The sequence below is a fragment of the Bradyrhizobium sp. URHC0002 genome (assembly GCF_054059515.1).
The window spans coordinates 3,294,968-3,748,912 of the sequence record NZ_JBSSCF010000001.1 but is presented as its reverse complement, the minus strand read 5'-3'; the positions used below and the strand labels follow the sequence as shown (position 1 = coordinate 3,748,912).

Annotated in this window: 437 protein-coding genes, 1 tRNA gene, 2 other RNA genes, 15 pseudogenes and 1 riboswitch (2 of these 456 only partly in view); of the genes and pseudogenes, 173 read left to right on the top strand and 282 right to left on the bottom strand. The window is 61.8% G+C overall.

Translation table 11 applies throughout. The features are described 5' to 3' along the window. From ACVWVY_RS18230 to ACVWVY_RS18200, 7 genes and pseudogenes are all read right to left on the bottom strand, one after another. Positions 1-143 carry the 5' end (the start) of a LuxR C-terminal-related transcriptional regulator gene (locus ACVWVY_RS18230; protein ID WP_456627667.1) on the bottom strand. Its footprint begins 2,107 nt before the window's first position, so the window shows 143 of its 2,250 coding nt (coding positions 1-143); the start codon lies at positions 141-143; its stop codon lies beyond the left edge, outside the window. A 403-nt stretch (positions 144-546) separates the two neighbouring features. After that, positions 547-1,170, bottom strand: coding sequence for a response regulator transcription factor (locus ACVWVY_RS18225; RefSeq protein WP_456627666.1), 624 nt, complete (start codon positions 1,168-1,170; stop codon positions 547-549). Between the two features lie 129 nt (positions 1,171-1,299). Then, on the bottom strand, positions 1,300-2,367 hold the full coding sequence (locus ACVWVY_RS18220; RefSeq protein WP_456627665.1) for a glycosyltransferase family 4 protein: 1,068 nt from the start codon (positions 2,365-2,367) through the stop codon (positions 1,300-1,302). Between the two features lie 139 nt (positions 2,368-2,506). Beyond that, positions 2,507-2,716, bottom strand: a complete 210-nt coding sequence (locus ACVWVY_RS18215; protein WP_456627664.1) for a hypothetical protein — start codon at positions 2,714-2,716, stop codon at positions 2,507-2,509. A 479-nt stretch (positions 2,717-3,195) separates the two neighbouring features. Then, positions 3,196-3,744 (bottom strand): annotated as a pseudogene (locus ACVWVY_RS18210) (nitrilase-related carbon-nitrogen hydrolase); the annotation flags it as partial. Between the two features lie 63 nt (positions 3,745-3,807). Continuing rightward, a pseudogene (locus ACVWVY_RS18205) lies at positions 3,808-4,412 on the bottom strand (cysteine hydrolase family protein). A gap of 27 nt (positions 4,413-4,439) precedes the next feature. Next, a complete protein-coding gene (locus tag ACVWVY_RS18200) occupies positions 4,440-4,652 on the bottom strand; it encodes a hypothetical protein (RefSeq protein ID WP_456627663.1) in 213 nt (70 codons plus the stop codon). 86 nt (positions 4,653-4,738) lie between these two features. On the opposite strand from ACVWVY_RS18200, the gene ACVWVY_RS18195 reads away from it, so the two are divergent. Beyond that, a complete protein-coding gene (locus tag ACVWVY_RS18195) occupies positions 4,739-5,254 on the top strand; it encodes a YciE/YciF ferroxidase family protein (RefSeq protein WP_456627662.1) in 516 nt (171 codons plus the stop codon). A gap of 220 nt (positions 5,255-5,474) precedes the next feature. Here ACVWVY_RS18195 and ACVWVY_RS18190 read toward each other — a convergent pair whose 3' ends face one another. From ACVWVY_RS18190 to ACVWVY_RS18165, 6 genes and pseudogenes are all read right to left on the bottom strand, one after another. After that, complete coding sequence (locus tag ACVWVY_RS18190) at positions 5,475-5,951, bottom strand: hypothetical protein (protein WP_456627661.1); 477 nt, start codon at positions 5,949-5,951, stop codon at positions 5,475-5,477. After that, positions 5,948-6,295, bottom strand: coding sequence for a DUF3147 family protein (locus ACVWVY_RS18185; RefSeq protein WP_456627660.1), 348 nt, complete (start codon positions 6,293-6,295; stop codon positions 5,948-5,950). Before ACVWVY_RS18185 ends, ACVWVY_RS18190 begins: the two co-directional genes overlap by 4 nt. After that, entirely contained in the window at positions 6,292-6,897 is a 606-nt protein-coding gene (locus ACVWVY_RS18180; protein ID WP_456627659.1) for a cupin domain-containing protein, read from the bottom strand. Before ACVWVY_RS18180 ends, ACVWVY_RS18185 begins: the two co-directional genes overlap by 4 nt. Then, the gene (locus tag ACVWVY_RS18175; protein ID WP_456627658.1) at positions 6,884-7,468 is read right to left on the bottom strand and encodes a phosphatase PAP2 family protein; all 585 of its coding nucleotides are present in this window, start codon (positions 7,466-7,468) and stop codon (positions 6,884-6,886) included. Before ACVWVY_RS18175 ends, ACVWVY_RS18180 begins: the two co-directional genes overlap by 14 nt. Positions 7,469-7,897: 429 nt before the next feature. Further along, positions 7,898-9,064 carry a DUF305 domain-containing protein gene (locus tag ACVWVY_RS18170; protein WP_456627657.1) on the bottom strand — a complete coding sequence of 389 codons (1,167 nt, stop codon included), beginning with the start codon at positions 9,062-9,064 and terminating at the stop codon, positions 7,898-7,900. A gap of 28 nt (positions 9,065-9,092) precedes the next feature. Continuing rightward, positions 9,093-9,311: pseudogene (locus tag ACVWVY_RS18165) on the bottom strand (SDR family NAD(P)-dependent oxidoreductase); the annotation flags it as partial. 474 nt (positions 9,312-9,785) lie between these two features. On the opposite strand from ACVWVY_RS18165, the gene ACVWVY_RS18160 reads away from it, so the two are divergent. Both ACVWVY_RS18160 and ACVWVY_RS18155 read left to right on the top strand, forming a co-directional pair. Next, complete coding sequence (locus tag ACVWVY_RS18160) at positions 9,786-10,766, top strand: Bug family tripartite tricarboxylate transporter substrate binding protein (RefSeq protein WP_456627656.1); 981 nt, start codon at positions 9,786-9,788, stop codon at positions 10,764-10,766. Positions 10,767-11,198: 432 nt separating this feature from the next. Beyond that, complete coding sequence (locus ACVWVY_RS18155; protein WP_456627655.1) at positions 11,199-11,987, top strand: class I SAM-dependent methyltransferase; 789 nt, start codon at positions 11,199-11,201, stop codon at positions 11,985-11,987. A 108-nt stretch (positions 11,988-12,095) separates the two neighbouring features. Here the strand turns inward: ACVWVY_RS18155 and ACVWVY_RS18150 are convergent, their stop codons facing one another. Continuing rightward, the gene (locus tag ACVWVY_RS18150) at positions 12,096-13,529 is read right to left on the bottom strand and encodes an alpha/beta fold hydrolase (RefSeq protein WP_456627654.1); all 1,434 of its coding nucleotides are present in this window, start codon (positions 13,527-13,529) and stop codon (positions 12,096-12,098) included. A gap of 506 nt (positions 13,530-14,035) precedes the next feature. Here ACVWVY_RS18150 and ACVWVY_RS18145 point away from each other — a divergent pair. Beyond that, entirely contained in the window at positions 14,036-14,494 is a 459-nt protein-coding gene (locus ACVWVY_RS18145) for an extracellular solute-binding protein (protein ID WP_456627653.1), read from the top strand. Then, entirely contained in the window at positions 14,491-14,742 is a 252-nt protein-coding gene (locus ACVWVY_RS18140) for a hypothetical protein (RefSeq protein WP_456627652.1), read from the top strand. The genes ACVWVY_RS18145 and ACVWVY_RS18140 overlap by 4 nt, the downstream gene beginning before the upstream one ends. A gap of 101 nt (positions 14,743-14,843) precedes the next feature. On the opposite strand, the gene ACVWVY_RS18135 is transcribed toward ACVWVY_RS18140, so the two are convergent. Then, positions 14,844-16,139, bottom strand: a complete 1,296-nt coding sequence (locus ACVWVY_RS18135) for a serine hydrolase domain-containing protein (protein ID WP_456627651.1) — start codon at positions 16,137-16,139, stop codon at positions 14,844-14,846. A 242-nt stretch (positions 16,140-16,381) separates the two neighbouring features. Here ACVWVY_RS18135 and ACVWVY_RS18130 point away from each other — a divergent pair. Beyond that, positions 16,382-17,830, top strand: a pseudogene (locus ACVWVY_RS18130) (FAD-dependent oxidoreductase); the annotation flags it as partial. 225 nt (positions 17,831-18,055) lie between these two features. Further along, positions 18,056-18,913 carry an SDR family oxidoreductase gene (locus ACVWVY_RS18125; RefSeq protein WP_456632240.1) on the top strand — a complete coding sequence of 286 codons (858 nt, stop codon included), beginning with the start codon at positions 18,056-18,058 and terminating at the stop codon, positions 18,911-18,913. A 127-nt stretch (positions 18,914-19,040) separates the two neighbouring features. Here the strand turns inward: ACVWVY_RS18125 and ACVWVY_RS18120 are convergent. Continuing rightward, positions 19,041-19,252, bottom strand: a pseudogene (locus tag ACVWVY_RS18120) (hypothetical protein); the annotation flags it as partial. Positions 19,253-19,652: 400 nt separating this feature from the next. Here ACVWVY_RS18120 and ACVWVY_RS18115 point away from each other — a divergent pair. From ACVWVY_RS18115 to ACVWVY_RS18105, 3 genes are read left to right on the top strand one after another with little or no spacing between them, the layout of a single operon-like run. Further along, positions 19,653-19,907 (top strand): AbiTii domain-containing protein, encoded by a 255-nt coding sequence (locus tag ACVWVY_RS18115; RefSeq protein WP_456627650.1) that lies wholly within the window; start codon positions 19,653-19,655, stop codon positions 19,905-19,907. Beyond that, the gene (locus tag ACVWVY_RS18110; protein ID WP_456632239.1) at positions 19,793-20,197 is read left to right on the top strand and encodes an AbiTii domain-containing protein; all 405 of its coding nucleotides are present in this window, start codon (positions 19,793-19,795) and stop codon (positions 20,195-20,197) included. The genes ACVWVY_RS18115 and ACVWVY_RS18110 overlap by 115 nt, the downstream gene beginning before the upstream one ends. Next, positions 20,185-20,565: a hypothetical protein gene (locus ACVWVY_RS18105; protein WP_456627649.1), complete on the top strand. Its 381-nt coding sequence runs from the start codon at positions 20,185-20,187 to the stop codon at positions 20,563-20,565. Before ACVWVY_RS18110 ends, ACVWVY_RS18105 begins: the two co-directional genes overlap by 13 nt. A gap of 953 nt (positions 20,566-21,518) precedes the next feature. Here ACVWVY_RS18105 and ACVWVY_RS18100 read toward each other — a convergent pair. Then, positions 21,519-21,839 (bottom strand): hypothetical protein, encoded by a 321-nt coding sequence (locus ACVWVY_RS18100; RefSeq protein ID WP_456627648.1) that lies wholly within the window; start codon positions 21,837-21,839, stop codon positions 21,519-21,521. Between the two features lie 531 nt (positions 21,840-22,370). Here ACVWVY_RS18100 and ACVWVY_RS18095 point away from each other — a divergent pair. After that, the gene (locus tag ACVWVY_RS18095) at positions 22,371-22,619 is read left to right on the top strand and encodes a DUF6894 family protein (RefSeq protein WP_456627647.1); all 249 of its coding nucleotides are present in this window, start codon (positions 22,371-22,373) and stop codon (positions 22,617-22,619) included. Between the two features lie 33 nt (positions 22,620-22,652). Here the strand turns inward: ACVWVY_RS18095 and ACVWVY_RS18090 are convergent, their stop codons facing one another. Continuing rightward, the gene (locus tag ACVWVY_RS18090) at positions 22,653-22,895 is read right to left on the bottom strand and encodes a hypothetical protein (RefSeq protein ID WP_456627646.1); all 243 of its coding nucleotides are present in this window, start codon (positions 22,893-22,895) and stop codon (positions 22,653-22,655) included. Between the two features lie 188 nt (positions 22,896-23,083). Between ACVWVY_RS18090 and ACVWVY_RS18085 the strand changes: the two genes are divergently transcribed. Genes ACVWVY_RS18085 through ACVWVY_RS18075 form a run of 3 tightly spaced genes read left to right on the top strand, consistent with a single transcriptional unit; the run spans position 23,084 to position 23,638 of the window. After that, positions 23,084-23,314, top strand: a complete 231-nt coding sequence (locus ACVWVY_RS18085) for a hypothetical protein (protein ID WP_456627645.1) — start codon at positions 23,084-23,086, stop codon at positions 23,312-23,314. A gap of 13 nt (positions 23,315-23,327) precedes the next feature. Then, positions 23,328-23,504: a hypothetical protein gene (locus ACVWVY_RS18080; protein WP_456627644.1), complete on the top strand. Its 177-nt coding sequence runs from the start codon at positions 23,328-23,330 to the stop codon at positions 23,502-23,504. After that, the gene (locus ACVWVY_RS18075) at positions 23,501-23,638 is read left to right on the top strand and encodes a hypothetical protein (RefSeq protein ID WP_456627643.1); all 138 of its coding nucleotides are present in this window, start codon (positions 23,501-23,503) and stop codon (positions 23,636-23,638) included. Before ACVWVY_RS18080 ends, ACVWVY_RS18075 begins: the two co-directional genes overlap by 4 nt. 1,070 nt (positions 23,639-24,708) lie before the next feature. Here the strand turns inward: ACVWVY_RS18075 and ACVWVY_RS18070 are convergent. From ACVWVY_RS18070 to ACVWVY_RS18055, 4 genes are all read right to left on the bottom strand, one after another. Beyond that, entirely contained in the window at positions 24,709-24,909 is a 201-nt protein-coding gene (locus ACVWVY_RS18070; RefSeq protein ID WP_247521269.1) for a cold-shock protein, read from the bottom strand. A gap of 261 nt (positions 24,910-25,170) precedes the next feature. Further along, positions 25,171-25,410, bottom strand: a complete 240-nt coding sequence (locus ACVWVY_RS18065; protein WP_456627642.1) for a PilZ domain-containing protein — start codon at positions 25,408-25,410, stop codon at positions 25,171-25,173. 32 nt (positions 25,411-25,442) lie between these two features. Next, positions 25,443-25,838 carry a response regulator gene (locus ACVWVY_RS18060; RefSeq protein WP_456627641.1) on the bottom strand — a complete coding sequence of 132 codons (396 nt, stop codon included), beginning with the start codon at positions 25,836-25,838 and terminating at the stop codon, positions 25,443-25,445. A gap of 302 nt (positions 25,839-26,140) precedes the next feature. Next, positions 26,141-26,314, bottom strand: a complete 174-nt coding sequence (locus tag ACVWVY_RS18055; RefSeq protein WP_456627640.1) for a hypothetical protein — start codon at positions 26,312-26,314, stop codon at positions 26,141-26,143. Between the two features lie 215 nt (positions 26,315-26,529). Between ACVWVY_RS18055 and ACVWVY_RS18050 the strand changes: the two genes are divergently transcribed. Further along, on the top strand, positions 26,530-27,957 hold the full coding sequence (locus tag ACVWVY_RS18050; protein ID WP_456627639.1) for a TAXI family TRAP transporter solute-binding subunit: 1,428 nt from the start codon (positions 26,530-26,532) through the stop codon (positions 27,955-27,957). A 158-nt stretch (positions 27,958-28,115) separates the two neighbouring features. Then, on the top strand, positions 28,116-28,379 hold the full coding sequence (locus tag ACVWVY_RS18045) for a hypothetical protein (RefSeq protein ID WP_456627638.1): 264 nt from the start codon (positions 28,116-28,118) through the stop codon (positions 28,377-28,379). A gap of 1,100 nt (positions 28,380-29,479) precedes the next feature. Here the strand turns inward: ACVWVY_RS18045 and ACVWVY_RS18040 are convergent. After that, entirely contained in the window at positions 29,480-29,821 is a 342-nt protein-coding gene (locus ACVWVY_RS18040; RefSeq protein WP_456627637.1) for a hypothetical protein, read from the bottom strand. Positions 29,822-30,444: 623 nt separating this feature from the next. On the opposite strand from ACVWVY_RS18040, the gene ACVWVY_RS18035 reads away from it, so the two are divergent. Both ACVWVY_RS18035 and ACVWVY_RS18030 read left to right on the top strand, forming a co-directional pair. Continuing rightward, the gene (locus ACVWVY_RS18035; RefSeq protein ID WP_456627636.1) at positions 30,445-30,690 is read left to right on the top strand and encodes a DUF6894 family protein; all 246 of its coding nucleotides are present in this window, start codon (positions 30,445-30,447) and stop codon (positions 30,688-30,690) included. A 548-nt stretch (positions 30,691-31,238) separates the two neighbouring features. Next, positions 31,239-31,436 carry a hypothetical protein gene (locus tag ACVWVY_RS18030; RefSeq protein WP_456627635.1) on the top strand — a complete coding sequence of 66 codons (198 nt, stop codon included), beginning with the start codon at positions 31,239-31,241 and terminating at the stop codon, positions 31,434-31,436. Here the strand turns inward: ACVWVY_RS18030 and ACVWVY_RS18025 are convergent, their stop codons facing one another. Beyond that, entirely contained in the window at positions 31,437-31,715 is a 279-nt protein-coding gene (locus tag ACVWVY_RS18025) for a DUF2934 domain-containing protein (protein ID WP_456627634.1), read from the bottom strand. Between the two features lie 356 nt (positions 31,716-32,071). Between ACVWVY_RS18025 and ACVWVY_RS18020 the strand changes: the two genes are divergently transcribed. The 3 genes and pseudogenes from ACVWVY_RS18020 to ACVWVY_RS18010 all read left to right on the top strand — a co-directional run. Continuing rightward, complete coding sequence (locus tag ACVWVY_RS18020; RefSeq protein ID WP_456627633.1) at positions 32,072-32,530, top strand: Hsp20 family protein; 459 nt, start codon at positions 32,072-32,074, stop codon at positions 32,528-32,530. 1,837 nt (positions 32,531-34,367) lie between these two features. Next, on the top strand, positions 34,368-35,549 hold the full coding sequence (locus tag ACVWVY_RS18015) for an MFS transporter (RefSeq protein ID WP_456627632.1): 1,182 nt from the start codon (positions 34,368-34,370) through the stop codon (positions 35,547-35,549). A gap of 412 nt (positions 35,550-35,961) precedes the next feature. Beyond that, positions 35,962-36,393 (top strand): annotated as a pseudogene (locus tag ACVWVY_RS18010) (carbohydrate porin); the annotation flags it as partial. Here the strand turns inward: ACVWVY_RS18010 and ACVWVY_RS18005 are convergent. The 10 genes from ACVWVY_RS18005 to ACVWVY_RS17960 form a co-directional block, all read right to left on the bottom strand. After that, positions 36,344-37,705, bottom strand: coding sequence for an MFS transporter (locus ACVWVY_RS18005; RefSeq protein WP_456627631.1), 1,362 nt, complete (start codon positions 37,703-37,705; stop codon positions 36,344-36,346). The pseudogene ACVWVY_RS18010 and the gene ACVWVY_RS18005 overlap by 50 nt on opposite strands. 130 nt (positions 37,706-37,835) lie before the next feature. Continuing rightward, on the bottom strand, positions 37,836-38,414 hold the full coding sequence (locus tag ACVWVY_RS18000; protein ID WP_456627630.1) for a ribbon-helix-helix domain-containing protein: 579 nt from the start codon (positions 38,412-38,414) through the stop codon (positions 37,836-37,838). Positions 38,415-38,630: 216 nt separating this feature from the next. Beyond that, positions 38,631-40,385, bottom strand: a complete 1,755-nt coding sequence (locus ACVWVY_RS17995; RefSeq protein ID WP_456627629.1) for a relaxase/mobilization nuclease domain-containing protein — start codon at positions 40,383-40,385, stop codon at positions 38,631-38,633. Positions 40,386-40,800: 415 nt separating this feature from the next. Beyond that, positions 40,801-41,316 carry a S26 family signal peptidase gene (locus ACVWVY_RS17990; protein WP_456627628.1) on the bottom strand — a complete coding sequence of 172 codons (516 nt, stop codon included), beginning with the start codon at positions 41,314-41,316 and terminating at the stop codon, positions 40,801-40,803. After that, a complete protein-coding gene (locus ACVWVY_RS17985) occupies positions 41,313-41,777 on the bottom strand; it encodes a DUF2840 domain-containing protein (RefSeq protein WP_456627627.1) in 465 nt (154 codons plus the stop codon). The genes ACVWVY_RS17990 and ACVWVY_RS17985 overlap by 4 nt, the downstream gene beginning before the upstream one ends. Before the next feature lie 514 nt (positions 41,778-42,291). Beyond that, the gene (locus ACVWVY_RS17980) at positions 42,292-43,173 is read right to left on the bottom strand and encodes a replication initiator protein A (RefSeq protein WP_456627626.1); all 882 of its coding nucleotides are present in this window, start codon (positions 43,171-43,173) and stop codon (positions 42,292-42,294) included. Between the two features lie 22 nt (positions 43,174-43,195). Further along, positions 43,196-43,474, bottom strand: coding sequence for a helix-turn-helix transcriptional regulator (locus ACVWVY_RS17975; RefSeq protein WP_456627625.1), 279 nt, complete (start codon positions 43,472-43,474; stop codon positions 43,196-43,198). Positions 43,475-43,598: 124 nt separating this feature from the next. Next, positions 43,599-44,129: a DUF2285 domain-containing protein gene (locus ACVWVY_RS17970; RefSeq protein WP_456627624.1), complete on the bottom strand. Its 531-nt coding sequence runs from the start codon at positions 44,127-44,129 to the stop codon at positions 43,599-43,601. 49 nt (positions 44,130-44,178) lie between these two features. After that, positions 44,179-44,310 carry a transcriptional regulator domain-containing protein gene (locus ACVWVY_RS17965; RefSeq protein ID WP_456632238.1) on the bottom strand — a complete coding sequence of 44 codons (132 nt, stop codon included), beginning with the start codon at positions 44,308-44,310 and terminating at the stop codon, positions 44,179-44,181. 221 nt (positions 44,311-44,531) lie between these two features. Next, on the bottom strand, positions 44,532-44,810 hold the full coding sequence (locus tag ACVWVY_RS17960) for a DNA -binding domain-containing protein (RefSeq protein WP_456627623.1): 279 nt from the start codon (positions 44,808-44,810) through the stop codon (positions 44,532-44,534). A 105-nt stretch (positions 44,811-44,915) separates the two neighbouring features. On the opposite strand from ACVWVY_RS17960, the gene ACVWVY_RS17955 reads away from it, so the two are divergent. Next, positions 44,916-45,197 (top strand): helix-turn-helix domain-containing protein, encoded by a 282-nt coding sequence (locus ACVWVY_RS17955; protein ID WP_456627622.1) that lies wholly within the window; start codon positions 44,916-44,918, stop codon positions 45,195-45,197. 203 nt (positions 45,198-45,400) lie between these two features. On the opposite strand, the gene ACVWVY_RS17950 is transcribed toward ACVWVY_RS17955, so the two are convergent. Further along, the gene (locus ACVWVY_RS17950) at positions 45,401-45,721 is read right to left on the bottom strand and encodes a DUF736 domain-containing protein (protein ID WP_456627621.1); all 321 of its coding nucleotides are present in this window, start codon (positions 45,719-45,721) and stop codon (positions 45,401-45,403) included. 692 nt (positions 45,722-46,413) lie between these two features. On the opposite strand from ACVWVY_RS17950, the pseudogene ACVWVY_RS17945 reads away from it, so the two are divergent. Next, positions 46,414-46,688: pseudogene (locus ACVWVY_RS17945) on the top strand (transposase); the annotation flags it as partial. A gap of 58 nt (positions 46,689-46,746) precedes the next feature. On the opposite strand, the gene ACVWVY_RS17940 reads toward ACVWVY_RS17945, so the two are convergent. After that, positions 46,747-47,361: a hypothetical protein gene (locus ACVWVY_RS17940; RefSeq protein WP_456627620.1), complete on the bottom strand. Its 615-nt coding sequence runs from the start codon at positions 47,359-47,361 to the stop codon at positions 46,747-46,749. A gap of 731 nt (positions 47,362-48,092) precedes the next feature. Between ACVWVY_RS17940 and ACVWVY_RS17935 the strand changes: the two genes are divergently transcribed. Both ACVWVY_RS17935 and ACVWVY_RS17930 read left to right on the top strand, forming a co-directional pair. Beyond that, on the top strand, positions 48,093-48,452 hold the full coding sequence (locus ACVWVY_RS17935; protein WP_456627619.1) for a PRC-barrel domain-containing protein: 360 nt from the start codon (positions 48,093-48,095) through the stop codon (positions 48,450-48,452). Positions 48,453-48,756: 304 nt separating this feature from the next. Then, on the top strand, positions 48,757-49,179 hold the full coding sequence (locus tag ACVWVY_RS17930; RefSeq protein ID WP_456627618.1) for a GYD domain-containing protein: 423 nt from the start codon (positions 48,757-48,759) through the stop codon (positions 49,177-49,179). A 653-nt stretch (positions 49,180-49,832) separates the two neighbouring features. Here ACVWVY_RS17930 and ACVWVY_RS17925 read toward each other — a convergent pair. Beyond that, positions 49,833-50,177, bottom strand: a complete 345-nt coding sequence (locus tag ACVWVY_RS17925) for a DUF6614 family protein (RefSeq protein ID WP_456627617.1) — start codon at positions 50,175-50,177, stop codon at positions 49,833-49,835. Between the two features lie 211 nt (positions 50,178-50,388). Between ACVWVY_RS17925 and ACVWVY_RS17920 the strand changes: the two are divergent. Beyond that, positions 50,389-51,024, top strand: a pseudogene (locus ACVWVY_RS17920) (tyrosine-type recombinase/integrase). 93 nt (positions 51,025-51,117) lie between these two features. Here the strand turns inward: ACVWVY_RS17920 and ACVWVY_RS17915 are convergent. From ACVWVY_RS17915 to ACVWVY_RS17905, 3 genes and pseudogenes are all read right to left on the bottom strand, one after another. Then, the gene (locus ACVWVY_RS17915; RefSeq protein WP_456627616.1) at positions 51,118-51,933 is read right to left on the bottom strand and encodes an ABC transporter substrate-binding protein; all 816 of its coding nucleotides are present in this window, start codon (positions 51,931-51,933) and stop codon (positions 51,118-51,120) included. Between the two features lie 315 nt (positions 51,934-52,248). Beyond that, a pseudogene (locus ACVWVY_RS17910) lies at positions 52,249-52,395 on the bottom strand (CBS domain-containing protein); the annotation flags it as partial. Positions 52,396-52,885: 490 nt separating this feature from the next. Next, a complete protein-coding gene (locus ACVWVY_RS17905; protein ID WP_456627615.1) occupies positions 52,886-53,176 on the bottom strand; it encodes a DUF6894 family protein in 291 nt (96 codons plus the stop codon). A 585-nt stretch (positions 53,177-53,761) separates the two neighbouring features. Here ACVWVY_RS17905 and ACVWVY_RS17900 point away from each other — a divergent pair. After that, entirely contained in the window at positions 53,762-54,106 is a 345-nt protein-coding gene (locus ACVWVY_RS17900; protein WP_456627614.1) for a response regulator, read from the top strand. A 50-nt stretch (positions 54,107-54,156) separates the two neighbouring features. Here the strand turns inward: ACVWVY_RS17900 and ACVWVY_RS17895 are convergent, their stop codons facing one another. The 3 genes from ACVWVY_RS17895 to ligD all read right to left on the bottom strand — a co-directional run bounded on the left by ACVWVY_RS17895 (position 54,157) and on the right by ligD (position 55,669). Continuing rightward, entirely contained in the window at positions 54,157-54,333 is a 177-nt protein-coding gene (locus ACVWVY_RS17895; protein ID WP_456627613.1) for a DUF3606 domain-containing protein, read from the bottom strand. Further along, positions 54,330-54,536 carry a hypothetical protein gene (locus ACVWVY_RS17890; RefSeq protein WP_456627612.1) on the bottom strand — a complete coding sequence of 69 codons (207 nt, stop codon included), beginning with the start codon at positions 54,534-54,536 and terminating at the stop codon, positions 54,330-54,332. The genes ACVWVY_RS17895 and ACVWVY_RS17890 overlap by 4 nt, the downstream gene beginning before the upstream one ends. Before the next feature lie 239 nt (positions 54,537-54,775). Further along, the gene (gene ligD, locus ACVWVY_RS17885; protein ID WP_456627611.1) at positions 54,776-55,669 is read right to left on the bottom strand and encodes a non-homologous end-joining DNA ligase; all 894 of its coding nucleotides are present in this window, start codon (positions 55,667-55,669) and stop codon (positions 54,776-54,778) included. A 1,533-nt stretch (positions 55,670-57,202) separates the two neighbouring features. Between ligD and ACVWVY_RS17880 the strand changes: the two are divergent. After that, positions 57,203-57,582 (top strand): annotated as a pseudogene (locus tag ACVWVY_RS17880) (adenylate/guanylate cyclase domain-containing protein); the annotation flags it as partial. A gap of 647 nt (positions 57,583-58,229) precedes the next feature. Here ACVWVY_RS17880 and ACVWVY_RS17875 read toward each other — a convergent pair. The 9 genes from ACVWVY_RS17875 to ACVWVY_RS17835 all read right to left on the bottom strand — a co-directional run bounded on the left by ACVWVY_RS17875 (position 58,230) and on the right by ACVWVY_RS17835 (position 69,476). Continuing rightward, positions 58,230-58,697 carry a metallophosphoesterase family protein gene (locus tag ACVWVY_RS17875; RefSeq protein WP_456627610.1) on the bottom strand — a complete coding sequence of 156 codons (468 nt, stop codon included), beginning with the start codon at positions 58,695-58,697 and terminating at the stop codon, positions 58,230-58,232. Between the two features lie 726 nt (positions 58,698-59,423). Beyond that, positions 59,424-60,212: a 3-hydroxybutyrate dehydrogenase gene (locus tag ACVWVY_RS17870; RefSeq protein WP_456627609.1), complete on the bottom strand. Its 789-nt coding sequence runs from the start codon at positions 60,210-60,212 to the stop codon at positions 59,424-59,426. A gap of 85 nt (positions 60,213-60,297) precedes the next feature. Continuing rightward, positions 60,298-61,089: an acetoacetate decarboxylase gene (locus ACVWVY_RS17865; protein ID WP_456627608.1), complete on the bottom strand. Its 792-nt coding sequence runs from the start codon at positions 61,087-61,089 to the stop codon at positions 60,298-60,300. 35 nt (positions 61,090-61,124) lie between these two features. Then, on the bottom strand, positions 61,125-62,276 hold the full coding sequence (locus tag ACVWVY_RS17860) for a DUF3734 domain-containing protein (protein ID WP_456627607.1): 1,152 nt from the start codon (positions 62,274-62,276) through the stop codon (positions 61,125-61,127). Positions 62,277-62,671: 395 nt separating this feature from the next. Continuing rightward, positions 62,672-63,187, bottom strand: coding sequence for a hypothetical protein (locus ACVWVY_RS17855; protein ID WP_456627606.1), 516 nt, complete (start codon positions 63,185-63,187; stop codon positions 62,672-62,674). 13 nt (positions 63,188-63,200) lie between these two features. After that, positions 63,201-66,353: an efflux RND transporter permease subunit gene (locus ACVWVY_RS17850; protein ID WP_456627605.1), complete on the bottom strand. Its 3,153-nt coding sequence runs from the start codon at positions 66,351-66,353 to the stop codon at positions 63,201-63,203. Further along, positions 66,350-67,426 carry an efflux RND transporter periplasmic adaptor subunit gene (locus tag ACVWVY_RS17845; RefSeq protein ID WP_456627604.1) on the bottom strand — a complete coding sequence of 359 codons (1,077 nt, stop codon included), beginning with the start codon at positions 67,424-67,426 and terminating at the stop codon, positions 66,350-66,352. The genes ACVWVY_RS17850 and ACVWVY_RS17845 overlap by 4 nt, the downstream gene beginning before the upstream one ends. Beyond that, positions 67,423-68,553: an efflux RND transporter periplasmic adaptor subunit gene (locus ACVWVY_RS17840; protein WP_456627603.1), complete on the bottom strand. Its 1,131-nt coding sequence runs from the start codon at positions 68,551-68,553 to the stop codon at positions 67,423-67,425. The genes ACVWVY_RS17845 and ACVWVY_RS17840 overlap by 4 nt, the downstream gene beginning before the upstream one ends. Beyond that, on the bottom strand, positions 68,550-69,476 hold the full coding sequence (locus ACVWVY_RS17835; RefSeq protein ID WP_456627602.1) for a sensor histidine kinase: 927 nt from the start codon (positions 69,474-69,476) through the stop codon (positions 68,550-68,552). The genes ACVWVY_RS17840 and ACVWVY_RS17835 overlap by 4 nt, the downstream gene beginning before the upstream one ends. 136 nt (positions 69,477-69,612) lie before the next feature. On the opposite strand from ACVWVY_RS17835, the gene ACVWVY_RS17830 reads away from it, so the two are divergent. Then, a complete protein-coding gene (locus ACVWVY_RS17830; protein ID WP_456627601.1) occupies positions 69,613-70,275 on the top strand; it encodes a TetR/AcrR family transcriptional regulator in 663 nt (220 codons plus the stop codon). 19 nt (positions 70,276-70,294) lie between these two features. Here ACVWVY_RS17830 and ACVWVY_RS17825 read toward each other — a convergent pair whose 3' ends face one another. From ACVWVY_RS17825 to ACVWVY_RS17815, 3 genes are read right to left on the bottom strand one after another with little or no spacing between them, the layout of a single operon-like run. After that, positions 70,295-70,939 carry a TetR/AcrR family transcriptional regulator gene (locus tag ACVWVY_RS17825; protein WP_456627600.1) on the bottom strand — a complete coding sequence of 215 codons (645 nt, stop codon included), beginning with the start codon at positions 70,937-70,939 and terminating at the stop codon, positions 70,295-70,297. Positions 70,940-70,950: 11 nt separating this feature from the next. Then, the gene (locus ACVWVY_RS17820; protein ID WP_456627599.1) at positions 70,951-71,388 is read right to left on the bottom strand and encodes a hypothetical protein; all 438 of its coding nucleotides are present in this window, start codon (positions 71,386-71,388) and stop codon (positions 70,951-70,953) included. 4 nt (positions 71,389-71,392) lie between these two features. Beyond that, positions 71,393-71,737: a hypothetical protein gene (locus ACVWVY_RS17815; protein ID WP_456627598.1), complete on the bottom strand. Its 345-nt coding sequence runs from the start codon at positions 71,735-71,737 to the stop codon at positions 71,393-71,395. A gap of 120 nt (positions 71,738-71,857) precedes the next feature. Between ACVWVY_RS17815 and ACVWVY_RS17810 the strand changes: the two genes are divergently transcribed. From ACVWVY_RS17810 to ACVWVY_RS17795, 4 genes are all read left to right on the top strand, one after another. Next, positions 71,858-72,067 (top strand): hypothetical protein, encoded by a 210-nt coding sequence (locus ACVWVY_RS17810; RefSeq protein WP_456627597.1) that lies wholly within the window; start codon positions 71,858-71,860, stop codon positions 72,065-72,067. A 326-nt stretch (positions 72,068-72,393) separates the two neighbouring features. After that, positions 72,394-72,948, top strand: a complete 555-nt coding sequence (locus ACVWVY_RS17805; RefSeq protein ID WP_456627596.1) for a hypothetical protein — start codon at positions 72,394-72,396, stop codon at positions 72,946-72,948. 42 nt (positions 72,949-72,990) lie between these two features. Beyond that, on the top strand, positions 72,991-73,593 hold the full coding sequence (locus ACVWVY_RS17800; RefSeq protein ID WP_456627595.1) for a PepSY domain-containing protein: 603 nt from the start codon (positions 72,991-72,993) through the stop codon (positions 73,591-73,593). Between the two features lie 349 nt (positions 73,594-73,942). Then, entirely contained in the window at positions 73,943-74,563 is a 621-nt protein-coding gene (locus ACVWVY_RS17795; RefSeq protein WP_456632237.1) for a response regulator transcription factor, read from the top strand. A gap of 53 nt (positions 74,564-74,616) precedes the next feature. Here ACVWVY_RS17795 and ACVWVY_RS17790 read toward each other — a convergent pair whose 3' ends face one another. Continuing rightward, complete coding sequence (locus ACVWVY_RS17790; protein WP_456627594.1) at positions 74,617-74,889, bottom strand: hypothetical protein; 273 nt, start codon at positions 74,887-74,889, stop codon at positions 74,617-74,619. 808 nt (positions 74,890-75,697) lie between these two features. Here ACVWVY_RS17790 and ACVWVY_RS17785 point away from each other — a divergent pair. Then, entirely contained in the window at positions 75,698-76,198 is a 501-nt protein-coding gene (locus tag ACVWVY_RS17785) for a hypothetical protein (protein ID WP_456627593.1), read from the top strand. Positions 76,199-76,369: 171 nt separating this feature from the next. Here ACVWVY_RS17785 and ACVWVY_RS17780 read toward each other — a convergent pair whose 3' ends face one another. Then, complete coding sequence (locus ACVWVY_RS17780; RefSeq protein ID WP_456627592.1) at positions 76,370-76,639, bottom strand: hypothetical protein; 270 nt, start codon at positions 76,637-76,639, stop codon at positions 76,370-76,372. A 171-nt stretch (positions 76,640-76,810) separates the two neighbouring features. Here ACVWVY_RS17780 and ACVWVY_RS17775 point away from each other — a divergent pair, with 171 nt between their 5' ends. Continuing rightward, positions 76,811-77,014 carry a PRC-barrel domain-containing protein gene (locus ACVWVY_RS17775; protein WP_456627591.1) on the top strand — a complete coding sequence of 68 codons (204 nt, stop codon included), beginning with the start codon at positions 76,811-76,813 and terminating at the stop codon, positions 77,012-77,014. A 153-nt stretch (positions 77,015-77,167) separates the two neighbouring features. On the opposite strand, the gene ACVWVY_RS17770 is transcribed toward ACVWVY_RS17775, so the two are convergent. Continuing rightward, complete coding sequence (locus ACVWVY_RS17770; protein WP_456627590.1) at positions 77,168-77,506, bottom strand: hypothetical protein; 339 nt, start codon at positions 77,504-77,506, stop codon at positions 77,168-77,170. A 15-nt stretch (positions 77,507-77,521) separates the two neighbouring features. Between ACVWVY_RS17770 and ACVWVY_RS17765 the strand changes: the two genes are divergently transcribed. The 3 genes from ACVWVY_RS17765 (at position 77,522) to ACVWVY_RS17755 (ending at position 78,460) form a co-directional block, all read left to right on the top strand. After that, complete coding sequence (locus ACVWVY_RS17765; protein WP_456627589.1) at positions 77,522-77,809, top strand: hypothetical protein; 288 nt, start codon at positions 77,522-77,524, stop codon at positions 77,807-77,809. A gap of 20 nt (positions 77,810-77,829) precedes the next feature. Further along, positions 77,830-78,096 carry a hypothetical protein gene (locus tag ACVWVY_RS17760; RefSeq protein WP_456627588.1) on the top strand — a complete coding sequence of 89 codons (267 nt, stop codon included), beginning with the start codon at positions 77,830-77,832 and terminating at the stop codon, positions 78,094-78,096. 175 nt (positions 78,097-78,271) lie between these two features. Then, positions 78,272-78,460 carry a hypothetical protein gene (locus ACVWVY_RS17755; RefSeq protein WP_456627587.1) on the top strand — a complete coding sequence of 63 codons (189 nt, stop codon included), beginning with the start codon at positions 78,272-78,274 and terminating at the stop codon, positions 78,458-78,460. Between the two features lie 439 nt (positions 78,461-78,899). Here the strand turns inward: ACVWVY_RS17755 and ACVWVY_RS17750 are convergent, their stop codons facing one another. Continuing rightward, positions 78,900-79,394 (bottom strand): MarR family winged helix-turn-helix transcriptional regulator, encoded by a 495-nt coding sequence (locus tag ACVWVY_RS17750; RefSeq protein WP_456627586.1) that lies wholly within the window; start codon positions 79,392-79,394, stop codon positions 78,900-78,902. A gap of 128 nt (positions 79,395-79,522) precedes the next feature. Here ACVWVY_RS17750 and ACVWVY_RS17745 point away from each other — a divergent pair, with 128 nt between their 5' ends. The 4 genes from ACVWVY_RS17745 to ACVWVY_RS17730 all read left to right on the top strand — a co-directional run bounded on the left by ACVWVY_RS17745 (position 79,523) and on the right by ACVWVY_RS17730 (position 81,675). Continuing rightward, the gene (locus ACVWVY_RS17745; RefSeq protein ID WP_456627585.1) at positions 79,523-79,984 is read left to right on the top strand and encodes an ester cyclase; all 462 of its coding nucleotides are present in this window, start codon (positions 79,523-79,525) and stop codon (positions 79,982-79,984) included. Between the two features lie 28 nt (positions 79,985-80,012). Beyond that, a complete protein-coding gene (locus ACVWVY_RS17740; RefSeq protein ID WP_456627584.1) occupies positions 80,013-80,504 on the top strand; it encodes a DUF3237 domain-containing protein in 492 nt (163 codons plus the stop codon). Between the two features lie 9 nt (positions 80,505-80,513). Continuing rightward, the gene (locus tag ACVWVY_RS17735) at positions 80,514-81,008 is read left to right on the top strand and encodes a DUF1097 domain-containing protein (protein WP_456627583.1); all 495 of its coding nucleotides are present in this window, start codon (positions 80,514-80,516) and stop codon (positions 81,006-81,008) included. 457 nt (positions 81,009-81,465) lie between these two features. Continuing rightward, the gene (locus ACVWVY_RS17730; RefSeq protein ID WP_456627582.1) at positions 81,466-81,675 is read left to right on the top strand and encodes a hypothetical protein; all 210 of its coding nucleotides are present in this window, start codon (positions 81,466-81,468) and stop codon (positions 81,673-81,675) included. A gap of 36 nt (positions 81,676-81,711) precedes the next feature. Here ACVWVY_RS17730 and gabD read toward each other — a convergent pair whose 3' ends face one another. The 15 genes from gabD to ACVWVY_RS17655 form a co-directional block, all read right to left on the bottom strand. Continuing rightward, entirely contained in the window at positions 81,712-83,190 is a 1,479-nt protein-coding gene (gene gabD / locus ACVWVY_RS17725) for an NADP-dependent succinate-semialdehyde dehydrogenase (protein WP_456627581.1), read from the bottom strand. Positions 83,191-83,258: 68 nt separating this feature from the next. Then, positions 83,259-84,137, bottom strand: a complete 879-nt coding sequence (locus ACVWVY_RS17720; protein WP_456627580.1) for an alpha/beta fold hydrolase — start codon at positions 84,135-84,137, stop codon at positions 83,259-83,261. A gap of 73 nt (positions 84,138-84,210) precedes the next feature. Further along, positions 84,211-86,133: an acyl CoA:acetate/3-ketoacid CoA transferase gene (locus tag ACVWVY_RS17715; protein WP_456627579.1), complete on the bottom strand. Its 1,923-nt coding sequence runs from the start codon at positions 86,131-86,133 to the stop codon at positions 84,211-84,213. Next, a complete protein-coding gene (gene phaC, locus ACVWVY_RS17710) occupies positions 86,133-87,254 on the bottom strand; it encodes a class III poly(R)-hydroxyalkanoic acid synthase subunit PhaC (RefSeq protein ID WP_456627578.1) in 1,122 nt (373 codons plus the stop codon). Before phaC ends, ACVWVY_RS17715 begins: the two co-directional genes overlap by 1 nt. Next, a complete protein-coding gene (locus ACVWVY_RS17705) occupies positions 87,251-87,925 on the bottom strand; it encodes a poly(R)-hydroxyalkanoic acid synthase subunit PhaE (RefSeq protein ID WP_456627577.1) in 675 nt (224 codons plus the stop codon). The genes phaC and ACVWVY_RS17705 overlap by 4 nt, the downstream gene beginning before the upstream one ends. Positions 87,926-87,946: 21 nt before the next feature. Next, positions 87,947-89,119, bottom strand: a complete 1,173-nt coding sequence (locus ACVWVY_RS17700; RefSeq protein ID WP_456627576.1) for an iron-containing alcohol dehydrogenase — start codon at positions 89,117-89,119, stop codon at positions 87,947-87,949. After that, the gene (locus ACVWVY_RS17695; protein WP_456627575.1) at positions 89,116-89,730 is read right to left on the bottom strand and encodes an adenylate kinase; all 615 of its coding nucleotides are present in this window, start codon (positions 89,728-89,730) and stop codon (positions 89,116-89,118) included. Before ACVWVY_RS17695 ends, ACVWVY_RS17700 begins: the two co-directional genes overlap by 4 nt. A gap of 22 nt (positions 89,731-89,752) precedes the next feature. Next, complete coding sequence (gene ppa / locus ACVWVY_RS17690; RefSeq protein ID WP_456627574.1) at positions 89,753-90,280, bottom strand: inorganic diphosphatase; 528 nt, start codon at positions 90,278-90,280, stop codon at positions 89,753-89,755. After that, complete coding sequence (gene acs / locus ACVWVY_RS17685) at positions 90,277-92,247, bottom strand: acetate--CoA ligase (RefSeq protein ID WP_456627573.1); 1,971 nt, start codon at positions 92,245-92,247, stop codon at positions 90,277-90,279. Before acs ends, ppa begins: the two co-directional genes overlap by 4 nt. Positions 92,248-92,534: 287 nt before the next feature. Next, complete coding sequence (locus tag ACVWVY_RS17680) at positions 92,535-92,717, bottom strand: hypothetical protein (protein ID WP_456627572.1); 183 nt, start codon at positions 92,715-92,717, stop codon at positions 92,535-92,537. A gap of 63 nt (positions 92,718-92,780) precedes the next feature. After that, the gene (locus tag ACVWVY_RS17675; RefSeq protein ID WP_456627571.1) at positions 92,781-94,439 is read right to left on the bottom strand and encodes an acetolactate synthase large subunit; all 1,659 of its coding nucleotides are present in this window, start codon (positions 94,437-94,439) and stop codon (positions 92,781-92,783) included. Positions 94,440-94,523: 84 nt separating this feature from the next. Beyond that, on the bottom strand, positions 94,524-95,552 hold the full coding sequence (locus ACVWVY_RS17670) for an isocitrate/isopropylmalate dehydrogenase family protein (protein ID WP_456627570.1): 1,029 nt from the start codon (positions 95,550-95,552) through the stop codon (positions 94,524-94,526). Between the two features lie 29 nt (positions 95,553-95,581). Further along, on the bottom strand, positions 95,582-98,287 hold the full coding sequence (acnA, locus tag ACVWVY_RS17665; RefSeq protein ID WP_456627569.1) for an aconitate hydratase AcnA: 2,706 nt from the start codon (positions 98,285-98,287) through the stop codon (positions 95,582-95,584). A gap of 87 nt (positions 98,288-98,374) precedes the next feature. After that, positions 98,375-99,706 carry a C4-dicarboxylate transporter DctA gene (gene dctA / locus ACVWVY_RS17660; RefSeq protein ID WP_456627568.1) on the bottom strand — a complete coding sequence of 444 codons (1,332 nt, stop codon included), beginning with the start codon at positions 99,704-99,706 and terminating at the stop codon, positions 98,375-98,377. A gap of 63 nt (positions 99,707-99,769) precedes the next feature. Further along, positions 99,770-100,867 carry a 4-oxalomesaconate tautomerase gene (locus ACVWVY_RS17655; protein ID WP_456627567.1) on the bottom strand — a complete coding sequence of 366 codons (1,098 nt, stop codon included), beginning with the start codon at positions 100,865-100,867 and terminating at the stop codon, positions 99,770-99,772. On the opposite strand from ACVWVY_RS17655, the gene ACVWVY_RS17650 reads away from it, so the two are divergent. Further along, positions 100,843-101,901, top strand: coding sequence for a LysR family transcriptional regulator (locus ACVWVY_RS17650; protein WP_456627566.1), 1,059 nt, complete (start codon positions 100,843-100,845; stop codon positions 101,899-101,901). The two genes, ACVWVY_RS17655 and ACVWVY_RS17650, sit on opposite strands and share 25 nt — an antisense overlap. 224 nt (positions 101,902-102,125) lie before the next feature. On the opposite strand, the gene ACVWVY_RS17645 is transcribed toward ACVWVY_RS17650, so the two are convergent. The 3 genes from ACVWVY_RS17645 to ACVWVY_RS17635 form a co-directional block, all read right to left on the bottom strand. After that, a complete protein-coding gene (locus tag ACVWVY_RS17645) occupies positions 102,126-102,830 on the bottom strand; it encodes a Crp/Fnr family transcriptional regulator (protein WP_456627565.1) in 705 nt (234 codons plus the stop codon). Between the two features lie 408 nt (positions 102,831-103,238). After that, entirely contained in the window at positions 103,239-104,000 is a 762-nt protein-coding gene (locus ACVWVY_RS17640; protein ID WP_456627564.1) for a sulfatase-like hydrolase/transferase, read from the bottom strand. 369 nt (positions 104,001-104,369) lie between these two features. Then, positions 104,370-105,974, bottom strand: a complete 1,605-nt coding sequence (locus tag ACVWVY_RS17635) for a winged helix-turn-helix domain-containing tetratricopeptide repeat protein (protein WP_456627563.1) — start codon at positions 105,972-105,974, stop codon at positions 104,370-104,372. A gap of 161 nt (positions 105,975-106,135) precedes the next feature. On the opposite strand from ACVWVY_RS17635, the gene ACVWVY_RS17630 reads away from it, so the two are divergent. Continuing rightward, positions 106,136-106,390 carry a DUF1127 domain-containing protein gene (locus tag ACVWVY_RS17630; RefSeq protein WP_456627562.1) on the top strand — a complete coding sequence of 85 codons (255 nt, stop codon included), beginning with the start codon at positions 106,136-106,138 and terminating at the stop codon, positions 106,388-106,390. A gap of 899 nt (positions 106,391-107,289) precedes the next feature. On the opposite strand, the gene ACVWVY_RS17625 is transcribed toward ACVWVY_RS17630, so the two are convergent. After that, a complete protein-coding gene (locus ACVWVY_RS17625; RefSeq protein ID WP_456627561.1) occupies positions 107,290-108,063 on the bottom strand; it encodes a molybdate ABC transporter substrate-binding protein in 774 nt (257 codons plus the stop codon). A 482-nt stretch (positions 108,064-108,545) separates the two neighbouring features. Here ACVWVY_RS17625 and ACVWVY_RS17620 point away from each other — a divergent pair, with 482 nt between their 5' ends. Then, on the top strand, positions 108,546-110,387 hold the full coding sequence (locus ACVWVY_RS17620; RefSeq protein WP_456627560.1) for a peptide ABC transporter substrate-binding protein: 1,842 nt from the start codon (positions 108,546-108,548) through the stop codon (positions 110,385-110,387). A 485-nt stretch (positions 110,388-110,872) separates the two neighbouring features. Here ACVWVY_RS17620 and ACVWVY_RS17615 read toward each other — a convergent pair whose 3' ends face one another. Further along, on the bottom strand, positions 110,873-111,130 hold the full coding sequence (locus ACVWVY_RS17615; RefSeq protein WP_456627559.1) for a DUF6894 family protein: 258 nt from the start codon (positions 111,128-111,130) through the stop codon (positions 110,873-110,875). 103 nt (positions 111,131-111,233) lie between these two features. Further along, positions 111,234-111,422 carry a DUF6894 family protein gene (locus tag ACVWVY_RS17610; RefSeq protein WP_456627558.1) on the bottom strand — a complete coding sequence of 63 codons (189 nt, stop codon included), beginning with the start codon at positions 111,420-111,422 and terminating at the stop codon, positions 111,234-111,236. Positions 111,423-111,797: 375 nt separating this feature from the next. Between ACVWVY_RS17610 and ACVWVY_RS17605 the strand changes: the two genes are divergently transcribed. Next, positions 111,798-111,944, top strand: coding sequence for a hypothetical protein (locus ACVWVY_RS17605; protein ID WP_456627557.1), 147 nt, complete (start codon positions 111,798-111,800; stop codon positions 111,942-111,944). Between the two features lie 611 nt (positions 111,945-112,555). On the opposite strand, the gene ACVWVY_RS17600 is transcribed toward ACVWVY_RS17605, so the two are convergent. The 11 genes and pseudogenes from ACVWVY_RS17600 to ACVWVY_RS17550 form a co-directional block, all read right to left on the bottom strand. After that, positions 112,556-112,819: a hypothetical protein gene (locus ACVWVY_RS17600; RefSeq protein ID WP_456627556.1), complete on the bottom strand. Its 264-nt coding sequence runs from the start codon at positions 112,817-112,819 to the stop codon at positions 112,556-112,558. Between the two features lie 968 nt (positions 112,820-113,787). Further along, the gene (locus ACVWVY_RS17595) at positions 113,788-114,879 is read right to left on the bottom strand and encodes an N-acetyltransferase family protein (protein WP_456627555.1); all 1,092 of its coding nucleotides are present in this window, start codon (positions 114,877-114,879) and stop codon (positions 113,788-113,790) included. 581 nt (positions 114,880-115,460) lie between these two features. Beyond that, positions 115,461-116,765 carry an FAD-dependent oxidoreductase gene (locus ACVWVY_RS17590; RefSeq protein ID WP_456632236.1) on the bottom strand — a complete coding sequence of 435 codons (1,305 nt, stop codon included), beginning with the start codon at positions 116,763-116,765 and terminating at the stop codon, positions 115,461-115,463. A gap of 839 nt (positions 116,766-117,604) precedes the next feature. Beyond that, positions 117,605-118,078, bottom strand: coding sequence for a hypothetical protein (locus tag ACVWVY_RS17585; protein WP_456627554.1), 474 nt, complete (start codon positions 118,076-118,078; stop codon positions 117,605-117,607). A gap of 24 nt (positions 118,079-118,102) precedes the next feature. Beyond that, positions 118,103-118,267, bottom strand: coding sequence for a hypothetical protein (locus ACVWVY_RS17580; RefSeq protein ID WP_456627553.1), 165 nt, complete (start codon positions 118,265-118,267; stop codon positions 118,103-118,105). 427 nt (positions 118,268-118,694) lie between these two features. Next, positions 118,695-119,780, bottom strand: coding sequence for a response regulator (locus ACVWVY_RS17575; RefSeq protein ID WP_456627552.1), 1,086 nt, complete (start codon positions 119,778-119,780; stop codon positions 118,695-118,697). Positions 119,781-119,837: 57 nt separating this feature from the next. Continuing rightward, a pseudogene (locus tag ACVWVY_RS17570) lies at positions 119,838-120,204 on the bottom strand (response regulator). After that, complete coding sequence (locus tag ACVWVY_RS17565; RefSeq protein ID WP_456627551.1) at positions 120,201-121,655, bottom strand: ATP-binding protein; 1,455 nt, start codon at positions 121,653-121,655, stop codon at positions 120,201-120,203. Before ACVWVY_RS17565 ends, ACVWVY_RS17570 begins: the two are co-directional and overlap by 4 nt. A gap of 124 nt (positions 121,656-121,779) precedes the next feature. After that, positions 121,780-122,793 (bottom strand): ABC transporter substrate-binding protein, encoded by a 1,014-nt coding sequence (locus ACVWVY_RS17560; protein WP_456627550.1) that lies wholly within the window; start codon positions 122,791-122,793, stop codon positions 121,780-121,782. A gap of 30 nt (positions 122,794-122,823) precedes the next feature. Next, the gene (locus ACVWVY_RS17555; RefSeq protein ID WP_456627549.1) at positions 122,824-123,849 is read right to left on the bottom strand and encodes an ABC transporter substrate-binding protein; all 1,026 of its coding nucleotides are present in this window, start codon (positions 123,847-123,849) and stop codon (positions 122,824-122,826) included. A gap of 740 nt (positions 123,850-124,589) precedes the next feature. After that, positions 124,590-127,616 carry an ATP-binding protein gene (locus ACVWVY_RS17550; protein WP_456627548.1) on the bottom strand — a complete coding sequence of 1,009 codons (3,027 nt, stop codon included), beginning with the start codon at positions 127,614-127,616 and terminating at the stop codon, positions 124,590-124,592. A gap of 488 nt (positions 127,617-128,104) precedes the next feature. On the opposite strand from ACVWVY_RS17550, the gene ACVWVY_RS17545 reads away from it, so the two are divergent. Continuing rightward, complete coding sequence (locus ACVWVY_RS17545; RefSeq protein ID WP_456627547.1) at positions 128,105-128,473, top strand: hypothetical protein; 369 nt, start codon at positions 128,105-128,107, stop codon at positions 128,471-128,473. A gap of 442 nt (positions 128,474-128,915) precedes the next feature. Here the strand turns inward: ACVWVY_RS17545 and ACVWVY_RS17540 are convergent, their stop codons facing one another. Continuing rightward, complete coding sequence (locus ACVWVY_RS17540) at positions 128,916-129,146, bottom strand: hypothetical protein (protein ID WP_456627546.1); 231 nt, start codon at positions 129,144-129,146, stop codon at positions 128,916-128,918. A gap of 91 nt (positions 129,147-129,237) precedes the next feature. After that, positions 129,238-129,861: an ankyrin repeat domain-containing protein gene (locus ACVWVY_RS17535; protein WP_456627545.1), complete on the bottom strand. Its 624-nt coding sequence runs from the start codon at positions 129,859-129,861 to the stop codon at positions 129,238-129,240. 391 nt (positions 129,862-130,252) lie between these two features. Between ACVWVY_RS17535 and ACVWVY_RS17530 the strand changes: the two genes are divergently transcribed. Next, a complete protein-coding gene (locus ACVWVY_RS17530) occupies positions 130,253-130,618 on the top strand; it encodes a hypothetical protein (protein ID WP_456627544.1) in 366 nt (121 codons plus the stop codon). After that, positions 130,615-131,886 carry a hypothetical protein gene (locus tag ACVWVY_RS17525; RefSeq protein WP_456627543.1) on the top strand — a complete coding sequence of 424 codons (1,272 nt, stop codon included), beginning with the start codon at positions 130,615-130,617 and terminating at the stop codon, positions 131,884-131,886. Before ACVWVY_RS17530 ends, ACVWVY_RS17525 begins: the two co-directional genes overlap by 4 nt. Positions 131,887-131,943: 57 nt before the next feature. Here ACVWVY_RS17525 and ACVWVY_RS17520 read toward each other — a convergent pair. From ACVWVY_RS17520 to ACVWVY_RS17500, 5 genes are all read right to left on the bottom strand, one after another. Then, positions 131,944-132,019 (bottom strand) — tRNA-Lys (locus ACVWVY_RS17520). Positions 132,020-132,195: 176 nt separating this feature from the next. Further along, complete coding sequence (locus ACVWVY_RS17515; RefSeq protein WP_456627542.1) at positions 132,196-132,777, bottom strand: Spy/CpxP family protein refolding chaperone; 582 nt, start codon at positions 132,775-132,777, stop codon at positions 132,196-132,198. A 132-nt stretch (positions 132,778-132,909) separates the two neighbouring features. Further along, positions 132,910-134,235 carry a TRAP transporter large permease gene (locus ACVWVY_RS17510; RefSeq protein ID WP_456627541.1) on the bottom strand — a complete coding sequence of 442 codons (1,326 nt, stop codon included), beginning with the start codon at positions 134,233-134,235 and terminating at the stop codon, positions 132,910-132,912. Further along, a complete protein-coding gene (locus ACVWVY_RS17505) occupies positions 134,232-134,807 on the bottom strand; it encodes a TRAP transporter small permease (protein WP_456632235.1) in 576 nt (191 codons plus the stop codon). Before ACVWVY_RS17505 ends, ACVWVY_RS17510 begins: the two co-directional genes overlap by 4 nt. A gap of 214 nt (positions 134,808-135,021) precedes the next feature. Then, on the bottom strand, positions 135,022-136,023 hold the full coding sequence (locus tag ACVWVY_RS17500; protein ID WP_456627540.1) for a TRAP transporter substrate-binding protein: 1,002 nt from the start codon (positions 136,021-136,023) through the stop codon (positions 135,022-135,024). A 1,042-nt stretch (positions 136,024-137,065) separates the two neighbouring features. Between ACVWVY_RS17500 and ACVWVY_RS17495 the strand changes: the two genes are divergently transcribed. Both ACVWVY_RS17495 and ACVWVY_RS17490 read left to right on the top strand, forming a co-directional pair. Next, positions 137,066-138,127: an adenylate/guanylate cyclase domain-containing protein gene (locus tag ACVWVY_RS17495; RefSeq protein WP_456627539.1), complete on the top strand. Its 1,062-nt coding sequence runs from the start codon at positions 137,066-137,068 to the stop codon at positions 138,125-138,127. A 158-nt stretch (positions 138,128-138,285) separates the two neighbouring features. Further along, positions 138,286-139,359, top strand: coding sequence for a DMT family transporter (locus tag ACVWVY_RS17490; protein WP_456627538.1), 1,074 nt, complete (start codon positions 138,286-138,288; stop codon positions 139,357-139,359). A 133-nt stretch (positions 139,360-139,492) separates the two neighbouring features. Here the strand turns inward: ACVWVY_RS17490 and ACVWVY_RS17485 are convergent, their stop codons facing one another. The 7 genes from ACVWVY_RS17485 to ACVWVY_RS17455 all read right to left on the bottom strand — a co-directional run bounded on the left by ACVWVY_RS17485 (position 139,493) and on the right by ACVWVY_RS17455 (position 144,917). Then, positions 139,493-139,642: a DUF1127 domain-containing protein gene (locus tag ACVWVY_RS17485; protein ID WP_456632234.1), complete on the bottom strand. Its 150-nt coding sequence runs from the start codon at positions 139,640-139,642 to the stop codon at positions 139,493-139,495. 231 nt (positions 139,643-139,873) lie between these two features. Further along, a complete protein-coding gene (locus ACVWVY_RS17480; protein WP_456627537.1) occupies positions 139,874-140,338 on the bottom strand; it encodes a chromate resistance protein ChrB domain-containing protein in 465 nt (154 codons plus the stop codon). A gap of 29 nt (positions 140,339-140,367) precedes the next feature. Further along, positions 140,368-141,138 carry a hypothetical protein gene (locus ACVWVY_RS17475; protein ID WP_456627536.1) on the bottom strand — a complete coding sequence of 257 codons (771 nt, stop codon included), beginning with the start codon at positions 141,136-141,138 and terminating at the stop codon, positions 140,368-140,370. Between the two features lie 133 nt (positions 141,139-141,271). Then, positions 141,272-142,018: a sulfite exporter TauE/SafE family protein gene (locus ACVWVY_RS17470; RefSeq protein ID WP_456627535.1), complete on the bottom strand. Its 747-nt coding sequence runs from the start codon at positions 142,016-142,018 to the stop codon at positions 141,272-141,274. A gap of 110 nt (positions 142,019-142,128) precedes the next feature. Beyond that, complete coding sequence (locus ACVWVY_RS17465) at positions 142,129-143,016, bottom strand: DUF1259 domain-containing protein (protein WP_456627534.1); 888 nt, start codon at positions 143,014-143,016, stop codon at positions 142,129-142,131. Further along, positions 143,017-143,265 (bottom strand): hypothetical protein, encoded by a 249-nt coding sequence (locus ACVWVY_RS17460; RefSeq protein ID WP_456627533.1) that lies wholly within the window; start codon positions 143,263-143,265, stop codon positions 143,017-143,019. Positions 143,266-144,029: 764 nt separating this feature from the next. Then, positions 144,030-144,917 (bottom strand): transglutaminase family protein, encoded by an 888-nt coding sequence (locus tag ACVWVY_RS17455; protein ID WP_456627532.1) that lies wholly within the window; start codon positions 144,915-144,917, stop codon positions 144,030-144,032. A gap of 140 nt (positions 144,918-145,057) precedes the next feature. Between ACVWVY_RS17455 and ACVWVY_RS17450 the strand changes: the two genes are divergently transcribed. Together ACVWVY_RS17450 and ACVWVY_RS17445 are read left to right on the top strand one after the other, a co-directional pair. After that, positions 145,058-146,887 carry an SLC13 family permease gene (locus ACVWVY_RS17450; protein ID WP_456627531.1) on the top strand — a complete coding sequence of 610 codons (1,830 nt, stop codon included), beginning with the start codon at positions 145,058-145,060 and terminating at the stop codon, positions 146,885-146,887. Positions 146,888-147,127: 240 nt separating this feature from the next. Next, entirely contained in the window at positions 147,128-147,271 is a 144-nt protein-coding gene (locus ACVWVY_RS17445) for a hypothetical protein (RefSeq protein WP_456627530.1), read from the top strand. Positions 147,272-147,381: 110 nt separating this feature from the next. Here ACVWVY_RS17445 and ACVWVY_RS17440 read toward each other — a convergent pair whose 3' ends face one another. Next, positions 147,382-148,941 (bottom strand): 2-isopropylmalate synthase, encoded by a 1,560-nt coding sequence (locus ACVWVY_RS17440; protein WP_456627529.1) that lies wholly within the window; start codon positions 148,939-148,941, stop codon positions 147,382-147,384. A 386-nt stretch (positions 148,942-149,327) separates the two neighbouring features. Beyond that, entirely contained in the window at positions 149,328-149,900 is a 573-nt protein-coding gene (locus ACVWVY_RS17435) for a bifunctional transcriptional activator/DNA repair enzyme AdaA (RefSeq protein WP_456627528.1), read from the bottom strand. Positions 149,901-150,033: 133 nt separating this feature from the next. Between ACVWVY_RS17435 and ACVWVY_RS17430 the strand changes: the two genes are divergently transcribed. After that, complete coding sequence (locus ACVWVY_RS17430; protein WP_456627527.1) at positions 150,034-150,459, top strand: nuclear transport factor 2 family protein; 426 nt, start codon at positions 150,034-150,036, stop codon at positions 150,457-150,459. A 680-nt stretch (positions 150,460-151,139) separates the two neighbouring features. On the opposite strand, the gene ACVWVY_RS17425 is transcribed toward ACVWVY_RS17430, so the two are convergent. The 8 genes and pseudogenes from ACVWVY_RS17425 to ACVWVY_RS17390 all read right to left on the bottom strand — a co-directional run bounded on the left by ACVWVY_RS17425 (position 151,140) and on the right by ACVWVY_RS17390 (position 158,646). Further along, complete coding sequence (locus ACVWVY_RS17425; RefSeq protein WP_456627526.1) at positions 151,140-152,069, bottom strand: polyphosphate kinase 2 family protein; 930 nt, start codon at positions 152,067-152,069, stop codon at positions 151,140-151,142. Then, positions 152,035-153,046 (bottom strand): annotated as a pseudogene (locus ACVWVY_RS17420) (branched-chain amino acid ABC transporter permease). Before ACVWVY_RS17420 ends, ACVWVY_RS17425 begins: the two are co-directional and overlap by 35 nt. Then, the gene (locus ACVWVY_RS17415; RefSeq protein WP_456627525.1) at positions 153,043-153,924 is read right to left on the bottom strand and encodes a branched-chain amino acid ABC transporter permease; all 882 of its coding nucleotides are present in this window, start codon (positions 153,922-153,924) and stop codon (positions 153,043-153,045) included. Before ACVWVY_RS17415 ends, ACVWVY_RS17420 begins: the two are co-directional and overlap by 4 nt. Positions 153,925-153,926: 2 nt before the next feature. Continuing rightward, on the bottom strand, positions 153,927-154,631 hold the full coding sequence (locus ACVWVY_RS17410; protein WP_456627524.1) for an ABC transporter ATP-binding protein: 705 nt from the start codon (positions 154,629-154,631) through the stop codon (positions 153,927-153,929). 3 nt (positions 154,632-154,634) lie between these two features. Further along, on the bottom strand, positions 154,635-155,402 hold the full coding sequence (locus ACVWVY_RS17405; protein ID WP_456627523.1) for an ABC transporter ATP-binding protein: 768 nt from the start codon (positions 155,400-155,402) through the stop codon (positions 154,635-154,637). 30 nt (positions 155,403-155,432) lie between these two features. Then, positions 155,433-156,743, bottom strand: a complete 1,311-nt coding sequence (locus ACVWVY_RS17400; protein WP_456627522.1) for an ABC transporter substrate-binding protein — start codon at positions 156,741-156,743, stop codon at positions 155,433-155,435. Between the two features lie 101 nt (positions 156,744-156,844). Further along, complete coding sequence (locus ACVWVY_RS17395; protein WP_456627521.1) at positions 156,845-157,561, bottom strand: NUDIX hydrolase; 717 nt, start codon at positions 157,559-157,561, stop codon at positions 156,845-156,847. 56 nt (positions 157,562-157,617) lie between these two features. Continuing rightward, the gene (locus ACVWVY_RS17390; RefSeq protein WP_456627520.1) at positions 157,618-158,646 is read right to left on the bottom strand and encodes an ABC transporter substrate-binding protein; all 1,029 of its coding nucleotides are present in this window, start codon (positions 158,644-158,646) and stop codon (positions 157,618-157,620) included. 233 nt (positions 158,647-158,879) lie between these two features. Between ACVWVY_RS17390 and ACVWVY_RS17385 the strand changes: the two genes are divergently transcribed. Continuing rightward, on the top strand, positions 158,880-159,329 hold the full coding sequence (locus ACVWVY_RS17385; RefSeq protein ID WP_456627519.1) for a cupin domain-containing protein: 450 nt from the start codon (positions 158,880-158,882) through the stop codon (positions 159,327-159,329). 138 nt (positions 159,330-159,467) lie between these two features. Beyond that, positions 159,468-159,941: an OsmC family protein gene (locus ACVWVY_RS17380; protein WP_456627518.1), complete on the top strand. Its 474-nt coding sequence runs from the start codon at positions 159,468-159,470 to the stop codon at positions 159,939-159,941. Between the two features lie 106 nt (positions 159,942-160,047). On the opposite strand, the gene ACVWVY_RS17375 is transcribed toward ACVWVY_RS17380, so the two are convergent. Both ACVWVY_RS17375 and ACVWVY_RS17370 read right to left on the bottom strand, forming a co-directional pair. Next, positions 160,048-160,836, bottom strand: a complete 789-nt coding sequence (locus tag ACVWVY_RS17375) for an ABC transporter permease (protein ID WP_456627517.1) — start codon at positions 160,834-160,836, stop codon at positions 160,048-160,050. Next, entirely contained in the window at positions 160,836-161,663 is an 828-nt protein-coding gene (locus ACVWVY_RS17370) for an ABC transporter ATP-binding protein (protein WP_456627516.1), read from the bottom strand. Before ACVWVY_RS17370 ends, ACVWVY_RS17375 begins: the two co-directional genes overlap by 1 nt. Positions 161,664-161,943: 280 nt before the next feature. On the opposite strand from ACVWVY_RS17370, the gene ACVWVY_RS17365 reads away from it, so the two are divergent. Beyond that, on the top strand, positions 161,944-162,420 hold the full coding sequence (locus tag ACVWVY_RS17365) for a hypothetical protein (protein ID WP_456627515.1): 477 nt from the start codon (positions 161,944-161,946) through the stop codon (positions 162,418-162,420). A gap of 26 nt (positions 162,421-162,446) precedes the next feature. Here ACVWVY_RS17365 and ACVWVY_RS17360 read toward each other — a convergent pair whose 3' ends face one another. Beyond that, positions 162,447-163,388, bottom strand: a complete 942-nt coding sequence (locus tag ACVWVY_RS17360; protein WP_456627514.1) for a TorF family putative porin — start codon at positions 163,386-163,388, stop codon at positions 162,447-162,449. Positions 163,389-163,394: 6 nt separating this feature from the next. After that, positions 163,395-164,054 carry a VIT1/CCC1 transporter family protein gene (locus ACVWVY_RS17355; protein ID WP_456627513.1) on the bottom strand — a complete coding sequence of 220 codons (660 nt, stop codon included), beginning with the start codon at positions 164,052-164,054 and terminating at the stop codon, positions 163,395-163,397. A 351-nt stretch (positions 164,055-164,405) separates the two neighbouring features. Here ACVWVY_RS17355 and ACVWVY_RS17350 point away from each other — a divergent pair, with 351 nt between their 5' ends. The 3 genes from ACVWVY_RS17350 to ACVWVY_RS17340 all read left to right on the top strand — a co-directional run bounded on the left by ACVWVY_RS17350 (position 164,406) and on the right by ACVWVY_RS17340 (position 167,351). Beyond that, on the top strand, positions 164,406-165,194 hold the full coding sequence (locus ACVWVY_RS17350; RefSeq protein ID WP_456627512.1) for an ATP-binding cassette domain-containing protein: 789 nt from the start codon (positions 164,406-164,408) through the stop codon (positions 165,192-165,194). Then, positions 165,191-166,750: a glycine betaine ABC transporter substrate-binding protein gene (locus ACVWVY_RS17345; protein ID WP_456627511.1), complete on the top strand. Its 1,560-nt coding sequence runs from the start codon at positions 165,191-165,193 to the stop codon at positions 166,748-166,750. Before ACVWVY_RS17350 ends, ACVWVY_RS17345 begins: the two co-directional genes overlap by 4 nt. 88 nt (positions 166,751-166,838) lie before the next feature. Next, positions 166,839-167,351, top strand: a complete 513-nt coding sequence (locus ACVWVY_RS17340) for an REP-associated tyrosine transposase (RefSeq protein WP_456627510.1) — start codon at positions 166,839-166,841, stop codon at positions 167,349-167,351. A 56-nt stretch (positions 167,352-167,407) separates the two neighbouring features. Here the strand turns inward: ACVWVY_RS17340 and ACVWVY_RS17335 are convergent, their stop codons facing one another. The 3 genes from ACVWVY_RS17335 to ACVWVY_RS17325 form a co-directional block, all read right to left on the bottom strand. Beyond that, the gene (locus ACVWVY_RS17335) at positions 167,408-169,162 is read right to left on the bottom strand and encodes a sulfatase-like hydrolase/transferase (protein ID WP_456627509.1); all 1,755 of its coding nucleotides are present in this window, start codon (positions 169,160-169,162) and stop codon (positions 167,408-167,410) included. Positions 169,163-169,172: 10 nt separating this feature from the next. Continuing rightward, complete coding sequence (locus tag ACVWVY_RS17330; protein ID WP_456627508.1) at positions 169,173-170,882, bottom strand: sulfatase-like hydrolase/transferase; 1,710 nt, start codon at positions 170,880-170,882, stop codon at positions 169,173-169,175. A gap of 175 nt (positions 170,883-171,057) precedes the next feature. Next, entirely contained in the window at positions 171,058-171,732 is a 675-nt protein-coding gene (locus ACVWVY_RS17325; protein ID WP_456627507.1) for a TetR/AcrR family transcriptional regulator, read from the bottom strand. Between the two features lie 203 nt (positions 171,733-171,935). On the opposite strand from ACVWVY_RS17325, the gene ACVWVY_RS17320 reads away from it, so the two are divergent. After that, positions 171,936-172,559, top strand: coding sequence for a hypothetical protein (locus tag ACVWVY_RS17320; protein WP_456627506.1), 624 nt, complete (start codon positions 171,936-171,938; stop codon positions 172,557-172,559). 235 nt (positions 172,560-172,794) lie between these two features. Here the strand turns inward: ACVWVY_RS17320 and ACVWVY_RS17315 are convergent, their stop codons facing one another. Both ACVWVY_RS17315 and ACVWVY_RS17310 read right to left on the bottom strand, forming a co-directional pair. Beyond that, the gene (locus ACVWVY_RS17315; protein ID WP_456627505.1) at positions 172,795-173,163 is read right to left on the bottom strand and encodes a lysozyme inhibitor LprI family protein; all 369 of its coding nucleotides are present in this window, start codon (positions 173,161-173,163) and stop codon (positions 172,795-172,797) included. 5 nt (positions 173,164-173,168) lie between these two features. Then, entirely contained in the window at positions 173,169-174,020 is an 852-nt protein-coding gene (locus ACVWVY_RS17310; RefSeq protein ID WP_456627504.1) for an SDR family oxidoreductase, read from the bottom strand. A 418-nt stretch (positions 174,021-174,438) separates the two neighbouring features. On the opposite strand from ACVWVY_RS17310, the gene ACVWVY_RS17305 reads away from it, so the two are divergent. Continuing rightward, positions 174,439-175,524, top strand: a complete 1,086-nt coding sequence (locus ACVWVY_RS17305; RefSeq protein ID WP_456627503.1) for a DUF2336 domain-containing protein — start codon at positions 174,439-174,441, stop codon at positions 175,522-175,524. A 486-nt stretch (positions 175,525-176,010) separates the two neighbouring features. On the opposite strand, the gene ilvC is transcribed toward ACVWVY_RS17305, so the two are convergent. From ilvC to miaA, 10 genes are all read right to left on the bottom strand, one after another. After that, positions 176,011-177,030: a ketol-acid reductoisomerase gene (gene ilvC / locus ACVWVY_RS17300; RefSeq protein ID WP_057838619.1), complete on the bottom strand. Its 1,020-nt coding sequence runs from the start codon at positions 177,028-177,030 to the stop codon at positions 176,011-176,013. A 146-nt stretch (positions 177,031-177,176) separates the two neighbouring features. Further along, positions 177,177-177,779: a LysE family translocator gene (locus ACVWVY_RS17295; protein ID WP_456627502.1), complete on the bottom strand. Its 603-nt coding sequence runs from the start codon at positions 177,777-177,779 to the stop codon at positions 177,177-177,179. A gap of 7 nt (positions 177,780-177,786) precedes the next feature. After that, entirely contained in the window at positions 177,787-178,710 is a 924-nt protein-coding gene (locus ACVWVY_RS17290) for an EamA family transporter (protein WP_456627501.1), read from the bottom strand. A gap of 5 nt (positions 178,711-178,715) precedes the next feature. Beyond that, positions 178,716-179,411: a class I SAM-dependent methyltransferase gene (locus ACVWVY_RS17285; RefSeq protein ID WP_426528107.1), complete on the bottom strand. Its 696-nt coding sequence runs from the start codon at positions 179,409-179,411 to the stop codon at positions 178,716-178,718. A 3-nt stretch (positions 179,412-179,414) separates the two neighbouring features. Then, a complete protein-coding gene (gene ilvN, locus ACVWVY_RS17280) occupies positions 179,415-179,957 on the bottom strand; it encodes an acetolactate synthase small subunit (RefSeq protein WP_456627500.1) in 543 nt (180 codons plus the stop codon). 25 nt (positions 179,958-179,982) lie between these two features. Next, positions 179,983-180,969, bottom strand: coding sequence for a threonine dehydratase (locus ACVWVY_RS17275; RefSeq protein ID WP_456627499.1), 987 nt, complete (start codon positions 180,967-180,969; stop codon positions 179,983-179,985). A gap of 144 nt (positions 180,970-181,113) precedes the next feature. Beyond that, the gene (locus ACVWVY_RS17270; RefSeq protein ID WP_456627498.1) at positions 181,114-182,889 is read right to left on the bottom strand and encodes an acetolactate synthase 3 large subunit; all 1,776 of its coding nucleotides are present in this window, start codon (positions 182,887-182,889) and stop codon (positions 181,114-181,116) included. Between the two features lie 354 nt (positions 182,890-183,243). Further along, positions 183,244-183,627, bottom strand: coding sequence for a helix-turn-helix domain-containing protein (locus ACVWVY_RS17265; protein ID WP_456627497.1), 384 nt, complete (start codon positions 183,625-183,627; stop codon positions 183,244-183,246). Further along, on the bottom strand, positions 183,627-183,923 hold the full coding sequence (locus ACVWVY_RS17260) for a type II toxin-antitoxin system HigB family toxin (protein WP_456632233.1): 297 nt from the start codon (positions 183,921-183,923) through the stop codon (positions 183,627-183,629). Before ACVWVY_RS17260 ends, ACVWVY_RS17265 begins: the two co-directional genes overlap by 1 nt. A gap of 79 nt (positions 183,924-184,002) precedes the next feature. After that, positions 184,003-184,932, bottom strand: coding sequence for a tRNA (adenosine(37)-N6)-dimethylallyltransferase MiaA (miaA, locus tag ACVWVY_RS17255; RefSeq protein WP_456627496.1), 930 nt, complete (start codon positions 184,930-184,932; stop codon positions 184,003-184,005). On the opposite strand from miaA, the gene serB reads away from it, so the two are divergent. The 4 genes and pseudogenes from serB to ACVWVY_RS17235 all read left to right on the top strand — a co-directional run bounded on the left by serB (position 184,931) and on the right by ACVWVY_RS17235 (position 187,427). Next, a complete protein-coding gene (gene serB, locus ACVWVY_RS17250) occupies positions 184,931-185,836 on the top strand; it encodes a phosphoserine phosphatase SerB (RefSeq protein WP_456627495.1) in 906 nt (301 codons plus the stop codon). The genes miaA and serB overlap by 2 nt on opposite strands. A gap of 86 nt (positions 185,837-185,922) precedes the next feature. Next, entirely contained in the window at positions 185,923-186,333 is a 411-nt protein-coding gene (locus ACVWVY_RS17245) for a hypothetical protein (protein WP_456627494.1), read from the top strand. A 6-nt stretch (positions 186,334-186,339) separates the two neighbouring features. Next, a pseudogene (locus tag ACVWVY_RS17240) lies at positions 186,340-186,429 on the top strand (phosphoserine phosphatase SerB); the annotation flags it as partial. Between the two features lie 98 nt (positions 186,430-186,527). Then, positions 186,528-187,427 (top strand): restriction endonuclease, encoded by a 900-nt coding sequence (locus ACVWVY_RS17235; RefSeq protein WP_456627493.1) that lies wholly within the window; start codon positions 186,528-186,530, stop codon positions 187,425-187,427. Between the two features lie 61 nt (positions 187,428-187,488). Here the strand turns inward: ACVWVY_RS17235 and ACVWVY_RS17230 are convergent, their stop codons facing one another. The 11 genes from ACVWVY_RS17230 to ACVWVY_RS17180 all read right to left on the bottom strand — a co-directional run bounded on the left by ACVWVY_RS17230 (position 187,489) and on the right by ACVWVY_RS17180 (position 197,331). Then, complete coding sequence (locus ACVWVY_RS17230; protein WP_456627492.1) at positions 187,489-189,003, bottom strand: Do family serine endopeptidase; 1,515 nt, start codon at positions 189,001-189,003, stop codon at positions 187,489-187,491. 320 nt (positions 189,004-189,323) lie between these two features. Continuing rightward, entirely contained in the window at positions 189,324-189,524 is a 201-nt protein-coding gene (locus ACVWVY_RS17225; protein WP_456627491.1) for a DUF2065 domain-containing protein, read from the bottom strand. A gap of 114 nt (positions 189,525-189,638) precedes the next feature. Next, positions 189,639-190,538, bottom strand: a complete 900-nt coding sequence (gene hflC / locus ACVWVY_RS17220; protein WP_456627490.1) for a protease modulator HflC — start codon at positions 190,536-190,538, stop codon at positions 189,639-189,641. After that, entirely contained in the window at positions 190,535-191,674 is a 1,140-nt protein-coding gene (hflK, locus tag ACVWVY_RS17215; RefSeq protein ID WP_456627489.1) for an FtsH protease activity modulator HflK, read from the bottom strand. The genes hflC and hflK overlap by 4 nt, the downstream gene beginning before the upstream one ends. A gap of 171 nt (positions 191,675-191,845) precedes the next feature. After that, complete coding sequence (locus ACVWVY_RS17210; RefSeq protein ID WP_456627488.1) at positions 191,846-192,358, bottom strand: dihydrofolate reductase; 513 nt, start codon at positions 192,356-192,358, stop codon at positions 191,846-191,848. Next, on the bottom strand, positions 192,358-192,843 hold the full coding sequence (locus tag ACVWVY_RS17205) for an N-acetyltransferase family protein (protein WP_456627487.1): 486 nt from the start codon (positions 192,841-192,843) through the stop codon (positions 192,358-192,360). The genes ACVWVY_RS17210 and ACVWVY_RS17205 overlap by 1 nt, the downstream gene beginning before the upstream one ends. A 19-nt stretch (positions 192,844-192,862) precedes the next feature. Continuing rightward, the gene (locus ACVWVY_RS17200) at positions 192,863-193,657 is read right to left on the bottom strand and encodes a thymidylate synthase (protein WP_456627486.1); all 795 of its coding nucleotides are present in this window, start codon (positions 193,655-193,657) and stop codon (positions 192,863-192,865) included. 170 nt (positions 193,658-193,827) lie between these two features. Next, positions 193,828-194,811: a tripartite tricarboxylate transporter substrate binding protein BugD gene (locus tag ACVWVY_RS17195; RefSeq protein ID WP_456627485.1), complete on the bottom strand. Its 984-nt coding sequence runs from the start codon at positions 194,809-194,811 to the stop codon at positions 193,828-193,830. A gap of 114 nt (positions 194,812-194,925) precedes the next feature. Next, positions 194,926-196,491, bottom strand: a complete 1,566-nt coding sequence (locus ACVWVY_RS17190; RefSeq protein ID WP_456627484.1) for a tripartite tricarboxylate transporter permease — start codon at positions 196,489-196,491, stop codon at positions 194,926-194,928. 7 nt (positions 196,492-196,498) lie between these two features. Further along, complete coding sequence (locus ACVWVY_RS17185; protein WP_456627483.1) at positions 196,499-196,999, bottom strand: tripartite tricarboxylate transporter TctB family protein; 501 nt, start codon at positions 196,997-196,999, stop codon at positions 196,499-196,501. Positions 197,000-197,070: 71 nt separating this feature from the next. Beyond that, on the bottom strand, positions 197,071-197,331 hold the full coding sequence (locus tag ACVWVY_RS17180) for a hypothetical protein (protein WP_456627482.1): 261 nt from the start codon (positions 197,329-197,331) through the stop codon (positions 197,071-197,073). Between the two features lie 58 nt (positions 197,332-197,389). Between ACVWVY_RS17180 and ssrA the strand changes: the two genes are divergently transcribed. The 5 genes from ssrA to ACVWVY_RS17155 all read left to right on the top strand — a co-directional run bounded on the left by ssrA (position 197,390) and on the right by ACVWVY_RS17155 (position 200,624). Continuing rightward, positions 197,390-197,747: a transfer-messenger RNA gene (ssrA, locus tag ACVWVY_RS17175) on the top strand. A 141-nt stretch (positions 197,748-197,888) separates the two neighbouring features. Further along, entirely contained in the window at positions 197,889-198,404 is a 516-nt protein-coding gene (locus ACVWVY_RS17170) for an SspB family protein (protein ID WP_456627481.1), read from the top strand. A 72-nt stretch (positions 198,405-198,476) separates the two neighbouring features. Next, positions 198,477-199,892, top strand: coding sequence for a class II fumarate hydratase (gene fumC, locus ACVWVY_RS17165; protein WP_456627480.1), 1,416 nt, complete (start codon positions 198,477-198,479; stop codon positions 199,890-199,892). A gap of 274 nt (positions 199,893-200,166) precedes the next feature. Continuing rightward, entirely contained in the window at positions 200,167-200,370 is a 204-nt protein-coding gene (locus ACVWVY_RS17160) for a DUF4169 family protein (RefSeq protein WP_456627479.1), read from the top strand. Next, entirely contained in the window at positions 200,367-200,624 is a 258-nt protein-coding gene (locus ACVWVY_RS17155) for a ribbon-helix-helix domain-containing protein (RefSeq protein WP_456627478.1), read from the top strand. Before ACVWVY_RS17160 ends, ACVWVY_RS17155 begins: the two co-directional genes overlap by 4 nt. Before the next feature lie 56 nt (positions 200,625-200,680). On the opposite strand, the gene ACVWVY_RS17150 is transcribed toward ACVWVY_RS17155, so the two are convergent. Further along, positions 200,681-201,256 carry a tetratricopeptide repeat protein gene (locus ACVWVY_RS17150; RefSeq protein WP_456627477.1) on the bottom strand — a complete coding sequence of 192 codons (576 nt, stop codon included), beginning with the start codon at positions 201,254-201,256 and terminating at the stop codon, positions 200,681-200,683. 275 nt (positions 201,257-201,531) lie between these two features. Here ACVWVY_RS17150 and ACVWVY_RS17145 point away from each other — a divergent pair, with 275 nt between their 5' ends. After that, entirely contained in the window at positions 201,532-203,121 is a 1,590-nt protein-coding gene (locus ACVWVY_RS17145) for an ABC-F family ATP-binding cassette domain-containing protein (protein ID WP_456627476.1), read from the top strand. A gap of 99 nt (positions 203,122-203,220) precedes the next feature. Here ACVWVY_RS17145 and ACVWVY_RS17140 read toward each other — a convergent pair whose 3' ends face one another. Together ACVWVY_RS17140 and ACVWVY_RS17135 are read right to left on the bottom strand one after the other, a co-directional pair. After that, entirely contained in the window at positions 203,221-206,868 is a 3,648-nt protein-coding gene (locus ACVWVY_RS17140; RefSeq protein WP_456627475.1) for an AsmA family protein, read from the bottom strand. Positions 206,869-207,050: 182 nt separating this feature from the next. Then, the gene (locus ACVWVY_RS17135) at positions 207,051-208,283 is read right to left on the bottom strand and encodes a cytochrome P450 (protein WP_456627474.1); all 1,233 of its coding nucleotides are present in this window, start codon (positions 208,281-208,283) and stop codon (positions 207,051-207,053) included. A 116-nt stretch (positions 208,284-208,399) separates the two neighbouring features. On the opposite strand from ACVWVY_RS17135, the gene ACVWVY_RS17130 reads away from it, so the two are divergent. Beyond that, on the top strand, positions 208,400-209,011 hold the full coding sequence (locus ACVWVY_RS17130; protein WP_456627473.1) for a TetR/AcrR family transcriptional regulator: 612 nt from the start codon (positions 208,400-208,402) through the stop codon (positions 209,009-209,011). Positions 209,012-209,102: 91 nt separating this feature from the next. Here the strand turns inward: ACVWVY_RS17130 and ACVWVY_RS17125 are convergent, their stop codons facing one another. Continuing rightward, positions 209,103-209,273, bottom strand: coding sequence for a hypothetical protein (locus tag ACVWVY_RS17125; RefSeq protein WP_456632493.1), 171 nt, complete (start codon positions 209,271-209,273; stop codon positions 209,103-209,105). Between ACVWVY_RS17125 and ACVWVY_RS17120 the strand changes: the two genes are divergently transcribed. Then, a complete protein-coding gene (locus ACVWVY_RS17120; RefSeq protein ID WP_456632232.1) occupies positions 209,208-210,131 on the top strand; it encodes a M23 family metallopeptidase in 924 nt (307 codons plus the stop codon). The genes ACVWVY_RS17125 and ACVWVY_RS17120 overlap by 66 nt on opposite strands. Positions 210,132-210,318: 187 nt before the next feature. Here ACVWVY_RS17120 and ACVWVY_RS17115 read toward each other — a convergent pair whose 3' ends face one another. Next, the gene (locus ACVWVY_RS17115; protein WP_456627472.1) at positions 210,319-211,875 is read right to left on the bottom strand and encodes a winged helix-turn-helix domain-containing tetratricopeptide repeat protein; all 1,557 of its coding nucleotides are present in this window, start codon (positions 211,873-211,875) and stop codon (positions 210,319-210,321) included. 434 nt (positions 211,876-212,309) lie between these two features. Here ACVWVY_RS17115 and ACVWVY_RS17110 point away from each other — a divergent pair, with 434 nt between their 5' ends. Then, positions 212,310-213,299, top strand: coding sequence for a Bug family tripartite tricarboxylate transporter substrate binding protein (locus ACVWVY_RS17110; RefSeq protein ID WP_456627471.1), 990 nt, complete (start codon positions 212,310-212,312; stop codon positions 213,297-213,299). 127 nt (positions 213,300-213,426) lie between these two features. On the opposite strand, the gene ACVWVY_RS17105 is transcribed toward ACVWVY_RS17110, so the two are convergent. The 9 genes from ACVWVY_RS17105 to ACVWVY_RS17065 form a co-directional block, all read right to left on the bottom strand. Beyond that, positions 213,427-214,728, bottom strand: a complete 1,302-nt coding sequence (locus ACVWVY_RS17105; RefSeq protein WP_456627470.1) for an MFS transporter — start codon at positions 214,726-214,728, stop codon at positions 213,427-213,429. A 139-nt stretch (positions 214,729-214,867) separates the two neighbouring features. Next, positions 214,868-215,617 (bottom strand): ABC transporter ATP-binding protein, encoded by a 750-nt coding sequence (locus tag ACVWVY_RS17100; protein ID WP_456627469.1) that lies wholly within the window; start codon positions 215,615-215,617, stop codon positions 214,868-214,870. Beyond that, positions 215,598-217,397 (bottom strand): branched-chain amino acid ABC transporter ATP-binding protein/permease, encoded by a 1,800-nt coding sequence (locus ACVWVY_RS17095; protein ID WP_456627468.1) that lies wholly within the window; start codon positions 217,395-217,397, stop codon positions 215,598-215,600. Before ACVWVY_RS17095 ends, ACVWVY_RS17100 begins: the two co-directional genes overlap by 20 nt. Beyond that, positions 217,397-218,254, bottom strand: a complete 858-nt coding sequence (locus tag ACVWVY_RS17090; RefSeq protein WP_456627467.1) for a branched-chain amino acid ABC transporter permease — start codon at positions 218,252-218,254, stop codon at positions 217,397-217,399. Before ACVWVY_RS17090 ends, ACVWVY_RS17095 begins: the two co-directional genes overlap by 1 nt. Before the next feature lie 23 nt (positions 218,255-218,277). Continuing rightward, complete coding sequence (locus ACVWVY_RS17085) at positions 218,278-219,474, bottom strand: ABC transporter substrate-binding protein (protein ID WP_456627466.1); 1,197 nt, start codon at positions 219,472-219,474, stop codon at positions 218,278-218,280. A gap of 150 nt (positions 219,475-219,624) precedes the next feature. Continuing rightward, positions 219,625-220,602: a hydroxyacid dehydrogenase gene (locus ACVWVY_RS17080; protein WP_456627465.1), complete on the bottom strand. Its 978-nt coding sequence runs from the start codon at positions 220,600-220,602 to the stop codon at positions 219,625-219,627. A 1-nt stretch (position 220,603) separates the two neighbouring features. Continuing rightward, entirely contained in the window at positions 220,604-222,460 is a 1,857-nt protein-coding gene (locus ACVWVY_RS17075) for a TRAP transporter large permease (protein ID WP_456627464.1), read from the bottom strand. Between the two features lie 11 nt (positions 222,461-222,471). After that, the gene (locus ACVWVY_RS17070) at positions 222,472-223,503 is read right to left on the bottom strand and encodes a TRAP transporter substrate-binding protein (protein ID WP_456627463.1); all 1,032 of its coding nucleotides are present in this window, start codon (positions 223,501-223,503) and stop codon (positions 222,472-222,474) included. A 166-nt stretch (positions 223,504-223,669) separates the two neighbouring features. Further along, positions 223,670-225,709 carry an adenylate/guanylate cyclase domain-containing protein gene (locus ACVWVY_RS17065; RefSeq protein ID WP_456627462.1) on the bottom strand — a complete coding sequence of 680 codons (2,040 nt, stop codon included), beginning with the start codon at positions 225,707-225,709 and terminating at the stop codon, positions 223,670-223,672. A 199-nt stretch (positions 225,710-225,908) separates the two neighbouring features. Here ACVWVY_RS17065 and ACVWVY_RS17060 point away from each other — a divergent pair, with 199 nt between their 5' ends. The 9 genes from ACVWVY_RS17060 (at position 225,909) to ACVWVY_RS17020 (ending at position 233,800) form a co-directional block, all read left to right on the top strand. Next, positions 225,909-226,640 (top strand): cytochrome c biogenesis CcdA family protein, encoded by a 732-nt coding sequence (locus tag ACVWVY_RS17060; RefSeq protein WP_456627461.1) that lies wholly within the window; start codon positions 225,909-225,911, stop codon positions 226,638-226,640. A gap of 148 nt (positions 226,641-226,788) precedes the next feature. Further along, positions 226,789-227,253 (top strand): DoxX family protein, encoded by a 465-nt coding sequence (locus ACVWVY_RS17055; RefSeq protein ID WP_456627460.1) that lies wholly within the window; start codon positions 226,789-226,791, stop codon positions 227,251-227,253. Between the two features lie 91 nt (positions 227,254-227,344). Then, positions 227,345-229,129, top strand: coding sequence for a thioredoxin domain-containing protein (locus tag ACVWVY_RS17050; protein ID WP_456627459.1), 1,785 nt, complete (start codon positions 227,345-227,347; stop codon positions 229,127-229,129). 375 nt (positions 229,130-229,504) lie between these two features. Continuing rightward, positions 229,505-229,768 (top strand): BufA2 family periplasmic bufferin-type metallophore, encoded by a 264-nt coding sequence (bufA2, locus tag ACVWVY_RS17045; RefSeq protein WP_456627458.1) that lies wholly within the window; start codon positions 229,505-229,507, stop codon positions 229,766-229,768. Between the two features lie 191 nt (positions 229,769-229,959). Next, the gene (bufA2, locus tag ACVWVY_RS17040; RefSeq protein ID WP_456627457.1) at positions 229,960-230,217 is read left to right on the top strand and encodes a BufA2 family periplasmic bufferin-type metallophore; all 258 of its coding nucleotides are present in this window, start codon (positions 229,960-229,962) and stop codon (positions 230,215-230,217) included. Between the two features lie 109 nt (positions 230,218-230,326). Next, the gene (gene bufB / locus ACVWVY_RS17035; RefSeq protein WP_456627456.1) at positions 230,327-231,232 is read left to right on the top strand and encodes an MNIO family bufferin maturase; all 906 of its coding nucleotides are present in this window, start codon (positions 230,327-230,329) and stop codon (positions 231,230-231,232) included. Next, on the top strand, positions 231,229-232,011 hold the full coding sequence (locus tag ACVWVY_RS17030; RefSeq protein ID WP_456627455.1) for an HvfC/BufC family peptide modification chaperone: 783 nt from the start codon (positions 231,229-231,231) through the stop codon (positions 232,009-232,011). Before bufB ends, ACVWVY_RS17030 begins: the two co-directional genes overlap by 4 nt. A 20-nt stretch (positions 232,012-232,031) precedes the next feature. Then, on the top strand, positions 232,032-232,817 hold the full coding sequence (locus ACVWVY_RS17025) for a creatininase family protein (protein ID WP_456627454.1): 786 nt from the start codon (positions 232,032-232,034) through the stop codon (positions 232,815-232,817). Then, entirely contained in the window at positions 232,814-233,800 is a 987-nt protein-coding gene (locus tag ACVWVY_RS17020; protein ID WP_456627453.1) for a hypothetical protein, read from the top strand. Before ACVWVY_RS17025 ends, ACVWVY_RS17020 begins: the two co-directional genes overlap by 4 nt. A 71-nt stretch (positions 233,801-233,871) precedes the next feature. Here ACVWVY_RS17020 and ACVWVY_RS17015 read toward each other — a convergent pair whose 3' ends face one another. The 4 genes from ACVWVY_RS17015 to ACVWVY_RS17000 all read right to left on the bottom strand — a co-directional run bounded on the left by ACVWVY_RS17015 (position 233,872) and on the right by ACVWVY_RS17000 (position 239,835). Continuing rightward, positions 233,872-234,567, bottom strand: coding sequence for an outer membrane protein (locus ACVWVY_RS17015; RefSeq protein WP_456627452.1), 696 nt, complete (start codon positions 234,565-234,567; stop codon positions 233,872-233,874). Positions 234,568-234,903: 336 nt separating this feature from the next. Continuing rightward, positions 234,904-237,459: a patatin-like phospholipase family protein gene (locus ACVWVY_RS17010; RefSeq protein ID WP_456627451.1), complete on the bottom strand. Its 2,556-nt coding sequence runs from the start codon at positions 237,457-237,459 to the stop codon at positions 234,904-234,906. A 39-nt stretch (positions 237,460-237,498) separates the two neighbouring features. Further along, entirely contained in the window at positions 237,499-238,332 is an 834-nt protein-coding gene (locus ACVWVY_RS17005) for a hypothetical protein (RefSeq protein WP_456627450.1), read from the bottom strand. 84 nt (positions 238,333-238,416) lie between these two features. After that, positions 238,417-239,835, bottom strand: a complete 1,419-nt coding sequence (locus ACVWVY_RS17000; RefSeq protein ID WP_456627449.1) for an FAD-binding oxidoreductase — start codon at positions 239,833-239,835, stop codon at positions 238,417-238,419. Positions 239,836-239,967: 132 nt separating this feature from the next. On the opposite strand from ACVWVY_RS17000, the gene ACVWVY_RS16995 reads away from it, so the two are divergent. Continuing rightward, a complete protein-coding gene (locus ACVWVY_RS16995; RefSeq protein ID WP_456632231.1) occupies positions 239,968-240,453 on the top strand; it encodes a thioesterase family protein in 486 nt (161 codons plus the stop codon). A gap of 12 nt (positions 240,454-240,465) precedes the next feature. Here ACVWVY_RS16995 and ACVWVY_RS16990 read toward each other — a convergent pair whose 3' ends face one another. Continuing rightward, the gene (locus ACVWVY_RS16990) at positions 240,466-240,639 is read right to left on the bottom strand and encodes a DUF1328 domain-containing protein (RefSeq protein ID WP_426528174.1); all 174 of its coding nucleotides are present in this window, start codon (positions 240,637-240,639) and stop codon (positions 240,466-240,468) included. 288 nt (positions 240,640-240,927) lie between these two features. Between ACVWVY_RS16990 and ACVWVY_RS16985 the strand changes: the two genes are divergently transcribed. From ACVWVY_RS16985 to ACVWVY_RS16970, 4 genes are all read left to right on the top strand, one after another. After that, positions 240,928-243,585: an ATP-dependent helicase gene (locus tag ACVWVY_RS16985; RefSeq protein WP_456627448.1), complete on the top strand. Its 2,658-nt coding sequence runs from the start codon at positions 240,928-240,930 to the stop codon at positions 243,583-243,585. 140 nt (positions 243,586-243,725) lie between these two features. Further along, on the top strand, positions 243,726-244,649 hold the full coding sequence (locus tag ACVWVY_RS16980; protein ID WP_456632230.1) for an ABC transporter ATP-binding protein: 924 nt from the start codon (positions 243,726-243,728) through the stop codon (positions 244,647-244,649). Beyond that, positions 244,646-245,407, top strand: a complete 762-nt coding sequence (locus ACVWVY_RS16975; RefSeq protein WP_456627447.1) for an ABC transporter permease — start codon at positions 244,646-244,648, stop codon at positions 245,405-245,407. The genes ACVWVY_RS16980 and ACVWVY_RS16975 overlap by 4 nt, the downstream gene beginning before the upstream one ends. A 321-nt stretch (positions 245,408-245,728) precedes the next feature. Then, the gene (locus ACVWVY_RS16970; protein ID WP_456627446.1) at positions 245,729-246,514 is read left to right on the top strand and encodes a L,D-transpeptidase; all 786 of its coding nucleotides are present in this window, start codon (positions 245,729-245,731) and stop codon (positions 246,512-246,514) included. A 45-nt stretch (positions 246,515-246,559) separates the two neighbouring features. On the opposite strand, the gene ACVWVY_RS16965 is transcribed toward ACVWVY_RS16970, so the two are convergent. The 4 genes from ACVWVY_RS16965 to ACVWVY_RS16950 all read right to left on the bottom strand — a co-directional run bounded on the left by ACVWVY_RS16965 (position 246,560) and on the right by ACVWVY_RS16950 (position 251,127). After that, positions 246,560-247,018: a DUF6691 family protein gene (locus ACVWVY_RS16965; RefSeq protein ID WP_456627445.1), complete on the bottom strand. Its 459-nt coding sequence runs from the start codon at positions 247,016-247,018 to the stop codon at positions 246,560-246,562. Between the two features lie 3 nt (positions 247,019-247,021). Beyond that, positions 247,022-247,447, bottom strand: a complete 426-nt coding sequence (locus ACVWVY_RS16960; RefSeq protein ID WP_456627444.1) for a YeeE/YedE family protein — start codon at positions 247,445-247,447, stop codon at positions 247,022-247,024. Between the two features lie 75 nt (positions 247,448-247,522). Next, a complete protein-coding gene (locus tag ACVWVY_RS16955; RefSeq protein WP_456627443.1) occupies positions 247,523-248,812 on the bottom strand; it encodes a hypothetical protein in 1,290 nt (429 codons plus the stop codon). Between the two features lie 29 nt (positions 248,813-248,841). After that, entirely contained in the window at positions 248,842-251,127 is a 2,286-nt protein-coding gene (locus tag ACVWVY_RS16950) for a fused MFS/spermidine synthase (protein ID WP_456627442.1), read from the bottom strand. A 168-nt stretch (positions 251,128-251,295) separates the two neighbouring features. On the opposite strand from ACVWVY_RS16950, the gene ACVWVY_RS16945 reads away from it, so the two are divergent. Continuing rightward, positions 251,296-252,897, top strand: a complete 1,602-nt coding sequence (locus tag ACVWVY_RS16945) for a phytoene desaturase family protein (RefSeq protein ID WP_456627441.1) — start codon at positions 251,296-251,298, stop codon at positions 252,895-252,897. Positions 252,898-252,967: 70 nt separating this feature from the next. Here ACVWVY_RS16945 and ACVWVY_RS16940 read toward each other — a convergent pair whose 3' ends face one another. Both ACVWVY_RS16940 and ACVWVY_RS16935 read right to left on the bottom strand, forming a co-directional pair. Next, complete coding sequence (locus ACVWVY_RS16940; RefSeq protein WP_456627440.1) at positions 252,968-253,123, bottom strand: hypothetical protein; 156 nt, start codon at positions 253,121-253,123, stop codon at positions 252,968-252,970. A gap of 429 nt (positions 253,124-253,552) precedes the next feature. Continuing rightward, positions 253,553-253,717, bottom strand: a complete 165-nt coding sequence (locus tag ACVWVY_RS16935) for a Flp family type IVb pilin (protein ID WP_456627439.1) — start codon at positions 253,715-253,717, stop codon at positions 253,553-253,555. 203 nt (positions 253,718-253,920) lie between these two features. Here ACVWVY_RS16935 and ACVWVY_RS16930 point away from each other — a divergent pair, with 203 nt between their 5' ends. Next, a complete protein-coding gene (locus ACVWVY_RS16930) occupies positions 253,921-254,811 on the top strand; it encodes a 50S ribosomal protein L11 methyltransferase (protein WP_456627438.1) in 891 nt (296 codons plus the stop codon). Between the two features lie 5 nt (positions 254,812-254,816). On the opposite strand, the gene ACVWVY_RS16925 is transcribed toward ACVWVY_RS16930, so the two are convergent. Next, complete coding sequence (locus ACVWVY_RS16925) at positions 254,817-255,005, bottom strand: hypothetical protein (RefSeq protein WP_456627437.1); 189 nt, start codon at positions 255,003-255,005, stop codon at positions 254,817-254,819. Positions 255,006-255,194: 189 nt separating this feature from the next. On the opposite strand from ACVWVY_RS16925, the gene ACVWVY_RS16920 reads away from it, so the two are divergent. The 4 genes from ACVWVY_RS16920 to ACVWVY_RS16905 all read left to right on the top strand — a co-directional run bounded on the left by ACVWVY_RS16920 (position 255,195) and on the right by ACVWVY_RS16905 (position 259,581). Further along, positions 255,195-257,030, top strand: a complete 1,836-nt coding sequence (locus ACVWVY_RS16920; protein WP_456627436.1) for an aminopeptidase P family protein — start codon at positions 255,195-255,197, stop codon at positions 257,028-257,030. 302 nt (positions 257,031-257,332) lie between these two features. Continuing rightward, entirely contained in the window at positions 257,333-258,610 is a 1,278-nt protein-coding gene (locus ACVWVY_RS16915; RefSeq protein ID WP_456627435.1) for a multidrug effflux MFS transporter, read from the top strand. Positions 258,611-258,971: 361 nt separating this feature from the next. After that, entirely contained in the window at positions 258,972-259,184 is a 213-nt protein-coding gene (locus ACVWVY_RS16910) for a hypothetical protein (RefSeq protein WP_456627434.1), read from the top strand. A gap of 82 nt (positions 259,185-259,266) precedes the next feature. Continuing rightward, on the top strand, positions 259,267-259,581 hold the full coding sequence (locus ACVWVY_RS16905) for a WG repeat-containing protein (protein WP_456627433.1): 315 nt from the start codon (positions 259,267-259,269) through the stop codon (positions 259,579-259,581). Between the two features lie 106 nt (positions 259,582-259,687). On the opposite strand, the gene ligA is transcribed toward ACVWVY_RS16905, so the two are convergent. The 12 genes from ligA to ftsW form a co-directional block, all read right to left on the bottom strand. Beyond that, positions 259,688-261,841, bottom strand: coding sequence for an NAD-dependent DNA ligase LigA (gene ligA / locus ACVWVY_RS16900; protein WP_456627432.1), 2,154 nt, complete (start codon positions 261,839-261,841; stop codon positions 259,688-259,690). A 15-nt stretch (positions 261,842-261,856) separates the two neighbouring features. After that, complete coding sequence (gene recN / locus ACVWVY_RS16895; RefSeq protein WP_456627431.1) at positions 261,857-263,530, bottom strand: DNA repair protein RecN; 1,674 nt, start codon at positions 263,528-263,530, stop codon at positions 261,857-261,859. 13 nt (positions 263,531-263,543) lie between these two features. Then, positions 263,544-264,449: an outer membrane protein assembly factor BamD gene (locus ACVWVY_RS16890; RefSeq protein WP_456627430.1), complete on the bottom strand. Its 906-nt coding sequence runs from the start codon at positions 264,447-264,449 to the stop codon at positions 263,544-263,546. Between the two features lie 360 nt (positions 264,450-264,809). After that, complete coding sequence (gene lpxC / locus ACVWVY_RS16885) at positions 264,810-265,769, bottom strand: UDP-3-O-acyl-N-acetylglucosamine deacetylase (protein WP_456627429.1); 960 nt, start codon at positions 265,767-265,769, stop codon at positions 264,810-264,812. Positions 265,770-266,120: 351 nt separating this feature from the next. Next, positions 266,121-267,932, bottom strand: a complete 1,812-nt coding sequence (gene ftsZ, locus ACVWVY_RS16880; RefSeq protein WP_456627428.1) for a cell division protein FtsZ — start codon at positions 267,930-267,932, stop codon at positions 266,121-266,123. A gap of 90 nt (positions 267,933-268,022) precedes the next feature. Beyond that, positions 268,023-269,342 carry a cell division protein FtsA gene (ftsA, locus tag ACVWVY_RS16875; RefSeq protein WP_456627427.1) on the bottom strand — a complete coding sequence of 440 codons (1,320 nt, stop codon included), beginning with the start codon at positions 269,340-269,342 and terminating at the stop codon, positions 268,023-268,025. Next, positions 269,339-270,325: a cell division protein FtsQ/DivIB gene (locus tag ACVWVY_RS16870; protein ID WP_456627426.1), complete on the bottom strand. Its 987-nt coding sequence runs from the start codon at positions 270,323-270,325 to the stop codon at positions 269,339-269,341. Before ACVWVY_RS16870 ends, ftsA begins: the two co-directional genes overlap by 4 nt. 310 nt (positions 270,326-270,635) lie before the next feature. After that, positions 270,636-271,628 (bottom strand): D-alanine--D-alanine ligase family protein, encoded by a 993-nt coding sequence (locus ACVWVY_RS16865; RefSeq protein ID WP_456627425.1) that lies wholly within the window; start codon positions 271,626-271,628, stop codon positions 270,636-270,638. Further along, a complete protein-coding gene (gene murB, locus ACVWVY_RS16860; protein WP_456627424.1) occupies positions 271,628-272,551 on the bottom strand; it encodes a UDP-N-acetylmuramate dehydrogenase in 924 nt (307 codons plus the stop codon). The genes ACVWVY_RS16865 and murB overlap by 1 nt, the downstream gene beginning before the upstream one ends. A gap of 2 nt (positions 272,552-272,553) precedes the next feature. Continuing rightward, positions 272,554-273,957, bottom strand: a complete 1,404-nt coding sequence (murC, locus tag ACVWVY_RS16855; protein ID WP_456627423.1) for a UDP-N-acetylmuramate--L-alanine ligase — start codon at positions 273,955-273,957, stop codon at positions 272,554-272,556. Positions 273,958-274,114: 157 nt separating this feature from the next. Beyond that, the gene (gene murG, locus ACVWVY_RS16850) at positions 274,115-275,218 is read right to left on the bottom strand and encodes an undecaprenyldiphospho-muramoylpentapeptide beta-N-acetylglucosaminyltransferase (RefSeq protein WP_456632229.1); all 1,104 of its coding nucleotides are present in this window, start codon (positions 275,216-275,218) and stop codon (positions 274,115-274,117) included. Positions 275,219-275,368: 150 nt separating this feature from the next. Next, complete coding sequence (gene ftsW / locus ACVWVY_RS16845; RefSeq protein ID WP_456627422.1) at positions 275,369-276,520, bottom strand: putative lipid II flippase FtsW; 1,152 nt, start codon at positions 276,518-276,520, stop codon at positions 275,369-275,371. Positions 276,521-276,686: 166 nt separating this feature from the next. On the opposite strand from ftsW, the gene ACVWVY_RS16840 reads away from it, so the two are divergent. Then, the gene (locus ACVWVY_RS16840) at positions 276,687-278,036 is read left to right on the top strand and encodes a GDSL-type esterase/lipase family protein (protein ID WP_456627421.1); all 1,350 of its coding nucleotides are present in this window, start codon (positions 276,687-276,689) and stop codon (positions 278,034-278,036) included. A 257-nt stretch (positions 278,037-278,293) separates the two neighbouring features. Here the strand turns inward: ACVWVY_RS16840 and ACVWVY_RS16835 are convergent, their stop codons facing one another. The 8 genes from ACVWVY_RS16835 to rsmH form a co-directional block, all read right to left on the bottom strand. Next, entirely contained in the window at positions 278,294-279,739 is a 1,446-nt protein-coding gene (locus ACVWVY_RS16835; protein WP_456627420.1) for a DUF5107 domain-containing protein, read from the bottom strand. Positions 279,740-279,849: 110 nt separating this feature from the next. Continuing rightward, positions 279,850-281,250: a UDP-N-acetylmuramoyl-L-alanine--D-glutamate ligase gene (gene murD, locus ACVWVY_RS16830; RefSeq protein WP_456627419.1), complete on the bottom strand. Its 1,401-nt coding sequence runs from the start codon at positions 281,248-281,250 to the stop codon at positions 279,850-279,852. A gap of 10 nt (positions 281,251-281,260) precedes the next feature. Further along, positions 281,261-282,367 (bottom strand): phospho-N-acetylmuramoyl-pentapeptide-transferase, encoded by a 1,107-nt coding sequence (gene mraY / locus ACVWVY_RS16825; protein ID WP_456627418.1) that lies wholly within the window; start codon positions 282,365-282,367, stop codon positions 281,261-281,263. 182 nt (positions 282,368-282,549) lie between these two features. Next, entirely contained in the window at positions 282,550-283,932 is a 1,383-nt protein-coding gene (locus ACVWVY_RS16820) for a UDP-N-acetylmuramoyl-tripeptide--D-alanyl-D-alanine ligase (RefSeq protein ID WP_456627417.1), read from the bottom strand. Further along, positions 283,929-285,386: a UDP-N-acetylmuramoyl-L-alanyl-D-glutamate--2,6-diaminopimelate ligase gene (locus ACVWVY_RS16815; protein WP_456632228.1), complete on the bottom strand. Its 1,458-nt coding sequence runs from the start codon at positions 285,384-285,386 to the stop codon at positions 283,929-283,931. The genes ACVWVY_RS16820 and ACVWVY_RS16815 overlap by 4 nt, the downstream gene beginning before the upstream one ends. A gap of 137 nt (positions 285,387-285,523) precedes the next feature. Beyond that, positions 285,524-287,275 carry a peptidoglycan D,D-transpeptidase FtsI family protein gene (locus ACVWVY_RS16810; RefSeq protein WP_456627416.1) on the bottom strand — a complete coding sequence of 584 codons (1,752 nt, stop codon included), beginning with the start codon at positions 287,273-287,275 and terminating at the stop codon, positions 285,524-285,526. Continuing rightward, on the bottom strand, positions 287,272-287,664 hold the full coding sequence (gene ftsL / locus ACVWVY_RS16805) for a cell division protein FtsL (RefSeq protein ID WP_456627415.1): 393 nt from the start codon (positions 287,662-287,664) through the stop codon (positions 287,272-287,274). Before ftsL ends, ACVWVY_RS16810 begins: the two co-directional genes overlap by 4 nt. A 2-nt stretch (positions 287,665-287,666) precedes the next feature. Then, positions 287,667-288,662 carry a 16S rRNA (cytosine(1402)-N(4))-methyltransferase RsmH gene (rsmH, locus tag ACVWVY_RS16800; RefSeq protein WP_456627414.1) on the bottom strand — a complete coding sequence of 332 codons (996 nt, stop codon included), beginning with the start codon at positions 288,660-288,662 and terminating at the stop codon, positions 287,667-287,669. Between the two features lie 464 nt (positions 288,663-289,126). On the opposite strand from rsmH, the gene ACVWVY_RS16795 reads away from it, so the two are divergent. Next, positions 289,127-289,996, top strand: a complete 870-nt coding sequence (locus ACVWVY_RS16795; RefSeq protein WP_456627413.1) for an N-acetylmuramoyl-L-alanine amidase — start codon at positions 289,127-289,129, stop codon at positions 289,994-289,996. Between the two features lie 78 nt (positions 289,997-290,074). Here ACVWVY_RS16795 and ACVWVY_RS16790 read toward each other — a convergent pair whose 3' ends face one another. From ACVWVY_RS16790 to ACVWVY_RS16780, 3 genes and pseudogenes are all read right to left on the bottom strand, one after another. Continuing rightward, positions 290,075-292,435 carry a hypothetical protein gene (locus ACVWVY_RS16790; RefSeq protein ID WP_456627412.1) on the bottom strand — a complete coding sequence of 787 codons (2,361 nt, stop codon included), beginning with the start codon at positions 292,433-292,435 and terminating at the stop codon, positions 290,075-290,077. 135 nt (positions 292,436-292,570) lie between these two features. Then, positions 292,571-293,828 (bottom strand): annotated as a pseudogene (locus tag ACVWVY_RS16785) (RNA polymerase sigma factor). A 15-nt stretch (positions 293,829-293,843) separates the two neighbouring features. Further along, on the bottom strand, positions 293,844-294,194 hold the full coding sequence (locus ACVWVY_RS16780) for a YciI family protein (RefSeq protein WP_456627411.1): 351 nt from the start codon (positions 294,192-294,194) through the stop codon (positions 293,844-293,846). A 285-nt stretch (positions 294,195-294,479) separates the two neighbouring features. Between ACVWVY_RS16780 and ACVWVY_RS16775 the strand changes: the two genes are divergently transcribed. The 3 genes from ACVWVY_RS16775 to ACVWVY_RS16765 are packed head-to-tail and all read left to right on the top strand — an operon-like array spanning position 294,480 to position 296,207. Then, on the top strand, positions 294,480-295,907 hold the full coding sequence (locus ACVWVY_RS16775; protein ID WP_456627410.1) for an L-lactate MFS transporter: 1,428 nt from the start codon (positions 294,480-294,482) through the stop codon (positions 295,905-295,907). A 10-nt stretch (positions 295,908-295,917) separates the two neighbouring features. Next, the gene (locus tag ACVWVY_RS16770; RefSeq protein WP_456627409.1) at positions 295,918-296,073 is read left to right on the top strand and encodes a hypothetical protein; all 156 of its coding nucleotides are present in this window, start codon (positions 295,918-295,920) and stop codon (positions 296,071-296,073) included. An 8-nt stretch (positions 296,074-296,081) separates the two neighbouring features. Then, on the top strand, positions 296,082-296,207 hold the full coding sequence (locus ACVWVY_RS16765) for an MFS transporter small subunit (protein ID WP_456627408.1): 126 nt from the start codon (positions 296,082-296,084) through the stop codon (positions 296,205-296,207). A 23-nt stretch (positions 296,208-296,230) separates the two neighbouring features. Here the strand turns inward: ACVWVY_RS16765 and ACVWVY_RS16760 are convergent, their stop codons facing one another. Next, positions 296,231-296,662, bottom strand: coding sequence for a PAS domain-containing protein (locus ACVWVY_RS16760; RefSeq protein WP_456632227.1), 432 nt, complete (start codon positions 296,660-296,662; stop codon positions 296,231-296,233). Positions 296,663-296,772: 110 nt separating this feature from the next. Then, positions 296,773-297,672 (bottom strand): LysR family transcriptional regulator, encoded by a 900-nt coding sequence (locus ACVWVY_RS16755; protein WP_456627407.1) that lies wholly within the window; start codon positions 297,670-297,672, stop codon positions 296,773-296,775. Positions 297,673-297,806: 134 nt separating this feature from the next. Here ACVWVY_RS16755 and rnpB point away from each other — a divergent pair. After that, an RNA gene (gene rnpB, locus ACVWVY_RS16750) (RNase P RNA component class A) lies at positions 297,807-298,221 on the top strand. Positions 298,222-298,332: 111 nt separating this feature from the next. Here the strand turns inward: rnpB and ACVWVY_RS16745 are convergent. Then, positions 298,333-299,061, bottom strand: a complete 729-nt coding sequence (locus ACVWVY_RS16745) for an alpha/beta hydrolase (RefSeq protein WP_456627406.1) — start codon at positions 299,059-299,061, stop codon at positions 298,333-298,335. Positions 299,062-299,179: 118 nt separating this feature from the next. Continuing rightward, positions 299,180-300,145, bottom strand: a complete 966-nt coding sequence (locus tag ACVWVY_RS16740) for an AraC family transcriptional regulator (RefSeq protein WP_456627405.1) — start codon at positions 300,143-300,145, stop codon at positions 299,180-299,182. A 260-nt stretch (positions 300,146-300,405) separates the two neighbouring features. Between ACVWVY_RS16740 and ACVWVY_RS16735 the strand changes: the two genes are divergently transcribed. Then, the gene (locus ACVWVY_RS16735; protein ID WP_456627404.1) at positions 300,406-300,672 is read left to right on the top strand and encodes a hypothetical protein; all 267 of its coding nucleotides are present in this window, start codon (positions 300,406-300,408) and stop codon (positions 300,670-300,672) included. Between the two features lie 9 nt (positions 300,673-300,681). Here the strand turns inward: ACVWVY_RS16735 and ACVWVY_RS16730 are convergent, their stop codons facing one another. Together ACVWVY_RS16730 and ACVWVY_RS16725 are read right to left on the bottom strand one after the other, a co-directional pair. Further along, the gene (locus tag ACVWVY_RS16730) at positions 300,682-300,882 is read right to left on the bottom strand and encodes a hypothetical protein (protein ID WP_456627403.1); all 201 of its coding nucleotides are present in this window, start codon (positions 300,880-300,882) and stop codon (positions 300,682-300,684) included. Positions 300,883-301,129: 247 nt separating this feature from the next. Continuing rightward, a complete protein-coding gene (locus ACVWVY_RS16725; protein ID WP_456627402.1) occupies positions 301,130-301,483 on the bottom strand; it encodes a nuclear transport factor 2 family protein in 354 nt (117 codons plus the stop codon). A gap of 112 nt (positions 301,484-301,595) precedes the next feature. On the opposite strand from ACVWVY_RS16725, the gene ACVWVY_RS16720 reads away from it, so the two are divergent. Next, complete coding sequence (locus ACVWVY_RS16720; RefSeq protein ID WP_456632226.1) at positions 301,596-301,718, top strand: ATP dependent DNA ligase; 123 nt, start codon at positions 301,596-301,598, stop codon at positions 301,716-301,718. A gap of 437 nt (positions 301,719-302,155) precedes the next feature. Here ACVWVY_RS16720 and ACVWVY_RS16715 read toward each other — a convergent pair whose 3' ends face one another. Both ACVWVY_RS16715 and ACVWVY_RS16710 read right to left on the bottom strand, forming a co-directional pair. After that, a complete protein-coding gene (locus tag ACVWVY_RS16715; RefSeq protein ID WP_456627401.1) occupies positions 302,156-302,356 on the bottom strand; it encodes a hypothetical protein in 201 nt (66 codons plus the stop codon). Between the two features lie 290 nt (positions 302,357-302,646). After that, positions 302,647-303,360, bottom strand: coding sequence for an alpha/beta fold hydrolase (locus tag ACVWVY_RS16710; RefSeq protein ID WP_456627400.1), 714 nt, complete (start codon positions 303,358-303,360; stop codon positions 302,647-302,649). Between the two features lie 103 nt (positions 303,361-303,463). On the opposite strand from ACVWVY_RS16710, the gene ACVWVY_RS16705 reads away from it, so the two are divergent. Together ACVWVY_RS16705 and ACVWVY_RS16700 are read left to right on the top strand one after the other, a co-directional pair. Beyond that, positions 303,464-304,207 (top strand): sulfite exporter TauE/SafE family protein, encoded by a 744-nt coding sequence (locus tag ACVWVY_RS16705; protein ID WP_456627399.1) that lies wholly within the window; start codon positions 303,464-303,466, stop codon positions 304,205-304,207. Between the two features lie 72 nt (positions 304,208-304,279). Then, positions 304,280-305,353 carry a DMT family transporter gene (locus ACVWVY_RS16700; RefSeq protein WP_456627398.1) on the top strand — a complete coding sequence of 358 codons (1,074 nt, stop codon included), beginning with the start codon at positions 304,280-304,282 and terminating at the stop codon, positions 305,351-305,353. Between the two features lie 455 nt (positions 305,354-305,808). Here ACVWVY_RS16700 and ACVWVY_RS16695 read toward each other — a convergent pair whose 3' ends face one another. After that, positions 305,809-306,012: a hypothetical protein gene (locus ACVWVY_RS16695; protein ID WP_456627397.1), complete on the bottom strand. Its 204-nt coding sequence runs from the start codon at positions 306,010-306,012 to the stop codon at positions 305,809-305,811. 797 nt (positions 306,013-306,809) lie between these two features. On the opposite strand from ACVWVY_RS16695, the gene ACVWVY_RS16690 reads away from it, so the two are divergent. Both ACVWVY_RS16690 and ACVWVY_RS16685 read left to right on the top strand, forming a co-directional pair. Continuing rightward, a complete protein-coding gene (locus tag ACVWVY_RS16690; protein WP_456627396.1) occupies positions 306,810-307,010 on the top strand; it encodes a hypothetical protein in 201 nt (66 codons plus the stop codon). A gap of 71 nt (positions 307,011-307,081) precedes the next feature. Next, positions 307,082-307,306 carry a hypothetical protein gene (locus ACVWVY_RS16685; RefSeq protein ID WP_456627395.1) on the top strand — a complete coding sequence of 75 codons (225 nt, stop codon included), beginning with the start codon at positions 307,082-307,084 and terminating at the stop codon, positions 307,304-307,306. A gap of 161 nt (positions 307,307-307,467) precedes the next feature. On the opposite strand, the gene ACVWVY_RS16680 is transcribed toward ACVWVY_RS16685, so the two are convergent. The 4 genes from ACVWVY_RS16680 to ACVWVY_RS16665 all read right to left on the bottom strand — a co-directional run bounded on the left by ACVWVY_RS16680 (position 307,468) and on the right by ACVWVY_RS16665 (position 312,917). After that, the gene (locus ACVWVY_RS16680; RefSeq protein WP_456627394.1) at positions 307,468-307,647 is read right to left on the bottom strand and encodes a hypothetical protein; all 180 of its coding nucleotides are present in this window, start codon (positions 307,645-307,647) and stop codon (positions 307,468-307,470) included. A gap of 201 nt (positions 307,648-307,848) precedes the next feature. Next, positions 307,849-309,651: an ABC transporter ATP-binding protein gene (locus ACVWVY_RS16675; protein ID WP_456627393.1), complete on the bottom strand. Its 1,803-nt coding sequence runs from the start codon at positions 309,649-309,651 to the stop codon at positions 307,849-307,851. A 326-nt stretch (positions 309,652-309,977) separates the two neighbouring features. Next, positions 309,978-311,558: a DHA2 family efflux MFS transporter permease subunit gene (locus ACVWVY_RS16670; RefSeq protein ID WP_456627392.1), complete on the bottom strand. Its 1,581-nt coding sequence runs from the start codon at positions 311,556-311,558 to the stop codon at positions 309,978-309,980. Between the two features lie 51 nt (positions 311,559-311,609). Further along, on the bottom strand, positions 311,610-312,917 hold the full coding sequence (locus ACVWVY_RS16665) for an HlyD family secretion protein (protein WP_456627391.1): 1,308 nt from the start codon (positions 312,915-312,917) through the stop codon (positions 311,610-311,612). A gap of 189 nt (positions 312,918-313,106) precedes the next feature. Here ACVWVY_RS16665 and ACVWVY_RS16660 point away from each other — a divergent pair, with 189 nt between their 5' ends. Then, the gene (locus ACVWVY_RS16660; RefSeq protein ID WP_456627390.1) at positions 313,107-313,748 is read left to right on the top strand and encodes a TetR/AcrR family transcriptional regulator; all 642 of its coding nucleotides are present in this window, start codon (positions 313,107-313,109) and stop codon (positions 313,746-313,748) included. 29 nt (positions 313,749-313,777) lie between these two features. Here ACVWVY_RS16660 and ACVWVY_RS16655 read toward each other — a convergent pair whose 3' ends face one another. Then, a complete protein-coding gene (locus ACVWVY_RS16655) occupies positions 313,778-316,039 on the bottom strand; it encodes a TonB-dependent siderophore receptor (protein ID WP_456627389.1) in 2,262 nt (753 codons plus the stop codon). Between the two features lie 470 nt (positions 316,040-316,509). On the opposite strand from ACVWVY_RS16655, the gene ACVWVY_RS16650 reads away from it, so the two are divergent. The 5 genes from ACVWVY_RS16650 (at position 316,510) to ACVWVY_RS16630 (ending at position 321,555) form a co-directional block, all read left to right on the top strand. After that, positions 316,510-316,764, top strand: a complete 255-nt coding sequence (locus tag ACVWVY_RS16650) for a PilZ domain-containing protein (protein WP_456627388.1) — start codon at positions 316,510-316,512, stop codon at positions 316,762-316,764. A gap of 74 nt (positions 316,765-316,838) precedes the next feature. Next, positions 316,839-317,183 carry a KTSC domain-containing protein gene (locus ACVWVY_RS16645; RefSeq protein ID WP_456627387.1) on the top strand — a complete coding sequence of 115 codons (345 nt, stop codon included), beginning with the start codon at positions 316,839-316,841 and terminating at the stop codon, positions 317,181-317,183. Positions 317,184-317,276: 93 nt separating this feature from the next. Continuing rightward, on the top strand, positions 317,277-317,951 hold the full coding sequence (locus ACVWVY_RS16640; RefSeq protein ID WP_456627386.1) for a TetR/AcrR family transcriptional regulator: 675 nt from the start codon (positions 317,277-317,279) through the stop codon (positions 317,949-317,951). Further along, on the top strand, positions 317,948-320,638 hold the full coding sequence (locus tag ACVWVY_RS16635; RefSeq protein WP_456627385.1) for a molybdopterin-dependent oxidoreductase: 2,691 nt from the start codon (positions 317,948-317,950) through the stop codon (positions 320,636-320,638). Before ACVWVY_RS16640 ends, ACVWVY_RS16635 begins: the two co-directional genes overlap by 4 nt. Beyond that, entirely contained in the window at positions 320,635-321,555 is a 921-nt protein-coding gene (locus tag ACVWVY_RS16630; protein ID WP_456627384.1) for an FAD binding domain-containing protein, read from the top strand. The genes ACVWVY_RS16635 and ACVWVY_RS16630 overlap by 4 nt, the downstream gene beginning before the upstream one ends. 113 nt (positions 321,556-321,668) lie before the next feature. On the opposite strand, the gene ACVWVY_RS16625 is transcribed toward ACVWVY_RS16630, so the two are convergent. Further along, the gene (locus ACVWVY_RS16625) at positions 321,669-322,331 is read right to left on the bottom strand and encodes a TetR/AcrR family transcriptional regulator (protein ID WP_456627383.1); all 663 of its coding nucleotides are present in this window, start codon (positions 322,329-322,331) and stop codon (positions 321,669-321,671) included. Between the two features lie 183 nt (positions 322,332-322,514). Here ACVWVY_RS16625 and aroQ point away from each other — a divergent pair, with 183 nt between their 5' ends. From aroQ to ACVWVY_RS16595, 6 genes are all read left to right on the top strand, one after another. Then, complete coding sequence (gene aroQ, locus ACVWVY_RS16620; RefSeq protein ID WP_456627382.1) at positions 322,515-322,964, top strand: type II 3-dehydroquinate dehydratase; 450 nt, start codon at positions 322,515-322,517, stop codon at positions 322,962-322,964. Continuing rightward, entirely contained in the window at positions 322,961-323,881 is a 921-nt protein-coding gene (locus ACVWVY_RS16615) for a shikimate dehydrogenase (protein ID WP_456627381.1), read from the top strand. Before aroQ ends, ACVWVY_RS16615 begins: the two co-directional genes overlap by 4 nt. Positions 323,882-324,042: 161 nt before the next feature. Further along, the gene (locus ACVWVY_RS16610; RefSeq protein WP_456627380.1) at positions 324,043-325,434 is read left to right on the top strand and encodes an MFS transporter; all 1,392 of its coding nucleotides are present in this window, start codon (positions 324,043-324,045) and stop codon (positions 325,432-325,434) included. A 103-nt stretch (positions 325,435-325,537) separates the two neighbouring features. Beyond that, positions 325,538-326,263, top strand: a complete 726-nt coding sequence (gene pcaH, locus ACVWVY_RS16605; RefSeq protein ID WP_456627379.1) for a protocatechuate 3,4-dioxygenase subunit beta — start codon at positions 325,538-325,540, stop codon at positions 326,261-326,263. A gap of 4 nt (positions 326,264-326,267) precedes the next feature. After that, a complete protein-coding gene (gene pcaG / locus ACVWVY_RS16600; protein ID WP_456627378.1) occupies positions 326,268-326,891 on the top strand; it encodes a protocatechuate 3,4-dioxygenase subunit alpha in 624 nt (207 codons plus the stop codon). Between the two features lie 15 nt (positions 326,892-326,906). Continuing rightward, the gene (locus ACVWVY_RS16595) at positions 326,907-327,728 is read left to right on the top strand and encodes a 3-keto-5-aminohexanoate cleavage protein (RefSeq protein ID WP_456627377.1); all 822 of its coding nucleotides are present in this window, start codon (positions 326,907-326,909) and stop codon (positions 327,726-327,728) included. Between the two features lie 81 nt (positions 327,729-327,809). On the opposite strand, the gene ACVWVY_RS16590 is transcribed toward ACVWVY_RS16595, so the two are convergent. Next, entirely contained in the window at positions 327,810-329,078 is a 1,269-nt protein-coding gene (locus ACVWVY_RS16590; protein WP_456627376.1) for an extensin family protein, read from the bottom strand. A gap of 469 nt (positions 329,079-329,547) precedes the next feature. After that, positions 329,548-330,399 carry a DUF2147 domain-containing protein gene (locus tag ACVWVY_RS16585; protein ID WP_456627375.1) on the bottom strand — a complete coding sequence of 284 codons (852 nt, stop codon included), beginning with the start codon at positions 330,397-330,399 and terminating at the stop codon, positions 329,548-329,550. A 187-nt stretch (positions 330,400-330,586) separates the two neighbouring features. On the opposite strand from ACVWVY_RS16585, the gene ACVWVY_RS16580 reads away from it, so the two are divergent. Both ACVWVY_RS16580 and ACVWVY_RS16575 read left to right on the top strand, forming a co-directional pair. Beyond that, complete coding sequence (locus ACVWVY_RS16580; protein WP_456627374.1) at positions 330,587-331,312, top strand: DUF2147 domain-containing protein; 726 nt, start codon at positions 330,587-330,589, stop codon at positions 331,310-331,312. A gap of 444 nt (positions 331,313-331,756) precedes the next feature. Next, entirely contained in the window at positions 331,757-332,551 is a 795-nt protein-coding gene (locus tag ACVWVY_RS16575; RefSeq protein ID WP_456627373.1) for an outer membrane protein, read from the top strand. Between the two features lie 272 nt (positions 332,552-332,823). Here the strand turns inward: ACVWVY_RS16575 and ACVWVY_RS16570 are convergent, their stop codons facing one another. Beyond that, complete coding sequence (locus ACVWVY_RS16570) at positions 332,824-333,537, bottom strand: DNA helicase (protein WP_456627372.1); 714 nt, start codon at positions 333,535-333,537, stop codon at positions 332,824-332,826. Between the two features lie 357 nt (positions 333,538-333,894). Here ACVWVY_RS16570 and ACVWVY_RS16565 point away from each other — a divergent pair, with 357 nt between their 5' ends. From ACVWVY_RS16565 to ACVWVY_RS16550, 4 genes are all read left to right on the top strand, one after another. Further along, positions 333,895-334,989 carry a helix-turn-helix domain-containing protein gene (locus tag ACVWVY_RS16565; protein WP_456627371.1) on the top strand — a complete coding sequence of 365 codons (1,095 nt, stop codon included), beginning with the start codon at positions 333,895-333,897 and terminating at the stop codon, positions 334,987-334,989. A 131-nt stretch (positions 334,990-335,120) separates the two neighbouring features. Beyond that, positions 335,121-335,726 carry an inner membrane-spanning protein YciB gene (locus ACVWVY_RS16560; RefSeq protein ID WP_456627370.1) on the top strand — a complete coding sequence of 202 codons (606 nt, stop codon included), beginning with the start codon at positions 335,121-335,123 and terminating at the stop codon, positions 335,724-335,726. A gap of 193 nt (positions 335,727-335,919) precedes the next feature. Next, positions 335,920-336,219: a hypothetical protein gene (locus ACVWVY_RS16555; protein ID WP_456627369.1), complete on the top strand. Its 300-nt coding sequence runs from the start codon at positions 335,920-335,922 to the stop codon at positions 336,217-336,219. Between the two features lie 180 nt (positions 336,220-336,399). Beyond that, positions 336,400-337,884 (top strand): FecR domain-containing protein, encoded by a 1,485-nt coding sequence (locus ACVWVY_RS16550; RefSeq protein ID WP_456627368.1) that lies wholly within the window; start codon positions 336,400-336,402, stop codon positions 337,882-337,884. 13 nt (positions 337,885-337,897) lie between these two features. Here the strand turns inward: ACVWVY_RS16550 and ACVWVY_RS16545 are convergent, their stop codons facing one another. Then, positions 337,898-338,581 carry an NUDIX hydrolase gene (locus tag ACVWVY_RS16545; protein WP_456627367.1) on the bottom strand — a complete coding sequence of 228 codons (684 nt, stop codon included), beginning with the start codon at positions 338,579-338,581 and terminating at the stop codon, positions 337,898-337,900. 154 nt (positions 338,582-338,735) lie between these two features. After that, entirely contained in the window at positions 338,736-339,605 is an 870-nt protein-coding gene (asd, locus tag ACVWVY_RS16540; RefSeq protein WP_456632225.1) for an archaetidylserine decarboxylase, read from the bottom strand. Positions 339,606-339,639: 34 nt separating this feature from the next. Between asd and ACVWVY_RS16535 the strand changes: the two genes are divergently transcribed. Further along, a complete protein-coding gene (locus ACVWVY_RS16535) occupies positions 339,640-341,304 on the top strand; it encodes an aminotransferase class III-fold pyridoxal phosphate-dependent enzyme (RefSeq protein WP_456627366.1) in 1,665 nt (554 codons plus the stop codon). Positions 341,305-341,574: 270 nt separating this feature from the next. On the opposite strand, the gene ACVWVY_RS16530 is transcribed toward ACVWVY_RS16535, so the two are convergent. The 3 genes from ACVWVY_RS16530 to ACVWVY_RS16520 all read right to left on the bottom strand — a co-directional run bounded on the left by ACVWVY_RS16530 (position 341,575) and on the right by ACVWVY_RS16520 (position 344,109). Beyond that, positions 341,575-342,192, bottom strand: coding sequence for a hypothetical protein (locus tag ACVWVY_RS16530; protein WP_456627365.1), 618 nt, complete (start codon positions 342,190-342,192; stop codon positions 341,575-341,577). A gap of 124 nt (positions 342,193-342,316) precedes the next feature. Then, entirely contained in the window at positions 342,317-343,006 is a 690-nt protein-coding gene (locus ACVWVY_RS16525; RefSeq protein WP_456627364.1) for a class I SAM-dependent methyltransferase, read from the bottom strand. Positions 343,007-343,053: 47 nt separating this feature from the next. Continuing rightward, positions 343,054-344,109, bottom strand: a complete 1,056-nt coding sequence (locus ACVWVY_RS16520) for a glycosyltransferase family 4 protein (protein WP_456627363.1) — start codon at positions 344,107-344,109, stop codon at positions 343,054-343,056. A gap of 137 nt (positions 344,110-344,246) precedes the next feature. Here ACVWVY_RS16520 and ACVWVY_RS16515 point away from each other — a divergent pair, with 137 nt between their 5' ends. The 3 genes from ACVWVY_RS16515 to ACVWVY_RS16505 all read left to right on the top strand — a co-directional run bounded on the left by ACVWVY_RS16515 (position 344,247) and on the right by ACVWVY_RS16505 (position 347,543). Further along, entirely contained in the window at positions 344,247-345,641 is a 1,395-nt protein-coding gene (locus tag ACVWVY_RS16515) for a TAXI family TRAP transporter solute-binding subunit (protein WP_456627362.1), read from the top strand. 566 nt (positions 345,642-346,207) lie between these two features. Next, positions 346,208-346,384: a hypothetical protein gene (locus ACVWVY_RS16510; protein ID WP_456627361.1), complete on the top strand. Its 177-nt coding sequence runs from the start codon at positions 346,208-346,210 to the stop codon at positions 346,382-346,384. Positions 346,385-346,859: 475 nt separating this feature from the next. Then, the gene (locus tag ACVWVY_RS16505; RefSeq protein WP_456627360.1) at positions 346,860-347,543 is read left to right on the top strand and encodes a L,D-transpeptidase; all 684 of its coding nucleotides are present in this window, start codon (positions 346,860-346,862) and stop codon (positions 347,541-347,543) included. A 313-nt stretch (positions 347,544-347,856) separates the two neighbouring features. Here ACVWVY_RS16505 and nirK read toward each other — a convergent pair whose 3' ends face one another. Next, complete coding sequence (nirK, locus tag ACVWVY_RS16500; protein WP_456627359.1) at positions 347,857-350,088, bottom strand: copper-containing nitrite reductase; 2,232 nt, start codon at positions 350,086-350,088, stop codon at positions 347,857-347,859. A 583-nt stretch (positions 350,089-350,671) separates the two neighbouring features. Between nirK and ACVWVY_RS16495 the strand changes: the two genes are divergently transcribed. From ACVWVY_RS16495 to ACVWVY_RS16485, 3 genes are all read left to right on the top strand, one after another. Next, positions 350,672-351,076 carry a PAS domain S-box protein gene (locus ACVWVY_RS16495; protein ID WP_456627358.1) on the top strand — a complete coding sequence of 135 codons (405 nt, stop codon included), beginning with the start codon at positions 350,672-350,674 and terminating at the stop codon, positions 351,074-351,076. 243 nt (positions 351,077-351,319) lie between these two features. Next, positions 351,320-351,595 (top strand): GNAT family N-acetyltransferase, encoded by a 276-nt coding sequence (locus ACVWVY_RS16490; RefSeq protein ID WP_456627357.1) that lies wholly within the window; start codon positions 351,320-351,322, stop codon positions 351,593-351,595. A gap of 162 nt (positions 351,596-351,757) precedes the next feature. Then, positions 351,758-353,326: a DUF4403 family protein gene (locus tag ACVWVY_RS16485; protein WP_456627356.1), complete on the top strand. Its 1,569-nt coding sequence runs from the start codon at positions 351,758-351,760 to the stop codon at positions 353,324-353,326. Positions 353,327-353,437: 111 nt separating this feature from the next. Here the strand turns inward: ACVWVY_RS16485 and ACVWVY_RS16480 are convergent, their stop codons facing one another. The 4 genes from ACVWVY_RS16480 to ACVWVY_RS16465 all read right to left on the bottom strand — a co-directional run bounded on the left by ACVWVY_RS16480 (position 353,438) and on the right by ACVWVY_RS16465 (position 355,590). After that, positions 353,438-353,653, bottom strand: coding sequence for a dodecin family protein (locus ACVWVY_RS16480; protein ID WP_456627355.1), 216 nt, complete (start codon positions 353,651-353,653; stop codon positions 353,438-353,440). 195 nt (positions 353,654-353,848) lie between these two features. Beyond that, positions 353,849-354,388, bottom strand: a complete 540-nt coding sequence (locus ACVWVY_RS16475; RefSeq protein ID WP_456627354.1) for a PRC-barrel domain-containing protein — start codon at positions 354,386-354,388, stop codon at positions 353,849-353,851. 117 nt (positions 354,389-354,505) lie between these two features. After that, positions 354,506-354,883, bottom strand: a complete 378-nt coding sequence (locus tag ACVWVY_RS16470; protein ID WP_456627353.1) for a PRC-barrel domain-containing protein — start codon at positions 354,881-354,883, stop codon at positions 354,506-354,508. A gap of 146 nt (positions 354,884-355,029) precedes the next feature. Beyond that, positions 355,030-355,590 (bottom strand): hypothetical protein, encoded by a 561-nt coding sequence (locus tag ACVWVY_RS16465; RefSeq protein WP_456627352.1) that lies wholly within the window; start codon positions 355,588-355,590, stop codon positions 355,030-355,032. A gap of 168 nt (positions 355,591-355,758) precedes the next feature. Here ACVWVY_RS16465 and ACVWVY_RS16460 point away from each other — a divergent pair, with 168 nt between their 5' ends. Continuing rightward, the gene (locus ACVWVY_RS16460) at positions 355,759-356,511 is read left to right on the top strand and encodes a response regulator (RefSeq protein WP_456627351.1); all 753 of its coding nucleotides are present in this window, start codon (positions 355,759-355,761) and stop codon (positions 356,509-356,511) included. A 2-nt stretch (positions 356,512-356,513) separates the two neighbouring features. After that, positions 356,514-357,839, top strand: a complete 1,326-nt coding sequence (locus ACVWVY_RS16455; protein ID WP_456627350.1) for an ATP-binding protein — start codon at positions 356,514-356,516, stop codon at positions 357,837-357,839. Positions 357,840-357,848: 9 nt separating this feature from the next. On the opposite strand, the gene ACVWVY_RS16450 is transcribed toward ACVWVY_RS16455, so the two are convergent. After that, positions 357,849-358,043 (bottom strand): hypothetical protein, encoded by a 195-nt coding sequence (locus ACVWVY_RS16450; RefSeq protein WP_456627349.1) that lies wholly within the window; start codon positions 358,041-358,043, stop codon positions 357,849-357,851. Between the two features lie 341 nt (positions 358,044-358,384). Between ACVWVY_RS16450 and ACVWVY_RS16445 the strand changes: the two genes are divergently transcribed. The 11 genes from ACVWVY_RS16445 to ACVWVY_RS16395 all read left to right on the top strand — a co-directional run bounded on the left by ACVWVY_RS16445 (position 358,385) and on the right by ACVWVY_RS16395 (position 367,510). Then, positions 358,385-358,918, top strand: coding sequence for a transglycosylase SLT domain-containing protein (locus tag ACVWVY_RS16445; protein WP_456627348.1), 534 nt, complete (start codon positions 358,385-358,387; stop codon positions 358,916-358,918). Positions 358,919-359,024: 106 nt separating this feature from the next. Next, positions 359,025-359,171: riboswitch (TPP riboswitch) on the top strand. Continuing rightward, on the top strand, positions 359,159-360,172 hold the full coding sequence (locus ACVWVY_RS16440; protein WP_456627347.1) for an FAD-dependent oxidoreductase: 1,014 nt from the start codon (positions 359,159-359,161) through the stop codon (positions 360,170-360,172). (Overlaps the previous riboswitch by 13 nt.) Then, positions 360,163-360,360, top strand: coding sequence for a sulfur carrier protein ThiS (gene thiS / locus ACVWVY_RS16435; RefSeq protein WP_456627346.1), 198 nt, complete (start codon positions 360,163-360,165; stop codon positions 360,358-360,360). Before ACVWVY_RS16440 ends, thiS begins: the two co-directional genes overlap by 10 nt. Before the next feature lie 190 nt (positions 360,361-360,550). Continuing rightward, positions 360,551-361,333 carry a thiazole synthase gene (locus ACVWVY_RS16430; RefSeq protein ID WP_456627345.1) on the top strand — a complete coding sequence of 261 codons (783 nt, stop codon included), beginning with the start codon at positions 360,551-360,553 and terminating at the stop codon, positions 361,331-361,333. Then, positions 361,320-361,928, top strand: a complete 609-nt coding sequence (locus ACVWVY_RS16425; protein ID WP_456627344.1) for a thiamine phosphate synthase — start codon at positions 361,320-361,322, stop codon at positions 361,926-361,928. Before ACVWVY_RS16430 ends, ACVWVY_RS16425 begins: the two co-directional genes overlap by 14 nt. Before the next feature lie 182 nt (positions 361,929-362,110). Continuing rightward, complete coding sequence (gene thiC, locus ACVWVY_RS16420; protein WP_456627343.1) at positions 362,111-364,009, top strand: phosphomethylpyrimidine synthase ThiC; 1,899 nt, start codon at positions 362,111-362,113, stop codon at positions 364,007-364,009. Positions 364,010-364,340: 331 nt separating this feature from the next. Continuing rightward, positions 364,341-365,042: a hypothetical protein gene (locus ACVWVY_RS16415; protein WP_456627342.1), complete on the top strand. Its 702-nt coding sequence runs from the start codon at positions 364,341-364,343 to the stop codon at positions 365,040-365,042. A gap of 151 nt (positions 365,043-365,193) precedes the next feature. Further along, positions 365,194-365,460: a hypothetical protein gene (locus ACVWVY_RS16410; RefSeq protein WP_456627341.1), complete on the top strand. Its 267-nt coding sequence runs from the start codon at positions 365,194-365,196 to the stop codon at positions 365,458-365,460. A gap of 20 nt (positions 365,461-365,480) precedes the next feature. Next, positions 365,481-365,855 (top strand): hypothetical protein, encoded by a 375-nt coding sequence (locus ACVWVY_RS16405; protein ID WP_456627340.1) that lies wholly within the window; start codon positions 365,481-365,483, stop codon positions 365,853-365,855. A gap of 822 nt (positions 365,856-366,677) precedes the next feature. Continuing rightward, on the top strand, positions 366,678-367,037 hold the full coding sequence (locus ACVWVY_RS16400) for a hypothetical protein (protein WP_456627339.1): 360 nt from the start codon (positions 366,678-366,680) through the stop codon (positions 367,035-367,037). Positions 367,038-367,147: 110 nt separating this feature from the next. After that, complete coding sequence (locus tag ACVWVY_RS16395; protein ID WP_456627338.1) at positions 367,148-367,510, top strand: 3'-5' exonuclease; 363 nt, start codon at positions 367,148-367,150, stop codon at positions 367,508-367,510. 123 nt (positions 367,511-367,633) lie between these two features. Here the strand turns inward: ACVWVY_RS16395 and ACVWVY_RS16390 are convergent, their stop codons facing one another. Then, a complete protein-coding gene (locus ACVWVY_RS16390) occupies positions 367,634-368,833 on the bottom strand; it encodes a hypothetical protein (protein WP_456627337.1) in 1,200 nt (399 codons plus the stop codon). Between the two features lie 396 nt (positions 368,834-369,229). Here ACVWVY_RS16390 and ACVWVY_RS16385 point away from each other — a divergent pair, with 396 nt between their 5' ends. Together ACVWVY_RS16385 and ACVWVY_RS16380 are read left to right on the top strand one after the other, a co-directional pair. Next, complete coding sequence (locus tag ACVWVY_RS16385; RefSeq protein ID WP_456627336.1) at positions 369,230-369,523, top strand: helix-turn-helix domain-containing protein; 294 nt, start codon at positions 369,230-369,232, stop codon at positions 369,521-369,523. Between the two features lie 535 nt (positions 369,524-370,058). Next, positions 370,059-371,324, top strand: a complete 1,266-nt coding sequence (locus ACVWVY_RS16380; protein WP_456627335.1) for an IS256 family transposase — start codon at positions 370,059-370,061, stop codon at positions 371,322-371,324. Between the two features lie 682 nt (positions 371,325-372,006). Here ACVWVY_RS16380 and ACVWVY_RS16375 read toward each other — a convergent pair. Then, positions 372,007-372,243 (bottom strand): hypothetical protein, encoded by a 237-nt coding sequence (locus ACVWVY_RS16375; protein WP_456627334.1) that lies wholly within the window; start codon positions 372,241-372,243, stop codon positions 372,007-372,009. Here ACVWVY_RS16375 and ACVWVY_RS16370 point away from each other — a divergent pair. After that, complete coding sequence (locus ACVWVY_RS16370; RefSeq protein WP_456627333.1) at positions 372,242-372,787, top strand: SPFH domain-containing protein; 546 nt, start codon at positions 372,242-372,244, stop codon at positions 372,785-372,787. The genes ACVWVY_RS16375 and ACVWVY_RS16370 overlap by 2 nt on opposite strands. 270 nt (positions 372,788-373,057) lie before the next feature. After that, on the top strand, positions 373,058-374,158 hold the full coding sequence (locus ACVWVY_RS16365) for an alkene reductase (protein WP_456627332.1): 1,101 nt from the start codon (positions 373,058-373,060) through the stop codon (positions 374,156-374,158). Between the two features lie 103 nt (positions 374,159-374,261). Here the strand turns inward: ACVWVY_RS16365 and ACVWVY_RS16360 are convergent, their stop codons facing one another. From ACVWVY_RS16360 to ACVWVY_RS16325, 8 genes are all read right to left on the bottom strand, one after another. Continuing rightward, positions 374,262-376,058: an ABC transporter substrate-binding protein gene (locus ACVWVY_RS16360; protein WP_456627331.1), complete on the bottom strand. Its 1,797-nt coding sequence runs from the start codon at positions 376,056-376,058 to the stop codon at positions 374,262-374,264. 73 nt (positions 376,059-376,131) lie between these two features. After that, the gene (locus tag ACVWVY_RS16355) at positions 376,132-376,458 is read right to left on the bottom strand and encodes a DUF2160 domain-containing protein (protein WP_456627330.1); all 327 of its coding nucleotides are present in this window, start codon (positions 376,456-376,458) and stop codon (positions 376,132-376,134) included. 9 nt (positions 376,459-376,467) lie between these two features. Continuing rightward, positions 376,468-377,274 (bottom strand): carbohydrate ABC transporter permease, encoded by an 807-nt coding sequence (locus ACVWVY_RS16350; protein WP_456627329.1) that lies wholly within the window; start codon positions 377,272-377,274, stop codon positions 376,468-376,470. Then, the gene (locus ACVWVY_RS16345; protein ID WP_456627328.1) at positions 377,274-378,176 is read right to left on the bottom strand and encodes a carbohydrate ABC transporter permease; all 903 of its coding nucleotides are present in this window, start codon (positions 378,174-378,176) and stop codon (positions 377,274-377,276) included. The genes ACVWVY_RS16350 and ACVWVY_RS16345 overlap by 1 nt, the downstream gene beginning before the upstream one ends. Beyond that, on the bottom strand, positions 378,176-379,261 hold the full coding sequence (locus tag ACVWVY_RS16340; RefSeq protein WP_456627327.1) for an ABC transporter ATP-binding protein: 1,086 nt from the start codon (positions 379,259-379,261) through the stop codon (positions 378,176-378,178). The genes ACVWVY_RS16345 and ACVWVY_RS16340 overlap by 1 nt, the downstream gene beginning before the upstream one ends. A gap of 12 nt (positions 379,262-379,273) precedes the next feature. Further along, the gene (locus ACVWVY_RS16335) at positions 379,274-380,353 is read right to left on the bottom strand and encodes an ABC transporter ATP-binding protein (RefSeq protein ID WP_456627326.1); all 1,080 of its coding nucleotides are present in this window, start codon (positions 380,351-380,353) and stop codon (positions 379,274-379,276) included. After that, positions 380,350-381,894: a glycerol-3-phosphate dehydrogenase gene (gene glpD / locus ACVWVY_RS16330; RefSeq protein ID WP_456627325.1), complete on the bottom strand. Its 1,545-nt coding sequence runs from the start codon at positions 381,892-381,894 to the stop codon at positions 380,350-380,352. The genes ACVWVY_RS16335 and glpD overlap by 4 nt, the downstream gene beginning before the upstream one ends. A gap of 187 nt (positions 381,895-382,081) precedes the next feature. Further along, positions 382,082-382,915, bottom strand: a complete 834-nt coding sequence (locus ACVWVY_RS16325) for a DeoR/GlpR family DNA-binding transcription regulator (RefSeq protein ID WP_456627324.1) — start codon at positions 382,913-382,915, stop codon at positions 382,082-382,084. 252 nt (positions 382,916-383,167) lie between these two features. Between ACVWVY_RS16325 and ACVWVY_RS16320 the strand changes: the two genes are divergently transcribed. Next, positions 383,168-383,623, top strand: a complete 456-nt coding sequence (locus tag ACVWVY_RS16320; RefSeq protein WP_456627323.1) for a nuclear transport factor 2 family protein — start codon at positions 383,168-383,170, stop codon at positions 383,621-383,623. Between the two features lie 25 nt (positions 383,624-383,648). Here ACVWVY_RS16320 and ACVWVY_RS16315 read toward each other — a convergent pair whose 3' ends face one another. Beyond that, a complete protein-coding gene (locus ACVWVY_RS16315; protein WP_456627322.1) occupies positions 383,649-383,837 on the bottom strand; it encodes a hypothetical protein in 189 nt (62 codons plus the stop codon). 142 nt (positions 383,838-383,979) lie between these two features. Between ACVWVY_RS16315 and ACVWVY_RS16310 the strand changes: the two genes are divergently transcribed. After that, a complete protein-coding gene (locus ACVWVY_RS16310) occupies positions 383,980-384,411 on the top strand; it encodes a glycine zipper domain-containing protein (protein ID WP_456627321.1) in 432 nt (143 codons plus the stop codon). A gap of 3 nt (positions 384,412-384,414) precedes the next feature. Here ACVWVY_RS16310 and ACVWVY_RS16305 read toward each other — a convergent pair whose 3' ends face one another. The 15 genes and pseudogenes from ACVWVY_RS16305 to ACVWVY_RS16235 form a co-directional block, all read right to left on the bottom strand. Continuing rightward, on the bottom strand, positions 384,415-384,843 hold the full coding sequence (locus ACVWVY_RS16305; RefSeq protein ID WP_456627320.1) for an acyl-CoA thioesterase: 429 nt from the start codon (positions 384,841-384,843) through the stop codon (positions 384,415-384,417). Next, positions 384,840-386,933: a 3-hydroxyacyl-CoA dehydrogenase NAD-binding domain-containing protein gene (locus ACVWVY_RS16300; protein ID WP_456627319.1), complete on the bottom strand. Its 2,094-nt coding sequence runs from the start codon at positions 386,931-386,933 to the stop codon at positions 384,840-384,842. The genes ACVWVY_RS16305 and ACVWVY_RS16300 overlap by 4 nt, the downstream gene beginning before the upstream one ends. A gap of 2 nt (positions 386,934-386,935) precedes the next feature. Further along, positions 386,936-388,219, bottom strand: a complete 1,284-nt coding sequence (locus tag ACVWVY_RS16295; protein WP_456627318.1) for an acetyl-CoA C-acetyltransferase — start codon at positions 388,217-388,219, stop codon at positions 386,936-386,938. Continuing rightward, the gene (locus tag ACVWVY_RS16290) at positions 388,219-390,486 is read right to left on the bottom strand and encodes an acyl-CoA dehydrogenase (protein WP_456627317.1); all 2,268 of its coding nucleotides are present in this window, start codon (positions 390,484-390,486) and stop codon (positions 388,219-388,221) included. The genes ACVWVY_RS16295 and ACVWVY_RS16290 overlap by 1 nt, the downstream gene beginning before the upstream one ends. A gap of 256 nt (positions 390,487-390,742) precedes the next feature. After that, positions 390,743-391,009 (bottom strand): hypothetical protein, encoded by a 267-nt coding sequence (locus ACVWVY_RS16285; RefSeq protein ID WP_456627316.1) that lies wholly within the window; start codon positions 391,007-391,009, stop codon positions 390,743-390,745. A gap of 216 nt (positions 391,010-391,225) precedes the next feature. Further along, positions 391,226-392,474, bottom strand: a pseudogene (locus tag ACVWVY_RS16280) (SMP-30/gluconolactonase/LRE family protein). 210 nt (positions 392,475-392,684) lie between these two features. Further along, positions 392,685-393,461: a potassium channel family protein gene (locus tag ACVWVY_RS16275; protein WP_456627315.1), complete on the bottom strand. Its 777-nt coding sequence runs from the start codon at positions 393,459-393,461 to the stop codon at positions 392,685-392,687. A 94-nt stretch (positions 393,462-393,555) separates the two neighbouring features. Beyond that, the gene (locus ACVWVY_RS16270; RefSeq protein WP_456627314.1) at positions 393,556-394,551 is read right to left on the bottom strand and encodes a L,D-transpeptidase family protein; all 996 of its coding nucleotides are present in this window, start codon (positions 394,549-394,551) and stop codon (positions 393,556-393,558) included. Between the two features lie 158 nt (positions 394,552-394,709). Continuing rightward, the gene (locus ACVWVY_RS16265; protein ID WP_456627313.1) at positions 394,710-395,333 is read right to left on the bottom strand and encodes a flavin reductase family protein; all 624 of its coding nucleotides are present in this window, start codon (positions 395,331-395,333) and stop codon (positions 394,710-394,712) included. A 151-nt stretch (positions 395,334-395,484) separates the two neighbouring features. Further along, entirely contained in the window at positions 395,485-396,090 is a 606-nt protein-coding gene (locus tag ACVWVY_RS16260) for a TetR/AcrR family transcriptional regulator (RefSeq protein WP_456627312.1), read from the bottom strand. Positions 396,091-396,109: 19 nt separating this feature from the next. Next, positions 396,110-399,250, bottom strand: a complete 3,141-nt coding sequence (locus ACVWVY_RS16255) for an efflux RND transporter permease subunit (RefSeq protein ID WP_456627311.1) — start codon at positions 399,248-399,250, stop codon at positions 396,110-396,112. Positions 399,251-399,376: 126 nt separating this feature from the next. Beyond that, positions 399,377-400,483, bottom strand: coding sequence for an efflux RND transporter periplasmic adaptor subunit (locus ACVWVY_RS16250; RefSeq protein WP_456627310.1), 1,107 nt, complete (start codon positions 400,481-400,483; stop codon positions 399,377-399,379). 206 nt (positions 400,484-400,689) lie between these two features. After that, a complete protein-coding gene (locus tag ACVWVY_RS16245; protein WP_456627309.1) occupies positions 400,690-402,000 on the bottom strand; it encodes an MFS transporter in 1,311 nt (436 codons plus the stop codon). Positions 402,001-402,167: 167 nt separating this feature from the next. Next, entirely contained in the window at positions 402,168-403,961 is a 1,794-nt protein-coding gene (locus ACVWVY_RS16240) for an adenylate/guanylate cyclase domain-containing protein (protein WP_456627308.1), read from the bottom strand. A gap of 132 nt (positions 403,962-404,093) precedes the next feature. Beyond that, positions 404,094-405,191, bottom strand: a complete 1,098-nt coding sequence (locus ACVWVY_RS16235) for a cyclase family protein (RefSeq protein WP_456627307.1) — start codon at positions 405,189-405,191, stop codon at positions 404,094-404,096. A 117-nt stretch (positions 405,192-405,308) separates the two neighbouring features. Here ACVWVY_RS16235 and ACVWVY_RS16230 point away from each other — a divergent pair, with 117 nt between their 5' ends. Further along, the gene (locus tag ACVWVY_RS16230; RefSeq protein WP_456627306.1) at positions 405,309-406,373 is read left to right on the top strand and encodes a CobW family GTP-binding protein; all 1,065 of its coding nucleotides are present in this window, start codon (positions 405,309-405,311) and stop codon (positions 406,371-406,373) included. A 70-nt stretch (positions 406,374-406,443) separates the two neighbouring features. Here ACVWVY_RS16230 and ACVWVY_RS16225 read toward each other — a convergent pair whose 3' ends face one another. Further along, positions 406,444-407,628, bottom strand: a complete 1,185-nt coding sequence (locus ACVWVY_RS16225) for a winged helix-turn-helix domain-containing protein (RefSeq protein ID WP_456627305.1) — start codon at positions 407,626-407,628, stop codon at positions 406,444-406,446. 61 nt (positions 407,629-407,689) lie between these two features. Continuing rightward, positions 407,690-407,938, bottom strand: coding sequence for a hypothetical protein (locus ACVWVY_RS16220; RefSeq protein WP_456627304.1), 249 nt, complete (start codon positions 407,936-407,938; stop codon positions 407,690-407,692). A gap of 771 nt (positions 407,939-408,709) precedes the next feature. Between ACVWVY_RS16220 and ACVWVY_RS16215 the strand changes: the two genes are divergently transcribed. Beyond that, positions 408,710-409,342: an OmpA family protein gene (locus tag ACVWVY_RS16215; RefSeq protein ID WP_456627303.1), complete on the top strand. Its 633-nt coding sequence runs from the start codon at positions 408,710-408,712 to the stop codon at positions 409,340-409,342. 114 nt (positions 409,343-409,456) lie between these two features. Here ACVWVY_RS16215 and ACVWVY_RS16210 read toward each other — a convergent pair whose 3' ends face one another. From ACVWVY_RS16210 to ACVWVY_RS16200, 3 genes are all read right to left on the bottom strand, one after another. Then, positions 409,457-410,314 (bottom strand): ATP-binding protein, encoded by an 858-nt coding sequence (locus tag ACVWVY_RS16210; RefSeq protein WP_456627302.1) that lies wholly within the window; start codon positions 410,312-410,314, stop codon positions 409,457-409,459. Continuing rightward, positions 410,239-411,087 carry a histidine kinase dimerization/phospho-acceptor domain-containing protein gene (locus ACVWVY_RS16205; protein ID WP_456627301.1) on the bottom strand — a complete coding sequence of 283 codons (849 nt, stop codon included), beginning with the start codon at positions 411,085-411,087 and terminating at the stop codon, positions 410,239-410,241. The genes ACVWVY_RS16210 and ACVWVY_RS16205 overlap by 76 nt, the downstream gene beginning before the upstream one ends. A 123-nt stretch (positions 411,088-411,210) precedes the next feature. Beyond that, entirely contained in the window at positions 411,211-412,470 is a 1,260-nt protein-coding gene (locus tag ACVWVY_RS16200; protein ID WP_456627300.1) for a phospholipid carrier-dependent glycosyltransferase, read from the bottom strand. A gap of 298 nt (positions 412,471-412,768) precedes the next feature. On the opposite strand from ACVWVY_RS16200, the gene ACVWVY_RS16195 reads away from it, so the two are divergent. Both ACVWVY_RS16195 and ACVWVY_RS16190 read left to right on the top strand, forming a co-directional pair. Continuing rightward, positions 412,769-413,440, top strand: a complete 672-nt coding sequence (locus ACVWVY_RS16195) for a FecR family protein (protein ID WP_456627299.1) — start codon at positions 412,769-412,771, stop codon at positions 413,438-413,440. A gap of 2 nt (positions 413,441-413,442) precedes the next feature. Next, a complete protein-coding gene (locus ACVWVY_RS16190; RefSeq protein ID WP_456627298.1) occupies positions 413,443-414,591 on the top strand; it encodes a hypothetical protein in 1,149 nt (382 codons plus the stop codon). A gap of 144 nt (positions 414,592-414,735) precedes the next feature. Here ACVWVY_RS16190 and ACVWVY_RS16185 read toward each other — a convergent pair whose 3' ends face one another. The 3 genes from ACVWVY_RS16185 to ACVWVY_RS16175 form a co-directional block, all read right to left on the bottom strand. After that, positions 414,736-415,224 carry a VOC family protein gene (locus tag ACVWVY_RS16185; protein WP_456627297.1) on the bottom strand — a complete coding sequence of 163 codons (489 nt, stop codon included), beginning with the start codon at positions 415,222-415,224 and terminating at the stop codon, positions 414,736-414,738. Between the two features lie 35 nt (positions 415,225-415,259). Continuing rightward, positions 415,260-415,685 carry a VOC family protein gene (locus tag ACVWVY_RS16180; RefSeq protein ID WP_456627296.1) on the bottom strand — a complete coding sequence of 142 codons (426 nt, stop codon included), beginning with the start codon at positions 415,683-415,685 and terminating at the stop codon, positions 415,260-415,262. Between the two features lie 124 nt (positions 415,686-415,809). Then, positions 415,810-416,829, bottom strand: a complete 1,020-nt coding sequence (locus tag ACVWVY_RS16175; RefSeq protein WP_456627295.1) for an alpha/beta hydrolase — start codon at positions 416,827-416,829, stop codon at positions 415,810-415,812. Positions 416,830-417,037: 208 nt separating this feature from the next. Between ACVWVY_RS16175 and ACVWVY_RS16170 the strand changes: the two genes are divergently transcribed. Then, complete coding sequence (locus ACVWVY_RS16170) at positions 417,038-418,564, top strand: amidohydrolase family protein (protein WP_456627294.1); 1,527 nt, start codon at positions 417,038-417,040, stop codon at positions 418,562-418,564. Positions 418,565-418,628: 64 nt separating this feature from the next. Here ACVWVY_RS16170 and ACVWVY_RS16165 read toward each other — a convergent pair whose 3' ends face one another. The 4 genes from ACVWVY_RS16165 to ACVWVY_RS16150 all read right to left on the bottom strand — a co-directional run bounded on the left by ACVWVY_RS16165 (position 418,629) and on the right by ACVWVY_RS16150 (position 421,507). Further along, positions 418,629-419,366, bottom strand: a complete 738-nt coding sequence (locus tag ACVWVY_RS16165) for an enoyl-CoA hydratase/isomerase family protein (RefSeq protein WP_456627293.1) — start codon at positions 419,364-419,366, stop codon at positions 418,629-418,631. Positions 419,367-419,404: 38 nt separating this feature from the next. Continuing rightward, positions 419,405-419,929, bottom strand: a complete 525-nt coding sequence (locus ACVWVY_RS16160) for a cupin domain-containing protein (RefSeq protein WP_456627292.1) — start codon at positions 419,927-419,929, stop codon at positions 419,405-419,407. A gap of 154 nt (positions 419,930-420,083) precedes the next feature. Next, the gene (locus ACVWVY_RS16155) at positions 420,084-421,064 is read right to left on the bottom strand and encodes a D-2-hydroxyacid dehydrogenase family protein (protein ID WP_456627291.1); all 981 of its coding nucleotides are present in this window, start codon (positions 421,062-421,064) and stop codon (positions 420,084-420,086) included. A 23-nt stretch (positions 421,065-421,087) separates the two neighbouring features. Then, positions 421,088-421,507 (bottom strand): FKBP-type peptidyl-prolyl cis-trans isomerase, encoded by a 420-nt coding sequence (locus ACVWVY_RS16150; protein WP_456632224.1) that lies wholly within the window; start codon positions 421,505-421,507, stop codon positions 421,088-421,090. On the opposite strand from ACVWVY_RS16150, the gene ACVWVY_RS16145 reads away from it, so the two are divergent. Further along, positions 421,434-421,598 (top strand): hypothetical protein, encoded by a 165-nt coding sequence (locus ACVWVY_RS16145; RefSeq protein WP_456632492.1) that lies wholly within the window; start codon positions 421,434-421,436, stop codon positions 421,596-421,598. The two genes, ACVWVY_RS16150 and ACVWVY_RS16145, sit on opposite strands and share 74 nt — an antisense overlap. A gap of 38 nt (positions 421,599-421,636) precedes the next feature. On the opposite strand, the gene ACVWVY_RS16140 is transcribed toward ACVWVY_RS16145, so the two are convergent. Then, entirely contained in the window at positions 421,637-422,917 is a 1,281-nt protein-coding gene (locus ACVWVY_RS16140; protein ID WP_456627290.1) for an FAD-dependent oxidoreductase, read from the bottom strand. A 73-nt stretch (positions 422,918-422,990) separates the two neighbouring features. Next, on the bottom strand, positions 422,991-424,577 hold the full coding sequence (gene ggt / locus ACVWVY_RS16135; RefSeq protein ID WP_456627289.1) for a gamma-glutamyltransferase: 1,587 nt from the start codon (positions 424,575-424,577) through the stop codon (positions 422,991-422,993). Positions 424,578-424,779: 202 nt separating this feature from the next. Between ggt and trhO the strand changes: the two genes are divergently transcribed. Next, positions 424,780-425,529 (top strand): oxygen-dependent tRNA uridine(34) hydroxylase TrhO, encoded by a 750-nt coding sequence (trhO, locus tag ACVWVY_RS16130; protein WP_456627288.1) that lies wholly within the window; start codon positions 424,780-424,782, stop codon positions 425,527-425,529. Next, on the top strand, positions 425,522-425,737 hold the full coding sequence (locus ACVWVY_RS16125; protein ID WP_456627287.1) for a SlyX family protein: 216 nt from the start codon (positions 425,522-425,524) through the stop codon (positions 425,735-425,737). Before trhO ends, ACVWVY_RS16125 begins: the two co-directional genes overlap by 8 nt. Before the next feature lie 216 nt (positions 425,738-425,953). On the opposite strand, the gene ACVWVY_RS16120 is transcribed toward ACVWVY_RS16125, so the two are convergent. Next, entirely contained in the window at positions 425,954-426,175 is a 222-nt protein-coding gene (locus tag ACVWVY_RS16120; RefSeq protein WP_456627286.1) for a hypothetical protein, read from the bottom strand. A 136-nt stretch (positions 426,176-426,311) separates the two neighbouring features. On the opposite strand from ACVWVY_RS16120, the gene hemE reads away from it, so the two are divergent. Beyond that, positions 426,312-427,358 (top strand): uroporphyrinogen decarboxylase, encoded by a 1,047-nt coding sequence (hemE, locus tag ACVWVY_RS16115; RefSeq protein ID WP_456627285.1) that lies wholly within the window; start codon positions 426,312-426,314, stop codon positions 427,356-427,358. An 18-nt stretch (positions 427,359-427,376) separates the two neighbouring features. On the opposite strand, the gene ACVWVY_RS16110 is transcribed toward hemE, so the two are convergent. From ACVWVY_RS16110 to ACVWVY_RS16095, 4 genes are all read right to left on the bottom strand, one after another. After that, positions 427,377-428,525 carry an acyl-CoA dehydrogenase family protein gene (locus tag ACVWVY_RS16110; RefSeq protein WP_456627284.1) on the bottom strand — a complete coding sequence of 383 codons (1,149 nt, stop codon included), beginning with the start codon at positions 428,523-428,525 and terminating at the stop codon, positions 427,377-427,379. 10 nt (positions 428,526-428,535) lie between these two features. Beyond that, positions 428,536-430,149 (bottom strand): GMC family oxidoreductase, encoded by a 1,614-nt coding sequence (locus ACVWVY_RS16105; protein WP_456627283.1) that lies wholly within the window; start codon positions 430,147-430,149, stop codon positions 428,536-428,538. 153 nt (positions 430,150-430,302) lie between these two features. Then, positions 430,303-431,076, bottom strand: coding sequence for an enoyl-CoA hydratase (locus tag ACVWVY_RS16100; protein ID WP_456627282.1), 774 nt, complete (start codon positions 431,074-431,076; stop codon positions 430,303-430,305). After that, entirely contained in the window at positions 431,073-431,513 is a 441-nt protein-coding gene (locus tag ACVWVY_RS16095; RefSeq protein ID WP_456627281.1) for a MarR family winged helix-turn-helix transcriptional regulator, read from the bottom strand. Before ACVWVY_RS16095 ends, ACVWVY_RS16100 begins: the two co-directional genes overlap by 4 nt. 205 nt (positions 431,514-431,718) lie before the next feature. Between ACVWVY_RS16095 and ACVWVY_RS16090 the strand changes: the two genes are divergently transcribed. Beyond that, positions 431,719-432,447 carry a GntR family transcriptional regulator gene (locus tag ACVWVY_RS16090; RefSeq protein WP_456627280.1) on the top strand — a complete coding sequence of 243 codons (729 nt, stop codon included), beginning with the start codon at positions 431,719-431,721 and terminating at the stop codon, positions 432,445-432,447. A 112-nt stretch (positions 432,448-432,559) separates the two neighbouring features. On the opposite strand, the gene ACVWVY_RS16085 is transcribed toward ACVWVY_RS16090, so the two are convergent. Continuing rightward, positions 432,560-432,907 (bottom strand): hypothetical protein, encoded by a 348-nt coding sequence (locus ACVWVY_RS16085; protein ID WP_456627279.1) that lies wholly within the window; start codon positions 432,905-432,907, stop codon positions 432,560-432,562. Positions 432,908-432,980: 73 nt separating this feature from the next. Between ACVWVY_RS16085 and ACVWVY_RS16080 the strand changes: the two genes are divergently transcribed. Genes ACVWVY_RS16080 through ACVWVY_RS16050 form a run of 7 tightly spaced genes read left to right on the top strand, consistent with a single transcriptional unit; the run spans position 432,981 to position 438,441 of the window. Next, positions 432,981-433,472 (top strand): ABC transporter substrate-binding protein, encoded by a 492-nt coding sequence (locus tag ACVWVY_RS16080; protein WP_456627278.1) that lies wholly within the window; start codon positions 432,981-432,983, stop codon positions 433,470-433,472. A 9-nt stretch (positions 433,473-433,481) separates the two neighbouring features. Continuing rightward, the gene (locus tag ACVWVY_RS16075) at positions 433,482-434,234 is read left to right on the top strand and encodes an ABC transporter permease (RefSeq protein ID WP_456627277.1); all 753 of its coding nucleotides are present in this window, start codon (positions 433,482-433,484) and stop codon (positions 434,232-434,234) included. Next, positions 434,213-435,010, top strand: a complete 798-nt coding sequence (locus ACVWVY_RS16070) for an ABC transporter ATP-binding protein (protein ID WP_456627276.1) — start codon at positions 434,213-434,215, stop codon at positions 435,008-435,010. Before ACVWVY_RS16075 ends, ACVWVY_RS16070 begins: the two co-directional genes overlap by 22 nt. A gap of 7 nt (positions 435,011-435,017) precedes the next feature. Beyond that, positions 435,018-435,818, top strand: a complete 801-nt coding sequence (locus tag ACVWVY_RS16065; protein WP_456627275.1) for an ABC transporter permease — start codon at positions 435,018-435,020, stop codon at positions 435,816-435,818. A 12-nt stretch (positions 435,819-435,830) separates the two neighbouring features. Further along, complete coding sequence (locus tag ACVWVY_RS16060; protein WP_456627274.1) at positions 435,831-436,493, top strand: polysaccharide deacetylase family protein; 663 nt, start codon at positions 435,831-435,833, stop codon at positions 436,491-436,493. Then, positions 436,493-437,362, top strand: coding sequence for a fumarylacetoacetate hydrolase family protein (locus ACVWVY_RS16055; protein WP_456627273.1), 870 nt, complete (start codon positions 436,493-436,495; stop codon positions 437,360-437,362). The genes ACVWVY_RS16060 and ACVWVY_RS16055 overlap by 1 nt, the downstream gene beginning before the upstream one ends. Before the next feature lie 38 nt (positions 437,363-437,400). Continuing rightward, positions 437,401-438,441, top strand: a complete 1,041-nt coding sequence (locus ACVWVY_RS16050; protein WP_456627272.1) for a uroporphyrinogen decarboxylase family protein — start codon at positions 437,401-437,403, stop codon at positions 438,439-438,441. On the opposite strand, the gene ACVWVY_RS16045 is transcribed toward ACVWVY_RS16050, so the two are convergent. The 8 genes from ACVWVY_RS16045 to ACVWVY_RS16010 form a co-directional block, all read right to left on the bottom strand. After that, the gene (locus ACVWVY_RS16045; protein WP_456627271.1) at positions 438,438-438,641 is read right to left on the bottom strand and encodes a hypothetical protein; all 204 of its coding nucleotides are present in this window, start codon (positions 438,639-438,641) and stop codon (positions 438,438-438,440) included. The two genes, ACVWVY_RS16050 and ACVWVY_RS16045, sit on opposite strands and share 4 nt — an antisense overlap. Before the next feature lie 26 nt (positions 438,642-438,667). Further along, complete coding sequence (locus ACVWVY_RS16040) at positions 438,668-439,258, bottom strand: nuclear transport factor 2 family protein (protein WP_456627270.1); 591 nt, start codon at positions 439,256-439,258, stop codon at positions 438,668-438,670. 5 nt (positions 439,259-439,263) lie between these two features. After that, positions 439,264-439,533: a hypothetical protein gene (locus ACVWVY_RS16035; RefSeq protein ID WP_456627269.1), complete on the bottom strand. Its 270-nt coding sequence runs from the start codon at positions 439,531-439,533 to the stop codon at positions 439,264-439,266. Further along, a complete protein-coding gene (locus ACVWVY_RS16030) occupies positions 439,530-440,456 on the bottom strand; it encodes a DUF2778 domain-containing protein (RefSeq protein ID WP_456627268.1) in 927 nt (308 codons plus the stop codon). Before ACVWVY_RS16030 ends, ACVWVY_RS16035 begins: the two co-directional genes overlap by 4 nt. Positions 440,457-440,701: 245 nt before the next feature. Continuing rightward, positions 440,702-441,127 carry a DOPA 4,5-dioxygenase family protein gene (locus tag ACVWVY_RS16025; RefSeq protein WP_456627267.1) on the bottom strand — a complete coding sequence of 142 codons (426 nt, stop codon included), beginning with the start codon at positions 441,125-441,127 and terminating at the stop codon, positions 440,702-440,704. A 78-nt stretch (positions 441,128-441,205) separates the two neighbouring features. Further along, the gene (locus ACVWVY_RS16020; protein WP_456627266.1) at positions 441,206-441,766 is read right to left on the bottom strand and encodes a carboxymuconolactone decarboxylase family protein; all 561 of its coding nucleotides are present in this window, start codon (positions 441,764-441,766) and stop codon (positions 441,206-441,208) included. A gap of 92 nt (positions 441,767-441,858) precedes the next feature. After that, the gene (locus tag ACVWVY_RS16015) at positions 441,859-442,392 is read right to left on the bottom strand and encodes a VOC family protein (protein WP_456627265.1); all 534 of its coding nucleotides are present in this window, start codon (positions 442,390-442,392) and stop codon (positions 441,859-441,861) included. Positions 442,393-442,456: 64 nt separating this feature from the next. After that, a complete protein-coding gene (locus ACVWVY_RS16010; RefSeq protein ID WP_456627264.1) occupies positions 442,457-443,254 on the bottom strand; it encodes an SDR family NAD(P)-dependent oxidoreductase in 798 nt (265 codons plus the stop codon). Positions 443,255-443,480: 226 nt separating this feature from the next. On the opposite strand from ACVWVY_RS16010, the gene ACVWVY_RS16005 reads away from it, so the two are divergent. After that, positions 443,481-444,518 carry a LacI family DNA-binding transcriptional regulator gene (locus tag ACVWVY_RS16005; RefSeq protein WP_456627263.1) on the top strand — a complete coding sequence of 346 codons (1,038 nt, stop codon included), beginning with the start codon at positions 443,481-443,483 and terminating at the stop codon, positions 444,516-444,518. 92 nt (positions 444,519-444,610) lie between these two features. Next, entirely contained in the window at positions 444,611-445,579 is a 969-nt protein-coding gene (locus tag ACVWVY_RS16000) for a Bug family tripartite tricarboxylate transporter substrate binding protein (protein ID WP_456627262.1), read from the top strand. 59 nt (positions 445,580-445,638) lie between these two features. On the opposite strand, the gene ACVWVY_RS15995 is transcribed toward ACVWVY_RS16000, so the two are convergent. Both ACVWVY_RS15995 and ACVWVY_RS15990 read right to left on the bottom strand, forming a co-directional pair. Beyond that, positions 445,639-446,859: a cytochrome P450 gene (locus tag ACVWVY_RS15995; protein ID WP_456627261.1), complete on the bottom strand. Its 1,221-nt coding sequence runs from the start codon at positions 446,857-446,859 to the stop codon at positions 445,639-445,641. 60 nt (positions 446,860-446,919) lie between these two features. Then, a complete protein-coding gene (locus tag ACVWVY_RS15990; protein WP_057853801.1) occupies positions 446,920-447,129 on the bottom strand; it encodes a ferredoxin in 210 nt (69 codons plus the stop codon). A gap of 164 nt (positions 447,130-447,293) precedes the next feature. Here ACVWVY_RS15990 and ACVWVY_RS15985 point away from each other — a divergent pair, with 164 nt between their 5' ends. The 3 genes from ACVWVY_RS15985 to ACVWVY_RS15975 all read left to right on the top strand — a co-directional run bounded on the left by ACVWVY_RS15985 (position 447,294) and on the right by ACVWVY_RS15975 (position 450,161). Then, on the top strand, positions 447,294-447,929 hold the full coding sequence (locus ACVWVY_RS15985) for a TetR/AcrR family transcriptional regulator (protein ID WP_456627260.1): 636 nt from the start codon (positions 447,294-447,296) through the stop codon (positions 447,927-447,929). After that, positions 447,929-449,113, top strand: coding sequence for a Na+/H+ antiporter NhaA (nhaA, locus tag ACVWVY_RS15980; RefSeq protein WP_456627259.1), 1,185 nt, complete (start codon positions 447,929-447,931; stop codon positions 449,111-449,113). The genes ACVWVY_RS15985 and nhaA overlap by 1 nt, the downstream gene beginning before the upstream one ends. Before the next feature lie 109 nt (positions 449,114-449,222). Beyond that, positions 449,223-450,161 (top strand): hypothetical protein, encoded by a 939-nt coding sequence (locus tag ACVWVY_RS15975; RefSeq protein ID WP_456627258.1) that lies wholly within the window; start codon positions 449,223-449,225, stop codon positions 450,159-450,161. A gap of 19 nt (positions 450,162-450,180) precedes the next feature. Here ACVWVY_RS15975 and ACVWVY_RS15970 read toward each other — a convergent pair whose 3' ends face one another. The 3 genes in view from ACVWVY_RS15970 to nirB are tightly spaced (at most 12 nt apart) and all read right to left on the bottom strand, a layout consistent with a single transcriptional unit that may run on beyond the window. Then, entirely contained in the window at positions 450,181-452,841 is a 2,661-nt protein-coding gene (locus tag ACVWVY_RS15970) for a nitrate reductase (protein WP_456627257.1), read from the bottom strand. Between the two features lie 12 nt (positions 452,842-452,853). Beyond that, on the bottom strand, positions 452,854-453,189 hold the full coding sequence (gene nirD, locus ACVWVY_RS15965) for a nitrite reductase small subunit NirD (RefSeq protein WP_456627256.1): 336 nt from the start codon (positions 453,187-453,189) through the stop codon (positions 452,854-452,856). Continuing rightward, on the bottom strand, positions 453,186-453,945 hold the end of the coding sequence (gene nirB / locus ACVWVY_RS15960; RefSeq protein WP_456627255.1) for a nitrite reductase large subunit NirB. 1,700 nt of this gene lie beyond the right edge of the window; the window shows 760 of its 2,460 coding nt (coding positions 1,701-2,460); the start codon falls outside the window, past its right edge — the gene reads right to left on this strand; it ends in the stop codon at positions 453,186-453,188. The genes nirD and nirB overlap by 4 nt, the downstream gene beginning before the upstream one ends.

Sequence of the window (453,945 nt, the reverse complement as noted above, 5' to 3'; positions counted from 1 at the left end):
AAGCTGCGAATGGCCGCAAGGCAACTAGCTCCATCAAGACTGCACGCTACCACTTCGAAATCGGGCTGCGCTTCGAGTAGCGCTGCAAAACCCTGCAGAACAATGGGACGTCGATCTGCTATTACGAGTCGAATGCGACGCATGGGCTTCCTTCGCTCGGCCTCGCAACTGAACATGAGAGCGGCGATTTAACTCCGCTCGCCGGATTACGTTCCTAATTGTCATAATGGGGTTCGTGCGGACGCTTCTAACGATTAGTTCGTCGGGATAGCTCCATATGGCTCGCGCTCTTGCCGTCCGTCAGGGGTCGTACCGCTCCAAGTGAGCAGGGGTGCTGCAACTTGAAGGTGATTGACGGTTAATGCCGCTTTTACAATCGAGGAGGTGAAGCACTGCTCTTTAAGAGCCATTATCCCGTAGAATGCCCTTCTGGCCGGCCTTAAAACTATCAAAGAATTCGATTTTCAAGCACAACGAATGATGGCATTTGGTGAGCATAGTTGGCTCCGATGTCGGCCGAAAAACAGGATTCCAGTCGACGACTCTTCACCGGTGCAAATCGATCTCGACTGCAATCCGGACGAGGTCGGAGTGATTTTTAGCGCCGAGCTTCGACTTCAGCATGGAGGTCGCATTGGCAACGGTTTTATAGGAGATGCCGAGTTCGGACGCGACTTCTGAGATGCGGTCGCCACGACCCAAAAGCCTCAGGATCTCGAGTTCGCGTGGGCTCATCTGCGTCAAAGGACTGGCCTTGATCGCCGCGCCCGCGAACGTCGTCGCTTCCGCCAGACGCGGTGAGACGAAGCGCTCCCCGGCTGCAACCTTCCGGATGGCCTTGGCCAGAAGCCGGGGATCATCGCTCTTGGAGACATATCCCTGAATGCCCATCTCCACAGCGCGCACCACGAACGCCGGATCCTCACTCACGCTGAGGATGACTATTTTGGCGGTCGGATCATCCCCGCGGATTTGGCGGGTCAACTCGAAGCCGGTAAGGTCGGGAAGCCACACGTCAACCACGGTGACGTCGGGATGCTTCTGCAAGTACGCACGGTGGCCCTCCTTTGCATCGGAAGCCTCCAGGATCTCGACGGAAGGGTCCGATGTGAACAAGGCCCGGCAGCCGGTCACGACAACGGGATGGTCGTCGACGATTAGTACCCGCATTTCGATCTGGTCCTCATTTGCACGTGCTCGCTTCCTCCAGTTGTGGAGAAAGTCGCGAGCACTTTAATGGTTCAAATATCTGAGCGGGACGTGGAGCGAACCGGCAAAAGGAGCACATGTGCTGTCCTTTCACTTGACCAGCGCTCTCTCGATAACGCGTGCTTCGGCTTCCGTCTCCGCGACCAAATCTCGGTAGCGTGCCTGGTAATCACTCGCCATCCGGACGGCCGTGAAGCGTCCCTCGAACCGGGCGCGGACTGCCCTTCTGTCGAGTTGCGGCAGTTCACGGACGGCTCGGATGGCGTCTTCCTCGCCATCGACGATGAAGCCGGTGACGCCGTCCTCGATCACTTCCGGCACGGAGCCGGAGCGGTAAGCGATCACAGGCGTCCCGCACGCCATGGCCTCGATCATCACCAGACCGAACGGCTCGGGCCAGTCGATGGGAAACAGCAAGGCCGCGGCGCCGGCGAGGAAAGGCTGCTTCTTCGCATCGTCGACCTCGCCGACCAAAACTACCTTTTCGTCATCGATGTGGGGCTGCAGCTGCTTCTTGAAGTAGGCGGTCTCGGCCCTTGGAATCTTGGCGGCGATGCGCAGCGGCATTCCGACGGCTTCGGCGATACGGATGGCATCCTCCGGCCCCTTCTCCGCGGTGAGGCGGCCCAGGAACGCCAAGTAGGATCCTCTGTCGTAGGAAGGGCGAAACATGCTCGACGGCAGGCCATGATGGATTGTCGCGATCCATTTCGCCTCCGGAAGCTGCCGGCGCTGGTTGTCGGAAATCGAGACGAATCCCGAATCGGAAAACTCGCGAACGACGTCGGGCAACCCCGGAAGATCCAGCCGCCCATGCACGGTCGTGAGAAACGGCACGTTCGACCGCCTGAGCAACGGCAGCGGCAGCCAATCCACGTGGGAGTGGATGACGTCGAACTCGGTAGCGCGTTTCGCGATGGCTTCGAGAAGAAGGGAGCAGGCCGCGTTGGGGTCGGCGCCTTTGCGACCGAGGCGCAGCGCCCGCGGCCATACCGAATGGAGCTTTCCCTTGGTCCGGGAGTCGCCGCTGGCGAACAGCGTGACCTCGTGGCCGAGATCGACTAGCTCATCCACCAGCCAGGCGACCACGCGTTCGGTGCCGCCGTAAAGCTTCGGGGGCACGCTTTCGGCGAGAGGAGCCAGCTGGGCGATGCGCATACCCTCTACCCGGCCTCTCCGAAGACGGCGCGCATGGCCCAGACAACAACACCCGATACGAGATACGATACGGCGAGCAGGGTCCATGCGGGACGCGCGCTACGGGCGACGATCCGCTTCGCCCATCTCGCCAGCGGCCTCAGCATTCCTGTTCGGGAAGCCGCGCGAGGTAGGCAAGGCCGAAGCTTGCGAGCTCTTCGACCTCCTCTTCGCGTGCTTCGCATCTCCCTTGGAGATGGCGCTCGAGCAGACACCGACGGCTGTCCGCGTCATCGACACCGCCGTGGGTCGCGCCAAAAATGGACCATGCAGTTTCTACCGCCGTCCGCAAGGCCACGGTGTCGACCATTCTCAGGCTCCGAAAGCGGAAATGTCAGTCCTTGGCAACTCGCCGAACCACGAAATGTTTCCACTTTTTCCCGATCGAATCGCTTAGCTCGGTTCGCACGGCCTGAGTGCGTTCATGCGATGCGAGCAAAAGTCCCATCGGAACTCCGATCCAGGCGAACGCAGGCGCGTCACCCGACAGGACGCGCCGCGCAAACCGATCGTAGAAAAGGTGAACGCCGTCAACGTCTGCAGCCGCTGCGCGACGTTGCGCAGGAACTATCCGCCTTGAGGAACGCGATCTCGCCGGCGACGGCCTTTTCAGGCGCTTAGCAAGGCGAATGGCGGAGAGAGTGGGACTCCCTCGCCCAATGCTGCGATTGCGCTAAAATCGTCGAAAAACAAGGGTCCGTGAAATGCCCGGTCGAAGTTTGCGACCACCGCCGTGTACCACCGATTCGGTCCATTCGGCCGTCAATCTCGGCCGATTTCGAGGCTTCTCGGGATGGGCTTGTCCTCGCAAATTTCGATTCCGATGACCAAGCCGGATACATCATTCGCTTCGAACAACAGGTCGGTACCGAAGGGCGCATGAATCGCACCGATCGAGATTTGGAGACCGGCAACGGCCTTTCCCGATCCGAAGTGACGGGCCTCATAGAACTCCCGATAGGTCGGCAAGTAGGTTTTCGGCACGACGCCAAGTACCCGCCCGCGGTGGATTGCGACAGCACAGTTGTAAGTTCGAAAGCCCTGCCGAAGCGGCGCGCCCACAATCAAGACCGACATGATCCCAGTCGAAGCCTCTACCACCTTGGCCAGGCCACGCTCAACCGCATCAAGAAGGGCATCCTGCAGCAACAGATCTTCCATTGCGTATCCCGAAAGGCATAGCTCGGGGAATGCCGCTACAGCGACCGATTTCTCGTGACACGCCCTCGCCGCATCTACTATCGCTGCTGCATTTGCACTCGGATCTGCCACACTGGACACGATCGTGCAGGCCGCAACGCGCACGAAGCCGTGGCTGTAGATCGAATAAAAGTTCATTACTGGCCCATCACGGAAAGCATTTGCCACCTGATTGGTAATTCTATGCCGGACCGATCCATCTCACTGTTCACGCCAAAGCTCAGATACCTGCGCCTGCGTCATCAGTTCAACCTGTTCAGAAAAGCGATTGCGGTAGAGCGTCATAAGGGCATCGTGGCCTTCATCGAAGGAGCTACAGAGAGCATCTTCGACCACAATTGTGCGAAAGCCCAGGTCCACCGCGTCAAGCACCGTGGCCAGCACGCACACGTCGGTCTCCCGGTGACAATGAGTGTATCGACGCTTTTATCCCGGAGAAACGCCGTCAGACCGGATTCCGCGAACGCGGAATAGGCCGGCTTATCTATGACTATTGCCGGGGGTATCAGGCGGGACAGCGCGGGAACGACATCAAGCTGCGCGCCGGGCAAACGACATCGTGTCGCACACTCCCATCTCGTAAAATATCGCTGCCATCGTCCCGGCCTGTCCTGTGCGTGCAGAGGCGTCACAAATCTGGTGAACACGGTGCGATGAGGATTAAGCTCCGCTACTGCGACAATCGCCGGAAGCACCCGCTCCATCCACGGAGTGGCCCAGATGCCGCCGGGTGCGAATAAGTTGTGCATGTCGATGGATAGATGGACGGCATTCGAAATCGGTTCGAGTGATTGCGGCAATGCCATATCGTTACGCCCTCGATGACGTGACCTTCAGGCCGACCTTTCTCCTTCAAGATTTCGCCTCGGTGGATGCAAGGTCCGAGGATGACGGTCGTGAAGGAGGCGCGCCAGTTCCTCCCGTTCGGCGTCCTGGCCCTTCATGGCCGTCTCGAAAAGGGCTTCCTGGATCTCGCGGGGCATGTCGCCCCAAACATCCATGGCCGCTCGTCCCAGCAAGTTTGCGAACCGTTCTTGTCTGTCCATCACAGCCCTCCAAAATACAACTGTTCATAAAGGAACTGGGAACGGGCCTCGACGTTCCATTGCTATCATTTCAGAAGGAGGCCCGAATGGGATTTTTTACCAAGGACATCAAAACTATGGATGATTTGCTGCTCCATGGCCTACAGGACATCTATTACGCCGAGCAACAGATCATCAAATCGCTGCCCAAGATGATCGAGAAAGCTACCAACCGGGACTTGGTCGCCGGGCTGAAAGGCCATCTCGAAGAAACCAATAAGCAGGTCGAGCGGCTGCAGAAGGCCTTCGAAAAGCTCGGCAAGGAGCCTAGCGGAACCAAGTGTCCGGCTATCGACGGCATCATCAAGGAGGCCGACGAGACAGCCGGCGAGATCGAAGACAAGACCGTGCTGGACGCGGGCATCGTGGCGAACGCGCAGGCGGTTGAGCACTACGAAATCTGTCGTTACGGGACGCTGATCGCTTGGGCTGAAGAACTCGGCCACGACGAAATCGTGCGCTTTCTGACGACGAACCTAAACGAGGAGAAGGCGGCGAATACCAAGCTAAATACGGTTGCGCTGCGTAAAGGCGTCAATGCGAAAGCTTCGACCGCGGCCTGATGCCAAATGATTCACCGGCGCCTTCGGTGACTTGGATATCATGGTGCCGGTGGTTTCGGCGCCGACGAGGTTGTTACAGCGCGCCCGAAGGTGTTCGGTGACATCTCCAGAATCGTCGGAGATCGTGGCCTACTGAAATGCGAGGCATCCGGCATTCAACGGGTTGGAAGTCAGCTGACTGAGCCGTAATCCCACCAGTGCATTCTGCAGGATTCCATCTTTAGAACGAGCGTCTTCGCGGCATCGCGGAGCCACTCGTTTCCCGGGCCTCGCGCCGGGCAAATCTCAGCTTCCGCCGAACGAACCAAGCCGCCACCGAAAAGATCAGCCAGGACAGCGAGGCTGCAGCGAAGGCGCCGGCGACGCTGCGCTCCACCAGCCACCAGAACATTCCAGCGAAGGCGAGCATTCCAAGGGCCCCTAGGGCGGCGTCGAGCGCCGCGGCTTCCTGCCCGCGCCGTTCCCCGCTGAGACCCGCTTCGCGCTTGCGCCGAATTTCGTGCTTTTCGATGAGCGTCGCGCTCGCGCAGAAGATCGCTGGCAAAGCCAGGAGGAGCCCTCCGACCGAGGCGCCGTAGCGACTACTGATAATGCCCGTGAAGACCGTCGCGGCTCCTCCGAGTGCAAAGCGGATCACATATTCGTACCAGCGTCCTTCCCGCAGCGATGATGGAGAAATGCGGATCCGGGTCGTCATGCCCGTCCTCCCGCAAAGGACCAAAAGCCGAAAGCAACGACAAGCCACACCACGATCGACGCCATCGTCGCCGGCAGCGCGCGCATGCGTGCCCTGATCAACAGGTGGCATACGACGACGCTGTAGATGGCCAGTGCAATCGCGCCAGCCATCATCGAGAGACTCTGAGAGGCCGCATAGGACGCGCCGTGCTGGTAGATCGCGATGCCGAGGGTCGCCAGCGCCACCGAGGGCGCGGCACCGAACAGGCCGGCGAAGCTCTTAGGTTTCAAAATGTCGCCGAGCATCGCGAAGGCCGACACCACGATTCCGCCGGCCAGAAAGCGGACGAGGTACTCAGTCATTTCTGCTTCTTCCAGAGCTTCGCCAGCGGACCACTCTTGCCGTATACGGGATCCTTCCGAGGCACCGGCACCTTCGGGATTGTCTTCAAAGCGCGCTGGCGATCCTGAACTGTCGTACAATCGTCGTAGGTTCCGGCCGACGGATAGGCACCGACGACGAGGAAGTCCTCATCTGCAGACAGACACTGATGACCGGTCCCGGCCGGCAGGATCGCGACGTCCCCCGCCTTGAACGTGAGGATTCGGCCCTTGTTGCCGCCGAAGCGCACGCGACCTTTGCCGCGCGCGATGCCGAGCACCTCATGAATCTTGGAATGGTAGTGGACGTAGTCGTAGATCCCATCGCGCCAAGTGTCACCCCAGCCGTTGGCCTCGAACAAGTCCTCCATTACGGCGGCCGGATCGTGACCATCACCGAGATCGACAGCGCTCCGGTAGGTAATCACCGGCCAGCGTGGATGATTTGGGACAAGGCCGTCATCCTTGAAGCGGGCGGTGTGGGGCTTCCTAGGCCGCGTAAGATCCGAAGCTTCCTTCTTGCCCGGTCGGCGCAGACCGGTTGCCCGCTGCATGTACTCCTTCATGTCCTCAAGAATGGGCATGTTCGTCCTCCATCGATGATCGCAGCGGATAGCCCGTCCAGAAGCGCAACAGCCGTTCCATGACGGCGCCGAGCGCGAAGCCCGCGACCACGTCGCTGGCCCAATGCGCCAGCACGACGATCCGCGTCAACGAAAGACCGACCGCCAAAGTCCGAATCGCCCGCCTCGGCAGAGGCGGTAGGGTGCCCGCCGCGGAAGCCAGCGCGCCCATGTGGAGGGCGTGACCGGACGGGAATGCATCGTCCCGCTTGCCGGAGAAGGAGACGCCGTGCATATGGCCCAGCACGGTCTTACGGTCGGGGCGGGTCTGGTCGAAGATCGACTTCATGGCATGGGGGATCAGCGAGGCCGTCACTGCGACGAGGAGCGCGTGATTGCCAGCTCGCTGCAGTTGCTTCGACCTGCCGCGGGTTGCGACCCACCCGAGGGCAGCCAGAAGCAGGAGTATCTTCTCGTCCGCGCCCCAGGTGAGCCCCCGCGAGATCACCTCGGCGCGGTGGTTGGTGTTACGTGCCACGGTCCGCGCTATCAGCGCGTCGGGCTTCGTAGGTCTGACTTTGACTAGAGCCATCGCTTCGTCCGGGCGGCGTATGGAGTAAGCCGCAGAACCTCGTTCAAACGGTTTGCCACCGTTAACTCCCGAGCGGGTTCCAAGTTCACCTTCCCAGCATGGAACCAATTGGACACTCCCACCGATGCGAACAACTGAAAAGGCGTTGGGCGGCTGCAGGCTTGGTGACCGAGGGCGCGGACCGGGGGCGCGACGCGACCTCGCCGGCGGAGGGATGGAAAGACATTCTGTGGCGGGTCTACCAACATCGGCGAGGCCTATGCACGGGCGGTTGACAGCCTCGCGGCCCTGGCTGAGTTGTTAGAAATGAGGAGCGCCCCACCGAACCTCTCGGTGTTGGCAAAGGCGATCGCGGAGATCATCACCAAGCTTGACAGGACCGGTACACATGCCAAATCGAGTCGCAAGCGCTAGGCTCTTCGAGCCGAGTTATTCTTTCGTGGTCCCCATACCCGCGGTATTTGCCGAATTCATGGTGTCAGCAAACATATTTCGGAAAGCGGCGGATACCGCGCCTCCGCCGCTCGCGCCGTGCATCAGCGCGATTTCTCCTTGCTGCTCATGACGGATGGCATGCGCCATGATCCGAAGCCGCGGGTCGCTCCCATCGCGGAGCTGAGCATCTGCCATCGCGACCGCTCCCTTGTGATGCCTGGTCATGAGCTCGAGGTACACGACGTCGAAAGAGGCTGCTTCTGTTGATCCAAGTTTCGCGACCTCCATCGCGTCGAGCACACCGGGCATCGACGCGCGTTCCTGCGCCGAGCAGACCTGCATCGACTCAACGAACCAACTGGCCCACCAGTGCGAGAGAATCTTAGCCTCCCCCCTTTGGCTCGCCACCATAAGCTTCGAGAGGGCGCGGATATGGGGGTCACCGGCCTTCTCCGCGGCAATCTCGGCCAGCAGAATCCCCTGCTCGTGATGGGTCACCATATGCCGAATGAAGGTCTGGTCGATGGTCGGATCCCCACCGATCCACGGCAATTCGCGATCATGGGCGGCGAACAGCGCAGCAGTCCCAAGCAGTAGGATTCCAGCAATTGAGCCTAAGGTCCACAACCGAAGGAATGTCCCTCCTTGGAATAGCTGACCTTCAGAAGGCGAGCGACGAAGCCAGGCGAACAGCGGATACATGGATGCCGACGAGAGATGGACCAGGAAACCGATCCAGTACGGCTGCTGCAACGTGAAGATCGGCTGCCAAAACGAAAACAAGGGGACCAGCAGGAACCACTCGAGTGATGAGGTCAGGATGGCCCAAGGCACAGCAGCTACGGCGAGCCAGGCAGGACTCCGATTGGCGGTCCATTTTCCGAGAACTCCGAAGATGACCAGCGCCCAAGAGAAGTCGGCCCAATGGTGAAAGGCGATGCCGACCGCGATACCGCCTAGCGATGGCTCGGCAGTCAAGGCCAAGTCACGTGCCGGGATGGCGGCGACCGACATCCAGTCGACAAGCGCATCGCGTCCAATTCTTGCGGCGGACAATTGACTGACAACCGTGGAGAATGTGCTGCTGATGAGCCCGAGATAAGCCGCAGCAATCCATCGCCGGGCGGCTCCGAGGCCCGATACATTGCTTCCTAATATCAACGGCTATCCAAGTCCTGACCGATCGATGTCACTTCTTTGCGGTGCCGGGTTCAGCCATTTTCCGGTGCTGACTGGCCAGAACGCTGGCAGGCGTTACATTCGCGGCCGCGGATTGAACCTTGTTCTTTAAACCGCTCACCACGTCGCCCTCGCCCTTCATCATGGCGTCGAAACCGTTGTTCGCGACCTCCGCTGGATCATCCTTTTCGGCTGGCCCGACCGCAGTATCCATCATCTCCGCACGGCGGGCCACCCGTTAAGCGCACCAGCGCGTGTCCTGACACCCTTGCGTAGTGAAACAGTGAGCCAGGACAGATCACAAATGAGCACGATCCATGGGACTACTGAGCTGCGACGGGTAACCGCACAGCTACAACGGAAAAGTCGAGGTGCACCGTTTCTTTGTTGAACGCGGTCTTGTATGAAAAGCCTCAGCTAGAAAGAGACGAAAAGCCAACCTAATGATCGTCACTTTATAAATCGCCTGAACAGCGGCTTACTCGAATAAATGTCCGCTGTGGGTCAATCGCGCCGGTTTGTCCGCGTACCGATGAGTTCCGGTCTACCCCTATAAACAGACATCGTTACCGTGCATCGGGATGTCTCAAATGTGCCAACAACGGACTCATGCACTGCCAGCAAACGCACATGGTTATTCGACGGGCGGCGTAAAACATGCTAGTTTCTAAAGCTCGGAGCTTTCCAAGATCGGGAGCGACGTATGCTAGGGCGCCGTTTTGCGTTGCTTGCGGTTGCTGGGGCCGCGATCTGGTCGGTTGCGGCGGAAGCGCAATCCTATCCAGCGCGGCCCATCACCATCGTGGTGCCCTACTCGGCCGGTGGCGTGTTCGACACGATAACCCGTATCATCGGAGAGCGCATGGGCGAGGTGCTCGGCCAATCAATGATCGTGGAGAACGTGACTGGCGCAGGGGGCATCATCGGCGTCCAACGCGCGATCAACGCCAAGCCGGACGGCTATACAGTTCTGCTCGGGACCGTCGGCACCCACGCTTACAATCAATCGATATACCGAAAGCGCCGCTATGATGCAGTGAGCGACTTCACCCCCGTCACGCTTTTCTCTGACCAGCCGATGGTGCTGGAAGGCCGCAAGGATCTACCCGCTGAAAACCTTGCGGAATTTACCGCGCTGCTGAAACAGAACGGCACGAAGGTGCAATACGGCTCGGCAGGTGTTGGATCGACCACGCATCTTGCTTGCGCGCTGCTCAACGCGAGGATCGGCGTCGACGTGCCCCACGTTCCCTATCGGGGTGGCGGGCCTGCCGCGAACGACCTGATCGGCGGCCACATCGATTATATGTGCGGCAACATAGGTACCGTTGTGGCGCGCGCCGCCGCAAAGCAGTCGAAGCCCCTCGCGCTGTTGTCGCGCGAGCGAACGCCGCTGATGCCTGAGCTTGCGACCGCGCACGAGCAGGGTATCACGGACTACGATGTCGTGACTTGGACGGCTTTCTTCCTGCCGAAAGGCGCGCCGAAGGACATTGTGGCCAAGCTGAACGAGGCAACCCATGTCGCAATGGATACGCCTGCAATTAAGACACGGTTTAACGCCATCGGCGTGGTCGGCGTTGCACCTGAGCGGCGCGGGCCCGAATACCTTGCCAAATATGTGGTTGAGGAGATCGCGCGCTGGGAAGGTCCCATCAAGGCTGCTGGTTTGCAGGCAGACTGATGCTGGCTTCTGTGTGTCTGCGCACACACGGAATGGCAGCTCTGGGTCATTTTCGGAAGTCGACCGACGAAGTCGGGGGGGCCGTCTGCCCCCGTGAACGGACATGATCGCTCCCGCTGCGCACGTCCGAAAAGTGCCGTGAGCCGACATGCTCAGCGCGGTAGGACCCAGACGATTGCGGCAGCAACAACTGCTGGAGTGACATACAAAAACGCACATGTTCGGCAGCTTTGGGTCATTTTCAGACGTGGACGCGCGAAGTTGCGAGGTCGGCTTTACCCTCAAGAACAGACGTCGCCAGCCGGGCAGGTCCAAAAAGTGCCATGAACAGACATCGAGCAAGCGCTATTCTTTGGCTCTTCCGTATGGTGGAATGGCAACTTGAACCAAGGTTAAGGCTGGTTCAAACGGGTGATTGGGAGTGCCTTGCCAATGACAGAGCAACAAATTCGCTTCGATGACGGGGCCAGCTATGAACGGATGATGGGAGTTTGGAGCAGGCTCGCGGGCGATGTTTTTCTTGACTGGCTGAAGCCCCACTCAGGATTGAGATGGATCGATGTCGGTTGTGGAAACGGGGCGTTCACAGAACTGATAGTCCACGGTTTCGCTCCGACCGAGGTCCACGGAATTGATCCGTCAGAAGCACAGCTAGACTTTGCTCGCGCGCGCCCCGGTACACGAATAGCCAAATTTCAATTGGGCGACGCAATGTCGCTTCCCTTCCCCGATAGCAATTTTGATGTGGCAGTCATGGCGCTGGTGATTTTCTTCGTTCCTGATCCAGCTAAAGGCGTCGCCGAGATGGCCCGGGTGGTTCAACCAGGCGGTGAAATAGCAGCCTACGTGTGGGATGTTATGGGCGGCAGAGCTACTGCCACACCGATCCTGTCGGAGATGGTCGCAATGGGCTACGCGCCTCCGCGCCAGCCAAGCATCGAAGCTTCGCGGATCGAAGCACTTCGAGAATTGTGGACAAACGCAGGGCTCGTTGCGATCGAAACAAGAGAGATAGAAGTGCAACGTACCTTCGATGACTTCGACGATTTCTGGACGACTACCTTGCTAATCCCGACGCTCCGCCCGACGTTTGCGGCAATGCCGCCCAAGGACGCGGAACTCCTTAAGACTCGCGTGCGTGGGCGTCTTCCGGCGGATGCGGCTGGCCGTATCACCTACGGAGCCTGTGCGAATGCTGTAAAGGGGCGTATGCCAGCGTGACTGTCCATCATGGATATCAAAGGTGGTCCTGGGAGCCCCCAACCACCTCCGCTCTGCCCGGCCCATCTAGTCCGTTTCGTGCGAACAGCGGAAGCTGCCATCATTGAGTTAGCGCCCGCCGTCGGCACCCAGAAATGATCGCAGTTCTTCCAGAAAGCGCGTAAGTGCGGGTTCGCCTTCCAACATGATGTGGTTTCGGCTTTCAAGCGGAAAGAAACGAGCGCCCGGGATGCCTGCGGCCAGGCGCCTACCGGATTCGAAGGGTACTCTGGCGTCATGACGGGCATGCATGACAAGGGTCGGCACCTTGACCTGTGATAGGAGCGAACTCACGTCCACTTCGCTATTTGCCAGAAAAGTACGCGCAGCGTCGGCGGGCGACGTCGAGATTCGTTGAAGCTCGTTGAACCAGTCGGCCTGTTCCTTATTAGCGCCCGGAATAAACTGCGAGGTGAACATTTGCCTAAATGCCGGATTTTCCTGACCCCATCCCAGGCGCATGAGGGTGAGCATCGCTTCTCCGGCTGCCTTCTCGGCCTCGGTCCTAGCGCGCTTCTTCCAGCCCACGGCAAAACCTCCGAGTAGAATTAGATGCGACACCCGTTCCGGATGTCGGACGGCGTAAGCGATCGAAATCGCGCAACCCTGCGATATACCGAGAAGCGCGAATCGATCGAGGCTCGCGGCATCTACAACCGCTTCGAGGTCTTCCACCAATCGTTCAAATGTGACGTCCAGGACCTCACGATCCGAGAGCCCGTTCCCACGGGCGTCGTATCGGAAGAAGGCGTGCTCACGAGACAATTCCTGGTAGAGATGCCGCCAGATCGGACTTTCAAGATCGAATTCGATGTGGGTCATCCAGTGGCCGGTTTTTACCAGCGGGTGACCCTGGCCCGTCCGGGCGTAGGCAAGTTGCACGCCGTCTCCGGTTTGGCAGTAATGAATCTCCTGTTCGAACCGAACGGTTGTCCTCGCCGTATCTTCCGCAGATGAGGGAATGGCTGCTTCCGGAATCGCCTCGATATCCTTGGCGGTAAGTCCGAATACGCCGACAGCACGCGCGATGTTCTTTACAGCCTGCTCGCCGAGATCGGCGAAAGCCATCGACAGTTTGTCCCTGATCTGGTCGTTTGCTGCCCGTGAAATACATAGACCGCCGGGTTCGCAAAGTGTTTCCAGACGAGCCGCGATATTGACGCCGTCGCCAAAAATATCGTCGCCATCAATGATGATGTCGCCGACGTTGATTCCGATTCGAAAGATGATTTGCTTTTCCGCGGGAATAGCGGCGTTACGTCGGACCATGCTGCGCTGAATCTTGACCGCGCAACCAACTGCATCGACCACGCTGGCGAATTCGACCAACATCCCATCGCCGGTAGTTTTCACGATGCGGCCGTGATGTTCTGAAATTCCGGAATCGACTAGTTCGCGACGGTGTGACTTGAGCGATGTGATTGTTCCTATCTCGTCAGCGCCCATCAAGCGGCTGTAGCCAACCACATCCGCAGCCAAAATCGCCGCAAGTCGGCGCTGCATGCTTTCCTCCGCCGTCGTGTCGAAGCGATACGTTTCACGCAATGCAACGGGAGCGCCCAAAAACTAACATTTTGCATCGTAGCCGCAAGTGAGGAATGGCAAACGATCGGGGGCAGACGCAGTCTCCCAACGTCCGCTTTGGGTGAACGCAACGGCCAATCCACGACGTGAGGCCATAGCACTTGATTTCCCGTGGCGACCGGCGACAATGGCATCGCGCCAGCATCCCGGTACCAAGCTCTCCATAAGACGGGGAAAACCCGCTCAGCGACGGCAGCACCACTGCGGCGCGGGAGGGTGCGATATGGCAGTATCGTTCAGTGCCTGCTCCGCGAAGAATTCGCGCTGTTTTTTGCCGAAATCAGTTGAAACACCAACAAATGATCGTCGAAACAATGGGTTGCGCGCGCGAGAGCGTGCGCACGCGTTCAACCACGGCGGCGGGATAGCCTGAAAGGAATCCAAGCCGGCATCAGACCGGCCAGGACGTCACCAGGGAGGAACGCATGACGACAGTAACCCGACGTAATGTCCTCAAGGCCGGTACCCCACTCTTGGGCGGGATGGCCGGCATCCTGGCCACTGACCGCGCGCCCGCCTTTGCACAGGGCACGACCCTCCAATGGCTGCGCTGGAATGACTTCGTGCCGGCTTCCGACGAGCTGTTGCGCAAGGAAGTGTTGCCTGCCGCCGAGAGGGCGCTGGGGATCAAGATCAATCTCGAGACCGTGAACGGCAACGACCTGCAGCCCCGCATCACCTCAGCGATCCAGTCGGGCGCAGGTCCCGACATCATCATGCTCCTTAACAACCACCCGCAGATTTATTCGGAGAGTGTCGTCGACCTTTCGGACATCGCAACCGGTGTAGGTCAGGCCGAAGGCGGCTACTACGTCTGTGCAAATCGAACTCGGCCGACGGCCAGAAATGGATCGCCGTGCCATGGACGATCGTCGGCGCCATGATCGCCTACCGAAAATCGTGGTTCGACGAAGTCGGTTCCCCGAGCTTCCCCGACACATGGGAGAAGTACCGCGAGGTTGGCAAGAAGCTCAAAGTCATGGGCCGACCCATTGGCCAGACTCTTGGCCACACTTTCGGCGACGCGCCAACGTTCAGCTACCCCTACATGTGGTCGTGGGGCGGCTCCGAGATCGAGAAGGGACGGCAAGACTGTCAATATCAACAAGAAAGAGGTTATTATCTTTTGTAGGTTTTGATCCCACTCCTCATCAGTTTGCATTGCAGTCGGCCGCTTACCGAGCGAGGCGAAGTCCGCCAACAAATCTGTAAGCGGACCCGCCTCACCTTTCGCTAGTTTTCTAACGCTTGCGCAACCAATGCCTTGATCATGCGCCGGTAGTAGGGGCGAATTGCGCCCGGCGTTTGTGCCATGTACACGACTGCCAGCTGCTCCTTGGGATCAATCCAGAAGAACGTTCCACCAGCGCCAGCCCACATGTACTCGCCTTCAGTGCCTGGCACCGCTGCGAGGCCCGGCCCTTGTCGAACCATGAAGCCGAGGCCGAAAGTGTAACCGTCAACTCCCATCAACTGCACGCCGGGTGTTACCGGTGATGAGGGCCGATTACCCAAGTGATCGGAAGCCATCAGCTTGACGCTCGTTGGGCTCAGATACCTCCGACCATCGAGCGTGCCGCCGTTCAACATCATCTGGCAGAAGCGCAGATAGTCGGCAGCAGTCGATACTGCTCCACCCCCACCAGAGTCGTTTAAGGGATCGATTTTTACGTCGAGCATGACGTCGTTGGGTCCGCCCGTGAGCGGATTCTTCGGCAATGGCTCAGCTATACGGCTCGATTGTGGCTCAGGGACCTTAAAGCCCGTGTCGACCATATTGAGAGGCCGGAACAGGCGTTCATCGAGAAACACCGACAGGCGCTGGCCCGATATGGCCTCCACGACGCGTCCCAGCACATCGACGGCCATACTGTACTCCCATGTCGTGCCTGGCTCGTGCACCAATGGTGCCTTCGCAATGCCGGCAACGAACTGCTCCGGCGTGATCATGCGGGATTCCGCCGTGACCGTGGGCTGGAAGAGTTTCGCTTCCGCATACGCCGCTTTCAGCTCCGGGACATTTGAAAACTCTCCATAAGCAAATCCTGCGGTATGTCTGAAGAGATCTTGGATCGTAATCTGATGCTTGGCAGTCTCCCGCGTGGTCTTGCCGTCCTTGTCGGTAACGAGCACCTCCATCTTGGCAAGCTGCGGCAGGAACTTGGCCACCGGATCAGTGAGTTGCATCTTGCCTTCTTCGACCAGCATCATTGCAGCAACTGACGCCAGCGGTTTGGTCATCGAATAGATGCGGAAGATCACTTCCTTGTTCATTGGCTTACCGGCTGCCTTGTCCTGAAAGCCGATTGCTTCGGAATAAATCAACTGGCCTCGTCGGGCGATCATAACAACGGCCCCTGGCATGCGATCGGCGTCGATCTCCTGTTGCAGTACTGTCCGAATGCGGGAGAGCCGGTCCGGCGAGACATCGACGGTCTCGGGCTTTGCGGTCGACAGTACCTCCGCAAAGGTGGGGCCAGCGAGGATCAAGGTCGTCGTGACAAGCAGAAGTCTCAGCGCAGCTTTCATGCTTTCCTCCCTTGTTTGTCTTTTCTTGTCCACTAGGCGCGGGTAGGCGGCGATGATGTTCTATCGATTGTTGGCTGACAAGGCAGGCGACGGGCGATTTTTATCCGATCTTCGCCAGTACAGCCGTTCCAGATCCTTGCGTGAGCTGATGGGTCAGGCCTGATGCCGCAGTGCTCGTTGGAACGAGTCACCCGATCGGCCGTTTGACTCTCAACCTCGTTCTCGACCGGTTGGATTTTCAGATGGATCATTTCGTCGATCGGCGCAGCAAGTCACTTTGGATGGACGTCGCGGTAGCCCCGCGCGCCACATCGCTTCAGGGCGACAAGGAATGCGATGTCGTCATCATCGGCGCAGGTATTGCCGGTATTTCTACGGCCTATGAACTTGCCATCGAAGGCTCGCATGTCGTCGTGCTGGATCGGGGCAAGATCGCGGGCGGCATCACGGCTCGCACCAGCGCGCATCTGGCGCCGCTATGCGACGATCTGACGTCGGCGATGATCAGCCTCCGCGGCGAGGAAATGTCCCGCCGGTTCTACGAGAGTCAGGCGGCAGCGGTAGATCGCATCGAGGAAATCCAGAAGCGGGAAGCCATCGAGTGCGATTTTCGGCGCCTCGACGGTTATCTGTTTCAGGCGCTCAACACCGACTCGAAGATCATCGAGGACGAACTGGATGCGGTCCGCCAGGTCGGCGCACTCGTTCACCGGCTGGTCGGCGTGCCCCTCGCCCATTGCGACCAGCAGCACGTGTTGCGCTATCCGCGCCAGGGCACGTTTCATCCGCTCAAATATCTCAAAGGTCTTGTCGCAACCGTCGAGGCAAAGGCCGGCAGCTTCCATAGCGACACGGTCGTCGAGCGGATCGAGGAGCGCGACGACGGCAAGGTCGTCGTCACGGCTGGCGGCGGAAAGATAACCGCCCGGGCTGCGGTCGTGGCCACCAATGCTCCGATCGTCGATCGATTTGCCCTGCACACCAAAATGGCCCCCTATCGCACCTACGCGATGGCCTTTTCGATCCCTAAAGGAGCCATTCCGGACGCCCTGTACTGGGACACGCTCGACCCGTACCACTATGTGCGGCTGCAGCCCGGCGATGGTCGAACCGACTTTCTCATCGTCGGCGGCGGCGACCACAAGAGCGGCGAAGCCGACGACGCCGAAGTCCGCTTTCAGGCGCTCGAAGCCTGGACGCGCAATCTCGTTCCAGCCGCAAAAGACGTCACCCACCGGTGGTCGGGACAGGTGCTCGACACCATCGACTACGCCGGCTTCATCGGCAGGAATCCGGGAAGCACCAATATCTACGTGCACACCGGAGATTCCGGCCAGGGCATGACCCACGGCGTGGCGGGCGCCATGATCAATTCGGCGCTGATCCTCGGACGAGAGGCCAGATGGGCCGACGTTTATGAGCCGTCGCGCAAGACGCCCGCCGGGATAAGCAATTTTCTGAAAGAGAACATGACCGCCGTGAAGAACTTTGCCGAGTATCTCGCGCCGGGCGAGCTCGCTGACGTCAGCGAGCTGAAAGCCGGGCACGGCGCCATCATCCGGCAAGGCATCAGCAAGATTGCTGCCTATCGTGATCCTTCCGGCAAGCTGTATGCGCGCTCTGCCGCCTGCACGCATGTGGGCTGCCACCTGCACTGGAACTCGTTCGAGACGTGCTGGGATTGCCCCTGCCACGGATCTCACTTTGCCATCGATGGAACAGCGCTCAATGCACCTGCCATCGGCTCTCTGGCCGGGGCGGAACATCAAAACGCGCTTCGAAGAATATGCCGGCAAGGATCAAGACGGCGAACGGGAGACTTCACTCCATTCGGAAACCTGAAATCGCCTCAACCCGATCACCGCACACACCACCCGCGACGTTCGACGCACTCCGCGCGCTCCTGGAGAATCGCCATGCTGCATTATCCCCGTCCCCCCTTCCCGAGCCAGCCCCAGCCGATGCCCGGCAAGACTGCCGCTATGAACCCCGCGCCCGATCACGGCGAAACCTCGTACAAGGGCAGCGGTCGCCTCAACGGCAAGAAGGCCGTCATCACCGGTGGCGATAGCGGAATCGGCCGCGCGGTTGCCATCGCCTATGCCAGGGAGGGTGCAGACGTTCTGATCTCCTATCTTGACGAACACGAGGACGCCCGGGAGACCGAGCGGCTGGTGAAAGAAAGCGGCAGAAAAGCCGTTCTGCTGCCCGGCGACATCCAGGACCCGGGCCAATGCCGCGCAGTCATTGCGAAGGCCGTATCGGAGCTGGGCGGGATCGATATCCTCGTCAACAACGCAGCCCATCAGGCCAGCTTTAAATCAATCGACGAGATCAGCGACGAGGAATGGGAACTGACGTTCAAGGTGAACATCCACGCGATGTTCTACCTCACCAAGGCGGCGGTCAGTCACATGAAGCCGGGTAGCTGCATTATCAACACCGCCTCGATCAATTCGGATGCACCCAACCCGACGCTGCTGGCCTATGCAACGACCAAGGGCGCCATTCATAATTTTACGGCAGGTCTGGCACAGATGCTGGCCGAAAAAGGCATCCGCGCCAACGCGGTCGCCCCGGGCCCGATCTGGACGCCGCTCATTCCGTCGACCCTGCCCGAGGATTCCGTAAAAAATTTCGGCAAACAGGTCCCGATGAAACGCCCCGGTCAGCCAGTCGAGCTGGCCACGGCGTACGTCATGCTTGCGGATCCGCTGTCGAGCTACGTCTCAGGCGCAACCATCGCCGTCACCGGCGGCAAGCCGTTCCTCTGACTGGACGCATGATGGGGACGCGTGCGCCCTCGTTCATTAAGCCGAGGTACTTATCGATCGTACAGTGACGATCAATGGAGACAACTTGGATGTCGACCGGCACAGCAAGCCTAAGCCCGCGGTTGTCTCAAAGCGCTCGTTGGAGATACCTGGCTGTCCGGCTTTGAGTGGTGGACGCAACCCGCTCAGACGGCCCTGAGGCCACTATCCTTCCGCCTTCATCGCCTGCTCCCGGCCCAACATCGATGATCCAGTCGCTGTTGCCGCGATTCCCATGTCGTGCTCAACAACGATGACGGTGTTTCCGGATTCGACAAGACCGTGGAGTTGTTTCAACAGCTCGCCACACCGATCCGTATCAGGTATCCAAAATCATCGCGGACTACGTCGATTCGGCTGTCGCCCACACCGCAATTCAAACTGGTTTACCGGAGGACGACGCCATTGCCGCTGCCAGCGCCCGGGTGCTCCAACATCTGAGGATCGTGATTGAAAATGCACTTCGAGGGGATCCGCCCGAGGATATCGCATCTGTTTTGGCTCAAGCAATTAAAAATCCGCCGGCGTGAACCGGCGGGCTGTAGCTCGGCCGGCCCCCGGCGCTATTTTGAAACGCCGGCCTCTCGCCGGAGCCGAACGTATCCGCGTAAAGCGCAATTTCCGCGCGCTATATTGGCCTATAGTCTTGAGAAGGTTGCTGAGGGGTAGAGCATAGTGTAGCCCCGGCTAGGGGGCTTCTATGAGCATCCTTCGCGAAATCCAGGCGGCGATTCTTCAGGAAAATCCGGACCTGGGCACGATATTATTGAAGTTGCGATTCTTGGCGTCGCGACTCGGAAGTGAACCGCTTGAGGATTGGGTTAAGTACGAAGCGGAGGGATATCCACGGGACGCGGACGTTCCGGAATATCGAGTGGCAGGGCTGTCATACCGGGTAGCTGGTCCGGTCCTTTCGGTTCTGGCATCAATAACGCACCAATTCCGTCATACCTAATCGAAAAACACGCGAGCAAGCACTGGACCCAATATAAGGTCAGGGAAAGCATCGCCAGCGTTCAGGAGATGGCCGCCAGCGGAAAGACGCTGGGGATCAACGCGTCAGACCTGATCCTCTTGCTGCAGGGCAAAGTTTACGAGGATTTGGCTTGCAATTCGATCACTGCCGAAATGTCGCCAGTCGCCCCGCGAGAGATCGTGCAGGCCGTCCGCGCTCGGATACTCGAACTGACCATTGAGCTTGAAAAGCGTGTGCCTGACGCTGTTAAGTTACGTTGCAGAAAGTGATCAACAGCAAGACGTCCGAGAGCGCGGCGACCGTCACGCAGATTTTCAATCAAACCGTCTACGGGAACGTCACCCATGTGACGGCAACTGATGGCGCTCAAGTGACGCTTGCGATCACGGCCGGCGACACTGTTTCGATGGTGGGTGAGCTTGCAAAGGCGGGATTGCCGGACGACGCAGCCAAGGAAATCACCGACATTGTCGCGTCGGAGAAACCGCAGAACGCGGATAAGCCACTTGGGCCTAAAGCGCTGGAGTGGATCAAAAAGAACGCGCCGAAGGCTGCGTCTGGGGCTTGGAAGATTGGCTCCGCAGTAGCGACCGATTTGCTCAAAGAGGCGGCGTTGAAATACTACGGACTAAAGTAAGGACCGCGCTCGACCTCGCTTGTTCCCAGGCGTGGCCGCAAGCGCGCCAATGCCTGCGGCTGTTTATTGCCTGAGCGTTACTGTCCTCGTTTTCGGAAATTAAAACGGCCCTGGCGCACTTGTCACGCCAGAGCCGCCAACCCCAGGTAGGGAGGTTTTCTTCCGGCTGGAGCGTTTGGAGGCGACACAGACCGGAAGCCTGAAATCGACTCCAGCAAGGCTACATTGTTCCGGAAGTAGGCCAAGCTCACCCAGTCCAAGGCAACTGCACATAAATTCGCCTTGTGGGAACCTGATCGCCGCGCTTCGCTTTCGCGCCGATCATTATATCCTGCATCGATGGCAACGGCGCCAGACTACTACATTGAGACCCTTCGAGACGGGAGCGCGTCACTACCCATGGAGTTGGGAATTGCGGAGACGAAGCCAACCAATGGGAATTCGATTTGGCTCAGGCGGCTTTCAGTCACAAGCAGCGGCAGAATTTGCGGGGAAGCAAGCTCTTGAGCGGTTCCTAGAGGAACTTGCAAAAGAGGAGAGGCGGACGCGATAGTTTGGTTTCTGTGTGTCGCAGTGGACAGCGGGGACAAGAGCAGAAGTGCGATTGCAAATTTTCAAACTGGGCGCTCACGATTACCGATGCATCTTGGAGATCCTTATATGGTTCGTCCCAGCAATTTAGCGGTGCGAATTTCTGCCGCGCGGCACCGAGAAACATTTCGGTTGCCCATTGATGCGGCTCGCCGCAAAGCTCGCGAGGTTATCGATCAGAACCCGCAGCATGGCTTAACGCCGACCGTTGAGAGTTGGAGACAACTTCCTGACGGTCAGATTGAATTTTCAATACGGTACTTTTTCACTGCGGATTGACGGCGCCAGCGGCTTCGCTGCCCACGACTCGAGACGGCTGAGGAGCCCGCCGTGCAGCGGGCGTGCGCGGTAGATCTGCAAACTCAGAGGAATGGTAGTCTCGGCCTTCGGGCGTGGTGATGTGGATGTCGTAACACCCAGTTTGCGACATCTCGCGAGCCTTCTTCAGCGCAGCCTCGGGGGTCTTCCTGCGATGCAGGATTTCGCCGTCCTTGCACTTCGCCTTTATCGAAAATTTCATTACTTCTTTTCTTGTTCTTTTCTTTCTTCTTCAGGATTTCGGCCTGAACTCTGAAGGCTTGGGCCAGAGACTTCATCTGATCGGCCACAATCGCGTCAGCCGAGCTCGCCGCTACCCGTTCTGCGGTGACCGCCTGCTGCCGGATTGCTTTGGCCATCTTCATGAAAAGTCCAATTGCTAGCCCAGCGCGTAGTTCCAAGCAGAAGCGGCTTTCGGTCCCCGGAACGACGGTCGAATGAGGCCGAGCCGGCTCACGGGAGTTGCATCGAATGCCAGCCTAACTCTCAAAGGTACAAATGGAGAGCGCAGGTTGAACGCTCAGATCATTGCCTATCGCATGGCGGCAACACCTCCGCGGTTTCCATCGCGGAACGAAAAGCGGGACTTCTCATGCATTCAGGTTTGATTCAGTCTCTAGCCGCCGGAGCCGGCGGCTCGTCATTTCACCATGGATTGGAATATTTGCCCGGCTAAAGCCGCAGCGCGCCAATGCCTGCGGCTATTTATTGGCTTGGGCGTTGTTGCCCGTCCCCCCTCCAAATCAAAACGGCCCGGGCACCTACCTCACCGGAGCCGCCAACCCGATCAAAAAAAGACCCGCCAGCGTGGAACCGGTGGGTCGGAACAGGTCTGGGGCAGGAACAAACACCCTCCCCGCGATATTTCTTTAGCTCTACCTGAAATTTGGAATGCAATGCCCCGCTACTATTTCGACATCCGAGAAGAGAACCATCTTGCGGTTGATGAAGAGGGGATGTGGCTACCGGACATGCAAGCCGTACAGGAAGAGGCCGCGCGATGCCTGGCGGGCGTGGCACGAGATGAGGTACGCAGGCCCACTGGCGATCCCAACAGAAACCACCGGATGGCGATTGAGGTGCGGGACGATAACGGCCCTGTGCTTCAGGTGAAGTTCACGTTCGAGATCGACAAGAAGAAGTAGGTGCCGCCTCCGGTCGGAGCGGACATCACGAGCTCACTCGTTGCGGTCTTTCTCAGTTTGGTTGGCGTTCCAGAGCTTGCTCCTAATATATTCGGTTAGATCGCCCGCTTCGGCAGTCATGGCCTTTTCGGAAACGCCCTGGGCTCGGGCAGCCTCAATGAGGCGGCGGACTAGCTCAGGTATGCCCTGCTCAGATCCGGCCATGCCAAAGTGTTCGCGGGCGTGAACGCTGTTCTCGATCCAGAAATCAATGAACTCACGCGCCTTGCTTGTCATCGCCCTTCCCCTAGCGGGAATTGGTATCCACGAGGTGGCAAGTAGGCAACTGGAATCGGGGTCCCCGGAACCTAAAGGGTCTTCCAACGTTTGATGACTACCACCGCAAGGGTCTGGGTATTTATCGGTGATGTGAACGCTCGATTGCGCTCCCGCCTTCCTCTAGCAGGCAGGGAAAGGAGCGCTCCATGAAGCGTCGCCATTTCATACAGACAACGAGCCTAGCAGAACGCCTGCTCTACGATGTCGAGCAGTTGCGCCAGCAAGCGGAGAAGCTTGCCCCCGGCCCCGCGCAAGATACGGTCCTGCGAAAGATCCGGCAAAACGAAACGGCCGCGCACATAAGCGATTGGCTAAATTCGCCAGGACTGCGACCTCCTAAGGCGCTGGAAGATATGCTTGCCATTCAAAAGAAGTAAGGCGGGCCATCCCATGCAGGATTATCTGGCGTCACTGGAACTTCTGCGGAAGAACGCGGCCGACGCCGCGCTGATCCGCGACCTCGCCACGGACAAAGCCAAACAAGACTTCTTCGACCGACTGCACCGCCACTTGGACCAACTTGTTGAGGACATTGAGCAAGCCATGAACACGCCAATTGCCTCATGAAAGAGAAGCAGCCGCCACCCGAGGACGAACGGAAAGACAAACCGTCGGGGACCGACCAGGCCCGGCAAGTCGCTGAGGAATACGTCAGCGACCAGCGCGAGATTATCAAGAAGCTTCGCAAGCATCTCAATTGAAATAGCCGCCTCACTTGGCGGCCCGCGCACGACGTTGCCGGGGCAACACACGCCGGGCCATTGCCACTCGTCACGCATCCCGTCTTTAGGAACGGGCACTGACTGCCCACGTTGATGGAAGCGCCACGCCCCTCCGCGTGGGCATTGGAATGGCGGCCCCAGCGTTTCTGTCCCCCCACAAGCTGGGGCCGTTTCTTATCCGATACCGGCGGCGTGAAATCGATCGGGAAAAGTAGCAAGCGACCAGGAACATCCGCCTGCTGGCGGAGTCAGATTTAAGCTTCCGGTTTTTACCTCCCAAAGATCGTTGCCGGAAGAAAAACTCGGGTTGGCGGCCCCAACTGTCGGTTGAGATAGCTGGGGCCTTTTCCTTCCGAGCCGGCGAGCCTCTTGCCAGCTATCGCAAGCCACGTACTAACCCGGAAGCAGGCAGTCCTCATTGTTCTTATCGCCGCACGTCAATCTAGACCGCAACGGTCATGATCAGTTGAGGGAACTATTTTTCCTCTGAAAGCATTACTGTCGCATGATCAATCGTCAACATTCTGAGCCAAAGACGCTCACGCCGGCGGAGCGCGAAGCACGTAGGGTCTTCGCGGCGCGTGAGGCGGAAAAAGCGTTGAGTGATTATGAAGTGGCTCAACAGGTCTTCCATGCAAACCGAGAGCGTCTGAAAGCAGAGCGGTTAGCACGGGAAGCCGCAGCTTCTAAGTCGCCCCGCGCGGCCCGCGTTAGGCTGGGTTAGAGGCCTGCCGGCGTGAACCGGCGGGCTCCACGAGCCTTTACGTCCGGCTCAGGCGGGAACGGCCCCGGGCCGGGGCTGGCCAACGCCGGGACCGCTCCCTCTTTTTGCGTCTCGGACGCGCCGAAGAATCGGAGCGAGAGAAAGTGGTCAGTATTGACCTAGATCAATACCCTGCCCTTAGGCGGCACAACAGGATTGATACTGGCGCCATAGAGCTTTCCGGCTGGCGCATTTGGAATGACGGCCCCAGCGCGTACCTGTAAGCTGGGGCCGCTTCTCATCAGAGGCCTCAGAGGCCGCCAGCCGAAGCGGGACGAGTTAGTGTCTAAAGCCTCAAATTCCCAGCGGACTCTTTGCCCCGATCGGAGACGATCTCATAGCTGACTTTAGCGCCTTCAGCGAGTGAACTAAATCCAGCCTTCTCGACCGCGGAGATATGGACAAACACGTCCTTGCCGCCGCCGTCCGGTTGAATGAATCCATAGCCCTTGGTCGAGTTAAACCACTTCACTGTACCTGTCGCCACGTTCGTCCTCCCAATCGATTCTAAAACACGCAATGATGGTGACAGAAATCCGGCGAAAGATGGGCCCGCGAGCGTGAACGCCGGGCCCTCCCTCAGCCCGTCAGGAACGGGAAGCAACTAGGCTCGTGATGCTGGCGCCAGTCACACTTGTCCTGGCGCATTGGAATGACGGCCCCAGTTTTTGAGAGAGGGCTGGGGCCGTTTCATCAGATGCCGGCAAGCCGAACCCCAGATGTCACACCACCTAAACGGCCGCCTAACTCAGGTCGTCTTATCGAAAGCGATTCCGATCCGTCTTTCTGCGCGCCAAACAACACGGCAGGAGAATCGCGAACCATCTGTCACGAGCGCGAACTGGTCAGGGATGCCAATAAGATTAGGAACGTCAAGCTTGGCTCCAACATCCGATCTATCCCTAACGACGCAAGAGAATGCGCTGCGGCCGAACTCAATAGTTCCGGCCTTGAAGACACGATGGCGCGGGGCTTTACGCTTCTCCATGGTTGGAGGAGCTAATCCCGTAAATGCTGGGCTTATCCCGCTGGCGCAGTCGGCGGGTTGCCCAAATTAAGCAGATTGGAAATGGCGGTCACAAGCTGGGCGGGGGCGAATGGTTTAGCAAGAAGAAGGCTGTTCGGGACGCCTTGGATCCCCCATTGATCGGCTGCGGCTCCGGTCATGTAAATGACGGGGAAGGCCGGATCGATCTCTCGGGCGGCGCGGGCGACTTCCCAGCCGTTTAGTTGGCCTTTCAGATTGATGTCGGTTACGAGCACGCGATACTGGTACAGGCGGCTTTGCAAAAGGGTGACGGCCTCTTCGCCGGACGCCGCGACGGCCGGTTCGTAGCCGCCGTCACAAAGTGCCTCGTCAATGATCGCCTGAACTATTGGGTCATCTTCAACGACCAGGATCAGCAACTCTTCCAACTGACTTCCCCAAAATGCCACACGACGTACATCACGCAGCAGGCGGACATTTGTTCGAGGTGAAGTGTCCAAAAGTGTACTTAAAAATCAGAATAGGCCACTAGGGTTCCATTGAATATGTACAAAACGGGAAATGAGCACGCCAGGGTGAGCCGGGCATGAAAACGCCGCCGCTTGGATTTTTCAGCGGCGGCTCTTACGCAGTACTCTCATCCGCGATTATTCAGGTCCTATCGGCGCGAGGTTAAAGAAGGATTGGGCAGGCCGCTCGAGCGATCCCATAGTGGCTCGTTTGTAGGCGACTAGTCCCCGATGTCCGGCGGCAGATCGATGGGATCGTCCGGCCGCCACAGCAACACGCGCGGCTTTTCCGGCTTGATGGCATCGAAGGCCTCGCTGCGGCGGCCGAGCTCCTCGAACGCTTTGCGTTCCAGAACGCGCAGCTCCGAAACCTTCTTCCCGAGCGCGACCAGCACTGCGTCAGGGGTTTGCGCGGTGAGAGTGGATCGAACAACCCGAAAACCAGCCCGCTAGTCCCAAAGTCCGCGGCTGACCGCCTGCCGTCAAACATGACGCCGCCAGATTGTGTTGCGCCCTTGAAACCAAGACCCGCCGCTCCGACCTTATCCGTGGAAAACGTGGTATTCCTGCAAAACAGGAAGCGCTTTTTGATCTCCGACTGGCAGCGGCAATGTCCTCGTCCGATGGTGCAAATGAGACCAGTGACGTAGCCCGCCGACAGCGGAGAAGGAGCAATACTTTACTGTTAGTCTTGGCGATTGGATTTCTGATTTTTTGCGGCGCAGCGGGCGCTCTGTATTATGTGTTGCAGCCGGTCACTCTCCGGATTGCCGTCGGACCGCCGGGAAGCGACGATCACAAAGTGATTCAGGCGATGTCCGACGCCTTCGCCAGCGAAAGCAGGACCGTCAGGCTGTCTCCGATCAGGACCAGCGGCGCAGCTGAGGCCCTCGCCCTGCTCGGTGCTGGCAAGGCCGACCTTGCAGTCGGTCGCGGCGATTTGGAGATGCCGGCCGACGCGCAGACCGTCGCCATCGTGCGCAACAACTTCGTTGTTCTGTGGTCGCCTTCCGGACTTGCGGGCAAGCGCTCCAAAAGAAAGCCCGCGCCGAAAATCAAGGAGATCGCCGATCTCGCGGGGCACAGGGTCGGCGTGATCGGCCGGACGCCCGCGAACGCCGCGTTGCTGCGGGTCATCCTGAGCGCCTCCGGCGTGGAGGCGGACAAGGTTGCGGTTACGCAATTTGGCACGGACCAAATCGAGGAACTCGCGCGCGACACGACCCTCGATGCATTCATGGCGGTCGGTCCGCTCGACAGCAAAATCACCTCCGACGCCATCGCCGCGACGGCGCGGGCGCGAGGCGAGCCGAAGTTTCTCGCGATCGAGGCATCGGAAGCCATCGCCCTAAAGCACCCGCGCTATGAATCCGAGGAAATTCCACCCAGCGTCTTCAATGCGAATCCGGCCTGGCCGGATGACAAGATCGAGACCGTCAGCGTCAGCCACCTGATCATGGCGCGAAAGGCTTTGTCTGAAACGACGGTGGCGGCATTTTTCCGGCAGCTATTCGCCGTCCGTCAGGCGATTGCCAGGCAAGCGCCCGGCGCTGCGCACATCACCAAACCGGACACCGAGAAAAGCGCTGAGCTGCCGATACATCGCGGGGCGGAAGCCGTCATCGACGGCACCGAACGCACCTTCCTTGACAAGTACGGCGATTACTTCTGGTTTGCGCTCCTGCTTCTCTCCGGAATCGGTTCGGCCGGCGCCTGGTTGCGTCACTATTTGAATCGGGACGAAAGGGAGGAAAACACCGGCCATCGCAACAGAATCCTAGCCATGGTTTCCAGGGTACGCACCGCGGAATCCAACCAGGAACTGCTGGCGCTGCAGCGCGAAGTCGACGCCATCATCTGTGAAACGCTCGAATGCTACGATGATGGCGCCATCGAGGAAGAGGAGCTGGCGGCCTTTGGCTTGGTGCTCGAACTGTTCAATCACGCCGCCGTCGAGAGGCGCGCGGCGCTGCAAGCGAGCCACCTCGAACCGGCTCGCGGCGCGGCGGGAGGCCACAGCCTCACGTCGCGACGATGACGCAGCAGCTATGTGAAACGCGTCACTACGATTGGCGCCAGGCGGGTTCGTTTGACCAGCCCGGCAGCTTGGTTCTGTGAACATCGTACCAAACTGGCATGACAGAGCCGGTCATGCCGTGCCATTCACCAAGCAATGGAAAACGTGAGACTCACCTTTTGAAACTGACTGCCGACCGGCCCTTCGCCGATCCTGACAAAGCCGCCCGGCGCCTCCTAGAGAACGCGCACGCGTTTGAAACCATCCAGGATGGCAGGATCTACATCGAGAAGCTCAACGGGCCTTTCTTGTTCGGCGACAAAGGCACGCCCGCGGAATACCGCGCCGGCCTTGAGCTCGCCATCGCACGGGGTTGGTTGGAATTGCACGACTCCGGAACCTACGTGAAGTTCACCGCCGCGGGGGCCGATTTGTTCGCGTAAAGGCACTCCGCCGGATCTCTCACCCCCAAATAAGTACGAGCATCAGCAGGACGGGCAGCACAACTCCAACACCCCACAGCAGAGCGTTCTTCACGGTCTCGCTGCTCAAATGCCGGTTTGGCTCCATGAGGGCCAGCCTGAGTTTCGCAACGCTCACAGTGCTTGAAACACCTGACTATGCAGAAAGCGCCCGTGCGTTGCTTAGTCGCAAGGGCCACCCGTAGAACTACGGTTCCAGTTCAGGGATGCCGGGCATGCAGGTCAGCCGGTGGTGTCACATACCGACTCGACCGATGATGCAGTGCGGTAGGGGCCGACTGGAACTGAAATTGTGTCGTACTCGGAATGGGCAAAGCTGATCGCTGCTGCGGTTCTGATTTCAATTTGCACCACTGCGATATACGTCTCGATCTGGTGGTGGCTCAGCAAAAGAAGGCCTTAGCTTGATTGAACCAGAGGGTATGGCATCGCCGAGGTGCTCACCGCAGCGAAGAACAAGAATAAAGATCCGCATCCGTACTGCAGCGCTCTCACCGATGATGTTGCCTGAGCTTAACCCGAAGCCCAACATTGCAATTCGGGCTATTCCCGTGTGTGAGGTTCTCGGACATCGCCCGGCCGAATTGCCATTTTTTCCCGATTACGTGAACCATATCACAACGTCCCGCTCGGGTCCGTCGTAGAATGCAGGTTGCGAGGATTCAGGCCATGACTGCGAAGCGCGTCCCTCGTTGGCTCACTATCGACATGATGGTCCTTGTGGTCGGGGCGGTCACCCTGATCGCAGCCGCCATGTGGTTGTAGTACCTCAGGGCGGCTCCACTTAGGGCGCGGGACCCGGCCAGTAGGAACGAACCTTCCCGATCTCCGGCTCGCCAACTCCCAGTGGCGCCGCTGGAGGCTGGGTATAGCGGCCCCGCTGTGGAGGGCGCCGGGGCCGCTCTTTTCGAACAGTCGCGCGTCCAGTCGATGGCATCCTCATTTCCGATTTCGAGCAGGGCGAGATCGGCCCGGACTCAGCGCAACCGTGAAAAGGTCAACGAAGCGGTTGCTCGTGGCAAGATCACCCGTAGGCAGACATCGCCGCCATGTTTTCGAAATCAGTTCTCCTGCCGCAATAGGGCTTCAAAATCGTTTAAAAAGTTGGCTGGCCTTGGAACTTCAACAATCATCTCGGATTCATCGAAAATCGAGCGCATCGCCAACCGCCAAAAAGAGCACGCTGGCCTGAGTTGCAGGGTTGTTTGGAAAAATTCAAGCATCCCATATTTAATCTTTCTCTCACGAAAATCTTTCTGCCACTCTTTCACGACGTCGTCATTTATGGAAGCCGCCGGCAATTCTGTTCCGTGCATTATGGAATCAACATCCGTGCTGTAGTGAGGTGGGAAATATTTTGCAAAATTATCTAATGATTCCTCTGAAATGCTGATACGCCACACGATCCGCGATTGTTGGTGTATAAGGGCTGAGATACCTTGGCCATCGAACTCTTTGAAGCTGGCCTAAGCGTTTGTTCGCACCGCCTTCTTAAAGTCGATGCTATTAGAAGACTCTTGGAGCGCAAACGTCAATCGCCTGCGGCGTTCGCCAAGCTCGCTAGAGATGCGCACGTAGCTTTCTATGTCTGATCGAACCGACGCCAAGCACTCCTGTCTCGCGGATAAGGTCGCCCCCCCGACCGTCACAAATATTGCTGACAACAACCATATGCCGAGAGGACTGTTCAAAAACCTCACCGCAGACGGCGGAGTTTTGCGGCTTCGGGATCTTTGGATTTTGGCATACTTAGGCATTCTCGGCACGGCGAACCTCGCGCACTTGAAGAATGCAATCCACAATGCACACTATGATGCCGACGCAACCTTTTTACAAGCGGCTGCATCACCGAGCCCCTCGACCGCCCAGATGGGCCTACCGTGACTTCGAACGGCTCGCACATGCTTTTTGATGGCTGCCTGCAGCGGCGAGACTCAGCCTCAGCGCTAAGCGTCAGCGTGGCCCTGGATGGCTGTAGGAGACATGACCGAGCTGCTGTCCTGGAGCTGCTCAGGAACCTTGTGTCTTGTGCAGCATTTTCCTGACATGGCGCGGTATTATTTTCAATGTGTACAACGGGACACCAGACGTCGACGATGATGGCGCAGAGCTGCAGGACGACGAAGCTGCTTGGCAACAGGCCGCCACAGCAGCCGAGCTGTTCAAGGACATGGACGGAAAGTTTCGACCCGACCAAGAATGGAGCCTTGAGGTAACCGACGAGCGACGAAAGCCGATCTATTTAATTAGCATCAGCGCTCAGAAGAAGTGACCTAACTTGGCTGTGTAGAGCCTCCGGCACGCGACGCCCTGCCTTTGTTAGCGGCGTCGCTTGACTTGGTGTCCACATCGCAGACATAGCAACAACCGCAAGTCACCGTCCCGCCGCTTTCCCACGCGATAAGTTACAAAGTGTACAGAGTTTCCCAAAGCGCGGGTATAATCTCAGCAGAGCATAGAGCGAATTTGATGTCGCCACAGCTAGTTGTCGGCCACTACCGCTATTGCCGATGAACATCGCGCTCTGTGGTCAAAATTGACCAGCGGACCAATTCCTTATGGCTGCAAAATTCCCAGGTGGGCGGATTGTCGCGCAATGCTCAGGAAGGAGCGCGCCATGGAAAGACGCCGCGTCAAGCAAACCATGCCATTAGATCGGCGTCTCGCGCAGCATGCTCGGAAGCTGCGTAAGGAAGCGCAGGGCCTCCCACTGGGCGGTGAGCGCGAGAAGCTGATCCGTAAGGCCAGGCAGTTAGAGGCAGCCTCGGGTATCAGCCATTGGCTGGATAAAGGGCACCCTCCGCTTTAGGAGGCCACACTATGCAGGATTACCGCGCATACATCATGGGGCCAGACGGCCACGTTCAAAATCGCGTTGATGTGCAGTGTAACGATGAGGCCGAAGCTATCTGGCTCGCCAAGCAGCTCGTTGATGGTCTCGACGTGGAGCTATGGCAACTGGATCGACACATCGAGACATTCAGGCACACGTCTGAGCCGCCAATACGGAAGCACTGATCATTGCGAACGGCGCTCGCTGATCTCGGACTCGGCTTCCAGCCAGAACTCCAAGTCGCGGCCTGCTGGCCGTCCGTTCTGTTCCCAAAGCTCGTGGGCGTGCGCTCTAATCTCTTCCCGCATTCGGCGGGCGGCCAGACGTTGCCCGAGCCTCTGTCTCAGTTCCTCGACCCACGCGCTAAGCCGCTCATAAGTCGTCTGGTCGGTAATGCGCGAAGAGATGCGGCTCGCTTGTGCAATCTTGCGTTCTAGTTCGAGGGGATCCTCAGCTTCATCCATAGGCCTCCTCCGCCAAATATGACGGTAAGGACGCAGAATGGTTCAGCGGATGATGCCGGATGACGAGTAGATCGTTTCTAAACGCCGCCCCCCCTGAGGCCCGGTGGCCGAGGAAATTGATTCCCTTCCGGGGGCCGGGTAGGTCCCTGCTCACCCGTTGGTGCACACCGTCTCCGACACACCCCATGCCCCGAAAAAATTTTTGCGGCTTGCTTGAAACCAAAACCGATTTTCCTAATTTCTTGGTCGCCACCACACGGTGGCGACCCGGGTGCCTGATGGACCCGGGCTAGGAGACGGGCACCGGTCGTGTCCGGTGCCGCTCGTAACCAACTTGCTCACTGGAGGATTTGGCTATGCGCACTTACGACTTTTCACCCCTCTGGCGCTCGACCATCGGCTTCGACCGCCTCTTCGATCTCGCGGAAGCGGCCGCCCAACACGCCGGCGAGGAGCACTATCCACCCTATAACATCGAACGGCTTGGCGAAGATCACTATCAGATCTCGCTGGCTCTCGCCGGTTTTTCGCCCGACGAGATCTCGGTGACCGCAGAACAGAACGTGGTTACCGTCGAGGGCGACAAGGCCGAGAAGACTGATCGGGAGTTCATGTATCAGGGCATCTCGACCCGGCGCTTCAAGCGGCAGTTCAACCTTGCCGATTATGTGCAGGTAAAGAACGCCGCCTTTGACAATGGCCTGCTCAAGATCGAACTGGTCCGGCAGATCCCCGAGGCCATGAAACCTCGCCGCATCGCCGTCAACGGGGTAGCCGGCGGCAACGTCAAGCAGATCGATTCCAAGGTGGCCTAATACGTCGCTCCCTAATCTAACCGCGCGCCGGCGACCCGGCGCGCGGAAATCGCAACCTGAATAGGAGGGTACCATGCGGCCGACGACCGCTGACACAGGCAATAAAAAGGGGGCCGTGGACGGAAGCTGGGCGCTCAACCAATAACCGGCTCACACCATCCCGGCCGACCTTCATCACACAGTCACATCGCTGCCGCAGGAGGCATGGCGAGACCGCGCCAAGGTCAACGAGGCCGCGCGCTGTTGAGGGAGACCGGTGGCGGGGATACCGCACTTAGGCCGTGAGATCACCTTTCGATAGGGCACGAAACCACCCGCCGGGCTGACCTGACGATGTCCGTTCACCGGGGTAGAGCGGACTTCCCGGTACGAACCTAATGACACGCACCTCGGACTCCGCATTGATTTCCTGCGCCGCCATGTGATTGAACGCAAGCGCGCGGTCTAAATATCAATTAACGACTTTGTCGGCGTTCGGCGTACTCTTGAATGCCTCCCTCGCCCATGCGTTGCCAGTCTTCAGCGCAATTAGCGATTTTGTCGTATTCCTCCGCGACCCGTAGCATTCGCCGAATTTCCCGCGGATCGTAGCAGCGCTTCGCCTTCGCCCGCGTCGCGTGGGCGCGGGCTCGCCAGTACTTCGGTTCTTTGATGGGGTCACGCATACACGGTTAATGCAATTTCCAGTGCTGCGTTCCTAAACATTTGTAGCGGACGAACGCTTGTAACTCGCGAATTGTTAGTGGGTTGAACAAACTTGAAATTGTCGAAGAGTGCGTGCCTCGGTCGAGGCCGTGGCGAACTAGGAGACGGCCTCGGATACCTAGTGTCGATCGAGCGGAACGAACCGGCCCCGGCGTCGGGGCAGCGAGGGACTCTCCCCGCTCCCTCTCCAGCCTAGAGAGAGAAACGCATTTTTGCCACTTTTTCCCAACGTCCGCTTGCTCTGCAATTCCCCAATGACCCGGAACACCGTAGTCTTTCGGAGCCCTCAACTTGATCGACGGCTGTGCTCTTCCAGCTTGCCATTTCAGGGGGTGAACCTGTCGTGGGGTGGCCCGCCCGCGCGCGATCAAAGTCTCGCAGAGGCCTGCGGATAGGGTTCCTCAACGTCAGGAGAAATTGGCAAAAGGCAGATTTGGGGCTCCACGCCCTGCCAAGAGCCCTCTGCTCTTTCGACTCTCCAACGCTTTTTCGATGGCCAGTTCGGCATCTAATACGGCGTCAGCACGTGTGAGCGAGACGCCAGTCCGCATTCTGGTAGCATCGAGAAAAACAATCCATTTCCAGCAGCATCGACACCCAGCTCCTCGCAGAGCAGGCAAGGCCTATCCGACGCTCCTATTTGCTTCAGTTCTCGGGCCGAACGACCCTCAATTACGTCGGTGCGAGGGCGCGATCGATCGCGCGTTCGGCTTTTGCGATGGCCTCGAACTATGTCGCCGTCTGACCTCGAAGCTCACCCAAACGACCCCTTACAGTTTGATCTAAGCAATGAAGTTTTTGACTGCGGCCGGGATGAAGGTCATTCCCGCAGCATGGCGTCCTTCTGACTCCAATGAAGCGCTTCTCGGCAAAGGCGGGCCTGGAGATCCTTCGATACCGCGGGCAACCATATGGCGAAGACAGGTTCGTGAGGCCCTATACGATGGTAGACTTCATTAGGCGCAAGACCGCCCTCTCCGGCGGGGACCACTAACCTCGCGCGCAATTGGCAACCAAGGACTTTGAAGCTGTCGAAGCGCTTGCTTTGCGGGATGGGCGACGACCAACCTTTTGGCCTTCCTCCAGACTGATTCTCAACTGAACTCCCTTGCGAACCTCTTTCGAGATTAGAATGCGCATTGGTGCACCGGCCGCCTACATCCTTCTTTATGCGGCCTTGTACGCCGCCTTTGGCGTTGCGTCGCCGTTCTGGCCCAGATTTTTTGAAACGAGAGCCCTAAGCCCAAAGCAGATCGGCATTGTGCTCGCTGCCGCGATGCTGACGCGTCTTCTCGCCGGACCAATGGTTGGGATGGTTGCAGATAGAGCAGCTTCGTTGCGCTCTGCTCTGGCAATTTGTACTGCATTGGCCGCCGCATCGTCAGTCGCTTTATTGTGGGCGTACTCCTTTGCGTTGCTGCTCTTCATAACCGTGATCCAGGCCGCTTCTCTTGCTCCCACAACTTCCCTGGCTGATGCCTTATCGGTCAACGCAGCAAGACCGCAGTCAGCCGGGAAGGAATTTGAGTACGGCTGGATCCGGGGCTCGGCGTCGTTGGCCTTTATATTTGGCACACTCACGGTCGGGCAGCTCATCAGCCGAAATGATGTTACGCCTATCATCTGGATGAACTTGGCGTTCCTCGTCGTCGCAACTGCCTCAACTGCATTGTTACCGCCTGTCGTGCCCCGTTCTTCGCCACTCACCGGTGGGTCTTCAGTGATCGGCGAGCTCGGTGATCTCCTTCGGATCCCCCGCTTTCGGATGATGATCCTGGTTACATCCTTCATCTATGGCAGCCATGCGATGCACGACGCGTTCGCCGTCATTTGGTGGAGTGCTGCCGGGATGGATCCTTCAGCCATAAGCATCCTCTGGTCGGAAGCCGTAGCCGCGGAAGTTGTCGTGTTCTTTTTGATCGGCCCAGCTCTACTCAACAGGCTCGGTGCCCGGGGCGCGGCCGTCCTGGCCGCTGCGGCCGGCTTTGTGCGCTGGTCTGTCGCCGGCGGTACGACCTCCATTTTGGCGCTTTCAATCATCCAGCCGCTGCACGGCTTAACCTTTGCCCTGCTTCATCTTGCCTCGATGCGCATGATGCAGACGCTTGTACCAGCCGGTCTGGCAGGCACCGGCCAATCCATTTACGCGTTTGGCTCAGGTTGCTTGACGGCCGTGCTGACGCTGTTATCGGGAATACTCTACGCCAAGTTTGGAGGAAGAGCATTCCTTCCGATGGCGGCTCTATGTGCCGTGGCACTGCCGCTTGCGTGGCTCGGTTTCGCTGACGAGCGGGATCGTTCGGTCGACTTTTAATCTTCCTACGCGCAGCTGTTCTTGCTCGCGCTTGCCAAAATGGCGCCGCGCGCAGTTTGGGAATCACGGATCGTGGCGTTGGCCAGGTTCGCGTGGAGGTGCTTTAGCTTGCGTTTGCTAAAAACCGCAGCATCGACTGATAATGCGATAGATGCTCCGCATCATCGAGACCAGGCTGTTGCGAAGCAGCCGGCCTCGATAAGCGCTTCTCTTGTGAACCCGCCCGGTGAGTACGCAAGGCAAGCAGTCTCGGCTCCAGCCGTGTTGACTGTTCAAAACTGACTCATGTCGATCCGTCATATTCTTTACAAGCATAAAGGAGAAGGCCATTATCACGGCGCCCTAATTCGTTTAGAGTCGCGGCCCCTAAGGGCCACAATAGTCACAGACGGTGTCCGCAGGAACTTCTTGCATGCGCTCTGGGCTCTTCGCATTTTTTCTGGTCATGACTTTCTCCCAGGCTGCCATAGCGCAGGAAGACAAGAAGACGGACGACGATAAGCCCGCCGATCCGGACACGGGCGAAAGCACGATCGAAGAAAAAACGCTCGGTCTGCTGCCAAATCCATTTCAAAAATATGGAGTCAAGTTCGCGGCGACGTATATAGGCGAGACGTTAGGCAATGTTTCGGGCGGTTTGAAAAAGGGGGCGGTCTACGAAGGCCGGCTTAACCTCGCGATCGACCTCGATCTGCAAAAGTTGATCGGTGTGGACCAGTTTAGGTTTCACGCCAACATCTTCCAGATTCACGGTGGTGGGTTATCGCGTGGCAGCCTTCAGAACCTGTTCGTCGTCAGTGGTATAGAGGCGCTACCCTCGACCCGCCTGTACGAAGCCTATTTCGAGAAGCAGTGGGGCAACAAACGGGTCTCATTGAAAGTCGGCCAGCTTGCGGCTGACAGACGGACATTCTCATGATAGACGGGGCTTCCGTGCAGCGGCTTGAGGGAGAATGCATCAAGTCATTCCGCTCGCCTCGTCGCGTCAAAATCCAAGTCAGCGCAAACCAAACCCCAGCCACGATCTGAAGCCCTACGTTGAAAGCAAATGCAGTTTGGTAAGCTATCTCAGGATAGTGCCCATCTATGGGAGGCCAGAGCTGAACCACTAACCCCGTCATATATTGCACGACAAACGCGCTACCGATGTGGAAGACGTTCAGCGCTGCATTGGCTCTACCCGCGAGCTCCTTAGGGAAATACTCGGCCAGGATCGCGTAACTGAGGACAGTTCCGGCACCGACGGCCGCCACGACGATCCACGGGACATACGACGGGAGCGGCCATCGCAGAATCAATGCCAACTGAGCCGCGATGAACATCGTGGCGACAAGGCCCAACAGTGTCCGCGGTCCGGTCCCACGTCGGCGCGCCCGACCGACCGCAATGCCCCACAGAAGCCCGCCCAAACTCAATGCGATTGCCATGACGAGCAAATGCCAGAGTAGTCCCGAGCGGTCGAGACGCTCGACATCGCTGAGCCATGGCGCCGCCCACAGTCCCTGCAACGCCCATGCCGTCCCGATACAGGCGGCTGAAAGCGGAGCCAGGCGCCAGAAGCGTGGGTCGGCATAAACCATCCTTAGACTCTTTGGTCGGCCTGCCACCGATATAGGTGCTGGCACCTCTGGGACAGCAAGATAGATGACAAGAGCGCATCCGGCCGAGACAATCGAGAGCAGCACAAACAATGCTCGCCAGCCCATCGAGACCAGCAGAAATTCCGCAGGCAAAGTTGCGGTCAGCGCGCCCAAGGCCCCCAACATGATCATCAGGCCGTTGAGCAGTGGGATGCGCTCGCTGGGAAACCAGAGCACGAGGGCTTTCAAGCCGGCCGTCAATGACGCGGCGACACCAAGACCGATCAGCGCTCGACCGCCGAGGAGCAGCCAAAAATTATCCGAGACGGCAAATAGCGCCGCGCCCAGAGCTGCGGCAATCATCACGGCACTTTGGATCCGGCCCGGACCATATCGGTCCAGCAAGATGCCGATCGGAATCTGGGCAGCCGCAAAAGTCAGGTAGTAAACAGACGTCAGTAGACCAAGATCGCCAGCGCTGAGGCCAAATTCCGATGTCAAAGAGCCGGCGACCGTCGCATTGATAGTCCGGAATAGAAATGAGAGATAATAAGCGGCAGCGAACGGCAGGAACACCCGCAGAATCAGGTGCCAGTTGTCTGTCCAGCCGCCGACACGTCGGCGTCGAGTCGCATGGCTGGACAGTCGGGACCGTAGTGGCTGTTCGACCGATTCTTCGTGAGCAATTGTCTGCTTCGAAACAGGTCTAGTGCAGAGGCAGTCCCGCCTTCCCTGGAAAGTTGAACAGGCTGCCGCCCTCCCGGACGGCAGTGGAGTGCTCTACTTCGATGCCAACCGGGTTTGACGTGCGGAGATCTGGCTCGTGAACTGGCGAAGAGGTCTTTGCCACTCCCTTCCCAAAACCGTCAGCGAGAGTACCTCTCTTGTGGCCAAGCCGATCCACCGTCTCATGCACGAGCGAAGTCCCCGACTGAACGCGCCGCCAAACCTGTGCGGCAAATTCATCGAACCGCTCCGACCCTAGCGCACACGCGGCCCGCAGAGCGGCTGCCGGCAGCGGCGGCGTCACCGCAAGCTGGTATCGAGCCTGCAGCGCGACACTCTCGTTGACAACCCTAAGATCCCGATCGAGCTGTTCGAGCTGGCGGCTCATAAGCGAAAGGCGGCGATCTACCGGGAGATTATCGCTATCGTCGTCCGAACCGAAGAACTGAGCAAGGGCGGCCTCAACGAGCGCCGACTTGCTGGCGCCAGGACGCTTGGCGGCTGTCGCTAGCCGCGCGGCCATCTGCTCCGAGAGGTAGACGCCAATTCTGGGCTTCATCGTTGGACCTTTTGAAAGCGTGATTTCCTGCAGTGCGCGTCTGAAGCAGCGGCGCGCTGAACAAAAGGGGCTACTCACGGCTCCCGAGCAACCGCTCAATCGCAACCCTCGCGCGTTCGGATAGATCGGCGTAGAAAAAGGCCGATCGAGATTGCATCACACTTGGCGGCCGGCGCGAGGTGCGACATGGCGCGGAAGTGCCGGGCATCCCACCAATCAGATTCCCAGGCCGATTTTCCTTCCAAGGCTCCAGTTCACTCCCCCTCCACTCGCCGCGACGCCGGATACCTGTCGATCGAGATGCTGCTCAAGGGCCGGCCGCCAGGGCACGAGTTGGAATCCAAGTCCGTCGTCAATCATGGCAAACCGGCCTGACGCCAGCGTTACGCGCTGACGATAGACGCCCATGATGCGTTCGCCCTCCGACGAAGGATTGTGCGGCAACCCCGTTTCGGCCGAGAGTCTTGCGACCGTAGCATCGAGCTCCCGCTGCCTTAGCGTATTGAGGAGATCGCGGACATAGATGACCCTTGTCCCCCGCCGGCGCGCAAGGCCCTGGCCTGCGAGATAGTCAACCCGGCGGTCCATGGCTTCGCGCACCTCGGATCCGAAACCACTGCTCGCCACAATCGAATCTCGCGCAAGTAACTGCCGGTCAATCCAGGTCGCTCCCGGCGCGGTGACCTGAGCCTCAATACTGAGATCCGATCGGTTGGCGAGCGACAGCCGCTTGCGGCCCTGCGCATCATCGTAAGACCTCGCCTCCACGATCGCGCCGGGCGCGGCGTCGCCGGTCATTTCGATATCGGTGAACCTGATGTGATGCGTTCGTCCATCGATCCCCTCGACGACCGCATAAGCCGAGCCTTTCAGTTCGTCATGCAGTCCGCGCTCGACCAGGCGGCCGAGCACGGGATCTATCGGTACCTCGCCGTGCAAGGCAAAGCCGGAGACATCCGGTTCGCGGCCAAGAACGCTCATCGCTCGATGCATGGTCTTGATGACATCGCCACGAATCGAGAGGTCACGCAGCTTGTCCTCGATATCAGGCTTCAGCGTCCAGCAGCCGGGTGCAACTTGATCGGCAAGACCGAGACGTTCCAACCTGGCTGCCCGGCCGACCATCAGGCGGCGGAGGCCCAAGTCTTCGCCTGACGCATTTGGCCGAAGGTCCGCCACGCCGGCACCCTCGTCGGCGGCGACGCGCAGCGCCCGATCGAGGCTCGTCCAGCGCTCGGCCTCAACCTCCTTTTCCAGGGCAGACCGGATTTCCTGCTCGCTACGCGGGCCAAGCTCGAGGGTAACGCGCTCGGCGGCACGATCCCGAAACCCGCGGCTGATGTAATCCCGGCTGATGACCAGATCCTGGCCGTCCTCGGCACGTCCGCGGATCAGGACATGAATATGCGGATTGTCGGTGTTCCAGTGGTCGACCGCGATCCACTCCAGTTTGGTTCCGAGATCCCGCGCGACGTCGGTCATCAGCTCGCGGGTGAAGGTGCGGAGATCGCCGAGTTCGGCGGCATCCTCCGGAGAAATAATAAATCGAAAATGATGCCGGTCGTCCTCGCAGCGTTCGGCAAAGGCGCGCTCATCCGCCGCATCCGACCTCGCGTCGAACATCCGGGCGTCCGCACCGTCGCGCGTCACGCCCTCCCGCTTCAGATAGGCGATGTGTTTTGGCATCGTTGCCGAGCGAAAGCGCGTGCCGTGGTGACGGACCACGCGCGCCTTCATTACCACGCGTCGCGAGGTCGAGCGCAGTGACAACGTGAGCGTGGCACGCCGGCCTCGTCCAAAGTGCGACCGGTACGCTCCACCTTTACCGCGGCCGAAACCGTCGCCGACATGCCCGGCTCTCTTGGCCGCCCGCATGACCTGGCCGACAAAGCTCTTCGGACGCGAGGAGCTGCGTCCGCTGTCGCGAATGCGGCCCGGGCGAACACGAAGGTCATTGTCGCGCTGGCTCATGATGGCTTCACCGCAAACTTGCCTTGGCTGACGGCTCTCGCTGCGCTGATTTCCTTGACGATTTGAAATGGAGCGGCGGCTTGATCATTCTCGGTGCCTCTTAAAACTTCAACGCCACCAACCACATGCGCCCGGCCGAAGGCGGCGCTTTTCCCTTGCCGTCCGTGGCTCGTTTGATCGTGCTCCCTTCTCCTCACAGTCCACCGTGCGAAAAGTCCCGACAGCATGCGATTGAATACGACTCCACCAATTTGCCGACAGCCGACTCTTGGCGACTTGCTTGCGGCTTGGTCAAGTAGTCCACTTCGACGGCCGCGCGATGACGCGGCCCTGCTAGCTCTGGCCGGGAAGGAGGAATGCCGCTGTATCCGATTGGTTAGAGGCGCGGCTCTTTGAGAGTGTGAGCAACACACGGTTAATTCTCTCCATCCGTCCAGATCGGCAGCGCGCGGGCGATGATTGCAGAGGCCGGGATGGGTCCGAAGTAGCGGCCGTCCAGCGAATCCGACGACTGCCAATTCATGAGGAAGACGTCATCTCGCGCGACGACGCGGCAGCCCTGCCATATCGGTAGCGGACGGCCACGCCTGTCGCGATCGAGCGCCTCGCCAAGTCCAATTCCATCAACGGTAATGGTGAGGCCATTCCTGCAAACCGTTTGCCCGGGGAGTGCGAGGACGCGCTTCAGCATTGGCACGCCGCGCGGCAGATAGCTGCCCTCAGCAAGGAACGCAGCAAGCGGCTCCGGCGGCAGGACTGCAACCAGTTCTGTGACAAACAGCCTGTCGACGGGCTCCAGGCGATAGAGCCCAAGCGGGGCGCTCTCTGAGGCATTCCAGACGTACGGGGCAACAGGCTTCGCGCAGATCACCGAGGCCAGCAAGGCGACCGAACCGAACATCGTCAGGAGCGTCGTCATCCGGTGCTTCATGGCGCGATCTTCCGGCGTTGAAGCCAGATCTGATGCCGCGACCGCGTGTAGGACCTCGGCGCCTCACCGACGGACAGGCGGTTATGTGCGTGATGCCAATAGTCAGGCGCTGCGTCGGCAGCATTGATGCCGAGCGCCTCGACGGCGTCAATCAATTGCAGCACCCGCTCGACTTTCGGCCAACCGGAGAGCCGCAGCAAAATATCGCCGCCTGGACGTACATAGGGCACGGTCGCGCAGCGCTGGCCCGGCGTAACGGCACGCAAAATATCGATCTTTGAAACGACGGTTCCGTAGTCGCTGGACGTCCAGCGCACGAAGGCAAAGATGCTGCCCGGTGCAAATGAGACGACACGGCGTCGTCGGTCCAGTATCTGTTCGGCTGCCACCCGGCCGAACCGAATCCAGTTCTCGATCCGCCTCTCAAGCCACAGCAGTTCAACATGCGTGAGGTCGCTCATGCAGCCCCCTCCGTCATCGTGGAGGATTTCGATCGTGAACAACTCGCCATGCCCGATGGCAATGCATATTCCGCGTCCAAAGGATGCGATCTTGGATAGTCGCGCAGGCCGGACGCAAATGATGACGAATTTGCTCTGCCGAATCGAAACACAGACAGGGTGCGCCTTGCGCGCAGCTCCGCCGACTGCAGCAATTCCCTTGGAGCGCTAAACCACTGCGAAGCACGATCGGCGCCTAACTCAGCAGAGGTCCAATTCCGGAGTCGCGAACCGTCTTTGCTGCAGCGATGGCCGGTCCGCGCCCTTTGGTGTGAGTTCACGAACGCTCGCTTACCAACAGGCCGGAAAACGCGCGACCCCGTTAGAAAGAATCCGAAGGATTCCAGGTTAGTAAAGTTACGGCCGCCGCAAGTCGTTGAACGCCAAGACGTTTCATCCGATTTTGGTCCCCGATAACACGAGAATCGGGTCCCCGTTGGCACGTCACTTGTCGTCCCCAATAGCACGAACTGATTCACAGGTTTTCCCCCGGGCGAGCATTCAGACCGCGCTTGCGCAGACGCGCCGCAATGGGATCGGCGGCAATCGGCGCAAAGGCCAGACGCTCGTCGCCGCGCAAGCCGCGCTCAATGACGAGTTGGTAGCCCGGCAACGTCTGACGGCGGACAATCTCGCGCAGGCCGTAAGCAAAATGTTTGAGCGGCGAGAGGCTGCCGGATTTGGCATGGAGATGAACAAAGTCGAAGCTCCAGCCACCCTTCTGGCTGCCGCCGTGCTTGCGAACAATGCGATAAAGCCAGCGTTCGAGGCCGCCCGTCAGGTCGAAATACGCCCGGTCGATGGTGAGCACGAGCGCGTCATCCAGCACACCGGCATAGAACCAGTCCGGCAGGATCAGCTCCAATCCGCGGGGCCGGCCGTGCGCGTCGGCTGTCTCTTTCCATTCATTGATCCAGGAGAATCGGTGCCGCCGCCGATCGGTCGATTGACGGATCGACGTCATGACAGTGGTCGATTGCAGCCGGTCGAGTGCGGCCTTGAGACGGTCGTAGTCCCGAACGCTGGTGCCGCGGCCAACGAAGGTCAGAATCTCATATGGCGTTGCCGCCATCAGGCGGGAGGTCTTCAATCCGCCGTCGCGGGCCTGAACAATCTGCGACGCCGCCCAGATCAAGACGTCAGCGTCCCAGATGGTAGCCATGCCATGCTCGGGCACGGCTTCGACGCGAATGGCAACCTTGCCGGCGCGGAAGTTGATAGGAACGACTCGCCTGGATTTAGCGAGGGAGAAGAAGGGATAGGTCATCAAATCCTGCGCATCGCGTGGCGCGAGATCGCCGGGCAGTGCGCGGAAGAGACTTAGCTGTTCCCGTTCAGAGATGTGTCTGCGTCGCATCGAGATAATCCCCTAGCGACGTTCAGCGACGCGGCCGGCCGGCATACGGTAAGGGCGCATGCCGCTTAGCCGGCAGCACGGTGCCTGCGCCGGGATCAGAGGTCGAAGTCTTGGCGCCGCGATCGGCCCAGGCTTTCAGGTCCTCCAGCGCATAGACGACGCGTCCGCCGAGCTTCCGATAGGCGGGACCCGTGCCGTAGGTTCGGTGCTTTTCCAGGGTCCGGCCGGACAGACCGAGAAATCGAGCAGCTTCCGGCGTCCGCAGATATCGCTGCAGCAAGCCGGCGTTCGGATCGGGCATTTGTGTAGCTCCGTGATCGTCTGGAGCGCGATCCGTTGTGGCCGCGCGTCGACGGTCACGATGGCGCAGTAGAAATGCCTAGGGGGATGCCGAAGATGCCGGTGCGATTTTCGGCACCCCTGCCCTAATCTTTGCGAGATGGTGGACGTAGCAAGGCGCGATAGCCGCCACGCATCAAGGCTATGCCAGCCTGCACCAGGCGGATGGTGCGGCTGCGCAATTCGTGGGTCTTCCAGGCGCTTTCCGGGATGCGTTTTCGGCCAAACAGCACCTCGGCGATCACGCGATAGGAGGCGCCATCTATGTGACCGTCGAGCGCTCGCAGCGCCAAGGCCAACCGTTCGCGCCGCTGTGCCGAAAGCTGGTGGAAGGCAGGTCCTGGCGGACGACCGTTGATGGCGCGCCACAGCCGATTTGAAGCATGCGCGCGGATCTCAAAATCCGCATCGAGCGGCAGTTTGGCTGCATAAGAGACGTCCAGCTGCGGCGCCTCTTTCAGCCAGAGGTGATGTTGCGCTCCCTGAATGCGCAACACGGCGTGCCAGCCGTCCGGTGCCCGTCGAATGCTGCCCGATGCAAGGTCCGCGCGCGGTAGGGTCGCGCCGGTGGCTCGCGAGGCGGACGCGCTGCGCACGACCCGGACCACCGTGGGCAAGGCCTCGGGCGCCCAGAAGATCGTCTGTTCATGAAAGGACCCCTGCGGGTCATGAGCGAAAGCAGACGCCCCATCTCCTTCGGAATTCGGAAGTCACCTGCCCGCCTTTCGGTCGAGCGTTCCGGTAAGCCATTCGATAACTCGTGCTACGCCGGAGTGACTCCCAAGCAAAATCTGCCATCTCCCCTGATTTAATGGCGTTTTGATATGTCTCCGGTGAGCGCCAGTCGATGTCAGACACTGCTCTGATCCCCTGCCGTACAACGATCACGGGCGATCTCTATGAATGCTGGAGTTGTTGGGGAAGTCGGCAATTGTGCATTGCGTGATGCCTACAGGCGATCACGCCGTCGGCGGCAGAATTCTGTTCGAATTAACAATCGCGAATGATAGTTTTCTTCGCTATTTCGTCGTACCGCCGCGAAGTAAGTGGCGGTAGCCGTGGTCTGCCATCCATCTTGCTCGTGCCAAGTGACTGTCAAATGCGTTGCGGGCGCGCGCCGGCTCGCGATCGGGAGCGATGTGCAGCACGATTCGAGTCACTTCTTTCCAATCGGCACCAGCGGCTTCGGCATCAAGAAGCCGCCAATAGGTCACCAAATGCTGTTCGTCATAGGTCGTCAGGACCGCCTCATTCGGCGCCACGTCCGCAACATCTGGATCTAACGCTGGCTGTTTCATGTAAGCCTACGCGCGAACTTCGTCGACTGCATTCCACACGAACTTACCGCAATAGTACGGCTATAGCCAGTGGTTTGATGGCCTACTAAATGGCTGCTTTGGCGCATGAAAGCTCGTGCGCTTGTGGCCTGGAATGTGCGCCGGATCCGCGTGGATCTCGGCATTCCGCAAGAGCAATTGGCGTACGATGCCGGGATTGATCGCTCATATATGAGTGGTCTTGAGCGGCAATCGGAGAACCCGACAATTGATCTTCTCGATCGAATCGCCGGTACGCTGGATGTTCATTTATCTGAGTTGTTCGTTCAGCCGCCCAAAGGAGCAACGACGCCCAAGCCTTTGCCCAAGGGTCGCAAGCCGGCGCGCCCACGTCGCAAGAAGAAATAGCACTGCTCACACGAGGGGTCGGTCAGGTCGGTAACATTTTTGCCTGATGAAAGAATTCTGTAGAAATCGCGCAAGGCCCGGGCAAAACGGAATGATGAGCTCAGGTCAGTGCGGATCTAATTGGCGCCGTTGGCGAGCCATCTTGCTCGGTCGAAGAAAAGCCCCGCCCGAGCAGCTCGGGCGGGGCTCGGCGAAGGCGAGTCTCACTCGCCGTTCTTCCGCGGCCGCGACCAGAGCAGAGTGTAGCCGTCCCCGCTCTCGTCATCGAACAAGTTCGCGTAGATCGGTGCGTTGAACGAGGGATCGTCGAGCTTGAGCGATAGGTAGTCGCGGCCTTCTTCGGAGCGCTTGGACCAGGCGGCCCCCATCTCCGCGCGGCCGACGTAGATGCGGTGGCTCGGAGCGTTGTCGCTCGACCGATTGGTCTCGGCGACGATACGAACGCCCTTGGCCTGCAAGCTCAGAGTGACGATCTCGCCCTGGAAATCGTTGCCGACCTTCTTGAAGGAACCGATGTTAGCCATGTCTCTTCTCCTGTTGTGTTTCGAGCCCGCGACCACCGCGGCCTCGATGGCGATCTAGAGGCCGAGGACGATCGGTGACGCACCCGCTCTCGGGCCGGAGCGCAGCGGAGGACGCTGTTGCGGCGACTTTCTTGCCTCGCGAGGAATGGGCGCAAGCCCAGGGGAAGAAAGTCGCAGCAACGGCGTTGCGCTCAGACGATCGAGGCGAAGCCGGTCTTCGGCCAGATCAAGCCATCAATGAGGCCACGTGCGTCCGTGTGCTGAACCGCAATCTCGGGGGAAGACGTGCGTATCTCGGTTGTATTGAACAAGGGGTCGGAACGATCTGGTGCAGAAAGAGAAACAATCTGCTGCAAAGGACGGTATCGTCTCCGAAGGAATGATCAAGACAGGTTGCTCCGCCGACAGCTGGGTAGGCGGTCGAAATGGTCGCGGCTCGGTTGAGGCACTCCGAGGAACGCTGCACCCTCCCCGCTCAGGTTCAAGCAATCCTTCGTTCAACGTGCCGATCTAAGCGAACCTGTTCGACGAAGGCGGTGAAAGGTCATGCCCCGCGCGTGGCGGCCGTAAGATTTGGCTGATCTCCACCGCCGCAGCTGGCTCGAACCGGCGGGCCTCCGCAAAAACGGTCAGGCGCGTACAGGCCGTGCCGCCGATGCAAACCGCCGCCAAGCAAGCGAAAACCTCGCGCAATCGGTCGACCTTCGATTGATCCTGAACTGATGATCCGGATGCTGTTGGTCGGGTATTGCTCCGGCATTCGTTCGGAGCGGCGCTTGTGCGAAGAGGTCCATCTCAACCTGGCATACCACTGGTTCTGCCGCTTGGGCTCGATGGTGCCGTGCCCGATCATTCGACTTTCTCCAAGAACCGGCATGGGCGCTTCCGCGACAGCGATCTACTGCGACGGCTGTTCAAAGCCATCTTGCGCCGCTGCATCGACGAGGGGCTGGTCGGCGGAGAAGGTGGCACGCGCTGGACGTTGTCAGCAGGCCAATCTCGGGCTTGTCCCACAGCGCTCGTCATTAGTTGCCCGCTGCCGGGGCGGCCAAGACCGCAGCCGGTAACGGCACAAGACCCCCGCTCGTGAGCAGTGCGTCGGGCTCGCCGGGCCGCGGCTTCCGGCCGATAACCAGCGCAAAGTGCGGAGCGGTAACGGGGATCAGCTTTGCATTCAGCCGGCCTTGGGTGACGACGGCGATAGCGTTTTTGAGGTCCACGCTCAAGGTACTCAGGCCGACCGTCGTGTCGATCATGGGCTTTTCGAGCTTGACTGGCCAATGCGCAGTTTCCAGCGCGTTCTCGAAGTCGGCCTGCAGGTCGCCGCACTTTGCATCGTCCGCGCAGAAAATCGTGACGTTCGCGCTCGGCAACGCCTTCAGCAGCACGCTGAGTGCGTCAATCTCGGCTTGGGTAAGATCCGCCCAGGTGGAAGCGAGTGCACGCTGAGCAGCCTTCGAGCCAGCATCGAGCGTGGTGATGTGCGTGACTGGGGCGACCGGGGCAGCCGAGCGGTGCATGGCATAGCCGACGCCGCCCGCAGTCGCCGCGGCGAGCGCAACGGTAAGGGCAATCTGGGACCGAGTAAGCGACATGGGATTTCCGATCAGTGCTGCTTTTGCTGCGGGATGCCCACGCATTCCAGCTCGGAGCTTTTCAGCCGCTTCGGGAACGCGTTGAGCATGTCGGCCTTCAGGGTTTCGCAAGGGCCGAGACAGGCCACGGGCCGAGCAACTGCATCTGCGGCGAGCCGGACAGAATAACGAACAGCGACCACATGACGGGGGCGGACATGGCGGCTCCAAATGATTTGGGAAAGCAGTAGGAACGATCGCGGCCGAGCGGCGTAGAACGGAATGGCGTCGCGCTCCGACGTCAACAGGGCCCCAGCTCTTTGTGCCGTCGTCTCGACTCCCGGAGCTGGGGCCTTCGAGGGCCTTTTATGGGCGGGAGATGGACTTGCCTCGGCGCGGCAGCCTGAGTCCGATCAAGGGCTTAGCAGCCGACCCCTGAAGCAGTGCCCGCTGATGATCGAACCGGGTTCGGTCGTACTGAGCCTTGTGGCGCGGATATGCGCGTAGATCGGCGAATGTCTCGCTCGAAATGCCCGGAGATTCGTCCAGCCAACAACGGTCGATCAGGGTGCGGCCTCAGCATCACGGCCTGAATTCGGCAGCACGTCTCAGGTCCGATCTCGAAAGCGGACATTCAGTCGGACAGCCAGCATGGGCTAAGGCGAATAACGGACATACTAGGGGCGGATGCTCAGGCCCCTGCGCCGCATTTGGCGGCGCTGCGAAATTCTTAGCGACAGGAACGACCCGGTATCGGCCGAGTTAAGGCGACAAAACCCGCTTCTGAGGAGGACACCGTGGCCCGCGCAACAGCTCATCCGGATCATCACTGCATCTCAAGCGAAGACATCCAAGGAACCGAGGTGTATGGAGCAGATGGAAATAATATCGGTGAGATCGATCATCTCATCATCGACAAGGTGACAGGTCGTGTAGCTTATGCCGTCATGAGTTTTGGCGGATTTGTTGGATTAGGCCACAGCCATTATCCCATCCCATGGAGCGCTCTGACATATGATACGTCGCTTAATGGTTTTCGAACCAATATCACCGAACAACAGCTGAAGGATGCGCCTGACTTCAGTGATGACGCGTGGCAGAATCGAGACTGGGAAACGCGCACCCATCTGCACTACGGGTCGTCTAACTACTGGTGACCGGGTGGGCCTAATACGCTAGGCAGCGTCAATCACCAGTGCCAAGCGTCCGCCACGCACCCTGCTGCGCCGGCCAGAATCGGTAGGCTATGATAGCAGACCTCCAATTCAATTTGGGGTCTCTAGGACGTGCCTCATAGTCGCCGGGCATCCGAACACCTCATGTGCGCTTCGTCGGTTTTCACCAACTTAGAACAGGGCTAGTCTACCATCCTTAGCCGGGGTCATGCCTCCAATGAAAGCCCGACTAAGAACACTCCATCAAGATGGCGAAGGGAATGACGTTCACCCGAGGGAGGGAAACATGAAAATGCATTCACTCATCGTCGCGTCAGCGCTTGCAGTGGCGTTGGCCGTACCGGCGCTGGCACAGTCAAATACCATGCGCCGATACGCTCAGTTCTTCAAATACTCGGATACCGCCGTGAAAGCGATGACGGAAAATCCGCAAGATCGTTCGGCCGCCGTAGCGAAGCTGTTCGAGGGGTTCGGCGGCAAGGTCGAGGCTAGCTACTGGTTTCCGGGAAATTTAGAGTGGGACGGAATGCTTATCGTCCAACTCCCAGACGAGGTAACTGGCCAGGCCATCGCCCTAACCACCAGAGCTACCGGCAACTTTACTAGGAACGCGTCCGTGCCACTGATGAATGCGGAGGAGTACAAGGCGGCAATGGACAAGGCAAAGAGCGTCAAATCTGGCTATACCGCGCCCACGGCAACTAAATAATGACGAGACTCGCCGTTCGGCGGCGTCAGCTGCGTTAACAGGGGCGTCAACCTGGCTGACACCTTGAATCTTTAACTAACCGATCCCGGCATGGCGAAGTTGCTCAGCGTCTCTCTTCGGGACGCGATACCTTCACCAGTCGCGAAGCTGATCAAACTGATCCGGTTGGTGCACTTAACGCCGGAAGATGTCCCGGCGGATTGAGGTCGGCGGCGCGGAAGGCCCAAGCCCGGCCTATGGCTCTCGGGCTCGCCTCACGGCGTAATGAAAAGGCGATCCGTGCTCGGCTGCGCCAGAGCGTCGCCGCCGATGTGGTGTGGCGCAGCGGTGGAAGTCCAGCGGGGCAGGATTTGCCGTCCTGCCCGTGATGGCCGCCGCGCCGAATTGGAAAAGGAACTCCTACGAGCGCAATTTGTTTTGGGTTTCGGTGATATTCATGTCGCCCTCAACACGCAGTTATCAATCGCCCGCCTGATAGTCCAACAGCCGAGGCGGCCCGCCGGGATGGGCCGGAATACCTATATATTGCATCAGGTCCATGTTGCTTGCGATAGGCACCCAGCCGCCCTTTGGAATTTCCGGCACCCCCCAGAAGCGGACATTTGACGAGCGGTCGCCATGTCTCAAAAGTGCCAGAGGTCGAAATTCGTACTCTACGCGATGCGCGTCTCTAAAAAGAAGTCTGCGTCGGGTTTGACCAATGAGTTCATAGCTACATGCAGCGAGTTTACTTTCTCGCCATGCTGTTTGACGTATTCGTACGCGGCATGCTCCCGCTCCAGGTCGGGATAGACGAGTTCACCTCGATACGTGAAGGCCGGTAGCGTTTTGCCAAAGCCGTCCAGCGCCTCGCGGCGCATAACGCGATAGCCCGTGGCAAACCCCATATCTATGAAATGCTGGAAAAAGGCGTGCAATCTCGGCAAAAATTCTTTTTCACTCACGCCGTCCCGCAAAGCAAATACGCCACTGAAGCAAACTAGCGAAATTTCCTGCATCTGGTGTCCCGCGTGTTTTCCTTGCCAACGGGAATTCTACAAAAGAATGCAATTATGTCGATCTGGGCGTTATCACGATGTCCGAGTAGGGTCATTCGCTACCGGTCCCTCGTCGCCGGGCCAGACGCGAAGTCCGTAGTGGCCCGAAAGCTAACCTGGTTCCAACGCCCTGGCTCATGCTTCTCGCCCTCTTTAACCGAGGAGTATGGCCATGCAAGATCAAGAGAACGCGACCGTCGCGTCCCATAAGCGAGTGCCTTGGAATAAGGGCAAGGTGACCGGAGCAAAGCCCCCGTTGCGCCCCAAGCACGTTTGGTCGATCCGGACAAAACTCCAGATCGAAGGTCGTGCTCGGGACCTCGCCGTGTTCAACTTGGCGATCGACAGCAAGCTGCGTGGCTGTGACGTCGTAGCGATTAAGGTCGAAGATATCGCCGCCAGCGGATACGCAGCGGATCGGGCAACGGTCTGACAGAAGAAAACGGGCCGGCCAGTCAGATTCGAGCTGAGCGAACAGACCCGCCAAGCAGTCGATGACTATTTGAAGGTTGCCAGCAAAAGACCCGGGGAGTTCTTGTTCACTGGTCGTCGCGGTGCCGAACGCAGTATGACGACGCGGCAATATGCTCGTCTCGTCTCGGAATGGATAGGCAGCGTTGGACTAGACCCTAGGCTTTTCGGGACGCATTCGCTCCGGCGCACGAAGGCTACCCTGATCTACCGTCGCACCGGCAATCTCAGGGCCGTCCAGCTTCTGCTTGGCCACACCAAGATCGAAAGCACCGTCAGATATCTCGGGATCGAAGTAGACGATGCTTTGGCAATAGCGGAACAAGTTGATGTCTGAAATACCCGGGCAGAGAGCGGACATGCTCTGCCCGGCCTCCAACAGCCGGTTTGTGCCACGAGCCGACGTGAGCAGATGCAGCAAGACCCACGCTTACTCGATCACTTCGTCGGCAGCCGCTTGCAGAGTCTGTGGCACTGTGAGTCCGAGCGCCTTGGCGGTCTTGGCGTTGACCACAATTTCGAACTTGACCGGAGACTGCACCGGAAGTTCGCTCGGCTTTTCGCCCTTGAGGATGCGATCGGTATACGAGGCCGCCCGACGAAATTGATCGAGCCGGTTACTTCCGTAAGACAGCAGGCCACCGAGTTCGGTGAAGAAACGGAACGGATAGACAGTAGGGAGACGGTAGCGAGCAGCCAGCGAGGTGATCTCCTTGCCATGGCCGCTCATGAAGCTGTCCGACATCACGATCAGGCCAGTATTCGGCTCGCGCGCCTGTGCGGCAACGACGGCTTCGAGCTCGGACGTGTCGTGGACAGGTGCGGCGATCGCCTCCACAGCTAAGGACGCAGCGGCGGCTTTGAAAGGAGTTAAGTAATAGTCGGCATAGGTCGCCGTTGCCGGGTTGAACAGGATGGCGGCTCGGTTGACGCGCGGCGCGATCTCCTTGAGTAGCTCCAGCCACTTGGCGGCCATTGTCGGCTCCATATTGACGAAGCCGGTGACATTGCCGCCTGGCCGCGGAAAGCTCGCGACGAAGCCGCTGCCGACCGGATCGGTGATGTTCGTGAAAACGATCGGAATGGTACGTGTCTGTCGCAGCAAAGCCGCAGTGGTTGGTGTGTGTGGCGAAAGAATGAGGTCCCAGGTTGCAGCGCGACGAGTTCCGTCGCAAATCGTTGCATCGCCTTTACGTCGGACGCTGCCCAGCGAATGTCGATCCGGATGTTGCGGCCCTCCGTCCACCCGAGCTTCTGGAGTCCCTCGCGGAACGCCGCGACGTTGGCCTGTCCTTCCAGATTGCTCTCGGCAAACGCCATCAGCACGCCGATGCGCCGCATCCGCTCGGACTAGGCGGCGAGCGATCGCTGCGACCGCCTGACGCATTGCTGACGTAAAAAAACGGCCGCAGGGGCCGGGCTGAACTAATCTGTTGCGCAAGAGGAGAAAACTACCCTTCACGTGGCGGCGGTAGACCATCTCGGCGCGGTTTTCAATAGTAGAAGAACTAGGGCCGCCGCAGGATCGTTGACGGGGGGCGACGGCACCGCGGTTCGTCTGTCAGCCCCCGGTGCCGTCCTTCATGATGTAGCCCATCAGGTCGTCCACGTTGTGCTCCAAATCCCGGATGATGTCCTTGACGACGTCTCCGATCGAGATCACGCCCACGACCTTGCCCGCGTCCAGCACTGGCAGATGGCGAAAACCGCGCGCACCGTTCATTTCTCCTGTCCGCATTGCTTGAAAGTCTATCGAGCGACGCAGGAACGGACGGCCGTAGAGTGTCCGGGAGAGTATTATTATTGCGGGAAGTGCGGTACGCCGGTTCATGATTGGATCGGGTTCTATGTTTTTTCGAACTGGAATCCGGTGATCAAGAACGTGCCCAACGGCAGACGGTTTTGGTAGGTTGTCTGCTTGCCGCCAACTCGGGTGTTGAGAACGCCGGTTGCGCTCCCGCCCAATCGAAAGGAGAGCGGTGCGATGGAGCAACCCTCTTCCAATCCTGATCAGACCGCGTTCGCACAGGCAGAAAGGCTGCGCAAGGAAGCCCGTGACACGCCTCCAGGTGTTTGCGTTGACCAGTGCTCCGTAGAGCGCAGCAACTTGAAGCCGCCGCCCGTGTGCAGGCTTTGCTGAATGCGCCCGGACGAAAACCTCCTACCCCTTCTTAGCATTACGACGGTCCACATCCCGCTTATGCCGCCAAACAGGGCTCCGGTGGCTTCTCTTTGAGAGAGGTCGTCTCGACGAGCGCCGAGACCTTGAGGATTGATCCTTCACTATCGCGCACTTCGACGGCAATGCGCCCCTCTGAGTGGCGGGACGTCAATTCCTTAACTGCTTCACCGATGGATTCGAGCGCTTCCTTCCGCGCGATGGCAGCGCTCGGCAGTTCCTCGCCAGCGTCGTCGATAAGGATGCCATCGGCATCGTGGAAATCAAAGTAGAACCTTGCCATTATGGGCATATAGGTTCTGCCGATCATCCTTTAAACTTAAAATAATTGTTGGATGTTGCCAGCTTGTTGGTTTGGCAGGCCAACGAGGCACGCCGCTGGTTCCGGGCTGGCCTCTCTTCGAGTATCTGGCTCACGTCAGGCTCTTCGATGCCGTCAGCGCGAACACACTCACATGGCATACCTGCTCCGCACTGACATCCCAAGTCTTCCACCCAAGCACAGTGGGGATGGTTCTCGCATACCCAGCCAATGCCAAGGCAGATCTTGCAGTCAGGATCGATCATGAGACGAGTTTAACCGGCTGATGTCGGTACGCGTCGATTGCGCAGTTTGAAAGGATGAGCCTGCGCCGTTCTCCGCACCTGATCATGCCGATGATTTCATCGAGCAGAAAATTCGCAGACCAATTTGGGTCCCTGAGTTCACCGGATTTCTCAAGGACACTCCAGGCAATCGCGAAGGACTGCTCTACTAGGTCAGTGTCGGTCATAGCCGAGAAAACGGCCGTTCAACCGATATGTTCCTACAGGCCGGTCGCTACCGCGTTTCCCGTGAGCAGATCACCTGAACCAACTCCGACTTCCCGAATTGCCTGATAATCTGGAGGTGCTGATGTCGAACTTCGTGATCCTGTTAGTCGAGGACGATGCGCCCCAGCGTGAGGCATTCGCCAACCTTCTGAAGGATGAAGGATTTGAAGTGATCGAATGTACTACCGCCGAAGCTGCGGAATTGATCATCGCGTCAAGTGGTACAGAATTGCAGGCACTCATCACCGACCATAACCTAGCCGGTGCAATGTCCGGGGCGCAGCTTGCTCAATATGCCCGCAACCGGCATCCGCGTATGAACGTCATCATTATGTCCGGCAAGATCGTGAACCCTATCCCGGTCAACACCACGTTCTTGCAAAAGCCCTTCACTGCCGCGCAGTTGCTGGCAGCAGTCCGCGATTGAGAAGGGTGGAACCTCGCTCCAGAGACCGCGAGCATACCCCACGCCTTTAGTCACACCGCCAATTCCTTGCGGATGGCGGCGGCTGAATTTCCGACCTTGGCGACAACTCTCTGCAACTCGTCTTTGGAGATGTTGAGGTGCTTGGTCCAGTAGTGAACTTCATGGGCTTGGTTCATATTGATTTTGCTTCGGTCCGGCTGGTCACGTTTGGTGAGGCTGTCCGTCATACCGCTTTCCCCGTCGTTCGCCGTCGCGCAACACGGTCTGGCCCTCGCAGATAGCGCATGCCCTCAACTGCGAGCGTCGTTTCGTTTTCACCCATTCCGGCCAGATGCGCAGCCAGCCGTTCGCGGGTGGCTTCGGCTTCCTTTGCCGTGAGGTTCGCGATCATCGTGTAGGCGTACATTACTCGGTCGATGGCTTTCTGCATTTTTCGATTCCTTTTGCGACTTCAACTCGGGAACAATTTTTCTGTTCCTATGTTGGGAACGAACTAAGGGAGTACGCCCATGGACCGCGTGACACGCTGTTTGCACTGCGGGAAGCGAATGGTGCCGATGCCTCATTTGAGCGGACGCACAGAGTTGAAGTGCCTGTTCTGCGATAAGCTAGACCCGTTGGAGGTGACCACGGCGAACAAATGGGCTGATGATAGTCCGCTCGCCACTCCTATTTCCGAGACAGCCCCTTAAACGAACTGGCCCGCAGCAAGCCTTCTGAGGTTATGTCCCGGTATTCAACGTCGGCATAGAAAGTGGGTTCTAACCAAGTCGCCTTCGGCTTCCTGATGGGTCTGGTTAGCTTTGACTTCGGGCTGACTACTGTGTCGAGTTGTTTCCTGATCTGGCTGGACACGGTGCGCGACCACCCAGTCCCGACCTTCCCCATGTAAACAAGGTCTTTGCCTTCCTGTTTGCCGAGATATAACGCCGCGACACCGCTAGGGTCTTTGACAAATCCGACGACAGGAAACTTGCCGGTGTGGACGGCCTTGATCTTTAGCCAGTTCTCGTTGCGCTCCGAACGGTAGGGAGCGTCTGCCCGCTTTGAGATGATGCCTTCCCAGTTCAACTTGGCAGCGTGTTCAAACATCTGTTGGCCATCACCGATCAGGTGTTCGGAGAACAGCACCGGGGGCGGTGTGTCGCTTTCACAAAGCAAGTCTAGCAGCGCCTGCTTTCGCTCGATCTGCGGTAGCTTGCGGAGGTCACCGTCCCGCCACAACAGATCGAAGGCGTAGTAGACCAGTCGGTCCTGCCTGCCCGCCGCAAGTTCGGCCTGCAACTCAGAGAAGTTGGTTCGCCCATCGTGGACAACAACGACCTCGCCATCGATGATGGCTTCACCGGGTATGTCTAGTGCGGCGGCAATGGTCGAGAACCGTTTCGTCCAGTCCAGCCCGTTGCGGGTGTAGACCTTCTTCCGACCACGGTTGGCATGAACCTGGACACGGTAGCCGTCATACTTGATCTCATGAAGCCACTGCTCACCTTTCGGAGCCTTGGCTTTCAACGTGGCTAGCTGGGGCTTAATGAACCCCGGCATGGCAATACGCTTCGACACGACGCAAACTCACAAAACAAAATGCCCGCCGTGTTTGGGGGCTACAGCGGGCATTCTTGCCTACTTCATTGGGATCCCGAACAATCAGGGGACGTGATCTTTCCTGCCACCACCAATGAGGCGCTACGTCATGTAAAAAAGGATGTACACCGTGGCGACCGCAAGGATGACGGTCCACACACCCCAAATGATCATCAGCCAGTCGGGGTTTCGCATTCTGCACCCCAATCCTCACGGTGAAGCGCGAGCATCAGGTTCCGAGTTGATCTGGATCAAAGTGCGGGGACGCTAAGGCACGTCTCGCTTCCCACCGCAACCAATGCTGTAGGGCTTGTGTTGAGGAAGTATTCGCGGTTGCCGATCGTACCGATCGAATCAATGGCCGAAAGCCGCCAAGGGCGGGATCGATGACACCGTGGTCCTACGGAGTTTTCGACCCCATTAGAAGATTGTAGCTTGGGTCTAGCCAGCGCGGCTAATGGCCATACTGGGGGCTGAACCCGTTGTGGCAAGGCCCGACGTGTGTCGTCTCACAACGTCATGCGTCGGGCCACCATCAGATTCAGTAAGATAGCGTCCAGTGTGATGGACATCCCATCATGTTCGCGGACTGGGTTGAGGTGTTGGCTGCGACGTTTGTGGCGTGACGGGCTGTTGGGGCGTCACGATCTGCGGCTGATTACTATCGGCGTGGGGTATGCAAGTGCCCACGTTACCTAGCAGTCGCTTTGCTTGCATATCCCGTGCCCTCCTGTACTCCCGCCGCCGTTCAGTATTGGCCGCAGCAGAGCGATCCCACGCATCGAATGCGTCAGCATAGTGCTGGCGCATCTGCTCTTCGGCGGCCATACACTCACTAAACTTGTCGAATACCAAGTCGGTGTTGACCGGCGTCACGCCGCCAACAAGAACTACGAGCATCCACTTCATGGCTTGGCCCTATAGGATGAGGATTGGGTTAGCACCAGCCCTTCTTCCAGTGACCCGGCGGACAATGGTGACCTCTCCACCCGACCTTCCGACCACGGCTCCAGCCATAGTGGCGATGGCCATGACCTCGTCCCCAACCGTGTCCATGCCCATGCCCGTGCCCACCTTTCACTTCGATCAGATCCGATCCGCTGATCGCACCCGAACCAAGCGGTGCGATTGGCATAGCGGTGCTGGGCACAGCAAAGATTGCCGAGAGCGATACCGTTGCAACAAAGATGATCTTCCGCATGTCGAACCTCGCTGAACCGGGATAGTTCAACTGGGAAAAAGCGGCAATGTTCCGCAGTCTTTCGGACCACAGCGACACCGGCTGATCAGGCCGTCGCTCGTTACGTCGAGCAACGCCTGAACGATCCCGCTGCTGGTCCGGTAGGAGACGACCACCGCGCCGTCGTTTATCTGCAACTCTTCTAGCTCAAGCGTAGGGCTTTCAACGAACCACCACGGCCAGCCAGTCCAATAGGGTCATCAGCCCTCAAAAGACGTTTGGCACTGCCGTCTGGCCCGTCGTAGAGTGCGCTGTGGGTTGGATTGCGGACTATGGTGCAAGAGCGGCCAGTCCCGGTCGGACGCAGGTTGGCGGCGATAGTAGCCGCTGACGTGGCTGGCTATTCGCGCCTGATGCATAATGACGAAGAGGCAACCCACGCCAATCTTTCGGCGCTCCTCGCGGACAGCATCACGCCCGCGATTGTGGAACACGGCGGCCGCATCGTTAAGAACACGGGCGACGGGTTCTTGGCGGAGTTTCCAAGCGCGGTGGAGGCGGTTCTGTACAGTTTCAGACCCGCATCAAGGAGCTTACAGCCGCCGATGCGGAAGACAGGCGTATTGCTTTTCGCGTGGGCGTCAATATCGGTGACGTAATCGCTGAATCCAACGACATCTTTGGCGACGGAGTTAACATCGCAGCGCGGGTGCGGTGGTTGTGATTGCGGCCATGGCGGCGGCGGATGCGGCGGCGGCCGTGGTTGCGGCGGTGGTGGCGGCGGGTTCGGCGGCTTCCGTGGTTGCGGTGGTGGCGGGTTTGTTGGCGTCCGTGTTTGTGGTGATGGTGGGTTTGTTGGCGTCCGTGCTTGTGGCGGTGGTGGGTTTGTTGGCGTCCGTGGTTGTGGTGGCTTCCGTGGTTGCCGTGGCTTCCGTGGTTGCGGCGGCTGCGGGTTCGGCATCGGGTTCTATGACGACATCGGGTTCGATGACGAGGGTGATGGTGGCTGGGGATTCGGTGGTTGCGGGTCGTGCGGGTTGCGCGGGTTGCTGCGGATCGTGGGGAGCGTGCCGCGTGTGCTAAGTCCCACGACCTAGACCATCAAAACACCAAATGGCCACGAGCAAAACTAGGGAGCGGCGCTCAATTTGCGCTGCGAAAATTCTGAAGGGCGCACGTCTCACAAAACGGAAGTCATCCCGCGCCGACGGCATGTCCGCTCTACCCCCGAGTATGTTGCTAAGACACGAGGCGACACACAGACCGACATCCGGATGGAGCCTGTAGACGCTGCCGCCACTCACCAAGAGCGCGTCCACCGCTACAAACAGAGCAGTGCTCCGCCGAGCCTCGTCCATATCACTCGGCGCGATTAAGGTCGTGAATGACCGGCCGAAGGCCGCTTGCGGTTAGCTCCAAAGTAGCCAGTGTGATAGGCAGCTTGAAACGCCGTGGCCCGGCGCTTCCAGGATTTAGATAAAGCACACCGTCAATCGTTTCGATCCGCGGTCGATGAGAGTGGCCGGAAACGACCACGTCAATTCGGCAAACTGCTGGATCGATCTGCAGTTGCTGAAGGTCATGCAAGACATAGAAGGAGCGCTCGCCGAGTCGTACCAGCTGAGTGTCGGGATAACGTTTCGCCAAGTCGCCGGTATCGACGTTTCCTCTGATCGCAGTGACAGGCGCGATCCGACGGAGTCTGACGAGAACGTCCGCGCGACCTATATCGCCAGCGTGGATGATATGCGCCACCCCGGCAAGCCCTTGCTCAGCTTCGGGCCGCAGGAGCCCGTGGGTATCCGAGATGATTCCAATCTTCAGCACTACGCAGTATCCCTCGATGCGCGGCGAACGGCGTGTTCGACTATCTCGATCACGCATAACACGGCTAGGGTCAGGAACCATAAACTAAGCTACACGCGGGTTTGCGATGGACGCCGGCCGGCCAGTTATCTTTCTTCTTACAGAAAGACAAATGAGTGACCATAAGGGCGCGACTCTGATCTATCCAATCCCACTAGACGCCGCGACGCTTATTGCCGACACAGGCGTCCTAGTTGCTTCGTTGCGCGGTCCAATATCCCGAGCAGCGCCCACCTTCTGCGTGGCCGATCCAGGTCCCGCCGCCTGAGTCTCGCGTCAACTTTCCCGAACCTGATGCGTATTTGTCGTGGACCGTCACCGACGCGCGAACCGCGCCTGATCTTCCGACATGCCCGCTAAACTTCACTATATTGGGATGCGTTACAACGCCGTCGCTTATGTTCACTGAGAAATTGTAGGTCGGATCGCAGCTTCCGTGTTGCGTGACGAAGACGAGATTCCAGGGACCGTCGTAAGAGGTTCGGGCTTCGGCTGCCGTCGCCAGCATAAGGCAGGCACAGCCAATGACATTCGCGATCAGTCGCTTGTTCATGATGTTCTCTCCAGAGGATTGGTTGATGTTCAGTTAGGCAGCAGTTGTAGGTGTCGGGCATTGTTGTATCTATCGTAGCTGTTCGTCGACCATCTCCTTTCACCGCGCATTTCAACATGCGCATTTCGGCGGCTCTACTCGGCCGTCCAGCCGCCGTCGATTGAGAGGTTGGCGCCGGTAATTTGCGCGGCGTCTTGGCTGCACAGGAACAGCGCCAGCGAAGCCACCTGCTCGGCCGTGACGAATTCCTTCGTTGGCTGGGCCGCGAGCAGGACGTCGTTGATCACCTGATCCCTCCTCATGTTGCGCGCCTTCATCGTGTTCGGGATCTGCTTTTCCACCAGCGGCGTCCAGACGTAGCCGGGGCTGATGCAGTTGCAGGTGCTCTTCGACCGGGCGAGCTCCAGCGCCACCGTCTTGGTGAGTCCCACGATGCCATGCTTGGCCGCGACGTAGGCCGACTTGAAGGGGGACGCGACCTGCGAATGCGTCGAGGCCGTGGTGAGGATACGGCCCCAGCCTCGTTGCTTCATGCCAGGAGTAACGGCACGGATCGCATGGAATGCGGAGGAGAGGTTGATTGCGATGACCGCGTCCCACTTTTCGACCGGAAACTCCTCGATTGGCGAGACATGCTGGATGCCTGCATTGTTGACCAGCACGTCCACGCTGCCAAACGTTCTCTCGGCAAACGAGATCATGTTGGCGATTTCCATTGGCTCGGCCATATTCGCGGGCGAATAGATAGCCTTCACCCCGAAATCGTTCTCGATTGCATTCCGCGTTTTTTCGACATCGGCCGGCGCCCCAATCCCGTTCAGCACGATGTTGGCGCCAGCACCCGCGAATGCCCGCGCATACGCGAGACCGATGCCGCTGGTCGAGCCGGTCACGACTGCGACTTTACCTTTCAGAATATCCATTTCGCCTTTCCTTGTTGATCTGTGACGGTCTTGCGGCTGGACGCTGGGCTGCTTCTGGGCTCGCGCAGCCGATCGCGGTCGCCCATCATGTGACCAGGCTTCTCTCGTAGCTCCGGAGCGGGCGTCGAACCGGCTGTTGCAGATAGTCATGAACGACCTTGCCCAGCCCCAGGGTAAGGTCTGCGCGGATGTGAATCGCGGACACGATCTCGAGAACCGGCAAATCGGCCACGGGAGCCAGGGCGTGGGGCGCCAGCGCGAGTGCCGCGGGTCCGGTCCACGCTCCTTTCAAGACAAGTTGCTCAAGGTGATATTCGACAAGCTCGCAGATCCGCGGACTGCCGTCGACGTGCGGAATTATCTTGAGAAGGAAGTTCGGCTCCTCGAGAGCGGCCTTGACTTGCGCCAGATCGGCTTCGCGGTGCTTGTATCCCATCGTGCCAGTTGCTACCCGCAACGGACCGTAATCCAGAGTGCCGACGAGCGTATCGATCTCGGTCCGCAACGTCGGCTGGCCGAGCTTTTTCGGAAAGCCCCAGAGCTCCCGGCCGCCCGCGATCGGTCCCTCATCGTTCAGGAACATGCAGTGGGTATAGCCGCCCCTGCGACCGCGGAACGACACCGGGATGACCTGGCCGCTCTCGGTATAGTCGCCAAAGCCGTTGGAATCCGGCATGCGGATAAATTCGTATTTGACCAGCGCGCCGCGTTCATCAAGTTCGAGCGGAGCCGGAACGACCGATCGCAGCTTCGCCGGGTCGGTACGATACGTGATGATCAGGTATTCGCGGTTGACGAAGCGATACGGTCCCGGCGGATAGGCCGGATTGGTGAGCGGCATCGCGAACGCCCGCCTCACGACTTCATTTTCACGCATTTCAATTCTCCTGTGACTGGGAATAACCAGCTGGCCTATTCGCGACCATCCTGCTCAAGATCGAACGTGGAGACACCGTCCGCACTGGTTGGGCGGGCCAACACCTCGGGATGACGAAGGGTGCGTAATGCATCGTGATAACCGGCGCGCCAATGATCCTGCATCGAGAGGCGGGAAAACTCGTAGTCCTTGGAGTGGCCTTCGTAGTCGCGCGCGCGATAGATCAGGTGGACGAGGCTGTGCACGTTGTGAGAGGCAGCCGTCCTGAGTAGCCTGACGTCCTCTTGCTCGCGCAGATCTTCTGGCAGCCTGCTCAAGAGAGCCGCAAGCTCCCGCTGCAGCCGGTGCAAGCTCTTGAACTGGTCTGTGCTCGCTCGCGTGCGGCTCGAGTATTGAATCTCCTTTTGACGCGTAACGACATCGGCCATATTGCGCGGAATTTGGCCGCGCGCGCTCCAGAGATCGACCTGAAACACAAGCGTGTCTTGACGGGCGCCACACTCGATCACCCACTGCAACGGAGTGTTGGATACGAGGCCGCCATCCCAATAGTGTTCGCCATCGATCTCGACCGCCGGAAAGCCCGGCGGCAGCGCCCCACTCGCCAGGATGTGCTCGGGCCGAATCGTATGGGTGGCAGTGTCGAAATAGACCAGATTGCCGGTCCTCACATTGACGGCACCTGCGCTGAACCGCGTCATGCCGGCGTTGATGCGATCGAAATCGACGAGGCGCTCCAGCGTCGTCTTTAACGCGCTCGTGTCGTAGATGCTGGTGGCGGCAAGCGTTCCGCCAGTTTGCAGCCATGGCGCCAGTGGCCGCGCAGAAAAGAATCCGTTCGCGCCAAACACCGCCGCAAAGCTCGCATTCACTTGATTGAGAAGATTGCGGGTGTGATCGCTAATCATCAAATCGGTGAACGGCGCGTCCAGCGTCACTTGCGTCCAAAACTCGCGGAGCCGGTCAACGCGGGAATTGGGAGGATTGCCCGCGATAATTGCAGCGTTAATCGCGCCAATCGAAATGCCGGCAATCCAATCGGGATGGATGTTTGCTTCGGCCAAGGCCTCGTAGACGCCTCCCTGGTAAGCCCCCAGAGCGCCTCCGCCCTGTAAGAGCAACGCTATGCAATCGAACGGCGGACGCCGGTCGGCGGCCGTGAGGTGTGGTCGGGGCTGAAAGTTCATGGTTCTGTGCTCTTGGCTTACGATTGCCCAAGTCCGCGTTCTGTCCGAAGCGGGTCGCAGCGGGCTTCACGATCCGATTTAATAAACTATATCGTATAGTTTTATATTTGCTTCGTCAAGCGAGCACGTTCACGAACGCTGCGAGTGATTGAGCGTCCACCTTGTCGTTGGATTTTGGCGGCCGGCCTCCTACTCGGAATTGAATGCGGAGGCGCAAGGCTGTTGCGTGCGGTTCGCAACCGGCTCGACACGCTGACGCAACGCCAAAGTCTGCTTCGACGTCGCGCAGCTGCGGTGAACGAACCGGTCTCAGTCACGAGCACCAGCGAAACCAACTTACGATATCCAATGCAGCGTTCGTCGGGTGAGGTCCGCCCTGCCCGAATTCGTCTTAGCTAGTTGCAAACCAGAACGCGTCGGTGGCGACTGTAGGCGTAGTAGCAGTCGCTATCGGAATAGTTGCCGTCGTTCGAGCTGCCATAGGCATAGCCGGCATAGGCTCCAGGGGCGTAGGCCGCACCATAACCGTATCGCCGCCCGCCATAGCCATGGCTGAAGCTTCCGGAACGGCCGTAGCTGACCGATGCAGAGCGAGCCTGGACCGAGCGTGCAATCGCGGGTCCGTCACGACGGCCGGCACGGACGCCGCCCAGCGCCCCTAGTTCGCCGCGAGGACCGGCGCCGGCGCCGAACCGGGGAGCCGGACCGCCGAGGCCGCCATGGGCGGCTCCGCCAAGCCCCATGGAAGGTGGACCGGCGAATGCGGGAGGGCCTCCAGCCGCGATCGGAGGAGGACCGCCCGGCCCCAGGGGAGGCGGACCGGGGAATTGCGCAAACACCGCAGTCGGAGCCAATGAAATCGTTGCGAGCATCACGCTGACGGTCAGCGTCAAGAGTGTCTTTCTGGACATTGTAGTCTCCGTTTCAGATTTGCGTTTCAAGGACCGGCACCGGCGCGGCCGGCGCGAGAGGCGGGTTCGACGAATGGGTGTCGTGCGCCGGGTCAACGGCCTCTTGCATTGGCCGGCCATCGTCGTGAACAGGGTGGATCTGGAACCACGCCACATAGAGCGCCGGCAGGAACAAGAGCGTCAGCAGCGTGCCGACGATGATGCCGCCCATCATCGCGTAGGCCATCGGGCCCCAGAAAATCTCGCGCGCGATCGGAATCAGCGCGAGACTTGCGGCGGCGGCCGTCAGCAGGATCGGCCGCATGCGATGCTCGGTCGCTTCCACGACGGCATCCCAGGCCGGGCGCCCCTCCTTCCTCAGATCCTCGATCTGCACGATCAGGATCACCGAGTTTCGGACTAGGATGCCGATCAGTGCCAGGACGCCGAGGATGGCGACGAACCCAAGCGGCGCGCCGCTCGGCAGCATGGCCATGACGACGCCGATCACGGCAAGCGGCGCGACCGCAAACACCAGGAACAGGCGATGGAAGCTCTGCAGCTGAATCATCAGGACCGTGGCCATGACGAACAGCATCAGCGGAACAACGGCCATGATCGGCGACTGGCTCTTGGCGCTTTCCTCCACGGCGCCGCCGATCGCCACCGAATAACCCGCCGGCAGTGTTTTGCTAAACTCCGCCACCTTCGGCGCCAACTCGTCCATGATCGTCTTCGGCTGGACGCTCGTGGCGATGCCGGCCTTTAGCGTGATCGTGGGAATCCGGGCGCGCCGCCAGATCGTCGGCTGCTCGATCTCATAGCGCAGATTGGCCACGGCCCCGAGCGGCACCGACTGCCCGCCCTGCCCGCTCAACTGCAGATCCCGGAGCGTATCGATCGAGCCGCGATCGACCGCGGTCGCGCGTCCTGTGACGTTGACGAGATAGATGCTGTCGCGAACCTGTGTGATCGGGGTGCCCTCGAGCACCGAGTTCACGGCCGTGGCAATGTCTTCCGACGTCACGCCGAGCTGGCGGGCCTTGTCCTGGAGAACGTCGACCTTGACGACGCGCGCAGGCTCCATCCAGTCGAACACGACGTTGCCGAGATCGGAGTGGCTCCGGACGATGCCGGCGAGTTGCTGCGAGAGATCCCTGACCTTCGCGATGTCTGGCCCGCTCACGCGGTATTGCACGGGGCGTCCCACCGGCGGGCCGACCTCGAGCAACTTGACGTAGGTGTCGGTGCCCGGAAACGTCTTCCTCAGATATTCCTCGAATTTCGCCTTGACGAGGTCGCGCGCCTTTATGCCGCCCTTGGTCACGACCACTTGCTGGCCGAACCATGCATTGGCCGTCTGCACGTCGAACGACAGTACGAACCGCGGCGCGCCGGTCCCGACATAAGTCGACCAATGCTCCACGGAGCCATTGCCCTGCAGCTGTTCGCGCTCGAAGCGCGCCATTTGTGCATTGGTATCTGCTATCGAGGCATTTTGCGGCAAGTTCCAGTCGATCACCAGCTCGTCACGGTCCGACGAGGGAAAGAACTGCTGCTGCACGAAAGTCATGCCGAACAACGCGACGAAGAAGGCTGCAACCGTCACCCCGACGGTGATCCAGCGATGATGCATGCAGACGAGCAGCAGGCGCGCGAACATCTGCGCCAGCCGGCCCTTCTCCCCGTGATGCCCCTTCATCTTTGCGGGCAGAATGGTGACGCCGAGCAGCGGGGTGAACAGAACCGCGACGATCCACGATACGATCAGGGAGACCGCAATCACCACGAACAGGGTGAAGGTAAATTCGCCGGCATTGCTGCTGTTCAGCCCAATCGGGATGAAGCCCGCGACGGTGACCAGCGTGCCCGTCAGCATGGGGAAAGCGGTCGACGTATAGACGTGGGTCGCCGCTTTTTCCAGGGGATCTCCGACCTCCAGCCGGGCCACCATCATTTCGACGGCAATCATGGCGTCATCGACCAGAAGGCCCAGCGCAATGATCAATGCACCAAGCGAAATTCTCTGCAATGAAATGCCGGCATAGGCCATCACCACGAAGGTGATGGCGAGGACCAGCGGGATCGCAATCGCGACGACAAGCCCGGCGCGCATGCCCAAGCTGAGAAAGCTGATGGCAAGAACGATGATCACGGCCTCGAACAGCGCCTCGGTGAAGCCCGACACGGCATGCTCGACGACGACCGGCTGATCGGCGACCAGATGAACGCCGACGCCGATCGGCAGGTCGGCAATGACCTTTGACATTTCCTCCTTCAGCGCCTCGCCGAAGTGAAGCAGGTTTGCGCCGGACTTCATGCCGATGGCGAGCCCGATTGCAGGCTGGCCGTTGTACCTGAACAAGGTCTTGGCCGGATCGGCATAACCGCGCGTGATGGTCGCGACGTCAGTTAGCGGAAAGAAGCGGTCGTTGATACGGAGATTGACCGCGTTCAGGCTTGCCTCCGACGTGAACCGGCCGCTCACCCGCACGCTGATCCGCTCGGGCCCGTCCTGGAACACTCCGGACGGCGCGACCGCGTTTTGCCCCTGCAGGGAGGCCATGATCGAGTGGACGTCGAGGCCAAGGGCCGCGACCTTCCGGGTGGAGAATTCGAGGTAAATCACCTCGTCCTGCGTTCCCAGAATGTCGACCTTACCCACATCCGGCACGGTCAAGACCTTGGCGCGGACGTCCTCGACCTTGTCGCGCAGCTGACGCTGGGTCAAACCGTCGCTGGTGAAGGCATAGATGTTACCGAACACGTCGCCGAAGCGATCGTTGAAGCCCGGCCCGATCACCCCTTGCGGGAATTCGCCCTTGATATCTGCGATCATGTTGCGGACGCGGACCCAGGTCGGCTTGACGTCAGCCGCCTTTGTCGTATCGCGCAGATAGACGAATACGGTAGTCTGACCCGCGACCGTCACGCTCTTGGTGTAGTCGAGGGATTCCAGTTCCTCGAGCTTCTTTTCGATCCTGTCGGTGACCTGGCGCGTCATCTCTTCCGGCGATGCGCCCGGCCACTGCGCCTGGATCACCATCGTCTTGATGGTAAAGTCGGGATCTTCCTGACGACCAAGCTGAAGGTAGGCAAAGAGGCCTGCCGCCATGAAGGCGATCATGAAATACCAGACGAGAGAACGGTGGCGGAGCGCCCAGTCGGAAAGGTTGAACGACTTCATGGCTTCTGATCCTGTTCGATACGGACTTGTTGCCCTTGCTTGAGGCTGTGGATTCCGGCGGTCACGATGCGCGCACCGGGATAGAGCCCTTCGGCGACGCGAGCACCTGCACGGTCACCGGCGAGATCGACCTTGTGCAGCGACACGGTGCTTGCAGGCTGATCGACGACCCAGACGAAATTCGCGCCATCCCTGGCGAGCACCGCTGAGGCGGGGACGCGCAATGTCGGACTTTGCGCTTTGCCGAGCTTCGCCGTAACGGTCGTGCCCAAGCGGAAGCTTTCAGGAGGTTCGTTCAGGGCGATGCGGACTCGCCGCAGGCGCGTCGCGGGATCCGCCTGCGGGGCGATCTCGCGAACCCTGCCTTCGACCTGCACGGCGGGGAGCAGCTGCAAGCCGACTGTGAATGGCAAGTCAATTTCAAGCGGCACCGGGAAATCCTCCCCGATATCGACCACCGCCTCCCTGATGTCGGGCCTCGCAACTGTCACGACATTTTGGCCTGGAGAGACCACCTGTCCGACTTCTGCGCCCACCGCGGTGACGACGCCGGCGAAATCGGCCTTGATCTGTGCATAGCTCCGTTGCTCCATCGCCTTGATCAAGTTGGCCTGTGCGTGCGCCACCGACGCAGCGGCGCCGGCTCGCGCCTGCTCGGCATTGTCTAGTGTCTGCTTTGTGGTGGCATCGGTTGTGATGAGGGTTCGCTGCCGCTGCTCCGTCGCCGTTGCAGTCGCCAGCTGCGCCTCGGCCTTCGTAAGTTCAGCCTTGGCCGCGCGTACAGCGAGCTCAAGGGCCGTGAGGTCGATCGTGCCGACCGTCTGTCCCTCGCTGACGAGGTCGCCGACGGAGACTGGACGCGCGGTCAGACGTCCCAAGACGCGGAACGCGAGATTGGTCTTGTACTGCGGCTCAACAAGGCCAACGGCGACGATGCCGTCTGTGCGGCTCGGCTCAAGGACCATCGACAGCACGGGTCGCCCGGGCTCCGGTGCTTTCGTCTCCTGCTGGCATCCAGCGAGTAGCAGCGTCGACGCAAACGTGCCGGCTGCAATCATGGCGCGCCTCTTCATGACGGGTCTCCCTCATATGTCACGGCCTGGCCAACGCTCAGCAGCTTGCCGCCATCGATAACGACGCGCTCACCTGGCTCGAGGCCTGCCTTGATCAGCACTTCACGGGCTTCATAACCGGCAATCGTCACCGGCTTGAGCGCGGCCGTTTTTGTCTCCGGATCGACGGTCCAAACCGCAGGCTTCGATCCCGCCGCCGCCAATGCACTCCAGGGCAATGCGATCTGCTGCTGGGCGCTCGCTTTGACGGTTCCTGCAACGGCGCTTCCAAGCGTCATCGCGGCCGATGGATCATGGATGGCAACCTTGACGCGGATGGTCGCGCTCTTCGCGTCAATCGCAGGCGAGACTTCCCTGACATGACCGATCGCCGTCACGCCTGTGTCGGATACGAGCGCCAGCGATACGCGGCTGTCATCGAGATCGCCAAACAAGAGGGATTCGTAGATGTCAAACACGGCATCGCGTTCCCCGTCCTGCGCCAGCGAGAAAACGGGCTGCGCGGCCTGTACGACCTGGCCGACTTCCAAATTGCGCGCGGTGACCACGCCTGCCGCTTCTGCGCGTAGCGCGGTATAGCCAAGGGCGTCTTTCGACGTTCCGAGCTCCGCTGTTGCTGCTTCAAGCGCACCTTCTGCGGTTCGCAATCCTTCCTGGGCCTGATCGTAGACCGTCCGCGTGGTGAAACCGCTTGCGATCAGCGCCTTCTGCCGTTCGAAGGTTACCTTGGCCACGCGCAGCTGAGATTCTACGGCCAGCACTGCTGCGGACGCGGCATCGACGTCGGCCTGCTGCTCGGCCGTATCGAGCAGAGCCAGGACGTCGCCAGCCTGGACACGGGCACCAACGTCGACATAGCGTGCAAGCACACGTCCGCTGACGCGGAACGAGAGGTCGGCGCGAAAACGGGCCTGGATTTCGCCGGTCAGGGTGACGAAGGCTTGTCGGTCCCGCGGCTGCACGATCTCCGTGCGCACGATCGCGGCGTGCGTGACGGGAGCAGCGGCGCGATCTTTGCAGCCACTCAGCGCGATTGCGACGAGCGCGGCCGACAGGACGCCGGCCCCCGTCAGCTTGCCTTTGCGGGCAGTTCCAACGATTTCAGTTTGGTCCGTATTCTGTTTCATGACACTTCCATGCGGTGACCAGGTGACAACAACTCGCCCAGCACATCCGCCGCTGATCGGGCAACGGCCGGTTGGGCTCCCCGAGGCGGATTCGGATCTGGTCGAATTGCAACGGGGCGGCTGTCCCGGTCCGGAGAGCTTGCTCCAAGCGTCGAGGCATCGGATGGGATGACTCTCGAGCGGCGGGGCGACCGCATGATGCGACGCTTCGCGATCGCACCGTTCGCCTGCCGCTCGCGCGCTGACAGCGGAAACGAGAGAACGACGGATGTGAAATCTGCGCCGAAGCCGTGCTCAACCCGGCCGGCGAGACCCTTGGCAAGGTCATTGCTGATCCGAAGTCCGCGCCCCGCAGCGCCCCGTGCCGACCGCGACCCATTATCCAGGACGACGCAATTCACCACCGCGCCAATTCGTGACAGTTTGATCCTGATTTCTCCGGTCCGCGCGTCGAAGCACGCATGTTTCGCGGCGTCGGCTACGAGCCCGTGGACGATCAATCCGAGCCGCCGGCATCGCTCGGGCTGGAGCGGAAGAGATTCGGTGGCGATTGCCAGCTGGATATTCATTCGATCCAGCAACGAACGGCGCATGGCGCTGCCCATCAAGCGGATATATGTCGCGGCATCGATCAGCGCCTTGCCCCTGGGCATTGCGAACGCCTGTTGCACATCGGAATGACCACGCAACAGTTCGACCACGTCGCTTAAGGCGCGCTTGGCCTCCGCCCCCTCAACCCGGACGGCCGCCGCCGAGACCAGGTTGATCGCCGAGGCGAGTCCACTATCGATCCGGTAATTCAATTCGCGCAGCAGAATGCCCTGCTCCACGATTGGCGTGTCCGGCCTGCACACACTCACGGTGATCTCCTCTGGTTGTCCGGATGAGCGGCGGCCGAACGCATGTGGCGGCCAGCCGGTCATCTGGATGAGCTGTCGCAGTCCCAGCAATCAAAGCCGTCTGCGGTCTATTTACACTAAACCGTATATTTTCTTTTTCTTGCATTTTCTTTCCATGCATGTCAAGCGGGATCTACAAACTCGTGATTAGGAGATCGTGATGGCGAAGAACAAAAGCCCGAAACGCGGCAGACCGCCCAAGGACCTTGCCGGCGACGTCCAGGCGCGGATTCTCGATGCAGCCCAGCAGCTCTTTCTCGAGAAAGGGTTTCGGAGTGCCAGCATTGACGACATCTCCGAGTTGGCCCCTGCGAGCAAACCGACCATCTATGCTCATTTCCCCGGCAAGGAGGCACTGTTCGTGGCCGTGGTGGCCCGGACCATCAACGGATTGACAGATTTCGAGGGGTTTACGCCGGCAGGCCGCACCATCCAGGAAAAGCTCACCAATCTCGGCATCGAGATCGTGGAGAGATTCGTCGAGGACACGTTGGACCTCACGCGCGCGACGATCGCCGAGGCGCGGCGATTTCCCGAGTTGAGCCGAAATGTTCACGACGCGGCGCGCGACCGTGCGGCTGGGGCAGTATCGCAGCTCTTGAACGAGGCAACGCAGAGGGTCGCGCGCTCACCTAAAGGACCTTTTAGCGCAAAGCGGAGCGTAGCGACCGCGCAGATGTTCATGGATCTCATCCTGCTTCCAATGCTTATGAGATCTCTGATGGGTGAGGACCTGAAGGATCTCAAAAAAGAGCTGCCGACGTTCCTGCACGAACGGGTCAATTTCTTTCTTGCGGCTTGCGAGGCAGACTGGAGGCAGTGAATCAGTCACACCCCGCCCGTTATCCTTGCACCACGGCTTTGGGACGTAAGTCGGCGGCCAGGTCGATCGACTGCCCCCACGGTAAGTGATGCAGGGCCCCTGTGCAGAAATCCATCATCTCGCCAAACGCGGGCCGAACGGTAGCCGCGTTGATCCGCGACGGATTGAGATATCCGTCCATTGCTTCAAGCAGGCAACAAGTCATCGCCATCGGACTTCCCGGTCGCAGTTCGCCGCTCGCCTGTCCGCCAGCAATGATCGTGCGCACAAGCCCCCGGATCCGGTCTGCGTAAGACAGCGCGACTGGCCAGTTCTCGCTTACCGCCGCAGCGACCAATTCGTGTAATTTGCTGTCGTTCTCCAGCCGGTGTTCGTGCAGATGCGAGATTGCGCTCAAAGCGGCCGTTAGACGCTCCAGAACCGAGCCGCTCAAGAGAGCCGCAAGCGTTGCGGCCGCGGAGACCTGTTCGAGCAAATCCGCCACGACCGCCTCTTCGATCGCCTGCTTTGAAGCGAAGAAGCGGTAGACGTTGGCGGGCGACATCGACGTTCCGCGAGCGATATCGGCGACGGTGGTCTTCCTGAACCCAATTTTGCGGTGCAATCGGATCGCGGCTTGTACGATCCGCTGACGAATGCACGACGATCCGGTGCGCTCCTGCATCGCTTTCGACCTCAGCTAGATGGAATCGAATGCAATTCGCGTCGGCAGGCTTCTCCGAAGCCACGCAAGGGATCCATTTCCTCCAGAAATTCAGGCAGATCGCCAAATTCGCGGTTTGGTGACAGGTAGGTTTCGATTATCAGGCGACCTGCCTGTTCCGCGGCTTGAACCACTTGATCGCTGGACAGAATCCTCATCCGCCCCATGAGCGCATACAGATTGACCAATTGCGGAATCTCGGATTTGTCGCTGACGAGCGCGTCGGCGTAGACTCGGGAGGCCTCCTCGATGAAGCTTCGATAGAGCCGCTCGCGCTTGGAAATCGACCGGGCATAGTGACGCTCGCGAAGCCTGCGGCGCCGAGTGAGCCAGCCCGTTACGATCGTGGAGATCGCGCCGAAGGCCGAGCCCCCGAAAGCTGCGAAAGCGGGAGCATATATCGTGTTCATGCGATCATTCCTCATCTCTCGCGCCGCGATAGCGGGACGATCCTACTGTCCTGACCGAAGCAGCTTCCGCCGCGTGATCGAAGACGGCTCTGCAAGCATCACTCAGATCTGATTTTCTTTGCCTGAGACAGGCCTCCACATTGGTGGCATCGGGGATGTAGCCAAGGCACAGCCGGAAAGCGTCTGGCGCACATGCGGCCCTCTGCTCGGCAGTGCCGCGGTTCTCCTGCGCAATGGCAGTCCCATTGCCTAACAAAGCCGCCAGCATGACGACTAATGTGTATTTGAACATACAGAATCCTTTCCCCTGCTGAGGCTTCGCGCGTTCGAACGGGAAACGTAGCGTCACGCTCCGATTCCCTGCCCTTCAAACCGTCTGAACACGAGCTTGTGAGTCTTCGCTCTTGACACATCCCGTGGCTCGGGATGTATATGAACTATACGGTTTAGTGTATTTCGGAGGTTGAGAATGTCAACACTTTTGTGGTCACTCGCAAAGGAAAATCCGTGGCCGGGGCTTGCGGTCGCATCCCTGAATCTGGTCGTGGCTCTGGCTCTCGTAGGCCTGAGCTTGCTGCTGGGCGTTGTGATATCCTTGCTTGCCGGGCTGCACGCGTTCGTCGATCGAGAGGCGCTGCCGATCGAGCGGCAAGCCCAGCGACGGAGGGCCGCTTCGTGACGCCAGCCCTCCTCCTCCTTCGCGATTGCATTATCTACTCGGTCAACGTCTGGCTCGTCCCCGTTGAGTGCGCGTTCAACTTGATTGAGTCGGAGCTCGTGCGCAGAGGCGTACAGCTTTACCCGACCGAATAGCGCGCCGCCTGATGGCGCATTCGCGATTGACCCGAAATCCATGAACCACAGTCCGTGCGATTGGCGGGATAAGCGCCGCCATCTCGACGCCTGAAATCGAAACGGAAGCAACATGCCACACATATCAGGCCAAACAGCCAACGAGCGGTCCCCGATCGCCCCGAAGGAACTTCAGCGCGGGAGCCGGGCGCTGTGAGCAAAAGATCCGTTCTGTTTACGCGTGCGCGCGGCTCAGTCGATTCTCAACTTCCGCTGCGGGATTATTTTCTGTGGGTCGGCGGGGTGTTGCTCGCGCTGCTGTTTGCAGCCGATTCCCTGCTACCCGCGCCTCCGCCAAGCAAGCTCATCGAATCGCATTTTACGCGGCCACTGATCCGGATCAGCTCCGATCTGAAGGAACCGGAAGCAGTTGTCATCGATACCAGCCAGCCCGACTTCCTGCCTGCGCTCCCGGGCAAGGAGTTTTCCGTGGCCCCGTCGCCACCGCCCAGTTCTGACGTGGCCGATGCTGTCCGACAACCTCCCACGTTATTGTCCGAGCAAGCCGATGCGAGTGACGTGACCCTCGCAATCTCGCCCCGTGTCCGTGAAACGTTGGCGGAATTAATTCCGAGAGCTTCCGATCAAGCCGGCCCACGCAGGAAGCAGTTCGGCCTCCCGTCGGAATCACCGTCGAGTTTCGTTCAGACCCGGTCCGAGAAGCGGCAGCGATCCGCTCGGCATCGGAATTTCGACACACCCCAGTAAACCCACCGGTCAATCTTGACCAAGCGTCACAGGATCTACCTCATGTCCAAGAAGCGATTATTAGCGATTATCATCTGGTTCGCCACGCTTGCTAATACGGGCGCGATAGCCGATGTCACCCATACAATTTTGAACGCCGTAAATTCGGGCGTAGCCGCTCAGCGCGAGGCCGAGGAGGCAATGAACCGTCGCTTGCTCGAGCAACTTCGCACTATAAAAATACCACTCAGTGAGGCGGTAGCGATCACCGAGCATTTACATGACGGTTCAAGGGCCGCCGACATTAGCTTGGAGATATCCGGTCCGCCGGTTTATCGAGTGCGGACGGTAAAAAATGAGCGGATCTGGGAGAATGTCATAGACGCGAACACCGGAGGCGTTACGGAAAAGGAAATTTCGTCATCGCTGAGGGAGCTCAACCGAGAGGATCTGGGCAACATCATTGCTCTGGAGTCAGTTGAGCTAGAGCTGTTGGACGCCGTACGTATAGCCGAGAAAGCTGCCGAGGGAGTTGCTCTTGCGGGAGGTCTGTTGAAGCAGGATGGCAAACTCAACTTCGTGGTCGTCATCGCCAGTGGTGATCGCTTGAAGGAGGTCATGCTCGAACCGCCCAGGGTCGGTAAGCAAGGGGCAACTCGCCACTAACCGTGCAGTCAAACGACAAAATCGCACCAGAAATTTGATTAGAAGAACGACCGCCCTACGCCAGGAGCGGCCGGTCGCAAATTGAATAACAGCGATGTCTTCCTTTCACTCAGAAGCGGACATCGCCCGCCAGATTAGCCATGTCCGGAAAGTGCCAAAAGCGCTCACGCCAAAATGACATGCCAAAAACATGGCTCACGCGTACAGAATTGCAATTTCAATGTGCGGTTTCGAACCGACCGCTGGCAAGAACCTCCGTAGACTGATGAATGATTGTATGCGTGTACGGAGGTTACGGACCCCCGTAAGGTCACAGCATCGCGTGTCACAGGGGGTACTGTTGCCCGAAGTGGTTCACATCGTCGACGACGACGTTTCGTTCCACACCGCTGCTCGACAGCGACTGGAGCTGGCCGGATATGAGGTGCAGATATATTCGTCTGCCGAACAATTCTTTGATCATCAACGCGGCGATAGCCGACTTGGCTGCCTTCTCGTCGATGTCAGCATACCCGGTGTCAGCATACCTGGACCAAACGGCCCGGAGCTACAAGCCCGGCTTCACGAAGCCGGTTCGACGCTCCCAGTCGTGTTTGTTTCCGCCTACGAAGATATCAAAAGCGTCGTACATACGATCAAGGCCGGTGCGGAAGATTTTCTGATCAAACCGATAACATCTGAAGTACTGCTCGCGGCAATTGAACGCGCGCTAGCTCGGCATGATGTTTCAAGAAAGCTCCAGAGCGAGCTGAACCTCATCGGCGCTCGTGTTGCTGCGTTGACCCCGCGTGAACGACAGGTTTTCGACTTAGTGATCCGAGGCAAGATCAACAAGCAGATTGCGTTTGAACTGGGCTCGACCGTACGGACGATCAAGGCGCATCGACACAGGGTCATGGAGAAAATGGGCGCACGGTCGTTGGCCGAACTGGTCCTGATCGCCGAGCGGCTGGGCCATTCGGCGGTGTGAGCCACACCAGCGACCCAATGGCGTGCGCGGAAATCCCTTTCTAACTTCGATGATCAGTGAAACCGACCGATATTGCCGTCACGCTCGATGACGAGGTGCGCGGTCCTAGTGTTTTTGCTGGCGATCGTGACTTTTATGGGCAGAGTGAACGTCTCGTTCTCGCAGTGCTGGGTCAATACGACAAGCTCCGCACCTTCGTTGATGCCTGCCACCAGCACGCTGCCGTTGTCACCCGTGGTGCGGACGACGAGCGGCGGCTGCATGTGATGCTCGGCGAGGCACTGTTCGATAATTGTCGCCAAGAACTGCTCAAAGTCTTCGTTCATATGCCTCTCTCCCATCGCCTGATGAGCGCGACGATTTAGACTGCCGAACGTCCGCTGGCTCGAGCGGCTGCCGCGCCAACGCGCGACACCGAGCACCCGTCGGACAGATTTTCGCTCCACCGCCGTTCTTGCTTGATCTGGATCAAGCTCCGGCCGCGTGGTGTTGCGCCCGCGCGCGACGCACAAGGGTCGGTGATGTGGTGACGGTGCGAGCCGTTTCCCGTGCTGGCTCTGGGTTCGATGCGTGCCGTGCCGCCCATCTCATGTCGGGACGGCAAGAAGCCTTCACCGGATGCGGGGGGCGCAGAACGGTGACGGCTCTCGTTGCAGTGCAGTGTCCCGTGGTTGGCGAGGACGGGACCGATGGTCCCCGCAATCGGTTAAGCGGATGTTAACGGCACCGCTGTTCGCGTGTGATGCTGCCCGAAGTGATGGCGGCCGTGGTCGAGGGTCGATGCGTGACGCGATGACGCGATGTCGTCCCGCTTATCGGTTCGCCTGTGCTCGAAGCCGTGTCCGTCGCGGTCGAGGCGACCGTAGTCTTACGGTGGCCTCAGTGTGACAAAGCGAACCAACGCCAAGCCCGCACCTGATCTACAATCCTCGCACTTCATCACGTAACCATACTTTCGATCGCCCGGCATGCTCGCCGGGTTTTTCGTTGAGGCCAACACGGTCACGTCGGGGTCGCCCTTTGATCTAGGTCAATACTCTCGGCCCGGGTTTACCTTGGAGGTACCAAGTAACTGTCGGAGCGACTGCACTCTTCGCCTGTATCTTGTGCGCAACGCTGATGAGGGAGCTGTAGATGGGTATCCTTGACGAGTTAATTGGCGGTGGGCAACGCCAGAAAGAGTACCGGGATTTCGTCGATCGATACGAACAAGGAGATCCGTCGGAGGGTTATTCCGATCAAGAGGTTCTCAATCGGTATGGTGATGTTTCACACGCCGTGCCGCCTGACCAGTACGCGCAGGCAGCGATAGAAGCGTTAGGCAAGCTCTCGCCGGAAGAGCGGGCGGCGTTCATGAAGGTGCTGCAGCAGCGAGCCGCGGCGCGCGGCGTGGCGCTACCGGGACAAGTGGCGCCCGAACCGAAGGAACTGGGCGAGGTGCTCACCGATCTGCATGGGAAGCCCGGTCAGCTCCGGGATATCCTCGTCAGTGGCGAAGCCCAGCCTCAAGAGCAAGCGCAACCGTCGAACCCGATCATCGACATACTTGCGTCCCCGCAGGCAAAGGCCGTGCTCGCGGGCATCGCGGCCATGGTAGTCAAGCGTGTCATGCAGGGTTCATCCCGAACCGCGTAGCGCATGCGTGAGGCCCGCAAGAGCCCCGCGGCATCCGCGTTCGGCAGAGATTAGGCCAGGATCCGGTTGGGGTCATCGCGACGGGGTTGGCCAGCGGCAAAGTCCGGGCACGGTCAGCTATGCCTCCGAAAGCGGAAGTGAGCTATCCTACGGCGCACCGTGATCAAGTCTTTACCGCCGCACTCCAACGCGATTGACGCCCCCGTTCCAATTGCCTGGGCCCGCCGTTGCGCCTCGGACCGCAGCACGCGCTACCGGACGAGGCCTAAGCACGACACCGGCCCTTGCGACGCAACCTGTCGGATAGCCAACATACGTGCAGTAAATTACCGCCTCGGCGGGTGCCGGAGTGAGAGCGGCTCCCGCTAGCCCCAATACGATGCTGGCTGCAATCCCGGTAACTGTCACTGACTTGATTGAGAGACCCTTTCGCTGGCGCATGGTGATCCTCCTCATCGCACTTGCGAACATGACTGGAGCCGCCACAAAGTGCGACTGAACCTAACCTGAGCGCCAGCAGTTGCTTGACCTTGACGTAGATCAACGGCGGCGGAACTTGACGTCGAAGTCCACTTTGGTTCAACCCGCGCTGGACCCTCGCGCGGGCCAGCCGTGAAGGAACGCGCATGCACGATCCTTGGCGAGTTCGAGCAAGCCCAGACAGAGCTTGTCGGCAAGGCCGTGATCCTCTCCGACGGAAAGGCCGGGACGGTCGAGAGCGTTTGGCTAGACGAAATGAACGGACTGCGAATTTCTATCAGAGGCCACGATGGGAAGTGGCCTATCTGCACCATCAAACTCATGCAGCCGGACTGAAATCGGATTTTAGGCTGCGGCGAGCGGCTTAGGTACGACCGAGACGATCCAGCGCGTCGGTCCCACCGCCGCTCACGTCGCTATCCGGACTAGCGTCGACAGCATCCTTTGCATCGCAAATCGCTTCTGGGACCTCATGCCTCTCAGGCGAGATCAGAAGTTGTTTCCGCATTTCGGCGAGGCGGGCACGGCAGTATTCGCGGTAGAGGAGGTCGAATATGGCGGGCATGATCCAACCTCGTTGTTCGAGTTGATCTGCACCATCATCTCCAAGCTATCATTTATCTTGGGGTCCAAGATGTGAACTAGATCACAGCCTGTCCCTCTTGAGTTTCCTCCTGCGCGGATCGTCGAGCACATCCCGCCGCGCTCGACCACGCCTTTCCTTGTCATCGGCAAGGTCTTTCGGAGGTTTTTGGCGCGAAAACCCAAAGAATTGGCGCGCAATAACAAGACTTGGATGCGGGTGTTCAGGTAACGCATCAGCATCATCTGTCAGAACCGACCATGAACCAAGACGACGAGAACGAACGGTTGCTCGCCGAGATCGAGCGGCTGCGTGAGTTGCTGCGCTTTGCCATCATCGACGCCAAGATCGCCGCGCAGTTGCGGCTGTCCATTCAACGCAATGGCAAGATGGCTGCCGCGCTTCAAGCGACCCTGACCTACCTCGACGAAAACGGCAGCGACACCACGATGCTCTACCAGCAGGTCAAGGACGCACTGGACGGGTGCGACGATGCGGAGCTGCGCCAGTACATGCCGACCGTGCCAAAGCGGGGGCAAGCGCAATGACAATGTGGCCATCCGCGGCGATGATCGCCGACTATCTCGAAGAACGGATACCCGACAAGGACGGCGAAATTCATGTGGCCTTCACCAGCAAGCAGCGCGACCAGATCGTGGCCGCGCTGCGCCTGCGCGAGGCGGCGGAGCCGTTCATCGCCTTTGCCAAGGGAGGCACCTTCAAGCTATTTGGCGATGACTTCGTGCTGACCAATGGGTCTCGGCTGGCCCACCGCCAACTGACAGCGGGCGACTTCCGCGCACTGGCCGCCGCTGCCGGGGAGGAGGAAGCATGAAAAACCTACGTCGCCGGACATTGGTTCTGTTGCCTGCCTCAATCGGCCTTCCCGCTTCCGCGCCGAAATGAACGAGGCTGCCAACTGAGGCGGCCAGGTACAACACCGCCGGAGCGGATGCTCGGCGGTGTTGGTATTCCTAGGCCGGGCCCTGAAATCCCCAGCGGGCTAAGGTTTGCACCGCGCCGAGATGTTCCGACTGACGGCGAAAGCGCGCGCATTAGAGGCGGAGCACGATCATCGCTACCACAATGCCGCCGTCAGCCTGCAGAAGATCGCCGCGACGATGGGTGAGCTCGATGATGCGATGTTGCTGAAGTGGAGCAAGAGCAAAAGAAGAACGCCTATGATTTCAATAGATTAGCCGTGGCTGCGCTGTCCAATGTTTTTCCGATAACCGCATACAGACGTTTGTCCGCCAAGAATCCCTATGACGAAGTCCGAGATAAAACCGCCTCCCGCTGTCGGGCCTTCTGGATCAAGGAAAGTTCGTAGCTGCAGCGGTGACCGAGCGATATGGCCGACAGGCCACCAGCACCGCGATCGCTTTGCGCCGATTGTGTTGAAAAACTCGACTGTTAAAACCGAAGGAGATCGCTGATTCATTTACCCTTAGTGGGTGGAGACTTGACCGAGGATGGGTCCTCAGCGCATCGATCAGCGGCGTGGAGAATTGCGCAAATGGCGGAGAGAGTGTCAGTCAATCCCTCTAAATATACAAAGCATTTTCGACCTTCTTAGACTGAAACCTACTGTTCGAACAACGGAGGAGCTCGTTTCCTAAAGGCTTCTTCGTTCGCAATCTACCCTTTGAGCCCAGATGGCTGACTTCCGGTCGGCTTCGATGTGGGAAGCGGACAGTCGTCGCACACTCGATCATCGCACATGCGACATATCGTAAACCTCTGCATCTCGTTGGTGTCCATCCGCGCAAGCACCTTGTGCAGTAGATCCGTGAGCGCTTGTTGCTCGGATTGATCAAGGGAGCCAAGCACCCGTTCAATGGTGCTCAGGCGAGTTGCCAATAGCTGGGAGCGGTATTGCTTCCCACGCCTTGTCAGGTGCAATGCAACTTGACGAGCGTCGCGACCCGAGCCCCGCTCGACCAGACCTTCAGCAACGAGTTTATCGACCAGCCGCACCGCTCCCGGATGTGACAAGCCGAGAATGCGCCTTAAAGTGTCATTGGAAAGCCCAGCCCCGTAGCCAATGACAACCAAGGCAGCCGGCGTTTCTCCGCCATGGTCAAGGACCTCGCGTGCGGCCACCTCGACCCGATCGATAATCGCCAGCGCCAAGGCTCCTAGCAGATTTGCGGCTCTCTTTGTCATGCAGCCAAACATATGTGCGTCACGCACAAATTTCAAACTTGACTTATATGTGCGTGCCGCACATATCTATCCAACCGTATTTGATGGAGTTGGTCATGAGCGCGAGTGAGATGTTCCGGTTGGCAGCCGGCCTAGGTGAAGCCAAGGGTCGACAAAATGTCGCGGATGCAATGCAATTCATGCACGACGACATGGTGCTTACGTCCCCGGCCTGGGGGACGCGAGCGAAAGGCAGGGAGCAGAATTCGGAGGTATTGAAGCGCTTCTTCAATGACTTCCCGGACTACTCGATCGCGCTCGATGGCTACGTCGCCGACGAGGCCAATCTGGTCTGCTGGGGCACGGTGCGGATGACCATGGCCCAGGGCGCGTATGGTCTGCAGCCGAACGGTAAGCGTGTCGAAATACCAGCCTTTCTCCGCTTTACCTTTAAGGATCGGATGATCGCCAGTGAGTACTTCATGGTCGATCTGGCGGCCATCTGCGCCCAGTCGGGCGTGTCGACGGATGCGGTGCAAGCATTCCTCAAGGCAACTCGCGCACAACGCGCGGCTTGATCACCTCCGACACGAGAAAGTAGCATCGATGATCGACGCACCAGCCTTTGTCAAACCAGAGACGGATTTCCTGTTCGAGGCGCGCGTAAAGCTGTCGCCGCCGCTGAATGTTGGCGCCGGTCCGGAGGGGCATCGCGTCATTTTCTTCGTCAAGGAAGGGACGGTGATGGGCCCGCGGCTCAAGGGTATCGTCATTCCAAACTCGGGCGCCGATTGGGTCCGTCGTCGTGCCGACGGCTCGTCGCATCTTGATGTGCGGTTCTGCTGGAAGACGGATGATAGCGCGGTCATCTACGTGCATTGGCACGGGCGCTTTACACGCGACGAGGCCGACGCCGCCTACGCCCACGACATGGCCAAACCGGACGATCCTGCTGGTGCACACCGCTATTATTTTCGAGCAGCGCCGGAGTTCGAAACAGGTGATGCTCGCTATGCGTGGCTGAACAATATCGTTTCATTCACGCAATCGCGAACAGGCGATGGCGGCGTGATCCATCGTTTCTACGCTGTCAAGTGAACGAGCAAGATGAGCACGGCATTTGTCCGCCGTGGGGCGAACCTGCTGGTGACGGGTGGCCTCGCAGGCGTCGTGGCTTGGATCGGCGCACGCTACAGCTTGTTGTCCTGGGTCACATTCATTGCTTGGGTCGCGTGCGTTTTCAGTGGGGCAAGCAGCAGTGCCGCCGCGATGGCCTTGTTTGCCATGTTGGCAGGAGGTTTGTTTGGGTGTGTTGCAGGATGGCTCGCCCAACCCTTCATGCATATCCTGGGTCAGTTCTCCCTCCCGTTCGTTCTGTGTGTAGCAGTCGGCCTGATAGCGTTGCTCGAAGAACTTCCGTCGATGGGGAACGTGCCGATCTATTTTCTTGGTATGATCGCCTATTTCGCTTCCGGAATGCCGCCGAGCGCAGCGGCTATGGTTAGCATCGCGATACCTGCCGTTCTCGGGATCGCTTGTGGACTGTTATGTCCAGTGGCCAGAAACTGGCTCGAGAAAAGAGCCGACCTCTTGCTGAGGTAATGTTCCCCACGCCGCGCTTGAAATGACGCTTTCTTCGTCAGCGATTCCGAGTCTCACAGGAGACGCTCGACGCTCGCGCTTCGAAGTCATCAAGCCAAGCCTCAAGGCTGCGGCCGGAATCCGGATCGCATAGGAACCGCCGGACGAAGGATCATCGGCATGGCCCTCGGCCCGCCGGAAATACGGCAGGACGTCCGGACGTCTGACGACGATCCGACGTCCTGGGAGAAGCGGGCAATTCTGTCATCCTGGGCCACAGATGCTTGCGCTGTTCGCAAACCGAGGTGGCCCGCCGAGGATACAGTCGCAGCTTCGACGACATCCTTGACGCGTTGCACCTAGTGGAGTCGGAACCGGAGCGCGCCGCCGATCACGATAAGGGATCTGGCGGTCACCGGGGGTGCGATGGTCCGGACGCGCTTTCCATGGATTTCTAGAAAACTCTTGCAAGGGGTAAATGTATCAAACCGTCTATCAACCACTGCCATCCATCGGTCGCGGGCTGACGCACTATCTTGCTATCAACGGCATTCCGGTCGCCATCAAGATGGCGGAACTCGCAGTAAAGCTCCAGCACCTGACAGGCCTGAGGGTAAGCCGTGTCTCCGATTACCAACCGCCAGCCGACATTATCGCTGAATTCATCGCGCATCCGAAAGGTTTGTAACCAAGTCGGATGTCACCTCTGATAAGACGCTACGGCTCAAGGAGCAGCAGCCCGAATCCCACCCATGCAGAGGTATTTGATTTCCAGATAGTCCTCGATGCCGTATTTCGAGCTCTCGCGGCCGTTGCCGCTCTCCTTCATCCCGCCGAACGGCGCAACCTCGGACGAGATCAGACCTTCATTGATGCCGACGATGCCGTATTCGAGCGCCTCGGCCACGCGCCAGATCCGGCCGATATCGCGGCCATAGAAATAAGCGGCGAGTCCGAACTCGGTCTCGTTGGAAAGCCGGATCGCCTCTTCTTCGGTCTTGAAGCGGAACACCGGCGCGACCGGACCGAACGTTTCCTCGCGAAAGATCATCATATCAGGCGTGGTATCGGCCAGAATCGTCGGCTCATAGAACGAACGGCCAAGCACATGACGCTTGCCGCCGACGACGACGCGCGCTCCCTTCGCAACGGCATCCGAGACGTGCTCTTCGATCTTTTCGACGGCGGCCATGTTGATCAGCGGGCCGATCGTCACATCGGCCTCGAAACCGTCGCCGATCCTGAGCGCACGCACCGCCTCGGACAGCCGCGCGACGAAAGCGTCGTAGATTTTGTCCTGGGCAAAGATGCGATTGGCACACACGCAGGTCTGGCCGGCGTTGCGGTATTTCGACGCCATAGCGCCCTTGACCGCGGCATCGATATCGGCGTCGTCGAACACGATGAAGGGCGCGTTGCCGCCGAGCTCCATCGAGGTCCGCTTAACCGTCGAGGCGCTCTGCGCCATCAGCTTCTTGCCGATTTCCGTGGATCCCGTGAAGCTGACCTTGCGCACGATCGGGTTGGACGTCATTTCGGCGCCGATCGCGGACGCCGATCCCGTCACGACCGACAAAACGCCCTTGGGTACGCCGGCCCGCTCGGCCAGCACCGCCAGCGCCAGCGCCGACAGCGGCGTCTGGCTTGCCGGCTTGACCACCATGGTGCAACCCGCCGCCAGTGCCGGACCAGCCTTGCGCGTGATCATCGCCGATGGAAAATTCCACGGCGTGATGGCCGCGCAGACACCGATCGGCTGCTTCAGCACGACGATACGACGGTCTGACGTAAAACCCGGAATCGTATCGCCATAGATGCGCTTGCCTTCCTCGCCGAACCATTCGATGAAGCTTGCCGCATAGGCAATCTCGCCCTTGGCTTCCGCGAGCGGCTTGCCTTGCTCCGCCGTCATGATGGCCCCGAGATCGTCCTGGTTCGCCATGATCAGGTCGAACCAGCGGCGCAGGATCGCCGCGCGCTCTTTGGCGGCGCGGGCGCGCCATGCCGGCAGCGCGGCATCGGCAAACTCGATCGCGCGCCGGGTCTCGGCCGTGCCCATATTGGGCACGTGGCCGATCACGGCGCCGGTCGAGGGATTATCGACCGCAATGGTGCCGCCATTGTCCGCGGCCACCCACTCTCCTGCTATCGGACAGGCATCGCGCAACAAGGAGGGATCTTTGAGGGTGAGTTTGGAAGTCATCGTAAATGCCGCCAGGTTGGAGTTGATGAGAGCTTGGTTTTAGTCGTGCGCGACCGCCGCAAAACGGTTTAGCCTGCGTTGGGGTCGCTACCGCCAAGGAAGCTGGTAATGACCGCGATCTGATTGTCAGCGATCAGAGCCGGCGCGTGGCCGCAGTCGGGAATGGTGTGCACGCGCACATTGCGGTTACGCCGCATCATGTCCTTGAGAACAGCTTCGGGAAGCAGATCCGATTGCTGCCCGCGGATCACCAGGATCGGGATGTTGATGGCGTCCCAGTATTTCCAGAGATCGACGCTGTAGTGCCAGGGGTTTCGAAAGGCATGGGCGATGTTCGGATCGCACAAGGGTTTGAAGCTACGCGCTTCCGCGCTCCAGGCGACACTATGCGTCGTCAGATGCCGCCAATGTGCATCCTCTAATTGCCCGAAGGGTGCCAGAGCCCGCCGGTAATAGGCTTCGGCCTGTTCGATCGTCGCAAAGGATTTTGGCGCCTCGTTGAGATTGGCGCCGAGGCGAAGCAAGCCGGCCCAGGGCAGATACGGCCCGATATCGTTGATGACGATGCGACGGATCGGACTGCCCGGAAGTGCGGCCAGCACCATTCCGATCAATCCGCCCAGCGACGTGCCAATCCAGTCGATATCCGTTGCAGCGAGCGAGACCATCACCACGCTCATGTCGCTGCAATATTGCGGCAATACATAGTCGCTGCTGTCGTGCAGCCGTTCGCTTTGTCCCCTGCCCGGCAAATCAGGACAAATGACGCGGCGTTCCGCCTCCACGAGTGCTGCCGCAAGATGATCGAAGTCGCGGCCATTTCGCGTCAGGCCGTGGACGCAAACCACCGGTCGCATTGCCGACGCCGGCCCCCAATCCGTGAACGCGATGCGATGGAAGCTGCGCCGGGTCAGGCCGCGCACCGATCCTGTCCGGTCGGGAGCCATCTGCCGTCCGTTGGGCCAATTAGCGGACACCTTTGAGGCGCCGCGCAACTCAGGAGACTTCAACTGCATCGATCTATTCGACATGCCGGTGGGCGTCGGCCGACGTTTCGAAAATATGCGGCGCGACATCGCGGCGAGACAGGGCGTCGCCGAGCTTCAGGCGCATGAAGGCGCTGGTGGTGTAACGTGAGGCGTGCTCGTAACAGGTTTGTTCGACCTCGGCCGCCATGGAGAACCACTTATCCGTCATGTCGGGGGCGATGTAGGACGAATCGTAGTTGATGACCGCGGAGAAGCGGTGTCCGACGCGATGGAAGATTTCCAGGATCGCGGCCCGGATCGCCTCGACGTCAGCCTCGGTTTGGACCCGATAGCCGTCGAGACCCAGGAACAGCGTGTTGCGATCGGCATCGTACGACAGCCGCTCCGACAGCGGCCGGTTGAGGAGCAGGTCGTCCAGTCGCATCAGTTCCTCACGGAACAGCGCCGCATCCATGGCTTTCGGCGAACGAATGATGGGCCGAAAACCCATGAGCGCCAGAATGTCCCGCTCCAGGTCGATACCCGGCGCAATCTCGATCAGTTCGAGGCCTTCCGGGACAAGCCTGAACACACATCGTTCGGTCACATAATGAACCGGCTGCTTGTTGGTTGCGGCAAGCTTGCCCGAGAATGTGATCTGGTCGACCTTGTCGATGAATTTTGGCGATTTGCCCTCGTTGAGGATCTTGAGCTCGCCATCCACCACCGATGTCTTCAGCCCCCCGGTGGTAAACGTGCCTGCAAAGATCAGCCGGCGCGCGTTCTGGGAGATGTTAATAAAACCGCCGGCGCCGGCGAGGCGGCCGTTGAACAGGCTGACATTAACGTCGCCGCGGCCATTGACCTGGGCCATCCCGAGGCAGGCGAGATCAAGCCCGCCGCCGTCGTAGAAATCGAACATCTGGTTCTGGTCGATAATGGATTCGGCATTGATCGCCGCGCCGAAATCGAGGCCGCCTTGCGGAATACCGCCGATGATGCCGGGCTCGGCCGTCAGCGTCACGAAGTCGAACAGCTTCTCTTCCGCCGCAACCGAGGCGATGCCTTCGGGCATGCCGATGCCGAGATTGACCACACCGCCCATCGGCAATTCCAGCGCGCAGCGACGCGCGATGATCTTGCGGTTGTCCAACGCCATCGGAACGTTGCGATCGGCCGGCGCGCGCAATTCGCCCGAGAACGCACCGTTATAGCCGGTGGCATAGGTCTGGACATGGTTTTCCGGCTGGGCAACGACGACGCAATCGATCAGGACGCTCGGAATCTTGACATGCCGCGGATTGAGCGAACCGGAGGCGGCGATGCGCTCGACCTGCGCGATGACAAAACCCTTGCAGTTCTTGGCGGCCGTCGCCAGCGCCAGATTGTCGAGCGTCAGCGCCTCCTTTTCCATCGTGATGTTGCCGTTGTGATCGGCGGTGGTGCCTCTGATGATCGCGACATTGATCGGAAAGGGCTTGTAGAACAGCCACGGCTCGCCATCGATTTCGATCAGCCGCACCAGCTCTTCGGTGGTGCGCGCATTGAGCTTGCCGCCGCCATTGGCCGGGTCGACGAAAGTATCGAGGCCGACCTTTGAAAGGAGACCGGCCTTGCGTCCCGCGATCTCGCGAAACAGATGCGATACGCATCCGAGCGGCAGGTTGTAAGCCTCGACATGGTTGTCGACCGCCATCCGGGCGAGTTTTGGCACCAGGCCGAAATGCCCGCCCACCAGCCGCTTGATCAGCCCCGGATGGGCCAGACGGTTGAGGCCGCGATCGCCGCCGTCCCCCGGCGCTGCTGCGAACACAAGGGAAAGATCCCGGGGTTCTCCGGTCTGGATGAAGCGACGTTCCAGCGCCTTGATGATTTCGTCGGGCGTTCCGACGCCGACGAAGCCGGACGATGCCACGGTGTCGCCGGAGCGGATGATGGCAACCGCCTCCGCGGCATCGACGATCTTGTTGCGCATCAGGTTTCACTCACAGGATTGGCGTCACGGGCGACCAGCCAGTCGGCGATGCTCTGGCTGAGCTTGCCCTGCGATTTGCTGGAGACGAACAGGCCGACATGGCCGCCGGGCAGCGGGATTTCGGTATAATCCTGGCTGCCGACTTTCGCGCCAAGCGCACGCGAGCAGTCCGGCGGAATGATATGGTCGTCCAGCGCAAAGACATTGAGCACGGGGGCCGTGATCGACTTCAGATCGACCCGGCGGCCGGATAGCTCAAAGCTGCCATCGACCAAGCGATTCTCCTGGTAGAGATCCTTCAGCCATTGTTTTGCGGCCTCGCCGGGATGGTGCGGCCGGTCCGCCAGCCATTTTTCCATCCGCAGGAAGTTCACGAATTTTGCTTCGTCATCGACGACGTCGATCAGATCGACATTGTATTTCGTCAGCGAGCGCATCGGCGTCATCATCGAAAACACCGAGCTCATAAACTCGCCCGGTAGCACGCCGTAGGTATCGACGAGCTTGTCGATATCCTCGGGATCGAGGCTGCGGGTCCAGATGTTCAAAAACCCGTGGTGGGCGGCCTTGTCCTTGACGTCAGCGTGGAAGTCGATCGGGGTGATCGTGATGACGAGGTTTTTCACCTTCTCGGGATGCAGCGCGGCGTAACAGGTCGTAAAGACGCCGCCCTCGCAGATGCCGAGCAGATTGATCTTGTCGTGGCCGGTATCCTGCGCGATCCGGTCGACGGCGGCATCGATATAGTCGTCGACGTAATCATCGATGGTCAGCCATCGCTCGGTTCGGCCGGGCTGGCCCCAGTCGATCAGCCAGAGATCGAGCCCCTTCGACAACAGGCTGCGGACCAGCGAACGGTCGGGCTGAAGATCGGCCATGGTGTATCGGCCAATCAGGCCGTAGGCCAGAAGAACGGGCGTTTTTGCCGTCGCTTGCGTCATCGGCTCGTAACGGAACAACTCCACCTTGTCGCGGCGCATGACGAGATGCTTCGGCGTCGTACCGATATTGACATCCTCGTCTCTCGTATTCGCGATCAGCTGCGTCGCCTTGAACATTTTCTCGGCGTTGGCAGCCATGTCGCGGGCGAAGCGCGAGGCCTGGTTTTCCTGATCACTCATAGCGCGCCTTCGGTCTTCTGGTCTCGCGCCTGGCGGGCGAGCGCGCGGACCTCGCGCCGAAGCTCCGTCAACTGACGCGTCACGTCATCGAAATCCTTGCGCGTCGGCAGACCGAACATCGCTGAGGCGGCCTCCGCGACGTCGTCCTGCCGGCTTCGCAACTGCAACCCGGCCTGCAGCAGCTCCTTCTGGGCCTGCAGAAAGCCCTCGGTGCGCTGGTTGCGAATGAGTTCCTCGTTGGAGATCTCGCTCCACTTGGCAAACGCCTCGCGCCAATCCGGAGCGGGAGCCTCACGCGTACCGGTCGCGGCCATCGTCTCAAAATACCGTTTCGAGGCCTCCGTCCACGGCGCGGCGGCGACCGCATTGTAGCTCGCAAGCCGCTGGCGCATCTCGATCCAGGCGCCAAAGACCAGCGCCATTTTCCGGTCGATGTCCCAGACATCGGCAAGCCGCGGCCCCTGTGCCATGCGCTCGATGGCCGCAGACAGTTCATTGCCGTCGCCGAAGCCGGCCGGCTTCTCCGACAAACGCGCCAGCATGAACGGGCCCATCGAACCCGACCAGGCCTCAACCATGCGGTTCGAGGATTCGGCCATCGTCTGCCACAGCTTCGCCCACTCAAGACCGGGATCGGAATCCGCGGCAGCCGATTTGTCTTTCTCGGTCATCGTGCTCACTCTTGTGCCCGCTCAGGCCGCTGCGCGGTTGCCGAACGCCTCGGTGTAGATCGCCAGCGCATCGTCGAACTTCAATTCTCGCGGATTGTTGACGAGGAGCCGCGTCTGCTTCATCGCATCCTCGGCGAGCTTCTTCAGGTCGCTCCTCGCGATACCGACATCGGCGAGCGATGCCGGCACGTTACAGTCCCGGCAGATCGCCGCGATCGCATCGACGAAGAGCCGCGCCCGCTGACTGACGTTCATTCCCTGCGATTTAGGATCGACGATCGGCGCCAGCTCGGCATAGAGCGATTCCGCCTCCGGCAAATTGAAGCGCAGCACCTGGGTCAGGACCAGGGCGTTCGACAGTCCGTGCGGCACATGGAATATCGCGCCGATCGGGTAAGCCAATGCATGGACCGCAGCGACCGGCGAATTGGCGAATGCCATCCCGGCCAGCATCGACCCCAACAGCATCTGCGATCGCGCCTCGAGATTCGAGCCGTCCGCGCACACCGTACGCACATTCGCCGACAGCAGGCAAAGGGCCTGCCGTGCGAGCTGATCCGACATCGGGTTCTTCCTGTGCTTGCTGGTGTAGGCTTCGATCGCGTGCACCATGGCATCGATGCCGGTCGCCGCCGTGACCTGCGCGGGCAGACCAAGCGTCAGCTCCGGGTCGAGGATCGCCCAGTCCGGCAGCAGGCGAGGCGCAACGACGCCCTTCTTCTCGGTTGTGGGCGTCGTGACGATCGCAATCGGCGTCACCTCCGAACCGGTTCCGGCCGTCGTCGGCACCAGCAGCAACGGAAGGCGTTCGCCCTTGGCAAGGCCGACGCCATAGATATCGTCGAGGCGGTCGGGGGTCTTGGCGAGATAGGCCACCAGCTTCGCCGTATCGAGCGCGCTGCCGCCACCGATCGATGCGACCAGTTCGATCCCCTTGTCGCGGCAGAGCGCGACCGCCCGCTCGATGACGTGCGACGGCGGATCCGCCTCCACGTCGTCGAATACCGTGAGTTCGCAGCCGTCAGCGACGAGGCCTGCCTCGGCATTTTTCGTCAGCCCCGCATTGCGTACACCCTTGTCGGTGACCAGCAGGACACGTTTTGCGCCGTATCCCGCAACCAGCTCGGCCAGCTTTTTCGACGCGCCTGCCTCGAACAGAATGTTGGGCGGCGCCTGGAAGGTGAAAGCTTTCATCTGACATCGCTCCTGATCTGGTGAGACGGCAACGCGGCGAGTGCCGCAGCGAGTTGTTCGGTCACGGCGTCGATCGGCTGCAAGCCATCGACGATGTTGAGCAGCCCCCGCGACCGGTAGTACTCGGTGACCGGCGCGGTCTGCTCGCGATAGACGTCCAGCCGGGTCTTGAAGACCTCGGGATTATCGTCGCGGCGCACGGGTTCGCCCCTGTTTGCCGCTTCCTTGGCGCGGCCCCTGATGCGGTCGAGCAGCGCATCTTCATCGACCTCCAGCTCCAGCACCGCGTCGAGTTTGATCCCCCTGGCGGCGAGTTCCTGGTCGAGCGCTTCGGCCTGCGCGACCGTGCGCGGAAAACCATCAAGGATGAAGCCATTCTCGGCGTCCGAATGATCGATGCGGCCGGCGATAACCGAAACCACGACGTCATCAGGCACGAGCTCGCCACGATCCATGATGTGTTTGACACGCAATCCCGAAGCCGTGCCTTCCGCCACGGCTTCGCGCAGCATGTCTCCGGTCGACAGTTGCGGAATGCAAAAGCGGTCGACAATTCGCGTTGCCTGCGTGCCCTTCCCGGCGCCCGGCGGCCCCAACAGAACCAGTCTCATCACTCATCCCCTATGCGATATTTCAGTTCTTAGCTCGCGCGATCGCGTCACTGATGAGCCGGCGCGCTTCGGCACTGTCGCCCCAGCCGATCACCTTCACCCACTTCCCCGGCTCCAGGTCCTTGTAGTGCTCAAAGAAGTGCTGGATCTGTCCGATGGATATTTGCGGCATGTCGGTGATCCCGGTGACGTGCGCGTAGCGCCGCGTCAGTTTCGGCATCGGCACGGCGATGATCTTCTCATCGCCGCCGCCCTCGTCATCCATCTTGAGAACCCCGATCGGCCGGACATTGATCACCGCGCCCGGCATAATGGGCCGTGAATTTGCCACCAGGACATCGATCGGATCGCCATCATCCGAAAGGGTATGCGGAACGAAGCCGTAATTCCCAGGATAGCGCATCGGCGTATACAGGAAGCGGTCGACGAACAGCGCGCCGGCCGCCTTGTTCATCTCGTATTTGATCGGTTCACCGCCGATCGGGACCTCAATGATGACATTGATATCCTCGGGCGGATTGTCGCCGATCGAGATCGCCTCGATATTCATTTCGACGCCGCCTGTCGGCTGTGTCGGTTCTTGATCAGATCATCGACCACGGCCGGATCGGCCAACGTGGAGGTGTCGCCGAGCGCGCCGACCTCGTCCTCGGCGATCTTGCGCAGGATACGGCGCATGATCTTGCCGGAGCGGGTCTTAGGCAGACCCGGCGCAAACTGGATGACATCGGGCGCTGCGATCGGACCGATCTCCTTGCGTACCCAGGCCACCAGTTCCTTGCGCAACTCCCCGGATGGCTCCGCATCCGCCATCAAAGTGACGTAGGCGTAGATGCCCTGCCCCTTTATGTCGTGCGGAAAGCCGACGACGGCGGCTTCAGAGACTTTCTGGTGGGCGACAAGCGCACTCTCGACTTCGGCGGTCCCCATGCGATGGCCCGATACGTTGATGACGTCGTCGACGCGGCCGGTGATCCAGTAGTACCCGTCAGAATCCCGACGGCAGCCGTCGCCGGCGAAATACTTGCCCGGATAATTCGCAAAATAGGTCTGCATGAAGCGCTCATGATCGCCGTAGACCGTCCGCATCTGGCCCGGCCAGGAATCGGCAATGACGAGGTTTCCCTCGCACGCACCGGCCAGCACAGTGCCGGCTGCGTCCACCACTTCCGGCATCACCCCGAAAAACGGCAGGGTCGCCGAGCCGGGCTTCAAGGCTGTAGCGCCGGGAAGCGGCGAGATCAGGATGCCGCCGGTCTCGGTCTGCCACCAGGTATCGACGATCGGGCAGCGTTGATCTCCGACGACGCGGTGATACCACTCCCAGGCTTCCGGATTGATCGGCTCGCCCACCGAGCCGAGCAATCGCAGCGATGCCCGGCTGGTCTGTTTGACCGGCCCCTCGCCCGCACCCATCAGCGAGCGGATCGCGGTCGGCGCGGTATAGAAGATGTTGACCTTGTGCTTGTCGACGACCTCCCAAAACCGCGACATCGACGGGTAATTCGGAACCCCCTCGAACATCAGCGTGGTCGCGCCGTTGGCCAGCGGGCCGTAGACGATGTAGCTGTGGCCGGTGACCCAGCCGACATCAGCGGTGCACCAGTAGATATCGCCGTCGTGATAATCGAATACATACTGATGCGTCATCGACGCAAACACCAGATAGCCGCCGGTAGTGTGAACGACGCCCTTGGGAGCGCCGGTTGAGCCTGACGTATAGAGGATGAACAGCGGGTCCTCCGCGTTCATTTCGGCGAACCGACACTTGCTGGATGCCTTTGCCGTTTCATCGTCGTACCAGACGTCGCGACCATCGACCCAGTCGATCGGACCGCCGGTGCGCTTGACCACGATTATCGTCTTTACGATGTCGCCGGCTTTCTTCACCGCCTCGTCGGCATTACCCTTCAGCGGTACCTTGCGGCCGCCGCGCAATCCCTCATCGGCAGTAATGACGACCCTGGATTTGCAGCCTTCGATGCGCCCGGCCAAGGCGTCCGGCGAGAACCCACCGAATACGATGGAATGGACCGCCCCGATCCGAGCGCAGGCCAGCATGGCGTAGGCAGCTTCCGGGACCATGGGCAGATAGATTGTGACCGTATCGCCCTTCTTCACGCCGTAATTTTTCAGCACATTCGCAAGGCGGCAGACCTGATCGTGCAACTGCCGGTAAGTGATCTTCCTCGATTCGCCGGGATCGTCGCCCTCCCAGATGATCGCCGTTTGATCGCCGCGCGTGGCCAGATGCCGATCGACGCAGTTCGCCGATACATTGGTGATGCCGTCCTCGAACCACTTGATCGAAACCTTGCCGGGATCGAAACTGGTATTCTTCACCTTGGTGAAGGGTTTGATCCAGTCTATTCGCTTGCCGTGATGACCCCAGAACTCTTCGGGCGCAGACGCAGAAAACTCATACATTTCCTTGTACTTCGACGCATCGACGTGAGCGTGTTCAGCCCACTCCGGCGACACGGGATAGATCACTGGGTCTGACTTTTCCGTGCTCACCTTGGAGCCTCCTCGACGAACAGATGATGCCGTTACCGTCCACGCTCCAACCGAACGCAGGCAGCGTTCCTTATTCGAACGATGGGAGCGTCGCTTTGGCCGGCCCGTTCTATTTATTCAGGTCAACCGCCGGCGGTTGGCCCATTGCACTTCCAAGCTCACGAAACTGCGCATTCATCTTTTACATCTGCTCCTTGAGATGGCTTTAATAGACCGCGCCCATCTCCTGCTGGTCCTTTGCGTGCAACAGCCGCTGCGCAAGTTCGAACCCGGCAGCCACATTGGCTTCAGCAAATGTCACCGCCTTGTAGTTCATTTCCTTCGCAGTAGAATAGGTCGCGCGAACGCCGGAATTCCCTCAACTTCTGGGACTCCGTCATGTATTTCGAGACGGCTTCCTTTGCCTTACCGAGCGTGGTCTGCGCCACTTCGCGCATTTTCTCGGCTTGCTCGTTGATCTGCTCACTCATGGCGCCCTCCCTTTTCAGCGTTTGCGATCCAGTTCCCGTTGAAGCAAGGCTTTGGCCGGCGGCTTACGCAGCCGGTTCGACGACCTGCTTCAACTTCTCGCGAAGCTCGTCCACCAGCACGCGCGTATTTTCGGTATAATCGATCGGCACCACGACGAGGTGCACACCGCCGCCCTTGAACGCGTTTTCGAGCGCCGGGATCAGAGAGTCCGTGCTTTCGACGCGGGAACCTTTCGCGCCGTAACTCTCGGCATATTTGACGAAATCGGGATTGCCGAACGTCAGGCCGAAATCCGGGAAACTATCCACCGCCTGCTTCCAGCGGATCATGCCGTAGGCCGAATCTTCCAAGATCAACACGACGAGGTTGAGCTTGAGGCGAACCGCGGTTTCCATTTCCTGCGAGTTCATCATGAAGCCACCGTCGCCGCAGACCGCGAGCACGCGGCGCTCGGGATACATCATTGCCGCCATCATGGCGGACGGCAGTCCGGCGCCCATTGTCGCGAGCGCGTTATCCAGCAGCAGCGTGTTCGCGACATAGGTCCGATAGTTGCGCGCGAACCAAATCTTGTACATCCCGTTGTCCAGGGCGACGATGCCGTCTTCCGGAATGACCTTTCGCACATCGTGTACGATGCGCTGCGGGGTCGGCGGCCAACGGTCCTCGGTGTTGCGGTCGGTGAGGCGTTTCAAGATGCCTTCGCGAAGGCTGAGCAACGCTCCGGCGTTGTGCAGACGCCCCTCGACGCGGTCCGCCAACAGTTCCAGGCTCGGCCCGACATCGCCGACCACCTCGCATTGCGGAAAGTAAACCCGTTCCACGTTGGCCGGTGTGTAGCTGACGTGGATCACCTGGGGACCTTTCGGGCCCATGATGAACGGGGGCTTCTCGATCGTATCGTGACCGATGGCGATAATCAGATCGGCGCGGTCAACGGCTTCATGCACGTAGTCACGCTCGCTGAGCGCGGCCGTCCCCATATAAAGATTGCTGCCGCCGGGCACCGTGCCCTTCCCCATCTGCGTCGTGAAGAACGGAATTTGGGTGCGGCGAACGAACCCTCCGATGCCTGCCGTGCTGCGGGGCCGGGACGCGGCAGCGCCGAGCATGATCAATGGCCGCTTGGCCTTGAGGATCATTTCAGCGGCGCGGTCCAGCGAAGCACGATGCGCGACCGGAATTTCAATCGGATGCTGCGCCACCATCGCGGCGTTTTCGGCTTCTTCGCCGGCAATGTCCTCGGGCAATTCCAGCAGGACCGGGCCCGGCCGCTCTTCCATGGCGATCCGAAAGGCATCGCGAACGATGGTCGGAATGCTGCTCGTGCTGACGATCTGGAGCGACAGCTTGGTCAGCGGCTTGAAAGCGCTGACGACGTCGACAATCTGGAATTTGGCCTGCCGGCTGCTCATGATGCCCTTCTGACCGGTGAGCATGATCATCGGCATGGCACCGAGCAGAGCATAGGCTGCTCCCGTCGTCAGGTTCAGCGCGCCCGGACCTAGCGTGGTGATGCATACCCCGGGCTTGCCGGTCAGCCGCCCGTAGGTCGCGGCCATGAAGGCCGCGCCCTGCTCGTGGCGGGTCAGGACCAGCTTGATCGACGAGTTGCGCAGGCTTTCCACGACATCCAGGTTCTCTTCACCGGGAACCCCGAAAACGCGATCGACGCCCTCGTTCTCGAGTGCGGCAACCAACAAATCCGATCCCTTAGCCATCGCTACTGCTCCAGATGCTTTTCTTTCAAACGCCCGCCTGCCCGATGCGATCACTTGCATCTTGTCAGCATGCAGCGACCGCGATTATCCCAATCGACGAATGATGCCCTTGGCAAAGTCGCTGGTCGAAGCCTTGCCGCCGAGATCCGGCGTACGGACTCCATCGGTGTTGAGGCACGTCAGCATCGCCTTGCGGATCCGCACAGCGGAGTCGGCGTGGTCGACGTGTTCCAACATCAGGCACGCTGCGAGCAGCAGGGCAAGCGGGTTGGCGAGGCCTTTGCCTGCAATATCGGGAGCGGAGCCATGAACGGCCTCGAAGATCGCGGCGTCGGGACCGATATTGGCGCCCGGCGCCATGCCAAGCCCCCCAACCAGGCCTGCAAGTTGATCGGAAAGAATGTCACCGAACAGATTCGTGGTCACAATGACATCGAACTGCCATGGATTCATCACGAGTTGCATCGCGCAGGCATCGACGATCCTGTCGTTCATCTCGATCCGGCCTTCGAACTCCTTGGCGACCAACTGCCCACATTCCAAGAACAGGCCTGTCAGCGCTTTCAGGACATTTGCCTTGTGAACGATGGTGACCTTCTTGCGCCCATGCTTTTGGGCATATTCAAATGCATATCGGGCGATCCGCATGCATTCAGCGCGGGTGTTGATTCCTTGTGAGATCGCAACGGCGCGCGGGTCGTCCCCGACCGCGATGAAATGTTCGAAAGCAACATAAAGACCTTCGATATTTTCGCGAATCAGAACGATATCGATATCTTCGTAACGTCCCCCGGGAATCATGGTGCGCACCGGACGGACGTTGGCATAGAGCCCGAACTCCTCGCGCATGCGCACATTTACGCTTCGAAATCCACCGCCCACGGGCGTGGTCAGCGGTCCTTTGAGAGCCAATCGCGTGCGACGAATGCTGTCGAGCGTCGCTATCGGCAAGGGATCGCCGGAGGCCTCGATGCCCGCAAGTCCGCCAACTTGTCTGTCCCACTCGAATGGTGCCTTGACCGCGTCGAGCACTGCCAGCACGGCGTCCATGATTTCCGGGCCGATTCCGTCACCGGGAATCAGCGTCGCTGGAATTTGCTTGCTACTCGCCATCGGTATTTCCCCCAAGAGCTTGAATTTGTTCAGGCAGCCAACTGCCTCAGAACGAAGTTGAGTATCCCGCCGTGACGGAAGTATTCGAGCTCGTCGAGCGTATCGATCCGGCAGAGCACCGGGACCTCACGCCTGTTGCCCTCGGGCGAGACGATCTCGACCATCAACGTCTGCCGCGGTTGCTGCAAATTGGCTAACCCCGGGATCGAAACAGTCTCCGCTCCGGTCAGGGCCAGCGACTGCCACGAGGTACCGGGTTCGAACATGAGCGGCGCCACCCCCATCCCGACTAGATTGGAGCGGTGGATACGTTCATAGCTCTCCGCCACGATGGCGCGGATCCCTAACAGCCGCGTACCCTTTGCAGCCCAATCGCGGGACGATCCGGTGCCGTACTCCTTACCGGCGAAAATCACCAGCGGCACGCCTTCGGCCGCATAGCCCATCGCCGCATCGTAGATAAATCCTCGTTCCTTTTCGGGATATTTGACGGTCAATCCGCCTTCGACAACTGTGCCGGAGTCGTCACGAACCATCTGGTTCTTGATCCGAATGTTTGCGAAGGTGCCTCGCATCATCACTTCATGGTTCCCGCGGCGGGTCCCGTACTGATTGAAATCGGCTGGCCGCACTTGATGCGATTGCAGATACGTACCGGCCGGCGACGCTGTCTTGATGGAGCCAGCCGGAGAAATATGATCCGTGGTAATGGAGTCGAGGAACAGGCAAAGAATGCGTGCGTCGACAATGTCGCGAACCGGCTCCGGCTTCATCGCGATGCCCTCGAAATACGGCGGATTCTGCACGTAGGTCGACGCCATATTCCACTTGTAAGTCCGGTCAGCCGCAACATTGACAGCCTGCCAGTTGGCGTCGCCGGCAAACACGTTTGCATATCGGGTCTTGTAGAGATCGCCGGTGACATAGGTCTGAACCAGCCGCTCGATTTCCTCGTTGCTCGGCCAGATGTCTCTTAGAAATACCGGCTGGCCGTCATGATCATGGCCCAACGGTTCCTTCGTCATATCGACCAGAATCGATCCGGCCAGCGCATAGGCGACAACCAGCGGCGGCGACGACAGATAGTTTGCCCGCACATCCGGATTGACGCGACCTTCGAAGTTGCGGTTTCCCGACAGCACGGCGACCGACACGAGTTTGCCTTCGTTGATCGCGCTGGAAATATCAGGTGGCAACGGCCCCGAATTGCCAATACATGTCCCGCAACCGAATCCGACGAGATTGAAGCCGAGCGCATCGAGCGATCCCTGCAAGCCGGCATTGGCGAGATATCCGGCAACCGCCTGCGATCCTGGAGACAGTGACGTCTTAACCCAAGGCTTGGTTTTCAGCCCCTTCGCAACAGCGTTGCGAGCAAGAAGGCCCGCGGCCAACATAACGCTCGGGTTCGACGTATTGGTGCACGAGGTGATGGCGGCGATGACGACATCGCCGGTACCAACCGCAAAATCAGCGTTGGCGACCGCCACCCTTTTGGAATTCGTCGCTGCATATCCCACAGCGATTGACTGCTCGAATCCTATCTTGACATCGTCCAGCAGAACGCGGTCCTGCGGTCGTTTCGGCCCGGCGATGGAGGCCTGAACGGATGCGAGATCCAGTTCCAGTACGCTGGTAAACTCCGGATCGGCCGTCGTGCTGTCCCGAAACATGCCTTGCGCTCGACAATAGGCCTCAACAAGCGCAATGTGATCGTCCGACCGTCCGGTTGTTCTCAAGTAATCGATCGTCTTGGCGTCGACAGGAAAGAAACCGCACGTCGCACCGTATTCGGGCGCCATGTTGCTGATGGTCGCCCGGTTGGCGACTGACATGTCGTCCAGTCCGGCGCCAAAGAATTCGACAAACTTGCCAACGACGCCATGCTTTCGCAGCATCTGCGTTATTGTCAGGACCAAATCGGTTGCCGTGATGCCCTCACGCAGTTGACCGCTCAGCCTGAAGCCTACGACCTCGGGTATCAGCATCGACATCGGCTGCCCAAGCATCGCCGCCTCGGCCTCGATACCGCCTACGCCCCATCCCAACACGGCGAGGCCATTGACCATCGTCGTATGGCTATCGGTTCCTATCACCGTATCGGGATAGGCCCATTCGGCTCCCGTTTTGCTATCGTTTGCAGACCACACGGTCTGAGACAGCAATTCGAGATTGACCTGATGGCAGATTCCTGCGCCGGGCGGCACTACGGTCAAATTGCGGAACGAGTTTTGCCCCCATTTCAGCAACTGATAGCGCTCGGTGTTGCGCTGATATTCGAGCGCGACATTCCGTGACAACGCTTGATCCGTACCGAAATGGTCAACCACCAATGAATGATCGCACACCAGATCAACTGGTATCAGCGGGTTTATCTTTGCAGGATCTCCACCCAGCGAGAGCATGGCATCACGCATCGCTGCTAAATCCACCAGCGCCGGAACTCCGGTGAAATCCTGCATCAGGACGCGCGCCGGACGGAATGCGATCTCGCAGTTCGCTTTGCCCCTGTCATCGAGCCATCGAACAACGGCTTCGATATCCGCGCGGCTAACCGTGCGGCCATCCTCGTTTCGGAGCAGGTTTTCGAGCACAATCTTGAGTGAGACCGGCAGTCGGCTTGCTCCGCTCAGCCCCTGACGCTCGGCCTGGGGAATGGACGCAATGCGGTAGCTTCGATTGCCAACGCCAAGAACCTGTTGCGCGCCGAAGCTGTCTGACTGTCGAGTCGTCATGGCGAAGTTTTCTCTCCGGAGCGAGTGAAAGGAATTTTTCTGGCATCGAGCACGGGAAGCCGGCTGAGCGCAGGTTTCCCGTCTGTTTCAGGCGGCTTGAGCCGCCTGGGGAATCTCGTCCGGCAGAGCGAGATAGCCCCCGTCTAGTTCCCGCTTGAGAACGGCTTTGTCCAAGGCGCCTTCCCAACTCGCCACAACGACGCAGGCGACAGCGTTACTGCAGATGCTTGTTAACGCTCGTGCTTCGGACATGAAGCGATCAATTCCGGCGATGATGACCACGCCCGCCACCGGAACGGTATCCGGCATCGCAGCCAACGTCGCGACCAGCGCCGCGAAGCCGCTCCCCGTCACGCCCGCGGCGCCTTTTGACGTCAGCAGCATCACGAAAATCATCGAGAGTATCTGCCACTGCGTGAGCTGGATATCCATCGCCTGGGCCAGGAACACCGAAGCCAGCGTCAGATAGATCGCCGTACCATCAAGATTGAACGAGTATCCGAGCGGAAGTGTAAGACCAACGGTACCCTTGCTGCAGCCGAGCTTCTCCAGCTTGTAGAGCATCGCCGGCAGGACTGGTTCCGTAGACGACGTGCCGAGAACAACCAGCAATTCTTCCCTGATATAGCGAAGCAGCTTCCACAGACTGAACCCGTGGAATCGCGCCAGAATTGCCAAGACCACGAACACAAAGAAGATGCTGGCGACGTAGAACGTCACTATTAGAAGCCCGAGATTGCCAACCGATTTGATGCCGTTCTTGGCAATGATGAATGCGATTGCACCGAAAGCACCGAACGGAGCAAGCTTCATCAGGAAACCGAACGCTGCAAAAAGTGCGGTCGAGAATGATTCCAGTCCGCCCAGAAATGGCTGACCCGCCTTGCCCGCCCGTCGAAGCCCGAAGCCGGTGATGATCGAGATGAAGAGCACGGGCAGAACTTCGCCCTCGGCGAACGGCGTGAAGAAGCTTTGCGGAATGATGTGAAGCAGCACATCGATGAAATCGAGCGGCTTCGCATTCTTGGCATAGCGAGCAGCCTCGCTCGGATCAATTGACGAAGCGGCAATGTGCATGCCTACGCCTGGCTTGATGGTTTCAACCGCGACAAGCCCGGTAACCAAAGCAATGATTGTGAGCACATAGAACAGAGCCATCGCCTTCAACAAGGTTCTGCCTATGCTCTGGTCGCCACCTACGGTGGCAATGCCGATTACAATGGTACAGAAAACCACAGGGACGATCATCATCTTGACGATCTTGATGAAAGCGTCCCCCATCGGCTTGAACAGCGCGGCGAACTCCGGAACGAAATGCCCGAGAGTGACGCCGAGGATGACGCCAAACAAAACTTGGAAGTACAACTGCATGTAGAAAGGCTTGGGAGGCCCTCCGTGCGCGGTCGGTGTGACTATCATTTGGCGTCTCCCTCGAGATCGGATTGATTGTTACTTTTTTATTTTTTTTTGTCGGTGTCGGTCTTACGCGGCCGCGGTCGACGCAAGATAGATTTCTGATGCCTTGACCAAAACGTGCCCTTCGAACAACCGTCGTGCGGTTCGCACGACATAGGCTGCCGGCTCCACGTAGTCGGGGTGATGATCGAGCGTCACCTCAAGCCGCCCGGATGGATGCTCGATTCCAAACATCACAGGCAGGGCGTGATCCCCTACAATAGCATGAGCCAGCGTACCCGCAGTTACCGCGGCCGTCGCTACCGCGACCGAACCGGTAATCGCAAGCGCGGCGTGACAGGAATGCGGCATGAAATAGCGGGCGCTGATTGTGCCACCCTTAGCCGGAGGCGCAATCAAGACTGGCTTTGGAATGACTCGATCCGCAGCATCCGGAATGCCCATCAGTTTACCCGCCTCGATGCGCAGCGCTTCGAGCCGGCGCATGAACTCGCGATCGGCACTGAATTCGGCCGGCGTCTCGTAACCCGTCTTTCCAAGATCCGATGCCCGGATAAGGACAACCGGCATAGCCGCGTCGACGCAAGATATCTCGATGCCGTCCACCAGATCGAGCGGACGGCCGGTAGGCAACAATTTACCCGTCTTCGAGCCGGCAGCGCCAAGGAATGCGAGATGGATAGGCGCCGCCGTCCCCGGGACGCCATCGATAGAGGCATTGCCGTCGTAGACGACCTGACGACCCGGAGTCGCCACTTTGGCCTCAATCAACTTGCCAGTGTTGACATTGAAGATGCGCACGCGCGTCTCGCCATCTTGCGCAGAGACCATACCGGCTTCGATGGCGAAGGGGCCAACCCCGGCGATCATATTGCCGCAATTCGGCGAGGTATCGACCAGGCGTTGCTCAACCCTGACCTGGGCGAACAAGTAGTCGACATCGGCGCCAGGAACCCGCGATGGACTGACGATCGCCACCTTGCTGGTGAGCGGATGTCCGCCGCCAATCCCGTCTATCTCCAGAAGATTTCCGGCACCCATTGCGGAAACCAATACCCTGTCACGCGCTTCGATCTGCGTCGGAAGATCAGACGCGATAAAATAGGGACCTTTTGAGGTTCCTCCTCGCATCAATACACATGGAATACGAACCAAGTCGTCCACTCTACTTCCTCCGAGAAGTATATCTTTTTTTTATATTCATTTTTACTTCAAAAATTATGCTATTATGCAAGTATCGGATTGTCCAATGTCGATTTTCGCTGTATCGATGCGTCATGCGCATCAACTTCGAGCTGCTAGACATTCGGGCCTTTCTCGCGATCTACGACATCCGCAACTTCCGTCTCGCTGCGGAAGCAGTGGGTCTGTCGCAACCCGCGCTGTCGCGCAGAATCCAGGCTCTCGAAGCGTCGCTCGGCGCGCCATTGCTGGAACGATCACGGCGAGGCGTTTCGCCGACAACGATCGGACGCGAACTCGAACCGCTGTTGCGCCGAGTTATCAGCGATCTCGAATCCTCGATCCTCGCCTCCGGCGACATGGGGCCAAAGCAGCACGGGCGCATCACCATCGCGTCGATACCAACGGCGGCGATCGATTTTCTGCCGAGGGTGATCGAGGAATTCAATCAGAGCTATCCCAACATCCGATTTCGGATTCTCGATCTGTCTTCGAACGAAGGGCTCGAGGCCGTCGTTTCCGGGGAAGCCGAATTCGGAATCAATATTCTGGGATCGACACACCCCGACATCTTGCTTACACCGCTGATGATCGATCCCTTCGTGCTGGTGTGCCGTCGCGACCATCAACTGGCACAGTTTGCCACCGTGTCATGGGCCGATGTCACCGAGCATCGTCTGATCGGCGTGAGCCGCGAGAGCGGAAATCGCTTTGTCCTGGACAACGCGCTTGCACAAAACAGCATTCAAATTCGCTGGGCCTACGAGGTCAATCACGTCTCGACTGCGATGGGCTTGACGGATAGAGGCCTCGGTGCGTCGATCCTCCCCTTGTTGGCCGCGCCGGTGAAATCAAATCAAAATATAACAGCCGTGCCTATCATCGAACCCAAGATCACGCGAACCATCGGCTTGCTCCAGCGACGCGGAGCCCACCTGTCGACGGCCGCGCGGGCTTTTCGAGACAAGTTGATCTCGAAATGGCCTCAAGAAACACAATTACCGAGCGGGCCGTGATCGAGCACTCGCGAGTCGGATGCGGAGTGACGAGGTCCGTGCTCGTTTGCTACTGACAGCAGTGAACCCCGAAGCCCAAAGGTCGGAGCCTTTCCGGAAATGCTAGTGGGCTTGTCCGTCTGGGCAGGACCCGAATAGGCAATATTGCGCGAAATGGGAATTCTTAGCGCCCCTCCGATGGGGCTTCATCTCCTTTTGCGCCTTAGGTCGATGCAAGCAGCGCGTCAACCACCGAGGTCATCGCTCGATCTGAGACGTTCGATGGCCTTCAGGTCATGTATAGTGATGGATGTGTAACTGGCGGTCGCGATGCCCTCCTTTTCGAGGCTTTTCAGCAGGCGATTGATGGTTTGGCGGCCTACACCAATCATCACCGCCAGATCTTCCTGCGACCGCCACAAATCGATCACCAGGCCGTCTTTTGTTCGGCGCCCATGGCTTTCGGCAAGCCGCCATAGTTCCTGTGCCAGCCGATGAAGCGGACGGCGGTTGCGGGGAATGATGAGATTCTGGATCGCGACACGCAGATGATCACAAACCATGCGGACGAATGCCGCGTGAAATTCAGCACTCTCTGCCGAGAGCGAATTGAATCGCTCTTGGCTGAGGTGGAAGAGGACGGTCTTGCCCACGGCAAACGCATCGTAGCCATAAGGTCGACCGTCGAGCGCGGATGTGGCGCCAATCCAGGAACCGGGTGAGCTAAGCAAAAGAAACGATGGAAGTCCGGACAGGGAAAAGCTGGTAAGCCGCACTTGCCCTGAAATGAGGGCGATCAACCCGTCGTTGCTGTCGGTGGCCGAATATATCAGCGAATTATTCAAGCTTCGAGCGCGGCCGAGGCGCAGGATTTTATCCGCCAGAGAGGGAGGAAGGCCGGCAAACCATTTGTTCTTTCTCAGGACAGCCTTCAGCGCGGCTTTGTTCATCATCGGCCCCAGCAAAAAATCACACAGGATTGTCGCCTTAGCGACACTTGCGACCCCGATCTCACCCTAGCAAAGAGCTTTGGATGGCAGCCCCCCGCCGAAGAATAGGCGTAAGCCGCGACCTCGCCTGGATGGGGACGTACAAGCCTGAATTTATCCTCAGGAGGGCAATATGAACAACCGTATGGCCGGTCCCAGTGGAGCAGTAGCTAAAGGAAAGAAGCCACCGCTTTTCCTCCTCGTCTCCGAACTCCGTGCGGCAGCCGAATTCACCGCAATGATCGCGACCCTGCCAGCGCTGTTGACGGCCCCCCGAGGCGACGGACACCCGGTGCTGGTCATACCGGGATTTCTCGCCGGCGATCTCTCCACCATGCCCCTTCGCCGGTATCTTTCGACACTTGGCTATCATGTGCATCCCTGGAGCAGGCAGTCCGCCCAGTCGCCTTGTCCTGATTTTCCCTTGAACTCTGACCTCGGAATCGTTGGCATGTGCATCAGCGAGTGATTGAAGTAGAGGAAGAACGGCTTTCCTGCGTCTACGCTGCGCTTCATGAAGGCCTTGCTGCGTGTCAGGAACTCACGGTCGATGTCGCGTCTTACGTCGAGGTCGAGTTGCTTGACGGCTCGCGGATCGCGGTCGCCCCTACGGGCCTCAAGCATGTTACTGGTGCCGTCACGCTTGGGATCGTACCAGGGATCCGTAGGCCATAGCGACTCGTCCCATGTGCGCGGCGGGCCGTACCATTCGTCAAAGCCATGATCGGTCGGCCAGCGCCCTGTCGATTCCCCGATATGCCATTTGCCGACGCACGCGGTCGCGTATTCACGCGCCGACAGTACGTCTCCCATCGTTCGCTCCCAGGCCACCAGTCCGCCTTCCTCGCCGGGAAGGGCCACCGTGTGATTACCGGACCGGATCGCATAGCGGCCAGTCATTAGCGCTGAGCGGGACGGCGTGCACTGCGCCTCGGGTGCGAAGTTCAGCAGCTTCATGCCTTCGCCGGCGAAGGTATCGATGCGGCGGGTATCCGCTCCGCGTAATATTCCGCCGCCGTAGCAACCCAATTCGCCGTACCCGAGGTTATCGACGAGGAAGTAGACGATGTTGGGCGGACCGGCTGGTGTCGGCCGGGGCTGCGCGTTCGCTACGTCCGATGATGCGGCCACCGTGATCGCTGACGCAGCCGCTAGGCAGCACTTGCCAACAAAACATCACGTCTGTTTGGATCTTGACGCTCACTGTCTGAAGGCTCGTCACTCATCAGAACACCCTACTGCGCCACCGATCCCTCTCCCGCTGTCACGGGGAAGCCTATAGCGGAAACACCACGCGTCAATGTCCGTTTCGGGTCATTTTCGGAACTCACTGCGCCCACGCGCGAGGTCAGCTTCACCTACATCAACGGACATCGTCAGCGCGGCGGCGCTGGTCCGAAAAGTGCCAACAGCGGAAGTCGCGGTTGCTGCTTACTCTATCAAATCGCGCCTGCCGCGAGACGGGATTAGCCGAAGCGAGAACGGTTGAGAGACGGCGCGTCACTCTGGAAGGCCGGCTTTGCGGAGGCTGTCGATAAGCAATCCAGCCGGCAATTGACGGGTGCGGGCGACCCATTCGGAAATGCCTTTACGGGTTACCCATTCGGAAATGCGAAAATCGGGTTCGATCGCGAGTAAACGGGCCGCTGCCTCCCTCGCTTCTGCTTCGCGTCGTAGATGAACGAGGGCCGACGCAAGGCAACGATAGGCTATCGCAATAAACGGGCTCTCGCGGAGAATAGTCGGGTTCTCGCGGAGAGCATTCTTGGCCGCGGCAACCGTCTCATCGAAACGCCCAAGACCGATGAATGCAGCGCTCATTCCTGCAAACGTTGAAAAACGCCACGGATCAAATGGGCTTAGTCGAATGGCGCGATCAAAGCTCCGGATCGCCTCTTCAAGCTCCCCCGCTGATAGGTAAGTCCAACCTCGCGCTTGCCATACGTAATTTGAATTGGGGTTTAAGGCGACCGCACGGTCCACCATTTCCTTTGCAGTTTCGAAATCGAGAGACAAGTCAGCCGTTTCGCGGCCGAGTATACCCAATGCCAGGTAGTCGTTCCCGTCGATAATGAGTGCCAGCCGGAGAAGCCTAAATCCTTCTGCAATTTCCGACTTCGGATCGGCCGCCCATCCCTGATGTACATTTCGGAGGTGGCATTCCCCTGCAAGGGTCGCAGCCCGACCGCACCGAGGGTCAATCTCCAACGCGCGAGAGGCAAGCCGAAGGGCTTCGTCCGATCCGCCCCGGGTCCATAACTGGAGCTGGTAGGCTCGAAGCCATAGGTCGTAGGCGCTGAGATTGTTCGGCCGACGTACGGCCAGATCGATTTCAGTTTGAAACATCCTTGGTAAAATGGCAGAAACGACACTCTCGGTCATCCGATCCTGCAGAGCAAAGACATCGCCCAGGTCACCTTCCAATTGATCGGCCCAAAGGTGCCTCCCGGTCGCGGCATCGATCAGTTGGCCGATGATGCGGACTTTTCGGGCTGCCTTACGGACGCTGCCTTCAAGCACGTAACGGACGCCCAGTTCGCGCCCGATCTGCTTGATATCGACGACTTTGCCTCTGTAAGTAAAACTCGAATTGCGCGCGATCACGAATAGAGATTTGAACCGTGACAATGCTGTCGTGATTTCGTCCACCATGCCGTCGGCGAAATAATCCTGCTCGGGGTCACCGCTCATGTTTTGGAACGGCAGTACTGCAATTGAGGGCATTTCGGGGAGCGCGAGAACTGGTTTCGGCGGTTCTATTGGGTTGTCGGCTGTTGCTGCGTCTGCGGACCTCTGCGCTTCCACAACTAGTCCAACAAAACGAAAGCCCTTGCGCGGCAATGTTTTGATGAGGCGCTGTTCCTCGCCCGTATCGCCGATCGCGCTCCGGGTGACATTCATGCGGGTCGTGAGCGCCGCATCGGTCACGACACGGCCGTTCCAAATGGCGTTGATGAGGTCGTCTTTAGTGACAACGCGCTCCCTGTTTCGGATCAGGTAATCCAGCAGGTCGAATACCTGCGGAGCGACGGAGACGACGTCTGCCCCGCGATGCAGCTCGCGCCGGTCAGTGTCGAATGCGTACTCCTCAAAGAGATAGCGCAAGCTGCTAATCCCTTAGGCGGCCTCGGATCATCGGGGCCCATTACCGGTTACAACGCAAAGAATAAGCCGCTGATGAGGAAAATGTAAGCCATATATCAAGCGCTTTCGCTCATGCCTTGCAAACCTTTTGCTAGCGGAAACAACATTTAGGAGATGTCGCCATGAGTACGACCTACGGTGCAACGGGGCTAGGACAAACGGCCGCATCGACGCGGCGCGTCTCTAGCTTTTTCAAGCGATATTGGAGTGCGTTTCAGGAAGAGCGCAAACGCCAGAGGTTACGAGCCACCTTGTGCGATCTAAGTGACCGGGAGTTAATGGATATCGGCACTACGCGCGGCGAGATCGACTACGTGGCCTCGAACCGAGGTATAGATCCGCAAGGCACCGATCCGCCGGATGGAACGGATATCTAGCACGGGCTGGATAGCCACACGATCAGACGCACCGTTTCCTGGGACCGGCTTCCGCATGGGGTCAATCGCGTCGGTTTGATGATGTCCGAGTCACTTCCGCTTCACCCCTCATAGCCGACGTTCGCCGGGAGGATCAGCAGGTCCGAAAGGTGCCACAAGCTGACGCATCGCAACCGTCCGAAAAGAGCACACAGATCGTCTGAACGTGGCGGCCCTACCTCCGCTGAATATTGATGATTACGCAGTTTGGACCTTGCCACATCCCGCTATTCAAGCATTTGTTTTTCCATCCGATGCAGGAGTTGGCATCCAGATCGACCATCTTGCTTCGCAGAGTATCATTCGGCGTGACGGGACTGTTGAAATAGGCAACGCACGCGGCAGCAAGTTCTGAGCATGTTGAAAGGGGCGGTTCGCGCGACGCGCATGGCGAAAGAACTTCTTGAGCGCTTCCGTCGCGGCCGGTGAGACACAGTGTCAGTATGGACGTAACAATAACGCGTTGAAAAGATCGCCTCATCGACATTCCTGCTGGCTACGCACCTGAGTGCGTTGGTTTTATATATTTTATCTATCAACCCTTCGGGTCCCAGAATGCTAAACATTTAGTGAAACCGCGCGATGTCCGCTCTGGGTCAAAACAGGCCGGTACCTGGCCCCGCATGGGAACAGACTGGCAATTCCAGAACCTTTCCCGAAAGCAGCGGCGCATGCCCACCGAATGTCCGTTCAGGGTCATTCGCGTCGTTCTGACCGTGCTCCGTTCACTTCCGGTCTTCCCCGACTAGCGGACATTCTCAGGGTCGGTCGGCATGTCTCAAACGTGCCAAAAGCGGCAATCGGCAATTTAGAGCGAATCGAATGCTTAGCTTGCGAGGACTCCTCGAAGCACAAATAAACTAGCCTCCTGGCTCAAACCCCTTCGCCTTGAACTGCGATCCGGCCTCCTGCCCCGCAAGGAAATCGATCAAGGCTTTCGACGCGTTCGCGGATGCTGACTCCGCACCAATACCGCCGCTGAACTGCGTCATGCTGCCGAGCTCGCCCGGTAGTGGGCCAACCAGTTGCACCCCTGCATTCGGCACGATCTCCGATGCCTGCGCGATGCCGAGCTCCACCTCTCCCTTCGCCACTAAGTCCGGCGACTGTGCACCGGGCACGAGCGTCGTCTTAGACTTCATCTGCTCGGCGATACCTAAACGTTCGATGGCGCGGCTGGCGACCACGCCACTCAGGCCTCCCTTGGCCGGATCCGCATAGGAGATCGACTTGGCCGACAGCAATGTTTGCTTGAACGCGTCCGCTGTCGAGATATCCGGCTTCGGCGCGCCGGCACGAGCCGCCAAGGCAACCGGAGTACTCGCAACATTGACGATGTTGCCTGGAGCCAGCTTGTTCTGCTTGGCAAGGTCGTCCATCATAACCCGCGTCAAGATGATCACGTCGGCCCGCTCGCCGTCGAGGATGCGCTTCTTTTGAATCGCGGCGAGGTCATAACTAATTGTCAGCTTGTTGCCCGTCTTCTGCTCGAAGATCGGCGTAAGCTCGTCGAGCGCATTCGTCAGCGCGACCGAGGTAAACACTTTCACCTCGGCCGCATCCGCCACCATCGCTGATAGCATCAGCCCTGTCAGAGCTGCCGCGGTCTGCATCGTCAGTGATCGCCCGTTCATGAATATCTCCCGGCCGGTACAGTGACGCGATTAAAGGTCATAACATCTCACTCGACAAGGCGGTGATTTCATCTTTTGGCGGTGCAGTAAGTTGCGAAATCACGCAGTCGTAAGACCCAACCTCCGATCCGTTGTGCCCGCTTTGGGTCAATCGCGTCGTTCCGACGGGGCGTGGTGCCATGAGCGGAAGCACTTGATTGGAGAGCAGTAAGACTTTCGCTTCTCAGTTCTGAAACATCCGATGACGATTAGCGGCGTTGGGACAGGGTGGCTGTCGATTTTCACTGCTTGCTCCAATAGAGCTTTGAGCATTGAATTCCACGATAGTACGCTCTGGCGCGAGTCCAATCTAACGCAGTGCTTGAGGCAATCAATTCTTCTCTGATCTCACGAAGCAAATCTCGATAGGCTTGCGCGTTCGCTTTTCCGCGATAAAGCGCACGAAAAACAAGATAGCCAATTGGTCAGCATGGAGGGATTAAATGTCACGAAAACTTTCGCGACGACAATTTGTAAACGCGACCGCCCTGTCGTCCCAACTGGAAAGCATGATCGAAGAAGTAAAGGACGGTCATTTGGATCGCCGCGCCTTCATTCGCCGCATGGTCGGCCTTGGTCTGACCGCACCCATGGCCGCGCAGGTTCTCGCTCTTGGCGGCGTGGCCGTGGCCCAGAGCCCCTCGGTTTATAAGCCCACCAAGCGCGGCGGAGGTGGCCCGCTGAAGCTTCTGTGGTGGCAAGCTCCCACCTTGCTCAATCCGCATTTTGGCGTCGGCACCAAGGACCAGGACGGCTCGCGGTTGTTCTATGAGCCACTCGCGAGCTGGGATCCAGACGGCAATCTCGCTCTTATTCTCGCCGCTGAGATCCCATCAATTCAGAACGGTGGTCTATCCCCCGACGGCAAATCGGTGACGTGGAAGCTCAAGCCGGGCGTCAAATGGCACGATGGACGGCCCTTCACGGCTGATGACGTGGTGTTCAACTGGGAATACGCCACAGACCCTGCGACTGCCGCAGTGACTATTGCCGCCTTCCGCGACGTCACGACCGTCGAGAAGGTTGATGATCTCACCGTACGCATCCAGTTCGACAAACCAACCCCGTTCTGGGCCAATGCCTTTGTCGGCCCGTTCGGTGCCATCATTCCTAAACATCTGTTTGCCAACTACGCGGGAGGCCGGTCCCGCGACGCCCCCAATAACCTGAAGCCGATTGGTACCGGGCCTTACAAGTTCGTCGAGTTTAAACCCGGCGACATTGTCAGCGGCGAGTTCAACCGTGACTACCACATGCCCAACCGGCCTTATTTCGACAGCATCGAGATGAAAGGTGGCGGCGATGCCATCTCGGCCGCGCGTGCCGTCATCCAGACTGGAGAGTACGACTTCGCCTGGAATGTCCAGGTCGAAGACGAGGTGCTGCTGCGCTTGGAAAAAGGCGGCAAGGGCAAGACCATTTATGCGGTGGGTGCCGATATTGAAACCATCTTCATTAACTTGACCGATCCCAATACCGAGGTTGACGGCGAGCGATCCTCCATCAAGACCAAGCATCCCTTGTTTTCCGATCCCGCGGTGCGCAAAGCCCTGTCGATGTTGGTTGACCGCGACGCCATTAAAAATGTCATCTACGGCCGCGCAGGACGCACCACCGCGAACTTCTTCAACGGGCTCGCGCAATTTGCTTCCAAGAACACGTCCTGGGAGTTCAACATCGAAAAAGCCGCTAAGCTGCTGGACGAGGCCGGTTGGAAACCTAGCGCCGACGGCATCCGCGAAAAGGACGGAAAGAAGCTGAAACTACTCTTCCAGACCACGATCAACGGCCCCCGCCAGAAGACGCAAAATATCGTCAAGCAGGCGTGTCAGAAGGCTGGAATTGACGTGGAGCTGAAATCAATTCTTGCTTCGGTGTTCGCGTCCTCAGATGTTGCGAACCCCGACACCATGAACAAGTTTTATGCCGACATCGAAATGTTGGCCTTCCTGGGCAGTCCACCCGACCCCGAGCGGTGGCTGGCCGCGTTTCATTCGCGCCGCATTCCCAGAAAGGACAACAAGTGGCAGGGCTTCAATTTGCCGCGTTATGCCAACCAGGATTACGACGCGACAATCGATGCCGCCACAGTTGAGACCAATCTTGTTAAACGTGCCTCTCTGTTCATCAAGGCTAATGACCTCCTGTGGCAGGACACGGTGCTTATCCCCGTGATGCACCGCCTCAAAGTCGCGGCAAGCTCCAACACGTTGCGCCCCGTGATTACCGGCTGGGGCAATGACACCGACCATCTGCAGGACTGGTATCGAGAGGAGGCAGCGTGAGTCTTAGTAGGGAATTGCCCTACACTCGCAGCTAACCACTTGCGGGGCTGGTCAGTGTCCGGTTGGGGTCATTTTCGGACTTAGACACGCGCAGTTGCGAGGTCCGCTTTACCCTCAGAGAACAGACGTCGCCAGCCGGGCCTGTCAGGTCCGAAAGGTGCCAGCAACAGACACTTGAACATTAAGTAGGCCGAGGCAACCTCAACGCCAGAAAAGAGCTGCCGTCACCAGCATGACAGAAAGCAGGCACAGAGCAATGAATACGGCAATGGTGGCGCGGTCATTCACCTTTTCCGAACAATGGAAAGGCTGGATTTGTAAATCACCCGAATGGGTAATTCCGATCTTACCACCGAAGTTTTACCGGCTACATCGCGAATAATAGGATGCCAATCGCGCCCGCTGATGAGGGCGGTCATTAAGGTCAGAAAACAGGCCAGCGCCCACCGCCCCGGCCTGGAAAAAGGCCGCCGACTGAGGCCGCGTTACTTCTCTGGGGAGGGCTTGAAGTAGGTTGCCGAGCTTCTCATCGCAGAAACGTTTATGACGAAAAGGATCAGCCCCTTTTCGTCGGTCACGTCCATCTGCCAGTCTTCATCCACCCACAACGCGCCGGCGTGAGCATGAAGAAGCAATCCAATGCGCTTGGCCGCTTCCACACGAGCCTCGTCCGAGTTCGACAGGTCCGCGAACTCCGTCTCCATGACAGTAGTTCCAGTCCGAACCTGAAAATGAAAGCGCACCGTTGCTCACCCCGCAGGTGAAGACCTAGGAGCAACAGTTCCAGCGTGTCCTTAGTTCCGTTAAATCAAGGGCAGAACAGGCCAGCACCCAACTGAGGCGGGCTTAGTGCTTCCTCCGCTCTAGCTCAAAGGTGAACCTGGCCTCTAGCAAAGGGCCATGGTCGTCGCGGACCTCGATTGACATCCGGTGACCAAGGATTGTTTCGGCTTTTGTCCAAACCGCGTGCCTTGCCATATCGACCAGCGAGCGGGCGGCTTCTATCTGGACGGCTTGAAGGGTGGGCAGTTCCACTCCTTCCTCATCGACGGCGAGTTGCCGCCCTCGCGCAAGTCGAAATAGAGCGTGGCATGGGAGCCAAACTATGTACCAAGGCTTTTCGTTCCCCAAACCGGATTAGGAAACTCCGCAGTTCAACTTAGGACTGCGGTCTACCTACGGACAGTACCTTGGCATGGGTACAGACCGAATAAGCCACCCGCAGATGCAAGCCACTCAATAGGCCAGCATTGCCGGGGCCGCCACCTGAGGCGGCGGCCTCACTGATGGCTTCAAGCCGAGACCGAGATCAGCGAGCGCCATCCGCAGTAATCAGTGCTTCGGTATTGGCGGCTCAGACGTGTGCCTGAATGTCTCGATGTGTCGATCCAGTTGCCATAGCTCAACATCGTGACCATCAACGACCTGCTTGGCGAGCCTGATAGCTTCGACATCGTCATCGCATCGCAGTTCGACACGATTTTGAACATGGCCGTCTGGTCCCATGATGTAGGCCCGGTAATCTGCCATGGCCGTTTGCCCTATGTTGGAGGCTGAAGACCCTTTGAGCTGAGCCACTCCCTCGTGTGGGAGGCGGTTTCTGCAAGCCGCGCCCTGCGAATAAGCCTGTCGCGCTCCACTCCAGGTGGGGTGCCTCGGGCTACTTTCCGCAGACGCTCGGCTTCCTCCGAAAGGCGGGTGTCGAGGGGATCGATAGGTTTGAAACGCTGCCGTTCCAGCATGGCGGGCTCCTTCCCTGCCTGCTAGAGGATGGCGGGAGCGCAACCGGCGTTCTCATCACCGATAAATGCCGTGGGACCGCGCGGTGTTAGATCAAGTATGAGCTGTCCGAACGGGAAAGGCTGGTCAAAATTGAACACCGACGGTCCATCAGGCCACTTGTGTGTGAAATGGGGACGCTTGATGACCATGCGCTGCTCCGTTCCGTTAGAGGAAGGCGGGAGCGCAACTGGCGTTCACATCACCGATAAAAGCCACGTATAAAACCACTATGCTCGCCGGTTCAGAGGCGCGCCAGCACTATATTTTGCTGCACTTGCGAAACTTTGCGGGTTTGGCCCAAGTGACTAAACTTGAGCTAGGCGCCCCGGTGAGCAGAAAAGCCGCCGTCCCGCGGCCTCCAACTGCATCGCCAGGGCGCCTCGACATCACGCGAATAGTTCAGCACCGGCCGGCGTGAATGTGACGAAAGTCCCGGAATCGTGCATCGCGAGCCAACCGCGCTCGATGGCGAGTTTGAGGCCCGCGCCGTATTCGGCCGGGCTGCCGCGGTCTCGGAACAGAAACGGTTCGTTGATCTTCTCGATATGGATGCGCCCTTGTATCGGCTCGACGGCGTTGGCGATCGTCAGGAGTCGGCGTGCCGCCTTTTCAGGATTGCGCTTGCCTTTGCGCGAGCTGGGAGTCGGCACGCGAACCGCGTCTGCGCTGCTCGGCGTGCCGGATCATTTCGCCCTATTGTCGTTCGCTGCCTATGCCGCGCCGCCCGGTGACGAACAGCTCCGCTCGCAAAAAAGGGCCGCCAGGATTCGGCGGCCCAAGTCTTGGGAGGAACGCGCTGAGAAGCAAAGCGCCTCTTGAGCCCGTCACACATAGAGATTGGCAGGAGATTGTTTCCGGCCGTCTTCACTCAAAAAGGAAAATGGCTGCGGGAGCGTTTCTTCGGAACCGAGGCCGTGAAGTCAGTTCACGGATTCGAGAGACCTCGCGCTCTAAAGTGGAGCTTTCAGCTTTGGTACGACTGGCTTCTTGTGCTCGATCAAGTAGTGCCACACTAGGCGGCCCGTTGAGTGAGCGCTGTGAGCCAAGCGCTGAACGACGCCGTCCCGGTTGGGTTCTAACCACAGGGCGGTTGCGATCATGATAACTGCTCCAGCAGCAAGGACCGTAATGTCGAGCCTGAGCCACTTCGGTACGAGATTCGCAGATTCGGTCATGACGTGGGTCCTCCACGCCCAGCATTCTCCGACGAGCCCGGCAAAGGCGCTGTGATCCCGTTTCGTTTCGGGAAAAAGTAGCAATCGGCCCGCCGATTCACACCCCGGCGCCGTGGTGGCGTGAGGAAGCAGCCAGCGCCGCGCGCTCGGCCGCCGACCTGCAACGTCTAGGGACAGGAACGGAGGCTCGGCAGCGAGACCCGCGTGCTCCCCACCAATACGAGCGGGCAACGCCTCTCCGTTGACGTCGATTCAAGGTGGCTGACTAGCCGGAACAGTAACAGCGGCTTGACCGGACAACTCAACCGGCCAAGCCGCTGCCATGGGATGATCTGCGGCGCGCCCTGTGTAGCAATGGTTCGGTGGCCAACAACCCCGTCAGCAGTCGGTGCATCATCGCGAATTGCGGGGGTGTGGATTCATGTACATATCCATTCTAATCGCTAGGCGTGGTGACACCACTCACCATCGAGCCGCGAGAGCAGCGATTGCCCCCGCGTGAACGCTTCGAGGATGGCGGGGTGCTGGGTTCGCACCAGCATCCAGCGCACCCACGGTTCAAACACGGCGCGCCGCGTAGCAAGCGGGGCAAGCAACGACAGATGCAGCACGCCGCACAGACTTGTGGCTCCCCGGAGCCATGCGTCATGAGCGAGGCTGTCGAAAACAGGAGCAGCCCACTCGGGATCAGCAACTAACTGCAGGACCTCGCTCCGTCCTCCACCCTTGTTCGCGTAGTACATGTACCAACCGACGACGGCGCCCTTGGCATGCAGACTGTTCAGAACGAGTTGCCCGTGCCCGTGCTCCTGCATCGACCTGGCGCGCTCGACCAGCCACTCGATTGAACCATCGGTCGCATCCGGACGTAGCAGATCCTCACCCTGGAAACCTGCAATCAGTGATGCAAGTCCGGCACCGGACACGGGTGTGACCTGCAGATCCGGCACACCGAACCTGTATGGACTTCGCGGGACGCGGCGAAGCATGGCATCCATGGCGTCGGCAGGCAGCAGACACACCGGGCGCAGAACCTTGGGCATCCGGTCTGTGACAAGTGAAGCAAGGCGACGCACCGGTCGCAGCGGCAATATCCAGCGAACGCTCTGTGCCATGCTGACCGTCATCCCCAGGCGTTCATGCAACGGCCGGTTGCGCTCGCCGACTTCGTCCACGAACGCGAAGTCCCGCGGCAACTCCAGATAAGCCCGAAACAGTGCGCCGCCCACTCCGCGCCCGCGGTGCGCGGGATGAACGACGAAGTTGGAATGCAGCGTTCCGGTGTAGGTTTGCCCGAGAAGCGTGAATCGACGTCCCGCAACGCCGATGAAGCCGACGACACTTCCTTCGTGCTCGTATACCAGTGGATCGTAACCTGGCAGGCGCGCCTGATTGTTCAGGAAGACCGTCTCGAGCCATCGGCGATACCGCTGCCGCAGCTGCGGCGTCATCGGTCGCGACGGCAAGAACACCCTGTTGTGCAGCTCGGCCACCTGGTCGATGTCCGAACCGGCGAGTGATCTCACGCCGCTCATTGAATTCCTCGATGGACCGATGTCGCTGTTTCCGGACTTCCAATGGTCTTTGAATCCCCTGAAACTCGGGGTCGAATTCCGAAGCTGATTCTATAGAACCTGGACGATGCCGAAAAGAACCATTTCCTTCAGCTTTTCCGGCGCTCGCGGCCTGGACGGCCTCGGTCCATCCGTCGCGAGCAGACGCCGGCACCGTGCGCGTTGTCTTCGGCGCTGCAGGCGTTGTCGTGGGCGTTGGTAATGGTCAGGGCACGCTAACATTCCACGGGAAGACGTATCCGTTCGGGGTTTCGGGTGTGAGTTTTGGCCACGCTGGCGCTAACCGTCAGTGAGGGAAAGGCGGGCCTTTGAACTTACGTACTCCCGGTGATCTAGCCGGCAACTATATTGCAGTCGCAGCTGGTGGCGCCTTCGTGGGAGGAATGGGTGTTGCGCGGTTGCGAAACGCCAATGGGGTTATCTTCTTGGTGGTTCGCGGCCCTAAGTTAGGTGCGGGCTCTCGCTCAACTTGGCTCGCGTTACCAGTACAATTCGAAGTTGACAATTCACTCCCCCCGGGAATTTTTCGGGCCGGGCCGTCATCAGGCTGATGACGATGAGGACGATGACGGGGATTGAGCGCGGGATGGAAGCTTGGCGAGTTGCTTTTTCTGGCCATCGCCGGTCCGCTCAAAGAAGCCGTCGATCACGCGGTAGAACGGCATGTGGGTCTCGGCCAGCGGGTCCGGCACCGTGGCTTGGCCTAGGTTGCCGGGAAGGCGCCGCAACGCGCATTCGCCCAGCCAAAACAGGAAGCGCGCCCAGCGTCGAGCCCGCCAGTACAGGCCTGCGTCGATCGCGACCGAGCGTAAGCTGAGCGCGATCCCCATCGACCATGCATCGCAGGCCTGCTTGACGGGATCGTCGTAAAAGGTCGCGATCTTCGTCTCGCCCATACCCTCGCTGGCGAGCCAGGCGGGTAAATGGACGTTGCAGAGCTGCGCAACGTCGGTGAACACCTTGTCGGTGCCCGAGCCGGTGACCGGGCAGGTGTTCGCAAAAGCGTCGCCGACCAGCACGAGGCCCGGCTGGCGGTAGTTGGTGCTGACATAGACGTCAGCCGGGCGGACACGGATATCGTCAGACACTGTGAACGTGCCGGTAATCCGCGCCAACCGCGGCAGCGCCGCGTTCAGCGTCTCGACCGGGGCGTGCCGCATCTGGCGTAACCAGGGATCGTCGGCCTCGCGGTAAGTAAAAAGATTGGCCCGCATCCGGGAGCCGACCGGAAACAGGGTTATGTAGGGGATGCGGTCGCGCGGTCGCTCCGAGAAATAGGTCATTGCCGGAAAATCGAACTTCGGTCTCCCGACCGGCGCCATGTCGAAGCCGATCGAGATCGAATGGCAGGCGCTGATGATCTCGCGCCCGATGCCGAGCATGCGGCGCAGACCGATATTGAGCCCGTTAGCGAGCACGACCAGCCGTGCCGAGATCATGGTGCCGTCGGACAACGTCAGCTTTTGCCGCTCGCCGCTGGTTGTGACCTCGACGACCTTGGCGCGGAGCCGTTCCGCGGGCGCCGTGATTTCAGCCCGGATCGCCATGATCAGCGCGTCGTACATGATGCCGTATTGGCGGCTCGGCGACTTGTGGAGCAGATAGCCGAATTGTGCGATCCAATTCTCGCCGTCATGGGTCGCCGCGCGCAGCACCGGATCCGCCAGCCCGGTCCGCTCAAACCGCGCTAGCTGGCTGTCCCCGCTGAGCTTTTCAGCGCGGAAGTCGAACGGGTAGGTCTCGTGCGGATCGATCATGAGGGTCGGAATCCCGGCCCGCCCGAGCATTGCAGCCGCAGTCGAGCCCGCAAGGCCACCGCCGATGATTGCGACGTCTGTGTAGCGTATGGGCAATTCCGGCCTTGAAACCCCCATCTTAGCTTCCATATCCACACGCCCCGACAGATTTTGTAGGCCGGCTGGTTTCGGAGCGCCCCGAACCGTAGGCCGAACGAGAAAGATGGGCCGAGCTCATGGGATATGCTTGCGCCCCCGGTCGCGATCAAACGCCTCTTACACTTGTTTGTTCCTCCAACGGAACCCGTCGGCGCATTGCCGGACGAGCTAAACCGGCGGCGCTGAAGCTTCGCCTGACTGTGACCCACCGGAACAGGCGCGTTCCAAAAAGTGGGTTAATCAGCGGCAAACAAATCAATGAACAATCGCCGGTTTGAGAATGGCGCTCCGTAAGGGATTGTACCCTATTCGAGGACGAGTGGGGCCGCCGCTGGGGGCATGCTAGCGACGACCCCCGCCGACCGCTTGGAGTTCGCTGGTGCGGCCGACCGATTCCAACGAGGGGCCGTCGGCTTGGTTGCTATGAAACGGGCGCCGTTGCTGGTTCAGTTTGGGTGTGGAATCGAACCGTAAATAGAACGGTTCTATTCGTCCGGCGTTGAGATCTCGCCGGAATCGTTGATGAAGAATAGCGGAGCCTTTAAGCAGAAGCACCGAATTCAGCCGTCAGTTGACTGTTAAAATGCCGTGGCCCAACCCGCGTACGCGCAAGCAAGCATCGTGAAGACTCGAAAGTAAATGGACATCGCCTTCCACGGTTTTTGTTAGACAAAGGCTACAGGCCAGTTCTTACAAGCGGCTGAGGCAGGATGGTCTTCAGCGCGTTGAGCGGTTGGTAACGATACACAGCGCTTGGATTCTGTGAGCGCGATGCCTTGACTGAATGCGAGTTACTTTTGGGCAGTCTCGTCTGCTTGAGCAGCCATATATGACGTTGCTATTGTCAGCAGGTGCACGGCGGCAGTTCCTAGCCGCTGCATCTCCTCATCTCTCGTATAGGCGGCGGAGGCACGGCGGTATGCAATGGCCACCGTGGCGTAGGCATCCGTGATCAAAGCCGCCACTTGATCGTTGTCGGCGATTTTCTGGTGCTCACGCAGTTTGACGACCCTAAGCGCAGCTTCCGCCGCGGCTTGAGAAAGTTGCGCATTTTCCAAGTTTGGATCAGAAAAACCAGGGTGACATGCTGCCGCCGCACCAGCGACCACCTCGTAGTATCGCTGTTTTCGGGGAGAATCCGCAGACAAGTAACCTTTCAACAGGCGGCGGGCCCTCGCTTCAAGGTGTTTGCGATCGTCTCGGATTACTCGCCGCTTATTGGGCTTGAGCCAACTAAACACCGTTTGCACCGTTTCGAGGCTCATTGGCTGTCCTGAGCCGGAGCCGGATCATAGCCAGCTGGCGATGACATCAGTTGCTATTTTAAGATCGAGTGAGCGCTTGGCGACCTGCTTCGCAGACTGGGTTTCAATGAAAAGGTGCGAAGCGACCAGCAAAACAGCGGCAAATACCACTACCAAATCAGTGGTCGCTAATTCTGCGCCTTCGTTCATTTCGCCTACTACGCAGTCTTTAGCTGGGCAAACGTCCTATTGATAGCAGAGTTCCACAAGATCGGGAAGAAGTGGCAACTGACCTACCAGTAGTTCCGCCAAACGTCGGGCAACCCTGTGAAGGTTAAGCGAAAAGCGCCTTCAAGCACCATACTTTAATTTATTCATACACGCGGGCGGAGAGCCGTAGGGGAGCCGGTGCGATCAGCGCGGAGCCGCACTCCTTTCCGAGAAGTCGCAGCATGCCTGCCGCAATCGGCGCTACTAACAACAACAGACATTAAGGCCAGATCCGCGGTCGCTTTGGGCCACAAGCCGGACAATGTTGATCCATTCGATCGCTTCGTCTGCAGTTCAGGTTGACAGCTGGGTCAACACTGGCGGCCGGATAACAGCCGGACGTCTAGCTTGGTCGCTTCAGGCGCACTTAAGTCATCTCAATCACGTTGTATGCCGCTATCGGACGACGCAACCCCTTGAGCGTCAGTTCACCCACGGGCTCCGCGGTCGCCCTCTCGTCAAGCGCCTCGCGCACCTTGCTATCGACGAGAATATGACCGTCGCGCGCCTCCGCGCAAAGACGGGCGGCGAGATTTACCACGGTCCCGATCGCGCTGTACTCAGAGCGGCCCTCGAAACCAATAGCGCCGAGCGTCGCATATCCATATGCAATACCGACTCCAAAACCAAGTTCGTGTCTTTCACGCCGCCACTTCTTCGATAATTCCAACAGGCGGCTTCGCATCGCGACTGCCATCTGAACGGCTCGCATGCATGGATCTGTACAAGGAATCGGATCGCCGAAAATCACCATGATTCCGTCGCCCAGAAACCTCTCCAACGTGCCTTCAAACTCGTGGACAAGGGAGCCTAAGGCGGCATGATATTCCTGCATCACCGCCATCACCTCTTCGGGCTCGGCAATCTCCGCGAAGGCCGTGAAACCTCGAAGGTCGCCGAAGAATACTGTCACTTTTCTGCGGTGGCTCACCAACGGTTCATATGTAGATGAAGAAAGAATCAATTCCGCTACTTGCGGCGAAAGAAAACGCTTTAAACGGCTGACCCGTTCAATTTGCACAACTTGCTCCGCAACACGCTGCTCGAGCATTCTATTCCACACGGCGAGCTCGACCGCCTGGGCTTCTACTCGATCATGCAGCTCCTTGATGCGGATCATGGAACGCACCCGCGCAACGAGAGCTGCATGGTCGACCGGCTTGGTCAGATATTCGTCGGCACCCGCGTTAAGTCCAGTGACGACATCCTGTGAGTCGGTTCGCGCCGTCACCATGATGATTGGAACAAATCCAAGCGTCGTATCGACCTTCAGTCGCCGGCAGACCTCAAAGCCATCGATCTTCGGCATCATGACGTCGAGGAGGACAACGTCCGGCGCAACTTCACGCACGACCGCAAGGGCCCTCTCGCCGTTTTCAGCCTCCACGGTCTGATAACCCTCGGCGCCGAGGCGAGCGGTTAGAAGGCAGCGATTCGTTTCGTTGTCATCCACGATCAAGATTCGAGGTGGGACATGCATCTCTGCTCCAAGTCAGCGCGCGCTGGAAACTCATGTCAGGTATCGATTGATCGTCTCAAGTAGCTTTCGTGCGCTGTAGGGCTTTGCGACATAAGGCATCGCAGCCGGCCGCGCGAGCCTTTTCTTCGTCGCCGCCGAGCGCATAGGAGGTGACGACGATGATCGGAATATGGCGGAGATCTGACTGCGCCTTTATGCGCCGTGTCGCCTCGTATCCGTCAAGAAGGGGCAGTTGGATATCCATCAGGATCAGGTCCGGGCTTTGGGTTCGCGCCGCCACGAGCGCTCCTTCGCCGTCGTGTGCCTCGATCATTTCGTAACCGACGCTTGCAAGCAGATCGCGCAGAATCTGCCGATTGTCCTCCTGATCCTCGACGACCAGTACGCGCTTGCTCATGTCTGCATTGCCTGCTGCTCGAGCCGGGCCGGCACCAGAAAAGAGAATCTCGCGCCATGGCCGAGGCGGGATTCTATCCAGATTCGTCCACCATGCATCTCCACAATGCGCTTTACGATGGCGAGGCCCAATCCCGCGCCTCCCTTTGTCTTGGTGATCGAGTTATCCACCTGCTGGAATTCCTGGAAGATTCTGGCCTGATCGGCTTCGTCGATGCCCGGTCCCGTGTCCTGAACGGAAAAGACATAGGAATCTCTCCTCGTTTCCACTTCTATTCGGACCTCTCCCGCGTCTGTGAATTTGATCGCGTTCCCAACTAGATTGAACAGGGCTTGAGCGAGCCTGCGTTCATCTCCTCGCGCCGGCGGCAAGCCAGGCGGCACAGCAATTCTCAAACTCAGGTTCTTGTCCGCGGCGAGCGACTCAACGGAGGTATGGACAACATTTACCAGTTCCTCAACCGAGTAGTCGGTCAGAGAGAGTCGAAGCTGTCCGGCTTCAATCTTGGAGAGATCGAGGACATCGTTGATGAGACCGAGCAGATGTCTGCCGTTCCGTTGGATGCGTTCGACGGCGGATCGCATTTTCTCCGGAGGATTACCGTATATGCCGTCGAGCATGAGCTCTGAAAAGCCGAGCACCGCGTTCAGTGGCGTCCGCAATTCATGACTCATGTTTGCGAGGAATTGCGATTTGTGACGGCTGGCCTCCTCAAGGCTTCGGTAGAGCTGCTGGAGCTCTTCGCAGGTCGAATTGACGTGCGCCGCAAGCTCCCCGAGTTCGTCCCGATTGGGAACATCGATACGCTGGGCGAAATCGCCAGCAGCTATTCGGTTTAGCCCGTCGTGAATGATGCGAACTGGTTCGATCACAGACCGAGAGATCGCATGTCCCAAGACCAGCGTAAGCACAAAGCTTGCGAGCGCGACCGCAGCGACAAGTATCTGAGATTTGGTGTAGGTTTGTCGGCTCGCATCTATGCCAGCCACCATGTCAGCTTCAGCCCGGTTGACCAATTGATTGGTCAATCGTTCGAGCTTGTCCGCAAGAGGCCCGAGCTCCGCGAGTTCGCTCTGTTTGGCATCAGCCGCTCGCCCGCCGCGGATGAGATCGACGATGTGTGAAACTACGGCAATGAAGCGCGAATATTCTTCGCGCACCTGGTTGAGCAGCGCCACCTCGTCCTTTGCGACGAACGACACGCGGTCAAGATCGTACCCAAACTGGTTGATCTGCCGCAGCACAACTGCCAGTGTCGTTTCGTTCGGAAAGGCGAGCGCTGTGGATACGCCATAAAGCTGTCGAAGCGTATTGTGCTGCATTTGCCGATATGCCTCGATCTTCTGCTGCAGGCCAACGACCTGGTTCGCCCGCTGGTCCGCCTCGCGCAGCGAAAGGAGACCGATTAGCCCAACCGAGACCAAGAGCATTTCGATGACGAAGAAGGCCATCAGCAATTTCGTACGCAACGAGGGTCGCAACTCAAAGCCTAGAAGACCGCTCTTCGCCGACGCCTCGTCTCCACTTCCTCGCGACGTTGCAGGGAGCGGGCGCTGACCAAGAAACGACGTCGGATCAGCTTCCAAGTTCACGTCGAACCTCGTTCAGGAACCGCCAGTCGGCTGCATCCGCGATAATCTTTGCAGGATTCGATTTCAACATCCTCGCTTCGCGCAGACGAAGCGCGTAAAAGCGGATTGTGTCTTCGGGATCAAACTCGCGCCAGCGGTTGTACGGCACATCCGCAAGCGTCTGAGCCGCATAGTCGTGGCGAGGCGTGAAACCACCATCTACCATTCGCTGCGCAACAAGGGCCGGCGCGCTTACGCACAAATCCGTCGCCCGGAGCATGGCGCGAACTACACGTTTGGTGGCGATGGGATTCTTTCGGACAAACTCCCGATTCCCCGCCAACATGCAGCAAAAGTACTGCGACCATGGGCGATCCTGCGCACTGTTGACGATGACATGACCGATGTTCTGCGCACGCAGACGCTGTGGCTCCGGAGGGAAGCCAAGGAACGCGTCGATCTTACCCTCAGCAAACAATTCGATCGGTTTGGCCTTCGCGCTCGTCACCCACTCGATATCCTTGGCGGGATCGAGTCCGACAAGCGTCGCCATCGCGCTGATGAAAACGTGAGGACTGCTGCCAAGCCCTTGCTGGCCGACGGTTCGCCCCTTTAAATCAGCAACGCTACGAATGCCCTCCTTGGCGAATAGCTCGAAGCAGCCGACATGAACCCCGGCCAGAACAGTAACGCTCGCCCCCCGGTCGATCTCGAGAAGAAGCGGACCGGAGAAATGCAGGGTGAAGTCGATGTCGCCTTTGGCGATCGCTTTGGTTTGCTCCACGCCGGCGTCAGATTCAACGTAAACGACGTTTGCAAACCCCTCGGCATTTAAGAGGTCGCTCACCACGTACTGGGGAGCGATACAAATGCTCGGGTTCTTCGCAAGGCGGATTGTGGTGGTCTCTGGCGGCGGGTTGGCTTCTTCGGCCTTCAGCCGCGCCACGACGCTCCCAAATAGGGCAGTGGAAGCGGCGCAGGCTCCAGCCAACAGCAAGTCGCGACGGTTCGTATGCATCGGGACCTCCTCGGAAACACTTTAGATGAATCAGCCTCCCAGTTCACGCCGAACCTCGTTGACGAACCGCCAGTCGGCCCCATCCGCGATGAGTTTCGCGGGGCTTGATTTAATCATCCCCGCTTCGCGCAGACGAAGCGCGTAAAAGCGGATTGTGTCCTCAGGATCGTACTCGCGCCAGCGGTTGTACGGCACGTCCGCAAGAGTCTGAACCGCGTAATCCAAGCGAGGCGCGAAACCCCTATCCACCATACGCTGTGCAACAAGGGCCGGTTCGCTCACGCACAAATCCGTCGCCCGGAGCATGGCGCGTACCACGCGCTTAGTGGCGATAGGATTCTTTCGAACGAATTCGCGATTGCCCGCCAGCATGCAGCAAAAGTACTGCGACCATGGGCGATCCTGCGCGCTGTTGACGATGACGCGACCGACGCTCTGCGCGCGCAAACGTTGAGGTTCTGGGGGAAATCCGAGGAAGGCGTCGATCTTGCCCTCCGCAAACAATTCGATCGGTCTGACCTTCGCGCTCGTCACCCACTCGATATCTTTCGCCGGATTGAGCCCAACAAGTGTCGCCATCGCGCTCAGGAACACATGCGGGGGCGACTCAAGCGATTGGACGCCGACGGTTCGACCCTTCAGGTCGGCGACGCTGCGTATGCCCTCCTTGGCGAAGAGCTCGAAGCAGCCGACATGAATCCCGGCCAGGATGGTAGTGCTCAAGCCTCGATCGATCTCGAGAAGAAGTGGACCAGAGAAGTTCAGATTGAAGTCGACGTCGGCGTTTCTCCAGATAGCTTTGTCTTGTGCAGCGCCGCTACCAACTAACCCGGTTTCGACGTAAACGACATTTGCAAACCCCTCCTCTTTCAGCAGATCGCTTACCACGTACACAGGCGCGATGCAGATGCTTGGGCTCTTCGCGAGTCGGATCGTGGTGGTTTCTGGCGGCGGATCGGGCTCTTCGGCCCTGAGCCGAGTGGTAATGCTCCAAAGGAGCGGAGTGGAGGCGGCTAAGCATCCCGCCAATAGCAAGTCGCGACGATTCGTATGCATCGGGACCCTCCTCGAAAAACCTTAGCGGTAGCTTCCGGGGGCCAAATGTCGGGCCGACGTGATTTGCGGAACTAAGGGCCCCGCGGACGATGAAGATAGCACCGCCGCGCTACGTCGGATATGGCCGAGTACCTGACGCTTTTGCAAACCCTGACAATCCTTGGCCTACCTGACGTTTTCCAAGGCTCGTTGGGTGCCGGCGAGCAGATGTTTTCCCTTCAGCACCGAAAGGCTGGCATCCCAGCTGGCCACCCTCGGAGCTTAACCTGCGCAGGGGTCGGCTCTGACTTGATTTAGCGCAGTAAGAACTGGCTCTGCGACTCCAAAGGTGCTTCAGGGGAGCTGAGGGGTAAGATCTTTAGCGTTCTGCCGCCCGCCCCGAGCACCCTTTGTTTCGGGCCCGGGCTCTACTCTGTGAAATTCGGTCCCAGCCGATAACTCCTCCAGCCTTGCGCGATACAATCATTCAAATTGCTGAGGGGAGCCGAGGGGGAGCAAACGCATAGATGTTGACGGCGGCTTTGGTCGGTTGTCAGTCACTTCCGGTCTTCCCCGAACATCGGAAATAATCAGATCGCCTCTGCATGTCTCAAATGTGCCAAAAGCGGAATTACTGATCCGCCCTCGCGGCGTCCGCCCATATCCTGAGAGCGGACCTCAAACACCAAAGCCGTTTTCCTTCTTCCTGGGATTCAGGCGCTGCAGGATATCGCCGGCTGAGCGCGACCTAGGTGGCTCCTTCAAACAGCGCGCGAGGTGCGATCGAGCGCAAGGGAGGAACGGCACTGGTCCATCAACGGCCGCATGTCGCACCTGGTTGCGAGCTCCAGCGCGCGCTCGAGGTAGGACTGAGCTTCGGACCGATTGCCTTTCGCCGAGTACGTATCGCCCAACAATTTCAGCGCATGGGCCTGTTGCGGCGGCTCGCCGCGCTCTACCGCGAGCGCCAGGGCCCGCTGCCCTGAAATTCGTGCCTGCGCGTGATCGCCCGCCGCCAGGAAAGCATGCCCCTGCGCCACGAAAAGCCAACCCCAGCCAAAGGCGTTTTCGCCAAGTGGCATGTCCAGCCGCTCCGGCTTGGAGAGAATCTCGGAGGCGGCCTTGACATCCCCCAGGGCGAGATAGGCTTCTCCCATCCGTGCCGCGAGTATCGGGTACATCTGCACGATGCCGCGATCGAGGCAGGTTTGCCAGCACTCCCGCAGGATCGACAACGCCTCCACATGCCGGCCCTGCGCAATCCTCAGCCTGGCCAGGACATGCGATATATTCGCACGCGAATAGAAATGATCCTCGGCTCTTGTGATGGCATCATTGGCCATGATCTCGGCTCGTTCCATTTCCCCGATCTCGATCAGGGAATCGGCCAAAAACGTACGAAGCACGACGCTTGGATAGGCGGCCCAGCCTGCGCGCTTGGCATCAAGCTCCGGACTTTCGAACGCGAAACACTTTTCGTGTATCTCGATCGAATCTCTGTAAGCTCCGGTTTCGTGGAGCACGATCCCGATCTGGTGCAGCGATGCAAAGTTGAGCGCCGGGTCGCCGATCCGCTGCGCCATGCTGTTCGCAGCCTTGGCCGCCTCCATCGCATGGTCGTGCTCTCCAATTCTCCAAAGGGCAAGCGCGAACTGACAATTGACGGCGGCATTGCGGATTGGATCATTGGAGGGGTCGGCCAGCTCCCGCGCCTCGCGCAGCACATCGGCAATCAGACGATGCTTGCCAAGGGGCTCCAACGCAATGACGACGATGAGGCGGAAATCGATTTCAGCCTTGATTTTCGCCGCCGAGGCCGGCCAGTGCGACAAGGTCTCCAATCCCCGATGATAAATCCCGATCGCATCCTGGTTGGCGCCGCGCCTCACAGCACGTCGACAGCTCCGAAGCTGATACGGCGCTGCCTTTTCCCAAAGCCCCGCCATGAATGCATGATCAGCCAGCCGGTCGATGTGCTCATCGAGCCGATCTCCGAAGCGAGATTCGATTGTTGCAACCGCCTTGCCATGAAGCGAGCGGCGAGTCCCCTGCAGCATTGTTCCGTAGGCCACTTCGCGGATGAGCTCATGCTTGAAGGAATACTCCGATCCGACGCGCTTCACTCTGCGAAGGAAGTCTGATTCCTCGAGCTGCTTGAGGTACCCGGATATCTTGCCTGCCGGCACCTCAAGCATCCCAGAGAGCAGCGCAATCGAAACGTCCGCTCCGACCACGGCAGACGTTTGCAACAAGGTCTTCGGCAATCCATCCAATCGATCAATGCGGGCAGCCAGGACAGTATGGATGGTCTGCGGGATCTCGATCCGATCGGCAGGCTTGCTGAGGCGATAATCTCCTGGCTCTCCCTCGAAGCTGCCTGTCTCTGCGAGAGACTGAACCAGTTCTTCCAGAAACAAGGGATTTCCCTGTGCTTTGGCGACGATGCGGCTACTTATCGACTGCAGAGTGACATCTCGGCCGATAAGGCGATCAAGCATTTCCTGTGAAGCCACCTCCGCGAGCGCCGATAATTCGAGGCGAAGGAGATCAGGGTCCGCCAGATTACCTTCCGGGCGTTGCGTCATGACCAGGAAAATTCGCAAGCCACGTAGCAGACTCAGGACATTGTGAAGAATGATCCTCGTTTCGCTATCGATCCAATGGACGTCCTCGACGATAATCAGCAGCGGCGTGCGACGCCCCTGAAAGAGGAGCAGGGCCGTTATCGCTTCGACGATTTCTCGACGCTTTTCCGTCGGCTCTAGGTTCTTCCATTCCTGGTCCTCGACGCTGATGTCCAACACTGAAGAAATTGCCGGAAGGTACCTGGACAGAGTGGGGTCGAGCGAAGCGATCTGTTCCTTTATTCGCCTGGCGACGGTGTCGGGCGTATCATCGACGTCTATTCCGAACATGTGACGGATCAGATCGCTGATCGGATAATAGCTGGACTGGGTATGCTGAGGAACGCATGCGGTTTCCAGCACCATCCACTCGCTGGGAAGCTCGCCGACGAAGTCATGGATCAGTCGCGATTTCCCGAACCCCGCAGCGCCAATGACGTTCAGCGCCTGTCCATTCCCGCTCGCGGCTCTCCGCAGCAACCCCCTTAGCGTGTCGAGTTCCGCCTGCCGGCCCACGAGCACGTTGAGACCTTGCGAAGACCGCGCTTGCCAGCGCGTGGTCGAACGCATCCCACCCAATTCGAAAGCCTCGACCGGCTCGGCCACGCCTTTCAGCGCAACCGTGCCTCGCGGCTCCGCGACGATGAAGCCCTTGGCGAGCTTTTGTGTCGCAGCGGTTAGCATGATCCTGTTTGGCGCGGCGAGCTCTTCCATGCGGGCAGCCAGATGCACGGTTTTTCCGACCGCATCGTAATTCATCGTCAAGTTGCTGCCGATCGAATGGATGACGACGTGCCCGGAATTGATGCCGACACGCAGGGAGATATCGCTGATCCTACTGCGATTGAGCTCGCGAATGCCAGCCTGCATGGCGACCGCCGCACGGCAGGCTTGCACGGCATGGTCTTCGGTCGCAATCGGCGCTCCAAAAAGCGCCATGACGCCGTCGCCGCGCGCCTGGTTCATGAATCCGTCGTGCTGATGAATCGCATCCATCAGCACCTGAAGTACCGGTCCGAGGACTTCGAGCGCTTCTTCCGGATCGAGTCGGTCGATCAGCGCCGTCGAGCCTCGGATGTCGGCGAATAAGACCGTGACGTGCTTGCGTTCGCCCGACATGGCGCCGCCGGAATGCAAAATCCGCTCGGCCAGCTTGGGCGGCACCTTTGATTGCAGAAAAGTCAGGGCGTTCTGGTCAGTCGCGCTCCCAAAGGCCCTGGATCGTCCGCAGCCGCCACAAAAGTTCGCAGTCGGCCGGATTTCGAAGCCACAATGGCTGCACCGACGCCCCGATTCGCCGGGTAAATTGCGCCGCTTCGTGAACACGGCAGTTACCCTTCTTCACGGCATGTCCAACTGCTATCCAATTCCATAGCGATTAGCGATTGTAAGACAACCGGCGACGCAAGACGAGCAAATTGTGCCAACTCGCCGGTTGATGTAGCCGTAACCGCGATTGTAGTAGCCGGGGCCAGCGTAATAGTTGTGCCCCGGCCGGGGAAGTAGCTGGGGTCGTAGTCATAGCGCAGGACAGCGCGGTCCTCGGGTCCGTCAGCAGCGCCCATAATACTCGTTGCAGACCAGACCGACATGGTCGACGTTGGAGACTTCAGCGGAGCCGATCCGTCGTCGCGTTGAGAGGCGCGGCGGAAGTGGCCGAAGCGAGCAGCGCGGCACCGAATGCGCCCAGCGCGATGGCCGTCATGGAGGTTTTCGACATGAGGACCTCTACTATTGGAATCCACAAACGATTGGCGGACTGCACTCAATTGATGGGCCTGGTAGCTCTGCTTCTAGGTTCTCCGGCAGTTGCAGAGATCCATCCTATTAAAGGAGTGTGGGTCGCCCCAAATCGCGATTTTCCTGTCGGACCAAATGAAGCTTGCTTCACTGTAAGAATGTCAGGCGTCGAAGCAGTGGCTCGAAAACTCATTGCTGAGCTGCATATCTTCAACGAACAGAACACTCAGGCAGTCAGCACGTTGTTTTCAATGAGCCAGCAGTGGACGGTTATTGGGTAACTGAATTGCCCGATGCTCGACTGCGATTCTGGTTCAGACAAAAAATCACCTACCTTCTGACGATAATTGATCCTACGACTAGATTAGAAACAATTCGCACAGACCAAGATTCTGTGAAATGCGGCCCCCGCGGCAAGATGCCCATCTGAGCGAAAGGGCTGAAATGCTGGAGAGCTGGCCATTGAAGCCATGGACGATAGCATGCTTACTAACTCATCACCCGACGCACATAGGCCGAACCTTTGATTAGCTCCGCATCTGAGTTTTGATATTCCATCGATTTGGCAGATGCCGGCGTCCCAATCGTGCTTGTATCGATAGTCACAACCTACTTGATCTCAATCGAGGTTTTTGCAGTCTCAGCATTAGAACCGGGTGGGCCATAAAGTTCTTTCAGTTGGCGACTTGCTATCTCGAACTGCGCATTCAAGAACCGCGCTTGTCAATTTGCAGCTTCCTGCAAGTCACTGCATCGAAGCAAATTTCGTGCATGATCAAATGCCGCATTCATATTCTGCGCTCCCATTGAAAGTAGTTTCTTCGAAAAGTCTGTTGTCGGGTTTGGAACGATTGAAGCCGATTTCTCGGCGGCTTCAATTAGCCGGTACACACCTTGTTCCGCTTGCTCGATGGCCTCCTCGACCATCTCTTTCACTTGTTCTGGGATTTGCATATTCGATTTCGATTCAGCTATTTCAAAAACTCGTTGCCAACAGCAGAACTCGCGCGATGGAGTTAAGGACAGCCTTCAACAGCACGTGAGCCTATCGGGGCGGGTTCTCCAGTAGCGACACGATCTCCGGTGGGGAGTTGCCACGGGCGTAGTCCAGGATGGTCCTGTAGAACTTGCCGCCGACGACCTCCGTGGACGCCCCCCGGCGAAGGAGCAATTCGACGACCTCCTTGTGGCCTCCCCAAACGGCGTTGGTGAGGGCAGTGGCCTTCCCGAGGCCAGCGTTGGGCATCACGGTCCCATCGTTCACGTCGGCACCGGCGTCGACGAAGACCTTGACCAGTTCGATATCCCCCTGGCCCGCCGCCACAGCCAGCGGCGTGTCCCCGCCCCACAGGTTTGCCGTAGCGTGCCGCCGCTTGAGCGCGGCCGGGTTTTCCTTCACAAGCCGGATCGCCAAGTCCCGCTTGCCCAGCATCACAGCGCTCGTTAAGTCACACGGGTACCCGGATTCTAAGATCGCCTCGACCACGGGCGTCAGGCTACTCTGGGCCGCCTTCTGCAGCGGCGTCTTGCCCCAATTGTCCTGCTTGTCGAGGTCGGCCCCCGCGTTGATGAGGAGCGCGGCGATGTCCTTCGACTCCGTCACGTGCAGCGGTGTAAAGCCATTGTAAGCCGTCGCGTTCACATTAGAGATATCGTACAGACAGATCACTATGAAATTACCGTCCTGGCAACGTCGCGCACGATCGACGTCCGCAAACTTTCGAAATAAAGGGCTTCGTCTACTGCATTTGACGCAAGCGTATGCTGCCAATTCTTCGACAGAGCCTTTTGGGTTCTGCGGCGGATTGCCGTTCCGGATTCGAGGTCGGACAGAACGGAAATAACGATGACGAAACTATTGTTTAGCTTCCCAGCGAACCGAAGCGCGCAAGTTTTCGCGCCACGATAGGCTACGCTCCAGTACGCCAAGGCCGGAAGCCGTGCGACTGAAGACACCGGTTCTATCCCATTCTTGGGCTCTGATTTCCTTTGTTGTTGCCCATCGTAGTGCTGATGATGATCGGGGTCATCACCGCGCATCGGCATTAAACGGCGTTACGATGAAAGAGACCGTCGCTCAAAAGTCCAAGGGTGTCTCCCGGCTCAAAGAGCGGGAGTTGACGCCTGGGCCCAAATTGCGCAGTGCCTCACCTCAGCGCAGCTCACTTTCCGCCCGCTATCCTGTGAACGGGGCGTGGCCGGCCGAGATGCGAATGGACATGCTGGCGGCTTATCTCGATTTCAGAAGCGTGCGCGAATTGGTGCTCGCTGTTTCTCGCGGCGAAGCCCCGCCTCCCACCCGGTATCGCGGCGTGGGTCGTGCCAGGGAAGCCATCTGGGTCAAGGTCATTGTTGACGAGCACGTTGCTCCCGGAATCAAGGTCAGGCAGAATCTGGCAAAAGTCGACTTGGCAGCGCTCGCATGAAGCCATTGAGAACCGCGTTAAAATTGCCTCGATACTGCCGCCGCAAGCCGCTGAAGAATGGCCGCTGGGCATACTTCTTTGAACCGCCGAGTTGGGCGCGCAAGCAAGGTTGTCCGTTGGAAGCCGAGGCGCTCGGCCAGAACTATGACGCTGCTGTCACCCGCGCCGAAAACGTTTTACTTCCGGCGTTTGATTCCTGGCGAACGGGCGGCCTGTCGGACCTTGCGCCCAAAGGCCACGCCAAGGGTTCCTTCGATTGGCTAGTGCATGAGTTCAAAAAACAACAAAAATGGAAAGACGTCGATCCACACACGCAACGAACCTATGAACAAGGTACAAAGCTCTTTGCGGATCACATCCTAAAAGATGGTAGCCGCGCTGGGTCGAAACAGGTGGGCGATTTCACGAAGGCTTTTGTGGACGCGGTCTACGCGAAGCTGCTCGTGGTCGAGAGCCTCGATGCTGAGGGCAACGTGGTACATCGTGAGCGCCGGCGCATGGCGATCGCGGCAATGGGCGCGTGTAGGCGCGCTTGGTTTGTGATGCAGCGGGCAGAAGAAGCGATTGTCCCCGTCGACAATCCATTTGCAAAAATGGGACTGAAGAAGCTGGCGCCAGGTCAGAAGAAAACCGAGACGCCGACAGCGACATGGGATGAGTTGGTGGCGTTTCGTAACGCAGCACTTGGACTTGGCTATCCCTCAATCGCTACCGCGGCCCTGACTGCATGGGAATGGCTTCAACGCGAAGAGCATTTGTTCGGAGCGTTCGAAATTTCTCACTATCGGCCGAAGGCGCGGCCAAACAGCGTTTGTGTCGTTCACCCCAAAACCGGCGAAGAAGCATGGTGGCCTCTTTTTGATGAAGCGGGCAATCAGCTCTTCCCTGAACTCATGCCGGAGTTGGACGCCATCAAGGAGCAGACCGTTAGCGGTCTCGTATTTCGACGAGATCACGGACACCGCCGCGCGCGTGCTCCGCTCCCGTGGATAACACCACGTGGCGGACTCGACTATCTGCGCGCCACCGTCAAGCGCATTATTCGAGCGGCCGGGCTTCGCGACGAGCTTAGCTTTACGTCATTTCGCCACGGCGGATTTACGGAAGGAGCGGACTCCGATCTCTCCGATGCCGAGCTGCGCGCAGCAGGACGCCACCGCTCGGCAAGGCAGTTGCCGACGTACGCGAAGCGCACCCGGAAGCAGCTTGTTTCCGGCGCCCAGAAGCGCCGCGCCGAGCGAACAAAACCAGCCGTTTTGTCGGAATAGCCGACGATCATTTGTCGGAATAGGCGCTTGGCTAGACTGCTAAGCTCTTGAAAGGCTTGGTGGGCGCACCAGGGCTCGAACCTGGGACCCGATGATTAAGAGTCATCTGCTCTACCAACTGAGCTATGCGCCCGGATCTTGGTCCGGAAAGCCCTCACAAGAGGGCGTCGTTTAGCAAAGCGACTCGGGGATGTCCAGCAAGCCGAGACGACTTTTCCCGGGCTTTGGCTGACAGCCAAAACGGCAAAAAGCCGCTGGATTTCAGCGGCTTCCGCCGATGTTCGGATCGGGCCCCCTGGAGGGGGCGCGTCAGAGCCGTTCCGGACCGCCCCGGGCCGGTCCACCGTCCCGGTCATCGCGATTGCGGCCGTAGCCGTGGTGCCGATCGGAGTCGCGGTCCATGCCCATTTCGCGCTCGAACCGGTGGTGGCGCCAGCCTTCCCAGCCCCCGAACCGGGTCAGAACGGCGAGCCGCCGCTTCTGGCCGTCATCGAGCGTCTTGTAGAGCGGGTCGGCGGCTTCCGCGATCTTCTTCATGGCCGACGCGGTGGCTGCCATATTCTCGGCCCGGTCGCGCAGCCGCGCCACCGGATCGTCCGGCTTCTGCTGGCTGGAATCGTCCTGCGGCGCGTTCATCCGCGCGTTGGCGCGATCGGTCCGGAGCTTGGCGAACTCCCTGACCGCGGCCTCGACCGGCGGCCACAGCTTTTCCTGGTCCGCGGTCAATTTGAGGCCGGCATGGACGGCCGCGATCCGGGCGTCGGTATAGGCCGCCCGGTCCTCCGGATTCATCCGCGAAAAGCCATGGCCCCAATGACGGTGCTGGGCATAGACGGCGGTCGAACCGGCGATGGCGAGTACCGCAACCGCTGCGATAGCAAACTTCCTCATGCGAACCTCCTGTGAAAGGTTGCCTCAAGATGGGCTCGCCTCAGCCGGCCTTCAACTTAAAGGTTGGCAAGAGAGGCTTCCCTTACCAAGATGTAATGTGATCCCGTTTGATCCAGCCCAATGCGCCAACGGCTAGAGCATGCCGAGCAGTCGCGGCAGCCACAGCGACAATTCCGGGATGTAGGTGATCAGGCCGAGGAAAATCAGGAGCGTGATCAGCCATGGCAGCACCGCGATCGACAATTCGGTGATGCCCATCTTGGCGATGCCGGAGGCGACATAGAGATTTAGTCCGACCGGCGGATGGCACATGCCGATCTCCATGTTGACCACGATGATAATGCCGAAATGCACCGGATGGATGCCGAGCTTGACCGCGATCGGATAGAGGATCGGCGCCATGATCAGCACGATCGACGACGGCTCCATCACGTTGCCGGCCAAAAGCAGCAACAGGTTCACCACCAACAGGAAGGTGATCCAGTTGATGCCGCTACCCGTGATCCAGTTCGACATCGCCTGCGGGATCTGCTCGCTCGTCATCAGGAACGAGAACAGCACCGCATTGGTGACGATATAGAGGATCATCGCACTCATGTTCGCAGATGTGAGCAGGACCTTGGGGACGTCCTTCCACTGCAAATCCTTGTAGATGAACATCTCGATCAGGAAGGCGTACACCGCGCTCATGGCTGCGGCTTCCGTCGGCGTGAACCAGCCGAGATAAATGCCGCCCAGCACCACGACGATCAGCGAGATTCCCCAGATCGATTCCCGGAAAGCGCGCAAGGCCTCGCCCCATGTCGCCTTCGGAACCCTTGGGTAGTCGTTCTTCCAGGCGCGATACCAGGTGGTTGCCGACAGCATGATCGCGAGGATCACGCCCGGCACCATGCCGGCCATGAACAATTGCCCGACCGACGCGGAGCCGACCTTCTCCCCGGCCGGGCCGAAATAAACCGCCCCGCTCGTCGCGACCGAATAGATCACCATGATGATCGACGGCGGAATCAGATTGCCGAGCGCGCCGCCGGTGACGATGACGCCGGCCGCAAAGCGCTTGGGATAACCGACCGACAGCATGGCCGGCAGCATGATCGAACCGATCGCGACCACCGTCGCCGGCGAGGATCCGGAGACGGCCGAGAACAGCGCGGCCGCCATCGTCGCCGCGATGCCGAGGCCGCCCGCCCAATGGCCGATCATCGTTCGCGCAAACTCGATCATTCGCCGCGCGACGCCGCCATGGGTGAGGAAATTGCCGGCGAGGATGAAGAACGGGATCGCCATGATCTCGAACTTCTCGATGCCGGTGAACAGTTTTAGCGCCACGGATTCGATCGGCACCGTGGTCATGAAGAACAGGAACGACAGCACGGTCAGGCCGAGCGCAATCGAGATCGGCATGCCCGTCAGCATCAGCAGGACGAGAAGCCCGAAGATAATCGCGGCGCTCATCGGGCGATCCCCCCAGCGCCGGCACCGGGAGCGTCGATTTCCACACCCTCGACCTGGGTTTCGTCGTGATGGGGCAGATGACCGGTGAACCAGAAATTATAGGCCACCTGCAGGAAGCGGAAGCACATCAGATAGGAGCCGAGCGGGACGCAGAGATAGATGATCCAGCTCGGCAACTCGAGGTCGGGCGTCACCTGGTCGGTGTAGTAAAGCCCGTGGACGAACTTTGCGCCCATCGTCCCGACCACGGCCGTGAACAGCGCGCCGCACAGCAGGCTGAACAGAACCGTGCCCTTCCGCCACGGCGGATTGAGTTGGTTCACCAGCACGTCGACGCCGACGTGAATGCCAGTGCGCACGCCGTAGGCGGCACCGAACTTCGCCATCCACACGAACATGAAGATGCACAGTTCCTGCGCCCAGGACAGATTGATGGGAAACAGGATGTCGTAGAAAAGGGGAACGCCGACCAGATAGCGATGCATCACCGCGACAAAAATGATCAAAGTCGCAGCCGCGATCAGGAATGTGATCAGCAGCTCCTCAAGGCGATCGAGGATACGAAGTAGTATCAATGTTTCCCCCACATATTACTGTTCGTCATGCCCGGGCTTAGGCGTCTGAAGAACGGCGTCGCTTCCGCTCGCCTATGCCCGGGCATCCACCGACTTACTCGCGCACGGCGAGCAAGGCGTGGATGGCCGGGTCAAGCCCGGCCATGACGGAGAATGAGTTGCCGGCCCAACGACAGCTCGATCGCTCGATGCGCACCTCGAAGACGCGCTTCTAGTTGGTCGCGCCGCGCGTCTCCTTGAGGAACTCGTCGATCAAGGGCTGGCCGACGCGGCCGGCAACATCCTTGTAGACCGCTTCCATCGCCTTGCGCATGACCGAATCCTGCTCCGGCGTCAGCGTCACGATCTCGGTCTTGCCGGACTTCTTGATGTCGGCGAGCGCTTCATCGTTTTCCTTTGCCGACTGGCCGTTGCCATATTCGGTGGCTTCCTTCATCGCCTTTTCGCATTGCTCGCGAATATCCACCGGCATGCCGTCCCAGAACTTCTTGTTGGTCACCACCACGTAGCCGATATAGCCGTGGTTGGTGTTGATCATGTACTTCTGCACCTCATGCATTTTCTGGGTGTAGATGTTGGACCAGGTGTTTTCCTGGCCATCGACCACGCCGGTCTGCAGCGACTGGTAGACTTCGGAGAACGCCATCACCTGCGGGATCACGCCAAGCGTGCGGAACTGGGCTTCCAGCACCTTCGAAGACTGGATGCGGAATTTCAGGCCCTTGTAGTCGGCAGGCGCGACCACCTTCTTGTTGGCGCTCATCTGCTTGAAGCCGTTATCCCAGTAGGCAAGCCCGGTCATGCCCTTGGAGTCCAGGAGCTTCAGCAGCCTCGCGCCGAGCGGGCCGTCGGTGACTTTGCGCAACGTCTTCAGGTCGGGGAGAATGTAGGGCAGATCGAACACCTCGAATTCCTTGACCCCGATCGGGCCGAACTTCGAGTTCGAGGGCGCCAGCATCTGCACCGCGCCGAGTTGCAAAGCTTCCAGCTCTTCCTTGTCCTTGTAGAGCTGTGAGTTCGGATAGACTTCGACCTTGACCTTGCCGCCGGTGTATTTTTCGGCGAGTTCCTTGAACTTCTCGGCCGCCAGCCCCTTCGGGGTATTGGTCGCCACCACGTGGCTGAACTTGATCACGATCGGCGATTGCGCCGCAGCGGGTCCGACCAGAGTCAGCGCCGCGATCGATGCCGCAGCCAGGATGAGTTTACGCATGTTTTCTCCCGTTATTTCTTCGGAGCGCGCGTCCGCTCCGAAGCTTGCATGCCAGTTGCACCAATACAGACAAGCCGACCGAATTGCCATTGCCCGTTAGCAGGGGCCTCCTCACAGCTTTGCTGCATTGCAAAAGTGCGACAATCTGACCGCGGCGGCGGCTTGGCCCCTGGATCGCCGAAGAGGAGGCAGCAAGCCGGGCGATGATGACCAGGGAAGTTAGAGCCCCACCGTCATTGCGAGCGAAGCGAAGCAATCCATATAGCGCCGCAAGTGGAGAGTTGGATTGCTTCGCGAAGCCTGTCATCGGGCGCCCATTCGCGCGACCCGTTGGCTCGCAATGACGGCTGAACGAGCTAACGTATTCTCGCGACGTGATGCGCCCGAGGTTTGCTATTCACCTTGCCCCTTTTATCAGAGGGCGCAGGGAAGACCGGGTGCTTGCCGCACCCGCGGTCCCGCGTGCGATTTGCGCAAGCAAAAGGGCACACGAGCATACAGGGCAGCGGGAACACTCCGGCCTTCCCTGCGCAATGGCTTTACGACTTACTTCGTGCTCTTCCCGGAGAACGGCTCTTTTGCCTCCGTCGCCTGCGCTTCTTATCGCACGCTTAACGCCAGCACCGCGGCGCCCGAACCACACGACTTCGCCGTACGCTTGAGCCACACACGTCAGTCGCAGCTCTTGCGTCCATCGCATCTCACCGCGCGTTCGTGACGATGGCCGACGCCCCTCATCCGCCGTGAGACGGACGGAGTTATGCGACTGATTTGCCTGAGAACGAAAGTGGAATATTTCTCAATCCCGGGCTTGACACGATTTCTGAAAATCAGAAGTGATTTGCCCGTCGTGCCATCGTGCCGCAGGCCGCTTCATAAAGTTGCGCTCGCACGCAAGGCAAATCGGCTCGCAGTCCATAGGGTGGCCGAAGCGACGGCGAGCCCATCCGGTATGCTTACTATGCCGTTTCATTTGCCTCCCAATGAACCGAAAATTGCTATAGGCTGAGCACCAGCGGGCGCATAGAAGCGATGGCGCAAGATGAATCCGCTTCGCACCACTGTGGTCATGAAGACCGATATCAGCGGCTCGACATCCCGTTTCCGCGAGCTGCTGGCGGCCGATCTGCAGGCCCTTCTCAGCGAGCACCGCGAATTCCTGGCGCGCCACGCCGCTGAGCACAACGGCAGCATCATCAAGGGAGCGGGCGATGGCTATTGGTTGGAATTTCCCAGTGTAACCAGCGCGGCCAAAGCGGCCATCGCGATGCAAGACGCGTTGCGACTAGCGCAGCTCAACCGCGGAGACGACCGGCTGGCCATCCGGATTGTGATCGCGCTCGGCGATATCGCGTTTCAGGACGGCGACTTCATCGGTGATGCATTTGCACTCGCAGCCCGCGTGGAGGCGGTGACGCCGGCCGACGAAATTTACCTCACGACTGCTGCTCGCCTCGCCATTACGTCGGCCGAAATCCAGACCGCGCTCGTCGAGAATTTCGTGTTCAAGGGCTTTGCTGAGCGAATGCCGATTTACCGTATCGAACAGCGTCATCGCACGCGAGTACTCGCCGACACCTACATCCTGTTCTCCGATCTCGAGCGTTTCGGCGCGATGCTTGATGCCGGACCCACCAGTGCCACCGTAGAGCGTATCCTCGATGCGCTGGATGCAGTGACACGCGGCATAGCGCAGGAATTCAGCGGTACGGTCCGGTTCAACCTTGGAGATTCCTATTGTATAACTTTTACCGACGCCGCGCAGGCTATTGCCGGGGCAGAGCGATTGACTCAGAACTGGGAAGCAATTCGGCACCGGGAACAATTCGGCTGCACGATCAGTATCGGGCTTCACCGTGGCACCCTTTACACATTCAGATCCTTTCTCTACGGCCGCGACGTTTGGATCGCGTCGCGATTGCAGAATGCATCGGCCAAGCTCCTGGACAGCCAAGAGTACGGCATCTTCGTCACTGGCGCAGTACGCAGCGCGCTGTTGGACAATCCCTCGCACAATCGGTTCCGGCCTGTGACGCTGGAGCCGTTGCCGGCAGCCCTTGCTGGACTTGAGGTCTATCGCCTATGCAATGAAACGTCGCACTAGCCGACACGCCGTCGGCGTGGGCTGGCAATGACGGTGAAATGCTCGGGTCTTCCGCCAGCCCATCCGCATCAGACCTTCGCTGAATTTTTGCTTCAGCGGTTTCTTTGACGGCCGGATATACCGCGGAGTGGTTGCAGCTAACATTCACGGGCGGACAAATGAAGTTGGGTCAATCACCTGTTCAGGTGCCGGGGGTGCCATTGGCGCTGGCTTCGGCCGCCCTGTTCGGAGCAGCCGCACCGCTTTCAAAAATGCTTCTCGCCAGCATCGGTCCACAGATGCTGGCAGGGCTGCTCTACCTCGGCGCAGGCCTGGGCTTGGCAGTCGTGCACACCGCACGCGCGGCATTCCGGGTTTCGGCCCCTGAGGCCCCTCTCAGGCGGCATGATCTGCCTTGGCTCGTCGTCATTGTTTTCTTTGGCGGCATCGTTGGTCCTACGTTGCTTATGTTTGGCCTCAGCCGTACTCCGGCTGCCTCGGCGTCTTTGCTCCTCAATCTCGAAAGCCTTGCAACGATGGGAATGGCGTGGCTGGTCTTTCGCGAGAACGTCGATAGACGCCTATTGTTGGGCGCTTTGGCCATTATCCTCGGCGCAATAGTCTTGTCATGGGAGGGGCAGAGCTTCTCACTTGACGTCGGGGCGGCGCTCATTGCCGGCGCCTGCATATGCTGGGGCGTTGATAACAATCTAACGCGCAAATTGTCGTCAGCCGACCCAGTCACGATTGCAATGATCAAGGGCCTTGCTGCTGGAGCGGCGAACATGGCGGGCGGATTTTGGCTCGGCGATGGGCTGCCACCTACTGGTATCGCCACTGCCGCTGCCACCCTCGGGTTCTTCGCGATCGGGGTCAGCCTCGTTCTTTTCGTGCTTGCCCTCCGTCATCTTGGGACGGCCCGTACCGGCGCCTACTTCTCGCTTGCCCCCTTTATTGGGGCGCTGATCGCTTTAGGCCTCGGAGAGCCACTGACGTTCAAGCTGGCTTTTGCGGCACTGTTGATGGGGCTGGGGCTTTGGCTACATCTCACCGAACGACATGAACACGACCATTTGCACGAAGCGTTTGCGCACGAGCACCGCCATGTCCATGACGATCACCACCAGCACGACCATGACGGCCCCGTGACCGAACCGCACGCGCATTGGCATGAGCACAAGCCAATGCGGCACAAACACCCGCATTACCCCGATCTGCATCATCGGCACGGGCACGAAAGGGGCAATCATTAGCATTCGATTTACGCGCCGCGAGGGCTGGCAGCAGGAATGTGCGATACTTCCCGCGCCCTGGGGCCGCGCCGCGCGAACGATATCGAAACTGGCGAAGTTCGAGCGGTGCGGCGGACCCTTGGCGTCAAGGTTGTTACCGGCTGTCGCGCCACGCAATCAGATACAACGGAGACCTGCGCACTTCCTCAACGGCCGTTCTCGATAAACCCATGTCGGCGAGCAACCGATCATCGCGTTCGAGAAGTTGCCTGTATTGGCATCGGCGTTCCCACGCCAGTCCCATTGCGAGAAACCACGCAAGCGGAATTTTCCACCATCCGGTGTCTGGAAACGAGCGCGCAGATGCGTGATTGTAATACGTTGAATTAGACGTCGTGCTGCCGCAAGACATGGTTTCACCTCCATAATGGAGTGAAACAACGCTTGGCTGCGGAAGCTGATCGGGCGGTTGTCAATGGCCCGAGTGACTACTGTATCATGCGCGCCTGTGGTGCTCAAGCGATACTCGCGATCATCAACTCATGAAGTCGCCGTGCGGCTTGCCGCGCTTTACCATCTCGCGGCAATACGCATAGAGCGCGTCATAGATGATCCACCCTGCCGCATTGTGTTCGTGGTCATCCTTGAAGCCGAGATGCCGAAAGCCTTCGGCGACAGCTTCCAGTCCCGGCCCCTCCGGTTGATTGTACAGCGTGTTGTCCGTGTCGGCACCGTTGACGATCCGACCAAGCAACATCAAGGCCGGATCACCCGTCAGCTCGTACTTTTTCAGGATGGCCTCAAACGAGCATTCCTTGCCGTGATGGCCAAGCTCGACGTCTTTAACGTCGTAGGGTATCGCGTCGAGCCGCTTCGCCTCCGCCATCACCTTCTCGCCCGGCACAAATACGAACTCGGCGTCCTTATCGACAAACTTCTTAATGAGCCACGGACATGCGACGCGATCTACCTTAACTTTTTCGCGGGTGATCCATTTCATCTTGATTCTCCTTCTTGTGTTGGCGGGTATCAAGCGTCCGAGAGAACGAGCACTCCGCCATGTGCCGCTGAAATTACGTAGAGTTGGTCCGGCGCCACCAGCGCCGTGGTATGCGCGCCAGCGCCGGTCACGGTTCGCGTGCTACGTCCGTTGCGCGGATCGATGGAATCGACAAGCCCAGGCTCCCCGATGGCGACGTGAACCAGGCCGGTCGCGGGGTTGAAAAACGTGACATCCGGCGGGCCTCCGATTGGCCAGACATTAACGATTTCCCCTGACGTGCTACTCATCTCAACCAATGTTGAATCATCACAGGCGACATAAAGCCGGCCTCTGGAGTGGTCGATATCAAGACCGTGGGCCCCTGATGAGGGGACTTTCCAATGCATCACGGCGCCAAGGTCGGGCAAGCGCGCCACGAGCACCATGGACGGCTCGCGGATGCAGAGGAACACCCGTTCGGCGGTTGCATCGGTAACGCACCAGCGTGGCCGTCCCGGCAGGTCTATCGACGCATGCCTGGGACCGTTCAGTTCGAAGAGCTGAAGCGTCGGAGTTTCCCCATCGTCGCCGATGCAGGCTGCAATCCCGAGGCCAGATTGCGCGACGATCACAGCACCATTCGGTCGGCCGCCGGTCTTGTACGTGGCGCGCGTTTTCAGGGTGTTGGCATCAAGCAAGGCAACGCTGGCGCTGCCGCGGTTCGTGACCAGAATTTGTCCGTCGTCGGCGACGGCGCCTGCCACGCCTGGAAATCCCGGCAAAGTAGTAAGGTGCTTGCCGGCATCGTGGTCGATCACCTCGACGCAATCGCGGGCGGTGTGTGCAATGAAGACACGCCGGCTCCTTGCATCGAAGGCGGCGTGATCGAACTCGCTGCCCGCGGCGCCTGGTATGGTGATGGTTCCGATTGCTTTCAGGGGCATGACGACCTCACGAAGGTTGAACAAACACTGCAGGCACAATCAGCGACAGACCGGCAAACAGAAGAAGTACCAGCACCGCTTTGCGGAATGTCTCGTCATTAATGGTTCCATAGAGCTTGAACCCGCTCCACAGGCCGGCCAGCATGAATGGGAAGCCCAGCGCATAGAGTTTAAGGGTTTCCTGCGTGAACGCGCCGGTGATGCCCATTGAAATGGAGATGACCACAAAGGCAGCGAACAGTACCGGCTGAAACACCGCCCTTTGCAAATCCTTCGTCCAGCCGCGCCATTGGCAAGATATGGTCGACACGACGCCGCCGAGTCCGGTCAGTCCGCCGACAAGCCCGTTGACGATGCCAATGCCGATGTCGGCTCCGACTCTAATTTTCATCGGCTTGATCGCTGGCCGCGCCAAGCCATAAACCGTGTAGAGCACGAGCAATACGCCCACCCCGAACCGCAGATAGACCGGATTGAGATGGCTCAGCAGGATCACTCCGATCGGGATGCCAATGGTCGTGCCTAGCGAGAGCGGCCATATTTTTTGCCAGTCCAACGCCTGACGCAGTTTCAGGATGCCGTAGCCCTGCGTGAGCAGACCGTAGCCGGCGATTAGTGCCGCGGTTTGTATTGGCGTAATGATGTGCAGCCACACACCCGACACAACGAGGCCCATTGCGAACCCGGAGAAGCCGCTGACGAAACCGCCGGCAAAGGCCGCAAGAAAAAAAGGAGTGAGGATCCATCCGTCCATAAGTTCGCGCCCCCGAAAGCGAGGTAACGAGCACTTGGATGGACACCCATCTGATGGGGAGGCTGCGCGGATCCCCGCGGAATTTGTAGCGTGGTCGAGTTCCCTTACTCCTAACTCTTTGTGCTGGCTGTTTTGTCGAGCGCTGCGCGAAGTCCTTGAGCAAGTTTCAACGCGTCGTCATTAGCCCAGAAATGAAGGAAGAACAGCCGCGGTTGTTCGTCCAGCATGTGGCTGTGGACGGCGGTTACGTCGATGCCGTTTGCTCGCAATGTCCTGATCACCGGATTCACCTCGTCGCCGGAGAGGACGAAATCCCCGGAGATGGCTGCCTTGCCGCCACCGGTGGGCTGAAAACCGATGGCTATCGCTACGCCCATCGGTCCAACCGGGCTGATCTGCATGCCATTTTCCGTGACCGGATCACGGCGCGGCACGGCGAATTGGTAGACGCCGCCGTTTACCTGTCCTTTGACGCCGATGATCTGATCAAGCTGTGCGGTATCGAGTTCGACGGTTGGCGGAGGCGCCGCGGCCGGTGTCGCGAGAGGTGTCTTGCTCACCGCCAGAGCCTCCCGAATAACGGTGGCCATCTTTGTGGGATCGCCATGACCTCCGACATGCATGTAGAACGTGGCCGGGCTGGCGCGCAGCAGGTGATTGTGGACGGCGGTGATCTCAAGCCCACCTTCAATCATCTTCAGCATGACCGGATTGATTTCGGTCTCGAGCAGCACGAGGTCGCCCATGATCATGGCCTCGCCGTGCATCGGCTTGAACGCCACCCAGCCTCCGAGTGCCAAAGCTGGTTTGATAGTGACGCCATCGAGAGTGACGGTCAGATCGGTCCGGGGGAAACCGTAGCGGTGCACATCGCCCGAGACCGCGGGCTTTCTTCCAAACGTGTCATCGACCTTCTTCCAGTCGATTTCCTGAGCGGCCGCGATCGTCGTGAACGAGACCGCAAGGATCGAGGTCACAAGCCAAAGTTTGAGATCCATCTATCTCTCCTCCGGGTTTGAGGTGATGACAGACTGCGCCATAAGATCTGACAGCAGAATTTCGTCGAATCCCATCGCTCGTAACGCAATGGCGAAGCCTTCGCTGACTTCCTCCGCACTGCAGAAATAAACGACTGACGAGCCTTGAACTACTGAAGAGCCTTGGCGAACAGAATCGATCACCGCCGCGTCAGCGTCGGTTTTTCGACAAGGAGCACTTTGCGAAATTGGAGGTTTTCGATCGTCCATGCGCAATTTCCTCGACACGTCGAGCATTGCGCAGAGCTTGGACGGAACCCGTCTGATGGGGAGTCTGCAATTCCCCGCAAGCCAAATTAGTTCGAAAGGGCCGGGCTTGCAAGGTGTTTGCGAGGCCGGCCGTCCATCGAACCGCGGCGCAACTTCACGCGCGCAAGCGGAGAAACCCAGCGCTGACCGCGCCTGCCTCGGATCGCTCCAACGCGAGACGGAGATAGGCGCACCGGGATTTGCCCGGGATCGTGAGCACCAAATCGCGCCAGTTGGCCGCAGCGTCGCGGCCAGCGCTACAGGTCAACGCTAACTGATCCGCAGGGCTTGAAGGTTTGAAGCGAGCGCCCGTGCAAGCACCCCTCGTGTTTCTGGGCGTAGGCAAGCACGCCCATGATGATCAAAGCTACCACGACCAATCCGGCTACTAGGTTCTGCACCATGGCTGCCACTCAGGTGAACGCATGAACAAGGCGACCGGCGCGAATCGTGGGAATCAACGCCGGGGCAGCGACCATCGGCTGGGGCTGAAATGATCAGCGAGTGGTCGCGCAGCCAAAGAGAGCACAATTGTCGACCTGGTGGCAGTGCAAACTTGTGCCGCGCTGCGCAAATTCGATGCGCGATCAGAAGCCGCGTCTTCGAGAATTCGCCTGTTTGGCAGCCATTGCCGCGATGCTGCGCTTTCGGGGCGAGCGGCCGAAAGGGACCTTGATGATCCGCTGCTCGCCAATGAACGGGGAACGGTCCATCGAGGTCCGCGTTTAAAGTTTCGGTACGGCGTGGACCGATACATCCACATGCAGTCCGGTCGGATCGTCCGCATTGCCGACGAAGCCGCCCGATATCGGGATGGCCTGTTCCGCCTCCCTGGTCACGCCCACGCGGATCAGGTTGGCGCCGGCAATCAAACCATTGGTCGGATCGTATTCGATCCAGCCTGCACCGGGCAGATAGACGCTGCACCAGGCGTGCGTGCTGCCGCCGCCCACGGTCGTGCCCGAGGGATCGTCGTACAAATAGCCGGTGACAAAACGCGTGGCGAGGCCGAAGCTGCGCAGCGCTTCCATCATCAGCACCGCAAAGTCGCGGCAGGTGCCAGAACCTAACGTCAGCGTCTGGGCGGCCGTCTGCGTACCCTCCTCGTAGCGGGCGCGATAATTGAACTCCTGCTTGATCGCATGCGTCATCGCTTCCAGTACGCGTAGCGTCTGCTTGGTTTCCACTTCCGACACGACACGGCGGGCCCAGGCGTCGACCTTTCGCTCGGGGTCCGGCATCTGGCGTTCGGCGAGGCGCGCCAGATCGGGAATCTCATGAGCGGCGTAGGAACACGGAAACTGCTCGGCAGTTGCGTCGAGGCTGTAGACCGGCAGCGGCTGGCCATCGGGGTGATGCGTCATGTCAAGCGTCGACACGATGCTGAGCCGTTCGGTCCTGAGCGCTTCCGGCCATTCGAGGTAACAGATGGAATTATTGAAGACGTCATGCTTCCAGTAAATCGCATTCGGGTCCGGTTCGACCTTCAGCATCGCGCTGTGCAGGCGAAGGTCGTGGCTCTCGTCCGGCCGGACCATCAGCTTATGCCGCAGCAGGCCTACCGGGTTGCGGTAGGTGTATTCGGTGGTGTGGACGATGCCGATTTTTGCCATACGAGCCTCCTGCGACCGGATTGACTCCATTGGACCGAGCGGGCTCGATGTACCGAGCGCCGGAGACCCTCTACGTTAGACAACGGTAGCCAACTTACAGATCAGTGGCTAGGCGCCGCCACCGATGGAAAGAGGTCTTGATGAGCCTCGATCTCGCCCTGATCCTGCTGATGCTCGCGGCCGCCATCGTGATGTTCATCATCAACCGGCCCCGCATGGACGCAGTCGCGCTCCTCGTGATGGTCTCGATGCCCTTCACCGGCGTCATTACCGTAAACGAAGCGCTTGCGGGCTTTGCCGATCCATCGATCATACTGATCGCCGCGCTATTCGTCATTGGCGAAGGTCTCGTGAGGACCGGCGTCGCGCGACGGCTCGGCGATTGGCTCGACGCGAAGGCCGGCAGCAGCGAGAACCGCCTGCTCGTCCTGTTGATGGCGGCCGTAGGTGGCCTCGGCTCCCTGATGAGTTCAACCGCTGTTGTCGCCATTTTCATCCCCGTGGTGCTGCGCATCTCGCAAAATCGCGGCATGGCGCCAGGCCGGCTAATGATGCCGCTGAGTTTTGCCGCGCTGATCAGCGGGATGCTGACACTGGTGGCAACGGCGCCCAATCTGGTCGTGAACGCTGAACTGATCCGGCAGGGTGCGCAGGGGTTTAATTTTTTCAGCTTTACTCCGTTCGGGCTGCCGCTGCTCGCACTGGGTATCATCTATATGCTTTTCGCGCGCGGCCTGCTCTCCAGCAAGAGCCCGCCCGCCGCGGCGGACCGCCGCCCCAGGCTTGCGCGCTGGATCGAGCAATACGGCCTCGCCGACCGCGAAAAGCGCGGCCGCGTAAGTGCCGGCTCGTCGCTCATCGGAAAGCGCCTCGACGAACTGTCGCTCCGCTCCGCGGGCGTAAACCTTCTCGCCATCGAGCGTGGGAGTGGGTTTGCGGCCAAGGTGCTTCGTCCAACCGCACAGACCGAACTGCAGGCCGGCGACGTGCTGCTCGCCGATGTGGACATCTCGAATGACGGCGCCAACAAGCTGTGGCAGTCGCTAGACCTCGAGCCGCTGCCGCTCAGCGAGATCGGAAACTACTTTGTCGACCGCTCCCAGGAGATCGGCGCGGCCGAGGTCATCCTGCCGGCCGAATCCACGCTGATCGGCCGGACCGTGCTCGAGGCCCGGATTCGCTCCGAATACGGCCTCACCGTCATCGGGTTGCGGCACGGCAACAGAGTGGTCATGCACGACCTGCGGGAGGAAACGTTGAAGATCGGCGACATTCTCCTGCTGACCGGCTTTTGGTCCGACATCAGGGATCTCCAGTCCCACACCGACGACGTGGTCGTCCTGAACATGCCGATTGAACTGGAGGAAGTTCTTCCCGCAGCACAGCGGGCGCTGCATGCGCTTGCAGTACTCGGGCTGGTGGTCGTGCTGATGGTCAGCGGTTTGGTGCCGAACGTCCAGGCCGCGCTGATTGGCTGCCTGCTGATGGGGCTTTTGGGCTGCGTCGATTTCAACAGCGCCTATCGCTCCATCAACTGGAAGACCCTCATCCTGATCGTCGGCATGCTGCCGTTTTCGCTGGCCCTGCAGCGGACGGGAGGGGTCGATCTCGCTGCCGACGCGGTCGTCGGCCTGGTTGGAGCCGCCGCGCCGCGTTTCGTATTGGCGACCCTGTTCGTCATCACCGCGGCGCTGGGCTTGTTCATCTCCAATACGGCCACGGCCGTCCTGATGGCGCCCGTGGCGCTGGCCATCGCCAAGGACCTCGGCGCCTCGCCCTATCCGTTCGCAATGATCATCGCGCTGGCTGCATCCACGGCTTTCATGACGCCGATCTCCTCGCCGGTAAACACGCTGGTCGTGGGTCCCGGGCAATATAGTTTCGGCGACTTCGTCAAGGTGGGCGTGCCGTTCTCGATGATTGCCGCGATCGTGAGTGTGCTCCTCGTCCCAATTTTTCTTCCGTTTTGAGCTTGGCGGCCGCCGGGACGCTCGCGAGGCGCATGGGCGGCGCTGCGCCGCAGCAATTAACGATTCGGTAATCTCGGTTTCGTGCAGCCGGGCGCGACGAAACACTTCACCCGACGGACGAAGCCATTTTTGTGATTGCTCGAAAACTTCCTGAAATCGGACTCCGGCATCGTGGCAAGCTAACGAATCCCCTGAGTCTCGCCAGACTAGCGGCGGGACCATCGCAGAACTGGAAATGCCATGCTCGCCGAAAAGTACATGCTGCTTTTGGAAACGATCCGGAGCCTGGCCGAGCGCGACCCGGCCTACGCCGATGGAAGTCCGAGGGTGATCAGCACCTCGCCGCACATTCCCGTGCAACTGCCCGGCGCGAACCGGAAGTAGAGGCGATCCATCCTGCGACGGCTCGCAGTTTCGACGGCTCCCAACCTCACGCAAAAACGCGGCGCCAAGGCGCCGCGTTTTACTGTTTGGCGTGTCGCGCGTTGCGGCAATCAGCTCGCCGCCTGTGCCGGCATGTCGCGCTGGTGCTTCATGACAATCTTGTTCAGCGCGCCGAGATAGGCCTTTGCGGACGCCACCAGCGTATCCGGATCGGACCCCTTGGACGTCATCGAGCGGCCTTCATGGGCAAGCCGCACCGACACTTCGGCTTGCGCGTCGGTGCCTTCGGTCACGGCGTGGACCTGATAGAGCTCCAGCTTGGCCTCGTGCGGCACCAGCGCCTTGATGCAGTTGAAGACCGCATCGACCGGGCCGTTGCCTTCGGCCTCCTCGATTTTCATCTGGCCTTCGACGTCGAGCTTCATGGTGGCGCGCTGCGGCCCATGGGTGCCGGCGATCACCGTCAGCGAGACCAGCTTGATGCGGTCGTGCGAGGCCGCGATCTCCTGATCGACCAGCGCTTCGATGTCCTCGTCATAGATGTCCTTCTTGCGATCGGCCAGCGCCTTCATTCGTACAAAAGCGTCTTCCAGCTGGTTGGCGCCGAGCTTGTAGCCCATCTCCTCCAGCTTGTGCACGAAGGCGTGGCGGCCGGAATGCTTGCCGAGCACCAGCGACGACTTCTTCAGGCCGATCATTTCGGGACGCATGATCTCGTAGGTCGATGCGTCCTTCAGCACGCCGTCCTGATGGATGCCGCTTTCATGGGCGAAGGCGTTGCGGCCGACGATCGCCTTGTTGTACTGCACCGGGAACGAGGTCGCCGCCGAGACCAGCTTCGAGGCCCGCGTCAGCATGGTGGTGTCGATCTTGTTCCACCATGGAAACACGTCGTTCCTCACGTTGATCGCCATCACGACTTCTTCCAGCGCGGCATTGCCTGCCCGCTCGCCGATGCCGTTGACGGTGCATTCGATCTGCCGCGCGCCGCCGGCGATGCCGGCCAGCGAATTCGCCACTGCCATGCCGAGGTCGTTATGGCAGTGCACGGAGAATATCGCCTTGTCCGAATTCGGCACCCGCTCGATCAGCGTGCGCATGAATTTGGTGTATTCCTCCGGCACGGTGTAACCGACCGTGTCGGGAATATTGACCGTGGTGGCGCCGGCCTTGATGACGGCTTCGACGATGCGGCAGAGAAAATCCATCTCGCTGCGGGTGCCGTCCTCGGCCGACCATTCGACGTCGTCGACCTGGTTGCGGGCGCGGGTGACGTTGGCGATCGAGAGTTCCACCACCTGCTCCGGCGTCATGTTCAGCTTGACGCGCATGTGCAGCGGCGAGGTCGCGATCACGGTGTGGACCCGGCCGCGTTTGGCAAATTTCACCGCTTCGGCGCAGCGGTCGATGTCCTTCGGGTGGGCGCGCGACAGGCCGGCGATGACGGCGTTCTTGGAGCGGCGGGCGATTTCGCTGACCGCCTGGAAGTCACCTTCCGAGGTGATCGGAAAACCGGCCTCGATGACGTCGACGCCCATGTCGTCGAGCATTTCGGCGATCTCGAGCTTTTCCTCAAACGTCATGGTGGCGCCCGGGCATTGCTCGCCGTCGCGCAGGGTGGTGTCGAATACGATGACGCGGTCCTTCTCGGACTTGTTGGCGGTGGTCATTTCTGAAGTTCCTTTTGGGTCGTGCGCCGGTTCAATGGTCGCTGAAGGGTCTGGTGATCTCGCTCAAAACCCCTGAGTGCCCAGGCGCAAACGCCCAGACGGCCCTCAGGGGCCGATAAGAAGCAGAAGCCCGCCAAGAAGGAGGGTGGGCGCGGACGCAGCCGAAATCGCGGGGGCAGCCTTGGCCGCTCCACCCCGAACTCCGTACTTTTTGCTGCGAATCAGCATTGCCAGACCCTTTTGGACGACCAAATCTCGGCCAAAACCATTGACGGTTCGTTGCCGGGACGGCGTTCCGGGCCTGTTCTAGACGAATTTTGCGGCTGGCCGCAATGCCAAAAGATGGTCAGGAGGGGTGACCTAATAGTTGCCTGTCGAGGCCCCTGTCACGCCCGTCGCCCGCCCGATGTCGCACGCAAGCTGGATGGTGAGCGGCCGTAAAGATCGGAGAACGCGGCGTTGAAGCGGCGGACGCTGCCGAAACCCGCGTGGAAGGCAATCTCGGTCATCGTATCGTCGGTGGTATCGAGCAGCCGCTTGGCGCGCTGGACGCGGCGGGTGGTCGCGACCTGCTGCGGGCTTGCCCCGACATGGCGTTCGAACAGGCGAGCGAGATGGCGCGAGGTGATCCCGAGTTTCTCCGCCAGTGCGGCGACCGAACCTTGCTCCAGCGCGCCGTCGTCGATCAGTTTCAGCGCGCGCGCGACCGTCGAGCGCGTCCCGTTCCAGGCCGGGCAGAACGGAGCCGTCTCCGGGCGACAGCGAAGGCACGGCCGGTATCCCGCCGCCTCTGCGGCGGCTGCCGTCGGATAATAGGTAACGTTGCGCGTCAACGGGTGCTTCACCGGGCAGACCGGGCGGCAATAGATCCGCGTGGTCCGGACCGCCGTGAAGAAACGGCCGTCGTAGCGCGCGTCGCGCCGCAGCCGCGCAGCATTGCAGACGTTGAAACTCAGCATCAGCGGATTCTAGCGTATCGCGCGGCCGGGGAAAGTGGCCGCGGGTGATGAAGTCCGATTCCGGCCAGCGTGAACAGCGAGGCTGGCCTAGATGAGGAACGATTGATTTTCACTCCTCACCGAAGGCCAAACCATGGATCATCCGACCGCCAAAGACATCGTCCTCAACGCCTGGAAGACATTCTCGACGCGCGACGCAGGCCAGATCGCATCCCTCTTCACGCCGGACGCCGAATGGATCGCGCCAGCCCGAAATGCAACGGCGGTTGCGCTCGCGCATACCGACCACATGATCGGCCCCGACCAGATCGCGCGCTTCATCGCCTCCGAGATGCACCGCCTGTTCACGGAGATCGATATCTCGTTCCGCGCGGTCCATACCGATGGAGACACGGTGATCATCGAAGAGCGGATGCGGGCGACACTTCCGGAAGGACGGCCGTATGACAACGACTACTGCTTCGTTTTCGTCGTCGCAGGCGGCCGCATCAAGCAGGTTCGCGAGTACATGGACACACGAAAAGGCTGGCAGATGGTTTTCGGGGAAGCCGCGGAGTGATGCGTAAGGTGATCAAAGCGCGTCCACAATTCCGCCCGGGTATTCGGCGCCTGGCGGACGCTCATGAGTCATGGTGAAGCATGGGGCAAAAATATCGCAGTGACGGCCAATAATCATAACTCAGGTCAAAACCCGGATTTCGTTGACCACTGTGGCCGCCCGATTCGCTATGATTCCCGTGTCGCGGGGATCGAGAACGGGATTCCTCGCATCAGTGTTATTTCTCGCGGTCGCCGCATAGGTGACGATCGTGAAAGCCGATGAGGGGCGCCGAGATGCCCGCTGTGGGCCGTGCCTGCGGCGGGCAGCTTGAGCGAAGTGGGTCAGCATGGCATCGATTACAACTATCAACATCAGCAAGTTTGGATTGAAGCGGCGCCCGGCCAAACCAACCACTTGGCATCTACGGCGGGTCATCATGCCGAGACGCAGCATTACCGGCCGGCTGGTGCGCGGACAGGTTTGGCGGCGCCACGACGGCCGTCGCTGGTTGTACAAAAAATTCGTCGCATAGCCGCCAGACGGACGCGACGCTCCCGCATATCGCTCCGCTCATGCGGGCTACACAACTGATGCCCTTGCCGGGGATCTGTAGGGTGGGCAAAGCGCAGCGTGTCCACCATTTCCGCGGAGTATTCGGCGCCAATGGTGGGCACGGCGCTATCGCGCCTTTGCCCACCCTACTTCTTCGTCACCTTCGCGCCCTTCTCCTCCGCCAGCAGCGCCTCGCGGACCTGCTTGAACTCGCTGCGGTCGGCCTTGTCGACCTTCGGGAAGTGCAGGTCGAGCTTGTCCAGCGCGGCCACGATGGCCGAGCCGATCACCACGCGCGCGAACCATTTGTGGTCGGCCGGTACGATGTGCCAGGGCGCATGCTTGGTCGAGGTGTGGCGGATCAGGTCCTGATAGGCGGCCTGATATTTGTCCCACAGCTTGCGTTCGCCGATGTCGGCCAGCGAGAACTTCCAGTTCTTGGCGGGGTCCTCCAGCCGCTCGAGGAAGCGCTCGCGCTGCTCCTCCCTGGAGACGTTGAGGAAGAATTTCAGGATCACGGTGCCGTTGCGCGCGATGTAGCGCTCCATGGCGGAGATGTCCTCGAAGCGGTCGCGCCAGATGTCCTTGGTCACGAGCTTCGGCGGCAACTTCTGCTTGGCGAGAATTTCCGGGTGCACCCGCACCACCAGGCATTCCTCGTAATGCGAGCGGTTGAAGATGCCGATCCGGCCCCGCTCCGGCAGCGCGATCATGCTGCGCCACAGGAAATCGTGGTCGAGCTCCTTGGTCGAAGGCTGCTTGAACGCCGTGACCTCGCAGCCCTGCGGATTGACGCCTTCGAACACGCTCTTGATCGCCGAGTCCTTGCCGGCGGCGTCCATGCCCTGGAAGATCAGCAGCAGCGACCAGCGGTCCTGCGCGTAGAGCTTTTCCTGGAAGTCGTTAAGGCGCTCGCGGTTGGCCTCGATGATCTTCGTCGCCCCCTCCTTGTCGAGGCCGCCCTTCTCGTTGGTCTTGTGCGATTTCAGGTGAAATTCGCCCGCTCCGTCGAAACGGAACGGGGCGACATAGGGCTTCAGTTCATCGGCGAGCGGCTTTGAGGGTTTCTTGCTCATTTCGTCCCGGAGGGCTTGGGTTGTGTCTTCAGTCGGTCGAGGACGCTACCAAGAATGCCCTTGGGAAGGAATATGATGAAGATGACCAGCAGCACGCCATAGACCAGATTGTCCCACCCAACCGCCTTGGTGCCGAAGCCGATGCGCAGCACTTCGGCGAGCAAGATGGTGATGATGGCGCCGACCGTCGGCCCGAGCGAAACGTAGAGGCCGCCGACGATGACGGCGAACACCATCTGCAGCGACACCGCAATGCCGCTGACGGTGTCGGGCGAAATGAACATCTGGTACTGGCAGTACAGCGCGCCGGCCAGCGCCGTCATCAGCGCCGAAATCAGCGTGATCTTGAGCTTTTCGGCCGTGACGTTGACACCGGCCGCTGCCGCTGCGTCCTCGTCCTCCGAGATCGCCTCCATGGCGTAGCGGCTCATGCTGCGGTCGACCCAGCGCCAGATCAACAGGCCCACGATCCAGACGAACAGCGCGATCAGGTACCACGTGATCTTGTCGTCGAACTGCAGCGCCATCCACCCTGAGCCGCTGCGGGCGCGGTTCGGCGTATAGCCGAGCGAGCCGCCGGTGTAGTCGCGGGTTGCGGTGATGACCTGCAGTACGATGCCTGACAGCGCCAGCGTCACCAGCACGAAATAATGCCCGGTGATGCGAAAGCGAAAACAGGGATAGGCGACGACGAGCGCCAGCACCCCGGCCGCCACCATGCTGACGGGAATGCCGATCCAGGGCGATACGCCGAGATGGTTCCACAACAGCGCGGTGACATAGGCGCCGACGCCCATGAAGCCGCCATGTCCAAGCGACACCAGGCCGAAGCGGCCCATGATCGACCACGCGGTGTAGGCGAACGACCAGATCAGGATCAGCACCAGGATGTGCAGGTGATAGGGCTCGCGATAGACGAAGGGCAGCGCGACCAGTGCGGCGAGTCCAACGGCCCAGGCGATATAGCGGGGATTCACGAGCGCCTCGCAAAAAGGCCCGCGGGCCGGATGAACATCATGACGATGAAGAAGGCGAACGCCAGCACGTAGCCCCATTCGAGGTCGGAAAACAGCCCGCCCAGCGAAATGATCTGGGCGAACACGAAGGCCGCGATGAAGCCGCCGACGAAATTGCCGAGCCCGCCGAGCACGCAGATCAGGAATGTGATCGGCCCGAACGACAGCCCGACGAAGGGATGCACGTCGTATTGCAGCACCAGAAGACAGGCGGCAAGGCCAGCGAGCGCGCCGCCCAGCGCCGAGGTGATCAGGTAGATGCGCTTGGTATCGACCCCCATCAGCGACATGATCTGGCGATCCTGCGCGACGGCGCGGATCGCGGTGCCTGTATAGGTGCGCTTCATGAAGAAGTAGATCGCCAGCATGCCGACCAAGGCGGCGACGAAGGCCAGCAGCCGCGAATAGCTGAAATGCATCTCGCCGATCGCCAGCACCGGCAGGCGGATGCCGAGATTGCGGAAGTCGATGCCGAAGGCGACAGTGGCAAAGCTCTGCAGGATGAACAGCACCCCGCCGGTCGCCAGCAACTGGTTGATCGGCGGCGCGGTCAGAAGCGGCGCGATGACGATGTAATGCAGCGCGGCGCCCAGCGCCGCCACCAGCAGGATCGCGAACGGAGCGGCGGCCCAGTACGGCATGCCGAACACCTGGACCATGTAATACATGCCGTACATGCCGATCATGACCAGTTCGGCGTAGCAGATCCAGGTCACGTCGATGACGCCGAAGATCAAATTGAGCCCGAGCGCCAGGAGCGCCAGCACGCCCCCGAGCAGGATGCCGTTGACCACGGCTTCCAGCAGATAGATGTCGAAGATGTCGAGGAATGCCTGCATTACTAGACCCCGAGATATGCTTGCTTGATGGTGTCGGTCGACAGCATTTCTTCCGATGTGCCCGACGCGCGGATGGTGCCGGCCTCCAGCAGATAAGCGCGGTCGACCACCTTCAGCACCTGCTGCACGTTCTGCTCGACGATCAGAACCGTCAGCCCGCTGGCGCGGATACGTTTCACCAGTTCGAACACCTGCTGCACCACGACCGGCGCCAGCCCCGCCGACGGCTCATCGAGCAGCAACAATTTCGGGTCCGACATCAGCGCGCGGCCGATCGCGCACATCTGCTGTTCGCCGCCCGACAGGGTGCCGGCCATCTGGCTGCGCCGCTCCCTCATGCGCGGAAACAGATCGAACACGAATTCCAGACGCTGCGCATATTTGGCGCGTGCGCCGGGCATGTAGGCGCCCATCTTCAGATTGTCGTCGACGGTGAGCCGCGGAAACAGCCGGCGGTTCTCCGGCACATGGGCAATGCCGAGATCGACGATACGATGCGCCGGCGTCGCCAGTACGTCGTGGCCTTCCATCGCGATCGCGCCTTTGGTGGGCCGGATCAGCCCCGAGATCACCCGCATCAGCGTGGTCTTGCCGGCGCCGTTGGGGCCAATCACGCCGACCGCCTCACCTGCCTTGACTTCGAGATTGACACCGAACAATGCCTGGAAGGTGCCGTAGCCCGCGTCGACCGATTTCAATTCGAGCATGCGTCAGACCCCTGCCTTGCGGCGCGCTTCTCCAGCCGCGGCCTGGCTCGAATCGGCGTCGGTGCCGAGATAGACCTCGATCACCCTGGGATCGCTGGCCACCGCGCTCGGGAGCCCTTCCGAAATCTTCTCGCCGTGATCGAGCACCATCACGCGGTCGACCACCCGCATCAACACGCCCATGATGTGCTCGACCCAGATGATGGTGATGCCGAGTTCGTCGCGGATCTTGCGCAGCATGTCGGCCGCCTGATCCATCTCGTGCTCGTCGAGCCCGCCGAGGCTTTCGTCGGCGAGCAGAAGTTTTGGGCCCGTCGCGAGCGCCTTGGCCAGTTCGAGCTTCTTCAGGCCGGCGGCACCGAGGCCATCGACGCTGGCATGCCGATCGGTCGGCAGGCCCACCATACGAAGCGCACGTTCGGCCGCTTCATCGGCCTTGGCGCGGCTGTGACGGCCCTGGCCGTAATAGCCGGCCAGCGCGACGTTCTCAAAAATGCTGAGCCGGTGGAACGGCCGCGGGATCTGGAAGGTGCGGCCGATGCCGCTGTTGATGATGCGGTGCGGGGCGACGCCCGCGATCTCCGCGCCGTCGAACAGGATCGATCCCGCCGTCGGCACCAACGTGCCCGACAGCATGTTGAAGATCGTGCTCTTGCCGGAGCCGTTCGGGCCGATCAGGCCGAGAATCTCGCCCTGCTCGACCCGGAACGATACGTTGTTAACCGCGGTGAAGCCGCCAAAACGCTTCACCAACCCTTCTACCGTCAGCACGCCAGAACCTCCGCTACTTGTTTGCTGGCTTTACTGGTTGCTGAACGTGGTTCCCTTCGGCAGCGGCAGCACGGCCTCGCGCTGCGCCTGGCTCTTCGGCCACACCACGTACGACTTGTCGTCGACATACTGGATGACCACCGGGAACGAGCGCTCGTTCTGGCCGGCCATCTGCGTGCCCTCGCCGTGGAATTTGACGCCGAAGCCGAGCATGGTGCCGCCCTCGGGAATGTCGACCTCCAATGCCGCCTTGCGCAGCGCATCGGGATCGACACCGCCATATTTCTTGATGGCGCGCGGCAGCACTTCGGTCAGGAACACGTAGGTGTTGGACGCGGCCATGCCGACATGCGCGGAACGGATCGCTACCCCGGGCTTCGCCTTGTCGAATTCATCGCCGACCATCTTGATGACCGGCGGCAGCTTCGGATCCATGCTCTTCTGGTTGGCGAGCCAGATCGAGATCGGATCGGTGTTGAAGACGTAATTGACGTCGGCGCCGAGCCCTTCCTTCAGCTTCTCGTAGACGCCATAGCCGGCGCCGTGGCCGACGAGCGCGGCGAATTTCAGGCCCTGCTCGCGCGCCTGGCGCCCGAACAGCGTGATGTCCGGGTTATAGCCGGTGTGGAAGATCACGTCGGGCCGCGCCCGCTTCAGTTTCGTCACCAGTGCCGAGAGATCGGGCGCGGTGGCGGAATAGCCTTCCTTCATCACGACGTTGAAGCCGGCCTTCTTGGCGCCGGCCTCGTTGCCCTTGGAGACGTCGACGCCGTAAGCGCCGTCCTCATGGATGATGGCAACGCGCAGATCCTTCGGCTCCTTGCCGAACTTCTCCTTGGAATTCTGCGCAATGAAATCCATCGTCATCAGGCCGAACTGGTCGCCCGAGGCCTGCGGACGGAACACGTATTTGAAGTTCTTGTCGGCAAGCACCGCGGAAGAAATGCAGGTCGTGATCCACATGAAATTCTTCAGCTGCTCGACGCGCGCGGCCACCGGCACGCATTGCGCCGACGAGAAGAAGCCGAGCAGCATGTTGACCTTTTCCTGCTCGATCAGCCGGACCGCCTCGTTGATGGCCACGTCAGGCTTGCTCTGGGCGTCGGCGTAGACAGCCTCGACCTTGTAACCCTCGACGCCGGTCTTGGCGTACTGGTCGAGCATGATCTTGGCGCCGATATATTGCAGCTCCGAACCGCCGCCCGCGAGCGGGCCGGTAAGGTCGTAAATCACGCCGATCTTGATTTTCTTTTCCTGAGCCTCGGCGGTGACCGCCATCCCCAGCACCGCGATTGCGGCAGACAGCCCGACGAGAAGGCGTGCAGCTTTGCGCCCCGGCATGGAATCCTCCCTGGATTATTTTTTGTGCACTGCGTTTTTCTTGTTCTTGTTGCCGCCTATCACATTGGTAGCGCGACCAGATGTCAAGCGTATTGCTTGCGTCAAGGCTGGGAGGCGAGCTGCGCCTCGATGAAGACAGTGACAAAACGCGGCATTGCAGCGGTGAGATCGTGGGTGCCGCGCACGAGGTGGATGGCGGATAATTCCGGCTCATGCTGCGCGGCGAGATTGTGCTCGATCCGGTCGCGCACGACATCGCCCGGCATATCGATCCGCAACACGCGGATCATCGCAACCGCAGGCCCGGTGAGAACGCAGTGCCAATGCGGCTCGCTCTCGTATTCGCCGGGCGAAAGGCCGGTCTCTTCCTCGAGTTCGCGCGTGACGCTGCCCGACATGTCGACCGCACCGTCCCTGATGTCGCCAAGGTCGGGTGTACCTGACGGAAAATAGATGCGCCCGGCGTTCGAGGTGTGCTGGCCCATCTCGCCGAGCACGAAGGCGCCGTCGGCGCAGCGGAGCGCGCCCATGCCGAAACCGTTGAACACGCCTGGGTCAGGAAAGCCCCAGTCGCGCCACGCCAGAAAACTTGCAAAATCGGTTTCGAAATAACTGGCGCTGAAGCGGTCGCCTGAAAACACCGGATTGCGCCCGAGCAGAACGCGGCCGTTCCACATCGCAGGCTTTTCGCGCTGCTTGTCGGCGAAATGCGCCACGATCTCCGCGCGCCGCGTTTCGGCAAACGGCCACGTCCACGCTTCGACAACGAGGTCGAGCGCACTGACGCGATGCATCACCGGAGGCATCGCGCCACTCATCGCCTGGCTTCGCTTGGCCTGACTTCGCTTGATATCACGCCGATCCTATCCAGACCTTACTTCGGATTCGCGCCGGTGGTCTTCTTGACCTGTTCGACATATTTGTTGGTGTAAGTCTTGGTCACGTCAATATTGGCTTTCGCGACCTCCGGCGAGCCCTCGCTGAACACCGCGAGCACCGCGTCGGCGCCTTTGGGATCCATCTTGCCGGTCAGCGAATACATCGGGATCGTGTTCTTCAGCGCCGCCAGATAAAGCTCCTTGTTCTTGCCGACGATTTCGTCGGGCATCTTCGCCATGATCTCTTCCGGCGAGTGCGAGTGAATCCAGGTGAGCGTGTTGACGATTGCTGTGGTCAGCGCCTGCACTTCCTTCTCGTGCGACTTGATCCACGCCGTGGTCGTATAGAGCGCACCGCCGGGATATTCCCCGCCGAATACGGCGAGCGTATCCTTCTCAGTGCGGGTGTCGGCCAGAATCTTCAAATCAGGATAGCTGCCCTGCAGGACGGTGACGGAGGGATCGAGCATCACGGCAGCATCGATCTGGCCCTGCTGCATCGCCGCCACGGCGGTAGCCCCGAGGCCAACGCCGATCACCGAAGCGCTGGTCGGGTCGAGGCCGTTCTTCTTCAAGAGATACTTCAGGAAAAAGTCGGTCGAGGAGCCCGGTGCGCTGACGCCGACCTTCTTGCCGGCCAGATCCTTGATCGATTTGATCTCGCTGGTGTGCGACGGCGACACCACCAGCACCAGGCCGGGATAGCGGTCATAGACCACGAAGGACTGCAATTCCTGCTTCTTGGCGGCCAGATTGACGCAATGGTCGAAATAGCCGGACACCACATCGGCGCTGCCGCCGAGCACGGCTTTGAGCGCGTCCGAGCCGCCCTTGAGGTCGACCAGCTCGACGGCCAGCCCCGCCTTTTCGTATTCGCCGAGCTGCTTGGCCAGCACGGTCGGCAGATAGCACAGGCAGGAGCCGCCGCCGATTGCGACCGTGACCTTGCTTTGCGCTGCGGCAAATCCTGAGGTCAGCGCCAGCGCCAGCAGCGAAGCGGCCAGCCGGCCGAACAGTTTCTTCATGGGTTCCTCCAGGAATTTGGCCGGCACGATAGTGCAGCGCGGCGGGCTTGAGAAGGCGACTTTGGTGCCAAAACGCCGATTGCAACGCCGGCGTTCCGGCCGTGCAGGCCGCACTTTATTCCGCGACGGACACTCGATCTTTTCGCTAGATGTGCGCTATCGCGCGCTGGCCAGCCGGATTTCCGCGGCATAGCATCCGCCGGCACAAGAAATGCCCCAAGGGAGGATTTTCCATGAATCGCGTCGTTGCCGCACTGTCGCTGACCGTCGCCTTTGCCGCCGGTTGCGGCGTCACACATTTTCTGCGTCCTGCGCTGGCTGCAGAAAACCTCACCGCTCAGGTCATCCACACCGGAGAGCTGGAAGGCGACACCATTTCGGCGGTCAACGCCGGCGGTATGCGCAACAAGGTTCTCGCCGTGGCTGACGGAATGACCATTGCGATACAGGACGGCAGCCCGCCAAAGCACCTGCACGCCAATGCCCACGAAATCCAGTTCATCCTCGAGGGTACCGGCACGATCTGGCTCGGCGACAACGAAGTGACTGTCAAGCCGGGCGATCTCGTCATCATCCCGAAGGGCACGCCGCATGCCGGTACCAAGCCCAATGGCCGCACCATCAAGGCGATCGCGATCAAGACGCCGCCGCAGTCGCCCGATGACATCAAGCTGTTGAACTGATGCGGCACGGCGCAGCTTCGTAGGTTGGGCAAGGCGCATCGCGCCGTGCCCACCGTCGATCCGCATCGCCGTCTCGATCGTGGGCACGCTTCCGCCTATCGTTGAGCTTCGGCGAACACGTCGCTTTGCCCACCCTACGTGGAGGATCACGTGGCAACAGGGAAAACATACAAGTCCTTTCAGTACAGGAACAACCTGGTCTGGGACACCGCTCGCCGCGGCCGAACGTCCGCACCCGGCAAATCCGGCATCGAGATCGGCAGTCCTCCGGAATTCAAGGGAGAGGCGGGCGTCTGGGCCCCCGAAGAAATGTTGGTGGCCGCGCTGAATGCTTGCATGATGCTGACGTTCGTAGCGTTCGCACAAGGCAAGAGGCTGGCGTTTGTGGCCTATGAAAGCGCCGCAGAAGGCCTGCTGGCCAACGTCGACGGCAAGTATCGGATTGTCGAAGTCAACGTTCGGCCAATCGTGGTCTTGAGCAGCGAGGCCGATATCGAGGCCGCCCGCACGATCATGGCCGATGTGAAGGCAAACTGCTTCATTTCCAACTCGATTACCGCTGACGTGAAATTGGATCCGCAATTTCGAATGGCATCCGATGTCGTGACCTAGGTGCAAGAGCCGTAGGGTGGGCAAAGGCGCATCGCGCCGTGCCCACCATCTATCCGCACCGTAATCTTGATGGTGGGCACGCTGCGCTTTGCCCACCCTACAAGACCTACCCCCTGCCCTCCGCCGCCGCCGGCCGCCAGACCAGCAGCCGCTTTTCCACCAGCGTCACCCCCACGTCGATCAGGATGACGAAAGCCGACAGCACAAACATGCCGGCGAACACGGCGGCGACGTCGAACACGCCTTCGGCCTGCTGGATCAGGTAGCCGAGACCGGCCGCCGATCCCAGATATTCGCCGACGACCGCACCGACCACGGCGAAACCGACCGAAGTGTGCAGCGAGGAAAACATCCACGACAGCGCCGACGGCCAGTACACATGCCGCGTCAGCTGCCGCTCGCTCATGCCGAGCATGCGGCCGTTGTCCAGCACGGTCTGGCTGACCTCCTTGACCCCCTGATAGACGTTGAAGAACACGATGAAGAACACCAGCGTCACGCCGAGCGCTACCTTGGACCAGATGCCGAGGCCCAGCCACAACGCGAAGATCGGCGCCAGCACCACGCGCGGCAGCGCGTTGATCATCTTGACGTAAGGGTCGAACACCGCGGCGACGCGCGGCTGGCGCGCGAACCAGAAGCCGACAAGCACCCCGCCCACCGAGCCGATCACAAAAGCCAGCACCGACTCCAGCAGCGTGATCATCAGATGCTTCCAGATCACGCCGGAGGTGAACCATCTGACGATCTGGCTCGCGACGTCGACCGGGTTGGAGAAGAAGAACGGCGGCAGCAGGATTTTTCCGAACACCGGCACGGTGGCGAGGAACTGCCACAGCGAGAGCGCCACCACGGCCACCATCAATTGCCAGAACAGCAGTGTCAGGCGCGACATCAGCCGACCTCCGCACTTTGCGTCGACTGCGCATAACCCTTCATCACTTCGTCCTTCAGCACGCTCCAGATTTCGCGGTGCAGTTCGTGGAATTGCTTTTCCATCCGCACTTCCGAGATGTCGCGCGGGCGCGGCAGCGTCACCCGCCAGTCGCCGATGATGCGCGCGGATGGCCCTGCCGACATGATCACGACGCGATCGGCAAGCGCGATCGCCTCTTCGAGATCATGGGTGACGAACAGCACCGCCTTGCGGTCGGCGTTCCACAGTTCCAGCAGCAAATTGCCCATGATCTGCCGGGTCTGGGCGTCGAGCGGGCCGAACGGCTCGTCCATCAGCAATATCTTGGGATCGCGGATCAGAACCTGCGCCAGCCCGACACGCTTGCGCTGCCCGCCGGACAGCATGTGCGGATAGCGGTTGGCGAACGCGCCGAGGCCGACGGAAGTAAGCCAGCCCTGCGCCCGCTGCAGCGCCTGCTCGCGCGGCGCGCCCTTGATGTCGAGGCCGATGGCGACATTGTCGATCGCGGTCTTCCAGGGAAACAGCGCATCGGCCTGAAACAGATAGCCGGCATCCCGGTTCAACCCCGTCAGCGGCTGACCGAAAATCTTCACCGACCCCGCGGCGGGCTTCAAAAGCCCGGCCGCCACGTTGAGCAGCGTCGATTTCCCGCAGCCGGTCGGGCCCACAATGGCGACGAACTCGCCATGGGCGACGGACAGGCTGGCCCGCTCGACGGCTGTGTAGACCCGATCCCCGGCCACGCGAAACGCCACCGTCGCGCCGTCAAGGGCGACCGCCACGGGCTCTGCGGTATCCGCCATGCTTTCTCCCCAAGATTTGGATGGATGCCTTAGCGGTTACCAAGGATAAGTTCAACGCGGCGCTGCAACGCGGGTCGTTGATCATCTCCGGCTCGGATTGAGCCGGTCGAGACTTCGGCTTGCCCCCTTTTGCAGGGCGACCGTTTTTACGCCCCGCGATCGAGAAAGGAGGGCCGCGCGACGCTCGGCTGATGATAGGCCGGCACGATGGCGCTTGTGTATGCCTTGTTCATCCCTTTACTCGCGTTCTTGGCTGAAATCGCTGAAATTAGAGGCTAAGATGGCGGCCGCCGATCAAGAAGGGCAAGCAAGGCATTCAAAACCATTGAATTTGGGAGAAGAGATTATGTGTAAAGCGTTCCGATTGGCTGGGGCAGCCGTCATGTTGGGCTCGAGCATCTTTTCCGTGGCTGAAGCGCGGGCGATCGAACTTACAGGCGCATGGGCGGGGCACGCGGATCTATGCAGCAAGGTCTTCACAAAGAAGGACGGCAGGATCGTGTATGCAGAGTTTTCCGAGCTTTTCGGTTCAGGTTTCATCATCGATGGCGACCGGATCATGGGAAGATCCGGGACCTGCACAATCAAGTCCAGGAAGCAGGAGGGCGATAGCCTCGAGCTTTCCGCAGCTTGCGCGTCGAGCATCATGACGCAGGATGTCCGATTCAACCTGAAAATCATCGACGACAACACCATTTCCCGGTCATTTGCCGAGATTTCGGGAATGACCCTGAACTACACGAGATGCAAGTTCTAAACGAAAGCAGCGAACGAGCTAATTATCTAAAACGCAAACCAGGCCTTGGCGACGAACGTCGCGCCGCACCAGTTCGAGATGAGGCCAGCCGGGTTGGTAACGGGATCGACACGACCACCCAGCCGCGCGTTTGGATCTCCGGTGAAGACGAAGCAGTTCTCTTTCGACAGATTGGTGTCGTAGTAGCGCAGATCGAGGTTGAAGGCCTTGTGAGTGAAGGTCACCCCCGCCTGCCAATTGAGATAGGCGGGTAGCGGGAAGCCGCCGAGGGTCGGCGCCTGATTTCCGAACCACGAATAGCCGGCAGCGGTGGTGAAGGATATGCCAAGGTTCGGCGGGAGCAGACGGCCCGGCACGTCGTAACCCACACCAGCCGCGACGTATTGGCTCCATGCGCCGGTGTTTGAGACGTTCGGTGAATAGGCGTAGCCGGCGGCGACGCGGACCTGTTCGCCGATGCTTCGATCGACGCGGACAACCGCCTCCCAATAGTTGATGCCGGTGTCGCCGGGTAGCCTCTCTCCCGGATAGGCGAAATAGGTCACGCCAAAATCGAAATCGATCGTTGCGATCTTCGGACGGATGCCGGTCGCAAAAGTGAACTCGGCGGATGGTTGAGTCGGCAGCTTGACGGTGGCCACGGTGGTGCCGGCGTATAGAGCGCCAAACCTTGCTTCAACGGCGGCCCCGGCCGCGGGCCCGTGATCGGACAGTGTGGTCCCGCGATAAATGTAGTCGGATGCAGCCCCCACACGGGCGCTGAATTCGAGCTCATTGGCAGACGTTGCGCGGTTCGGTTCGGAGGCGGACCAGCCGCGATTGCCAAGGCCGATCGCACCGCCCGGGCTGACCTCGAGGGTTTGCGCACGCGCCAAACCGCCGGTCATCGGCGCAAGCGACAAGGCAACGAACGCGGCGATCGAGGTGCCGCTGACGTGCCAGACTCTTGCAACACCTTGTTGTCGCACCGTCGACTATCCTCCAAGGGCTACTGCGATGCCGACCAGCGCACTGCCAAAGGCCACCATCGAAAGACCCGCCGCCCAGGGCCGAATTCCGCTATGAACGCCGAACGCGTAACCGCAGCAGAACAGCATCGCGATGGCGACGGCATAGGAGACGCGCAACGCCAGTTTGGCGTCGCTGATGAAGATGAAGGGGATCACGACCGGGAAAGTTGCAAGGAAACTCAGCAAGCAAAGACCCAGCGCTCCGGTCCAGTCGCGCCTGGTCAGCTTCGGACGCTCGGGCTCAGGCGACTGCAGCACTTTTTGCCGCATCAACTCCAGTTGCTCCGCAGGCAAGACCGACACCAATTCCGGCGGCAGTGCGTCGGCGATGACGCGTTGCGCGGTCTCATGATCCGGCGCCAGCCGTATTGCGCGCAGGGTCAGGTTTTTGCCGCCTCGCTCATTGATGCGGGCCAGCAGATAAAGACCGCCGTCAACGATGCCCCAGGCCAGATTGCAGCCGAGCGCACCAATCAGCATCGTTTGAATCGTGATGTTGCCCGACGTTGCGACACCGAGGCTGCAGATGAAGGTGAGAGCCATGATCAGGCCGAACAACGTCTCCGAGATCCGCTCCATCGGATCCAGCACACGCCCAAGAGGAGTATCCAAGACCTCTGACATCGAATCAAACGCCCGTTGGCTCAATCTTCAGGGCAAATTTGCTGACTATTTTAGCCGGCGGAGCCGACTTTTCTGCACAGAGTAGGCGCGGAGCACAGTATCGAGTGCCGCAGTACGATCGAACCTTCCGACTTCATGTTCGCCGCCTTCGGCTCGCAATAAATCGCGCGCCGCCCAGCGAACCCCGATGATGAGTAGGTTATCGCCGGAAGTCAAAGCCATTAGTCGCGGCTTGATCCCTACCCCAGGCATCCCCGTCGGCATAAAAGATCCCGCGCTCGGCTCACGGCCGGCCATTTATCGGCTATCACTGTATCCGTTGGGAATCGCCAAGGGTTGGGACCACACCGAATGCCGACCATGCCTCTGATCGCCTATGCGCATGTCGGCAAGACGTTTGATGGCGGCCGCGTGGTGGCCGTCGACGACGTCTCGCTCGAGGTCGCCGAGGGCGAATTCCTGGCCATCGTCGGCGGCTCCGGCTCAGGCAAGACCACGCTGTTGCGGCTCGCCAACCGGCTGATCGAGGCGGACTCCGGCTCGATCACGGTCGAGGGCGAGGACGTGCGCAACGTCGATCCGATCCTGTTGCGGCGCCGGATCGGCTATGTCTTTCAGAGCGGCGGGCTGTTTCCGCACCTGACCGTCGCCGGCAATATCGGCATTACGCCGAAGCTAACGGGCACGCTGCCCGCGGAGATTTCCGCGCGGGTGGATGAACTGCTCGATCTTGTCAGGCTCGACCGGGCGCAATACCGCGACCGCCTGCCGCACGAACTCTCGGGCGGCCAGCGCCAGCGCGTCGGCGTGGCGCGGGCGCTCGCCGCAAAACCGCGCATCGTGCTGATGGACGAGCCGTTCGGCGCGCTCGATCCCTTAACCCGCGACGCCCTTGGCGACGACTTTCGCGAGCTGCATCACACGCTCGGCCTGACCACGGTCATGATCACCCATGACATGACCGAAGCCATCCTGCTCGCCGACCGGATCGCGGTGATGGGAGGCGGCCGGCTGCTGGCGCAGGGCACACCGTCAGAACTTTCCGAAAGTGACGACGCCTACGTCGGCGAACTCCTGCGCACGCCGCGCCGGCAGGCTGAGCGGCTTGGGGCGCTGCTGCCTCGCGAGGGCGCGGCATGAGCATCTTCACCGATCCGCGCTGGGGCGAGGCGCTGGGCCACCTGCCCGATTATCTCGGCAACCATGTCCGCGTCAGCGTTACCGCGCTGGCGCTCGGACTTCTGGTCAGCCTGCCCCTCGCGATTGCGGTGCGCAATCGTCGAGTGGCGCGCGGCGCGCTGCTCGGGCTCGCCAGCATCGTGCAGACGGTGCCGGGACTGGCGTTGCTGGCGCTGTTCTATCCGCTGCTGCTGGCGCTCGCCGCACTCTCGCTGTCATGGTTCGGGTTTGGCTTCTCCGCGTTCGGATTCCTGCCCGCAGTGCTGGCGCTGGCGCTCTATTCGATGCTGCCGGTGCTGCGCAACACCATCACCGGCCTGCAGGGCGTCGATGCCGCCATTCTGGAAGCGGCGCAAGGCGTCGGCATGACGCCGCGGCAATCGCTGTTCTCGGTCGAGCTGCCGCTGGCGCTGCCGGTGATGATGGCGGGCATCCGCACCGCGGCCGTCTGGGTGATCGGCACTGCGACGCTGTCGACGCCGATCGGCCAGACCAGTCTCGGCAATTACATCTTTGCCGGGTTGCAGACCCAGAACTGGGTGTTCGTGCTGTTCGGCTGCCTTGCCGCCGCGGTGCTGGCGCTGCTGGTCGATCAACTGCTGGCGCTGATCGAAAGCGGATTGCGAAACCGCAGCCGTTTTCGCGCGACGCTGGGCGGCTTCGGCATCGCGGCGCTTGTTGTGGCCACGATGATGCCCACCGTGATGCGCTCGCAGACGAACTACATCGTCGGCGCAAAAACCTTCACCGAACAGTATGTGCTGTCGGCATTGATGGCGCAGCGGCTGAGGGCAGCGTCGCTCCCTGCGACGGCGCGTGAAGGCCTCGGCTCCAACGTGATCTTTGAGGCGCTGGCGAGCAACGATATCGACGTCTATGTCGACTATTCCGGCACACTGTGGGCCAACCAGTTCCATCGCACCGACATCCGGCCGCGCCAGGAACTGCTGGCCGAACTGAAGACGATGCTAGCAAGACAGAACATCACGCTCCTGGGCGAACTCGGCTTCGAGAACGCCTATGCGCTGGTGATGCCGCGCAAGCGCGCCGAGCAATTGGGCATCCGCACCATCGCCGACCTCGCCTCGCGCGCGGCCAACATGTCGATCGCCGGCGACTATGAATTCTTCTCGCGCCCCGAATGGACCGCGCTGCGCAAGGCCTACGGGTTGTCGTTCCGCGGGCAGCGGCAGATGCAGCCGGACTTCATGTATGCGGCCGTCGCCTCCGGCGAAGTCGACGTCATCGCCGGCTACACCAGCGACGGGCTGATCGCGAAATACGACCTGGTTGTTCTCGGCGACACCAGGCACGCGATCCCGCCCTACGACGCGGTGGTGCTGCTGGCGCCGAAGCGCGCCAATGACGAGAGCTTGCGCAAGGCGCTGGCGCCGCTGCTCGGAAAGATCGACATCGCCACGATGCGCGAGGCCAATCTGCGCGCGGCCGGCAACGACGCCACGAGCTCCCCGGATGCGGTGGCGCAGTGGCTGTGGGAGAAGGTGGGGAAGAAGTAGCTCCCCCGTCATCGTCACTTCGTAGGGTGGGCAAAGCGAAGCGTGCCCACCATCTTTGAAACTACGTTCGGTTGCAGTATGATACATCATGCCGCAATACGTTCGTGCCAAGGGCAGTATTTTCTTTTTCACCGTGGTCCTCGCAGAGCGGCCGAGCAACCTTTTGATCGAAGAAGTCGATCGCCTGAGCCAAGATGTTCAACGGCGACACCCCTTCGAGACAATCGCGATCTGTGTACTACCTGATCACGTTCACGCGCTTTGGGCGTTGCCGGACGGCGACGCCGATTTTTCCACGCGCTGGAGCTTGATAAAGAGCGGATTTTCGCGTGGCCTCGATGCACGAGCCAGATCAACGAGCAAGGTCGCCAAACGAGAAAAAGGCATTTGGCAACGCCGATACTGGGAGCACGCCATTCGCGACGATGAGGATTTCGAACGACACGTCGATTATATTCACTTCAACCCGGTGAAACACGGCCACGTCACCCGTGTAGCCGATTGGCCGCACAGCAGCTTTCACCGCTTCGTTGAACGAGGATTGCTCGCCGAGGACTGGGGAGGAGATCTTCGCAACATTCAGAGGTCGTTCGGCGAATAGATGGTGGGCACGCTTCGCTTTGCCCACCCTACGAAGCTACAAAGCATGGGCGAACATCAAAGCCCCTTGATCGTCCCGGCGTCGATCAGCAGGCGGTTGAACCTCCGTGCTTCCGTGCCCTTCTTGCAGGCGTAGAACGTGCCCTTGCAGCGGAGCATGATGCTCTTCTGCTCGGTAAACGACGGATCGAGTGGGAGGCCCGCGGCTTCCTGGAGCACGAGGGGGATATAGGCGGCGTCGAGGGTTTCGAGCGCGGACGACAAATTGCGTGGCTGGTAGTTGATGCCGTCGATAGCATAGTAGGTGGAATAATAGCGCGGGTCGGCGGCGATCAAGCGTTTCGCCAGCCTCGCCTGATCGATGCCCGGCTCAAGCAGCTTTTGTGAGATCGCCGGCTGGTGATCGCCGAAACGCAGCACGAGGAACGACTCGTCCGGATAGTCGCGCTTCAGCTGCTCGGTGAATTCGCGATAGTCGTGGGCCGTCATGGCCTGGCGACGAATGTACTCGTCGACCTCGGCGGTGTTGCCCGGCGGCGTCCAGCCCGCGGGCGTCAGATCGGGCCGGTAGACGTTCCACCAGGGAAAATGATTGGCTGTGAGGTAGACGAACATGAAGACCGGCGACTGCTGCGGCTGCTCGCGCGCAAACACCTTCAACGCCTGATCGAAATAGAACTTGTCCGGCTGCATGTCCTCCGTCACGCCCATCCCGGCCATGTCGATGAACTCTCCGACGCCGGTGCCCTTCTGGAAGGCACGCGCGCTGAGGAAATCGCCATAGGTCGGATACAGCGAGACGGTCTTGTAGCCGCAGCGCTGCAGGGCCTGCGGCAATCCGCGCGTCACGCGGCCAGCAGCGATCCGCGTGACGTAAAACTTCAGATCGCCGAACGAGCGCGCCGACAGGCCGGTCAGCACGTTGAACTCGGTGTACCAGGTCGGGCCGCCGGTCGACTCCGCGATCATGGTTCGCTGCTTGCCGTCGCTCGACTTGAAATAGTCGGTATATCCGGCCGGCACCTTGATGCCAGGCGCCGAGGTCACATCGAAGCTCGACTCATCGAGCAGCATGATGATGTGCGGCCGCTTCGCCGTCGCATCGCAGTCCGTCGCAGGCGGCAGCACCGGGTGGCCGGCGGCGCGTGCGTCCCGCGCGAGGCTAAGCGGGCTGTTCGCCGGCGGATCGGCCTCGATCCATCCCGTCGAAGCCAGCCGCGACACCGCCACCACACCCGAGCGCGCCAGATTGGAAATATGATTGACGCCCTGGAACGGCTCCCACGCCAGTTCGGGCGATGCGATCGCCATCGCCGATATCAATGCGGCCGTCGCCGCCACGCCCGTCAGCGCAAAGCGGCGGCGCACGCGGAACGGATCGAAACGCCAGACCAGCCACAACAGCGGAACCGCAACGAGGCCTGCCAAGACCAACTGCAACTGCAATCGCGGAAACACCGAGAGAAGGAACGAAAACGTATCGCGGTCGATGATCAGGAAGTCGAGGAATGTCAGCGTTAGCTGCAGAATTCCGAACTTGAAGTGCGACAGCGCGATCAGGATCACGATGGAGGTCAGCGCCAGCGCCGCGCAGACGGCGGGCCGCTGCAGCACGACCAGCAGGAAGCAGTTCACGAAAATCCACGCCAGCACGGACAGCGTGATCGCAAACGGCCCGTATTCGGTGGTCAGGAGAACCGCCAGCGCGGCCAGATGCAGGGCAACGATCAGGCCGGCCAGCGCAAGGAACCTGATACCGCGCGATTCTGCGCGGGTGCTTTCGCTTCCTCCGGATTCTGCAACCGCAGACATGTCGGTTTCCTCAAAGCCCCTTGATGAAGCCTGCCTCGATCAATAACCGGTTGAACCTGCGCGCCTCGGCGCCGTCCTTGCAGGCATAGAATACCCCCTTGCAACGGAGCATGATATTCTTCTGTTCCTCGAACGACGGGTCGAGCGGAATGCCGGCGGCTTCCTGGATCACCAGCGGCAGATAGGGCGCGTCGATCTTGTCCATGACGGCGGAACTCTTCACCGGCTCGAAATTGACGGCGTCGATCGCGTAATAGGTGGTGAAATAGCGAGGGTCGTAAGTGTCGAACTTGCGGGCGACCCTGGCTTCATCCAGGCCGGGATCAAAGAGGTTCGACGAGAACTCCGGCTGATGGTCGCCGTAGCGAACGATCAGGAACGGCTGCGCCGGGAACTTCTTCTTCAGGCTGGCGATGAAGCCCGCATAGTCACCGGCGCTCATGGTCTGGCGGCGCAGATATTCGTCGACCACCGGCGCGTTGCCGGGCTTGCGCCAGGACGGCAGCAGGTCGGGGCGAAACTTGGTTTCCCAGGGGAAATGGTTGGCGGCGAGATAGACGAAGGTGAACAGCGGCGTATTGGCCGGCTGCTCCGCGATCAGCTTGACGGCCTTGTCGTAGAAGAAGCTGTCCGGCTCGATGCCCTTCGCGCCGAGATCGCGCGCATCGTAGAAATGCTGGATGCCCGTGGAGGTCTGGAAGCCGCGCGCCCCCATGAAGGCGCCGTAGGCCGGATAGAGCGAGAGGGTGTTGTAGCCGCAGCGGCGCAGCGCCAGCGGCAGTCCGCGCTCGACCCGCCCCGACGCGATCCGGGTGACGAAATAGGAGAAGCGGCCGAACGAGCGCGACGACAGGCCCGCCAGCACGTTGTACTCGGCCATCCAGCTTGCGCCGCCGCTGCTTTCGGCCATGAACTTGCGCTCGCGGCCGTCAAAGGACTTGAAGTGGCTGCCATAGTCCGGCGGCACCTTGACGCCATTGGCCTGACGGATGTCGAAACTCGACTCGTCATGGATCATGATGATGTGCGGGCGGCGGCCGGCGACATGGCAGGAATCGACCAGCGGCACCTTCAACCGCTCGGCGGTCGCGGCCTCCGATTCCATGAAGCCGTAATTGACGAAGTCGGAAACCGCCGTCACGCCCGAGCGGGCGAATTTGGAGAGATAGCCGTCGTCGTAATAGCCGCGCCAGGCTTCATCCGGCCAGGTGATGGAATAACCGGCCAGCACGGCGAGACAGGCCAGCTGGCCGGCCAGCGCCGGCAGGCGGCGGATGCGGAACGGATCGAGCCACCACAGCGCGTACATCAGCGGCAGGATGACGAAGGCGGCGCCGACCACGCTCCAGCGCAAATTGGGAAAGATCGTGAACAGGTAGGCCGCGGTGTCGCGGTCGATCACCATCAGGTCGACGAAGTTCGCGGTCATCTGCACGACGTCGTGCTTCAGCCGCGACAGCAGCACCAGCAGCACGACCAGCGTCAGCGACAGCGCCCCCGACAGCGCCGGGCGCCGCAGCAGCGCAACAAAGAAGAAGTTCAGGATACCCCAGGCCAGCGCAAAACCCATGCGGCCGCCGAAGTCGGCTTCGGTCTGCAGCATGATCGCCAGCGCCGCCATGTGCGGTGCAGCGACGGCCGAAAGGCGCCAGAAGCCGATGGCGGCAAGGCCGGCAACTAGGGTGGCGGCGGAGGGCCCTGGATTTGGCGCGGGCGCCATGGGTGGCAACGCAACATGACCCGGCGCAATACAAAGCCTTGGCTGGCAACGGACCAGGAGACGCACGACCAGCCGGAACCTGTGTCGTGTCACAAAAACGTAGTGGAAGCGTCATGAACGCGCAATGAATTTGCCCCGTAGGGTAAATGCGGGCCCCGGTGTCACTCCGGCGCGTTCACGCCCGCCTGGCGATCCCCTCGATGAAGAGATCGAGGATCGCCTCGGCGGTCTGCTCGGCCTCGAGGGCGGCCACCCCCCAGCGCGGAAAATGGCCGTCGATATTCATCCGGGCAAAGCCATAGACCAGCGCCCGCCCGGCGATCTGGACCTGTTTGAGGTCCACCGGCCGAAGTTGGCCTGCGGCAAAGGCCTCGGCGAGCGTTTGCCCGGTCAACTCGATCAGTTCGGCGTTGTCGCTGCTGACGGCGACCGCCCGGTCATGATCGAACAACCGGCGGCTGGAAATGATCTCGAAATGGGTCGGGTTACGCATCGCCCAGCGCAGGTAGGCAAGCCCGAGGCAGCGAAAGCGGCCCAGCGGATCGCCGGCCGGCGCCCCGGCAAGCGCAGCCTCGATCTCGGCGCGGAACCGGCGCTGCGCTTCCTCCGCCACCGCCTTCATCAGGGCGTCGCGGCTCGGAAAATGCCGGAACGGCGCCCCCGGCGAGACGCCGGCACGGCGCGCGGCCTCGCGGACGCTGACCGCCTCCGCCCCACCCTCCTCGACCAGTTGCAGCGCGGCATCGAGCAGGACGCGCCGGAGATCGCCGTGGTGATAGGGCTTTGGCGCGGCCGCCCGGGACGCGCGGCGGCGCGGTTTGGCGGTGGAGGATTTGGCGGCAGGACGCATGCCCTCTCCTACCATCACCGCCTTGTGAATGTAAGCACCGATTACACGGATTGACCTGGCAGGCGGCGTAAATGTAACTGGTGATTACATCAGGCATCTGCCGTCATTGCGAGCGCAGCGAAGCAATCCATCTCACCACGCCAAGAAAGAATGGATTGCTTCGCTGCGCTCGCAATGACGGTGCAAACCAACGGGGGACGATCATGTCGACGCGTCAAAACTGGTTCGATGGCTGGCGGCTGTTCGCCCTGCTCTCGCTGACCCTGCTGGCTTTAAGCATCTGGATCGCCGGCATGCGGGGTTTTGAGGTTGACGGCGTGCGGATGGTGATCCGCTTCACCGCGCGAACCTCGCTGGTGCTGTTCTGCCTTGCCTTCGCAGCCGCAGCGCTGGCACGGATGTGGCCCAACGCGTGGACGCGATGGCTGCGCCGCAACCGCCGCTATCTCGGCGTCAGCTTCGCGGCCTCGCACGCCATCCACGCCATCGCCATTGCCGCCTTCGCCGTGATGGATCCCGCAAGCTATGCAGCGGCGACCTCGATCGCGTCCTACATCTTCGGCGGCATCGGCTACGCCTTCATAGTGGCCATGACCGCAACCTCGTTCGACCGGACGGCAACCGCGATCGGCGCACGCGCCTGGCGGCGGCTGCATCTTATCGGCGGCTACTACCTGCTGTTCCAGTTCATGGTGTCGTTCGGCAAGCGGATTCCTGACATGCCGCTCTACGCGCTGTTCCTGATCCCGCTGTTTGCCGTGTTCGCGCTGCGCATGATCGCGATGGCGCCGCGCGCGCAAGCCACGGCGCGGACGGGATGCCCCTAATCGCCCGCAAGCAAATGATACTTCCGCCCCAGCCGGCGATGCACTGACATGACGGCCCGATCGACATCACTAATCAGGCTGTCACCAAGAACGACGTTGGGGATTTCCCAGTTCCGGCCCTCGTGAATGTTTGGCAGGCCCCGCACCGCGGGCACGGACGCGGTTTCGCATCCCGGCTGGCTGCGAAGCGCGTCGTCGGCGATTTGCGTCAGCTCCGCTCGGCGCTTTCCCATCGTCACTGGTGGCCGAGGCCTTCGAGTTCCTTGGCGCGCGCTTCCGTCATGCTGCGCATGCATTCGCCGGCATCGAGCCGGGCGATGGTGCCCTCGCCCATCCCGTAATACAGGCAATTGGCGTCGCGGTACTGAATCCACAGCCGCTGCGCAGCGCGCAACGGATCGCGCTGCGCCGGAACCGCATCCTGCAGCGCTTTCTGATAAGCAGCGTTCAACCGCTTGTCCCACTGCGCGGTCTTCGCCTTGAGACATTCCACCATCTGATACGTGCTGCCGTCGCAGGATTGTTCGGGATCGCCCTGATCGCCGGCATGGACGACCGACGCGAGCGCAATGACGGCCGCCAGGCCGATGGCCATTCGCAGCATCATGCTCATCCCTGCGGCGTCAGCCCGAGGCGCTTGGCGATGATCCTGTCGAGGGTGCGCTTGGGCAGCACCGCCGCCATGAACAGCCGCATCGGATCCGGCACGATCGTGTAGCGCACCTTGGGATTCGGCAGCGTCAATGCCCCGAACACCTTCTCGGCAATCGTCTCGGCCGGCAATCCGGTGGCGCCAAGGCCCAGCATGAAGGCGCGGATTTTCTCCAGCGCCGGAAGATACGGCGAGTTCTTGTAGGGGGAGATGTCGACCTCCTCGGCCTTGCTCCAGATCGGCGTCTTTACCGCGCCTGGCGCAATGATGATGACGTCGATCCCGAACAGCATCAATTCGCGGCGCAAGCTCTCCGACAGCCCCTCGATCGCATGCTTGGAGGCGGAATAGGCCGAAGTCATTGGATTGCCGTTCTTGCCGGCGACCGAGGAGATCATCACGATCCGTCCCTTCGGTCCCTTCAGGGCCGGATCGGAGCCGAGCAACGGCCCGAAGGCCTGGGTCGCAATGATCGGCCCGATGAAATTGACCTCCATCTGGCGACGGAATTCGTCGGCGGCCAGTTCGAGCACCGGGCCTGAAACGGCAATGCCGGCATTGTTGACGAGGCCGGCCAGCGTTTCGCCGTTGAGGGCGCCCCGGACCTCGCGCGCGGCAGCCAGCACGGCGGCCTCATCGGTGACGTCGAAGATCAGCGGCGTGAAGTTCGCTCCGAACTCGCTTCTGAGGCGGTCGGCGTCGGCCTGCTTGCGTACGCTGCCGAACACGCGAAAACCGCGATCGAGCAACATCTTGGCGCTGGCCCACCCGATGCCGGTGGACGCGCCGGTGATGACAACAGATCTCATGGTACCAAACCCTCAGAGGTTTAATGAAGTTCGTCGTGAAGGAATGCTTAAGCGCCGGCTTCTTGAGCGTGCTCCCCGGGGGCGCCTAGCCTTGACGGCGTCTTGTTCGGAAAGTTGCTATTCGATTTTTCCCGGGAACGGTTTGGAGAGGATAGCAGCCGGACCGGACTACCGGAAGCGGTGCCGCATGTCAGATCCGGTGCGACATCGACGATTTGTCGCGTGAAATCGCCGCGTTTGCCCCCCGGTCGCGTTGGTAAAATAATTCGGAACGCAGCGCTTGCTACGACCACCGGCAACGGATTGCCCGATTCAGATGCAGCCGATCTGTATTTTGCCGGGTCTCGCCTTTAACGCGAGCGTAAGGCTCGGCGCGCCATTGTGCGCCAACCCTTCAACAACCAACAGGCTGCCCAGAATGGTGCAACAGCCGGCGCACTCGATCATTGCCGAACTTGAAGACGCTGTCAGAGGCGGTTCATCTGCCCGCCGGGTGGAAACCCTCCGGCAGGTCACCGATCTCTTCCTCAACGACGGGGAACGCCTCAGCGACGACCAGGTCAAGGTCTTCGACGAGGTGCTCTGCCTCCTGATCGCGCGCGTCGAGACGCGAGCCAAGGCCGAACTCTCGAAGCGGCTGGCGCCGCTCGACTACGCGCCCTTCGAGGTCATCCAGCATTTGGCCTGGGACGACGAGATCGAGGTCGCCGGCAGCGTGCTTGCCAATTCCAGCCGGCTCGGGACCGACGTACTGGTCGAGATCGCCAGCAGCAAGGGGCAGGATCACCTGCTCGCCATTTCCGGCCGGCCCAACCTGCCTGCGGCCGTGACCGACGTCATCGTCGATCGCGGCGAAAACCAGGTGATCCGCAAACTGGCCAACAATGCCGGCGCGCAGTTTTCCGAGGGGGGCTATTCCAACATCATCGCTCGCGCCTCCGCTGACGACGAACTGGTCGAGATTCTCGGCCTTCGCGGCGATTTGCCGGAAAATTGCATGCGCGACCTGCTGCGACGCGCCAAGGACGCGGTCCGCGCCCGGCTGCTGGCCATCGCGCCGCCCGCGCTTCAGGAAGAGATCAAGAAGGTCTTGAACATAATCGCCCGCGAGGCGCCGCCCCCGGGCCGAAACTTCGGCGTCGCCGAGGAGTACGTGAAGCTGATGAAGGGGCTGAACGAGCTGGACGACGCGGCGGTCTACAAGTTCGCCGAGTCGAAAAAGTTCGGCGAGGTCACGGTTGCGATCGCGCTTCTCAATGAGATGCCAATCGAAATGATGGCCCGGCTGATGGAAGGCCCCCGCGCCGACCTCCTGCTCATTCCCTGCCGTTCGGCCCGACTGAACTGGCCGACGGTCGAGTCGATCCTGCGCAACCGGCCGGTCATGCCTTCGGTCAACGAGCAGACGCTCGAGATCGCGGAGCGCGACTATCGGAAACTGTCGATGGAGACGGCCCAGCGCACCGTGCGCTTCTGGCAGCTCCACAACAGGATCGAGAAGTAGCCGGTCGATTGACGTCTTTGACGGGTTCGACCTCGCCTCACTGCATGGGGAAAACGGATACCCGGTCGCGCTGTTCGACCGGCGACTTCGTTTCACGCGCGGGAATGCAGATTAAGTAATCGCGCTTTGACTCGGTAAACGCTGACTTTTCCGTCACCGATGTAATTGTTGAATTGCTTCGCACCAAGAATGTGTATGAGGCGTCAGTTCTTCGTTTCGGCCCGGCTGGCGCACTCGGCGCGGCGCGCTGAAGAATATGGATGAGCCAATAATTCTTCGAAGAAACGGCGAGACCGCGTTCGCGATCTCGCCGGACAATGCCGATCAAGATTTAAGATTTGGTGTTCTGCTACCGCACCTCATCTTGAGGGGCCAGCTTCGTAGGGTGGGCAAAGGCGCTCTTGCGCCGTGCCCACCATCTATCCACGGAGTTACCTGAATGGTGGGCACGCTGCGCTTTGCCCACCCTACCGATCCGAGCCAGCCTCAGTTCTTGGTCTTGTCGACCAGCGCGCCCTTCTTGATCCACGGCATCATGTCGCGGAGTTTGGCGCCGACTTCCTCGATCGGATGCTCGGCGAGCTTGGCGCGGGTTGCCTTGAACGAGGTCTGGTTGACCTTGTTCTCCAGCATCCAGTCGCGGGCGAACTTGCCGCCCTGGATGTCGGCGAGGACGCGCTTCATCTCGGCCTTAGTCTCCGCGGTGACGATGCGCGGGCCGGTGACGTATTCGCCGTACTCGGCGGTGTTGGAGATCGAGTAGTTCATGTTGGCGATGCCGCCTTCATAGATCAGGTCGACGATCAGTTTCACTTCGTGCAGGCACTCGAAATAGGCCATCTCGGGAGCGTAACCGGCTTCGACCAGCGTCTCGTAGCCGCCCTTGATCAGTTCGACCAGGCCGCCGCAGAGCACCACCTGCTCGCCGAACAGGTCGGTCTCGCACTCTTCCTTGAAGGTGGTCTCGATGATGCCGGCGCGGCCGCCGCCGATCGCCGAGGCGTAGCTCAGGCCGAGGTCATGGGCGTTGCCCGAGACGTCCTTGGCGATCGCAATCAGGCAGGGCACGCCGCCGCCGCGCTGGTACTCGGAGCGGACGGTGTGGCCGGGGCCCTTCGGCGCGATCATCAGCACGTCGAGGTCGGCGCGCGGATCGAGCAGGTTGAAATGGACGTTGAGGCCGTGCGCGAACACGAGCGCGGCGCCCTTCTTCATGTTGTCGTGCAGGTGCTCGCGGTAGATGTCGCCCTGCAGCTCGTCCGGGGTCAGCATCATGACGAGGTCGGCCCATTTGGCGGCTTCGGCAACTTCCATGACCTTGAAGCCGGCGGCTTCCGCCTTCTTGGCCGAGGCCGAACCCTTGCGCAGCGCAATGGCGACTTCCTTGACGCCGGAATCCTTCAGGTTCAGCGCATGGGCGTGGCCCTGGCTGCCATAGCCGACGATGACGACCTTCTTGCCCTTGATCAGGTTCAGGTCGGCGTCGCGATCGTAATAAACACGCATGGGTCGTTTCCTTAATCGATGGCCAAATCGGCCGGTTAATCAGGCATTTGGGTGGATGGGAGCGCCGGTCGCCCGCGAATTTCCGGCGTTGTCTAGATCATTTTCCGCGTCAAAGGAAACCCGTTTATGCATGGCGCGGTGCGGCATCATGCGTCCATGAAGACCGGATAGAGCGAGGCCAGCAGCAGCACCGCCATGACGATGTTGAAGGCCCGCACCGCCCGCCGCGAGGTCAGGACCGGCCGCAGCGCGGTGCCGAACAGGGCCCAGGCGGTGCAGGACAAGATTCCCAAAAGCAGGCTCAAGCCGACCTGGATCGCGATGTTCCAGGGGTAGGCGGCGATCGCCGCATAGGCGGTGATGGTGCCGATCACCATGACCCAGCCCTTGGCGTTGACCCATTGGAACATGGCCGCGCCCCAGAAGGTCATCGGCCCGCGACTGTTGTCCTTCTCCGCCGACGGCGGCTCGGACAGCGCAATATGGGCGGCCAGATAGACCAGGTAGGCGACCCCTGCATATTTCAGGATGGTCTGCAGCACCGGATAGGCGATGAAAATGGTCCCGAGCCCAAGCCCGACCGCGCCGATCATGAAGGCGAAACCGACCGTGATCCCCATGATGTGCGGGATGGTGGGGCGGAAGCCATAGGTCAGCCCCGACGACAACAGCATGATGTTGTTCGGCCCCGGCGTGAAGAACATCACCGTGGCGAACATGACGAAGGCGATAAGGAGCGAATGCGACATGGGGGCCTCACGCGATCTTTGGCAGAACTTGTTTTTCTGAAGCCGGATTTTCCGAAGCCTTGGGATCTTCTGAATTATTGGGACGCTTCGACAGCAGCATCACGGCAATGCCGCCCACCACCGTGACCATCCCGGCGAGCCGCAGTGGCCCGAACGTTTCGCCGAACACCACGCTCGACGCGGCGGAACCGACGAACGGCACTAACAGCGCGAACGGCACCACCTGCGCCGCAGGATAGTCCCGCAGCAGCCTCCCCCACAGCCAGTAGGCGATGCTGGTGGAGATGCCGCCGAGACCGATCATGCACATCAGGCCGGTCAGCGACATATGGGTCAGCGCATGCCAGGTCGGCTGCGGGCCGTTGCTGACCAGTGTCAGTGCAAGCAACGGGACCGCCGCGACCAGACACAACCACGCGAACAGGTCGAACATCGGCACATCAGGCGCCCGCCGGAGCAGCAGATTGCCGGCTGCGAAGCTGAGCGGAGAGATCATCAATATCGCGAAGGCACTGATGCTGAAATCGTAACCGACGGTGCCGCAGATCATCAGCAGGCCAACGGTGGCAACACCGATGCCGACGGTCTGCCACCCGCCCGGCCGCTCGCGGAACAAGAGCGCGGCAAAGCCGATAGTGAACAGCGCCTGGCTCTGCACGATCACGCTGGAAAGGCCGACGGGAACGCCATGGGCGATGGCAAAGGCCTGGGCGAGAAACTGTCCGAGGAACAGCGTGAAGCTGATCGAGACCAGCACGCCCCACGAAACCCTGGGCCGCGCCACGAACAGGCACGGCAAGGCGGCGATGGAAAAGCGCAGCGTCGTCATCAGTTCCGGTGAAAATTCGTTCAGCGCAATACGGCTTGCGACAAAGGCAAGTCCCCAGATCACCGCTACCAGCACGGCGATGCAGACATCGGCCGGTTTCATTTTTTCTAGCTCTGTTGGTCCGGCTTCGGTTTCCGCAGGAGATAGGTGCCGTGCAGCGGCGCGTGATAGTCGACCGATTGCAGCGTGAAGCCGACATCGGTCAGCATGCGCTCGATCACCCAGCCGAAGGTCGAGTATTCGTCGCGCATATGAGTGACCACGCCCTCGCGCTGGAAATCGTGGTTCTTGATGGTGAAATCGGCCCATTGTTCGACATCGCGCTCGGTGCCGTCGGGCATGCTGACGAACACGATGTCGCGCAGGTAGAAATTGGCGCCGGGCTTCAGCGCCGCATAGATTCGTGCCAGCGCCACCGCCTTCCAGAAGTCCGGCAAATGGTGCAGCGTGAATTCGCTGACGATCAGGTCATAGGAATTCGGCTGGTAGGCGAAGCTCAGCATGCCGGCCGGCTGGGTGCGGATCGCCACCTTGCGGTCGCGGGCCTGGATATTGGCAAGCGCCAGCATCGCCGGCGAAATGTCGATCGCATCGACTTCGGCGCCCATCAGCGCGGCTTCGCAGGCCAGTACGCCGTTGCCGCAGCCGATATCGGCCACCCGCCAGCCCTTCTGCACGCCGAGCATGGTCAGCGCCGCGCGGGCGCGGAGGTCAGAGTCGTCATGCCGGTCGTAGATCGAGGCGACCGCGGAATCGAGCCCGAGCTGCCGCCTTTGATTGTAATACCAGTCCCGCGCCAGCATGGTTCACATCCCCTCAGGCCCGCGTCCGATCGCGGCAACGCCGGTACGCGACACTTCGACAAGGCCGAGCGGGCGCATCAGGTCGATAAATTGATTGATCTTGGAAGTATTGCCTGTGATCTCGAACACAAAACTTTCGGTAGTCGCGTCGATGACGCGGGCGCGGAACGCGTCCGCCAGCCGCAGCGCCTCGACCCGGTTGTCGCCGCCGCCGCGCACTTTCACCATGGCAAGTTCCCGCTCGATGGAGCGGCCGGTGATCGTCATGTCGACGACGCGATAGATCGGCACCATGCGATCGAGCTGGTGCTTGATCTGCTCGATCACCATCGGCGTACCCGTGGTGACGATGGTGATACGCGAGAGATGTTTCTGGCTCTCGGTTTCAGAGACCGTGAGGCTCTCGATGTTGTAGCCGCGCCCGGAAAACAGCCCGATCACGCGCGCGAGCACGCCCGGCTCGTTCTGCACCAGAACCGAGAGCGTGTGCGTCTCGTTGGGATCGTGACGCTCTTCCAGGAAGTAGGCGGATGCGGGCTGGTTCATTGTCGTCCCCTTACATGTCTTCTCGTCACGCCATCGCCGGTTGGGCGGTCGCGATGATGTCCGTCCCGACCCATTTGCGGAACAGATCGAAATCGATATTGCCGCCGGACAGGATCAGGCCGACGCGCTTGCCAGCGAGTTTTGCCTTCTCCTGCAGTGCCGCGGCCAGCGGGGCCGCGCCCGCGCCTTCGGCGAGGTTATGCGTATCGGTCCAGTAGGCGCGAACGGCTGCTGCGACCTCATCGTCCGTGACCTGCACGATGCGCGAGGCGCCCTTGCGGATGACCGCAAGCGCTTCGGCCACGGGAACGCGGGTGGCCATGCCGTCGGCCAGCGTATTGCTGGTCTCGGTGGTCACGACCGTGCCGGCCGCGAACGACAGCGCGTAGGACGGCGCTTCGGTCGACTGCACGCCGACGATCTCTGTCTTCAGCCCGAGCAGATCGCGCGCCATGATGCAGCCGCAGATTCCCGAGCCCTGCCCGATCGGCACATAGAGCACGTCGAGGTCCGGCGCCGCACGCAGCAACTCGAGCGCATAGGTCGCGACGCCGAGCACGAGGTCGGGATGGAACGACGGCACCATGTGAAGCCCGTCGAACTGAGCACGACGCTGGGCTTCTTCGGCTGCCGCCTGAAAGTCCTCGCCATGCTCGACCAGTTCGGCGCCGAACGCGCGCATGGCAAGGTTCTTCTCGACCGAATTGCCCCGCGGCACATAGATCACCGCGCGAACGCCATGACGGCCGGCGGCGAAGGCAAGGCTCTGCCCGTGATTGCCGCGCGTAGCTGAAATGATCCCGGGCGTATTCGGCCGTTCTTGCTTCAGCCGGTCCAGATAGACCAAGCCGCCGCGCACCTTGAAGGCGCCGATCGGCGTGTGGTTCTCGTGCTTGACCACGACCTGCGTCCCCAGCCGCTGGCCAAGCAGCGGCCAGGCATGCGCCGGCGTCGGCGGCACCGCCTGCCCCACTATTTTGTGCGCGCGTTCGAGCTCTGCGAGGTCAAACACTTTTCTATCCTCTCCCCCACTCGTCGTCCCCGCGAAGGCGGGGACCCAGTATTCCAGAGACATCCGGGCAGGCCCGAGACGCCCCGGCGTACTGGATCGCCCGGTCAAGCCGAGCGATGACAGCGGAATATGTGGCTGGCGTACTCACACCAGCGCCTTGCCGCCGGCGAACGCGGCGGCGGTGGCTTCGTCGGTGGCTTCCGCCGGCAGCAGCATTTCGTTATGCGCCTTGCCGGACGGAATCATCGGGAAGCAGTTTTCGAGCGCCGCGACGCGGCAATCGAACAGCACCGGACGCTTGACCTTGATCATCTCCTTGAGCGCACCGTCGAGATCGCCGGGCTTGATCGCCTGCAGGCCGACGCAGCCGAACGCGTCCGCCAGCTTGACGAAATCCGGCAGCGCTTCCGAATAGGAATGCGACAGCCGGTTGCCGTGCAGCAGCTGCTGCCACTGCCGCACCATGCCCATGTACTGGTTGTTCAGGATGAAGATCTTGATCGGCAGTTCATACTGAACGGCTGTCGACATCTCCTGCATCGTCATCTGCACCGAGGCGTCGCCCGCGATATCGATCACGAGGCTGTCGGGATGCGCGACCTGCACGCCGAGCGCGGCCGGCAGGCCGTAGCCCATGGTACCGAGACCGCCCGACGTCATCCAGCGGTGCGGCTCCTCGAACCCGAAGAACTGCGCCGCCCACATCTGGTGTTGACCGACTTCGGTCGTGATGTAGGTGTCATGGCCGCGCGTCGCCTCGAACAGCTTCTGGATGGCGTGCTGCGGCAGGATGACGTCATTGCTCTTCTTGTAGGCGAGCGAATTGCGCGCCCGCCAGGTGGCAATCTCCTGCCACCAGCTCTTGATGTCCGGCTTTTTGGCCTCCGCCTTGAACACCTGCAGCAGGTCGCCGAGCACGTTGCCGGCGTCGCCGATGATCGGCACGTCGACATGAATGTTCTTGTTGATCGAGGACGGATCGATGTCGATGTGGATCTTCTTCGAGCCCGGCGAGAACGCATCGACGCGGCCGGTGATGCGATCGTCGAAGCGCGCGCCGACGCACAACATGACGTCGCAACCATGCATCGTCATGTTGGCCTCGTAGGTGCCGTGCATGCCCAACATGCCGAGCCAGTTCTTGCCCGTGGCCGGATAGGCGCCGAGGCCCATCAGGGTCGACGTGATCGGGAATCCCGTGACCTCGACCATCTCGCGCAACAGCTTTGACGCCTCGGGTCCGGCATTGATGACGCCGCCGCCGGAATAGATCACGGGACGCTTGGCCGAAGCCAATAGCGCGACGGCTTTGCGGATCTGCGCGGCGTCACCCTTCACCCGCGGCGTGTAGGACACGTGCACATCGTCCCTGCGCGGCGGATGATAGGTGCCGACCGCGAACTGCACGTCCTTGGGGACATCGACCAGCACGGGTCCGGGACGGCCCGTGGTCGCGACGTAGAACGCCTCGTGCAGCACCTTGGCCAGGTCGTTGACGTCACGCACCAGCCAGTTGTGCTTGGTGCAGGGACGCGTGATGCCGACGGTGTCGCATTCCTGGAACGCGTCATTGCCGATCAGATGCGTAGGCACTTGCCCGGTGATGCAGACCAGCGGAATCGAATCCATCAGCGCGTCCGTCAGCGGCGTCACCATGTTGGTGGCGCCGGGACCTGACGTCACCAGCACCACGCCGGGTTTGCCGGTCGAGCGCGCATAGCCTTCGGCCGCATGGCCGGCGCCCTGCTCGTGCCGCACCAGAATGTGCTCGACCTCGCTCTGCTGGAAAATCTCGTCGTAGATCGGAAGCACCGCGCCGCCGGGATAGCCGAACAGGTGCTGGACGCCATGATCGATGAGGGCGCGCACGATCATCGCAGCGCCGGTCATCTGGTTGGGATCGTGGCTCTTGTCGGTCATGGTCTGCTCCGGATGCGCTGTTGGCGCGGCTTTCTTCGGTTTAAGGGAATAAAAAAAGGGCCCGAGAGGCCCCATGCACACCGCCCGAATTTGGATGGCCTCAGCCACCCCCGGCGGTGCGCCTGGGTACGACTACGATAAGGAGTTTGGTAATAATATTGCGCATTCGACGGCCCGAACTTCCCAAAGGTTGCGCGGTTATACCGCCCGATCCCCGGAAGTCAAGGGAAGGACGCCGTTCGCGCGGTTTTCGCAGCTTAGCGGCGTTCCGGCCGTTCGGCGAGGGGGAATTTTATGCGTGCAGCCATGCGGGGCTGCGCCGTCCCTGAGAGCGAACCATCGGCGTACCCGAAACTAAGCGTAGGTCGGGGCCAAATCATACCGAGCTGCCAAGGCCTCGATTGGAAGATTCCATTCCTGGCTAATGGCGCGGATCATATCCAGTGTTAATGGGCGGACGCGATTCAATATTTCGGATGCGCGATTCCGGCCAATCAAGCCGGCCAATTCCGCTTGCGACCTGCCCATGGATTCGATCGCAAAATGCAGAACGTCGACAGGATCGCCATGCTTCGTTGCGAAGTGCTTGTCTTCGTACGCCTTGATAAGGGTAGATAGAACCTCGAAACGATCGCCATCGGCGGTGCCGGGCTTGGGTTCGGATTCGAAATAACGGGATACTTCGCGGATCGCCCAGTCGTAATCCCGTTCATTGTGGAGAGGCTTTACATCCATCATCACACCGTCTCCGCATCTATGCCGTCATACTCTTCATGCGTACCGACAAACTTGATGAGGGCGGTTTTGAACTTGTAGGAAAAGTGGACGACGAGGCGATACTTGTTCCCGCCGATATCGAAGATGGCTCTGTTGTCTCCGACAAAGTCCACATTATTTCCGAACGCTCTCTTCAGGTCCGCAGGCCCACTCCACTCGCCTTTGGAAACGATTTGGTACCAGGTGCCGAGCGGTATCTCGGCCTGAGGGTATCGCTTCCAAAAGACCTCAAGTGCCTTCCTTGCTATTACGTTCATAGCCATAGCATGTTCCCGCCACGGGATCAACCAAGATTCCCACCATGGGAACAGATTAGAACAATTCCCGCCTTTAGCCTCACGGGACGATACCCTCCACCCACCTCCTCGCCGCTTCCGGCGCCACCCACTCAAACTCCGGTAGCTGGTGCCTAAACCACGTGAACTGCCGCTTAGCGTAATGGCGGGTGTCGGCGCGGCCGATTTCGGCGGCCTGTTCGCGCGTGATCTCGCCGCGGAGGTGGCGGATCAGCACCGGCACGCCGTGGGCCTTCATTGCCGGCAGCAGAGGATCGAGCTTTCGCGCGGCCAGCGCAGCAACCTCATCCAGCGCGCCCGCGGCCAGCATCGCGTCGAACCGCGCATCGATCCGCGCGTAAAGCTGATCGCGTTCGGGCGCGAGGAACAGGGCGGTGAATTCACCTGACGGAAGTAGCGGCGGCAGGCCTTCCTGGTGCCAGTCGGGCAGCGTACGGCCGGTGGCTTCCACGACCTCCAGCGCGCGGGCAATCCGCGTGCGATCGCGCGGCTTCAGGCGTTCGGCCGAGAGGGGATCATGCCGCGCCAGCTCAGCATGCAGCGCTTCGACGCCGTCGCGTTCCAGCCGCGCGCGAACGGCGTCGCGCACCTCTGTCGGAATTGGCGGCACCGCGGAAAGGCCGCGCGTCAACGCCTTGAAGTACAGGCCGGAACCGCCGATGAAGATCGGCAGACGTCCTGCCGCGCGCACCTCCGACAACACCTTCCCGGCATCGCTCACCCAAGCCCCGGCTGAGAAATTGACGGACGCGTCGACATGCCCATAAAGCCGGTGCGGTGCGCGGGCCTCCTCTTCTGCCGTCGGCCGCGCCGTGATGACGCGGAGATCGCGATAGACCTGCATGGAATCGGTGTTGATGACGATTCCGCCGGTCTTTTGCGCCAATTCGAGCGCCAGGACCGACTTGCCGCTGGCGGTCGGCCCTGCGATAAGCACGGCCTTGCTCAAACCAAACGAATTCGCCTGCATGTCCCTCGTCGCCACCCTCATCTGCAACCCGGCCAATCCCGCGCTCGACACCACCATTGTCGACGGTGCGCTGGCCATTCTCCCCTCGCCGGGAACGGCGCAGTGGCTGTTCGACGAAGTGGCAGTCGACATTCCCTTCGACTATCAGGTCAAGAACCCTGATGACATCAGGGCGATCGAAGCCCGCCTGCAAGCGGCGCGCGGCGACCTGCCGATCGACATTGTCGTGCAGCCTGTCGCCTTCAGGCGCAAGAAGCTTTTTCTGGCGGACATGGATTCCACCATGATCGGCCAGGAGTGCATCGACGAACTGGCCGATTTCGCCGGGCTGAAGGCGCATGTCGCCGGGATCACCGAACGTGCGATGCGCGGCGAAATCGAATTCGAGCCGGCGCTGCGCGAGCGCGTTGCGCTCTTGAAGGACCTGCCGGTCGGCGTGGTCGACGAGGTGCTGGCAAAACGCATTACGCCGACGCCGGGTGGCCGGGATCTGGTCATGACCATGCGTGCCAACGGCGCTTACACCTGCCTGATCTCGGGCGGCTTCACGCTGTTCACCAATGCGGTCGCCGCCAAGATCGGCTTCCAGGAGAACCGCGCCAACGAGCTCAGGGTTCGCGAGGGCAAGTTCACCGGCGAAGTGGCCGAGCCGATCCTCGGCCGCGCCGCCAAGCTGGCAACGCTGATCGAGCTTCGCGAATCCTTCGACCTCGACGAAATCGATACGCTGGTGACGGGCGACGGCGCCAACGATCTCGGCATGATCGAGGCGGCCGGGCTCGGCGTCGCCTATCACGCCAAGCCCGCGGTCGCCGCCGCCGCCGCCGCGCGGATCGATTACGGCGACCTCACCGCGTTGCTATATGCGCAGGGCTATCGGCGCGAAGAGTTCGCTGGGGGATAGCGGCGGCGCGAGCCCGCATCTTTGTCATCCCCCCCGCGGTTCACCCAGCTTAAGCTTGGGCGAAACGGGCAACCCGGGAGATGACAATGAAGCCTTCGCGATTGCTGGTCGTCCTCACCGCCGTCAACCTGGCGATCCTGCTGTTTGCGGCGGTGCGCGTGCTGCCGAAGATCGACGAGGCGGCGCCGGTGTTGCGGGGCCGCGCGCTGCAGATCGTCGACGAACTGGGACACGTGCGCGCCTCCATCAGCGTGCTGTCGGCACAGACCCAGCCGAACGGCGAGGTATATCCCGAGACGGTGCTGTTGCGCCTGATCACCGAACGCGGCCGTCCATCGGTCAAGATCAGCGCGTCCGAAGAGACCGCGGGCGCTACCTTCGCCGGCCCTTCGAACACGACAAACACCTACACGACCCTGCAGGCGAAGCAGACCGCGAGTTCGCTGAAGCTGAGGGACGAAGACGGCGGCGAGACGCTCATCAGGCCGGCCAAGTAATGGCCGGCCGCAGCTGCCGCCGCGCGGATCGATTACGGCGACCTCACCGCGTTGCTGTATGCGCAAGGCTATCGGCGCGAGGAGTTCGCGGACTAATTGAAATCGGTTCGTTGCTCACGCCGGCAACGTGAACCTATTGCGACGATGAGCAACCTTAAGTAGCCTGCACAAAAGAAGCATCTTAAGGGGTCGCAATGAGCCAACCTAAGACGGTTGATCGTGGCGTTTCATTCATAAAGTTCGTGCTCGGACTTCTAAGGGCTCACCCGGACGGCATGCGTCCCCGCGACATCTACGCAGAGATCCAATCAAAGCTGCCCCTGGATGATTTCGACAAGGAGACGATGAAGGGGTCGGGGCTGCCCCGCTGGCGAGCCACCCTGCATTTCCACTCTGTCGCAGCGACGAAAGCTGTATTGCTCGTCAAGTCGGACGGGCGGTGGCGCGTGACCGACGAGGGTCAGAAGTTTGTGACCCTGCCGGATTACGAACTCAAGCGGCTGATGCGGTCCCGCTACCGCGAATGGCGTTGGAGCCATCAGAAGGTAAAGACCGCTGGAACCGCAACCGCCGTCGACGAAACGCCGCCCCTCGACACTTCGGTTTTGTTCGAAGATGCCAAGGAGAAGGCCCGCGAGGAAATCGACACCTATCTCGATACCCTCTCGGGCCACGAATTCCAGAACCTCGTGGCGGCGCTGCTTGAAGGGATGGGATACGCCACCAGCACGGTTTCAAAGCCAGGCTCGGATGGAGGAACGGATATCCTCGCCTATATCGATCCGCTGGGCGCGAAGACGCCGCATATCCGGGTTCAGGTGAAGCATCGAGACCAGACAGCTTCGCGCGAAGATGTCGCCGCACTTCGAGGCATCATTCGGGGCGATCGGGAAATTGGCCTGTTTGTTTCTTCCGGCGGCTTCTCGAGGGAGGCGCGTCGCGAAGCCGGCAATGGTGCCGTTCATATCGAGCTGGTCGACCTCGACCGCTTTCTTGAACTTTGGCTGCAGCACTACAGCAAGATACCTGAAGTCAGGCGATCGAAGCTTCGCCTTGAACCAATCCACTTTCTCGCCGTGGTCTCGCTCACGTGAGGCATTGACTCCGCCGTCGTCCCTGCGTTCGCAGGGACGACACCGTCGTCGCCTTGAATCCCTACTGCACGCTCAGCGCGACGAACCGCAATTCGCCTTCGCCGTTCGAGACCAGGAGCAGCACCGACTTCTTGCCGTCCTTCTTGAGCTGATCGACGCGCTTCTTGATATCGGCCGCGTTGGTGACGGCTTCCTGCGCCACCTCGACAATGACGTCGCCGGCGGAGAGCCGCTTTTCGGCGGCGTCGGAGTTGCCATCGACACCGGTGACGATCACGCCCTTCACGCTGTCCTTGATCTTGTACTTCGTGCGCAGATCCTTGCTCAGGGCGGCGAGATCGAGGCCGAGCGCCTTCTGCGTCACGGGTTTTTCGGCGGGGTCTTCCTTGGTCTTGGCGGCGGCCTGCTGCACCTTGTCGGTATCCTCGAGGCGGCCAAGCGTGACCTTGCGGCTTTCCTCCTTGCCCTTGCGGATGATCACCACGTCGACTTCCTTGCCGACCGCGGTGTCGGCGACGACGCGCGAGAGATCCTTCGGGTCCTTGACGTCCTTGCCGTCGAACTTGACGACGACGTCGCCGGGCTCGATGCCGGCGGGCTTGGCCGGTCCCTTGTCGTCGACGCCGGCAACCAGTGCGCCGCGGGCGGGCTTGATGTTGAGGCTTTCGGCGATCTCGTCGGTGACCTGCTGGATCCGCACGCCGAGCCAGCCGCGGCGCAGTTCACCGAACTGCCGAAGCTGATCGACCACGACCGCCACCGTCTTCGACGGCACCGCGAAGCCGAGGCCGATCGAACCGCCGGTCGGCGAGATGATCAGCGTGTTGACGCCGACCACTTCACCTTCGAGGTTGAACAGCGGCCCGCCGGAATTGCCGCGGTTGATCGAGGCGTCGGTCTGGATGTAGCTGTCGTACGGCCCCTGGCTGATGTCGCGGTTGCGCGCCGACACGATGCCGGCCGTGACCGAACCGCCGAGGCTGAACGGGTTGCCGATCGCGATTACCCATTCGCCGAGCCGCAGCTTGTCGGAATCGCCGAACTTCACCGCGCTCACCGGCTTCACCGGCTTGAACTTCAGGACCGCAATGTCGGTCTTCTTGTCGACGCCGACCAACTCGGCCTTGATCTTGGTGCCATCGTTCATGATCACGTTGATCTCATCGGCATCCGCGATGACGTGATTGTTGGTGACGACGACGCCTGCGGCATCGATGATGAAGCCGGAGCCGAGCGAATTGGTCTTGCGCGGCGGCTGCATTTCGCCGCTCTTGTCGCCGCCCTTGGGCGATCCGCCACGCCGGTTCTTGAAGAAGTCGTCGAAGAACTCTTCGAACGGCGAGCCCGGCGGCAATTGCGGCATCGCCTCCCGGCCGCCGCCCCCGCCCTTGGCCTCCACGCTCTGCGAGGTCGAGATATTGACGACGGAATCGATCACCTTCTCGGCGATGTCGGCGATGCCGTCCGGCCCGCGCGCGCTGGCCGGCACCGGCGCCAGCAAGCTGGCGGCACTGAACGAGATCGCAATCCCCATCAGGCGCAGGCGGCGGCTCAAGGCGGGTCTGGCACCGGTCATGTCGGCTTGTCTCCAAAGGGTCGAATTCAGCTCCACAGTGCGCCCGAACGGGTCCGCGGCGCAAGCATCTGCGCCTGATATTCCGGCGAAAAACCGGCCCCCGGCGGCTCACGATTGCGTTGACGCCACAGCTACTTGCGGCCGTTGATTGCCGCCATTCCGGGGCGCGAAGCGAACTAGGATGTGCAAGTTGCACATCCTAGATGTGCGATTGCACATCCGAGTGCCGTTGCACATCTGAGAATCCCAGGATTCCCCGGTGCGCAATTGGCGCACCTGCGATCTGGTCGTTCGGACCATCCAGGAATGACGGTGAAGGTCTACCGCCGCACGAACCAGATCAGCACCAGACCCACGACCGCCGAGACGATGCCGACGACCCGCAAGATATTATCCGGCGTCGCCAGCGCGCTCTTCATCGCCCGCCGCATCCAGGCCGGGCTGGCGGCGAACATCAGGCCTTCGAGCACAAAGAGGATGCCCACACCGATGAGGAAGTCGGTGAACGCTATGGACCTCATCGGACAACAACCCCCCGCTATTCAAGCGCCTTTTGCTTTTATGCCGGCGAAGCGGACCCCAATGTGCAATAGCACATTGGGCTTCGCCGTAACGCGTGTATTCCGGCCGGACGTTTATGGCTTCGGCGCCGCGGCCGCCGGCGGATGGCCGGACGGATTGGCAAAGAAGCGGAAGAACTCGGAATCAGGCCGCAGCAGGAAACGGGTGTCGTTGGAACGAAGCCCGGTCTCATAGGCCGTCATCGAGCGGTAGAAGGCGAAGAATTCCGGATCCTTGCCATAGGCCTCGGCGAACAGCCGGTTGCGTTCGGCGTCGCCGACGCCGCGGGTCTGCTCGGCGGTCGAATTGGCCTCCGCGATGATGACGGTGGCCTCGCGATCGGCCTTGGAGCGGATCTCCTGCGACTTCTGGCCGCCCTGGGCACGGAATTCCTGGGCCTCGCGCTCACGTTCGGTCTGCATGCGCTTGTAGACCGCCAGGCTGTTCTGCTCCGGCAGATCGGCGCGGCGGATACGCACGTCGACCACCTGAATGCCGTACTGATCGGCCTCCTTGTCGAGATAGTCGCGGATGCGCGCCATCAGGTTCTCGCGTTCGTCGCGCACCACCGTAATGAAGCTGACCTCGCCCAGCACGCGGCGCAGTGCCGCGTTCAACAGCGTGGTGAGCTGGATGTTGGCGGCCTGGATCGAGCCGATGCTCTGATAGAAGCGCAGCGGGTCCTTGATCCGGTAGCGGGCGAAGGCGTCGACGACGAGCCGCTTCTGGTCGGAAGCGATGACTTCCTGGGACGGATTTTCCAGATCGAGGATGCGCTTGTCGATGCTGATGACGGTGTCGATGAACGGCGCCTTGAAGTTAAGGCCCGGCGTGGACACGACGTCGACCGGCCGGCCGAGCCGGACCACGAGCGCCTGTTCGGTCTGCGACACCGTGAAGATCGAGCTGTAGCCCACGATCACCACGAAGAACAGCAGGACCAGGGTGACAATACCTGCAACGGGAGACCTCATCGCGTGCCTCCGCTCTGCTGCTGACCGGTCGTCGGCGCCGGCCGGCGCGGCGTCAATTCGCTGAGCGGCAGGTACGGCACGACGCTCTGTGCGGAGTTGCCGCCATCATAGACGAGTTTCTCGGAACCGCCGAGGACTCGCTCCATCGTCTCAAGGTAGATTCGTTGCCGCGTCACATCTGGTGCCTTCTTGTATTCGTCGTAGACCTTCAGGAAGCGCGAGCTTTGGCCCTTGGCCTCGGCGACCGCCTGTTCCTTGTAACCTTCGGCAACCTGCAGGATCTGCGCGGCACGTCCGCGCGCGTCGGGAACGACGCGGTTGGCATAGGTCTGCGCCTCGTTCTGCAACCGCTCGAAGTCGGCGCGTGCGGCCTGCACGTCGCGGAACGCGTCGATCACCTGCGTGGGCGGATCAACCTTCTGCATCTGCACCTGCGTGATCTGAACGCCGGAGCCGTAGTGATCCAGCGTCTTCTGCATCAGTTCCTGGACGGCCTGCTCGGTCGTGTTGCGGGCGCCGGTAAGAATCGGCTGGATCTGCGAACGCCCGATCACCTCGCGCATCGCGCTTTCGGCCACCGCCTTCACGGTGCCTTCGGGATTCTGGATGTTGAACAGGAAATTGCCGACGCCGTTGGGCTTGATCCGCCACAGCACCGTGAAATCGACATCGACGATGTTTTCGTCGCCGGTCAGCATCAGGCTTTCTTCCGGCACGTCCCGCATGGTGCGGCCGCGCCGCGCCGGATCGTCGATCAGCGTCATGCCGATCGAGATCGTGGAGACGCGCAGCGCCTTCGGCAGCAGCACGGTCTCGATCGGATAGGGCAGATGATAGTTCAGGCCGGGGTCAACGGTGCGCACGTGCTTGCCGAAGCGCAACACGACGCCGAGTTCTTCCGACTGCACGCGGAAGAATCCGGACAATCCCCAGATCGCGAGCGCACCGACCAGCACCAGCGCGATGCCCATGCCACTGAAATGCCCGCCCGGCAGAAGCTGCTGCAGCTTGTCCTGGCCGCGCCGCAGAAGGTCTTCCAGATCGGGGGGCCTCGGCCCGACCGATTGCGGTCCGCCGCCCCATGGTCCCTTGGGACCCTGGCCCCATGGGCCCCCGCCTTGATTCTTCCACGGCATATAAACTCTCCTCTGCGGGTGGCCCGGGTCCGCCTGTTGGGCAGGATGCCTCAAGCCTCGCATTCCGCCCGGCTTTATAGGGGACCGCTAGGCCCCTTACAACGCAAGCTTCCGACCCGAAGCAGCTATGCTTGACGCCATAATTGTCAATGCAAACATTGGCTAGCGCGGTTAACGCTGTTGGCGCCGACGAAATGTCACATAGGAGAAATCGGCGCTATCGTCCGGACCGGCCGGGTTTCGCACCCGCGCCACCTCTTCCCAAGCCGCCGCATCGATTGAGGCGAAATGCGTATCGCCCTCGGGCCGGGCATGCACTTCCGTGATTTCAAGGCGGGTGGCCATGGCCATCCACTGCGCATAGACCTCCGCGCCGCCAATCACGGCAATCTCAGTGGCGAAACGCCGCAGTGCGTCACCATGCGCGACCGCGCGGGCATTTTCGAACGACGTCGTGACGACGGCGCCGGGGGCTCGGTAGTTCGGATCGCGCGTTACGACGATGTTGGTCCGCCCCGGAAGCGGCCGGCGCAGCGACTCGAAGGTCTTGCGTCCCATCACCACCGGCTTGTTCAAGGTGATCGCCTTGAAACGTTGCTGATCGGATTTCAGGCGCCAGGGAATTGCATTGTCGCGCCCGATCACGCCGTTCTCGGCGACTGCGGCGACGAGAACGATTTCCATCACCGGCCTCCTTGCGCGAGTACGGTCAGCGCCTGACCGCCGACCCGGCAAACCGTCCATTCGTCCATCAGTTCAGCGCCGAGCGATTTGTAGAATTCGATCGACGGCGTGTTCCAATCCAGCACCGACCATTGCAGACGCGACCAGCCGTTCGCCACGCACTCCTTTGCGAGATGCACCAGCAGCGCCTTGCCGATACCCTTGCCGCGCAGCGCCGGGCGGACGAACAGATCTTCCAGATAGATCCCGGAGCGCCCGCTGAAGGTGGAGAAATTGACGAACCAGACCGCGAAGCCGGCAGGCATCCCGTCCCATTCGGCGATCTCGCAGAACAATCGCGGATTGGCGCCAAACAGCGCCGCATCGATGTCGGCCTCCGTCGCCTCCATTTCGTGAAGCAGCTTTTCGTATTCGGCGAGTTCACGAACGAAGGACAGGACAAGCCCCGCTTCGCCCGGCCGCGCGCGCCGGATCAGATGAGACATCAGGTGCTCACACCGCTATTCATACAGCAACTGCGGCCTTGATGTGCGGGTGCGGATCGTAGCCTTCGAGCGCAAAGTCCTCGTAGCGGAACGCGAAGATATCCTTCACGTCCGGATTGATCTTCATGACCGGCAATGGGCGCGTCGGCCGCGTCAGTTGCAGCCGCGCCTGTTCGAGATGGTTGGAGTAGAGGTGCGTGTCGCCGAACGAGTGCACGAAATCGCCGGGCTTCAATCCCGTCACCTGCGCGACCATCATGGTCAGCAACGCATAGGAGGCGATGTTGAAGGGCACGCCGAGGAACACGTCGGCGGAGCGCTGATAGAGCTGGCAGGACAGCTTGCCGTTGGCGACATAGAACTGAAACAGGCAGTGACAGGGCGGCAACGCCATCTTGTCGACGTCGGCCGGATTCCAGGCGCTGACGATCAGCCGCCGCGAATCCGGGTTGCGCTTGATCATGTCGATGACGTTGGAAATCTGGTCGATGCTGCGCCCGTCCGGCGCCGGCCAGGAGCGCCACTGCGATCCGTAGACGGGGCCCAGATCGCCGTTGGCGTCGGCCCATTCATCCCAGATCGAAACGCCATTGTCCTTGAGATATTTGATGTTGGTATCGCCGGCGAGAAACCACAGCAATTCGTGCACGATCGCCTTCAGCGGCAACCGCTTGGTGGTCAGCATCGGAAACCCGGCCGACAGGTTGAACCGCATCTGATGACCGAAGATCGACAGCGTGCCGGTGCCGGTGCGGTCGTGCTTTTCCGCGCCGTCGCTGAGGATACGTTCGAGCAGATCGTGGTACTGGTTCATGGCTAAGTTTCGGGCCTTTCGGGACAGCGAATTTAGCGGCCGGGATAGCCGATCGACACGCCGATTCGCTCCCTCGCAGCGATTATACCCGGAAAAATGATCATGCCGGGCACAAACGGCAAGGGGCGGAACCTGCGTCCCGCCCCAGCCCATTGTCTTGATTATGTGGGTCAATTCACCGGTTTGAGCACCGGCGTCCACTTCGCGATTTCACTCTTCACCAGGGTTCCGAGCGCAGCCGGCGTGCGATCGGCGGCAGCCGGGATCACGCTGCCGAGATCGAGCAGGCGCTTGCGCACGCCCTCATCGTCCAGCGCCTTGACAACCGCGGCGTTCAGCTTGGCGACGACATCCGCAGGCGTTCCCTTGGGCGCGAAGATCGCGTTCCACGCCTGGGCCTGGAAGGCCGGCAGGCCGGCCTCGGTGGTGGTCGGAACGTCAGGTAGCGACGGATTGCGTTCCGCCGTCGCCACGGCATAGGCCTTGATGGTGCCGCCGTTGACCTGCGGGACGGCATTGACGATCTGGTCGCACATGTAATCGACCTGCCCGGCCACCAGCGCGTTCATCGCAGGTCCCGTGCCGTTGAAGGGAACGCCGATCGGCTTGACCCCGAGCACTGAGTTCAGCAACTCGCAAGAGACGTTCGAGACCGAGCCGACGCCGGCATGCGCCGCGTTGACCTTGGTTTCGTTCGCTTTGACGTAGGCGATGAATTCCTTGAGATCCTTTGGCGCCAGATCCTTGCGCGCCAGGATCAGGATCGGCGTGCCGGCGAGCAGTGCGACGGGCTCGAAATCCTTTTCCGGATGATAGGCGAGCTTGGGATAAAGCGGCACGGAGGCCGCATGCGTCCCCATATGCCCGGTGATCAGCGTATAGCCGTCATTGGCGGCCTTCGACGCCCGCGTGGTGGCGGTGGTGCCACCGGCGCCGACCACATTCTCGATGATGATGGCTTGGCCGAGCGTTTGCGCCATATGGCCAGTGACGATGCGCGCGATGACGTCGGTCGGACCGCCCGCCGCGAACGGCACGATCATGGTGATGCTGCGTGTGGGATAGGTCTGAGCCTGCGCCTGCGCAGATAGCAATGCCAGCCCGGCAAGCGCGGCCAGGCAACCGCTCACAAACGAGCGTCCATACCAATTCATGTTGAAATCCCCGACCCATTGACAAATGCCGGCTCTCCCAAGCCGGCATTTGCTCTTTAGCATTTCACCCGGGGCCGAACAGGCTTTGGGCTGCGGCGCACCGCCGCAGGCGGGTCAGTTCTCGGACTCGACGAACACCTCGTCGCGCTTCTTGCGCAGTGTCGGCAGGACGGCCAGCACGAGCAGGGTAGCGGCAATCGCCATCAGCACCGCCGACAACGGACGGGTCAGGAACACTGACCAGTCACCGCGCGAGATCAAAAGCGCCCGCCGCAGGTTCTCTTCCATCAACGGTCCGAGCACCATGCCGAGCAACAACGGCGCCGGCTCGAAATCGTGCTTGATCAGCCAGTAGCCTACAAGCCCGAACGCGCCTGCGAGGACGACGTCGACCGGGGCGTTGTTCACCGAGTAGATGCCGATGGAGCAGAAGATCACGATCGACGGGAACATCAGGCGATACGGCACCCGCAGCAGCCGCACCCAGATGCCGACCAGCGGCAGGTTGATGATGAGCAGCATCAAATTGCCGACCCACATCGAGGCGATCATGCCCCAGACGAGCTCCGGCTGCTTCTGCATCACCTGAGGACCAGGCACGATGCCGTGAATGGTCATCGCGCCGACCATCAGCGCCATCACCGCGTTCGGCGGAATGCCGAGCGTCAGCAGCGGGATGAACGAGGTCTGAGCGGCAGCATTGTTGGCGCTTTCGGGCGCCGCAACGCCTTCGATCGCTCCGCGGCCGAACCGCTGCGGGTTCTTCGATATCTTCTTCTCGAGCGTGTAGGCCGCGAACGATGCGATCACGGCGCCACCGCCCGGCAGAATGCCGAGGATTGAGCCGAGCACGGTGCCACGCAGGATCGCCGGCGAGGAATCGATCATGTCCTTCTTGGTCGGCATCAGGCCCGTGACCTTTTGCTGAACCAATTCGCGATCGGCTTCGCCGCCGGCATCGAGATTGCGGATGATCTCCGCAAAACCGAACAGCCCCATCGCCACCGTCGCGAAGCCGAGACCGTCAGCCAGTTCGGGAATGTTGAACGCCATGCGCGACGCGCCGGTTTCGATGTCGGATCCCACCATCGACAGCAGCAGGCCCAGCACGATCATCGCGATCGCCTTGAGCACCGAACCCTTCGCGAGCACGACCGCGAAGATCAGGCCGAGCACCATCAGCGAGAAATATTCGGCAGGTCCGAAGGCCAGCGCGAGCTTGGTGAGCGGCGCGCCCAAGACCGCGATCAGAACGGTCGCGACGCAGCCGGCGAAGAACGATCCGATCGCTGCGATCGCCAGCGCCGGGCCGGCGCGGCCCTGTTTGGCCATCTGGAAGCCGTCGAGCGCGGTGACCACAGACCCGGCCTCGCCGGGGATGTTGACCAGGATCGACGTGGTCGAGCCGCCATACTGCGCACCATAATAGATGCCGGCCAGCATGATCAGCGCGCCAACCGGCGGCAGGCCAAACGTGATCGGAAGCAGCATGGCCACCGTGGCGATAGTGCCGATACCCGGCAGCACGCCCACGAGCGTGCCGACCAGCGCACCGATCAGGCACAGCAGGATGTTGACGGGGATCGGAATGGAGGTCCCGCCAAGGAATGCGGGCGTCCACTGCACGAGGTTGAAAACGACACCAAAGCCGAGGCCAAGGTTTGAGAAAATATCTCCCATCACGCCCTCACCGGATCATGAAAGTTGGCAGGAGCTGCAAAGGCAGACCGAGCGCGTACGGAAACAAAAGGGCGCAGAACGCGGTCAGGCAGGCGCCGACGATCAGCGTTTCTATCCACCGCGTCTCCGGTGTTCCGCATGCCGAGATCATGAAGCTGGTCATCGCAGCGAAGATCATTCCCATCGGCCGGATCGTGATGGCAAACGACAGGATCGCCAGCGACACGAACAGAGGACCCCGCCAGTGGTATTTAGAAAGGTGAGCGCCTTCCGTCAAAACGCCGACCGCAGTGACGGCAGCGCCGAGGCCCAGCAGCAGAAATCCGAACATCCGCGGAGCGGTGCCGGCGCCGAACGAGAATCCGCGCATGCCCTGCAGGTCGCTCGACGCCCAAAGGGCGAACAAAGCGATGGCCATCAGGGCTATTCCCCCGATGAAATCCTGCGGGCCGCGAACCCACTTTGGCATGACAGATTTGACCGGCGCTTGGCCCGGCGTAGCGTTCATGGATACTCCTCCCCCAAAGCGGGCCACGAGCCCGTTGATTGGATAACTGGTATGCTTGTCCCTGAAACTGCCTAGCGAGTTTCATCAGACAACGCCAGCAAAACCCAAAACGCTTCCGGGCCGAATGGCAAATGAAGTCTCAACGCTGCAATCAGGCCCAGCAACGGGGCCACAGATCGCAACCTTTGCGATTGGGGCAGCGCAGCACCCTCGAACAGATGGCCGGTCAGCGCCAGGACCCGCATGTTTGCGCGGCCGGAAATCATGCAGCGCCGGGATGCGACCGAAAACGCCGCTTTTCTGGAATGGTCGATTTCATGGCGAAACCGCAACTGGGCGACATCAAACCGAAAGTATTACCCCGCGTTCGCCGCCCCTTCAGCGCCTCCCGCCCTATTTTTCTCCAAACTTGCACCCTATATTAGGGGTGCCGGTTCGCCGGCTATGGAAATAAATGACCGTCGCAATAAACCATTCGGACCCGGGGGCAGTACCCGGCGCCTCCACCCAAGCCCACCCCTTTTGTGCGGGTTTCGGCGGGGGCGAACCAGGATCGACGAGGGCGTAAAGGGCGAGTTTTTTCTCGGTATGGTTCCGCCGTTATCGGGCTATGCAATAGTTGCAAACGACAACTATGCTCCGGTTGCTCAGGCTGCGTAACGCAGTTTGAAAGACCAAGTCTAAAGTCCTGGTGGGTTAAGCTCCGCTAGGCGGGGTTCGGAGGCACCTGGCAACAGAAGCCTCCACTTTATTCTTATTTCCAGGCCGACGACGCTGTTCTGCCGCAAATTCGCTCTGTCAGGCCTGCTGACCTGCGGCTCTCGCCGGGGTAGCATGGGACAAAGGGGTGAGTCGGGGGACCGGCGGCCATTAACGTAACAGGACGACCATGGCGACCGATCACATCCGTTATGACGTGCTGGCGCGCGACGCGCTGCGCGGGGTGCTGCGCCGCGTGCTAACCGACGCCGCCGAACACGGCCTGCCGGGCGAGCATCATTTCTTCATCACCTTCCTGTCCACCGCCGACGGCGTGAAGCTGTCGCCGCGGCTTTTGGCGCAATATCCGGAAGAGATGACGATCATCCTGCAGCATCAGTTCTGGGACCTAGTGGTGACGGAGGATCGTTTCGAGGTCGGCCTGTCGTTTGGCGGCATTCCGGAGCGGCTGGTGGTGCCGTTCGCGGCGATCAAGAGCTTCCTCGATCCTTCGGTGCAATTCGGGCTGCAATTCGAGCCGTCCGAATCGGTGGCCGAGACACCGCCGGCGAAGCTGCCGGCGGTTCCGGCGCCGTCTGCCCTGCCCGTCGCCGCGCCGGAGCCCGCCGCGGAAAGCAAGGACGAGCCGGCGAAGACGAGCGAAGGCGCGGAAGTGGTGCGGCTGGATCGCTTCCGCAAGAAATAATCCAAGCGCGAGAAAATCGGCTACGCTGTAGTGTAAACGTTCCGCCACTTCACGGCGCAACGGGCATTACGCATGGCAAGATCAGCAACATCCGGAAACAAATCCACACGCAGTGAGACCGACAGCTTCGGTCCGATCGACGTTCCCGCCGACCGCTATTGGGGTGCGCAAACCGAGCGCTCGCGACAGAATTTCAAAATCGGCCAGGATCGCATGCCGATGGCGATCGTCCATGCGCTCGGCATCGTCAAACTCGCCTCTGCCCAAACCAACCGTGAACTCGGATTGCTCGACGCCCGCCGCGCCGGCGCCATTATGCGCGCCGCACGCGAGGTGATCGAAGGCAAGCTCGACGATCACTTTCCTCTGGTGGTCTGGCAGACCGGTTCCGGCACCCAGACCAACATGAACCTCAACGAGGTGATCGCCAACCGCGCCAACGTGTTGCTGGGCGGCAAACTCGGCGCCAAGGAACCGGTTCATCCCAACGACCACGTCAACATGAGTCAGTCGTCGAACGATGCATTTCCGACGGCAATGCATATCGCCGCCGCGGGACGCATCCTCGCCGACTTGATTCCGGCGCTCACCGAACTGCATCGCGAATTGCGAAGTAAGGAAAAGGCGTTCGCAAGGATCGTCAAGATCGGGCGAACCCACACCCAGGATGCGACGCCGCTGACGCTCGGACAGGAATTCTCCGGCTATGCCGCGCAGGTCGAGAGCGGCATCGCGCGGCTGCGCATCGCAGTGAAGGAGTTGTTCCCGCTGGCGCAGGGCGGAACGGCGGTCGGCACCGGCCTCAACTCGAAACCGAGATTTGCAAAACTGTTTGCCAGGCACGCCGCTAAAATCACAAGACTGCCCTTCAGCAGCGCGCCCAACAAATTCGAGGCGCTGGCTTCCAACGACGCCTATGTGATGGTGCATGGCGCGATCAATTCGGTGGCGACCGGCCTGTTCAAGATCGCCAATGACATTCGCCTGCTGGGCTCGGGCCCGCGTTCAGGTCTCGGCGAATTGATCCTGCCGGAAAACGAACCGGGCTCGTCGATCATGCCCGGCAAGGTCAACCCGACCCAGTGCGAAGCGATGACGATGGTCTGCTGTCAGGTGTTCGGCAACCAGACAGCCGTCACCGTTGCCGGGAGCCAGGGACATTTCGAGTTGAATGTTTACAAACCGGTACTGGCATATTGTATGATACATTCCATTCAATTGCTGTCGGACGCGGCGCGTTCGTTCACCGAACATTGCGTGGTGGGCATACGCGCCGACGAAAAGCGAATCCGCGATTTGATGGAGCGCTCGCTGATGCTGGTCACCGCGCTGGCGCCGAAGATCGGATACGACAACGCCGCGAAGGTCGCCAAAACGGCGCACGCGCGCGGAACAACATTGAAGGAAGAGGCGGTGCGCCTCGGCTTTGTGGACGCCGCTGAATTCGAACGCCTCGTGCAGCCGGACAAAATGACACACCCGGGCTGATGGCTGCAGTGACGCCCCCGGGAAACTACGGGTGAGTGATTATAATTATGGATCATAGCCAAAGAATGAGGTTGATCATCTATCGCGGTTGCATTGACGCATGGTAGGAGCAGTAATTATTCGGTTTTCGCAGAGCGAAACATATTTTTTGATGCTATCAAAGAACGCTAGACGGGGATTCCGAATGACCATTCAATTTGCCAGCGCACGACACGACGTTTTTTCCGGCCAATCAATTATCATGCCTTCGAGTCGCCGGATGATGGAGGCGAGCATGGCAGACGTGATCAACCTGAAGCGCTTCAGGAAGCGCAGCGAGCGGGAGCAATCGGCGAAGCAGGCCGATGCCAACCGCGCACGGTTCGGCCGCACCAAGGCCGAACGCACTCTCGATGAACGTCGCAAGGATCGCGCCGGCGATCTCTTGGACCAACATTTCCTGGACCAGCACAAGCTCGATGACGGAGACGCGTCATGAAGTCACCCGTCGTCAAGCGCTCGATCGTGGTCGCCGGCCACAAGACCAGCGTCAGCCTCGAAGAGGCCTTCTGGAACGGCATGAAAGAAATCTCGGGGCTGCGGAACATGACCTTGTCCGAACTGGTCGGCGAGATCGACAGCAATCGCCAGCAGGGCAATCTTTCCTCGGCGATCCGTCTCTTCGTGCTGGACTATTTCCGCACCCGCGCCATGCCGGGCGCCGCGCCGGACGCGCCGCGGGCGCAGGCTTAGGCTTTCTGTTCAGGCGAGCGCGCCGCAAGCGCGCCCGCTCTGTTACATTCCAACGCTCAATAAACGAGTCCGGTGCCGGGCGGTTTTTCGAGCGCGGCGGCCAACGACCGATACTCCTCACAGCCCGTCCCGCAGATCGCCGCGATACGGCTGAGGTGATACGACGCCTGGTCGCGATTGCCCTGCTCGATCTGCCACAGGCCGTAATACTGCCAAGTCAGCACGTGGTTCGGGTCCGCCTTCAGCGCGCGCTCGTACCAGGTCTGCGACAGCCTGTAGTCGCCGAGCTTGCGATAGGAATAGCCGATCAGGTTGGCGACGCCGGCGTTGTCGTCGTGGCCGAGCGCCTTGAGCTGCCCGATGGCGGCAGCATAATCGTTGCGTTCGTAGATCGTCGCATGCGCGGCGCGGTATCCCTGCCGAAAATCAGCATCGTCGACGCTCGATTGTTTGGTGGGCTTCTTCTTGGATTTGGAGCTCGACCTGGGAGCGGGCCTGTCCGGCGGCGGCGGGCTGGCCGAAGGTGGATCGCCGCCGCCTCCCGCGGCAAAGGCCGGCACGGATGGCGGCGAGGCGATCAGCGCCACCGAAAACAGTGCCAGCGTTGCGAGCTTGATTGCTGATTTCAACATGCGAACCTCCGGTTTTCCTGCGAGAGCGAATCCATGGGCCAGCCGCAGGTACAGACCCCGCCGCGCGGCAAGTATTCCCGCTCGATCGCGCGGAAACGTTTGCGCGTTGCTGCAGGCTGGACGAATGACGGCAATACGTATCTAATTGATGGTCGTTGCAGTTCCCCGCAAAAGCGGCGGAACCCCACGAAGTCACAGAGAAACCCTGGAGAGAGAAATGGACATCGCAAAGCTGACCGCGCCGCGCGACCTCAGTCCATTTTCGGAAGCTCTCCATGCCTGCCTTTCTCGTTCTGGATTCCATCGCCCTCGCCACGCCTGACGGACGCCCGCTGTTCGATGGATTGACGCTCGCGCTGGGGCGCGAGCGTACCGGCCTTGTCGGCCGCAACGGCTGCGGCAAATCCACATTGCTTCGCCTGATCGCCGGCGAGATCGAACCGGCAGGCGGATCGCTGCAACGCATCGGCTCGATCGGCATGCTCGCGCAACTGACCGACGAACGACTGGCGGTCGACGAGGCGCTCGGCGTCGCCGGCGGCCTTGCCCGCCTGCGCCGGCTCGAACGCGGCCAAGGGTCACTTGAAGGATCGCTTGATGACGTGGCGGAAGCGGATTGGACGCTGGAAGCTCGAATACAGGCGGCGCTGGTCGAAGCCGGACTGCCGTCGTTGCCATTGCATCGCCCGCTCGTCTCCTTAAGCGGCGGCGAGCGAACGCGCCTCGCGCTGGCGCGCCTCCTGATCGAGGCGCCGGATCTGCTGCTGCTGGACGAGCCCACCAACAATCTCGACGCTGACGGCCGGCAGGCTGTGGCGCAGTTGCTCGAACGCTGGCAGGGCGGCGTCCTCGTCGCCAGTCATGACCGCGCGCTGCTGGAACGCGTCAACCGCATCGTCGAACTGACGCCGGTCGGCATCAGCATATTCGGCGGCGCGTGGTCGGCCTTTGCCGAAGCGCGCGAGGCCGCCCGCGCCCGCGCCGCCGATGATCTCGACCGCGCCTCGGACGCGCTGCGCAATACCGCGCGCACGCTGCAGAAGGCGCGGGAGAAAAAGGCGCGCCGCGACAAGGCCGGCCGCGCCTGGCGCGCCAAGGGCATCGAGGACAAGATGTTCATGGACCGCGAGAAGGAGCGTGCCGAGAACAGCGCCGCGCGCGAAAGCCAGCTCGCCGGCCGCCTGCTTGGCGAGCGCACCGAGGCGCTGCAAATGGCCCGGGCGCAAGTCGAGATCCTGACGCCGCTTTCGATCGATCTGCCGCGCACCGATCTTCCCGGCGGGCGCGAACTCATTGCGTTGAAGGACGTCGTGATGACCTTCGGAGAGCGGCATCTGTTCGGACCGCTGTCATTCAAGATTCGCGGACCGGAGCGGATCGCCATCCGCGGCGCCAACGGTTCTGGCAAGACCACCTTGTTCCGCCTGCTCACCGGCGAGATGAAACCCGCCAGCGGCGACATCGGCCGCCTCACCGACCGCATTGCCGTGCTCGATCAGCATATCGGCCTGCTCGATCCCCGCTTAAGCATTCTCGACAATTTGCGCCGATTGAACCCGGAGCTCTCGGCCAACTCGGCCCATGCCGCGCTGGCGCGGTTTGCGTTCCGTAACCGGGCGGCGCTGCAGATCGCGGCGACGCTCAGCGGCGGCGAACGGCTGCGCGCGGGCCTTGCTTGCGTATTCGCACGCCCGCAGCCGCCATTCCTGCTGCTGCTGGACGAGCCGACCAACCATCTCGATCTCGCCTCGATCGAGGAGCTGGAAAATGCGCTGCAAGGATTCGACGGCGCGCTGATCGTCGTCAGCCACGACGAGGCATTTTTGCGGGCGATCGGAATCGGGCGGGAGATTGTGCTTGGCTAGAGGTTTTTTCGTTTCGACGTAATCGAAACGGAAAGACTCTAGATCTTGATTGACACGTTTTCTTCACGCGAACCGGTCCCCACTTCGCTTGAAAACGCTTTAGTTCGAACGCGGTGGCGGATTGGCGACCTGCGGCGTCAGCGCCAGCGGTGGACGCGGCGGCGGCGGCTTCGGCTTGGCGGCGGAGCCCGGCGCGGGTCTCACGTCGATCGGCGGCGGCAGTGGCGCAACCTGCGGCTGGCCGGCGACGGGCGCCGGCGGCGCATTGACGACGGGCGGACGCGGCGCCGTCGCCTTCTTCGCAGGAGGCTGCCGTGGACCTCGACCCTTTGGGGTCACCGGCGTGCTCGGAAGCGCCGCCTCCGGAATCGGCGGTTGTCCATCCGCGGGCAGCACGATCGGCGGCGGCATCGGCGGCGGCGGCTCGCCGCGCTCGATCGCTTCGAGCCTTCGGGTTTCGTGATCGATCGCCCGCACCGCAAGCCACGAAGACAAAGGGGCAACGTCGACGCTGCGGCTCAGCGCGTCGGGCGTGCCCACCGCAAGCAGTTGGATCTCCGGACGACCGGCCGTCATCGTCAAGGAAAGAGCGGCGCGAATATCGGCCTGGTCGGCGGCGATATCGTATCCGCCGGAGACGGTGGCCCGCACGCCATTGCCGTCCAGCGTCGTGGCCCCCACGCGAAGCCGGCCGTCCCTGACGGTGAATGGGATCTGCGCGGAAGGAACCGCAAGCGCGCCGGCTGGCAAGGTGGCTTCGACGATCTGCTTCAATCGGACGTCGTCCTTGGCCTGCCCGCTGTCATTGGCGCGGACCGCGACTTCGAAGGCGCGTGGATCGAGGCCCGAAATCCTCGCCGCCTCCAGCGTCAGCGTTCCGCTGCCGGACAGCGCGCCTGCCAGCGCCGAGGCGCTGCGGCCCTGGCTCGACAGCGTCATCTGCATTGACGCGCGGCCGGCGGGCATCGCAAGGTTGCGATAACGCAGTGCCGTGCCGTCGACGTCGGAGAGCTGGACGCTCGCGTTCAACACAATGCCGTTCGCGCCTGGCTTCGCATCCAAGCTGGCGGTGACATCGCCGCCGCCGATCTTGCCCTTGATGGCATCGAAGGTCAGCGAGTTGCCGTCGCTCTTGACCACGCCGCTCACCGGCTGCAATTCGCTTCCGCCCGGCAGCAGGCCGCGCAGCGCCTGAAACGCGATCCTGCCGCGCCAGCCCTTCGCGAGGCCAGTGCCGAGCGGCTCGGCGGCATCGTGTCCGGCGGCGCCGAGCGCCAGGGCAAAGGCTGGCGCCAGCGCGAGCTGATCGGCGCCGATTTCGCCCTCGATCTCCTTCTCCTCGCCGAGCGTCACCGCCAGGCTGCCGCGCAGGCGCGAACCGCCGAAGGTGCTGTCGAGATCGTCGAAGGTCAGCCTGTTGCCGGTGAGTTGCACGCGCGAAGACAGGCCGATGTTCTGCGCCAGCGTATCCGCCGGCCTGAGATCGAGCAGCGGCCCGAAATCGGCGCTGCGGACTTTCAAGGAGAGACTGGCCTTGGCCTCCTGCGCCCACGGCTCGGCGGAGCCGTCCGCTTCGGCGTCGAGTCCGGTTCCCGAGATCCTTGCCTTGAGCCGCAACGGCGCGCCCCAGGCGCCCGACGCGGTGGCTTCGAATTGCGCGGGGCCGTCGCCCGCGGTGACGGTGCGATCGAGGCCGAGCAAGGCCAGCAAGGCACGGCCCTGCTTGGACGACAATTTCGACTCGATCCCGACGTCGCTGGCTCGCAGCGCGGCGAGATCGATGCCCTGGATGGCCGCGATTGCCGGCTTGGCCGTGATCGTGATGGCGCCCTTGAGTGCCGTCGATTCGAGATCAGCGACGGCGCGTGCCTGGACGCGATCGGACTGCCCGGCAATCCCCGTGAGGTCGAGCGCCAGCTTCAGGCGCGCCGGGCCCGGGATGGTCCCCATCGCGTTGAGCCGCGCGGCCAGCGCCGGTGAAAACGGGACGATCAGGCTGGTCAACCGACCGAGCGTGACGGCACTCGCATTGAGCACGAACCATCCATTGGCGTTGACGCGATCGAAATTGCCCGCACCGTCCAATATCACGTTGTCAAACTCGCCGATCTTCAACCGTTCGAGCGATAGCTTCGCTGGCGAGTAGGCGAGTCTGGCGAGCAGCGGACTCAGCTCCTGCCCGCCGGAGGTGGCGCGGCCGACATCGAGCGAAAGCCTTGCCTCATCCGGCCACTCGCCTTGCGGTCCCGCCAACGACCGCGCAACGGCCATGGCGGCATCGAGATCGAGGCGCTCCGCCTTCAGTTCCGCATCGACCCGGGAGCCGCGATCGGCCTGCCGGTGCGACACCACCACCCGCCCCTCCACCGTGCCGGCATCGATGTCGGCCTTCATGGCGTCGATGGCAAAGCCGTCGGGCCCGACGGTCACGTCGCCGCGCAGGCGAAGCGGTTTTTGGCTGCGATAGGCGATCTCGCCGCGGCCCTGCAGCCAGGTCAGCAGCGCCTCGGGATCGGAGGATTCGACGCTGAGCGCGGTCTTGAACCGGTCCGGCGCAGCGCTGGTCGCACCGGCCTCGCTGAGCGAAACCCTGGTCGCGCCGGGCGCGCGGAACTCCAGTCTTCGGAGGCTCCAGGACTTGTCGTCGCCATGCAGTTCGGCAGCGATGTCCTGCAGCGGACGTCCGCCAAGCATGACCTGCTCGGAAGCGAGTTCGATCTGCGCGGGGACCGGCAGATGCGGAATGGCTGATGCCAGCGCCTGCAGCGCCGGCAACGCGCGAACCGGCTCGGTTGCATTCTCCTTGGAGAGGAACCTGTCGGCATCGAGCTGGCGCGCCGACAGCGCCGCGCGCAACAGAGGCGCCGCACCGAAGCGAATATCGCCGCTGCCCGACAATTTCAGCGCGCGCTCCTCGGCGCCGTAGGTCACCTCGATCTGTTCAAGCCGCGCCGCCGAATATTCGGCCTTGACCTTCGCGCCGATACGCCACGGGGGATCGTTGCCCTTACCCTTCTGGCCGGGAGGAGCGACGAGCGTCATCGCACCTTCGAAGCGCGGCGCGCGGGCATCGAAATTCAAGACACCGTCCAGATCGATTGCGAGCGCGCGCTGGCCGGGGTCGATATTGAGATGCACGCGGGTGCCGTTGCCGTCAGGGCCCTGCCCCGACGAGACGCGAAACGGATAGCGAATGCCCGACAGCATGAAGTTGCCGTCGCCGCGGACCGAGCCGGCCAGCGAACGCACGTCGCCACTGAAGGCGATGTCGTTCAATTCGAGCGTAGAGCGGCTGGCCGCGTCGTGCAGGGCGATGCGGCCGGTGAGATTGAGCCGATCGATCGCCAGCGAGCCCAGATTGACCGTTCCGGTCGTCGCCGGCCAGTCGATCCGCCCCTTCGCGTCGAGCCCGAGATCGACCGACATGCCGTTGATCGTCAATTCCGTCGCGCGAACCTCGCCGCGCATCAGCGAGCCGAGGCTGAATTCCACGTCGAGCTTGCTGGCGCGAACCTTGCCGAGATCGTTGGCGCCGCCGACCACGACCGAGTGCAGTTGCAGCGAGGGCGCCGGCAACAGCCGCGCGTCGAGCTTGCCGCCGACGCGGACCGGCGCGCCGATGATCCGCGTCGCCTCGGCCTCGAATTGCGGCCGGAACTGGTTCCAGTCAATGAAATACGGCCCGACGAGTGCGGCAATCAGTGCAATAATGAAGGCGATTGCCAGGCCGAGCAGCGTCGTCTGCACGGTATCTCCCCTTGAACCGCCCCGGCGCGCAGGCCGCGCTACGCCGAATCCGGCCCCGGAGCTGCCCGGAATATAGAGAGAAGTACGGCGAAGTCACAGCGTCATACTGACGGGCGTCACGCCCGGCTCGGAGCACCGCGGCCGGGGGCTCAAAACCGCCGCGCCAAGGAGTTATCAGGTCGTTACCAGCTGGCCGGCAGGCGCTTCAGGCCGCGCAGCACGAAGGTCGGCCGCCACTCCGGATTTACAGCGTCATCGAGCCGCAGGTCCGGGATCCGCCGAAGCAGGGTCGAAATCGCAACTTCAGCCTCGATCCGCGCCAACTGGGCGCCGAGGCAGAAGTGGATGCCGCCGCCAAAGGACAGCGGCCTGACATTGGGCCTGGTGATATCGAGGCGTTCCGGGTGGTCGGGATAGACCGCGGGATCGTGGTTGGCCGCGCCCAGCAGGCACAGCACACTCTCGCCCTTGGGAATTCGCTTTCCGCCGAGGTCTTCGATGTCTTCCAGCGCCACCCGGCCGGTCAGTTGCACCGATGAGTCGTAGCGCAGGAATTCCTCGATGGCGTTGGTGATGAGCTCGGGCCTGGCCTTGAGCAGCGCGAGCTGGTCGGGATTGCGATGCAGCGCCAGCAAACCGTTGCCGATCAGGTTGACGGTCGTCTCGTGGCCCGCGCCGAACAACAGAATGATATTGGCGGTCAGTTCCTCGTTGGAGAGCTTGCTGCCGTCCTCCTCGGCCTGCACCAGCTGCGTGATCAGGTCGTTACCGGGGTTCTTCCGCCGCAACTCGAACAATTGCTGGAAATACATCGCAGACATCTCTGTGCCGGCGTTACCCTCCTTGATCTCTTCCGGCGACAGCGGCACCGGTTCGAGAATACGTCCACTCACGCGCGCCTTGGTATAAAACAGCTCACGATGCCCCTCGGGGATTCCGAGCATGTCGCAAATGATCGTGACCGGCAGACGGAATGCGAAATCCTCGATCAGATCCATCTTTCCCTGCGGAATGATCCGGTCAAGCGTCTCGTCGACGGTCTGCTGGATGCGCGGGCGCATGTCCTCGATCCGGCGCGCGGTGAATGCCTTGACCACCAGCCCGCGCAAGCGGGTGTGATCGGGCGGATCCTGCTGCAGCATCATGTGGCTCATGCTGCGGAAGATCGGCTCCCCCATGATGCCAGGCCCATAACGGCGGGTCGTGCGTTCGACATACTCCTTGCCGAAACGCTTGTCGCGAATGACCAGGCTGACCTCGGCGTGGCGGCTCGCGACATACATGCCGAGCGGCGTCAGGTGCACCGGGTCGGTGGTGCGCATCCGCTCGTAATGGGGATAGGGATTGCGGATGAATTCCGGGGACAGCGGATTGAACAGCGGCGCGCTGTTGGCAGTCTGAACATGCTCGTTCATGGTGACCTCAACTGGTTGCTGGCTGCGCGGCGCACAGCGCGTTCTCCCTCGGGGCCGGATCGCTCGAAATTCGATACATTGTTGTATTGAGTTGCATTCTCAACTAAACTGGGCAGATGTCAAGAGTGCGAACCAGACCCACACGGGACGATACCCGCGAAAAGCTGTTCGAGGCGGCGGCGCGCGTGTTCGAGGAACAGGGTATAGGCGGCGCCAGCATCGAGGCGGTCGCCGCGGCGGCGGGCTTCACGCGCGGGGCGTTCTATTCGAACTTCAAGAGCAAGGACGAACTGATCATCGCCATGCTCGAGGACCACGTCGAGCAATCCATGGTGCGCATCCGCGATCTGCTCGACAGGCACAAGAACCTCGCGGATTTCATCGATGCGCTGAAGACCGTGCACCGCAACCAGAAGGATCCACTCGGCCGCTCTCCTTTGCTGCATATGGAAATGATCCTGTTCGTGGCGCGCGCCGAAAAGCGCCGGCCTGAACTCGCCAAGCGGCTGCGCGCCCGGCGAAAACTGGTCACCGACATCATCGAGACCACGGCCAGGAACAGCGGCGAGACGACAATTCGCAATCCGACATGGGCCGGCGCGCTGGTGCTGGCGCTGGAGGACGGCTTCCGTCTGCACCGCCTGATCGATCCCGAGACCACGCCGCCCGACAGCTTTTTTCGCGCCATCGCCGACCTGCAGAAGGCGATGGGAATTTCATCGGCCTGAGACCATCCGCCTCGCGAAAGTCATCACAAATCGCTAGCGTGAGCGGATGCCTGCGAACGCCGACACCGGATATTCGACACATTCTGCGTGCTCACCTGTGCATCGATTCGCTGCACCCGGATGGTCGCGCCTGAAATACCCGATCTTGATTTTGCTGGGTCTTGCCGGTGCGATCGACGCGGAAGCCGAGGAAGTCATCTCGCTCGCGCTGCCCATCAGGTGCCAACCGGGCGTCTGCTTCTTTCAGAACTATGTCGATCACGATCCTTCCGACAAGGCCCGCGACTATCGCTGCGGCGGACGCAGCTATGACGGGCACGACGGCACCGACATCAGGATTCGGAATCTGGAAATACAAAGACAGGGCGTAGAGGTGCTCGCCGCGGCGCCCGGACGCGTGATCGGGGGGCGAAACGACATGGAAGACATCTCGGTGAAAACCGTGGGCAAGGCCGCCATCGCCGGAAAGGAATGCGGCAACGGCGTGCTCATCGAGCATGAGGGCGGCTGGCGCACGCAATACTGCCACATGGCCAAGGGCAGCGTTCGGGTCAAAGTCGGCGATCAAATGACGACCGGGCAGCCGATCGGCCTGGTGGGACTATCCGGCGATACCGAATTCTTTCATCTTCATTTCACAGTGCGGCATCGCGGAAAGATCGTGGATCCCTTTGCGTACGGTGCACCAGAAAACGCCTGCAGCGGCGGCCGGTCGCTCTGGGCCGCTTCCCTTGGCGAGCAGATGCAATATCGGCCCCGCGAAATCATCGATTACGGTTTTGCAGGTATCGCGGCGACCATGGAGCTGATCGAGTCCGGAGAAATCGGCAAGCATTCGGTCACATCTGGTTCGGAAGCGCTCGTTGCCTATGTCAGGACCATCGGCCTGCAGGCCGGTGACCAGCAGTCTCTCGTGGTGCAAGGCCCGGGCGGCGCTTCCATCTCCGCCAACGACCTTCCCGCGCTCGATCGGGATAAGGCGCAGTTCCTGGTCATCGCCGGAAAGAAGCGCAGAGAAGCAGCATGGCCCGCCGGCCGCTACAGCGCGACGTACCGCGTGATCAGGGACGGCGCCGAAGTGTTGCGAAAAACGTTCGACATTGACGCGCAGCCGCGATGAGTCGTGGTTGAGAGCGCTACGAGATTGGGCGTGTACTCATAAGTCCGGAATGCCCATAGACTTGTCCTTATTGCCCTTGGAAGCGGACATCCGGGCGGGCCTTCAGTATGTCTGCTTTGTGCCAACAGCAGAAGTGGCGGTCGCCGCTTACCCCATCATTGCCGCTACCGCGAGACGGCACGGCGCGTCACTCTGGAATCCCAGCTTTGCGGAGACCGTCGACAAACATTTGGTGGGGTCGTAGGCCGCTCCGGGCTACCCATTCAGAAATGCGAAAATCGGGTTTGAGTTCGAGCAGATGGACCGCCGCGTCCCTCGCTTCGGCTTCGCGTCCCAGATGAGCCAAGGCCGTCGTGAGGCAGCAATAGGACGGCACAAAACTCGGGTTCTGGCTGAGAGCCTTCTTGGCCGCGACAACCGCCTCATCGAAACGGCCAAGACCGATGAATGCAACCCCCATTTCTGTAAACGTTACGAATAGCAGTGGGTCAAACGGGCTTAGCAGAACGCCGCGCTCAAAGCTCCGGATCGCCTCTTCGGGGTTCCCCGCTCTTTGGTAGGTCCAACCTCGCGTGCTCCATGCGAAGGCTGCATTCGGATTAGAGGCGATCGCACGATCCACCATCTCCCTTGCCGTGTCGAAATCACCGGACCACGCCGCTGCGTAGGCTAGCATGCTCAAGGCTAAGTGGTCATTTCCGTCGATGCTGAGTACTAGCTGGAGAAGCCGTAATCCTTCCGCAAGTTCCGACTTCGGATCAGCCGCCCATCCCTGAGTTACGTTTTGGATGTGGCAGCTGCCCGCGACGGTTGCAGCAAAGCCATACCGAGGGTCGATCTCCAATGCGCGAGAAACGAGCCGAAGGGCCTCAGCCGACCCGCCTCGGGTAAATGAATAGAGGTGCGGTATTGCTCGTAGGCAAAGGTCGTAGGCGCTGAGACTGTTCGGCCGACGCGCGGCCAAATCGATCTCTGTCTGAAACACTTTTGGCTCAATGGCAGAGACAACGCTCTCGGTCATCCGGTCCTGTAGAGTGAAGATATCGCTCAAGTCACCTTCAAATCGATCAGCCCAAAGGTGCGCCCCTGTCGCGGCATCAATCAATTGGCCGATGATGCGGACTCTTCCGGCCGCCTTGCGCACACTCCCCTCAAGCACGTAGCGGACGCCGAGTTCGCGTCCGACCTGCTTGCTATCGACTGCTTTGCCCTTGTAAATAAAACTGGAATTGCGCGCGATAACGAATAGAGATCTGAAGCGCGACAACGCGGTAGTGATTTCGTCCACCATGCCATCCGCAAAATACTCCTGATCGGGATCGCCGCTCATATTCTGGAACGGCAACACAGCGATCGAGGGCTTGTCGGAAAGCGGGAGTGCAGGCTCCGTCGACTCCATATGGTGGCCTAAGATTGCCGCCACCCAAGGCTGGCTAACTTCGCGAACTGTCCCGACAAAGCGAAAACCCCTTCGTGGCAATGTCTTGATAAGGCGCTGCCCTTCGCCTGTATCGCCGATCGCGCTTCGGGCAGCGTTTAGACGGGTCGTCAGCGCCGAGTCCGAGACGACACGTCCTTTCCAGATGGCGTTCACGAGGTCGTCCTTGCTGACGACGCGCTCCCTATTGCGAATCAAGTAATCGAGCAGGTCGAAAACCTGAGGCGTTGTAGGCACCACGTCAGGTCCGCGCCGCAGTTCGCGCCGGTCGGTGTCGAACGCGTAGTGCTCGAAGAAATAGCGCAAGGGACATTCCCCCGGTTACCCTTTTCAACCCGCTATCGCGAAAAAGAATAAGCCGCCGGATAGGAAAATGTAAGCCCGTCTGTCGAGACGTACCTCCACAAGAGGCCGCACTAGCGCTACGCGCAATTGGAGTGGACAGAGACAGTGGACACTACACCCTTGAACGTCCGCTTCGGGTCATTCGCGTCGGTTTGGCCGGACCACAGCGACTTCCGGTCTACCCCGGTGAACGGACATTCTCAGGATAGGCGGGCATGTCTCAAAGGTGCCAGAAGCGGAAATTGTGCTCCTTCGCAAACAGACTATGTCGCTGTCACAGAAATAGTCTTGTGCAACGTATTGGGCCTTATCCCACCATCACCTCGGCTTCTCACAATAGGGCAACTGATGTAAGCTCAGGCGAAATGGCAGTCGCTCGCATCTGAGAGCGCCAGATGAAACTTCCCCGTAGACAATTTTTGTACCTGATCGCGGGCACTGCCGTGTTTCCGGGCATCTCGCGCATCGCGAGGGCGCAAGCTTATCCGTCGCGGCCGATCCGGCTCGTTATCCCTTTTCCACCGGGTGGTGCATTCGACGCTGTCGGTCGCCCGTGGGCGGATAAGGTGAAGCCCCTGCTCGCTACGGTGGTGGTTGAAAACATGGGTGGCGGCGGCAGCTCGATAGGCGCTGCCGCCGTCGCACGCGCCCGGCCTGACGGCTACACGATCCTGCTCGGCGGGACGCAGACGCACGTCAACGAGGCCCTGCTCAAGAGCCGGCCACTCTATGACCCGGTCAAAGATCTAGATCCGATTGCGGGCGTGGCCGCCAACGTTCTCTGCATCGCCGTGCATCACGCGGTGCCGGTTCAGACCCTGAACGAACTCATCGCATATGCGAAAGCCAATCCCGGCAAGCTGTCCTACGGGCACTCCGGTGTCGGCTCGATCCAGCACCTGACCGGTGAGCTATTCAAATCCCTCACGGGAACGCCTGAGATCGTGCAGGTGCCGTATCGGGGCACTGGCCCGGTGATCACAGACCTGGTCGGCGGACAAATTCCGATGGGTACGCCAGGCGTAACCGGGCAGGTGATCGAACTCCATCGGTCCGGTAAGATGCGCGTTCTTGCTGTGACGAGTCCCACGCGCCTCGTCGCGGCGCCTGAACTTCCGACGGCGGCCGAACTTGGCTTCCCCGGCATGACCGTTAGAGGCTCAATCGGACTGCTCGCACCGGCCGGAACCCCACTTGGGATCATTGAACAAGTTGCGCAGGCAACGCGCACCGCGATCGCCGAACCGGCCTACCAGCAGCTGTTGATCGACGCAGGTATCGAACCCACTCTCGATTCAAACCCCGAAAAATTCCGGCGGTCCCTCGCTGCGGATGTTGCTCTCTGGGCACCGATCGTCAAAGCGCTCGGGCTGAAGCTCGACTAACCGTGGCGCAAATCTGCCGCTTCAGCATCGATGTCCGCTATGGGTCAAAAGGAGAAATACCGGGATGACCAGCGCATGTCTGCTTTAGCCTCAAAAGCAGACATCTCCCGCTTTGTGAGTAAACACCCTAGCCCGCGTCGCTTCTGATATGCGCCTTGTGCATCTGTCCCGCGACCGCCCTCACCTTGCGCGGCGAGGCCTGCCAGATCGCAACCGCCGAAAGGATGCTGACGGCGATGCCGATCGTAAAGGCAGAGGTGTAGCTGCCCGATAGATCGTACAGTAGTCCGGTCGCCCACGGGCCTGCTGCACCGCCGGCCAGCGCCGCCAGCATGATGGTGCCGAAGATACTGCCGTATTGCCGGCCCTGGAAGATTTCCAGCACCACCGCGCCCATGACCGACGTCAGGCCGTAGCCGAGCGCGCCCTGGGTGAAGATCATGAGATAGACCAGCAGCAACACCGGCGCGAACTTCAGAGCGATCAGCGCCGCAAAGCAGATCGCAAAGCCGGCGCAGCTGATGGCCCAGATCCATTCGCGCCCGATCCGGTCGGAAAGATGCCCGAGCCAGATCTGGCCGGGAATGCCGAGCAGGCTGACGACACCGAGCGCCCACACCGCGACATTCGCGCTGAAACCGATGTCGAGCAGGAATTTGGTCTGGTGCACCTGCACCGCGTACCAGACATACAGGCCACAGAAGTAACCAAGCGAAATCCACCAGAATCGCGCGGTGCGCAGCGCGCGGCGCAGCGTCCAGTCGGTATTGGCCCACACGGGATCGACGACGTTCGAGCGAGGTGCGGCCGATGTCGCCGACGGCGCCGCATCGCCATCCGGCAGCAAGCCAATATCCTCGGGGCGCATGCGCAGCAACAGGTTGATCGGCGCGAGCACGGCGAGCACCAGGATGCCCATCGCGGTGCAGGCAGTGCGCCAGCCGGCCTGCTCGATCATGTGCTGCACCCATGGCAGCAGGGTCACCGAGCCGATGCCGACGCCGGCAAAGGCGAGCCCCATGGCGAGCCCGCGGCGGCGAATGAACCAGTTCGGCAGGAACAGCGATTGGCCGGAGTAGCCGAGGCACACGCTCCCCGCACCGACCATCACGCCGATGGTGAGATAGAGATGCCAGGGCTGCGTCGTCAGCGGTGCGAGCAACAGCCCGCCGCCCATCAGCGCGACGCCGAGCTCCATCACGGCGCGTGGACCGAAGCGATCCATCATGCGCCCGATCAGCGGACTGACGGCACCCGAAACCACGAAGCCGAAGGAGAATGCGCCGGCGGTGACGCCGCGTTCCCATCCGAACTCGCCGATGATCGGCGGAAAGAACAGCGAGAACGCCGTGCGCGCATTGACGCCGATCGCCATGGTGACGAACGTCACCACAACGATCAGCCAGCCGTAGAAGAAGGGAAGACGCATCAGCTTATCTCGTCATTCCGGGGCGATGCGCAGCATCGAACCCGTGATCTCCGGATTCCCCGGTTCGCAATTGCGCGCCTGAGGTCTGATCCTTCGGACCATCCCGGAGTGACGGGGTCAACATCTTTCGTTGACGTATTCAACCTGTGACCGGGGCATGGCTCTCGTGCCCGAAATAGGCACGCTCGAGCCGCTGCGGCAAATTGTTCTCGCTGGTCGGCGCTTCCAGCACGATATTGCCCTGCACCAGCGCATAGACGCGATCAGCGGCGGCAAGCGCCTTCTCCAACAACTGTTCGACCAGTAGCACTGCGGTGCCTTGCTTGCGCAACTGAGCGATCACGTTGAGCACGCGATCGACCAGAACCGGCGAGAGGCCGGCCGAGGGTTCGTCCAGCATCAACAGCCGCGGGCGCCGTACCAGGCCCTGCGCGACCGTGAGCATCTGCTGTTGCCCGCCGCTGAGCGCACCGCCGCGCTCGTGACGCTTCTCCGCGATCTCCGGGAAAAACGACAAGGCTTCCTCGACCCTCCCGGCGCGTTCGCTGCGGGGCAGATCGTAACCGGCGATCAGAAGATTGTCGGTGACGGAAATTTGCGTGAACACGCGATGGCCCTCGATCACATGCACCAGGCCGGCGCGCCCCGCCTCGCGCGGCGTCGCGTTGGTCATGTCGCGGCCGTCGAAGCGGACATGGCCCGAATTGACCGGCAGCAATCCCGACAGCGCACGCAGCAGCGTGGTCTTGCCCGCGCCGTTGGGGCCGAGCAAGGCAACCACTTCGCCGGCTGCGACCTCGATCCCGATGCCATGCAGCACGCGGATCTTGCCGTAGCCCGATTCCAGCGCTTTCACCGAAAGCAGGGGTTCAGCCGCCGAGGTAAGCACTGACCACCTCCTTGTGAACGCGAATCTCGGCCGGGGTGCCAGCGGCAAGCGTGCGCCCGAGATTGAGCACGGTGACCTGATGGCAAATGTCGAAGATCAGGTCGGCGTGGTGCTCGACCAGCAGCACACCGGCGCCGCGGGCGCTGATCGCCTTGATCAGCCCGGCCAGTCGTTCGATCTCGTCGTTGGAAAGGCCGGCGGCGGGTTCGTCGAGCAGCAGGAAATCCGGATCGAGCATCAGCGCGCGGGCGATCTCGATGAAGCGTAGTTCGCTGTGCTGCAGACGGTCGGCACGCACCTCCGCCAGCGGTTCCAGCCCAACGACGCCGAGCAAGGCACGTGCCTTGGCCGCCAGCATCCGCTCATCCTGCCCGTTCCGCGGCAACGCCAGCATCGACTCGACAAAACTCGCCCTGCCCTCGATCGAGCCGCCGATCATGACGTTCTGCAGCACCGACGCCTCGCCGATTACGCGCGGGGTCTGAAACGTGCGCGCGATGCCGCGATAGGCGCGCAACGTCGGCTCACCCGGCGGCAGCGCATCACCGCCGAGGGTCATGCTTCCGGCCTGGGCGGCGTAGTAGCCCGAGATCACATTGAGCGTCGTGGTCTTGCCGCTGCCGTTGGGCCCGATCAAGCCGTGGATCCGGCCTGGCGCGACGTCGAGGTCGAGGCCATCGATCGCGCGCACATTGCCGAAGCTCAAGGCGATGCCACGCAGCGTCAGCATGCTGCCGCCCGTACGCTTGCGCACGATATCGGCCAGTGCTGCCGGTCGCGGTACGATGGCGCGATTGCTGGCCAGCGGACGGCGGTTGCGAAAGTCCAGCAGCGCGGCGATGCCGCCGGGCATGACAAGCACGATCACCAGCAGCAACACCGCGTAGAGAAACGTCGACCACGCCGCCAACGGCGCCGCGATCTCCGGCAAGATCGTCAGGATGATGGTGCCGAGCATCGGCCCCAGGATCGAGCCGCGGCCGCCGATCAGGATCGCGATGAAGAACAGCACGGAAAGGTCGAAGGTGAAGGCATCCGGGGTGATGTAGGTCTGCAGGGTCGCGAACAATCCGCCGGCGATGGCCGCAAGCGCGCCGGCAAACAGGAAGATGGCGATCAGCATTTTCGGCTTGGAAATGCCGGTGGCCTCGGCTGCCACTTCGGCGTCGCGCACTGCAATCAGCGCGCGACCGAACCGGCTGCGGGCGACATTCGCACTCATCCAGGTGGTGACAGCCGCAAAGCCGATGCAAAGAAAGTAAAAGCCCCACGCGGTATTGAAAGGCGCCGGAAACTCCGGGCCAACGATGCCGATACCGCCGCCGGTGACACTCTGCCACGCCAGTGCGATTTGGGTCACGATGGTGGCGAAGCCCAGCGTCGACATCGCGAAATAGAAGGTACGCAACCGCAAGGCTGGGAGGCCGACGATCACGCCGAACATCGCGCCGACGCAGCCTGCAATCGGCAGCGCGGCAAATACCGGCACCGGCGACATGACATTGCCCGCGACCAGCACGCTCGTGGTGTAGGCGCCGAGCGTCAGCAGCGCGACATAGCCGATCGCAAGATGCCCGGCGAAACCGACAACGAGATTAAGGCCGGAAACCAGCACCCAATAGATCGCCGCCCGCGTGCCGATCAGTGCCCAGTAATCGTTGCTGACGAAGGGCAGGATCATCGCCAGCGCAAGGATGCCGAGGAACGGCGCGACATGAGGCAGCGCCGCGCGAATGGTGCTGGAGTCGTTGTGCGCGGGAATTGTGGTGACTGACGTCATCACACCCTCCGCGCCGTGGAAGCGCCGAACAGACCCTGGGGCGCCGCCAGCAGGACCACGATGAACAGCGTGAAGACGGCGACCGACGAGAAGATGCCGCCGACCAGGAAGTTCGCCGCTTGCTGAAACAGGCCCAGCGCCAATCCGCCGACAATGGCGCCGCGATTATTGCCGAGCCCGCCGAGCGCCACCGGGACAAAGCCGTAAAAATTCAGCAGCGCGCCATTGGCGAAGAACGCAAGCAGCAACTCGCCGCCGGAAAATCCCGCGACACCGCCGATCACGCCGGCCAGCGCGTAGCTGGCGACGCGCAGATTACGTTCGGGCAGGCCGAGCGCGCGCGCCGCGAAATTATCTTCCGCGATCGCGACAAAGGCGCGGCCGACCAAGGTGCGGCGATAAAGATACTCGAGGGCGACGATGGTAATCGCGCAGGCTGCGACCGGCAGCCAGAATTTTTCGTCCCAGATACCGCTGCCAATGCCGAATACACGCGGGAACGGCTGCGGCTCGGTGCCCCATTTGATCGCTGCGACCTGCTGGATCATCAGCGCTACCGCGAGCGTCGAAAGCACGTAGAGGTGCTGGTCGAGGCTTTTCAGCACCGGCCGCACCGCGACGAATTCGGTGATGATGCCGATGATGGCGCAGCAGAGCAGCGTCAGCAGGAAGCCGGCGAGGATCGGCATGCCCAGCTTCAGCGTGAACATCGAACCGAACACGCCGCCCAACATCGCGAGCTGACCCGCGGTGAAACTCATCACCCGTGAAGTCGAGAACATGGTGTTATAGGTGACGCCGACCAGCGCGTAGATCGCGCCCGCCGCCAGCCCGGATGCGAGGATCGAGGCGAGCATGTGCTACCGCCCTTTTCCGTCGCTCACGTATATCCCGGTGCCAGCGCAAACGTGCCGTTTTTGGCGGTGGAGGCTTCCGACATCACGATCTCTTCGGTCGGATAGCCATTATGCTGTGTCGGCGAGAAGCTGTAATTGCCGAAATAGCCGGGATATTTCGATAACGTGTTCCAGTAAGCGATGATCCCGGCACTGTCGGTCGATCCGCTTTCCGCAACGGCCTTGGCGATCAGTTCGATCGCATCGATGCCGCCGGCGACCCACCACAGCAGCGTATCGCTGAGCACGACATTGGCCTTGGTGAGGCGCGCAACCAAATCCTCGCTCTTCGGCGGCAATTTTCCGGCCGCGTCATAGCTGCAGCTTTTGTAACCGATGGCGTAGACTTTTTTCCAGTTGGCGGGTTTTTCGACGAGGCCGGCGAGTTCCCCCGATGCCATCGAGGGGTGACCGACAAACGCGACGTCCCAGTTCATCGCGGCGCGGGTATTGAACATACGCGCTTCCATGCCGGTCGAAACACTCCATACCACGATCACTTCGGCGCCGGCGTTCTTGGCGCGCAGCATGTCCGGCGTCATATCGGGCTGGGTCGCGTCGACATTGGCCTGATAAACGACGTCGGCACCATCCTTCTTGAATGCCGCGACCGAAGCGCCGACCGCGGTCACGCCATAGCCGGTAGTATCGCCTATCACGGCAACCTTTTTTACCTTGAGGATGTTGAGGCAATAATTCCGGACGGCGTCATCCCATTGGTTGTTCGACGGCGCCATGCGGAAGGCGTTCGGAAACTTGGTGGTGTCGATCAGGGTTTCGACGACGCAAGGGTGAATATCCGGGATCTTGGCACGCGCCATGATCGGCGTGGTCGCCAGCGCCTCGCCGGAATTGAGCGGGCCCCAGATGGCATGAACCTTGGCCTGACTGATCAGTTCCTGCGTGGCGTTCACCGCCTTGGTCGGATCGCCCTGGGTGTCGCGCATGACGATCTCGAGCTTGCGGCCCTTGACGCCGCCTGCGGCATTGATCGCGTCCGCAGCGAAAGTCACGCCGCGGTTGAAGCCGATGGTCGGCGCCGAACTCGGACCCGTCATCGCAGCGAGGCAACCGACCTTGATCGGTTCCGACTGGGCAATGGCGGGGACCGGAAACGAAAATGCTGCGGCGCCCGCGGCGCCGGCACTGCCCAACAATACGTCACGACGTGAAATGGCCATGTGATGCGCTTCCTGTTCCCTTTGCGGCGCCCGTCATTGGCTGCAGGCGTCCGTGTCGTTCTCCCGGCTCATGGGCGGGGTTTAATCATCAAATTTGAGCCTGACCCGGCAAACTTGTCCAGCGGCTATAAATACATGGCAGGTCATTATTCATGGCCGGCGCGTCCATCGGTCGGCGTTGACGGCGCCAACCGGTGCCTCGCCCGCGATGATCTTCTCGACCTGCCGGACCGTTTCCAGCGACTGGCTTTCGATCGCCGGCGGCGTCAGTCCACCGATATGTGGGGTGGCGATGACGTTCGGCAGTTTTGCCAGCTCCGGCGACGGCATCTGGTCCAGCGCGCGGCCGACATCCATCGCGGCGCCGGCGATGCGGTTCTCGCGCAATGCCGCTGACAACGCCGCCTCGTCGACGAGATTGCCGCGCGACAGGTTTATGAAGAAGGCATGCCTCTGCATGCGCGCCAGCGCCGCCTGCCCGATCAGGTTCTCGGTTTGCTCGTTGGCGACCGCAAGACAGACGACAAAGTCGGCGCGCGCCAGCAGATCGTCGAGCGGCACATGCTGGAGACCCTGTTCGCTGACGGTCGCAAAGGGATCGGCGATCAGAACCTCCATGCCCAATACCTTGGCGATATCAGCCAGGTAACGGCCGATGCTGCCATAGCCGATGATGCCGACGCGGCTGCCGGCCAGTTGCCGGCCCATGATGATCTCGGGCTTGCGCCCCGAACGGTAGTCGGCGGTGGCGCGTGACACGCCGCGCGACAGATCGACCATGTAGCCGAGCGCCAGTTCGGCAACCGACTGAACGAAGCCGGGTCCTGCCCGCGTCACCAGGACGCCGGCCGCGGACGCGGCGTCGACATCGATGTTGCGGATATCAACCGCGCAGCGGACGAAGGCGCGCAAGTTTGGCAACGCCGGAAATATCCCACCCGGTCCGGCGGTGAGCCGGTCGGCCACGATGATATCGACGTCATCAGCGGCCGCGATCAGACCGGCGGCGTCCAGCGCGTCGCTTGATTCATGCAGCTTGACCTGCGCGATGGCTTGTAGCCCGCTGAGGCTGCGCTCGCCGTAATACTGGGCGCGAGACGGCGGCGTGTGGGTCAACAGGACTTTCATCTCAGTAGCCGAAGGCGCGCGGCAACGCCGTGCTGATCGCGGGCACGAACGCAATGACCAGCAAGCAAAGCAGCAGCAGGCCGAGATATCCCATGATCGGCTTGACGGTCTGCTCGATCGGCACGTTGCCGATCAGGCAGGCGCCATAAAGGCCGAGCCCGAGCGGCGGCGCAAACAGGCCAATCCCCATCGCAACGACCAGCACAACGCCGAAATGCAAGGGATCGATGCCGAGCTTGACCGCCACCGGCATCAATAGCGGCCCGAAGATGATGAGCGCCGCCGCGCCCTCCAGCACCGAGCCCATCACGATCAGCACGGCGATCGACAACAGCATGAACAGCCAGACGCCCTGCGATCCCGACAGCGACAGCATGAGGTCGCCCACCGCATGCGGGACCTGTTGCAGGGTGAGAACGAACGCCAGCGATTGCGCGGCGGCGACGATGAACAGCACCAGCCCCGAGCGCGTCGCCGATTGCACAAAACTGTGCGCTGCCGTCTTGAAGCTGAGTTCGCGGAACACGATGCTGCCGACAATGATGGCGTAGACCACGGCGAAGGCCGAGATTTCGGTAGCGGTGGCAAAGCCGCTCTTGAAGCCGAAGAAGATCATGAAGATCAGCCCGAACGAGGCGATCGCGCCGCTCCACAAGCCCGAAACGGCAGCGCGCGGCTCGGCTTCCGCGGCAGGCTCAGGCCGCTTTCCAAGGATGATCGACAGCACGATCAGGGCCGCCGCCATCAGTCCCGCCGGCAGCAGGCCCGCGACGAACAATCCACCGATCGACAGGTTGGCCACGAAACCGAGGATGATGAGATTGATACAGGGCGGAATGGCCTCCGCCATGACCGCGGAAGCCGCCAGCAACGCCACCGCGCCGCCGGGATTCTGCTTGGAGCGGCGCGCCGCCGGGATCAGCACCGAGCCCACCGCCGCGACGTCGGCCATCTTGGAGCCGGAGATGCCCGAAAACAGCACCATCGACGTTACCATGACCACGTTGAGGCCGCCGCGCATCCGCCCGACCGCGCGCTGCAGCAACTCGATCAATCGAACCGACATGCCGTTGGCTTCCATCAGGTAGCCGACGAGGATGAAGAACGGGATCGCCAGCAGCACGAAATTGTCGATGCCGCGCGCCATCTGCTGCGCGAAGATGACGCCGGGCAGCGTGCCCTCCACCCAGATGAAGATCAGCGCTGCCAGCGCCAGCGCAAACCCGATCGGCAATCCGCCGAACAGCGTGATGAAGAACCCGATCAGCATCAGCGTGCCCGACGATGGCACGCTATCAGGCGCCAGAAAGTCCCACGCCAGATAGAACCCTGCGATTAGGCCTACCGCGAGAATTCCGGCCACGATCTCGCGGATCGGACGCGCGCAAAAAATCTCCAGTGCGAAGATGGTCATGAACAGCGCCCCGGCGCCCATCGGATAGAACGTCCATTCGAGCGGCAGCCCGGACCCGGAAGTTTGCCCCGTGGTCAGCCAGCCCATCTTGATCGCGTTGAAGGCGACATAGAACGCGATGACCGTCACCAGCAGCGCGCCCACGGAATCGACGACGCGGCGGGGGCCTGATGGCAGCATGTCGATGAAGAAGGCAACGCCGAGGTTTTCGGCGCGGGCCAGCGCGCTGGCGGCGCCGAAGAAGCTCGATCCCACCATCAGGCCGCGCGCCACGTCGTCGGCCCATTCGACCGGCGCATTGAACAGGAAGCGCAGCAACACCGAAACGCAGACCACCAGGAGATCGGCGGCGAGCAGGATCGCGGCAACGGCGTCGCTCAAAGCAAGCAGCGAGGCCGTCATCCGGTGACCGCCGCTTTCGAGCGAGGGCGCGGCGACTGACATGATCTATAACCTCAAGCCTGCGTCGCGCGGATCATGTCGACCACCGGCTTCGCCTCGGGCCGGGCCTTGATGAAATTATCGGTCTGGGGAAGCACCCGCTTGCGGAACGCATCCTTGTCGCATTCGACGATCGTGACGCCCTTGTCCGCCAGATTCTTGAGCGCTTCCTTCTCCATCTCGAGGCCGTGGATGCGGGTGTCAGCGGCCGCCTTCCCGGCCGCGTCGAGGAAGCCCTCGCGCAGCTTGGGATCCATCCGCTTGAACGTCGCATCGCTGAAATAGGTCGCAAGCGGCGAGAAATTGTGCTGGGTCAGCGCATAGTGTTTCGACGTCTCATAGAACTTGCTGGCAAGGATGGTCGGCGGGTCATGCTCGAGGCCATCAAGAACGCCGGCCTGCAGCGCCGTGTAGATTTCGCCGAACGCCAGCGGTGTCGCGGCGGCGCCCATCAGGCGAAGGCATTCGGTAATGACGGGGTTCGGCAGCGTCCTGATCTTGAGGCCGGCCAGATCCTCGGGACCTTTCACCGGCTTTTTCGCCAGCACGCTGCGCGAGCCGAAATTATACGCCCACGAGATGATGCGGATGTTCGCGCCCTTCAGCAGCGCGTCCTCGATCGGCTTCGCGGCGCCGGCCTCGAACGCCTTGGTCTGCTGCGGAAAGCTGGAGAACAGATAGCCAAGATCGAAGGTTCCGACGAGGGGAACGAGATTGGCCGAGATCGACGAGCCCGACAGCATCAGGTCGATGACGCCGAGCTTGACCGAATTGATGACGTCGATTTCCTGACCCAACTGGTTGTCGGGAAAGAACGTGACCTCGATCTGCTCGCCGAGGCCATTTCCCTTCAGGTGCTTGACGAGATTGTCGTAATAGACGCGGCCGTTGGCATATTTGGGATCGTTGGGAAGCGACGATGAGCACTTCATTTTCATCGTGGCGGCTTCTGCCCGCCCGATGATCGCCGGTGACAGCACCAGGCCCGCGGCAACCGCCGTGGACGACTTCAAAAGCACGCGCCGGCTGATGGACCCAGTCTTCATGGCGCTTTCTCCCAAGGTTTGTTTTTCGAAGCTTGTTGCTCAAGCCCCGTTTCGGCGCGTTGTTGCACCGCTTCGCTGCGGATACACAATTTAACCTTCTGGGTAAATTCTATGACCAAACGGAAGCGGCGCGCAAGAGCGCTTGCAAGCCGACATGGCAAGCCGCCTACTTCGTCCGGGCGACCGTCGTGCCGTCCCAATCTTCGCCGGCGGGATTTTCGAGCTGCTGCCGGCAGCGTTCGATCATCGCCGATGACGCCGCATCGTCTCGGATTTCCAGCACGTTCTCGAACGCAGCGATCGCGGCCTTGAAGTCACGCGCGCGCCAGGCGGCCAGGCCGGCCTCATAGAAAGTCGCCCAGTCCGGCTTTGCACCTAACTCCTCGGCCATATCAAGCAATTCATAGATCTGCAGTCCGCCCGCGCGGCCATAGACCGCCAGCCGGTCGAGTTCGCGAACCACGATGCTTTTCCCAGCCAGCCGGCGCGTTTCGGGGCCGATGATGATCGTGGAGCCGTACGCCTTGTTGGTGCTCTCCAGCCGGCTCGCAATATTCACGGCGTCGCCGATCACGGTGTAGTTCAGCCGCACTTCCGATCCGATATTGCCGACCAGCATATCGCCGGAATTGATGCCGATGCGAATCTTGACGCGCTCGCCGTGGTCGTCGACGAGACCCTCCTCCTCCACCGCGCGCCGGCACGCCAAGGCCGCCCGGCAGCAATCGACGGCATGATCGGGGTTGGGCGCCGGCGCGCCCCAGAACGCCATCACGGCATCGCCGATGAATTTGTCGATGGTGCCGTTCTGGTTTTGGATTTGCGCCGAGACGCTGTCGAAATAGCGCGACAGCAGCGGAATGATGCGGTCGCCCAGACGCTCGGACATGCCGGTGAAGCCGGCGAGATCGATGAACATCACGCTCATTGGCCGTATCGCACCGCCGAGGCGCGCCCCGTTACCGTCGCTGATCAACCGCTTGACCAGGTCGGCCGGAATGTATTTCCGGAACGCGGCAAGCCCCTGCGCCATGTCGCCGATCGCCCCGGAGAGATTCTCGATCTCGGTCAGACGGGACGGATGCCGCTGCACCTTGTCGAGGTCAAAACGCTCGACATGCCTGATCTCGTTCACCACCTTAATCAGCGGTGCGGCGATCAGGCGCTGGGCCAGCCACGCCGACAACAGCCCAGCAAAAACGATCAATACGGCAAGGCCGATCAGCAAATTCCGGATCGTCATCTGCACCGGGCCTAGAAATTCCGATTCCGGCACCACCGTCACCAGCGACCAGCCGGGAAACGAAATCGGCGTCAGCACCGCCTGATAGGCCTTGCCGTCCCGCGTTACCTTGGTGTTGAACGGCTGCCCTTCGCCGGGCTCGTAGGCGCTGGCGTTCTGGATCGCTTCGACGGCTATGGGAAACAGCGGATGATCGGTTTTCAGCGCCACCGCCTCGTTGGCGTTCGGATCGGGGGAAGCGACCACCTTGCCGTTGCGCTCGAGGATGAAGGCGCCGGCCGATTTCCCGACGGTGAGCTGCGAAAGGAAATTCGACACCCGCGTCAGTTCGATGATGATGGCGATGACGCCGGCGGGCTTCTTGTCGATATCGATCGGAGCCGCGAAGGCTGCCGCCAGCCGCTCACCATTGGGATGCGTCGTGAAGGTCGCCCAGAGTTCGTCGTTGGTCTCGATGGCGGTGCGAAACCATTCCTGATCGGTGACGGAATATTTGGTGTCCTCGACATGGCTGTTCTTGAGCTGAAGATCGTTGCCGACGAATTCGTAGCGGTCGATCCGCAGCTTGCGGTCCGGGGTGATCTCCAGCATTTCGATGACGCCATCGCCGGCCTTGTGCCCGGCAAAGAACGATCCATCCGGCCATCCGAACGCCACCCAGGAGATGGTCGGCTGCGACAGCAATTGCGACCGGAAGACGACTTCACGTTTCCGGGCATCGCGCGGCTCGAACACTTTCTCGGCCAACAGCGTTCGCACCGCCATCATCGACGACCGCGCCTCCGTCGTGACCGATTGCAGTTCGTCGCCCACTGCCGAGACGATCTGGTCGTTGATGGTATTGGCCAGCGTCTGGCTGACCTGATGGGCGGTGCGCCACCACAACAGATGCACGCCGACGGCGCTGACGGCGATGGACGTCAGCACGAGGGCGGAAATGGCAGTGCGGATGCCGAGGCGCATGCAGGGTCCAGTTTCACGGGGCCTTTACTGGCCATACGCGACCATACCAGCGTCTGTTTCAGCCGCGAGGCCATTTCGGCGCCCCGGACACGTCTCTGTGACCGCAGTTGAGCCGTAATGGCGACGAAACTTATCGATTGGTTGTTCCGTACAAGCCAGGACGGCGCTATGCCTTGTGGCAATTCTCGAAGGTCATGCAATGCACGATGTTTCCATCCCGGCGGCCCTGATTGCCGGTCTCGTCAGCTTCCTGTCGCCCTGCGTGCTGCCGCTGGTGCCGCCCTATCTGATCTATCTGACCGGCGCGACCATCGAACACGTCGCCAATGACGGACCGACGCAGGCCTCCAAGCGGGCGGTGATGGCGTCGGCGCTGATGTTCGTGCTCGGCTTTTCCACCGTGTTCGTGGCGCTCGGCGCCAGCGCGTCCCTGGTCGGCGGGCTGATCCGCGCCTGGTCGGCAGAGCTCTCGATCCTGGCCGGCATCGTGATCATCATCATGGGCCTGCATTTCCTCGGCCTGACCCGCATCGGGCTGTTGATGCGCGAGGGGCGCATGACGATGCCGAAACCAGTCGGCCTGTGGGGCGCCTACGTCATGGGCCTCGCCTTCGCCTTCGGCTGGACCCCCTGCATCGGCCCCATCCTGGCGGCGATCCTGTCGATCGCGGCGGCTGAGGCCACCGTCACCAAGGGCGCCGGGCTGCTCGCGGTCTATTCCGCCGGGCTCGGAATCCCGTTCCTGCTGGCAGCCTTCATGATCGAGCAGTTCTCCTCGCTGTTTGCGCGGTTGAAGCGGCATCTCGGCAAGGTCGAACAGGCCATGGGCGTCCTGATGGTGATCACCGGCATCGGCTTCCTGACCGGCTCCGTCACCAGCATCAGCATCTGGCTGCTGGAGACTTTCCCCGCACTGCAAAATTTCGGTTAGCCCCGTAACAAGCGGGCCCGCCCTTGCGAAATTGCTGTCGGAGCCAGATTGCCGCCATCGCCGCCACGGCATTTTTCGAGCGCACCGGATTTGAGAGGTCGGCAGATCGCGGCCTCGCGCGACGCCAAGTACTTAGAAGGGGGTTCGCATGCATTTCATCATCAATCTTCTCATCCTGTTGCCGGCGCGGATCGCGTCGCATTTTTCCTGGGCTGGCCCCCTGATCATGCGGCTCATCGTCGGTTACACCTTCATGCTGGCGGGCTGGGGCAAGCTTAATAATCTGGCGCAGGTGACCGAGAATTTTGTCGGCTGGGGAATACCTTTCCCGAAAATCCTCACCCCCTTCGTATCCAGCGTCGAATGTTTTGGCGGCGCGATGCTGATCCTTGGCCTGTTCACGCGAATCCCGGCCGCGATGCTCGCAGTGGTCATGATCGTCGCCATCAGGTCGGCGAAATGGGGCGACGTCGATTCGCTGGAGACGCTGCTCGGCTTCGAGGAGGCGACCTATTTTGCTGCCTTCATGTGGCTGGCGATCTGCGGTCCCGGCGCTGCGTCACTGGACCGGCTGCTGGTGAATGCTCCCGGCCACGGTGAGAAATCGACCTGACACTCACAATCCCGTGACATCGGCGAAAGGCTGAGCCCGGATCTCGCTACCTGCGTAGCTCGTGAAAACGCCACCGCTTCCGGGAGCCGCCATGAAACTCGTCCGCCTTGCCGCCTTCGCCCTCGCCGCGCTTGCGGCGTCGTCGTCATTCGCTTCGGACGGGCCGAAATGGAGTGAATGGAGCGACGATCTGTTCGCCCGCGCGCAGGCCGAGCAGCGCTTCGTCATCCTCGATCTCGAGGCGGTGTGGTGCCACTGGTGCCACGTCATGGAGAAGACGACCTACGCCAATCCCGAGGTCAGGGAATTGCTGGCCTCGAAATATCTTCCGGTGCGGGTCGACCAGGACGCCAACCCCGATCTGTCGAGCCGCTACGGCGACTGGGGCTGGCCGGCAACCATCGTGTTCGGCCCCGACGGCACCGAGATCGCCAAGATCAGGGGCTATATCGAGCCGGACCGGATGCAGGCGCTGCTCAAGGCGATCATCGACGATCCCTCGCCCGGACCGTCGGTCGGCGAGGCCTTCGAGGTGAAGCCGTCGACCTCCGCCTTCCTCGACAAGGAACGGCGCGCGGCGTTGATGAAGAATGTCGACGAGGCCTACGAGGAAAAACTCGGCGGCTGGGGCGAGAACCAGAAATACATCGACGCCGACAGCATGGATCTGGCGATCACCCGAGCCGAGACCGGCGACGCCATGGCGATCAAGCGCGCCCGTCAGACGCTGGATGCCGCCATTGTGCTGATCGATCCGGTGTGGGGCGGCGTGTACCAATACTCCGAGGCGGGCTCCTGGACGCATGCACATTTCGAAAAGATCATGTCGTTCCAGGCGCAATATCTCCGGCAGTACAGCCAGGCCTATGCGTTATGGAAGGATCCGAAATATCTTGCCGCCGCGCGCAGCATCGAACGCTATCTCGCGGAGTTCCTGACCAGCCCTGACGGTGCGTTCTATGTCAGCCAGGACGCCGATCTCGACCACGACACCGACGGGCACAAATACTACGCGCTGGCGGACGGCGAGCGCCGCAAACTGGGCATGCCGCGCATCGACAAGAATTTATACGCGCGCGAAAATGGCTGGGCCATTTCAGGACTTGCCGCCTACTACAACGTCGCCAACGATCCCAAGGCGCTGGCGATCGCAGAACGCGCGGCGAAATGGGTGATCGACAACCGCGCGCTGCAGGATGGCGGCTTCCGTCACGGCGAAAAAGATCGCGGCGGACCATTTCTGGGCGATACGCTCGCGATGGGCCAGGCCTTCCTCGATCTCTATGCCGCCACGGGAAATCGCGACTGGCTCACCTCGGCCGCCAAGGCGGGCGATTTCGTCGCGACCTTCCGGGATGAAGCCGGCGGCTTCACGACCTCGAGGACCGCGGAAGGCAAGACCGGCGTGCTCGCCAGACCCGCCAAGCTGATTGAAGACCAGGTGCAGGTCGCAAGATTCACGAACCTGCTCAACCGCTACTTCGGCAACGAGAACTATCGCGAGCACGCCGCGCACGCGATGCGCTATCTCGCCAGCGCCTCGGCCGGGATGATGCGTCCGCTGCCCGGCATTTTGCTCGCCGACGAAGAACTCGCGGTCGAGCCCACCCACATGACAATCGTCGGACACAAGGACGACACCCGCGCGAAAACCTTGCACGTGCTCGCCCGCGCGCTGCCGGCCCGCTACAAGCGCCTGGAATGGCTTGACCTGCGCGAGGGCAAGCTGCCGAATCCCGACGTCGAATACCCTGACCTCGGCGAACCCGCGGCATTCGCCTGCAGCAACCGGATCTGTTCGTTTCCCTCCTTCAATGCCGAGGAGTTGCGGGCCACGGTGGCGCAGATGGCCAGGCTGAAACCTGTGCGTGGCTAGCTCAATCGAATCTCGTTGTGCAACGCAACCGACGGCCGACGTCCCGGCTGGTCTGTTGAAGCGCCGCGCTTTCCGGGCGGCGAGGTCGCTGCTGCCCGCAACGAAATACTCTGGAGCCGCCGGCGGTCAGACATGGACAGGTCGTCCAATGCAGAAAAAGAAAATTTTCTTTTGAAACTCTGCACCCAAATCGCCTGATGCCCCGTAGCTGGTTTCGGATGAGCACTCAAATCACGGAGACCTGACGTCCTCCGGCAAGCCACCGCGATCTGACTGACATCCGTCCCTCCCCTGCGTCGGCGGGGTCTTTGATCGAACGATCAACCGATCTCACGGCGTTACTTTTGTCTTCAAACAATCATCGAGGAGATCGTCATGAAGTTGAATTCCAAGTCCGGTGCGACGCTCGCCGCTGCCGCCGCCACCCTGTTCCTCGCCGGCTCTGTCGTGTCGACGGTGTCGACGCCTGCGAACGCCGCCCAGGGCAAGTGCATGGCCGGCAACGCCTGCAAGGGCCAGAGCGCCTGCAAGGGCTCCGCGAATGCCTGCAAGGGCCAGAACGCCTGCAAGGGCACCGGCTTCTCGATGGCTTCCGAGAAGGCGTGCGGCGCCATGGGCGCCAAGTTCGTCAAGGGCTGATCGATCGGATCAGGTGCGAGGGAGGGCCCGGTGCTGCCGGGCCCTTGTTGGACCCGGCGGCTGAAATAAAGTTGGCACGCCTTGTAACTAAGTCCAAACCCGCCGCGTAACTATCAAAGGGTGCAGTTTGTCGGCCGGAACTGTCGCGGCTTGCGGGCGATGCACCCTGACATTCCCTTTGGAGGATACCCATGAAGATGACTTCGAAGTCCGGCACCGCCATTGCCGCCGCCGCAGCCACCCTGTTCCTGGCCGGGGCCACCATGTCGACCGTGACCTATGCCGCCGGCGAAGGTAAGTGCGTCGGCGCCAATGCGTGCAAGGGTCAGAGCTCCTGCAAGGGCGGGGCAAATGCCTGCAAGGGCCAGAACGCCTGCAAGGGCCAGGGCTTCTCGGCTATGACCAAGGAAAAGTGCGACGCCGCCAAGGGCAAGTACATGCCGTCCTAAGTCGCGGCCCGATCGAGGCCCGGTGTAGGCCGGGCCTCGCATCCATGGTAGGTTGACGGGATAATTTGGCAGGCAGCCCCGTTGGCTGACCCGTTCGAGCGGAGACGAGATGAACGTCGCAAGCAGATTGCCAGGCAGCTCGGCGGCAGCGCTTGCAGACCGTCCGGCGACATCGGCCAAGCCGCCCTTCCTCGGTTTCGGTCTCGGCCTGCGCCACCAGCATTACGACGAAATCCTGCGCGGCAATCCGCCGATCGACTGGTTCGAGGTCATCAGCGAAAACTACATGCTGCCCGGTGGCCAGCCGCTGCGCACGCTCGATCGCATTTGCGAACGCTATCCCGTGGTGATGCACGGCGTGTCGATGTCGATCGCCTCCACCGCGCCGCCGAATTTCGAATATCTGCAAGCCCTGAAGGACCTCGCCAGGCGAGTCGAGCCGAAATGGGTGTCGGACCATCTGTGCTGGACCGGCGTCCACGGCAAGAACCTGCACGATCTGCTTCCGATTCCCTACACCAGCGAGGCCCTCGATCACGTCGTCGGCCGCGTGCAACTGGTGCAGGATTTTCTCGGCCGCGCCATCGTGCTCGAGAATGTCTCGACCTACGTTCAGTTCAGCAATTCCGAGATGACGGAATGGGAATTCCTGTCCGAGCTGTCGCGACGCTCCGGGTGCTGGCTGTTGTTCGACGTCAACAACGTCTATGTCAGCGCCTTCAACCACGGCTACGATCCCTTGACCTTCCTCAATGGAATTCCGGCGGATCGCGTGGTGCAGTTTCACATGGCCGGCCACAGCCACATGGGCACCCATATCATCGACACCCACGATCATCCGGTGTGCGAGGATGTCTGGGATCTCTATGCCGCGGCTCTGAAACGCTTCGGTCGGGTCTCGACCATGATCGAACGCGACGACAACATTCCGCCGCTCGACGAACTCCTGGTGGAGGTTGCCAGGACCCGCGAGATGGCCGAGAAAATTTTGCCCGCAGGCAAGCAGCCGGGATGAGCGACTTCGCACGACAGCAGGCTGAGTTTCAGCGCGGCGTCCTCGATGGCGACGATGCCGTGCTGGCTGAAATCCTCGACAGCCCGCAGGAGAAGCGCGAGGTGCTGTTCGGCGTCTATCGCCATGCCTATGGTTCGCGGCTGGTCGAGGCCATGCGCAACGACCATGAGCTGCTGCATCTTTATCTCGGCGACGAGATGTTCGACGAGATGGGCCAGGCTTACGTCAAGGCGCGGCCGTCCGGGCATCCGAACCTGCGTTGGTTCTCGCAAGGCCTGCCGGGATTCCTGAAATCGACCGCACCCTACACCGAGCATCCCGCGCTGTCCGATCTCGCAGCACTCGAGAAGGCGCTCAACGACGCCTTCGACGCCGCGGAAGGCAAGGTCGTCGAGCTGACGGACATGGCGGGCTTTGCCCCCGAAGCTTGGTCGGCCCTCAGATTCCGGCCGCATCCCAGTGCATCCAGGCTCGAGCTTTCGACCAACGCGGCTGCGATCTGGCTCGCGCTCAAGAACGACGAAGCGCCGCCGGAGGCGAGCGAACTGAAGCAGCCCGTGCATCTCCTGATCTGGCGCCAGGACGTCACGCCGATGTTCCGTGAACTTTCGGCGGAGGAAGCGATGATGTGGGACGAGGCCGCGAACGGCATTCCGTTCGGGGTGCTCTGCGAAATGTTGGCCACCTATGACGACCCCGACAGCGCGGCGGGCCGCGGTGCGGGCTATCTGCACGGCTGGATCACGGCAGGACTTTTGACGGATGTTTCCGTCGGCTAATGAAGAGGGGCGCCCGGGAAATGGAAACCGACACCGATCGCCATTTCATCGAGCGCATGCATTGGGATGAAGTCGCGCGGCGCATCGGTGAAGGCGCGGTGGCCATATTGCCGATCGGCGCCGCAGCCAAGCAGCACGGCTTCCACCTCCCGCTCAATACCGACCGCATTCAGGCCGAATGGCTCGCAGGCAGAATGGCGGAAAAGATCGACGGTCTGATCTGGCCGACGCTGACCTACGGCCATTACCCCGCTTTCGTCGAATATGCCGGCAGCAGCAGCCTTTCGATTTCGACCTTCGAGGCGCTCGTGCGTGAGGTTGCGGCGCAGATTCTCGGCAGCGGATGCCCAAATCTGCTCGTGCTCAATACCGGGATCAGCACCCTGGCTCCGGTCGACCGCGCTCTGGCGCGCCTCGCGAGCGAGCGGATCAAGCATTTGTGGATCCACGAAGGTCCGCGCTATCCCCGCATAGCCAGGCAATTGGCCGAGCAGAGCCATGGCAGCCATGCCGACGAACTGGAAACCTCGCTGATGCTGGCGCTGGCGCCGCATCTGGTCGACATGACGCGCGCCGAAGCCAGCCCCGACCTGAAGCAGGAGACACCGGGCGCATTGACGCCGTCGGACCCGAACTCGCCGAACTACAGCCGCTCCGGCAGCTATGGCGATCCGACACGGGCGACATCGGCGAAGGGCGAAGCCTTGCTCGCCGCCATGCTTGACGATCTCCACGAACAAGCCGCTGCGTTCATCGCGCAAGGCACCGAGCAGCACCGATCGGCGGTCCAAAGCGTGCTGCGATGAAAGCCGCCGGCGCCTTTCGCTGGACCGTTGCCGCCGCCGTCCTCGCCGCGATGCTGGCAACCGCCATATCGTTCCGCGCCGACGCGCAATCGGAATACATGCGCGGCGACCGCATGCCCTACGATGCCTTCGACCGGCTGCCCAGGACCGATCTTGAAGTGCCGGGCGGCACCATCCATGTCGCGTTCGCGCCGGGCGACGTCACGCTGCCCAAAGAAAAACTGCTCGGCTGGATCAGGATGTCGGCCCGGGCCGTCACGACCTATTACGGGCGGTTTCCCGTCACCTCGCTGCGGCTGCTAGTGGTGCCGGTCGATGGCGGGCGCATCCGCGGCGGCACGACGTGGGGCTATCGCGGCGCCGCCATTCGCATTCCGCTCGGCCGCGATGCCACCGAGGATGTCCTGCAGCGCGACTGGGTGATGGTGCACGAGATGGTGCATACCGCCCTGCCCGATATGCCCGATCGCTACGCCTGGCTGTCGGAGGGACTGGCCGTCTATGTCGAGCCGGTCGCGCGGGTGCAGGCCGGAGACCTCCCGGCGCGGGAGATCTGGCAGGCGATGATGCGCGACATGCCGAAAGGTTTGCCGCAGGCCGGCGATGAGGGCCTCGACAACACTGGCACCTGGGGGCGGAAGTACTGGGGCGGCGCGATGTTCTGCCTGCTCGCCGATATCGAAATCCGCAAAGCGACCAATAATCGCCTCGGCTTGCAGGACGCGATGCGCGGTGTGCTCGCCGCCGGCGGCAGTCATGAGCAGGACTGGCCGATCGCGCGTATTCTCGCAACCGCCGACAAGGCCGTCGGCGTCGACGTGCTGACCCGGCTTCACAACGAGATGGGGCCGAAACCCGTGACGCCAGACCTTGCCGCGCTATGGCGCGACCTCGGATTGAAGCGTATGGGCGAAGATATCGAATTCGACGACGGCGCGCCGCTCGCGGCGATCCGCAAGGCGATCACCGCGCCGCACGTATAACAAGGCGTATTGAGAAGCATGACTTGATGATCCGGCAGCCAATTGCCGCCGGACCATCCTCAAGCCGAGTATCAGAACCGATAACTGGCGCCGACGCGCACGAGATGCATCTCGTTGTGGAATTCGGCCCGGGTGCGGTCCCGGCTTGATAGCGTGACGCTGCCATAATTAGCGTAGAGATATTCGCCGCGCCCGACGAAATGCTTGGTGAAAGCATACTCGAAGCCGCCGCCCGCAATCAGCCCGGCCTTGACCTGTTCGTCAGAGACAAACTGCTGCAAGGTGTCACAGCCCTTCTGAACCGTATAGCGATAGCCGTTGCTGATGCTGGCCACGCCAACACCGACCGCACCAAACGCCAGCAGGCGGTCGAACGCGTAGCCTGCGCGCAGGCGGGCGGAGCCGAATGCGCCGAAACTCGACAGCAACGCGCTGTCGCCAAAAACGTGTTCGTCCCGTGACGAGGTGGATTTGCCCCAATCGAGTTCGCCGCCGATCACAAAGCGGTTGGCAAACTGGTAGTTGTAGCCGCCATAGACGCCGACGGCGAAGCCGCCCGCCTGCCCCTCCGAATGACGGCAACCACCGTTCCGGCAGTAATCGGCAGCCCACGCCGCATACGCGCCGCCGCCGTAAACGCCGGCATAGAATCCGGTCCAGTTATAGTGAGGCGAAGGCAAAGGCAGGTCCAAGTCGGTAGCCTTCGCCGCCGGACCTGCCAGTAAAAAGCCGCAAGCGGCAAGAATCCCCCAGGAAACAAAACGCATCAACGCACCTCTTCACGCACGTACACGCAACACATGTTGCGGAACCAAGCTGAAGAGGGAACTTCAGGCGCGACGATGTTTAAGTCGGGCGGCGCCGTGTTGAAACGAGGCTATGTTTGGAACCAAACTGCGACGGCCGCCACAATGTACAACCTTTGAGCGAATATCGCTGTTGCAGGCCCTCGCCCACCACCAACGGTTTCACCGCGAAGGTGGCGGGCCCCCGGGGCGCGGCTATGGCGTTTTCGAGCGAAGTGGATACCGGTTCACGTCAAGAAAACGCGTCAAATCGGGGCCCCGATTCGATTCCATCGAAACGGAAAGGCTCCAGCGAGCTCATTCGGCCGCTTTGAGCTCAGCTCTCTGTTCTTCGATACGCGAATGTTTCGCGTATTCCCGCACTACGGCTTCCCAGTCGGAAATGGCAGTTTGCAAATCAAGCGCCCTGATCATCTGCAGCGCACTCTCATAACCGAGAAAGCGGTACGCATCGAACTGATCCGGATCAAAAAACTGATCGACCGTTGTTTGATGCGGAAATGCTGGATTGTTCGCAAGGTAGCCGGCGGTCGTGAAATCCATCTCACGAATAAGCGTCGCTTTCACGTAGATCAAAACGCCATGCGCACCGTTGTTGTATGTGATTGTTCCAACCAGGAACGGAGCCTTTGCATACTTTACGCCGGCTGGATAGCCGCTCTCGCTAGGATACATCACCAGGCGCTCGGGGCCACCTTCTCCGGAAGGAAAATCCAGCCGCGCGCCGAAATCCTGCTCAATGCGCCGCGTCGCCGACACCAGGGACGAAAGACTTATCGACGGATCTTCCTCACCGTCGACAATGAAGATGATCTCAAGCTTTCGCCGCACAAGTTCATACAAGCCGAGATTTTCGAAATGTCCGCCGTCCGTCAATTCAAGGAATTTGCTGTCCCTCCGGTGTTTGAAAAAACCGGCATAAATGCCCGTCGTCAGAAAGGTCGGAATCGAGCGGATGCGGCGCGAGGATCGCCTAGCCGGATTTCCGACCCAGAGGCCCAGTCTCACATTCAACAGGGACATCACCGCTGACACCAGTGGATTCATTGTAATGCCCGTACCGATATAGCCGGCGCTGGCGTTCGCAGCGGCGCCGGAAGCCGCCATAGCCGAGGCCAATGTGAAGGGCCCGTTGAGCTCAATGTATTTGCCGGTGTCTTGCCAGCCAGTGGATGCACTACCGATGAAAAAGGGAGAGATGAGGAAGTTGTCGCCGCCCCGCGAGGCCACCTTCTGATCGTCATCATGAACCAATATCGCATTGGTATTGATCAACGGATACGGATGAGGGCGCCAGCGGTCGCCGGGTTTCCGAGGCTCGAAGAAACGCTGCAAATGCTCGACGGAAAGGTTGTCGGCGACAGGTGAAAAATCCGACCGCATCGCCTTGACGGCGTCATCCTTGGGCATGAAGGCTTCCATCAACCGATCGCGGTAGAACCGATGAAAGCCCACGTAATTGACGTTTGCGATGAGCGCGATTGCAAGTGCGAGGAGCATTGCGGCGCCGATAGTCAGGAAAGTGAATACTTTCCAGCTACCCGTATCGTTGTGGTGTAGAAACAGCATTGCGAGCACGTAAGCTGCAACGGCGGTCATATAGAGAGCGACGATCGCGGCTGCCGTCGCCGCAAATTGCCCGACCAGACCAGGAACGATATTGCGCAGAAACGTATAGTAGCCATAAAGCGCCGAGCCCACGCCGCTGAGCAATCCAACGAGTCCGACAAGCGTTGCCTTGACGCTATTGTCCGCGATGTAATGAAGGCTGAAAAAAGGGACAATGGGAATTGTCGAGTAAACGAGGACAACGATCGAAGGAATGAAGCCCAATCCCATGATGCGCTCGATCCAGCGCCGCAGCCAATAGCTTGCTTTGAGCGATCTCGGGGTCAACAGTTCCGACGCGACGATGACTGCGCATACGGCAAGCGTCACTCCAAGCAAGATCGCAATCAAGACCATCGACGTGTCGCGCCGATCGTAGCCGAATATGATCCATCCTATGCCACCGGCACATGCCAGCGCGGCTGTACCAAACACGAAAACCGTCTGCGCGTGATCTCGGTTGTCCTGGGGAGCGCGGCTGACGAGGGCAAATAGCAAGGCTGCGACGACAAACAAGCCGGAGACGATGTAGAATGCCCATAGGCCGATCGCGTAGAGAGCAGAATAGCTCAGGTGGCATGATAAGTCGCTGGCGCACGTCTGGGTCCAGCGTGATGGCATGACGTCCAGCAGCGGAGACAAAACATTCAGCCGGTCAAAGAGCAAATCGAGGAGATAGCCGAATGCCGACAGGATCACGAATGCTCCGGCAAGAATCGGAAGCCAAGTTAGCGAACTGATGACGATTGTTCTAAACAGCACTCCGAGAATCGACCAGGTGCTGATTCCCTGTCCCGGCGTCAAATACGAACTGTGCGCGCGTAAGAACGCCAAATTGTTTTCCGCGCGTATTTGAGTGGGCGCCGGCGGCCCGACGAAGTCGGGGTCAGGCCGGGCAGGTCCATAGGGGAAATCGGACGGTCTAAGCCCAAATGAAGGCTCGCCCGCACCATCGCCATCGTCTCGCGGACCACCCCACCACCACTGCAGAGAGGTGGCTATGTACCCGCCTCCTGATACACTCGAAATGTAGTCGAAGCGCCTCAGGATATCCTTTTCGGTGAGGGCCTGCAGCACACCCAGGCAGAAGGTGGCGGATCGTATTCCTCCACCGGAGAGGCCAATGCCCGACCACGGCGTGCTCGCGCCTGCTTCGCCCAGGCGTTCAAGCCGATGCACGCTTATTGCAGCGATTTCCCTGTCGATGACATCTTGCTCGCTTAATGCTGGCGCATCGTCGCGCATCGATCCCATCATGCGTGCGGACCTTCGGGCCAGGCGGACCTATCGAGCAAGCGTCCAGTTACTTTCGTTAGCGCGCACATAGTTCAGACCACCAGCGACCAGGCCCTCAAGATCGTTGATCCTCAGGAAGCTGCCACGGCCGGGCGCAAGTTGGAACCGCACACAGGTTGGCAGAGCCACGTCGACGCGGTACTGCTTGAGTTCGACGCGCTGATCGGCAAGGTTTTCTGAGCTCGCGTATGTCTTGGTGACTCCGACCCAGGCCAACGCCTGACTATATGTACCGCCGGAGACCACATTAGGATCGAATGAAAATTGCGAGCGGTTGCTCCGCGGATCCCACGGAACGATGGAATCCTGCGTGCTGTCGTCCGTGGCGCGGCAGGCTGACTTGCGGGCAGCGTAGCGCAAATGAAATGCGCGCAACGTATCCCTTTCGCGAACTTTCCGCCCCTCGTCGTGGTATCGGTCATAGGACACTGACGGGATTTCCCTTTCCCGGAAGTCAGCCACCAAACCGCACGTCTTGTTGTCGAACGTCTCTGCCCGGCGAACCAAGAGCACGTTCTTTCCGACTGACGGCTCATCCAACCGGCGCGCGCGTGCCGATTTCAATATCACGACGCCCGATCTTCCCGGATCGATGCTCTCGCGAACTACATATGCAAATTCAACCGTTTGATTAGCCAGATCCTGCTGAACTTCGTCTAGTGCAACCCAGTTACTTGCGCCCTGGGTCCGGAAGAAAAGTTGTCGGTCGCGCAATTGCAATGGATCGCGCATCAGGAAGCGGCAATCTTCCGCCCGACCGGCATCTGATACAACGACAATCAACGTTGCCGCGGCTAGTCGACGTAGCCACAATCGCAGCATGACCGACTCCTCCATTGCTCTGGAAGCGAACAATCAGAGGTAGATCATAAGCGGGACTCGCGTCCGCTGGCAAGGTGAGCGTCCCTACACCACCGGCACGATCTTACCGGGATTGAAAATGTTCTGCGGATCGAGCGCCTGCTTCAGCGCGCGCATGGCGTCGATCGCCTCGGGGCCAAGCTCGGCCTTGAGGTATTTCTGCTTGCCCTGCCCGATGCCGTGCTCGCCGGTGCAGGTGCCGCCCATCGACTGCGCCCGCTCGACCAGGCGATGCATGAAGTCCTCGCCGCGGGCCATTTCCTCGGCATTGTCGACGTCGCAGACCAGCGAGCAATGGAAGTTGCCGTCGCCGACATGGCCGACGATCGGCGACAGCAGGCCGAGCCGCTTCAGGTCGTCCTCCGTCTCGGTGACGCAATCGGCCAGCCTCGAGATCGGCACGCAGACGTCGGTCGCCACCACGCCCGCCCCTGGCCGCAGCGCCTTCACCGACCAATAGGCGTCATGCCGCGCCTGCCAGAGTTTTGTGCGGTCCTCCGGCTTGGTGGTCCAGGTGAAATCGCCGCCGCCGCATTCCTTGGCGATCTCGCTGAAATTCCTCGACTGCTCGGCCACCTCGACCTCGCTGCCATGAAATTCCAGAAGCAGCAGCGGCGTCTCCGGCAAGGTCAGCTTCGAATAGGCATTGCAGGCGCGAACCTGCTCGGCGTTGAGCAGTTCGATCCGCGCGAGGGGAATGCCGGTCTGGATGGCAAGGATCGTGGCCTGGCAGGCCCCGCGCACGGTTTCGAACGAACAGGCCGCCGCGGCGATCGTCTCCGGGATGCCGCGCAGCTTGATGGTAAGTTCGGAGATGATGCCGAGCGTACCTTCGGCGCCGACGAACAGGTGCGTCAGGTCGTAACCGGCCGCTGATTTTTTCGCCCGCGTGCCGGTTGTGATGATCTCGCCGTCGCCGCGCACCACTTTCAGCGCCAGCACGTTGTCGCGGATGGTGCCGTAACGCACCGCATTGGTGCCGGAGGCTCGCGTCGAGGCCATGCCGCCGAGCGAGGCGTCGGCGCCGGGATCGATCGGGAAGAACAATCCCTGATCGCGCAAATATTCGTTCAGCGCCTTGCGGGTTACGCCGGGCTGGATCACGCAATCCAGATCCTCCGCATGAACTTCAAGAATCCGGTTCATGTCGCGCAAATCGATGCAGATACCGCCGGCCGGCGCGTTGACCTGGCCCTCCAGCGACGTGCCGGTGCCGAAGGCGATCACGGGAACTGAGTGTTTGGCGCAGATCCGCACCACGTCCTGGATGTCCTGCGTTTCCTGCGCCATCACCACCGCATCGGGCGGCTGCGTCGGCAGCCAGGTGGTGGTATGGGCGTGCTGCTCACGCACCGCCTGCGAGGTGATCAGCCGGTTGCCGAACCGCGCCGCCAGCGCCTCGATCGCGCTTGCCAGCGCCTGCGGCTCCGGCCGCTTCACACTACCTGATATCGTCGTCGCCACGCCAAATTCCTCCGGATTTGAGCGGACCGTGGCAAAGGATATAAGGGGGGTCAAGAGACCCTAAAAACAAAGGGATGGATGATGACGTCCGGTGCCGCCGCCAAGGAAAATCTGAAGGAAAATATGAAGGATATGCCGTTACCGCCGGCCCCCTTCCTGTCCTCGGTGATGCAGATCGAACCGCAATGGATCGACTATAACGGCCACCTCAACATGGCCTACTACAACGTCATGATGGACCGCGCGATCGACGAAATGTGGCTGCAGCTCGGGATCGGGCCGGCCTACATGAAGGAACGCCACTGCTCGACCTTCACCGCCGAATGCCATGTTCGCTATCTGCGCGAGATTCACCTCGGCGATCCCGTTCAGATTTCGGTTTATCTGTTAGGTCATGATGAGAAGCGGCTGCACACGTTCGAGGAATTGCGGCACGCGAGCGAAGGCTGGCTCTCAGCGACGTCGGAAAACATGACGCTCCATATGGACATGAAGGCGCGAAAGGTCGCCGCCTTCCCGCCCGACATTGGCGCCCGCATCAAGGCGGTGCTGGATTCGCATGCCGCCGTGCCACGCCCCGAGGGCATCGGCCGGAAAGTGGCGATGCCCTCGAAATAGCGCGAATCGGCGTCAGACGTTACTGCGTCCGCGCACCAGTCCGACCACGGCCGAGATCAGAAACAGGATCACGGCGATAAAGAAGATCGCCTTGGCGATTTCGACGGAAGCGCCGGCGATGCCGCCGAAGCCCAGAACACCCGCGATCAACGCGACGACCAGAAACGTAACGACCCAGCTCAGCATGACATGACCTCGATTGGCTGTTGCTCTCGCGATGGCCGCGACTTCAGTGTCGCGCATCGCCTGCAGGACCAATCCGGGCCGGGAATGATGGTTCCGGGCGAGGAAACCGCGAAATTTGACGATTCCGGCGGAACAAAATCGCAGGCTGACTTCGAAATCAGGCCCGGAAACGCTCCGGGATAAACCTGTCAAAACGGCCGGACAGGCCCTATATGGCCCTCAATCCCTGCTAAGAAGGCTCCCCTTTACCGCCTCACGGTGCCATCGTGGGGCCAAGACGATTCGAGCATGACCGAGCCGAGCAAACTGCCCCATCGCGGCATCCCCGAGCACCAGCCAGCGGCTGGCGGCATCGCCGCGCGTGCGCGTGCCGCAGCCGGCCCGCAATATCTCAACGGCCTCAATCCCGAACAGCGCGAAGCGGTCGAGACGCTGGACGGACCGGTTCTGGTGCTGGCCGGCGCCGGCACCGGCAAGACCCGCGTGCTGACCACACGGATCGCCCACATCCTGAGCCAGGGCCGGGCGCGCCCGCACGAGATCCTGTCGGTGACCTTCACCAACAAGGCCGCGCGCGAGATGAAGCTCCGCCTCGGCCAGATGCTCGGCCAGGCCGTGGAGGGCATGCCGTGGCTCGGCACCTTCCACTCGATCGGCGGCCGCATCCTGCGCTTCCACGCCGAACTGGTGCAGCTCAAATCCAATTTCACCGTGCTTGATGTCGACGATCAGGTACGTCTCTTGAAGCAATTGCTGCAGGCCGAGAACATCGACGACAAGCGCTGGCCGGCGCGCATGCTGGCCGGGCTGATCGACAGCTGGAAAAACCGCGGGCTGACGCCTTCGCAGGTGCCTGCGGGCGAGGCCGCGATGTTCGGCAACGGCAAGGGCGGCAAGCTCTACGCCAGCTACCAGGAGCGGTTGAAGATTCTCAACGCCGCCGATTTCGGCGATCTCTTGCTGGAGAACATCCGGCTGTTTCGCGAACACCCCGACGTGCTGCGGCAGTACCAGAACCGGTTCAAGTTCATCCTGGTCGACGAATACCAGGACACCAACGTCGCGCAGTATCTGTGGCTGCGCCTGCTGTCACAGGCGCCGTCGCGGCCTGGCGTGCCGCTCTCGGCGATCATTCCGGGTGCCACGGAGCAGCCTCCCGTCATTCCAGGGCACGCCGCAGACGAGAACCCGGATGTGCCATCGCACATCGGGGACGTGCCATCGCACATCGGGAAATCTCGAGCAGACGAAGACTCATCGCCAGATTCCGGGTCTGCGCTTTCAGCGCATCCCGGAATGACGCCCACCCAGTCGCAACCTCTCAAGAACATCTGCTGCGTCGGCGACGACGACCAGTCGATCTATGGCTGGCGCGGCGCGGAGGTCGACAACATCCTGCGCTTCGATCACGATTTTCCCGGCGCAAAAGTCATCCGCCTCGAGCGCAATTACCGCTCCACCGGGCACATCCTCGCCGCCGCCTCGCATCTGATCGCGCACAACGAAGGCCGGCTCGGCAAGACGCTGCGCACCGAGGATGTCGATGGCGAAAAGGTCACCGTCACCGGCTCCTGGGATTCGGAAGAGGAAGCCCGCGCCATCGGCGAGGAGATCGAGGAATTGCAGCGCGCCGGCGACAACCTCAACGAGGTCGCGATCCTGGTGCGGGCCTCGTTCCAGATGCGCGAGTTCGAAGACCGTTTCGTCACGCTCGGCCTGCCCTATCGCGTGATCGGCGGTCCCCGGTTCTACGAGCGCGCCGAAATCCGCGACGCGCTGGCCTATTTGCGCGTGATCAATTCATCGGCCGACGATCTCGCCTTCGAGCGCATCGTCAACGTGCCGAAGCGCGGGCTCGGCGACGCCACCGTGCAGATGCTGCACGACCACGCCCGCAAGCGCCGCATTCCCCTGTTCGAGGCGGCGCGCGCCGTAGTCGAGACCGACGAGCTGAAGCCGAAGGCGCGCGGGTCGCTGCGCGACCTCATCCTCCATTTCGACCGCTGGCGTGCGCAGCGCGAGGTGACGTCCCACACCGAGCTCGCCGAAATCGTGCTCGACGAGAGCGGCTATACCGAGATGTGGCAGAAGGACCGCTCGGCCGACGCCGCGGGCCGGCTGGATAATTTGAAAGAACTCGTCCGGTCGATGGAAGAGTTCGAGAACCTGCAAGGCTTTCTCGAACACATCTCGCTGGTGATGGACCGCGACGGCGGCGCCGAGGAAGAGGCGGTGTCGTTGATGACGCTGCATTCGGCCAAGGGGCTCGAATTCGAGAATGTGTTCCTGCCCGGCTGGGAGGAAGGCCTGTTCCCGAGCCAGCGCACGCTCGACGAACAGGGCCGCGCCGGCCTCGAGGAAGAGCGCCGCCTCGCCCATGTCGGCCTGACCCGTGCCCGCCGCCGCGCAAAGCTCTATTTCGCCACCAACCGCCGCATCCACGGCACGTGGTCGACCACGATCCCCTCGCGCTTCCTCGACGAATTGCCGTCGGCCAATGTCGAGATCACGGAATCCAAGGGCGGCTCCGGCTGGGGCGGCAGCGGCGGCTACGGCCCGTCGCGCTTCGACAACGTCGAATCCTTCGGCTCCAGCTACTCGACGCCGGGCTGGCAGCGCGCCCAGGCCAACCGCAACCGCGGCCAGGGCGCCCGCGGACAGGCCCGCGGCGGTTTCGAGGAAAGCCAGTCGTCATTTTCTGGCTCGCGCGGCGATACCTTCTCGGGCGGCGGCTTCTCGCGCAACAAGCGCGGCCCGATGGTGATCGAAGGCGAGCTGGTCGCAAAATCCACCGGCACCGTTTCGGAATTCTCGCTCGACGACCGCGTGTTTCACCAGAAATTCGGCTACGGCAACGTGGTGAAGATCGACGGCAACAAGCTGACGATCGCGTTCGAGAAGGCCGGCGAGAAGAAGGTGGTCGATAGTTTCGTGGAGCGGGTGTAGGGGCGAAAATTTTTCCCCACGCGATTGCATAAGCGGCACAGCGTTCCTATCTCCCGGTTCCCACCCCTCCCCGCGTCGATCCGGCCGAAAGCGCCGCTGTGTCGTTCGCCACACATCCATTTCAGGCTGCCATGCTCGCGATGCCGCCCATCATATCCGTCTCAAATCTCTCAAAAACCTACGGCTCCGGGTTCAAGGCGCTGAACAACATCAATCTGGACATCAAGCCCGGCGAAATCTTCGCGCTGCTCGGGCCGAACGGCGCCGGCAAGACGACGCTGATCAGCATCGTCTGCGGCATCGCCAATCTGAGCGAAGGCAGCGTCACCGTCGGCGGCCACGACATCAACCGGGATTTTCGCGCGGCGCGCTCGCTGATCGGGCTGGTGCCGCAGGAACTGCACACCGACTCCTTTGAAACGGTATGGGCGACCGTCAGCTTCAGCCGCGGCCTGTTCGGCAAGCCGAAGAACCCGGCACATATCGAAAAAGTGCTCAAAGACCTGTCGCTGTGGGACAAGAAGGATTCCAAGATCATCACGCTCTCCGGCGGCATGAAGCGCCGCGTGATGATCGCGAAGGCGCTGTCGCACGAGCCGCAGATCCTGTTCCTGGACGAACCGACCGCGGGCGTCGACGTGGAACTGCGCAAGGGCATGTGGGAAGTGGTGCGCACCCTGCAGGCCTCCGGCGTCACCATCATCCTGACCACGCACTACATCGAAGAAGCCGAGGAGATGGCCGACCGCATCGGCGTCATCAACAAGGGCGAGATCATCCTGGTCGAGGACAAGGCCGGGCTGATGCAGAAGCTCGGCAAGAAAGAGCTGAAGGTGCATCTGCAAGCCAGGATCGATGCGATCCCCGCCTCGCTTGCGGCCTACAATCTCGAACTGTCCGACGATGGCCACGCCGTGATCTACGATTACGACACCAAGGGCGACCGCACCGGCATCACCAGCCTGCTCAGTGACCTCCGCGGCGCCGGCATTCGCATCTCGGACCTCGATACGCGCCAGTCGTCGCTGGAAGACATCTTCGTCAGCCTGGTGAGGACGCCATGAATTTCCGCGCGATCCGTGCCATCTATTTGTTCGAAATGGCCCGCACCTGGCGCACGCTGCTGCAGAGCATCGTCTCGCCGGTGGTCTCCACCTCGCTCTATTTCGTGGTGTTCGGCGCAGCGATCGGCTCCCGTATCACGGAAGTCGAAGGCGTCAGCTACGGCACCTTCATCGTGCCGGGGCTGGTGATGCTTTCGGTGTTGACGCAGAGCATCGCCAACGCCTCGTTCGGCATCTATTTTCCTAAATTCGTCGGCACCATCTATGAAATATTGTCGGCGCCGATTTCCTATTACGAGATCGTCATCGGCTATGTCGGCGCGGCGGCGACCAAATCGATCATCCTCGGCCTGATTATTCTCGCCACCGCAGCGCTGTTCGTGCCGCTGCACATCCTGCATCCGTGGTGGATGCTGACCTTCCTGGTGCTGACCGCGGTGACCTTCAGCCTGTTCGGCTTCGTCATCGGCATCTGGGCCGACGGCTTCGAGAAACTGCAGATGATCCCGATGCTGGTGGTGACGCCGCTGACCTTCCTCGGCGGCAGCTTCTACTCGGTGAACATGCTGCCCTCGGGCTGGCGCACCATCACGATGCTCAATCCGGTGGTCTATCTGATCTCGGGCTTCCGCTGGAGTTTTTACGAGATCGCCGACGTCAGCGTGGGCTTGAGCCTCGGCATGACGCTCGGCTTCCTCGCCCTCTGCTTGGCCCTGGTGTGGTGGATTTTCCGGACCGGTTACCGGCTGAAGAACTGACCCGGACGCGTAGCCCGGATGAGCGCAGCGATATCCGGGGTTACCTGAACGCTGGTCCCGGATATCGCCGAGCCTGTCATCGGGCGCGCATTCGCGCGACCCGTTGGCTCGTCCGGGCTACGGGCACCCTGTCTCCCCCGCTCGCGAAAAAGTCAGCGCCGTAGCAGGCCTGCGCCGTCCTGCCGCCTTGTTTGCGCCGCGGCGGGCGTTAACGATTGCGAGTGCGGGCCACTGGAACCAATACCGGTTTCCGGGCATAGTGCATGCCGGGGGACGGAGAGCCGGCAGCTTTAGTTCAGAGGCCTGGAGGCCAAAGGTAAAATGCGTTCCTTCCTCATTGCAGTCGCCGCCCTGACGCTGTTTGCCGCGGGCACCGCCCAAGCCAAAGTTGCCATCACCGTCGACAAGGATAACCAGCAGATGACCGTCGCCGTCGACGGCGTCGAGACCTACCGGTGGCCGGTATCGTCAGGCATCCCCTCCTATGAGACGCCGAACGGCAGTTTCCGCGCCTTCCGGATGGAAGAGGATCATTACTCCAAGGAATTCGACGACGCGCCGATGCCGCATTCGATTTTCTTCACCAAGATCGGCCACGCGATCCACGGTACCGATTCCGTCAATCGTCTCGGCTCACCCGCTTCGCATGGCTGCGTGCGGTTGTCGCGCGCCAACGCGGCGACGCTGTATGCGCTGGTTCAGCAGCAAGGCGTGCTCAATACCACGGTGACGCTGACTGGCTCCTCCCAGGTAGCGCTGGCGCGCAATCCGCGTCGCGGCAACACGGCCGTCGCGCGCCGCGCCCCGCAGTATGAACAGCAATACGACTCCGCGGCCGGCGAACCCGTCGTGATCACGCCGCAACAGCAGCGCGTGGCGCCGGTGGCGCGGGCCGATGACGGATACATCTATCCGGCCGACGGTTCTTCCAACGAAGCGCGTTATCCCGCGCCCGGCCGCCGCGTCTACGACACCCAGGCCTACCAGCAGCAACAGCCGCAGCAGCAATATTACGGCAACCGCGGCTATGCGCCGGCGCCGCAGGGCTACTACTACCAGCCGCCGCAGTCTTATCAGCCGCGCGGGCTGTTCGGCTATCAGAATTAGCCGACGGCTTCATTGCGGTCGCCGCACGTCGGCGAGCCGTAAATCTTAGCCGTCCGTCGCGCTCGCCAGCAGGCGCTCGCGTTGCGCCGTCAGCCGCGATTGTTGCCAGGCGTCGTGAGCCATCATCCCTGCCGCCATTGCCACGACGAAGACGATGACCCCGGACGACAGCGTTGCGAGACTCTCCAGCGCCGGTCCCGGGCATAACCCGACCAGGCCCCACCCGATTCCGAACAGCGCAGCGCCCGCGACCAGCGGCAGATCGATCCCCGACTTGCCCGGCCGAAAATATTGCCCGGCAAACCACGGCTGCGCACCGCGATCAGCCAGCCTGAAACCCGGCACCGACACCGCGAGCGCCGCAGCCATCACCACCGCAAGGCTCGGGTCCCACGCACCGAAGATGTCCAGAAACCCCAAAACCTTGGTCGGCTGCACCATGCCTGAGATCAAGAGGCCCGCGCCGAAGATCAGGCCGCACAACAAGGGGGCGATGATCCACATGGCTCAACCTCCCAACACGTGACGCGTGATCGCGACGGTGATGACCGCCGTCGCCATGAAGACGACGGTGGCGGCGATCGAGCGCGGCGACAGCCGTGCTATTCCGCAGATGCCGTGACCGGAGGTGCAGCCGCCGCCAAGCCGGGTACCGAACCCGACCAGCAGTCCCGCTGCGATAATGACGGCCCAACTCGATGGCAGCTTGGGCTGCGCCATGCCGTAACCGATCAGGCCGGCGAGGACTGGGGCGAGAATGAGCCCGGCGATGAAAGCGATGCGCCAGCCCTTGTCCTCGCCGCGCAAATTCAACAGGCCGCTGAAGATGCCGCTGATCCCGGCGATCCGGCCGGTCGACAACATCAGCAGCACAGCGGAAAGCCCGATCAGAGCGCCGCCGATCGCGGCCGATACGGGAGTGAAATTGGCCATGGCGATACTTCCATTCAGCTCATGAGAACTCCGAAGCATAGATGCTTCCGGGCTAACCACAAATGCCCGGGGCCCCTACTCGAACGCGCGTTCCCCGCGCTCCGTGATCTTGCGCACGGCTTCGGCGAAAGCGCGCGCCACCGGTTCGAGAATCTCCGGACTGGTGGTGCGGAGATCATCGGATGGCGTGTGGAAGAAGCGATGCAAGCCGGCCACGCCGAAAAAATTCCGGTAGCCCGCCGCATGCACATCGCGCAACTCGCCAACTGCCTGCTTCTCCGCGACCAGACGATTCGCCTTGATTGCGGTGAAGGTTTCGCCGACGAGCGCCAGGGCGGAGGGACTGAGCACGATAAAACGCATCGCGTCATCGACCCTGTCTTCCCGCAGGAAGCCCTGCGGGCCCGAGGTCCAGGCATAGCAGGCGTTGGATGCACCAAGGTGCACCCAGGCCAGCGTGTCCTGCGGCGGTGGCGCACCCTGCTTGAGAAACAACTCCATGCCGCCGTGACCAATTTCATGGCCGGCAGTGGCGACAAAGACGAAGTCGTCAGGCCGCTTCTCCGCTGCAACGGAGCGGGCCAGCGCCAGAAAATTGGCGATCCCCGGCCCCCGCTCGCAAACGCAACTGTACCAGCCCGTCATCGGCGTCGACACGACGATGGCCGGCCCCTTGCCGGCGCCGAGCCGCGCAACGACATTGCGGCCTGTGACGTTACGCTCATAGCGACCGGCGACGTCGATGGTGACCGGCGCGCCCGAGGCAATCGCCCGCTCGAAAAGGCCCTTGTCCTTTGCGGCCACGACCATCACGGGGATCGGCCAGGGCGCATCTTCCTGCGTGACATTATAGGCGAAGCGGTCCTCACCGGGGTTACCGACAATCAGCAGGATCGCCGCCGGGCCGCGCGCCGCAGCCTGCGCAATCGTCGAGCGATGGTCCGGGCCGAGATAGGCAGCGCGATCATAGGGCAGTTCAACAATCAATATCTTGCCGCCGAGCTCGCCCTCGCGCGCGATGGGCGCGGAGAGGCGAAACGAATTCTTGTCCTCAGGGGGCCACCAGAACGGCGTTGCGTCGACTGTGGTGCCCTCCACCACGGCGATCGCGCGCTCGACGAAATATTGCCGGCCGAGGACCACCGGCTGGAACTCGACCCTGAAGCCGGCCGCCTGTAATTCGCCGGCGATCCAGTCGGTGGTAGCGCGGTCGCCGGGTGAGGCAAACCGGTGCGAGCCGAAGGAGGCGTACCGGGCCACGTCGGCATAGAGCCGGGGACCCGTAAGAAAATCTTCCGCTGCGCTGACTTGTCCGGCCGTCATCAAAACCACCACCATCCCGATCAGAACGCGCCAAGCCGACATGTGGGCCTCCAAATTCTACGTCTCGCCGTTCATTCCTCGCCGCTCCTGAGCCGCCGCCACACCGCGCCCAGCACGTTGGAATAATCGTCGGTCCAGACCCGCTGGTGATCCTCGGCCTCAGTCAGTGCCCATTGCTCCGACGACGCCAGCTTGCCGACGTCGGCCTCTTCCCGCGCCGAGACCACGACCGAGGTCGAGAAGATGTATTCATTGTCGCGGCCGGAATCCTCACTATAGACCCAGCTCTTCATATCGTTGGCATCGGCGATGCCGACGACGACGCTCGACAGTTCCAGATGCCGGTTGGAGACGTGCATCACCACCGCCCCCTGCGGCGCCAGCTTGGCCTTGTAGATCTCCATCGCCTCTTCCGTCGCCAGATGAATCGGAATCGCATCCGAGGAATAGGCGTCGACGATGATCAGATCGTAGACGCCGTCAGGCTCGCGCGCGAAGGTCAGCCGCGCATCGCCGATCACCGGCTCCAGTTTCGGCTCGCAGACCTGGATGTAGGTGAAATATTTCGGATCGCGCGCGGTATCGACCATCGTCTGATCGATCTCGAAGAACTTCCACTCCTCGCCAGGCTCGGAGGAGCAGACCAGCGTGCCGGAGCCGAGCCCGATCACGGCCACCCGCAAGGGCGCGCCCTTGCGTTCGCGGATCGCGGTGATCGCCTGACCGATGCCGCCGTCCTTGTGGTAGTAGGTGATCGGCTCCGGCTGGCCGGTGACCGGCGTGCCGTCGTCGTTCTTGAATTTCTCGGCCCCGTGGATCGTGGTGCCGTGCATCAGCACGTGATACTGGCCGTTCGGCGTCACCACGATCTTGTGGACGCCGAAGAAACTTCGCACGGTCTCGACCCGCCCGTCGTCGGAAGGGTACGCGCGCAGCAGCACCAGCGCCACCACGACGGTGGCAAAGATCTTCCAGCGGCTGGCGTTGAGGCCGAGCGCCAGCAGCGCCGAGAGCACGCCGACCGCACCAATCACCCAGACCCTGTTGGTGTCGAGCCAAATGAACACTTTGCCGGTGGACCAGATCGGTGCGATCAGCGCCACCGCCAACGCGGCGAGGAACGGCCAGTACCAGTGGCTCCAGCGCGGCAGCCGCTCATTGCCGGTCGGGCGGCACAGCGCTGCCAGCGCCAGCAGAATTGGATATTCCGCAATCCATGAGAAGGTGAACGGCGCGATCAGGCCGGCGAACAAGCCGCCGACCATGCCGCCGAACGATAGCGCGACATAGAAACCGGTGAGATATTTCGCCGCCGGGCGGGTGCGCGCCAGTTCGCCGTGGCAGGCCATCGCGATCACGAAGAAGCAGAGCTGATGCCCGCCGAGCGTCAGCAGCAGATTCTGCTCGCCGCCGACCGCCAGCAGCACCACGACGCCGGCGATCGCCAAAGGCTGCGCCATGAGCATCCACTTGTGCGGCAGCAGCGGGCGCGACTGAAACACCAGCACCCATGTCAACAGATAGAGCGACAGCGGCAACACCCACAGCAAGGGCGCAGCCGCGACGTCGGTAGAAATATGCGCGGTCACCGCGATCAGCAGCCCCGACGGTACCGCGGCAAGGAATATCCAGCGGGCGCGCAGAAGCCATGACGGCGCCGGTGCGTCGGCATCGTCGTCCGGCATGTTCAACTTTGCCGCATTGGCCGGCGAGCGCAGCAGCAAGACGCCGCAGCTCGCGATCAGCACGATCAGCAGGCCATAGCCGCCGGTCCAGATCAGGTTTTGGGTGCGCAGCGTGAATATCGGCTCCAGCAGCACCGGATAGGACAGCAGCGCCAGGAAGCTGCCGATATTCGAGGAAGCATAGAGGAAGTACGGATCGGGGCCGCTGGGGTGGCCGGTACGGACGAACCAGGCCTGCAGCAGCGGATTGTTGGCGGCGAGCGCGAAGAACGGCAGGCCGATCGAGACCGCAAACAGGCCGAGCAGCCAGAACGCATAGCCCGAAGTCGGCGGATCGCCCCACCCGCTCGAGATCGACAGCGGCAGCGTCAGCATCGCGACCACAAGCAGCACCAGATGGATCGCCACGGGAAGCGTGCGGTTGCGGAGCTGCATCAGAAAATGCGCATAGGCATAGCCGCCGAGCAGCAGCGACTGGAAGAACACCATCGCCACCGACCACACCGCGGGCGAACCGCCGAGCCGCGGCAGCACCATTTTGGTGAACAGGGGCTGCACCGAAAATAGCAGCAGCGCACTGACGAAGATCGCGGCGGTGTAGACGACCAGGACCAGCCGGTTCCGGCTTTCGGAAGGCTGGTCCGCGGAAGCGGACGGGTCGGGAGAAGTCATCAAAACTCCGGCAGGAAACCGGCAGGCGCCGGTGGCGGGATTTCCGGCAGGGCCACCGGCGGGGCGCAATGGAGCATAGGGCGACACGGCGAGCAATGCGGGATAAGAAAGCACGGATAGGGCGCATTGCGCCCTTCCCGATCAAACCTTCTTGAAGCTGAAGCTGGCATGAACGAGACAGATGTTGTCATCATCGGGGCGGGGCATAACGGCCTCACCTGCGCCGCCTATCTGGCAATGGCCGGCCTGCGCGTAAAAGTGGTCGAGCGCCGCAAGGTGGTCGGCGGCGCCGCCGTGACCGAGGAATTCCATCCGGGTTTCCGCAACTCGGTGGCGGCCTATACGGTCAGCCTGCTCAACCCGCAGATAGCAGCCGACCTGAAGCTCGCCGATCACGGCCTGCGCATCGTCGAGCGCCGCGCACAGAATTTTCTGCCCGCGCCCGACGGCAGCTATCTCCTGACCGGCGAAGGCCGCACCCAACCATCGGTGGAAAAACTCAGCCGGCATGATGCAGGCGCCATCGACGCCTTCTCGCGCGAGTTGGAGGCCATCGCCGACGTTCTGCGGCAGTTTGTGCTGCGCGCGCCGCCGAACCTCGTCGAGGGTTTTGGGATCGGCGCGATCCGCGAAGCCTTCAACGCCGTGGGCACCGCCGGCATCCTGCGCAAGCTTTCGCTTGAGCAGCAGCGCAATCTGCTCGACCTGTTCACGCGCTCCGCCGGCGAGATGCTGGACGAGCGTTTCGAGAACGACCTGGTGAAGGCGCTGTTCGGCTTCGACGCCATCGTCGGCAATTACGCCAGCCCCTACGCGGCGGGCTCCGCCTATGTGATGCTGCACCATGCGTTCGGCGAGGTGAACGGCAAGAAGGGCGTATGGGGCCACGCGATCGGCGGCATGGGCGCGATCACGCTAGCGATGGCGCGCGCAGCCCGCGGGCACGGCGCCGAGATTGAAACGGAAGCCGGCGTGCGCGAAGTGATCGTCGAGGGCGGGCGCGCCGCGGGCGTCATCCTCGACAATGGCGAGGCCATTCGCGCGAAATACATCGTCTCCGGCGTCAATCCGAAATTGCTGTATACGCGGCTCGTGCCGTCGGGTGCGCTGGCGCCGGAATTCCTCGAGCGTATCACGCGCTGGCGCAACGGCTCCGGCACCTTCCGGATGAACGTCGCGCTGAACGCCCTGCCCTCCTTCAGCGCACTACCCGGCGCCGGCGACCATCTCACCGCCGGAATCATCCTGGCGCCCAGCCTCGGCTACATGGACCGCGCCTGGCAGGACGCGCGCAGCCATGGCTGGAGCCGTGAGCCTGTCGTGGAAGTGCTGATCCCCTCGACGCTGGACGATTCCCTTGCGCCAGAGGGCCAACATGTCGCGAGTCTGTTCTGCCAGCATGTTGCGCCGGAATTGCCGGATGGAAAGTCGTGGGACGACCATCGCGAGGAGGTCGCCGACCTCATGATTGCGACGGTGGATAAATTCGCGCCGGGCTTTGCGGCAAGCGTGATCGGCCGCCAGGTGCTGTCGCCGCTCGACCTCGAGCGGCAGTTCGGCCTGCTCGGCGGCGACATTTTTCATGGCGCCCTGACATTGAACCAATTGTTCTCGGCGCGGCCGATGCTGGGCCATGCCGATTATCGCGGGCCGCTGAAGAGCCTCTACCATTGCGGCTCAGGCGCCCACCCCGGCGGCGGCGTCACCGGCGCCCCCGGCCACAACGCTTCGCGCGTGATCCTGGGCGATCACCGCGCGCTGTTCGGATAGACCACTGAAAACGCACAAGGCGCGACGCCGGGACCGGCGTCGCGCCTTGCGAAACGATCAAATTGTCAAATCAAACGGCGTCGTAGGCTTCGATCGGAAGCGAACGGGATTCCTGCATCGACAGCGCCAGCGAAGGCATCGCGCCGCCGGGCACGGTGGCCGACGGATAGCTCACATACGCGCTCAGGGCGCACATCAAGGCAACAACTGCAGTAATCATCTTCATGAATTCCCCCTGTGTTTTCGTTTCGCTGTTTTCAGCGTGCCCCGTTGTTAGGCGTGGCAACTTAATGTGCGGTTCCATCGGGCGGGACAGAGGAAACCATCTGGGGGCGCGGTGAATCGCGGGTGTACGCAGCGGCGACGTAAACCGGATTTTAACCAGGTCGCCCCGCTCGCATCCCGGCGCGCGGCCGGATGGGGACAAGGTGGGTAAAGCCAGTGGGTAACGACGGGAAAAGCCTGTGGATTGACTGTCGAGAACTTGCCGCAGTGGCAGTGGAAAGCGCTGGTATCCACCGCGTATAGCGGGGTCGGCAACGCCCTGCCGGCTGTGGATAGAAGGTGGATATTTCACGCAGCAATTCTGGCCCAAAAAGCGAAAAAGACCGGGCGCTTGGCGCGCCCGGTCCCGAAATGCCCCCGAAATGGGCGGTTACTTCAGTGAGTTGCTGATGGTATTGAAGTTCGTCGACAGCTGGGAGCCGAGACCGTTCACGGCGGTGATGATTGCAATCGCGATTCCGGCTGCAATCAGACCATACTCGATGGCCGTGGCTCCTGACTCGTCCTTGAAAAATGACTTAATGATCGATTTCATGGCTGGTTCCGACCTGGGGTTTATGTTCTCGGAACCCAGGGTTCCCCTGCAGTTCCTATCCCGGAACATACGGAAATGAATCTAAGGCTGTCCTAACGGCCAACACTCAACTTTTCCGAGTAGTACGACATGAAGTTTCTTCAAATTTGAATGAAACGCCCCCTTCCCCAATCGAATCTTCCGGATTTTCTCCAGGTTCTTCAATGGCTTCAACTTACCCTACGCACCGCGTCAGCTTTGCAATCGGCGACGAGCATATCGCCAAAGGTGTGGTCGATGCCCTGACCGAAATTTTCTTTGAAGGCCAGGCCGCGATCGCCGCGTTCGAACGGCCGGATGGCCAATGGGACGTGACAGTGTATTTTGCCGAGCCGCCGGATCAGCCGCTGGTCCGCGAAATCGTGGCCAACGCCGCAGGCGCTGATATCGCCGGGGGCATCGCCTTCGACACGGTCGAGGCCAAGGACTGGGTCAAGGCCAGCCTCGAAGACCTCGTCCCCGTGCCGGCCGGACGCTTCGTCGTTCACGGCCAGCATGACCGCGCGAGGATCGCACCCAACAAGCTCGGTATCGAAATCGAGGCCGCACTGGCATTCGGCACCGGCCACCACGGCACCACGCGCGGCTGCCTGCTGCTGCTCGATCATGTCCTGAAAGCCTGGCGTCCGCGCCGCGTGCTCGATCTCGGCACCGGCACCGGCGTGCTGGCGATCGCTGCCGCCAGGGCGCTGCACGAAAAGGTACTGGCGAGCGATATCGATCCGCTCTCGGTGCAGGTCGCCCGCGAAAACGCGCGGCTGAACGTATCCGGGCATCTGGTACAGGCGATCCGCGCCACCGGCTTCTCAGCGCCGCAATTCGCGCGCGCCGCGCCGTTCGATCTGGTGCTGGCGAATATTCTCGCCAATCCGTTGCGGCAATTGGCAACACCGATGGCGCGGCATCTGGCGCCATCGGCGCTGGTGATTCTGTCGGGCCTGCTGACGCACCAGGCGCCTGGCGTCATCGCTGCCTATCGCGCCCGTGGGCTGGTGCCGGTCAGGCATCTGCGTATCGAAGGCTGGAGCAGCCTGTTGCTGCGCAAAGGGAACTGAAATTTCTACTTGGGCGGTGTGTACTGATTGCGGGCGATCACGCCCTTTTCTGCTTTCAATGTCCGTTTGACGCGCGCTTCCGCGAACCGGTCGAGCATCTGGACGAGGACGCCGCGCTGTTTCTTGTTGGCGACCGGCGGGATCGGGCCACGATCGGTCGGCGGCGAGATCTTCTCAAACGTGAAAGCAGGCATGGTGTATCCCCTCTTCGTTGAGTTGAAACACTCCTGGAGCCTCCCGGTAATCCTTGATCGAAACAGCCTGCACCGCAAAACTGTTCCATCCGACTAACGCGGACGGATATATTGAAGCATGGATTATGCCAAATTGTGGCCAACTCCACCGCATTGCGGACCGCTCGACCCAACCCTAAAGTGAAGACGATGTTCGAAGCCCATTTCCAGACATTCGAAGAACCCGAAAGCGGCGTGGCGCTCGCCGCACGGCTGTCCGCGTTCCGCGAGGAACTGGCGCGGCGGAAGCTGACCGGATTCGTGATTCCCCGCGCCGATCAGCAGCAAAACGAGTATGTTGCGGCCTCCGAAGAGCGGCTGGCCTGGCTGACCGGCTTCACCGGTTCGGCCGGCATGGCCATCGTCCTGACGCGCGAGGCCGCCGTTTTCGTCGATGGCCGCTATACGCTGCAGGCCGCCAAGCAGGTCGACCGCAAGGCCTGGCATATCGAGCCGCTGGCCGATCCGCCGCCGGAACACTGGCTGGCCAAACATCTTGTGGCCGGCGACCGCCTCGGTTTTGACCCCTGGCTGCACACTTCGGCGGCAGCCGAGCGTCTAGCCGCCGCCTGCACCAGGGCGGGCGCGGAGCTGATCGCAGTCGACAAAAACCCGCTGGATTCGGTGTGGACCGAGCGCCCGGCCCCGCCGCTCGGCCCGGTCTCCGTTCATGGCGTGCAGTTTTCCGGCGAGATCGAGGCCGAGAAACTCAAGCGGATCCGGCTCGAGATGAGCAAGCTCGGGGTCGAGGCGCTGGTGCTGTCGGACAGCCACGCGGTGGCCTGGACGTTCAACGTGCGCGGCGCCGACGTCTCGCACACGCCGCTGCCTTTGTCCTACGCGCTGGTGCCGAAGGACGGCCGCCCCACCGTCTTCATCGACCACCGGAAGCTGTCCAACCTGACGCGTGACCATCTCGAACAATCCGCCGACGTCCGGGACCCCGACGCGCTGGTGCCTGGTCTGACCGAGCTCGCGCGCAGCGGTGCCGCGATCGCCCTCGACAGCGCCACCGCCGCGGACGCGTTGAGCCGCCTGATCGCAGGCGCCGGGGGAAAACCGGTGCGCGGCAACGATCCGGTGAGCCTGTTGAAGGCGGTGAAGAACATCACCGAGATCGAGGGCACCCGGACCGCGCACCAGCGCGATGCGGTGGCGCTGACGCGCTTCCTGGCCTGGATCGACCGCGAGGCGCCGTCCGGCGCGCTGACGGAGATCGACACCGTCGAGGCGCTGGAAACCTTTCGGCGCCAGACCTGCGCGCTCAAGGATGTTTCGTTTCCAACCATCGCCGGGACCGGGCCGAACGGCGCGATCGTGCATTACCGCGTCACCCGCAAGAGCAACCGGCGGATTTCGCCCCACGATCTGCTGTTGATCGATTCCGGGGCGCAATACGAAGACGGCACCACCGACGTCACCCGCACGATCGCGATCGGCACGCCCACCGACGAAATGCGCGATCGCTTCACCCGCGTGCTGCGCGGACACATCGCAATCGCGCGCGCGATCTTTCCCGACGGTACCACCGGCGCCCAGCTCGATTCCTTTGCACGGCAATTCCTGTGGCAGGCCGGCCTCGATTTCGAGCATGGCACCGGCCATGGCGTCGGCAGCTATCTGTCGGTGCATGAAGGCCCGGCGCGGATTTCAAAACTCGGCACCACGCCGCTGAAGCGCGGCATGATCCTTTCCAACGAGCCCGGCTATTACAAGGCCGACGCCTACGGCATCCGGATCGAAAACCTCGAACTCGTCATCGGCACCGACGTGTCAGGTGCCGAGAAGCCGGTGAATGCCTTCGAGACGCTGACGCTGGCGCCGATCGACCGCCGCCTGATCGACGTGAACATGCTCAGCCCAACAGAGCTGAAATGGCTGAACGACTACCACGAGCGCGTCAACCGCGCGGTGCGCCCGCATCTCGACGACAACGCCACGAAACTGTGGCTGGACGAGGCAACGGCAGCGATGCTGCCGCTTTAATCGTCGTTCCGGCTGTCGTCCCCCGCCTTGTGCGCGATTGCGCACTGGGGCGGGGGACCCAGTACGCCGGGCCCTCTCGGTTCAATCGCTGACTGCTCTGGAATACTGGATCATCCGCTCCTGTGCGCAATTGCGCACAAGGCGGATGATGACAGGGGAGTTTGTTTCGCGCGACGGAACGTGAGCCACCGCCTCCCGAAATCGGCATGGCCGCATGCTGAAACACCCGTATCCGCCATGAGCCAGCACGCTACAGTCTGATCCAACCAACAGAATCTTCAACCAGCAGGGATCTGAACTATATGCACGGCGTCGTGGGCAAGCCGCCCGGCGCGGCGGCGAACGCCGTCGCGACCTCGAAGATCATGCTGCTGATGCTGGTCGCGATGACCGGCGTCGCGCCGATCTCGCTCTATATGCTGGTGCCGGCGCTGCCCGTGCTGGCGACGACGTTCGGCGGCGACATCTCGGTCGCGCAGATGACGGTGTCGCTCTACATGGTCGGCATCGCCTGCTCGCAGCTCATCATGGGGCCGCTGTCGGACAAGTTCGGCCGGCGTCCGGTGCTGCTCGCGGGCCTTGCGCTCATGGTGGCGGCCAGCATCGGCTGCTCGCTGGCGCAGACGCTGCCGCAACTGATCGCCGCGCGCTTCCTGCAGGCGCTCGGCGGCGCTACCGGCATGGTGGTGAGCCGCGCCATCATCCGCGACCTCTACAGCCGCGACCGCATCAGCTCCATGATCAGCCTCGTCATAGGGGTGATGATGACGGCGCAGATGCTGAGCGCGCTTGTCGGCGGCCTGCTGGAGACTGCGTTCGGCTGGCGCGCGATCTTCTATTTCATTACCGCCGCCTCGATCAGCGTTGCGGTCCTGATCGCCATTTCGCTGCCCGAGACGCGCCGCGACCGCGGGACGAGCAGCAGCTTCCGCGGCGACGTCGGCAAGCTGATCCGCGACCGCGCCTTTCTCGGCTATGTGCTGTGCCAGGTGCTGGCCTCGCAGATCATCTTCACCTTTGCCGGCGGCGGCCCTTACATCGTGGTGACGCAGATGGGCCGCACCACCGCCGAATACGGCGCCTGGTTTGCGACCACCGGATTTGCCTATTTGGTCGGCAACCTGTTCTGCGTCCGCTTCGCGCCGCGCCATTCGCTGGAGAAGCTGATCTGGTTCGGGCTGGCGCTGCAATTCGCCGGCGCGCTGCTGAACCTGACCTTCAGCATCGTCGGGACCAACCAGGCGCCATCGTGGCTGTTCGGCACCCAGATGATCGTGATGGTCGCCAACGCCTTCGTGATGAACAATGCCGCGGCCGGCGCCATCAGCGTCCGACCCGAGGCCGCCGGCACCGCCGCAGGCGCGATGGGCTTTCTGCAGCAGGGCATTGGCGCGCTGGTCTCGCAATTCGGCGCCTATCTCGGCGGCCACTCCACCACCACGCTGCCGCTGACGGCCGCGATCTTCGCGCTCTCGATCGCGTGCGCGTCGGCGATGTTCTTTCTCGTGCCGCGGCCAACGGTCGTGGTCAGCGAGGAATTGATCAAGAAGGCGGAGGAGGAAGAATCGGGGATGTTGTGAGGGTTATTGGCAACATCAGCGCCTCACTCTCCGCTGTCATTCCCCGCGAAGGCGGGGAATCCAGTACGCCGCGGCTTCTCGATTCAAACACTGACGTCTCTGGAATACTGGATCACCCGCCTTCGCGGGTGATGACAACCCGTAGCCCGGATGAGCGAAGCGATATCCGGGACAAACTCCAACACCATCCCGGATCTCGCTTCGCTCATCCGGGCTACACGGCTTCACGTGTTGCAAGCCGACGGCGTCCTTTCGCCATTTCGAGCCAGGCACATCAATCCATTGCTTTCTTTATGCCGCAATGGATTGCTTCGCTTACCATGACAGCTGGATAACAGCCTGCCTGCGACGAGCGTGCATCATGCCTGATTTTCTCAAGATTGTTCTGCTGGGCGCTCTGTTTGTACTCTCATCCAAGCCGGTCATCGCAAAAGATCAGGACACGGTTGTGCCAGTGGTGTTCGATTGCTGGGAGCCTGAGCGCACTTTCAAGCGGTGTGCGGCGACCGGCCCCGACGGGCGGCCGCGCCTAAAGCGATCCTATTTGGCTCGACTTCATCGGTTATCACCGTGATGGGCTGGCTTCCGTCATGTTGTTCAATGGGACTGATAAGCGAAAATACCAATGGTACTACGTTCGACGTGGCGTCATCCCGGTGCCGGTTGAATCAATGGACAACGGCCCGGACTATTTCGAGGATGGTCTCGCGCGGTCGCCGGTCGCAGGCAAGATTGGATACATCGACCGTAAACTCAATCTCGTGATCCCGGCGACGTATGACGGAGCCTATCCGTTCAGGGATGGAGTTGCTGTTGTCTGCACGGCTTGCACTATTGAATATGACCGCACTGTCACTGAAGGCGAGCGTAGCTGGTACGCGGGCGGACAATGGGGACGCATCGACCGCGGGGGACGTGTGGTCTCACCCTTCCGATCGTACGAGACATATCAGCGCCTCGAATTCAACTAGTGCACCTATTTGTCGGCCGGATCGCTAAGCAACGGCGGACATGTCGTCGCTTGCGCTTCCTTGCGCAAACGCTTCGCGTTTGTCGCAGGCAACGACGCCAACGACATCACTCCCCGATCAGCTTCAGCCACTCGTCCTCAGTCAACACCGCCACGCCGAGTTCGCGCGCCTTCGCCAGCTTCGAGCCCGCGTCCTCGCCGGCGACGACATAATCCGTCTTCTTCGACACCGAACCTGCGACCTTGGCGCCGAGCCGCTCCGCCATCGCCTTGGCTTCGTCGCGGGTGAACTTGGTCAGCGAGCCCGTGAACACCACGGTCTTGTCGGAGACCGGCGAGCTCTTGCGCGGCTGTTCGGCCGGCTTCACCTCGATCTCGCGCAGGAGCTCGCCGAGCGCCTTGACATTGCGCGGTTCGGCGAAGAATTCCACCACCGCATCGGCCACGATCTCGCCGACGCCGCCGATATTGTTGAGGTCCTGATAGGCCTCGGTCGTATTCTCTTCGTCCTTTGTCCCCTTGGCGGCGGCCAGCATCGCCTCGCGGAAATTCTCGATCGTGCCGTAATGCCGCGCCAGCAGTTTTGCATTGCCTTCGCCGACATGGCGGATGCCGAGCGCGAAGATCAACCGATTCAGCTCGATGCTGCGGCGGGCATCGATCGCGGCAAACAGATTGCGCACCGAGGTCTCGCCGTAGCCCTCACGCGCCATCAGCTTGCTGGTCGAACGGGCGTCGCGCTTCTGCAGCGTGAAGATGTCGACCGGCGACATCACCAGACCGTCCTCGTAGAATTCCTGGATCTGCTTGTCGCCGAGGCCGTCAATATCGAACGCCAGCCGCGAAACGAAATGCTTCAGCCGCTCCACCGCCTGCGCCGGACAGATCAGCGCGCCGGTACAGCGACGCACCGCTTCGTCTTCCCCGCGGACGGCATGACTGCCGCATACCGGACAGGTCTCCGGAAACTTGTAAGGCTTGGCGCTGTTTGGCCGCTTGTCCATGACCACGCTGACGACCTGCGGAATCACGTCGCCGGCGCGCTGGACGACAACCGTGTCGCCGACCCGAAGATCGACGCCGTCACGAATCGGATTGCCGTCGTTGCCGATGCCCCTGATGTAATCCTCATTATGCAGCGTCGCGTTCGACACCACGACGCCGCCCACCGTAACCGGCTCGAGCCGCGCCACCGGCGTCAGCGCACCAGTGCGGCCAACCTGGATATCGATGCCATTGAGGGTCGTCGTCGCCTGCTCGGCCGCGAATTTGTGCGCGATCGCCCAGCGCGGGCTGCGCGAAACAAAGCCAAGGCGATCCTGCCAGTCGAGCCGATCGACCTTGTAGACCACACCGTCGATGTCATAGCCGAGCGAAGCGCGCTCCTCGCCGATCTTGCTGTAGAATTCCAGGACGGCGTCGACATCCCTGCAAAGCTTCGTCCGCGGATTGACGACAAAGCCGGCCTTGTCCATCCATTCGAGCATGCCGTGCTGGGTATCGGCCGGACGCTCGGACATCTCGCCCCAGGTATAGGCGAAAAACTTCAGCGGCCGCGACGCGGTGATCGAGACGTCCTTCTGGCGCAGCGAACCCGCCGCCGAATTGCGCGGATTTGCAAAGACCGTATCGTCGGCCTCCGCCTGCTTCTTGTTCAGCTCCAGAAAGTCCTTCTTGAGCATATAAACTTCGCCGCGCATTTCGCAGGCCGCGGGAATATGGCGGCCCTTCAGCTTGTGCGGAATATCCTTGATGGTGCGGACGTTGGCGGTGACGTCTTCGCCCGTAAAACCGTCGCCGCGGGTTGCCGCGCGAACCAGTTCGCCGTTTTCGTAACGCAGGGACAGCGACAGGCCGTCGATCTTCGGTTCGGCAACCAACGCCGGAATATGCTCGGCATCGAGCTTGAGAAACCGCCGGATGCGATCGACGAACTCGGTGACGTCCTCATCGCTGAAGGCATTGCCGAGCGACAGCATGGGAACGGCATGCTGCACTTTTGCAAAGCCGCGCGCCGGCGCGGCGCCGACCTTCTGCGTCGGCGAATCCGTCGAGACGAGGTCAGGGAACTTCGCCTCGATCGCCACCAGCCGCTGACGCAAGGCATCGTAGGCCGCGTCCGACACGGTCGGTGCGTCTTTCTGGTAGTAGCGCTCGTTGTGGGCTTCGATCTCCAGCGACAGGCGCATGTGCTCGACCTTGGCCTGGGCCTTGGTGAGCCTGTCGACGTCAGCCAGCGGCTTGTTTGCTTTTACAGCCATCGCACCAGGCCACCGCTACGCCGTCGCCGCGCGCAACAACCGCTCCGCCGCGGCGCGTGCTTCCGCCGTGATCTCGGCGCCCGCCAGCATGCGGGCGATTTCCTCGCGGCGGTGGTCGGCGGCGAGCGCGTTGACGCGGGTGGCGACGCGCTTGCCCTTGTCGAGCGCGTCCTTGGAAATCAGCAGATGCTGGTTGGCGCGCGCGGCGACCTGCGGCGCATGCGTCACCGCCATCACCTGAACCTGGCCGGCAAGCCGCGATAGCCGTGCGCCGATCGCGTCCGCCACCGCGCCGCCGACGCCGGTATCGATTTCGTCGAACACCAGCGTGGGCGCCGAACCGCGGTCGGACAGCACCACCTTGAGCGCCAGCAGGAACCGCGACAGCTCGCCGCCGGACGCGACCTTCATCAGCGGGCCCGGCTTGGTGCCGGGATTGGTCTGCACCCAGAACTCGACGCGGTCGATTCCTTGCGGCCCCGGCGAGTTCGAATCGGTCTCGACCTGGGTCGTGAATTTTGCGCGTTCTAGTTTCAGCGGCGCCAGTTCGGCGTTGACCGCCTTGTTGAGCTTCTCGGCGGATTTGGTGCGGGCCGCAGAAAGCTTCTCGGCCGCCGCGCTGTAGCGCTGGTCGGTCTCGGCGGCGGCGGCTTCAAGCTTCTTCAGCTGATCGGCGCCGGCATCGATCAGCGCAACGTCAGCGACGAATTTGGCGGCGAGCGCCGCCAGCCCATCGACCGGCGTCGAATATTTGCGCGAGGCGGCGCGCAGCGCAAACAGCCGCTCCTCGATGCGCTCCAGCTCGGCCGGATCGAAATCGGCCGCGACCAGGGCCGCGCTGAGATGCTGGTCGGCCTCTTCCAGCGCGTTGATCGCGATATCGATCGCCTTCACCGCCGGCTCGACCAGCGCAGGCGAATTGGCGGCGCGGCGTTCGAGGCGGCGTACGGCGGCGGCCAGCGCCGGCACCGGCGAATGGGGGCCGCCGACCGCTTCCTGCGCCTCGCGCAGGTCGCTTGCGATCTTCTCGCCCTGCATCATGACGGTGCGGCGTCCGGCGAGCGCGGTCTCCTCGCCGTCCTTCGGCTTCAACGCTTTGAGTTCGTCGGCGGCGTGGCGCAGATAGTCCGCCTCGCGCGCGGCGCGTTCCATGCTGGCGCGATGTGCGTCCAGCGCGGTGTTGGCGGTGCGCCGCGCCTCCCACAGCGTTTCCAGCGCCGAGACCTCTTTCTCCAGCCCGGCAAAGGCGTCGAGCAACTGCCGGTGCGTCGAGGCGTCGACCAGCGCGCGCTCGTCATGCTGGCCGTGGATCTCGACCAGGACCGCGCCGACCGCTTTCAGGGTCTGCACGCTGATCGACTGGTCGTTGATGAAGGCGCGGGTGCGGCCGTCGGCAAGCTGCACGCGGCGGAGAATCATCTCACCGGTATCGTCGAGGCCGTTTTCGGAAAGGATCTTTGTGGCCGGATGGCCCTTGGGGATGTCGAAAGTGGCCGTCACCTGGCCCTGCTCGGCGCCATGGCGGACCAGGCCCGAATCGCCGCGGCCGCCGAGCGCCAGCGCGAAAGCATCGAGCAGGATGGATTTTCCCGCGCCGGTCTCGCCGGTCAGCACCGCGAGGCCACGGGAGAATTCGATATCGAGCCGTTCGATCAGGACGATGTCACGGATCGACAGACGCGCCAGCATGCGAAGTAAATTCCTAACCGCGACCTATATTGGTCAAGGAACCGAGGCCCATCTTCTTGAAGGCCCTGGAAATATAGGAACCTTTGTTCTCGCTCGGCTCGAGACCACCCGACTTTACAAGATTATAGGCGTCCTTGTACCAGCGGCTGTCAGGAAAGTTGTGTCCAAGTACGGCCGCTGCCGTCTGCGCCTCGCCGACGATGCCGATCGCCATATAGGCCTCGGTGAGACGGAACAGCGCTTCCTCGACGTGGCGCGTGGTCTGATAGCGGGTGACCACGGTCTTGAAGCGGTTGATGGCCGGGGTGAAGTCGCGCTTATCCAAATAATAGCGGCCGACATCCAGTTCCTTGCCGGCAAGCTGGTCGCGCGCGCCTTCGAGCTTGGCCTTGGCGGAGGTCGCATATTCGGAAGTCGGGTATTTGCGAATCACCTCTTCCAGCGCCGCGATCGCCTTTTCGGTACGGCCCTGGTCGCGGGAGATGTCCGGAATCTGGTCGTAATGCGAGGCCGCGATCAGATATTGCGCGTAAGCCGCATCGGCACTGCCGGGATGCAGCGTGACGTAGCGGGTGGCGGCGCCGATGCAGCTGTCGTAATCGCCGGCATTGTAAAAGGAATAGGCCGACATCAGCAGCGATTTGCGCGCCCAGTCGGAATAAGGATGCTGGCGGTCGACTTCCTCGAATTTCTTCGAGGCCCCCTTCAGATCCTTGCGCTGGTTCATCAGGTACAAGCCCTCATTATAGAGCTTGTCCGCCGGTTCCTCGACGAAGGTGTCGTCCTTGGCGGTGAACTTGTCCCACAGCGCGCCGGTGCCGCATCCGCTCAAGGGAATGGCGAGCAGAATCAGGCCCGCCGCCAGCCGCAGCGACCGGAGTGATTTGCGTGGTTCAAGCGTCATACGCTGTGCCGACATTGAATCTGTGACCTGACGCCTTTGATGCGGTCGATGACTGGAGCCCGCCTGTCCATGAACCGCGGTCATGGAAGCCATATTTCCCGTGCCCAATGCGTAATTCCTAAGGGGCCCGTGGGCTTGTCGTGCAGCCGCGAGCCTCTGTAGCCGAAAAATGGTCCTCAACCAACCGAATACGCAGCCAATTCGCCCGGATTAAGGCGGCTGAACGGCACCGCTGCCGAGTGTGGTTACTACATAAACGCGCCTGTACGGCACGAAAAGCCCGGCCTTTCGCAGCCAAAGTCAGTTCATTTCACAAACGAAACGAAAGTCAGGGCATTTCGCAAAGCGAAAGTCAGGACATTTCGAAGACGAAAGTCAGGAAACGTCGGGGCCATAGGCCGGAGCGATCAAGCCGCCCACCATGCCCGCGCCAGCCTCGACATGGCCGCGGGTACGGCGTACCGGTTCGGCCTCGACCACCCGCCAGGCGCTGGGATCGGCCAACAGGGCTGTCAGGACGGCGTGGTTCAGCTTGTGGCCGCCACGCACGGAGCGGTAAGTGCCAAGCAGCGGCAGACCAGCCAGGGTTAGATCGCCAACCGCATCCAGCGCCTTGTGGCGGGCGCATTCGTCACTGAAGCGCAGCCCTTCGGTGTTGAGCAGGCGGTTGTCGTCGAGCACCACGGTATTCTCAAACGAGGCGCCGCGCGCAAAACCGGCGCTCCAGAGCCGCGCGACGTCGTTCATGAAGCCGAAAGTCCGAGCACGGGAAATCTCGCGGCGGAAGCTTTCGGGGTTGAGATCGAGCGAGAAATTCTGACGGCCGATCACGGGATTGGCGAAGTCGATCTCGACCTCGACGCGGAACCCGCCCGCATGCGGGCGCAGTTCGCCAAAACTGTCGCCGATCGCAACCTGGACCGGCTTGAGCACCTGAATGAAGCGGCGGGAGGCCGACTGGGTAACAATGCCGGCCTGATCGATGGCAGCGACAAAGGCCGCCGCGCTGCCGTCCATGATCGGAACTTCGGGACCGTCGACTTCGATGATGGCGTTGTCGACGCCCATGCCACGCAAGGCAGCAAGCACATGTTCCGCGGTGGAAACCAGCGGACCTTCACGGTCGCCGAGAACGGTAGCCAGATCGGTGGCGGTTACGGATTCCGCGATTGCGGGAACTTCGCGGTCGGCCTCGTCAAGGCCGGTGCGGACAAAAATAAACCCTGCATCCACAGGTGCAGGTCCAAGCGTCAGGCTGACAGGTAAACCGGAATGAACGCCAACGCCCGTTACGGTGGCTTGCGACCGAAGCGTGGTTTGGCGGCTGAATTTCATCGATAACTGCCCACTACCCGACTTAACCTAAAGACGGGAACCGCGCGTGACCGCCGATTCGCGTTCTAGGCATCCCCAAGTCACGGCAGACCATAGTCATTTCCCAAAGCGCGCCAACTCACGCTTCTTTACGGATTGTTACCCTATCTCTGCCGCAATCGCGCCAAGGGTTAACCAAACTACGGCACGGACGGACGCCGATTCAGCCGCCAGATCCGATCATTGAATGAATAATTAATGATTTAGAATCAGTTGGTTGGCAGACGATCCGGCGCTCGGCACCGCACATAAGCAAGGGGCCCCGGCTGTTCCAGCCGGGGCCCCTTGGATCACCTGGATTGTAACAAAACCTCAGTTTGCCTGGCGTCGGAGGAAGGCCGGGATATCAAGATGGTCGTCGCCCTGTGGCGCCGGGGCAACAGGTGCCGGGCGGCCATGGACGTCCAAACCTTGCGGTGCCGGGCGCTTTGCGTACTCTGATACCGGATCCTGATTCGCCATTTGCTGGGCGACGGTACGCTGCGGCTTGCGATCGGGCAGCGGCGGCAGCGGCGCCATCGCAGGACCTGAGGCCCGGGCCGCGATCGGCGGCTCGGTTTCTTCGTCGCGGCGGCCGAGGCCGACATTGGCGAGCCGCTGCAACAGCGACAGCTTGGACTTTTGCGGGTGCTCTTCCTCGGCCACGCCGGCAGCCTGCCGGATTTCGGCCTGCGCCGGCATCGGGAGATCCTCGAATTTCGGCATCCGGGGCGAGCGAGCGGGCGCACGTTCGGCCGCCTGCGGGATGAAGGTTTCGGGTGTCGCGGGCTGCTCGGGCTCGATGCGGGCGGCCTCTTTATGATCAGGGAACAGGGTCGGCTTCTGCGCGATCGGGCGGACCGTGACGTCGCCATAGGACGCCGGCTGGATCGGAGCCTGTTGTGGCGTCTCGACCGCCGCGGCGATTGCGGCGAGCGCAGCCCGCTCGACATTGCTGGACGAACGTTGCGCCGGCACGGCGGGAGCCTGCGCGGGAACCGGAGCTGCCTGCGGCGCGGGCACCGGCTCGAGCTTCTGGGCGCGCTCGGCCAGGCGCGCATTGTCGGCGCGCAGGCGGGCGGTCAGTTCGGCCAGACGGTTGTCGGGTGAAGACGGGGCGGTGGCGGCAGTGGCAGTGGTCGCGACCGCCGGGGCGGCAGCGGCATTGCGCGCGATCTGCGCCTGCTCGATGCCGGTGGCAACGACGGAGACGCGGATGATGCCGTCCAGCGTTTCGTCGAAGGTGGCGCCGACAATGATGTTGGCGTCCTGGTCGACTTCCTCGCGAATCCGGGTGGCGGCTTCGTCGACTTCGAACAGGGTCAAGTCCTTGCCGCCGGTGATCGAGATCAGCAGGCCGCGGGCGCCCTTCATCGATGAGTCGTCGATCAGCGGGTTGGCGATCGCAGCTTCGGCTGCGGTCAGCGCGCGCTTATCGCCGGTGGCTTCGCCGGTGCCCATCATCGCCTTGCCCATCTCGCGCATTACGGCGCGGACGTCGGCGAAGTCGAGGTTGATCAGGCCTTCCTTGACCATCAGATCGGTGATGCAGGCGACGCCCGAATAGAGCACCTGGTCGGCCATCGCGAAGGCGTCGGCGAAGGTGGTCTTTTCGTTGGCGACCCGGAACAGGTTCTGGTTCGGGATGATCAGGAGCGTATCGACCACCTTGTGCAGTTCGGCGATGCCGGACTCGGCGGTGCGCATGCGGCGCATGCCCTCGAAGTGGAACGGCTTGGTCACCACGCCGACGGTGAGGATGCCCATTTCGCGCGCGGTCCTGGCGATGACCGGGGCAGCACCCGTGCCGGTGCCGCCGCCCATGCCGGCGGTGACGAACACCATGTTGGCGCCGGTGAGATGGTCACGGAGTTCGTCGATGACCTCCTGGGCGGCCGCCGCGCCGACATCAGGCTGGGACCCCGCGCCGAGGCCCTGCGTCACCTGCGTGCCCATCTGCACGATGCGCTGCGCCTTGGACATGGTCAGCGCCTGCGCGTCGGTGTTGGCGACGACGAAATCGACGCCCTGCAACCCGGCAGTGATCATGTTATTGACGGCATTGCCGCCTGCTCCACCGACGCCGAAGACGGTAATCCGCGGTTTCAGCTCGCTGATGTCAGGGGGGGTCAGATTGAGTGCCATGGTTGCCTCTCGATTACGACGCGCGCGTTGGTTCGCCTCGGCCGGCGGCCGCGGGATTTGGTGAAAATAGTTTGGTCACTGGACCGGTCATCAGAAGCCCTCGCGAAGCCATCGTCCGACCTTTCCGAAATAGCCGTCAGTCCCTGTCCTGAGCTGCCGCGTATACCGCGGTTCGACGTGTTCAAGATGAGCGTATTGCGGATAAACCAGGAGGCCGGTCGGCACCGCGAACGAGGCGCTCTTGGCCTCGCTGGGCAGCCGGCCGAAACCGAGCGGACGGCCGATCCTGACCGGCCGGTTGAGAATGCGTGTGGCGAGTTCGACGGTGCCGGTGAGCTGAGACGCCCCGCCGCTCAAGACAACCCGCGCCCGCGGCTCTGCCGCAAAGGGGGAATCCGCGAGCCGGTCCCGGACCATTTCAAATATCTCCTCGGCGCGATGCCGAACGATGTTCGCGATCGTGGCGCGAGAGACGATCTGCGGCGCATCGTGTTCCTCGCCTGCAGCCGGAACAGACATCAGCTCGCGCGCGTCCGACCCGCCGGTCAGCACGGTCCCATATAAAGTCTTGATTCGCTCGGCATCTGCAATGCATGCGCCGACGCCGCGTGCAAGATCCATGGTCACGTGCTGTCCGCCGAGCGCAAATCCGCTGGCATGAACGAAGCGGCCGGCGGAATAGGTCGCAATCGTGGTCGATCCGGCGCCCATTTCGACCACGGCGGCGCCGAGATCGGCCTCGTCGTCGGTCAACACGGACAGGCCTGCGACATAAGGACTCGCCGCCATGGCCTCGACATTGAGATGGCAGCGCTCGACGACCAGCATCAGGTTGCGGGCAACCGTCGCATCCGCCGTCACCACGTTCATGTCGACGCCGAACTGCCGGGCCACCATGCCGCGGGGGTCGCGGATGCCCTTGACGCCATCGAGCGCATAGCCGACCGGCAGCGCATGCAGCGCCGTGCGTCCCTCGCCGGTGGCGTGACGCATGCCGGTGGAGGTCACCCGGGTGACGTCATCGGCGGTAACAGCGCCGCCTCTGATGTCAGCGGCAGCCTCAACCAGCTGACCCTGCAGCCGGCCGCCGGAAACCGACAGCAAGACTGACTCAACGCGGACCTTGGCCATGCGCTCGGCCAACGCCACCGTCTGGCGCACCGCCTGCTCGCATTCGGCGAGATCGACCACGGAGCCGGCCTTGACGCCGCGCGACTGGATCTGGCTGTAGCCGATCAATTCCACTGCATGGGTGCGGCCGCGCAGCGCGTCGTTCGCCGGCGACGGCTTCAACCGCGCGATCATGCAGGCGATCTTGCTGGTGCCGACATCGAGCGAAGCGACCAGCGCCGTGCGCTTGTGGTCGACGGGCCGCGTCTTCGGGGTCTGGTTGCGATCGAGGCCGGTCATGCGTCACCGGCCTTTTTCTTGGGTTTCTTGTCCTTGAACAATTCTTCGCGGGCCTTGGCCGCGTCTTCCGACAATTGCACCGTCAACCGGTCCGGCAGGCGCATGTCGACGGCGACGATGTCGCGCGAGAACAGCCGGTCCTCCTTGTCGAGCTTACTCAGCATCGCAAGCGCAATGCCGATGTCGTTCTCCGGCAGGCGAATGTCGAGGCCGTCCTTCAACCGCAAATTCCAGCGCCGTTCACCGACGAGGATCGCAGCCTTGGTCGCGATGCGAACCTGCGGATAGCGGTCCAGCAGGGCGAGGAAGTCGCGGGCCTTGACGTCGGCGCCCTTGCCCACCACCAGCGGCAGCGCCACGAAGCGCCGCGATACGTAGGGCTCCAGCACCGCGCCGTCCTCCGAGATCACGGACAGCCGGCCGTCCTGCTGCCACAGCGCGAAAGCCGTACGCTCGACGATGTCGATCTGCAATTGACCGGGATAAAGCTTCAGGATGGTCGCATCAGCGATCCACGGATTGGCCTTGAGCTTGTCGCGCACGGTGGCGGCGTCGAGGAACAACAGCGACGAGCGGCCATTGACGCCGCCGACCGCGAGCACCTCGTCCTGGCTCAATTGCTTGCGGCCGTTGATGACGACGCTGGTGATGCGGAAGCCAGCCGAATTGGCCAGCGCATTACGGGTATCGCTGACCGCGGCCAAAAATGCGTCGAGGTGACCACCCTTGACGATACCAAAGCCGGCGCTACCGAGCAGCATCAGCACGGTCAAGGCGACGCCTGCGCGGTTCGGAAGGTAACGCTCGACCAGCAGGACGAGACGATTCGTCGGCTCGCGATCGATCACGGGTCTGGCCGGCACACGGGCGCGACGGCCCAGCCGCTCGCGCAGCAGCACGGCCGCTCCAATAGCGGCCGCCTTCAGGTCAGCTTGGGGCCCCAGCGATCTCAGCGACCGAGCGAGGCGTCCTGCACCATCCATTGCACGAGCCTGTCCAAGTGTTGTTCCCGCAAGCATTTTTGCGGGTCTCGGCCCATGTGACGCCTCGGTCTTGCCGGACTTGGTGCTGATCTGAAGTCGGAACAGCGCACGCCCCGGAGCCAAGCGCAACATGCGCCGCCAGCGTTAACCTTCGGACTTCCTGGTAAACAAAGTGTAAATTCGCGGCGCCACGGACACGCTTTGGCGCGTCTTTTGAGTGGTTTGCCGGACAATTCTTAGGATTTTAGCAATAATTCTCGTGGCGAGGTTAGTTCCGGGTTAACGGCCTGTTAACGGCCTGACCGGCCGGTCAAACCCGTTCCCGGCTGCGTCGTTCGGCCAGCGCGATCTGGTCGCGCAGAAAATCCGAAAATTCGATCCCCTGCGCCTTCAGCGCCTTCGGGTAGAGCGATGCAGCCGTCAGGCCCGGCAGCGTGTTGGTTTCCAGGTAAACCAGCCCCTTCGCCGAGACGATGAAGTCGGTCCGGGAGTAGCCGCCGCAGGACAACGCTTTGTGCGCCCGCAGCGCCTGATCCTTCAGTTGCGCACTGATTTCAGGAGCAAAGCGCCCCGGGCAGATTTCCTGAGTCGATTTGAGGAGATATTTGGCCGCGTAGTCGAAGGTGCCCTCCCCCGGGACGATCTCGATCGGCGGAAGCGACGTCAACGTGCCATCCGATTGCTCCAGCACTCCACAGGTTGCTTCCACGCCCGCGACGAACGGCTCGATCAGATATTCCTCGGTCCTGGCGGCGTTGCGCACCGCGACGAGATCCTGCTTCGCGTTGACAAAGATCAGGCCATAGCTCGAACCGTCTCGCGCCGGCTTTGCGATCAGCCTTCCGTATTCGGCAAACGCCGCGTCGAGATCTTCCAGGGCGACGGCGGCCGGAGCCGCGACACCTGCAATCGCTGCAAACCGTTTCGCCACGGCCTTGTCGAAGGCAAGATTCGACGATGCCGAGCCGGAGCCGGTGAAGGCAATCCCGCGCAGTTCGCACATCGCCTGCAATTCGCCGTTCTCGGCCCGGCCGCCATGCAGGCCGAGCACCAGCACGCGATCCTCGGACTTCGCCTTGTCGAGCGCCGCTTCGAGCGGCAGGCCGCGGTTGCCGGGTTTGAAATCGACCTCAAAGGGACGCGAATGCTCGAGCAGCGCCTTCGAGCTGACCTCGTGCACGGTGTCAGTCACCTCCCAGAACCAGAGATCAGCATCCGGCAACGCCCGATGCAGCGCCTGCGCGCTGGCCACCGAAACCAGGCGCTCTTTATTGGTGCCGCCGAAGAGAATGGTCGCCCGCATCAGTTTTGCTCGATTCCGATCCGCTTGATTTCCCAGTGTAGCTCGATTCCAGAATTCGCTTTAACCCGCTCGCGCACGGTTTCACCCAGCGTTTCAATATCATGCCCGGTGGCGCTACCGGTATTGATGAGGAAATTGCAGTGCATTTCCGAGACCTGCGCCCCGCCGACACGCAAGCCCCGGCAGCCGGCGGCGTCGATCAGCTTCCAGGCGCTGTTGCCGGGCGGATTCTTGAAGGTCGATCCTCCGGTCTTTTCGCGAATCGGCTGAGCCGTTTCGCGGTGGCTCTGCACCTCGTTCATCCGCGCGCGGATGGCTTCGGCGTCCGTGATCGCGCCTCGAAAGCGCGCCGACGTGAAGATGATCGACGGGTCGACGCCGCTGTTGCGATACACGAACTTCATGTCGGCATTGCCAAAGACGTGCCTGGTGCCGTCGCGGCCGATGCCAACAGCCTCGATCAGAACGTCTTTGGTCTCGCTGCCATTGGCGCCGGCATTCATCCGCAGCGCGCCACCGATGGTGCCGGGAATGCCGAAGAAGAATTCCATGCCGCCGATATTGGCGGCTGACGCGGTCTCCGCCACGCGCTTGTCGAGCGCGGCCGTGCCTGCGCTGACGATATCGCCGGAAGCGGACGTCTCGCCGAATGCCCGCGGCGACAGCCGGATCACCACACCCGCCATGCCGCCGTCGCGTACGATCAGGTTGGAGCCGACGCCAACGATATAGACCGGCCACTCCTTGGGAAGATGCTTTAAGAAGTACGCGAGATCGTCCTCATCCGCCGGCGTAAACAACACCTGCGCCGGCCCGCCGACGCGAAACCACGTCAGCTCCGCCAGCGACTGGTTCGCCAGCAATCGCCCGCGCAGCTCCGGCATGGCGGCTTTGAGGTCCGGCGTGATGTCGGGAAAGGCCACGGCTAACCCAACGCCTTCAATTCATCCGGCAATGCGTAGGCCCATTGCGTGATGTTGCCGGCGCCCAGGCAGACCACGAGGTCGCCCGGATGCGCAATTCCGTGAACGACCTTGGCAAGCTCCGCCGAACTCGTCAGCGGGATCACCTCGCGATGGCCATGCGTGCGCAGGCCGAGCACGAAATGGTCGCGGTCGATGCCCTCGATCGGCGCCTCGCCGGCCGGATAAACCTCGGCAACAACAACGGCGTCGGCATCGTTGAAACAAGTGCAGAATTCCTCGAACAGCGATTGCAGCCGGGTGAAACGGTGCGGCTGCACCACGGCGACGACCTTGCCGTTGGTGGATTCACGTGCCGCTTTAAGCACGGCCGCGATCTCAACGGGGTGATGGCCGTAGTCGTCGATCACGGTCACGCCGTTCCATTCCCCGGTCCGGGTGAAGCGCCGCTTGACGCCGCCGAAGCCCGCGATCGCCTTGCGGATGGCATCGTCGGACATGCCGAGTTCGTGTGCTACCGCAATCGCCGCCGTCGCGTTCGAGGCATTATGCCGTCCCGGCATCGGCAGCGTGATGTCAGCTATCTCGTGCATGGCGTCGGTCTTGCGGTTGCGGAACACGACCTTGAAATTGGAACTGCCGCCGTTTGGTGTCAGGTCGACCAGCCGCACATCGGCCTGCGGGTTTTCACCGTAGGTGATGATGCGGCGATCCTCGATCTTGCCGACAAGGGTCTGCACGACAGGATGGTCGGTGCACATCACGGCAAAGCCATAGAACGGTACGTTCTCGACGAAATTGCGGAACGCGTCCTGGATTGCCTCGAAAGTCTTGAAGTGATCGAGATGCTCGGGATCGATATTGGTGACAATCACGACATCGGAGGGCAGCTTCAGGAACGTGCCGTCGCTCTCATCGGCCTCGACCACCATCCAGTCGCCGGCGCCGAGCCTGGCGTTGGAGCCATAGGCGTTGATGATACCGCCATTGATCACGGTCGGATCGAGACCGCCGGCATCGAGCAATGTGGCAACCATCGTCGTCGTCGTGGTCTTGCCGTGGGTCCCCCCGATCGCGACGCAGCTTTTCAGCCGCATCAATTCGGCGAGCATTTCGGCCCGGCGCACCACCGGAATGCGCTGGGCGCGGGCCGCCATCAATTCCGGATTGTCGCGCTTGATCGCGGTCGAGACCACGACCACGTCGGCGCCGTCGACATTCTCTGCCTTGTGGCCGACCGAGACCTTGACGCCCTTCTCACGCAGCCGCGCGACATTGCCGCTCTCGGAGGCGTCCGAGCCCTGCACGGTGTAGCCGAGATTGACGAGCACCTCGGCGATGCCACTCATGCCGATACCGCCGATCCCGACGAAGTGAATGGGTCCGATCTCGCGCGGCAGTCTCATGAAGCATCCTTAATCGTCATCTTCCGCCTTGTGCGCAATTGCGCACAGGAGCGGATGACCAGTATTCCGCGAAGCCGAGGCTCAAGTCAGGCGCCGCAGGGTACTGGATGCCCCGCTTTCGAAGGCGCTGACAAGGGGCAATTTTGCGGGCAACGGCCTAGATTCCGGCCACTTTCATCACCAGATCGGCCAGCCGCTCGGCGGCGTCGAGCCGGCCCACCCGGCGGGCGGCTGATGCCATCGCAGTCAACCGCGCCGGTTCGGCGGCAAAGGCAGAGATTTCCGCCGCCAGCCGGTCCGACGTGAATTCGGCCTGCGGAATCCGTAAAGCCCCGTCCACCTTCGCCAGCACGCCGGCATTGGCGAACTGGTCCTGGTCGATCGCGCCGGGCAGCGGCACCAAAATCGAGGGCCGGCCGATCGCGGCGAGTTCCGCCACCGTGCCGGCGCCGGAGCGCGAGATCACGAGATGGCTGGACGCCAGCCGCGCCGGCAGGTCGGTAAAGAACGGCGCGAGTTCGGCATTGATCCTGCGCCGCTCGTAGATCGAGCGCACCCGCCCCATGTCTTCCTTGCGCACCTGCTGCGTCAGAACCAGACGGCTCCACAGCATCGGCTCCAGCTTTTCGATTGCGCCCGGCACGATATCGCTCATGACCCGCGCGCCCTGGCTGCCGCCGACCACCAGTAGCCGCAGCGGCCCGCTCGGTTCAGGAGACGCAAACGGCACGGCGGCGGCCGTAAGCACCGCGGGGCGCATCGGCGTGCCGACGGTCACCGTCTTGCCCGCGAGATCAGGATCGCGATCGAGCACGCCCGGCAGCGAGGTGGCAATCGCGTTGACGCGGCGGGAGAGAAAGCGGTTGGCGCGGCCGAGCACGGCGTTGGCGTCGTGAATGATGCCGGGCACGCCGAGCAGCCTTGCCGCGATCAGCGGCGGCAGCGTCGGATAGCCGCCGAAGCCGACCACGGCGGCAGGCTTTAGCCGCCGCACCAGCCTGGCGGCAACCAACGTGCCATAACCGAGCGTGTAAGCGGTGCGCACCAGTGCCATCAGCGAGCGGCCGCGCACGGTCTCGCTCGGAACCACGTCGATATTGTCCTTGGTGAACAGGCCGCTGTAGCGCAGTGCGCGGGCGTCGGTTGCGAGGCGCACACGCAGGCCGCGCCTGACGAGCTCGACGCCCAGCGCTTCGGCGGGAAACAGATGACCGCCGGTACCGCCCGCGGCGAGTAGAATGAGAGGTGCATTTTCCATGATTTCAAATAGCCGACGCGGCGGCGCTAGTCACGCCCCACGGCGTTTTCAAGCTGCCCCGGACTCCGGTGTGGACACCGGTTCGCCCAAAGAAAACGCGTCAAAAATGAGACCAGTGCCCGGTTCTGATTCCATCAGAACCGATTAAACGCTCTACGCGTAACCGCGCGTAACGCCGGCCGCGTTCATCGATTCCACCTCGGTACGCGGACGCTGCCGCGTCAGCGCCAGCATCATGCCGACGCCAAAGGCCAGCGAGATGATCGACGAGCCGCCATACGAGATGAACGGCAGGGTCATGCCCTTGGCGGGGATCAGTTGCAGATTGACCGCCATGTTGATCGCGGCCTGCACGCCGAACAGGATCGCAAGTCCGGAGGCCGCAAAGCGCGCGAACATATCCTCGCTCGAATAGGCGCGTGTCAGCGTCCGGATCACGACGAAGGCGAACAGCGAAACCAGCGCCAGGCACAGGATGATGCCGAACTCCTCGGCGGCCACCGCGAACACGAAATCGGTATGGCTGTCCGGCAGGCTGCGTTTTGCAATCCCCTCGCCGGGCCCCAGCCCGAACCAGCCGCCGTTCCAGAAGGCTTCCATCGCCATGTCGACCTGGAACGTGTCGCCGGAGGCCGGATTCATGAAGCGCTTGATGCGGCCCGCGACGTGCGGCACCAGCAGATACGCCCCGAACAATCCGAGGCCCGCGGCGCCTGCAAGGCCGGCCACCCAGATCATCCGCATGCCCGCGATGAAGAACAGCGCGCCCCACACCATCAGGATCAGCATGGTCTGGCCGAAATCCGGCTCCATCACCAGGAGCGACACCAGCGTCAGCAACAGCACGATCGCCATCGACGTCGCCGGCATTTCCGGCCGCTTGGTCGATTCCGCAAACAGCCACGCCGCCATCACCACGAAAGCGGGCTTGGCGGATTCGGAGGCCTGGATGTTGACGCCAAGCAGCGTGATCCAGCGCCGCGATCCCTTTACCTCGGGCCCGAACGCCAGCGTCGCCACGATGAGGATGATGCTTGCAACAAAGACCAGCAGCGCGAGGCGGCGGATCTGCTTGGGCGACAGGAACGACACCCCGATCATCACTAGGAAGGACGGCAGCAGGAACAGTACGTGCCGGCCGAAGAAATGGAAGGGATCGAGCCCAATCCGGGTCGCCACCGGCGGGCTCGCTGCCAGCGACAGGATGACGCCGCCCAGCATCAGCGCCATGATCGCGCCAAGCAGCAGCTTATCCACGGTCCACCACCAGTCCGAAAACGGGGTGCGTTGGTCACGGTGGAGCATGGGCGTCCCCAAATGGCAGAGGTAGCGCCCATTGGTGGCGGAGGATGGTTTCCAAGAGGTTAATGAACTGGGGATGTTTTGAGGGAAGCGGCCAGCCTCCACATTGCGCGGGCCGCCCGAAATTCTAGGATGATGCCAACAAAGACAAAATCGGGGGAGAAACGCCATGCGCGCGCTGGTCCACTTCATGATCGCCTCTCTGCTCGCCGCGCTGCCGCAGGCCGCATCCGCTCGGGACAGCGAGAACTGGGTGGTGTCATGGACCGGCTCGGCCCAAGGCCCCTATCCCGTCGGCAACCCTTCGGCGCAACCCGATCAGAAATTCGCTTTCCCTGACCCTGCGACCGGCGCGCGGGACCAGACCTTTCGCCTGATGGTGCGGCCTGATCTGTGGGGCCGCCAGGCGCGCATCCGGCTCAGCAATGCGTTCGGCAAGAAACCGGTGACGTTCGACGGCGTGTATGTCGGCCTGCAATCGAGCAGTGCTGCGCTGTTGCGCGGATCCAACCGTCCGGTGACGTTCAGCGGAAAGCCTTCCATCGCCATCCCACCCGGGAGTTCGGCATGGAGTGACCCGGTCGCGCTGCCATTCGCAAAACAGCCTGACGAACTCGCCGGCCGCCCGCTCGCGGTCAGCTTCCATATCGCAGGCGAAAGCGGTCCGATGACCTGGCACGCCAAGGCGCTCACCACCTCCTACGTCACAGCACCCGGCGCCGGCGCCAAGGGTGCGTTGGAGGACGAGTCGGCATTCCTCTACACCACGGCATCCTGGTTCTTCCTCGATGCGGTTGAGATGACCGCACCCGGAGATGCCTTCGCCATCATGGCGTTCGGCGACTCGATCACCGACGGCACCGCCTCGACCATGAATGGCGATGATCGCTGGCCCAACGTGCTGTCGCGCCGCCTGAAGGCTATCCATGGCAACAAGGTCGCCGTGGTGAACGGCGGCATCGGCGGCAACCAGATCGCGGGACCGGCCGAATACGGTGCCGACAAGCCGTTCCCCGGCGGGCCTGCCTCGGGACAACGGCTCGATCGCGACGTGCTTGCGCTGTCCGGCATTTCCAGCCTGATCTGGCTGGAGGGCATCAACGACTTCAGCAAGAACGGCAATGCCTCGACCGACCAGGTCATCGCGGCGATGAAGGATGGCGTCGACCGGCTGCGGAAGAAATGGCCGCAGCTTCGCATCATCGGCGCCACCGTGGTTTCGGCGCTTGGCAGTTCCAGTGCCGCGCACGGTTTCCCGGAGCAGGATGCCAAGCGGAAGGCCCTCAACGACTTCATCCGCACATCAGGCACGTTCGACGGCGTGATCGATTTCGACAAGACGACACTCGATCCGCAGTCGGGCGGCCTCAAACCCGAGTTTGTCCCCGACAGCACCACCGGCGGTCCCGGCGACAAGCTTCACCCCAACCGCACCGGTTATCTTGCAATGGGCCAGGCGATCGATCTCGATCTGTTCAAGCCGAGCCGCGCGAACCGAACTGCCAAGTCGAAGGACTGATCCCGAACCAGCGCGTAGGATGGGCGGAACGAAGCGATACCCATCGCGGTGGTTGAGAAATGGCCAGCGCCGAGAAGGCGTGAGACCGTGTCATTTGCGACGGCGTAGTGCCCCCTAACGAATGGTCGTCATACCCGCGCAGGCGGGTATCCAGTGCGCCGCGGCCTTTCGGTTCTATCGTTGACGCCTCTGGAATACTGGATCACCCGCTTTCGCGGGTGATGACAGTTCGTGGATGGGCGGAGCCAACGGTCAAACTACTTTATCTTCGTCTCGGCCGCGATCAGCTCTTTGCCTTCCGCGGTCGTGATCGTCAGCCGCACCTGTTCGCCGCCGCCGGCGGGAATCGCCGCGGAAATGCGATTGCCGTTTTTCGGGTCCGCTTTCACGGCGTCGTTGAACAGTATCGCATCGCCGCGTTTCAAGGTGACGCGCAAAGGCGTCGCCGGTTCGACGCTGAAGAACTGAAGATTCACACCCGATGCCGCCGCCGAGAGATTGATCAGGATATTCTCGTTCGCATCCGTCACGTTGCTCATGCCGACGGTCGGGCTGTAGGTCTCCGGGATAGACACCTCGCCCCGCGCGGGAAGCTTCGCGCGGTGGAAAAACTGGTCCGACACACCCGCCCACAATTCGACGTAAGGCCGCGCTTCGTTCGGGTCCTTGCGCGGGTCGGTTTCGTTCGTGAACGACGGAAATCCCCACGTCCACATCTTCAGGCCCGGCGTGACCTTATTGTCGGCGATCCGGATGATCCCCTCTTCGTTGTCGTGGTTGATCACACCCCAGAAATTCCCGCCCTGCATATCGGGCGCCGCATACGCGATGCCCATCGTCGGCCAGTTCCTGAAGTAGCGCAATTTATCGAAACGGCTCCTGCCTGGCCCTGCACTCTCATCGCCATCGGACAGATTCTTCGACCAGGCGGGCGTCTGGTAGGCCTCGATCGGCGCGACTATTTCGGCGCCTCCGGTCGCCTTGGGCTTGTCCGGGTCCGATCCCGGCGCGAGCGTCGTGCACGTCCAGTACTCGTAATCGGCCACCTTATCGTGCGGATTCTTCAACACCACGCGCGCATCGAGCGCGGCGCGATCGGCTTTCAGCGTGACGTAGTAAGTCGCTTCGATGTCAGTCGAACCCTTGAGGAACCGTCCTGGCGCCGCGGAATACGCGATATCATCCTTGAGCGACATCGATACCGTCACTTCGTCGGCGCTCTCCTTTACGACCTTGAACTCCCACGGCTTCAGCCACGCCTTGCCGTGCTCGGCATCGGGGAACGTCGGGAAGATGCCGCCATACACCATCAGCCAGTCGTAGTAAAAATTGTTGGCGTTCATCCCGTAAGGCACGCCAACTTCCGTGCGGTAGAGTTGTTCGTGGCCGGTCGGCTTGTAGATGATGGAAAGGATGCGTCCGCCAAACTCAGGGACGAGTGTCACCTTCAGATAACGATTCTCGAGCACGTGGGTCTTGAACGTGCGATCGACGATGGTGTTCTTGTCGAGCGACCCGTTGACGAATCCGTTCTCCGCAGAGGTCGCGTACTTGACGGTGCTCCACGAAATCGTCGACTCGCTGAGAGTCACGCCGTCGGAAGCCAGCGCAGCCGCACCTACGACGGCATGAAGCGCAAAGGTCGCCGAAAGTGCTGCAACCGCGAAACGAACGAGATTACGTGAGGGAGTACGAACTGCCATTTGCGACGCCCTCGAACGAGTAGGATGGGTAGAGCGAAGCCAAACCCATCAATCCGATGCCACAGCGATGGGTTTCGCTGCGCTCTACCCATCCTACGCGATCCGCATCCTCACACCACCGGCTTCACACCCGGGATCGCAGTCACCAGATCGCGAAACTTCGCGCCGCGGATTTCGAAATTGCGGTACTGGTCGAACGAGGCGCAGGCGGGCGACAACAGCACCACGGGATCGGCAAGCCCGGACGCTTCGGCATCGCGCGCGGCGTTGGCGACGGCGACATCCAGCGTTTCGGAAATCTCGTGCGGCACGCGCTCGCCAAGCGTGCCGGAAAACTCCAGCGCGGCTTCGCCGATCAGATAGGCTTTGCGGATGCGCGGAAAGTATTCGGTGAGGCCGGTTATGCCGCCGAGTTTCGGCTTGCCGCCGGCGATCCAGAAGATATCGCCGAAAGACGACAGCGCATGCGCGGCGGCATCGGCATTGGTGCCCTTGGAGTCGTTGACGAACAACACGTTGCCGCGGCGGCCGACCTGCTCCATGCGATGTGCAAGCCCGGGAAAGCTGCGCAGGCCGTTCTGCAAAATGTCGGTCGAGATGCCCATCGCGAGTGCGCAAGCCGACGCGCAGGCCGCGTTCTGTGCATTGTGCAGCCCGCGCAACGATCCGATGCCGCCCAATCTAGCGATCTCGCGCCGCGCGCCGCCGGAGGCCTGCACGACGGTTTCGCGCTCGACATAGACACCGTCGGGCAACGGGTTCTTCACGGATATCCGCACCACGCGTTTTCCCGCCTGATCGAGCCGGTCGGCGATGTTGCAGCACCAACCATCATCGACGCCGACGATCGAGGTGCCCTGCGGCTGCACACCGGCGACCAGCCGCGCCTTCACGGCGGCGTAATGTTCCAGCGTACCGTGGCGATCGATATGGTCTTCGCTGACATTGAGGAGAATGCCGACCGATGGATCGAGCGAGGGCGCCAGATCGATCTGGTAGGACGACATCTCGACCACATGCACGCGGCCCATCCGCGGCGGCTCCAGCGACAGGATCGCGGTGCCGATATTGCCGCCCATCTGGGTGTCGTAGCCTGCCACCTTCATCAGATGCGCGATCAGTGCTGTGGTGGTCGACTTGCCGTTGGTGCCGGTGATGGCGACGAACGGCGCGTCCGGCGCGTGACGGCGGCGCTCGCGGCAGAACAGTTCGATGTCGCCGATCACCTCACAGCCGGCCTGCCGCGCCATCAGCACCGACCAGTGCGGCGCCGGATGCGTCAGCGGCGCGCCGGGGGTGAGGATCAGCGCCGAAAAATTCGACCACGACGCCGTGCGCAGATCAGCGGTGATGAAACCGGCCTGCGCCGCCTTGGCGACATTGTCGGCAGAGTCGTCGCCCGCGATCACTTCCGCGCCGCCGGCCTTCAGCGCGTGGCAGCTCGCAAGCCCCGAGCCGCCGAGGCCGAACACGGCGACCGTCTTGCCGGCAAAGGAGGTGACGGGGATCATCGCGCGCTGCTCACCGCAGCTTCAGCGTGGAGAGGCCGGCCAGCGCCAGCATCACCGAGATGATCCAGAACCGGATCACGATCTGCGGTTCGGTCCAGCCCTTCTGCTCAAAATGATGATGCAGCGGAGCCATCCGGAACACGCGCTTGCCGGTCAGTTTGAACGAAGCCACCTGCACGATCACGGAGATGGCTTCCAGCACGAACAAGCCGCCGATCACGGCCAGCACGATCTCGTGCTTGACCGCCACCGCGGTCGCACCCAGCATGCCGCCGAGCGCGAGCGAACCGGTATCGCCCATGAAGATCGAGGCCGGCGGCGCGTTGAACCAGAGGAATCCGAGGCCTGCGCCGAGCACCGCGCCGCACAGCACCGCGAGCTCACCGGTGCCGGCGACGTATCTGATCTGCAAATAGTCGGAGAAGACCGCGTTGCCGGTCAGGTACGAGATCATGCCGAAGCTGGCGGCGGCGATCATGACCGGCACGATGGCAAGCCCGTCTAGACCATCGGTCAGGTTCACCGCGTTGCCGGCGCCGACGATGACGAAGGCGCCGAAGATCACGAAGAACCAGCCGAAGTTGATCACCATGTCCTTCAGGAAGGGTATCGCCAGCGACGTCGAGGTCGCGTCGCGGCCGAGCCGCACCAGCGCGTAGCAGGCCACCAGCGCAATCACCGCCTCGATCAACAGCCGCAGCTTGCCGGCGAACCCGCTGTGGCTCTGCTTGGTCACCTTCAGATAGTCGTCGTAGAATCCGACGAAGCCGAACCCGAGCGTCACCGCCAGCACGATCCAGACATAGGGATTGAGCGGATTGGCCCACAGCAACGTCGAGACCACGAGGCCCGACAGGATCATCAGCCCGCCCATCGTCGGCGTGCCCTTCTTGGAGATCAGATGCGATTGCGGGCCGTCGGCGCGGATCGGCTGGCCCTTGCCCTGCCGCAGCCGCAGATGATCGATGATCCAGGGCCCGAACAGGAATACGAACAGCGCGCCCGTCACCATCGCCCCGCCGGTGCGGAAGGTGATGTAGCGAAACACGTTGAAGGCGCCGCGGAAGATGCCAAAACCGGGAACGGTGTTGGAAAGCTCGATCAGCCAGTAAAACATTCAGCAGGCCCTATCACGCGGCTTGGTTGCGCCGTCTTTGGCGGGAAGCGCTCCGGGAACGCGTTCGTTCCGGCAAACGCCTTGATAATCGTTTTCATCCTCAAACCAAGCAAATCCTGGTCGTGCATGGGGTATTGACGAATCGCCTCTCACGCCCACCACAGCCATCAAGTGCGACCAGTTTACGCCTTTGCCTGCAAGGCGGCCAGCAGCCTGGGCACAAACTTGTTCACCCAGAACATCTTTTTGCTGCCCTTGACGACCACCACATCCCCGTTCCGCAGCAATGCGGCGATTTCTTGGGGATCGAGCGTGGCCGGGTCTTCATGCCAGCCAAGCGCCCGCTCCGCCGGCACGAGATCGTATAAATGGCGCATCAGGGGGCCGACGCAGTAGATGCCGTCGATGCCCGGCAGGTCGCCGGCGAGCTTCTCATGATAGGCCGGCGCGTCAGCGCCCAATTCCAGCATATCGCCGAGAATGGCGATGCGCCGGCCGGCCTTCACCGGCCGCGCCTTCAGGCTGCCGAGCGCGGCCACCATGCTGGCCGGGTTGCCGTTGAAACTGTCGTCGACCACGGTGACGCCATGGGCCGCCTGCTCCACGCCGCGGCCGGTCATGATGCCGACATGGCCGAGCTCTTTGGCCAGCGCCGCGGGTTCCAGCCCGGCGGCATGAATGGACGCCAGCGCGGCAAGCGCGTTCTGCAGGCGATGCGGCGCACCGGGCGTCAGGCCGAATTCGATTGGCTTGCCGTTCACCTGCGCGGTGACGTTCCAGCTCTCACCCTCGGCCGTATGCTTCAGCTCCCGGATCTCCGACGTTTCGCCGAAGCGAACGAGTTTGCCGTTCCATTCCGGCGCCTCGACATCATCAGGCAACACCAGCACGCCGTCCCTTGGCATACCTTGCGCGATGCTCACCTTCTCGCGCCGGATCGCTTCCAGGCTGCCGAGCTTTTCCAGATGCACCGGCTGCACGTTCACGACCAGCGCGACGGTCGGCCCGGTCAATTCGCTGAGCCGCGCGATCTCGCCGGTCTGGTTCATGCCCATCTCGACGACCCACACGCTCGCGCCGGGGCTGGCGTTGCACAGCGTCAGCGGCACGCCCCAGAAATTGTTGAAACTGCTCGGGCTGGCATAGGCCTCGGGGTACGCGGCGAGGAATTCCTTGGTGCTGGTCTTGCCGGCGCTGCCGGTCAAGCCGATTACCGGGCCCTTGAACCGCGCCCGCGCCGCGCGCGCCAACGTCCACAAGCCATCGATCAGCGTGTCCTTGACGACCAACTGCGGAACGCTGACGCCATCGATCCGATGCGGAACGATCATCGCCACCGCACCGGCGGCTTGCGCCTTGTCAGCGAATTCCCAGCCGTCGCGCGCGCTGGCGAAACTCGAAATGAAGCCGCCGCTGGGCGTGCCGCTCAACGCCACGAACAAGCATCCGGGTTTCACCAGCCGGCTGTCCTGCGTGACGAAATCGATCGGCGTATCCGGATATTCGCCGGCAAGACCGAGCGCTTGCGCGACTTCGGCAATCGTCCACAATGGCGTAGCGGTCATGCCATCCTCGCTGCGAGCGCGGCGGCCACCGCCTCGTGATCACTGAACGGCAAGACCTTGTCGCCGACGATCTGGCCGGTCTCATGGCCCTTGCCGGCGATCAAGAGCACATCGCCGGGCTGCAGCGCCGATATTCCGGCCCTGATCGCCTCGGCGCGATCGCCGATGTCGGTTGCGGTCTTCGCCGCCGCCAGAATGGCGGCGCGAATTGTTTCCGGATTCTCGCTGCGCGGATTATCGTCGGTGACGATGACATGATCGGCATTCTCGGCGGCAATCGCGCCCATGATCGGGCGCTTGCCGGCATCGCGGTCGCCGCCGGCGCCGAAGATGACGACGAGCTTGCGTTTCGCGTAAGGCCGCAGCGCCTGCAGCGCCTTCGCCAGCGCGTCGGGCTTGTGCGCGTAATCGACGAAGATCGGCGCGCCATTGTGTTCCCCGACCCGCTCCAGCCGCCCCTTGGCGCCTTCGAGATGTTCGAGCGTTGCAAGCACCGCTGCAGGCTCGCTGCCGGTCCCGATCGCGAGCCCTGCAGCAACCAGCGCGTTCTCGATCTGGAATTCGCCGACCAGCGGCAGCTTGACCGCGTAATTGCGCCCGCGATGTTCGAGCGTTAGCTTTTGTGCAAAACCTTCGACAGCGGCATCGACCAGACGAATGCCCTCGCCGGCCCCATCCCCGTTGCGGCCGACGGCGATGATCCGCAAGGCACGCGCTCGCGCCGCGTCGATCACTTCCTGCGAGCACGCATGATCCGCCGAGATCACGGCCGCGCCGTCAGGCGCGACAAGATCGCGGAACAGCCGCAGCTTGGCGGCGAGGTAATGCGCGACGTCTGGATGATAATCCATGTGATCGCGCGTGAGATTGGTAAAAGCGCCGGCGGCGATGCGGACGCCGTCGAGCCTGAACTGGTCGAGCCCGTGCGAGGACGCCTCGAAGGCCAGATGCGTGACGCCGTCGCCAGCGATCTCGTCGAGCTGCCGGTGCAGCGCGATCGGGTCCGGCGTCGTCAACGAGCCGTATACCGTGCGCTTCGGCGAAACGAGGCCGATGGTGCCGATGCTGGCGGAAGCGTGGCCGAGCCGTTCCCAGATCTGGCGCGCGAACGCGGCCACCGACGTCTTGCCGCTGGTCCCGGTCACCGCCGCTGTTGTCGCGGGCTGGCGCGGATAAAATCGCGCCGCCGCCAGCGCCAGCGCACGGCGTGGATTTGGCGTGACGACAAAGGGCACGCGGAGGCCGGTCAACGCATGGTCACCGGCCACCGCGACAGCCCCCGCCTGTATCGCCGAATCGACAAAGCGCGAGCCGTCGGTCTTGCTGCCTGCCAACGCAAAGAACAGGTCGCCCGGCTTCACCGCGCGGCTGTCGACGCTAAGGCCTTTCACATCGACAGCTTCCGCCTGCGGATCGATCGCAGCGTCATCGCCGAAGAGGTTGCGAAGTTTCATCGTGTTCCAGTCCGCCCGGCGCAGCTTGGCGCGCATGGATCATGATCCGATTCGGATCATGATCCATCTCTATTTTGGGAGCATGATCTTGTCGGAAAACCGGTGTCCACTTTTCCGGATCATGCTCGTAATACGCCTTACTGGGTTGTCCTCGATGCCGCAAGAATAAGGCGGTCGGACGGCGGCAGGTCGAAGCGCGGCTCGATGCCCAGAAGCGGCCCGATGCGGGCAATCACCTTGCCGCCGGTCGGCACCGCGTTAAAGCCCGAGGTAATGAAGCCGAACGTCTCCGGCAGCGCCTTCGGCTCATCCAGCATCACCAGCAACTGATACTGCGGATTGTCGGCCGGGATGATCGCGGTGAAGGAGTTGAGCACCTGCTTCTTGGAATAGCGGCCGTTGACCACCTTTTCCGAGGTGCCGGTCTTGCCGCCGATATAATAGCCCTTCACGTCGGCCTTCTTGGCGGTTCCGATCTCAGCATTCAGCCGCATCAGATAGCGCATCTTGTCGGAGGTTTCGGTTCGGAGCACCCGCTTGGCCATGGCCCTCGCCTCCTCTTCCGATCGCTTGAGGAAGGTCGGGGGAATCAGGAGACCGCCATTGATGCAGGCATTGATGCCCATCACCGCCTGCAGCGGCGCCACGGCGATGCCGTGACCGAAGGAGATCGTGATGGTGTTGAGTTCGGTCCAGCGCTTCGGCACGATCGGCGAGGCGCTTTCGGGCAGTTCGGTGCGCAGCCGGTCCATCTGGCCGAGCTTTTTCAGGAACGCCTTGTGCGCCTCGACGCCTTGCGCGAGCGCAATCTTGGCCGCGCCGACGTTCGAGGAGAAGGTGAACACTTCCGACAGCGTGATGTTGCGGCCTACGGGGTGGGTGTCGTGAATGGTGAACTTGCCGAACTTCAGCGCCCCGCGCCCGTCATAGAGCGTGTTGAGGTTGGCCTTGCCGGAATCCAGCGCCATCGCGAGCGTCAGCGCCTTGAAGGTCGAGCCCATTTCGAACACGCCCGTGGTCAGGCGGTTGATACGATCGGGGTCGTGCGCCTCTTTCGGATTGTTCGGATCGAAATCCGGCAACGACACCAGGGCCACGATCTCGCCGGTCCGGACGTTGGAGACGAGGCCGGACGCCGCCTTGGCCTTGTATTTTTCCTTCGCCTTCAGCAATTCATCGCGCAGCGCGTGTTCGACGCGCAGGTCGATCGACAGTTCCACCGGCCGCTGCAGGCGATCGGTGGCAAAGCCGGCGCGGTGCAGATCGGCCAGACCGTTACTGTCCAGCCACTTCTCCATCCCGGCGATGCCCTGGTTGTCGATGTTGACGAGCCCGATCAGATGCGCGACCGCGGCACCGGTCGGATAGACGCGCTTGTTCTCGCGCAGGAAGCCGATGCCGGGAATGCCGAGCTTGTGGATGTCGTGCTGCTGCTTCGGCGTGATCTCACGCTTCAGCCACACAAAACCCTTGCGCGACGACAGGCGTGTGCGCGCCTCTGTTGTATCGAGGTCCGGCAACGCCGCCGTCAGGAGCTCGATCGCTTCGTCCTTGTCGATGATGCGCCTGGGCTCACCGAACAGGCTCGGCGCCTTGACGTCGGTGGCGAGCACCTCGCCGTTGCGGTCCACGATATCGGGCCGCGCGGTCGCAATCGCGTCCTGCGAGCCGGCGCGGCGCGCGCCATGGCTGTCGGCGCCGACCGCGAACATCACCAGGCGTCCGGCCAGCACGGCATAGATCGCCGCGAACAGCAGGATGGCCAATCCTACCCGGGCCCGGGCCTTGGCGGCGCGATCGACGTTGCGCCCATAGAGCAGGCTGCGGATCAGCCGCTGCCGCCACGGTTCCGCCGGCCGCTTGATCTTTGTGAGCGCCCGGCCGGTCATTGCCGATCTCCCGGTGCGGGCACGGAGCCGGTTGTGGGCGGTGCATCGGCGGCGGCCTCGATTGTGTTGATCATCGCGCCGATCGGATCGGGTGCACCGGGCCTTGCAAAGCTCGGCGGCCGTTCCGGCAAGTTCTTCAACTGATCATATTGCGTGGCGTTGAGCGGCTTCAGGCCGAGATGGCGTTCGGCGAGCCCTTGCAGCCGCAACGGCGCATCGAGCCTGGCCCATTCCGCGCGCAGCGCCGCGATGGCGTCGCGCTGCTCGCGGATCTCGGCGTTCAGCCGCAGCACGCGCTCGACGCGCGAGGTCGATTCCATCTTGATCCGGTAGACGTAAGCCGCCGCGAACACCAGCACGCCGATAACGAGGAAGTGGATGATCCGCATGGTCAGCCTCCCCTCATCACGTCGGCGAGAACGGGCCATGCCGGCAGGCCGCCCGCCGCATGCGCCGGCGCCGCTGTGCGTTCGGCGGCGCGCAATTTTGCGGAACGCGCGCGCGGATTGGCGGATACCTCCGCTTCATCGGGGGTAACCGGACGCTTGGTCAGGATCTGAAAACTCGGCGCGGCCTGCGCCAGTTCGGGCAAGTGCCGCGATCCGCCGCCGCTCTTGCCACGCGCGTTGAAAAAATCCTTGACGATGCGGTCTTCCAGCGAATGAAACGACACCACCACGAGCCGGCCGCCGGGCTTCAGCACGCGCTCGGCCGCCGCAAGCGCCAGGTGCAATTCGTCGAGCTCCGCGTTGACGAAGATCCTCAGACCCTGAAACGTCCGCGTCGCCGGGTGAATCTCGTTCGGCTTGCTTCGCACCACCTTGCCGACGAGATCGGCCAGCTGTTTCGTCGTCGTGATCGGCGCTTCTTTCCGCGCGGCCACGATGGCGCGCGCGACGGCGCGCGAGTGACGCTCCTCCCCGAAGATGTAGATGATGTTGGCAAGCTCGGCTTCGGAAGCCTTCGCAACAACGTCAGCGGCCGTCGGCCCATCATGGCCCATCCGCATGTCGAGCGGGCCGCCGAGCCGGAACGAGAAGCCGCGCTCGGCCTGGTCGAGCTGCATCGAGGAAACCCCGACGTCCATCACGACGCCATCGACGGCAGCCGCGCCTTGCGCGGCGCAGACATCGGCCAGGTTGGAGAATCGGTCCTCGACCAGGGTCAGCCGGCCGCTGGACTGCTCGACCAGATCGAACCCGCCGGTAACCGCCGACCGGTCGCGGTCGATGCCGATCACCTGGGTTCCCGCGACGCTGAGGATCGCGCGGCTATAGCCGCCGGCGCCGAAGGTCGCGTCGACATAGATGCCACCATCCCTGACATCGAGCATCTCGACCGCCTCGCGGCCGAGAACGGAGACATGGCGTGGCGCAGCCGGGCTCATGCGCCGTCCCCTGGCGTATTCCAGCCTGCAAAATGGAAGATGGACGCGAACGGGCCCATTGCGCCTCAAATCTCTGCGCTTCGCCGGGCTTTTCCGGCCGAAAAGCCGCGAACAGGCACGATTGCCGCCTCTGGCCCGGCCTCGCTCCCCCTCATTTCCGGACGGAATTTGCTGGGTTGCCATGGCATTTCGAGCGCGAAAGAGGGCCTCGGCCGTCCCCAACCCGGTTCGGCTCTTCACCACTTAGTAACGGCATTTAGCGTTAAGAAAGCGTTGATGATCGGCAGCGGGTTTTGCGCGCATTCTAGATACTAAAAAATGGTGATGCGCCCCGCACACAGTCGGTCAAAAATGCGAACTGGAACTCGGCCCGCCGGATTGCGCGAGCGCGAGGTAAAGCAATAGTAAACGGCACCGCTTAAGACACGAAGTTGCCGTTCTCCTGCCCGGTTTGAGACTAAAAAATGGCTTCTGGTCCGTTCGCATCTGCTGGTATTGATTCGAGGCGTCAACGCGCCCTTCCCGTTCCCAGGGCCAACGCCGACATGAAGACCTTTACTCCAGATTCCTCGATCGCATCCGACGTCATCCCGTCGCCGAACTTTGGCGACCGCAACCACGGCCGCCTCGCGGATATGATCCTGCTGCACTACACCGGCATGCCGGATGTGGAAGGCGCCATCGCCCAGCTCTGCACCCCCGGCACCGACGTATCGGCGCATTACATCGTGCTGGAAGACGGCCGCATCGTACAATGCGTGCCGGAAGCCAAGCGCGCCTGGCACGCCGGGGTATCCTTTTGGGCCGGCGAGGAAGACATCAATTCCTGCTCGATCGGGATCGAGATCATCAATCGCGGCCATGACTGGGGCTATCCGGATTTTCCGCTGCGCCAGATCGCCGCCGTGATCGCGCTGTGCCGCGGCATCATGCTCCGCCGCAAGATACTTTCGCATCGCGTGCTCGCGCATTCCGATGTCGCGCCGGCGCGCAAAAAGGATCCCGGCGAAAAGTTTCCGTGGCATTCGCTGGCCAATTCCGGCGTCGGCCACTGGGTGCAGCCGGCGCCGATCGTGCGCGGCGAACCGCTCAAGCTCGGCAGCATCAGCGACGACGTCGCAGGTCTGCAGGCCGCGCTTGCCAAATACGGCTACAATATCCCGACCCACGGCAAGTTTGACGGCCCGACCATGGAAGTGGTCACCGCGTTTCAGCGCCACTTCCGTCCCACGCGCGTCGACGGCATCGCCGATCACTCGACCGTGAGCACGCTGCATGCGCTGCTGGCGAGCCTGCCGTCGGATGCGGCCACGACGGTGGTTGCGGCGAGGTAATTGCGGTTCAACGAATTGTACTCATTCCCATAGCGAGAGAAATCCTGTTCTTTCCGGTCAATCCCGCGGGACGACGGCCTATTTTAATTCGGCCTCGATCTTGTCGAGCGTGAGCGACGGAACAAACGTATGCTTGATATACCGATCCCGAACCTCATCAGGGTCGAGTTCCCTAAGCTTACCCGGCGAAATCTCATCGCCATTGCCCTCAACCCATGCCGATTCCCAGAGCATCGCAAGGTAGCGCGCTCCCAGCGCCATAACGTCGGCCGTCTGTTCGCCGAGATCGTCCCACATGGCATTCAGCGTAGACTGGCGCGTTCCTGCGCCGGCCTCTTCGTAGCTGTCGAGAATCGTCATTGGCGGCAACACGTCCGCCACCTTATCCATCAGTTCGACCGTGGACCTTGCTACCGCCTTGCCGCTCGTACACAGCGCAAGGCCATGGCCGCCGTGATGACCCGTCAGCTTGGTCTTTATCATCGGGAAGAGTTCAGAAGCTTTGAAGGAAATCATTGCCGTTTCGAACGCTGAATGAACGCCGTGTCCATAGATGACTTCCTCATCTTCGCCGCTCTGCGGGTGATGGCGAATGACGGTTCGGGACGAGTCGCCATCAGCGAAGATAGAACCGTGCAGCGGTTGCGACGCGTCGCCCATGTAATGGGCCGACGTACCGGCCGCCGTCAGAAAGCCGACCACATCCTTCTGTGCCACAAACCCGACCATCGCATCGAAAAACTGCCATAGCCGGAACGGCAGCAGACCCTGCTTGAGCTTGGAGCGGTATTGCTTGGCGGCTTCCGCATCGCCATCTGCGTCCGCCTTTGCCGCCAGTTTGGCGTAGAATTTCTTCCATGCATCGACCGTAAGGTTGTCGTCATCCGCAAGACATGCGGCGCGCATCGTCTGTTTGTGCGGGCCGACGACCGCATCGATATCGGCGTAATGGTTCGGATGCTCGGGTCCGTTGCTTCCGTGCGGCCCGGCCGAAGTATCGCGGCCGCCTTCGCGGCCGTTCTTGCCGTGATCCAGCTTCTTCCAGATTTCGTCGGGAACATCCGCGAGAGGAACGAATTTGTTGCCGAGTTTTCCGATCGACTTGTCAAAATCTTTCTCGGCGATCGTGTCGAGATCGAAGCTGAGAATGGCAAGGTTGCTCGTGAGGAACTTGCGCAGGCGCTCGTTCCCGACCAGAGAAATTGCAAACGCCGCGATGCTGTAGTGGCCGGTGCGGCCCCAATAGCCGGATACACCGCGCGATTGATCCGTTACCAATTCCACATTTAGAAGCTTGCAAACATTGCTGAGGCTGGTCGCAACGGCGAACGCGGAACGGACGCCCCCCTCGTCGAACACCTGCGCTCCCCATTCCAGCGCCAGCGGCCGGAGATCCCGCATGGCAAGCGGCTTCGGTTGGCCAGCTTCGGAATCGGTCACGTCAAGGTGCCAGACCATCCCGGAATCGCCGTGGCGGGTCGACGTCCCCTCGGCCGGGCCGATAAGAAAGTCGCTCACATAGTCGTAACCTCCGACCGAGCGATGGCGGTAGAACAGCGCCTTGATCGTACCGCGCAAGAGGCCTGACGCGGCGCCCTGGCCGACGACTGGCTGGTCGATCAGCTTCAGGGACAAGTTCCGCTCGTGTACGTCGGCGAGAGGCCCCACAGGCGGAAGCCCGTACGTGTTACTGGTCCAGTCATCGACCCGGTCGACGCGCACCAGACCGACATCCAGCGTGACATAGGAACGCCGTCCGGGGAAATCGGGATAGACTTCCGAGAAGAGTTTCCGTGTGAGCTGACTGGACGAGCTTGATCCCACCTCGACTTCGCCCTCGCGAAGATAGCTCGAAATCCGGGTGCCGGTTTCTCCGCAGGCGTGGCGCGCGGTCAAGGCGTATGTCAGGTGACCATCGCTCACGAGACATCCCGACGTGGCGACGTGCTCGGCGCCTTGCACGCGCACGATAATCGGCGAACCGCCTCCGAGCTTGTAGGCCGGGGGGATCAACGGCGGTGAATAGCCCGCATCTGTGTCGGGCGGCACCTCTTCGGTCTGAACGACGCAGACAGGTACCGCGCGCCCATCCGCGAGATAGAGTGTCTTTGGAACGATCTGGGCCGGGCTAAAGCGCCCACCCGGACCAAAGGCTTCCTCCGCTGCCCAGGAGCGGACGAAGGCGAGGATGCACGGCCATGAATAGTCACGCACCTCCGAATTCGACAGCGTACGCGGATAGGTCTTCTTGTTGGGCGGGTTCTTACCTTCGCCCTTGCGTTGCGGCCACGATTCTTCCTTGCGAATGAGATAAAGGCCGATCGCAGTGCCTACGACATTGGCCTTGCTGAGTAGATGATAATGATAGGTGTCGCGCGCTTCGAGCAGATCGTGAACAGACAAGTTTGCAAAATTGTAGCTGAGATCAAGGACTGTCACAGTCACCTCCCTTGAGCCGCTTCTGTAAAGACGGCTGTCCAATTGCCGAGGTCATTAAAAATTCATACGCATTATGGCTACTACTTGGAATTGACGGCTTCATGAATATCGCCTGTAATGACCCGCGCCGCAAGGCTAGGTTGTCGACTTGATACCGCCGTTCATTTCCGCGATCCGCCGCGCATAAAATCGCCGGAGCGGCTCGAGTTGTGTGGCGGCCGTTGCAGCCAAATAAGCTTCCCGCGCCGCAGCATTCCGTCCCAGCCGGCGCAACAAATCAGCGCGAACCGCCGGCAACAACTCGTATCCCTTCAGCCCGCCGCGCGCTTCCAGCGCATCGATCAGGTCGAGCGCCCGCGCCGGCCCGTCGACCATCGACACCTGCGGCGGCGTGGTTGAGTTCGATCACCGGCGAAGGGCTGATCCGCAGCAGCACCTCATAAAGGCCGGCGATCTGCCGCCAATCGGTATCCGTGTAACTGGGCGCACGCGCATGCAGCGCGGCGATGGCCGCCTGCACCGCATAGGATTGCGGCCGTCCCGGCATCCGCAGCGCCTCTTCCACGAGAAGCAAACCCTCCGATATCTGCCCGCGGTCCCACAGCGTGCGGTCCTGCTCTTCCAGCAGCACAATATCGCCACCCGCGGTCTCGCGGCCGGCGCGGCGTGAATCGTGCAACAGCATCAGGGCCAGCAACCCCTTGATCTCGCCGCGTCCCGGCATCAGCGTGTCGAGCAGCCGCGCCAGCCGGATGGCTTCGCGCGCCAGATCCGGCCGCATCAGTTCTTCGCCGGAGGTTGCCACATAGCCTTCGGTAAACACGAGATAGATCACGGCGAGCACGCCGCGCAACCGCGGCTCCAGCGCGTCGCGCTCCGGCACCTCGTAGGGAATGCCGGCGAGGCGGATTTTTTGCTTGGCGCGCAACAGGCGCTGCGCCATTGCGTCTTCGCTTGCGAGAAAGGCGCGTGCGACCTGCGCGGTCGTCAGCCCGCACACCGTGCGCAGCGTCAGTGCGACCTGCACTTCGGCGGCAAATGACGGGTGGCAGCAGGTGAAGATCAGCCGCAGCATGTCGTCGTCGAGCGCGCTGTCAGCGTCCTCGCATGGCGCGGATACGTTGAGCAGGATTTCGCGCGTCAACTCCTGCTGCTTGCCGCGAAGCGTGACATTGCGTCTGACGCGATCGATTGCCTTGTTGCGCCCGACATTGACCAGCCACGCCCGCGGATTCGACGGCAGGCCGGCCGAGGACCAGCGCTCCAGCGCCACCGCGAATGCGTCCTGCAGTGAATCCTCGGCGAGATCAAAATCGCCGACGAGGCGGATCAGGGTCGCCAGCGCCCTGCCCGCCTCGTCGCGAAATATCTTTTCGACCTCAACCGGGGTCATGCGGGCACGTTGCCGTCAATCATAAACCATGACCGGCCGCACCTCGATCGAACCGGTCTTGGCGCCGGGAATGCGCGCGGCAATCGCCAGCGCGGTGTCGAGATCCTTGGCCTCGACCAGGTAATAGCCGCCAAGCTGCTCGCGCGTCTCCGCGAACGGACCGTCCGTCGTCAGTGCCTTGCCGTCGCGGACGCGCACCGTGGTCGCCGTTGTCGTTGGCTGCAAGCCGTCGCCGGCCTTGAAATGGCCGCTCTGGATAATGGACTGGGTGAACGCGCCGTATTCCGCCGTCATTTCCTTGCGCGCCGCCGCGTCCATTTTGCCAAGCTCGGCCTCGCTTCGATAGATCATCAACAGATACTGCATCGCTCTCTACTCCTTTTTATCGGCTGGATCGCCGACACCCAGTCGAACGGGCGGAACGCAAAACGACATCGTCAGGATAATTTATTGCGGACCGATAGGGGCGTTCTGGAAACGCGTAAATGCCGTGCGTAACCCGTAGCGGCTGTCGGTAATATCAGATTAATCGATAGTAACAGCCAATATTATTCGTTTGTCAAAACCGTCCTCGTGCGTAGCCTGAGCGCGCGCGCGATCGTGGCGGTTCCCCGGTCCCATCAGTTGAAGCGATGCGCTGGAGGAATCTGAATGACGACGACACTCGACGGCTCTGGCCTACCCTCACGAACCCTACTGCCGTTTCTGGATCGCGAACACACCATCGCCCGACCCGGCTATAGCCGCTGGATGGTGCCGCCGGCGGCGCTGTGCGTGCACCTCTGCATCGGACAGGCCTACGCCTTCAGCGTATTCAACCTGCCCATGACCCGGTTGCTTGGCGTGTCGGAGTCGACGCCTGCCGACTGGAAGCTCACCGAACTCGGCTGGATCTTTTCGATCGCAATGGTCTTTCTCGGTCTGTCTGCCGCGGTCTTCGGACGCTGGGTCGAGGAAGGTGGCCCCCGCCGGGCGATGTTCACCGCCGGCGTATGCTGGGCCAGCGCGTTCCTGATCTCGGCGCTCGGCGTCTATCTGCATAATCTCTGGATCATCTATCTGGGTTACGGCGTCGTCGGAGGCTGTGCGCTCGGCATCGGTTACATCTCGCCGGTCTCGACATTGATGAAGTGGTTTCCCGATCGTCCCGGCATGGCCACGGGCATGGCGATCATGGGTTTCGGTGGCGGTGCATTGATCGCCTCGCCGCTGTCGGTTTGGCTGATGAGCAAGTTTGCAACCTCGTCCGACGTCGGCGTGCTCTCCACCTTCATCACGCTGGGAAGCGTGTATTTCGTGTTCATGATGGTCGGCTCACTGATCGTGCGTGTGCCGGCACCGGGCTGGAAACCCGCGGGTTACGCTCCGCCCGCCACCGCCAGCAAGCTGATGACGAACAATGACGTGTTCGTCTATCAGGCGGTCAAGACGCCGCAGTTCTGGCTGATCTGGATCGTGCTGTTCTGCAATACCACCGCAGGCATCGGCGTGCTCGGCCAGGCCTCCGCAATGAGCCAGGAAATGTTCCCCGGTCACATCACGGCGGTGGCGGCCGCAGGCCTCGTAGGTCTGATGAGCCTGTTCAACATGGGCGGCCGGTTCAGCTGGGCCTCGCTGTCCGACTTCATCGGACGAAAGAACACCTACTTCGTCTACATGACGCTCGGCTTCCTGCTCTACGTGACGGTGCCTTATGCCGGCGCGAGCGGCAATGTCGTCCTGTTCGTGATCTGCTTCCTGATCATCGTCAGCATGTATGGCGGCGGCTTCTCCACCGTGCCCGCCTACCTACGTGACATGTTCGGCACCCGCTATGTCGGCGCCATCCACGGCATTCTGCTCACGGCATGGTCCGCCGCCGGCATCGCAGGACCAGTGCTGATCAACTATATCCGTGAATACAACGTCACGCATGGCGTGCCGAAGGCGCAGGCCTACAATACCACCATGTACATCATGGCCGGACTGCTCGTGGTCGGCTTCATCGCCAATCTCTGCGTCAAGGCGGTCGACAAGCGCCATCACATGAAGTCCGAAATGGATGTCGATTTGGCGCAAGCCGCGCCCAGCCGCGCGTAAGGGGGCAATCATGCAGCCATCACACGCGGAAACGCCGTTCTCGCAGCTGTTGTTCCGTTGGGCCACATACCAGATCTCGCGCATCACCGCGTCGATGAAGCCGAAACATCTCGCCGGCCAAATCAGCGCCGACGTCGCCGCGTCAGGCAATCCCACGGGCGCATAGGAAAAATCATGCAGAATCCTTCGTCATCGCAAACCACAACACTGCAACTGGTTATGGCCTGGAGCTTCGCCGGCATCCCGTTACTTGCGGGAGTGGCCCAGACCCTCGTCAATGCCATGAAGCTGTTTCAATAGGCCACCGGTCGCACCGGTTCGGATCATGATGAAGCGCCGGCTTGCGCGAGCCGGCGTTTCAACTCTCTTAATTCCTCAAAGCGCTTTGTGACGTCGCGCATGACCGCCACGGTACCGGCGACGGCCTGCGTCTCGCTGTGCAGCAACACGATGGTAAATTCGACCGAGATCCGCCCGCCGTCTTTGGTCAGGCCAGGCACCGACAGCAGATCGCCGTGACCGTAACGGCTCGTTCCCGTCTCCATCGTATGGCGAAAGCCGCTCCAGTGACGCGCGCGTAAATTCTCGGGAATGATCAGGTCGAGCGATCGGCCGATAGCTTCCTCGGCCGTGAAGCCGAATATCCGCTCCGCCCCTGGGTTCCAAAACGTAATTTGCCCATCACGGTCGGTCGCAATAATCGCGTCGGAGGCGCTGTCCAATAGCGCATCGCCAAGTCCGGGAGGAATATTCATCCGTAATCCCTGCTCGATTCCACGACGTCGGTCTGAACCCCGCAACCGCGTTGACAAGCGAAGAATGGCGATTGCTGCGATCGGCAAGGCCGATACGAAAATGGCGCCGATCAACGTCCCTTGCGCGCGCCACGTTTCATTGATGGCGTTTCCGCGGCTTGCCTTGCCTGCCCATCGGCCATCCGGTGCATGAGTTCGATGGCGCTCGACACGTGATCGTCCTGCCGGTCGAGCGGATAAACGACGTAGGCCGGCATCGAAAATTCCGGTGCGCCGGTAACCGCATGAAGCCGCCTCGTCTTCAATAGCGGTTCCACGATCCGCAGTGCAAAGAAGCCGGAGCCGCCATTGTCCAACACGTGTTGCAATCCGAGCCAGCCGATATTGGCCGTCAGCGACGGACCCGTGAAATGCGGGAAGAAAGCACTGTGGCGGGCATAGAATTCCGGCCCCCAATCAACGTAGACATAACCAGGTTGCGGCTCGGGCCCGCTTTTCGGATCAGTCGACACAAGAATGAGCTGCTCCTCGAACAACAGCTCGACCTTAAGGCCAGGGCGGCTTTGCGGTGTGTACATCACGCCGACATCGATCCGTCCTTCCACCAGTCCCTGCATGATTTCCGGCTCGAGCGCGCTTTCGGCCCGAATCATGATTTCCGGATTGGCCGCCTGCATCAGCGGCAACCATCGCAACAGAAACTCCTCCCACAGGCCGATGCGGCCGCCAACGACCAGTGTTCCGCTGAAGCCTTTGGGAATGCCGACGTCATGGCGTGCCTGCTCGACCGTCCGCACCAGCGCCGAGGCATGACGTTGAAATTGCCGGCCCGCCGGCGTGAGCGTGGCACCGGCCTTGTTGCGAACGAACAGCGTGCAACCCAGTTGTTCCTCGAGCGTATGAATGCGCGTACTGACCGTCGATTGGCTGACATGGAGACGCTCCGCTGCGGCGATGAAATTGCCCGCGGTAACCACGGTCAGGAACGTTCGAGCCAGCTCGGTATCCATGGCGCGCAAAACCTTCAATCGACAATTTCGATATCAAATGCCGCCGCTATGCCGATGTCAAAATTGTGCCCCGCACCGGAATTAACCATCTCGGTCCCTTGACGCGACGCACCGAAATCCGCATGCGTAGGGCGTCAGTCGGCCGGACGGCCGCTCCCGCTATGGTCGAAAGGCTGCGGGGGAGGAAAGTCCGGGCTCCATCGACATACGGTGCCGGATAACGTCCGGCGGGGGCAACCCCAGGGAAAGTGCCACAGAGAACGAACCGCTTCGTCTCCGGACGGAGCAAGGGTGAAAAGGTGCGGTAAGAGCGCACCGCGTATCCGGCAACGGAAACGGCATGGCAAACCACACCGGGAGCAAAACCGAATAGGGACGGCAACGCGGTAAGTTCGCTTTCGGGTGATAACACCGCAGGGCGATGTCAGGCTCGCCGTCCGGGTAGGTTGCTCGAGGCCATGTGCAACCATGGCCCCAGAGGAATGGCCGTCACGTATCATTCGCAAGAATGGTGCCCTACAGAACCCGGCTTACAGGCTGGCTGATATCTTGAGCGAAAGCGTTTTCGAAGAAAACGCGTCTTGCTGAGAATGAGGGGTTCGGCGCGAACACGCCGGACCCCTCGCCATTTTGTGGACAGTGCTGGTGCGCGCGACGATCTCAGTCGCGCCCGGCCTCTCCGATCGCCTGCGCCAGCCGTGCCGGATTGCTGAAGAACATCTCGTGGCTGCCGTCGCATTCGATCAGCCGGAACAGCCCCAGCCGCTCCGACAGCCGCGGATGCCACGGCATGCCGTGCGGCAGGGCGATGTCCTGCCGGCAATTGACGTAGGATTTGCCGACCGGCAGTTCCGCCAGCGCATGCTTCAGCGTGATCTTGTCGGTGAATGTCTTGTACGGATGCAGGTTGAGTTTGGCGAAGGCGGATTTTGCCAGTTCGAGGTCGGCGTCGTTGATGAAGGCATCGCGCCAGATTTCGAACGGCAGCATCACGGCGCCCTTGTTGGCGCCGGCCACTGCGTCGAACAGCCCGACATAGTGCGGCGGCACCATGTCGTTGAGACACTGCCCGTCCAGCGGCACAAAGGCGTTGACATAGACGAGCCGCTTGATCCGGTCCGTCAGGCGGTCGGCGACGCCCGAGATCACCATGCCGCCATAGGAGTGGCCGACCAGGCGGATGTCGCGCAGATTGTTCGCTTCGATGTAGGTAACGATCGACGAGATCGCCTGCTCGAGGCCAGTCTTCTCGCGATCGTCGTCCTTGTTGTTGCCAGCGATCGTCGGGCAATGCACGACGTGGCCGCTCTTTCGCAGATGTCCGGCGACCGCTTCCATTTCGGCGCCGGTGTGCCACGCGCCGTGAACCAGTACGTAAGTGTCTGCCATTTCCGTCTCCCCTCGATTTTGAAAAGCCGAACCTTGATAGAGACCGCGTCTCGGGCCCGATGGCCGGATCCGGCCAGCGTCATCGCCGGATTGCGCCAAGGGGCGCTAAAACAACCTGTCAGCGTTGCCGCCGGAACGCGCCCGGCGTCATGCCGAGATGCCTGCGGCATTGACGGATGAAGTGGGAGGGATCGGACAGACCGACCCGCAGCCCGATGCCGCCGACGCTGATGCGGTCGAACCGCGGCTCGCTCAGCATCCTGCGCGCCGCCGCCATCCGGCAATCGTTGAGCAGACCGCTGAACGTCAGGCCCGCTTTGTTGAGGCAGCGGTGCAAGGTCCGCTCCGAGACACGCAAATCTTCCGCGACCGCCACAGCCGTCAATCCCGGCTCGGCGTAGCGCAGCCTTATGACACGGCCGATCTGGTCCAGGAGCTTCGCGGCATCGCGCTGCTCGGCGGGCGTGGCCGGAATCTCGCTGCCGAATCCAAGCGCCAGCAGCGCGCCGAGCTGGTCGGTGAGGACCCGCGCCGGCAGCGGCAGGTTCGTGGCGAGCTCAGGAGTTAGCTGGCAGGCAAATGCGCTGAGCGCCGCGCCCCAGCCGGCGCGCCCGTCGATGCGCTGCCCAATGCGCCGCTCGGGATCTGATATCCACGATTCGACCCAGTGGATCGGCAGCTCCAGCGACAGCGTGTCCGCGTTCACCGGAAAGTTGAATTCATAGCTGCGCCGGGAATCCAGCAGCACGAGATCCATCGGCCGCATCCGCGACGCGTGGCCGTTCTGCATCACTGTCCAGTCGTTGTCGGTCTTGCATAGCAGGTAATAGTAGTTCGCCGTGCTGCGCGCGACGCTGGCCTTGCGGCGGTAGACGTGCTGCGCCGATCCCTGCACGCGGTTGATGCCGATGGTGTCGAGTTGCCCACGCTGAACGGAGCAGTCGAAGCCCGACCGAACCTGCGTCGTGATGTCCATTTCGAGAAAACATTCGCAGACGGCGCCGATCCAATAATCCAGGCGCCGTTCCGGCTCGACCAAACCGGTCGACCACGTCTCAACGACTGCCGTCGTCCTGGCTGTCATGACCCGCCCTCCGCGATCGACGTCGACCACCGGTTTCCCAGCTTGTTGGGCGTACGGCAGAGAGTCAATCCGGAGGCTTATCTCCCGGACTGCCCCGGACCATCCCCGACAGGCCCTGCCCAAAATCCAAGAAATCCCTGCAGCGCAGTGGTTTCTTGGATTATTTCTCCCGATATGGCCCGATAATGGGGCAGTCCGCCCCGGCCGCAAATCGATCCCAAACAGGTGTCAGGTCAGGGGTCGATATCGGGCGGATGGACATGGCGCTCACCGTCAAGGGCATCAAGAAGCTGACCAAGGCCGAGCGATATCGCGATGCTAAAAATCTATATTTACAGATCACCCGAGCGGCGGGCGATCGGTGGCAACAAGGTTGGGGCCCCGGCGCAGACATATCGCTACGCCGGGACCGCGTGCTCCGCCGACATCTGGAAGGGGCTGGAACCGGCGGGCGCGCATCCATAGCAAATCACAACCTTGGACGGGTTTGCCAGTACAGTTGGTGCCAAAAACCCACCACAACCTGAGACTCGTACCTACTGTCCACGTGGCTCTGCGCTGAGCGATTGCGGATTGCCCTGCCACTTCGCACAACGATCAGCTAACTTGTCGTACTCCTCAGCGACCCGCAGCATCCGCAGCATTTCCCGGGGGGTGAAGCTTAATTGCTTCGCTTTAGCGCGGGTCGCCGCTGCTCGTTGCTGCCAGTACTTCGGCTCTTTGATCGGGTCATGCATGTAGCACTTAAAGCAACTGCGCGAGCCGTGTTCCTATACAAATGTTAGAGACTTCGTTTGTGCCGTTCACGAATGATTAGCAAGCAGAAGAGATCCGGGAAAAACGCCGAGTAGTAGTGCGCTCCTTTATTGGTGCGTCTGTCTGGTAGATGAGGGACGATGAAAGCGGACGGTTGCCGGCAGCTTCGCCAGTGCCGAGGGTGCCTAGACCATGGGGAGGCCCCTTGGGGGACGGTGCCCATCCCCTTTAGGCGGCCGCTCTAATCGGCTCACAGGCGGTGAGACTGATTTTCCCCGTGCTTGTGAAACGGAAATGCGTCCGCACCGGCACGCCGTCGTACCCTCGATAATCGAGCGTCACGCTATCTGCTTCTGGGAACAGCGCATCGATCTCAAAAGCACCGGTGACCGCTCTGGCCAACCTCGGGCGCCAGTATCTTTCCATTTCGGATCGACCATGAAAGCTTCCGCCTTCGCAGCATTCCACGGTAGCCGTGGCATCATAAAGATTTAGCAAATCATCGAGCCGACGCTGCTTACAGGCGTCGATCCAATCGACCACAACTCCAATGGCATCGAAGCCGTCTTGGGCATTCGACATGCGTCCACCCTCCCGGTCAGCGCCTCCCAAGCGTCTGTTAAGGATTGGCGGATGAACACGTTGTGAACCCGTCGTTCAGCCCACATTCGGTCGAGCGGAAACCACACCCAGCATCGGTGACAAGTTACTGGCGTCATGGGTCGAGCCAACCTTCGTCGCCGACGTCGAATACCGCGACATCACGTCGGAAGGCTTGTTGCGAGCCAGTTCGTTCAAGGGACTTACCAAATCCTAAGCACTGCCATTGCAAGCACCGCCGCCCCGAAGATCGCAACGCCAAGGCAGATACGTGCTGGGATGGAATACGAATCGAGACTGGGTTGTTCGACCACGACACGCTCCCTCGCTGTGCAGGCGGGAGCGCAATCGGTCTCTCAGCCACCGACGCCTACGGACAAAGCCTTGGCCGGTGATGCGATATAATGTTCGGGAAACTGATTGGTTGCCGAAAAGGTGCTGCGGCAAATTCGGGCACCCATGCTGCATGTGCACAGTGAACTTAACGCACGGCCCCTCAATTCAGGAGCTTGCGGAGCTTCTTGATAATCTCTCTCAGGTCGCTGGCGTATTCCTCAACGACTTGCTTGGCCGAGTCGGTACGCGACGGGTGCGGTTTTTCGTCGGTCATGGCCTCACGGTTGGCTGAGAGCCAAAGGTGGCTCTTGATCAAGATCAAGGGGTCGGACCTTTCAGGCCGGGCGAGGATATCCATTCATCTATGTGAACAGCGGTCTCGGCCTGACGGGCCTTTATTAGCAGGTCGTCCCTTTCCTGGCCCGGCGGTTTGGTCTCCGCTTCCTGTCGTAAGCGCTCGGCTTCCTTTTCCAACCGATCAGGAAACGTCAGGGTGTTTTTGAAACGGCGTCTTTGCATGGCGCGGCTCCACTCAGTGCAATGGCGGGAGCGCGATTGGTCTCTCAGTCACCGATAAACGCCAAGGACTGTGCGGTGATGGGCAAAATGTGTGCTCTCCGAAGAGGAAAGGCTGGTCAAAATTGACCATCGGGAACTACAATTTTCCAACAGCGTCGATGTGCCGACATCGCGCCAAAAGCAACTGACGACAAAACCAACTGCACAATCGGTCACGGCGTAGGTGGGCCTGCGAACGCCTAAACACCAATGATTTATGCGGGGTTCGGTGCTGCCGGGCGACCGCAACCTCAGGCAGCGATCTTCTGCAGTAACGCCATCAACGCCTCCGGCGCGGTGACGTTCGGCGAATGGCTGGCGTCGATCTCGTGATAGCTCCAGGCCGGATCGTCCTTCGTCATTCGCGCGAACGGCCCGAACGTATCGGCCGGCGTGATGCGGGTGGCGTAGATGTAGCTTCGCGGCAGCGTCAGCGGCCCGCCCGTCAGCTTCAGCCTGGTCTCGAAACATTTGATCGGCATGTCGACGCGACGCGTCGTCAGCCATTCGACATCGGCAGGCGAGGTGTCCGGCGGCGTCGGGTTCGGTGGCACGCGCCAGCTGCCGGACTTTGCCAGTTCCTGCATCCGCAGCACCGCCGCCTGGTTCAGATCCAGCAACGACTGGCCGTCGCCGGGCACGAAGGCGTCGACATAGATCAACTGCTTGACCTTGTCGCGGGCGCGGTCGGCGACGCCGGTAGCGACCATGCCGCCATAGCTGTGACCGACCAGCACGATGTCGCGAAGATCCTCGTACTTGATGACGTTCAACACATCCTCAATGTGTGAATCGAGATCGATCGAAAGGTTGGCCAGGTGCGCACGCTCGCCGAGACCCGTATAGGTCGGGGTGACGAGCCGGTGCCCGGCCGCCTGCATCAGCGGATGCATCTTCTTCCACGCCCAGCCTGCCGACCACGCGCCGTGACATACAAGAAAGGTTTTCGAGGGAGTTGCGCTCATCGGGTCGTTTCCATCAGGTTATTGTTGAAGGCTTCAATTGCGATAGTACCTGTCCGCCGCGTCGTGTAAACGTCGCCGCAATGATGAAGCACAAGAGACCGTGATGGACTTGGCCACCTACGCGATTTTGCTTGCCGGCGCGCTTGCAGGCGGTTTCGTGTCCGGACTTGCCGGTTTCGGCACGGCGCTGATGGCGCTGGGGATCTGGCTTTACATCCTGCCGCCCGCGATTGCCGTGCCGCTGGTGCTGATCTGCTCGGTCAGTTCGCAGATCTCGACCTTGCCGTCGATGTGGAAGCTGCTCGACTTCAAGCTGGCCTTGCCCTTCGTGGCTGGCGGGCTCGCCGGCATGCCGATCGGCGCGCTCTTGGTCGCGCGCGCCGACCCGCAGGTTTTCAAGCTCAGCGTCGGCGTGATGCTGCTGGGGTTTCCGGCCGCGCTCTATTTCATCCGCAAGCCGATGGCCTTTCGCTTCGGCGGCCGCATCGCCGACGCCTGCGTTGGATTTGCCGGCGGCATTCTTGGCGGCCTTGCCGGACTGTCGGGCCCGCTGCCGACCCTGTGGGCCAGCATACGCGGATGGACCAAGGACCAGCGCCGCGGCGTCTTCCAGATCTTCAACGGCACCGTGCTCGGCGCCGCGCTGATCCTGCAGAGCGCGACCGGTTTCGTGAAGCTGAACGTCCTGCTGCTGGCGCTGCTGGCGATGCCCGGCACGCTGATCGGCGCCCGCCTCGGCATGCGCACCTACCACGCCCTGAACGACCGGAATTTCTACGACGTCGTGCTGGCGCTGCTGTTTCTGTCAGGCGTCGGATTGGTGTGGAGCAGCATTGCTCCGAGGTAACGGCGCATGGCCGCCATGTGCTCCGAGTAGATTGCTGTACCGAGAGCAGCAAAGCAGCTAACCAATCGGGTCATGAGATCTCCTTCGTCGCGCGAACGTCTCGGTCTGCTGCTGGGTTTCGTCGGCATGACGATCTTCGGCGGCACGCTGCCGGCGACGCGGATCGCGGTTGCGGAAATTGATCCGATTGCACTGACCGCGCTGCGCACCGCGATCGCCGGGCTGTGCTCGCTGGCGCTCCTCCTGGTGTTGCGCCGCAAGCTGCCGCCCCGCGCGCTGTGGCCGCAACTCGTGATCGCCATGCTCTGCGTCGCCATCCTGTTTCCGCTTCTGATGTCGCTCGGTATGCAACGGGTCGACGCTTCGCACGGCGGCGTGGTGCTGGGCGTGCTGCCGATCGCCACCGCGCTGGTTGCCGTCGCCATCACCCATGAGCGGCCGAGGCCGCTGTTCTGGATCGCCTCCGTCGCCGGCGCCGCGCTGGTGATCACGTTTGCCTTGCGTCAAGGCGGCGGTACGCTCGCGGCCGGTGACCTGTTTCTGTTCGCCTCCGTTGCCGTCGCTGCGATCGGTTATGCGTTCTCCGGCCGGCTCACGTCGCAGATGCCGGGCTGGGAGGTGATAAGCTGGGTGCTGGTCATCGCACTGCCGCTCTCGATCCCCGCGGCCGCGCTGACCATGCCTGCCGACATCAGCCACATCGCGCTGAAGCCATGGCTCGGGCTGCTCTATGTCGCGCTGTTCTCGCAATGGATCGGGTTCTTCGCCTGGAACGCGGGGCTGGCGATGGGCGGCATCGCGCGGGTATCGCAGATCCAGTTGCTGCAACCCTTCGTCACCTTTGCGCTCGCTTCGGTCTTCAACGACGAGACCATCACGCTGCAAATCCTGCTGTTCGCCGCCGCCGTCGTGGTGACGGTCGCGATCTCGACGCGCACGCGCGCCATACCTTGCCGTTCAAGGCCGCCCCGTCCGAGCCCGCGTCGGCGCCATCGAAGCAGGATCGCGAGCCGCCTCAGTTGGCGGCATCCTGATCGATCAGCTTCGGGTGATCGGCCACCAATTCTGCCCTCATCTTTTCCGACCGTATTGTGCGAAGCAGGACCCTCGCGGTTTTCAGATGATCCACCTGCACGCACAGCTTGATGATCTGGCTCACTGAAACGTCACGCATCGAATCGTCGGAGATCTGCATCGCAATTTCGAGCGCGCGCTTGATGGCGGCCTGGTATCGCTCGGCGTCGGCGGCTTGCTGCTTCTCGGCATCGCGCCCGCCGGCCGCCGCCAGCCTATCCGCAATGGTCCCGGCGGAAGCACAGATATCACGGATCCTGTGGGCCGCACCGATATCGCCCAACGGCTGATCGTCGACAACTTCCCAGACTTCCGGCTGTCGTTCCCTGTGATACCAGCGCATCGCGCAAGTCCTCTCAGTATGGGAAGCATATTCCGGCTTTATTGTCGGTGAAATCAATATCTTAGCTGGATGTTGACCGGATAAATCCGCTTTTATCCCCGCCAGAGGCCCTCCTTCTTCGCCAGGCCGCGCGACGTTTCCTGTCGCCAACCACACCACTTTCGCACTCTGCTATCCAGCTGCATCACTTACCGCTGAGCGCACAGAAGATCGAAATGTCAGCCGGGAAATCAACCAACTCCCCGAGCCTGTCGTCGTTAAGGTCAAGCGCACCCGCAAGCCGAACGCCCTTCACGAAAAACTGGAAAAACTTTTCACGCAGAAGGGCGGCTGTACGATGAACGATATTGAACGCCGGTTTCGAATATCCAGCGATGGCGGCGCCCAAGATTTTTGAGAGGCGAGGCTACAAAGGTATCCGTCAAAAGGTCCCCGACGGCCTAAAGAACAGACGTCGACAGCCGGGCCTGTCAGGTCCGAAACGTGCCAACAGCCCTCGCCTGGTCGGCACGCGATGAGGATGGGCTACCTCGCAATATCCCACCCTGTACGCAAATCGCGGAATTACAGTTCACGCCGTTTTCTGGTGGTCTTGAGATCTGGTGGTCTTGGGATCTGGTGGTCTTGGGACGGGACCGCATAGGTGACGCAGAATGTGGTTTCGTACTGGGAGAAGCCGTCGCTGACCCAGCGCCAGCGGCGGTTTTTTTTACAGGCTCCCAGCTATTCGCGCGATGACCGAACCAACTGGAGCAGGCATGTCAGTCGATCGCCTAAATGCCATCGAGTGGAACGGAACCGAGCTTAGCGGGTGGATCATGATCAATGGCGCTCCCACCAAAGTATCAGCCGACCGAGATACCATTCATACCCATGCGCGAGGCTTCGATGATGCTCTGACTTGGGAGATCAAGCGGCATCGGGCGGAGATTTTCGAGAAGCTGGTCCCGTTCTTTCAAAGGACAGCAAGCACTCAAGCGCAGCCACGCGATAACCCAGCTAATAAGACATGCAGAACGCCGAATATATCCCAGCCAACTTCCGGCTGAGTAAGCGAGCTGCCGCGAAGCTCGTTGAGCTAGCGACAATTGCCACAGCCTCTACCAGTCGATCTATGGTGCCTGCGCTGTTTTGGGGCGACGATTACGACGAGATAAAGCGAGAGCACGTAGTTCTTGGTTAGCAATGGGCTGGTATTATCTCGACGAGGTGCCTGCGAAGTTGTTGCAAGAGGTTGATGGCGTCACACTCATTTTTGCCGTTACGTCAAAGCAGGCGCAACATTTCCTAGCCCTAGAAATCGATCACCAAGATGAGAAGAGATTTTTCTTCGCTCCTTCGCTGCCGGGCGAGGATGCGGCCTATCCTAAGGAAGTACCCCCTTAGTCCCCTTGCCGTGGCCGCCAGCTTCGCGAAACACTTCACGATTATTCAGCGACGAGAACTGCGAGGTTTTCGTGAGTAAATGGCTCAGCGACCGTATTGTCGAGGAAGCTGGACGTCGCATTTACGAGTCGCAGCAATCAAGACTTTCGGATCAAACGACCTTCGCCGCAAAACGTGCATGGCGAAGCGGCGACCTGCCGGAAAAGTTCTGGGACAGTTATATCGAGGACGCACGGGCAGCGCTTTCGTTGACCAGCATCGCAGGCGCCTATAGCGTCGTCCGCGATGAACGGTAACCGCGAAGCCGATAAGGACCCTTGTAAGGACCCTTGGACGAAGTTTGTCCGGTACTACGATCTACGATCATCGCACCAACATACATCGCCGAAATAGATCAGCAGCCGGCGAAGGCCGGACTGCCGCATTTCCCGAGAGTGATCTTCTGTTGGCGTTACATTCAGTCCCAGCCGCCGGGCGATAGGTGATTGGCCAAGCTTTTCACAGCCGAGCTTTCCTCATTCAAGCGCTTCTCGATAAACCCACGCTCAAGGTCCGAAAGATCGGTCTCAAGCAGTCGTCGATATCGGTTGATGTTGCTATTATGCGCGCGCAAGCGGGCGACCTTATCGTCGATCATCGTCGTCACCTGAAATAAGATAAAGAAAACAGCTTGGAGGCAAATGCTGCCGCATTCATCGCGCCCAATTCTGCCAAGGATCGCACCCAGCGCGAATAGACCATTTCGGGGTAGGCCCGGCCGGGACGGGCCTTACCGTTTTGATAGAGAAGAATAATCGGAAGCACATTCCGACACCGAGCGGGACTGCAAAAACGCACCTCACTCCGCCGCCGAGACGCGGCCGAACTCGGTGGCCTGCAGTTCGAACAGCCCGCGATAGACGCCGCCCGGACGCGCCGTCAGCGCCGCATGGGTGCCCTGCTCGACGATCTCGCCGCGATCGAACACCAGGATGCGATCGAGGCTGCGCACCGTCGACAGCCGGTGCGCGATCACGATCGAGGTGCGTCCCTTCATCAGCCGCTCCATCGCCTGCTGGATCAGGCCTTCCGATTCCGAATCGAGGCTCGAGGTCGCCTCGTCCAGGATCAGCACCGGCGCGTCCGCCAGGAACGCGCGCGCCAGCGCGACGCGCTGCCGCTCGCCGCCCGACAGCTTGACGCCGCGTTCGCCGACCAGCGTGCCGTAGCCTTTCGGCAGCCGCAGGATGAAGTCATGCGCGTTGGCGAGCCGCGCCGCCTGCTCGATCGCCGCCATGCTGGCGCCGGGTCGGCCATAGGCAATGTTCTCGGCCAGCGTGCGGTGAAACAGGATCGGATCCTGCTGCACGATCGCGATCTGGCTGCGCAGCGAATGCTGCGTCGCCTTCGCGATGTCCTGACCGTCGATCAGGATCTTGCCGCCACTGACGTCGTAGAGCCGCTGCACCAGCTTGACGAAGGTGGTTTTGCCGGAGCCGGAACGCCCGACCAGGCCGACCCGCTCGCCGGCGCGGATTTCCATCGACAGGCCGTCGTACAGCGGCGCGGGATGGCCGCCGTAATGGAACGTCACGTCCTCGAACGCGATGCGGCCACCCTGGATGTCGATCGGTTTTGCATCGGATGCATCGGCAATGCCGATCGGCTCGCCATGGATCGCGACCAGCTCCTCCATGTCGTTGACCGAACGCTGCAGGTTGTTGATATGCATGCCGACGTCGCGCAGGTACGCATGGATGATGTAGTAGCTGGTCAGCACATAGGTGACGTCGCCCGGCGTGGCGCGGCCCGCGATCCACAGCAGGATTGCGCCGCCGATCACCGACGCGCGAAAGCACAGCAACACGACGAGCTGCGCCGTCGAGGTGTAGTTGTAACGGTACCACGTCCGCCGCACGCGTATGCGCCACCGGCCGATGACGCCGGCCAGCCGCGCATCCTCGCGCGCTTCCGCGCCAAAGGATTTCACAACCGCGTTGCAGGTCAGGGCGTCCGCCAGCGTGCCGCCAACCTTGGTGTCCCAGGCATTGGATACGCGCGCGGCCGGCGCGATGTAGTTCACCGAGAACGCCAGCGTCATCGACACATAGATCACCGTGCCGACCGCGATCACCGCGCCGAGCACCGGCCAGTGCAGCCCGAGCAGGATCATCGAGCCCAGCAGCACCAGGAGCGACGGCGCCAGCGCCATCAGGATGGTGTCGTTGAGCAGGTCGAGCGCCCACATGCCGCGCGTGACCTTGCGCACGGTCGATCCTGCAAAGCTGTTGGCGTGCCAGTCGGTCGAGAAGCGCTGGACGCGCGCGAAAGCCTCGCGCGACACGTCGGACATCGTCTTCAGCGTGAACGGCACGATCGCCTGCAGGCCGGTCAGCCGCAGAATCATCGACATGAGGCCGAGCGCCACGATCCCGCCGAAGGCAACGAACGCGGCATGCCGCGCCGCTGCGTCCGAAGCGCCCAAGGTTAGCGCATCGACCAGACGGCCGGAGAAGATCGGCATGAACAGGTCGGCCGCGGTCGCGCCGAGCAGGCCGCCGGCAACGACGGCGGCGCGGCCGGGCTGTTGCAGCCAGTGGCGGAACACGAACGGGATCACCACGCGTATCGCGGCGGGACGCTTGTCTTTAAGAGCGGTCATGGCGTCACCCGGCTGCGCTCACGCAAACGCCGCCTCCATCTGAATGGACGCGCCGGAGGCCAGAGGCCGAACGCACGCGTCGTTGGAAAAATATCGATAAGTCGTTGGGAAGCTTGAAGATCGGGACGTCAGGCCCGATCAGGGCTGGCGGTGATTGCGGTCAGCTAAGTGACCGAAAATCCAGCACGGGCATCGAACGCGAGGGTGCGATCTGCGAATACATCGAAATCATGCAAATCTCCCCGGTTCGAGCGACAATCCGCTGCTTATAAATGCATCGCAGGTGATTTGCAACATGACATCAGCGTGATGGGTATCAAGCGCGGCTAATGCGCGTCACCCCCCGCCGCCGTCGCGGACGGCTTTTTCAAAACCATCACGAACAGGCTCAAGCCGAAATAGAACACGGTCAGCATGAAGAAGGCGTCGCCATAGCCCATCACCACGGCCTGCCGGTGCACGATCTGCGACAATTGCTTCATCGCCATCAGCGTGGCATCGCCCATGCCCTGCAGGCGCTGGGTGAACATGTTGAGTGTTTCGACCGCGGTGGCGTTGCCCCAGTTGATGCGGTCGTGCAGGCGCGAGATGTGCAGGTCGGTGCGCTCGTTCAGCACCTGGTTGATGAGCGCGAGACCGACCGCGCCGCCGAGATTGCGCGTCAGGTTGAACAGCGCCGAGGCGTTCTTCACCCGCTCCGGCGCCAGCGTGCCGAGCGCGATGGTGTTGGTCGGCACCATCGCCAGCATCATGCCCATGCCGCGCAGGATCTGCGGAGCCAACAATTCGTAGAAATCATATTCTTTCGTGATCCAGGTCATCTGATAGGAGCCGAGCGCGAACAGCACCAGACCGATCGCGATCAGGTAACGCATGTCGTATTTCGCCATCAGCCGCCCCACGAGCGGCGCGGTGAAGAACATGGCGACGCCAGAGACGAACATGGTCTCGCCGATCATCAGCGGGCTGTAGCCGCGCACTTCGGCGAGGTAACGCGGATAGATGTAGGTGAGTCCGTAAAGGCCGATACCGACGCAGAACGAGATCAGACAGCCGACGCCGAAATTGCGGTCGGTGAAGGTCCTGAGGTCGACGATCGGCTCGCGCGCGCTGAGCACGCGCCAGAAGAAGGCGACCGCCGAAACCACGCAGATCGCCGCGCAGACCGCGACCGAGGTGTCTTCCAGCCATTGCGACTGCGGGCCCTCTTCCAGTACATATTCGAGCGTTCCGAGGAAGCCGGCCATGAACAAGAGGCCCCACCAGTCGAAATGTTCGAGCAGCGCAAAGTTCGGCTTGTCGAAATCACACAGCGCCAGCACGCCGATGGTGATGCCGATGCCGGGAACGATGTTGATGAAGAACAGCCAGTGCCACGACATCATGTCGGTGATGAAACCACCGACCGTCGGCCCGATGGTCGGCGCCAGCGTCGCGACCAGGCCGATGATGGGACCGACGATATGGAATTTCGAGCGCGGAAACACCGTGTAGGCGGATGCGAACACGGTAGGGATCATGCCCGCGCCCAAAAATCCCTGGATCGCACGCCACAGGATCATCTGCTCGATGGTCGAGGCAAAGCCGCAGAAAAAGCTCGCTACCGTGAAGCCGGAGGCGGAAATCGCAAACAGCAAACGCGTGCCGAACGCGCGCGACAGGAATCCGGAAAGCGGGATCGCGATCACTTCGGCAATCAGGTACGAAGTCTGCACCCACGACACTTCGCTGGAACTGGCCGAAAGGCCGGCCTGAATCTGCTGCAGCGACGCCGAGACGACCTGGATGTCCAGGATCGACATGAACATCCCGAACACCATGATCAGAAACGTGAACAACCGGCGCGGCGGGATGCGGTCGTCGGCCGCGGCGTTCACGGAAGGCGATGCGGCGGTGGAGTCGGCCATGATCAGCTCGGAACGGGCGCCGGGGCTGTGGCCCGGGGCGTTAAGGAAAAACTACCGCGGTTGAACCGTCCCGGGCGCATCGAGGTCGGCCTCGCTGTCGGCGTCGGGCGCGCCCTCACGGGTATCGACGGTCACATAGACCGACATGCCGGCGCGCAGCAGGTTCTGCTTCGCGACGTCCTTCGGCACGCGAATGCGAACCGGCAGCCGCTGCACGATCTTGGTGAAATTGCCGGTGGCATTGTCCGGCGGCAGCAGCGTGAACACCGATCCCGCCGCCGGTGAAATGCTGTCGACGACGCCGGCGAACTTGCGATGGCCATAGGCATCGACCGAGATGTTCACGGGCTGGCCGGCGCGGATGCGCTTGAGCTGGGTTTCCTTGTAATTGGCATCGATGAAGACGTCGTTGAGCGGCACCACATTGGCGAGCCGCTGGCCGGCCTGGATGAAGTCGCCGGTATTGACGAGGCGGTTGGAGAAGGTGCCGTCGACCGGCGCGCGCACCGAGGTGAAGGCAAGGTCGCGCTCCGCCTTGGCAAGCTGGGTCTGCAACTCCGCAAGCTGCGCGCGGGCCTCGGCCTGCTGCGCCTTCGTCACCTCGACATTGTCGCGCGCGGCGTCGTCAGCCGCTTGCGCCGATTTGACAGCCGCGATGCCCTGATCGCGGCTGGCTTCTGAAACTTCAAAAGCGGCGCGCGAGGCAAAACCCTTGGTGCTCAGCGTCTGCTGGCGATCGAAGTCGAGACCGGCGCGCTTCAGCGCCGCTTCCGCGGAAGCGAGCTGTGCCTTGGTCTGCTCGACGGCGCTTTCGAGCGCCGTGACCTGACGGCCGATGCGGTCGATGGTGGCCTGCTGGGTCGCGATCTTGCTACGCGCGGCATCCACTGCGATGCGATAGTCGCCGTCATCGATCCTGAAAATCACGTCGCCGGCGCGAACGATCGAATTGTCGCGGGGCAGGATTGCCGCGACATGGCCCGATACCCGGGCGCCAAGCGTGGTGTTGTTGGCGCGAACATAAGCATCGTCCGTCGAGACATAGAAGCGCCCAACCAGGACGAAGTAGACGCCGTAACCGATCGCGGCCAGCGCGAGCAGTGCGAGCACGCCAATCATGATGAATTTGCGCTTGCCCGGTTTTGCCGCTGCCGCATCGACGTTGCCGGCGGGCGGCGCAGCTGGCCGTTCAGCTTCGGGAGCGCCGGGCACCTCGGCGGGACGACGCCTGGCTTCTTCCGCGACGTGAGTCCGCAACTGGTCCGCAAGCGGCACCTCGGCCTCCGGCGCGGCTTCCACCTCCGCCGTTTCCGGTCCGGCGCGAACAATGCGCGCGGCCTGGTCTCTCGCTGCGGCCATGACCCGCCTCCCCAATCCAAATATCACGATGCACGTGGGGCCAAAAACAACGGCCGCATCGGGCATCCTCAGTTCAAAATATCATTGACCGAACGGTTCGGTCAAGCTATATTGTATCGCACCGACCATAGCGCGAAAAAGTCGCTCCGCCTTATCTCGGGTTGAATTCTTGCGCGAGAAGATAAACCAATGGTTGCATCCACACCAAACACGATTCATCCCTTTGGCGAGGAAGATAGTTCGAAGCGCCGGCAGATCTTGGACGGTGCGCGAATGGTGTTCATGGATCTGGGCTTTGACGGGGCCAGCATGAACGAGATCGCGCGCGCCGCCGGCGTCTCCAAGGGCACGCTGTACGTCTACTTCGCCGACAAGAGCCGGCTGTTCGAAGCCATCGTCGAGGACGAAGCGCTCGAAAAGGGCAAGATCGCATACAATCTCGATCCCAAACGCGATGTCGAAACCACGCTGCGGGAATTTGGCCAGACCTACATCGGATCGATCTGCCGGCCAGGCGGTGGATCGTCGATCCGCACGGTGATGGCGATCGCCGAGCGGATGCCGGAAGTCGGACGCCAGTTCTACGAAAACGTGCTGGCACAGACGATCAACCGCCTCGCCGACTATCTGCAGGCCCATGTCGGGCCGGACGATCTTGCGATCGACGACTGCGGATTAGCCGCCGCGCAGTTCCTGCAGATGTGCCAGGCGACGCTGTTTCTGCCGTTCGTGTTTCAGGCAGAGCCGGCGCCATCGGCGGAGCGCATCGCGCGCGTGGTTGACAGCGCGACGCGGCTGTTTCTACGGACGTACCGGGCGAAGCCGCAGTAAGATCGGCCTCGCCTTTTCTCGATCACGCACTAAAACCTGTACGTCGCGCTGCCCAGCACGGTGCGGCCGAGGCCGAGGAAGCAGTCGCCGCGCGCCAGACAGGTGGTGACATGACGCTTGTCGGCAAGGTTGCTGGCGTTGACCTGAAACCGCCACGGGCCGGTCTCATAGCGGATCATCGCGTCGAACAGCGTGTAGTCGGGCGTGCGGATGCTGTCGGTGCCGTCCCAGGACTCACCGATATAGCGCACACCCCCGCCGATCGTGACGCCCGGCAGGCCGAGCACGGTGAGGCGGTACTTCGCCCATAGCGAGGCCTGATGATCGGGAACGGTTTCGACGTGCTTGCCGGTGTTGTCGCCGCCTTCCACCATGGCGTTGAGGTAGGAATAGGCGCCGATCAGATCGAGGTCCGGCGTCACGCGGGTAATCACCTCGAGCTCGGCGCCGCGAATCCTTACCTTGCCGGTCTGGACCGAGAACTGGGAGCCGCCGGGATCACTCGCCAGCCGGTTCTTCTCGGTGGTGTCGAAGATCGCGCCGTTGATCGCTGTGCCGGCAAACGGATTGTACTTGAATCCCAGCTCCACCATTTCGCCCTGCTGCGCCTTGCAGATGCCATCGAGGCAGACGCCGGAGCCGAACACCGGCGTGAATGACGTTGCGTAGGAGACGTAAGGCGTCAGGCCGAACGGAAGTTCATACATCAGCCCGGCACGCCCGGTGGTCGCCTCGGTGTTTTCCTCCGGCGACCCAACGACGTTACTGGTGACGTAATCCTGCCGCAGCCCGATTGTGGCCAGCCATGGCCCCAGCCGCATCTGGTCCTGCACATAAAGCCCGAGCTGGGTTTGCCGCAGGTCCGGTTCAGGTGAAAGCGCCGGTGGAGTCACGCCGGTGTAAACCGGTGCGTAGAGATCGAATGGCGTGGAATCGGTGGCGAAGCCGGACTGCGCGCGTTCCCTGAGCACGCGGTAGTCGGCGCCGAACAACAGCTTGTGCGCAACCGGCCCGGTGAGCAATTTCAGCTCGGCATTGCTGTCCGAGGTAAAGCTGTCCTTGACCGTCTCGCGACTCCATATGTCGCGCGCCACCGTGCGCCTGCCGGGATCGATAAACGGGAAACTCGCATCCTTTGGATCGACGAAATGCAGATTCGGATACATCGTTCGGTAGATGCCCTCGACGTGGGCGTAACGCATGTTCTGGCGGATCTTCAGTGCATCACCGAAGCTGTGCTCGAACAGACTCGAGACCGCGCCGGTCTCCGTCTGGTATTTGTCAAAGCCCGGCTCGCCGGCAAAACGCCGCACCGGAATCAGGCCGTTCGGACCAGGATACAGCGTGCCCTCATGCGGCAGGAACGCGGTGGAGGAACCCGTCTTATCCTTCTGGTAGGTGCCGAGCACGGTCCAGTTGGTGTTGTTGGTTGGCCGCCAGGTCAGCGACGGCGCCAGCACGATGCGGTCGTCGGGAACATAATCGGTCTGGGTACCGCTGTCGCGGAATACGCCGATAAAGCGGTACAGCCACTCACCATCCTTGGTCAGCTTGCCGGTCGAATCGAGTTGCACCTGCTTGCGGTTGAAGCTGCCGAACTGCACGCCGATCTCGTTGAAGGCCTCCGCCTGCGGACGTTTTGAAATCAGATTCAGCAGGCCTGCCGTCGATGTGTCGCCATACAGCACCGAAGCGGGACCGCGCAGCACCTCGATGCGCTCCAGCGTGTAGGGCTCGGGCCGCCATTCGTTGAAGGTGAAGGTGTTCACCATGCGGGTGCCGTCGAGATAGACGTTCGGATCCTGCCCGCGAATACGCGGATAATCGCCGCGCGAATCCGGGCCATAGGCGTCGGCAAACACGCCCGGCACGTAGCGCAGCGCTTCCTGCACGGTGAGCGCACCCTGGTCGGTGATGCGGTCGGCGGTGACCACCGTGATCGATTGCGGGATTTCGCGCAGCGGCGTGTCGGTCTTGGTGCCGGTGCCGCTCTGGCCCGCGAGATAACCGCGCACCGGGCCGGTCGCCGTCTCAGTGCGCGCGCCGGCTGCAGCCGCGGCATCAGGCGGCGTCTGTGCGCGTTGGGCTGCGCGACGGCTCGCCGCCGACGCTGCTTGCCGTTGGGGTGCGGGGCGCGAGCGCGCGGCCGGCGGACGTGAGGGCTGGTCGACGACGACTGCCGGCAATTCCCGCGCGGACGATTGCGCTTGCACCGGCGTCACATCGATCACCGCAGCGAACATCGGCAGCGCGGCGCCGAGCCATCCCGCGGTCTTCAAGCATGCATTCATTTCCAGTCCTCATCGCTTTTGCGCGGGACCAGTAACAAGCAGGATTACTGCGATGAAGAGCGCGAGGGATACAACGGCGCGTCAATCACGCGTTTAGAATTAGTATTGCTCCAAGCAGACGACTCGCAGCCGCCGGATGAAATTTAGAATTAGTATTGGTCCAATCGAATGACGTCATGCGAGGACATTGCGAGCCTTGCAACCGCCGTCGCCCTTCACGTCGTACCTCGCTTGTATCCACATGCCGCATCCTCCGCATCAGCGCGAGCGAAGCGCCGACTCGGATGCTAATCGTGTTGTTAAGGCTTCGGTAACCTTGCGGATGCTCTTCCGCCGACACTCGGCGAATATGGGCCATGTTCTCGACACGCGCGCTTGCGCGCCGCACGTGGCAGGGCCTGATCAATCAAGTTGTCCCTGCCCGCAACAAGCATCGCCCCATCGCGTTTGATGGCCGGGAGGTACGCGTCATGTCGCCATTTGGCAAAAAGTCCCGGCCCGCCCGCCGGCGGACCAACCAGCCCGCATGGATGACGGTCGACGGCGGCTTCGCCACACGTCAGTGCATCGTCATCGACATCTCCGAGGGCGGCGCACGGCTCAGGGTCGAGGACCCGCAATTCGTCAAGCCGCAGTTTCAATTGAAGTTCGACCGGACATCGCCCGGCAGGGCCTGCAAGGTCGCCTGGAAAAAGGGCGACGTGATCGGCATCAAGTTCGTGTAATCTGACAGGCGCAGGCGCTTGCCGCCTCCTCGCTGAAGGCCCAGACTCCCAGCATCCTTGTCGGTGCAAACGCCATGACCCGCTTTGCTTTCATCCTCGCGTTGCTCTTCACCGCGCCCTGGGAAGAAGCCGAGATCGTTGACGTGAAGGATCGCGGAGCGGTCGACCTCAAGCCGTTCAACTGTCAGGACATCACCCGGAGCAGCGTCATCAGCCGGGTCTGCTACGACGCCGAAAGCCGCCGCATGCTGGTTCAGCGCCACGCGGTCTACCACCAATATTGCGATCTGCCGAAGGACACGCACGATGCGTTTCTGAACGCGCCCTCGATGGGACGGTTTTTCAAGGCGAACCTTGAAGGCGCCGATGGAAGCGCACCTTACGTCTGCCGGACGCATAAAGTGCCGTTCGATCAGTAACATCGGACCTCACGATTGCCACACGGCATGATTTCCATCCCTGCTCGCGATCCCGTTATTTGACATTTCGTTCCAATTTGTCAAAATCGTCAAATGGGACCGCGTACCCGCATTCTCGATGCCGCGATGCTGGTGTTCCGCCGGCAGGGTTTCCGGCGCTCGTCGATCGAGCAGGCGGCGGAGGCCGCCGGCCTGACGCGGCAGGCGCTCTATCATCATTTCAAATCCAAGGAAGCGCTGTTCCGCGCCGTCATCGAACGGCTGCATGAGGACGCGCTCGCCGCCGAGGTCGCGGCAGCCGCTGCCGCGGAAAAGCAAGGCGGCAGCCTTGCCGATATTCTGGTCGCGTCGGTCAGCGCGAAACTCGGGCAGTTGGCCGCCTCGCTCGACGGCTCGCCCCATGTCGAGGAACTGTTCTCCGAACATCTCCTGCAGGCGCGCGACCTCTACCAGAAATATACGACAGCCTATGCGGAGCAGCTTGCCGCGACCATTGTGCGCGTCTGCCGCAAGCAGGGCCTCGTTCTCAATGCCGGCATGACGCCGCGCGATCTTGCACGCTGTGTCGAGATGGCGGTCAACGGCACCAAATCCGCCTACCCCGCGATGCAGCCGGCGGAGGCCTTCCTGAAAGATCTGGAAATCATGCTGCGCACGCTGGTCGCCGGCGCCGTGCGCCCGGGAGCGAAGCCGCGCGCCGCCACACCGAAGCCTGCGAAGAAAGCAGTCCCTCGAACCACCTCCCGCAAATCAGGAGATCGCAGATGAGCACGATGACGATCAACGGCAAGCTCGCGCCCCTCCCCGACGATCCCGATGCGCTGCTGGTCGACGTCGTGCGCGACGCGCTCGACCTCACCGGGACCAAGCTGGTCTGCGGCGCCGGCGTCTGCGGCGCCTGCACCGTGCTGGTCGACGGCGTACCCGCCGTGAGCTGCCTGATGCCGGCTCGATCAGCCGCAGCCAAGAACGTAACGACGGTCGAAGGCATCGGCGCCACGAGGCTGCACCCGGTGCAGAAAGCCTTCATGGCGCAAGACGCCCTGCAATGCGGCTTCTGCACGCCGGGCTTCATCGTCGAGGCCGCGGCATTTCACGATTTGTGGCGGGCGGCAAAGGGAACGGCCGCGCCGTCGCGCGAGGAAATCGGCGCGGCGCTGTCGGGGCATCTGTGCCGCTGCGGCGCCTATGATGGCATCTTCCGCGCCGTGGCGGACGCCTGCGCCGGCCGCTTCGACGGCGACGACATCCTGCCGCCGCGCATGGAAGCCCGCGACAAGGTGACGGGATCGGCGAAGTATACCGTCGACATCCATCATGACGGCCAGCTCGAAGGCGTGATCCTGCGCTCGCCATTCGCGCATGCGCGTATCAGCGAACTCGATCTGGCGTCGGCGCGCACGATGCCGGGCGTGAATGTGGTGATCTCGCTGCTCGGCGACGACCGCATCGTCCGCTATGTCGGTGAGCCGATTGCCGCCGTCGCGGCCCGCGATCGCAAGACCGCGCTGGCCGCCATCGCCGCCATCAAGCTCGGCAGCGAACGCCTGCCGTCGGCGATCGGGCTCGACGAAGCGCGCAAGGCCGATGCGCCGGTCGTGTTCGAAAAATCCGCGCGCAAGAAGGCCGGTAACGTCTCCGAAGGCGGTGGCTCGCCGGCGCCCTGGAAAGGCAATATCCGCGGACCGTCGGCGGCGTTCTCCAAGAAGCCGAAGAAGGTGCGGAGCTGGGTCGACAGTGCGCGCGCGGCGAACAATCCGATGCTGGTCGAGGCCACCTTCCGCACCGGCACGCAACAGCATGCCTGCCTCGAGCCGCATGCTGCGGTCGCGCGTTTCGATGGCGACCGGCTGACCGTGCATGTTTCGACGCAGTCGGTGTTTCACGTGATGGAGCTGATCGCCAAGCGCTACAAGCTCGGCCACGACAAGGTGCGCGTGATTGCCAATCATGTCGGCGGCGGTTTCGGTTCGAAGGCAGCCCTCGGCGTGGAAACGACCACCGCGATCGAACTGGCGCGCGAAGCCAAGGCGCCGGTCAGGGTAGCCTACGATCGGCACGAGGAGCTTTCGGTGACGGGCTATCGGCCGGCGACGGAAGTAAAAATCGCCCTGCTGCCGTCCGAGCAAGGCGAACTGAAGGCACTTTCGCTGACCGCTTATGCCGACACGGGAGCCGCGACCAATTCGACCATCGCGGCACTTGCCCGCCTGATCTATCCGGCGGAAGCAAAAGAACTCGCCGACTTTGACGTGATCAGCAATTTGCCGGCCGGTGCTCCCTTCCGCGGCCCCGGCGGGCCGCCGATGGCGTTCGCACTGGAACAGGCGATCGACGAAGCAGCGCTGCGCATGAACATCGATCCGATCGCGCTGCGCAAACGCTGGGATCCCGATCCCAACCGGCAACGGCTGTACGATTGGGCCTCAAGCCTGGAGGTCTGGCGCAACCGCAAACCGATCGCCGCGCAGAGCGGCCGTTATCGCCGCGGCGTCGGCGTCGCCACCGGCTACTGGCTTTATCTGTGGCAGCCCGGCTCGAAGGTCGAAGTGGCCGTCAAGGGCGGACGTTTGATTGCCAGCAGCGCGACGCAGGACATCGGCACCGGCACCCGCACCGTGATCGCCAATACGGTCGCGCGCGAATTCGGGCTGGAGCCGCATGAGATCGAGGTCAGGATCGGCGATTCAAAACTGCCGGAAGGGCCGGGCTCGGGCGGCAGCAGGGTCACCGCTTCGGTGGTCCCGCCGATGCTGCTGGCGATCGAGCAGTTGAAGGCGTCGATCCAGCAACACGCAAAGCGGCAACCGCTGCCCGGCTCCAACGCGCCGTGGCGCGAATGGCTCGCGGCCTCACCCGACCTCAGCGTTTCCAGCGTACGGCCGGAAGACAGCAGGCCGACGGCGCCGGGAATCGAGTCGCCGCTCAGGCAGGTGGGGCTCCTGGGCTGGATCTTCGGCTGGATGATGCGGCGCTTCTCCAACCTTGCGATCGGCGCCGGCGTGCCGAGCTCGGTGCAGGTCATCGAGGTCGAAGTCGATACCTGGCTCGGCCATGTCCGCGTCGTCAACGTTCACACCGGTATTGCGATCGGCAAGGTGGTAGCGCCCGCGCTGGCGCACAGCCAGGCGGCCGGCGCCGTCATCCAGGGGATCGGCTACGCGCTCTACGAAGCGCGCGAAGTCGATTCCCGCACCGGCGATGTGCTCAGCGGCGGCATGGAGGACTATCGCATTCCAGGAATCGCGGACACGCCAATGATCGACGTGCATTTCGACCATGGCGGTTTCGACCACGTGCTCGGCGGCAGCGTCGGCATCGGCGAGGTCGCCACCGTGCCGACCTCGCCCGCGGTCGCCAACGCTATACTCAACGCGACCGGCGTTCGCCTCACCGAACTGCCGATCCGTCCCGACCGCCTCGTCGCCGCGCTCAAAGGGAGGGCCGCCGCATGACCCCATCAGCCATGACCGCCACGCAAGCAGGCGAATTCCGCGCTGCCGGCACCGACCTCAGCGAAAGGCGCCGCAGCGGCGTATCGACGGGGCCGCTAATCGATATATCAGCCGCGCCCGACACGATCGGGATGCATTGGGGCGATGACGGGAGTTTGCGCATCGGCGCCTTCACCAGCATTGCCGCCATCGCCGCCGACGCGCGCATCGCCGCGGCGTATCCGGGCATTGCCGCATCCGCGCATGGTCTGGCGACGCCGCAGATCCGCCATCTCGCCACCCTCGGCGGCAACCTCGCGCAACGTTCGCGCTGCTGGTATTTTCGCAATCCGCATATCGCCTGCCTGAAGAAAGGCGGGTCCGACTGTCCGGCGCGATCGGGCAATCATCTCTATCACGTGGCGTTTGATCTCGGCCCCTGCGTGGCGCCGCATCCTTCCACCATGGCGGCGGCGCTGCTGGCCTATGAAGCGAAGGTGACGACCGACCGCAGGAGTTCGCTGACGATCGGCGATCTCCTCGGCGACGGCTCCAACGGCAGCGCCGACAACGCACTGCAGCCGGGCGAGATGATCAGGAGCGTCACACTTGCTTCCCCGCTGCCGGGCGAGCGCGCGCTGTACAAGCGCGCGATCAGCCGCACCCATGCGGAATGGCCGCTGGTCGAGATCTGCGCACGCGCCGTGATCAAGGACGGCACGTTCCAGTTCGTCCGCCTTGCCGCCGGCGGCATCGCGCCGGTGCCGCTGCGGCTCGCCGCCGCGGAAGCGGCATTGCAGGGCAAGCCGGCCAATATAGCCGCGATTGCCGTTGCCACGGAACGCGCGACATCCGGTGCAAAGCCGCTACCGATGACAGGATACAAGCTCGATCTGCTGAAGGGCGTCGTGCAGGATCTGCTGGAGCGGCTGGCGTGACGAGAAGCGTGGGACGGATCAGCGAAAGCTAATCTGTCGCCTTTATCTGCATCGATCACGAACCTGATCGGGATGTCGGGACCTTGGCGCCCTTACGTCCGGTCAGATTGCACTCATGCGGCCGCGCCCTCAGGCCTCGGCTCCAGCGCGCGCAGCACCGCCTCGATGATCAACTGCTTGTGGCGGTCGCGCAGCTCCGGCTCCGACAGGTCGCAATTGAACAGCAGGCCGAAGGTGCGGCGGTTCGAGACGCGGAAGAAGCAAAAGGCGCTGATCAGCATGTGGACGTCGAGCGCGCTGATGTCGCGGCGAAAGATGCCGCTCTGCTGCCCCTTCGAGATGACGGCGGTCATGATCTCGATGACGCCCTGATTGACGCCGTGGATAGGCTCGGAGCGCGCCATGTGCGCGCCATTATGGATATTCTCGATGCTCACCAGGCGGCTGAAGCCGGGATTGGCCTCGTGATAGTCGAAGGTGAATTCCACCAGGCGGCGGATCGCTTCGACCGGCTGCAGGACGAGCAGATCGAGGCCCATCTCAGCCGTGCGGATGCCGGCATAGGCCTGCTCAAGTACGGCAAGGTACAGCCCCTCCTTGCTGCCGAAATAGTAATAGATCATCCGCTTGACCGTTGCGGTCCGCGCGGCGATGGCCTCGACGCGCGCTCCCGCAAGCCCGTGCTCGACGAACTCGTGCGTCGCGGCGTCCAGGATCTCCTGACGGGTGCGTTCCCTGTCGAACCTGCCGCGCTTGCCGTCTTCCAGAGCCGTCATGGTGCCTCCCAAGCACGGCAGACATAACACACATGGACTGAACGGATAGCCCATCCGAGGCGGGCGAGTCCCGCCGTTAACTTTCTATTGACATGGACTGTCTGGTTAGTCCATAGTGGCTCCAACAAACGGCCGCCGACGGAACAGGACGGCCAAAGGGCGGAATAAAGCAGGGAGGATGACGTGACGCAGCCCGTCTACGTATTGAACGGCCCCAACCTCAATCTCCTTGGCAAGCGCCAGCCTGAGATCTATGGCCGCGAGACCCTGGCCGACGTGGAAGCTGCCTGCCGCAAGGTCGGTGCCGGGCTCGGCCTCGACATCCGCTTTCACCAAAGCAACCGCGAATACGAGATCATCGACTGGATCCACGAGGCGCGCGAAACCGCCGCGGGCATCGTCATCAACCCGGCCGCCTTCACCCACACCTCCGTCGCCATTCTCGACGCGCTGAAGACGTTCGAAGGCCCCATCATCGAAGTACACATCTCGAACGTGCACCAGCGCGAAGCGTTCCGGCATCACTCCTACGTCTCGCTCGCCGCCACCGGCGTCATCGCCGGACTAGGCACACAGGGCTACGCCCTCGCCTTGCAGCGGATCGCGCAACTGATCGGGAGCGCACGGTCGTGAAGCCGAGCTTCCTCTGCGGTCTGATCGGCAGCGGCATCCAGTCCTCGCGGACGCCGCCGATGCATGAGCGGGAAGGCGACGAGCAGGGCTTTCGCCTTCTCTACCAGAAGATCGATCTCGCCAAGCTCGGCCTCGGTGCCGAGGCCTTGCCCGAACTGCTCAGCGCCGCCGAGCGCATGGGTTTTGCCGGGCTCAACATCACACATCCCTGCAAGCAGGCGGTGATCCCGCTGCTCGACGCGCTCTCACCCGATGCGGAGGCGCTCGGCGCCGTCAACACCGTGGTGCTGCGCGACGGCAAGCGGATCGGTCACAACACCGACTGGTGGGGCTTTGCGGAGAATTTCCGCCGCAGCATGGCCGATGCGCCGCGTCGCCACGTGGTGCAGTTTGGCGCCGGCGGTGCCGGGTCAGCCGTGGCCTACGCGCTGATGACATCAGGCGTCGAGAATCTCATCGTGGTCGACGTGAACCGCTCGCGCGCCGAGCAAATCGCGGCCAGTCTCTGCGCCCGGTTCGGCGCAAATCGCGTGAAAGCCGGCACCGAAGACGCGGTCGCGACGGCGGATGGCGTGGTCAACACCACGCCACTCGGCATGGACAAATATCCGGGCATGCCGCTGCGCGCCGATCACCTGCGCGCCGACCTCTGGGTTTCGGAGATCGTCTATTTCCCGATCGAGACCGCGCTGCTGCGCGCCGCGCGCGCCGCCGGCTGCCGCACGCTCGACGGCGGCGGCATGGCGGTATTCCAGGCCGTCAAGGCCTTCGAGCTGTTCACCGGCACGACGCCGGACGCTGAACGCATGTTGCGCCACTTCGCAGCCTTGGGGCAGCCGCGCAACCAGCTGCATGCACCGATCGAAAACATCGGCAGCACAAGACCCGAGCATTCAGGGGCTGATCCTCGCGCGTGAATGCACTGCAAGGAGAAGACCTTGTCTGCGACGCCTTACAACTCGGCTGCACCTCCCCTCCTTACCCAAGCCGGGAAGAAACCGAACAGGCCGCTACCACCGGTCTGTTCATCACAGGTGAGGAGAGCAATAGCAACGAAACCCTATTGGAGGATTCCGAAATGAGTTCATCGGCTATCTCGCACCGACAAGACCAGTCGCGCAAAGCGGCCGCCAGCGGCTGGATCGGATCGGCGCTGGAGTACTATGACTTCTTCATCTATGCCACGGCGGCATCGCTGATCTTTCCGCAGCTGTTCTTTCCGTCGGGCAATCCGACGGTCGCCATCGTCGCCTCGCTCGCAACCTACGGCGTGGGCTATGTTGCCCGGCCCATCGGCGCCTTCGTTCTCGGTCACTGGGGCGACACCCACGGCCGCAAGAACGTGCTGATCGTCTGCATGTTCCTGATGGGCATCTCGACCATGGCCGTCGGACTGCTCCCGACCTATCAGCAGGTCGGCATGCTGGCACCGATACTTCTGGTCATCCTGCGCCTCATCCAGGGGTTCGCCGTCGCCGGCGAGATCTCCGGTGCGAGTTCGATGATCCTCGAACATGCCCCGTTCGGCCGGCGCGGCTTCTATGCCAGCTTCACGCTGCAAGGTGTCCAGGCCGGGCAGATCCTCGCCGCAGCCGTCTTCCTGCCGCTCGCCGCATACATGCCGAACGAGGCCTTCAACAGCTGGGGCTGGAGAATTCCCTTCCTGCTCAGCTTCGTCGTCATCGTCGCCGGCTACATCATCCGCCGCGAAGTCGAGGAGACGCCTGCGTTTGCGAACGAAGACAAGCAGGGCAACGTTCCCAAGGCGCCGATTATCCAGGCTTTCCAGTTGAACTGGAAGGACATGCTGCGGGTCGTGTGCATGGCGCTGATGAACGTCATTCCCGTCGTCGCGACCATCTTCGGCGCGGCCTATGCGGTGCAGCCGGCTTACGGCATCGGCTTTGAAAAGGACGTCTATCTCTGGATCCCGGTGCTGGGGAACATGCTTGCCGTGTTCGTCATCCCGATCATCGGCAATCTGTCCGACAAGGTGGGACGCAAGCCTCCGATCATCATCGGCGCCTTGACCTCGGGGTTGCTCGCGTTCGCCTACCTCTACGCGATCAGCATTCACAATGTGGGGCTCGCGATCTTCACCTCGCTCCTGATGTGGGGCGTGGTCTATCAGGGCTACAACGCGATCTTTCCGAGCTTCTATCCGGAGCTGTTCCCGACACGGACACGGGTCTCCGCGATGGCGATCTCCCAGAACGTCGGAACCACGATCACGGCACTGCTCCCGGCCCTGTTCGCCATTGTCGCACCTCCCGGATCGAGCAATATCCCGCTGACGGTCGGCGCGATCGCTTTCGGCATCACCGTGATTGCGGCCCTGGCCGCGCTGACGGCGCGCGAAACGTTCCGCGTCAACTTGAACGACCTCGGCAATCCGACGGCGATCCCGATGCCGAAGCCGGACTACGACCAGTTGCGCGCCAAATCCATCGGTGGCGTCGCGGCAGCCTAGTCCGCGCGAAGCGTGCCTGCGCTGGAAATGACGTCGCCATTGATCCACCGGACAATGGCGACGTCCCCGACATCCGACCGGCAACCTCCATGGGAAGGCCAATATGCCCGCTGAATTCGAATTTCATCAACGCAACCGCGACATTCACCCGCCGGCATTGACCCCGGACTACAAGACCAGCGTGCTGCGCTCGCCGCGCATTCCGCTGTGGTCGCTGCAGAACTCGCTCTCCGAGGTGACCGGTCCCCGATTCACGCCGAACGAACTTGGCGCGCTCGATCACGACCTCCTGCTGAACTACGCCAAGGACGGCGAGCCTATCGGCGAGCGCACGATCGTCCACGGCCACGTGCTGGACGAGAACGGCCGGCCGGTGCCGGGCACGCTGGTGGAGATATGGCAAGCCAATGCCGGTGGCCGCTACCGCCACCGCAACGACACCTATCTGGCCCCGATCGATCCGAACTTCGGCGGCTGCGGCCGGGCGCTGACCGACGAACACGGCTACTACGCATTCCGCACCGTCAAGCCGGGCGCCTATCCGTTCCGCAATCGGGTGAACTCCTGGCGGCCCGCTCACATTCACTTCTCGTTGTTCGGATCAGGATTTGCGCAGCGCCTCATTACCCAGATGTATTTCGAGGGCGACCCGCTGATCCCGCACGACCAGATCTTCGGGACGATCCCGGACCGGAGCGCGGCCGAGCAGTTGATCGCAAAACTCGACCTCAACGCCGCGGTGCCGCTCGACAGCCTGGCCTACCGCTTCGACATCGTGCTGCGCGGCCGGCGCCAGACCTTGTTCGAGAACAAGCTGCAGGGGAGCTGACGCCATGCCTGTCACATTTCTCGGCGAAACGCCGTCACAGACCGCCGGACCCTATGTCCATATCGGCCTCATTCCGCGGCAAGCCGGCTTCGACATTTTCGCTCAGGATTTCAGCAACATCCTCGTCGGACCGGAGACCAGGGGCGAGCGCATCCGTATCGAAGGGTGCATCTTCGACGGCAGCGGGCTTCCGACCAAGGACGTCCTGGTCGAGATCTGGCAGGCGAATGCGGCGGGCAAGTACAGCCATCCCGCCGACCTGCAAGACAAGCCGCTCGATCCGCACTTCCGCGGCTGGGGCCGGACCGGAACGAATTTCACAACGGGCGCTTATGGCTTCGAGACCGTCAAGCCCGGCCCGGTCGCCGGCCGCAAGGGTCGCAAGATGATGGCACCGCACGTCAACTTCTGGATCGCCGCCCGCGGCATCAATATCGGACTGTCCACCCGCATGTATTTTGCGGACGAGGCGGAGGCCAATGCGGCCGATCCCGTTCTCAACATCATCGAGCAGCCACCGCGCCGGCAGACGCTGATCGCGCCCCGCACAGAGCGGGACGGAGAAATCGTCTATACGTTCGACATCCACCTGCAGGGAGATCGCGAGACGGTCTTCTTCGACATCTGACAGAAGGATCCATTCATGACCCCCGCCGTCATCGCCGTCGCCATCACCGGCTCGGTACCCCGAAAGAAGGACAACCCCGCTCTGCCGACAACGCCGGCCGAGCAGATCGAATCCACCCACGCGGCGTTTGAGGCCGGCGCGAGCCTCGTGCATATCCATGTGCGCAACGCCGACGAGAGCCCGTCGTCCGACCCGGCGCTGTTTGCGCAGGTGCAGGAGGGCGTGCGCAAGCACTGCCCGGGCATGATCGTGCAGTTCTCGACCGGCGGCCGCGGCCGCGACCAGGCTGCGCGCGGCAGCTCGCTCTATCTCAAGCCGGACATGGCGTCGCTGTCCACGGGATCGGTAAACTTCCCCACCATCGTCTATGAGAATTCCGCAGCACTCGTCATCGACCTTGCGACCAAGATGCTGGACAACCGCATCCTGCCGGAGATCGAGATCTTCGATCTCTCGCATATCCATGGCGCCCGCCGCCTGGTCGACGCCGGCCTGATGAATGCGCGGCCGCATGTGCAGTTCGTGATGGGCGTGAAGAATGCCATGCCCGCCGACGAGCACCTGCTCGACATCATGCTGAACGAGCTGCGTCGCATCCTGCCCAGCGCGACCTGGACCGCCGCCGGCATCGGCATCAATCAGGCCCGCGTGATGGAATGGGTGCTGGCCCGCGGCGGCGACGGCGTGCGCACCGGCCTCGAGGACAACATCCGCATCAGCAAGGACCGCCTCGCATCCAGCAATGCCGAACTGGTCAGGCTGGCCGCCGAAACGCTGGCGCGCCACGGCAGGCGCCCGGCGACGGCGGAGGAGGCACGCAAGATGCTGGGTCTCTAGACCTCGTCATGGCGTGCAGGATCGTAACGCCTGATACTGGCCTTGCCTGGGAGTGAAAGCTGCGTCGACGGCAGCGCTCGCTCAATGATCCTCGAACTCGTCTTCCTCGTTGACCTTGCTGTTGCCCCTGAACCAGCGCGACACCGACTTCTTGCTGCTGAGCGATCCTGTCGAATAGGGATCGCGTGACGCATACGGATTGCGCTGCCCGGCGCGCGCGGCGACCTGGTCGCCGGACACGGCGGCGGGCTGGCAGATGGTGCGGCGGGAGGCGCGGCGCATCAGGTCGACGTGGATGTGATCCTCGTGATGGGAGTTGGAGCCCGGCGCCAGCACGGTGTTGAACTGCTGGCAGGCGGTCGCCTGCACGTCGCGCAGAAAGCCCTGCTCTTCCGGCATGCCGCGCCAGCCGCCCTTGACCGTGATGCGGCGGCCGTCGGCGAGCGTGAAGGCCGCGATGTCGAGCGCATTACCGAACGCATGCTCGGAAATATGTGCGTGCGGATTGCCGTTCATGCCGCGGCAGGAATAGGCCGATATCTGCTTGATCTCGACGACGCGCACGCCGAACCAGCGCATCGCCGCCGGCTGCACGGAATCGCTGAGCCAGCGGTCGAGCGCCGAGACGATCGGGCACGCCAGCGTCGCCGCCGGCTTCATCGAGACCTGCCCGAGGGCGCCGACGGAATTGCCCGGCGCGGGCCCGAGCCGCGGCACAGCCGGCGTTGCCGGCGGAGGCGAATAGGATGGCTGCGGATACGGCGCAGATGAAGACGCCGGGTAACGGCCGCGCGGCGGATAGGACGGTCCGGCCATATAGCTGCCGCCACGCGATTGCGGGGCGCCTTCGGGCGGCAGATCGACGTCATCCTCCTGCGGGCCGATGCCCGGCGCGGACAGCGAGATCGGGCCGTTCGACGGCGCGGCATGGTTCGGCTGGCGCGGCGCCGGATTCGGATAGCTCCCCGAAGAGCTTCCCTGATAATTTCCTTGATAGTTTCCTTGAAGGGGCGGAGCTGCCGCCGGCGCGCGCGTAATCGGCCAGCGCGGCTGATTGCCGATACTTCCGGGCGGCCGAAGGCTTTCGTCGGCAAATCCGAAGCTGGAGATGTTTTCGCCGAGCGCCGCCACCTTCAGCGGATATTCCGCACCGCACACGCCGGGACCGGAAATCGGGTCGATCCGGACCAGTTCCGCGCTCTCCTTGACCGCGCCGGACTTCAGGCAAGCGACTTCTGCCTCGGCACGCCACGGTTCGCGCTCGGCGGACTGAAAAAATCCGCGGCCACAACCCGCTAGCGAGACGAGGACGAAGGAGCCGACGAGATACAAACGAACTCCGTGCGTCATCCCCCGCACGTTCAACGAATTTATTTAAGGACTCTTCAACATATTGATTTTACGAAATTTTTACCATGTTTCCGGGGGCCGCGGCCTGTGAAGAACCGTGGATGGACAGCAACTCTGACTTTTTAGGCCGGGAACGCTTTGTTAGCCTTAAGTGTTATGTGCGGGCACGACGTGAACCTAGGGAGTTACCCCCAATGGATTTCGTAAGTCCTCTCGTCAGCAGACTGAGCATTGTAACCGCGTATGTTGCATTCGCTTTCGTCGCCGCGATTGTGCTCGGCGTGTTCTAGACTTCCTATTCAGAGATGGACCTGAATGCCCGGTGACGGTGTCACCGGGCATTTTCGTGAGCGCACATAGCGTTTTCGAGCGAAGCATGCTCCTCGGACTTGATCCGTGCGTGGAGCCCGTTCACGTAAAACAAAACGCGTCAAAACAACAAGCTGGAGCCCGGTTCTGATGCGAGGCTCTACGAGCGCATCTCGGCGGATACCTGCCGCGACGTCACCAGGCTGTCGGCGCGGCGCGTGATGCGGCTCCAATTGTTGCCGGAGCAATAGAAGCGGCCAACCGCGCAGGCTTCGACGCGAAGCGTGTTGATCGCCTTCATCGACATCGTGCCGTAATACGTCTCACCGCTTTCCTGGCTGTAGACGCCGCCGGTCCATTGCCTTTCCGTCTTCGGCTTCATGTTGATCAGGATCGCTTCGCCCTTCTCGTTCGACGAACCGAGCACGAAGCCGCACAGCGCATTGCCGCATTTTGCGATCCGCACCGTTCCCTTGCCTTCAGTCTGCCAGTCGCCAACCGGCGAATCCGGCGGCTCGTCCAAGGCCTGATGCGAGACGCGCTCGACCTGCGGCGCAGGCCGCGCGGTCTCGACCGGTTTCTCGACTGGCGGAGACGGCGCTGGAATCGAAATCTCATGAACCGGCGGCGGTGCAGGCGGCGCAGGTGGTGGAGGCGCAGCGACGATCTGGCCCCTCGATGCCGCCGTCGTGTAAGTGGCTGGCGGCGGCGCGGCAACGATGGTCTTGGCCGGCGCCGTGATCGCCGGCGGAGCGGGCGGCGAGATCGTCTGCGGCGCTGATGGCGCAGGCTTTGCCGGCACAGCCATGTCGCGGTCGTCGTTATGGCGGTCGCGCCTGTGGCGCCAGTTGAGCCTTCTGGAGATCGACATCGAGGCGCATGAAACCGAACGGCAATGCCTGGAGGATTCGATGTGCACCCGATGGCTGCCGACCTTGAATGAAATCGAGCGGCCCGCATAGGCCGAAGAACTGAGCGCCATCAGCACGGCGAGAAAACAAAGTCGTTTCATTGGAGCCTCCCCGCTGGTGATGCGGAAAACTAATCGCGGGGAAGCTCGGCTGAATGTGATTTGAATCACCGAGCCGCGCCGCGCTCCCGGGAATCTTGTGACGTGCATCACAGAACGTGTCCCTCACGCCGCGTACGGTCCGCCCATGTTCACCGCCACGCGCTCACCAGCCGCTCAGGAGCCTGTCATGAAGAAGCTCTACATCCTCGCCGCATTGCTGATGGCCACCACCTCGGCGCATGCCGGCGGAATTACCCTCCAGATCAACGGCGAGCGCGTTCGTGTTGAGGCGCCGCGCAACTGCAGCGGCATTTCCTGCATCAAGATCACCTCCCCCGGCTATACCGGCACGCTCGGCAATATCGATCTCAAGGGCATGGGCAAGCGCAAGGGCGACGATGACGTCGTGACGACCGCACCGGCGGCACCGCCAGCACCCGCTCCGGCCCAGGCCACTGCGCCGCAGCCCCCCGCTCCCGCCGCGACTGCGGTGACGCCTGCGCCCGCTCAAACAACCGTTGCGGCGCGAACCGAAGCTGCGCCGCCCGCTCCGCCGCCAGCGCCGATCGCCGCCGCGCCTGCACCCGCGCCGCAACCGGCGCCGGTGGCCGCAGCCGCTGCGTCCGACCCGAACTCGCCGGTCGGCATCTGGGCGACGGAAGAGAACAAGGGCAACGTTCGCATCGAGGAATGCGGCGCCAATCTGTGCGGCTATTCCGTCAACACCGGCGCAAGAATCCTGATCAACATGAAGCCCCAAGGCAGCAAGTGGACCGGCCGGATCCATGATCCCGACAGCGGCCGCAATTACGACTCCACGATCGCGCTGAAGAGCACCGATACGCTCAAGGTCCAGGGCTGCGCCTTCGGCGGCATGTTCTGCGGCGGCCAGACCTGGAAGCGCGCGGGCTGACGATTTCTCCCCGAGACTTGAGGCCCTGTGGTTCGCCACAGGGCCTTCTTTATGCGCATCGTCAAATTACCGGGGTGGATCCGCCTAGTAGGTCGTATGCCCATAAACCCGCCGGCATGATGCATCGAAGTTGATGTCCGCATTGTTCCCCTAGAGCGACCCGGTTGCTGCACAGCGGCGAAATGACGTGATGTGCCACTTCCGGACTCACGCACCTCTTTGCCCCTATTTCAGAAAGGTCAGCACGCTTGCCCCATTGGCAACTTTGCGTTTTCCAGCTGTACTTAAAAACCGGTAGTTGCATTTTGGGCACGGGATTTCAGGGCCTAACCGTCTACCATTCAGACTGGAATCAAGCGCGGTTGGCCGGAACGAACTCACAGGCGGTCGCGAGCGCATTTATCGTTTCAGATAAATCAGAAGCGACGGAGATGGAGAAATATCATGAAGAAGTTTCTGGTGTATACGGCTGGTCTAATAGCATTAAGCGTAGCTGCTCCCGCGTCGGCCGCTGATCTGGCTGCACGTCCCTACACCAAGGCGCCACCTTCGATGGTGGCTGCGATCTACGACTGGAGCGGCTTCTACGTCGGTGCCAACGGCGGTTGGGGATCGAGCCACAAGTGCTGGGATATTACGAACTTCCCCGGGGCAACTGTCGTGCCGATCTTCCGTGAAGGTTGCCACGATGCGACCGGCGGAGTGTTTGGCGGTCAGATCGGTTACCGTTGGCAGAGCGCCGGTTGGGTGTTCGGTCTCGAAGCGCAGGGCGACTGGGCTGATTTGAAGGGATCTAATGTTAGCGGTTTCATTCCTACCTGGACTAACAATTCCAAGATTGAAGCGTTCGGCCTGTTCACCGGCCAGGTCGGGTATGCCTGGAACAATGTTCTTTGGTATGTGAAGGGCGGCGCCGCCGTGACCGACGACAAATACCGAGGTACGGTGACCGCCACGGGCGCGCTGTTCGATTCAGCGAGTGAAACACGCTGGGGTGGCGTCGTCGGAACGGGCATCGAATTCGGGTTTGCACCGAATTGGTCGGTTGCGGTCGAGTACGATCACCTGTTCATGGGCAACCATAGTCACAGCTTCACGTCGACAGGTGTTTTGGGTGCCGCTGTCATACCGGTCGGCGGCGTATTCCGTACTGACTCTATCCGCCAAGATGTGGACCTCATCACCGCTCGCATCAACTACCGCTTCAACTTGGGCGGTCCGGTCGTCGGAAGGTACTGATTTTCTCGAAATCCCGGGAACTCAAGCCCCGGCATCGCCGGGGCTTTTTGTACTGGCGGAATGATTCATCGCGCGGATGTCGCAGTTGGGTCAATCGCTACAGGGTGTTTGCCCCGGGCCGCAGACAAAGTCTGCTTTGGCCCGAAGACCGACCCGATTCCAATGCCTAACCCGCTGACGCATGCTTCTTGTGCTCGGCAACTCAGCCGAGGAGTATGGCCATGCAGCTTGCGTCAATACGACTATGGCTTTCGCGCTAATGGGTCCGCGGCCTAGCTTGCCGCCCGGAACTGAACCTCACCGTTGTTCAGGAAACATGTCTTGGTGAAGAGGCTCAGATCCAGCGGATTCGGCAATCTGACATCTTCCAGATCGGGGCATGGTTTCTTCGATGGATCGTACGTGCGGGCAATCTGGGAGATGAAGACGAAGATCAGCCCGCGATCGCGTGCGAACGACTGCAGGGTGCGAACCTGAACCATCAATTCCGGATTCTCACGCTTCTGGTCGAGCAGTTGCAGATAGTCCACGACCACCAGGGTGCCGCGAGGCGCGCCTGCCAGCCGCTTGACGATGTAATCCGAGCTCATCTCGTCGGAGCTGTCGAATTCAAACAGACCGGCAAAATCCTCCCGCGCCACGCCGATGGCCCGGAAACGATCCAGCATATCTTTTTCGGTGTACTCCAGCGTGAAGAACACGCCTCGACAGCCTGATTTCATGGCCTGCACGGCGAGTTCGAGACTCATCAGGGTTTTGCCCTGGCCCGGGCGCGCACCCACCAGCACCAGGTCGCCGGGCGCCAGCCGCGCAAACAGTTTTGCGGCAGGCGCGGTTGCGGTCATTTTGGCCGCAAGCAAACTCCAGGCGCCAAAACCCTCTTGCCTGGCAACGCGGTCGAGCGCCTCGTGCAGCGGGATATTTTCTGCACGGGATAGAAGTTTGGCCTTACGCTTCAAGTGATAAAGGGGCGCAGACAGCTTCATCGAAAGAACCTCCTATTGCGAGCAATGATCGCAACCCCTCCTTATGCTTGATGCTCGAACAGTTGGTTCGATGGTCGAAATGGCCCCGCATGAAAGATGCTGTCCCGACGGAGGGGGGAGGCATGGGCCGCGCCAGAATCAGATCATAGCAAATCCCTGCTGAAGCGACATTGACGACCGTCGGCGCCGGTGAAAAAAAAGTTGCGGAAAAGGCGATGCAAAGCGTCTTGCGAAAGAAAAGACCGCGATCTGGCGTCCAAACTCGGTCGGCTCTGTCGCCAACCTCCTTTCGCGCGGGCAAGCTGAAGCGGTATAAAGCTTGGACTGTCATAGGTTCGACCCGTGAGGACGGCTGCAATGGCGTCGATGGCTTTAGATCTCGGCCTCCGGGGTGTGGCGGTCGGATTATTTCTTGTCGTCTGTATCGTGCTGTTGCGGTGCGCGCCGCTGCGTGTCGCGGCACGCCTGGCTCTCGCCATGAGCGTGGCCGGTGCCGCCTACGCGATTTCGACGGCGCCGTTCTTTCCCATGGGGTCGTTCGGGTGGAATTCCCCCTTTGTCGTGCTTTCGATGGGCTTTCCCGTCGTGTTCTGGCTGTGGGCGCACGCGATCTTCGACGAGAATTTCGCCCTGCGCCCCTGGCACGGCGGTTTGTGGGCGCTCGTCGCTGGCCTCGGCCTCATGGCCTACAACGGCTGGTCGGAGTGGCCAGATCTTGCGGCGACCTGCGGCCGGCTGCTGGCGGTGGCCTCGATCGGCTTCGCCCTGCTGGCGGCTGCGCAGATCCCAAGAGGCTGGCGTGCGGGCCCTTTGACGGGACGCACCAGCCTGCGGATAGCGCTCGTGGTCGGCATCACGATCCACCTCGTGCTCACTGCGGCCTCGGGGCTTGCTGCGATTCCGCTGAAGTCCATGAGCCTGACCTATTCGCTCGCGCTTGGCGTATCGGCACTGCTCGCGGCATGGCTGATCCTGTTTTATGGACCCCAGAGCCGCCCCGCTGTCGTCGGCAGCGGAGCAGCCGGTAGGGCGTCCGAGCCGGTCTCCCACGCCGGCGTGTCGGCGTCGGACCGGGCTTCGCTCCATCGCCTGGACCATGTGATGACGATCGAGCGGGCCTATCGGCGTGAGGGGCTGACGATCGGCACGCTGGCGGTCAGGCTCGGCATACCTGAACACCGGTTGCGAGGCCTCATCAACGACGGGCTGGGTCACCGCAACTTCAACGCCTTCCTCAATCGCTATCGCATCGAGGAGGCGAAGGCGGCACTCGCCGATCCCGGCCAGATCGACGTACCCGTGCTGACGATCGCGCTGGATTCCGGATTCCGGTCGCTTGCGCCGTTCAACCGCGCATTCAAGGCCGACACGGGGCTGACCCCGACCGAATTCCGCCGGAGGGCGACGGCCGCGGACCGCGGTAGCGCATACTCACATCGACAATTCGATTAGCGATTTCAGAATTCGATAGGACCAGCCTCCGCCGACCCGCTTATCCTTGCCGTGAAAACGATCGAGCTGCGACGCGTTCATCGGCTTGCCGATGGCATTCCGCACAATGCCCATGGCGAGTACCACGTCCGATGAAAGACTTTCTCAACGCGGCCAGACTGCTGCTGCTCGACCTCGCATCGACCCTGTTCTTCCTCGTTGTCTATCTGCTGACACACAACACGATGCTGGCGGTCGGCCTCGGCATTGCGCTCGGCCTCGCACAGATCGGAATCCAGTTCATCCGCCGCAGGCCGATCCACGTCATGGAGTGGCTAAGCCTGGTCCTGATCATCGCTGCAGGCATCGCGACACTCCTGACCCATGATCCGCGCTTCGTGCTGATCAAGCCAAGCGTGATCTATGGGATCGTCGGCGGCGTCATGTGCAAGCCCGGCTGGTTGAACCGCTATCTGCCTGACATCGCACGGGCGGTAGTGCCCGATGTCGCCACAATCGTGGGCTTCGCCTGGGCAGGCCTGATGTTCGTGTCCGCCGCGGTAAATGCGTTCGTCGCCCTGACCTGCAGCCTTGAGACCTGGGCCCTGATCATGCCGATCTATAGCATCGTGAGCAAGGTGGTGGTGTTCGTGGTCGGCTTTGCCGCCATCCGCCTCACCGCCCAACGCCGCATCCGCGCCATGCCGGCCCCCGAACGTGACGCCCTGCTGGTCGCGGCGGGACGGAAGGCGGCGTAACCACCCGCCGCTCGAACGTGGGTAAACGGTGAAACAAAACTCGCCCGCGACGAAACCGTTTTGCGCTGCGACGAAGGATTGCGGAAACCAAGCCTGCGTAGTGATCGTCCCGACGACGCGCCGCTCCGGCGCGATACTTGCGGGCGCACTCACCAACATAAAGGGACATTCGATGGCTTTCACGGATTCGACAATGCGTAACTGCCAATTGCTGGTCACGACCACCTTTGCGCTGGCCGCGCTGAGCACAGCGGCTCTGGCCTACACGGCGGAGCAGCAGCAGATGTGCACCGGCGACGCGATGCGGCTGTGCTCGTCGGAAATTCCCGATGTCGATCGCGTCACCGCCTGCATGGTGCAGAAGCGCGCGCAGCTCAGCGACGGCTGCAAGGCCGTCTTTCAATACGTGCCGCCGGCCGCCTCGCCTGCGAGCTACGCGCCCGCGGCAAAACCCGCCAGGCCGCTCAGCCTGACGCCGCACAAGCGCGGCTGAGCATTTTCCTTACTAAAGTCACGGCGCCATGTCCCGGTATCCCGGACGTGGCGCTTGCTCGTTTCGGCCGCCCGTGACAACAAGCACCGCCGTTCATTCCGCGTTCAGCCGGGAGAGGCTGAAATCGGAGGCTGAAATCGCAAAGCTTCGCCCGCCCTTCCCCGACCCGGAATTCCCCCGATGCAGCGCCACTTGTCCTTCGCGCTCATGCTGTTGGCCTGCAGCGCGACGATCGGCACGACGGAAGTTTTCGCAGGAGCTTCCGAGCTGACGCAACTGGCGCAGGCGCAGACCGACCCCTCGCAGCCCGCCGCACCGGCGGCGGCGCCCGATCCCGCCACACCTGACGCAACCGCTGCGGACGCGCCGGAGGAGCCGATCGGCAACGTCGCGAAAGTGACCGGCAGCGCCAGCGTAATCCGCAACGACAAGACCACGCCGCTCAAGGTCAAGGACGAGATCTATCTCAACGACGTCGTGCAGACCGGAGCGAACTCCGCGCTTGGCATCACCTTCATCGACACCACCACCTTTACCTTGAAGGCGAGCACGAAGATCACCATCGACAATTACGTCTATGAGGATGGCGGCAAGAGCAACGCGGCGATCTTCGACGTCGCCAAGGGCACCGCGGCCTTCGTCGCCGCCTCGGTGGCAAAAACCGGCGACATGAAGATCACGACGCCGACGGCGACGCTCGGCATCCGCGGCACCACCGGCCTCGTCGAAGTCCCGGAAGGCGCCGCCGCCAACACTCCAAACAACGTCGCGGTCAAGCTTTATCCCGACGCCGACGGCAGGGTCGGTCGCATCGAGGTCAATGACCGCGCTGGCGCGCGGCTCGGCTTCCTCACGCAAGGCGCGAGCGGCTTCACCATCCGGCCCGGCGCGGGCGGTGCGCGCTTCGCCGCGGTACCGCTGGCGATTCCGCAAGCGATGATGCTGCGCGACCAGGGCTTTGTGCGTCAGCTTCACTCGACGCAGAATGTCGGCCGGCAGCTCGTGTTCCAGCAGCGCGAATTCCGCCGCGCCAATCCCGGCTTCGTCAATCCGAACCGGCCGATCCGGCAATTCCAGCCCGGCCAGCCGCGGCCAAATGGTCTGCCGGGACAGGTCAGGCCTGGACAACAGCAACCCGGTCAGTTGAACCGTCCCGGCCAGATCAGGCAGAACGGCCTGCCCGGGCAACCCGGTCAGCCGCCACTGCCGGCCGTACCGAACCGCCAGGGACAGCAGCAGCCAGGCTCTCCGCAGCGACCGGGACTGCCGCCGCGCGCGGGACAGCCGCAGCAACCCGGCCCGCCCAATCAACCCGGCGTGCCACCGCGAACCGGACAACCGTCACGACCCGGTTTGCCGGCACAACCCGGACTGCCACCCCGTGCGGGACAACCATCACGATCCGATCTGCCGCAGCCCGGCCTGCCGCCGCGTGCAGGTCAACCGCAACAGCCCTCAGTGCCGGCGCAGCCCGGCGCACCGCTGACACGTCCGGAATTGCCGAACAGGTACGGCGTGCCCGGGCCGCAGCGCGTGCCGGGATTGCAGCGCGTGCCCGGCGTTCAAGGTGCGCCTGCCGTTCAACGGCCGGGGCTGCCCGGAGCGCCGAGGCGGCCTGCGCCCGCGCCGCAACGCGGCAAGCCGCCGCCGAAGGAATTGCGTTAGTCGGAAGATGGAGTCAGGTATCGCGCCGCAGCCAGTTGCGCAGCTTCTGCAAGAAGCTGCGCGGCTGCTGTCGCGTTCGGCTCTCCACCGTGTCGACGGCCACCGGCTCTATCTCCAGCGCAAATGACGGCGGGCCGGCCGGCTGCGCTTCATCAACGACCTGCTCAACGGACGTAACGGCAGTCGCATCGATCACGACGGTCACATCGTCATGCTGCGCGACCTGCGGCAAGGATTGATCAGGCAGGGACGGAGCCGGTGCAGGAGTGACCGCAGGCGGCGCTGTCACGTCCGGCCGCCGTGTCCGGCGCTTCTCTGGCGGCTGTTTGGCCCGCGCTTTCCGGGTGGTGGCGGCATGCGCGGCCGCGGAGAGTGCAATCGGGCCTACATTTTCAAGAAACGCACGCTCGTAATTGCGTGACAGCCGGTCGACGGCGTCCGCAAGCGGCAGCCAATCCACGGCCTTCACGTCACGCATCAGTTCATGAACGGCCCCACCGCGCGCTTCCATGCGCCAGTAGTGCACGACCTTGGAACCGCCGCGGGATTCATAGACCAGCGTGCCCAGAAATTCGTGCACGGCGACATCGTGCCCGGTTTCTTCCACCACCTCGCGCTCGGCGGCGGCGCGCGGCGTCTCGCCGTCGTCGAGCTTGCCTTTGGGCAAGACCCATTCGTTGCGCTTGCGCAGGCGCACGACGGCGACCAGCGGCGTTTGCCCTTGCCGCAATACAATGCCCCCGGCCGCCAGAACGGGCGATCGCGCCATCTCTCTCTCTTCCCGCGTTATCGCACCTTACGAATCCAGTGCGACCGCGAGCATATAGAGGGATCAGCGCGGAGAATCGAGCCTAAACCTGCGGTTTCCGCAACAACGGTTCGCCGGCGCGAATGCGCGCTCCCTCCACGACACCGTCGGCGAATTCGAAACTCTCCGGCGCCAGCACGATGATGGTCGAGCCGTGTTCGAACCAACCGAGTTCGTCGCCTTTCTTGACCCGCGCAAAGCAGGCGAAGTCCACCGGTCCCCTGCTCTGCGCGTTGAGCGTGACATCGAGGAAATGCAGGCGGATGCTGGCGACAAGAATGGCGGCGACCGGCACCAGCGTCAGCGCCTCGCCGGTCGAAAGCCGCGTGCGCAGCACCGCGCGCTCGTTCTTGCAGAACAAACGCTCCACCCGCTTCAGCGCGATCGGATTGACGTTCCAGACATCGCCATGGATGAACGTCACCCTCTTGATCGTGGCGTCATAGGGCGCGTGGAAGCGATGATACATGCTCGACGTCAGCCGCAGCGTGAGGAAGCGGCCGTTGCGGTGCTGCTCGACCAGCGCGGGATCGCCGAGCAGATCCAGCAGCGAATAAGGCGCGCCCTTGATCTGAAACAGTTCGGTATCCGCGATCTTGCCGAAGGCGCCGATGATGCCGTCGGAGGGACTGGTCACGACGGATGGATCGGGATCGGCCGGACGAAGGCCGGGTCGCAATTCGCGCGTAAAACAATCGTGCAGGCTTTTGAATTCGGTCTTTCTGGCTTCCGACAGATCGAGATCGGAAAACAGCCGCCAGCAGGCGATCGAGGCATCGCGCACCAAAGGGTTCTCGATCTTGCTGAACCAGCCCATGAAGCGCGTCAGCGCCGCCCGCGGAATGCGGTTGGTCAGGAGGAAATTCAGATCTTCCTGCTGGGTAAAGCGGGCGATCAGGCCCCTTATTGTCATCAATCTGTCAGCAGGATTGGCTAGCGCTTCAGGCATGGACTCGTCCCTTCCGATTCTTTCGCTGTCCGCCGCTGCGGTCGTGAGCGCCGCGGCAGTCTTCCCCAAATTGCAGGCGCGGCTGGCATTGTCCCGCGCCAAGCACCGTTCGCTGACTGGACATTCCAAAATGTCCAAAATGGTCGCACGGCTGCTGCCGCATTACGAGTTCGATATCGACGGCTTCTTCCGTTCCGACGGCGCGCCCGCCGAAATCGCCCTGCAGCGGCAGGACGCCTTCTTCCGGCTCGCCTGCCTTTATGAAGAGCGCTACGCCAAGGGCCGGCAGATGACGGCCGAGGCGGCTGCGCGCATCTCCGACCTGCAGTTCACCGAAAGCTACCGGGTGCCGTTCCAGTACAGCCGGCTGGTGCGGGAAAACCTCGGCACCGGCGCGTTCATGCAGTCCTCCGCCGGCGTCACCGTCACCGATATCGACGGCAACGTGTTCTACGACCTGACCGGCTCCTACGGCGTCAACATCTTCGGCAACGATTTCTACAAGGAGTGCATCACGGAGGCCGAAAAGCGCGCCCATGCGCTCGGGCCCGTGCTCGGTCCCTACCATCCCGTCATCACCGAGAACGTGCAGCGGCTGTGCGAGATCTCCGGACTCGACGAAGTTTCGTTCCACATGTCCGGCACCGAAGCGGTCATGCAGGCGGTGCGGCTGGCGCGCTACCACACCAAGCGCTCGCACCTGGTTCGTTTCGCCGGCGCCTATCACGGCTGGTGGGGCGACGTGCAGCCCGGTATCGGCAACCCGGTATCGCCGCACGAGACCTATACGCTGGCCGACATGTCGGAGCGGACGCTGCATGTGCTGCGCACGCGCAAGGACATCGCCTGCGTGCTCGTCAATCCGTTGCAGGCGCTGCATCCCAACGCGAACGCGCCCGGCGATTCCGCCCTCGTCGACAGTTCGCGCAAGGGCGCGTTCGATCGCGCGGCCTATGCCGACTGGCTGAAGAAGCTGCGTGACGTCTGCACCGAACGCGGCATCGTCCTGATCTTCGATGAAATCTTCGTCGGCTTCCGCCTCGCCGCCAAAGGCGCGCAGGAATATTTCGGCGTCCGCGCCGACATGGTGACTTACGGCAAGAGCCTGGCCGGCGGCCTTCCCGTCGGCGTGGTCTGCGGCCGCAAAGAATTGATGCGGCGTTATCGCGACGACCGCCCCGCCGATATCTGCTTCGCCCGCGGCACCTTCAATTCGCACCCCTACGTGATGACGGCGATGGATGAGTTCCTGAGCCGGCTCGCCAGCCCGAACTTCAACGCCGTCTACCAGGGGCTCGACGAGACCTGGAACGGCCGCGCCAGTGCATTGAACGCGCGGCTCGCCGCCCAGAACCTGCCCGTCCGCGTCAGCAACCTCTCCTCGATCTGGATGGTGCAATATACCGAGCCGTCCCGCTACAACTGGATGCTTCAATACTACCTGCGCGCCGAAGGGCTGGCGCTGAGCTGGGTCGGCACCGGCCGGCTGATCTTCAGCCTCAATTACACCGACGCGGATTTCACTGAGGTGGCCGATCGGTTCGTCGCCGCCACCGAGAAGATGAAGCGCGACGGCTGGTGGTGGCACCATGTGTCGCTGACCAACAAGAACATCAAGCGGCAGATCCTGAAAGAGATGCTTGCCAAGCGGCTTGGTCGCTAAGCGCGCGCTTTCGACAATCATCACAGTCGGACTAGCCTCCTCGTCATTGCCTGCGACAAATGCCAAGCGTTTGCGCAAGGGAGCGAAGCGACGAAGCAATCCATCTCTCCCCGCGTGGGAGGTGGATTGCTTCCGCCTTCGCTAAAGCTACGGCGGGCAAGTCGCTTCGCTCGCAATGACGATCTCACAACTGGCGCCTAACAACGTGGATGCCCGGCACAAGGCCGGGCATGACGATTTCAATACGGCTTTCAGGGTGACGCCGAGCACTCACGCGTGCTTGACGTGCTTCTCGAGACCGGGATCGATCAGTTCGCCCTTCATCAGAGCCAGCGGCGCCTTGTAGTACAGCTTGAGATCGCTGAAGGGGTCGGTGAGGATCTTGGTCATCCAGACCAGCCCGGTCTCGACGTCGCGGATGAAGAACAGGTGGACGGTGCGGAACAACAACCCGCCGGCTCCGACCACGAGCCAGATCTTGGCCACTTGGCGCATGAAGTCCGCCGGCGACGTCCAGGGCGTGAACAGACCGAACAGGGTCGGGTCGAAATATAGTACCAGCGGCGACAGCGCCCAGATTGCCATCAGCACGACCTTGCGCTGCAAATTGTAGCCGACCTTGATTTCTTCCTTGTGCTCATGGGTGGCGTGGTTGACGTGGTCATACCCCCTCGGCTCGAAGAAGAAGTGACCGGCCTGCCGCGAAGTCATCGAGACCAGCCAGCCGACAAGCGCCGACACCATCGGATCGATGAACAGCATCGCATAGGCAAACAGGAAGCTCGCGGCGCTGACGAAGTGCAGCGACTGGTTGATGCGGCTGTGATGATAATAACGATGGTCGTCCCAGCGCTGGGTTCGCAGCTCCTGCAGAAAATTCTTGATCATTCTCTACCCCTAAATTCTCGTCTGTTTGACGTTTACTGAGATTCGATGTCCGGCATGTGACATCATCATGTTGACATGTGACGGCTTGCAGCGACGCGATGACGCGGACGTCATCGGCCGCGTGCTAGGCAGCCGCGGCTACATCGACCTTGCGAAAACGCACCAGGGAGAAATGGCCGAGCGGCGGCACCAGGCGGCGTTCCGCCAGTTCGATGCCACGCGCGCCCGCCAGCCATTGCGCGTAGCGCGACCAGCTAAACTCGGCGGTCCGGAAGCCGAGCGGGCGCACCACCGGCTGCAGCCGCTGCTCGATGAAGCGGCGCATGCCGGCATCGGCGCTCACACGGGTAAGGATGATGAGCTCGCCGCCCGGCCGCAGCACGCGGGCGAATTCATCGAGCGCCTTTTCCGGGTTCGGCACCGCGGTGACGACATACTGCGCCATCACAACGTCGAACGAATCGTCGGGGAATTCGAGGTTTTCGGCGTCCATCACCGCAAGCCCCTCGACGTTCTTCAGGCCAAGCTCGTCAACGCGCTTCTTCGCCTTCTCCAACATCAACTCCGAAATATCGGTACCGAAGATGCGCAGATGCGGCGCGTATAGCGGCAGCGAGATGCCGGTGCCGACGCCGACCTCGAGCACACGGCCGCCGATCTTGTTGGTGGCCTGGATCGCCGCCTTGCGACCCTTGCTGAACACGCCCCCGAACACGAGGTCGTAAACCGGCGCCCAGCGATCATAGGCCTGCTCGACCGTTTCGCGGTCGAAATCAAGGGCCCTGCTACCGTCAAGCTTGATGATGTCTGCCATGGTTCGTTCTGCCTTCTCGTCTTACGCGTATGACTGGTTTGATGGTCTTAGCTCTGCACGGCGCTTGTAGCAGGCGCCCGGCGCACCGGCCGCAACGCGCGGCTTGGCTGCAGCGCCGTCAGATTGCCGATGAACTGCCTAGCGCTGTTTTCCCAGGAACGCGAAAGCGCAAAATTCCGGCAGGCCTCGCGCGACATCGTCAGCGCGCGCAGGCACGCGCTACGCAGATCGGTGTCGATCGCCCCGATCGGATGATCGGCGATGACATCCTTCGGGCCGGTGACCGGAAACGCCGCAACCGGCGTACCGCAGGCCAATGCCTCGAGCTGCACGACGCCAAAAGTGTCGGTGAGGCTTGGAAACACAAAGACGTCGGCGGCAGCGAGATGCGCGGTCAGGTCCGCACCCTTCTTCTCGCCGAGGAAGATCGCGTCGGGATATTGCTTTGCGAGCTGCGCCTTTTGCGGTCCGTCGCCCACCACCACTTTCGATCCCGGCAAATCGAGCGACAGAAACGCTTCGAGATTCTTTTCCACCGCGACCCGGCCCATGGTCATGAAGATCGGCCGCGGCAGATCGAGCGCCGCCAGCGCATGCGGGTTGAAGAGCTCGGTGTCAACGCCGCGCGTCCAGAAGCCGAGTTTACGAAAACCGCGCGCGCCGAGTTCCTGCCGCAGCGAATCGGTCGCGACCATGACCGTGGAAGATGCGGCATGAAAGTGCCGCATCACCGCATAGCCGACGCCGAGCGGGAGTCCGGTGCGGACGGCGACATATTCGGGAAAGCGCGTCGTATAGGACGTGGTAAACGCAAGCTTACGGCGGCGGCAATAGGCGCGCACCGCCCAGCCGATCGGTCCTTCGGTCGCGATGTGGATGGCATCCGGCGCAGCCTCTCCGATCCGCCGCGCGATCTCGCGCCGGTTCGGCAGCGCGATGCGTAAGCCGGGATAGGTCGGCAGGGGCATCGACGGAAATCCGTCGGGAGTGAGGAAGCTGATATCGGCGCCGAGCGCGGAGGCGCTCTTCGCCAGCGAGGTCAGCGTGCGGACGACGCCGTTCACCTGCGGATGCCACGCGTCGGTCGCTATCAATATCTTCATGTCCCGGACCCGAGATTTCGTGAACGATTCTCAAATCCGACGTTCGGCCATGGATATTTCAGGCGTATGACGTCATCGATATGTAAGGATGTTTTTTAAGCCCCCCTCCACGCATTTTGGTGTAATTTGACAGAATGATGTCAGACCCGAACGACGATAATGCGCGATCCCGACGGCGGCGACAGCGGAGGGGTTATGCGCTTCTGATCCTTGCCGCCGGCATGCTCGCATTCGGCGTCGCCGCCGGCACGCTGTATTACGTGCTGCGGCCGACGACGCTGCGGATTGCGGTCGGGCCTGCCGGCAGCGAGGACCAGAAACTGATCCAGTTGATGGCGCAGACGTTTGCGCGCGAGAACAGTTCGGTGCGGCTGTCGCTGGTCACGACGGAAGGGACGGCGGAGAGCATCGCGTTGTTCACGGCCGGCAAAGCCGATCTCGCGGTGGCGCGCGGCGACCTGAACCTGCCGGCGAACGCCGAGTCGGTCGCGATCCTGCGCAAGAATGTCGTCGTGCTGTGGGCGCCTTCCGGCCTTCCCGCCAAAGGCTCGAAGAAGCAGCCCACACCCAAGATCAAGAGTCTCGACGAACTCGCCGGCCACCGCGTCGGCGTGATCGGGAGGACGCAGGCCAATGTCACGCTGCTGCGTAACGTTCTGAAAGAGTCCGGCATCAATCCCGACAAGGTCACGATCAGCCAGTTCGCCACTGACAAGATCGGCGAAATGGCGCGCGACCAGACGATCGACGCGTTCATGGCGGTCGGCCCGCTCAAGAGCAAGATCACCGTGGACGCGATCGCGGCAACGGCGGTCGCCCGCGGCGAGCCGAAATTCCTGCCGATCGACGTCGCCGAAGCCATCGCAAAGAAGAACCCGGTCTACGAATCCGAAGAGATTCCCGCCAGCATCTTCGGCTCCTCGCCGCAGCGGCCGGAAGACAAGGTCGATACGGTTGCCATCAATCACCTGATCATCGCGCCGAAGTCGCTGTCGGACACGGCGGTCGCCGCCTTCGCCCGCCAGCTCTTCACCAACCGCCAGCAGCTCGCGCGCGAATTGCCGTCCGCCTCGCAGATCGAAAAGCCGGATACGGACAAGGACGCCGCGTTACCGGCGCATGCGGGGGCCGCCGCCTATATCGACGGCAACGAGCGAACGTTCCTCGAGAAATACACCGACTACATCTGGTTCCTGGTCCTGATCGTCTCGGGCCTGGGATCCGCCGGCGCCTGGCTGAAGCACTACTGGAACAAGGACGAGCGCGAGCAGTACCTTGCCCATCGCGATCATTTGCTCGAGCTGATTTCCGGGGCGAGGAAGGCCGAAACGCCGGAAGAACTGGCGGAAATGCAAAGCGCGGCCGACGACATGTTACGCGAGACGCTGGATTGCTATGACGACGGCACCGTCGAGGAAAGCGACCTGTCGGTGATCGCGCTGACGCTCGAGCAATTCCATCACGCGGTCGCCGACCGCCGCGCGGTGCTCGGCGCTGGCGTTGCCGGGACGCCGCGAATGCGCGCCGGCTAGGCCTGATTGGTCTGGCCGATTTTTTCCTTGTACGACGGATTGACGTTCCCTTCTCCCCTCGTGGGAGAAGGCACCACTTATGGCGCAATTCAGGACGTTCTTTCGCAGCGGTATTTCGAGTCGCAGCTTCATGCCGAGCTGTTGCGCTTTTGCCACCTCATTTCGCGCACGCTGTGCCTATAACGAACCTGGAGGTGATCGGCATGTTCGACGTATACGTTCGAGGAAAGAGCCAGCTCCTGGTGATCCGACGGGGAGCGCCACTGCCTGCGGGAATAGTAGGCAGCTGGCGAAAAAAGCGAGCGGCGCGCATTGTTAGTGACGAGATAAGCGACGCGGTTATGCGGGAAGGCTTCTACAAGCGCTCACAGATGCCGCTGATCGATATTCCAGCGGACGTACGAGCAAATTAGAGACGAACGCCCTTGAGTTTGGAAGCAATCGAGAATTTGGAGATCGCGTTTTTTTCGCAGCCTGACTAATCCCGGTCCCGACTTAACATTTGTTGGTTCGGTCTGCCTGTTCTCTGTGCCACCGTCATGGAAAATTAAGACAGGCAGGGGACGATGAAGGATTATCAAGCCCATCTGGAGAAGCTGCGCAAAGACGCGGCCGAATGCGCGCTCGTCCGGGACTTGGCTACCGACAAAGCGAAGCGCGAAATGTTCGATCGGCTGGCACGGCATCTGAATCAACTAGCCGACGAGGTTGAGCGGGCCACGAATGCTCGAAAGACCGGCTAAAGATAGCGGTGCGAGTATGCGGACAAAAACGCTACTCGTTCTGCTGGGTATCACGGCGCTGGTGGCTTACTATGCGGGCCGCCAGAGCAGTCACGTTGGCAATGCGCCAGGCGCAGCGTTTGCACAGATGCAGCACCCCGTGGCCAAGCCCGTGGCCTTCGCAGTCCCTGTATCACCTGCGATTGCAGCGGCCGCGACCTCAAGCGTTAATAGCAATCCAGCCCCCACCATCAAAACCCGCCCCGCAGCCGCCCACGCCCCGAGAAGCCCGCACCGCCCGAAGGTCCCACTGGGGGACAGGGGGAAGTAAGTGCACCGGCCCCCGCCGGCAACGAAACCTTAATGAAACAATTCCCTAACGCGACGAAACCATTTTGGCGATTTCGTGCAAATGTCCTGAAACGGTCCACCTGTACACCTTTCCCCAACGACGCGCCGAAAACGGTGCGACTGGGCGTAGAACAGGGGACGACCAATGTTTAATTCATTCAGGCTGAACACCCGCTTTGCTGTCGCCGCTTTTGGTGCGCTGGCGATCGGCGCGACCGCATTTTCCGCACCCGCCGCCGCAGCTCCGCTGCCGCTTTTTCCGTTTTTCCTGCCGCAGATCGAAGCCGCCCCGCCGCCGGTGCAGGCCGTGCCCCAGGATGAAGAAGGCCGCTCGGTCGAGTTGCCGGCGCGCCTGCGCCGCCAGGTCGTGAGCTATGCCGGCCGCGAGGCGCCCGGCACGATCATCATCGATACCCCGAATACTTATCTCTACCTCGTGCTCGGCAACGGCCAGGCGATGCGCTACGGCATCGGCATCGGCCGCGACGGCTTCACCTGGTCGGGCACGCAGACGATCACCCGCAAGGCCGAATGGCCGGCCTGGACCCCGCCCCCGGAAATGATCGCCCGCCAGCCCTATCTGCCGCGCCACATGGCCGGTGGCCCCGGCAACCCGCTCGGCGCCCGCGCAATGTATCTCGGCGGCACCATCTATCGCATCCATGGCACCAACGCGCCGGAGACGATCGGCACCCGGGTTTCCTCGGGCTGCCTCCGCCTCACCAACGAAGACGTCTCTGACCTCTATTCCCGGGTCAGCGTCGGCACCAAGGTGATCGTGCTGCCGATGACGGATCGCCGCGCCGATCTCGGCCGGACCATCCGCTGAGCCATTAGCGTTTCTTAATGTGAAAGAGCGGCCCCGGCCTTCGCCGGGGCCGTTTTGTACTGATCTCGGGCGTGTACTAAATTGCGTTCGTTCGGCAATCGCTGGCGGATGTCCGCTTCGCCCCCAAAAGCGACCAAATAGCAGACATCTCGATCTGTCCGCTTAATGACCCTGGCTGTGTGCGTTTTAACACGGCCAAGACCCAAAGCGGACCTCAGGCCCGCGCCGATCTTGGTCTTTCGCTCCGACCGCCGCCAACAGAAGAAACGATCTGGTGGCCGAAGTGATGGGCCCGAAAACACGCGGTCCGCATTCAATGCCCTGCTCGAGGGTCTACCTTGCCGTCGAAAATCTCCGTGTTTGGCTGCCCTTCGACGTGCAAGACACCAACGAGTCCGCGCTCAGCCCGCGCCAGCGCGTGATCGACGAGGGTGTAGTTGCCGGGAACATCAACCTTGAACTCGGTGATGACGGCGCCACCGGCGGGGACCGTTACAGTCTGGATGCCCCGCAGAGGCTCGCTGATCGCGCCGCCGAGATTGTAGACCTTGTCAAATATCTCCCCGATAACATGGAACGATGAGGTAAAGTTTGGGCCACCTACACCGAAATAGATGCGCACGGTCTCGCCCACCTTCGCTTGCATCGGATGGAAGTTGGAAAGCGCGCCAACTGATCCGTTGAACACAAAGTATTCGGGACGTTCGTTCAACAGCTTCTCAACGTTAAACTCCTGACTGCCGTGCTGGCCGAATGCGCCGTCAGTATAAATCTCTCCCTGCATCACATAGTACTCGCGATCGACCGGCGGCAGTCCGCCCTCTGGTTCTACCAAAATCATCCCGTACATGCCGTTGGCAATGTGATGGGCGACCATCGGCGTGGCGCAGTGATACACAAACAGGCCCGGGGTTAGCGCCTTGAACCTGAAGCTCTTCTCCTCGCCCGGATTGGTCTGGGTGGAGGCAGCGCCACCGCCGGGACCGGTGGCCGCGTGGAAGTCGACTGAGTGCAACATCGAGCTGGCGTCGGCGTTTTTCAGATGTACTTCGACCGTGTCCCCGACGCGGACACGCAACATCGGGCCTGGTACCTTGCCGTTGAAGGTCCAATAACCGAACGTCGTGCCCTCTGCGAGCCGCGCCTCAAGCTCTACAGTGACGAGGTCGACCCGCACCGTCTGCGGCCCCCGATTGCCGACCGAAGGCGGCACGTCGCCTGGCTTCTGTGAAATGTCGGCCTCCACCACGGTCTGTGGCGGCGGCTGCGGCGTCACGAGGAATTTCCCTTCCATGCCGGACAGCCGATGCCCCGGCACGCTGCAGTAATAGACATAGTCGCCGGCCGTAGCGGCAGCGAACGCTATGCTTGTGCTCGCACCTCTTCCAACGATGTGCGCCGAGGTTCCCGCGGGTCCGTGATTGTCAAAGACGATATCATGTTCGGCGCCCTCACCGTTGATCAGCGTCACCTGGATGACCTGACCTTCGGCAGCGGACAACAGGGGATTGACCTGACCGTCAATTGAGCCGCCTACACCGATGAACACCATGCGGCCTTCGGCGATTCCGGTGCGAAGCGTATAGCGCAGCCCCGGCACATAACTCGGTCCCGCGGTCCCCGGTGCCGGCGACGTCGATGGCACCGCTTCTGCCTGCGTCGTCGGCGGCGCGGGAGCCTGAGCAGTCTGTGCCGCGGGTGCTGGAGCAGCCGCCGCGCCGCCCGGCTTCGCAGTCTCGGTGAGCAAGGCGATGACGGCGCTGCGTTCGCGCTCGGTCTTCAGTCCCGGAAATGGCATCTTGTTGCCCGGCACGACCTTCTGCGGATCGGCTAGATAGGCGTCCAGCGTCGCGGCATCCCATGTCAGGTTGCTCGCCTTCATGGCAGGCGAAAAATTGTATCCGGGCACGGCAGCAGCCTTCTCGCCGACGATATTGGCCAGCGATGGTCCGATGCCGTTCTTGCCTGCATCAAGCGAATGGCAAGCCTGGCACTTCCGAAACACCTGGCGGCCCGCGGCAGCATCGCCTGTCATTGCGGATTGAGAAGCTGCGACGGCGGTCGACTGTCCCGTGGTTTGTGGCGTCGGCGCATGATTGTGCATCATGGGTGCAGCCGGCTGAGGCGCCTGGGCAATTTGGGCCGTCTGGGCCGGCTGTGGCGCCTGAGCCGGCTGTGGTGCGGACGCAGCAGGAGCCGTGGGCGCAGCCGTCTGCGGCGTCGGCGGTGCGGAAGCAGCAGGAGCCGTGACCATGGCCCTTGTATCGGAGGTTTGCTTGCTGTCAGCCCTGGTATTTCCTTCGGTGCCCTGTTTTGCACTGGAGGGCGCGGCTGCCGTCTGTTTGGCGTTTGGCGCAGCTGCCGCAGCCGGAGAGGCCATCGGTTTGGGCGTATCGTCCTGTTTGGCAGTTGCAACCTCAACAGACTTCGGCGGTTCAGGGGCGGATTGGAACAGGGCCCCGATGCCGATCACGACCGCGAGTGCCGAAAGGCCGACGATCAGAATCAGCCATTCCTGATGCTTCTCCCTAATCCATTGACCCATGTCAGTCGCCTCTCATGAGTTACGCGTCGGCATGAGGAGTTTGCCACCGGCCTCTGCGCTATGGGATCAAGTTCGTGGCCCGCCTCCATCGGTGTCCGTCCAAAGTGTCGGCTTTCGCACCATGGCGGTTTGACCTAGGTCAAGCTTTGGTACGCCGCGAAGTCGGTGGTGGGGAATAAAGGAAACTGAATTGTCCTGTAGAGCCTAGATGCCGCTAGTTCAGCTCAAAGCGTCTATGGATCACCACGCGCGAATCGCGGGTGCGAGCTGAGACCGCTTGATGCGTCGGCTTGTGGGCCCAAAGGCGACAAGAGCGGTCGGACCGGTTAAGCCCGCTCGCGGGCGTTGAGCGGACGTGAAGCGGGACGGGTAAGGAGGTCAGGGTTTTGACCCTGAGCGGACATCCGTTGATCTAAATCAACGGGAACGATGTAGTCCATCCATACAATGGGACGTGACCGTGCGGTTCCACGGAAAACGACCACGAGTTTTCAGGGTGATGTGGAAGCGCATCCGCGCCGTCTCATCGTTGGGTTGGTGGTGATTAAGCGAGCCGGTCAGTTCCAATCCAAGGGGTTCACCCATGGAAGAGCAGTCCAGATTGGCTGAGAGGATTCTCGATCAAGTCGCTGACGCTGTCATCTGTACCGATCACTCGGGAGCGATCATTCGCTGGAACCCAGCCTGCACCACGTTGTTTGGCTATTCGGCCGAGGAGACGCTTGGCCAAAGTGTCGAACTGATCATACCCGAGCATCTGCGAGCTGCACATTGGAGCGGCTTCGACACTGCGATGACAAAGGGCGTTACGAGGCTTGAGGGCCGCCCGACCCTCACCCGCGCTCTGCACAAGAGCGGACGAAGGCTGTACGTCGAGATGACCTTTGCGATTGTCAAAGGCGACAGCGAAATATTTGGCGCTGTCGCGATGGCACGCAATGTAACGGAGCGCGTTGAACGAGAGCGCGCTGAAAGTCGGTCATCTTGAGCACTTAGGCGGGTCGAGCGGCGCGCAATTCTGAACGCGTTGTGACATTTCCTAAGGAGATCAATCACGTGGCAGAGTCTAAAGGTCATAACGGCGCACTGTAAGGCCAAAGGCCTTTAACGGAGCGCCTAACGCCCGGCTCGAACGGAAGCGCGTCCGAAGCTCGAACGCTACGACCGTGGAGCGACACGATGATCCCGAGTAATGCTGGAGCTGCCACTGAACAGCCGACAAAAGCAACCCATGAGCGACATCATCGACAACCCGGCGCAGCACCGCTTTGAATTGCATCTCGACGGCCACATTGCCGCCGAATATTACCGACGCGATGGCAAGGTCATCACGCTTGAGCACACTGAGGTGCCGTCAGAGCTGGGCGGCAGGGGGATCGGCTCGAGGCTCGCCAAGGGGGTGCTCGATCAGCTCCGCAGCGAGGAAATGAAGGTCATTCCTGCCTGCGATTTCGTGAGGAGCTGGATAGACAAGCACCCAGCCTATGCCGATCTGGTGCAGTCCTGACCCGGTGCTGTCAGCAGATGTTGTCGCTGTACCCCCTGGAAGCGGACATCCGATCTGCGCATTTATGAGTACACGCCCCGATACAGCCTTATTGCGCAGTGGCGTGGCCCTCGCCGCCGCTGTAGAACGTTGTGGGGCAATTCAATGGGGTCCGGGGGGACGATGCGTCTGCCGATGCATCTGAAGACGATTTCGATTGCGCTCGCGGTCGTCATCGTCTCGTTTGCGGCGAGCTTGAAGGTGATGGACTTCGTCGCGCCGCGCGCCACGAACAAGCCGCCCGCGCTCGCCGAATTGCCGCCGCTGCCGCCGGCGCCGCGCGCATCCACCGTGATGGCGCCGATTACGGTCACGCTGTCGGCGATCCGCGATGCCGCCGATCGCGGCGCACCGCGATCCTTCGCCGGCAAGGCCGACAATCCGATCTCGCAGATCCTGCAGAATGCCGATATCGGCTGGACCGCCTCGCGCGGGCCGATCAGCACGACCGGTGCCCAGGACGTGCTGACGCTGGCGACGCCGCTGACGGGCACACTGAACGTAACCGGCTCGCTATCGGCGAAGGCGACGGGTGCGGTCGGCGACGCACTCGGCGGCCTGCTCGGCGGCAACGTGGCGAAACAAATCGGCAGCGTGAACATCAAGAACCTCAACGCCAGCGCCGAGATCAAGGGCAACGTCGTCATATCAGCGCGGCCGAAGATCGCCGCAAACTGGCGCATCGAGCCCAACCTCACAGCGCAGGTCAATCTCAACGACTCGAGCCTCAGCGTGGCCGGCGCGCGCGTCAACGTGCCCGCGCAGGTGAAGCCGTTGATCGACAAGAACGTCGCCGAGCAGATCGCACTGGTGCAGGCGCGAATGCGCAACGACCCGGCCTTCGAACAGAACGCGCGGGCGCAATGGGCCAAGGCCTGCCGTTCGATCCCGCTGCAGGGCACGACCGCCGGCTCGACGATGCCGACGTTGTGGCTGGAATTGCGTCCCATACGGGCGATTGCCGCGCAGCCGCGCGTTGATGCTTCGAACCTCACGCTGATGCTCGGCATCGAGGCGGAGACCCGCATCACGCCGGCCGAGACCAAGCCGTCCTGCCCGTTCCCCGCCACGATCGCCATCGTGCCGCCGACGCCGGGACGGGTCGCGATCGGCGTTCCCATCGACATGCCCTTTACCGAGATCAACAGAATCGTGGAAGCACAGTTCGCCGGAAAGACTTTTCCGGAAGATGGTTCCGGCTCGGTCGGCGTCACCGTCAAGCGCGCCAGCGTCGCGGCGTCGGGCAACCGACTGCTGATTTCGCTGCTGGTGAGCGCCAAGGAAAAAGCGAGCTTCTTAGGGCTGGGCGGCGAGGCCAACGTGCATATCTGGGGCAGGCCGGTGCTCGATCAGGCCGAGCAGACGCTGCGGCTGACCGACATCGAACTCGCCGTCGAGTCGGAGGCCGCCTTCGGGCTGTTGGGCGCGGCGGCGCGCGCGGCCATCCCGCATCTGCAGAAGACGCTGGCGGACAAGGCAACCGTCGACCTCAAGCCGTTCGCCGCCAACGCCCAGAAAAAGATTGCGGCCGTGATCGCCGATTTCCAGAAGAACGAGGAAGGCCTGCGGATCTCGGCCGAGATCAGCAAGCTGCGGCTCGCCGACATCGCCTTCGATTCCAAAACGCTGCGCGTGATCGCGGAAGCCGAAGGCGCGATCAACGTCCATGTAAGCGCACTGCCCGCGCTGTAGCAGCCGAAGATTCGTAGGGTGGGCAATGCGAAGCGTGCCCACCCTTCGCGTTGCGATCCGTTGATGGAATGGTGGGCACGCTGCGCTTTGCCCACCCTACGCATGCCTCGCTTACGATCCCTCGAATTTGAACGAGACGTTCACCTTGGCGCGGTAGGCTTCGACCTTGCCACTGGCGTCCAGTTGCAGATCCAGCTTAACGACCTCGGCGACGCGCAGATCGCGCAGCGACGCTCCAGCGCGACCGACCGCGGCGGCAGCGGCCTTCTCCCAGGATTCGGTGCTGGTGCCGATCAGCTCGATTACCTTGTAGACGCTATCAGGCATGTCGTCCTCCGTTGCTGTCAGGCAGGACGCAGGCGCGCCCGCCGCGATACAACCTAACATCGGGAGCGGCGCGCTGATAGGATGCGCTGCACCAATACGAAAGGCTACGCGCCGGCGTGCGCCCATAAAGCACAATGGCCGGGCGGCAATGACGCCGTCCGGCCATGTATGAAAGTCGTTGTTGCGACCGATGCCTTACTCGGTCGAGTACTTGAACTCCGGCATCGCCTTCAGCTGATCCTTTGTCGCGCTCAGCATGGCGTGATCCGGATACCACGGATTCTTCTTGACCGCGGCAGGCGCCGTCGTCGCAGCACCGGTCGTCGTCGTGCTGGTCGAAGGCCTTGCGCCACCGGTCGCGGGCGCGCTCGAGGCACCGGTATAGGCAATCGGCTCATCGACGAACTTCACCTTGTCGAAGGCGACGGCAACCAGATGCTCGCCGACGCCAAGGAAGCCGCCGACGCCGATCACCACGGCTTTGATGTTGCCGCTCTTGTCGGCCAAGATATCGTTGATCGATCCGAGGCTTTCGTTGCTGTCGTTGTATACGTTCAGGCCGACCAGCTTCGAGGACCGCCAGCTGCCCTTGAACGACGAGGTATCGGACGCGACCGCAGGCGCGGCGGTGGTGGCCTGATCGGTGTTTGCAGACGAAGACGGATTCTGCGCGAACGCGACACTGGCCAGCAGCGCGGAACCCGCGAGGCCGGCAATGGCATATTTGGCTAACATATGGATTCTCCTCAGTTCAGAAACCCTGTGGGAAAACCCGTCACTTGAGCAAGCGTTCCACACATTTAGTCGGGAACACCGGAACGCAGACGCGCGATGATGAAACGCAGTGCGCAATCAGAAGCCGCCCCAGTATGGCGGCATGCCGTAATAGCGATGCAGCTCGGCTTCCTTCGCGCGATCGCCCCAGTCGAAATCCTTGTCCGCGTGGAATGACGGCGCGCGCTTCAGCTCTTCGTCGGCGATATCGAGTTCGTAGGCTTCAAATTTCGTGCGGTAGCGAAGCCGTCCCCACGGCAACGGAATCAGATTGGCCCCGATGCCGAGAAATCCGCCGAAACTCAGGATTGCATAGGATACTTTACCGGTCACCTTGTCGATCATCAGTCGTTCGATATGGCCGATCATGTCCCCGTTCGGCCGGCGCACCGCGGTTCCCTCGACGCGGTCGCTCGCGATCAACTGATGCGGCACGGTCATGACGTCGCTTGCCATTGGACCCTCCACACATCTTGCACCGAACAACGTGACAAGAGCCGCGCGGTTCCCACTGCCAAAAATGAGACAACCATCCTTCCCTTTCGGAAAAGAATGGTTGCTGGGTCGCTTTATCAGCCTCGCGCGAAACCGCGGGCCGCGGGCTAGCTTTGATAATCGATCAGCAATGCCGAGAAGGAAGCGCTGCTGCTCGTACTTGAACTGCCGGTTGCGCCGTAGCTCGTCGATGACGAAGCCGACAGCTGATCCTGCAGCGATTGCAGGAACTGCTTGAGAATGTCGTCGATCGACGTCGTGCTCGACAAAGAATCGTCGCTGGAGGACGCGCCATCGGCGGGCGGCGGGCCGCCCGGAGGGGGACCGCCGGCACCACCAGCTCCACCGGGGCCGTTGGCGAATGCCGCCTTGAAGATGCCCTGCAGTTCGGTGGCCTGATCGCTGGTCAGCTTGCCGCTGGAAACTTCGCCGGCGATCAGATCGTCGATCTTCGATTTGAGCCCGTCGGGCGACGGCCGCGTTCCGCTGGCCTGGTCGCTGGCGCGGCTGGCTTGCATGGCCGAATCGATATCGGTCAGCGCCGACGCCAGCGGGTCCTGGTCGGACGACTTGATGGCACCGGATTTTACTTCGGACAGCAACTCATCCTGCAACTTCTGGAGAGGCGACTGGCAGGTCCGGGCCGAGGCCGCCGAGATCGAGGTCATGATAGCTCCGCGCGTTCGTCAATGACGCTGGGACCGTAGGGTTAACGACGTTAACAAGGCCTTTCGTCCGCACCGGAGCTGTTGCCCGGTGTTGCCTCGCTCGCTCCGGAAACAATCGGAAACAAAAATCCTTCGCACGTGTGCCCGAATCACCGACAAAAGGTCGGTATGGCCCAGGCAATACCCAACATCCTCGTCGTTGAGGACGATCGCGAGACGCGGTCGCTGATCGCAAAATACCTGCGCAACAATGCCTGCAACGTCACGACTGCGGCCGACGGTCGCGAGATGGCCCGCGCCATGACCGACCGCCGGGTCGATCTTTTGATCCTCGACGTCATGCTGCCCGGCGAGGACGGCCTCACCCTCTGCCGCAAGATACGCGCGCAATCGCAGACCCCGATCATCATGCTGACCGCGCGCGGCGAGGACATCGATCGCATCCTCGGCCTGGAGATGGGCGCCGACGACTATCTGGCAAAACCGTTCAACCCGCGCGAATTGCTGGCCCGGATCAACGCGGTGCTGCGCCGGCAGGCCATAGCCTATACCGCCAGCGCCACCGCGGGCGCGACGGCGCTTGCGTTTGCGGGCTGGCGGATCGATTTCCGGCTGCGGGAGCTGCGCAATCCGGTGGGCGCACACGTGGCGATGACCAGCGCCGAGTTCGACCTGCTGCGAGCATTCTGCGAGCGGCCCGGCCGCGTGCTGTCGCGCGACAGCCTGCTCGACCTCACGCAGGGCCGCAACGCCGGCTCGTTCGAGCGCTCGATCGACGTGCTCGTCAGCCGCATCCGCCGCAAGATCGAACCCGATCCGCAAGCTGCCACCATGATCAAGACGGTGCGCTCCGGCGGCTACATCTTCACCCCGACAGTTGCCCCCATCAGCGTCGAGGCGATGACCGCCGCCGGCCACTGATCATGAAGGGCCTCCTGAACCTGCGCGGCATCAGCGGCCAGATCGCAGCCCTCGTCGTCGTCTCGATCGCAGCGCTTCATCTGATCATCACCGCGAGTTTCCTGCTGCACCGGCCCGACCAGCCGGAGCCGTCGTCCGACCGCGGCCACGGCCAGCTTGTCACAGCCGTGCAGTTGCTCGGCGCGGCGCCCGCGTTGGAACGGCCACGGCTGTCCGCCGACATCGCGCGCGCCTTTCCGCAGCTCGGCATCGAAATTTTGTCGCCGGGACAAATGCATTCGGCGGGCGAAGCCAGCGGATTCAACCCGCACGGCCTGCAGCGGCGCCTCGGTCATGATTATCGCATCTTCCAGCTTGCGGACGGCGCGAACCGCAAGCTCGGCATCGGCCTGCCTGACGGGATGATGATTTCGGCCAACCTCCTGCCGGACCGGCCGCGGCCGCCGTTTCTCGGCAGTCCCTGGATGATGACGCTGCTGTTTGCCGTCATCAGCGTCACGTTGCTCGGCCTGTGGGCGGCGCGGGCGTTGACCGCGCCGCTGTCGTCCTTCGCGAAGGCCGCCGAGAGTTTCAGCCTTGACGGCGGCGCAGCGCCGCTCCCCGAACGCGGGCCGGAGGAAATCCGTTTCGTCGCGCGCGCGCTTAACCGAATGAGAGAGCGCATCACCGGCCTGATCGACGACCGCACCAAGATGCTCGCCGCGATCAGCCACGATCTGCGCACGCCGATCACGCGAATGCGCCTTCGCTCCGAATTCATCGAGGACGAGACCCATCGCAACCGCATGCTCGGGGATCTCGACCAGATGCGCGCGATGCTGGAATCGGTGCTGTCGTTCCCGCGCAACGGCCGCAGGTTAGAGGCCATGACGCTGGCCGACGTCGCCAGCACGCTGCAGCTCATCACCGACCAGTTTGGCGACATGGGACGCAAGGTCGCCTATGACGGCCCCGCGCATGCCATGGCCACCGTGCGGCCCGACGATCTGCACCGCGCAGTCACCAATCTGGTGGAGAATGCCGTGCGGTTCGGCGCCGAAGCGGTGATCCGGCTTCGCGTCTCGGCGGATCAGCTCACCATCGACGTCGAAGACGACGGCCCCGGCATTTCGGATGCGCTGAAGCAGAATATGCTGGAGCCGTTCGTGCGCGGCGACGAGGCCCGCAACATGGACGAAGCGGCAGGCTTCGGCCTTGGGCTTTCGATCACCAATGCCATCGCAACCGCGCATGGCGGCACGCTGTCGCTGCACGACCGGCAGCCGCATGGACTGGTGGTTCGGATGCGATTGCCGGTTCGCCAGCAGAGCGAGCGCACGGCGGCCTAGATCATCGCGTCAGGCTGCGAGCGCGTCGGGATCGGCTTCCTCGTAGATCGCGATCGCCTCAAAGCGATAATCGCAGGCGCGGCAGAACCAGAGAAAGGACGTGCGGCCCGGACTGCTCTCGACCCAATCGGGTCTCGGGATCGGCTTGTTACACTGGGCACAGGGATTTCCGCGAGGCAGATAGCTGGAATCGAGTCGAGCCATGACGCATCTCCCTGGACTTCGGACGTCGTATTGACGCCTCGTTTTTTTAAATGGTCGTTGATTGGGACAGGTTTGCTGTCGAATGAATTGGTTTTGTCGCGGCGTCTTCATTACACCTTGACTGCGTCTTTTGCACGACATTCTTGCGCGTCCGCATGACGCACGCGTCAACAGACGCGATGCATTGCACGCACAACGTAAGCGTCACGTGCATGGTATCGTTAACGCGTGAGCCGCATACATTCCGCCGCGATGTCGTCGGCTTTTCGCCACATCCTCGCCCGGTAATGGAACTAACCGGAAGCAAGTCGTTGACGCGCCACTCGCCCAGAGATTGTTTTATGAAAAGTTTTCCGAAGTTCCCGTCGAAGTTGGCCTGGTTCGCCGCCGTGGCAGCGCTGGTAGTTTCATCCGATGCGATGGCGCAGAGCCGCGCGCAGTATGACAGCATGATCGCCAGCCACGCCGCCTCGAACAACGTGCCGGAAGCGCTGGTGCACCGGGTGATCGTGCGCGAGAGCAAATATCATCCTGGTCTCATCGGGCGCGGCGGCACCATCGGGCTGATGCAGATCAAGCTGCCGACCGCGCGCGGCCTCGGCTATACCGGCGACGCCGCCGGCCTGCGCGATCCCGATACCAATCTCGCCTGGGGCATCAAATATCTGGCCGGCGCCTACCGCGCCGCCAACGGCGATCACGGCCGCGCCATGCGTTATTATGCCAGCGGCTATTATTACGCTGCAAAGCGCCAGCGGCAGGAGCGGCCGATGGTGCCGGTGCTCGCGAGTGGCGGGGCGCCGAAAATCGTCGCTAGACCGGTCGGAACGGCGAGAATCCCCGCCGACGCGAACGCGCTCCAGACCGCCAAATAGATAAATTCGGTCCTGCGGGTGCCGCGCAGCCCGCAGCAAGGCCGCACTGCTGCGGTGCAGTTCCCGCAAAGCTGCGTTGACACGTCAGCCCAATTGCCTACATTAGCCCTGTTCCGAGGGGAGCTCCGACGAGGAGCTGAGATACCGCAAGCTTGGGCAATTCTACTTTCTCAAAGTAGAGGCGCAGGACCGCGGTGACCCTTTGAACCTGATCCGGGTCATGCCGGCGAAGGGACAGGGATGTACCAGAAGTCAGATCCGCGGGGGGATTCCCCCGTTTCCATCATCGGCGCGGGCATTGCCGGCGCATGGCAGGCGTTGCTGTTCGCACAGGCCGGCCATGCCGTCACGCTATATGAGCGCAGTGACGCCGATATGACGCTCGCCACCAGCCACTGGGCCGGCGGCATGCTGGCGCCCTGGTGCGAGGCCGAGACCTCGGAGCCCGTGATCGGCCGGCTCGGCATCCGCTCGCTCGATTTGTGGCGCGAGCTTTTTCCCAAAACCCCGTTCAACGGCTCGCTCGTCGTGGCGCATGCGCGCGACCGCGCCGATTTCGAACGTTTTGCAAAACTGACAACCGGCCACGTCAGGCTCGACGCGCAGGGGTTACGCGACCTCGAACCATCGCTGGAGGGCCGTTTCCGCGATGGCCTGTTCTATGCCGGCGAAGGCCATGTCGAGCCGCGAAAAGTGCTGCCCGAACTGCATGCCCGCATCGAAGCCGCCGGCGGCACCATCAAGTTCGATTGCGATGCTGATGCCGAGGACCTCGACGGCATCGTGATCGACTGCCGCGGCCTGTCCGCGCGCGACCGGCAGCCGGAGCTGCGCGGCGTCAAGGGCGAGATGATCATCGTTGAGACATCGGAGGTCGAGCTGTCGCGCCCGGTGCGGCTGATCCATCCGCGCTGGCCGCTCTATGTGATCCCGCGCGGCGACAACAAATTCATGCTGGGCGCGACTTCGATCGAGGCCGAGGACACCGGCGTCAGCGTGCGCTCGGCGCTGGAGCTGCTGGGTGCGGCCTATGCCGTGCATCCGGCCTTCGCCGAAGCGCGCATCGTCGAGTTCGGCTCCGGGCTTCGCCCGGCCTACCCCGACAATCTGCCGCGGATCACGGCTCGCAAGAACAGGATCGCCGTGAACGGGCTCTATCGCCACGGTTTTCTGCTGGCCCCCGCGCTGGCCGAGCTGACGCTCGCCTACGTGCAGCGCGGCGCAATCGACAATGAGGTGATGCGATGCGTGTGACCGTCAACGGGGAACAGCGGGATATCACCTCTTCCCGCGTCGACGCGCTGCTCAGCGAGCTCGAATACGAGGGCACGCATTTCGCGATCGCCGTGAATTACGACGTGCTGCCGAAAAGCCGCTGGGCCGAGACTGCGTTGAAGGCCGGCGACGAGATCGAGATCATCACGCCGCGGCAGGGAGGGTGAAGGGGATGACGCTCACAGCACACACTCCGCTGTCATCGCCCGGCTTGACCGGGCGACCCAGTACGCCGCGGCTACTCGGTTCTATCGCAAGCTTCCCGGCGTACTGGATCCCCGCCTTCGCGGGGATGACGAGTGGTGGCGCGGGGATGACGAGCTGTGCGTGGGGCGACGAGAACGGGACACTGACACCATGCTGAACTTCTACGGCAAAACCTTCTCGTCCCGCCTCCTGATCGGCAGCGCGCTCTATCCCTCGCCGGCGATCATGCAGGACGCGATCCGAGCTTCCGGCGCTAACATCGTCACGGTGTCGCTGCGGCGCGAGGCTGCCGGCGGCAAGACCGGCGATGCGTTCTGGTCGCTGATCCGCGAGCTTGATGTGACGGTGTTGCCGAACACCGCCGGCTGCCGCAGCGTGCGCGAGGCGGTGACCACGGCAAAACTGGCGCGTGAATTGTTCGGCACGCCCTGGATCAAGCTCGAAGTGATCGCCGACAACGACACGCTGCAGCCCGACGTGGTCGGCCTGGTCGAAGCGGCCGGCATCCTGATCAAGGACGGCTTTGAAGTATTCCCCTACTGCACCGAAGACCTTTCGGTTGCGATGCGGCTGGTCGACGCCGGCTGCAAGGTCGTGATGCCATGGGCCGCGCCGATCGGAAGCGCAAGAGGCATCACCAACCGCGATGCGCTGAAACTGATGCGCGCACGTCTGCCTGACATCACGCTGGTGGTCGACGCCGGCCTCGGCGCGCCCTCGCATGCGGCCCACGCGCTCGAACTCGGCTACGACGCTGTGCTGCTCAACACGGCAATCGCCAAAGCGGCCGATCCCGTCGCAATGGCCAATGCGTTCCGCCTTGGCGTCGAAGCCGGCCGCACCGCTTATGAAGCAGGCCTGATGGAAGCCCGCGACTTCGCCTCGCCCTCAACCCCTGTGATCGGGACACCGTTCTGGCATGCCGTATCCTGATAAATTCTACCCCGTCGTTCACAACGTCGCCTGGGTGACGCGGCTGGCGCTGCTCGGCGCCGGCACCATCCAGTTGCGCGCCAAGGACCTCAATGACTCAGAGGCGCTGCAAATCGTGACCGACGCGCTGGAGGCCATCAAGGGCACCGACGCTAAACTCGTGGTCAACGATTACTGGCGCGCGGCCATCGTCGCCGGGGCAAAACACCTGCATCTCGGCCAGGAAGACCTCGCCGACGCCGATCTCGGCGAAATCCGCAAAGCCGGGCTGACGCTCGGCATCTCCACCCATGACGACGAGGAACTGGCGGTCGCCTTGCGCGCCAAGCCGGACTATATCGCGCTCGGCCCGATTTTTCCGACCACGCTGAAATCGATGCGTTTTGCGCCGCAGGGCATTCCCAAGATCACCGAGTGGAAGAAGCGCATCGGCGACATCCCGCTGGTCGCGATCGGCGGCATCAAGTTCGAACAGGCGGCCGAGATTTTTGCCGCCGGCGCCGACTCCATCGCCGTCGTCAGCGACGTCACCCAGAATGCTGACCCGGATGCGCGGGTGCGGCAGTGGCTGGGCCAGAGCGCGGAGGCCGCGTGATGAGTCCTCTTGCCATTCATTCCGCCGTCATCGCCCGGCTTGACCGGGCGATCCAGTACGCCGCGGCCTCTCCGCCCTCAGCGCGGCCTCTGGAATACTGGATCCCCGCCTTCGCGGGGATGACAGCGGTGGCCGTTTCTCGCTCAGCGATGCCAACGAATTAGAACAAGGAGGATAACATAATGAACATCCGCTCCAATCCCGACACCACCCTTCCCGCCGTCACCACCGGGCCGCTTCCCTCATCGCGAAAAATCTTCGCGACCCCCGATGCCGCACCCGACGTGCGCGTGCCCCTGCGCGAAATCATCCTCAGCGAAGGTGCCGGCGAGCCGAACCTGCCGGTGTACGACACCTCCGGCCCCTACACCGATCCGTCCGTGACCATCGACGTCAACGCCGGCCTGTCGCGCAACCGCCTCGCCTGGGTGAAGGAGCGCGGCGGCGTCGAGGAATATCAGGGCCGCGACATCAAGCCGGAAGACAACGGCAATGTCGGCGCCTCGCATGCCGCAAAGGCCTTCACCGCGCACCACAAGCCGCTGCGCGGCCTCGACGGCCACAAGATCACCCAGCTCGAATTCGCCCGCGCCGGCATAATCACCAAGGAGATGATCTACGTCGCCGAGCGCGAAAACCTCGGTCGCAAGCAGCAGCTCGAACGCGCGGAAGCCGCGCTTGCCGACGGCGAAAGCTTTGGCGCCGAAGTCCCCGCCTTCATCACGCCGGAGTTCGTCCGCTCCGAGATCGCGCGCGGACGCGCCATCATCCCCTGCAACATCAACCACGCCGAACTCGAGCCGATGATCATCGGCCGCAATTTCCTGACCAAGATCAACGCCAACATCGGCAACTCCGCCGTCACCTCTTCGGTGGAGGAGGAAGTCGACAAGATGGTGTGGGCGATCCGCTGGGGCGCCGACACCGTGATGGACCTCTCGACGGGCCGCAACATCCACACCACGCGGGAATGGATTCTGCGCAACGCGCCGATCCCGATCGGCACCGTGCCGATCTACCAGGCGCTGGAGAAGTGCGAAGGCGATCCGGTAAAACTGACCTGGGAGCTCTACAAGGACACGCTGATCGAGCAGTGCGAACAGGGCGTCGACTATTTTACGATCCACGCCGGCGTGCGCCTGCCCTACATCCACCTGACCGCCAACCGCGTCACCGGCATCGTGTCGCGCGGCGGCTCGATCATGGCGAAGTGGTGCCTGGCGCATCACAAGGAGAGCTTCCTCTATACGCATTTCGACGAGATCTGCGACCTCATGCGCAAGTATGACGTCTCGTTCTCGCTCGGCGACGGCCTGCGCCCCGGCTCGATCGCCGACGCCAACGACCGCGCCCAATTTGCGGAGCTCGAAACGCTCGGCGAATTGACAAAAATCGCGTGGGAAAAAGGCTGCCAGGTGATGATCGAAGGCCCCGGCCATGTGCCGATGCACAAGATCAAGATCAACATGGACAAGCAGCTCAAGGAGTGCGGCGAAGCCCCGTTCTATACGTTGGGCCCGCTGACCACCGACATCGCGCCGGGCTACGACCACATCACGTCAGGCATCGGTGCGGCCATGATCGGCTGGTTCGGCTGCGCCATGCTCTGCTACGTCACGCCGAAGGAGCATCTCGGCCTGCCCGATCGCAACGACGTCAAGGTCGGCGTCATCACCTACAAGATCGCCGCCCACGCCTCCGACCTCGCCAAGGGCCACCCCGCCGCGCAACTGCGCGACGACGCCCTCTCCCGCGCGAGGTTCGACTTCCGCTGGACCGACCAGTTCAACCTCGGCCTCGATCCGGACACCGCAAAAAGCTTCCACGACGAAACACTGCCGAAGGAAGCCCACAAGGTCGCGCACTTCTGCTCGATGTGCGGGCCGAAGTTCTGCTCGATGAAGATCACGCAGGACGTGCGGGATTACGCGGCGACGCTGAACGATCCGGCGAGTGTGGGGATGTCGGTGTCGGGCACCATTGAGGACGGGATGGCGGCGATGAGCCAGAAGTTCAAGGAAATGGGGAGCAGCGTATATCTGGATGCGGAGAAGGTGAAGGAGAGTAATCGGGTGTTGTGACGCCGCAGACGCACCAAGCTTAGTGGCACCAGGAAGGCCGGGCGAAAGTCCGGCCTTTTTCTATTGTTTGCGGCAATCAGCCATCGCTCGAAGAGCAAAGGCGGAAGCGCAATCCACTGCCTTCTCAACATAGTAGTTACATCTCGGTAACTTACCCTGCGAAGTATCTGACTTTGTTGGTCGCAAACCGCACTCAGTATCGATACTAAAGTGAGAAACAAGCCATTGAGAGGCGGACGGGACCGCACCTTTGAAATACAGATTGCACCATCTGATATTTTCTCTCCTTCTCGCCGGAACGTCGACCGCGCCGGCGCAGGAACAGCCGCGCATGGTCGGCGGATTGATCGCGCCTGCGGAAGTCGTGCTCTACATCCAGTCAGACTTGAAACGCACGGACTTCGTTCAACCGCTGGTTTGCGCGCTTCAGCGCGTGCTCACCGCCCCCGTCTCTGTGCAAACTCTAGACCTTCCGCTCGGATCCGAATTGCTCGCAACGCCCACGCAATTCGAAGTCACCAAGGTGGCAGACCGGTTCATCCAGCGAACAGCGGACGAAGGAAATGCGCCTTCCTTCAAGTATTTTCTTGTTCCGTTCGATATGAAAGTCGAGGCCTGGAATTGGCGCTATGCGTTTTCCACGAGCTTTGGCGACGAAACGACGTCCTACCACGTCGGCGTGGTTTCCACCGCGCGGATCGTCGCTGGCAATTGGTGGCTGCAATCTCCCTGGGACCACGAGATCACGGCGACACGCGCTTACAAGCTGATTCTCAAATCAATCGCGCAGATCACAGGCCATCGCGGCACGGGTGCCTGCGTTCTCGTAACTTCACTTAGCCTCGAGGAGTTGGATCGAAAATCATCCGAGTTTTGCCCGGATGACCGTGCCGCGCTTGTTGCCGCCGGCATCCTCAAGGAAAAAGAAGAGCAGAACGGCGCTGGCTGCATGACCGTTGCACGGCGATCGTTTCCGGCACTGGTTGTGACAGCACGTAGGGTGCTGGACGATTGGTGGGTTACGCTTCGCTGAAACATGCAAGCACTATTTTTGCTTGAACTTTCAATAGCATGGCGAACGGCCGTTCGGACCAAGCTAACGCCCCGCTAACTTCCCCGTTTCCTGGCTATATTCGGCCCATGCCGAAGCAACCGAAGAACGCAGATTCAGAAGCGCGTGCCGGATGGTGCGCAACGCGCCTCAACTGTTCTCAAAGGAATTTAGCCGGAAATTTTTCCGCGCGCGCATGGAGGCCGCAGAGGTCGACACGTTGGTCGCGCTCGCTCGCGAGGGCGACCATGATGCGCTGGAGATTCTCCGCAAGCATGCGGGCGGTGCCAGCCGTGCCCGCATGAATGTCCCTCGGTTCCTCCACGAATTCGTCTGGAATATTTTGTCGATGGGGCGCCCAAAGCGAAAAGCGGACCCAGCCCAAAGGATACGGAGCTGAAACATCAGACCATCGCGCTGATGGTGAAGATCGTGAGCACCGACTACGGCCTTCCAGTGTATCGCAACGCTGAGCATTGTGGCGCAAAGTCTGGCGAAGGGGCGAACTCGAAAAAAGCGCGCGTGAAGTTCATTCTCCGCGCGCTTGATCAGCCTTACGGCGATCCCGGCGGCCGTCGCGAGATCGTCGAGCCTCGAGATGCCCATGCAGCGTCTCAGTGTCAGCCGCTGGCAATCCCGATCCCGCCCGCGAATGCGACCGCATCGAGAGGCGAAGCGTCAGGCTGCGAAGTGAAGCGGCCATCGTCCCCCTGGGGCGGCGAGCCGCTACAACGATGGCAGGTGGCTTCTTCCGGCCTTAGCGGCGTTTACCAAGCCCCGGCAATCCGCCACTGACCATCCATCTGGGTCGTACGATCATAGTCCTGCGTCTGTACCTCCATTGTCCATTGGCCTCGTTTTCTTCTCGTCTCGTTAATTCAGTGCGTCGTTTAGGCGCGCGCTTATGTTCGTCGGCCGAAAATTTGGCGAACCCGGAAAGTCTTTTCGACTTCGTCTTCGGCTTCGACTTCGGTTTCGACGCCGGGTGCGTGCCCGTGACTACAGCAGCCCCTTTTGCTCGAAGCCGACCAAGGGCCTTCTCCGCCCCTTCCAATGTCCGGTAATAGCTGTGGCGCTTTGCGGTGAAGCGATCCTCCACCGCAAAGCCCGATCCAACATTGTAAATGTCCCAACACTTTCTCATTTGGTGCTCACAACAGCCGGTCTTCCTGTCGGCGGCGCAACAGGATATGTTTGCCAGAAGTTGACGCGAAAAAACAAAACATTGGCGAAAAATCGCAAGCGTTTGCGTCGCATCAGTTCCTATATCAGAGGATAATCGTGCAGTCTGCCTTGGCTGCGGGCCACTATTTTCCCCTAGCTGGCCGCGTCATTAGGGACAAGGCCACGTCCGCAACGAGATCGATGCGTCGCTGATCGTCTGCTTCACCGACCTTTGAGATCGAGACGGAAGATCAACTCGGAGGCGAACCGAACTGCCCGGTGCTGCGGGCGGTGGTTATCCCGATCGGTCAAGCGCTAGCTGCAGAACACGCCTTGGAATGCACCCGGCATCGAAGTGGTGCCGAGCTACGACTGAAGTCTATCGGCGGGGCGCAGCCTACGGGCTGCGTCCAACGATGCACTTCGCATCACCCCAACAGAGAGGAGTTCGCAATGAAAAAATTGATCGCTACTGCTTTCATGACAGCAATGCTATTTGCCCAACCGGCGGCGGCAGAATCCAGTGTCCAATCTGGTTGTCAGTTGATCGCTATGCTTACAAACAGAAACATTTCTGCTGAACCTGTTGATCCGGCAGAATGCGATAAGACCAGAGCATCAGCAGGTGGCAGCGCTAACACTTGCCTCATCGCTGCGTTAATCGCGTACAATCGCAGTCGCGGTCTAGCAGACCTAGACAGACCACCGATTCATATCAGGAGGCTGGCGGCTAAGGGTTGCATGATGATGGTTTTCGACAAGCCGGAATCTGCGGTCGAAGCCGCAATGAGAACGATGAAATGGGATGAGTAAATGCAGCGATCCCGGTGGCAATCCCGCCACCCGTCGGAAGGTACGCAAACATCCCGCCTAGAACTCGACCTCAATGTATTCAATCGCCAGCATTGACCGGAGCTTAAGCCATGAAACACGACAGGATCATGTGCCTCGACATCGAGACTGTCCCGGATCGCACGCTAGTTCAGATTGGGGGAAAAATGGAGAAAAATTTCTACCCAAGCCTATCTGGCATCGGATCGTTGCGATCTCCGTCGTGGAGGCGTATCGAGTACGACAAGGGACTTACCGTGAAGTACGCGGTTGATTGTTGCCGATCCGGTGGTGATGCAGATTGGGACGAGCAACTCCTCCTCTCGACGTTTTGGGAGTACTTTGCCGAACACTCGCCGCGGGTGATTACTTGGAATGGCAAAGGGTTCGACCTACCGGTGCTTCGCGCCCGCGCGATGATCTACGGCATCTCCGCGCATAGCTGGTACAAGTAGAGGGTGAACGGGATATGCGTCCGCACCTGGGCGAGTTCTTGGACCGCTGGCGCGCGACCTCCCGACCCACGCCCATGTTTGTGTTGTGCGACGAACGGGCCGCCGGTGGGGAGAACTGACGCTTCACAGATCTAGCGAATTTGCCGTAACCCGCATAGCCTCGACGATACGAAGGCGCGCATCGATCAACTTGCCGATGGCCTCGAGTCCCGGATCGCCCACACCGGCGAGCGCGTCACGCCCGGCGGCATAGTGCATCGCCGGCAAGGGATTGCGGAAGGGCGCAAACGCCAATGCAATCCGGCGCACAGAGGGCGAATCCAAGTCGTTGCTCTCCACAGTCTCCTGAGCCTGCTTCATGAGTTCGGACAGTTTGGCGGAGTCTCCTGCTGTATCCAGCACGCGTGGTAACGCGGCGCGGAGCCGGTTCGCGATTTCCCCCTGCACCTGCGCGAACAGGTCGCGAAACTTCGCGACCTTCCAGCGTGCGGGGCTCTTGAAATTGTCCAGTTCACGCCATCGCTGGGCGAGGCCCGCTTCCTCGAGCATGTCGAAAGGGTAGTCGTGATTTGCCAAGGGATTGAGGCCAGTCTGGGCCAGCGTCAGACCGGCGGTCGCGTCGGTGATGGCGGCGGTAGCCTCAAAACCCTTGATGATGATGTCATTGGCTTCTGCGAACTTCTCGGCGCGGTTTACACCGACCGACTCGAGCCCTAATTGCTTTGCTAGGCGCAGTTGGCTTTCGGACGGTTCGCGAAAGATCGTTCCCCACTGCTCAACAGGCACGGACGTCCAGCCCGCGTTAAACAGTTCGGAGTGCAGTTCGCTTGGCGACATCAGCAGGGTTTTGGACAGACCTTGGGCGACATCTGCGACGGTCAGCATGCGCTTGACCAGTGCCGAGCAGAAGGTCTCTCCGAGCGTGGCCGACATATCCGTGGCAAGCTTGCGGTCGATCTTGTGCAGTAGGATTTGCCGAAACGAATAGCTTTCGCCGAGAAACGCATAAAACGCCTCGAGGCCTTGGGCATAAATCCGCTTCTGGGCTTCCGTGTCGGCAGGCCGAGCCGCGCTTGACCGCATCACATAGCAAACCCGTGAGATGTCCTCAGGTCGAATGAGCTTGCGGAACTTGACGCCACCGGGCGTATCGCCGTCTTTGGGAATGGCCTCAAGCAGCAGACCGGGACCGAATACGATCGATGCATGCGTGATCGTCCGGTCCTTGCCTGGAAGACATTCCTGCGCCAGCACAATGGCGGCTGACATCCAGTCGTCGTCCGACTTGTCCGCGCACTCGAAGACAACGTCAAGGAATTGCATCGCCGCGCCCTCTTGATCTGATCGGTTGGCCGCCGGTGCGACGCCCGGCCACGACGAAAGCTAGTGCCGGCGGCACGATCTTCATCCGGTAATCGTAGCACCAAGGGGGCCACTCGGGTAGGTAGAAGCAAAGAGGGCGGCGCAAAGGCCGCCCTCTCGTCGTCCTGTTTTGCGCTTGCCGCATATCGCTGCGCTCATGCGGGCTACAAGCCAACACGTCCATCTGCCTGTCATTGAACATATACCTCAGGGTGTGACGAATCGGCATCAAAACCTTTCCGTGCCTTTTAACCTTTCGTTAACCAATCGCGCCCAACCTGCGGCTACGGCAGGGGGCCGTTGATTCCTGATGTTTTTGCTCCGCGTTTCGGAGCAAGCGTCGATCGGGAGGTGTTGATGCCCCAGGAGTATTTTGGCGCGTACGGTGACCTTTATCTTGGCGTGGATTGTGTCTGCACGCCCGAGATTTCGTTGGCGGAATCTCAGGCCCTTTTACCCCACCAGATCGTGCCGATGCTGATCGGCTCCACGATCGAGGCGATCGAGCGCGAGCTCGTGCTGCAGACGCTGGCGCGCTGCCACGGCAATCGCACTCACGCCGCGCGCGTGCTCGGCCTTTCGGTGCGCACGATGCGGAACAAGATCCGGCAGTATGCGACTGACGGCGTCGACATTCCCGCGCACAGCTAGGTCGGACAGAGCGTAGGCTGGGCAAAGCGGACTTGTCTCGCCGTAGCTCGAAGAGCGAAGGCGGAAGCGTGCCTACCATCGTGAACACAGTGAGATGGTGGGCACGGCGCTAACGCGCCTTTGCCCACCCTACGCTCTATGCCGCCGCGTGCGAGACGCAATGGTGTGGCGCGATCCCATGCCGGCGAGGCCCAGCTTCGTAGGGTGGGCAAAGGCGCAACTGCGCCGTGCCCACCATTTGCACGTTGCTGGTTACGGTGGGCACGCTTGCACTTTGCCCACCCTGCCGCGCTGCTGGCTGATTTGCTTGCCGTGCAAGCGCAAATCCTGTGCAGGGTCTGCGACCAATTGGCACGACGGGCAAATCACTCAAAACCTGTCCAGCCCTGCGCGCAAAAATATTCCGCTTAACGCGCAGGGCAAATCAGCCGCATAAGGTGCCGTCGCGGAGTTGGTAGGAATGAGGTTGGCGTAGTCTCCGGGGTGATCAACCTCGAATCATCCGGCGTTGAAGCGTCGGACTGGAGACTACGCCATGACGAGCATTACCACGAAGCCCGGTTCCTCGCAGCTTGAAGCAGCGACGACTTGCCGACTTTTCGACAACTGGTTTGATCCGATTGAGACCGAGATGCGGGCTCGGGCACGCGGGTTTATTGAAGAGCTGCTGCGCAGCGAGCTTGATGAGGCGCTGGCACGGCCGCGTTACGGACGAAGTCAGATGGCCGGCAACGAAGGAAGATCGGGCATTACAGGCCACCGTCACGGCAGCCGCACGCGGTCGCTGACGGGCACGTTCGGGCCGATCGAGATCGCGGTGCCGCGCGCCCGGTTGACCACGTCCGAGGGCAAGACGACGGAATGGAAGAGCCAGGCGCTGCGGGCCTATCAACGCCGCACATTGGCTGCCGACGCGCTGATCGCGAGCACGTATCTGGCCGGCACCAATACGCGGCGGGTGCGCCGCGCGCTGGCGGCCTTGTTCGGCGGGACGGTCGGCAAGGACACGGTGAGCCGGACGTGGCGCAAGGTGAAGAGCGACTGGGACGGCTGGAACACCCGATCGCTGGCCGGGGAGCCGGTCGTGCGCCTGATCCTGGACGGCACCGTCGTTCGCGTGCGGCTCGACCGCAAGGCGACCTCGATCTCGCTGCTCGTTGTCCTTGGCGTGCGCGCGGATGGCCAGAAGGTGCTGCTCGCAATCAAGAGCATGGGTGGCGAGAGCGCCGAGGCCTGGCGCACTGTGCTGGACGATCTCATCACGCGCGGGCTGCGGCGGCCCGAGTTCCTCATCGTCGATGGCGCGCCGGGGCTCGACAAGGCCGTCGCCTCTGTCTGGGACGGCGTGCCGGTCCAGCGCTGCACGGTCCACAAGCACCGGAACCTGTTCGCCCATGCCCCCGAGCGGCTGCATGACGAGATCACCGTGGATTACAACGACATGATCTACGCGACGACGCCTGAGGAGATCGAAACCCGCCGCAAGGCCTTCATTCGCAAATGGAGGCTCAAGCATCGCGCCGTTGCCGACAGCATGGAGGAAGCCGGCGACCGCCTGTTCACCTTCACCCGGCTGCCGCCGAGCCAATGGCGCAGCGTACGCACCACCAATGCGATCGAGCGGTTGCACGAGGAATTCAAGCGGCGGATCAAAACGCAAACCGTGCTGCCGTCAGCCGACACCGCTGCCATGTTGTTCTGGGCGCTGCTTGCCTCCGGTCAGATCAACATGCGCAAGGTTGACGGTTGGCAGACGCTCGCCACAAAACCCATTGATCAGCCAATTGACGTCGCCGCCTGAAACGATACCTTCATGTTACCGGAGAGTGCGCCACACCGATTTCCAACCGCATTCCGGACGGCACCCCGCATAACTCCGCCCGTCTCACCCGATGAGAGGGGCGGGTCGCGATCGTCACGAACGCGCGGTGGGATGCGGTGGACGCGAGAGCTGCGACTGACGTGTGTGCTCGCGTACGGCGAAGTCGTGTGGTCCTGATGTCGCGGTGCTGGCATTAAGTCCGAGAGAAGCGAAGCTTCTCGCGGGCGACGGTGGCAAGAAAGCCGTTCGCCGGGGAGAGCACGAAGTAAGCCGTAAAGCCACTGCGCAGGGAAGGCCGGGATGCTCCGCCTGTACCTGTATGCTCGTGTGCGCGTCTTCTGTGCGCAATTGCACACGAGACCGCGGGTGCAGCGTGCACCCGGTCTTCCCTGCGCCCTCACCCCTTCGAGGGCGGGAAGTGACGCAAAGCCCGGACGCTTCCCGCGCCGCGGGAATACGGACGCACACCTTCGCCACTGTTTGATAGTTGAATCGGAAAATTATCCCCACGTCCGTCCCTGCTGAGTGCGCATGGGCGCAGGGACGACATAGAAGGCACAGCGAATGAAAATTACCTGCCTTCCGAATGCCCAAAGGGAAGGAAACAATCTGATATCACAATGCCTTCATTTAAAATGCGAATGACCAGGCAACAGTCCGATTATTTTTTTGTTTGCACCTTCTGATTGAAATGGCGATGACTTATTTTCGACGCACGGAAAGCCAAGAAAAAGAAGAGAAGAGCCGGCAGCGCTGCTTCGCCAACGAGATAAGAAACATGGCGTGGAAGGGAAAACGTGGGTGAACTTCTGGGGTCAATAGCATTTTCCTTGATCGTCATCGCCGTGATCGCTGGCACCTGGGCCTGGATTTCGACGCTGTTCCGGAAGGGGATCATGGCGCTGCTCGGCTTCGATCGGGTCTGTGTGCAGCAGTTTGAGACCATCCTGCTCTACCGGAACGGCCGCTTCGAAAGGGCCCTGCCCCCCGGCCGGCACCGGATCCGCGCCGCCAGCCGGCAGATCGCACGGATCGATCGCCGTCCCGAAATCTTCAGGCTCAACCAGGGCACCGTTTCGACGGACCGCTTTGCCCTCACCCTTACCTATGTCGTGCGGACCCAGATCGTCGATCCCAGGGCCACCTTCGAAAGCACGCAGAATTACCGGGACGAGATCTGCATGCGCCTGCAATCGGTCGTGAAGGCGGTGTGCAGCCGCAAATCGCGGCTGGAAATACAGACCGACCACCAGACCTTCAGCAACAACGTGCAAAAGGCGGCCAACCAGGTGTTCCGCTCGATCGGCTGCGAATGCCTGACCTTCGAACTGATGCAGGTGGATATCGCCGGGCCCGCCATCGAGCTGGACGCCAAGCGGGCGGCCGTCGCGGCGCAGGCGCCCGTGAGCGTGGGCGGAAAAAGCGCGTTCGCTGCAATGTGACCGCGCCACGCCCGCCGGCCGATGGGTCAGCCGCGCCGCCCTCCGGCCGGCCGGTGCGGAAAGCTCCGGCCGCCGCACCGTCGCGCGAGAGGCGGCTCCTGCTACGCTGCTGCCGATTCCGAACAGATCATCCTGCGCCGGCCGCCGCCCCAGCCCACGAGAGAAACGCTTGCGCAGCTCGTCTGCGCACGCCGAATGGCTTTCGCCATTGCGAAAACGGCCGCAATGCCCAACTGTCCCCTATCATCATCGATTGCGGACATCCCTGACATGAGCCAGACCAAACTGTTCGAGCCCTTCAAGCTTGGCCCGATCACGCTTCCGAACCGCCTCGCGATGGCGCCGCTGACCCGCAACCGCGCGGTACCTCCAGGCATGGTGCCGAGCCCGTTGGCGGTGGACTATTACGGGCAGCGCGCCTCCGCAGGGCTGCTCATCACCGAGGCAAGTCAGATCTCGCAGCAGGGCCAGGGCTACCAGGACACGCCCGGCATCTATTCGAAGGAGCAGATCGAAGGCTGGCGCAAGGTCACCGACCGCGTGCACGAAAAAGGCGGGCGCATCTTCATCCAAATCTGGCACGTCGGCCGCATCTCGCACGATACGTTGCAGCCCGGCGGCGGCAAGCCGGTGGGGCCATCCGCGATCCGCGCCAAGGGCAAGACGTTCGTCAACGGCACCTTCACCGACATCTCCGAGCCGCGCGCGCTGGAGCTGTCGGAGATTCCAGGGATCATCGAGGATTTCAAGCGCGGCACCGAGAATGCGCTGGCGGCCGGTTTCGACGGCGTCGAAATTCATGGCGCCAACGGCTATCTGCTCGACCAGTTCGCCAAGGACGGCACCAACAAGCGCACCGATGCCTACGGCGGATCGATCGAGAACCGCGCAAAACTGATGCTGGAAGTGTCCAAGGTCGTCGCCGCGGTGGCCGGCCCCGAGCGCACCGGCATCCGCATTTCGCCGGTGACGCCCGCCAACGACGTCTCCGACTCAAATCCGCAGCCGCTGTTCGATCACATCGTCGATGGTCTCAACGCGCTGAAGCTGACCTACATCCACGTCATCGAAGGTGCCACCGGCGGGCCGCGCGATATCGCGCCGTTCGATTATGTGGGCTTGCGCAAGCGCTTTGGCGGCGCCTATGTCGCCAACAACGGCTATGATTTCGATCTCGCCACCAAGGTGCTCGAAGCCGACGCCGCTGATCTGATCGCATTTGGAAAACCGTTCATTTCCAACCCCGACCTGGTCGAACGCCTGAAGAAGGGCGCGCCGCTGAATGCGCCGGACAAGGCGACGTTCTACGGCGGTGGCGCAAAGGGCTACACGGACTACCCGACGCTGGGCGCTGCGCAAGCGGCGGAGTGAAGGCGCGGTGCGCCCCTTCTCCCCGCGTGCGGGCGAGGTAAGCAAGAAAAAGGCCGGGATCGCTCCCGGCCTTTCGTCTGTGCATCACGCGTAATCGCGAAGCTTACTTCGCCTCGGCGCGCTTGGGCGGGGTGGCCGGCCACGACTTCACAAGCGTGTCGTAGTCGACGGTTTCACCCTTTGGCTTTTCGTTCGCCAGCTTGCGCTGGGGAGCGATGTTGCCGTCTTTGGCGGACTTGGCGAACCAGAACTCGGCCGTCTCCTTCTTGTTCAGCTTCGGCCCGCACTCCTTCTGCACGCCGGATTTCTCGAGACGCTCGAGCACCGAGTCCTGCGCTGCGGCCAGCGCATCCATCGCCGCCTGCGGGGTCTTCGCACCGGACGACGCATCGCCGATGTTCTGCCACCACAATTGCGCGAGCTTCGGATAGTCAGGCACGTTGTTGCCGGTCGGGGTCCACTGCACGCGCGCGGGCGAGCGGTAGAACTCGATCAGGCCGCCGAGCTTCGGCGCACGTTCAGTAAAGGACTTGTCCCAGATGTCGGATTCACGAACGAAGGTGAGACCGACATGGCTCTTCTTCAGTGACACCGACTTGGAGTTGATGAACTGCAGATAGAGCCAGGCCGCCTTGCGGCGATCCGGCGGAGTCGACTTCAGGAGCGTCGCGGAGCCGGCGTCCTGGTAGCCGAGCTTCATGCCCTCTTTCCAGTACGAGCCGTGCGGCGACGGCGCCATGCGCCACTTCGGCGTACCGTCCGCGTTCACAACCGGGATACCGGGCTTCACCATGTCGGCGGTGAAGGCGGTGTACCAGAAGATCTGCTGCGCGATCGCACCTTGTGCCGGCACCGGTCCCGATTCGGAGAAGGTCATGCCCAGCGCCTGCGGCGGGGCATACTTCTTCATCCACTCGAGATATTTGACGATCGAATAGACCGCCGCCGGGCCGTTGGTGTCGCCACCGCGCTCGACGGACGAACCGACGGGACGGCAGCCTTCCATGCGGATGCCCCATTCATCGACCGGCTTGCCGTTCGGGATGCCCTTGTCGCCATTGCCGGCCATCGACAGCCAGGCGTCGGTGAAACGCCAGCCGAGCGAGGGGTCCTTCTTGCCGTAGTCCATGTGGCCATAGACCTTGACGCCGTTGATCTCCTTGATGTCGTTGGTGAAGAACTCGGCGATGTCTTCATAGGCCGACCAGTTCACGGGAACGCCGAGATCGTAGCCGTACTTGGCCTTGAACTTGGCCTTGTAGTCCGGATTGGAGAACCAGTCGTAGCGGAACCAATAGAGGTTCGCGAACTGCTGGTCGGGAAGCTGGTAGAGCTTGCCGTCCGGGCCTGTCGTGAAGGACTTTCCGATGAAGTCGTTGACGTCGAGCTGCGGGTTGGTGACGTCCTTGCCCTCGCCGGTCATGTAGTCCGACAGGATCACGGTCTGGCCGTACCGGAAGTGCGTTCCGATCAGGTCGGAATCGTTGATCCAGCCGTCATAGACGTTCTTGCCGGACTGCATCTGGGTCTGCAGCTTCTCGACGACGTCGCCTTCCTGGATCAGGTCGTGCTTGACCTTGATGCCGGTGATCTCCGTGAAGGCTTTCGCCAGCGTCCGCGATTCATACTCGTGCGTCGTGATCGTTTCCGACACGACGTTGATTTCCATGCCCTTGAAGGGTGCGGCGGCCTTTTCGAACCACTGCAGCTCCTTCAACTGGTCGGCCTTCGACAGCGTCGAGGGCTGGAATTCGCTGTCGATCCACCTTTGATTGACGGCGTCGTCCGCACGCGCAGGTGCGGCCATGGTCACCGAAGCCGCGATCAGCGCGGCCGCGCTGGTCATCGTCAGAAAGCTCTCCTTGGTCAAGGGACCATTCCTTCCTCTCAAGCGTCGCATGTTGGATCCTCCGGTTGCAGCGACAAAAACAAACTCAGGCCCGGGTTGATCCCGGATCTGCTCTTTTCGCTTCCTAGACGGTGCGGAAAATCGCAACGGCCGATAGAAGCGAAATCACGGTTGCGAGCCACAAGCTCGATATTTCAACGCCCTCCCCGATCGGCAGCGTCGCGATCGGGTCGGTGCCCACAAAGGCGATCCAAAGCAAATGAATGACGGCAGCGAGCACCAGCGAAATGAACAGCCGGTCGCCGCGCGTGGTCGGAATGCGCAGCACGCCGACACGTTCGGCTTCGGGATAGGCGACTGCAAGCCAGGTCATCGCCCCCAATGTCAGCGCCAGCATTACGAAGAAGATCGCGGTCGGCAGCGTCCAGGCCATCCATGCGATATGTTCCATATGTGCCCCCTACACCCGGCCGAGCGCAAAGCCGCGCGCGATGTAGTTGCGGACGAACCAGATCACCAGGGCGCCGGGAATGATGGTGAGTACCCCGGCCGCCGCCAGCAGGCCCCAATCCATGCCCGCCGCAGAGACCGTGCGCGTCATGATCGCCGAGATCGGCTTTGCGTTGACCGAGGTCAACGTGCGCGCCAGCAGCAACTCGACCCAGGAGAACATGAAGCAGAAGAACGCGGCGACGCCGATGCCGCTCGCGATCAGGGGTACCAGGATCTTGATGAAGAAGCGCGGGAACGAATAGCCGTCGAGGAATGCGGTCTCGTCGATCTCGCGCGGCACGCCGGAAACGAAACCTTCGAGGATCCAGACCGCGAGCGGCACATTGAAGATGCAATGGGCCAGCGCGACCGCCCATGGCGTATCGAACAGGTTGATCGCCGAATAGAGATTGAAGAACGGCAGCGCATAGACCGCCGCCGGCGCCATGCGGTTCGACAGCAGCCAGAAGAACAGATGCTTGTCGCCAAGGAAGCGGTAACGCGAGAAGCCGTAGGCGGCCGGCAACGCCACTGCGATCGAAATCACGGTGTTGATCAGGACGTAGGTCAGCGAGTTGATGTAGCCGGAATACCAGCTCTCGTCGGTGAAGATGCGCTTGTAGTTTTCCAGCGTCGGCTGGTGCGGCCACAGCGTCATGGTGGTGACGATTTCGGTATTGGTCTTGAAGCTCATGTTGACGAGCCAGTAGATCGGCAACAGCAGGAAGATCAGGAACACCACCATGATGATGCGGCGGCCGGGAATCGAGTTCATCACGCGGCTCCCTTTTTTTCAGGACGCTCGGTCCCTGCGTTGGTCATCACGGTGTAGAAGATCCAGCACACGATCAGGATGATCAGATTGTAGACCAGCGACAAGGCCGCGGCCTTGCCGAGGTCAAACTGTCCGAGCGCGATCTTGACCAGTTCGATCGAAACGAAAGTGGTCGAGTTGCCGGGCCCGCCACCGGTTACGACGAACGGCTCGGTGTAGATCATAAAGCTGTCCATGAAGCGCAGCAGCACCGCGATCAAGAGCACGCGGTTCATCTTCGGCAACTGGATCGCCTTGAACACTGCCCAGCGCGAGGCGCCGTCGATCTGCGCCGCCTGATAATAGGCGTCGGGGATCGACTTCAGTCCGGCGTAGCACAGCAGCGCAACGAGGCTGGTCCAATGCCAGACGTCCATCACGATGACCGTGGCCCAGGCATCGAACTCGTTGGAGACGTAATTGTATTCGATGCCGAGGCTGTTGAGCGTATAGCCGAGCAGGCCGATGTCGGGCCGGCCGAAAATCTGCCAGATCGTTCCGACCACGTTCCACGGGATCAACAGCGGTAGCGCCAGGATCACGAGGCATACGGCAACGGTCCAGCCCTCGCGCGGCATCGACAGCGCCACCACGATGCCGAGCGGAACCTCGATCGCCAGGATGATGGCGGAGAACAGCAGGTTGCGGCCGAGCGAGGCGAGGAAGCGCCCGCCGAGATCGGTCGAGGGATCGAGCAATTCCTTGAACCAGCCGACGCCGTTCCAGAAGAACTGGTTGTTGCCGAACGTGTCCTGCATCGAATAGTTCACGACCGTCATCAGCGGCAGGATCGCGGAGAACGCGACCACCAGGAATACCGGCAGCACCAGGAACCAGGCTTTCTGGTTGATCGTCTTGTCCATCAGGCAACCCCCTCGACCAGATGGCTATCGGCATAGACGTGGACATGCGCGGGATCGAACACGAGCCCGACCGAGTTGTCCGGCACGGAAAATCCGGATGGCACGCGGGCGGCGAATTTGGCATCGCCGATGCGAACGCGGGCGAAGCGAACGCGGCCGAGATCGTCGATGCGCTCGATCGTGGCGGACAGCAGGCCGGACGCGGGAGCCGCGACAGTGACGAATTCCGGCCTCACGCCGATCTCGATTCTAGCGCCCGCCGGCAGCACGCCGTAATTTCGGTGCAGGCCAATGACGTGACCGTCAATGCGCGCCTCGTGCCCGCTCACGTCGGCCGGAACGACGTTCATGCCGGGCGAACCGATAAAATAACCGACAAAGGTATGCGCGGGCTTTTCGAACAGTTCCGCCGGCGTGCCGCTCTGCACCACGCGGCCATCATGCATGACGACGACCGTATCGGCGAAAGTCAGCGCCTCGGTCTGGTCATGGGTGACGTAGATCATCGTGAGATCGAGCTCGCGATGCAGCGCCTTGAGTTTTGAGCGCAACTGCCATTTCAATTCGGGATCGATCACCGTCAGCGGTTCGTCGAACAGCACCGCAGCAACGTCGGAGCGGACGAGACCGCGGCCGAGCGAAATCTTCTGCTTGGCGTCCGCGGTCAGACGCGTCGCTTTGCGGTCGAGATAGAACGTGAGGTCGAGCAGGTCGGCGATCTGCCTCACCCGCGCGTCAATCTCGGCCTTGGGCACGTTGCGGTTCTGCAGGGGGAATGCAAGGTTCTGCCCGACCGTCATGGTGTCGTAGATCACCGGAAACTGGAACACCTGCGCGATATTGCGCTTCTGGGTTGACAGCGGTGTGATGTCGGCGCCGTCGAACAGGATTTTTCCGCGCGAGGGCGCGACGATGCCGGATATCAGGTTGAGCAGCGTAGTCTTGCCACAGCCGGACGGGCCGAGCAGCGCATAGGCGCCGCCCTGCCGCCAGGTCATCGTCACCGGCTTCAGCGCAAATGATTCCTCCGGCGCGTCATTGCCGCCGTAGGAGTGCGCGAGATCGACGAGGTCAATGCGGGCCATGTCGCATCTCCCTCAGATGGGGCCCGGCGCGGCGACCAGGCGGTCGGCGGCGTCGAACACGAAAACATTGTCGGGATCGAGCACGGCATCGAGCACGTGGCCGGGTTCATATTCATGCACGCCCTGCAGCACCGCGACCCAGTTGGAAGCGTCGCGGTTGAGATGCACAAAACTTTCCGAACCGGTGATCTCGGTCACCGTCACGGTGGCGTGGAACGCATGGCGGCCGGCGATGCCGTTGGCCACTTCGAGCTGATGGGCGCGGAAGCCAACGCGATAGGGACCGTCGGCGAGCGATGCGTAGAGGCCGGTGGCCGGCGCCTGGATGCCGCCGGCATATTGCACAGAGCCGTTCTTCTTCTCGATGCCGACGATATTGAGCGGCGGATCGGAGAACACCTGCGCTACCCGCAGCGTATCCGGCTGGCGATAGACTTTTGACGTGTCGCCGGCCTGCAAGACCTGGCCTTCCCACATGCAAACGGTATTTCCGCCGAGCAACAAGGCCTCAGAGGGCTCGGTCGTCGCATAAACGAAGATCGCGCCCGATGCCTCGAAGATGCGCGGCAGCTCGGTGCGCAACTCCTCACGAAGCTTGTAGTCGAGATTGGCGAGCGGCTCGTCCAGCAAAACCAGATCGGCACCCTTGACCAGCGCACGCGCGATCGCGGTGCGCTGCTGCTGGCCGCCGGAAAGCTGCAGCGGCGTGCGCTTCAGATAGGGCTCGAGCCGCAGCAGTTTTGCAGCTTCCTGGACACGCCGGTCGATCTCCTCGCGCGGTCTGCCCTGCACCCGCAACGGTGAGGCAATGTTCTCATAGACCGTCAGCGAGGGGTAATTGATGAACTGCTGATAGACCATCGCGACCGAACGCTGCCGCACGTCGGCGCCGGTGACGTCCTTGCCATCGACCAGCACGCGGCCGGTCGCAGGTTTGTCGAGACCGGCGAGGAGGCGCATGATCGAGGTTTTGCCCGACAGCGTCGGCCCGAGCAGCACACTCAGCGTGCCGCGCTCGAGCGTCAGCGAGACATCGCGAATGGTCGGGATGCCATCTACGGTTCGCGTGACATGTTCGAGCGTGACGCTCATGATCGCCCTCCCGCTTCACGCAAGGGACGTTCGCCGGGGGCGCGATGGGCTTTGATCCACTCGTCGAGGGCGGCAATCTCATCTGGCGACAGCCGCAACCCGAGCTTGGACCTTCGCCATGCCACGTCGTCGGCGGTGCAAGCCCATTCGTTCGACATCAGGTACCCGACTTCCCTCTCCGTCAAGGTGGCACCGAACGACTGGCCGAGATCGGCCAATGATTTCGCGTTGCCGAGCAATTTTGTCGCACGCGTGCCATAGGCATGGGCGAGACGGTTGGCATGCGCCTTGTCGAGGAACGGATATTCCCGCGTCAGTTCCGCCGTCAGCGCGGCGACCGCCGAAACATCCATGTCGCCGCCGGGCAGCGGCGACTTGCCGGTCCAGCCTTCTTTGGCTTTGGCGCTGCGCAAGTATGGCGAGAGCCGCTCCAGCGCTTCCTCGGCGAGCCGCCGATAGGTCGTGATCTTGCCGCCATAAATCGACAGCAGCGGCGCGCCACCGGGCGTATCGAGTTCGAATACGTAATCGCGGGTCGCGGCCTTGGCCTCGCTGGCGCCATCGTCATAGAGCGGGCGAACGCCGGAATAGGTCCAGACCACGTCCGCAGGCAGCACCGGCTTTTTCAGGTATTCGCTGGCCGACGCACAGAGATATTGAATCTCCTCAGGACTGGCCTTCACCTTGGCCGGATCGCCGTCGTAGTCGCGATCGGTGGTGCCGATCAGCGTAAAATCGTCCTGATAGGGAATGACGAAGATGATGCGGCCGTCGGCGTTCTGGAACATGTAGGCGCGGTCATGGTCATACAGCTTGCGCACCACGATGTGTGAGCCCTGCACCAGCCGCACTTTTGCGCGCGCGTTGACGCCGGAGCCCGCGGACAACACCTGTTCGACCCAGGGGCCGCCGGCATTGACCAGCGCGCGCGCCTGGATGGTCGTGCGCTCTCCACTGATCGTGTTCTCGACGGTGACCTGCCAGATGCCGTCGACCTGACGGATCTCGACCGCGCGCGAGCGGGTGCGGATTTCGGCGCCGCGATCGGCGGCGTCCCGCGCGGTCAGCACGACGAGGCGCGCGTCATCGACGAAGCAATCGGAATATTCGAAGCCCTTGGTGTAGCGGTTGGCAATCAAAGGCTTGCCCACCTCGTCATGCGCGAGATCGACCGAACGCGTCGGCGGCAGCAGATGCCGGCCGCCGATATGATCGTACAGAAACAGCCCCAGCCTGAGCAGCCAAGCCGGGCGCAAGCCGGAGTGGTGCGGCAAAACGAAACGCAACGGCCTGATGATGTGGGGCGCAATCTGCCAGAGGATTTCGCGCTCGATCAGCGCCTCGCGGACCAGCCGGAACTCATAATATTCGAGATAGCGCAGCCCGCCATGCACCAGCTTGGTCGACCATGACGACGTCCCGCTCGCCAAGTCATTCATTTCACAGAGAAAAACGGAATTGCCCCGGCCCACCGCATCGCGCGCGATGCCGCAGCCATTGATGCCGCCTCCGATAATGGCGAGGTCGTATACCCTGTCCACCGAAACGCTTCCCCGGCGACCGCCTCTTCACTTCGGCGATTTCGCTTTCGGATTGGAGTTAATCACAAACAAAAACGAAAGCAAGACGAAAGCGGCGGGACGGTCGCGAAATTGGGTGCACTCCTGGACTAATGCCCACTTTGGCCTTCGGGGGATGGGCTTGGTGTGTCGCGATTGGCCGACCGCGCTACTTCAACCGCACCACGGTCGAAGCCGGCTCGCCGCCGCCTGGCTCGTCGATATCCGCCGCCGGCTTGTCCATCGCCTCGACCACTTCGATGCCGCGATGGTGGCAGATGCTGGCAAGGCCCGCGGGCAGCGGGGCATCGGTGACAAAGGTCTGGATCTGGCCGAGATGGGCGATGCGCACCGGCGCGCTGCGCCGGAGTTTTGTCGAGTCCGCGACCAGCATGACGCTGCGCGCATTGGCGATGATCGCCTGTGCCGCCTGCACCTCGCGATAGTCGAAGTCGAGCAGCGCGCCCTCCTCGTCGATCGCGGATGCGCCGATGATGGCGTAATCGACCTTGAACTGGCCGATCAGGCTGATCGCGGTCGAGCCGATCACCGCGCCGTCGGCGCGGCGCACCGCGCCACCAGCCACGATCACTTCGATGCGCGGGTGGCGATATAGCAGCATCGCGACGTTGAGGTTGTTGGTGATGACGAGCAGGTCCTCATGCGAGGTCAGCGCGCTTGCGACTTCTTCCGTCGTGGTGCCGATGTTGATGAACAGCGAGCAGCCATTCGGAATCCGCGACGCGGCAGCAATGCCGATCGCCCGTTTCTCCTCCGCCGCCACGAAGCGCCGCGCCTCGTAGGCGAGGTTCTCGACGCCGGAGGCGATGATGGCGCCGCCATGGATGCGGGTCAGCGAGCGCTGGTCGCAGAGGTCGTTGAGATCCTTGCGGATGGTCTGCGCCGACACCTCGAAACGCTTGGCGAGGTCTTCCACCATCACCCGGCCAAAGGCGCGGGCGATGTTGAGAATTTCAGTCTGGCGATGCGACAGTCCGGCCACGGCTGGCACCCTTGAGATTTGGACCTGAGATACGGCCTTGAGTACAGGCTTGGGGCACAAAGTTGCCGTTATGGTGCGGCTGATTGGGGCCGCGGTCAACGACGGAGAGCGCCCGTAGGGCTATTGGCCGCTCGGAACAACTATTCTGGTTAAGGCGGCCGCGCCGGAAACCATGCGAACCGCACCGTCAGTGCGCTCGACAAAACAATTTGTGGCTGCAAGACTGCCCCACGAACAAAAATGGAGGAAGCCATGAACATCGATCGTCGCCAGCTCGCCTTGCCCGCACTCGCACTTGGGCTTGGGATTGGGCTCATGAGCGTCGTCCCCGCTTTTGCCGGTGCGGACGAAGATGCCATCGCGAAGAACGTCGAAGCGTTCCGTGTGGCGCAGGCGGCTGGCAATGCCGAGGCGGCGGCCTCACTCTGCGCTGAAGAACTGAGCTACAGCCACTCGAACGCCAAGGTCGACACCAAGGCGTCGCTTCTCGACGGCATCGCCAAGGCCAACTACAAATGGACGTCGCTCGAATACAAGGATCCCACGATCCGCGTCGTTGGTCCGACCGCCATCGTGCGCTTCACCTTCGTCGGCGAGCAGGAGTTCAACGACGGCAAGAAGACCCCGCAGAACCTGCACATCCTGATGAATTGGCAGAAGCAGGGCAACGACTGGAAGCTGCTGTCCCGCGGAGCCACCAAGCTCTGACCTTCGAAAGACGGGTCGCTGGCGGTTATGCCGCCAGCGGCATCCCGCTGGCAAGACGCCTGGCCGCGCGCTCGGCCTCGCGCGCGCTGCGGAATATCTGCCCTTCCAGCCGGTCGAAACGATGCGTCGCGGCAAAGAACCGGTAACCGCCGGGAGCGCGCACGATAATTCCTGCCGGCTGCGAGCCGACTTCGATGATGTAGGTATCCGACATGGGTTAGCCTTGCGATTTCTTCCGGGCTTACAACGGGTTGCACGGCAAATTGTTCCTTGCTCCCGTTGCGTCGAAGCCCGGACTTATGTCAAAGCTGGTCCCGGAATAGCTAGCGAATCGTCCAAATGGCCGGAGAACTGACATGATGCCGAAATTCGCGCTCTCGATGCTGGTTGCCCTTGCGGTTTGCGCACCGCTCCAGGAGGCGGCGGCGCAGGAAAGCACGCTCGGGGGCGCGCTGTTCGGCGGCGCCGCGGGCGCCATCGTCGGCGGCGCGATCGGCGGCGGTCGCGGGGCTGCGATCGGCGCCATCGTCGGCGCAGGCACCGGCGCCGCGATCGGTGCCCAGGGCGAACCCCGGGACGGCGGCTATCGCTGGTATCAGGGCGGCTGCTACGTCGAAACACCCGGCGGCTGGCAGGCCGTTTCGCCGCGTTACTGCGGTGTCCAGGCGCAATACGCACCACCGGCGCGGGTTTATGACGATACGCCGCGCTGCATGCGCTCGCCGAGCTACAATCCGCGCCGTGGCACGTTCATTGGCCGTGACGGCTACGAGCGTCCCTGCCCGTAAGTTTCAGGTCGTGATCACGCCGTCCGGGCTGACTGGCTGCGGACGGCCGTTATCGTCGATCGAAACGTAAGTGAAGTTGCCGTCGGTCACCAGGATCGACTGCAACTCCTTGCGCCGCACGATCCATGCTTCGAGATGGACCGTGATCGAGGTGCGCCCGACCCGTACCAGATTGGCGTAGACGGACACGAGATCCCCGACATAGACGGATTTGCGGAAGTTCATCGCTTCAATGGCAACCGTCACCGTGCGCGACTTGGCGATCTTGGAAGCGAACACCCCGCCGCCGATATCCATCTGGCTGAGCAGCCAGCCACCGAAGATGTCGCCATTGGCGTTGGTGTCGGCCGGCATCGCCAGCGTGCGGATGCAGAGATCGCCGCGCGGCTCGGTCTCGGTTGAGACCGGTGTGTGCACATGGGTTTCGGTCACTTGAAAGTCTCCCAGCCCGCATCCGGCGTAAACCGGCCGCCGAATTTGTCGGTCAGGGTGTCCAGCGTCGCGACCACGTTCTCCACACCACGCGTCCGCGCGTAATTTAGGGGACCCCCACGAAACGGCGCATAGCCGGTGCCGAAGATGACGGCGCCGTCGACCACGTCGGCGTTGTCGACGATGCCCTCGCGCAAGCAGGCGACGCAGACATTCGACATCGGCAGGATCAGGCGGTCGATCATTTCCGCCGACGGCTCCGCGATCACGGACATGCCGCCGGTGTCGGCCTTGCCGTCCTTCCAGGTGTAGAAACCCTTGCCGGTCTTGCGGCCGAGTTCGCCCTTGGCGACCTTTTCTCGCAGCCAGGCCGGCGTTGGCGGCAGCATGTCGCCGAACTTCGAGCGCAGCATGTCCCCGACATCGAGGCAGATATCGAGGCCGACCTGATCGGCCAGTTCGATCGGGCCCATCGGCATGCCGAACTTCTTAGCTGCGGCGTCGATGACCGTCTTGTCGACCTTCTCGTCGAGCATCACCATCGCTTCCAGCATGTAGGGCGTCAGCGCGCGGTTGACGAGAAAGCCGGGCGAGGATTTTACCGGCAGCGGCAACCGGTCGATGGCGCCAACAAACGCCAGCGCCTCCTTCAGGAGTTGCGCATCGGTGCCGTCATGGCTGACGACCTCGACGAGTTGCAGCCGCGACACCGGATTGAAGAAGTGCAGCCCCAGCAGCCGCTCGGGCCGCTGCAGCGTGGTGCGCAGATCCTGCAGCGGAATGCTTGAGGTGTTGGTGGCAAGAATCGCGCCTGGCTTCATGACAGGCTCGAGACCGGCATAAACCTTCTGCTTCAGCTCCAGCTTTTCCGGCACCGCCTCGATGATGAGATCGGCGTTGCGGACGCCCTCGGCCTGCATGTCCGGCATCAGCCGGTCCAGCGCATCGCGCACAGCGGTGCGCTTGCGCAGGATCTTGCCGAACAAATCGGCGGCGCGCTTGATCGCGCTTGCGATCGGCTCGGCCTTCATGTCGGCGAGCGTGACCCGCATGTTCTGGCCAGCGCACCAGGCGGCGATGTCGCCGCCCATCGCACCGGCGCCGATGACGTGAACGTGCTCGATCTTGTTGCCGCTGCCTGCGAGCTTCTTCATCTGCTCGCGCAGGAAGAACACGCGGATCAGGTTCTGCGCGGTCGGCGTCACCATCAATTTGGCGAACGACGGCTGCTCCGCGCGCAGCATCGCCAACCGGTCGCCGCCATGCTTTTCCCAGAGATCGATCAGCGCATAAGGCGCGGGATAATGCGCTTCCGGCGCGGCCTTGGCGGCCTCGTTGCGCATGCGCGAGGCGACAAAGCCCCTGACAGAACCGAAGCCGAAGACGGTATTGAATATCCCCGGCCGCGCGGGCTTCAGGCGGCCGGACACGGCGTCCTTTACCGCATTATTGACGTGTCGCTCCTGCGTCACGGCGTCGACCAGCCCGAGCGACTTTGCCTTGCGCGCATCTATGGTCTTGCCGGTCAGCATCAGCGGCATCGCCTGCATCGGATTGACGAGCTGCGTGAAGCGCGCGGTCCCGCCGAGGCCGGGATGCAGGCCGAGCATCACCTCGGGAAAACCGAACCGCGCGTCCTCGATCGCAATCCGCATCTGGCAGGCCAGCGCGACTTCGAGGCCGCCGCCGAGGCAAAAGCCGTGAATCACAGCGACCGTCGGAAGCCGCAATTCTTCCAGGCGGTTGATCACGGCATGCGCACGGCCGATCTCGAGCTCGACCTCGCCCGGATCGCTGGCGCCGCGGAATTCGTTGACGTCGGCTCCGGCGATGAATCCGGATGTCTTGGCGGAGCGGATGACGAGGCCCGTGGGACGCTGGCTTTCCAGTTCGGCGAGCACCTTGTCGAGTTCCTCGATCAGGTCCGCCGAAAGCGTATTGGCGCTGGCGCCTGCGCGGTCAAACAACAGCCAGGCGACGCCGTCGCTGTCGCGGGTCAGCTTGAAATTTTTGTATGGCCCATCGGCATCAGGCTTCGGCCCGAGTTCGAGCACGCGATCGCCGAGAACGTCCATGATCTGTGAATCCATGATCACACCGTCTCTATCAGCATCGCGCCGCCCAGCCCGCCGCCGATACATTCGGTGGCGATGCCGCGCCTGGTGCCCAATCGTTTCATCGCGTTGACAAGATGCAGCACGATACGGTTGCCGCTGCAGCCCACGGGATGGCCGAGACTGATCGCGCCGCCATCGACGTTCAGTTTCGTGCGGTCGAGTTCGCCGGCCGCGCCATCGAGGCCGAGAATCTCCTTGCAGAATTTTTCGTCGTTCCAGGCGGCAAGACAGCCCAGCACCTGGGTCGCAAACGCCTCGTTCAATTCCCAGGTCTCGATATCGGAAAGCGTCAGCTCGTTGCGTTTCAACAGCTCGGTTGCCGACAGCACCGGACCGAGGCCCATGATGCCGGGATCGAGCGCGGACCACTGGCTGTCGAGAATGACCGCCTTCGGCGTCAGGCCGTATTTGGCGACGGCCTCTTCGGAAGCCAGGATCACCCAGGACGCGCCGTCGGTGATCTGCGAGGAATTGCCGGCGGTGACTTTGCCCCAGGGACGCTCGAACACCGGCTTCAGTTTCGCCAGCGACTCAGGCGTCGAGTCTGGCCGCACCCCATCGTCGTGATCGTAGAACTTGCCGTCGCGGGCGAATGCCGTCTCGACCTCGCCCTTGAGCCAGCCTTCCGATTGCGCTCTTGCCAGCCGCTTGTGGCTTTCGGCGGCATAAGCGTCCGATTGCGCGCGGGTAACGCCGAAGAGATGGCCGACCACCTCGGCGGTCTGGCCCATGTTGAGTTCGGTGATGGGATCGGTGAGTCCACGCTCCAGCCCGATGATCGGCTTGAAATAACTCGGCCTCGCCTTCAGCGCAGCCATGATTTTTGCGCCGATACCCCTGGCGCCGGCCAACCCTGCGAACCAGCGCACGCCCTGCTGCGGCCACACCAGCGGCGCGTGGCTCAGCGCTTCGGCACCGCCGGCAAGAATAAGGTCCGAGACGCCCTCGCGGATGTAGCGGTAAGCCGTGTCGATCGACTGCATGCCGGAGCCGCAATTGATCTGCACGGTGAACGCGACCATCTTCTCGCCCATGCCGAGCCGCAGCGCGGCGACCCGGGCCGGGTTCATCTCGTCGGCAATGACGTTGACGCAGCCGAGGATGACCTGGTCGAAAGCGTTGGCCGCAAAAGGCTGCCGCGCCAACAGCGGCCGGCCGCATTGCACCGCAAGATCGACCGGGGTGAACGGCCCGGGACCGGAGCGCGCTTTCAGGAACGGCGTCCGGCTGCCGTCAACGATAAAGACTGATCGCGACATCAGCTCGCCGCCCTCTGTTCACCCAGTTCCTGGAAGAATTGATGCACGTCGGCACCCTTCCTGTAAATCGGCGACAATGCTTCGGCTGCGAAATCGTCGACCTCGATCACCTTCGCAACGGCTTCATGCGCCGCTTGAAGCTTCTCGCCGTCGGCCTGGGTGATGACGCCCTTCTTGACCGCCTCTTTCCAGTCATGCAGGCGCGCGGCGTGCATCTGCTTGGAGACATCATCCGACGCCGTGACCAGAAGGAACGCCTTCTCCAGCCGCGCAACGCCGCCATCATCGTCGACCGCGGAAAGATCCGATGTCAGCCGGTCGCGCGCCGCCGACGGCTCCAGCACGAGCTGCGCGCATTGATGCACGACGAGGTCGGACGGGCCCGTCACCCTTGCGCCGAACGGCTGGACCAGGAATTTCAGGATGACTGCCACGAACCGGTTCGGCAGGTTGGCGAGGATTTCGGCAAAGCGGTTTTCGATGGTGCGGAAACCACTTGCCATGCACCATTCGAGTGCGGCGAAATCGGCTTGCTGTCGTCCCTCGTCCTGCCAGCGTTTCAGCGCTGCCGACAACAGATAGAGTTCGGACAGGATATCGCCGAATCGCGCCGAGAGCATTTCCTTGCGCTTGAGCGCGCCACCCAGCGTCAGCAGCGCCATGTCTGCACACAAGGCAAATGCCGAAGAGTAGCGCGAAAGCTGGCGATAGAACCGCGTCGCTTCGCCGGCATCTGGCGCAGGTGCGAACAGGCCACCGCTCCAGCTTCGACCCCAGGCGCGGAACATGGTTTTAAAACTGTGGCCTACGTGATTCCAGAACGCCGTGTCGAAGGCGTCGAGGCCTTTGGCACGGTCCGCTTCACCCAGTGCATTCATTTCGTCGAGCAGGAATGGATGAGCCCGGATCGCGCCTTGGCCAAACACGATGAGATTTCGCGTGAGGATATTGGCGCCCTCTACGGTGATGCCGACCGGCACCGAACGATAGAGATTGCCGAGATAGTTTTGCGGCCCGTCGATCACCGCCTTGCCGCCATGGATGTCCATCGCGTCGTCGATCGCGATCCGCATCCGCTCGGTGGCGTGCAGCTTCATGATGCCGGAAATGACGGCGGGATGATGCCCCTGGTTGAGCGCCGCACAGGTCAGCCGCCGCGCAGCATCGAGCAGATAGGCGGTGCCGGCAATACGTGCCAGCGGCTCCTCGATGCCTTCGAACTTGCCGATGGAAATGCCGAACTGCTCGCGGATGCGCGCATAGGCACCCGTGGTGCGCGCCGCATAGGCGGTACCCGCGGCCGACAGCGACGGCAGCGAGATGCCGCGGCCGGCGGCGAGCGCCGTCATCAGCATCTTCCAGCCCTGCCCGAGCCGCTCCTGCCCGCCGATGATGTAGTCCATCGGAATGAACACGTCGCGGCCCCAGTTCGGGCCGTTCTGGAACACCTGCATTGCCGGCAGATGCCTGCGGCCGATCTCGACGCCGGGCAAATGGGTCGGAATCAACGCGACGGTAATACCGAGCTCTTCCTGAGAGCCCACAAGATGATCGGGATCGTAGGCCTTGAAAGCGAGGCCGAGCAGCGTCGCGACCGGCCCCAGCGTGATGTAGCGCTTGTGCCAGTTCAGGCGCAGGCCCAGCACTTCGTGGCCTTCGAAATCACCCCTGCAGATGATGCCGGTGTCGACCATCGACGCGGCATCGGAGCCGGCTTCCGGGCTGGTGAGGCCGAAGCAGGGAATGTCGGCGCCTTCGGCGAGCCGCGGCAGCCACCTATCCTGTTGTTCCTTGGTGCCAAAGCGCATCAAGAGTTCGCCCGGCCCGAGCGAGTTCGGCACCATCACGGTGACGGCCGCGGTCAGCGAGCGCGAGGAAAGTTTTCGCACCACTTCGGAATGCGCATAGGGCGAGAAGCCGAGCCCACCAAATTCCTTAGGAATGATCATGCCGAAGAATTTGTGGCGCTTGATGAAGGCCCACGCCTCCGGCGGCAGATCGCGCCATTCCCAATTGATCTTCCATTCGTCGAGCATGGCGCAGAGTTCGTCGACGGGGCCATTGAGAAAGGCCTTTTCTTCTTCAGTCAAAATGGCTGGCGCAACAGCCAGCAATTTCGACCAGTCGGGATTGCCGGTAAAGAGATCGGCGTCCCACCAGACATCACCCGCTTCAAGCGCCTCGCGCTCGGTATCGGACATCGCCGGCAACACGCCGCGCGCCCAGGAGAAAATCGGTTTGCTGATGAAATCGCGGCGGAAGCTCATGGCGAACTCTCCTGGTCTGCGCGGTGCGACGTCGCGCCTCACCTGGGCCAAACGACGGCTCATTCTAGCTGAAACGCACGGGTTTCGGGGACGGATCGCATCGGGAATGAAGCGAAATTGATAAACCGGGAGATAACGGCGGAAGCCCGAACCCGTTCCAAAATCGCTGTATTGTCCGGCGGTTAGTGGCAGGCCATGTTACCAGATGGTTACCGTCTGGAGTGCCCGCTGGTCTCAACCCGCGGGCAAAGCGATGTTATGAATCACGCTTGTTGCGTCGTCGCTCATTGGGGACGAACACGGCAAACACTTCCCTAACGCGAACGGCAGGCGTGACATCGCGGGTAAAGCGAAGCTCCGCAGTTGTCCGGGTTTCCTCCACGCGAGGCGCGTAAAGCGCGCTGTCGTACAGCGATCCGTCAAACCGCAAATTGCTGTCGTCATCAGTGAGATAAGCATTCGAAATAAACAGCAAAACGAACAGCGCCGATCCTACGACGGTAAAATACTTGAATACGGGCATTGGTACGCAAGCCTCTCCTTTTTCTTGAAAAGGAGGGTGCACCTCATGCCATAAAAGCCGGGTTTAGACCTGCCCGGCTTTTGCCCAAAGGGTTGGCTGCCGGTTGCGAATTTGTGACGAATTTGAATGAATGGCCCTTTCGTCATTCCGGGCCGCTAAGCGTGAGCCCCGATGCGCAATTGCGCATCGGGGAATGACGTGGCAAGGCGGAACGAGCTAGCCGGGTCCCGCGCCCTGCGTTGCCGTATACACAGCGTAGAGCGACTGGCTCGCGGCCATGAACAGGCGGTTGCGCTTCGGCCCGCCGAAGGTGACGTTGCCGCATACCTCGGGCAGGCGTATCCGGCCGAGCAGCTTGCCCTCCGGCGACCATACCGTCACGCCGCTGTAACCGACCGCGCGGCCGGCATTGCTTGCGGCCCAGACATTGCCGTTGACGTCGCAACGCATGCCGTCCGGTCCGCATTTCACGCCATCAACCATGAAGTCGCTGAACCGCTTGTGGTTGCTGAGCTTGTTGTCAGTGCCGACGTCGAACACGAACATGTCGCCCTTGCCGCCGGCACCGGTGTCGCCCGGTCCCTTGCCGGTAGAGGCGACGTACAGTTTCTTGTAGTCGGGTGAGAAGCAGAGGCCGTTGGGATCCGGCACCTGCTCCTCGGTCACGACAAGGTCGATGCGGCCGGAGGGATCGATGCGATAGCAATTGGTCGGCAGTTCGCGCTTGCCTGGCACGAAGCCTGCCGGCTGTCCGATCCGCGGATTGAGCTTGCCGCCGGAATTGCTCGGACCGCCCGCGATGTCAGGCTCACCCTCATAGAGCTGGCCGCCATAGGGCGGATCGGTGAACCAGTAGCTGCCGTCCGGATGAGCGACGACGTCGTTCGGCGAGTTGAGCTTCTTGCCGCCGAAATTATCAGCCAGCACCGTCGCGGTGCCGTCATGCTCATAGCGCACCACGCGGCGGGTGAGATGTTCGCAGGAGAGCTGGCGGCCCTGGAAATCGAACGAGTTGCCGTTTGAGTTGTTGGTGGGCGTGCGGAAGACGCTGACGTGGCCATCATCCTCGGAATATCGCATCTGCCTGTTGTTGGGAATGTCGCTCCACAGGAGATAGCGGCCCTGCGCGCTCCAGGCCGGACCTTCGGCCCACAACACACCGGTGTGGAGGCGCTTGATCGCCGTGTTAGGCTGGGCGAGGTCATTGAAGGACGGATCGACCGCGATGATGTCGGGGTCCCAGAAATAGGTGGTCGGAGCGCCGCGCGGACTGAAATCGCGCGGCGGGCTGGTGATCGTCGACGGCGGCGCCGCCGGGCCGGCTGGAGGGCCGCCTTGGGCTGCCCCTTGGGCTAGCGCGGCGCTTGCCCCCGCCACGGTGGCGCCGGCGCCATACCGCCAGGCCGTGGACAAGCGTTCGTCGTGATATCGTGGTTTCTGGATCGCGCTGTTCCGATTGTTGCATCGCATCCTCCCAATGTCTGTGCCAGCCGTTGATCCGGCTCGGCCACTTGAGGTTATTCTGGTCCGCTTCCGGTTGCGAGAGATGCTTTCGATTTTTTCTCGCGGCTGAAGCTCGCAAGGCAAGATGGCATTACCTTGTCCGTCGGAGGCTCCGCCCAATGCGGCGGCGGAGCCGGCCGGCGCGCGACTCGGGTGGGCAGGCGGCGCTTCGCTATGTCAAACCTTCGTCGGGAATATTCAGCACCGTGCCGCACGCCTTGCAGTGCACCGCATCACTGTCATGGCGCTGCAGTCCGCAGGTCGGGCAGGCAAACCGCACCTTGTGCGGGGTCAACAGCGCGCGGGCGAGATTGAAGAACAGCGTGACACCGAAAATCATGATAACGACCGTGATCATGCGCCCGGTCGTCCCCGACAGCGTGATGTCGCCAAAGCCCGTCGTCGTCAGCGCGGTCACGGTGAAGTACAGTGCGTCCGCATAGTTCGCGATCTGCGGATTGCGAAACTTTTGGGTTTCGTAAACGATCGCGGTCATCACGAAGATGAATACCGCAAGGTTGGTGACGGCAAAGATCACTTCCTCATTGCGCCGGAAAAACGTGCTGTCCTCGCGCAGCCGGGCCAGCATCTGGTAGTCGCGCAGCAACCGCAATGTCCGCAAAACCCGCAGAAAGCCACCGGCTTCGCCTGCAAGCGGCGCCAGAAACGAAATGATCGCGACGATGTCGGTCCAGGTCGAAAAATGGGTGAAATCGCGCAGCCGATGCCGGCTGACGAGCAGCCGCGCGGCAAAATCCGCGAGCATCACGACACCGAACAGCACATCGAGCGCTTCGGTGACGTCGTTCGATGGGAGAAACGACGTCGCGATGATGAACAGGACGGTGACAATATCGAATGCCAGTAGCGCATAGCGGAAGCGAAAGCCCTCCGGCGTCGCGCCTTCGTAGAGATGTCGAACGGTGTTCCGGAATGCTGCAAACGACATGACGCCATCTTCACCGCTTGCGCGCATCATTGCAAATAATGATGGTTGGTGGCGAGGAGGACTCGAAATTCAGAAAACTGCCGCAGGCAGGGCGTCACTTCTTGTTCGCTGCCTCGCGCTCGACAAATGCGACCTCGGCGCCCTTCTTCAAGAGCTTCGCCAGCCTGTCGACGTCCCAGTTGGTAAGGCGCACACAGCCGTGTGATTCCGACTTGCTGACCTTCGACGGGTTGGGGGTCCCGTGAATGCCGTATCCTTCGGCTGAAAGTCCGATCCAGTGAGTGCCTGCGGGGTTGTTGGGGCCGGGCTTGATCGTAAAAGCTTCACTGGATTTGACGCCCTTGAACTTGTAGTCCGGGTTGTACCGGTAATTCGGTCGCGCATCGATCGAGGTCACCTTGAGCACACCGCTCGGCGTCGGCTTCTCGTCGCTTCCAACGCTGGCCGGGAAGAAGGCGATCAGTTCGCCGGCCTTCCCGAAGGCCTTCACCGTCTGGGCGGTCTTATCGACCTCGAGGCGTGCGACGACTGGCTTGGCCTCCGTCTTCATGACGTTCACGATCGAAATCGTTTGGCCGGCCTGGTCAAATTTCTTGCCGGCGTTGAGGGCTTCGAGAAGCGCTTCGCTCATGTGAAACTTTTCGGCGATGGCTTCGCGCGGGCTGGTGTAGTCCAGCGATTTCAACCCTTTCATATCTTCCATCTTTGCCGGGAGTTTCTGCAGAAACGGTCCCTTCACGTCTTTCTCGGTGATCTTGTAGTCGACGATGACCGGATCCGAACTGGTGGCTAACAAGGCGGCCCAGATTTCAGGAGTTAGCGTCAGCTTGCCTGCGGCCAGACCCTTGGCTTCGCCGAACGCCTTCAGGGCTTTCTCGGCATTTTCACCAAGCTTGCCGTCGATCTCTCCGGGCGAGAAGCTGGCGCGGTCGAGAAGCACCTGCGCCTTGACGATTGCGGGATTGATCTTGTCGTCGGCGGGCACCTTGCCCTTGAATTCCGCGCTGTTGATCGATGCCGCGTCGGGGCCTGCGAAGGCCGGAGGGGCGAGACAGGCAAGCAGGATCAACCCGGCGAGCAAGCGGATCATTGGCAATCTCCGAAACAACATCTGATAAGGATTTGAACGGTGCGGAGTTCCAAGAGGAAGCCGCGTAGCCCGGATGAACGAAGCGAAATCCGGGGGTAAACCGCGCGAAGGTCCCGGATGTCGCTTCGCTCATCCGGGCTACACTTTACATTCGGCGCTCAATCCGGCCGGATCATCTCGAACATGTTTTCCGGCTTGATCTCGAAATAGTCGCCGCGGCGGCCGGCGCGGACGATCGGGCGGGCGAGCCCGGTCTGGTAGACGCCGTCCTGGATGAAGGCCTTGTCGATGTGCACGGCGACGACTTCGCCCAGTGTCAGCCAGGCCGGCGCCTTTTCGCCATTGGCGCCCTGCAACTGGATGATCTGCGTCAGCTTGCATTCGAACGCGACCGGGCTTTCCGCCACGCGGGGTACGTTGACGAGTTTGCAGGGTGCGGCCGTAAGGCCTGCGACCTTGAACTCATCGACATCGCGGGCAACGTGGGCCGCGGTCGCGTTCATCTGTTTCGCCAGATCCATGGTGGCGAGATTCCAGACGAATTCGCCGGTATCCTGGATATTGCCCGCGCTGTCCTTCCAGTTGGTCGAGGAGAAGCCGATGATCGGCGGGTGATAGGCGAAGGCGTTAAAAAAGCTGTAGGGAGCCAGGTTGACGTTGCCCGAGCCGTCGCGCGAGGAAATCCACCCGATCGGGCGCGGCGCGATGATCGCATTGAAGGGGTCGTGCCTGAGGCCGTGGCCGTTCTTCGGCTCGTAATAGTGCAGGTCTTTGTCGGTCACGCTGGGACTCTTCCGTCATTGCGAGGAGCTCGCGACAAAATTGCGGAGCAATTTTGCGCTGAAGCGACGAAGCAATCCACGCCACGTCGCGCGGAGCCAATGGATTGCTTCGCTTCGCTCGCAATGACGGCGGTGTCAAGTAGCGAACAATTCAATTCGCCTTGCGCGGCTCAAGGGCCCTGAAAAGGAAATCCGTCATCTGGTCGATCGTTGCGGTGGGCTTGTTGACAGCCTGCGCGATCATCTGCGGGTGGAAGAAGCGGATCATGCCCGTGCAGGTACAGAGCGCCGCCAATGGCAGGTCAGGCGCCTCGAACTCGCCGGACGCCACGCCCTGTGCGATCACCTCGCCGATGATGCCGGTGATGCATTCGATATGGGCGACGCAGACGTCCCAGTCCTCCTCCATCGCGATCTCGACCATCTCGTGCAGCTTGGAATCGCCGACATAGCGCTCGGTGTTCATCCGATTGATGGTCTTGAGCAACTCGCGCAGGCGGGGTTTCGCCGGACCAGGCTGGGCCACGATCCGCCGCGCCTCGATCTCGACCTCGCCCATCAGGGTCCGCGCCACGCTTTCGTGGATCGACTTCTTCGAATCGAAGAAGCGATAGACGTTGGCGGGGCTCATCCGCAGTTCCTTGGCGATGTCGGCGACCGTGGTCTTCTGGTAGCCGATCTGCCGGAACAAACGCTCCGCCACCACGAGAATCCTTTCCCGGGTGTCAGTCTCGATGTGTTCCGAAATCAGCGTCATGTCAGCTCTCAATGTTCAATTATTCTGCCGCGTCGGCAAGCGGAATTGCGTGCGGGCCCTTGATCTGATGTTGCGGCGCAAGATCAGGCTGCTCGGCCTGGCCGCTTTCTTCCAGGCTCTTCCGGAACCACAGGGCGTAAAGACCCGGCAGGTACAGCAACGTCAGGAAGGTTGCAACGAACAATCCGCCCATGATGGTGATCGCCATCGGGCCCCAGAAGGCCGAGCGTGACAGCGGAATCATGGCCAGAATCGCCGCCAGCGCGGTCAGCACCACCGGGCGGGCACGGCGGACGGTAGCCTCGACGATGGCTTCCTTGCGCGTCAGGCCCTGAGAAACGTCGGCTTCGATCTGATCGACCAGGATCACCGCGTTGCGCATGATCATGCCGGCCAGCGCGATCAGGCCGAGCAGCGCCACGAAGCCGAACGGCTGGTTGGCGACATTGAGGCCGAGCGAGGCGCCGACGATGCCGAGTGGCGCGGTCAGGAAGACCAGGACCAGCCGCGAGAAGCTGTGGAGCTGGATCATCAACAGCGTCAGCATCACCATGACCATCAGCGGAAACAGCACGAAGATCGAGGCATTGCCCTTGGCGGATTCCTCGAACGCGCCACCCGGCTCGATCCGGTAGGCCGGCTCGAGATGGTCGCGGATTTCCTTCAGCTTGGGCCAGATCTGGCCGGTGACATCGGGCGCCTGCACGCCATCGACGACGTCGGTGCGCACCGTGATCGCCATATCGCGGTTGCGCCGCCACATGATCGGCTCCTCGTGGGAATACTCGATCTTGGCGATCTGCTGCAGCGGCACGGCAACACCGTTGCGTGACGTCACAGTGAGGTCACCGACGCTCCCGAGATCGAGCCGTTCGGACGGGACCGCACGCGCGACCACGCCGACCTTCTCGATGCCGTCACGGATGGTGGTGACCTGCGCACCCGAGATCAGCATGGCGAGCGCCTGCGAGACGTCCTGCGGCGTCAGGCCGAGCGCGCGGGCGCGATCCTGATCCACCACCAGCTTCAGGTAAGGCGACTGCTCGTTCCAGTCGAGCTGCGGCTCGACGACGTTGGGATTCTGCCTCATGACGTCGCGCACCTTGTAGGCGATGTCACGCACGGTGTTGGCGTCGGGGCCGATCACGCGGAACTGGACCGGGAAGCCGACCGGCGGGCCGAAATTGAAGCGATCGACGCGCACGCGCGCTTCGGACAGATCGCCGGCGGCGACCGCCTTCTCCAGCCGCGCCTTGATCCGCTCGCGGGCTTCGACGTCCTTGGAGACGATCACGATCTCGGCAAAGGCCTCGTTCGGCAGTTGCGGATTGAGGCCGAGCCAGAAGCGCGGCGACCCCTGGCCGACATAGGAGGTGTAGGTGGCGATATCCTTGTCGTCCTTCAACAGCGCCTCGGCCTTCTTCACGGATTTTTCCGTGACGTTGAAGGCGGTGCCTTCCGGCAGGCGCAACTGCAGGAACAGTTCAGGCCGCTCCGACAGCGGGAAGAACTGCTGCTGCACATGGCCGAAGCCCACGATCGAGAGCACGAACACGCCAACCGTCGCCGCCACCACCTTGATCCGGTGGTCGACGCACCACTGCACCATCGAGCGCAGGATGCGATAGATCCGCGTCTCGTAGACCGCGTGCGGATCGTGATTATGGTGCACGACGATGTTGGGCAGCAGCTTGACGCCGATATAGGGCGTGAAGATCACCGCGACAAACCAGGAGGCGACCAGCGCAATCGCCACGATCCAGAAAATGCCGCCGGCATATTCGCCGACCGCCGAATTGGCAAAGCCGATGGGGAGGAAGCCAGCGGCCGTGACCAGCGTCCCCGTGAGCATCGGAAACGCAGTTGATTCCCAGGCAAAGGACGCCGCACGTACGCGGTCCCAGCCCTGTTCCATTTTCACCACCATCATTTCCACGGCGATGATGGCGTCATCGACCAGAAGGCCGAGCGCGATGATCAGCGCACCGAGCGTGATGCGGTGCAGGTCGATCGACATCGCGTTCATGACGATGAAGACGATGGCGAGCACCAGCGGCACCGACATCGCGACCACGATACCCGTGCGCCAGCCGAGCGCCACGAACGAGACGAACAGCACGATCGCCAGGGCCTCGATGAAGGAATGCACGAACTCGCCGACGGCGCGCTCGACCACCTTCGGCTGGTCGGCGATCTGCTCGACCTCGATACCCTGCGGCACGGCTTTCATGAAATCGTTGGTCGCCTTCTCGACCTCCTTGCCGAGTTCGAGAATGTTGGCGCCCTTGGTGGTGACCACGCCGATGCCAAGCGCGGGCTTGCCTTCCTGGCGAGCGACGAAGGTCGGGGGATCGACGAAACCATGGGTGACGGTGGCGATATCGCCGAGCCGGAACACGCGGCCGTTGCTTTCGACCGGGCTCTCCGCCACCGCCTTGGCGCCGTCGAGCGCGCCGGTGACGCGCAGCGGCACGCGCTGCGAGGAGGTTTCCACCGTACCGGCAGGCGTAACGTTATTCTGCTTGGCCAATGAATCGAACAGCGCCTGCGGCGTGATGCCGAGCGTCGCCAGCTTGGCGTGCGAGAACTCGACGAAGATGCGCTCGTCCTGGGAACCGTAGAGATTGACCTTGGTGACGCCGGTGACCTTCAACAGCCGCTGGCGCATGCCTTCGGCGGTCTTCTTCAACTGCGCATAGTCGGCGCCGTCGCCGGTCATCATATAGAGAATGGAATCGACGTCGGAGAATTCGTCGTTGACGGTCGGCCCAAGCAGGCCCGCGGGCAACTGGCCCTGCACGTCGGCAAGCTTCTTGCGCAGCAGGTAAAACAGATAGGGCACGTCCTTTGGCGGGGTCGAATCCTTGAACGTGACCTGCATCGCCGTGAACGACGGCTTTGAATAGGTCTGCACCTTCTCGAAGAACGGCAGCTCCTGCAGTTTCTTCTCGATGGGGTCGGCGACCTGGGTCTGCATTTCCTGTGCGGTGGCGCCCGGCCAGATCGCCGAGACGTTGACCACCTTCACCGTGAAGAACGGATCCTCGGCGCGGCCGAGCCGCTGGTAGGAGAAGAAGCCGGCCGCGCCCAGCATGATCATCAGGAACAGGATCAGGGTCGGGTGGCTCACTGCCCAGCCCGAGAGATTGAAGCGCTTCATGTCACTCTCCAGATCCGAAAGACTTTGCCTTGGTCGTCATTGCGAGGAGCGAAGCGACGAAGCAATCCATACTTTCTTTGCAGCACGATGGATTGCTTCGCTGCGCTCGCAATGACGGCGGAAAACTCAGAACGACAACGCCGAGACCACCCGGACCTTCTGGGCCGGATCGATCTTCTGCACGCCGAGCGCAACCACCTTGGCGCCTTCATCGACGCCGCCTGCGATCACGACGGCATTGCTCTCGTAGGATTTGACGATTACCGGCTGCAGCTTCACTGCACCGGCATCATCGACGGTATAGAGCGAGGGATTGCTGCCCTGGCTGAACAGCGCCGACAGCGGCAGTTTTGCTACGCGCTCGGTAGCGGCATCCGCCAGCGTCAGCGTCGCGGTCATGCCGAGCGAAACCTTGTCGTCGGCTTCCGGCAGCGAGAATTTTGCAAGATAGGTCCGGGTCGCCGGATCGGCCGACGGCGCGATCTCGCGCAGCTTCGCGGTATATTTCTTTTCCGCATCCGACCACAACGTCACGGAGGCTGTGCCGGACTTGGCGCGGCCGACCAGCGTCTCGGGGATCGCGACCACGGCTTCCTTTTCAGCAAAGCGCGCGACGCGGATCGCGGTCTGGCCGGAGGCCACGACCTGGCCCGGATCGATCAGGGTCGCGGTGACGACGCCGCGGCTGTCGGCCAGCAGCGTTGCATAAGAGAGCGAGTTCTTGGTGAGTTCGACCGAACGCTCCGCACGATTGAGGCGCGCACGCGCCTCGTCGGCGGCGGCACGGCTCTGGTCCATTTGCGCGTCGGTGGTCCAGCCCTTGGCGCGCAGATCCTTGGCGCGCTGCTCGGACGCGCCCGCCTGCGCCAGCACGCCGGTGGCGGCACTGAATTCGGCTTCCGCCTGCTCGGCCTGCAGCTTCAGATCGACCTCGTCGAGAGTGGCGAGCGGCTGACCGACATTGACGGTCTGGCCAACCTCGACCAGGCGCTTGGCGACCTTGCCGGGAACCCGGAAGCCCATGTCGGTCTCGATCCGGGGCCGGATGGTGCCGACAAAGCTGCGCTCGGGGATCTCGGCCGCGTAATGGACGGTAGCGACCAGCACCGGACGGCCCGGGGCAGCCGTTTCGGCCGCCTTTTCGTTGCAGGCAGCCAGCGCGAACACCGCAAAGGCCAACAACGCTCCCGTCAAGAGCCTGTAATAGCTAGAGAAAATGGAACGGGCGAACATCGGACTCTCCATCGCAGGATCTGATGAAGAGTGTGTAATGTTCACTGATGAATGTCAATAATCGTCAGCAGTCATCATTTCGTGATGGAAAATGGGGTTAAGGGGTAATTGCTTTCTCCAGGCCTATCGTCTCCGCGAACGCTGGGGGCGTAGCTCCGGATGGGAGTTAACGGGTTGCGAATGCGCGCCCGATGGCACCATCCGGGCTACTTCGCCCCTGCGAATTCCGTTTTCGTCTCATGCCTGCCGAGGAAGACGAGCAGCCCGGCCAAGAGGGGCAACAGCGACAGCACCAACAGCCCGTTCGAGGTGGAGCCGGTCGTGTCCTTGACCCAGCCGATCAGATACGGCCCGCCGAAGCCTGCGAGGTTGCCGATCGAATTGATCAGCGCGATCCCGCCGGCCGCGGCCGTGCCTGACAGCCACGCGGTCGGCAGCGTCCAGAACACCGCAAAGGTGCAGAAGATGCCGATGGCGGCAACCGTCAGCACGGCCATGGTGATGGCGGGATCGGTGATGTAGCTGGAAACGGCCAGCGCCGCCGCCGCCAGCAACAGCGGCCCGCCGACATGGGCGACCCGCTCGCGGGTGGCGTCGGAGTGGCGCGCCCACAGGATCATGGCGATGGTGCCGAACAGATAAGGGATCGCCGTGACGAAACCGGTCTGCGCGTTGGTGAGGCCGAAGGCTTTTACGATCTGCGGCAGCCAGAACTGCATGCCATAGAGCGCACCGACGAAACCGAAATAGATCAGGCTCAACGTGATCACTTTTGGCGACGAGAGTGCCTGCCCAAGCGTCAAATGCTGTGCGGCCTGCTTGGTCGCGACCTCCGCCTGCAGCTTCGCCGCGAGCCATGCCTTCTGCTCTTTTGTGAGCCAGTCCGCCTTCTCCGGCCTATCGGTCAGATAGAACCAGGTGACGATACCGAGCAGCACCGATGGGATGCCCTCGAGGATAAACAGCCACTGCCAGCCTCTCAGGCCCATCATGCCATCCAGCCCGAGCAGCAGGCCGGAAATCGGCGCGCCGATCACGGTGGAAACCGGAACCGCGATGGCGAAGGCGGCGAGAAACCGCGCGCGATATTCCGCCGGATACCAGTAGGTCAGATAGAGAATTATTCCGGGGAAGAAGCCGGCTTCTGCCACGCCGAGCAGGAAGCGCAGCACGTAAAAGCTCATCTCGCCGCTGACGGTCGCCATCAGCGCCGAGATGATGCCCCAGGTCACCATGATGCGGGCGATCCAGCGGCTGGCGCCGAATTTCTCCAGCGCGAGATTGCTCGGCACCTCGAAGATGAAATAGCCGATGAAGAAGATACCGGCGCCCCAGGCAAAAATCAGCGGCGTGAACTTCAGATCCGCGTTCATGGTCAGCGCGGCGAAACCGAGATTGACGCGGTCGAGGTAGGAAAAGAAATAGGCCAGCACCAGAAACGGGATCAGCCGCCAGGAGATCGTGCGGATGGTGGAAGTTTCGATTTCGCTTCTGGCGGATGTGGCGGGCTGGCTCATGGGTTGCTCCCTTCAGGTTTCTTGTTACCGGCGACGATTAGCGGGGCTCGTCACCGCTTGCAACGCAAGATGCCCGCGCTGGGGTAACGCGGGCATTCCGTGGACGAGGGGCTTGTTGTGGAAAGCCTCGATGCGCCGCCAGTCTCAGGCGGGCTGGGCTGCCCGGGTCATTCGGGCAGCCCGGCTTGCCGCAATCCTTCTTCGTATCGCGAGAGGTCTTCGGCCCGTCGATAAGGGCCCAGCACGTCTTTGAGATTGGACACACGGAGCACGGGATTCAGTTGTCTCAACCGCGATATTGCCTCATGGGCTTGCTCCAGTCGTCCGGCCAGTGCGTTGCTTGCCGCGTCCATGCGTATCGCGGGTTGAAAGTCCGGATTGTCCTGTAGCGCCATTGCGGCCCACGCTGCCGCATCGTCATAGTGCTCAAGGAAGAAATGTGCATGTGACGTTCCAGCCTGTACCCCGCTAATCGACGGATCGAGCGGGTTGAGACGAATGGCGCGGGCGAAGCGCTCGATGGCGACTTCCGGCTCGCCCAGCCAATTCTTCACCCAGCCTCCCCAAAACCATGCCTCCGCCAAATTGGAATTGAGCGCAAGCGCGCGATCGATCAAGGCCCCACCTCCGACCAGATCGCGTGCAACGAATGCCAATGTATATCCGCTGGCGGCGAGCGGGATCACGTCATCGTTTCCCAGTTGAACTGCTCTTCGGGCGAACTCCCTGACTTTCGCAATCTCGCTGGCTGTGATTGAGGTCCAGCCATTGGTCTTGGCCCAGGAGTAGCATATGGCGGCACGCGCATAAGCCGACGCAAAACCCGGGTCGAGCTTGATCGCCCTGTTGAAAAGCCGTAGCGCCTCTTCGTTCGACTGCCGATTGGTGCGTTGATACGAGCTCGCCAAGCCGCGCAAGTAGTGATCATAGGCGTCGAGACTCTCGGTCGGCTTGCGTTTGGCGCGCTCGATCTCCGCTTTCTCAACCGCCGGCGCGATTGCCCCGACGATGCTCTCGGCTACCTGATCCTGCAGGTCGAAGATGTCGCCAACTCCCCCATCAAACCGGTTCGCCCAAAGATGGCCGCCGCTAGTGGTATCGATCAGCTGTCCGGTGATGCGCACGCGGTTCGCCGCCTTGCGGACGCTACCTTCCAACACATAGCGCACCCCGAGCTCGCGCCCCACCTGCTTTACGTCAACGGCATGGCCCTTGTAGGTGAAGCTCGAGTTCCTGGCGATGACAAACAACGCTTTGAACCGAGAGAGGGCGGTGATTATGTCTTCGACAATTCCATCGGCGAAATACTCCTGTTCGGGATCGCCGGACATATTTTCGAACGGCAGGACAGCGATGGACGGCTTGTCGGGGAGCGCGAGTGCCCGAGGCTGGCTCGCAGCCAAACCTGATCTTGCTGCGCCGGGGTTTTGTCCACTCAGCCGAATTCGCCACGCCCGCATTGGCTCGGCAATATTCTTGAGGGGCTGCAGTCCCATATCATCACAGGCAATCTCGACCTTGCCCCGGACCTGCCGATAGGCATCGTCGGACATGCAGACGCCGCCCGGTTCGGCAATGCCCTCAAGGCGGGCGGCAATGTTGACGCCATCACCGAAGATGTCGTTGTCATCGAAAATGACATCACCGACATGTATGCCGATGCGGAATTCGATTCTTTGATCCGGCGGCACGGCTGCTTTTTGCTCGGCCATGCTGCGCTGGGTTTCAACGGCACCGCGCACCGCATCGACGGCGCTGGCAAACTCGATCAGCATGCCATCACCGGTCGTCTTGACGATGTGGCCTCGATGAGAGGCTATGGCGGGGTCAACGATGGCCTTCCTGACAGCCTTTAGCCGAGCCAGCGTTCCTTCTTCGTCGGCCTCCATCAGCCGACTGTATCCCGCGACATCCGCCGCCAGCACCGCCGCCAGTCGCCGTTCCACGCGCTTGTCGCTCAAGACGCACCTCGGCCCGGGAAATCGGATGCCAGTTTAGCAGAAAAAATGCCGATGTCCGATGCGGCCGCTTCGACACCGAAGCCCGGAGTTACCGGCGTGGGCGGTCCGCCCGCCCACGCCAAAGCGCCCTGGTCACGTGATCGCGATCGGGCAGCCGTTGCTTCCCGTGGCGCCCTTGATCGGAGCCGGCGTGAAGCAATAGACGAACTGGTATTTCTTGTCGGCGATGAGTTCGTCGAAGATCAGGTTCTCGTGGTTGTGTATCCCGTGCTTGGTCTGCAGCTCGGCATGGACCGCAAAAGCGAGCGACTTGTCGGGATTGGGCACCACTTCGACCGCCCAGGTGTCCGCCGCGGTCAGCGCGAGGTCCTTTTCGATTACCCATTTGGCGGCGTCGAGACCGATGCCCGGCTCACCGCTGTTGAAGCGGTCGTTGTTCTTCATCCACAGCGAGCCCCAGCCGGTATGGAACATGATCGCATCGCCCGGCTTGATGTCGCTCTCGGGAATATTCTGCTTCTGCAGCGCCGCCTTGATATCGGCCGAGGTGATCTCCTGGCCGGCATCCATCATCCCGCCCTTGAGCGCGACCATGTCGATCAGATGGGCGCGGGTGAAGAGCGGCTTCAGCTTCTCAGCGCCGAGTTTCTTCAGACCGTATGCGTCGCTGATCTCTGCGGCGGTGAAGCCGTTATAGAAACGCATCTCGCTCTTGTCGCCGTCCTTGCCCATCTGGATGCCGATATGACCGAGGCCGTCGAACTGCGTGCCGGTCTGGGCGATCTCGGTGGCGAGAAACTCGTCGTGATACACGAGCTTGTTGTCGCCGAACGGGCCGCCGGTCGGACTGCCGGGAATGCGCAGCGCGAACACGCGCGCGCCGAACAGCGGCATGGCGGCCTCATAGGTGCGGCCGATCTTGTAGATCTTGCCGTCCTTGATCCATTTCGCCGCATCGAGAACCTTCGCCGGCGTGATGTGGTTGGATGCGCCGGACTCGTCGTCCTTGCCCCATTTTGAGGGCCACCATGGCTTGTCGACTCCCTTGGGCATCGAGGTAGCCGTCTGCGCCTGCGCTGCGGTGACCGGCGCGAGTGCGAACTTGCCATGCATCGCGCCCGCGAGCGCCGCCCCCGCAGCACCGGCCAGGCCGGCTGTGCGGAGTAACGTCCGGCGATCGGTTTCCACCGTCCCGCCTTTCTGCTCTTCGCCCCTGACTTCGTCGTCCATCGTTCCCTCCCAGGTTGCGCCCATAAAGCTGGGCTTAAAAAATTATTTTCGACATGCTCCTCCTCCGCTAGGCTGCTGTCCAGCGACAAAAATAAGACGATTGAAGTGAGGGCGCCGATGAGCCTCTTCGAGAACGACAAGTCAGCCCAGCGGCTGCCGGTATCGTTGATCACCGGCTTTCTCGGCAGCGGCAAGACCACGCTGCTCAATCGCGTGCTGCGCCACGACGCCATGAGGGACAGCGCCGTCATTATCAATGAATACGGCGAAGTCAGTCTCGACCATCTCCTCGTCGAGCGCGTCGATGGCGAGGTGGCCGTGCTCGCGAGCGGTTGTATTTGCTGTACAATCCGCAGCGACCTCGAGGAGACGCTGCGCACACTTCTGGTGAGACGCGATCGTGGCGAGGTGCCGCCATTTCGCCGCATTCTCGTCGAGACCACGGGTCTGGCAGACCCTGCCCCGATCGTGCAGCTCCTGCTGAACAATCCATTGGTCTCGCATTTCCTGCGGCTCGATACCGTCGTGACGACGGTGGATGCCGCCAATGCAGTTCATCAGCTCGACCACCAATATGAAGCGGTGAAGCAAGTGGCGCTTGCCGATCGGCTGTTGATCACCAAATGTGATTTGGTCAGCAACATTGCCGTATTGGAATCGCGTCTCCGTCGGCTCAACCCCGGCGCCCGGATCGAAAGCGTGATGCACGGCGAGATCGATCCGGCGGGACTATTCGGTGCCGGCCTGGTTGATCCCGAGAAAAAAGCGGTCGACGTTGGGCGCTGGCTCAACGAGCAGGCGTTCGCAGGATCGGGCGAGCCGGCGCACGAGCACCACGACCACACCAATCATGGCCATCACGCCCATCACAGCCACGAAACATCGATCACCAGCTTCGTGCTCGCGTTCGACGAGCCGCTCGACTGGATGGCCGTTTCGCACTCGCTCGCCTATCTTCGCAGCATGCGCGGCGAGGACCTGCTGCGGGTCAAAGGCATTCTCAATCTGCGCGGGGAGCAGACGCCGGTAGTGATCCACGGCGTCCACCATGTCTTCCATCCGCCGGTGGCGCTCTCCGAATGGCCCGACGCCGACCGCCGCTCGCGCATCGTGTTCATTACCCGCGGCATCGCGCGCCAAGAGGTGCTCGCGCTATGGCAGGCAGGCCGCGCGGCAGCCTGAGACGGTTGCAGCGGTTCTTTGCGATGCGACCGACGCAGTCGATAGGGCGCCCGGTTCCCGAACGGACGCCCTACTCCGCCAATTGAAACCGCTCGAACCGGTCCAGCGCTTCCTCGATGCGGCGCTTGTAGTCCTTGCGCTGGGCGCCGCGGCCCGCGCCCTTTCCGACCCAGCTCCACTTCTGCATCAGGAGCTTCTTGTTCTGGCGGTCGGTCTTCAGATCGATGGCGGCAACGATGTCGTTGCCGACCAGAACCGGCAGCGCGAAATAGCCGAACAGGCGCTTCTCCTTTGGCAGATAGGCCTCGAAGCGGTGGCCGTAGTCGAAGAACAATTCGGTGCGCTTGCGCTGGATGACAAGCGGATCGAACGGCGAGAGAATGTGCACCAAACCGGCGTCGTCCTCGCCCGCCCGCGCAGATCCATTCAGCTCCAGCACCTCGGGCTGGGCCCAATGCTCCTGCTTGCCGGCGCCATCAAGCGCAACCGGCGCCAATTCCCCGCGCCGCACCCGCGGCTCGATCAGGCGCCGCACAGCCCCTTTGCTCGGCGCGTCGAGATGGCAGATGGAATCCAGGCTGACGACGCCTTGCGAACGTAACGCGCGGTCGAGCAGGTAGGCGGTGGTTTCCGCCGAATTTGCCGGCTTCGGCGGCTTGTCCCAGCCGAAATGCCGCGTCATCAGCTCGTAGGTCTTGAGCATGCCGGTGCGTTCGGAGATCGTCACCTCGCCGGTGTAGAAGGCAAGCTGAAGGGCCCGTTTCGAGGGTTTGCGGCTCTGCCAGAGATGTTCCTTCTCGGTCAGAACGTCGTCCTCGATGTCGCGGATGGTCAGCGCGCCGTCGCGCCGCAACAGCCGCATCACCTTCCTTGTGTCCTCCGGCTTGACGGAAGCGAACCATCGGTGGCCCTCACGCCGGTGCTCCCGCATTGCCGCGACGAAGAACCGAAAATCCTTCGCGGGCACATAGGACAGCGCATGCGTCCAGTATTCGAACACGCTTTTGTCGGCGCTCTGGGCCTGGCGCAGGTCGGCGCGGGCATAGGCCGGGATCCGGCTATAGAGAATGTGGTGATGGCAGCGCTCGATGACGTGGATGGTGTCGATCTGCACATAGCCGAGATGGTCCACCGCGGCGGCAACCGCCTGCGGCCCACTTCCAAAAGGTTCCTGCGTCTCAAGCCGCTGGGCTTGCAACCAGATTCGCCGGGCCTCGGCTTTGGTCAGGGGAAAGGGTGCAGTCGCGCGGGGCATCGCGTCGCAATGTAATCGGATTCGCCCGCGGGAGAAGTCCCGGATTCGAGGGTATCCGGCCCTACGGACCGGGCTCACCTCTCCGCTTCGTCCGATCCCCGACGCTGCCAGTTGCGATCTCGGCCTCGCAGGAGGCACGGCCGGGCTGGGGCGCACTGCATTTATAGACGTTGCCGGTGAGGCGATCGACCAGCCACGCGCTCTCCTCTGTCGGGCTTTCAAACCCGACATAGCGGCTGCCGAGCGCGTTGATCAGCGTCGACAGCAAAATTGCAGCGGCGATCATCGCCGCGCCGATCAGTGTTGGCATTGAACTTCCGGAACCAGCAGGCTCCGATGCGCTGGCACGATAACCTTGGTACTCACGCTGACGCTTGACTGACTGTAACACCCGCCCCGCCCGTCTGGTTGCCCCGAACGAATTCTTCTTCAGATTTTTTTGTGAGTCGATTTGCTAGGCGCGCATCTGGCCAAATTGTTGTTCACAGATCGGCGCTGGCGCGACAGTACGCTTTTTTTCTTTTCTGAAGCGAGCCGCGGGAAAGTTATGCAGCGGTCACGTAGCCCGTAAGACTCCGGATGCCACCGTGCTCGCACCGTCCTGTCACTGCAATGCGTTGTTCTGCGGGACACAAGATCGTCGGGATCGCTGCGCTTCTCATCGCATCGCCGCACCGCGCGAGCAGCCTCCATCGAACTTGGTGAAAGCTTGAAGTCGAGGCCGGTCAGCCGACGCCGCATGTCGCGGCGGGGCTAGCGGTCGAGGCCGAAACGGTTCCCGCCCGGGTAGCGTCTTCCGAGAAAGTCGATCATCGATCCCCGCCGCCGATCGAAAGGTGATTCAGATCACCCAAGCAAGGTTGGAGAATCAATCCATCGAAGACGCTACGACACGCGAAATGACGCCGTGCCGGCCCCAAACACCCCTGCAATGCCGGTTCAGGGCCACCCTTTCGCGGAATGCCGGCGTTTACCAGTGTGATTTGAATCACATTGCCAACTTTGAACCCGTCTTATCGTCGCAGCATCAAAACGTCATGCACGCCACTTTTGCAGGCGTTTAACAGTGAGGATTAAGACAATGACCCGCTTTCTTTCGATCATGACTATCAGCGCCGCGCTGTCGATGACGGCGGGCCTGGCTGTCGCCGGCGACACCGTCTCGGCCGCCAAAATCGTGGACGCCCTGAAACCGAAGCCGGGCGCGACCCGTGGCCTTTCGAATGGACCGCAGCAGCCGGTGGACGCCGCCGTACAGGCCAAGGAACTCGGCTTCGTCAACACGCTGCGCAACCGCAAGACGCGGTCGCTGTCGATCGGCGAGCGCCAGGAAATTGCGGAACTTGCCGCGAGCAAGCCGAAGATCGATCTCGAGATCCAGTTCGACTACAACTCGGCCGATATCAGCAAGGGCTCGGTGACCGCCGTGCAGGAACTCGGCAAGGCGCTCTCCGATGCGAGCCTGAAGGGTTCGACCTTCGTGGTTGCCGGTCATACAGATGCGATCGGCGGCGAGGCGTATAACCAGGATCTTTCCGAGCGCCGCGCCGACACCATCAAGAAGTACCTGACCGAGAAGTACGGCATCACCGGTTCCAATCTCGTGACCGTCGGCTACGGCAAGACCAAGCCGAAGGATGCGAATGCGCCGATGGACCCGGCCAACCGCCGCGTTCAGGTCGTCAACATGGATAGCAAGACTGCGTCGAAGTGAGGTCTTGAAGTCGAAGTGAAGTCTTGAACGTCAATCCGCCTGCCGCTAGCGGCAGGCGGATTTTGATTCGTCGCGGCCACGAAGCGAGATGACGGCCCGCCGAACCGTTGCAATCTACGCCTTGTCGAGAATTTCCCTGATCTTTGCCGCCAGCAAAGCCTGGGTGACGGGCTTCTGAAGCAGTGACACCCCGGCATCCAGCCGGCCCTGATGCACGATCGCATCCCGCGAATAGCCGGTCATGAACAGGACCCTCAGACCGGACTGGCGATGATGCAGCTGATCAGCCAGTTCGCGGCCGTTCAGGCCGGGCATCACGATGTCGGTCAACAGCAGATCGATCCGGAACGGATTGGCGTCGAACAGCGCCAGCGCGGCCCCGCCGTTCGCCGCCTCGCGAACCCGGTAGTTCAGATCCTTTAATGTCTCGACCAGATACGACCTCACATCGCATTCGTCCTCGACCACCAGGACGGTCTCGCTTCCCGAACTGCCGACCACGGGCGCATCGCTCTGTCCGACGGTCTCGGGTGCGGCCGCGGCGCGCGGCAGGTAGATCCTGATCGTCGTTCCGTGCCCGACCTCGCTGTAAATCTTGATCTCGCCGCCGGATTGCTTGACGAAGCCGTAGACCTGGCTCAATCCGAGGCCGGTGCCCTGCCCCGGTTGCTTGGTGGTGAAGAACGGATCGAACGCCTTCTCCTGGACTTCCCGCGGCATTCCGGAACCGGTATCGCTCACCGCGATCAATACATATTGCCCTGCCGGCACGCCTGCGTTCTGTTGCCGATAGCCCTCGTCGACGGAAACGTTGCTGGTCTCGATCGTCAATCTGCCGCTGCTGGCCATTGCGCCCGAAATTTTGCCGTTCCTGGCATTCATGGCGTCCTTGGCGTTCACGACAAGATTGAGAATCGCCGCTTCCAGCTGGCTGGGGTCGACCTCGATCTGCCATAGGCCGGCGCCCTCCACGACCTCGAGCTCGACATTCTCGCCAGCGTACGCCTGAAGAAATCCGACATGCCGGCGATCAATTGACCGACGCCGGTCAGTTTGGGATCGAGCGGCTGCCTCCGCGCAAACGCCAGCAGGCGCTGCGTCAACGTCGCCGCGCGCTGCGCGCCGTTCGCGGCGTTGGCGATCACCCGCGTCAACCGCTCGCGCGTGGCGTCGCTCCACGATTGCAAACAGCGATCGGCAATCTCGAGATTGCCGCTGATGATCGTGAGCAGATTGTTGAAATCGTGCGCCACGCCGCCGGTCAATTGTCCGATCGCTTCGATCTTCTGCGACTGCCGAAGCATGTCTTCGGCTTCGCGCCGGTACATGCCTTCCTGCGCCAGGGCGACTTCGGCGGCGCGAAGCTGCGATGGTGAGGGCAGCGCAAGCACCTTCGGCAACAGCGGCCACAGCATCGCCGCCGTCACGATCGACGCCGCCGCCGTCATCGCCTTGACAATGCCTTCGATGCCATAGACCGGATACCAAAGCGTGATGATCGACATCACGTGGCCGACGCCGCACGCCATGATGAAGAGCGCGAACGCCCAGAACACCCATCCGAAATCGACATCGCGGCGCTTCGAGACGAAGATCGACAGCGCCACGGGAATCGAGAAATAGGCTGAGGCAATCACGACATCCGAGGCAACGTGCAGCCAGATCAGTTGCGGTTCCCACAGCAGGCATATTCCGTGCGGTGCGAACATCGATGAATCGAGCAGACGTTCGAAGTAGGCCCACATGCCGTTCGTTCCTTAAGACGGGGATTCGAGCGATTCATACAGCGATGAATCTACGGCCAGCCTACAACCCGTACAAGTGGACCCGTCATTCGCCTGCTCGTCGGACGGCGGCGCAGTGGCCGCTCAAATCCAATTCTGGAAGATCATCAGGCGGCCGAATGTCGCCATCGAAGTGCCGATGAACGCGGCCGAAATCGGCAACATTGCGGCAAAGCCGGCAAAACCGACCGCAACAAAAGCCCACAGCAACCAGCGGGGCATGCTGCCGCGTTTCAAGGCATAGACCAGCGCAAGGCTCGCCGTGGTCGCAGCCGGAAGGTAGTAGTAAATGAACCCGAGCGTTCGCGGCAGCAACGCCCATGCGAGGTAGGGTCCGAAATAGAACGCCAGGACCAGGAAGGCATCGACCCGCCGCGTCACGATCCAGTCGCGCAGGCAGATCGCGACCGCAATCAGCGCCGGCCACAGGATCAGTGGGTTGCCGAGAAAGACGACGGCGGCGATCCGGTCGTCGCCGATCTTGTCGAAGAGATACCAGACCGGGCGCAACAGGAACGGCCAGGATGGCCACGAACTCATATAAGTGTGGCCGGCGATCGCGGTCGTGGTGTTATCGCTAAAGATCCGCCGTTGCGCCTGCAGAATATCCGGGAACGAAAAACCATAGAGCGGAATGAACGTCGCGAGATAGACCGCCGCTGGAATGAGCACGAAGCAGATGGCGAAATGCCACCACCTGAAATCGGGCCAGAGATCGGGTCTGTACCAATCTTCCGGCCGCGCGTCGGCGAATTGCGTGCGCCAGCTTTGCATCAGGCGAATCACTGCGACGACGACGATGCAGACCGCGAGCACGAACAGCCCGCTCCATTTGCAGCCGATCGACAGGCCGAAGCCGGTCCCGGCGAGCGCGAACCACAGGTGCGGCCGCTCTCTTCGGAAGCCATGCATGAACGCCGCGATCGCGAACAGGCTGAAGGAGAGCGCGAAAATATCCAGCATCGCGATCCGCGATTGCACGAACAGCATCTGGTTGAAAAAGGCGAGCAGGCTCGCTGCAATGGCCGGCCCTTGCGCTGCGAACAACGCCAGGCCGCACAGATACACCGCGACGATCGCGAGCGATCCAAACAGTACGCCCGGATAGCGCCAGCCCAGCGGCCCGTCGCCGAACCAATGGATCGACAACGCGATGAACTGCTTTGCGAGCGGCGGATGCATCGGGTTGAGCATCGGCTCTCGCATTACCGGCTCGAGCATCTGCCGCGCCGCCGGCACGTAATGCACTTCGTCGAAATAGAATTTCTCCGGCGTGGTGACGCCGATCAGCATCGCGAAATGCGCGAGAACAAACAGCACTGCCGCGACGATGCCCGTGCGCATCATCGAATTTGACGAAACTGAATGTGATGAGGCTGCTGGCTTCACGGACAATCTGGCACAGAATCAGGGGACTGTATGACATTGCGGCAAAATTGAGTGTGATGGCTCCGGATTTTTATGTCCATCGCATTGAACGCATTTCGATTCCGCAATCACTAACCGACGGTCGAGAAGACCACGCGAGTGATAATTCTGCCACATCGCACACGCGCGCGATCCGGTACGATGTCGGGATAAATCGATCGGCTTTGAAATGAATTTCAATAACTGCTTTCGTTTGCTATCTGCCATTGGCCTGATGACGGCGTTGACCGCTTCTTCCGCGCACGCGCAAACGCGCGTCGGCGAAGCCGCTGTCGTCAAGAATGAAGTACTCCGCGTTGCCGGACCTTCGACCATCCAGATCAAGGTCGGCGATGGACTGGTGCGTGACGAAACCGTGCGCACCGGGATCGACAGCGCAACGCGGCTGGTGATGGCGGACAGCACCAACCTGTCGCTCGGACCCAACGCCACGCTCAAGCTCGACCGCACCGTTTTCGACGACGAGCATCACTATCGCGAAGTCGCGGTGCGCATGACCTCGGGCGCGTTTCGTTTTGTCACCGGCCATTCGGACAAGGCCGCCTACAAAATCACGACGCCGCTGGCGACCATCGGCGTGCGCGGCACCACGCTCGATATCCTGTCGCAGCGCGGCCAGACCATCGTCAACCTGCAGGACGGCGCGGCCCCGGTCTGCACGGTCACGTTTGAATGCATCCAGCTCACCCGGCCCGGCGACACCGCCATCATCACCTCGGGCGGCGGCGGCAGGTCGACGATCAAGAAGACCAACAATCCACCCTGGACGTTTGCCGCAACCTGCGGCGGCACAGCGGGCCTTTGCAGCAAGACGCAATATGCGGATGCAGCCCCCGTCATCGTCGACGACGGCAGTGATCCCACCGGCATGCTGTGCGGGCGCTGACCATGGCAAGACACGTACGCAGCCTCACTTTGTCGGCCGTGCTGGCGGCCATGGCCACGCTTTCGCTCCTGCCCTCGTCGGCCTGGGCGCAGTCGCCCTCGCCGACATCGGTGGATGATTGTGTTGAGTGCAATCCGCCAACGCCAACGCCGAGCCCATCGCCCTCGCCAACGCCGTCGGCTTCGCCGTCTCCGACGCCAAGCCCCACATCGACCCCAGGGACCAACGCACCGGCCACCAACGCGCCGGCGGTGGCTAGCCCCGGTTCGAACGCCGGATCGATCAACGACCTGGGGGGACAGCGCTTCAACCAGATGATCACCAACCGCGTGCTCGGCAACGTGCTGCTGGGGATCAATGAGCAGGTCAATTGCAACGATTGCGTCAGCGCGTTCGGCTCGGCGGGTTCGTTCTCGGCCGGCATTCACGGCCGCAAGAACCTGACGCCCAATCTGTCGCTGCTCGCCGGCATTGCCTATGCCCAGTACAGTGAAGGCGGCTACCGCGTCACCAGTTCGCCGATCGGCGCGTTCGCGCTGCGTTATGACTTTGTCGACTGGGGATCGTCGCGGCCATTCTTCGATATCGGCACCATCCTGTCGCCATTCCAGAAGGTGCGCTACGCGCGCAGCTACACGACGAGCCTCGGCGCGGTATCGCTCGAAAGTTCGACCACAGCCGAGAATTACGCCGTCTATGGCCGTGCGGGCTGGATGAGCCGGCTATCGCCGCGCGATGAGGTGGCGGCCTCCGTCGAGGTCTGGCAGCTCTGGCAGCGGGTGAAGGGCTACATGGACCCCACCGTCGCCTTCAATCCGTTCGACGCTTCGATCGCCACGGGCACCGACCGCACCACCCTGGTCAAGGTCGGCGGACAGTGGACGCATCTGTTCGGCTCGAGTGTCGAAGCCAATATCAACGGCGGATGGGTGCAATCCTTCGGGACGCAATCCGGCATCGTCGCCAGCGTGACCGGCGACGGCACCATCGTGCCCACGATCGGCAACCAGGGTTGGTTCGAGTATGGCGGCCGGCTCGGCTTCCGCATCACCAAGGGCTGGGTCGCCGACCTCTTCCTCAACGGCACCGCCGGCCCGCAGCCGGTCGGCAACACGCTTCACGGCGGGATGGGTTTGCGGATCGCGTATTAGAATATTTGTAGGGTGGGCAAAGGCGCGCGAGCGCCGTGCCCACCCTCTCTCGGCACCGTTATCGTGAATGGTGGGCACGTTTCCGCCTTGGCTCGTTGAGCTACGGCGGACAAGTCGCTTTGCCCACCCTACGAAACCTGCTCTTTACGCCGCGCTCTTGCCTTCATACGCGCGCTTCAGCCCTTCGATATCGAGCTTGACCATCCCGAGCATCGCCTGCATGGCGCGTTGCGCGCCAGCGGAATCGGAACCGCCGATATACGTCATCAACGCCTTCGGCACGATCTGCCAGATCACGCCGTAGCGGTCCTTCAGCCAGCCGCATTGATCGGCTTTGCCGCCGTCCGCGAGTAGCGCATCCCAGAGCCGATCGACCTCGGCCTGATCGGCACAGTCGATCATGAAGGAAACGGCGTGCGTGTACTCCATCTTCATCCCGCCGTTCAACGCCATGAAGCGCTGGCCGGCCAGCGTGAAGTCGACCACCAGCACGGAGCCGGCCTTGCCGCCGGGGGTGTCCGTGATATTGCGTTGGATCTTCTCGATCCGGGAATCCGGCAACAACGAAACATAGAAGTTCGCGGCCTCCTCGGCTTCGCTGACAAACCACAGGCAGGGAGAAATCTTGGACATCGGGAGAACTCCGATTGCGGATGCGTTCGAATGGATCAGGCGGTGGCGGGCTGTGCAGCGGTTGCGGCCGCGACGTCCATCCACATCACTTCCCAGTGGTGACCGTCGGGATCTTCGAAGCTGCGGCCATACATGACGCCATAGTCCTGCTTCGGGCCCGGATCGGCGCCGCCGCCCGCGCGTTGCGCCTTTCCGACCATGTCATCCACCGCCCCACGGCTGTCGGCGGACACGCAGATCAGGACCTGGCTGGTGGCCTTGGCGTCGGCGATCTTCTTCGAGGTGAACTGGCGATACTTGTCGTGGGTCAGCAGCATCACGTAGATGGCCTCGGAAAACACCATGCAGGACGCTGTGTCATCGGAGAATTGCGGGTTCTTTTCGCCGCCGATCGCCTGATAGAAGGCGGTCGAACGGGCGAGATCGCTGACCGGCAGGTTGACGAAGATCATTTTGGCCATAATGGGCTCCTTTGGAGGGTTCCACCTGAGGACGAGCGAGCGGGCGGCGAACCGACATGCCGTTCGAATTTTTTTTCCCGGGATTTTTGGCGCCGTCACGTCCGGCCGCGGGCTTGGCCAGCCGTTACGTCGCGATCGGGGTTGGCATGGTCAGAAACGCCCGCGTCACATGCCAGAACAACTGCCGGTTGATTGCCAGCGCCACCGAATGGGCGGTGCCGGGCAGGATAATGAACTGACGATCGCCGTTCGGCAGCTTGTTATAGAATTCCTCGAGATCGGCCACGGTCGCGATCCCGTCATATTCGCCGCGCACCAGCAGCACGGGCGCCTGCACCTTCTCCGGATGCACGACCGGCAGATTGGCGGTCATGTCGAGATAGGTGCCGGTCGGAATCTGGTCGCCGAACTGCATTTCGGCATCCGCCAGCGCCTCCATCACCGCGGGATCGGAAGTGCCCGGCTTGTCGCGGGTCGCGATCGAGCGGATCATGTCGCGGTCGCGCTTGCGCATGTTGTGGGTGCGGAAATAGGCGAGCTGTTCCGCGCGCTTTGTCAGGGTCGGCGAGCCCTCGCCCTTGTAGGTGAAGGCAGCGAAAACCAGCCGATCGATACGCTCAGGCATGACCATCGCGTAGGCGCCGGCGCGCAGCGCGCCTGAGGACTCGCCCACGAAATGCACTTTCTGCTGGCCCGTCTCGCGGACAATCAGTTCGACCGCGACCTTCAGATCCTCGGCGCCACTGGCAATATCGGCATTGCCCGAGGTGCGGCCGGACTTGCCGTAATTCTCGTGATCCATGGTCCAGCAGTCGAAGCCGTAGCGCGCGAACTCGTTCATCGCGGAGTATTCGCCTTTGCCGGGCACGTTGAGATCGAACACCCGCGACGTCACGGAAGAACCGTGGACAAAGAACACCACCGGCCGCGCCGGCTCGCCGGGCTTGGGCGCACCGATCCGCTTGCGAAACATCCACAAGGGAATGTCGCCCTTTTTGGTCCAGTATTCGTTGCTCCAGATTTCGCCGCCTTCGGAAGGAACCACCGTCGCAGCCTGCGCCGGCATCGCGGCGATTGTGGCTGCAGCCAGGCCGAGGCCTTTGAGAACCGAGCGTCGCGCCAGCAAATTTTCGGAGTCGGTCATGGCGTCATCCCCGCGTCGCATTTTTACTTGAGCCGATTTACTTGGACCGATTTACTTGGGCCGAGTCTAGCAGCGGGCATACCGATTTGAAAGCACGTGTGCGCCGCACGGCGCGAACACCATCGCGCGAACAGGCCCAGAAGGGGCTGACAGCCGCTGGTTGTACGGTCTATTCTTACGACAACCGTCCGATTCAGGGAGGGAATTCATGAGCAACCAGCTGACGGAAGCCGAACTTGCCGCATTGATGCCGTCCGAACTGTGCGCATACCCGACGCCGATCCCGACACAGATCGTATCGAGCGACGAATTCTATCCCGACCCGCAAAACGAACGGCAGCGCGACGTCGAAGCGCGGCTGCTGGCGATGGCCGACGATCTCGGTGGCAAGCAGGGCCTCGATCGCCGCCGGTTTTTCCAGACCGCAGCCGGCATGGCCGCATCGTTCGTCGCGATGAACGAAGTCTATGGGCCGCTGTTTGACGTGACGAAGGCGGAAGCCGCCACGCCTGCGATGGCGCAGGAGCGCGCCGGCGCGCTAAAAGACCAGTTCATCATGGACATGCACACGCATTTCCTGCGCGACGACACCCGCATCATGGGTTTTGTCGAAATGCGCAAAGCGGTCGGCAAGGCCGGCTGGAACAAAGAGCTCAACGATCACGAGCAGACCATCGAAGACCTCAAGTTCAATAACTACAAGAAGGAGATGTTTCTCGACAGCGACACCAAGATTTCGCTGATCTCCTCCGCACCGTCTGACATCGAGCAGGACTGGTTCCTGACCAACGAGCAGATGGCAGACGCCCGCAAGAAAATTAACGACGAAGCTGGCTCTCGCCGGGTGTTCGCGCACATGATCTTCACGCCGGGACAGCCCGGCTGGCTCGACAAGCTCGATGCCGGCCTCGCGCTCAAGCCTGAGTCATGCAAGGGGTACACCGTCGGCGATAACACGCACAAGGAAATCAGCCGATATCCCTGGCGGATGGACGACGAGAAGGTCGCCTACAAGGGCTATGAGAAGATGGTGAAGGCCGGCATCAAGAATGTCTGCATTCACAAGGGGCTGTTCGCACCGGGGATCGAAAAGCAGTTTCCCAATCTGCGCGGCTTTGCCGACGTCGCCGATGTCGGCCAGGCGGCAAAGGACTGGCCGCAGCTCAACTTCATTATCTATCACTCCGCCTACCGCCATGTCGGCGGCGATCCCAAACAGGCGCTGGCTGAGTTCGAGCGCACCGGCCGCATTTCGTGGACCAGCGATCTTGCCGATATCCCGGCGCAGTACGGCGTCAACAATGTCTATGGCGACGTCGGGCAGTTGTTCGCGACAACGCTGGTGGCGGAGCCGAATGTCTGCGCCGCGCTGATGGGCACGTTGATAAAGGGGCTCGGCGCCGATCACGTCTGCTGGGGCACCGATGCGCTGTGGACGGGCGCACCGCAATGGCAGATCGAAGGCCTGCGGCGCCTCGAAATCCCCGAAGCCATGCAGAAGAAATTCGGCTACGCGCCGCTCGGCGAAGCCGACGGAACCGTGAAGTCGGCGATCTTCGGCGGCAACAATGCGCGGCTTTATGATATCCAGCCCAAACGCGCGATGCTCGATATCAGCGGCGACCGGTTTGCCCTGATGAAGGCGGAATATGAGAAAGCGGGGCCGGAGCCGTCCCACACGCGCTATGGCTATGTGGTGCCGAACGGGGCCGTGGATCACAGCCTGTTTGCTTAAACCCGCCGCTCCGTCATTCCGGCGCGACGCCCGAGCGTCGCGCCCCGGAATGACGAGCTTTGTCTCACTTCCCCTTGAACTGGGGCTTTCGCTTTTCGGCGAACGCCTTGACGCCCTCCTTGAGGTCTTGGCTGTCCCTGATGACATCGAGCAACCGGCGCACCTCGGCAACCCCTTCCAGCGGGCCCTTGGGCATCGCGTCGCGGGCGAGCTTCTTCAATGCCCGGACCACCAGCGGCGCGTTGGCGGCGATTTTGGCCGCCATCTCCTGGGCAAGCGCGACATGCTGCCCCTTCGGCGCGACCTTGTTGACGAAGCCGATCTGGAAGGCGCGCTCCGCCGACATCTCCTCGCCGACCAAAAGAAACTCCATGGCGATCTTGTGCGGCATCCGCGCCATCACCGAGGAGATGCCGCCCGCGGTGGTGCCGATCTTGCCCTCGGGATAGATGAAGCGCGTCGTCTCCGACGCCACGCACATGTCCGCCATCTGCACCAGCACGAAGGCACCGCCGACAACCCATCCGGACGTCGCGGCAATGACCGGCTTGTCGAGTTCGACGCCCAATCCGGGCACCGCGTGCCACATGTTGACGGGAAGATCCCTGACGTCGGCGCCGACCGAGAAGTATTTTTCTTCGGACGAAGCGAGCACCGCAACCCGGTCGTCGCTTTCGTGAAAGCGCAGCCAGGCTTCGCGCAGTTCGTCACACAAGGCATTATTGAGCGCGTTGTGTGCCGAGGCACGATCCATGGTGATGGTGGCGACGTGGCCCGCGCTCTCGTAGCGAACAAGCTTCATGCATTCCCCCGCGACATCCGCACGACGGCGGCGTTTTTTTACTTCTTCTCGGCGGGATCTCGGTGCACCGGATCGATCCACAGCACGGTCTCAGGTTTCTCCACCGGCTCGATGTCGAGATTGATCGCCACCGCCTCGCCGTCGCTGCGCACCAGCACGCATTCCAGCACCTCGTCGCGGCTGGCGTTGATCTCCTGATGCGGCACATAGGGCGGCACGAAGATGAAGTCGCCGGGGCCGGCTTCCGCGGTGAACTGCAAATTCTCGCCCCAGCGCATCCGCGCCTTGCCCTTCACGACATAGATGATGCTTTCGAGATGGCCGTGATGATGCGCCCCGGTCTTGGCGTCGGGGCGGATCGTCACCGTGCCCGCCCATAATTTCTGGGCGCCGACGCGGGCGAAATTGATCGCGGCCTTGCGGTCCATGCCCGCGGTCGAGGGCACGTTGGGATCGAGCTGATTGCCGGGGATGACGCGGACGCCGTCATGCTTCCAGCGCTCGGCATCGCCGTGCGAATGATCGTGATCGTGGGAATGGCTGTGGTCGTGCGTACCGGTCATTGGGCGCCTTTTCGGAACATCGCTGGTCCGAACGGTATCGAAAACCAGGGCCGCAAACCAGAAGATTAAGGGAGCCCGCGGCGCATGGGCGCCCCGGTTTTCGTCATGGCCGAGCTCGTCCCCCGCCCATCCACGCCCGCGTGCTTGCAGCGCCTCAGCGCCGCCTGGACATCACGTCCGGATTGACGACATTCGTCGGCGCGCCCGCGGCATAGGCCAGGATCTGATCGAAAATATCCGTGAACTGGATTTCGTATTCGTCGCGCGAGACGTAGCCGAGATGCGGCGTGCAGACCACGTTGTCCATGGTAAGCAGGGGATCGTTGACGTCGCGCAGCGGCTCCTTTTCGTAGACGTCCACCGCCGCCATGCCGGGCCTGCCGGCGCGCAGCGCATTGACCAGCGCGTTCGGCTCGATCAACGGCGCGCGGCTGGTGTTGACCAGGAGCGCCAAGGGTTTCATCCGTGCGAGGTCTTCTGTCTTGACGATGCCGCGCGTGGCATCGACCAGGCGCATGTGCAGCGAAAGCACGTCGCAACGTTCGAAGAAATCCGCCTTGCTGGCGGCGGTTTCGTATCCATCGGCACGGGCCTTCGCCATCGCCGGCTCGCGCGCCCACACCAGCACGTTCATGCCGAACGCCTTGCCGTAGCCGGCGACGACGGCGCCGATCCGCCCGTAACCATAAATGCCGAGCGTCTTGCCGCGCAGCGTGTGGCCGACGCCGATCTGCCATTTGCCGGCCTTGAGCGCCGCCATCTGCTGCGGAATCGCGCGCATGGCCGCCAGTATCAAGCCCCAGGTGAACTCGGCGGTCGCGTAAGACGGCGTATCGGCGTGCTGGCCGGAAGACACGACAATGCCGAGCCGGGAGCAGGTATCGATGTCGATATGCGGAAAGACGCTGCGCTGGCTTATCAGCTTCAGCTTCGGCAGCCGCTCCAGAAGCGGCGTGCGTATGTGCGTGCGCTCGCGGATCAACACCAGCGCTTCGGTATCACGCAGCCGCTCCGACAGGACATCGACGTCCTGGACGTGATCGTTCCAGATGGTGACGTCGTGTCCCGCCAGCTTGCGGAAGCAGTCGAGGGTGCGCAACGTGTCGAAATAATCGTCGAGGATCGAGACCTTCACGATGCGCCTCCCGTTGCGCGCGGTTATTTCACCGCCAGCAATTCGACGTCGAACATCAGCGTCGCATTCGGCGGAATGACACCGCCCGCGCCGCGCGCGCCATAGCCGAGTTCAGGCGGGATGATCAACGTGCGCTTGCCGCCGACCTTCATCGAGCCGACACCCTCATCCCAGCCGGCGATAACCTGCCGCATGCCGATCTTGAATTCGAACGGCTCGTTGCGGTCGACCGAAGAGTCAAACTTCTTGCCCTTCTGGCCGCTCTCGTAGAGCCACCCGGTATAATGCATGACGCAGGTCTGGCCGGCCTTCGGCGTGGCGCCGGTGCCTTCCTTGCTGTCGATGATCTGCAAGCCTGAAGCTGTGGTCATGGGTTTTTTTCCTGCGGTCTGGGCCGATGCCATCCTGATGGCAACGGGCGTGGCAACCGCGGCGGCGGCCACGGCGGCACATGCGGTCTGGATGATCGTGCGTCGGGAAGATCGCATCTCAGTGCACCTCGTTCGGGAGACCGACGTCTCTAGCCCAAGGTGAGCCATTTCCATAGCCATTTTTCGGCTGCCAGCCATGTTTCAGCCAGCCGTCTTGCCACCATCGCGATCGATTGCAAAATCACCCAGCAATAGCGAAGTTTTTCCGGCGATCAGGTCGCCGATCAGACGCGCGGCGAGAAAGCTGAAGGTGATGCCGTTGCCGCCATAGCCGTAGGCCGCATAGACGCCCTTGGCGCCGGGGACCGGACCGATCAGCGGCAATCCATCATGCGTCGTATCGAACGTCCCCGACCAACGAAATTCGATATCGGGTCTCGCCGCCGGCCAGAGTGCCGCGAGCCGCTGCAACAGCGCGCGCGACTTCTGGGGGATAAAGCGATCGCGCGCCTCCGGTTCGATAATTTTCGTGCTGTCCTCGCCGCCGACGATGATGCGTCCCGCTCGCGTCGTTCGCGCATAAAGATAATCCTCCGCGTTCTCCCAGATCAGTGCGCCATCGTTCCAGATGTTTTGCGGCTGCGGCACGGTCGCAATCGCCCAGCTCGACGACACCGCGTGCACGGTGGAGCGAACGATATCGGGCATCACATAACCGGTGGCGAGCACGACTGACCGCGCTTCGATCTCGCGATCGTTGGCCGCGCGGACATGGACCGAACGCCCCGCAGCATCGAACGCCACGGCGTCTGCCTCAAACAACTGTGCACCGCGCGCAAGCGCCGTCCTGAGCAACCCATGCGCCAGTTTCATGGGATCGGCGTCGGCCGCGCCCTGTGAGACGATCGCACCGGCACGCGCGATGCCAAAGCGATCCAGCAGCACGGCATGGTCGAGAAAATCGCCGGGCAAGCCGGCGCGTGCCCGCCATCGATGCTCTTCCAGCAGACCGGCGCTGCTTTCGTCCGCCGCAAGATACAGCGAATTCTTGTCGCGGATGTCGCAGGCAATGCCGAGCCGCCAGACCAGCGACTTAAGGCCCGCGACGGCATCGCGGCTGGCCCGATAGGCGCGTGAGGCGCGCTCGAAGCCGTAAGTCTCGCTCAGGTCGTGTAGCGGCCGGTCGATTTCCCACAGCAGCATGGATGTGGAAGCAGCCGTACTGCCCCGTCCCGGCAACTCGCGATCGATGATGATGACGTCGAGGCCCTGTCGCGTCAGGCGCTCGGCGACCAGCGACCCCGTGATGCCGGCACCGACGATCAGCGCGTCACATTTCAGGTTCTCGCCGAGGTCGCGGCGGGGCGGATGTGACGATGTCGCAAACCATGGCGAACGGCCGCCGCGGAGGTCGGCCTGTTCGGCATCGTCTGAATCGAGAATAGTGATAGCTGACCTCTGACAACAAGCGGCCGTCCCCAATGCGGACGGCTGCAGCCCATCGCGTTAACGAAAGCCACGGGCTGTTGTTCCGGAGGCGATGCAGACAAAGGGATCAGTACCCCAGCGCGCAACCATCCTTGCGGGGATCGGAGCCGCCGGTCAGCGTGCCCTTGTCCCAGTCGATCCAGATCGCCTGGCCGCCGCCGAGCGGGCCAACCACGCTGGTGGTCTTGTGGCCGATCTTCTTCAGGCCCTCGACGATCTCGGCCGGTACGCTGTCCTCGAGCTGATAAAAGCCCTCGTAGTGCAGGCCGCGCGGCATATCGATGGCTTCCTGCACGTCGCAGCCGTAGTCGAGGATATTGGTCAGCACATGGCTCTGTCCCACCGGCTGATACTGCCCACCCATCACGCCGAACGGCATCACCGCTCGGCCGTTTTTGGTGGCGAGTGACGGAATGATCGTGTGCAGCGGCCGCTTGCCCGGCGCGATGCAGTTCGGATGGCCAGGCTGGATCCGGAAGCCGCCGGCGCGGTTCTGCAGCAGGATGCCGGTCTTGTTGGAAACGATGGCCGAGCCGAAGGAATGCGCGATCGAGTTGATGAACGAGCAGACGTTGCGGTCCTTGTCGACCACGGTGATGTAGACGGTGGACGGATTCATCGGCGGCGCAACGTTCGGCAGATCGAGCAGCCGGTCCATCCTGATATTCTTGATGTGCTCTTCGGCAAATTCCTTCGCGAGAATGCCGGCAACATCGACATGAACCTGCGCGGGATCGCCGATGTACTGCTCGCGCATCATGTAGGCGATGCGGGCGGCTTCCGCTTCGAGATGGAAGCGCTCGATGCTGAGCGGCGCGAATTTGGTCAGGTCAAAGCGGGAGAGGATGTTCAGCATGACCAGCATGGTGATACCGGGGCCGTTCGGCGGGCACTGCCAGACATCGTGGCCCTTGTACATCGTGCCGATCGGCGCCGTCGTTTCGGTCGAGTGCGCGGCGAAATCTTCCAGCGTGTGCAGACCGCCGATGCCGCGCAGGGTTTCCACCATGTCGGCCGCGATCTCGCCGGCATAGAACGCGTCGCGGCCGTTCTTGGCGATTGCCCGCAGCGTCTTGCCCAGTTCGGGCTGATGAATGACGTCCCCGGCCACCGCCGGCTTGCCATGCGGCAGCAGATAGCGCTCGGTGTTGGTGCCGTTCTTCAGCTTCTCGAACTGGTTCTTCCAGTCGAAGGCGATGCGGGGTGCGACGATGTAGCCTTCTTCCGCGGCCTTGATGGCGGGCTGCAGCAGGGTGTCGAGCCCCATCTTGCCGTGGTCGCGCAGGATCGTGTCCCAGGCGTCGATCGCGCCGGGAATGCTCACCGCATGGGCCGAGGTCAGCGGCACCGAATGGATCTTGCGCTCGAGATACCACTCGGCCGTGGCCGCCATCGGCGCGCGGCCGGAGCCGTTATAGGCTGTTATCTTGCCCTCGCCCCTTGGCTGGATCAGCGCAAAGCAATCGCCGCCGATGCCGGTCGATTGCGGCTCGATCACCCCCAACAGCGCACAGGCCGCCACCGCGGCGTCCGCCGCCGTGCCGCCCGCCCGCATCACGTCGATGGCGACAAGCGCGGCCTCCGGATGCGACGTCGCCACCATCGCGTTCTGGGCATGGACCGTCGAGCGGCCGGCGAAATGGAAATTCCTCATCGCGAGTGCTTTCTTTTCAGCGTTTTTCGATATTTCTTGGGCACCCCGCGGGGAGCATCTGGCGGGTTTGCAGACGGTTCTTTGGCATATTCTTCCCCGGCAGGGCAATGGCTGGCATGCCAAGGACCGGCGGTAGCAATACGAGGAATTCGCAGGGCTTTACGGGGTTTCCCCTGCCCGGCCTGCCTGATAAACGGTCGCCATGCCGCTCAAGGTCGCCGCCCTCTACCAATTCGCCGCACTACCGGACTTCCGGGGACTGCGCGAGCCGTTGCGCGCGCTTGCGGCCGGCCTTGGGATCAAGGGCAGTGTGCTGCTGGCGCATGAAGGGATTAACGGCACCGTTGCAGGCAGCGATGAGGGTATCGACACATTCGTCCGAGAATTGCAGCACGGCCCCCTCTTCGGTGGCCGGCTCGACAACCTCGAACTCAAGTTTTCCAGCGCTTCCGAGATGCCGTTCCAGCGGCTGAAGATCCGGCTGAAGAAGGAAATCGTCACGCTCGGGGATACCGCGGTCGATCCGACGCGCCAGGTCGGCACCTATGTCGAGCCGTCGGATTGGAACGCGTTGATCGCAACGCCCGACACGCTGGTGATCGATACCCGCAACGCCTTCGAGGTGGCGATGGGCACCTTCGAAGGGGCAGTCGACCCCGGCATCAAGAGCTTTGGGCAGTTCAAGGAATTCGCCGCGCAACAACTCGACCCGGCGAAGCACAAGAGGATCGCGATGTTCTGCACCGGAGGTATCCGGTGCGAGAAGGCCAGCGCCTATCTGCTGGCGCAAGGCTTCAGCGAGGTCTATCACCTCAAGGGCGGCATCCTCCGCTATCTCGAAGGTGTACCGGAAAAGGAAAGCCGCTGGCGCGGCGAATGTTTCGTGTTCGACGAGCGGGTGGCGCTGGGCCACGGGCTGCGGCAGCGACCGAACGATGGCTCCCATGAGTGATGTAACCGCACTGAGCGATCGCATCGACGCGCTGGAAATGCGGCTGGCCTATCATGACGTGACCATCGAGACGCTGAACCAGACGATCACCGAACAGTGGAAGCAGATCGATGCGCTGACGCGCCAAGTGGCTGAACTAAAAGAGCGGCTGCAGGAAGCCGAAAGACATGCACCGGGTCCTGCGAACGAACCGCCGCCGCATTATTGACAGCGCAAAGAAATGACCTCCGCAAGGGAGGCCGTTTCTTCACCTAAAGCACGCATGAGAGGCAGTTGCATCATGCATGCATGGCAAACCAGATCGCGCCGGCGACCACCACTGCCACGATCACGGCCCACACGACCGGCGAGACATTCTTGGTGCTGCCGCTCCGCGGCGAGTCGTTTGCGGCGTGGTTGAATTCGCTTGCTCCGTCGAGCGATCCTAGCGAAAGACGCCGCGGATCTTGTCCCACAACGACTCATTTTCGCGATCGCCATCCGCCTTCGACGGCGCCGGTTGCGCGGCGCTCACGGGATCGGAAGCCGGAAAGGTATCCACCAGACCCTTCTCGAGCATCTCGTGGGTTTCGCGGTCGGCCCGCGTCGCCTCGCGGGGATCGGCGGCGTGCTTGTCGTGCGGCGCAGGGTTGAATTTCTCGGCCATGTGGTACCTCCATGGACGAGATAACGGCCCAATTTTACGCCAGTTCCACATGTCGTTCCGGTATCCGTCCTTGGCCTGGCGGGAACCTGCGTGTATCAGAGGCGCCGAAGATCAGCGCTCTCGCAGGAACTTTCGATTGCCCCAGAAATCCGCCGCAAAACCCTTTATCGAAGTGCTATCCGGCCGCAGGCAGACGGTGCCGCCGGTATGGATGATGCGACAAGCCGGCCGCTATCTGCCGGAGTATCGCGAACTGCGCGCCAAGGCCGGCGGCTTTCTCGACCTGTGCTTCACGCCGGAATATGCCGCCGAGGTGACGCTGCAGCCGATCCGCCGTTTCAACTTCGACGCCGCGATCATCTTTTCCGACATTCTCGTCATTCCCTACGCGCTTGGCCGCTCCGTGCGCTTCGAGGCCGGCGAAGGCCCGCGGCTCGACCCGCTGGATACGCCCGAGCAAGTCGCGACGCTCGCGCGCCACGCCGATTTCGGCAAGCTCGAGCCGGTCTATGAAGCGCTGCGCCGCGTGAAGCGCGAACTCGCGCCCGAGATCGCGCTGATCGGTTTTTGTGGCGCGCCGTGGACGGTCGCGACCTACATGGTTGCCGGACAAGGCACGCCGGACCAGGCGCCGGCACGGATGATGGCCTATCGGCATCCCCAGGCGTTCGCTGAAATCATAGACGTGCTGGTCGAGAACTCGATCCAGTATTTGCTCGGCCAGCTCAAGGCCGGCGCCGACGTGCTGCAAGTCTTCGACACCTGGGCCGGCGTGCTGCCGCCGCGCGAATTCGAGCGCTGGTCGATCGAACCTGCGAAACGCATCGTTGCCGGCGTGCGCGCGCAAGTGCCTGACGCGAAAATCATCGGCTTTCCCCGCGGTGCCGGCGCCATGTTGCCAGCCTATGTGGAAGCGACCGGCGTCAATGCCGTCAGCATCGATTGGGCGGCGGAGCCGTCATTGATCCGCGAGCGCGTGCAAAACCGCGTCGCGGTGCAGGGCAATCTCGACCCGCTGGCGCTGATCGCGGGCGGCGCAGCACTGGATCGCGCCGTCGACGACGTGCTGGCGAACTACGCGCAAGGGCGGCTGATCTTCAACCTCGGCCACGGCATCCAGCCGGAAACCCCGATCGCCCATGTCGAGCAGATGCTGAAGCGGGTGCGGGCTTATAAAGGTTAGCCGCGTCGCCGCAGGTCCTCACACCGGCGCGGACGGGTCCACCGGCAGGCCCATGAAGACGCGGCCGGTGAGCTCATAGGTCGGTGGCGCGACCATGATGTGTTGGGTGGCGACGTGGCCGTCGCGAAAGCGGCGCTGCAACGGCGAGGAGAGGAACACCGACGAGCCGCCGCCGAGATCGTACATGCTGCGCGCCACATCGGCCGCCGTGCGGGTCGCATGCGTCGCAGCGAGACGAAGCGCGGCGCGGTGCCGCATCTCGATGGCGCCGCTTTGTCGCGCCAGCGCCCAGGCCTCGTCGACCGCTTCGTAGAAGAAGGCGCGCGCGGAGCGCAGGTTGGCTTCCGCGATAGCGAGCGTCGACTGGGCGCTGTGGCGTTCGGCCAGCGTACGACGCGAGCCCAGCGGCTGCTTGCCGCCGGCCAGCTCCACGAGATCCTCGATGGCGCCGCGGGCATTGCCGAGCGCCACCGCCGCGATCCCGAGCGCCAGAAGGCCGAAAAACGGGAACGCATAGAGCGCACCGGAAGAAACCGGAGCATCGTAGGATATCGCGCGCTCACGCGGCACCCGCAAGTTGGACACGACCATCTCGCCCGAACCGGTGCCGCAAAGGCCCGACGAATGCCAGGTGTCGTTCAAGGTGGCGGCCTCGGCCGGGAAGATCAGGCGGCGCTCTTCCGGCATCCCGTTCGCCAGCTTCCGCAGTTCACCGTTCTCCGTGACGAGAGCGCCACCGATCAGCCACCGGCAGTTGACGGAGCCCGACGCCCATGCCCACCGGCCATTAAGGACATAACCGTCGCCGTCGATTTCGGCTTTCCCCATCGGCGCGAACACGCCGCCGACAATGGAATCGGCAGGCCCGAAGATCTCGCGCGCCAACGGCGTCGGCAGATAGGCCGCTGTCACCCCAGAGGTGGCGCCGATCATCACGCACCAGCCGACGGAAGCGTCCGCCGCGCCGGCGGCCTCGATCGCCCGCAGCATCGCCGCCGGTTCCAGCTCCAACCCGCCGGCCTCGTTCGGCACGGCCATCCGGAACAGGCCCGCCGCGGCCAGGGATTGCGCCAGGTCGGCCGGCATGCGGCGCGCCTGCTCGATCTCCGCCGCGCGGGCGCGGATGGCTGGGGCTAATTCGTGGATGGCGGCAAGGACGTTGGCCATGTCTGCGCTCCTACCGCGCGTCCTCCAGGATCATGTCCGACGCCTTTTCCGCGATCATGATGGTCGGCGCGTTGGTATTGCCCGACATCAGGTCCGGCATAACAGACGCATCGACCACGCGGAGCCCCTCGATGCCCCGCACGCGCAAGCGCTGGTCGACGACGGCGAGCGCGTCGCTGCCCATGCGGCAGGTCGAGGTCGGGTGATAGACCGTGCTGCCGGTGCGGCGGCAGAAGTCCAGCAATTCGTCGTCGCTCTTCACCGTCGGACCGGGATCGACCTCCGCCACCGCATAAGCCTTCAGCGCAGGCGCAGCGAGGATCTTGCGCAAAATCCGGATGCCATCGATGAAGGCGCGGCGATCGGTTTCGGTCGCGAGATAGTTGATGCGGATTTCCGGCGGCACGGAAGGATCGGCGCTCCTGATGCGCAGCGAGCCGCGGCTTTCCGGGCGCAACTGGCAGACGGAAGCGCTAAAGCCCGAGAGCGCATGCAGCTTCTCGCCCATCTTGTCGGTCGAGAACGGCAGGAAGTGAATCTGGATATCGGGCGAGGCCAGCCGGGGACTGGTCTTGAAGAATGCGCCAGAGGTGCCGGCGGCAATCGTCAGCGGTCCCTTGCGCAGGGCGGCGTATTGAATGCCCGCCATCATCTTGCGCATCGGATTGTTGACGACATCGTTGAGCGTGACTTTTTGCGCGCAGCGCGTGACCAGGCGGACCTGCAAGTGATCCTGCAGATCATTGCCGACGCCGGGCGCGTCGAGCACGATCTCGATGCCGTGCTGCTTCAACAGGTCGGCCGGTCCGACGCCCGAGAGCTGCAGCAATTGCGGCGAGTTATACGCGCCGCTGGAAACGAGGATTTCCTTGCGCGCCCGCGCCGTGCGCACGCGGCCTTCCTGCTTGTATTCGACCGCCTTGGCGCGACGGCCTTCGAACAGGATGCGCTGCGCCAGCGCCGAAGTCTCGACGTGCAAATTGCCGCGCGCTTTCGCCGGACGCAGATAGGAGAACGCCGTGCTGGCGCGGCGGCCGCGCCTTGTCGTGGTCTGGAAGAATCCCGCGCCTTCCTGGGTCGCACCGTTGAAATCGGGATTGGTCGGAATGCCGGTCTCGGCGGCGGCAACCACAAAGGCTTCCGACAGCGGATCGTGATGCCGCCAGTCGGACACCGGCAACGGGCCGCTGTCGCCATGATATTTGTTAGGCCCGCGTTGCTGGTTCTCGGCCTTCTTGAAATAGGGCAGCACGTCGTCATAGCCCCAGCCGGCATTGCCGCGCTGGCGCCAGCGATCGTAATCCTCGTGCTGGCCCCGCACATAGAGCAGGCCGTTGATCGAGCTCGAACCGCCGAGCACTTTTCCGCGCGGCTGGAACACCTGCCGGCCGTTCAATCCCGGTTCCGGCTCGGTCTGGTACATCCAGTTGACGGATTTTTCCTTGAACAGTTTTCCGTAGCCGAGCGGCACGTGGATCCAGAGATTGCTATCCTTCGGCCCGGCCTCCAGCAGCAACACGGAATGTTTGCCGTCGGCGCTCAGGCGATTGGCGAGCACACACCCGGCCGAGCCGGCGCCGACGATGACGTAGTCGAATTCGGAAGCGTCATTATTATTTTTCATTTGTTTCCCCGCAGGCGGCCCAAAGAGGTAGCGGGGCCGCCCGAGGTGGTCAATTGCCTCCCGGTCGCAGGCGCGGAAATAAGCGACTTTGAATTGCGGTGGCCGCAACGTCAGCCGACAATCCGCCATATCGCGGAATGGCGATCACGCCGGCTAGCTTGCGAGTTTCAAAAAGTCCGGCGGCCGGCGTTCGGCGAAAGCCGTGAAAGCCTCGCGCGCCTCCACTGTTTTCAGGCGTGCTGCGAACTGCTCGCTTTCCGCCTTGATCTGCGCCATGAGCAGTTCCGGATTGCGCATCAGCCGCTTGGTTGCACTGACGGCGCCTGCCGGCTGTTTCGCCAGCCGGGATGCAAGTGCCTTCGCTTCCGCATCGAGCTTGTCGAGCGCAACGACCCGGTTGGCAAGGCCCCAGGTCAATGCGGATTTGGCATCGACGGCTTCGCCGAGCGCAAACATCTCGTAGGCGCGCGCATAACCGATGCGGAGCGGCATCAACAGGCTGGAAGCTGCTTCCGGCACCAATGCCAGATTGACAAACGGTGTCGAGAGCAGCGCGTTCTCCGCCAGCACGACCAGATCGCAGTGCAGCAGCATCGTGGTGCCGACACCGACGGCGCGCCCCTGGACGGCTGCGACCAGCGGACGGCTCGAGTTAGCGAGCGCCTGCAGGAAACGGCTGACATGCCGCTCGCCCTGAAGCGCGCCCGTCGCAATGGCGGCAAACTCGCCGACGTCATTGCCGGCGGTGAACATGTCGCCCTCGCCGCGGATCAACAGGACGCGAACGGATGGATCGGTCTCTGCGCCCTCGATTGCGTCGGCCAGCGCGCCGTACATCGCATTCGTCAGGGCGTTCTTCTTGTCGGGCCGCGCCATCGTCAGGCTCAAAATCCCGTCGCTCTTCTCGATCTTGATATGCTCGGTCATTCGTCTTCTCCTCTGGGAAATTTGCTTTGCAGGCCGGTGAGCCAGCGCGCGACAACATCGATCTCGGCTTCACTGAATCCATCCGTAAGGCGCGCGTTGACCTCAGTGAGGCCCGCCTTCGACTGCGCCAGCGCGACGCGACCCGCAGGCGTCAGCCAGAGCCGCCACGCGCGCCCATCATCCGGATCGGCACGCCGCCTGATCAGGTTCGCCGCCGTCATCCGGTCAACGAGCCCGCTGATGCCGGGCGGACCGAGGTCGAGCGCCGCGCCCGCCTCGCCCATCAGCACGCCGTCGCGCTGGCCCAGCACGAACAGCAAGCCGGATTGCGCGGCCGTGACACCGTTTCGCTGGGTCTGCACCGCGATCCAGCGCTGCAGCCGGCGCTGCGCGACGCTGAGCAGGAAAACCAGGCGATGCTCGCGGCGGGCGGTCATCTGAAAACCGGGCTCGGGAATTTATTTCGCATGCGAACTATATAGGTCAACGCCCGACGATTGTCACCATGATTTCCGAACCCCATCCCTGGAAAGCGGCGCTCTCAACCGGGGCCGGAGCAGAAATTACAGCATTGCCAAGGCACTAGGCAGAAAATCGATTTTCGATTGACGTCATCGCCTTCGCTGGCCAATCTCCGCCGCCATGAGCAGTATCGGGTTGAGTTTTGGTGAGAGCCGTGCCGACGAACGGCCACGAAGCCTGACGTCGGCCGTTCAGGAGCGGCTGCGCGCGGACATTCTTTCGACCCGGCTGCTGCCCGGCCAGAAGCTGCATATCGCCGGTCTCGCCAAGCAGTTCTCCGTCAGCCTTGCGGCGGTGCGCGAGGCGCTGTCGCGGCTGGTCGCCGACGGCCTGGTGCAGGCATCCGACCAGCGCGGCTTCCGCGTCAGCCCGGTCTCGCCTGCCGATCTCAGGGACGTGACGCAAACCCGCGTGGATATCGAGGGACTGGCGCTGCGCCGTTCGATCGAGCGTGGCGACGCGGCCTGGCTTGCCTCGGTGGAAAAATCGTTCGCGTTGCTGTGCGCCGTTCCCCACACCTATCCCGACGATCCGACCCATCACTATGAGGAATGGGTGGTGCGTCACCGCGTCTTTCACCGCACGCTGGTGAATGCCTGCGGTTCGCAATGGCTGCTGGGCTTTCGCGATGTGCTGCACGAGCAGAGCGAGCGGTATCGAAGGCTCGCGATCCGGCGCAACACCGAAAAATCCCGCAACGTCGAGGCCGAACACGCCACCATCGTGCAGGCTACCCTCCAGCGCGATGCCGATGCCGCGGTCGCGGCGCTCTCGAAGCATTTCATGACGACCATGCAGCTCGTCGAACTCGCCACACCGAAAGCCCTCGGAGGTGACGACACCACCTGATCGACCGGTCGAAGACCAAACCAATCAAGAAAAACCCAAGGGGAACGTCACAATGAAGATCACGCGACGCCAGATCCTGGCAACGATCACACTAGCCACCGTGCTTGGCGCATCAGGCATCGCGCAAGCTGCCGACACCGTTCGCATCGGGCTTCCCACCAAGACTTACTGGCCGACCACGATCGCGGAAACCGCGGTGCGGCAAAAACTGTTCGAAAAAGAAGGCATCGCGGCCGAACTCACGATCTATCGCGGCGGCGCCGAGACGTTCGAGGCGATGGCGGCGGGCGCCGCCGACGTCATTCTCGACGCCACTTCGCTGGTGTCGGCCGGACGCAAGAAGGGCGTGAACTCCAAGGTGCTCGCCAGCGCCGCCACGGGTTATTACGGCTGGCAGTTGATGACGCTTTCGAAATCGACGCTCGGCGTCAACGATCTGAAAGGCAAGAAGGGTCGCCATCACCTCCGCCGGCTCCGGCTCGGACCTGCTGGCGCTGTGGACCCAGCAGGACAAGAAGATCGAGTTCACCCGTGTGCCCGTCGGCGGCGGCGGCCTGGTGCCGAACCTGCTCGCCGGCAATGTCGATGCGGCCGTGGTCTACTCGCCGCTGAGCTTCCAGATCTCCAAATCGGGCGAAGCGCGCACCATCCTCGATTTCTCCAAGGAGGTGCCCCCGAACCTCGCCGCCGGCTGGATCGCGCTCGACAAATACGCGCAGGACAAGCCGCAGATGGTGCAGAAGACGCTGAACGCGCTGTACGGCGCGCTGATGTTCATGCGCGCCAACAAGGATGCCTCCGTCAAGCTGATCACCGAACTCTATGAAATCCCCGCCGAGATCGCGGCGCTGGAATATGAAAACACGATTCTGAAGCTGGAAACCGACGGCAGCATGGATGGTGCGAAGATTCCGGAGCAGCTTCAGCTTGCGCTCGACATGGCCAAGGCCGGCGGCATGAAAGACCTTGGGCCGGCTGCCGAGATCATCTCGACGCAGTTCAAGCCGGTTCCGACCAAGCCCTGAGGCGACGTGATGCGCGGGTTAGGCGTAAAGGCGGCGCGGGTCGCCATTGTAGTGGCGCTGTTTGCGATATGGGAAATGCTGTCGCGGACCGGCCTCGTCAACCCGCGCCTGCTTCCTTCCGCATCCGACACGCTGGCAACACTCGGCGATCTCTTGCAGCGGGCGAGCGTGCGCAAGGACCTCGCCGTCACCGCGACCGAGGTGGTGACCGCCTTCGCGCTCGCCGTTCCCGTCGGTGCGCTGATCGGCTTCCTGATCGCGGAGAACCGCTATTTTGCCGATGTGGCAAAGCCGCTGCTGTTCTTCGCCTTCAGCATTCCGAAATCGATCTTCCTTCCGATGTTCATCCTGGTGTTCGGCGTCGGCTTTGCGCAGAAGGTCGGCTTCGGCTTCTTCTCGACCATCTTCATCGTGATTATGTCGACCACGACGGCGGTGGAGTCGGTCAAGGTCGAGCATCTGACCGTCGCGCGTTCTTACGGCGCGACGCCGATGCAGACCGCTTTTCGCGTCTATTTGCCGAGCATGCTTCCCGTTCTGCTGGAGGCGTTGCGGATTTCGATGATCTTCAATCTCACCGGCGTGATCCTTGCCGAAATGTACGCCTCGCGCGACGGCATCGGCCATCAGATCGCGACCTGGGGCGAGAATTTCCAGATGAAGCAATTGCTGGCCGGCGTGCTGATGATCGCGGCGATTGCGATTGCCTTCAATGAACTGGTCAGATGGGTGGAAACACGATGCAGCCATTGGCGAACATAACCCCGCTGAAGCCGGCCGGCGCGGTCGAGGTCCGCAATGTCGGGCAGATCTTCAAGACCACGACCCAGGACGTCATCGCGCTGGAGGACGTATCGCTCGATGTCAAACCCGGTCGTTTCGTCGTGCTGGTCGGCCCGAGCGGCTGCGGCAAGTCGACGCTTCTGATGATGATGGCCGGCCTGCGCCAGCAGACGTCGGGCACCATCACCATCAGCGGCGCGCCGATCCCGGAGCCCGACCCGAACCGGGTCGGTGTGGTGTTTCAGGAACCGAGCCTGTTTCCCTGGCTGACGGCAGAAGAGAACGTCGAGTTTCCGCTGGCGCTCCGCCGCGTCGCCAAGGACGAACGCCGCGCCAAGGCGCAGGACGCACTGAAACTGGTCGGCCTCGACGGCTTCGGCAAGCGCCACCCGCACGAATTGTCCGGCGGCATGAAGCAGCGCGTGTCGATCGCCCGCGGCCTGGTGCAGGACCCGCCGGTGCTGCTGATGGACGAACCGTTCGCCGCCCTCGACGAGCAGACCCGCATGACCATGGGCGACGAACTGTTGCGGATCTGGGCTGCCACCGGCAAGACCGTGGTGTTCGTCACCCACAGCCTGACCGAAGCGGTCTATCTCGCCGACGAGGTGATCGTGATGTCGCCGCGCCCCGGCCGTATCGTCGATCATCTGCAGGTCTCGCTGCCCCGCCCGCGCACCTACGAGATGCTGAGCGGTGACGCGTTCGGCAGCCTGCGCGACCGCATCTGGCGGCATATCCGCAAATCGGCATGAGGCAGCAATGAGCGCGGCAACGCTTCGCAGATTGATCGTCATCGGCCTGATCGCGCTGTGGGAAATCCTGCCGCGCGCAGGCCTCATTCCCGAACTGTTTCTGCCGTCGCTGTCGTCGACGCTTGCGGCCGGATGGAACGAGGCCGGCGAATACGGCCACGCGCTCGCCGTGACACTCTACGAGGTCGCGATCTCGATGGCGTTCGCCTGCGGCGGCGGCATCTTGCTTGGCGCCATCGTCGGCAGCCTGCCGCGCCCGCGCATCCTGATCATGCCGATGGTCTCGAGCCTCTATGCGGTGCCGCTGGTCATCCTGTATCCGGTATTCACCGTCTGGCTCGGCATCGGCTCGGAATCCAAGATCGCGTTCGCTTCCATTTATGGATTCCTGCCGACGATGCTCGCGACCGCCGCCGGGATCCAGACCATCGATCCGCAATTGCTGCTCGCCGCGCGCAGCATGGGCGCGACGCTGAGCCAGCGGCTGGTTCGCGTGATTATCCCCGCGGCGATACCGACCGTGCTGTCGGGACTGCGGGTCGGCGGCGCGCTGGTCATCGTCGGCGTGGTGGTTTCGGAAATGCTGATCTCATCCGCCGGCATCGGCTATCTGATCTCGCGCTACCGCACCATTCTCGACAGCCCGCATGTGTTCGCCGGCGTGCTGCTGGTGCTGGCAATGGCGATCGCCTTCAACGCCGCGATCAAATGGATCGAGCGCAAGGCCGCGATCTGGCAGACGGGATCACGCGCCGGCCAGCGCGCCGCCGACGAGATCACCGCCGGCGCCATCCAGCCTGCGACCTGACGGAGCTGCGACGTGTTCGACCTGACGCTGACATTCGACAATGGTCCCGAGCCCGGTGTGACGCCGCGCGTGCTCGACATCTTGCGCGAACACGACATCAAGACGACCTTCTTCGTGATCGGCGAGAAGCTTGGCGACCCCGAACGCTACCGGCTTGCGGCGCGCGCCCATGACGAAGGCCACTGGATCGGCAATCACACTTTTACGCATACGGTGCCGCTCGGGCAGCAACACGATCCCGACGCGGCACAGCGTGAGATCGGGCGAACGCAGGATGCGATCGGAAACCTCACGCACGCCAATCGCTGGTTCCGCCCGTTCGGCGGCGGCGGCAATCTCGACCAGCGGCTGTTGAAGCCCTCCGTGGTGGATTACCTCACGCGCAACAAGCATAGCTGCGTGCTCTGGAACGCGATCCCGCGCGACTGGGACGACCCTGACGGCTGGGCCGACCGGGCCCTGGAGCAGTGCCGGTCGCAGCCGTGGAGCCTCATGGTTCTGCACGACCTGCCCAGCGGCGCAATGAACCATCTCGAATACTTTATCGACCGCGCCGGGAACGCCGGCGCGCGCTTCCATCAGGGCTTTCCGCCCGACTGTGTCCCGATCCGTTCGGGCAAAATCGCAAGATCCATCGAACCCTATGTGTCCTCTATCGAAGAAGGTACCGAATAATGAAGATCGCGAGTTTCAAGGCAGGTCCGACCGCAACATACGGCCTGGTGACAAACGCCGGCATCATTGACGCCGGCAAGCGGCTGAAGGCGCATCCGACGTTGAAGTCGCTGCTCGCAAAGGGATCACTCGACACCCTGAAAGCACTGCAAAGCGAACGTCCGGACTACGCGTTTGCCGAAATCGAGCTGCTGCCTACCGTTCCCGATCCGGACAAGATCTTCTGCATCGGCGTCAACTACGCCACGCATCTCGCGGAAAGCGGCCACCCCACGCCGCCGCATCCGATGATCTTCACCCGCTTTGCCAACAGCCAGGTCGGCGGCGGCCAGCCGATGATCCGGCCGCTGGAGTCCGAGCGCTTTGACTATGAGGGCGAGATGGCCGTCATCATCGGCAAGGCCGGCCGCCGCATTTCGCGCGAGACGGCGCACGCGCATGTCGCGGGCTATGCCTGCTACAATGACGGCAGCATACGCGACTGGCAGCGCCACACGTCGCAATTCGCGCCCGGCAAGAATTTCGTCGGCACCGGTGGATTCGGTCCCTGGATGGTCACGACGGACGAAATTCCTGACATCAGCAAGCAGACCATCGCCACCCGTCTTAACGGTGTCGAGGTGCAGGCCGCACCGATCTCTGACCTCGTGTTCGACGTCCCAGCCCTGATCGCCTACTGTTCCACCTTCACCGAACTCGTCCCCGGCGACGTCATCGTGACCGGCACCACCGGAGGCGTCGGCGCCTACCGCACGCCGCCGCTCTGGATGAAGGATGGCGACGTGGTCGAGGTCGAAGTGTCCGGCATCGGCGTGCTGCGCAATCCGGTCAAGGATGAGGCCGCGGCCGCAGCGACGCGAGCGGCCTGAGAATTGAGAAAGCAATAACAAGAGCAAGGAGATACCCCATGAACCTGCCAAAGCACCTGCTGCCGACCACCGTCGTCGGCAGCTACCCGCAGCCGGAATGGCTGGTGGATCGCGCGATGCTGTCGAAGGTCGTGCCGCGAACGCGCCTGCATGCGATGTGGCGGCTGCCGGCGGAGTACCTGGAGGAAGCACAGGACGACGCCACCATCGTTGCGATCAGGGACATGGAGCGCGCCGGCATCGACATCGTGACCGACGGCGAAATCCGCCGCGAGAGCTACTCCAACCGTTTTGCCACCGCGCTCGAAGGCATCGATGACGAAAATCCGGCCATGATCACCTCGCGCAGCGGGCTCCAGACGCCGGTGCCGCGCGTCACAGGCCCGGTGAAACGCCGCGGCCCGGTCGAACTGCACGACATGAAATTCCTGCGGCAGAACACTGATCGCGCAGCAAAAATCACCTTGCCCGGCCCGTTCACGATGAGCCAGCAGGCCAAAAACGAATTCTATAAAGACGACGAGGAGCTGGCGATGGCGTTCGCCGCCGCCGTCAACGCCGAAGCGCTCGACCTGCAAAAGGCCGGCGCCGACGTGATCCAGCTCGACGAGCCCTGGGTACGCAACAATCCGGACCTCGCCCGCCGCTATGCGGTGAAGGCGATCAACCGCGCGCTTGAGGGCATCACGGTGCCGACGGTGGTGCATCTGTGCTTCGGCTATGCCGCGGTTGTGCCCGGCTCGACCAAGCCGGCCGGCTATTCCTTCCTCGCCGAACTCGCCGACACCAGGGCCGAGCAGATATCGATCGAGGCGGCGCAGCCGAAGCTCGATCTCGGTGTGCTCAAGGATCTGTCGTCGAAGAAGATCATGCTCGGCGTGCTCGACCTCGGCAATCCCGAGATCGAATCCGCCGATGTGGTGGCCGACCGGATCCGCAACGGGCTGAAGCACGTCGCCGCGGATCGCCTTGTCATCGCCCCCGACTGCGGCATGAAGTACATGCCGCGCCATACAGCGTTCGGAAAACTGAAGGCGATGTGCGACGCGGCGGCGACCGTCCGCAAGGAGCTCAGCTAGGGTCCGGGCCGGTTATCCATCAGGGCCAGAAACTGTTCTAGCGGATCTTCACCACCCGTTCGTTCCAGATGGATGGGTTTACGGGAAAGGCGCAACCAATTTTCAGCCTCGGCCAGCCAATAGACCTTGCTGTTCGGTTCGCGGCGAGCGAGTTGCCTGCAAAGCGCCGCCCGTGAATTCAACTCAGTTTGGTTGATCATGCCGTCTCCCCTGCCTGGGGTAGACATCAATCCTGACGCCTGGGCGGGCTGGATTCCTTGATCTGTGTCAAATGTGCAAGACGATGGCGTCGCGGTGCGCAAGCACCGATGCGGGTCTGCAGATAAGCGAGGTGCCGGTAGCCCGGCGGAAATTGCTCGAGCAGCGCCTTGTCGAGGACAGGCGTCGCGCCGGGCGTCACCGGGTCCATGCGGTCCTTCTCGTAGATCGGCTGGCGCAGCACAATGCCCCAGCGCCCCTCGCGCTTTTCGAGGAAATCGTAGAACCGCCCGGTACAGAGCACGTCGCACAGCACGCCCTCGACCTCGGCGCGCTGCGAGATCGTCATCTTGGTCTGCGAGATGGCGCGGTGTCCGGCGAGATCGACCGAGATGCCGCCGAGGAAATGCAGGATGCTGACACCCTTGGCCCAGGCCTGCTTGCTGATTTCGATGAACTCGTCGCCGGTGCCCTGCGTCCAGGTCGCCATCATGCGGCCGTCGGGATGCCAGACGGTGCGGAAACGCTCCCAATCCCCCGCATCGCGCCAGATCGCCCAGTTCTGCAGCAATTCCCGGATCAGGCGGTCGTCTTCAATCTCGCTGTCGCTTCCGGGCATCGGACTCACAACAGCTTGGCGCGGACGAACAGCGAACGCAGGGAGTTGGTCGCCTGCACGGTCAGCATCGCGTTATCAGCGGCACCCCGCAGTGCACTGACAGCATCGGCGTGCAGCGCGCGGAATTCGATCCACTCGATCGAGCTGAGATTGGTGATGAAGCGATAGGCCTGACCGACGGTACCGATCGACACCGTCCTGCCATTCAGGTTGATCTTGAAAACCGCGCGCAACGGCGTGTCGGAAGCGGCGGCATCGCCTGCGATGGCGCTCATGACGGGGATGGTGAACGCCGCGACGCAGTGAGGCCCTCGCGCAGGCTCGGCACCACGACGAGGCGCTTGACCTCACCGTTCGTGTACGCCGTCAGGAACCTGTCGTACTCCTTGATCGAGACGCAACCGTTAGAATCGCCGTTTGGCCCAAGCATGTAGCTGTGCACGAGAAGTCCCGTGCGCCCATGCATTTCGTTTTCGCCCACAGGAGTCATGCGCAGCGCCGCGACCCCATGAAACAGTTTTTCGCGCGGTTTCAAATCGTAGACGTTCGGCGGCGTCGCGCCGACCATGCGCTGGTTGATGTGCGCTGGATTGTCCATCAGGCTGCCCAGCCCCGAATGTGCCTCGAGCTTGGCACCGTTCGGCAGGTAAACGGCTTGGGCCGAAATGTCGTAGACCGCCGTCTGACCGTCGTAGCCGAGCGCCGACAGATCCTTTCGCTCGCTGAACAGTCCATCCCCCGGGGTCAGCGACGCCAGCGTGAAGCGCATCGGCACCAGATCGGCGAGTTTCTCGAACATGGTGCGGTTATCCGACGAAACCGTTGCCGGGTCGCTCCCCGTTGACTGAAGATTGGCCAGGACCGGCCGGGCTCGTGGCAGCGGGATTGCCACCTCGACCGTCGGGGCGGGCGGCTCGGGCTGAACGTTCTGCTCCTCACGCGATCGTCCGCCCAACTGGCTTTCGATGTGCCCGAACTCCGCATCGAAATTCGAACGGGCGGCGGGACGCCAGGGGTAATTAAAGGCCAGCGAACGGCGCGCCGAGCCCGGACCAAAGCGCTCGTCGAACGAGGAAGTGCTGCCTACGTTCGCGGATGCGGGATTGACCCAGGCGGCCAGGTCGAAATCGGTCACCCAGGCGGCCAGTCCCAGCGCTATCGCGAGCGCTGCTGTGCCGAATGCCGCTTCGCGGAGCAATCGGGTACCGCGGCTCGAAGCAAGCCCGGCTGTGCTGGTCGTCTTTCTATCCATCCATCCCCGGCTCGGCGCTTCGGAATCACGTCTGATTCCTAATGGATTCACCGAATAAGTCCCACCATAATGCAAACCAAAGTAAGGCATAATCGAGACAAGCGCCCGCCACTATCATGACCGGCGAAATGCACGGATTCAAGCCATGTAATGGTAAACCGGGCCGGGATTCCCGGCCGGCGAAGCCACACTCAGGGCCGCAGAACCGGATTGGTATTCGGCGCGGGCGCCTCTTCCATCTCGGCGTCCTCCGGCAGCTTGTCGGCATGCACGGCGAGCGCCGGCCCGATCCAGATCGGATCGGCCTCATGATCCCGGCGCGGATTGGTCGTATTCGGATGCACCAGAACGCTCAGGTTGCCATGATTGAGCATCAGCCAGGGCACCAGTTCGGGGAATATCTCCCGGGCAAAGGCCACCTGGTACATGGCCTGATCGTGCGGGCCGACCTTGACGTCGTGCCACCGCCCGAGCGTGACCGAGAACCGCTCGCCGATCCAGGCGCGCAACTGCTCGGCCTCGGCCCGCGTGGTCGCCGGATCGTAGTAGACATGGGCGTGGTAGCTCGCGATTTCGCCTAATGGTCGCGGACCGCCCGCCCCCAGCTCACCCGTCATAGCCCGCGCTCCCCGCCATCGTTGCCCTCGAACCGTTCGATGATCGCTGCAACCGGCCGCGTGGTCAATGCGCCGGCGTCAGCCCGACCGCTTCTTGCCGCCCTCGAAGACGGTCATGCCGGCGGCGGGATCGAGGTCGACCTCGGTTGCCTCCGTCAGGCGCGCCATCGTCATGTAGAAGCCGATCGCGAGGATCGATTCGACGATCTCCTGCTCGCTGAAATGCGCGCGCATCGTGGCGAACACCGGCGCGGCTACGCGCACGTTCTCGATGACTTCCCCGCCGAACGCCAGCAGCGCCTGTTCGGCAGCATTGAAGACGGCATCGTCGTATTTGCCTTGTTCGATGCAGTCGATTTGCTTTTGCGTGACACCGACGCCAAGCGCGATCGGCACATGCTGCCGCCACTCATAGACGCCATGCTCCTGCTGCGCGACCAGGAGAATCAGCAATTCGCGATTGACGTGGCTGAGCTTCTGGCGATGCAGGATCGAATTGGCGTACCGCATCGCCGGAATGAAATTGGTCTCGGCATGCGCCATCATCCGGAAGATGTTCAGGACGACCGGCATCCTGTCAAAGGACGCGCGCACGTCGTCGCTGGTTGCCGCCGGGTCGATCAGGGGAAGTCTTGCCATCCGCTTGTTCCTTACGTTGCTGTTTCTTGCTGCCGCTGTGCGCTTCCGCGCCGGGGTCCGAACTTAACGCTACCGCGCGATACGGGCATCGCTCAGCGTCCGCCGACTTCGCGGATGGGATCGGAGCCGTCCCAACCGGCGGCGACCTTGCGGATGTGCTCGAAGAAACTTCCCTTGCTGCCGCTGATGTCGGATATTTCGACCACGGTGCCGGGATGGGCCTGCGTGTCGAAATAGGCAAAGCGGCCCTTTTCGCCGCCAATCTGCCCCTCATGTCCCACCTTGTAGCCAAGTGACAGCGCGCGGTCGTAGAGGGCCTGATAATCGCGGGTCCAGTACGACATATGCTGCAAGCCTTCGCGGCCGGAGTCGAGGAACTCCTTGTACATCGAGGGCGCGTCGTTGCGCTGCTGGATCAATTCGATCTGGAGATCGCCGGAATTGGCAAGCGCCACGCTCATCTCCATGGCGGAGTCCTTACCCCGGTGGCGGAAGTAATCGGTCTTGACCCGATCGATATAGTACCAGGGCCCGACGCCCATCACGTTGACCCAGTGATCCATGGCGGCGCGGATATCCCGCACGACATATCCGTTCTGGCAGACTGCACCAAAGATACGGCTCATGACGACCTCCCGTGTGCTTCCTGGCGGGACACCTTTCCCGCCTTATTCTTCTTGATCCCCGGCGTCAGCCGATCGATCGGCCGCCGTCGATGACGAGCTCGGTGCCGGTGACGTAGCGGCTCTCGTCGCTGGCGAGCCACAGGATGCCGTTGGCGATATCTTCAGGCGCGGCCTTGTAGCCGAGCGGCACGGCGCGTTCGGTGAGCTTGTCGAGCGTGGGACCGCGCTCCCGTCCGCCATTCGAGCCGTCCTCGACGGTGCCAATCAACGTATCCCAGATCGCGGTTTCGGTGATGCCGGGGTGCAGCGAGTTGACGCGCACGCCGTCCTTGGCGGCTGCGCATTCCAGCGCGACCGATTTCGTGAACAGCCGCACGCCGCCCTTGGTCGCGCAGTAGCCCGAGACGTTCGGCGAAGCCTTGATTCCCGCAATCGAGGAAACGTTGATGATGCTTCCGCCGCCGCCTGCGCGCATCAACGGGAGCGAATGCTTTACGCCGAGGAAGACGCCATCGAGATTGACGGCCACCTGCCGCTTCCAGTCGGCGAACGCCATGTCGACCACAGGACCCGAGAGGCCGATCCCGGCATTGTTGACGAGAACGTCGAGCCTGCCGAACCGTGCCCTGGTCTGGGCCACGATCGACTGCCAGTCCTCCTCACGCGTCACGTCATGGTGGTAGTATTCACACTCGCATCCAGTGGCGCGCAATTCGCACAGCAGGGCTGCGCCCTTCTCGTCCTGCAGATCGGTGGCGACAATCTTCGCGCCTTCGCGTGCCAGCACCAGGGCCGCGCTTCGCCCGATACCGTTGGCGGCGCCGGTCACCAAAGCGACTTTTCCTTCGACGCGCCGCGTCATGCCCCGGTCCCGTTTCCTGCCTGCGGCCATTCGGCCGGTTTGTTGTCGCGCCGGAACAGCGGCGTGCCCGCCCTCTCCCGGTATTTCTTGGAAACGTTTCCATACTTTATCCCATGATACTGTTCAAGGTAGATTTTTAAAGGCTTCTGGCTTGTATATCGTTTCCAGAATGCGCTAGGTTTTCGTCCACTTACGCCTGATCGGCGATGCTCCAGGGAGCCCTGCAATGTCGTTGCGCCAGGCGAAGCCTGCACGTGCCACAATTCGCGACGTCGCAGCCCAGGCCGGCGTCTCGGTCAGCAGCGTCAGCCGCGTCATGAACGGCGAGCCGCACATCAGCCCGGAATTGCACGCCAAGATCATGCGGGCGGTGAACCGCCTGCGCTTCGAGCCGCATTCGGCGGCGCAGGCGTTGCGTTCGCGCGAGAGCAAGACAATCGGCTGCATGGTCGCCGACCTCTCCAACCCGCTCTACAGCGAGATGATCAACGGCGCGGAGGAGGAATTTCAGCGCGCCGGCTACGTGCTGATGCTGGCCGCAACCCGGCACGAGCAAGACCGCGAAATGGCGTTCGTATCAGCGGTGCGCCGGCGGCGGATGGACGGGTTGCTGCTGTTCGCCGGCGACAATGCCCACACCGACTTCACCGGCGCGCTCGCAAACCTGGACCTGCCCTGCGTGGCGATCGATCGCGAGGTGCCTGATGTCCCCTCGGTGCGCGCGGATCATCGCGGCGGCGGCCTAGAAATCACGCGGTATCTTATCGGGCTCGGCCATCGCCGCATCGCGCTGCTCACCGGACGCGCCGCGTTGCTGCCGAGTTCGGAGCGCCTGGCCGGCTATCGGCAGGCCCATACCGAGGCGAAACTCGAGGTCGATCCCGACCTGATCCGGCCGCAGACGCACGGCTCCAGCATTGCGTTCAGCGACGTCTGCCAATTGCTGCAAGGCCCCGACCGTCCGACCGCGATCATTACGTTGGGCACGCACATGCTGGCCGGTGTGATGGACGCCCTTGCCAGCAATGGCCTGCGCTATCCCAACGACGTGTCGCTGGTGTGCATCGGCGATACTGATCTCGCCCGGCATGCAACGCCGGGTATCTCGGCCTTGACGTGGGATCTGGACCAGATGGGCCGGGTTGCCGCCAACATCCTGCTCGACCGGATTCGCGGCGGCGACGAAGCCCGCAAGATCCGGCCGGTCTACCTGCCGACACGCTTCATCCTTCGGCATTCCGGGGCCAAGCCTCGCGCGCCCTGATTGTGCGCCGGCGTCACCGATCTGCACGACCGGCGAAGAACGCCGGCGACGAACGACCAAAATAAAAAAAGGGAAACCCAGGGAGTGAGTAAATGAAGTTACGCGCGATAATGCTTTCGCTGCTTGCGCTCGCGTCGGTGGCATGTTCATCCCACGCCGAAGACGCGACCGACTACCCCTCCAAGAAGATCAAGATGCTGCTGCCGTTCGGGGCCGGTGGCGGCGGCGACGTGCTCGGCCGGCTGCTTGCCGACCGGATGGGCAACCGCCTTGGGCAGACCATCTACGTCGAAAACCGCACCGGCGCCGCTGGCACCATCGGCGCTCAGCAGGCGGCGACCTCGCCGCCCGATGGTTACACCATCACGATCGGCGGCATGACCACCCATGTACTCGCGCCGGCCGTCTATCCGAACCTGCCCTATGATCCGATCAAGGACTTTACGACCATTGGACGGATCGGAACGTCATCGATCCTCCTCATCGCAACGAAGGACTTTGCCGCCAACGACCTCCCAGGGCTGATCGAGCTATCGAAGAAGGGCGAGCCGATCCAGTATGGCAGCTGGGGCGTCGGCTCGACCGGACATTTCTGCGGCGAAATCCTCTCCCAGAAGGCGGGCGTCCGCCTGCAGCATGTCCCGTTCAGCAGCGCGACGAAGCTCGCCAACGACCTGATGGGCGGGCACATCTCGGTGGGATTGGTCGACATGGCGACCGGGACGCCGCTGGTAAGGGATGGAAAGCTGAAGGCGCTTGCGGTCTGCGGGGGACGATCACCGAGCCTGCCTGATGTCGCAAGCTACAAGGAGCAAGGCGTCGATTTCGAACGGAGCCTGTCCTGGGTGATGTATGCGCCTGCGGGCGTTCCCGCTTTTATTACCCAAAAAATTTCCGGCGCACTGAAGGCGTCGCTGGCCGAGCCCGACATCGCCGAGAAGCTGCTGGCACTCGGCATCTCGGCGGACTTCATCGCCGGAGATCAGCAGCGCGACATCAACGCGCGCGACATCGAAGCCTGGAAGAAAGTCGCCAGCGACGCCAAGATCGAGGTCAAGTAGCGACCGAACGCAAAAGGAGGGCCAAGACGATCGGCTCTCCACGCGTACTCCTCAAGCCCTCAGTTCGCCTTGCCGAACAGCACGGGCAACTGGCGCGGGCCGCGCACGGTACCTTCCGACCAGGTGACCTTGCCGGCCGGATCGAGCCTGAAATCCGGAATCCGCTTCAGCCATTCCTCGATCGCGACCGTCATTTCCATGCGCGCCAGGTTGGAGCCGACGCAGCGGTGAATGCCGAGGCCGAACGCGGCGTGGCGATTTTCCTTGCGGTCGATCACCACCTTGTCGGCTTCGGGGAACATGGCTGGATCGCGGTTGGCGGCCGGGAACGACAGCAGCACCATGTTGCCGGGCTTGACCGGGCAGCCGCTGATGGTTGTTTCCTTCATCACCTCGCGCGCCATCGTCACCGGCGAATAGGCGCGCAGCAGTTCCTCGACCGCCAGCGGCATCAGTTCGGGCTCCTTGACGAGCCGCTCGCGGTCCGCAGGTACCCGCGCCAGATGCCAGAGCGAGGAGCCAATCGCGCTCCAGGTGGTGTCGATGCCGGCGATCAGCAATAACCGCAGCGAACCCAGCACATGCTCATCCGCCAGCGGATTGCCATCCTTGTCCCTCGCGTTCATCAGCGTCGAGATCAGGTCGTCGGTCGGATTCTTCTTGCGATGCTCGATGTGGCCGGCGAAATAGCCGGTCATCTCCCGCACCGCCTCCATCAGCGCGTTGTCATCCTTGATGCCGAGTTCGAGGATGCCGTGAATCCACTTGATGAAGAGATCGCCGTCCTTCTCAGGGATTCCGAGCATGTGCGCAATGGCGCGGACCGGAACATGCTTGGTGTAGCGCGCGGCGGCGTCGCATTTGCCGTCGGCAATGAACTCGTCGATCAGTTCGTTGCAAATGGCGCGCACCCGCGGCTCGAGCTTTTTCATCGCGTCCGGCGTGAACGGCGGCAACAGTAACTGCTTGGCAGGCTTGTGCTCGGGCGGGTCGGAGGTGATCGGCGGCGCGCGCGCCGTGATTTCCGGGCGAACGTCGCGCACGATGACGCGCCGGGAAGAAAAGTGGTCGGTATCGTAGGAGATTTCCTTTACCGCCTGGTAGGTGGTCGGCATGTAGCAGCCGAGGAAGCGCTCGGTGTGCACGACGGGCGAGGCCGCGCGCAATTTTTCCCAGATCGGAAACGGGTTTTCCGTCCAGTTCGGATCGGTGTGGTCGAAATCGTTGACCCAGTCGGTGACCGGCGGATGTTCGGGCATGATGCTGGCGGAATCGGACATTGGAGCAATTCCTCTGCTTGGTTCGTTCAGATCGTGGTGGATTAAAGTCGCGCGACCGGGCTATTCCTCGGTCACTTCGATCGCAATCTCGGGGCAGTTGCTCTGGGCGAGCCAGGCTTTGTCTTCCAGGCCCGCGGGCACGGAACCATCGCCGACTTCGTGCGCGTTGCCGAATTCGTCGAGATCGAACAGTTCAGGCGCCAGTGATTTACAGCGCGCGTGGCCCTGACATTTGTCCTGGTCGACGCGGATTTTCAGCTTTCCAGCCATCGCAGCGTTTCCCCTTTGTGTGGCGCGCTTTGCCGCGCGGTGTTCTTCTGTCGGCATTGTTCGGCACGGCGGCACGGACCCGCCGGCGCACCGCGAAGTTATATCGTATTACATTCGCGGAGCCGTTGTGCTGTCAAGTCAAAAGTTATAGATCATGGAACTGAATGCCGCCTCGACCCGCACGCAAAGCGCTCAACGCCTATCACCATGGGGATCTCCGCGATGCCCTGGTTCAGGCCGCGTTGCATGAAGTCGAACTGGGCGGCCCGGAAGCGATCAGCATCAGCGCGCTTGCCAAGATTCTCGGCGTCTCGCAGCCGGCGCCCTACAAGCATTTTGCCGATCGCGAGACGCTGCTGACGGCGGTGACGGCCGAAGCGTTCCGCCAGTTCTCAGCAATGATGCGCACGGCGATCGAAAAACCATCGAAGCAGTCGAAGCTGTCGCGTTTCGCGCAGCTCACGCTTGATTTCGGCCTGCGCCGCAACGGCATCTATCGCCTGATGTTCGCGTCGCGAACCATGGCATGCGCGCCGAAAGGCAGCGAGCTGCACAGCGCGGCAATGGAGACCTTCGAACTCCTGGTGGAAGCGCTGGAGGCCCCCGCCGTGGGGCTCTTGCGCGAGCGCAGCGCCCTGAAAGTCTGGGCCTCGCTGCACGGCGTGGTCATGCTCGCCGAACAGGGATTGCTCACGGGCCAGGTTGCCCATGTCAGCGTGGAAGAACTGGTCGAGGACATCGTGGCGGAAACAAAGCTCGCGCTGTCCGTCGCCATCAAGGCGGCCGACAAGGTCGGCTGATGACGGCCAGGGTCCCGGCGTCCAGCGAAACTGAAAACACAGACCTCTATGGCGGCATCGCGCTCGGCATCGCCGCAGCCGCGGCCCTCGTCGTCGCAAACTCGCCGCTCGGGCCTCAGTACCAGGCGCTGCTGCATACGGCCGGCGAGGTGCGGATCGGATCGATCGGACTGAGCAAGACGCTCGAACACTGGATCAACGACGGCCTGATGGCGGTGTTCTTTCTTCTGGTCGGCCTCGAGATCAAGCGCGAGGCGATTGAGGGTGCGCTGGCAAGCCCGAGGAAAGCGGCATTACCCGTGATCGCCGCATTCGGCGGCTTTGTTACGCCGGCCGCGATCTTTGCCGCGGTGAACTGGGGCGACGCCAACGCGTTGCGCGGCTGGGCCATCCCGGCAGCGACCGACATCGCCTTTGCGCTAGGTGTTTGCGCCATGCTGGGGCGCAAGGTGCCGGCTTCGCTGAAAACTTTTCTGTTGGCGCTCGCGATCATCGACGACCTCATGGCCATCATCGTCATCGCGATCTTCTATACCGCCGACCTTTCGGTTCTGGCGCTGGCGCTCGGCGGGCTCGGCGTCGCGGCGCTCGCGGTTCTCAACCTGCTCGATGTGCGCAAGCCGGCATTCTATCTGATCGCCGGACTATTCACCTGGGTCTGCGTGCTCAAATCGGGCGTGCACGCGACGCTGGCCGGCGTAGCCGTAGGTTTGGCGATGCCGCTGACACGGCACGACGGCCGCAGCCTGCTCGAGGATACCGAACACGCACTCAAGCCGTGGGTTATTTTCGCCATCGTTCCGATCTTTGCTTTCGCGAATGCAGGTGTATCACTTCACGGGCTGACCTTGTCAAAGCTGGCGGAGCCGATAACGCTTGGCATCATCGTTGGACTTTTCGTCGGCAAGCAGATCGGGGTCTTTGTCGCTTCGATCCTTGCGATCAGGCTAGGCTTTGCTGCGATGCCGGAAGGAACGACGACGACAAAGCTCTATGCAATGGCCATCCTGACCGGCATCGGTTTCACCATGAGCCTCTTCATCGGCACGCTGGCCTTCGACGACGAGGCGGTGCTGAAACAGGTCCGGCTCGGCGTCCTCGTGGCCTCGCTGCTGTCCGGCATCGTCGCCGCGCTGCTTTTTGCGGCCCTCGGCCGGTCGAACGGAATTCCGGCTTCGAGATAGGCGGCGCAAACGCGCAACACCCGCCGTGAGACCGAAGCCCGGATGGCGGCCGCTGCTTGTATTCGCCACACGCAAATGATCTAGCTTGTCCAGTCAAGGGCAACGCCGGTTGAGCACGAATTTTACCAGATCCACTGCACCGCGCGGTCTGAAACTCGCGCTGACGCGATCCGCCAGAAGCGTAGCGCTCGGCATGCTGGTATCGTTCTGCGTTACAGGCTTTGCGCTTGGAAAAGACGAAGACGACGGTGAGGAGGATGCGGTCGAGGCAAAATCGGCCCTGCCGAACTTCTATCTCGATATGAGAACGATCTACTCGACGCTGCCCGCCGGCGCGCTCTCGATCGGATTCGGCACGCCGCCTGTGTTGTCGACGCTGGCGAATTTTTCCTCGCTTCGAACCCGGACCTCGCCGTCCAGCCAAAGCCTCTCGGTCGACCTGCCCCTGACCGTCGATGTCAACGATCAGCTCTCGGTCTATGGTGGCGTCAGCGGAGCGACGTCGCAGGCGGGTACCGATCCCTGGACGAGCTTCTCGATCTACGCCTTTACCGTCGGATTCCAGGCCGACATCTATCAGCAGAACGGTGGAATGTTTCCGACCATCACCGTTCAAGCCAATGCTACACGATCGACTTCGGATGCGCCGCTGGCCACGACGGCTTACAACACCATTCTCGAGGCGGGCTATGCGCTGAATGCGGATGAGACGCGCGGGCTGCTCGCGGGAATGCAATACACCCGGGTCCTGGTCGATACCCCGCTTGCCCGCGTCAGCCCTGACGTCATGGGCTATGTCGGCGGCTACTATCAGTGGGACAACAACTGGATGTTCACCGGCCGCTTCGGCGTGCAGCACTTCGGCGGCGCGCAGGTTCTGAACCTGACGCCGTTTCCCGCGTTCACGCAGCCGATCGTGCGGCTCGACCTCGACCGCATGGACAACGACGACAATCGGCTGTTCGGCATCACCGCGCAGATCGCCTGGACACCGAAGCCGTCGTACCAGCTAACGCTGCGAACGCCGCTCTACGCGATCAAGAATTAGCGGCCAGATTGCCGCAAGCTCATGCGGGCTGCGAATCCCGCACGGCCGCACCGCGTAGCAGCTTGCCGATCTCCGGCTTGCAGGCACCGCAATTGGTGCCGGCCTTCAGGCGCCGACCGACATCCTCGACGCTGGCCGCGCCCTTTTTGATTTCGGCCGAGATCTGATGCTGCCCGACGCCGAAGCACGAGCAGACGATCGACCCGACGTCCTGGCTTGCATCGAGCGGCTGCCCCGTCAGCAGGGACATTCGCGCATTCGGCGACAAGGCCTGCTCTGCAAACAGCCCTGACAACCACGACCGAGAAACCAGCTTGTGATCGGGAGCGATGAACACGCAGCCCTCCAGCCGGCCGTCGCGAACGGCCGCGTAGCGGAAACGGCCGGCCTTCGGATCGCGATAGGCGATCCACTCGATGTCGTCATGTCCGACGCGAAGCTGCGCCCGGGCCCAATCGCGCCAACTCGTCGGCCGCTCGTCGCCGGTGAGTTCCATCCGCCAGCAGGTCCCTGAGAGCCCGCCGACCCAGTAGCCCGCTTCGGGACGCGCGATCTCCTGCCGGCTGAGAATGAACGCATGCCATTTCGGCAGGTAAGCTGCCGCCTTGACCGGCGTGTGCTTGGACTCCGGCTGCCCGGAGATCGGATCGGTCGCTGGATTGACCAGCGCGTTGACCCGGCCGTCGCCGGCATATTCGCCGTTCCAGTGCATCGGCACGAACACGCAGCCGCGCCGCTGTTCGGCGGTGACGACAACGCGCGCCACCATCTCGCCCCACGGGCTGGTCAGTCGCGCGAGCCCGCCATTCTCGACCCCGGCCATGCGTGCATCGTCGGGATGGAATTCGGCGCAAGGCTCGAAAATGTGCGCCAGCAGCCGCGCCGATTTTGCCGTCCGCGTCATGGTGTGCCATTGATCGCGGACCCGCCCGGTATTGAGCACCAGCGGATAGTCCCGGCTGGTCGCGTTCGCGGCGGCACGCGGCGTCACCGGCACGAAACGCGCCTTGCGGTCGGCCGTGAAGAACTTTGCGGTTTCGAACATCCGCGGCGTGCCGGTCGGATATTCGCGCGTCACCGGCCACTGGATCGGGGTAAGCGCATCGTAGGCGCGATCGTCGAGCGTATTCAGGGCGGACAGATCGAAATCGCGCGTCCCTTCATTCTCGAAGCTGGAGAGTCTGGCGTGCTCGCGGAAGATCGCTGCCGCGTTCGGATAGTCGAACCCCGAAAAACCCATACGCTGCGCGACATCGCAGACCGTCTGCCAATCGGCCCTGGCAGCACCGGGCGCCGGCAGAAACCGCCGCTGCCGGGAGATGCGGCGTTCGGAGTTGGTGACGGTGCCGTCCTTCTCGCCCCAGGTCAGCGCAGGCAGCAACACATGGGCATGACGCGTGGTGTCGGTATGGCGCATGCAGTCGGAGACGACGACGAGCTCGCATGCATCGAGTGCGCGGCGCACGCGATCGGCATCCGGCAGGCTGACCAGCGGGTTGGTGGACATGATCCAGACCGCCTTGATGCGTTGATCGGCGATCGCGTCGAACATGTCGACGGCCTTGAGGCCCTGCTTGTCCGCGATGATCGGCGACTGCCAGAAGCGCTGGACGATGTCGCGGTGTGTCGGATTCTCGATCTCCATGTGGGCGGCCAATTGATTGGCCAGCCCGCCGACTTCCCGCCCGCCCATCGCGTTGGGTTGTCCAGTCAGCGAGAACGGCCCCATGCCGGGCCGCCCGATACGGCCCGTCAACAAGTGACAGTTGATGATCGCATTGACCTTGTCGACACCGCTGCTCGACTGGTTGACGCCCTGCGAATAGAGCGTGACGACCCGCTCGGTTTTGGCGAACCAGTCAAAGAGCAACGCCACCGCGCCCTCGGCCAGTCCGCAGATTTCGGCAGTCTGCGCCACCGTCTGACCGGCGACCTGCCGCAGCGCCGCTTCGGCGCCGGTGGTGGATCCATCCACGAACGCACCGTCGATGGCATCGCACGATGCAAGATGCGCGAGCAACCCGTTGAACAGTACCGAATCGCTGCCCGAGCGAAGCGGCAGGTGCAGGTCGGCGCCGTCACATGTTGCGGTCCGCCGCGGATCGATGACGACGATGCGGCACGCAGGGTTGCTGGCCTTGGCCGCCACCATGCGCTGGTAAAGGATCGGATGGCACCAGGCAGCATTCGAGCCGACCAGGACAAGCAGATCGGCGGTTTCGAGATCCTCATAGCAGCCCGGAACGGTGTCGCTGCCGAACGCGCGCTTGTGGCCCGCCACGCTCGACGCCATGCATAGCCGGGAATTCGTGTCGATGTTGGCGGTGCCGATGAAGCCCTTGGCGAGCTTGTTGATGACGTAATAGTCCTCGGTCAGAATCTGGCCGGAGACATAGAAGGCAACCGAATCCGGCCCGTGCTCGCGGACGATTCTGCCAAAACCCTCGGCAACATGATCGAGTGCCGCATCCCAGGTCGCTTCCTGCCCGTTGACGATGGGCGCCAGCAGCCGCCCCTCGAGGCCGATGGTCTCGGCCAGCGCCGAGCCTTTCCCGCACAGCCGCCCGAAATTGGCGGGATGCAGCGGATCGCCCCGGACGGTAACGGCGCCCGAGGCATCCCTGTCAGCGATGACGCCGCAGCCGACGCCGCAATACGGACAGCTTGTCTTCACTGGCACGGGCGATCACCCTCACTCGGCGGGCACGGCCGCCGCCGTCTGAATGCAGAGCCAGACGGTGTTGTTCTCCACCTTGGTCGGATGCGCGCGCGTACATCCCTCGTCGGGCGCAACCGCCGCACCGCTTTTGAGCTCGATGACGAAATTGTGCAGCGGACAAGTGACGCGCTTGTTGTGGACGATGCCTTGCGACAACGGTCCGCCCTTGTGCGGACAGCGATCGTCAAGCGCGAAAACCTCGTCGTCGGCGGTCCGAAACACCGCAATGTCGCCGGACGCCATCCGCACGATGCGCGAGCCGAGAACGGGAATATCGTTCAGCGCCCCGATTTCAATCCAGTTGCTCATGCGAGTTCCAGCTCCGCGAGCGGGGTGAATTCGTTGCGATCGACGCCGCGTTTGGCGCGCGCCGCCCAGGGATCGCTCTGCGAGAATTGCTGCGAATGGGCGAAACGGCTGAACAGGGCTTTGCGGTTGGCGACATCGTCGACCACCTGCTTGCGGATGGCGTCGAGACCGACCCGATCGCACCACTTGTACATACGTTCGAGGTACCAGCCCTGCTCGCGATAGAGCTGTGTCAGCGCGGCGATGACTTCGAGCGTCTCCTCCTCGGTCGCAACCTTGCCCAGGAACTCGGTTCCCTTGATGTGAAGACCGGCGGCGCCGGCGAAGTGGATCTCGAACCCGGAATCGACGCAGACGACGCCGACATCCTTGCAGGTCGCTTCCGCGCAGTTGCGCGGGCAACCGGACACCGCAAGTTTCACCTTGGCCGGCGTCCACGAGCCCCACATGAATTTTTCGAGCTTGACGCCGAGGCCGGTCGAATCCTGCGTACCGAAACGACACCATTCCGAACCGACACAGGTCTTCACCGTCCGCAGTCCCTTGGCATAGGCGTGGCCCGACACCATGCCCGCATCATTGAGGTCGGCCCAGACCGCGGGCAAATCCTCCTTTTTCACGCCGAGAAGATCGATGCGCTGTCCGCCGGTGACCTTGACGGTCGGAATCTTGAACTTGTCCGCGACGTCGGCGATGGCGCGCAGTTCATCCGGCGTCGTGACGCCGCCCCACATCCGCGGCACGACCGAATACGTC

Bases quoted from the DNA above. Each gene is read 5' to 3' on its own strand.
- ACVWVY_RS18225 (WP_456627666.1), bottom strand. From the start codon at position 1,170: ATGCGGGTACTAATCGTCGACGACCATCCCGTTGTCGTGACCGGCTGC.
- ACVWVY_RS18220 (WP_456627665.1), bottom strand. From the start codon at position 2,367: ATGCGCATCGCCCAGCTGGCTCCTCTCGCCGAAAGCGTGCCCCCGAAG.
- ACVWVY_RS18215 (WP_456627664.1), bottom strand. From the start codon at position 2,716: ATGGTCGACACCGTGGCCTTGCGGACGGCGGTAGAAACTGCATGGTCC.
- ACVWVY_RS18200 (WP_456627663.1), bottom strand. From the start codon at position 4,652: ATGGACAGACAAGAACGGTTCGCAAACTTGCTGGGACGAGCGGCCATG.
- ACVWVY_RS18195 (WP_456627662.1), top strand. From the start codon at position 4,739: ATGGGATTTTTTACCAAGGACATCAAAACTATGGATGATTTGCTGCTC.
- ACVWVY_RS18190 (WP_456627661.1), bottom strand. From the start codon at position 5,951: ATGACGACCCGGATCCGCATTTCTCCATCATCGCTGCGGGAAGGACGC.
- ACVWVY_RS18185 (WP_456627660.1), bottom strand. From the start codon at position 6,295: ATGACTGAGTACCTCGTCCGCTTTCTGGCCGGCGGAATCGTGGTGTCG.
- ACVWVY_RS18180 (WP_456627659.1), bottom strand. From the start codon at position 6,897: ATGCCCATTCTTGAGGACATGAAGGAGTACATGCAGCGGGCAACCGGT.
- ACVWVY_RS18175 (WP_456627658.1), bottom strand. From the start codon at position 7,468: ATGGCTCTAGTCAAAGTCAGACCTACGAAGCCCGACGCGCTGATAGCG.
- ACVWVY_RS18160 (WP_456627656.1), top strand. From the start codon at position 9,786: ATGCTAGGGCGCCGTTTTGCGTTGCTTGCGGTTGCTGGGGCCGCGATC.
- ACVWVY_RS18155 (WP_456627655.1), top strand. From the start codon at position 11,199: ATGACAGAGCAACAAATTCGCTTCGATGACGGGGCCAGCTATGAACGG.
- ACVWVY_RS18150 (WP_456627654.1), bottom strand. From the start codon at position 13,529: ATGCAGCGCCGACTTGCGGCGATTTTGGCTGCGGATGTGGTTGGCTAC.
- ACVWVY_RS18145 (WP_456627653.1), top strand. From the start codon at position 14,036: ATGACGACAGTAACCCGACGTAATGTCCTCAAGGCCGGTACCCCACTC.
- ACVWVY_RS18140 (WP_456627652.1), top strand. From the start codon at position 14,491: ATGATCGCCTACCGAAAATCGTGGTTCGACGAAGTCGGTTCCCCGAGC.
- ACVWVY_RS18135 (WP_456627651.1), bottom strand. From the start codon at position 16,139: ATGAAAGCTGCGCTGAGACTTCTGCTTGTCACGACGACCTTGATCCTC.
- ACVWVY_RS18125 (WP_456632240.1), top strand. From the start codon at position 18,056: ATGCTGCATTATCCCCGTCCCCCCTTCCCGAGCCAGCCCCAGCCGATG.
- ACVWVY_RS18115 (WP_456627650.1), top strand. From the start codon at position 19,653: ATGAGCATCCTTCGCGAAATCCAGGCGGCGATTCTTCAGGAAAATCCG.
- ACVWVY_RS18100 (WP_456627648.1), bottom strand. From the start codon at position 21,839: ATGAAGATGGCCAAAGCAATCCGGCAGCAGGCGGTCACCGCAGAACGG.
- ACVWVY_RS18095 (WP_456627647.1), top strand. From the start codon at position 22,371: ATGCCCCGCTACTATTTCGACATCCGAGAAGAGAACCATCTTGCGGTT.
- ACVWVY_RS18090 (WP_456627646.1), bottom strand. From the start codon at position 22,895: ATGACAAGCAAGGCGCGTGAGTTCATTGATTTCTGGATCGAGAACAGC.
- ACVWVY_RS18085 (WP_456627645.1), top strand. From the start codon at position 23,084: ATGAAGCGTCGCCATTTCATACAGACAACGAGCCTAGCAGAACGCCTG.
- ACVWVY_RS18080 (WP_456627644.1), top strand. From the start codon at position 23,328: ATGCAGGATTATCTGGCGTCACTGGAACTTCTGCGGAAGAACGCGGCC.
- ACVWVY_RS18075 (WP_456627643.1), top strand. From the start codon at position 23,501: ATGAAAGAGAAGCAGCCGCCACCCGAGGACGAACGGAAAGACAAACCG.
- ACVWVY_RS18065 (WP_456627642.1), bottom strand. From the start codon at position 25,410: ATGGAGAAGCGTAAAGCCCCGCGCCATCGTGTCTTCAAGGCCGGAACT.
- ACVWVY_RS18050 (WP_456627639.1), top strand. From the start codon at position 26,530: ATGTCCTCGTCCGATGGTGCAAATGAGACCAGTGACGTAGCCCGCCGA.
- ACVWVY_RS18030 (WP_456627635.1), top strand. From the start codon at position 31,239: ATGCAGGATTACCGCGCATACATCATGGGGCCAGACGGCCACGTTCAA.
- ACVWVY_RS18025 (WP_456627634.1), bottom strand. From the start codon at position 31,715: ATGGATGAAGCTGAGGATCCCCTCGAACTAGAACGCAAGATTGCACAA.
- ACVWVY_RS18020 (WP_456627633.1), top strand. From the start codon at position 32,072: ATGCGCACTTACGACTTTTCACCCCTCTGGCGCTCGACCATCGGCTTC.
- ACVWVY_RS18015 (WP_456627632.1), top strand. From the start codon at position 34,368: ATGCGCATTGGTGCACCGGCCGCCTACATCCTTCTTTATGCGGCCTTG.
- ACVWVY_RS18000 (WP_456627630.1), bottom strand. From the start codon at position 38,414: ATGAAGCCCAGAATTGGCGTCTACCTCTCGGAGCAGATGGCCGCGCGG.
- ACVWVY_RS17995 (WP_456627629.1), bottom strand. From the start codon at position 40,385: ATGAGCCAGCGCGACAATGACCTTCGTGTTCGCCCGGGCCGCATTCGC.
- ACVWVY_RS17990 (WP_456627628.1), bottom strand. From the start codon at position 41,316: ATGAAGCACCGGATGACGACGCTCCTGACGATGTTCGGTTCGGTCGCC.
- ACVWVY_RS17985 (WP_456627627.1), bottom strand. From the start codon at position 41,777: ATGAGCGACCTCACGCATGTTGAACTGCTGTGGCTTGAGAGGCGGATC.
- ACVWVY_RS17980 (WP_456627626.1), bottom strand. From the start codon at position 43,173: ATGCGACGCAGACACATCTCTGAACGGGAACAGCTAAGTCTCTTCCGC.
- ACVWVY_RS17975 (WP_456627625.1), bottom strand. From the start codon at position 43,474: ATGCCCGATCCGAACGCCGGCTTGCTGCAGCGATATCTGCGGACGCCG.
- ACVWVY_RS17965 (WP_456632238.1), bottom strand. From the start codon at position 44,310: ATGGCAGATTTTGCTTGGGAGTCACTCCGGCGTAGCACGAGTTATCGA.
- ACVWVY_RS17960 (WP_456627623.1), bottom strand. From the start codon at position 44,810: ATGAAACAGCCAGCGTTAGATCCAGATGTTGCGGACGTGGCGCCGAAT.
- ACVWVY_RS17955 (WP_456627622.1), top strand. From the start codon at position 44,916: ATGAAAGCTCGTGCGCTTGTGGCCTGGAATGTGCGCCGGATCCGCGTG.
- ACVWVY_RS17950 (WP_456627621.1), bottom strand. From the start codon at position 45,721: ATGGCTAACATCGGTTCCTTCAAGAAGGTCGGCAACGATTTCCAGGGC.
- ACVWVY_RS17940 (WP_456627620.1), bottom strand. From the start codon at position 47,361: ATGCGTGGGCATCCCGCAGCAAAAGCAGCACTGATCGGAAATCCCATG.
- ACVWVY_RS17930 (WP_456627618.1), top strand. From the start codon at position 48,757: ATGAAAATGCATTCACTCATCGTCGCGTCAGCGCTTGCAGTGGCGTTG.
- ACVWVY_RS17925 (WP_456627617.1), bottom strand. From the start codon at position 50,177: ATGCAGGAAATTTCGCTAGTTTGCTTCAGTGGCGTATTTGCTTTGCGG.
- ACVWVY_RS17905 (WP_456627615.1), bottom strand. From the start codon at position 53,176: ATGATCGGCAGAACCTATATGCCCATAATGGCAAGGTTCTACTTTGAT.
- ACVWVY_RS17900 (WP_456627614.1), top strand. From the start codon at position 53,762: ATGTCGAACTTCGTGATCCTGTTAGTCGAGGACGATGCGCCCCAGCGT.
- ACVWVY_RS17895 (WP_456627613.1), bottom strand. From the start codon at position 54,333: ATGACGGACAGCCTCACCAAACGTGACCAGCCGGACCGAAGCAAAATC.
- ACVWVY_RS17890 (WP_456627612.1), bottom strand. From the start codon at position 54,536: ATGCAGAAAGCCATCGACCGAGTAATGTACGCCTACACGATGATCGCG.
- ACVWVY_RS17870 (WP_456627609.1), bottom strand. From the start codon at position 60,212: ATGGATATTCTGAAAGGTAAAGTCGCAGTCGTGACCGGCTCGACCAGC.
- ACVWVY_RS17865 (WP_456627608.1), bottom strand. From the start codon at position 61,089: ATGCGTGAAAATGAAGTCGTGAGGCGGGCGTTCGCGATGCCGCTCACC.
- ACVWVY_RS17860 (WP_456627607.1), bottom strand. From the start codon at position 62,276: ATGAACTTTCAGCCCCGACCACACCTCACGGCCGCCGACCGGCGTCCG.
- ACVWVY_RS17855 (WP_456627606.1), bottom strand. From the start codon at position 63,187: ATGTCCAGAAAGACACTCTTGACGCTGACCGTCAGCGTGATGCTCGCA.
- ACVWVY_RS17850 (WP_456627605.1), bottom strand. From the start codon at position 66,353: ATGAAGTCGTTCAACCTTTCCGACTGGGCGCTCCGCCACCGTTCTCTC.
- ACVWVY_RS17845 (WP_456627604.1), bottom strand. From the start codon at position 67,426: ATGAAGAGGCGCGCCATGATTGCAGCCGGCACGTTTGCGTCGACGCTG.
- ACVWVY_RS17840 (WP_456627603.1), bottom strand. From the start codon at position 68,553: ATGAAACAGAATACGGACCAAACTGAAATCGTTGGAACTGCCCGCAAA.
- ACVWVY_RS17835 (WP_456627602.1), bottom strand. From the start codon at position 69,476: ATGACCGGCTGGCCGCCACATGCGTTCGGCCGCCGCTCATCCGGACAA.
- ACVWVY_RS17830 (WP_456627601.1), top strand. From the start codon at position 69,613: ATGGCGAAGAACAAAAGCCCGAAACGCGGCAGACCGCCCAAGGACCTT.
- ACVWVY_RS17825 (WP_456627600.1), bottom strand. From the start codon at position 70,939: ATGCAGGAGCGCACCGGATCGTCGTGCATTCGTCAGCGGATCGTACAA.
- ACVWVY_RS17820 (WP_456627599.1), bottom strand. From the start codon at position 71,388: ATGAACACGATATATGCTCCCGCTTTCGCAGCTTTCGGGGGCTCGGCC.
- ACVWVY_RS17810 (WP_456627597.1), top strand. From the start codon at position 71,858: ATGTCAACACTTTTGTGGTCACTCGCAAAGGAAAATCCGTGGCCGGGG.
- ACVWVY_RS17800 (WP_456627595.1), top strand. From the start codon at position 72,991: ATGTCCAAGAAGCGATTATTAGCGATTATCATCTGGTTCGCCACGCTT.
- ACVWVY_RS17790 (WP_456627594.1), bottom strand. From the start codon at position 74,889: ATGAACGAAGACTTTGAGCAGTTCTTGGCGACAATTATCGAACAGTGC.
- ACVWVY_RS17785 (WP_456627593.1), top strand. From the start codon at position 75,698: ATGGGTATCCTTGACGAGTTAATTGGCGGTGGGCAACGCCAGAAAGAG.
- ACVWVY_RS17780 (WP_456627592.1), bottom strand. From the start codon at position 76,639: ATGCGCCAGCGAAAGGGTCTCTCAATCAAGTCAGTGACAGTTACCGGG.
- ACVWVY_RS17770 (WP_456627590.1), bottom strand. From the start codon at position 77,506: ATGATGCTGATGCGTTACCTGAACACCCGCATCCAAGTCTTGTTATTG.
- ACVWVY_RS17765 (WP_456627589.1), top strand. From the start codon at position 77,522: ATGAACCAAGACGACGAGAACGAACGGTTGCTCGCCGAGATCGAGCGG.
- ACVWVY_RS17760 (WP_456627588.1), top strand. From the start codon at position 77,830: ATGATCGCCGACTATCTCGAAGAACGGATACCCGACAAGGACGGCGAA.
- ACVWVY_RS17745 (WP_456627585.1), top strand. From the start codon at position 79,523: ATGAGCGCGAGTGAGATGTTCCGGTTGGCAGCCGGCCTAGGTGAAGCC.
- ACVWVY_RS17740 (WP_456627584.1), top strand. From the start codon at position 80,013: ATGATCGACGCACCAGCCTTTGTCAAACCAGAGACGGATTTCCTGTTC.
- ACVWVY_RS17735 (WP_456627583.1), top strand. From the start codon at position 80,514: ATGAGCACGGCATTTGTCCGCCGTGGGGCGAACCTGCTGGTGACGGGT.
- ACVWVY_RS17730 (WP_456627582.1), top strand. From the start codon at position 81,466: ATGTATCAAACCGTCTATCAACCACTGCCATCCATCGGTCGCGGGCTG.
- gabD (WP_456627581.1), bottom strand. From the start codon at position 83,190: ATGACTTCCAAACTCACCCTCAAAGATCCCTCCTTGTTGCGCGATGCC.
- ACVWVY_RS17720 (WP_456627580.1), bottom strand. From the start codon at position 84,137: ATGGCTCCCGACCGGACAGGATCGGTGCGCGGCCTGACCCGGCGCAGC.
- ACVWVY_RS17715 (WP_456627579.1), bottom strand. From the start codon at position 86,133: ATGCGCAACAAGATCGTCGATGCCGCGGAGGCGGTTGCCATCATCCGC.
- phaC (WP_456627578.1), bottom strand. From the start codon at position 87,254: ATGAGTGATCAGGAAAACCAGGCCTCGCGCTTCGCCCGCGACATGGCT.
- ACVWVY_RS17705 (WP_456627577.1), bottom strand. From the start codon at position 87,925: ATGACCGAGAAAGACAAATCGGCTGCCGCGGATTCCGATCCCGGTCTT.
- ACVWVY_RS17700 (WP_456627576.1), bottom strand. From the start codon at position 89,119: ATGAAAGCTTTCACCTTCCAGGCGCCGCCCAACATTCTGTTCGAGGCA.
- ACVWVY_RS17695 (WP_456627575.1), bottom strand. From the start codon at position 89,730: ATGAGACTGGTTCTGTTGGGGCCGCCGGGCGCCGGGAAGGGCACGCAG.
- ppa (WP_456627574.1), bottom strand. From the start codon at position 90,280: ATGAATATCGAGGCGATCTCGATCGGCGACAATCCGCCCGAGGATATC.
- ACVWVY_RS17680 (WP_456627572.1), bottom strand. From the start codon at position 92,717: ATGAGTGAGCAGATCAACGAGCAAGCCGAGAAAATGCGCGAAGTGGCG.
- ACVWVY_RS17675 (WP_456627571.1), bottom strand. From the start codon at position 94,439: ATGGCTAAGGGATCGGATTTGTTGGTTGCCGCACTCGAGAACGAGGGC.
- ACVWVY_RS17670 (WP_456627570.1), bottom strand. From the start codon at position 95,552: ATGGCGAGTAGCAAGCAAATTCCAGCGACGCTGATTCCCGGTGACGGA.
- acnA (WP_456627569.1), bottom strand. From the start codon at position 98,287: ATGACGACTCGACAGTCAGACAGCTTCGGCGCGCAACAGGTTCTTGGC.
- dctA (WP_456627568.1), bottom strand. From the start codon at position 99,706: ATGATAGTCACACCGACCGCGCACGGAGGGCCTCCCAAGCCTTTCTAC.
- ACVWVY_RS17650 (WP_456627566.1), top strand. From the start codon at position 100,843: ATGGAATACGAACCAAGTCGTCCACTCTACTTCCTCCGAGAAGTATAT.
- ACVWVY_RS17645 (WP_456627565.1), bottom strand. From the start codon at position 102,830: ATGAACAAAGCCGCGCTGAAGGCTGTCCTGAGAAAGAACAAATGGTTT.
- ACVWVY_RS17630 (WP_456627562.1), top strand. From the start codon at position 106,136: ATGAGTACGACCTACGGTGCAACGGGGCTAGGACAAACGGCCGCATCG.
- ACVWVY_RS17625 (WP_456627561.1), bottom strand. From the start codon at position 108,063: ATGAACGGGCGATCACTGACGATGCAGACCGCGGCAGCTCTGACAGGG.
- ACVWVY_RS17620 (WP_456627560.1), top strand. From the start codon at position 108,546: ATGTCACGAAAACTTTCGCGACGACAATTTGTAAACGCGACCGCCCTG.
- ACVWVY_RS17595 (WP_456627555.1), bottom strand. From the start codon at position 114,879: ATGAGCGGCGTGAGATCACTCGCCGGTTCGGACATCGACCAGGTGGCC.
- ACVWVY_RS17585 (WP_456627554.1), bottom strand. From the start codon at position 118,078: ATGAGCCTCGAAACGGTGCAAACGGTGTTTAGTTGGCTCAAGCCCAAT.
- ACVWVY_RS17580 (WP_456627553.1), bottom strand. From the start codon at position 118,267: ATGAACGAAGGCGCAGAATTAGCGACCACTGATTTGGTAGTGGTATTT.
- ACVWVY_RS17565 (WP_456627551.1), bottom strand. From the start codon at position 121,655: ATGGCCTTCTTCGTCATCGAAATGCTCTTGGTCTCGGTTGGGCTAATC.
- ACVWVY_RS17560 (WP_456627550.1), bottom strand. From the start codon at position 122,793: ATGCATACGAACCGTCGCGACTTGCTGTTGGCTGGAGCCTGCGCCGCT.
- ACVWVY_RS17555 (WP_456627549.1), bottom strand. From the start codon at position 123,849: ATGCATACGAATCGTCGCGACTTGCTATTGGCGGGATGCTTAGCCGCC.
- ACVWVY_RS17540 (WP_456627546.1), bottom strand. From the start codon at position 129,146: ATGCAAATCCCAGAACAAGTGAAAGAGATGGTCGAGGAGGCCATCGAG.
- ACVWVY_RS17530 (WP_456627544.1), top strand. From the start codon at position 130,253: ATGAAAGAGACCGTCGCTCAAAAGTCCAAGGGTGTCTCCCGGCTCAAA.
- ACVWVY_RS17525 (WP_456627543.1), top strand. From the start codon at position 130,615: ATGAAGCCATTGAGAACCGCGTTAAAATTGCCTCGATACTGCCGCCGC.
- ACVWVY_RS17515 (WP_456627542.1), bottom strand. From the start codon at position 132,777: ATGAGGAAGTTTGCTATCGCAGCGGTTGCGGTACTCGCCATCGCCGGT.
- ACVWVY_RS17510 (WP_456627541.1), bottom strand. From the start codon at position 134,235: ATGAGCGCCGCGATTATCTTCGGGCTTCTCGTCCTGCTGATGCTGACG.
- ACVWVY_RS17500 (WP_456627540.1), bottom strand. From the start codon at position 136,023: ATGCGTAAACTCATCCTGGCTGCGGCATCGATCGCGGCGCTGACTCTG.
- ACVWVY_RS17495 (WP_456627539.1), top strand. From the start codon at position 137,066: ATGAATCCGCTTCGCACCACTGTGGTCATGAAGACCGATATCAGCGGC.
- ACVWVY_RS17490 (WP_456627538.1), top strand. From the start codon at position 138,286: ATGAAGTTGGGTCAATCACCTGTTCAGGTGCCGGGGGTGCCATTGGCG.
- ACVWVY_RS17485 (WP_456632234.1), bottom strand. From the start codon at position 139,642: ATGGGACTGGCGTGGGAACGCCGATGCCAATACAGGCAACTTCTCGAA.
- ACVWVY_RS17480 (WP_456627537.1), bottom strand. From the start codon at position 140,338: ATGAAATGGATCACCCGCGAAAAAGTTAAGGTAGATCGCGTCGCATGT.
- ACVWVY_RS17470 (WP_456627535.1), bottom strand. From the start codon at position 142,018: ATGGACGGATGGATCCTCACTCCTTTTTTTCTTGCGGCCTTTGCCGGC.
- ACVWVY_RS17465 (WP_456627534.1), bottom strand. From the start codon at position 143,016: ATGGATCTCAAACTTTGGCTTGTGACCTCGATCCTTGCGGTCTCGTTC.
- ACVWVY_RS17460 (WP_456627533.1), bottom strand. From the start codon at position 143,265: ATGGACGATCGAAAACCTCCAATTTCGCAAAGTGCTCCTTGTCGAAAA.
- ACVWVY_RS17455 (WP_456627532.1), bottom strand. From the start codon at position 144,917: ATGGCAAAAATCGGCATCGTCCACACCACCGAATACACCTACCGCAAC.
- ACVWVY_RS17450 (WP_456627531.1), top strand. From the start codon at position 145,058: ATGAGCCTCGATCTCGCCCTGATCCTGCTGATGCTCGCGGCCGCCATC.
- ACVWVY_RS17445 (WP_456627530.1), top strand. From the start codon at position 147,128: ATGCTCGCCGAAAAGTACATGCTGCTTTTGGAAACGATCCGGAGCCTG.
- ACVWVY_RS17440 (WP_456627529.1), bottom strand. From the start codon at position 148,941: ATGACCACCGCCAACAAGTCCGAGAAGGACCGCGTCATCGTATTCGAC.
- ACVWVY_RS17435 (WP_456627528.1), bottom strand. From the start codon at position 149,900: ATGCTGAGTTTCAACGTCTGCAATGCTGCGCGGCTGCGGCGCGACGCG.
- ACVWVY_RS17430 (WP_456627527.1), top strand. From the start codon at position 150,034: ATGGATCATCCGACCGCCAAAGACATCGTCCTCAACGCCTGGAAGACA.
- ACVWVY_RS17425 (WP_456627526.1), bottom strand. From the start codon at position 152,069: ATGAGCAAGAAACCCTCAAAGCCGCTCGCCGATGAACTGAAGCCCTAT.
- ACVWVY_RS17415 (WP_456627525.1), bottom strand. From the start codon at position 153,924: ATGCAGGCATTCCTCGACATCTTCGACATCTATCTGCTGGAAGCCGTG.
- ACVWVY_RS17410 (WP_456627524.1), bottom strand. From the start codon at position 154,631: ATGCTCGAATTGAAATCGGTCGACGCGGGCTACGGCACCTTCCAGGCA.
- ACVWVY_RS17400 (WP_456627522.1), bottom strand. From the start codon at position 156,743: ATGCCGGGGCGCAAAGCTGCACGCCTTCTCGTCGGGCTGTCTGCCGCA.
- ACVWVY_RS17395 (WP_456627521.1), bottom strand. From the start codon at position 157,561: ATGAGTGGCGCGATGCCTCCGGTGATGCATCGCGTCAGTGCGCTCGAC.
- ACVWVY_RS17390 (WP_456627520.1), bottom strand. From the start codon at position 158,646: ATGAAGAAACTGTTCGGCCGGCTGGCCGCTTCGCTGCTGGCGCTGGCG.
- ACVWVY_RS17385 (WP_456627519.1), top strand. From the start codon at position 158,880: ATGAATCGCGTCGTTGCCGCACTGTCGCTGACCGTCGCCTTTGCCGCC.
- ACVWVY_RS17375 (WP_456627517.1), bottom strand. From the start codon at position 160,836: ATGTCGCGCCTGACACTGCTGTTCTGGCAATTGATGGTGGCCGTGGTG.
- ACVWVY_RS17370 (WP_456627516.1), bottom strand. From the start codon at position 161,663: ATGGCGGATACCGCAGAGCCCGTGGCGGTCGCCCTTGACGGCGCGACG.
- ACVWVY_RS17365 (WP_456627515.1), top strand. From the start codon at position 161,944: ATGGCGGCCGCCGATCAAGAAGGGCAAGCAAGGCATTCAAAACCATTG.
- ACVWVY_RS17355 (WP_456627513.1), bottom strand. From the start codon at position 164,054: ATGTCAGAGGTCTTGGATACTCCTCTTGGGCGTGTGCTGGATCCGATG.
- ACVWVY_RS17350 (WP_456627512.1), top strand. From the start codon at position 164,406: ATGCCGACCATGCCTCTGATCGCCTATGCGCATGTCGGCAAGACGTTT.
- ACVWVY_RS17345 (WP_456627511.1), top strand. From the start codon at position 165,191: ATGAGCATCTTCACCGATCCGCGCTGGGGCGAGGCGCTGGGCCACCTG.
- ACVWVY_RS17340 (WP_456627510.1), top strand. From the start codon at position 166,839: ATGCCGCAATACGTTCGTGCCAAGGGCAGTATTTTCTTTTTCACCGTG.
- ACVWVY_RS17335 (WP_456627509.1), bottom strand. From the start codon at position 169,162: ATGTCTGCGGTTGCAGAATCCGGAGGAAGCGAAAGCACCCGCGCAGAA.
- ACVWVY_RS17330 (WP_456627508.1), bottom strand. From the start codon at position 170,882: ATGGCGCCCGCGCCAAATCCAGGGCCCTCCGCCGCCACCCTAGTTGCC.
- ACVWVY_RS17325 (WP_456627507.1), bottom strand. From the start codon at position 171,732: ATGCGTCCTGCCGCCAAATCCTCCACCGCCAAACCGCGCCGCCGCGCG.
- ACVWVY_RS17320 (WP_456627506.1), top strand. From the start codon at position 171,936: ATGTCGACGCGTCAAAACTGGTTCGATGGCTGGCGGCTGTTCGCCCTG.
- ACVWVY_RS17315 (WP_456627505.1), bottom strand. From the start codon at position 173,163: ATGCTGCGAATGGCCATCGGCCTGGCGGCCGTCATTGCGCTCGCGTCG.
- ACVWVY_RS17310 (WP_456627504.1), bottom strand. From the start codon at position 174,020: ATGAGATCTGTTGTCATCACCGGCGCGTCCACCGGCATCGGGTGGGCC.
- ACVWVY_RS17305 (WP_456627503.1), top strand. From the start codon at position 174,439: ATGGTGCAACAGCCGGCGCACTCGATCATTGCCGAACTTGAAGACGCT.
- ilvC (WP_057838619.1), bottom strand. From the start codon at position 177,030: ATGCGTGTTTATTACGATCGCGACGCCGACCTGAACCTGATCAAGGGC.
- ACVWVY_RS17295 (WP_456627502.1), bottom strand. From the start codon at position 177,779: ATGTCGCATTCGCTCCTTATCGCCTTCGTCATGTTCGCCACGGTGATG.
- ACVWVY_RS17290 (WP_456627501.1), bottom strand. From the start codon at position 178,710: ATGAAACCGGCCGATGTCTGCATCGCCGTGCTGGTAGCGGTGATCTGG.
- ACVWVY_RS17285 (WP_426528107.1), bottom strand. From the start codon at position 179,411: ATGCTGGCGCGGGACTGGTATTACAATCAAAGGCGGCAGCTCGGGCTC.
- ilvN (WP_456627500.1), bottom strand. From the start codon at position 179,957: ATGAACCAGCCCGCATCCGCCTACTTCCTGGAAGAGCGTCACGATCCC.
- ACVWVY_RS17270 (WP_456627498.1), bottom strand. From the start codon at position 182,889: ATGACCGACAAGAGCCACGATCCCAACCAGATGACCGGCGCTGCGATG.
- ACVWVY_RS17265 (WP_456627497.1), bottom strand. From the start codon at position 183,627: ATGATGGATGTAAAGCCTCTCCACAATGAACGGGATTACGACTGGGCG.
- ACVWVY_RS17260 (WP_456632233.1), bottom strand. From the start codon at position 183,923: ATGAACGTAATAGCAAGGAAGGCACTTGAGGTCTTTTGGAAGCGATAC.
- serB (WP_456627495.1), top strand. From the start codon at position 184,931: ATGTCCCTCGTCGCCACCCTCATCTGCAACCCGGCCAATCCCGCGCTC.
- miaA (WP_456627496.1), bottom strand. From the start codon at position 184,932: ATGCAGGCGAATTCGTTTGGTTTGAGCAAGGCCGTGCTTATCGCAGGG.
- ACVWVY_RS17245 (WP_456627494.1), top strand. From the start codon at position 185,923: ATGAAGCCTTCGCGATTGCTGGTCGTCCTCACCGCCGTCAACCTGGCG.
- ACVWVY_RS17235 (WP_456627493.1), top strand. From the start codon at position 186,528: ATGAGCCAACCTAAGACGGTTGATCGTGGCGTTTCATTCATAAAGTTC.
- ACVWVY_RS17230 (WP_456627492.1), bottom strand. From the start codon at position 189,003: ATGACCGGTGCCAGACCCGCCTTGAGCCGCCGCCTGCGCCTGATGGGG.
- ACVWVY_RS17225 (WP_456627491.1), bottom strand. From the start codon at position 189,524: ATGAGGTCCATAGCGTTCACCGACTTCCTCATCGGTGTGGGCATCCTC.
- hflC (WP_456627490.1), bottom strand. From the start codon at position 190,538: ATGAGGTCTCCCGTTGCAGGTATTGTCACCCTGGTCCTGCTGTTCTTC.
- hflK (WP_456627489.1), bottom strand. From the start codon at position 191,674: ATGCCGTGGAAGAATCAAGGCGGGGGCCCATGGGGCCAGGGTCCCAAG.
- ACVWVY_RS17210 (WP_456627488.1), bottom strand. From the start codon at position 192,358: ATGGAAATCGTTCTCGTCGCCGCAGTCGCCGAGAACGGCGTGATCGGG.
- ACVWVY_RS17205 (WP_456627487.1), bottom strand. From the start codon at position 192,843: ATGTCTCATCTGATCCGGCGCGCGCGGCCGGGCGAAGCGGGGCTTGTC.
- ACVWVY_RS17200 (WP_456627486.1), bottom strand. From the start codon at position 193,657: ATGAACCAGTACCACGATCTGCTCGAACGTATCCTCAGCGACGGCGCG.
- ACVWVY_RS17195 (WP_456627485.1), bottom strand. From the start codon at position 194,811: ATGAATTGGTATGGACGCTCGTTTGTGAGCGGTTGCCTGGCCGCGCTT.
- ACVWVY_RS17190 (WP_456627484.1), bottom strand. From the start codon at position 196,491: ATGGGAGATATTTTCTCAAACCTTGGCCTCGGCTTTGGTGTCGTTTTC.
- ACVWVY_RS17185 (WP_456627483.1), bottom strand. From the start codon at position 196,999: ATGAACGCTACGCCGGGCCAAGCGCCGGTCAAATCTGTCATGCCAAAG.
- ACVWVY_RS17170 (WP_456627481.1), top strand. From the start codon at position 197,889: ATGGCGACCGATCACATCCGTTATGACGTGCTGGCGCGCGACGCGCTG.
- fumC (WP_456627480.1), top strand. From the start codon at position 198,477: ATGGCAAGATCAGCAACATCCGGAAACAAATCCACACGCAGTGAGACC.
- ACVWVY_RS17160 (WP_456627479.1), top strand. From the start codon at position 200,167: ATGGCAGACGTGATCAACCTGAAGCGCTTCAGGAAGCGCAGCGAGCGG.
- ACVWVY_RS17155 (WP_456627478.1), top strand. From the start codon at position 200,367: ATGAAGTCACCCGTCGTCAAGCGCTCGATCGTGGTCGCCGGCCACAAG.
- ACVWVY_RS17150 (WP_456627477.1), bottom strand. From the start codon at position 201,256: ATGTTGAAATCAGCAATCAAGCTCGCAACGCTGGCACTGTTTTCGGTG.
- ACVWVY_RS17145 (WP_456627476.1), top strand. From the start codon at position 201,532: ATGCCTGCCTTTCTCGTTCTGGATTCCATCGCCCTCGCCACGCCTGAC.
- ACVWVY_RS17135 (WP_456627474.1), bottom strand. From the start codon at position 208,283: ATGAACGAGCATGTTCAGACTGCCAACAGCGCGCCGCTGTTCAATCCG.
- ACVWVY_RS17130 (WP_456627473.1), top strand. From the start codon at position 208,400: ATGTCAAGAGTGCGAACCAGACCCACACGGGACGATACCCGCGAAAAG.
- ACVWVY_RS17110 (WP_456627471.1), top strand. From the start codon at position 212,310: ATGAAACTTCCCCGTAGACAATTTTTGTACCTGATCGCGGGCACTGCC.
- ACVWVY_RS17105 (WP_456627470.1), bottom strand. From the start codon at position 214,728: ATGCGTCTTCCCTTCTTCTACGGCTGGCTGATCGTTGTGGTGACGTTC.
- ACVWVY_RS17095 (WP_456627468.1), bottom strand. From the start codon at position 217,397: ATGACGTCAGTCACCACAATTCCCGCGCACAACGACTCCAGCACCATT.
- ACVWVY_RS17090 (WP_456627467.1), bottom strand. From the start codon at position 218,254: ATGCTCGCCTCGATCCTCGCATCCGGGCTGGCGGCGGGCGCGATCTAC.
- ACVWVY_RS17085 (WP_456627466.1), bottom strand. From the start codon at position 219,474: ATGGCCATTTCACGTCGTGACGTATTGTTGGGCAGTGCCGGCGCCGCG.
- ACVWVY_RS17080 (WP_456627465.1), bottom strand. From the start codon at position 220,602: ATGAAAGTCCTGTTGACCCACACGCCGCCGTCTCGCGCCCAGTATTAC.
- ACVWVY_RS17075 (WP_456627464.1), bottom strand. From the start codon at position 222,460: ATGTCAGTCGCCGCGCCCTCGCTCGAAAGCGGCGGTCACCGGATGACG.
- ACVWVY_RS17070 (WP_456627463.1), bottom strand. From the start codon at position 223,503: ATGAAGACTGGGTCCATCAGCCGGCGCGTGCTTTTGAAGTCGTCCACG.
- ACVWVY_RS17065 (WP_456627462.1), bottom strand. From the start codon at position 225,709: ATGCGCCTCGGCATCCGCACTGCCATTTCCGCCCTCGTGCTGACGTCC.
- ACVWVY_RS17060 (WP_456627461.1), top strand. From the start codon at position 225,909: ATGCACGATGTTTCCATCCCGGCGGCCCTGATTGCCGGTCTCGTCAGC.
- ACVWVY_RS17055 (WP_456627460.1), top strand. From the start codon at position 226,789: ATGCATTTCATCATCAATCTTCTCATCCTGTTGCCGGCGCGGATCGCG.
- ACVWVY_RS17050 (WP_456627459.1), top strand. From the start codon at position 227,345: ATGAAACTCGTCCGCCTTGCCGCCTTCGCCCTCGCCGCGCTTGCGGCG.
- bufA2 (WP_456627458.1), top strand. From the start codon at position 229,505: ATGAAGTTGAATTCCAAGTCCGGTGCGACGCTCGCCGCTGCCGCCGCC.
- bufA2 (WP_456627457.1), top strand. From the start codon at position 229,960: ATGAAGATGACTTCGAAGTCCGGCACCGCCATTGCCGCCGCCGCAGCC.
- bufB (WP_456627456.1), top strand. From the start codon at position 230,327: ATGAACGTCGCAAGCAGATTGCCAGGCAGCTCGGCGGCAGCGCTTGCA.
- ACVWVY_RS17030 (WP_456627455.1), top strand. From the start codon at position 231,229: ATGAGCGACTTCGCACGACAGCAGGCTGAGTTTCAGCGCGGCGTCCTC.
- ACVWVY_RS17025 (WP_456627454.1), top strand. From the start codon at position 232,032: ATGGAAACCGACACCGATCGCCATTTCATCGAGCGCATGCATTGGGAT.
- ACVWVY_RS17020 (WP_456627453.1), top strand. From the start codon at position 232,814: ATGAAAGCCGCCGGCGCCTTTCGCTGGACCGTTGCCGCCGCCGTCCTC.
- ACVWVY_RS17015 (WP_456627452.1), bottom strand. From the start codon at position 234,567: ATGCGTTTTGTTTCCTGGGGGATTCTTGCCGCTTGCGGCTTTTTACTG.
- ACVWVY_RS17010 (WP_456627451.1), bottom strand. From the start codon at position 237,459: ATGCGCGACGATGCGCCAGCATTAAGCGAGCAAGATGTCATCGACAGG.
- ACVWVY_RS17005 (WP_456627450.1), bottom strand. From the start codon at position 238,332: ATGCTGCGATTGTGGCTACGTCGACTAGCCGCGGCAACGTTGATTGTC.
- ACVWVY_RS16995 (WP_456632231.1), top strand. From the start codon at position 239,968: ATGCCGTTACCGCCGGCCCCCTTCCTGTCCTCGGTGATGCAGATCGAA.
- ACVWVY_RS16990 (WP_426528174.1), bottom strand. From the start codon at position 240,639: ATGCTGAGCTGGGTCGTTACGTTTCTGGTCGTCGCGTTGATCGCGGGT.
- ACVWVY_RS16985 (WP_456627448.1), top strand. From the start codon at position 240,928: ATGACCGAGCCGAGCAAACTGCCCCATCGCGGCATCCCCGAGCACCAG.
- ACVWVY_RS16980 (WP_456632230.1), top strand. From the start codon at position 243,726: ATGCCGCCCATCATATCCGTCTCAAATCTCTCAAAAACCTACGGCTCC.
- ACVWVY_RS16975 (WP_456627447.1), top strand. From the start codon at position 244,646: ATGAATTTCCGCGCGATCCGTGCCATCTATTTGTTCGAAATGGCCCGC.
- ACVWVY_RS16970 (WP_456627446.1), top strand. From the start codon at position 245,729: ATGCGTTCCTTCCTCATTGCAGTCGCCGCCCTGACGCTGTTTGCCGCG.
- ACVWVY_RS16965 (WP_456627445.1), bottom strand. From the start codon at position 247,018: ATGTGGATCATCGCCCCCTTGTTGTGCGGCCTGATCTTCGGCGCGGGC.
- ACVWVY_RS16960 (WP_456627444.1), bottom strand. From the start codon at position 247,447: ATGGCCAATTTCACTCCCGTATCGGCCGCGATCGGCGGCGCTCTGATC.
- ACVWVY_RS16955 (WP_456627443.1), bottom strand. From the start codon at position 248,812: ATGTCGGCTTGGCGCGTTCTGATCGGGATGGTGGTGGTTTTGATGACG.
- ACVWVY_RS16950 (WP_456627442.1), bottom strand. From the start codon at position 251,127: ATGACTTCTCCCGACCCGTCCGCTTCCGCGGACCAGCCTTCCGAAAGC.
- ACVWVY_RS16945 (WP_456627441.1), top strand. From the start codon at position 251,296: ATGAACGAGACAGATGTTGTCATCATCGGGGCGGGGCATAACGGCCTC.
- ACVWVY_RS16940 (WP_456627440.1), bottom strand. From the start codon at position 253,123: ATGAAGATGATTACTGCAGTTGTTGCCTTGATGTGCGCCCTGAGCGCG.
- ACVWVY_RS16935 (WP_456627439.1), bottom strand. From the start codon at position 253,717: ATGAAATCGATCATTAAGTCATTTTTCAAGGACGAGTCAGGAGCCACG.
- ACVWVY_RS16930 (WP_456627438.1), top strand. From the start codon at position 253,921: ATGGCTTCAACTTACCCTACGCACCGCGTCAGCTTTGCAATCGGCGAC.
- ACVWVY_RS16925 (WP_456627437.1), bottom strand. From the start codon at position 255,005: ATGCCTGCTTTCACGTTTGAGAAGATCTCGCCGCCGACCGATCGTGGC.
- ACVWVY_RS16920 (WP_456627436.1), top strand. From the start codon at position 255,195: ATGTTCGAAGCCCATTTCCAGACATTCGAAGAACCCGAAAGCGGCGTG.
- ACVWVY_RS16915 (WP_456627435.1), top strand. From the start codon at position 257,333: ATGCACGGCGTCGTGGGCAAGCCGCCCGGCGCGGCGGCGAACGCCGTC.
- ACVWVY_RS16910 (WP_456627434.1), top strand. From the start codon at position 258,972: ATGCCTGATTTTCTCAAGATTGTTCTGCTGGGCGCTCTGTTTGTACTC.
- ligA (WP_456627432.1), bottom strand. From the start codon at position 261,841: ATGGCTGTAAAAGCAAACAAGCCGCTGGCTGACGTCGACAGGCTCACC.
- recN (WP_456627431.1), bottom strand. From the start codon at position 263,530: ATGCTGGCGCGTCTGTCGATCCGTGACATCGTCCTGATCGAACGGCTC.
- ACVWVY_RS16890 (WP_456627430.1), bottom strand. From the start codon at position 264,449: ATGTCGGCACAGCGTATGACGCTTGAACCACGCAAATCACTCCGGTCG.
- lpxC (WP_456627429.1), bottom strand. From the start codon at position 265,769: ATGAAATTCAGCCGCCAAACCACGCTTCGGTCGCAAGCCACCGTAACG.
- ftsZ (WP_456627428.1), bottom strand. From the start codon at position 267,932: ATGGCACTCAATCTGACCCCCCCTGACATCAGCGAGCTGAAACCGCGG.
- ftsA (WP_456627427.1), bottom strand. From the start codon at position 269,342: ATGACCGGCCTCGATCGCAACCAGACCCCGAAGACGCGGCCCGTCGAC.
- ACVWVY_RS16870 (WP_456627426.1), bottom strand. From the start codon at position 270,325: ATGGATGGTGCAGGACGCCTCGCTCGGTCGCTGAGATCGCTGGGGCCC.
- ACVWVY_RS16865 (WP_456627425.1), bottom strand. From the start codon at position 271,628: ATGCGGGCGACCATTCTCTTCGGCGGCACCAATAAAGAGCGCCTGGTT.
- murC (WP_456627423.1), bottom strand. From the start codon at position 273,957: ATGAGACTGCCGCGCGAGATCGGACCCATTCACTTCGTCGGGATCGGC.
- ftsW (WP_456627422.1), bottom strand. From the start codon at position 276,520: ATGCTCCACCGTGACCAACGCACCCCGTTTTCGGACTGGTGGTGGACC.
- ACVWVY_RS16840 (WP_456627421.1), top strand. From the start codon at position 276,687: ATGCGCGCGCTGGTCCACTTCATGATCGCCTCTCTGCTCGCCGCGCTG.
- ACVWVY_RS16835 (WP_456627420.1), bottom strand. From the start codon at position 279,739: ATGGCAGTTCGTACTCCCTCACGTAATCTCGTTCGTTTCGCGGTTGCA.
- murD (WP_456627419.1), bottom strand. From the start codon at position 281,250: ATGATCCCCGTCACCTCCTTTGCCGGCAAGACGGTCGCCGTGTTCGGC.
- mraY (WP_456627418.1), bottom strand. From the start codon at position 282,367: ATGTTTTACTGGCTGATCGAGCTTTCCAACACCGTTCCCGGTTTTGGC.
- ACVWVY_RS16820 (WP_456627417.1), bottom strand. From the start codon at position 283,932: ATGACCGCTACGCCATTGTGGACGATTGCCGAAGTCGCGCAAGCGCTC.
- ACVWVY_RS16815 (WP_456632228.1), bottom strand. From the start codon at position 285,386: ATGAAACTTCGCAACCTCTTCGGCGATGACGCTGCGATCGATCCGCAG.
- ACVWVY_RS16810 (WP_456627416.1), bottom strand. From the start codon at position 287,275: ATGACCGGCCGGGCGCTCACAAAGATCAAGCGGCCGGCGGAACCGTGG.
- ftsL (WP_456627415.1), bottom strand. From the start codon at position 287,664: ATGCGGATCATCCACTTCCTCGTTATCGGCGTGCTGGTGTTCGCGGCG.
- rsmH (WP_456627414.1), bottom strand. From the start codon at position 288,662: ATGAGCCCGGCTGCGCCACGCCATGTCTCCGTTCTCGGCCGCGAGGCG.
- ACVWVY_RS16795 (WP_456627413.1), top strand. From the start codon at position 289,127: ATGGCTTCTGGTCCGTTCGCATCTGCTGGTATTGATTCGAGGCGTCAA.
- ACVWVY_RS16780 (WP_456627411.1), bottom strand. From the start codon at position 294,194: ATGCAGTATCTGTTGATGATCTATCGAAGCGAGGCCGAGCTTGGCAAA.
- ACVWVY_RS16775 (WP_456627410.1), top strand. From the start codon at position 294,480: ATGACGACGACACTCGACGGCTCTGGCCTACCCTCACGAACCCTACTG.
- ACVWVY_RS16770 (WP_456627409.1), top strand. From the start codon at position 295,918: ATGCAGCCATCACACGCGGAAACGCCGTTCTCGCAGCTGTTGTTCCGT.
- ACVWVY_RS16765 (WP_456627408.1), top strand. From the start codon at position 296,082: ATGCAGAATCCTTCGTCATCGCAAACCACAACACTGCAACTGGTTATG.
- ACVWVY_RS16760 (WP_456632227.1), bottom strand. From the start codon at position 296,662: ATGAATATTCCTCCCGGACTTGGCGATGCGCTATTGGACAGCGCCTCC.
- ACVWVY_RS16755 (WP_456627407.1), bottom strand. From the start codon at position 297,672: ATGGATACCGAGCTGGCTCGAACGTTCCTGACCGTGGTTACCGCGGGC.
- ACVWVY_RS16745 (WP_456627406.1), bottom strand. From the start codon at position 299,061: ATGGCAGACACTTACGTACTGGTTCACGGCGCGTGGCACACCGGCGCC.
- ACVWVY_RS16740 (WP_456627405.1), bottom strand. From the start codon at position 300,145: ATGACAGCCAGGACGACGGCAGTCGTTGAGACGTGGTCGACCGGTTTG.
- ACVWVY_RS16735 (WP_456627404.1), top strand. From the start codon at position 300,406: ATGGCGCTCACCGTCAAGGGCATCAAGAAGCTGACCAAGGCCGAGCGA.
- ACVWVY_RS16730 (WP_456627403.1), bottom strand. From the start codon at position 300,882: ATGCATGACCCGATCAAAGAGCCGAAGTACTGGCAGCAACGAGCAGCG.
- ACVWVY_RS16725 (WP_456627402.1), bottom strand. From the start codon at position 301,483: ATGTCGAATGCCCAAGACGGCTTCGATGCCATTGGAGTTGTGGTCGAT.
- ACVWVY_RS16715 (WP_456627401.1), bottom strand. From the start codon at position 302,356: ATGCAAAGACGCCGTTTCAAAAACACCCTGACGTTTCCTGATCGGTTG.
- ACVWVY_RS16710 (WP_456627400.1), bottom strand. From the start codon at position 303,360: ATGAGCGCAACTCCCTCGAAAACCTTTCTTGTATGTCACGGCGCGTGG.
- ACVWVY_RS16705 (WP_456627399.1), top strand. From the start codon at position 303,464: ATGGACTTGGCCACCTACGCGATTTTGCTTGCCGGCGCGCTTGCAGGC.
- ACVWVY_RS16700 (WP_456627398.1), top strand. From the start codon at position 304,280: ATGAGATCTCCTTCGTCGCGCGAACGTCTCGGTCTGCTGCTGGGTTTC.
- ACVWVY_RS16690 (WP_456627396.1), top strand. From the start codon at position 306,810: ATGGGCTGGTATTATCTCGACGAGGTGCCTGCGAAGTTGTTGCAAGAG.
- ACVWVY_RS16680 (WP_456627394.1), bottom strand. From the start codon at position 307,647: ATGATCGACGATAAGGTCGCCCGCTTGCGCGCGCATAATAGCAACATC.
- ACVWVY_RS16675 (WP_456627393.1), bottom strand. From the start codon at position 309,651: ATGACCGCTCTTAAAGACAAGCGTCCCGCCGCGATACGCGTGGTGATC.
- ACVWVY_RS16670 (WP_456627392.1), bottom strand. From the start codon at position 311,558: ATGGCCGACTCCACCGCCGCATCGCCTTCCGTGAACGCCGCGGCCGAC.
- ACVWVY_RS16665 (WP_456627391.1), bottom strand. From the start codon at position 312,917: ATGGCCGCAGCGAGAGACCAGGCCGCGCGCATTGTTCGCGCCGGACCG.
- ACVWVY_RS16660 (WP_456627390.1), top strand. From the start codon at position 313,107: ATGGTTGCATCCACACCAAACACGATTCATCCCTTTGGCGAGGAAGAT.
- ACVWVY_RS16655 (WP_456627389.1), bottom strand. From the start codon at position 316,039: ATGAATGCATGCTTGAAGACCGCGGGATGGCTCGGCGCCGCGCTGCCG.
- ACVWVY_RS16650 (WP_456627388.1), top strand. From the start codon at position 316,510: ATGTCGCCATTTGGCAAAAAGTCCCGGCCCGCCCGCCGGCGGACCAAC.
- ACVWVY_RS16645 (WP_456627387.1), top strand. From the start codon at position 316,839: ATGACCCGCTTTGCTTTCATCCTCGCGTTGCTCTTCACCGCGCCCTGG.
- ACVWVY_RS16640 (WP_456627386.1), top strand. From the start codon at position 317,277: ATGGGACCGCGTACCCGCATTCTCGATGCCGCGATGCTGGTGTTCCGC.
- ACVWVY_RS16635 (WP_456627385.1), top strand. From the start codon at position 317,948: ATGAGCACGATGACGATCAACGGCAAGCTCGCGCCCCTCCCCGACGAT.
- ACVWVY_RS16630 (WP_456627384.1), top strand. From the start codon at position 320,635: ATGACCCCATCAGCCATGACCGCCACGCAAGCAGGCGAATTCCGCGCT.
- ACVWVY_RS16625 (WP_456627383.1), bottom strand. From the start codon at position 322,331: ATGACGGCTCTGGAAGACGGCAAGCGCGGCAGGTTCGACAGGGAACGC.
- ACVWVY_RS16610 (WP_456627380.1), top strand. From the start codon at position 324,043: ATGAGTTCATCGGCTATCTCGCACCGACAAGACCAGTCGCGCAAAGCG.
- pcaH (WP_456627379.1), top strand. From the start codon at position 325,538: ATGCCCGCTGAATTCGAATTTCATCAACGCAACCGCGACATTCACCCG.
- pcaG (WP_456627378.1), top strand. From the start codon at position 326,268: ATGCCTGTCACATTTCTCGGCGAAACGCCGTCACAGACCGCCGGACCC.
- ACVWVY_RS16595 (WP_456627377.1), top strand. From the start codon at position 326,907: ATGACCCCCGCCGTCATCGCCGTCGCCATCACCGGCTCGGTACCCCGA.
- ACVWVY_RS16590 (WP_456627376.1), bottom strand. From the start codon at position 329,078: ATGACGCACGGAGTTCGTTTGTATCTCGTCGGCTCCTTCGTCCTCGTC.
- ACVWVY_RS16585 (WP_456627375.1), bottom strand. From the start codon at position 330,399: ATGAAACGACTTTGTTTTCTCGCCGTGCTGATGGCGCTCAGTTCTTCG.
- ACVWVY_RS16580 (WP_456627374.1), top strand. From the start codon at position 330,587: ATGAAGAAGCTCTACATCCTCGCCGCATTGCTGATGGCCACCACCTCG.
- ACVWVY_RS16575 (WP_456627373.1), top strand. From the start codon at position 331,757: ATGAAGAAGTTTCTGGTGTATACGGCTGGTCTAATAGCATTAAGCGTA.
- ACVWVY_RS16570 (WP_456627372.1), bottom strand. From the start codon at position 333,537: ATGAAGCTGTCTGCGCCCCTTTATCACTTGAAGCGTAAGGCCAAACTT.
- ACVWVY_RS16565 (WP_456627371.1), top strand. From the start codon at position 333,895: ATGGCGTCGATGGCTTTAGATCTCGGCCTCCGGGGTGTGGCGGTCGGA.
- ACVWVY_RS16560 (WP_456627370.1), top strand. From the start codon at position 335,121: ATGAAAGACTTTCTCAACGCGGCCAGACTGCTGCTGCTCGACCTCGCA.
- ACVWVY_RS16555 (WP_456627369.1), top strand. From the start codon at position 335,920: ATGCGTAACTGCCAATTGCTGGTCACGACCACCTTTGCGCTGGCCGCG.
- ACVWVY_RS16550 (WP_456627368.1), top strand. From the start codon at position 336,400: ATGCAGCGCCACTTGTCCTTCGCGCTCATGCTGTTGGCCTGCAGCGCG.
- asd (WP_456632225.1), bottom strand. From the start codon at position 339,605: ATGACAATAAGGGGCCTGATCGCCCGCTTTACCCAGCAGGAAGATCTG.
- ACVWVY_RS16535 (WP_456627366.1), top strand. From the start codon at position 339,640: ATGGACTCGTCCCTTCCGATTCTTTCGCTGTCCGCCGCTGCGGTCGTG.
- ACVWVY_RS16530 (WP_456627365.1), bottom strand. From the start codon at position 342,192: ATGATCAAGAATTTTCTGCAGGAGCTGCGAACCCAGCGCTGGGACGAC.
- ACVWVY_RS16525 (WP_456627364.1), bottom strand. From the start codon at position 343,006: ATGGCAGACATCATCAAGCTTGACGGTAGCAGGGCCCTTGATTTCGAC.
- ACVWVY_RS16520 (WP_456627363.1), bottom strand. From the start codon at position 344,109: ATGAAGATATTGATAGCGACCGACGCGTGGCATCCGCAGGTGAACGGC.
- ACVWVY_RS16515 (WP_456627362.1), top strand. From the start codon at position 344,247: ATGTCAGACCCGAACGACGATAATGCGCGATCCCGACGGCGGCGACAG.
- ACVWVY_RS16510 (WP_456627361.1), top strand. From the start codon at position 346,208: ATGAAGGATTATCAAGCCCATCTGGAGAAGCTGCGCAAAGACGCGGCC.
- ACVWVY_RS16505 (WP_456627360.1), top strand. From the start codon at position 346,860: ATGTTTAATTCATTCAGGCTGAACACCCGCTTTGCTGTCGCCGCTTTT.
- nirK (WP_456627359.1), bottom strand. From the start codon at position 350,088: ATGGGTCAATGGATTAGGGAGAAGCATCAGGAATGGCTGATTCTGATC.
- ACVWVY_RS16495 (WP_456627358.1), top strand. From the start codon at position 350,672: ATGGAAGAGCAGTCCAGATTGGCTGAGAGGATTCTCGATCAAGTCGCT.
- ACVWVY_RS16490 (WP_456627357.1), top strand. From the start codon at position 351,320: ATGAGCGACATCATCGACAACCCGGCGCAGCACCGCTTTGAATTGCAT.
- ACVWVY_RS16485 (WP_456627356.1), top strand. From the start codon at position 351,758: ATGCGTCTGCCGATGCATCTGAAGACGATTTCGATTGCGCTCGCGGTC.
- ACVWVY_RS16480 (WP_456627355.1), bottom strand. From the start codon at position 353,653: ATGCCTGATAGCGTCTACAAGGTAATCGAGCTGATCGGCACCAGCACC.
- ACVWVY_RS16475 (WP_456627354.1), bottom strand. From the start codon at position 354,388: ATGTTAGCCAAATATGCCATTGCCGGCCTCGCGGGTTCCGCGCTGCTG.
- ACVWVY_RS16470 (WP_456627353.1), bottom strand. From the start codon at position 354,883: ATGGCAAGCGACGTCATGACCGTGCCGCATCAGTTGATCGCGAGCGAC.
- ACVWVY_RS16465 (WP_456627352.1), bottom strand. From the start codon at position 355,590: ATGACCTCGATCTCGGCGGCCTCGGCCCGGACCTGCCAGTCGCCTCTC.
- ACVWVY_RS16460 (WP_456627351.1), top strand. From the start codon at position 355,759: ATGGCCCAGGCAATACCCAACATCCTCGTCGTTGAGGACGATCGCGAG.
- ACVWVY_RS16455 (WP_456627350.1), top strand. From the start codon at position 356,514: ATGAAGGGCCTCCTGAACCTGCGCGGCATCAGCGGCCAGATCGCAGCC.
- ACVWVY_RS16450 (WP_456627349.1), bottom strand. From the start codon at position 358,043: ATGGCTCGACTCGATTCCAGCTATCTGCCTCGCGGAAATCCCTGTGCC.
- ACVWVY_RS16445 (WP_456627348.1), top strand. From the start codon at position 358,385: ATGAAAAGTTTTCCGAAGTTCCCGTCGAAGTTGGCCTGGTTCGCCGCC.
- ACVWVY_RS16440 (WP_456627347.1), top strand. From the start codon at position 359,159: ATGTACCAGAAGTCAGATCCGCGGGGGGATTCCCCCGTTTCCATCATC.
- thiS (WP_456627346.1), top strand. From the start codon at position 360,163: ATGCGTGTGACCGTCAACGGGGAACAGCGGGATATCACCTCTTCCCGC.
- ACVWVY_RS16430 (WP_456627345.1), top strand. From the start codon at position 360,551: ATGCTGAACTTCTACGGCAAAACCTTCTCGTCCCGCCTCCTGATCGGC.
- ACVWVY_RS16425 (WP_456627344.1), top strand. From the start codon at position 361,320: ATGCCGTATCCTGATAAATTCTACCCCGTCGTTCACAACGTCGCCTGG.
- thiC (WP_456627343.1), top strand. From the start codon at position 362,111: ATGAACATCCGCTCCAATCCCGACACCACCCTTCCCGCCGTCACCACC.
- ACVWVY_RS16415 (WP_456627342.1), top strand. From the start codon at position 364,341: ATGGTCGGCGGATTGATCGCGCCTGCGGAAGTCGTGCTCTACATCCAG.
- ACVWVY_RS16410 (WP_456627341.1), top strand. From the start codon at position 365,194: ATGGTGCGCAACGCGCCTCAACTGTTCTCAAAGGAATTTAGCCGGAAA.
- ACVWVY_RS16405 (WP_456627340.1), top strand. From the start codon at position 365,481: ATGGTGAAGATCGTGAGCACCGACTACGGCCTTCCAGTGTATCGCAAC.
- ACVWVY_RS16400 (WP_456627339.1), top strand. From the start codon at position 366,678: ATGAAAAAATTGATCGCTACTGCTTTCATGACAGCAATGCTATTTGCC.
- ACVWVY_RS16395 (WP_456627338.1), top strand. From the start codon at position 367,148: ATGAAACACGACAGGATCATGTGCCTCGACATCGAGACTGTCCCGGAT.
- ACVWVY_RS16390 (WP_456627337.1), bottom strand. From the start codon at position 368,833: ATGCAATTCCTTGACGTTGTCTTCGAGTGCGCGGACAAGTCGGACGAC.
- ACVWVY_RS16385 (WP_456627336.1), top strand. From the start codon at position 369,230: ATGCCCCAGGAGTATTTTGGCGCGTACGGTGACCTTTATCTTGGCGTG.
- ACVWVY_RS16380 (WP_456627335.1), top strand. From the start codon at position 370,059: ATGACGAGCATTACCACGAAGCCCGGTTCCTCGCAGCTTGAAGCAGCG.
- ACVWVY_RS16370 (WP_456627333.1), top strand. From the start codon at position 372,242: ATGGCGCTGCTCGGCTTCGATCGGGTCTGTGTGCAGCAGTTTGAGACC.
- ACVWVY_RS16375 (WP_456627334.1), bottom strand. From the start codon at position 372,243: ATGATCCCCTTCCGGAACAGCGTCGAAATCCAGGCCCAGGTGCCAGCG.
- ACVWVY_RS16365 (WP_456627332.1), top strand. From the start codon at position 373,058: ATGAGCCAGACCAAACTGTTCGAGCCCTTCAAGCTTGGCCCGATCACG.
- ACVWVY_RS16360 (WP_456627331.1), bottom strand. From the start codon at position 376,058: ATGCGACGCTTGAGAGGAAGGAATGGTCCCTTGACCAAGGAGAGCTTT.
- ACVWVY_RS16355 (WP_456627330.1), bottom strand. From the start codon at position 376,458: ATGGAACATATCGCATGGATGGCCTGGACGCTGCCGACCGCGATCTTC.
- ACVWVY_RS16350 (WP_456627329.1), bottom strand. From the start codon at position 377,274: ATGAACTCGATTCCCGGCCGCCGCATCATCATGGTGGTGTTCCTGATC.
- ACVWVY_RS16345 (WP_456627328.1), bottom strand. From the start codon at position 378,176: ATGGACAAGACGATCAACCAGAAAGCCTGGTTCCTGGTGCTGCCGGTA.
- ACVWVY_RS16340 (WP_456627327.1), bottom strand. From the start codon at position 379,261: ATGGCCCGCATTGACCTCGTCGATCTCGCGCACTCCTACGGCGGCAAT.
- ACVWVY_RS16335 (WP_456627326.1), bottom strand. From the start codon at position 380,353: ATGAGCGTCACGCTCGAACATGTCACGCGAACCGTAGATGGCATCCCG.
- ACVWVY_RS16320 (WP_456627323.1), top strand. From the start codon at position 383,168: ATGAACATCGATCGTCGCCAGCTCGCCTTGCCCGCACTCGCACTTGGG.
- ACVWVY_RS16315 (WP_456627322.1), bottom strand. From the start codon at position 383,837: ATGTCGGATACCTACATCATCGAAGTCGGCTCGCAGCCGGCAGGAATT.
- ACVWVY_RS16310 (WP_456627321.1), top strand. From the start codon at position 383,980: ATGATGCCGAAATTCGCGCTCTCGATGCTGGTTGCCCTTGCGGTTTGC.
- ACVWVY_RS16300 (WP_456627319.1), bottom strand. From the start codon at position 386,933: ATGGATTCACAGATCATGGACGTTCTCGGCGATCGCGTGCTCGAACTC.
- ACVWVY_RS16295 (WP_456627318.1), bottom strand. From the start codon at position 388,219: ATGTCGCGATCAGTCTTTATCGTTGACGGCAGCCGGACGCCGTTCCTG.
- ACVWVY_RS16290 (WP_456627317.1), bottom strand. From the start codon at position 390,486: ATGAGCTTCCGCCGCGATTTCATCAGCAAACCGATTTTCTCCTGGGCG.
- ACVWVY_RS16285 (WP_456627316.1), bottom strand. From the start codon at position 391,009: ATGCCCGTATTCAAGTATTTTACCGTCGTAGGATCGGCGCTGTTCGTT.
- ACVWVY_RS16275 (WP_456627315.1), bottom strand. From the start codon at position 393,461: ATGTCGTTTGCAGCATTCCGGAACACCGTTCGACATCTCTACGAAGGC.
- ACVWVY_RS16270 (WP_456627314.1), bottom strand. From the start codon at position 394,551: ATGATCCGCTTGCTCGCCGGGTTGATCCTGCTTGCCTGTCTCGCCCCT.
- ACVWVY_RS16260 (WP_456627312.1), bottom strand. From the start codon at position 396,090: ATGACGCTGATTTCGGAACACATCGAGACTGACACCCGGGAAAGGATT.
- ACVWVY_RS16255 (WP_456627311.1), bottom strand. From the start codon at position 399,250: ATGAAGCGCTTCAATCTCTCGGGCTGGGCAGTGAGCCACCCGACCCTG.
- ACVWVY_RS16250 (WP_456627310.1), bottom strand. From the start codon at position 400,483: ATGTTCGCCCGTTCCATTTTCTCTAGCTATTACAGGCTCTTGACGGGA.
- ACVWVY_RS16245 (WP_456627309.1), bottom strand. From the start codon at position 402,000: ATGAGCCAGCCCGCCACATCCGCCAGAAGCGAAATCGAAACTTCCACC.
- ACVWVY_RS16235 (WP_456627307.1), bottom strand. From the start codon at position 405,191: ATGGACGACGAAGTCAGGGGCGAAGAGCAGAAAGGCGGGACGGTGGAA.
- ACVWVY_RS16230 (WP_456627306.1), top strand. From the start codon at position 405,309: ATGAGCCTCTTCGAGAACGACAAGTCAGCCCAGCGGCTGCCGGTATCG.
- ACVWVY_RS16225 (WP_456627305.1), bottom strand. From the start codon at position 407,628: ATGCCCCGCGCGACTGCACCCTTTCCCCTGACCAAAGCCGAGGCCCGG.
- ACVWVY_RS16220 (WP_456627304.1), bottom strand. From the start codon at position 407,938: ATGCCAACACTGATCGGCGCGGCGATGATCGCCGCTGCAATTTTGCTG.
- ACVWVY_RS16215 (WP_456627303.1), top strand. From the start codon at position 408,710: ATGACCCGCTTTCTTTCGATCATGACTATCAGCGCCGCGCTGTCGATG.
- ACVWVY_RS16205 (WP_456627301.1), bottom strand. From the start codon at position 411,087: ATGTGGGCCTACTTCGAACGTCTGCTCGATTCATCGATGTTCGCACCG.
- ACVWVY_RS16200 (WP_456627300.1), bottom strand. From the start codon at position 412,470: ATGCGCACGGGCATCGTCGCGGCAGTGCTGTTTGTTCTCGCGCATTTC.
- ACVWVY_RS16195 (WP_456627299.1), top strand. From the start codon at position 412,769: ATGACGGCGTTGACCGCTTCTTCCGCGCACGCGCAAACGCGCGTCGGC.
- ACVWVY_RS16190 (WP_456627298.1), top strand. From the start codon at position 413,443: ATGGCAAGACACGTACGCAGCCTCACTTTGTCGGCCGTGCTGGCGGCC.
- ACVWVY_RS16185 (WP_456627297.1), bottom strand. From the start codon at position 415,224: ATGTCCAAGATTTCTCCCTGCCTGTGGTTTGTCAGCGAAGCCGAGGAG.
- ACVWVY_RS16180 (WP_456627296.1), bottom strand. From the start codon at position 415,685: ATGGCCAAAATGATCTTCGTCAACCTGCCGGTCAGCGATCTCGCCCGT.
- ACVWVY_RS16175 (WP_456627295.1), bottom strand. From the start codon at position 416,829: ATGACCGACTCCGAAAATTTGCTGGCGCGACGCTCGGTTCTCAAAGGC.
- ACVWVY_RS16170 (WP_456627294.1), top strand. From the start codon at position 417,038: ATGAGCAACCAGCTGACGGAAGCCGAACTTGCCGCATTGATGCCGTCC.
- ACVWVY_RS16165 (WP_456627293.1), bottom strand. From the start codon at position 419,366: ATGAAGCTTGTTCGCTACGAGAGCGCGGGCCACGTCGCCACCATCACC.
- ACVWVY_RS16160 (WP_456627292.1), bottom strand. From the start codon at position 419,929: ATGACCGGTACGCACGACCACAGCCATTCCCACGATCACGATCATTCG.
- ACVWVY_RS16145 (WP_456632492.1), top strand. From the start codon at position 421,434: ATGGGTTTTTTTCCTGCGGTCTGGGCCGATGCCATCCTGATGGCAACG.
- ggt (WP_456627289.1), bottom strand. From the start codon at position 424,577: ATGAGGAATTTCCATTTCGCCGGCCGCTCGACGGTCCATGCCCAGAAC.
- trhO (WP_456627288.1), top strand. From the start codon at position 424,780: ATGCCGCTCAAGGTCGCCGCCCTCTACCAATTCGCCGCACTACCGGAC.
- ACVWVY_RS16125 (WP_456627287.1), top strand. From the start codon at position 425,522: ATGAGTGATGTAACCGCACTGAGCGATCGCATCGACGCGCTGGAAATG.
- ACVWVY_RS16120 (WP_456627286.1), bottom strand. From the start codon at position 426,175: ATGGCCGAGAAATTCAACCCTGCGCCGCACGACAAGCACGCCGCCGAT.
- ACVWVY_RS16110 (WP_456627284.1), bottom strand. From the start codon at position 428,525: ATGGCCAACGTCCTTGCCGCCATCCACGAATTAGCCCCAGCCATCCGC.
- ACVWVY_RS16105 (WP_456627283.1), bottom strand. From the start codon at position 430,149: ATGAAAAATAATAATGACGCTTCCGAATTCGACTACGTCATCGTCGGC.
- ACVWVY_RS16100 (WP_456627282.1), bottom strand. From the start codon at position 431,076: ATGACCGAGCATATCAAGATCGAGAAGAGCGACGGGATTTTGAGCCTG.
- ACVWVY_RS16095 (WP_456627281.1), bottom strand. From the start codon at position 431,513: ATGACCGCCCGCCGCGAGCATCGCCTGGTTTTCCTGCTCAGCGTCGCG.
- ACVWVY_RS16090 (WP_456627280.1), top strand. From the start codon at position 431,719: ATGAGCAGTATCGGGTTGAGTTTTGGTGAGAGCCGTGCCGACGAACGG.
- ACVWVY_RS16085 (WP_456627279.1), bottom strand. From the start codon at position 432,907: ATGGCGACCCTTCTTGCCTTTCAGATCGTTGACGCCGAGCGTCGATTT.
- ACVWVY_RS16075 (WP_456627277.1), top strand. From the start codon at position 433,482: ATGCGCGGGTTAGGCGTAAAGGCGGCGCGGGTCGCCATTGTAGTGGCG.
- ACVWVY_RS16070 (WP_456627276.1), top strand. From the start codon at position 434,213: ATGCAGCCATTGGCGAACATAACCCCGCTGAAGCCGGCCGGCGCGGTC.
- ACVWVY_RS16065 (WP_456627275.1), top strand. From the start codon at position 435,018: ATGAGCGCGGCAACGCTTCGCAGATTGATCGTCATCGGCCTGATCGCG.
- ACVWVY_RS16055 (WP_456627273.1), top strand. From the start codon at position 436,493: ATGAAGATCGCGAGTTTCAAGGCAGGTCCGACCGCAACATACGGCCTG.
- ACVWVY_RS16050 (WP_456627272.1), top strand. From the start codon at position 437,401: ATGAACCTGCCAAAGCACCTGCTGCCGACCACCGTCGTCGGCAGCTAC.
- ACVWVY_RS16045 (WP_456627271.1), bottom strand. From the start codon at position 438,641: ATGATCAACCAAACTGAGTTGAATTCACGGGCGGCGCTTTGCAGGCAA.
- ACVWVY_RS16040 (WP_456627270.1), bottom strand. From the start codon at position 439,258: ATGCCCGGAAGCGACAGCGAGATTGAAGACGACCGCCTGATCCGGGAA.
- ACVWVY_RS16035 (WP_456627269.1), bottom strand. From the start codon at position 439,533: ATGAGCGCCATCGCAGGCGATGCCGCCGCTTCCGACACGCCGTTGCGC.
- ACVWVY_RS16025 (WP_456627267.1), bottom strand. From the start codon at position 441,127: ATGACGGGTGAGCTGGGGGCGGGCGGTCCGCGACCATTAGGCGAAATC.
- ACVWVY_RS16020 (WP_456627266.1), bottom strand. From the start codon at position 441,766: ATGGCAAGACTTCCCCTGATCGACCCGGCGGCAACCAGCGACGACGTG.
- ACVWVY_RS16015 (WP_456627265.1), bottom strand. From the start codon at position 442,392: ATGAGCCGTATCTTTGGTGCAGTCTGCCAGAACGGATATGTCGTGCGG.
- ACVWVY_RS16010 (WP_456627264.1), bottom strand. From the start codon at position 443,254: ATGACGCGGCGCGTCGAAGGAAAAGTCGCTTTGGTGACCGGCGCCGCC.
- ACVWVY_RS16005 (WP_456627263.1), top strand. From the start codon at position 443,481: ATGTCGTTGCGCCAGGCGAAGCCTGCACGTGCCACAATTCGCGACGTC.
- ACVWVY_RS16000 (WP_456627262.1), top strand. From the start codon at position 444,611: ATGAAGTTACGCGCGATAATGCTTTCGCTGCTTGCGCTCGCGTCGGTG.
- ACVWVY_RS15995 (WP_456627261.1), bottom strand. From the start codon at position 446,859: ATGTCCGATTCCGCCAGCATCATGCCCGAACATCCGCCGGTCACCGAC.
- ACVWVY_RS15990 (WP_057853801.1), bottom strand. From the start codon at position 447,129: ATGGCTGGAAAGCTGAAAATCCGCGTCGACCAGGACAAATGTCAGGGC.
- ACVWVY_RS15985 (WP_456627260.1), top strand. From the start codon at position 447,294: ATGCCGCCTCGACCCGCACGCAAAGCGCTCAACGCCTATCACCATGGG.
- nhaA (WP_456627259.1), top strand. From the start codon at position 447,929: ATGACGGCCAGGGTCCCGGCGTCCAGCGAAACTGAAAACACAGACCTC.
- nirD (WP_456627256.1), bottom strand. From the start codon at position 453,189: ATGAGCAACTGGATTGAAATCGGGGCGCTGAACGATATTCCCGTTCTC.